The organism is Streptomyces sp. NBC_01341 (assembly GCF_035946055.1).
In the GTDB taxonomy this organism is placed as follows: Bacteria; Actinomycetota; Actinomycetes; order Streptomycetales; family Streptomycetaceae; genus Streptomyces.
In genome coordinates this window covers 2,406,109-2,867,481 of record NZ_CP108364.1, presented here as the reverse complement: position 1 = coordinate 2,867,481, position 461,373 = coordinate 2,406,109, and the positions used below count along the sequence as shown (strand labels likewise).

The window sequence follows — 461,373 nt, the reverse complement described above, 5'->3', positions numbered from 1 at the left end:
CGGCGTCTTCCGCGGCTCCATGCGCGGTCGCACGATGTACGTCGTCCCCTTCTGCATGGGCCCCGTCGGCTCCCCGCTGTCCGCGATCGGCGTCGAGATCACCGACTCCGCCTACGTCGCCGTGTCGATGCGCACCATGACGCGCATGGGCCAGGAGGTCCTCGACGAGCTGGGCACCGACGGCTTCTTCGTCAAGGCCGTCCACACCCTCGGCGCCCCCCTGGCCGCCGGTGAGGCGGACGTGCCGTGGCCCTGCAACTCCACCAAGTACATCTCGCACTTCCCCGAGGACCGCGAGATCTGGTCCTTCGGCTCCGGCTACGGCGGCAACGCCCTGCTGGGCAAGAAGTGCTACGCGCTGCGCATCGCGTCCGTCATGGCCCGGGACGAGGGCTGGCTCGCCGAGCACATGCTGATCCTCAAGCTCACGCCGCCGCGCGGGGAGAGCCGGTACGTTGCCGCCGCGTTCCCCAGCGCCTGCGGCAAGACCAACCTCGCCATGCTGGAGCCCACGATCTCCGGCTGGACCGTGGAGACCATCGGCGACGACATCGCCTGGATGCGCTTCGGCGAGGACGGCCAGCTGTACGCGATCAACCCCGAGGCCGGCTTCTTCGGTGTCGCGCCCGGCACCGGCGAGCACACCAACGCCAACGCCATGAAGACCATGTGGGGCAACTCCGTCTTCACCAACGTCGCGCTCACCGACGACGGCGACGTCTGGTGGGAGGGCATGACCGAGGAACTTCCCGCGCACCTCACGGACTGGAAGGGCAACGACTGGACCCCGGAGTCCGGCACGCCCGCCGCCCACCCGAACGCCCGCTTCACCGTCCCGGCCGGGCAGTGCCCGATCATCGCGCCGGAGTGGGAGGACCCGAAGGGTGTGCCGATCTCGGCGATCCTCTTCGGCGGCCGCCGAGCCTCCGCCGTCCCGCTGGTCACCGAGTCCTTCACCTGGCAGCACGGCGTGTTCCTCGGGGCCAACGTCGCCTCCGAGAAGACCGCCGCCGCCGAGGGCAAGGTCGGGGAGCTGCGCCGCGACCCGTTCGCCATGCTGCCGTTCTGCGGCTACAACATGGGCGACTACATGAAGCACTGGATCGAGGTCGGCGCCGACAAGGCGGACCAGTCCAAGCTCCCGAAGATCTACTACGTGAACTGGTTCCGCAAGAACGAGGCGGGGAAGTTCGTGTGGCCCGGCTTCGGCGAGAACAGCCGCGTCCTCAAGTGGATCGTCGAGCGTCTGGAGGGCACCGCCGAGGGTGTCGAGACGCCGATCGGCATCCTGCCGGCCAAGGGCTCCCTGGACACCGAGGGCCTGGACCTCTCCGAGCCGGATCTCGACTTCCTGCTGAACGTCGACAAGGAGGTCTGGCGCGAGGAGGCCGCGCTGATCCCCGAGCACCTCAACACCTTCGGTGACCACACACCCAAGGAGTTGTGGGACGAGTACCGCGCGCTGGTGCGGCGTCTGGGCTGATCACCCTTCGGACCCCGCGGCGGGGTCCCCCGGCATCCCGCCCTGACCTGCGGGGGCCGGGGGTCCGCCGCGGTACGGCACCCGGAGTCCACTCGTGACTCCGGGTGCCGCCCTCTGCTCCCGGAGGCCACCGGGGAAGGCGCGCGGGCCGAACGTGCGGCGCCGTCGTGCGTGGCACCCGGTCCACGCGTCTTCCCGACCCGTGGACCGGGGCCGTCAGGGGGTGCCGACCAGGGCGGCCGGCGCGGTGAGGACGGACAGGGCGGCGGTGTGCGCGTCCATGGCCTCGGCGGCGAGGATCGCGACGGCCGTGTCGGCGCGGGACGCCGCCACGACGAGCGCCCGGCCTGCGAGCGCGTGTGCCCGGCTGTGCAGAGCCGCGAGGGGCGCGCCACTGCGTCCGGCGTGCCGGGCGGGCGGGGCGCCGCGGAGCCGGGCCACCTGCTCGGCGATGCGGTCGCCCATGAGCGCGAGGTCCAGCTCGTCGGTGACCGCGAGGAGTGCGGCCAGGTGACCCGCGAGCTGGATGTCCAGCTCCTCCTCGCGCGTGCGGTGGGGAAATCCGGCGTCGTCGGCCGGTGAGTGGACCGATTTGGTTCGGATCGGCTCGTACATGGATGGCCTCCTGGTGGTGCAGTAGGCCCATCCTAACTTGGATTCAGTCTAAAGTTGTGTGAGATCCGAGGAGAAGGGGATCTACGGCTGGCTGTAACCGTCGAGGAAGTTGCCGATACGCGTCACGGCGTCCGACAGATCCTGGACGGGAGGCAGCGTGACCACCCGGAAGTGATCCGGGTCGGGCCAGTTGAAGCCCGTGCCCTGCACCACCATGATCTTCTCCGCCCGCAGCAGGTCGAGGACCATCTGCCGGTCGTCCTTGATCTTGAAGACCTTGGGATCGAGCCTGGGGAAGAGGTACAGCGCCCCCTTCGGCTTCACACAGGTCACGCCCGGGATCCGCGTCAGCAGGTCGTACGCCACGTCCCGCTGCTCCAGGATCCGGCCACCCGGCAGCACCAGTTCGTTGATCGACTGGCGGCCGCCGAGCGCGGTGGCCACCGCGTGCTGCGCCGGCATGTTGGCGCACAGGCGCATGTTGGCCAGGACCGTCAGGCCCTCGATGTACGAGGAGGCGTGCGCCTTCGGGCCGCAGACGGCCATCCAGCCGGAGCGGTACCCCGCGATCCGGTAGTTCTTGGACAGTCCGTTGAAGGTGAGCACCATCAGGTCGGGGGCGATCGCCGCCGTCGGGGTGTGGGTCGCGCCGTCGTACAGGATCCGGTCGTAGATCTCGTCGGAGCAGACGACCAGGTTGTGGCGCCGGGCGATCTCCGTCAGCCCGCGCAGCATCTCGTCGTCGTACACCGCGCCGGTGGGGTTGTTCGGATTGATGATCACGAGCGCCTTGGTGCGGTCGGTGATCTTCCGCTCGATGTCCGCGAGGTCGGGCATCCAGTCGGACTGCTCGTCGCACCGGTAGTGCACGGCCGTGCCGCCCGCGAGCGAGACCGAGGCCGTCCACAGCGGGTAGTCCGGGGCCGGGACGAGCACCTCGTCGCCGTCGTCCAGCAGCGCCTGCATCGACATCTGGATGAGCTCGGACACACCGTTGCCCAGATAGATGTCCTCGACGTCGAGGTCGATGCCCTTGGTCTGGTAGTGCTGCATCACCGCCCGGCGCGCGGACAGCAGGCCCTTCGCGTCGCCGTAGCCGTGAGCCCCCGAGAGGTTGCGCAGGATGTCCTCGAGGATCTCCGGCGGGCACTCGAACCCGAACGCCGCCGGGTTGCCCGTGTTGAGCTTGAGGATGCGATGGCCTGCCGCTTCGAGCCGCATCGCTTCCTCGAGCACGGGGCCGCGGATTTCGTAACAGACGCCGGAGAGCTTCGTGGACTGGATCACCTGCATGCCAGCGAGCTTACGACCGTGTTTCGCGCCCTGCTCCCGGTTTGCGCACCGGTTGCTCCCTCCGGGGGGCCGCGGTGGCGCACCGGGTCTTCCATCGGCATGCCGCCCCGGCCGGCGACCGTGGATCGGCCGGTCGGGGCGGCGCCGCGGCTTGGAATGCGGGCCCGGCGCGGGGGGCGGGTGAGATGCGCCACGCGGGCGCGCCACAGGGGGTCCCCGGCGCCGCCCTCGCGCGGGGCGGGCGGCGCCGGCTGCCCGGCCGCTCAGCCGGGCAGGACGGTCCCCTCGGGGAGCCGTACGCCGAAGTCCTCGGCCAGGACGCGCAGCACCTCGTCCTGGCCGCTCAGCTCCCGCTCGGTGACCGTGCCGTCGTCGGCCGTCTCCACGAGCGTCCGCCCGGACAGGGCCAGGTGGCGGCCCGGCAGGGTGCGCTGGGCGTAGACGGCCTGCTGGAAGGGCGAGCGCGGGTTCGTCGCGATGTGCCAGTTGATGACGTCGTAGTCCGGCGTCTCGAACGGCTCCAGTGTGAACTCGTACTGCGGTTCCCAGTAGCCGCCCTTGTCCGTCTGCAGTTCCCACATCTCCAGCGGGCCGTCGTGCGGGGCATGGACCAGCCGGTGGCGGCGGGGGGTGTCGAGCAGTTCGGCGTCCTCCACGAGCGGGATCGGCTCCAGCAGCGCCCCGTTCGCGCCGAAACCGACGTCGGCGAGGAAGGGGGTGGGCCCGTCCTCGGCCTCCACCCGCATCAGCATGTGGGTACGGGGCCGGACGTCACCCGGGGCGGCCCCCAGGACCACCCGCGCCGTCAGCAGCGTCACCCGGAATCCGAGCTGGGTCAGGACGGCTGCGAGCAGGGTGTTGTGCTCGTAGCAGTATCCGCCGCGTTCACTGCGGACGAGCTTCTCCTCCAGGTCCGGAAGCGCGAGCGAGGGCGCGCTGCCGAGTACCGGTTCCAGATTCTCGAACGGGATGCCCAGCATGTGGGCGCGGTGCACGGACCGCAGCACCTCCACTGTGGGGCGGCGCTCCCCGGACCAGCCGATGCGGGCGAAGTAGGCGTCGAGGTCGAGTGTCATGCCCCGACCCTACGCAGATCACTCAGATGTACCTCAAATCCCGTGCGGGCAAAGGAGTTCGGGGGCAGGCTCTCCGCATGACCGGTTTCGGGAGGCAGACGAAGCAGGATACGGCCGTGCTCGTGCTGCGGGACGCGCGGGAGATCGCCGAACGGCTCCGCCGGGCGCTCGCCACCGCTCCCGACGCGGAGCGCCCCGGCCTGGAACGGGCCCTGGCGCTCGCCGCCGAGGCGGAAGCGGTCCCGGACGCGGAGCTGCGCGCCCGGTGGGTGAGGCAGCGTCTCGCGGCGGCCGGGTACGAGGGTCCGGCCGACTCCGTGGCCGCGATCAAGGCACTCCGGCGGGCGGAGCCGGGCCTGAGCCTCCTTCAGGCGGCCACGTACGCACGGGAGGCGGCCGCGGCCTAGGGGGGCGCCTGCGCGCCGGGGCGGGGAAGGTCCCTGCCTGCCCGGCGGCTTGTTTTCGCCCCTTGTCGGCCTTCCCTCCCGTGGGACAACATGCGCATGTCAAAACCGGAAGAACTCCGGTGACGGACGCATCTGGAGGGGACCCCCACATGAACAAGCCTCTCGTCGGCGCACTTCTTTCCGCCCTGCTCCTCGGGGCGGGCGTCGCACCCGCGGCCGCGGCCACGACCACGGAGCTCAGCACCCCAGAGGTCCGCGCCAAGGCGGTCACCTTCGCCGGCACGGTCGCGCTCAGCAACTGCTCCGGATCGGTCGTCCGGGCACCCTCGTCGCAGCCGGGCGACCCCGCCCTCGTGCTCTCCAACGGCCACTGCCTGGAGACCGGCTTCCCCGGACCGGGCGAGGTCCTGCTCAACCGGTCGTCGACCCGCAGCTTCACCCTGCTGAACGCCGCGGGCAGCGGTGTCGGCACCCTGCGGGCGTCCAAGATCGCGTACGGGACGATGACGGACACCGACGTCTCGCTCTACCAGCTGACCCGCACCTACGCCCAGATCGAGAGCTCCTACGGCGTCAAGGCCCTGGAACTCGACTCCGCGCACCCGGTGAAGGGCACCGCGATCACCGTCGCGTCCGGCTACTGGAAGCGCACCTACACCTGCGCCGTCGACGGCTTCGCGTACCGCCTCAAGGAGGGTGCCTGGACCTGGAAGGACTCGGTCCGTTACACCTCCGCGTGCCAGACCGTCGGCGGCACGTCAGGGTCACCGGTGATCGACAACGCGACCGGCAAGGTCGTCGCCGTCAACAACACCGGGAACGAGGACGGGCAGCGGTGCACGGACAACAACCCGTGCGAGGTCGACGAGAACGGCACCGTGACCGTCCGCAAGGGCATCAACTACGCGCAGCAGACCTACGGCATCGTGCCGTGCATCGGCACCGGCAACCAGATCGACCTGAACCGCGCGGGCTGCGCCCTGCCCAGGCCGTGAGGGCGGGCCGGCCGGTCAGACCGCCGGCCGGCCGCCGCCCCGCACCGCCCTGCCCGCCAGAACGGAGGTCCGCTTCCCGTCCTCGACGACGAAGCGCCCGTCGATGAGGACGTGCGGGACACCCACGGGAAGCGTGCGCGGCTTCTCGAACGTCGACCCTGCCGCGACCGTGGCCGGGTCGAAGAGGACCAGGTCCGCGCGGTAGCCCTCGCGGACGTACCCCCGGTCCGGCAGGCGCAGGCGGCCGGCCGGCCTCGACGTCAGGTGCGCGACGCACTCCTCCAGCGAGAGGATGCCCAGCTCCCTGACGTATCGCCCGAGGTACTGGGGGAACGTGCCGTAGGCGCGGGGGTGCGGCTTGTCGCCCTGGAGGATGCCGTCGCTGCCGCCGGTGTGGACCCGGTGGCGCATGATCTGACGGACGTTCTCCTCGTGCCCGACGTGCTGGAGGATCGTGGTGCCGAGGCGGTCCTCGACGAGCAGCCGACGGGCCGTCACCCAGGGCTCCTCGCCCCGCAGGCGCGCCGACTCGGCGACCGTGCGCCCGACGTACGCGGACAGGTCCGGGTCGCCGACACCGGAGATCTCTATGGTGTCCCACTCGATCGGGACCCCGTGGCAGCCGTCGGAGCCCACGGCCTCCATGTGATGGCGGATCCGTTCTGCCGTCTCGTCGTCCGCGAGCCGGGTCATGACCGACTCGGGCCCGCCCTCGCTCGCCCAGCTGGGCAGCATCGCGACGAGCGTCGTACAGCCAGGGGTGTACGGATAGGTGTCCAGAGAGATGTCGGCGCCCCCGGCGAGCGCGTCGTCCAGCAGGGCCAGCAGGTCGGGGGCCCTGCCCTCGTTCACGCCGAAGTTCATGGTCGCGTGGGCGAGATGGAGGGCGCAGCCGGCGTCGCGGGTGAGCCGCACCATCTCCTCGTACGCCTGGAGGGCCCCGGCGCCGTACGAGCGGTGGTGCGGGCAGTAGTAGCCGCCGTGCGCGGCCACCACCCGGCACAGCTCGGTGAGTTCGGCGTCCTTCGCGTACATCCCCGGGGTGTACGTCAGGCCCGAGGACATCCCGACCGCGCCCTCGGTCATGCCCTGGGCGACGAGCTCCCTCATGTGCGCCAGCTCGGCGTCCGTGGCGGGCCGGTCGTCCCAGCCCACCGCGAGCATCCGGACCGTGCCCTGGGGGATCAGGTAGGCGGCGTTGACCGCGATGCCCTGCCCGCCGAAGTTCCGGTCGAGACGGTCCAGGTACCCGCCGACGGTGCGCCAGTCGAAGTCGATGTCGCTCCCGTCGCCGTTCCAGCCGGCGATGGAACGGCGCACCTCGGCGAGGGTGCGGTCGTCGGCGGGGGCGTACGACAGGCCGTCCTGGCCCAGCACTTCGAGGGTGACGCCCTGGGCGGCCTTCGCGCTGTGTTCCGGGTCCCGCAGCAGGGCGAGGTCACTGTGCGCGTGCATGTCGATGAAGCCCGGGGACAGCGCGAGACCGTCCGCCTCCACGACACGGGCCGCGGTGGGGCGGGGGCCGTCGCCCTCGCCCCGGATCTCGGAGATCCGGCCGTCCGTGACGCCCACGTCGGCGCGGTAGGAGGGGGTACCGGTGCCGTCGACGACTTGGGCGTCGCGGATGACCAGGTCCATGGGATGTCGCCTTTCGGGAGGGGAAGCGGCTCCGCCGGGATCAGAAGAAGGTGCGGATGTAGTCGGTGACGGTGCCGTCCGCCTCGACCAGCGGGATGAGCTGCCACTTGTCGAAGGACGTGCAGGGGTGCGAGAGGCCCAGCCCGACCCAGTCGCCGACCTCCAGCCCGGTGCCCGCGTCCGTCCGCACCCAGCCGTGCTGATCGGAGAGCCCGGTCACGGTCACACCCGTGGCCGGCCGTACCGAGCCGTCGCGCGCGGAGCGGACGACCTGCGCCTCGGGGAGGTCCAGGTCGTAGGCCGCGTCACGCTTGCCCGCGTTGACGAAGGCCTGCTCGGGGCTGGGGCGGGAGACGACCTGCGCCCACAGCCGGAAGGCGGGCTGCAGCGCGCCCTCCTCGGGGATCCGGTTGAAGGGGGTGAGGTGGCGGTAGTGGCCGTCGTCGTGGCTGACGTAGGCGCCCGAGCGCAGCAGCTTCAGCACCGGCCTGGACAGTGCGGGTACACCGGCGAAGACGTCGGCCACCGCGTCGAACCAGGCGCTGCCGCCGGCGCTGACCAGGATCTCCTCGTCGTCCGCGAGCTTCGCGAAGCGTCCGGCCGCGTCGAGGTCCGCCGCGAGCGCGACGAGCCGGCCGAGCCAGGCGCGCACGCGCTCGGGGGAGGCGTCCGGCACCTCGCCCTCGTAACCGGCGACGCCCACCAGGCGCAGGGTGGACGCCGCCGCCACGGCGTCGGCCACCGCGGCGCAGTCCGCCTCCGTGCGGGCGCCGGTACGGGCGCCCTCGCCCGCGCCCAGCTCCACCACCACGTCGACCGGGCGCACCGCGCCTGCCGCGCGCAGGGCCTCGTCCATCAGCTCGACGCCGCGCACGGAGTCGACGTAGCAGGCGAACGTGAAGCCGGGGTCGGCGTCCAGCTCACCGGCCAGCCAGCGCAGTGCCACCGCGTCGACGAGCTCGTTGGCCAGGAAGATCCGCCGGATGCCGTGGGCCCGGTAGACCCGTGCCTGGTGGGGCACCGCGGCGGTGATGCCCCAGGCGCCGTGCTCCAGCTGACGGGCGAACAGCTGTGGGGACATCGACGTCTTGCCGTGCGGTGCGAAGGCCAGCCCGTGCCGCTCGGCGTACGTCTCCAGGAGCGCGAGGTTCGCCTCGAGCGACTCCGCGGACAGGGCCAGCACGGGGGTGGTGAAACCACCGGTGAAGAGGTTGCGGCGCTCGGCCGCCAGGGCGCCGACGGTCAGCCCCTCCGCGTCGGGCGGCAACGCCTTGAAGCGGTGGTCGACCACCTCGCCGGCGAGTGCCGTCACGGACTGTTCAGCGGGCTGCTGGGCGGCCAAGGGATCCTCCTCGGAGACGAGTCCGTTGCATTATCTGCAACGGCCATTGCGCATATCGCTTAACGCTGTCTAACATCCTGGCCGATGCCGGGTCAATGGTGAGCACCGGCGCCCACGGCCGACCATGAGGAGCCCAGAGTGTCCGGACACGCAGCCAGGACAGCCACCGCGGACGTCGTCTGCCTCGGCGAGTCCATGGTGACGTTCCTGCCCTCGCAGCCGGGCCGCCTCGCCGACGTCCCCGCCTTCGGCCGGGGCATCGGAGGAGCCGAATCCAACGTCGCCTGCGCGCTCGCCGCGTCCGGCCACCGGGCGAAATGGGTCGGACGGGTCGGCGCGGACGGCTTCGGCGACCACCTCGTCGACGCGATCGCCGCCTACGGCGTCGACACCACCGCCGTGCGCCGCGACCCGGACCGCCCCACCGGCGTCTACTTCCGCACCGCGACGGACCGGGCCACCGACACCCACGAGGTGGCCTACTACCGCGCCGGCTCGGCCGCCTCCGCGATGTCCCCGCACAACGTTCCCTACGAGGACGTGCTCTCCGGCCGTGTCCTGCACCTGTCCGGTATCACCGCCGCACTCTCCGCCGGCTGCCTGGACCTCCTGAACGACCTGACCGCCCCCCGCGACGGCCGGCCGCTCGTCTCCTTCGACGTCAACCACCGGCCCGGCCTGTGGCGCGAGCGCCATGAGGGCCCGCGGGTGCTCCTCGACATCGCCCGCCGCTGCGACCTCGTCTTCGTCGGTGAGGACGAGGCCGAGGAGGCATGGGGAGTCGTCGGCGCAGAAGCGATCCGCGCCGCTCTCCCCGAGCCCGGCGTCCTCGTCGTCAAACGGGGCGGGCACGGCGTCACGGTGTTCGCGCGGACGGGGGCGGGAGGCGGGCGGAGCGCGCCGGCCGAGGACACCGTCACCGACGTCCCCTCCCTGCGGGTCGACGTCGTCGCCGCCGTCGGCGCCGGCGACGCCTTCGCCGCCGGCTTCCTCTCCGCCACCCTGCGCGACCTGCCCGTACGGGAACGGGCCCGGCACGGCCACCTCATGGCCGCCGCAGTCCTCACCGTCCCCGGCGACCTCACCGGCCCCCCGCCCCGCGCCCACGCCGACCGGCTCGCCGCCCTGGACGACGAAGCCTGGGGGACACTTCGTCTCGGCCCCGGCTGGACAGCAGCCGACGGGGCGAACGAGGAGGTACGAGTCACATGAGCCAGACCGTCGACCGCGCGCTGAGCATCCTGCCGCTGCTCGCCCAGGGCCCCGCCGACCTCGGCCAGGTCGCCGAGCGGCTCGGCGTCCACAAGTCCACGGCCCTGCGCCTGCTCCGCACGCTCCACGAGCACGGACTCGTCTTCCGGCAGGACGACCAGCGCTACCGCCTCGGCGCCCGCCTCTTCGCCCTCGCACAGGAAGCCGTCGAGAACCTCGACGTGCGCGAGATCGCCCACAGCCACCTCGTCGCACTCAACGAGCAGTGCGGGCACACCGTCCACCTCGCGGTGTACGAGGAGAACGAGGTCCTCTACATCGACAAGGTGGAGAGCCGCTACCCCGTGCGGATGTACTCACGGATCGGCAAACCCGTCGCGATCACCGTCGCCGCGGTCGCCAAGCTGCTCCTCGCCGACCTCACCGAGCCCGAGCGGCGCGTGATCGCCGAACGCCTCGACTACCCCATGTACACGTCCCGTTCGGTCCCGAACGCCGGTGCCTTCCTCAAGGAACTCGCCGTCGTACGCGAACAGGGATGGGCCACCGACCTCGGCGGCCACGAGGAGTCCATCAACTGTGTCGGCGCCCCCATCCGGGGCGCGGACGGCCGGGTCGTGGCCGCCATGTCGGTGTCCGCGCCGAACGTGGTCGTCACGGCCGAGGAACTCCTCACCCTGCTCCCGCTGGTGCGCCGCACCGCGGAATCCATCAGCCGGGAGTACTCCGGCGCCACCCCCACCGAGAAAGCCTGAACCACCATGACCGAGAAGACCGCCCTCACCCCCAGCACCCACACCACGCCGCCCGCGAAGTTCTCGCACGGTGTGAAGAAGGGGAACATCCTCCAGGTCGCCGGTCAGGTCGGCTTCCTGCCCGCAGTCGAGGGTCAGGCCCCCACCCCGGCCGGCCCGACTCTGCGCGAGCAGACCCTGCAGACCTTCGCCAACGTCAAGGCGATCCTGGAGGAGGGCGGCGCGAGCTGGGACGACGTGATGATGATGCGCGTCTACCTCACCGACGTCGACCACTTCGCCGAGATGAACGCGATCTACAACGCGTACTTCGAGGAGCAGGGCCTCAAGGCCCCCGCCTCCGCACGCACGACGGTCTACGTCGGCCTGCCCAAGGGGCTGCTCATCGAGATCGACGCCCTCGCCGTCCTGGGCTGATCACCCGGCCCGCCGGCCACTCTCCGAACGGCGGACCCCCCGATCCATCCGGCCCACCGCACCACGCAGCACGGCCCGGCGCCCCGTCACTCCCGTACGGGAACGCCGTGCCGCGCTCCCCCCTGCCCAGAAGGACCCCGTCACCAACGGAGTTGACCGTTCATGCTGCTCGCCGCGTCCCCCGCCACCGCTCCCGAAGCGCCACCCCACACCGGTGGACTGCTCCTCCTGATCGGAGGCACCCCCGGTCTGCTGACCGTCGCCGCGCTCGGGATCGCCCTCCTGCTCCTCCTGATCATCAAGGTCCGGCTGCAGCCGTTCGTCGCGCTGCTCGCCGTATCCATAGCCGTCGGCCTCGGGGCCGGGCTCTCCGTCACCGAACTCTTCGGCACGGTCCAGAAGTCCGCCGCGGTGTCCGTCATCGAATCCGGCATGGGCGGCATTCTCGGACACGTCGCGATCATCATCGGGCTCGGCACGATGCTCGGCGCCATCCTGGAGGTCTCCGGCGGGGCGGAAGTCCTGAGCAGCCGCCTGCTGAACCTCTTCGGCGAGAAGCGCGCCCCGCTCGCCATGGGGCTCACCGGCCTCATCTTCGGCATCCCGGTCTTCTTCGACGTCGGCATCTTCGTCCTCGCGCCGATCGTCTACGCGGCCGCGAAGCGCTCCGGCAAGTCGATCATCCTGTACGCGATGCCGCTGCTGGCGGGCCTCTCCATGACCCACGCGTTCCTCCCGCCGCACCCCGGACCGGTCGCCGCCGCGGGCCTGTTCAACGTCTCCCTCGGCTGGGTCATCCTGATGGGCGCCGTCGTCGGCATCCCGTCCGTCCTCGCCGCCTGGGTATACGCCGCCTGGATCGGCAAGCGCCTCTTCGTCGAGGTGCCGCAGGACATGGTCGAGGCGGCCGAGGAGTCCAAGGCCGCGGTCGTCGCCGAGCAGCGCGCCGCGGGGGTCACACCGCAGGAGCACCCCGTCGCCCTCGGCACCGTACTCACGATCATCGGCACCCCGCTGGTGCTGATCCTCGCCGCGACGTTCTCCTCCATCGCGCTCGACCCCTCCACGCTGCGCTCCGTCATCGAGTTCTTCGGCAACCCCTTCGTCGCCCTGACGATCGCGCTGGTGCTCGCCTACTACCTGCTGGGCATCCGGCGCGGCTGGTCCCGCAAGTCCCTCGAAAGGGTCTCCACGGCCTCGCTGAAGCCGGTCGGCAACATCCTTCTCGTCGTCGGTGCTGGCGGCATCTTCGGAGCCGTGCTGAAGGCGAGCGGCATCGCCGACGCGCTCGCCGACACCTTCAACGACGTCGGCCTGCCGGTCATCCTGCTGGCCTGGCTGATCTCCGTCGTCCTGCGGGTCGCGCAGGGGTCGGCCACGGTCGCCATCGTCACCACCGCCGGCATCGTCGTCCCGCTCGTCGAGGGCCAGAACATGTCGCAGCCGCACCTCGCGCTGATCATCATGGCCATCTCGGCGGGTTCCATCTTCGCCTCGCACGTCAACGACGGCGGCTTCTGGATGGTGTCGAAGTACTTCGGGATCACCGAGCGCGACACCCTGAAGTCCTGGACCGTGCTGGAGACGGTGCTCTCGGTCGCGGGCTTCGTCGTGGCGGCGGCGCTCAGCCTGGTCATCTGAGAGCCGTCCCGTAGTGCCTGGTGGGTGGCTCCGGCCTCGAGCGACTCCCGCCCGGAGCAGGAATGACGCACGACCGGCCGCCGCCTCGTACGAGGCGGCGGTCCCGTCGTGTCCGGTGGCGATGCGGCTGAAGCCCTGAACCGATCCCGGGTGGGATCAACCCGTCGCGGACCGGCAGGCTCCGGCACCTCCGGACTGCCGCGAGGACCTGCCCGCATGCACGTGCAAGATCAGACGATCTTGCACGGTGCATAGGCGTGGCCCATCCGGACAGCTGCGGCCAGGCGGTGGTTCCCGTCCGAGATGGATATGCCGCTCGCACCGACCTGAATCTGGATCGGTGCGAGCGCGGCGCTGTTCCGCATGCCGGTGGCGGCGTCGTCGAGACGCTTCTCGACGAGCCCGCCCGCCACGGTTTTCGCACGGCCGCTGGCCTTCTGCAGCAGCGCGACACTCACCTCGACCAGCCCGCCCCGGCTGATCCCCGCGGTGTCGAAGTCCTGGAGGCTGTCGATCCGTTTCTCGTGAAGGTTCTGGCCGTTCGCCCGGACGTGATAGCTGGTGGTCCGCTGCGGTGAGAAGTGGCCGCTCAGGTTCGCCTGGGCCGCCTCTGCCCCGATCTCCTCCTGCACCAGACCGTAGTAGGTCGCGAGGTCCTCGTCGGCCTTGATGTATCCGAAGCTGCCGTCCTCGTCGAAGATCACACGCTCCTTGGAACCGGCGAGCTTATAGATCTTCTCGGAGTGCTCGTCGGTCAGGGCCTTGTCCAGGACGAGCCGCAGCCCGGGGTAGTCGGGGTCCACGTGGGTGTGGTCTCCCTTCTCCTCGGCAGGCTTGTCCCGAGGGCGTCGCTGCACGGTGGACTCGGCGGAGTGGGAGCCGTGGGCATGGACCGGGTGGCCCTGCGCCGGGCCGTGTGCCAGAGGGCGGGACAGCACGCGCGACGCGTTCGCCTCGGCCTCACGTTCGAAACGGTCGGAAGGATCACTGACCCGCAGGCCGTCCCCGTTGTCGGTGCCCGCGACGGGGCCGGTGCGCTGCTGAAGCACATGGGTCAGCTCATGGGCGAGCGTGTGCTTGTCGCCTCCTCGGTCACCCATCACGATGTGGCTGCCGGAGGTGTAGGCGCGGGCGCCGATCCCGGCTGCGGACTCCCTGGCGGCCGTGCCGTTGTGCAGACGGACGTCGGAGAAGTCGGCGCCGAACCGATTCTCCATCTCGTCCCTGAGCGCTGCGCCCATCGGCTCGCCCCGGGTCCGGAGCACGTCATGGACGGCGGAGCGCTGCACGTGGGGGGCAGCCTCCCGCCGGCCGTGCCCCACCGTGGCCCCCTGTCGTTCCTCTTCCAGCATCCGGGTCACCGCGGCGTTGCCCACGGTCCGCTGCAGCGCGAGGAGTACCGCGGGCACGCCGGCCGGGAGGCGGGTGGGATCCGCGGCCCGGACAGCCCGGCTCTGTGGAATGCCGGAGGCAGACTCTCGTCCGGGGGCATGAGCACGCACGGAGAAGGCTCCTTCGTCGTATCGGCGATCAGTCCTTCGAGGATGAGTGATCCCGTACGTCCGGTGAAAGGTACGCGGGGGCAGAGTGCGGTGCCGTCGGGGCCGCCGCAGGGAGCCGTGTCGGGCCGGTGGCCGCTCACACCGGCTTGGCGCAGAGCACCGTCTTCCCGTCGTTGACTTCGAACGTGTAGCAGGACCGGTCGTTGCGGCTCTCCGCGCAGTAACCGGGCGGATAGCTCGACGCCGCCCGCCAGCGGCCGGTGAATCCGCAGGATCGTGTCGTAGCCTGCGGGCACTTCGTGTTCTGCCGGACGAAGAACGCGATGACGGCAAGGATCAGCAGGACGACGACGGTCGACGACGAGGACTTCTCCCGGCGACGGTACGACGTGCCCTCTTGTGCGAAGCGGAACTTTGCGCTTCGTTGACCGGCATGACGGAGACAAGCGGAACCACAGAGACCGGGGAGCTGGACTCCCGTCCGCGTACATCCAGTTGGAAATACATCGGCCCGGGAATCGTCGTCGCGGCGACGGGAGTGGGGGCCGGCGACCTGGTCGCGACGCTCATCGCGGGGAGCAAGTTCGGCTACACCCTCATGTGGGCGGCCGTCATCGGCTGCCTCGTCAAGATCTCGCTCGCCGAGGCGGTGGGCCGCTGGCACCTCGCGACGGGCCGGACCCTCTTCGACGGCTGGCGCACCCTCGGCGGCTGGACCACCGGCTACTTCGCGGTGTACGTCGTCGTCTGGGGCTTCGTCTACGGCGCGACGGCCATGTCGTCGAGCGCCCTGCCCATCGTGGCGCTCTTCCCCGGCGGGCCGGGCCTGAAGACCTGGGCGATCCTCACCGGCCTGGTCGGCCTGGTCTTCGTGTGGTTCAACCGGTACGCCGTCTTCGAGAAGGCCATGACGGTCCTGATCGGCGTGATGTTCGTCGTCGTGGTCTACGTCGCGATCCGGGTGGTCCCGGACGTGGGAGCCTCCCTCGCCGGGCTCGTCCCCGTGCTCCCCGACGGCTCACTGATCTACACGCTCGGGCTGATCGGCGGGGTCGGCGGCACGATCACGATGGCGGCGTACGGGTACTGGGTCAACGCGAAGGGTTGGAACAACTCCTCCTGGATGAAGGTCATGCGGCTCGACAACCGCGCCGCCTACCTCACCACCGGTGTCTTCGTCGTCGCCATGCTGATCGTCGGTGCCGAGCTGCTGCACTCCTCGCAGATCGCCCTGACACAGGGCGACCGGGGGCTGATCGACCTCGGCGCGGTCCTGGAGGACCGCTTCGGGCCGACGACCGCCAAACTCTTCCTGATCGGCTTCTTCGCCACCTCGTTCTCCTCCCTCATCGGGGTGTGGCACGGGGTGAGCCTGATGTTCGCCGACTTCGTCGAGCGGCTGCGCGCGGGCCGTGGCGGCGTCCCGGAAGGAGGGAAGAGGACGGGCGGCGAGACGGTCGGCAGGCAGGAGCGTTCCGTGCCGTTCCGTGCGTACCTGCTGTGGCTGACCTTCCCGCCGATGAGCCTGCTCTGGCTGGACGAGCCCTTCGGCCTGGTCATCGGGTACGGCGTACTGGGCGCCTTCTTCATGCCGTTCCTGGCACTCACCCTGCTGTGGCTGCTCAACTCCTCCCGCACCCCGCGCGAATGGCGCAACGGATGGCTCAGCAACGGCATGCTGGGCGCGGCAGGGCTGCTGTTCGTCGTGCTGTGCGTCCAACAGGTGCGCGATCTTCCCTGGTGACAGCCCCGTCCCCGCCCCGTACCGAGCTGCCGGGGGCCCGGACGGGAACGGGGGAGCGCATGGCGCTCAGTGAGAAGTGGGAAGCACTGATGGGGCCCGGCACCGGCGACGCCGGTACCGGGATGACGCCGGCTTCCGCCGCGCCACCCGGCGGTGGCGGGCCGGAGGGACAAGCGGACCTCAAGGTGATGCACGGGCCGTGGACCACCGCCTCCGGTGTGGCGGGTGAACTGCACACCCCCTCCATCGGATGGACGTGGACACCAGCGGGCACAGCGACTACTGGAATCGCGAGTCCCTGAGCCTGCACCACGCGGTCAACGCCGAGTTACGCGTGCACACCGATCCCACGAAGAACCACCCGTCGGCGACCAAGAAGTCGTCGATCCAGGTGCGCGTCGTCTCCGGCTGCTTCCGCGCGCCCGAGGGCACGGACCTCAACGGGATCTCCTGACATGACGCAGCAGCGCCGCCGGGGGAGCGGCGGCGCTGCTGGGCCGGAGTACCGACTGGGTTACGGCAGTCCGTGGACGTGCGGGCCGACCGCGTTGGACCAGGCGTTGCCAGAAGTGGCGTCCCAGTTCGTGGACCAGGTCATCGCGCCGCGCAGGTCCGGGTAGGTCCTGGACGGCTTGAACGAACCGCAGGAGGTGCCCTTGGCCAGGCAGTCCAGGGCGGCGTTCACGATGGACGGGGCGACGTAGCCGCTGCCCGCACCGCGCGTGGAGGCGGGGACGCCGAGGCCGACCTGCGACGGGGCGAGGCCGCCCTCCAGCTGGATGCAGGCGAGTGCGGTGAGGAAGTCCACCGAGCCCTGGGAGTAGACCTTGCCGTCGCAGCCGAGCATCGAACCACTGTTGTAGTACTGCATGTTGACGACGGTCAGGATGTCCTTGATGTTGAGCGCCGTCTTGAAGTACTCACCGGAGGTCGACTGCATGTCGATGGTCTGCGGCGCCATCGTGATGACGAGGCCCGAGCCCGCCTTCGACGACAGGGAGCGCAGCGCCTTCGTCATGTAGGTGGAGTTGAGGCCGTTCTCGAGGTCGATGTCGACACCGTTGAAGCCGTACTCCTGGATGAGCGCGTACACCGAGTCGGCGAACGCGGTGGCGGAGGCGTCGCTGTTGACCGAGATGGTCCCCTTCTCACCGCCGATGGAGATGATGACGTTCTTCCCGGCCGCCTGCTTGGCCTTGATGTCGGTCTTGAACTGGGCGACGGTGTAGCCGTTCAGCCCCGCGGAGTCCAGGTTGAAGGTGACCGCACCGGGCGTCGCCGTGGCGTCGGCGAACGAGACGGCGATGATGTCGTAGTTCGCCGGGACGTCGCTGAGCTTCTGGACGGTGGCGCCGTTGTTGAAGTTCTGCCAGTACCCGGTCACCGCGTGCTTGGGCACCGAGGTCGACGGGTTGCCCGGATCGGTGGTCTTCGCCGTACGTCCGCTGACCGTGGCTGACTTGGCGGACTCGCCGGCGGCGTTGGTGGCGCTGACGGCGAACTGGTAGGCGGTGTCAGCGGCCAGGCCGGTCACCGTCGCGGAGGTACCGGTGGACGTGGTCGCCTTCGTGCCGTTCCGGTAGACGGTGTAGCCGGTCGCGCCGGAGACGGCGTTCCAGGTCAGGGCGACGGACGAGGTGGTCGTGGCCCCTACGGCCAGTCCGGCCGGGGTTGCGGGGACCGAGGGCTCGGGGTCCGTGCCACCGCCGCCGTCGGGCCCGTTGACCTGGACGTCGTCGGCGAAGTAGGGGGCCTGGCCGTACCAGCCGTGGGTGTAGACGGTCACGGAGGTCGTGGAGGGGCCGGTGGTGAAGCTGGTCCTCAGCTGGGTCCAGCTGCTCGACGCGGGCGTCCAGGTGGAGACGTCCGTGGTCCCTGTGCCGCTCGCCCCGAGGTAGGCGTAGCCGCCCTGCACCCAGGAGCTGAGCGCATACGTCGAGTTGGGCTTCACGGCCACGGTCTGCGTGCACTTGGCGTTGTCCTGCCCGGCCGGGGTGGCCCGGAGCGCGGAGGCGCCGCCGTGTACGGGGGAGGAGACGGTGGCGCCGCTGCCGGCGGAACAGGTCCAGTTGGCGAGACCGGACTCGAAACCCGCGTTCTTGGCCACGTTGACGTCAGCGGCCTGCGCGCTGCTCACGAGGCCGGTGACGGCCAGCGCCCCTGCCGCGACGACGGCGACCGCACCGCCGAGGAACGGCCGGACCCGGCTCCTTCTGTGTCTGCTGCTGCCTGCGGAGCGTTCCACTTGCTGCCTCCGGTGGGGGAGTTGGGGGTGCTGGCGGGGAACGGTGGCCACCGTTGGCCGATAAACTGGTCCAGACCAATCAAGTTGTCAAGACCTCTGGCGGCCCGACCTGTGCGAAGGGGTCGCGCGGAATCGTGGGCTCCTGCCGGCCCCCGCCCGCTTCGGGCCGGTACCGGGTTCCGTTGGGGGCAGGTCCACCATCGGGTGATCACCGCCATCGGCCGGGACGTACCCGTGCGGGTGGAACGGCGGAGATATCCGCAACGTGACGGAGCGGATATCGGGAAGCGGTAAAATCCGAGGCTGTGGTCCCGTGCTGACGTGGGTCGATGAATTCATCCTGAATCCAAACCTGACGCGCGTACGTAACCCTCCGCAGTGGTACAGGAGTTAACGAGTCTGCCTTTCGTCCGATTTCGTACGGAGGCGTTGCGAACGCCTGTGCCGCACGACTTCGTACTGGGTTCCGATATCTGTTCTCTGCCTGGTATGACGTGGCTAAAGTGCTGGGGAAGAAGCACGGAGCAGGAGCGATTGCGGCCGGAGTCACCTTGGACGACGGCCGGAGCCGAACGGGGAAGAGCGTGCCGACCGCAATAGCAGTGACCAGTGCTGATCTGGTGCTACCGCCGACCGATCAGCAGACACCGACAGCGGCCCTGCTGCAGGCCCCCGAAGCCCAGCCCCTCGATCTCGCGATCGGTGACATGAACCTGCTTCTGGAGCAGCACGGCCACGTGGTCGTGGTCTACCCGACGGGAATCAGCCCCGCCCACGAACGCCGACTGCACGCCATCCGCTCCGTGCTGGAGAGCGACCGCATCGCCCTGCTCAAGACGGACCTCCCGCCCCTGGGGGTCGCCGTCCTGGTGCGTCAGCTGCGCCAGTTGTCGATCTGCGACTTCAGTCCCGGCGTGGTGGCCTCGGCCGCCCGGCTGCTCGCCCACTACATCCACGCCGGTGCGGTGCTGAACTCGGTGGCCCGACTCGACCGGGTCCCCGTGAGCCTCAAGACCCACGCGAAGTCCTGGGTCCCCGGCTCCCAGTTCGCCGTACTCGCCGGCCCCAGCCCCCAGCTGATCAGGATCGGCCCGGCCGTCGAACCGCCGGCCGGGCCGGAGTTCGCCACCCACCTGCTGGTCGCCAAGGGGCAGCTCGGATCGGAATGGGTCCAGCAGACCCTCGCTCCCGCGTGGAAGGTGCAGGCGATCCAGGAGTGCCCGCTGCCCGCCGGATCACCGCGCTGGTGGGGCACCGGGAAGATGGTGGAATTCGCCTCCTTCCTGCCCGACATCTCGGTGATCTACCAGCTCGTCGCCTCCGTACGCCGGGAAAACTGCCACTGGTGCGGAATGGAGCTCATCGGCGACCGCTGCGGGTTCTGTTCCTCCCCGCTGGCCCCGCCGGAGAACCGAATGCACTCCACCGGTGTCCTGAACCACGGAGCGCCCGCACCACCGAACTCCTAGCGCCCGCAGCCCGATCCGCAGACACCGCGCATCTCTGTCCGCTGCTCCACGCATCCGATTCGAACGAGGTTGTCCGGCCCATGAACTCCCGCCAGCGCCGCGGCGTGATACTCCTGCTCCTGTCGATCCTCTGCGCCTTCGGCGCCTTCGCCGGTGTGCTCTCGGTGATCAGCGACGTCAACTCGAAGGTCGGGCCCGAGGTCGACGCATACCGGCTGAAGGCCGACGTGGCACCGTATACGGCGCTTACGTCCCGGCAGTTCGAGAAGGTGTCCATGCCCAAGCGCTGGCTGTCGGACAACGCCGTCACGGATCTCGCCGAGATCGACGGCAAGATCGCTGTGACGCAGCTCCGCGAAGGTTCCCTGATGCAGTCCGACATGATGGTCAAGAGCCCCGAGCTGCGGCCCGGTGAGCAGGAGATCGCCATCATGATCGACGCCGCGACCGGAGTCGCCGGAAAGATCCGCGCCAACGACAAGGTGAACATCTACGCCACCTTCGCGGGTGAACGGGACGGTGAGGTGTCCCAGTCCAAGGTGATCGTCTCCAACGCGAAGGTCCTTGATGTCGGTCAGCTGACCGCTCTCGAACCACGCGACGACAACAGGAACCAGGCCTCGGAGGTCGTTCCGATCACCTTCGCGCTGAACACCCTCGACACCCAGCGGGTCGCGTACGCGGAATCCTTCGCCCAGCACGTCCGCCTCGCTCTGATCGCTCCCGGCAGCGACGGCACGATCCGCCCGGGTGACCGCACGTACACGCTCGACAAGGACAAGTGAGGATCGAATGACCGCAAGGATCCTCCCTGCCGTCGGTGACGCCGACGCGGCACGGTCCGTGACCACTCTGCTCAGTCAGCTCCCCGACGCTGAGCCGGCGTCTCCTGTCGGCGACTCGACCCAGCTCATCGACACCCTGGCCAGGCTGGCCGGTGAGTCCATCGAGGAGCTTCCCGAGGTGGTGCTGGTTCATGAGCGGATCGGCCCGGTCCCTGCCCTGGAACTGATCCGGGAAGTGTCGCTGCGTTTCCCCTCGGTAGGGGTCGTCCTGATCACCGCGGACGCCAGCCAGGTACTGTTCCAGGCCGCCATGGACGCCGGGGCCCGGGGGCTCGTCACCCTGCCCCTGAGCTACGAGGAGCTCGCCAACCGGGTCCAGGCGGCCGGACAGTGGTCCACCGGAGTGCGACGGCACCTGGGTGCGGGCGGTGACGTCTTCACCGGCCCGGGCGGCACCGTCGTCACGGTGACCGGCGCGAAGGGCGGGGTCGGCACCACCGTGACGGCCGTCCAGCTCGCTCTGGCGGCACAGGCATCGGGGCAGACCGCGGCGCTCGTCGACCTGGACCTCCAGACGGGAGACGTCGCCTCGTACCTGGATGTGCAGTTCCGGCGTTCCATCGTCGATCTGGCCGCCATCTCCGACATTTCACCTCGGGTCCTGTCCGACGCGGTGTTCTCCCATGCGACCGGCCTGGCCCTCCTGCTGGCACCTGGTGAGGGCGAGCGCGGGGAGGAGGTCAGCGACCGATCCGCCCGCCAGATCGTCAGCGCCCTGCGTTCGCGCTACGGGATCGTCGTCATCGACTGCGGGAGCCAGATGAACGGTGCCAACGCAGCCGCCATCGAGATGGCCGACATCGCGGTCCTGGTGACGACACCCGACGTGGTCGCGGTCCGGGGTGCGAAGCGCATCGTGCGGATGTGGGACCGCCTGCAGATCCGCAAGGCCGAGGAGACGGTCACGCTCGTCAACCGTTTCAACCGCAATACGGAGATCCAGCCACCGCTCATCCAGCGGATCACCGGAACGCGGATGGCGGCCACGGCGGTACCGGCGAACTTCAAGGAACTGCAGGGCGCGGTGGACTCGGGCCGCATGCACGAACTGGACCCACGCTCCACCGTGAAACAGGCCCTCTGGGCCCTGGCGGGGGAGCTCGGACTCGTGAAGCCTTCCCAGGGAGCGGAGTCGCGCGGCGGCATGCTGCGCGGCGACCGGGGCTCGATCGGGGGCCGTAAGCGCAGGGGCGGTACGACCGGCGGGGGAGGACGGCAGTGACACCAGGCAGAGGAGAACCGGGCCGGATACGGGCACGGCTGAGACGCGACCGCGGGCAGCTGACCATCGAGTTCACCGGGATGGTGCCGATCATCCTGGTGACCCTGGTGCTGCTGTGGCAGGCGGTGCTCGTGGGGTACACCTTCACCCTGGCGAGCGGCGCGGCCGACGAAGGCGTACGCAAAGCCGTCGCGTCGGGGGCCTGGGACCGCCGGAGCAGCTGCGAGGCGGCCGTGCACGATCGGCTCCCGAGCGCGTGGGACGGGCCCGCGCGGATCCACGAGTGCGGGGGCCCGGGGAACGACATGGTCAAGGTCCGCATCACCCTGAGGGCCCCCGTCCTGTTCCCCGGATTCGCGAGCCTTCCCATCCCCGTCGACGCGACGGCCGGCGCGGCCGCGGAAGGGAAGTGACGTGCCATGGCACCCGTACGGACCTCACGCGCGGACGACGCGGCAGACCGGTTCTCACGTGCGGCCGGGCAGCGGCCGCGCAGGCGCGGGGACCGAGGCTCGACCGCCATCGAGTACCTGGGCTTCCTCCCCGTCCTCATCCTCATCGGCCTGGCCGGGCTCCAGCTCGGCCTGATCGCCTACACCGCCCAGCAGGCGGGCACCGGCGCGAGAGCCGCCGCCCGCACCGCCTCGCAGGACGGCCTGCGCGGATCGTACGAGCGCGTCGGCAAGGAGTCCATGACCGGCTGGGTGGCCCAGCGGGCCCGGATCGCCCCGCCGACAGGCGGCGACTCGGTCACCGTGAAGGTGACGGTCACCATCCCGGACGTCCTGCTCGGCCTGCTCGGCGACCGGACCGTCGAGAAGTCCGCCACCATGCCCCGCGACTGAGCGCACCCCCACCCCATCCGAGGAGTACCACCCATGAGCCTGCGGGCACGCATCACCGCCCCCGAGGAGCGCGGAGGGGGACGGGAGGACAGCCACCTGGTCGCCACGTACCGCGCCAAGCTCCTCGAGGAGATCGACCTCGCGGAGATGTCCTCGCTGGCCGCCACCGACCGGCGAGCCCGGCTCGAACGCGTCCTGGGCCACATCATCAGCCGCGAGGGCCCGGTCCTCTCCACCGTCGAACGCTCCCAGCTCATCCGCCGGGTCGTCGACGAGGCTCTCGGCCTCGGCGTCCTCGAACCGCTCCTGGAGGACGCCTCCATCACGGAGATCATGGTCAACGGCCCCGACCAGATCTTCGTCGAACGGGCCGGCCGGGTCGAGCAGCTCCCGCTGCGCTTCGCCAGCCACGAACAGCTCATGCAGACGATCGAACGCATCGTCTCCACCGTCAACCGGCGCGTGGACGAGGCCAATCCGATGGTCGACGCCCGTCTGCCCAGCGGTGAGCGCGTCAACGTCATCATCCCGCCGCTCTCCCTCACCGGCGCCACGCTCACCATCCGGCGCTTCCCCCGGTCCTTCTCGCTCCAGGAGATGATCGGCTTCGGCTCGCTCGACCAGCAGATGCTGCTACTGCTCGCCGGGCTCGTCCAGGCGAAGCTCAACGTGATCGTCTCCGGAGCCACGGGCACCGGGAAGACCACGCTCCTCAACGCGCTCTCCGGGCTCATCCCGGACGGCGAGCGCATCGTCACCATCGAGGACTCCGCCGAACTCCAGCTCCAGCAGAACCATGTGATCCGGCTGGAGTCGCGCCCCGCGAACGTCGAGGGCAAGGGCCAGATCACCATCCGCGACCTGGTCCGCAACTCCCTGCGTATGCGACCCGACCGCATCGTCGTCGGTGAGGTCCGAGGCGGGGAATCCCTCGACATGCTCCAGGCGATGTCGACCGGCCACGACGGTTCGCTGGCCACCGTCCACGCCAACAGCGCGGAGGACGCGCTGATGCGCCTCCAGACCCTCGCCTCGATGTCCGAGATCAAGATCCCCTTCGAGGCGCTGCACGACCAGATCAACAGCGCCGTCGACGTGATCGTCCAGCTGACCAGGCACGCCGACGGGACCAGGCGCGTCACCGAGATCGCGGTCCTCGACTCCCACGGACGCGACCCGTACAGGATCGTCACCGTCGCCCGGTTCGACGCCCGGCCGATGGGCACCGACGGCGTGATCCACGGCGAGTTCCGCACCCTCCCGCTCCCGCGCCGCATCGCCGACCGGCTCTTCATGGCCGGACAGCCGATCCCCCAGGCCTTCGGGGTCGCCCTGTCAGACGAATACCTCGCCACCCGAGAGGCCAGATAGGTACCCCGACATGGACAACCTCGCACCGCTCACCATCGGCGTCACGCTGCTGTGCTGCGTACTCGGCGTCCTGGGCCTGCACGCCTACACCTCGGGCAAGGCCCAGCGCGAAGCCCTCATCGACCGGCTCTCCTCGACCGGCCAGATCGACATGGGCCCGCAGCGCCGATTCCGCGGGCTCGACCGCAGACTGCGCCGTACGAAGCTGGGCAAGAGGATCGAGCTGAAACTCGCGGCCACCGGCCTCGACCTCACCCCGGGCGAGTACTTCCTCTACGTCCTGGCCGCGGTTGCGGCCCTCTGGCTCATCGCGGCCTCCGTCCTGGCCTCCTTCTTCGGCCCGCTCGCCGGACTCGCCGCGATCTGGGGCGCCAACACCTTCCTGAACTGGCACCGCACCAAGCGCACCGAGGCCTTCATCAGCCAACTGCCGGAGATCTCCCGGGTGCTCGCCAACGCCACCCAGGCCGGGCTCTCGCTGCGTACGTCCATCGCCATGGCCGCGGACGAACTCGAAGCGCCCGCCGGCGACGAACTCCGCGTGGTCGCCGACCAGCTCGGCGTCGGCCGCACCCTCGACGACGCACTCGGCGAACTCGCCGAACGGTTGCCCTCCCGCGAACTCGTCGTCCTCGTCTCCACGCTGATCCTCTCCAACCGGGCCGGCGGCCAGGTCGTCTCCTCGCTGCGCAACCTCACCATCACCCTGGAGGAACGCAAGGAGACCCGGCGCGAGGTCCGCACCCAGCTCTCGCAGGTCAACACCACCGCGTACGCCGTCCCCGCCATCGGGGTCGGCGCCATGCTCCTCGTGAACTCGATCATCCCCGGAGCGCTCGACCGGATGACCGGATCCGTCGCCGGCCAGATCGCGGTCATCATCTCGCTCGGCCTCTACGCCCTCGGCTTCATCGCCATCCGCCGCATTTCCAAGATCGATATCTGAGGAGGGGACCGGTATGGAACTGCTGCTCGCTCTCGTCGTCGGCCTCAGTGTGTTCGGCGTCTTCAAGGGCGTACGGATGTACCGCGCCGAGGCCACCCTCCCCGGAGACCTCGCCCTCGCACTCGAAGTCGGCTCGACCCGCACCACCGCCGTGGGCTCCGGCATCGACCGGCTCGGCATGCGCTGGGCACCTCTGGTCCTGCGCCTGATGGGCCCCAGGAAGGTCAACGAGAAACGCCGCAAGATCGACATGGCGGGCAACCCCGGCGGCCTCACCATCGACCGCTACGCCGCCCGCCGCGCCGTCTACAGCGCCCTCGGCGGCTTCGCCGCCTTCGCGATGCTCTCCAGCGGCAAGATCTTCATGGCCCTGTTCATGATCGCCTTCGGCCTGTTCTGGGGCGAGGTCGGCATCTGGGCCGCCGTACGCAAGCGCCGCGACGACATCGACCGCACCCTCCCCGACTTCCTGGACGTCCTCGCCGTCGTCGTCTCCGCGGGCCTCGGCTTCCGGCAGGCCCTCGACCGGGTCGCCGAGAAGTACCAGGGCCCCTGGTCCGACGAACTCCGCATCACCCTGCGCCAGATGGACATGGGCGTCAGCCGCCGCCAGGCCTTCGACGAACTGCGCAGACGCAACGACTCCGAACAGGTCGCCATGTTCGTCACCGCACTCCAGCAGGGCGAGGAACTCGGCGCGCCGATCGTCGACACCCTCATCGCCATCGCCAACGACATGCGCCGCACCGACGCGCAGAACGCCCGGCGCAAGGCGGCCAAGGCCGTCCCCAAGGCCACTCTGATGGTCACCACCTTCATGATCCCCGCGACCATGATCCTCATGGGCGCGGCCATGCTGCTCGGATCCGACACCAACCTCGGATCCCTCACAGGGGAGTGAGCGGCCGCCGATGACGATCTCCCTGCACCCGGGCGCCGAGGAATCGCGACACGCCGCGCTGTCCACCCCCGCCGGACCGGCACCCACGGTCTCCATCCAGGTCAACGCCCTCTCGGCGCTGGCCCGCCAGGTGTTCCTCTTCCGGCTGGCCATGATCGCCATCGGCACGCCACAGGCCCTCGACAACACCGCCCCCGGCCTCGCGAGCTGGCTGGTCGCCTCCGCCGTCCTGGTCACCCTCGTCGGCTCGTACGCCCTCTACCGCGACTGGGAACGCTTCGGGCCGCTCCTCGTGGGCTCCCCGCTCCTGCTCGGCGCCGACACGGTCTTCGGCGCCCTGCTCCTGTTCACCGCCACACCCGACTCGACCCTCGGATACGCCGTCGTCTGCACCCCCCTCCTGGCCGGACTGCTCTACGGCTGGCGGGCGGCGGGCGTCTTCGCCGCCGTGCAGGGCCTGATCCTGGCCGCGGCCTACGGCGCCGAGGACAAGCTCCAGGCCGGCGGCCTGGCCTCCGTGCTCCTGCTGCCCGGTTTCTGCGTCCTCGCCGGAGCCGTCGGCGTCGCCCTGCGCAACCTGATGCTCCGCGTCGGCGCGGCCAGCCAGGCACTCACCGAGACCCGCGCCCGCCTCGCCGTCAGCGTGGCCGTCGAGGACGAACGAGCCCGCCTCGCCCGCGAGATGCACGACTCCGTCGCCAAGACCCTCCACGGCCTGGCCCTGGCAGCCGACGGACTGGCCCACTCCTCCGACCGCATGGACCCGCTCACCGTCCGGCACCAGGCCGAACTGGTCGCCCGCTCGGCCCGCCGCGCCGCCGCCGAATCCCGCGAACTCCTCTCCGACCTGCGCCGCGAGTCCGGCCTGGACGGCGGGGTCGACATCGTGGCCGAACTCCGTGCCAGAGCCGACGACTTCTCCCGCCGCCACGGGACGAGCACCGTGTTCCGTACCCTCGGCGACACCCACGTGCCTCCGGTGCCGCACATCGTCGCCCGCCAGCTGCTCACCGTCGCCTCCGAAGCCATGGAGAACGCCCACCGGCACGCCCACCCCACCTACCTCGCCGTCCTGGCCGGCATCAAGGGCGACGTCCTGCGCGTCAGCGTGTACGACGACGGCCGGGGCCTCCCCACGGGCACCTCCCTCGACGACCTCAGGCGGGCCGGTCACTTCGGCCTCGTCGGCATGGTCGAGCGCGCGGCCTCCATCGGGGCCCGCATCCGCATCGGCAAGGGCAGGGCGGCCAAGGGCACGGAGGTCCGCCTGGAACTCCCCGTCGCGGCGCTGTCGCCACCCCAGGTGACGGCCGCGGCCACGGTCTCCGCCGGGGGCCCGGCCCCGAACCCGGCCGCAGGCCCGTAATCGCTCCTGCTCCACCGCTCCAGGCCCCACCGCTCCTTCGTCCCCACCACACCTGAGAGGAGGTCGCAGAATGCCGGACGACATCTCCCGTGCTCCGGGCCAGAACTGTGAATCGATGCCTCTGTTTCCCAGCGGCCCCGACGTCCCGGCCCCCGGGCCCCTGCGAGTCGTGGTCGCCGACGACAACCCGGTCGTACGGGCCGGCCTGGGCGTCCTGCTCAGCGGCCGCGCCGACATCGAGGTCGTCGCCGAGGCCGCGGACGGCCGCCAGGCCTACGAGGCAGCCGTCCGTCACCGGCCCGACGTCGTCCTGCTCGACGTACGGATGCCCGGCGTGGACGGCATCTCCGCCTTGCCCCACCTGGTGCAGGTTGCACCTGTGATGATGCTGACCTACAGCCGCGAGAGCGACATCGTCCACGAGGCGCTGCGCCTCGGCGCGGGCGGCTACCTGGTCCACGGCGAGTTCACGGCGGACGAGCTCGTCCAGTCCGTACGGGACACGAAGAACGGCCGGGCCCCCTTCACCACGACCGCGGCCAACGCACTGCTCGCCCATATGCGCCAAGGCCCCGACCAGGCCCCGCGGAACCTCCCGGAAGGCCTGGGGACCGCCCTGACGCCCGGCGCGCCCCACGGGAGCCCCGGCCACGCGCCGCAGCCGCAGGGGGACGCCCCGCACGGCGCACCGCCACCCGGCCCCTCCGGCATGCGACCCGCGGGCCCACCGGAAAGCCTTTCGCAACTGCAACCTGTTGTGGCACAGTCTTCGACTGAGGGAAGCCATAACCGGCTCCCGGCGCCCAACAGGCAGCAGTACAACCTGAGTTCAAGGGAGGCGGAGGTCATGGAGCTCATCGCGTCCGGGATGAGCAACCACCAGATCGCCGCCACCTGCTTCATCAGCGAGAAGACAGTCAAGAACCACATCAACAGGATCTTCACCAAGCTGCACAGCAGCAGCCGCAGCGAAGCGATCGCCCGCTGGCTCGGCACGGCGCCGGGCCCGGGACCTGGGACGAGGGGGACAGGCCGCCATGGCTGAACGGGGGAGAACGACGGAGCGGGCCCAACACGCGTTTTGGGCCCGGCTTTGGGCCCTGGGGCCCTGCGTCGAACGGGGTGTCCGGCCGTACGTTTCTCATGTCACCGACGGCACCGGCCAGGAGGAAGCCGGTAACGCCGGCGGCACCACAGAGACTTACGCGTCGGCCGGCTCACGGTCGGCCGAACCCGGAGGGGAACATCATGAGCAAGCTGATGCTGAAGGCATCCGTCAACGCCAAGGTCTGGGCGAACACGTCCGTCGAGCGCATGAAGGCCCGGGCGGACCGCGGGCAGGGCGCGGTGGAGTACCTGGGCATCATCGTGGTGGTCGTGGCGATCATCGGGGTGCTCATGACGACGAACTTCGGCAACGCCATCGCGACAGCCATCACCACACAGATCGGCAAGATCACTGGCGGCTGATCACGGGCAGGACGCGCGAGGCAGGGCAGGCCTTCCCCATCTATGTTGCGGTGGTGGCGGGCCTGCTCTTCCTTGCGTTCGCCTACTTCGCCGTCGGCCAGGCATCGATGAAGAAGAACGAGGCCCAGACGGCCGCCGACGCCGCCGCGCTGGCAGCGGCCCAGGACGCGCGGGACGAGTGGAGCTGGCCCGGGGTCTTCGACCTCGACGCGTGGGACGACCTGCTGAGCGGCCGGGACGTCGGACAAGGGTCGTGCTCCGCAGCCGACCGGCTCGCGGCGGCGAACGACGCCCGTTCGGTCGTGTGCGACGCGGATTACTGGCCTGAGGCGTCCTACACGGTCAAGGTCGAGACCAACCGGACCGTCGGCAGCTCGGTGATCGCCAGTACCAAGACGAAGAAGGCCGAGGCAACCGCCAGGGCGGTGATCGAGCCGCGCTGTCGCATTGAAGAGGACACACGTCCCACGCCGAGCCCCCCGGCGGATGACGACGACGGCGACACGGACGAGTCCGAGGAGCAGAAGGCCTACAAAGCAGTCTGTGATGACGAAGACTTGGACTTCGATATCGACCCGAAGAACCTCAACCTCCTGCCGGACCTGGCAGACCTTTTCTCCGTCCACCTGGCCGACAAGTAAGTGAACGTCACCGAGAGGAACACTCCGATGCGTGCAGCCATGACCCGGATTCGCTTCAAGGGGGCCGCCGTCGCTGCCGCCTCCGTTGCCATGGCTGTCGTACTGACGGCCTGTGGTGGCGATGATGGTTCGGACAAGCCCGAGAGCAAGCCGCAGGGCTCTTCGTCCTCGTCATCCGACCAGAAGAGCGAAGCTCCCGCACCGGCCGAGGACGACGAGAGCCAGGTGCTCGCCTCCATCAAGGGTAAGGATGGCGTCGAGGCCATTGTCAGCTCGGTCAAGCGGGAGACGGGCGGGTTCGTCACCGTCAAGGGCAGGGTGAAGAACGGATCCAAGCAGATCTGGACCGCTCCCGGCTGGCAAGGCATGGAGCAGGAAGTTGCGAACAACGGTGCTTCGATGGCCGGCGCGTCGCTTGTCGATCAAGCTGGCAAGAAGCGCTACCTCGTACTCCGGGACACCGACGGCCGCTGCCTGTGCACCAAGTTCGAAGGCCTGACGCCCGGAGCAGAGACTCCGTTCTTCGCCCAGTTCCCCGCCCCGCCTCAGTCCACCACAGAGGTCGACTTCCAGATCCCCACCATGCCCACCGCGACGATCAAGATCTCGGGGTGACCACCGCCATGCAGCTACTCACCCCCACACCAGCCGCACCGCGCAGCGCACTCCGACGCCGTCTCGGCCTCTGCGCCGCCGCGGCGGTCGTGCTCGGCACCTCAACCCTCTGGGGTGCCACCTCGGCCTCGGCGGACGACAACCCCACCGCCGTGCCGAGCGCCTCGCCCCCCGTCGAGGTCGACGCCAACTCGCCCGGGCTCATGCTCGGCGACGGGGCGACGCTCGGTGACGTCCGCGTGCTCGACATCAAGTCCATCGTCGAGGACATGGGCGGTGAGGAACGCCGCGAGGACACCAACGCCGACATCACCTTCGCCCTTCAGGCCGAGGTCCTCTTCGGCAAGGACAGCGCCAAGCTGAGCGGCGAGGCCACGGCCCGTATCAACGCGATCGCCATGGAGATCCAGACCCAGAACGCCCCGAAGGTGCGCGTCTTCGGCTTCACGGACAACCTCGGGTCGTCCGCCCACGGCGACGTCCTGTCCAAGCAGCGGGCGAACGCCGTACAGGGGGTGCTGGCCACCAAACTCCCGAGCGTCACGTTCGAGATCCGCGGCTACGGCGAGCAGTACCCGATCGCCAGCAACGACACCGAAGAGGGCCGCAAGAAGAACCGTCGCGTGGAGGTCTCCTTCCCGCGCACCGACGGCTCGTAGAGCGACACGCAGTCCGGGGGTCCGGTGCCCGCGGCCGTAGGGTCGGGCACCGGACGGCCGTACGAACGGGGCCCAGTGCCCGACGAGAGGAATCGGAATCGTGTCGAGGCCCCGAGGTGGTGCCGCCGCCGGGGTGGCGGCAGCACTCTGTGTCCTGCTGCTGCCGAGCGCCGCGACGGCGGCCCCCCGTGAGGACGACGCCTCGGGAGGCGCCGCCCGCTCGTACCGGCCGGCCGAAGGATCGGTGCCGGTCACCGGCGCGGAGTCGAGCGTGGACGGGCCCGAGCTGGAACAGGCGAAGATCTACTCGGACACCATCGCGCCGGGCCAGAAGAAGCACTACCGGGTCCGGCTGGACGACGCGTCCCACGCCTACGTCTCCACCGTGCTCGCCCCGCCCCCCGGCAGCAAGAGCGGCATCCTCGACGGCATCCAGGTCTCCCTGACCTCGGCCGACGGAGCGACGTGCGGTTCCAGCCCGGCCGCGTACTTCGGGGGCGAGACCGCTCGGACGATCGCGAGCTACGCGTCGCGGCGCATCAAGGACAGCAGCGCCCCGTGCCAGGAGGCAGGGGAGTACCTCTACACCGTGGCCTGGGCGGGTACGGAGACCAGCGGCGGAGCGAAGTGGCCGATCGAGCTGACGTACATGGCCGAGCCCGGCCTCAAGCCCGGCGCCGATGAGCCGGCAGCCCCGACCGGCTGGAGCTCGAAGGCCCCGTCACCCAGCGGCGGCACTCCGCAGAAGGTGAGCGGCGGCACGGGGTTCAACGACGCGGCAGCCGTGGATGGCGGCATTTGGAGGGATGACATCCGGCCGGGCGAGAGCCGCTTCTACCGGGTGCCCGTCGCCTGGGGCCAGCAGCTCTTCCTGCGGGCCCAGCTGGCCAACGCCACGGCGGACTCATCCTTCTTCACCGTCAACGGGCTGCGCCTCGCCCTGTACAACACGGCCCGTGGCCCCGTCTCCGACAAGAGCACCGGCTACACGGGCGCCCCCACCGGCGTCGGTCTCGGCACGGCCCCGGCCGCGTACGCGAACCGGTTCGAGGTGGGGACGGACGGGGCGTCGGCGATGCGGTTCCAGGGCTGGTACTACGTCCAGGTCACCCTCGACCCCAAGGTACCCAGCAGCGTCCCCATGACGTTGAACGTCAACGTCGAGGGCACGGCGCAGCAGGGACCCCCGTACGACGGTGACGCGGAGGCGGCCGGGTTCGGGCTCGGGAGCAGCGTCCCCGGCAGCGGCACGAACTCCACCATGCGAGCGGTCGGTTTCGCGGGGATCGGCGTCGGTACTGTGCTGGTCCTGGGCCTGGGCGCCTGGCAGCTTCTGAGCCGCCGCAGGCGCCCGGCCGGCGGGCATGCGGAGGGGAATGCCGCCTACAGCAGGTGATCGGCCTTACCGGCCTTGATGTCCCGGATCATCTGCTGGAGGGCCTCGCGGCTGTCGGTGAGGTAACGATCCTCCTGGCCGAGGACAGCGATGAACCCGTTACCTTCGGTGTCCGTCCCCAGCCGGAAACAGTTGTTTCCCTCGCCGCAGTAGGCGTCTTCCCAGTCGATCTCGGCCATCGTGGGCCTCCTCAAAGTTGACGTGCGACGGCGTGGATGAAGTCGCGTGACTCAGCGACGCCCAGCGCCGCTTCCTCCATCCAGTCCAGATGGGCTCGGTACTTGGTGAGCTGCGCTTCGGCGTGCATGAATTCCGGGCCGTGCGCGGAGTCAAGTTGCACCGTGTCCAGTTGAGGCACGGCGCCGTGCGCGTACAGGAGTGCGTGTCCCGCGCCGGGGAAGGCCCCACGGCTCACCGGGACGACTCGTAGGTCGATGTTCGCGCGCTCGGATGCCGCGCACAGGTATGCGAGCTGGTTTCGGGTGACGTCGCGCCCGCCGAACTGCATCCGCAGCGCGGCTTCATGGACGTAGCCCACGTAGTCGACCGGGTTCTCGCGGTCCAGCACCTGCTGCCGCTCCATGCGATGGGCCACGCGCAGCTCGACCTCCAGTCGTGAGAGCGCCGGCAGTACGGCGCCGAAGACCGCGCGAGCGTACCCATCGGTGTGGAGCAGCCCCGGAAGGTGGACCGTCTGCGCGGTACGGATGCGCACGGCGTTCCATTCGAGCTCGGCGATGTCCAGCAGGCCGGAAGGCAGAGTGCCCCGGTACTGCTCCCACCAGCCGCGCTCGCGTTGCTCTGCCATCTCCACGAGCGCGTCGACGTAACGACCGTCGGCGCACGCATAGTTGCAGGCGAGTGTGCGAACCCGCTCGGGTGCCACGGGCCGGACGCCGACCTCCATGTTGGAGATCTTCGTCCTGTCCACACCGAGCAGGCCTGCTGCGTACGCAGTCGTGGCCTCGGCGGCGGTGCGCATCTTTCGGAGCTCGGCGCCGAGGCGCCGTTGCCGCTCGGTAGGGGTGGAACTGCTCGGCATGGCCCTCTTCTTCCGCCGACGATAGGCACAGTCTGCCGCTGAGTCAGGTACCCGGTCCACTCGTAAGGAGGCAATTGCCTCCGTATTAGAGACACCTGTGCCACTCAGGGTCTACCGTGGCTCACACACCGCAACCCACTGCGCGCCCAGCCGAAGTGCATCGCGCGGTCCCGCCCGTAGCTCCTGCCCTGGGAGGGGTGGGCCCGCGCCAGGGAGACAGGCCACAGCTCGGCCGCGGCGGCGGTGACCGTCAACTCGGCCCTCGCACCCGGGAGTCACCCATGCACCCGTACTCGCCCCCACCCCAACGCACGGTCCTGTGCCCGGCGAGGGCGCCGCACCCCTACCCACCCCCGGGGCTCGTCCTCAGCCTCACGCTGCCCGGTGATCCCCGCAGCGCGGCGGTCGGGCGGCGCGCGGTCACGGCGGCGCTGCCCGCGCACGGGCTCCGTTCCCACGCATGGCCCGTCACGCACGTCGTGACCGAACTCATCTCCGTCAACGTGGCGCTGACTCCCGGCCGCGACCTATACCTCTCGCTGCGCCGACGCGACGGCACCCTCCGCCTCGTCCTCTGGGACCAGCACCCCCACCACCCGGACCCGGACACCCTCGCCCTCTGCGAGGTCCGGCGTCGCCGGGCGCTCTGGCTGCTCGCGGCCGTCGTCGACGACTGGGGCGGCGACTGGGGCCTCCGTGCCGCCCAGGCCCCCGATACGGGCGTCACGTCATGGGTGGTGCTGCCGCAGTAGCGAAAAGGTGCCTCTATGGTTTTCGTCAAGCCGTTGCTGGTGTGGGTGGTTGGTAGAAGGTTCCGTCTCGGAGCATGGCGAAGAGGACGTCGATGCGGCGTCGGGCGAGTGCGATGAGGGCGGCGATGTGGTGTTTCCCCTCGCGGCGTTTGCGGTCGTAGTAAGCGCGTGACTCGGGCTGGGAGAGCGAGGCGAACGCAGCGAGGTAGAAGGCCCTCTTGAGTTGTTTGTTGCCTCGCCGGGAGGGATGTTCGCCGCGGATGGAGGAGCCGGAGTTCCTGGTCACGGGCGCGAGGCCGGCGTAGGCGGCGAGGTGTCCGGCGGTGGCGAAGCCGCTGCCGTCGCCGACGTCGATGAGGATGCGGGCCGCGGTCCTGATCCCGATGCCGGGCATCGAGATCAGGACCTGGGAAAGAGGGTGGGCGTCCAGGAGTTCCTCAATCCGGGCAGCGAGGAGTTTGCGCTGTTCAAGGACGGACTGGAGTGAAGTGGCGAGGCTGGGGACGATCAGCGCGGCAGCGTCGGTGCCGGGGACGACGACGGTCTGTTCGTCGAGTGCGGTGAAGATGTCCTCGATCAGTCGCTCGGCCATCCTGGGTGCCTTGGGACGTATCAGGGTCACGAGGCGACGGCGTCCGGCTTTGCGGATCTGGGCCGGGGAGCCGAACTGGTCCAGCAGCTTGAGCGCGGCCGGGTGCTGGATCCGCGGTCCCAAGACTCGTTCCAGGGACGGGTGGATCTGGGTGAGAAGGCCACGAAGCCGGTTGGCGATCCGTGTGGACTCGCCCGCGAGATCATCGTCGAACCCGGCGATCATCGCGAGCTCGGCAACGGTCTCGTCCGCGAGATCGATCGTCCTCAGGGTATGAGGCATCGCTCGGGCGGCGTCCGCGATGATGAACGCGTCGCGGGCGTCCGTTTTCGCCTCGCCAGGGTAAAGATCGGCGATCCGCCGCATCGTGAGTCCGGGCAGGTAGGCGACCTGACATCCTGCGTCCCGGGCGACCGCCAGCGGCAGGGCCCCGATGGAAGCCGGCTGGTCAACGACCACCAGTACCGTTCCGTGCTTGGCCTGGAGCTTGTCGAATAGCTCCCGCAGCCTTGGTTCGCTATTGGGCAGCGGCTTGTCGAACACCTTCTTCCCCGCCCGGTTCACAGCGGTGGCGTGGTGATCGCTCTTCCCGACGTCCAGGCCCAGATAGATGTCGATGCCACTCTCGTCCGTCATGTCCTTCGCTCCCGTGCTCGCGTTCTCCCCGGCCTCACCTGCGGCATCAGCGTGCCGGCATCCACGTTACGAAGAGACTGCCCAAGGGCGCTCGTGCCTCTAATCAGCGGTCTGCCAATGCCTCCGGCACCGGCGACACCACCTTTTCGATCATCATCGACTGGGGGACCGAGTCATACCGGGGCCGGAGGCCGGGAGCCCTGTTTCAGGGCCACGAAGACGGTAACGGGGGGAGTTCAGACGAAAGCGCTCCAAGCGGGGCCGTTCGGGACGGGCCGAAACCCCTACCGCTTGGCAGTTCTCCCCTCTGCAGTGCGGCGGCCCGGCTGCGCGCCCGTGCCGGGAAGGGGGAGCCCGGCCCGGCGCCCCGGGTGGCTGGGACGCCCCGGGTGGCTGGGACGCCCCGGTGGCTGGGACGCGCAGGTGGCGACGGACCTGCTGCCCACCCTGTCGTTGCTGCCGCTGTGCGCGCTTGCGCGCGAGACGCTCCAGCGGTCGGCGGAGTCGTATGCCGCCCCACCGGGCCGCTTCCGCCCCCTGTCACCCCCCTGTCACCCCCCTGCCGCCCGCTGCCACCCCCTGCCACCCCCCCTCACTAACCCCGGCCTCCGTCAGGTCAGTTCTCCAGTCCGGCGGTCAAGGCGAGGGCGGCGCGGACCTCGGCGATGAAGCGGTCCGGGTGGTGGAAGACCTCGTTGGCGGTGAACCGCAGGATGCGGCGGACCTCCGGGCAGCTCTGCAGTGCGTTGAAGCGGCGGAGGTCGGAGGCGTGGGCCTCGCGCGACCCGTGGAAGGCCCAGCCCTCGATCTCGACCACCAGACCCTGGGCGGGGAAGAGGAAGTCGGGGCGGAGGCTGCGGCCCGACGGGGTGCACAGGACGGCCTGAGTGACGGGGTGCAGGCCCGCGTCGTGCAGGCGGAGGCGCGCGACGGTCTCGGCGGGGGAGCCGGACCGGGGATCGAGAAGGGGCAGCCAGGCGCGGGCACGGGCGGCGCCCGCGCGGCGGGTGGCCAGCTCGGTCCGCAGGGCGGCCGTGTCGAGCAGCGGGGGGCGCCGGACCCCGCGTACCGTACGGGCGCTGAGCGCCGAGTCGGCGGCGACGACGGCCTCGTCGCGCGGGAGGCACCTTATGAGGTCGCCGACCGTGCGGGCCGGAGTGGTCGTGCACAGCCCGCGGCGCACCGTCCGGTCGGCCGGGCCGAGTGCCGCGCGGTGCACGCGGAGGCCCGGGCGGCGGTACACGCCGGGGCGCGGGTCGGTGAACTGGGCCTCCGGGCACGGCTGCCCCAGCAGTTCCACGAGGTGCAGTGCGGCAGCGGTCCGGTGACTGCAGACCAGGTGCGGCTGCAGCTTCTGCGCGACCCAGGCGCGGGTCAGCCAGTCCACCAGGCGGCCGGGAGCAGCCCACGCGCCCTGATGGACCCGCTGCCAGCCGCCCGTGTGCAGACGCCGGTTCAGCAGCCGGGGCGGCCAGCCGGCGGCCACCGCCTCCGACACGAGGAGGATGCCGCCGGACGCCAGGGCGGTCAGCTTCCGTAACTCGCGGTCACGGCGCTGGGCGCGCGTCTCCGGGGCGTGCGGGGGCTTCCAGGCGTCCGTGCGGCTCATGGGCCAACGATCCACGATCCGGGCGCGGGCCGCACAGGGCTGTGGACAACGGGCTCTTTTTGGGCCCTGGGGCCCATGCTTCCCGCCACCCCGCCGTGGTCCGATGGACCGGGCGGGTGAACTCTCGCCTCACAGCGCCTGGTTGGGGGCCGGAGTGTCTGGCACAGGGGGATTTGCGGCATCGGGGGGCGTCGGCGGGCTCTCGGCTCCGGCGGGTGGGGTCCCGCTGCCACGGCCGTTGTGGGTGGTGCTGCTCCTCGTCCGGACGCTGTTCGTGTTCACGGTCGTCGGGGGCGTCGGCGTACTCCTCCAGGCCGCATCGGTCGACGCCATCGACGGAGAGCTGCTCGGACTCCTGCTGTACGCGGCGCTGCCGGGCGTGGCGGGGCTCGCGCTGTCGGCGTACGTACGTTCCGGGGACATCTGGATCTGGCGCGGTCTCGTCGCCGTACAGACGTGGTTCCTGCTCGGCGCGCTGGCGACGCTGGGCGGGGACGGCGGCGCGCGGGGCGTACCGCAGCTGGTGATCCCGGTCGTCGGCCTGATCCTGCTGCTGCGCCGCAGCTCGCGCGACTGGTTCGATGTGCCGGTCGCGCAGCGCGTCGCGCACCGGCCGTTCAGCCTCCCGCGGTTGATCCGGTGGCGCCGGGACGGGGGCCAGACGGCGACGGAGTACCTGGGCCTGATCGTGATCGTCGTCGCCATCATCGGCGGCCTCCTGGCGACCGGGATCGGCGGCCAGGTGGCCGGGGGGATGCGCAGCGCCATCTGCGAACTGACCGGCAGCGCATGCCCTGCGCCCGGCGGGGGCGAGGTCGTCGCGGGCGACGGATCCGACTCCGACGGGGAGGGCGTTCCCGAGGGCGGCGATCCCGGCGGTACGGGGGCGAGCGGCGGCGCAGCCTCGGCGGGTACGGGCGCAGGTGGAGCCGCCTCGGGGGGTACGGGGGCGGGTGGTACGGACGCGGGCACCAGCGGGGGAACCGGCGGCGGTGGGGGCACCAGCGGGGGAACCGGCGGCGGTGGGGGCACCAGCGGGGGAACCACCGGCAGCACCACCCCCGGCACCACCACCACCGGCACCACCGGCGGCGGTTCTGCCACCGGTGGAGCCGCCTCGGGTGGTTCCACCGACGGCTCCAGCGGTGACCCCGGGGCCGTGCAGGTCGGGGACGACGGCGACGACGTGGACGACTCGGGCGGCGCGGACGGCGGCGATCCGGGGGGCGGCGGTGGTGACGAGGAGAAGGGCGGCGAGAGCTGCACCTCGGGCGTGGGCGCGTTCTTCTCCTGCGCCGGGCACCAGACTGGCGGGTTCTTCACGGGCGTCTTCGCCGACGGCCTGTGGGGTGATGTCACCGGCACGTTCGACACGGTCATCCACCCCGTCAAGGCGTGGAACGGCCTTATGGACTACGGCAAGAGCCTCGGCGACAGCTGGTCCAAGGACTCGGAGGGCGCCGGCGACAAGTGGTCCGACGGTGACTACCTCGGGGCCGCCTGGGACTGGACCAAGGCCAGCGGCGGCACCGGCCTGAAGGTCCTCGACGACGTCTTCATCGGCGACGAGGTGCGGGACCAGTGGAAGGACGGGAACGAGGGCCAGGCCATCGGCACCGGCCTCTGGAACATCGGCTCCCTCTTCATCCCCGGTTACGGCGAGGCCAAGCTCGTCGGCAAGGTGGGGAAGCTCGGCAAACTGGGCAAGCTCGGAAAGCTGGGTGAGGTCGCCCAGAAGGCTTCCGAGGCTGCGGCGAAGGCCAGGAAGGCCGCCAAGGCCGGCGATGTGGAGGGCGCCGGGAAGGCCGCCGCCGATGCGCAGAAGCACGCGGACGACGCCGCGGACGAGGCGGGCCTGACCGGCTGCACCGTCGGACTGGGCGGCCTCCTGCGCGTGCCGTACGGCGACGGCGGCGATGGCGGGACGGGCACGGACGGCCACCCCGGTACGCGTACCGGCACGGTCGGGGTCCCCGGCAGTGGCACCGGCGTCATGGCGGCCGCGCGCGCCTCGGTGCGCGTCGGGTTCCGTACCGAGCGGTGCGACGAGGTGGACCCCGAGAAGAAGGCAGCCGCCGAAGAGGCGCAGAGGCAGGCCGACGAGGCGAAGAAGGCCGCTGCCGAGGCCAAGCGGAAGAAGGAGCTGGAGAGGGCCAGGAACCAGCCCAAGCCGGCCTGGTACAAGGATCTCAGGAACCCCCGGGCCGGTTCGAAGGACGGTGGCACAGGCGCCTGGACGAAGATCAAGCCCGGCGTCTGGAACTACCCGACCGAGATGGGCGCGCGCTACCAGGAGCAGATCTCCAAGGTGACCCGCGGCAAGGAGTACCAGGTCCCGCTCGACAAGCTCACGGGGAAGCCGGTCGACTTCGACGGCTGGGACGCCGCGCGCGGTACCTACCTGGAGGCGAAGTACGGCTACCGGGGCAAGGACTTCTACAACGCCGAGACCGGGGAGCTCACCCCGAAGGTCCAGCAGCGCTGGGCGGACCAGGCGACCCGGCAGGTGGACGCGGCCCGGGGCAAGCCTGTCGAGTGGCACCTGTCCGACCCGGACGTCGCCGAGGCGGCGCGGGAGCTCTTCGAGGAGCGGGGCATCAACGTTAAGGTCATCAACACGCCTGACGATGTGACGGGGTGAGGCACCGGCGGAGGCGCGTGCCGGCGGTGCGGTGGAGAAGGGCGAGGGGAGCGTCGTGCTGAACGTCGTCGTCAACGGTTTCTGGGGCGCCCGCGATGAGGGCCCGCCGGCGATCGCCGAGCGGTGGTACGCCACGCTGGTGCGGCTCGGGGAGCTGGACGCCGGGACGTTCCACGGGTGGCACGAGGCGGGGGACGGCGTTCCGGCCGACCCGCCGCTGACGCCTTCAGTCGCGGCGCTCACCGACTACGTCGTACGGGAGAACACCGGTCCGGACCTCGACGTGGTGGGGTACGGGGCGTCCCTGTGGGCGCACAACTCGGGTGCGGCGAAGGTGACGTCGGCCTTCCGCGCGGGGGGCTCGTCGACGTACGTCACCCACTCCGTCTCGGTCTCCTTCCGCTCACGCACCGTGGACGAGGACGCGGACGTCATCCGGCGCACCCCCGAGATCCTGGCGATCCTCGGTGAGGAGTGGGACATCGACGCCGGGCAGGTGTACGACAAGGCGCTGTACAGGGTGGTGGCGGACCACTTCGGCCTGGAGAACTCCGACCCCCGCTGCGGCCGGGCGGTCTTCCTCTCCGAGCGGCGGGCGGCCCTCGCTCCGGAGGGGCTGCCGGGCGCGTACACCCCGGTCGCGAACGGCGGGCTGGTCATCGACCTGACCCGGGGCGGCGCGCGGCCGGCGCCGGCCGGGACCGTGATCGACGTCAACGCGTCGCTGCGGGCCGCGGGCGCGCTGGAGCCACTCGCCACGCCTCGCGACCGGGACAAGCTCTGACGGTCGGACGTCAGGAGTGCGTCACCGCAGAACCGGACAGCGCGGCACCACGAAACCGGCCGGCAGCCCCGCCGCCGGCCGCGCTCAGAACCGCATCGCCGCGAAACCCGCCAGCAGCCCCAGCGAGAACAGCCCCAGCACCACGGCGAACACGGTCGGCATCAGTATCGGGCCCCAGGAGCCCGGCCCCGCCACCGTCGCCCGGCGGGCCGGGTCCGCGGGGTCGTACGAGACGCGGACCGGCGCCCCGACCTCGAAGCCGAAGGGGCCGGGGGCATGGTCGGTGAACTCCACCTCCTGGCCGTCCGGGGCGCGGAAGGCGAAGACGTACTCCGTGCGGTAGCGGTTCTCCATGTCCGGGCCCCGGTCGATCACACGCCGCCGCGCGCACCGGCCCTCGGCGCGTTCGCCGCGCCGGACCAGTCGCAGCACCCGGGCGAGCCGGAGGCCGGAGCGGACCGCGAACGCGCCCAGGAACAGGCCGAACAGCAGGAGGAAGGTGGCCGTGCCACCGGGCAGTACGTCCATGAACGAGGCTCCGCAGGCGTTTACTTGACCGTGATGGACTTGACGAACGCGTCCAGGTCGGCGGGGCTCAGGGCGCCCTTCACCGCGTTGACCCGGATGGCGAACGGTACGTCCTTCGAGTCGACCCCGGCCACCACGACCCCTGTCATCCTGGTCCCCTTCGCCGGGGTCGACTGCCCCCCCGAGGAGGTGAACTCGTAGTCGATCCTGCGTGCCTCACGGGCGCTCTCCTCGCCCGCGAGACGCACGTCGCGGGTGCCCTTCCGGGTCGTGCCCAGGCCGATCCCCGCGCCGGCCGCGGCGGCGGCCTCGTCGGCGTCGTCGACGCCGGTGGCGAAGTCCAGCTGGACGGAGACCATGCCCGTGCGCAGCCCCTTCTCCTTCTTCAGCGCCACAGCCGCGTTGGCCTCACTGCGCTCCGCGGCGGGCTGGACGGCGTACCCCTGGTCCTTCGGGTAGCCGACGGACACGCTTGCGGTGTCCAGCGTCCCCCAGCCGTCCGGGACCGACGCGGTGTCCGTGCCGCCGCATCCGCCGAGCAGGGTCAGGCCGAGAGCCGCTGTCACAGCCGTGCCGAGCGCCTTGGACTTCGTCAACGTCATCGCCCCTTGGTCGCGCGCGTTCACTGCGCGCAGTAGCTGTACGGGAGGTAGGCGCGCTTGTCGCCCTGCGGAGCTCCGAGGAACCGCGCGTCCGTCAGTGACTCCTTCTTGTGTTCGTCCGAGATGGAGAACCCGAGGCTCATACCCAGTGAGACCTCGAACCCGAACTCCTGGGCGTCGGTCTCGCCGAGGTACCGCAGCGTGCTGGACAGGCCGTCCCGGAACATCGTCTGCTGGAAGGGGTCCGTCCCTGCGGGCTTCTGCTGCAGGGAGTTGTCGCCGAACATGTACTCGAAGGGTGCGGTGTTGTTGCCGGATCCGTCCAGCCACTGCTCGGCTATGGCCCGCTTGTCCTCCGTGGCCCGGTCGGTCTCCTTGCCGAAGACGATCGAGTTCGTCTGCACCTCGATTCCGGTGTCGCCGGAGGAGTCGGTGATCCCGCCCTTGCCTCCCCGCTTGTCCTTGTCCTTCTGACCGTTGTCCCCGCCGGCTTCGCCCTTGTCGGACGTCGAGGTCTTCTCCACCGTCTTCGTCATGTCGATCCGGACGATCTTCCCGGTCTTCTGGTCGCGGGTCACGGTGATGGCGCCCGTGTGGGTGTCCTTCGCGCCGGCCGTGCTGCCGAGCGGACCGGCGTTGCCGCCGACCTTGCCCTCGATCTCCAGCTTGGCGGTGTAGGTGGAGGACTCGTTGCCGTTGACGTCGTCCTTGGTGATGGTCACGTCCGGCGAGAACTTGGCCTTCCCGCCGAGCTTGGCGCCCAGTTTGTCCTCGTCACCCGGCTTGAGGGAGAGACCGCCGTCGGCGTACATGTTGAGGCCGATGGTCGAGTAGGAGATCTTCTTGTCACCGATCTTCTTCTCGATGTCCTCCTTCTTCTCCGCCCACTTCATACCGGAGTACCAGCCGCCGCCGTAGCCGCCGCTGTGCTTCATCGAGGTCTCCCACATCTTCATTTCCTCGATGTCGTCCCGCATCTTCTGGGCGTCGGCCTCGCTCCTGAACACCCAGGTGTCACCGTTGGTGATCTTGATGCCGCCGCCGACGTCGACGTCCGCCTTGCCCAGGCTGCCGAGCTTCACCCCCGGAGTGCTGGCGTTGACCCCCGCGGAGGCCGCGTCGGTGAACGTCATGTAGACGAGCTTGTCGTTCTCGTCGACCTTTCCGTCCCCGTTCACGTCGGTGGCGGCCTGGGCGACCTTCTGCTGGAATCCGTATTCCTCGCCCCACTCGAACCAGCCGATCTTGACCTTGCCGCCCGCGGTGTCGGAGAGGTTCGAGATCTGGCAGAGCTTCGGTTCGTAGTCGGCGTCGGTCTTCGGGTTCGCCGTGCCGTCCCCGCCCGTCGTGCACCCGCTCCCGCCCCCGGTCAGCGAGGTGATGGCGCAGCGGATGCGGTCACCGATCCGGCCCCCGATGCCGGCCATGGCGAGGGCGCCGACCAGCGCGACGACCAGGACGATGACGCCGAGGTACTCGGTGGCCGTGGCCCCGTCGTCACGCCAGTCGTACGAGCGTCTGTACGTCGTCGGGGCGGACGCGGGATCGTCGTCACGCTCCTCCAGCAGCCGGTCCAGAGCGAGCCCCACGGCGGCGCCCGTCGCCATCGCGACCACCGGCATCAGCAGTCCCTCGGCGCCGACCACGTCCCACGTCACCGTGTAGCCGAAGGCGAGTCCGGCGACCGGGACGGCGAGCGTGCCGAGCAGGTACGGGACGCGTGAGCCGCGCTGCCGGCCGGGCAGGGCGCGGGCGCTCGCCAGCACCGTCAGCACGGTGACGAGGACACCGGGAAGGTGCAGCAGCGCGAGCCGCCAGCCGAACTGTCCGAGGCGTTCGTCGGTGGCGAGCGTCTCGACGAGTGCCCGCGTCACCAGGAACCCGGAGACGACGTAGACGAGGGCCCCGGCCGCCCAGCCGCGGCTCAGGGGGAAGAACCACCCGCCCCCGCCGCCGGGGCCACCGGCGGCCCCCGGCGGTATGTGACCCGGCACCCGGTCTCCCCAATCGCTGCCACCGCTCACGGTCCGCCCTCTCGCCGTCACCTGCTCCGTCGTCCGACGGGGGTGAGCGTACGACCGGGATGGGGTGCCCGACCTGGGCCCCCGGCCCCAAACACAGGCCCAACTGTGCACCTGTATAAGGTTTGTCGACCTCATCCTCGGTCGCCATCCCGCACCCGGCCGTACGCCCCGCGCCGCTCGCTCCGGCCTGCTCTCGACGCCCTGCCGGGGGACCCAGGGGTACGTGCCCGGGTGCGCAGGCCAGGGGGCGTTCGAGTGGGGGAGCGGGGACGGGGCCGGTGTGATGACATCGCTCGACTGAGGGCTGTCAACCGAGACACCCGCTTTGGGTGCCGACCGGGCCGAGGTTGGGTCCGTGGGCCCAAGACCGGTGCGCCTGACGGCCGTTAGCGTCGATGCCATGTCTGGTCCGGGGGTTGCACGTCGTCGTTCGCGCCGCCTGCCGCGGCGCTCGGTTCCGCGTACGGAGGCGCGCCTGCTGGGGCTGCGCCGGTCGTGTCGCGGGCAGCGCGGGCAGCGCGGTCAGGGCGCGATCGAGTACCTCGGCCTCGTCATGGTCGTCGTGGCGATCGTCGGCGCCCTCGTCGCCACGGGCATCGGCGCCGAACTGTCGGAGAAGATCAGCGCCCAGGTGTGCCGGATCGGCGGAGGCGGTGACTGCGGCGGGGGCGGCGGCGCGAACGAAGCGCAGGGCTCGCCCGGGGACGGCACGCCGGCGTCCGACGACGGCACGACCGGGTCGCCGGCGCAGATCGACTACGACGCCGCGCTGAAGGAGCTCCAGGACGCGCGGAAGGCGGAGAAGAGCAGCTCCGACCAGGCGTTGGAGGCCGCGAAGGAGCTCGCCAAGATCCTGGCCGAGGAGCTCGGGATCACCGACGCCCTGGACTGCATCACCAAGGGCGACATGGGCGCCTGCACGGAGACTCTGATCAACGTCCTGCTGAGTCTGGTCGGGGGTGCGGTCGGGAAGCTCGCCGCGAAGTACGGGGCGCCGTGGAAGTGGAAGAAGGCCGCCAAGCTCATCCAGGCGCTCAAGAAGCACGGCGGCGATCTGTACGACGGGTTGAAGAACCTGGTCAAGAACCGCAAGAAGGTCAAGGACGCCGAGAAGAAGCTCGCGGACGCGCGGAAGAAGCTGGACGCCGAGAAGAAGGACCCGCCCGAGAAGGACGGCAAGCCGGACGACAAACCCACCTCGTGCCCCGTCAGTCACAGCTTCCCGCCCGGCACCCCGGTGCTCGTCGCGGACGGCAGGCGGGTTCCCATCCAGTCCGTGCGGGCCGGGGACGGGGTGCTCGCCACCGATCCGGTACGCGGTGTGTCCGAGGTGCGGCGGGTGACGGAGACGTTCACCACGCACGCCGACAAGCACTTCACCCGGCTGAGCACCTCCGCCGGGCGGATCACCGCGACGGACACGCACCCCTTCTGGGTCACCGGCAGCGGACGCTGGGTGGACGCGGGCGACATCGTGACCGGGGAACGGCTGCGGCTGCCCGACGGCACGTCCCTCCGGGTCACGGCGGTGTCCCGTCACACGCAGCGGCAGACGACGTACGACCTCTCGGTCGAGGGCGTCCACGCCTATTACGTGGGCGTGGGCACGGCCGCGGCGCTGGTCCACAACAACGACTGCGAGTTCGAGACCGACCCGAGCGTCAAGGGCCCGGCGGCGGGCAAGAAGCTCAAGCCCCCGCATCCCCGGCACACCGTCTCCGGCGCCAGGAACGGCATGGTGAAGGAGAAGAACACGGTCATCCTCAAGGGCAACGAGGCGGACATCCAGAACGACGTCAAGGGGATCGCGGAAGGCAGGGCCAAGCTTGTCGACAACGGCAGTGCCTACGAGATCAACGGGCGCAAGTACGGGGTGGAGGAGAACGGCCGCACCTTCCCGATCTCCGGCAAGGGCCTCGTCGAACTCGACAGGAACGAGTACGCGGCGCTCAAGGAGATCGCCAGGGCGGGCGGAAAGGCCGATTCTCCCGCTTTGACAAGGAACCCCCGCTTTGCCGACCATCCTGAGGTGGTCGAGAAAGCCAAGAAGGTTTACGACGGGACCTATTCGTGACGGCGATCTACAACTTCCTGACCGTGCACCGGCCCGCGCCGCAGGCCATGGCGGCGGCGCTGGCCGAAGCGATCGGTGTCCCGGTCCGTGGGGTGGACGTCGCCGACGAGGACGCGGGGCAGCCGGACGACCGGAACTGGGACGCGCCGGTGCTCTGCACCCACCGCTCCGTCGCCGGAGATCTGGCGCTCTCCTGGGACGTCTCCGTGTCGGGCGCGGTGGCGGCCGCGCCGTCCGAGGCCGGGGCGGCCCTGCGGCTCGCGTCGCGGCTCGGTACGACGGTCCTGTACCCCGCGCAGGAAACCGCCCCCTCCGCGTACTGGGCGGTGGGCCCGGACGGGGCCCTCGCGCGGGCCCGTCTGCTGGAGGCGGACGAAGGCGACGGCGACGGCCCCCCGTGCCTGGTGGTCGACGCCGTGGACGCCCCGATGGGGCAGCTCCCGGCGGCCCGGGTCGAGGTGCTCGCCGAGGCGCTGCGCGCGGAGCGGTGGGAGACGCCCGTCACCGACTCGTTCGCCGCCGCGGCCGACCCGGACGGCGAGGCGCCGGCGACGGGCACGGTGAACCGTGCCCGCGAGGCGCTGCTGCTCTGGGAGCGCCTGGTGCGCCGTATCGACGCCGGGTGGCTGCCGGACGGGCGCTACCCCTTCGAGCTGTACGCCGAAGATCTCCGCACCCGTGACCGTCTCGAGGAACTGGGAGCCGCCGCCGGCCCGGAGCGGGAGCGGCTCGGGAGCGCCGTCGCGGAGCTCGACGCGGTCTTCCGGCGCGGCACGGACGCCGACTCCGGTGCGCTGCTCGGCCGTCTCACCGGGTCGGGCTCCGCGGTCGCCGACCGTGGCTGGTGGTGGCACCGCCGCCCGTCGAAGCTGCCCTGGGACGGCGGCTGACGCGAAGCTCCACCAGGCACCCGGGCCGACGAGCTCCGCGGCCGGATGCCCGGCCCCGGCGTGCCGGCCCCTCCGGGGGCGGGCCCATAATCGGCCGCATGCCCGATCAGCAGACGCGCCCCCGCCCGGCGGCGCCCGACACCCGCGCCACCCGGGAGCGCGCCGCTGCTCTGCTCACGGCCGCCGCCCCCGCGCTGGGCGCCTACGCGGCGGTCCGCGCCGTCGGGCTCCTCGTGTTCTGGGTGTCGGCCTCCGCCGCCGGGAAGGATGCCTGGCATCTGCTCGGCGGCCGCTGGGACTCCGTCTGGTACCAGCGCGTCGCGGAGCACGGTTACGGCTACACGGCCACCCTCCCCGACGGCGGAGTCCATCCGGACCTGGCCTTCTTCCCGCTGCTGCCCGCCCTGGAGCGGGCGCTCGCCTCCGTGACGCCGCTCACCGTCCAGGGCGCGGGGATCGTCGTCGCCTGGTCGGCCGGGTTCGTCGCCGCCTGGGGGATCCACGCCGTCGGCGCCCGCCTGTACGGGCGGCGCGCCGGGCTGGTGCTGGTCGCGCTGTGGGGCGCGTACCCGACGGCGTTCGTGCAGTCGATGGCGTACACGGAGACCTTGTTCACCGCGCTCGCCGCATGGTCTTTGTACGCCGCCCTCAGGGGCCGCTGGATCGGTGCCGGGGCCCTCTGTGTCCTGGCGGGGCTGACCCGGCCCTCCGCCGCGGCGCTCATCGCCGCGCTCGCCGTGGCAGGGGCCGCCGGCCTCGTCAAGGAGTACCGGGCGGGCGGCCGGGAGGGCCTGCTGCGCCGCAACGCGCGCCTGCTGTCCGGAGTCTGCCTCGCACCGCTCGGCTGGCTGGCCTACGTGGTGTTCGTCGCCGTACGGGAGGGCAGTCCCTTCGCGTACTTCGATGTGCAGGCGCAGTGGGGCAACAGCATCGACGGCGGCCGTGCGCTGGCCGGCTTCATCGCCGGCCTGCCGCTGCCCGCCGCGCTCGGGCTCTGCGCCGCGCTGGGACTGCTGGGGTGTCTGGTGTTCCTGTGCGTGCGACAGCGGCAGCCGCTGCCCGTGCTGGTGTACGGCATCGCGGTCGTCGTCATCTCGCTCATCGGCTCCGGCTACTTCGGTTCCCGGCCGCGCCTGATGATGCCCGCCTTCCCCCTGCTCCTGCCCCCCGCAGCGGCGCTGGCCCGGCTGCGCCCGACGGTACGCACGGGGGCCGTCCTGGCCGCGCTGGCCGTCGGCTCGGCCGCCTACGGGGCGTGGACGCTGCTGGGGCCCGGGCCGCCCTGACGTGGGTCCACGGGCCCACGCGCCGGGGCGTCCCGGTTGTTAGCGTGCTGATCCGGTGCACGGCGGGTCGGGAGCGGTGAGCGATGAAGGTACGAACCACGGTCGTGGCGGCGGGCACGCTCGTCCTCTGCCTGGCGGCCGCCGGCTGCGGTCCGGACGAGGGCGGCGACAAGGGGGCCGGCGGCAAGGCCGCGCCCTCGGCGGCACCCACCGCCGACGCGAGCCCGGAAGCGGACCCCGTGCCCGTGCCCACCAGCGACGGCAGGACCCTCACCGAGGCCGAGCTCGCGAAGGTGGCCCTCGCCACGGGCGAACTGCCGGGCCACGAGATCGCTCCCCTGGAGGGAGCCGACGAACGCGGCACCGAGAAGTCCGAGGACGAGGCATGCCGGCCGATCGCCGCGATCATCAACGGCTCGCCCGAACCGGCCCCGGCCGCCACCGTCTTCCGTACGGCGATGGACACGAGGGAGGAGGGCAAGGACGACCGGACCGTCGTCACCGAGATCCTCACCTCGCACCGGGAGGGCGGCGCCGAGGAACTGCTGCGCTCCGTCCGTGAGGCGGCGCGGGCCTGCGCGGACGGATTCCGTACGACGAGCGAGGACGGCCCGTCCACCTACACGGGCGTCAGCGCACTGCCCGCCCCGAAGGCCGGCCAGGAGTCCTTCGCCTACCAGGTGACGGGCAGCCTGGAGGGCGCCAGGATCCCGCTCGTCTTCCACCTCGTGCGGACCGGGTCGACGGTGGTCACCTTCTACGCGGCCGGCTTCCTCACGGACACGGCACCGGAGGTCCCGGCCGCGCTCGTCACGGCGCAGGCGGCGAAACTTCCGTAGCAGCCGCGCAGACCCGCACGCGTGTGCCCGGCCGCAGGCCCCAGGCATCCATCGCCCCCGCTTCGGACTCGACCACGTGCCGGGCGCGGAGCCGGGGCAGGCCGAGCCGTCCGGGCCTCATCGTGCGTACCGCGAGCACATTGAACTCCCGGTCCAGGTAGGCCACGTCGATGGTGAAGCGCATCCGGAAGGTGTGGACGCTCCCGCACGGGGTGATCAGCAGCGCTCCGTCGATGCCGTCCACACCGAGGAGCCCCCGCGCCCGCGCCCGGTACGAGGCCGCTATCCGCAGCGGAACCTCCCGCACCCCGGTGTCCGTACCGACCGTCAGTGTCCCGCCGCCGTCACGCCATGTCCCCATGGGCACCGACCGTAGCCCCCCGGCGCACCGGGTGGGTCCGGAACGCCGCGCAGTGGGTCCCAGGGCCCAAGACCCGGCCGTGCGGGCCGGATTAGGGTCGGCCGTGTGGACGCCACACTGATTGCGGTCGCCGCGCTCTGGGGCGCCGCCGCCGGACTGCTGCTCCCGCGCGCCGCGTACCGCTTCTCGGTCGAACCCGAGGAGCCCTGGCGCGACACGTGCCCGGCCGGGCACGCGCTCACCGGCCCGGCACGCGGCTGGCTGGGCGCGGCGCGGTGCGCCGCCTGCGCCGTGACCGTCCCCTCGGTCCCCGGCGGCTCCGCCGCGGCCCCCGGACGGCCGCGCCCCCGCGCTACGCCCCCGGCGTCGCCGCCCCCGTCGTCACCGCGCTGGCCTGTGCGGCCCTCGCCGCCGCGACCGGCACCCGGCCGGAGGCCGTCGTATGGCTGCTGCTCGCGCCGGTCGCGGTGCTGCTGGCCGTCATCGACCGCCGGGTCCACCGGCTGCCCGACCCCCTGACGCTGCCCCTGGCGGGCGCCGCGGCCCTGCTCCTGGGGGGCGCCGCCCTGCTCCCGCAGCACAGCGGCTCCTGGATCTCGGCCCTGCTCGGCGGGGCGGCTCTCGGCGGCTTCTACTTCGTGCTGTTCCTGATCAACCCGAACGGCATGGGCTTCGGCGACGTGAAGCTCGCCCTCGCGCTGGGCGTGGGCCTCGGCTGGTACGGCTGGGCGGTCCTGTGCGTGGGCGGCTTCGCGGGGTTCCTCTTCGGTGCCCTCTACGGTGCGGGGCTGATGCTGCTGCGCCGGGCGGGCCGCAGGACGGGCATCCCCTTCGGCCCGTTCATGATCGCCGGAGCGCTGCTCGGGCTGCTGTTCGGAGGCCTCGCTTCCTGATGGTCACCGGGCGTACGGACGTGCGGACGCCAGTGATATCCACTCGCGCGGGGAGAAGGGCGGCTGACACCATTCCGGGTATGACCGGATCAGCCGCGACTCCCGCCTCCTCCGACAACGCCCGCTTCGACGCCCTCGTCGCCGAGGCCGCCGCCGCCTCCGTGGACGGCTGGGACTTCTCGTGGTTCGACGGGCGCGCCACCGAGGAGCGCCCCTCGTGGGGCTACGCGCGCGCCATGGCGGACCGGATGGGCGCCGCCCGCGCGGCGCTCGACATCCAGACCGGCGGAGGCGAGGTTCTCGCCTCCGCGCCCGTGCTCCCGCCCCTGACGGTGGCGACCGAGTCCTGGCCGCCCAACATCGCCCGTGCCACCGCGCTGCTCCACCCGCGCGGCGCCGTCGTCGTCGCGGACACCGACGAGCCGCCGCTGCCCTTCGGTGACGACGCCTTCGACCTGGTCGTCAGCAGGCATCCGGTGACCACGTGGTGGGAGGAGATCGCCCGGGTGCTGGCGCCGGGGGGCATCTACTTCTCCCAGCAGGTCGGCCGGGAGAGCGTGTTCGAACTCGTCGAGTACTTCCTCGGCCCCCTGACCGCCGAGGAGCGCGGAGCCCGGGACCCGCAGGACGCGGGGAGGGCCGCCGAGGCCGCCGGGCTCGAGGTGACCGACCTGCGCGCCGAGCGGCTGCGCATCGAGTTCCACGACATCGGCGCCGTCGTCCACTTCCTCCGCAAGGTCATCTGGATGGTGCCGGGTTTCACCGTCGACGCCTATCTGCCACAACTCCGTTCCCTGCACCGGCTGATCGAGGCCGAGGGGCCGTTCGTCGCGCACAGCGCCCGCTTCCTGATCGAGGCGCGCAAACCGGGAAGTCCGGCAACTGTGCGTGGGTGAGCACGACTTCAGGTTCCAGCGGAGCAACGGCAGCCCCTCCCCCTCCGTCTTACCCATGAGTAGTGCGACCCTGGTGGTTGAGCGCACAACGAAGGAGCGGGTCATGTCGGTGGGAAGGGAAGTGCCGGGCGAGGAGCTGAGCCCACCGTCGGGGCGGCCACGCCACGGGAAGGCCGACTGGCTCACGGGAGCGCGCATCACCGCGGTGCACGGGCTGTTCTACCGTCCGGAGGGCCGGGCCGGGGAACCGGAAGCCGTCGAGTTCGTCCTGGACGGCGGGCAGTCGGTCCTGCTGACCTGTGCGTCCGACCGCACGCTGAACATCACGTCCGGCGCCTGGCCCGGCCTCCCCGACTGGTGCGTACCCGCGGGCCAGTGGCAGTTCGCACCGCCGAGCCGGCTGCCACCGCCCCCGTACGGCGGGGCGTGGACCGTCATCGGCACCCAGGAGCGACGCGACGGGTACGGCGAGGTCCACGAGGCCGTCATCCGGTGCGAGGACGGCGACTTCGTCGTCAACGGCGGGGACACCCTGTCGATCCGCTTCGTACGCCGCTGAGCGCCGCGGCCCCCTGACTGGGGCCCGATCCCGGACCTACGCGTGCCCGCCGACGTCCACCTGTCCCACCGTCAGCGTCGCCACGCCTTCCATGACCGAGCCCAGCCGCTCCACCTGGCCCTCCAGCTCCCGGAGGCGGGCGGCGTCCAGGGTGCCGGCGGACAGCGGCTCCACCGTCACCGCGATCCGCTTCCCCGAACGCCGCTGATGCCACACCCCCGCGACCGTCCCGTCGACCAGCAGCACCGGGAAGTTGCCCGCCTGGCCGCCGGCCAGCGCCCGACCGGACGCCGCACCCGGACAGAGCCGTTCCCGGGGCCGGGAGGCGATGGCGAACGCGTCGAAGTAGGGGAGGAGCCGCACGCCGTGAGGCGGCGCCGACGGGAACAGCGTGTCGCCCGTCGCCACCCAGGCCGGACCGCAGTTCTCGAACTCCACCCGCTCGATCGCGCCCGCCCCGGCCAGCTCCTCGAAGAGCCCTGCCGCCCAGCCGCGCGGCGCGGCGAGCCACCGGGCGAAGTGGGCCGGGGTCGCGGGACCGTACGCGTGCAGATAACGCCCTGCGAGCAGCGCCGTCGCCTCCGGGGCCGGCAGCGGAGTGACCCCGGGACGGGTGTAGGTGGCCTTCCGGCCGCGGTTCGGGGCGTAGCGGAGGGCGCCCCGGTGCCCCGCCAGGTGCAGCACCTGGCGCCAGCGCGGCCACATCCCCTGGAACGCCGGCATCACCGGGTCGCCCGCCCACGGGCCGGTGCGGGCGATCACCTCAGCGGAGAGCTCGTCGACCGTGAGCTCGGCACCGGTCAGCGCGTCGGACACGGCGGCCAGGACCTCCTCCACCTGATCCGGCGTCATCCGTGCGTCCCTGGAGAACGGGCTCGTCCCCGCAGGAACCGCCGACAGGGCACCCGTCCACATCGGCAGATCCGCGGCGGGCAGCAGGTGCACGGTGCCGCGGGGGCCGAACGTCTTGACGAGGGTCCGGTCGCTCCACAGCGACGTACGCACATGCGTGCGTGTCACCCCGGGCGTGCGGAGGCCGACGGAGAGTTCGGCGGCCGACAGCACCTGGGCGTGCGCACCGAGCATCGCGGCGACCGCCCCCGCCACCGTGTCCCCGCCACCGGTGGCGGCGGAGGCGACGCCGGACAGGAACTGCCGGTCAAGCCGCCGGGCGTTCGCTTCGGACCAGGTCACGGTCGTGGTGCGGGCTCGTGTCGTCATGACGTGAATGTAGGACCCCAACAGGACGGAAACTGTCCTGTTGGCCGGGCGGACCGAGCCGGGGAGCGGCCGGAAAGTGTGCCCGCAGCGCAGTCCGGTGAATCCGGAGAGTAATTGTCGAGTGGCGTGGCACGCAGCATCACTTACGAAGGGTTATGGTGGAAACCCCCCCTCGGGCCGGTCCGTATCCCCCCCCACGGACCGGCCCGTTTTTTGTGCCCGGGGCTGTGGCCCCTCGTACGGGACCCGTGCGCGACCGGTGACGGCCCCCGGCCCGGGAGTCCGGGCCAGGGGCGTCCGGCTCAGCGCCGGTTGGCCCAGATGTTGGTGCTCGCCGTGTCCACCGCGAAGGCGTCGATCTCCTCGATCTCGGCGGCGGTCAGCGCCGGCGCGGAGAGCGCGGCCACGTTCTGCTCCAGCTGTCCCACGCTCGACGCCCCGATCAGGGCCGACGTCATCCGGCTGTCACGCAGGACCCAGTTCAGGGCCATCTGCGCCAGTGACTGCCCGCGGCGCCCCGCGATCTCGTTCAGCCCGCGCAGCCGCCGCACCATCTCCTCGGACAGCAGTCCGGGATCGAGGGACTTGCCCTGGCTGGCGCGCGAGCCCTCGGGGATGCCCGAGAGGTACTTGTCCGTGAGCAGGCCCTGGGCGAGTGGCGCGAAGGAGATGCAGCCCATGCCGGCCTCCTCCAGCGTGTCGAGGAGCCCGTCGGCCTCCACCCAGCGGTTGATCATCGAGTAGGACGGCTGGTGGATCAGGGCGGGCACGCCCATCTCGCGGAGGATGCGGGCCGCCTCGGCGGTCTGTGCCGCGTTGTAGGAGGACACGCCCACGTACAGCGCCTTGCCCCGGTGCACGGCGGAGGCGAGCGCCCCCATGGTCTCCTCGAGCGGCGTGTGGGGGTCGAAGCGGTGCGAGTAGAAGATGTCGACGTGATCGAGGCCCATGCGCCCCAGCGAGGCGTCGAGCGAGGACAGCAGGTACTTGCGGGATCCCCACTCGCCGTAGGGGCCGGGGTGCATCTCGTACCCGGCCTTGGTGGAGATCACGAGCTCGTCCCTGTACGGGGCGAAGTCCTGGCGGAAGAGCTTGCCGAAGTTCAGTTCCGCCGAGCCGGGCGGCGGGCCGTAGTTGTTGGCCAGGTCGAAGTGCGTCACGCCGAGATCGAAGGCGCGGCGCAGGATCGCCCGCTGCGTGCCGAGGGCGCGGTCGTCACCGAAGTTGTGCCAGAGGCCGAGGGAGACGGCGGGGAGCTTGAGCCCGCTGCGGCCGGTGCGGCGGTACTCCATCGAGTCGTAGCGCGAGGTGTCGGCGAGGTAGGAGAGGGAATCAGTCACGTTTCACTCCTTATCACGGAGTTGTGACAGACCGGGTTGGGCCCCCGTGACCCGTCCGCAGTAATGTGGCCGCTTCGGAACCGCCGATCCGCGGCGCGGAAGCGCGCTGTGCGGACAGCACGGCGGTCCCCCGGGGGGCGGCCCCGGACCCCCGGTGAGGGGGAGGGCGGGCCACGCGCCCGTACGGAAACCGAGAGGGTGGACTCAGTGAACTTGCGCGACCTGGTGTACGGGCTCTACGCACGCCGGGTGGAAGGCCGCCTGGACCACGACCAGGTGCCCAAGCACATCGGCGTCATCCTCGACGGCAACCGGCGGTGGGCGAAGGCGTCCGGCGGCTCGGCCGTGCAAGGACACCAGGCCGGAGCGGACAAGATCTCCGAGCTCCTCGGCTGGTGCAGCGAGACCGACGTCGAGGTCGTCACGCTCTGGCTGCTCTCCACGGACAACTTCGACCGGCCCGAGGCGGAGCTCACCCCTCTGCTCGGCATCATCGAGAACACCGTGCGCAACCTGGCCGCGGACGGCCGCTGGCGTCTGCACCACGTCGGCACCCTCGACCTGCTGCCCGCGAGGACCCAGACCGTCCTCAAGGAGGCCGAGGAGGCCACCTCCGGCGTCCAGGGAATAATCGTCAACGTCGCCGTCGGTTACGGCGGACGCCAGGAGATCGCGGACGCCGTGCGCTCACTGCTCCTGGAGCACTCCGCCAGGGGCACGACCTTCGAGGAGCTCGCCGAGGTCGTCTCCACGGACCTCATCTCCGAGCACCTCTACACCCGCGGACAGCCCGACCCGGACCTGGTGATCCGCACCAGCGGGGAGCAGCGGCTGTCCGGCTTCATGCTCTGGCAGAGCGCCCATTCGGAGTACTACTTCTGCGAAGTTTTCTGGCCGGCCTTCCGCAAGGTCGACTTCCTGCGCGCCCTGCGCGACTACGCGGCACGGCACCGGCGCTACGGGTCCTGAGGGACCCGGCCCGCCCGGCGGGCGGGGGGGAAGGCACAGAACCCGGTCCGGCGCACCTCGTCGCAGGCGGGGGCATGGCTTCGCGTGTTCGAGGGAATACCCCTCTCAGGTCGATGTCCGGTCACCAACCAGGCGGACGTCGCATCCAAGTGAGCGGCACCCAGCCCGCTCGCCCGGGAGGCCCTTTGCACACGAAGGACCGCACGACACGCGGCCGACGCGGAGGGCCGGAGTTCGGCCCGCGCTCGGGGCCCGAACCCGGTCCGTCCTCTCCCTTTGGGAAGTTCCGCGACCTCCGTCGCACTCCCCGACCTCGTCCGAGGGGGTACGTCCTTCCGTGGTGACCAGCATCAAGCGCCGCATGCCCGACAGGCGCACCTATGTTCTCGACACCAGCGTCCTGCTGGCCGACCCCAACGCCATGGCCCGGTTCGACGAGCACGAAGTCGTGCTGCCGATCGTCGTGGTCACGGAGCTGGAGGCCAAAAGGCACCACCCCGAGCTCGGATACTTCGCCCGGCAGGCCCTGCGCCTCCTGGACGACTTCCGCGTCCGGTACGGCCGGCTGGACGCCCCGATCCCGCTCGGGGATCTGGGCGGGTCGCTCCGTGTCGAACTCAACCATTCCGATCCCGGCGTACTGCCCGCCGGCTACCGGTTGGGGGACAACGACTCACGGATCCTCGCGGTCGCACGCAACCTGCAGGCCGAGGGGTACGACGTCACCGTCGTCTCCAAGGACCTGCCGCTCCGGATCAAGGCGTCCTCGGTCGGTCTCCTCGCCGAGGAGTACCGCGCCGAACTGGCCATCACCGACTCCGGCTGGACCGGGATGTCGGAGCTGGCCCTCGCCGCCGAGCAGGTCGACCTCCTCTTCACGGAGGAGACCCTGTTCATCCCCGAGGCCGCCGAATACCCCGTGCACACCGGACTGGTCCTCCAGTCCGAGCGCGGCAAGGCGCTCGGCAGGGTCACGGCCGAGGGCAACGTGCGCCTCGTGCGCGGCGACCGTGAGGCCTTCGGGATCCACGGCCGCAGCGCCGAGCAGCGCATCGCGCTCGACCTGCTCCTCGATCCGGACGTCGGCATCGTGTCGATGGGCGGCAGGGCGGGCACCGGCAAGTCCGCCCTCGCACTCTGCGCGGGTCTGGAGGCCGTGCTGGAGCGCCGGCAGCACAAGAAGGTGATGGTCTTCCGGCCGCTGTACGCGGTCGGCGGGCAGGAGCTCGGCTATCTCCCCGGCAGTGAGGCCGAGAAGATGAGCCCCTGGGCGCAGGCCGTCTTCGACACGCTGTCGGCGGTCGCCGGACGCGAGGTCATCGAAGAGGTGCTGGGACGCGGGATGCTGGAGATCCTGCCGCTCACCCACATCCGGGGACGCTCGCTCCACGACGCCTTCGTGATCGTGGACGAGGCGCAGTCCCTGGAGCGGAACGTCCTGCTGACCGTCCTGTCCCGCATCGGGGCGAACTCGCGGGTGGTGCTCACCCACGACGTCGCGCAGCGGGACAACCTCAGGGTCGGCCGCTACGACGGAGTCGTCGCCGTCGTCGAGAAGCTGAAGGGGCACCCGCTCTTCGCCCACGTCACGCTCACCCGATCCGAGCGCTCGCCGATCGCCGCGCTGGTGACCGAAATGCTGGAGGACGGGCACATCTGACCCTGAACGCCCCATAGATGCCGCCCGGCGAGCCAAGGAGCTTAGCCGGGCGGCATTGTGCTGCGCCGTCATTTCCGAAAAAGTCATGCTCCAAACGAGGTGTGACCTTTAACACGCAACACAGAATTGCAACGCCCCGTGTCCGTCCGGCAGAGTCTTGCTTCCGTCAGGCCCCGCATACGGCACTTGGGCACCTCCAGAGGCGCCACGCACCACACAACTCAACAAAAGCCGTCCGTATGCCGCCCGCGAGCACCACGCGGCGCCTTCCCCCGGGAAGACGCCCACCGGGCCCGTGCCTCCCGTGACCCATGCAGTAGGGAGGCCAGTGTCAAGGGCACGATTGCGCTCGCGAGGTCACCTAAGCGGGCGATGCTGGAAGGACACCGTGTGAGCCGGATTTCGGTCCGGGGGTTCGCCGTGGCATCCGCCACCGCCGTAACCACCGTAGGCGCCGTCGTGGGCGTTGCGTCGGGCAGCACCCCCGCTGTCGACGACAACAACTTCGAGGCGGCCGCAGCCGACACCACGCTGCTCGCAGACATCCCCGCGGGCCAGCAGGCCCAGGTGCAGACCGCTTCACTGACGCAGCAGGCCGACGCCCAGGCGTCGGCGGCGGACGCGGCGGCGAAGAAGTCCGCCGAGGAGACGGCCCGCATCCAGGCCGCCAAGGACGCCAAGTCGAAGAAGGCGGCGGCCGAGGACAAGCTGGAGGCGGAGCGCGAGGCCAAGGAGAAGGAGGCCGAGCGTGCGAGCCGGTCCTCCGTCCGCGACGCCTCCTCGTTCTCGGCACAGGGCTCCTACACGGTGGCCGAAGTCCAGGCGATGGCACGGCAGATGATCCCCGCCGACCAGTTCCAGTGCTTCAGCAACATCGTGAACCACGAGTCGACCTGGAACTACCGGGCGACCAACGCGTCCTCCGGGGCGTACGGTCTCGTGCAGGCACTGCCCGGCTCCAAGATGGCCTCGGCCGGCGCCGACTGGCAGACCAACCCCGCCACCCAGATCAAGTGGGGCCTCAGCTACATGGACGGCCGCTACGGCAGCCCGTGCGGAGCCTGGTCCTTCTGGCAGGCCAACAACTGGTACTAGAACCCCACGAGGTTCCGACGCACGACTTCGAGATGCCCCGCACCGGCCCATGGTGCGGGGCATCTCGCGTGTACGGTCGATCCGGACAGCTCCGGGGGCGTGCTGGGGTTGAACGGGGGAAAGGGGAATTCCATGTCGAAACTTCCGGGATGGCTCGGCCGGCTGGGCGCCGAACTCACCGAGATAGGGGCGCGCCTGGAAGAACGCCGCGCCGAGGACGAACGCCGTGCCGACGAGGCCGCCGTGGGCGGCTCCTCGTCCACGCTCTCCACGGTCGCCGCCGAGCAGGTGCCGCGCCCGCCCGCGTACGCCCCTTCCGTCGCCGCCAGGCCCGAGCCCGTGGCCGCCATCCCCTGGGGGATGCGCGTGGCCGCGGAAGCCGGCTGGCGGCTGCTCGTCCTCGCGGGCACGCTCTGGGTGCTGATGCGCGTCATCAGTGCCATCCAGCTGGTCGTCCTGGCCTTCGTCGCCGCCCTGCTGGTGACCGCGCTGCTCCAGCCGACCGTCGTCCGGCTGAGGCGGGTCGGGCTGCCGCGCGGACTGGCCACCGCGGTGACCGCCGTGCTCGGCTTCATCGTGATGGGGCTGGTCGGCTGGTTCGTCGTGTGGCAGGTGATGGACAACCTCGACGACCTGTCCGACCGGGTGCGCGACGGAATCGACGAGCTGAAGCGCTGGCTCCTGGACAGCCCGTTCCACGTCACCGAGTCGCAGATCAACGACATCGCCAAGAACCTCAGCGACACCATCGGCACCAACACCGAGGAGATCACCTCGGCCGGACTCCAGGGCGTCACCGTCATGGTGGAGGTCCTCACCGGGCTGCTGCTGGCGATGTTCTCGACGCTCTTCCTGCTCTACGACGGGAAGCGCATCTGGCAGTGGGTGCTCAAGCTGGTGCCCTCGCAGGCCCGGCCGGGCGTCGCCGGCGCCGGACCGCGCGCCTGGCGGACGCTGACCGCCTATGTGCGAGGCACGGTGATCGTCGCCCTGATCGACGCGATCTTCATCGGACTCGGCATCTACTTCCTCGACGTGCCGATGGCCGTCCCGCTCGCCGTCTTCATCTTCCTCTTCGCCTTCATCCCGCTGGTCGGCGCCGTCGTCTCGGGAGCCCTCGCCGTGGTCGTGGCGCTCGTGACCCAGGGCGTGTTCACCGCCCTGATGGTGCTCATCGTGGTGCTCGCCGTCCAGCAGATCGAGGGCCACATCCTGCAGCCCTTCATCCTCGGCCGGGCGGTACGCGTCCATCCCCTCGCCGTCGTCCTGTCGGTCGCGGCGGGCGGCATGATCGCGGGCATCGGCGGCGCCGTCGTCGCGGTCCCGCTGGTCGCGGTGACCAACACCGTGGTCGGCTATCTGCGTTCGTACGGCCAGGACGGTTCGTACGGCCAGGACGCGTCCCGGGTCCACGGCCCCGGGCCGCACGGAGCCACGGCGCTCTCCGCCGCACCGGCGCCGGCGCCCGTCGCCGCGCCCGCCGACGAGCCCCGGGAGCCGGGCGAACGGCCGGACTCCGCGGACGAACCGCCCAAGTGACGGGGCGGCGAAAGAGCCGGCAGACATGAGAGGGGCCCCGGGGACGGTCGGTCGTCCACGGGGCCCTTCTCGTACAGGGGGTACTACTCGGCGAGCACGGCCTCGGCATCGAGGGTCACGCCGACCGCCTGGATCACCGAGGCGACCTTCACGGCTTCCTGAATGGTCTCACGGTCGACGCCGGCCTTGCGCAGGACCTGCTCGTGCGAGTCCAGGCACTGGCCGCAGCCGTTGATCGCGGAGACGGCGAGCGACCACAGCTCGAAGTCGACCTTCTCCACGCCCGGATTGCCGATGACGTTCATCCGCAGACCGGCACGGAGGTTGCCGTACTCGGGGTCCGACAGCAGGTGCCGGGTGCGGTAGAAGACGTTGTTCATCGCCATGATCGCGGCCGCCGACTTCGCCGCGGTGTACGCCTCGGCGGAGAGGTTCGCCTTCGCCTCCGGCTCCAGCTCGCGCAGCACCTTCGGCGAACGCGAGGCGATCGCGCAGGCCAGGACGGTGCCCCACAGCTGCTGCTGCGGGAGGTCGCTGTTGCCGATGACCGAACCGAGGTTCAGCTTCAGGTCCTTGGCGAAGTCCGGTATGGCGGACTTCAGTTCGTCGAGTGCCATGTCGGTATCAGCTCACTCGCCGGAGAGGAGGGCGACCGGGTCGAGGGTGTTCTCGCCCTTGGTCCAGTTGCAGGGGCAGAGCTCGTCGGTCTGCAGGGCGTCGAGGACCCGCAGGACCTCCTTGGGGTTACGGCCCACGGAACCGGCGGTCACCATCGTGAACTGGATCTCGTTGTTCTGGTCGACGATGAAGACGGCGCGCTGGGCGAAGCCGTCCTCGCCCTCGATGCCGAGGTCACGCATGAGCTCGTGCTTCGAGTCGGCCAGCATCGGGAAGGGCAGGTCGGTCAGGTCCGGGTGGTCCTTGCGCCAGGCGTGGTGCACGAACTCGGAGTCACCGGAGAAGCCGAGGATCTGGGCGTCGCGGTCGGCGAACTCGTCGTTCAGCTTGCCGAAGGCGGCGATCTCGGTGGGGCACACGAAGGTGAAGTCCTTGGGCCACGCGAAGACGATCTTCCACTGACCCTCGTAGGTCTTGTGGTTGATCTGCTCGAACTCCTTGCCGCTCTCGAGCGACACGCAAGCGGTCAGGTCGAACTCGGGGAACTTGTCACCGACAGTGAGCACGCGCACTCCTTGTTGCATAGGAAGTCCCCTTTTGAGGGCGTTCCTGGGGGTTGGACGGCTCCCACCCTGGCACAGAGTGCATTGATCACGGAAATAGCTACACTCGGTCCGGATGATCGGAGGTGCCTATCAGTGGCGTATGTAAATCAGCCCAACAGGGTCAAGCAGCCCAGCCTCTCGCAGCTGCGCGCCTTCGTGGCCGTGGCGGAGCATCTGCACTTCCGGGACGCGGCGGCAGCAATCGGGATGAGTCAGCCCGCTCTCTCCGGGGCGGTGTCCGCGCTGGAGGTGGCACTGGGTGTCCAGCTCATCGAGCGTACGACCCGCAAGGTGCTGCTCTCGCCCGCCGGGGAGAGGCTCGCGGTGCGGAGCCGGGCGGTGCTGGAAGCCCTGGGTGAGCTGATGGAGGAGGCCGAGGCGGTGCGGGCGCCGTTCACCGGGATACTCCGGCTCGGCGTGATCCCGACGGTCGCGCCCTACCTCCTGCCCGCCGTGCTCAGGCTGGTCCACGAGCGCTACCCCGAGCTGGAACTCCAGGTCCACGAGGAGCAGACCTCCTCGCTGCTGGACGGGCTGGGGGCCGGGCGGCTGGACCTCCTGCTGCTCGCGGTGCCGCTCGGGGTGCCCGGCGTCACGGAACTCCCCCTGTTCGACGAGGACTTCGTTCTGGTCATGGAGAGGGAGCACCGCCTCGCCGGAAGCATCGGCCTGCCGCGCGAGACGCTGCGCGACCTGCCGCTCCTGCTGCTCGACGAGGGACACTGCCTGCGGGACCAGGCCCTGGACATCTGCCGTGAGGCGGGCCGTACCCGGGGGACCCCGGTGACGACGACCGCGGCCGGGCTCTCCACCCTGGTCCAGCTCGTCGCGGGCGGACTGGGCGTGACCCTCTTGCCGCGGACCGCTGTGACCGTGGAGACCGGGCGCAACGAGGCGCTGTCCACCGGCTACTTCAGTGACCCCGCGCCCTCGCGGCGGGTGGCGCTGGCCGTGCGGGCGGGTTCGGCGAGGCACGAGGAGTTCGAGGAGTTCGCCGCCGCTCTCCGGGAGGCGATGGTCACCCTTCCGGTGCGGGTGCCGGCGGCCTGAGGGTGCGGCCCCCGGGATGGAGGCCGCACCGGGGCATCACTCCGTACGCAGACCGTCGGGCCGCATCAGCCGCCACAGCAGCGGCAACGAGACCAGGGTGACCAGCAGGATCAGTGCGGCACCCGCCCCCACCATCGGGAGGAACAGCCACCAGTCGGTCACTCGCTTGGCGACCAGCCTCACCATCACCGCACCGAGCCCGAGCCCGCCGGCGACCGCCACGGCCAGGCCGATGAGCACCGGCACGGCGGTCTGCCAGAGCACCGACCAGCCGAGGGTGGCCCGCCGGGTGCCGAAGGCGACCAGGACCGACAACAGGCGCCTGCGCTCCCGCATCTGCTCCAGCTGGGAGACCAGCATCGAGGCGGCGATCAGCAGCAGGGTCAAGGTCGCGCCGACCCGGAGGCCGGTCTGCACGCTCGCGTACTGCCGGTCGCGCTCCACCGAACGCAGGGATGACACCCGCATGGCGGGGTCGATCCGGGCCGCCGTGTTCCGTACGTACTCGGAGACGTCGGGGACGCTCTCGTCGACCCTGATCTGCGCCTGGACCGTCGCGCCGGGCAAGGTGCCCGGGCCGACCGCTCCGGCCGTCGCCATGATGCCCCAGTGGTCCTCGCCCATCGGGTCCGGGCGGGAGACGACGGTCCGGGCATCCGCGGGCAGGGTCCAGCGCCTCGACTTCACACCGCCCGGCTCGGCGGACGCGCTGACGTCGACCTCCTTGCCCTTGCGGGCCGTCCGGTCCATCCAGGCGGACATGTCCTTGTCGTTCCTGGGGTGGACGACGAAGGCGTCGCCCTCCTCGCAGGACCCGATCCGGGCGATCTCGCGCAGGGTCGCGCAGTCGCCGACGGTCAGTGAGGTGGTGGGCCGGATGTCGCCCTCGTACTTCCCCGGCCGGGTCACGTAGACCTCGACCGTGCCGATGACGGCCCGCACGCCCCTGGTCGCCCGGAACTCCTTGATGGTGCGTGTGGCCGCGTCACCGGTCACACGCTCTGAGGACGTCGTGAACTGGGCCCGTGAGGGGTCCTGCCCCGTCATCCGGTCGAAGTCGTCGCCCACCGCCGCGAACAGCATCTGCAGCGCCACCGCGCCCGCCACGGCGACGGTGATGCCGCTGACCGCCCGGGAGGCCGCGCCACTGTTCAGCTGGAGCGCGCGGACCGCCAGCTGCCAGGGGAGCGGCCCGCGGCCCAGCCTGCCCACGCATGCCTCGACCAGCCAGGGGAGCAGCAGCGCGAGTCCCGACAGGACGAGGACGGCACCGCCCGCGACGGGGTAGGGGTCGACCGGCGTGAACTCGTCGGCGCGGTCCGCACGCCACAGGACGGCCAGCCCCAGGACCGGCAGCAGCAGACGCCACCACAGGCGGCGCCGGCGGTTCCGGGAGCCGCGCACGACGCCCAGGGGCTCGACGGCCACCGAACGCATGGCGGCGAGCGTGACGACGACGGCGGACAGGGGTACGGCGACGGCCACGAGCGCGGTGAGCCAGGGAGTGGGCGTCAGGTCGGAGGGGAAGGCACTGTGACCCCACACCTCGACATGACCGACGAACCCGCGGCCCACGAGGAAGAACGCCGCGCCGGCCAGCAGGCCGAGGAACGACCCGAACAGCGCCTCGCCCGCCGCGATCAGGCGGGTCGACCGGATGTCGGCCCCGACCAGCCGCAGCGCGGCGAGCCTCCGGTCGCGGCGCTCTCCGCCGAACCGCACGGCGGTCGCGATGAAGATCGCCACGGGCACCAGCAGGACGACGCAGATGACGAGGACCAGGAGGACCAGGACGGGCGGGAGCGGATCGTCCGGGGTTCCGCCGCCGTAACCCGCCAGCCGGTGACCGCCGCCCGCGGGCGTCAGGGTGCCGCTGCCCACGTAGAAGTGCAGCTCGCGCGGGGAGCTCAGTCCCTCGTCGGCGATCGTCCCGCTGATCCCGTAGGGCAGGCGCTGCTTGAGCAGGTGGCCCTCGGGGGACCCCAGCAGTTCCTTCAGGGCGGGGGAGACGACCATCTTCCCGGGGGCGGGGAAGTGCCCGACTCCCGGCGGAAGCACGGGCCGTCGGCCCTCCGCCCGCATCAGGTAGCCCTCCACCTCGCGGCCGCGGTACTCGGTCGTGGCCCCGGACCGCAGGACGGTGGAGTCCGTCCTCGGGACCTCCGCGTTGCGGGACGCCGCGACCTCACGGCGTGCCTCGTCGCGTACGGCGCGCTGCTCCAGCAGGTGCGGGACCGACGAGGCGGCCAGCAGCAGCGCCACCCCGAGTCCGACCCCGACCGCGGTGAGCGCGGTCCTGGCCCAGCCCTCGCGTCCGCCCGCGGCGGCGAAACGTATCCCGAGACCCAGGTCGCGCAGCCACTTCACAGCGCGTGCTCCGCGTCACGGCACCGGCCGTCACGCACGACGATGTCGCGGTCCGAGTAAGCGGCGACGCGGGCCTCGTGCGTCACGATCACGACGGCCGTGTTCGAGGTCCTGGCGGATTCGGTGAGCAACTGCATGACCCGCTCGCCGTTGAGCGAGTCCAGTGCGCCCGTCGGCTCGTCGGCGAAGACCACCTTGGGGGAGGCGACCAGGGCGCGGGCCACGGCGACACGCTGGCCCTGCCCGCCGGACACCTCCCCGGGGCGCTGGGAGGCGAGGTCGTCGACCTCCAGGCGCTCCATCCACTGGCGGGCCGTGCGGTCGGCCTCCTTGCGCTTCATCCCGTTGAGGCGCAGCGGCAGCGCGACGTTCTCCACGCACGTCAGTTCCGGGACGAGCTGGCCGAACTGGAAGACGAACCCGAAGTCGCTGCGGCGCAGCGCGCTGCGCTCCGCGTCGGACAGGGCGGACAGTTCACGCCCGTCGTAGGTGACGCTGCCCGAGTCGGGGGTCACGATGCCCGCCAGGCAGTGCAGCAGTGTCGACTTGCCGGAGCCCGAGGGGCCCATGACGGCGACGACCTCACCGGGGTGCACGGAGAAGGAGGCCCCGTCGAGCGCGTGCGTGGAGCCGTAACTCCTGCGCAGGTCCCGGGCGGAGAGCAGGGAGCCGGCCGGGATCACGGGGCTATCACCTCGGCGAGCCGGTCCAGGCGTGCGGCGGTCAGCTCCAGCCAGCGCAGGTCGGCTTCGAGGTGGAAGAGGGCGTGGTCGCAGATCAGCTGGTCCGCGAGATCGCCGTTGCGCTTGCGGTCGGTCAGGATGCGCATCAGGCGCAGATGCTCGGAGCGCTGGGCGTCCAGCAGGTCGGCGGCGCTGCGGCCGGTGAGCAGGGCCAGGACGACCTTCGTGTAGAGGGTCGACTGGAGGTAGGGTTCCGGCTTCTCGGGCTGCGCGAGCCAGGTCGTGACATCGGTCACGCCGGCCTCCGTGATGGCGTACCGCTTGCGCTCGGGCCCGCCCTCCGTCTCGACCCCGTCGACCTCGACGAGCCCGTTCTTCAGGAGACGGGACATGGTCGCGTAGACCTGGCCGTAGTGCAGCGGCCGGTCGTGACCGAACTTCTCGTCGAAGGCGCGCTTGAGGTCGTAGCCGTGGCGGGGGCCGGACTCCAGGAGCCCGAGGAGTGTGTGGCCGATAGACATGAACCGCACTGTACTCCGTGTGTATACCTGCGGCGCATACGGGTGGCCCGGTGCGTGCGGACCGGGCCTCGCGCCACCGGGCCCTCCGACGCCTGCCACGGCCGGGGGCGGGCGCCTGTGGCCGCAAGGGCCCCCCGAGGGGGCTACCCGGCCGGCTCCGGCGGCTCCCCGGGCGGGGAGTTCGGTGGCCGGCCCCGGCGGGGGATCGGAGCCGCCCCGCCCGGCAGGCGCCCGGCGTCCGCCAGGGCCCGCCGGAGCAGGAACTCGATCTGCGCGTTCGCGCTGCGCAGTTCGTCGGAGGCCCACCGGGCCAGCGCGTCGTGCACGGCGGGGTCCAGCCGCAGCAGCATCTGCTTGCGGGTGGCACCCCGCCGGGGAGTCCGGCCCGCCGGAGGGGCCGCGTCGTCGGTCACTGGTAGAGCGTGCCCGTGTTCAGGACCGGCTGCGCGGCACGGTCACCGCACAGCACGACCATCAGGTTGCTGACCATCGCCGCCTTGCGCTCCGAGTCGAGCTCGACGATGTCCTGCTCCGCGATCCGGGTCAGCGCCATCTCGACCATGCCCACGGCGCCCTCGACGATCTGCTGGCGTGCCGCGACGACCGCCCCCGCCTGCTGGCGCTGAAGCATCGCCGACGCGATCTCGGGGGCGTACGCGAGGTGGCTGAAGCGGGACTCGATGATGCGCACGCCCGCCGCCTGCACCCGCGCGGTCAGTTCGGCGGCGAGCTTCTCGGTGATCTCCTCGGCGTTGCCCCGCAGGGACAGTCCGCCCTCCTCGTGGGCGTCGTACGGGTACTCGATCGCGATGTGCCGGACGGCCGCCTCGGTCTGGGTCGCGACGAACTCCAGGAAGTCGTCCACCTCGAAGAGTGCCTGCGCGGTGTCCTCGACCTTCCAGACGACGATCGCGGCGAGCTCGATCGGGTTGCCGTAGGCGTCGTTGACCTTGAGGACGGCCGTCTCGTGATTGCGGACGCGGGTGGAGATCTTGCGGCTGGACGTCAGCGGGTTGATCCACCGCAGGCCGTCCGCGCGGATCGTGCCGACGTACCGGCCGAACAGCTGGATGACCCGGGCCTCGCCCGGGGCGACCATTTTCACACCGCTCATGCAGAAGAAGGAGGCGACGGCGAGCAGCAGCCCGAGGACGAGCAACGGGATGCCCGCGCCGTCGTGACCGTGCGAGCCGAGGACCCCGCCGGCGATGGTGAGGGCCACGCCGACGAGCACGCCGAGGACGGTCAGCAGCAGGCCGAGGCCGCCGGGGATCGAATGGGCCGTCGTCTCCCTGACCTGCGGAGAGGGCATCTCGGGCGCGTCCGGTGCCAGGTCGGCGCCGGGGCCGTCGGCGCCGGGGAGGTCGTGCGGTGCGGACATGGGTCCCCCGTTCCGCGCGGCATGACGCCGCGCTAGCAATGTGATTACACATTAACGGGTGCGGCAACCTTCTGCGCCCCCCGTGAGTCGGTTCCATGGGGACCGGGTGCTGATTCTCACGTCCGGAAAAGATCGGATCGCTTGCCATTTGTCCATGCCTTCGGTGTTAGCTGGCTGGTCTGACCTGAGCGGTTCGAGCAGAGGAAGAGGAGCACCACGGCGATGGGGCGAGCGGAAGCGCGTCGGGCTGCCAAGAGCGGTGGCATACGCCGGCTCTTCACGTGGCGGAAGATGCTGGGCACGTTCTTCGGACTGTGCCTGCTGGTGATGGGCGGCTTCGCGGCGCTCTACCTGTACGTGGACGTGCCCCCGGCCAACGCCGCGGCGCAGGAGCAGAGCAACATCTACAAGTACAGCGACGGCTCGATCCTCGCCCGCACCGGCTCCGGGGCCAACCGGGAGATCGTCGACCTCGCCGTCGTACCCAAGAAGGTCCAGCACGCCTTCGTCGCCGCCGAGAACAAGTCCTTCTACCGGGACCAGGGCGTCGACCTCAAGGGCACCACCCGCGGTGTGCTCAACACGCTCTCCGGCAAGGGCAAGCAGGGTGGCTCCACGATCACCCAGCAGTACGTGAAGAACTACTACCTCACGCAGGACCAGACGGTCAGCCGCAAGCTCAAGGAACTGGTGATCTCCCTCAAGGTCGACCAGCGCATGAAGAAGGACGACATCCTCGCCGGCTACCTCAACACCGTGTTCTACGGTCGCGGCGCGAGCGGGATCCAGGCGGCCGCACAGGCCTACTACGGGGTCGACGCCAAGGACCTCGACGTGTCCCAGGGCGCCTACCTCGCGGCACTGCTCCAGGCGCCCAGCCAGTACGACTGGGCCCGGGCCACCCCGACCGGCAAGAGGCTCGTCAAGGAGCGCTGGGCCTACACGCTGAACAACATGGTCGAGGAGGGCTGGCTCGACCGGGCCGAGCGCGACAAGCTGACGTTCCCCGTGCCCGAGGCGCCCAAGGCCGCTCCCGGGCTGGAGGGACAGACGGGCTACCTCGTCGAGGCCGCCAACCAGGAGATGGAGCGCCAGGGCATCACCGAGGAGATGCGCCGGGCGGGCGGCTGGACGATCACCCTCAACATCGACAAGAAGAGGCAGAAGCAGCTCGAGAAGTCCGTCGACCGGCAGCTGGAGAACCAGCTCGACCGGAAGAAGAACAAGGTCGACGCGACCGTCCAGGCGGGCGCCACCTCGGTGGACCCGAAGACCGGCAAGGTCGTCGCGCTGTACGGCGGAGTAGGCGCCACCGAGCACTACATATCCAATGCCACCCGCAGGGACTACCAGCCCGCGTCGACGTTCAAGCCGCTCGTGCTCGCCTCCGCCCTGGAGAACGGGTCGCAGACCCAGGACGGCAACCTGATCGGCCTCAACACGGTCTACGACGGCACCAGCAGGCGTCCCGTCGTCGGGAGCGACACCCCGTTCGCCCCGCAGAACGAGGACGACGTCAGCTACCGCAACCCGACCGTCCAGACGGCCCTGGACAAGTCGATCAACTCCGTCTTCGCGCAGATGGTCGTCGACGTCACCCCGAAGGCCGTCAAGAGGACCGCGCTCGGCCTGGGCGTACCCGACGAGAACTTCCCCGAGCGTCCCGCGATCACCCTCGGCACCATGAACGCCTCCACGTGGGACATGGCCGGGGTCTACGCCACCCTCGACAACCACGGCAAGAAGGTCACCCCGACCATCGTCAAGTCCGCCGTGCACCGCGACCGCACCATGGAACCCGTCGACGGCATCGGCGGCCAGGCCATCAGCCGGGCATCCGCGGACACCGTGACGAAGGCGCTCACCGAGGTCGTCGACCTCGGCTCCGGTCACGAGGCCAACACCTCGGCCTACGACGCCGCGGGCAAGACGGGTACCTCGGAGGACAACAAGGCCGCCTGGTTCGCGGCCTACACCCCCGAGCTCTCCACCGTCGTCGCCCTGTACGGCGAGTCGACCAAGGAGGGCGGCGGTCAGGTCAGCCTCACCGGCACGGCCAACTCCGGCCGGGCCAACGGTGGCGGCTTCCCCGCCAAGATCTGGGCCGACTACACCCTCGGCGCGCTGGGCGGCGGCTCGGACGCCTCCTTCGACCTGCAGGGCGTGGAGCGCGGCGAGACAGCCGTCACCGAGACACCGTCGGCGCCCCCGACGCCGTCGGAGAAGCCTTCACACACCCCCTCCGCGACGCCCGAGACGCCCTCCGAGTCCCCGAGCGAGTCCCCGGTCGAGGAGTCCCCGCCGGTCGAGACGCCGAGCGAGACGCCCTCGGAGACGCCGAGCGAGACGCCCAGCGGGACACCGGACCCCGGCGGGACCCAGCAGCCGCCCGGCCGTCCGGGCGGCGGCCAGTTCGGGCAGTGACGACGTGTGAGGGGCGGGTGCCGGCCGGCACCCGCCCCTCACACGTGTCCGTCCCCCGGCACCCTCAGGGAGTGGCCATCTCGAACCACACGACCTTGCCCGTGGAGAGCCGGGTCGCCCCCCACCGCCTGGCCAGCCGGTTGACCAGGAAGAGCCCGCGCCCGCCCTCGTCGGTCTCCCGGGCACGCCGCTGCCTGGGCAGCTGCGGGGCGTCGTCCCCGACCTCGCAGCGCAGGATGTCCGTGCGCAGCAGCCGCAGGGTCACCGGACGCTCCGCGTACCGCACGGCGTTGGTGACCACCTCGCTGACCAGGAGCTCCACCTCGTCGGAGATGTCGTCCAGACCCCAGCGGCTCAGCGCCCTGCGCGCCAGCCTGCGGGCCCGTCCGGGCGCCGCGTCCTCCGGCTCCAGGAACCAGTAGGCGACGTCGCTCGGCGCGATCCCGTCGAACCGGGCGGCCAGCAGCGCGATGTCGTCGTCCCGGTCACCCGGGCCGAGCATGTCGAGGACGTCGTCGCACAGCGCCTCCAGCGGCGGCGAGTGGTCGGGACCGGTCAGCTGCGCGGTGGCCGCGAGCCGCTCCCGCAGCATCTCGATGCCCGTCCACACGTCCCGCATCCGGGACTCCACCAGGCCGTCCGTGTAGAGGAGCAGCGTGGCGCCGGCGGGCGCGTCGAGCTCGACGGCCTCGAAGTCGACCCCGCCGACGCCGATCGGTGCCCCCGGGGGGACCCTCAGCACCTCGGCCCGGCCGCCCAGGTGGAGCAGCACGGGCGGCGGGTGGCCGGCGTTGGCGATGGTGATCCGGTGCGCGACGGGGTCGTACACCGCGTACATGCAGGTCGCCATGCGGTCGCTGCCGAGCCGCTGCGCCTGCTCGTCCAGGTGGTGCAGCACCTCCTGCGGCGGCAGGTCGAGTCCGGCGAGGGTCTGCGCGGTGGTACGCAGCTGGCCCATGATCGCCGCGGACGTCATGGAGTGGCCCATCACGTCACCGACGACCAGCGCGACCCTGCTGCCGGGCAGCGGGATCGCGTCGTACCAGTCGCCGCCCACACGGGCCGTCTCGGCGGCCGGGAGGTAGCGGGACGCCAGACGCACACCGGTGGGCTGGGGCAGGGAGTCCGGCAGCATCGTGCGCTGCAGTTCGTCGGCGATGTACGCCTCGCGGCCGTACAGCACGGCCTTGTCGATGCCCAGCGCGGTGTGCGTGGCCAGCTGGGCCGCGACCAGGAGGTCGTTGGCCTCGAACGGCGGGCGGTCCGTGCCGCGCAGGAACACGGCCGCGCCGATCACCCGGCGGCGGCCGCGCAGAGGAGCCAGGATCGCGCGGTGCCCGGTGGGCACCGCCCGCCCCGCACCCAGCAGTTCGGGCAGGGCGGCGCGGGCGGCGGCCGAGTCGCCGAAGACCGGCCGCACCCCGCGCAGCACCTCGGCGAGCGCGCCGCCCGCCTGGATCTCGCAGAGGTCGGCCGCCGGCATCAGCCCGGCCTGCGGGTCGGTCACGGGCAGCCGCAGCCGCTCGCCCTCCGGGCCGCCCTCGCTCTCCTCGTCGGCGAGCCGCAGCCGGTCGGTACGCCGCAGCCGCAGCACGAACGGGGTGACCGGCCGCTCGTCGCCCACCGGGAGCGGATCGCGGAGGTAGACGAGTATGGCGTCGGAGAACGTGGGCACACTCGCCCTGCAGAGGCCGAGCACGATCTCGTCGAGGTCTATGCCCCGGGCGATCCGGCGGGTGGCGGCACCGACGAAGCGGAGCCGGTCACCCTCGCGGCGGGCGACGGCCTGGGTCTCGGCGGCCGACGCGGCGGATTCCGCGGACGCCGGGCTCGGCACGGCGTTCTGGGCCGCCGGCACCGGGGAGGGGCCGGGGATCGCGGCGGTGGCGGCCGCGCCCGGCGGGCCCTCCTGCTGCCGGGGCCGGGCGCGCTCCTGCGGCCGGGCAGCGAGCGGCTGCCGGCCTTCGTGGGAGGTGGGATGCTCCGTCACGCGTGGGATTCCGTCCGTCCGGGCCGGTTGTATGAGGCGATCACACTCGCCTCAGGGGTGTGCGCCACTGTGCCCCCGCAAGAGCGGTGAGAACAACGGCTGTCACCGGATGCCCCCGGAAAAGGGGCCGAAACCGTACGGCCGGCCGGGGGGCCGACACGAGGTCCTCCGGCGACGGGGCAGCGGACAGCGAACACGTCTCCACCCCCTCGTAGTGGTTCGTGCTACCGCGCGGCAGCCCGGGTTCGTTGCCCGTGCTGCTCGTGCGACATGTGCGATGACTGGTGGTCAGGTGCTTGGCCGGTTACGCCGGTTGTGACGCGGTGGACCGGTGGAACGGTTCACGGAAGGCGATCCTACGTTTGCCCCCCTGGGGTGAATCAAGGGTCTCACGACGGGGTGGACGCGGGGGTGCGGTCCCAGTCATCCGGCAGTGGCGGGACCTTCCACCGCGGGTCGGGCCGCCAGTGCTCCCAGCCGTCGCTGAAGGGCGCGCCCCAGTGCTGGATCACCTCGACGGCCGCGAGGCCGGCCTCGCGCACCCGCCGGGCGGTGGGCGCGTCCATCAGTCCGACCTGCTGCGCCTGGGCGAACTCGTCCTCGTCGAGCCACTCCCAACTGTGGTCGGGCCGGACCGAGATGTCGAGGAAATGATCCTGTGAATCGACTCCTCCGGACCAGCGTGACCGGGGCTCCTCAAGGTTGACGTACCAGTTGCGGAACAGCCAGCCGCGGTCCCAGAACAGCCAGACGGACCAGGGGTCACCCGGCCGGGCGAGCTTCAGCACACCCGAGCCGAACCACCGGGACCGCACGGTCGTGCGCGGGCGCGTGTAACGCGTGGCGAGCGGCTCGGCGTGCACCTGCGTACCGTCGGCGAGCACCGGTCTCACGCATTCCGTGCCGGACGCCATCCAGACGGCGAGCAGTTCGTCCGTGTCCTGAACGACGGTGACCGGCCGGCAGATGTGCACGCCCCCGGCGCCGCCGCCCCCGCCGGGGTGCCCGTTGTCCCGGTAGCGCCAGAGGATCCTGTCGCCCGGCGCCCAGCGTCCGTTGTCCCCCGCACCTGCCCCGGTGCCTGCTCCCGTACCCGCTTCCGTCGTCGTCATGGAGAGATCTTAGGGACGCGCCGACCCGGCCGCCGCGTTACGCGTCACGGCCGGGTCATACGCGACACGCCCGGACACGTCACGGCCGGGTCATACGCAACACGTCCAGGGCCGCGTCGAGCTGTTCCAGCGTCAGGTCGCCGCGTTCGACGTACCCGCCGGCCAGCACCGTCTCCCGGATGGTCGTGCCGTCGGCCAGGGACTTCTTGGCGACCTTCGCCGCCTCCTCGTAGCCGATGTACTTGTTCAGCGGGGTCACGACCGAGGGTGAGGACTCCGCGTAGTGCCGGGCCCGCTCCACGTTGGCCGTGACGCCGTCGACCGTGCGGTCGGCGAGCAGCCGCGAGGCGTTCGTGAGCAGTCGTACGGACTCCAGGAGGTTCTTCGCCATCACCGGGAGCATGACGTTGAGCTCGAAGTTGCCCGCCGCCCCCGCGACGGCGACCGTGGCGTCGTTCCCCGTCACCTGGGCCGCGACCATCAGTACGGCCTCCGGGATCACCGGATTGACCTTGCCCGGCATGATCGACGACCCCGGCTGGAGGTCGGGCAGGTTGATTTCGGCCAGGCCCGTGCGGGGTCCGGACGCCATCCAGCGGAGGTCGTTGGAGATCTTGGTGAGTGACACGGCGAGCGTACGGAGCTGCCCCGACGCCTCGACGAGTCCGTCCCGGGCTCCCTGCGCCTCGAAGTGGTTGCGGGCCTCGGTGAGGGGCAGCCCGGTGGTCCGGGCGACCTCGGCGATCACCGCGGCGGAGAAGCCGGGCGGGGTGTTGATGCCGGTGCCCACGGCCGTACCGCCCAGCGGGAGTTCGGCGAGGCGGGGGAGCGATGCCTGGAGCCGCTCGACGCCGTAGCGGATCTGCGCGGCGTAACCGCCGAACTCCTGGCCGAGGGTGACGGGCGTTGCGTCCATCAGGTGCGTGCGGCCCGACTTCACGACGTCCGCGAATTCGGCCGATTTCCGCTCCAGTGACTCGGCCAGGTATTCGAGTGCGGGGATCAGGTCGGCGGTGACGGCCGCGGTCGCCGCGATGTGGATCGACGACGGGAAGACGTCGTTCGACGACTGCGAGGCGTTGACGTGGTCGTTGGGGTGCACCTCGCGCCCGAGCCGCTCGGTGGCGAGCGTGGCCAGGACCTCGTTGGTGTTCATGTTGGACGACGTGCCGGAACCCGTCTGGAACACGTCCACGGGGAAGTGCTCGTCCCAGCGCCCCGACGCCACCTCGGCGGCGGCCGCCTGGATGGCCTCCGCGATGTCCGGATCCAGCACCTTCAGCTCGGCGTTGACCTTCGCCGCGGCGGCCTTGATCCGGGCCAGGGCCTCGATGTGGGCCCTTTCCAGACGTTGCCCCGAGACGGGGAAGTTCTCCACCGCACGCTGCGTCTGCGCCCGCCACTTCGCGTGTGCGGGCACCCTCACCTCACCCATCGAGTCGTGCTCGACGCGGTACTTCGATTCCTGGGCCGATCCGTCCATGGTGTTCAAACCTCCTGCTGGAAAGGAGCACGTGGGCCGCTCCACGTATTCCCCGCACGCTGCGGGTTTTCCCGGGCACCGTCGGCCGGAAGGGGCTCTTCCGGGGGTGCCGGCCGCCGGAGGCGTCCACGCAGCCGCCGTCAGCCGGCCCGCCGCGGTGGGGCTCCCCGGCGCCGGCACGGACCCGTGGAACGCCACAGGGGCATCCGGCCACCGGCCGGATGCCCCTGTGCGGGACGCGAACGGAGGTCAGCCGAGACCGGGGCCGCGGACCGGGATGCTGGTGAACGTCGGCGCGGGGGCGGGCTCGGTGAAGAAGTCGTTGCCCTTGTCGTCGACCACGACGAACGCGGGGAAGTCCTCGACCTCGATCCGCCAGACGGCCTCCATGCCGAGCTCCTCGTACTCGACGACCTCGACCTTCTTGATGCAGTCCTGGGCGAGGCGCGCCGCGGGCCCGCCGATGGAGCCGAGGTAGAAGCCGCCGTGCGCGTCGCACGCGTCCGTGACCTGCTTGGACCGGTTGCCCTTGGCGAGCATCACCTTGGAGCCGCCGGCCGCCTGGAACTGTGCGACGTAACTGTCCATGCGACCGGCCGTCGTCGGGCCGAAGGAGCCGGAGGCGTAGCCCTCGGGGGTCTTCGCGGGTCCCGCGTAGTACACCGGGTGGTCCTTGAGGTACTGCGGCATCTCCTCGCCCGCGTCGAGCCGCTCCTTGATCTTGGCGTGCGCGATGTCGCGCGCCACGACCAGCGGGCCGGTCAGCGAGAGCCGGGTCTTGACCGGGTACTTGGTGAGCTCGGCGAGGATCTCGTCCATGGGCCGGTTCAGGTCGATCCTCACCACGTCGCCGGCCTCGTCGAGGTGGTCGTCGGTGGTGTCCGGCAGGAAGCGGGCCGGGTCCTTCTCCAACTGCTCCAGGAAGACGCCCTCCGCGGTGATCTTCGCGGTCGCCTGGCGGTCGGCCGAGCAGGAGACGGCGATCGCGACGGGAAGCGAGGCGCCGTGCCGCGGCAGGCGCACCACGCGCACGTCGTGACAGAAGTACTTGCCGCCGAACTGCGCGCCGATCCCGATCTTCTGCGTGAGCTCGAAGACCTTCTCCTCCAGCCCCTTGTCCCGGAAGCCGTGACCGGTCGGGGAACCCTCGGCGGGCAGCTCGTCCAGGTAGTGCGCGGAGGCGTACTTCGCGGTCTTCAGCGCGAACTCGGCCGACGTGCCGCCGACGACGATCGCCAGGTGGTACGGCGGGCAGGCCGCCGTGCCCAGCGAACGGATCTTCTCCTCCAGGAACTTCATCATGGAGGCCTCGTTGAGGACGGCCTTCGTCTCCTGGAAGAGGAACGACTTGTTGGCCGAGCCGCCGCCCTTCGCCATGAAGAGGAACTTGTAGGCGCCCCCGTCGGTCGCGTACAGCTCGATCTGCGCCGGCAGGTTCGAGCCGGTGTTCTTCTCGTCCCACATGGTCAGCGGGGCCATCTGCGAATAGCGCAGGTTCAGTTTCGTGTAGGCGTCGAAGATGCCGTGCGACAGGGCCTCCTCGTCACCGCCCTCGGTGAGGACGTTCTGCCCGCGCTTGCCCATGACGATCGCGGTGCCGGTGTCCTGGCACATCGGGAGGACGCCCGCGGCGGCGATGTTCGCGTTCTTCAGCAGGTCGAGCGCGACGAACTTGTCGTTGGAGGAGGCCTCGGGGTCGTCCACGATCCGCCGGAGCTGCGCCAGGTGGGCGGGCCGCAGGTAGTGCGAGATGTCGTGCATGGCCTCGGCGGCGAGCGTGCGCAGAGCCTCCGGAGCCACCTTGAGGAACGTACGGCCGTCGGCCTCGAAGGTCGAGACGCCCTCGGCGGTCACCAGCCGGTACGGCGTGGTGTCCTCTCCCAGGGGGAGCAGATCGGAGTACGCAAACTCTGGCATTACGGCCATTCCTCACTCGGCGACAGCGGCTGACCTCCCTCGGGCAGCGCATCCACCAGGGTAGAGCGCCGGAGCGGCGCCGATCCTGTGAGGTAGGGCTCACCCGGACACCGTCCGGTCCGGGTGGACCCGGCCTCCGCCGGACGCGACTCTCCGGCCCGGATTCTCGGCAGGGCCGGAGAGGCACTGGTCGCGATCTATCGCGTTTCGGTAAGCTTGGCCGGTGGACCTCGAAAAGCAGCCCCAGCAGCCCGTCGCTCCGGCCGGTCCCGCGCCTGCCGGAATCCGCGCGTCCGACGCGGACCGCGACCGGATCGCGGACATCCTGCGGGAGGCCATGGCCGAGGGCCGGCTCACCGCCGAGGAGCATGCCGAGCGGGTCGACCTCGTCTACCGGGCCAAGACCGTCGGTGAACTCGAGCCCCTGGTGCGGGATCTCCCCGCACAGGGCGGGACGAGCCGCCTCCATGCCTCGCCGTACGGCTACGGCCCCGAGGCGGCAGCCGGGACCGCCGAGAACCTGGTGGCGGTCTTCAGCAGCTCCACCCGCAGGGGCCGTTGGCGTGTGGGCGGCCGCACGAACGCCTTCTCCCTCTTCGGAAGCGTCGAAATAGACCTCACCGAGGCGCTTTTCGGCCAGCGTCTGACCGTCATCAATGCGACGTCCATCTTCGGGAGCGTCGATATCAAGGTGCCGGAGAACATCTCTCTGCGCGGCAGCGGGACGGGCATCTTCGGCAATTTCGAGGTCGACACACTGGAATCCGCCGACCCCGAAGCACCTGTGGTCGTGGTGAACGGCTATTCCGTGTTCGGGAGCGTCGAGGCGAAGCCCAAGCGCGGAAAGCTCATCACCAACCTCCACCGGCAGCTGCGCAAACATCTGGGCCACTGACGCCGGCCCGCCGGGCCGGCGCCAATTCCGGCCATGCCGTGACGAGGCGTTCCGGTGGCGGTCCAAGTGGGAACCACTCAGTGCATAGGGGTGCGTACAGCGGGTAGGGAGTGCTGCATCGCCTCTCGCTCACGAAGCCCAAGCCGTCGTCAGGAGTGGACCGTGCTGCATTTGCCGCATCAGCCCCTGCAGGTCGCCGCCGTGCCCGCCCGGCGCACCCCCGCACGGGAGGACGAGGCGGGGCCCTGGCACTCGGAGGCGGTGTGCCGCCGGGACGAGGCAGGGCTGTTCTTCGCCCCGTCCAAGGAGCCGACAGCCGCCCGGCTCTCCCGCGAGGAAGCGGCGAAGCAGGTCTGTGCGAGATGCCCGGTCATGGTCGAGTGCCGGGAGCACGCACTCGTCCAGCCCGAGCCCTACGGGGTGTGGGGCGGACTCACCGCCGCCGAGCGCCGGGTGGCGCTGGCCCGGCGTCGCAGACGGGACATCGAGCTCAAGGCCGCCGCCCCGGGCGAGCGCATAGCCGCAGCGGGCTGAGGCCCGCGTGCACGGATGGTGGGGACCGGCCCGGCCGGTCCCCACCATCCGCACGACACGGCCTACTTGGCGCGGTCGAAGTCGATCGCGCTGTAGGCGCGCAGTTTCGACAGCCGGTGCGTCGAGTCGATCCGGCGGATCGTGCCGGACTTGGAGCGCATCACGAGGGAGTCGGTGGTGGCCGTCTCCGCGCGGTACCGCACACCGCGCAGCAGTTCACCGTCCGTGATCCCGGTGGCGACGAAGAAGACGTTGTCCCCGCTGACGAGGTCGTCCGTCGACAGCACGCGGTCGAGGTCGTGACCCGCGTCGAGAGCGCGCTGACGCTCCGCCTCGTCCTTGGGCCAGAGCTTGCCCTGGATGACACCGCCCAGGCACTTTATGGCGCACGCCGAGATGATGCCCTCCGGGGTCCCGCCGATCCCCATGAGCAGGTCGACACCGGTACCCTCGCGGGCGGCCATGATCGACCCGGCGACGTCGCCGTCGGAGATGAACTTGATCCGGGCGCCCGTCTCCCGGATCTCCCGCACCATGTTCTCGTGCCGGGGACGGTCCAGGATGACGACCGTGACGTCCTCGGGGGTCGAGTTCTTGGCCTTCGCGACGCGCCGGATGTTCACGGACACGGGGGCGTTGATGTCGACGAAGTCGGCCGCCTCGGGACCGGTGACCAGCTTGTCCATGTAGAAGACGGCGGAGGGGTCGAACATCGCGCCCCGGTCGGCGGCTGCCAGCACCGCGATGGCGTTGGGCATGCCCTTGGCGTTGAGCGTGGTGCCGTCGATGGGGTCGACGGCGATGTCGACCTCGGCCCCGGTGCCGTCGCCGACGCGCTCGCCGTTGAACAGCATGGGCGCTTCGTCCTTCTCGCCCTCGCCGATGACGACGATGCCGTTCATCGACACCGTGGAGACGAGCGTGCGCATGGCTTTCACCGCGGCACCGTCGGCGCCGATCTTGTCGCCGCGGCCGACCCAGCGCCCGGCGGCCATGGCAGCGGCCTCGGTGACCCGGACCAGCTCCAGGGCCAGGTTGCGGTCGGGGGCCTCCGGGGAGACCTCGAGCTGGGACGGCAGATGATGCTCGGACATCGGAGCGCACCTTTCTGTACGACGACGACCGGAAAAGAGGGTGCTGTGACTCTATCGGTAGGTCGATAAAATGAGCAGGGCGGGTCACGAATGAGCGGATGCCCCTGACCGGACATGGGGACGCCCCCTCGCGGGCCGTCCGGAGGCGCATGCCACCATTGAGTCCGTGGCAAGCAAGCGAGGCAAGCAGACCGTCCGGGACATGTTCCTGTCGATGCTCGTGATCACCGCAGTGGCGGGGGTCGTCTACATCTTCATTCCGCATGACGACAAGGCCGATCCGGTCAAGGCGGTCGACTACCGCGTCGAGCTGGCGACGGCCCGACGCGCCGCGCCGTACCCCGTGGTGGCACCCGACGGACTGGCCAAGGGCTGGAAGCCGACCTCGGTGTCCTACCAGGGGCAGAACGGCTCCGGCTGGCACCTCGGCTTCCTCGACCCCGACAAGAAGTACGTCGCCGTCGAGCAGTCCACGAGCCCCGCCCGCAAGTACGTTCCCGAGGTCAGCCAGGACGCCCGGGACACCGGGCGCACGCGCGAGGTCGCCGGCAAGGCGTGGCAGGTCTGGGAGGGCTCCAAGTACGACGCGCTCGTGCTGCACGCCGACGGTGTCACCACCGTGGTCACGGGCTCGGCCCCGGCGGACCGCCTCGCCGAGATGGCCACCGCGCTGCGGGCCGCCGGCCCCGGCGCCACCGAGGCCTCCTGACGACGGACGCCGCACGCGCAATCCCCGCAGCGCCCGGCGCTACGGGGATTCCTGCCGTCCCGCACGCCGGGGGCGACGTGCCGTCCGCGACGCGGAGAGCGCCCGGACCCGCGCGGCGGCGGACTCCTCGGCCCGTGCGTGCGTCGGCGGCCCGCTCAGGCCGCGCCGTCGCCGCCCTCCCCGGACTCCTCCGGGGAGGCCAGCGCCGCGTCCAGCCGGGCCCGAGCGCCTTCCAGCCAGCGCCGGCACACCTTCGCCAGCTCCTCGCCCCGCTCCCACAGGGCCAGCGACTCCTCCAGCGTCGTGCCGCCCGCCTCCAGGCGGCGTACGACCTCGATCAGCTCGTCCCGCGCCTGCTCGTAGCCGAGCGTGCCCGTCGCGGCAGCCACCGTCGTCCCGTCGTCCGTCATACCGACCACCCTATGCGCGGGGTCCGGCGATCCCGGCCCCTCATTCCGCCACCCGTACCGTGAACTCGCCCTCGGACACCCGCGCCCGCAGCTCGTCGTCCGGCGCCCCGGCATCGGCGGGGGAGCGCACCACATGGCCGTCCGGCCGCTGCAGCACCGCGTACCCCCGCTCCAGGGTCGCCGCCGGCGACAGCGCGACCACCCGGGCCCGGGTGTGCGCGAGCTCCGAGTCGGCGCGGTCCAGCAGATGCCCCAGCACCCGGCGGCCGCGCCCCACCAGGGCATCGATCTCGGAGGCCCGCTCGTCCACCATGCGGTGCGGACGCTCCATCGAGGACCGGCCCAGCGCGTGCGCCAGCCCCCGCTCCTCCCGCTCGATCAGCCCCCGCACCGTCCGCAGGCCCCGGTCCCGCAACTGCTGCACACGGTCCAGCTCCTCGCCCACGTCCGGCACGACCTTCTTCGCCGCGTCCGTCGGCGTCGACGCGCGCAGGTCGGCGACCAGGTCGAGCAGCGGCGAGTCCGGTTCGTGTCCGATCGCGGAGACCACCGGTGTACGGCACGCGGCCACCGTCCGGATCAGCTCCTCGTCGGAGAACGGCAGGAGGTCCTCCACGCTGCCGCCGCCACGGGCGACCACGATCACGTCGACGTCCGGCATGCCGTCCAGCTCCTTGACCGCCTGGACCACCTGATTCACCGCGTGCACCCCCTGCACCGCCGTGTTGCGCACCTCGAAGCGCACGGCCGGCCAGCGCCGCCTGGCGTTCTCCAGCACATCGCGCTCCGCCGCCGACGCCCGCCCGCAGACCAGGCCGACCAACTGCGGCAGGAAGGGCAGCGGCTTCTTGCGGTCCAGGGCGAACAGACCCTCGGCCGCCAGGGACTTCTTCAACTGCTCCAGCCGCACCAGCAGCTCACCGATGCCTACCGGCCGTATCTCCGTGGCCCGCAGGGACAGCTGACCCCGGGGGGCGTACCACTCCGGCTTCGCCAGGACGACGACCCGCGCGCCCTCGGTCACCACGTCGGCGATCCGGTCGAAGACCTGCCGGAAGCAGGTCACGCTCACCGAGATGTCGTGCGACGGATCGCGCAGCGTCAGGAACACCACCCCGGCGCCCGGCCGGCGCGACAGCTGGGTGATCTGCCCCTCGACCCAGACGGCGCCGAGCCGGTCGATCCACCCGCCGATCAGCCGCGACACGTCGCCTACGGGCAGCGGGGCTTCCGGGGACGTAGTGAGAGCCATACGGGCGAGCGTATCGGCCGGTACCGACAATCAGGCGCCCCGCCGCCCCCACTGCACCGCGAGCACCACGAGCCCGATCCCGAGCCAGCACAGCCCCACCAGCTGCGCACTCGTCGTCGCCTCAAGGATCACGACGACGAGAACGACCGCCCCGACCACCGGCATCAGCACATGGCGCCACCAGCTCGGCGGGCCCTCCATGCGGCGTACGACGAACCAGCCCACCACCGAGGCGTGCAGCAGCACGAACGCCGTGAGGGCGCCCACGTCCACCACCGACACCAGATGGTCGAGCCCGTCGTCGCGCCGGGCCGCCCACACCGCCGCCACCAGGGTCACCACCGCGGCACACGTGATCGCCAAGCGCGGTACCCCGGACCTGGAGTCCACCTGGGAGAGCACCGAGGGCAGGCGCCGTTCCCGGGCCATCGCGAACAGCAGCCGCCCGGCCGCCGCCTGTCCAGCCAGAGCCGCGAAAGCCGCGCCGATCGCCTTGCTCACGGCGACGAGATCGTGCAGCCAGGTGCCGACGGAGGCGTCCACCGTGTCGTAGAAGGCCGACCCCTGCTTCACCGGATCAGCCGCGAGCTCCGCGGACGAGACGGGTTCCAGCAGCCCGGCGAGATACGTCTGGACGATGAACAGCACCCCGGCCAGCACCAGACAGAACAGCACCGCCCGCGCCACCTTGGCCGACCCGCCCGTCACCTCCTCGGCGAACGACGCGATCGCGTCGAAGCCCAGGTACGACAGCACCGCGACCGACACCGCCCCCAGCACGGCCGTCGCCGAGAAGCCCGTGTCCCCGCTGAGCGGACTCAGCCAGCCGCGCTGCGCCCCGTCCCTGACCAGCACGACCACGGCCGACACCACGAAGACCAGCAGCACCACGATCTCCATGGCGAGCACCGCGAAGCCCACCCGCGCCGCCGCCCGTACCCCCCAGAGGTTGAGCAGGGTCGTCACGACCACCGCGATCGCCGTCCACACCCACCGCGACACCTCCGGCACCAGCGCGTTCATCGCGATCCCGGAGAAGAGGTAGGCGACCGCGGGGATGAGCAGGTAGTCGAGCATCGCCATCCAGCCGGCGATGAACCCCGGCCCCTCCCCGAGGCCTTTGCGGGCGTACGCGAAGACCGAACCGGCGAGCGGGGCGACGTGGACCATCTGGGCGTAGCTGAAAGCGGTGAAGGCCATCACGACCGTCGCCACGAGATAGACCAGCGCCACGGCACCGTCGGACTTGGCGTCCAGGGTGCCGAACACGCCCACCGGGGCCATGGGGGCGATGAACAGCAGCCCGTAGACCACCAGGTCCCGGAACCCGAGTGTGCGCCGCAGCCGTCCGTCGTCCGTGCTGCTGCCGCTGCCCGCCATGTGGCCTCCGTCGCTGGATTGCGTACGCATCAGTCTCCCGACCCCGCCGAACCGGCGCCTCTCCGACACGGCCTTACGATGGGACGCATGACTGCAACGCCCAGCCCGTCGCCCGCCACCGCCCCGAGCGCAGGCGCTCCGCGCCGCAGTGACAGCCGCCGTGTCCTGCTCGCCGCGCCCCGCGGTTACTGCGCGGGCGTGGACCGTGCCGTGATCGCCGTGGAGAAGGCCCTGGAGCAGTACGGGGCCCCGATCTACGTCCGCCACGAGATCGTGCACAACAAGTACGTCGTGCAAACCCTCGAGAAGAAGGGCGCGATCTTCGTCGACGTGACCGCGGAGGTGCCCGAGGGCTCCATCGTGATGTTCTCCGCGCACGGCGTCGCCCCCACGGTCCACGCGGAGGCAGCCGAGCGCAGGCTCGCCACGATCGACGCGACGTGCCCCCTGGTGACCAAGGTCCACAAGGAAGCCGTGCGCTACGCCAAGGAGGACTACGACATCCTCCTGATCGGCCACGAGGGCCACGAGGAGGTCATCGGCACGAGCGGCGAGGCCCCTGACCACATCACCCTGGTCGACGGACCCGAGGACGTGGCCAACGTCGAGGTCCGCGACGAGTCGAAGGTCGTCTGGCTGTCCCAGACCACCCTCTCCGTCGACGAGACGATGGAGACGGTCGGCGCCCTCAAGAACAAGTTCCCGAACCTCCTCTCCCCGCCGAGCGACGACATCTGCTACGCCACGCAGAACCGCCAGGTCGCGGTGAAGAAGCTGGCGGAGGACGCCGATCTGGTCATCGTCGTCGGCTCGAAGAACTCCTCCAACTCGATCCGCATGGTCGAGGTAGCCCTGGACGCCGGTGCGCCGGCCGCCCACCTGGTGGACTTCGCCTCCGAGATCGACGAGGCATGGCTGGAGGGCGTCACCACGGTCGGTCTCACCTCGGGTGCCTCGGTGCCCGACGTCCTGGTCGACGGTGTGCTGGAGTGGCTGGGCGAGCGGGGTTACGCCGACGTCGAGACGGTGAAGACCGCCGACGAGTCGATCACCTTCTCGCTGCCCAAGGAGCTCCGGCGCGACCTGCGCGCCGAGGCGGCCGCACTCTCCGCCGAGTAACGGCGCGGGGGCGTCCGCCCGCCACCGGGCGAACGGACGCCCCCCGTGCGCCGTACGACCGGGCACGCTCCCGTCCCGCCCCTCCGGTGCGTGATCCGCGCAACCTGCCCGTACCGTGGATCCCATGGAGATCTTCGGTGTGGACATCGGTGGTTCAGGGATCAAGGGTGCGCCCGTCGACCTGGACCGCGGAGAGCTGGCGCAGGAGCGCCACAAGGTTTTGACACCTCACCCGGCGACGCCCGAGAGCGTCGCCGACGGCGTGGCCGAGGTGGTAGGTCACTTCGACTGGCAGGGGCCGGTCGGTATCACGTTCCCCGGAGTGGTCACGGGCGGAATCACCAGGACCGCGGCGAACGTGGACAAGGGCTGGATCGACACGGACGCCCGGGCGCTGCTGACCGAGCGCATCGGCCGGAGCGTCACGATCCTGAACGACGCCGACGCGGCGGGAATCGCCGAGATGACCTTCGGCGCGGGCAAGGACCGCAAGGGCACGGTGATCATGCTGACCCTCGGCACGGGCATCGGCAGCGCCGTCTTCACCGACGGGCACCTCGTGCCCAACACCGAGCTCGGTCACCTGGAACTGCACGGCCACGACGCCGAGAAGCGCGCCTCCACGAAGGCCAAGGAGGACGAGGACCTCAGCTGGGCCCACTGGGCGCACCGGGTGCAGAAGTACCTGGTCCACGTGGAGATGCTGTTCTCGCCCGAGCTCTTCATCATCGGCGGCGGGGTCAGCCGCAAGGCCGAGAAGTTCCTGCCGCTGATCGAGCACGTACGGGCCGAGCTCGTCCCGGCGCAGCTGCAGAACAACGCGGGCATCGTCGGCGCCGCGATGGCCGCCGCGGGCAAGTAGTCCTACACGCGGGGGCGGCGTGCGCTCCGGTCGGCCCTGACCAGGTGGCGCTGCCGCTCCCGCATCTGACGGATCTTCCGCACGGTGGCGATCAGTCCCGCGACGAGCGTGCCGCCGTACAGCCAGCCGGCGTGCACGGCCAGCGCGGTGACGACGGCCATGATCTGCCCGCCGAATCCGCCCGTGCCCCCGGCGACCGGGATCACGCCGACGGCGAAGGCGATGGGGACGATGATCGGGGCCGTCACCAGGTCGGCGGGGCGCACCCACAGGGCGGTCAGCGCGCTGACCGGCAGGAAGAGCACCCCGTACACGATCTCCGAGCTGCCGAGGAGCAGCCGGTCCAGGCAGGCCAGCAGGAACATGGCCAGGGTCGCGAAGAGCCCGGCGCCGATGCCGGTCAGCCGCGGATTCGGGAATCTGCGCAGCGCCAGCACCACGGGCGCGACGGGACCGGGACGACGACCGGGAACGGGCCCGGAAGCGGGCGCCGGGGCCACCGCCACCGACACCGGGTAGCCGGACGGAGCCTCACCGAGGCCGCCGGACGGGCCGGAGGTGACCTGCGGGGGCTGCCTGCGCTGCGGGGTACGAGTCCTGTGCTGCTCCACCCCGACAACCTAGGTCGCGGCCCGGGTCCTTTCGGGCGTTGGACACGCGTTTTGGCCGACCTTGGCGTTGCGTTCGATCCCGCGGGGCCGAAACACCACCGTTCGGCCCCGCGCCCTGCCGCGCCCGTGCCCGTGCCCGTGCCCGGCAGGGCGCGGCTCCGCGTCCCACCCCCGCACCCGTGACGGCGTGCCCCGCCCCGCCCGTAAACTGGAGAATCGGGTCAGCCCCGGCCCGCCCGCAGCAGCCCCTCTCCTCACTTCAGGAAGTCGCCAAAGTGTCGCTCACGATCGGAATCGTCGGCCTGCCGAATGTCGGCAAGTCGACCCTGTTCAACGCCCTGACCAAGAACGACGTGCTGGCGGCCAACTACCCGTTCGCCACGATCGAGCCGAACGTGGGCGTCGTCGGTGTCCCCGACCCCCGCCTGAACAAGCTCGCCGAGATCTTCAGCTCGCAGAAGCTGCTCCCGGCCACCGTCGACTTCGTCGACATCGCGGGCATCGTGCGTGGCGCGAGCGAGGGTGAGGGCCTGGGCAACAAGTTCCTCGCGAACATCCGTGAGTCCGACGCGATCTGCCAGGTCATCCGCGCCTTCAAGGACGAGAACGTCGTCCACGTCGACGGCAAGGTCTCGCCGAAGGACGACATCGAGACGATCAACACCGAGCTGATCCTGGCCGACCTCCAGTCCGTCGAGAAGGCCGTCCCGCGTCTGACGAAGGAGTCCCGCCTCCAGAAGGAGAAGGTCGCGGTCCTCGCGGCCGTCGAGGAGGCCCAGAAGATCCTCGAAGCGGGCGACACCCTTTTCTCCCAGGGCATCACCGCCGGCACGGAGAAGGGCCGCCTTCTCCACGAGCTGCACCTGCTCACGACGAAGCCCTTCCTCTACGTCTTCAACGTCGACGAGGACGAGCTGGTCGACGAGGACTTCAAGAACGAGCAGCGCGCCCTGGTCGCCCCGGCCGAGGCCATCTTCCTGAACGCCAAGATCGAGTCCGAGCTGATCGAGCTCGACGACGAGGAGGCCCTCGAGCTCCTCCAGTCGATGGGCCAGGAGGAGCCCGGCCTGGCCACCCTCGGCCGCGTCGGCTTCGACACCCTGGGCCTGCAGACCTACCTCACGGCAGGCCCGAAGGAAACCCGCGCCTGGACGATCAAGAAGGGCGCCACGGCCCCCGAGGCGGCCGGTGTGATCCACACCGACTTCCAGAAGGGCTTCATCAAGGCGGAGATCATCTCCTTCGACGACCTCGTCGAGACGGGCTCGGTCGCCGAGGCCCGCGCCAAGGGCAAGGCGCGCATGGAGGGCAAGGACTACGTGATGCAGGACGGCGACGTGGTGGAGTTCCGCTTCAACGTCTAATACGTTCGGCGAAAGGCCGTCTGACCTGCGGTGGAGCGGGTTGGGCGGCCTTTGTGGTCCGCGCAGAGTCCGCCTTGGGCGGGCAGACGTACACGCCGTGCTTTGCGGTCTGCTGGATCTGCTGCTCGACCGAGACGGCCGCGTGCAGCAGATCCACGTGCCGAAGCCGGAGGGCGAAGAGCTCGCCGGGGCGGAGCCCTGTGCAAGCGCGCAGCAGGGCCGGGCCTCTGTAGCGGCCGGGGTATCTCCTGGGCCAGCGTCCGCACCTGCTCGACGGCCAGGGGTACGACTTTCTTCCTCGGAACTGAGGGTAGCTTCGCGTCGGTGCAGGGGTTGTGCGGAATCATGCGGTCGCGGACCGCCGCCCGGAAGACGGCGTTGACCGTGTTGAAGATGCTGCGGGAGGTGCTCGCGGCGAGCTTGTGGGTGGTCGTCAGGCTGGTGATCCAGCTCTGCACGTCACCGGGCTTGATCGCGCGGAGTGCCCGCTTCTCCCAGACGGGGTAGGCGTAGCAACGCAGCTGTTGGGCTGAGGCCTTGGCCGTCGACAGCCGGTGCGGCTGGCTGGCCCGCCACTCTTCCGCGTACTCCTTGGAGGGCTTCTTCGCCGAGCGCGGTAAGTGGTTTCTCCTTCGTGCTGGTTGTCAGTAGTGACCGCCGTCCTCGACGTCGCTGCTGAGGGTGCGAGCGTCCCGCTCGTCGCCCATGAGGCGGAGGCACTGCTCGTTGATCGCGCGTGAGCTGCCGGGGTTGGCCTTGATTTGGTCGGCGACGGCGACCATGGCGCGGTGCAGGCGGTCGCGGGCGTCGAGACGTGTGTCGATGACACGATCGCGCACGTCGGTGAGAAGCCAGCCCAGCAGCTCGGCAGTGGCGTCGTACTCATCGTAGAAGCCCATGCGCAAGTCGGTGATCTCGAACTCGAACGTCACGTCATCAACGAGGTCTGCCAAGTGTGCGTCGGCGGCTGGGGTATTGGTCGCGGTCCATGTGTTCAGCCAAGGACGCAGGCTGTTGGTGGCCACGGTGATGACGCTGAGGCAATCCCTGACGGGCACGGGGCTGGGGTGGGTATGCAGCGTGCTCTGCCACCAAGCGGACCATACGTCCCGTAGGGCCTCGGCCAAGGGCACGTCCCAGGTGGCCCAGCCTGCGTGGATCAAGCGGGAGGCGATGAGCTCCTCGTCGATGTGGAGCCGGCCGGTGACGAGTGGGCGAATGATGCGCGGGACGAGGTGACGATAGAGACGAGGAAAGTCTTCCCAATGATCAGGCGTCTTTGCGGCAACCGACGAAACCAGGTCGTCGCCTATGAGGTGCAGCGGGCCGGAGAGTTCGGCGAAGTCATGCTCGCCGTAGCAGTACGTGCATCCTGTGACGAGGAAGGGACCTTCTGAGGCGAAGGCGTGGTCCAGGGCATCGAGAGCTGTCATGAGCTGCTCAGAGCAAGACATGAAGACCTGCCGGGGGACTCCGTCCGGGTGACCGGCGAAGATCGCAGGCTATCAGGCCGTCCCCCGCCTCTCACGGAATACCTTGACGGTCCGAGTGGAGGGGAGCGAAGTTCCGTGAAGGATCTATCTCCGATCCTCACACGGACGACTCGATAGGGTCGGGCCATGATGGAGAGTCCCGTGGTCGAGCTGCTTGAGACCGAGTACCGACGCGTTTGGGACCGCTTCTACGACGAGTTCACGTTCCGGCCGAGTACGAGTTCTTTCAAGTGGCCGGCCGTCAAGGAGCCCATCGCATCGGTTACCTGGAGCCTTGCCGTGCTTGACGACGATCCTGAATACGAGCGTTTGGACCGCTTGGTCGAGGTGGTCGAGCAGGGGCTGAAGTCCTGCATGGGCCCGAGCGGAACACTGCTCGCGCTCGACTGGCAGCACACGTCGTATCGCTTTGCACCGCTGGGCGTCGGTGGCCCTGGGCAGCCGGCCTGGCCTTTGAGCCCGTATCCCGATGGGGATTACTACATCTACCTCTCGGAAGACTTCCGTATGGGCAGTTTTGGGCACCCTTGGGAACAGTCGCTCTGTCTGTTCGGTCAGGAATTCCTCGACGCCACATCTGCGGAGGTGGAGAAGCCGCTCGGCCAGCCGATCCGTAGGTCCGGCAGGGCAGTCGGCACCGCCTGACAGGCACCCAGAGAATCAGACCCCACAGCGCATCCTGATGCCCTCTGAGCTTGCTCCGCTTCGACGGACACCATTGGTGTGGTGGTCAGGCTGCGAGTGCGTTCTCGTACTCAGCGGGACCGAGGTAGCCGTAAGGGGAGTCCTGGTCCGCGAAGTGCTGTGGCTGACGGCCGACCTGGCTGACGTGGATGTGGCCGGCGCTTCAGACCTTGACGACCTCTACGGAAGGGCCGCACAGGAGTGTCAGGTCCTCGGGGTCGGAAGTGAGGACGGTGACCGGCTGGGGTGCGTTGCGGGCGATGACGGCGAAGGCGGCGTCGATGGCGTACTTGTGGCCGTGGAGATGATGGGCGCGAAGGAGGACGGCGGCTTCGTCGGTGACCTCTCTGGTGACGTCGTGAACGTCGACGCGGGAGAGGACCCACTTGATGCGGGCCGGGTGGATCCGCTCGTAATCGGCCTCGAGAGTGGTCATGGCGCTGGTGGCCACGCGGATGCCTTCCTCTGATGCCGCCTGGACCAGTGCTACGACGGTGCGGTCCTTACGGTAGAGCTTGGAGAGTCCTTCGCTGTCGAGCAGCAGGGTGCCGGGCATCAGGCGGCGGCACCGCCGGCCTGTCGGTGGTCATGGCGCAGCAGGGCGCGGGCGGCCTCGACCTCCTCGCGGGTGAGCTCGTCATTGTCGGTCTCGAAGTCGGCGACGATCTCCCGAAGCTTGTCCATGGCGACTCGTTGCTCCAGGGCTTCGGCGACGTAGGCGGAGAAGCCACCGGGCCCGACATGTGCGCGTACGGCCTCGGCGAGGTCTTCGGGCAGGCTGATGGAGTACTTCCTGCTACTGCTCATGGTGTCGATCCTACCGGCGGTCGTAACTCTGTGGGTGCGAATAGCCATGGGGGGAGGCTGCCCGGTCCGCAGGCAGTCCGCAGGACGCTCGTGAATGTCCGTCGGAGGCCAACGCAACCAAACGGCGAATCTGCAGGTCAAAGCCCTGGATGAGGCTCCGCCGCAAGTCAGGATCAGACCGCAGACATTCCGCTTACGCACACGTCCGCGCGGACGGCAGGGGGAGCCCCACCGTCCGCGCGGACCACGGCCCGGGTTACGCCGCCCTGCGGGCGAACGCCTCGGCCCTGCTGCGGCGCTTCGGGTCGAAGGCGTCGACCGTGCCCGCGCCCGCGTTGCCGGGACCCGCCTGCCATCCGCGGATGGTGCGGGCCACGCCCTTCACCTTCGGGTGGCCCGGCTTGTGGGCGAGCTCGAAGTGGGACTCCTTCGGGGTGGCGAGGTCGCCGCCCCAGGTGACCGCACCGTCCAGCTCGGCGAGGATGTCCCGCACCACGACGAGTTCGTGCGGGTAGAGGCCGCCCTGGACGCCGGCCGGGTACGCGAGCGGCCGGATCGCCAGGGCGGTGCCCGACAGGTAGTTGGACTCGTAGTCCTCGGCCACGGTGCGCGCCGTGCGGTGACCGGTGACGTCGCCCTCGCGGAGCTGGTCGATCTCGTAGTGGAAGCGGCGGGCCACGTGCAGCAGGATCACCGCCGCGTCACCGCCCGCGAGACGCACGGACCGGCCGGAGCCCTCGATCGGGAAGAGTTCCGCCTCGTCGAGCACGGGCCAGCCGTTCGCCGACTTCGTGCCGGCCCAGCGCCGGCCGGCGGGAGCGCCGCCGGCCGACGGGGCGGCCGGGGCGGCGTACGCGGTGCCGGGGAGGCCGGCCAGGGCTGTGGTGGCCCCGAGTGCGGCGCCCGCGAGGAGCACACCGCGTCGGTCAATCTTGTTTCTCACTCTTCTTCCTTCCGATGACCGCCGTCGCCACGGCACCCGCGGCACAGCCGACGAGCAGCAGGGCGATGGCGACGAGAGTGGGGTTGACCCAGGCGGGGACCAGGTCGAATTCGGCGTTGCACTTGTTGTGCAGGGGGAACCACTGGGACGGCTCGCGCCAGGACTCCGACCGGTAGGCCTCGTCGTAGGGGGCGCTGTGCGAGGCGCAGGCCTCCCGGACGTCGAGACCGCCGGAGAAGACCCCGACGAACCAGACGACGCAGCCGAGCCCGGTCAGCACCACCGCCGGGAACGCCCACCAAACGGGGCGTTCCCAACGGCGGGCGGACAGTCCGCGCGCGGTTTTCCAGACACTCAGCACGAACACGGCCAGGACGAGTGGGGGGAGCGCGATGGCGGCCAGTGCCGAGACGGCGTTCACTTACGGGGTGGTCCCTTCGTTCATTCGCGGGCCGCGCGCCTCTTGGCGGCCTTCACGTACGTCGCGTGGTTCGCTTCATAGGTGGCCCTCAGGCGCTGTTCGGTTCCCGTGCGGGCCAGCAGCACGTCGACGAAACCCTGCTCGAAGGGCTCCAGTTCGTCGTATCCGAGCATCGCGGGCAGCGTCTTGATCCCGCCCCGGACCGTCACGAGGCCGACTTGGCCGGCCACGACCTTCACGTCGTCCGCCGCGGTGAGAATGTTGTGGGCAAGGAACTTGGCGTCCTCCGCGTTGCCGCTGAAGCGCCCGTTCCAGTAGCGGCTGAACCGTGTCAGACCGCCACCCCCGTTGTAGAGGTCGCGGACGGCCTCGACGATCGTCCTGCCGTCACGGACCGCCTTCGCCAGCAGCCAGGCGTCGGCGTCCTCGATCAGGTCGTTGTAGCCGAAGCTGGACGCGACCCCGACCTTGGCCATCTTCAGCTGCACGAAGTTGCGGCCGTCGGGGTACTGGTCCGAGGCCCGGCGCCAGTCGACGTAGAGGGTCAGCAGGTCGCCGCCCCAGCCCGCGACGTCGCCCGCGTTCACCGAACGCGGGTTGGACGGCATCCAGGAGACGAAGTGCCCGTTGGCGGACGCCATGAGGTGCTCGGCGCCCAGCTCGTACGCGGTGTAGGGGTCGGTGAAGTCGGCCATCACCGACATGCCTTTTCCGTTGGCGTAGTCGACGAACGCCGTGTCGTACGACCCGATCAGGAAGTCCCAGTCGCCGCCGCCGTACGCCTTGTGCCGGATGTACTCCATCACCAGCTGGTTCGGGTCGCGGTCTCCCGTGTAGGCCACGGCGTGGTCGTACAGGCGCTGGACGTAGTCGATGAAGGCGTCCGCCGGGCCCGACGGCTTGTTCACGCTGCTCTGGCCGAGGTCGATGCCGGAGATCACGTCACGGTCGAGGTCGAAGGTGTCCGACCCGTTGGTGACCTGGAACTCCTTGATCTGGTTGAAGGACCAGTTGGCGGGGATCGGGAAGCCGAGGTTGCCGGAGAAGCCCCACGACATGCCCGACACGAACGAGTAGCGGGCACCGGTCTGCCGGCTGACGACGGTGCACACGTTCCGCGACCCGTACACGCCGTGCACGTAACGCTTTCCGTTGTAGGCGAGGCCGGCGGCGACGCCGTGGAAGTACGGCACGATCGCCGCGTCGATCTCCTCGCGGGTGGCGTCGTAGTCCACCGCGAAGTAGATGACGGTGCCGCGGTTGAATCCGTAACCGGCGGCCAGGCTGTGCGCGTTGAGAGCGTGCTGGTAGCCCTGGGAGTAGGTGAAGTCGGAGAGCTGACGGGCGTTGTCCTGGTAGATCGGGAAGACGTTCAGCCCGTTGCTGAACATCGTGTTCAGCTCGCCCGGCTTGATCTCCTTGTCCAGGGTCGAGCCCGGGGGGTCGTACAGATAGCGGCCCACGACCTCGTAGCTGTTGTTGCGCAGCCACTGGGCACGGGAGGCGGTTATCTCGAACCGGGTGTCGGAGCCCGTGGCGGGGCGGTCGGCATCGCCCATCGAGACCAGGAGCTGTGCCCATGTCCGGTAGTCCGAGCGTCCGTTGTCGTCCAGCTTGCAGAACCGCTGGAAGATCTCCACCCACTCGCGGAGCTTGGAGTCGTAGCTGCTGCGCCACGTGGTGGGGGTGCCCGTCTCGCTCGAGCCCGTCGGGACGGGGGAGTTGAACACGCAGGCGGCGGAGAACAGCTGGACCCACAGACCCGAACTGCCCTCGCCGAGGTTCTTGGTCTGCAGCCCGGCCTGGGTGGCCGGGCCGAAGTTCCCGTTCGGGGCGGCGATCCCGAGTTCGTACTGGATGGCGATCATCATGGACTTCTGCACGTCACGGGAGTAGATCCCGTCGCAGGGGCCGATGGTGTAGGCGTCCCTGGTCCAGTAGCTGCCGTTGAGCCACCGCTGGATCGAACGGATGTCGTCCGTGCCGCCGCTGACCTTCGTGTAAGCGTCCATGTTCAGGATGCATTTGAAGATCTTCGGCGTGGTGACGCCGCCGGCGGTGCCGGTGCCCCCGTCGGGCAGGCCCATGTCGAGGAGGAGGTTCTTGACCGCCTCGGTGGTCACGGCGCCGTAGCCGCCGTAGCCGTTGGCTCCCCAGTAGCCCTTGCAGAACAGGCCGTGCTGGATGATGCGGACGATGTTGGAGTTCTTGTCCCAGCCGAAGCCGATGTCGCCCAGGGCCTGGAGCCTGGACATCGTGGTCGGGCCGAAGCTGGCGACCACAGGGCTGATGCCCAGTTCGTGCTGGAGGCCCATCACGAGGGCGTTCATGGTGGACCAGCCTGTTCGGCCGTCCTCGGGGCACCGTACGTATCCGGAGACGCTTCCGTAGGTCGCGTTGACCCACGTCTGAGCGTCGAGGACCTTCTCGTCCAATGTCGATCCCTTCTCGGCAACGGGCGGCACCTGGCCCGGCGCTGTGCCACGACGGCGTCGCGGCGCAAGCCGAGGGCATGCTGCTCTGCCGGGGACGCTACGCAGCGGAAGTCTCCGTTCCCTCTCTGCGGACCGGTGCGGCGTCGTACGGCGACGGGGTGCCCGCCCGCCCGGACGGCGGGACCGTCGTACCGTGGTGACAGAGACGCCCGATGTGCCCCGCACGTGGTGTCGCGCGCCGGTCACGGAGCGGCGCCGCTGGTCCATGGACCAGCGGGCACGCGGAGGCGGGACGGGGGCCGTCGGCCCCGTGCGCGGGGCGCACCTGCACCAGGACAGGAGCACGGCATGTCGTATCCGGAACCCGTCTACGCCGGCGGCGAGGGCGAGATCACCGCGGTGTACCGCCCGGCGGACACCACCCCGAACCTGCTGACCCGCAGCGGGGGCAGCACCGACTACCTGGCCACGACCGGATCGACGCACGGTGAGTTCGGGCTCTACCGGATCACCATGGGTCCCCGGGCGGGCGGCCCCGCCACGCACTTCCACCGGTCGATCTCGGAGTCCTTCTACATCCTCGGCGGGACGGTCCGGATCTACGACGGCGAACGCTGGACCGACACCGAGGAGGGCGACTTCCTGTACGTCCCGCAGGGCGGACTGCACGCCTTCCGCAACGACTCCGACGAGCCCGCGTCCATGCTGCTGCTCTTCACCCCGGGAGCGCCCCGCGAGGAGTACTTCGAGAAGGTGGGGCAGGTCTCGGACTGGCCGGAGAAGCAGCGGGCGGAGTTCTTCATCAAGCACGACACGTACTGGACGGACTGAGGCCGTTCAGGGCGCGAGGCCCGTCTTGAGACCGGCCCCGCAGAGCGGGACGACCACGCTCCGGCCCGTCTCGCCGGCTACGGCCGCCCAGCACGCCACCCCCGTGGTCTCCACGAAGAAGCCCCGGGCCGCCAGGTCCAGTTGTGCCGCGCGGATCGCGTCCTCCGTCACCGTCAGGAAGGTTCCGCCGGACTCCCGGACCGCCGCGAGGATCTGCCGCGCGCGCGGCGGGCGCGGGATGGCGATCCCCTCGGCGAGCGTGGGCAGGACCGGGGCGGCGGCATCCGGCAGATCCTCGTCCCCTGCGCGGAAGGCGGCGGCCAGCGGGGACACCGCCTCGGCCTGTACGGCGACCAGGGCCGGGCGGCGGTCGATCAGGCCGTGGGCGAGGAGTTCCGCGGTGGCGAGCGCCGCCCCCAGGAGCAGGGTGCCGTTGCCCACGGGCACCGCGATGGCGTCCGGCAGGGTGCCTCCGAGGTCTTCCCAGATCTCGTAGACGTACGTCTTGGTGCCGTGCAGGAAGTACGGGTTGAAGACGTGCGAGGCGTAGAAGGTGCCGGGCTCGTCCGCGGCGGCACGGGCGGCGGCGGCCGCGGCCTCGCGGCCGCCGGGCACGGTCTCCAGGCGGGCGCCGTGGGCCCGGATCTGCTCGGTCTTCTTCGGGGAGGTCCCCCCGGGGACGTAGACGGTGCAGGGAAGGCCCGCCCGGGCGCAGTAGGCGGCGACGGCCGTGCCCGCGTTTCCGCTGCTGTCCGCGACGACCCGGTCCGGGGAGAGTCTGCGGGCCAGTTCGGCCAGCATCACGGCGCCGCGGTCCTTGAAGGAGAGCGTCGGCATGAGGAAGTCGAGTTTGGCCGAGACGTTTCCGGTCAGGGGGACGAGCGGGGTCCGGCCCTCGCCGAGGGAGACGTCCGCGCCGTCGAGCGGGAGGGCCTCCGAGTAGCGCCACAGCGAGTTGACGCGTCCGCCCAGCGCGTCGGGCGCCACCGGGGCCTGCGGGCCGGTGTCGAGATCCCAGGGGCCCCGGCAGACCGGGCAGCACCACGCCAGTGACGCGGCGCCGGACCGCGTCCCGTCCTGCGGGCAGATGTATGTCGCCGTGGGCGTGCGGAGGTCGGCCATGGGGACGAACCTATGGCCGCGCGGTGCCCGTGATCCAGTCGGACTCGGGGTGAGGGGCGCACGGGACGACCGCCCCGTGCGCCCCTCACCCGCCCTGTCCGTCAGCGGCGTCCGAGACCGCGGGCGACCGCGGCCATCAGCTCGCCGTCGTCCGTGTCGCCGTCCAGCGACCAGAACATCGCCCCGCCGAGCCCGCGTTCGCGGATGTACGAGGTCTTGGCGCGCAGCACCTGCGGGTCGTCGTAGGTCCACAGGGTCGTGCCGTCGAACAGCCAGGCGTGGCCGTTTCTGACGTCCCGGTGCACCTTGTACGCGCCGGATTCGGCCAGCTTCTTGAGGGCCTTGTAGTCCTCGTAACCGGCGGCCCAGGTGGCGGGCGCGGGTCCGGTCGCGGGCTGCCCGAGTCCGTCGCCGCCACCGGTGACGCCGGTCCAGCCCTGGCCGTAGAAGGGCATGCCCATCACCAGTTTGCGGGCCGGGGCGCCGCGTCTGAGCCAGTCACGGACCGTCTGGTCGACGCTGAAGTCGCCCGTGGCGCGGAGCGCGGACTGCTGGGCCGTCGTCGCCTCGCCGGAGACGTGGAAGTCGTAACCCTGGAGGTTCACGAAGTCGAAGTCCCGCATGATGCGCGGCACGTCGAAGCCGGCGTCGATCTTGGCGGGCGCGGTGGGGACGAAGGCGGAGAGCTCGTAGTGCTTCGGCTTGCTCTTCCCCTTGCGGCCGTTCTTCGCGTAGGCGTCGAGCTGTGTGCGGAACTCGTGCACCAGGGCGGTGAAGTTCCGCTTGTCCTCGGGGCGGTAGACCGTGTCCGTGTCGCCGGCCGAGCCGGGCCACTCCCAGTCGAGGTCGATGCCGTCGAAGAGGCCCGCGGCCGCGCCCTCGCCGCCGCGCGTTCCGTCGACGGGCAGGTTGCCCTTGATGTACAGGTCGATGCACGACGAGACGAGCGCCTTGCGCGAGGCCGCGGTCCGCGCGGCGTCCGAGAAGTGGGTGGACCAGCTCCAGCCACCGAGGGAGATCATCACCTTGAGGCCGGGGTGGGCGGCCTTGAGCTCGCGGAGCTGGTTGAAGTTGCCCGCGAGTGGCTGGTTCTCGGTGTCGCCGACGCCGTCCACGGACCCGGCGTCGTCCAGCGGACGGGCGTAGTCCGCCCAGGCGTCGGCCTCGCCGGGCACGTTGCCGGTGAAGCAGGTGCCTTCGGGGCTGACGTTGCCGAAGGCGTAGTTGATGTGGGTGAGCCTGCCCGCGGCGCCGCTGGTGTCCAGGTCCTTGACCTGGAAGTCGCGCCCGTAGACACCCCATTGGGTGAAGTAGCCGACGCTGCGGTACGCGCGGTCGTGGTGGCCCGCGCCGCGGTCGTGGCCGCTGCCTTCGGCGGTCGCCGCGGGGGCTAGGCCGGCCAGCAGGGTGAGGGCGCAGGCCGCGGTGGTCAGTCCGGTCAGGGTTCTTCGACGCATGGGGCTCGTTCCTGTGCGTGTGCCGGGATGGGGTCCGGGCGGCGGGCCCGGGTGTTCCGGTGCCCGAGGGCAGCGGGAGCCGTGCTGTGCACAGGAAGGTATTGGTCTGGACCAAAAGCGGTCAAGGGTCCGGGCGCGCCTGACCGGGTATGCGCTGGTCGGAGTCGAATCATCACTTCGAGTGAAACTCTGGCCCGTGCTTGCGGTTCTCAACCCACGGTTGCAACGCTGTTGCTGTCTGTCAACCTGTTGGGAGTGGCCTGTGCCTTTCGGTGAGCAGCCCGCCTATCTGCGCGTGGCGAGCGATCTCAGAGAGAAGATCGTCAACGGCGCGCTGCCGCCCCACACCCGCCTGCCGTCGCAGGCCCGCATCCGCGAGGAGTACGGGGTCTCCGACACCGTGGCGCTGGAGGCGCGCAAGGTGCTGATGGCCGAGGGGCTCGTCGAGGGCCGGTCGGGCTCGGGGACGTACGTGCGTGAGCGGCCGGTGCCGCGACGGATCGCGCGCTCCGGCTACCGCCACGGGGCGGGGGCGAGTCCCTTCCGCCAGGAACAGACGGCGGAGGGCGCGCGGGGCACCTGGGAGTCCCGCAGCGAGCAGGAGGAGGCGAGCCCCGAGGTCGCCGAGCGCCTCGGTATCGAGCAGGGCGACCGCGTGATGCGCACGAGGTACGTCTTCCGGGAGGCGGGTGAGCCGGTGATGCTGTCCACCTCCTGGGAGCCGCTCGCCGTCACGGGGCGCACGCCGGTGATGCTGCCGGAGGAGGGGCCGTTGGGCGGCTGCGGTGTCGTCGACCGGATGGCGGCCATCGATGTCGTCGTGGACAACGTCGCCGAGGAGGTCGGTGCCCGCCCCGGCCTGGCGGAGGAACTCCTGGCGCTCGGTGGGGTGCCCGGCCACGTGGTGATGGTCATCGGGCGGACGTACTACGCCTCGGGGCTGGCGGTGGAGACGGCCGACGTGGTGGTCCCTGCCGACCGCTACCGGATCGCCTACCATCTGCCGGTCAAGTGACGGGTGTGGCGGCCGTGATGACCGCAGGGAGCGACGTGCTGTCCGCCGCCCGTGACGCGGAGTTAACGCGCCCGCGCCGCTCTTAACCGGCGGGCAACGCCTCGTCGTGATGACTTGTCATGTCCGGCCCCTACCTTCCCGTTCGTCACCCGCACACCGGACCGACGAACGGGAAGTCACCGATGACGGACATCGCAGCGCCCATGACGGGCGAGGCGTCACAGCCGGCCCCGCCGGACGGCCCCCACGCGCCGAGGCGCAGTTACGCCGAACTCGCTGCCGACGAGAGCCGCGAGGACTTCTCGCTCCGCTACGCGCCGCACTCCTTCAGGCGCTGGTCGCCCTCCACGGTCGCGGGGACGGCCCTCGGCGGGATCGCGTACCTCGCCGACTTCGCGATCGGTGCGTCGATCGTCTTCACATACGGATTCACCAGCGGGCTCGCCTCGATCCTGGCCGCGGCGGCGATCATCTTCCTCACCGGCATACCGATCGCCCGGGCCTGTGCGACGTACGGCCTGGACATGGACCTGGTCACCCGCGGCGCCGGCTTCGGGTACTTCGGATCGACCCTCACCTCGCTGATCTACGCGTCCTTCACCTTCATCTTCTTCGCGCTCGAAGGCTCGATCATGGCGCAGGCCATGCACCAGGCGGTGGGACTGCCCGTCGAGGCCGGGTACCTGATCACGACGCTGATCGTGATCCCCATCGTCTTCCGGGGCATGGGCGCGCTGGCCAGGGTGCAGGCGTGGACGCAGCCGGTGTGGATCATCGGGATGGTACTGCCGTTCCTGGTGCTCGCCTTCGAAGCCCCGGACGCCTGGGGGGCGTTCAGCTCCTTCGGTGGTACGGAGGGTGCCGGCTCCGGCTTCTCCTGGATCGCCTTCGGGCTGGGCACGGGTGTCGCGCTCTCGCTCATCGCCCAGATCGGTGAGCAGGCGGACTACCTGCGCTTCATGCCGGCCAGGACGGAGGCCAACAAGCGGCGGTGGAACCTCGCGGTCCTCGCCGCAGGCCCCGGATGGGTCGTCATCGGGGCCGCGAAGCAGCTCGGCGGGGCGTTCCTGGCCTTCGTGGCACTGGAAGCGGTCGGCAGGACCCACGCCCTGGAACCGATCGCCCCGCAGATCGAGGCGCTGAAGCCGTGGCTCGGATCCTTCGCGCTCCCCGCGGCGGCGGTGTTCGTGATCGTCTCCCAGATCAAGATCAACGTGACCAACGCCTACAGCGGTTCACTGTCCTGGTCGAACTTCTTCTCCCGGATCACGCACAAGCACCCCGGCCGGGTCTGGTACATCTTCCTCAACCTCGTCATCGCGCTGACGCTGATGGAGATGAACATGTTCGCGGCCCTGAACAAGCTGCTGGGCTTCTACTCCAACGTGGGCATCGCCTGGATCGTGGCCGTCGCCGCCGACCTGGTCATCAACAAGCGCATCGGACTGAGCCCGCGCTACATCGAGTTCAAGCGCGCCTACCTTTACGCGGTCAACCCGGCGGGCTTCGGGGCGATGGTGATCGCCTCGACCGTCTCGATCCTCGCCTTCTTCGGACTGTTCGGCCGGTACGCCGAGGCGTTCTCCACCTTCATCGCGGCCGGACTCTCCCTCGTCCTGTGCCCGTTGATCGCGTGGCTCACGAAGGGGAGGTACTACCTGGCCCGGCCGAACCCGGTGAACGGCCCGGGTGTCGAGACCGCCGACATCACCGCCACGCACACCTGCGCGGTGTGCGAGACCGACTACGAGCTGCCGGACATCGCCGACTGCCCGGTCCGGTCGGGCCCCATCTGCTCACTGTGCTGCTCGCTGGACGCGGAGTGCGGTGACGTCTGCCGCAGGGAGACCGGCAGCGGGCCGGTGGTGCTGCCGATGCCGACGGTGCGCACACCGGTCACCCCGGCGGGCTGAACCGAGGAATCGGGGGCGCACTCGACCGAGTGCGCCCCCGTCGGTGTGGCCGGACAGGTGTCTCATTGTGCAAACTCGCATCCGCTGAGTGAAGGTCAGGCGTACGCTCGGGCATATGCGTACTGCGGTTTCCTGGGGATCCTTAGAAACGTGCACGGCAGTGGGGAGAGGGGCGAGATGCTGGGGAGGAACGGCATGACCGAGAGCGGTGCCGTGCTCCCCTGGCTGGTCATCAGACAGGACGACAACGGCAACAGGTATCGCGTCGGCCGCTATGCGACGCAGGACGAGGCACAGAAGATCGCCGACGGCCTGGACCGTCATGGGCACAAGCAGCTCTACTGGGTGGAACGCTCCGGCAGGAGCGCGCGCCCGTAGCGAGCGGGAGCCCACCGGCTACGCTCCGGCGCATGAGTGATTCCGTGGTGGTGGCAGGGGCCGTCTGTGACGGAGGGCGGCTCCTGGCCGCCCGGCGCAGCGCCCCGCCCGAGCTCGCCGGCCGCTGGGAGCTTCCGGGCGGCAAGCTGGAACCGGGCGAGAGCGGCGAGCAGGCCCTCGTGCGGGAGCTGCGCGAGGAGCTCGGTGTGGAGGCGCAGCCCCTGGAGCGCATCCCGGGGGAGTGGCCGCTGAAACCCGGCTACGTGCTGCGCGTGTGGATGGTCCGGCTGGTGTCGGGCGAGCCCAGCCCCCTGGAGGACCACGACGAGCTGCGCTGGCTCGACGCGGGGGAGGCGGACACCGTCGACTGGCTGGACCAGGACCGCCCCGCCGTGGCCGAGGCCGTACGCCGCCTGCGCGGGACGCCGGACGCCTGACGGAGGCCCGGCCGGCCCCTTTCGCACGCTCCCCCGCGCCTCTCTCCCTTGCCCGCTCGTGGGGCGTCTCGCCACGTGCCGGCCCACAGGGCGCCTGCCCGGGCGCTCGCCCGCGGAACGCTCCCGCGCGCCCCGCTCGTCGGCAACACCGCGCGCCGCCTCGTCGTGCGGGGCGCGTACACCCGTACGCCCCCACCCGATCGTCCGCGCGATAAAGTGCGGAACATATCGGGTATGTGCCGATTGGACCCCTGGGGGCGGGTGCGCCCCGCTGTCGACCCTGGGAAGTGACCGGCGTGACCGACACCGACGGCGACTGTGCCGAATGGAGCTTTCCGGCGGCGCCGGGCTCCGTGCGCACCGCCAGGCACGCGGTCCGTGACGCGCTGCACCAGTGGGGGTACAACGGCGGGTTGGGGGACATCGCCGTCCTGCTCGTCAGTGAGCTGGTGACCAACTCACTGCGGCACGCGTCCGGCCCCATCGGTGTCCGGCTCGTGCGACCGCACCACCGGGGCGACGGACCCGGCGCGCGGGACGACGGGCGGGGTCTGCTGGTGGAAGTCTCCGATCCGGTTCCGGACGCACCCACCACCGAACGCGCGGCCGGACCCGAGGACGAGGGAGGGCGCGGACTGCAGCTCGTGGCTTGTTCCGCACGCCGCTGGGGGACCCGGCGCGGAAAGAGCGGCAAGACGGTGTGGTTCGAGCTCCCTCTGCCTGGTTAGGAGTGGGGAGGGACGCACAGCGATCACCGGAGGTCGGGCAGGACCTGGCTGAAAGGGACTGAGACCGTGCTGTGATCGTGAACGCCGTGCCGGTATGGCTCGTAGTGCTGAATACTGCGGGCAGGACCGGTCCGGTGTGTGAGCTGGAGGGGACGGTCGCGTGAGCGAGATACCTGGGACAGCGGGCGACGTCGTGTGGCAGAGCCGCCCGCCTGGCTCGATCTACGAATACATCAGGATCGCCTCCTTCTCGATCGGGGCGGACGGGCTGATCGAGCAGTGGAGCCGGCGGGCCGCCGGCCTCTTCGGCATGGCCTCCGACGAGGTGGTGGGCAGGGACCCGGTCGAGGCGTTCATGCCCGCCGAGCTGCGCCCCGACGCCCACAGGCGCGTCGGCGAGATCCTCGACGGCAAGGAGTGGACGGGCCTGGTCCCGTTCCGTGTCCCGGGCGAGAACGGGACGAGCGGTCTCGCCGAGATCTACGTCATGCCCAGCCTCACGGGGGCGGGGGAGCGGGCCGCGCTCTGCATCGTCGTGGATGTCCGCGCACTGCGCCGGGTCGAGACGGACCTGGCCGCCTCGCAGGCGATATTCGGCCAATCTCCCTTCGGGTTCGTTCTCTTCGGCACCGATTTCACCGTCGTACGGGCCAACCAGCGGTTCGCCACGGTCTTCGGGGGCGAGGCGGACGACCACCGCGGACGCACCGTGGACGACTACCTGTCCAGGCCCGAGGCGGATCGGCTCTCCGCCACGCTGCGGCGCGTCCTGGAGACGGGCGACTCCGTCACCGATCTGCAGCTCGTCGGCGCCCCTCCCGGTGGCATCGGCCGCCGCCACTGGTCCATGAACCTCTACCGGGTGCACAGCGGATCCGGGCGCCCCATCGGCGTCGCCGGGCTGGCCACCGACGTCACGCAACGGCACATCGCCGCCCGCGAGGCCGCCAGCGCGCGGCGCAATCTGGCCCTGCTCAACGAGGCCAGCGCGCGCATCGGCAACTCCCTGGACCTGGAGACGACCGCCAGGGAACTGCTCGACGTCGCCGTGCCCGGCTTCTGCGACATCGCTTCCGTCGACCTGTACCAGGGACTGCTCACCGGGGAGGAGGCCTCGCCCTCCAGTTGGGGCGGGCACCAGGAGCCCGGTACCGGCTCGGCCGAGCTGCGCCGGGTCGCCCACGCCAGCGCGGTCTCCGACGCGTCCGGCGTCCTTCCCGGCACGGCGGACGGACCCGGCGCGGAAGCAGACCGGGCCTCCGGCGCCGACGGCGGGGAGCCCGCCCTCGGCTCGGTCCACCGCTTCCCGTTCCACTCGCCCTGTGCCGTCGCCCTGCACACCGGCCGCGTCGAGGCCGTGCCCGGGGACGAACGCGGCTTCGTCCACTCCACCCTCGCGGTGCCGATGGTCGCGCACGACGTGGTCGTCGGCCTCGTCCAGTTCTCCCGCACCAAGGGCAGCGAGCCCTTCGGCGAACGGGACCGGGCCCTGGCCACCGAACTCGCCGCCCGCGCCGCCGTGTGCATCGACAACGCCCGCCTCTACCGCCGCGAGCACGAGCGGGCGCTGATCCTCCAGCGCAGCCTGCTGCCGCCCGGCGACCCCGAGGCGGCCGGTCTCGACATCGCCTGCCGGTACCTCCCCGGCAACACCGCCACCGAGGTCGGCGGCGACTGGTTCGACGTGATCGAGCTGCCCGGCCATCGCACGGCCCTGGTCGTCGGCGACGTGATGGGCCGTGGACTGCGGGCCGCCGTCGCCATGGGCGAACTGCGCACCGCCGTACGCACCCTGGCCCTCCTGGACCTGGAGCCCGCCGAGGTGCTCTCCGCCCTGGACGAGGTCGCGCGCGGCCTGGGCACCCCCGGCGGTGGCGAGCGGAGCGACGGCTTCGGCGCGGGCGGCGGCGCCCAGTGGCCCTCGCGCGTCGCCCACAAGTCGCGCGAGGCCGACCTCTCCGAGGTGTATCTGGCGACCTGCGTGTACGCGGTGTACGACCCGGTCACCCGGCGGTGCACCTTCGCCAACGCCGGCCACCTGCCGCCCGTGGTCGCCGAGCCCGGCGAGCCGCCCCAGCTGCTCGAAGTGCCGCCCGGCATGCCCCTGGGCGTCGGCGGCGAGCCCTTCGAGGAGGTCGAGATCGAGCTCAAGGAGGGCTCCCTCCTCGCCCTCTACACCGACGGGCTCGTGGAGTCCCGGGACCACCCCCTCGACGAGGGGCTCCAGGCGTTCCGGCAGGCACTCGCCGATCCGTCGCAACAGCTGGAGGACGTCTGCGACCACGTGCTGACGACCCTGCACACCCGCCACGGCGAGGACGACATCGCCCTGCTGATGGCGCGTATCCAGGGGCTGGAGACGGACGCGGTGGGCGACTGGCGGCTGCCGCGCGAACCGCGTTCCGTCGGCCGTGCCCGCGAACTGGCCCGTGAACAGCTCAGCGCCTGGGACCTCGACGACCTGGTGGACACCACCGAACTGCTCGTCAGCGAACTCGTCACCAACGCCCTGCGCTACGGCGAGGGCGAGATCCGCCTGAGGCTGCTGCGTGACCGCACCCTCGTGTGCGAGGTCTGGGACGCGGGGCTGGTCCAGCCGCGGCGCCGGCGGGCACGCGACACCGACGAGGGCGGGCGCGGCCTGCAACTGGTCGGACTGCTCAGCGCCGCATGGGGATCGCGGCGCACCCCGCGCGGCAAGACGGTGTGGTTCGAGCTGGCGCTGCCGGACGGGGAGCCGGCCCCGGAACTCTCCGTGGACCAGCTGCTGAGCATGTACTGACCGGCGTACGCCGGGGAGGCGCCCGCTCCGGGGAATCCGCGGTCCGGCGCCGGAGGGCGGGCACCCGCGTGAAGCGGGCTCCCGCCTTCGGGCGGGCCGTCCTTCAGGACGCCGACTTGAGGGCGGCGAGGCGGGCCTCGATCTCCGCGCTGTCCCCGACGCTGTCCAACTGCTCGAACTGTGCGTCGAGGGACGACGCGGCCAGCTCCTGCTTGCCCACCGCCCTCGCCTCCTCCCGTCGCACCTTGTCCTCGAAGCGGCCGAGTTCGCTCGTCGGGTCCATGACGTCGATGCTCTTGACCGCGTCCATCATCCGGTTCTGAGCCCGCGCCGACGCGTCCCGCGCGACCAGTTCGTCGCGCTTGGACTTCAGCCGGGTCAGTTTCTCCTTCATCTGGTCGAGGCCGGTCCTCAGCTTGTCCACGACGACCGTCTGCGAGGCGATCGTCGGCTCGGCGGTCTTCGCCTCCTGCTCCGACTGAAGCTGCCGGCCGAGCGCCACCTTGGCGAGGTTGTCGAACGTGTCGGCCTCCGTGCCCGCCGACGCGGCCCGCAGCTCATCGGCCTTCCGGCTGGCCGCGAGGGCCTTCTGACCCCACTCCCGTGCCGCGTCGACGTCCTCCCGGTGGTCCTCCTCCATCAGCCTGAGGTTGCCGATGGTGGCGGCCACCGCCTGCTCGGCCTCCGCGATGTTGTCGGTGTAGTCCCGGATCAGCTGGTCGAGCATCTTCTGCGGATCCTCGGCCTGGTCGATCAGCGCGTTGATGTTGGCCCGGGCCAGCTGAGTGACGCGGCCGAGGACGGTCTGCTTGGTCATGGCACCTCTCCTTGTACGACATCGTGGAGCGACGGTCCGGGCCCGGCGTCAGAAGCGGCCTCCGCCGCCGCGCCGTCCCCGGGTTCCCCCGCCGCCGAAGCTGCCCGGCCCGCCGCCGAAGCCCCCGCCGAACCCGCCGCCGCCCCCGCCGAACCCGCCGCCGAAGCCCCCGCCGAGCCCGCCGCCCCGGCCGCCGCCGCCCAGCAGGCCGCCGAGGATGATGCCGCCCAGCACCGCGCCGCCCATCCCGCCGCCCCCGCGCGTGCCTCCGGGACCGCTGCTGTCGCGGTAGCTCCGGACGTCCTGCTCCGCCAGGCTCCGCGCCTGCGTGGCCAGCGCGTCCGCCTGTTGCGCCTGCGCCAGGGCGCCCTGCGGGTCGCCGGCCTCCGACAGCTCCCCGGCCGCTTCCCACCGGCGCTGTGCCTCCGCGAGCCGGGTGCGGGCCTCACTGCCGACCGCGCCGCGGTTGGTGGTGACGTAGTCCGCGGCGGCCCCGATCGACGCCCGCGCCGTGAGCAGGGACTGATCGAGCAGGGAGCGCGCCCGGCGGTCCCCGTGCTCCTGTTCGCGGGCACCGGCGAGTGCTTCGTCCAGCGCGGCGTCCGCCTCCTCGACCCGGCGCAGCGCGTCGACGGGGTCGTACGGCCCCGAGCCGAGCTCACCCCGTACATCGGCGTTCACCGCCTCGGCGCGGGCGACCCGGCCCTGCAGATCCGCGGTCGGCACACCCTCAGGCGTCCCCCGGAGCAGCCCTCTGGCGTCCGCCAGGTCCGTCTCCATCTCGGTGAGCGCCCCCGGCAGGCTGCCCGCCGCCTCGGCCAGTTCCCCGCCCCGCCGGTCCACACCGTCCACGAGGGTGGAGACCTGCTGGATCGCCCCCTCGGCGGCGCGGACGTAGACGGCGGCCTCCGCGTTGTTCCCGGCGTCCACGGCCTGGCGTGCCCGGTTCAGGCTGGAGGTGGTGAAGACCAGCCGGTCCTTCGCCCGTTCGACGTCCTGGGCCGCAGGCGCCGTCGCCGACTCCGCGTAGCGCTCGCGCAGCGCTCCGACGGCGGTCTCCGCCGCGGTGACGCGGCCCACCAGCTCACGGAAGGTGATCTCGGCGGAGTTCACGGCCTGCGGGGCGGTCTGTTCGAGTGCGCGCAGCCGGTCGAAGTCCTCTGCCACGGCGTCCAGGCGTCCGTTGGCGTCCCCGCAGCGGCTGATGATCTCGTCGAGCATGCCGCGCCGTGTCTCGTCGTCCTCGGGGAACGCGTCGTCGAGCTGCTGCCTGAGCCGGAACGCCGCGGTGAGCTCGGTCCGCGCACGCCGGACCGCCTCCGCGAAGGGGGCCGCCGCCTCCTCGCCGAACTGCGCCGTCGCGAAGCCGAGTTCCTCCTCGCTCGTCCGCACGGCGTCGTCCGTGTCCACCAGGTCGGCCTTCGCGCGCGCGTCGAGTTCGGGCAGCGCGGCCTGGGGCTCCGCCGCCGTTCCGTCCCCGGCGCCCCAGCCGCCCGGCGCCGGGGTGGTCCGTGTCGCGGTACGCCGTTTCCGGCGGGCGAAGGCGAAGGCGCCGACCGCGACCGCGACGACGAGCACGGCCACGGGCACGATGAGGTTGACGGAGGCGCCCTCATCGGCGGCGCCGCCGGGATCCGCGGTGCCCGGCGTGATGGCCGGGGTGGGGACGGGCTCGCCGGCGAGCACGGCGGCGTAGCCGTCGGCGGCGCCGATCGCGGCGCCCGCCCAGTCGCTCTCCCGGAGGGCGGGCTCGATCGCGGTGGTGGCGACGTCGGAGAGCTGGCCGTCGGTGAGCCGGGAACCCTGGTCGACGGACCAGGCGTACTGCCGGTCGTGTGTGGCCACCGCCAGCAGCACGTCGTCCTGGCCGAGTCCGTTGCGGTTCGCGGTCTCGTCGGCCCAGGTCTTCGCGTCCCGGCCGGAGAAGTCGCGTACGTACACGACGAACAGCTGGACCCGGCGGGCCGCGTACAGGCGGTCGAGCGTGCCTTCGACCTGCGGCCCTCGGTCGCCCAGCGCCCCCACCCTGTCGGTGATCTGCCCTTCGCGCGACAGCGGGACGGGGGCGTCGGCCGTGGCGGAGGGGGTGCCCGGCAGGAGGATCCAGAGCACCGCCGTCAGCGCGGCGAGGAGGACCCTGCCGGGCATCGATGGCCGGGAGCTCCCGGTACGACTGGCAGGCGACGTCACATCTGGGAGGCTATGTCCGTCCATTGCGGCCCGCGACCCGGTATGCGGGAAAATAGACAGGCTACCTTGCAAGATGCCCTGCCCATCTTTATGGTGAAGAGTATGTCCAGCAGCGCCGCCACCCCCCGGTCGTCCGACTCCGGCCCCGACGAGGGCCCCGGTGCCGAGCGTGTGGCGGACGATCTCGCCGCCGTCGTGAGCAGGCTGCTCCGGCGGCTGCGCGGCTCCTCGGCGGACAGTCTGCTGACCCCCTCCCAGCGCTCGGTCCTGGCCAGACTCCAGGACGGCGGTCCGGCGACCACCGCGTCGCTGGCCCGCGCCGAGCTCGTGCGGCCGCAGTCGATGCGGCTGACGCTGGGCGCACTGGAGAACCGGGGTTTCGTCACGCGCGCCCCCGACCTCGCCGACGGCCGCAAGTCGGTCGTGTCGGTCACCGAGGCCGGAAGCAGCACCCTGGCCGGTGTACGCGCCGCGAAGCGGAGCTGGCTGGCCGAAGCGATCGCCGGTGAACTGGACGGAGCCGAGCGCCGCACGCTCGCCGAGGCCGTCGAACTCATCGGCCGTCTGGTCGACGAATGACCCGGTACGGCACCGGCCAGGCCCCCGGCGACGAGGTGACCGCTCCGCCGTGGGAGGCGCACCCCCCGGCGCCCGAGCCCCCGGTGCCCGGCCCCGGGTTCAGCACCCGCCTCACCGCGCCCCTGCTGATGGGCTCCCTGCCGCCGTGCCGTCGTAGCGTCGCGTGTGTGTCTCTCTTCTCTTTCTTCTTCCTCGGGTCAGGACACTGCGGTCCGCCCAGAGGGCGAACCGCAGCCCGCAGCCCTGCTCCGCAGGTGCTTCGTTTCCTCCCCCACCCAAAGGTGGGGGTATCCACGAAGGAGTACCGATGACCGCCACCGTCCTCGACCCCCGTACCGCGCTCGTCGTCATCGACCTGCAGAAGGGCATCGTCGGCCTTCCGACCGCCCACCCGGCGGATGGTGTCGTCGCCAACTCCGCGGCTCTCGCCGAGGCCTTCCGCGCCAAGGACCTCCCGGTCTTCCTGGTCCGCGTGACCGGCGGCGCGCCCGGCCGCACCGAGGGCCCCGCCCGGTCCGGGCAGCCCGCCGCCGACTGGGCCGACCTCGTGCCCGGGCTCGGGCAGCGGGAGAGCGACGTGGTCGTCACCAAGCAGCAGTGGGGCGCCTTCCACGGCACCGCGCTCGACCTCGAACTGCGCCGCCGCGGCATCACCCAGGTCGTGCTGACCGGCATCGCCACGAGCATCGGCGTCGAGTCCACCGCCCGCGCGGCGCACGAGCTCGGCTACCACGTCACCGTCGCCACGGACGCGGTCACCGACATGGACGCCGACGCTCACCGCAACAGCGTCGAGAAGATCTTCCCGAGGCTCGGCGAGACCGGCACGACCGCCGCGATCACCGCGCTGCTGGGCTGAACCCCGGCCGGGCAGGGGCCGCACGGGTGACTTACGCGGCCGCTCCGGCCGTGTCTGTCCCTGCTGCCGGGTGCGGGTGCGTTCAGTGGATCAGCGAACCAGTCTGATCAACTGCAAATGCCACCAGAACGCATCATCCGGTCCATTCGGCGACGAGATGGACCGGGCCGGCCCCGGAGGTATCAGCCATGGCCCACGTCGGCGTCCCGCGCGGGACGGCCCGAAAGCGCCGCTCGGTCGCGCTCCTGGCGACAGGTGTGCTCACGATCCCGGTACTGGCGGGCTGCACCTCGGACAGCGCGCGCCCCTCCAGGGTGGCCGTCCCCCAGGACATCGCCCCGGCCGCCCGGGAGAGGGTGACCGAGGGATCGACCCTCACCTGGGCGATCGACGCGGTGCCGGCCACCCTCAACGCCTTCCAGGCCGACGCCGACGGCGCGACCACGCGGATCACCGGCGCCCTGCTGCCCTCCCTCTTCCCGATGGACGAGCGGGGGGAGCCCCGGCTCAACCCGGACTACCTGGAGTCGGCGAAGGTCATCGAGCAGGAGCCCAAGCAGGTCGTCCTGTACAAGCTCAACCAGCAGGCGGTGTGGAGCGACGGCCGCGAGATCGGCGCTCCGGACTTCGTCGCCCAGTGGCGTGCGCTGAGCGGCAAGGACTCGGCGTTCTGGACCGCGCGCAACGCGGGATACGAGCGGATCGAGAAGATCGAGCGCGGCAAGGACGACCTGCAGGTCCGGGTGACGTTCTCCAAGCCGTACGGGGACTGGCGCTCCCTCTTCTCGCCGCTGTACCCGAAGGAGGTCACCGCGACCCCCGCGGCCTTCAACGACGGGGCCAGGACCACCATCAAGAACACCGCAGGACCGTTTCGGCTGCGCAGCGTCAGCAAGGCGAAGGGGACGGTCGTGCTCGACCGGAACCCGCGCTGGTGGGGCAACGAGGCCAAGCTGGAGTCGCTGGTCTTCCGGGCCGTCGACCCGAAGGACCGCAGCAAGGCGCTGACCCGGGGCACGGTCCAGGTCGCCGACATCGACACGTCGACGGCGAACAGCATCGCCCTCGCGGCCCGCTACCGCGGCGGCAACGGACAGCCGCCCGCCCACGGACCCGGCGCCGACACCACCCCCGCCTCCGCCCTTCGGTCCTGGGCGCTGGCCCACGGCTCGGACGAGGAGGCCGCCGAGACGGCGCAGGCCGCCCGCGAGAAGAGCCGGCAGGCCGTCGCCGTCTACGCCGCCGAGCAGAAGTCGCTGCGTTCGTTCGCCGTACGCAAGTCCCTGGAGCCCGCCTACACCCAACTCGCCCTGAACGGCGAGTCCGGGCCGCTCGCCGACGACCGGGTGCGCCGGGCGATCGCCCGGACGCTGGACCGGCAGGAGCTCGCCGACACCGTGCTGAAGCCGCTCGGCCTTCCCGCCAAGCCGCCGGGCAGCCACCTGGCCCTGGCCGGGCAGCCCGCCTACAAGGACGGCAGCGGGGCGCTCGGCGACCAGGACACCAAGGAGGCCCGGGCGCTCCTGGCCGACGCCGGGTTCACCACCGCCGGTGCCGTCCGCAGGACCCAGGACACCAAGGCGGGCAGCGAGGCCGAGAAGAAGAAGGCCGCCCAGGACGCCGAGGCGGGGGAGAAGGACAAGAAGGTCACGGGGGAGGAGAAGGAGTCCGCGAAGCCGTCGGACACCCCTGAGGAGAAGAAGGCCGACAAGGCCGACAAGGCCGCGGAGGCGGAGAAGGACGACAAGGCGTCACGCGAAGAGGGCACGTACATCGTCGGCGACGACAAGCCGGGTGGGCGACGGGCGGGCGACGCCGAGGTCACGGCGCAGGACAAGCAGCCCGGCGGCCCCGCGGGCGCCTACGCCCCCGCGGGCACCGCGGCCCCGGCCCCGGCCTCGGTCAAGGGCCGCCTCGGCAAGGACGGGAAGCCGCTGACGCTGCGCTTCGTCCTTCCGTCGGGCCCCGGATCGCAGTCCCTGCGCACCGTCGGGGAGAAGATCGTCGAGATGCTCGACTCGATCGGCATCGGAACGACGGTCACCAAGGTCTCCGACGACAGCTACTTCAAGGACCACGTCGCCTCGGGCGACTACGACATGGCGCTGTACTCGTGGCCCGCCACGGCCTACCCGGCCACCGACGGGCGCCCCATCTTCGCCAAGCCGGAGCCCGCCACCGACGGTTCGCTGCTCGTCGAGCAGAACTACACACGGGTCGGCTCGGACCACATCGACCAGTTGTTCGACCGGGCGGTCTCGGAGCTCGACGCCAAGAAGTCGAGGGATCTGCTCAGGCAGGCCGACGCGAGGATCTGGGCCGCTGCGGGATCGATTCCGCTGTATCAGAGGCCACAGCTCGTCGCGGTCGACAAGAAGCTGGCGAACATCGGCGCCTTCGGCTTCGCCTCACCCCGCTACGAGGACATCGGATTCACCACGCGACAAGCGGCAGGTTCCCCCGCGAATCGTAAGAAGTAGCAGGTCAAAGCCATAGCGCAAGCTCAGAAACAGCTCAATTCCCTTGCCCGCCGGAGTCCCCGGCGGGCAAGGTCGTGTCTACCCGGACCCGGGCCGTTCGTCTTCTCACACCCCTTGCCGTCCCGCCGGACACCGGCCGGATGTTGACGTAATACCGGCTGAATATCGGCTGAATCCCAGCCGGAGAGCCGTCCCGCGGATCGGGCCGGGAAGCCCCGGACCCCTCGGGCCCGTACCATTGGACTAGCCGTGGCGTGCCGCCCGGCGGGCGTACGAGGACTCGAGACCGACTGAGACGCCTGATCCCACGATCCGAGAGAAGCGCAAGCCACCCATGCCCACGCGCCACGACATCCGTAACGTAGCCATTGTCGCCCACGTCGACCACGGCAAGACCACGCTGGTCGACGCCATGCTCAAGCAGGCGGGCGCCTTCGCCGCGCACGCCGCCGAGAACCTCGACGAACGCATGATGGACTCGAACGACCTGGAGCGTGAGAAGGGCATCACGATCCTGGCCAAGAACACGGCCGTGAAGTACCACCCGAAGGATGGCGGCGACGTCATCACCATCAACATCATCGACACCCCCGGCCACGCCGACTTCGGTGGCGAGGTCGAGCGCGGCCTGTCGATGGTGGACGCGGTCGTCCTGCTCGTCGACGCCTCCGAGGGGCCGCTGCCCCAGACCCGCTTCGTGCTGCGCAAGGCGCTGACGGCCAAGCTGCCGGTCATCCTCTGCATCAACAAGACGGACCGTCCGGACTCGCGTATCGCCGAGGTCATCGACGAGACGTACGACCTCTTCCTGGACCTGGACGCCGACGAGAACCAGATCGAGTTCCCGATCGTCTACGCCTGCGCCCGTGACGGCGTGGCGTCGCTGACCAAGCCGGAGGACGGCACCGTCCCGGCCGACAGCGACAGCCTGGAGCCGTTCTTCTCGACCATCCTCTCCACGGTCCCGGCACCCGAGTACGACGAGGACGCCCCGCTCCAGGCGCACGTCACCAACCTGGACGCCGACAACTTCCTCGGCCGTATCGCGCTCTGCCGTGTCGAGCAGGGCGAGCTGCGCAAGGGCCAGACCGTCACGTGGATCAAGCGCGACGGCTCGATGTCCAACGTCCGCATCACCGAGCTGCTGATGACCGAGGCGCTCACCCGCAAGCCCGCCGAGAAGGCAGGGCCGGGCGACATCTGCGCCATCGCCGGCATTCCGGACATCATGATCGGCGAGACCCTGGCCGACACCGAGAACCCGATCGCGCTGCCGCTGATCACGGTCGACGAGCCGGCCATCTCGATGACCATCGGTGCCAACACCTCGCCGCTCGTCGGCAAGGGCGGCAAGGGCCACAAGGTCACCGCGCGCCAGATCAAGGACCGCCTGGACCGCGAGCTGATCGGTAACGTCTCGCTCCGCGTCCTGGACACCGAGCGTCCGGACGCGTGGGAGGTCCAGGGCCGCGGTGAGCTCGCCCTGGCCATCCTGGTCGAGCAGATGCGCCGTGAGGGCTTCGAGCTGACCGTCGGCAAGCCCGAGGTCGTGACCAAGCAGGTCGACGGCAAGACGCACGAGCCGATCGAGCGCATGACGATCGACTCGCCCGAGGAGCACCTCGGCGCCATCACGCAGCTCATGGCGACCCGCAAGGGCCGCATGGAGACGATGACGAACCACGGTTCGGGCTGGGTCCGCATGGAGTGGATCGTCCCCTCCCGCGGCCTCATCGGCTTCCGTACGGAGTTCCTGACCCAGACCCGCGGCACCGGTATCGCGCACTCCCTGTTCGAGGGCCACGAGCCGTGGTTCGGGGAGCTGCGCACGCGTCACAACGGTTCGCTGGTGGCCGACCGCTCCGGCGTCGTGACGCCGTTCGCGATGGTCAACCTCCAGGAGCGCGGTGTCATCTTCACCGAGGCCGGGACCGAGGTCTACGAGGGCATGATCATCGGTGAGAACTCGCGTTCCGACGACATGGACGTGAACATCACCAAGGAGAAGAAGCTCACCAACATGCGTGCGGCTTCCGCCGACACCACGGAGAACGTGGTGCCGGCCCGCAAGCTCTCGCTGGAGCAGTCCCTGGAGTTCTGCCGCGACGACGAGTGCATCGAGGTGACCCCGGAGACCGTCCGCATCCGTAAGGTCGTCCTGGACCAGAAGCAGCGCGGCCGTACCGCCTCGCGCGCCAAGAACGGCTGACCTCCGAGCCGGAGCTGACCTCCGGGCCGGAGGGGTCGTCACGGGCCTGAGAAGGGCCCGTACGACCCGTTGACATGAGGCCTGGGCCCCCGCAGAGACTGTGGGGGCCCAGGCCTTTCGTCAACCGGTTTTCCTGACCGAGGTGTCCGGATATCGTGCGTCGCTCTCCGGAACATGTGTTAACGGTCCGTTTCGGGGGTGTCTGTCTGGGATCACTTTGTCCGGATTTCGGGCAACCATGGCTTCTCGATGTTGTCAAACCGAGACCCTTTAAGTGTGGTTTACAGCCCGGTGTTACTTAATAGTTGGCTCCATTGAGCTCGGGTCAATGGGTCGGCGCACTGTGGGGAGTGCGGACTCACGAGCACACTCGGGGCACTGCAAACGATCGCCGTCAGGGGTGTCGGTGGATCTCTACAGTGCCCCTCTTGTAGTCAAAAGTGGACTCATGAGGAGGAAACCCATGCGCGGTGCCAAGAGCGCCAAGTGGGTCGCGGGAGCGGCAATCATCGCCCTGGCCGCGACTGCCTGTGGCGGGGGCGACAGTGACGACAACGGCAAGGCTGCCTCGACGGAGAAGGGCAAGCCCGCGGGCTACGTCTCCATCGACGTCGGCGAGCCGCAGAAGCCGCTGATCCCGGCCGACACCAACGAGTCGCTCGGCAGCTACGTCATCCAGTCGCTGTTCACCCAGCTCCTGGACTTCGACGCCGACGGCAAGATCGTCTACACGAACGCCGAGTCCGTGAAGTCGACGGACAACAAGACGTGGACGGTCAAGCTCAAGGCCGGCTGGAAGTTCCACGACGGCACCCCGGTTACCTCCGAGTCGTACATCAAGGCTTGGAACTGGTACGCCAACGTCAAGAACGCCCAGCAGAACGCGTTCTGGTTCGAGGACATCAAGGGCTACGCGGACGTCCACCCCGAGAAGGGTGACCCGAAGGCCACGGAGATGTCCGGTCTGAAGGCGGTCGACGACACCACCTTCACGATCGAGCTCAACAACGCGGTGCCGTACTACGAGTACAAGCTCGGCTACGCCACCTTCGCCCCGCTGCCCGAGGTGTTCTACAAGGACACCAAGGCCTTCGGTCAGGCGCCGGTCGGCAACGGTCCCTACATCTTCGAGAAGTGGGACCACAAGAAGCTCATCCAGGTCAAGGCCAACCCTGACTACCAGGGCCCGAACAAGGCCAAGAACAAGGGTGTCCTGTTCAAGAACTACGCGACCGTCGAGGCCGCGTACCAGGACCTCCTGTCCGGCAACCTGGACATGATCCGCCAGGTCGGCCCGAAGGACCTGCCCAAGTACAAGCAGGACCTCGGCGACCGCGCGATCGACCAGCCGTACGCGGCGATCCAGTCGCTCGTCCCGACCTTCTACTCGAAGACCTTCAAGGGCATCGACCCCAAGGTCATCCAGGGTCTGTCGATGGGTATCGACCGCGACACGATCACCAAGACCGTGCTCAACGGCACCCGCAAGCCCGCCACCAGCTTCACGCCTCCGGGCGTCGCCGGTAACCAGGACCTGGGCACCGACGTGTTCAAGTTCAACCCGGCGAAGGCGAAGCAGCTCGTCAAGGAAGGCGGCGGCGTCCCCGGCAACAAGGTCTTCATCCAGTACAACGCCGACGGCGGCCACAAGGAGTGGGTGACCGCTGTCTGCGAGTCCATCCGCAACTCGACCGGGGTCGACTGTGTCCCGGACGCCAAGCCGGACTTCCAGACCGACCTGGAAGCGCGTGACAACGACCAGGTCAAGTCGATGTACCGCGGTGGCTGGGTGGCCGACTACCCGCTGAACGTCAACTTCATGCGCGAGCTGTACGGCACGACCGCCGAGGCCAACAACGGCCGGTTCTCCGACAAGGAGGTCGACGCGGCCTTCAAGAAGGGCGACAACGCGGCGACCCTGGACGACTCCATCAAGGCGTACCAGGAGGCCGAGAAGCTCGTCCTCGCCAAGATGCCGGCCATCCCGCTCTGGGAGTACAAGACCAACGGCGGCTACTCGAAGTCGGTGGACAACGTCACCGTCGACTTCCACGGTGACTACAACATCACCGACGTCACCGTCGTCAAGTAGCAGTAACGCCTGAGGGCCCCCACTCGGCCGTCAGCCGCCCACACAGGCAGTAGGTCCCGGGGGGCCGCTCTCCACATCCGGAGAGCGGCCCTTCGGGCTGCATTATCCCTATCGGAGGCAAACATGGGGCGTTACGTCGCGCGGCGACTGCTCCAGATGATCCCGGTCTTCCTCGGGTCAACCTTGCTGGTCTTCTCCATGATGTACGCGCTGCCCGGTGACCCCGTGCGCGCACTCGCGGGTGAACAGTCGGTCGACCCCACCCAGATCGCGGAAATGAAGAAAGAGCTCGGGCTCGACCTGCCGCTCTGGCACCAGTACTGGAACTACCTTGTGAACTTGTTCCAGGGTGACTTCGGCACGCAGATCGCAAGTGGCCGGCCCGTCGCCGACATCATCTCGGAAGCGTTCCCGATCACGGTCCGGCTGGCTCTGTTTGCCTTCATCTTCACGGTCGTCGTCGGTATCTCCATGGGTGTGTTCGCCGGTCTGAAGGCCGACACGCTCCGGGACCGCGGACTGCTCGTGCTGACGCTGCTGCTGATCTCGGTGCCCTCGTTCGTGCTCGGCTTCCTCGGCCAGTACTTCTTCGCCTTCCAGCTCGGCTGGGTCGAACCCAACGTGAGTATCGAGGCGAACAGCAGCGAGCTGATCCTGCCCGCTGTCGTACTGGGGTCGTTGTCGCTCGCCTATGTAGCGCGCCTGACCCGTACCTCGGTCGCCGAGAACCTGCGCTCCGACTACATGCGCACCGCCGTCGCCAAGGGCCTGCCCCGGCGACGCGTCATCGGCGTCCACCTGATGCGCAACTCGATGATCCCTGTGGTCACCTTCCTCGGCACCGACCTCGGTGCCCTGCTCGGCGGCGCGGTCGTCACCGAGGGCATCTTCAACGTCAAGGGTGTCGGCTCCGCCGTCTTCGACGCGCTCAGGCACCGCGAGGGCGCCACGGTCGTCGGCATCGTGACGCTGATCGTCATCGTCTATCTCGTCGCCAGCCTGGTCGTCGACCTGCTTTACGCGGTCCTGGACCCGAGGATCCGTTATGCCTGAGACACTGAAGGAAGCCACCGCGGAGACACCCGGGGCCGTGGCGGCACCCGTTGCCGTCGCAGCGGTCGGCAAGCCCCGCAGCCTGTGGTCCGACGCCTGGCACGACCTGCGGCGCAGCCCGCTGTTCGTGGTCTCGGCCGTCCTGATCATCTTCCTGCTGGTGATGGCGGTCTTCCCGGGCCTGTTCACCGGCGCCGACCCGCGGTACGCGGACCTGGCCCACCACTACCTGCAGAAGCCCAAGTGGGGGAACGTCTTCCAGGAGGACTGGTTCGGGTACGACATCCAGGGGCGCTCGATCTACGCGCGCGTCGTCTACGGCGCCCGTGCCTCGATCACCGTCGCCGTCGTCGTCACGGCCCTCGTGACGATCCTCGGCACCGTGGTCGGCATGCTCGCCGGCTACTTCGGCGGCTGGATCGACACGATCCTCTCCCGTGTCACGGACATCTTCTTCGGCGTGCCGTTCATCCTCGGCGCGATGGTCGTCCTGACCTCGTTCGAGGAGCGCAAGATCTGGGTCGTCATCCTGGCCCTGGCCTTCCTCGGCTGGACCCAGATCGCTCGTGTCGCGCGCGGTTCCGTCCTGACGATCAAGCAGGCCGACTACGTGATGGCGGCCAAGGCGCTCGGCGCCTCGACCACCCGCATCCTGCTCCGGCACATCCTGCCCAACGCGATCGCCCCGGTGATCGTCGTGTCGACCATCGCGCTCGGCGGCTACATCTCGGCCGAGGCCACGCTGTCCTTCCTGGGCATCGGCCTCGCCGAACCGACCGTGTCATGGGGTGTCGACATCTCCTCCGGCCAGGAGCAGCTGCGCAACGCCGCGTTCGTGCTGATCATCCCGTCGGTCATGGTGTCGATCACCGTGCTGGCATTCATCATGCTCGGCGATGCGGTACGCAACGCCCTCGACCCCAAGCTGCGCTGAGGGAGGCGTACATGACCATCATCGACAAGACGGCGGATGTTCCTGCTCCGCGTGGTTCGAACGACGAGAGCGGCCCGCTGCTCGAAGTGCGCGACCTGCACGTGGAGTTCCACACCCGCGACGGCGTCGCCAAGGCCGTCAACGGAGTCAACTACAGCGTCGCGGCCGGCGAGACCCTCGCCGTGCTCGGCGAGTCCGGCTCCGGCAAGTCCGTGACCGCCCAGGCGATCATGGGCATCCTGGACATGCCCCCGGGCCGCATCCCGAAGGGCGAGATCCTCTTCCGCGGCCAGGACATGCTCAAGATGTCCAACGAGGAGCGCCGGAAGATCCGCGGCCAGAAGATCGCGATGATCTTCCAGGACGCGCTCTCCTCGCTGAACCCGGTGCTCTCCGTGGGCTACCAGCTCGGCGAGATGTTCCGCGTGCACCAGGGGCTCTCCAAGAAGGACGCCAAGGCCAAGGCCATCGCGCTGATGGACCGTGTGCGCATCCCGGCGGCCAAGGAGCGGGTCAACGACTACCCGCACCAGTTCTCCGGCGGTATGCGCCAGCGCATCATGATCGCCATGGCGCTGGCCCTGGAGCCCGACCTGATCATCGCGGACGAGCCCACCACGGCGCTCGACGTGACCGTCCAGGCCCAGGTCATGGACCTGCTGGCGGAGCTGCAGCGCGACTTCAACATGGGCCTGATCCTGATCACCCACGACCTCGGCGTCGTCGCCGACGTCGCGGACAAGATCGCGGTGATGTACGCGGGCCGGATCGTCGAGACCGCCCCGGTCCACGAGATCTACAAGCGCCCCGCACACCCCTACACCAAGGGTCTGCTGGAGTCGATCCCGCGCCTGGACCAGAAGGGCCAGGAGCTCTACGCGATCCAGGGTCTGCCGCCCAACCTGCTGCACGTGCCGTCCGGCTGCGCCTTCAACCCGCGCTGCACGATGGCGCAGGACATCTGCCGTACGGAGATCCCGGCCCTGCGCCCGGTGACCGAGCAGGACGGCACCGAGCTGGTCGGCCGCGGCAGTGCGTGCCACTTCTGGAAGGAGACGATCCATGGCTGAGCTCGAGAAGGAGTCCGTGGACGCCACCCCGAACGTCACCGAAGTGGCGACGGTCAACGCGGCCACCGAGACGGAGGCCGTAGCCGCCCTCGACGCCCCGGTGTCGCAGGGGGAGCCGATCCTCCAGGTGCGCAACCTGGTCAAGCACTTCCCGCTGACCCAGGGCATCCTGTTCAAGAAGCAGGTCGGCGCGGTCAAGGCCGTGGACGGCATCTCGTTCGACCTCTACCAGGGCGAGACGCTCGGCATCGTGGGCGAGTCCGGCTGTGGCAAGTCCACCGTCGCCAAGCTCCTGATGACGCTGGAGCGGGCCACCGCCGGTGAGGTCTTCTACAAGGGCCAGGACATCACCAAGCTGTCCGGCCGCGCCCTGAAGGCCGTACGCCGCAACATCCAGATGGTGTTCCAGGACCCGTACACCTCGCTGAACCCGCGTATGACGGTCGGCGACATCATCGGGGAGCCCTTCGACATCCACCCCGACGTGGCCCCGAAGGGCGACCGGCGCCGCAGGGTGCAGGAACTCCTGGACGTCGTGGGTCTGAACCCGGAGTACATCAACCGGTACCCGCACCAGTTCTCCGGCGGTCAGCGCCAGCGCATCGGCATCGCCCGCGGCCTCGCGCTCAACCCGGAGATCATCATCTGCGACGAGCCGGTCTCCGCGCTCGACGTGTCGGTGCAGGCGCAGGTCATCAACCTGATGGAGAAGCTCCAGGACGAGCTCAACCTCTCCTACCTCTTCATCGCGCACGACCTGTCGATCGTCCGGCACATCTCCGACCGGGTCGGCGTCATGTACCTCGGCAAGATGGCCGAGATCGGTACGGACACGCAGATCTACGACCACCCGACGCACCCCTACACCCAGGCGCTGCTGTCGGCGGTCCCGGTCCCGGACCCGGACGCCCGTGAGGGCCGCGAGCGGATCATCCTCTCCGGTGACGTCCCGTCGCCGGCGAACCCGCCGTCGGGCTGCCGCTTCCGCACGCGGTGCTGGAAGGCCCAGGACAAGTGCGCCACCGAGGTGCCGCTGCTGGCGATCCCCGAGCGCTTCAAGGCCTCGGAGACGCCCGCCGCGCACGAGTCGGCGTGCCACTTCGCCGAGGAGAAGGACGTCGTGCACGCGGCGTAGTCCCCCCCCGGTCCGCACGAACGAGGACGCCCGGCCCCCGAGAGGGGCCGGGCGTCCTCGCGTTCCGGCTGCCACGTACGGAGGACATGAACATGCGACGGGCTGTCATATGGGGTGATATGGGGCATTGAGCTACTCAATGGACACCTAGGAGGCACTCCATGCGCGGAGCCACACGAGCCAGGTGGGCCGTCGGCGCGGTCGCCGTCGCCCTGACGGCCACGGCGTGCGGCGGCGGCGGGGACAGCGGTGGCGGCGGTGGTGGCGCCGACGGGATCGTGAGCTCCTCCTGGGGCGACCCGCAGAACCCGCTGGAGCCCGCGAACACCAACGAGGTGCAGGGCGGCAAGGTCCTCGACATGGTCTTCCGCGGGCTCGTGCGGTACGACTCCAAGACCGGTCAGGCGAAGAACGAGATCGCCGAGAAGATCGACTCGTCGGACTCGCAGAACTTCACGATCACGATCAAGGACAACTGGACCTTCAGCAACGGCGAGAAGGTCACCGCACAGTCCTTCGTGGACGCCTGGAACTACGGCGCCGCTCTGAAGAACAACCAGAAGAACGCCTACTTCTTCCAGTACATCGACGGCTACGACAAGGTCCACCCCGAGTCCGGCTCGGCGAGCGTGGACAAGCTCTCCGGCCTGAAGGTCGTCAACCCGACGACCTTCACGGTCAAGCTGTCGCAGAAGTTCTCGCTGTGGCCCGACACCCTCGGCTACGCGGCCTTCGTGCCGCTGCCCAAGGCCTTCTACTCGGACCACGACAGCTGGCTCTCCAAGCCCATCGGCAACGGCCCGTACACCATCGAGTCGTACTCCAAGGGCTCGTCGATGAACCTGCGCCGGTGGGACGACTACCCCGGGTCGGACAAGGCGCAGAACGGCGGGATCGACCTCAAGGTCTACACCGACAACAACACCGCCTACACCGACCTCACGGCCGGCAACCTCGACCTGGTCGACGACGTGCCCGCGTCCCAGCTCAAGAACGTCCAGGCCGACCTCGGCGACCGGTACATCAACACGCCGGCCGGCCTCATCCAGACGCTCTCCTTCCCGTTCTACGTGAAGGCCTGGAACACCCCCGGCGCCGTGAAGGTCCGTCAGGGCCTGTCGATGGCGATCAACCGCGACCAGATCACCGACCAGATCTTCCAGAAGACCCGTACCCCCGCCTCGGACTGGACCTCCCCGGTCCTCGGCGAGGAGGGCGGCTTCAAGGAAGGGCTCTGCGGACCGTCCTGCGACTACGACAAGGCCGGCGCGAAGAAGCTGATCGAGGAGGGTGGCGGCATCCCCGGCGGCCAGCTCAAGATCTCGTACAACGCCGACACCGGCTCCCACAAGGAGTGGGTCGACGCCGTCTGCAACAGCATCAACAACACTCTGGGCAACAACAAGGCGTGCGTCGGCGACCCCATCGGCACCTTCGCCGACTTCCGCAGCCAGGTGTCCACCCAGAAGCTGACCGGAGCCTGGCGCGCGGGCTGGCAGATGGACTACCCGCTGATCCAGAACTTCCTCCAGCCGCTCTACTACACGAACGCCCCGTCGAACGACGGCAAGTGGAGTAACGACGAGTTCGACGGACTGGTGAACAAGGCCAACGCGGAGACCGACAAGGCCAAGGCCGTCAGCACCTTCCAGGACGCCGAGAAGGTCCTCGCCGAGCAGATGCCCGTCATCCCGCTCTGGTACCAGAACGGCAGCGCCGGCTACTCGGACAGCGTCGAGAACGTCTCGCTGAACGTCTTCAGCGTCCCGGTCTACAACGAGATCAAGGTCAAGTGACCCGCTGAGCCGGGGAGGCCGGGCGTCCGCGCACCGGCCTCCCGGCCGCCCGCCCCGACCGTTCACCCCGACCCCCGGAGCCCCTCATGGGACGTTATGTGATCCGGCGGCTGCTGCAGATGATCCCGGTCTTCTTCGGCACCACTTTGCTGATCTTCTTCATGGTGAACGTGCTGGGTGACCCCATCGCGGGGCTCTGCGGCGAGCGCCGCTGCGACCCCGCCACCGCCGCCCGGCTGGCCTCCGAGTTCGGCCTCGACAAGCCCGCCTGGCAGCAGTACCTGACCTACCTGGGCAACATCTTCACCGGTGACTTCGGGACCGCCTTCAACGGGGACAAGGTCATCGACCTGATGGGTGAGGCCTTCCCCGTCACCATCAGGCTCACCATCGTCGCGATCGTCTTCGAGATCGTCATCGGCATCAGCCTCGGCGTCGTGACCGGACTGCACCGCGGCCGGCCCATCGACACCGGGGTGCTGATCCTGACGCTGGTCGTCATCGCCGTACCGACGTTCGTCACCGGCCTGCTGCTCCAGCTCCTCCTCGGTGTGGAGTGGGGCATCATCAAGCCGTCCGTCTCGTCGGAAGCGCCGCTCGACGAACTCATCGTGCCCGGCCTCGTCCTGGCCTCGGTCTCCCTCGCCTACGTCACCCGGCTCACCCGGACGTCGATCGCCGAGAACGCCCGCGCCGACTACGTCCGTACCGCGGTGGCCAAGGGCCTGCCACGCCGGCGGGTGATCGTGCGGCACCTGCTGCGCAACTCGCTCATCCCGGTCGTCACCTTCATCGGCACCGACGTGGGCGCCCTGATGGGCGGAGCGATCGTCACCGAGCGCATCTTCAACATCCACGGGGTCGGGTACCAGCTCTACCAGGGCATCCTGCGCCAGAGCTCCCAGACCGTCGTCGGATTCGTCACCGTCCTGGTCCTGGTCTTCCTGGCGGCGAACCTGATCGTCGACCTCCTGTACGCCGTACTCGACCCGAGGATCCGCTATGCCTGAGCAGAAGCCGTGGGAAGACACGTCGGGGGAGGGGCCGATCTCCGGGGACAGGGCGATCGCGGGGGCCGGTGCGGGCGGAGCGATGGACCTCGCCATGGACGAGGGCTCCACGCTGGAGAAGAGTCCTGGCGGCCCCGACGACGCCGGGCCCGCCGAAAAGCCGCGCAGCCTGTGGTCCGACGCCTGGCGCGACCTGCGCCGCAACCCGGTCTTCATCATCTCCGCGCTGATCATCCTCTTCCTGGTGGTCATCTCCATCTGGCCGTGGGCGATCACCGACATGGACCCGCTGGACTGCGACCTGAGCAAGGCCCAGGAAGGGTCCCAGCCCGGCCACCCCTTCGGCTTCGACGGTCAGGGCTGCGACGTCTACACACGCACCGTCTACGGCGCCCGCACCTCGGTCACGGTCGGTGTCTGCTCCACCGTCGGCGTCTCACTGCTGGGCGGCATCCTGGGCGGCCTGGCCGGCTTCTACGGAGGCAAGTGGGACGCGCTCCTCTCCCGCCTCACCGACATCTTCTTCGGTATCCCGGTGATCCTCGGAGGCCTGGTCTTCCTCTCCGTGGTGACCAGCTCCACGGTCTGGCCGGTGGTCGGCTTCATCATCCTGCTGGGCTGGCCCCAGATCGCGCGCATCGCGCGCGGCTCGGTCATCACCGCGAAACAGAACGACTACGTCCAGGCGGCACGGGCACTGGGCGCCTCCAACTCGCGGATGCTCCTGCGGCACATCACGCCCAACGCCGTCGCCCCCGTCATCGTCGTCGCGACCATCGCCCTCGGGACGTACATCTCGCTGGAGGCGACGCTCTCGTACCTCGGTGTCGGCCTGAAACCGCCCGCCGTCTCCTGGGGCATCGACATCTCCGCCGCGTCCCCGTACATCCGCAACGCGCCGCACATGCTGCTGTGGCCCGCCGGGGCGCTGGCGATCACGGTGCTCGCGTTCATCATGCTCGGCGACGCGGTGCGCGACGCCCTGGACCCCAAGCTGCGCTGAGGAGCCCGCTGCCATGTTGCTCGAAGTGCGCGATCTGCACGTGGAGTTCCACACCCGGGACGGGGTGGCCAAGGCCGTCAACGGGGTCAACTACTCCGTGGCCGAGGGCGAGACGCTCGCGGTGCTGGGCGAGTCCGGTTCCGGGAAGTCGGTCACCGCCCAGGCGGTCATGGGCATCCTCGACATGCCGCCCGGCAAGATCAGCGGGGGAGAGATCCTCTTCAAGGACCGCGACCTGCTGAAGCTCAAGAAGGAGGAGCGGCGCCGGATCCGCGGCCAGGAGATGGCCATGATCTTCCAGGACGCCCTCTCCTCACTGAACCCCGTGCTCAGCGTCGGGCAGCAGCTCGGCGAGATGTTCGTCGTGCACCGCGGGATGTCCCGGGGGGACGCCAAGGCCAAGGCCATCGAGCTGATGGACCGGGTGCGCATCCCCGCCGCCCGGCAACGCGTCGGTGACTTCCCGCACCAGTTCTCCGGCGGTATGCGCCAGCGCATCATGATCGCGATGGCGATGGCGCTGGAGCCCTCGCTGATCATCGCCGACGAACCGACCACCGCGCTCGACGTGACCGTCCAGGCGCAGGTCATGGACCTCCTCGCGGAACTCCAGCGCGAGCTCAACATGGGGCTCATCCTCATCACCCACGACCTGGGCGTGGTCGCCGACGTCGCGGACAAGATCGCGGTGATGTACGCGGGCCGGATCGTCGAGACGTCCCCCGTCCACGAGATCTACAAGGCCCCCGCGCACCCGTACACCAAGGGCCTCCTCCGCTCCATCCCGCGGCTGGACCAGAAGGGCCAGGAGCTCTACGCGATCAAGGGCCTGCCGCCGAACCTGCTGCGCATCCCGTCCGGCTGCGCCTTCCACCCGCGCTGCCCGATGGCCCAGGCCGTGTGCCGCACGGACGTCCCGCCGCTCTACACCGTGGACGAGGAACGCCGGAGCGCCTGCCACTTCTGGAAGGAGACGCTCGATGCACGCTGAGGACACGGGGCGCGGGGGATCCGCGGGAGGCTCCACACTGCTCTCCGAGGCGCGGGACGCCGACCGCGGGCGGCCGTTCGCCGAGGGCGACCCGATCCTGGAGGTGCGTGGCCTGGTCAAGCACTACCCGCTGACCAGAGGCATCCTCTTCCAGAAGCAGATCGGCGCGGTCAAGGCCGTCGACGGCGTGGACTTCGACCTGGCGGCGGGCGAGACGCTCGGCATCGTGGGGGAGTCCGGCTGCGGCAAGTCGACCGTCGCCAAGATGCTGGTCCACCTAGAGCCGCCGACCGGGGGCGTCATCCGCTACAAGGGCGACGACATCACCAAGCTGTCCGGCCGCGCCCTGAAGGCCGTGCGCCGCAACATCCAGATGGTGTTCCAGGACCCGTACACCTCGCTGAACCCGCGCATGACGGTCGGCGACATCATCGGCGAACCGTACGAGATCCACCCCGAGGTGGCGCCCAAGGGGAGCCGCCGGCAGAAGGTGCAGGACCTGCTGGACGTCGTCGGGCTGAACCCGGAGTACATCAACCGCTATCCGCACCAGTTCTCCGGCGGTCAGCGCCAGCGCATCGGCATCGCCCGCGGTCTCGCCCTCAACCCCGAGATCATCGTGGCGGACGAGCCGGTCTCGGCGCTCGACGTCTCCGTGCAGGCCCAGGTCGTGAACCTGCTGGACCGGCTGCAGGCCGACCTCGGTCTGAGCTTCATCTTCATCGCACACGACCTCTCGATCGTGCGGCACATCTCGGACCGGGTCGGCGTCATGTACCTCGGGCGGATCGTCGAGGTCGGCACGGACGCGGAGATCTACGACCACCCCACGCACCCCTACACCCAGGCGCTGCTCTCCGCCGTGCCGGTGCCCGACCCGACGGCGCGTGCCCACCGCGAGCGGATCATCCTCCACGGCGACGTGCCGTCCCCCGCGAACATCCCGTCCGGCTGCCGGTTCCGCACCCGGTGCTGGAAGGCGCAGGAACGGTGCGAGCTGGAGGTGCCGCTGCTGGCGGTGCCCGCGGTCTTCCGGGACACGGAGACACCGGCGCGGCACGACTCGGCCTGTCACTTCGCCGAGGAGAAGCAGGTGGTGCCGACGGAGGGCCTCCTGGAGACGCCGGAGCCCGCGGACGCGCCGCCGTCCCTGGACAAGGGGGACCGGGGAACGGGTGCCCCCGCAGACCCGGCGGAGCCCGGAGAGCGGGTAGACCCCGCAGACCCAGCAGAGCCCGGAGAGCCCGGGTCCCGGGAGGACAAAGAGTGATGAACGACCCTCATGCTCGTTAACACGCAGGCAACTTGACCGTCGCGGCTCCGATATACGAACGCTCCACCATGGAGAACGTACGGCCGTGCGGGTGCCGTGAACCGGCCGGGGCGTCCATCGTGTCGCCCCGGCCGGTTACCTGTGCCCGCCCCGCCCCACAGGCCCCCTTGTCCGTCCGCGGGCCGCGGAGGAGTATCGCGGGGTGATACTCACGCGGGGAGCCAGAATCACCGGAGCCGTGCTGCTTGCCGTGCTCGCGGCCACGGTCGGCGGCTGGATCGTGCGGGACCTCCGGGCCGTCGGGGAGCCGCTGGACCTGCTGCGCTACTGGGCGGGTTATATCGACGCCCGGCCGGAGGGGCTGCCCGCCACTCTGCAGGCCGATCCGGCACTGTTCCTCGTCTACGTCGTCGCGCTGATCGCCGCGCTGCGCTCCCCGGTGGCGGCCTCCACGCTGGTCACCACCGGCATCGTCACCTTCGCGCTCCGCCTCCCCGGTGTCTGGATCATCGGCGCGTCCTGGATGGACCAGCGGTACGGCGACGAGCTGCGCACCCGCGCCCTCATCGGGACCTTCGTCGCGCTCGCCGCCGGGCTCGCGCTGATCGTCACCGGCGCGGCCGGCCGCAGGCAGCCCGCCGACCCCTACGAGCCGTTGCCGACCGGGCCGGGCCAGGGGGCCGGCGTCGCCGCGTTCCTGGCGCTCGGCATCTCGGGGGCCGTCCTGATCGCCTGGGAGGTGCGCCAGTTCTTCACGCTGCCCTCCGCGCTCTATCCCGACTGGTTCATCGGCGGACGCGTCATCCAGACCGGGCTGACCGCCGCTCCGCCCGGCTGGAGCAGCTCGGTGCTCGCGGTGCTCTGCCTCGTGGTGGCGTGGACCGCGCTCTTCCGTGCCGTCCACGCCCGGCCCCTCGGCATGATCCTCGCGGCGTTCCTCCTGCTGTCGGGCGTCACCGGGACCGCCCGGGCCTTCCACCACCGGATGACGGACCGCTTCGGCGACCTGGGGGCGGAGCAGCAGCTCATCGTGCTCACCTCGGTCCTGCTCCTCCTCACCGGGGCGACGGCCCTGCTGGTCCTCGCACGCCGGGGCCCACAGGACGCCGACGGCCGGAACCAGGGGTACGGCGGCTACGGCTATCCGCAGAGCGGGGCGCAGGGCTACGGCTACCCGCCGGGAGGGACACCCGGCTACGGCTATCCGCAGAGCGGGCCGCAGGGTCACGGCTACCCATCGGCCGGCAGTCCCGGCTACGGCTATCCGCAGACCGGCGGCGGGTCCGGCAACCCGCCACCGCCCGCCTCGCCGCCGCCGGGCTGGTGAAGTACCCCCGGCCGCCGTGCCCTACGCCCGGGGCAGCCCCAGCGAACGCCTGAGGAAGTCCACCTGGAGCAGGAGCAGGTTCTCGGCGACCTGCTCCTGCGGCGTCATGTGCGTCACCCCGCTCAGCGGCAGCACCTCGTGCGGCCGGCCGGCCGAGAGCAGGGCGGAGGAGAGCCGCAGGGCGTGGGCCACCACCACGTTGTCGTCAGCGAGGCCGTGCACGATCATCATCGGCCGTGCCTGACCGGCCGGCTCGGAGAGTCCCTCGTCGGTCACCAGCGAGCTGTGGGCGTACACCTCCGGCTGTGCCGCGGGGTCGCCGAGGCAGCGCTCGGTGTAGTGGGTGTCGTACAGCCGCCAGTCCGCCACCGGGGCTCCGACGACGGCCGCGTGGAACACGTCGGGGCGCCGCAGCACCGCGAGCGCGGAGAGGTAGCCGCCGAACGACCAGCCGCGCACGGCGACCTTCGACAGGTCCAGCGGGAAGCGCTCCGCCAGTGCGTGCAGCGCCTCGATCTGGTCGTCCAGGGTGAGGGTGAAGTCGTCCCTGACGGCCTTCTCCCAGCCGGGGGAGCGTCCGGGCGCGCCCCGGCCGTCCGCCACGACCACGGCGAAACCCTGGTCGGCGAACCACTGGGACGTGAGGTGCGGGTTGTGAGCGGCGACGACCCGCCGCCCGTGGGGGCCGCCGTACGGATCCATCAGCACCGGAAGCGGACCGTCGGATTCCGTGTACCCGGAGGGGAGCAGCACGGCGCACGGGATGCGCCGTGCGCCCCCTTCCGTCAGGTGCACCCGGGCGGTGAGGACCGGTTCCTGGGCGAGATTCGCCACGGTGGCGATCCGCCTGCCGTCACCCAGCACCTGTACCGCCGTCCCGGGGTGCTCCAGGGAGGCGGACACCAGCACCGTCACCCTGCCCGAGCGCACCGCGGAGTGCACCCCGGCGCCCTCGCTCACACGCTCGACGCCCAGTTCGTTGACCCGGTACACATGGCTCTGCCCGGTCTCCGGGTCCGCCGCGCTCTCCCCGGCCGTCGCCTGGACCAGAATGTCCGACTCGCCGATGTCCAGCACGGCCTGGATGTGCAGCCGGTCCCCGGTCAGCAGTCTGTCGCCGACCGAGAGCACCCGGGCGCCGCCCTCGTCGGTGATCCTCACCAGTCGGCCGTCCGGGGCCCACGCGGGCACCCCGGCGAAAAGATCAAGCCAGATGTCGTCCTCGTCGACGTGCACCGTGCGCGTGGCGCCGCTCTCCGGGTCGACGGCGAGATGCAGCTGGCTGCGCTGGTCGCGCGCCTGCACGAGAAGCAGCGGCGCCCCGTTCGTGGACCAGTGCACGCGTGCCAGGTAGGGGAAGCGCGAGCGGTCCCACACGACCTCCGTGCGGTTTCCGTCCAGGTCCGTCACGAACAGCGTCACCGCGGCGTTGGCCGTCCCGGCCGCCGGATAGCCGACCTCGGCGGGCTTGCTGCCGGGGTGCGCCGGATCGGCGATCCACCACCGCTGGACGGCGCTGTCGTCGACCCGGGCGACCAGCAGGCGGTCCGAGCCGGGCGACCACCAGAAACCCCGGTAGCGGCTCATCTCCTCGGCCGCGACGAACTCCGCGAGGCCGTACGAGGTGTTCGCGTCCTCCGGCTCGGCGACCACGCGGTCACGCTCGCCCTCCGCGCCGACCACGCGCAGCGCGCCCCGCACGACGTAGGCGACGTGACGGCCGTCGGGGGAGGGCCGCGGATCGATCACCGGGCCCGGTACCGGCAGGGCGCGCGCCGTGCCGGCCCTCAACTCCGCGACGTACGCCCTTCCGGAGAGCGTGAAGGCGGCCAACTCGGCCGCGTCGTCGACGGCGTAGCCCACGATGCCCGCCGAGCCCTCCCTGGTCCGCTCGCGGCGGGCCCTCTCCTGCGGTGACAGCTTCTCCGCCGAACCGCCGAGCAGGGCGGCGGGATCGGCGGCGACCCGCTCCTCGCCCGTCCCCGTGTCCAGGACCATGAGCCGGTTAGCCCGGTCGGTGCCGGACGCCGACCTGAGGAACAGCACCCGCGTCCCATCCGGTGAGACGGTGAACGCCCGCGGTGCGCCGAGAGTGAACCTCTGGGTCCGGGCGTGCTGGCGGGGAAAAGACAGCTTCTGCGAGGTCATGGCCTCGAACCTAGCCCTCGCCGGGCGGTCCGTGCGCCCCTCGTGCTGCTGTGCCCCGATCAATGCGTCGGCACGGATAGTTATGATCCGTAGCGCTCGGTGGGTATGAACCTGCTGGCTCCATGTGTGCTGCCTGTCCCGACCGTACTGATGGAGGTGAACCGCCGTGGCACTCTCGATTTCGGCGGTGGTGCTGCTGGCGATCGTCGTCTTCCTGCTCATCCGGAAATCCGGACTGAAGGGCGGACACGCGGTGGTCTGCATGTTGCTCGGGTTCTACCTGGCGAGCTCGTCGATCGCACCGACCATCTCGGAGGTGACGTCGAACGTGGCAGGAATGATCGGGGGCATCAAGTTCTGACCGGTGTGCGGTGCGCCCCCGAACCCGTGGGGCGTTCGGCCCGGGGGGCGGGCGGCTCGTAGGGTGGTCCCATGAAGGACCTTCCCCGCCGCCGTCTGCTCCTCGTGCACGCGCACCCCGACGACGAGTCGATCAACAACGGCGCCACCATGGCCAGGTACGCGGCCGAGGGCGCCCACGTCGCCCTGGTGACGTGCACCCTCGGCGAGGAGGGCGAGGTCATCCCGCCGGACCTCGCGCACCTGGCCGCGGACCGTGACGGCGGCCTGGGCGCCCACCGCACCGGCGAACTCGCCGCCGCGATGAGGGAGCTCGGCGTCACCGACCACCGCTACCTCGGCGGCCCGGGACGCTACCGCGACTCCGGAATGATGGGCACCGAGCAGAACCACCGCCCCGGCGCCTTCTGGGCCGCCGACCCCGACGAGGCGGCCGGCTCCCTCGTCGGAGTGATCCGCTCCCTGCGCCCCCAGGTCCTCGTCACGTACGACCCCGACGGCGGCTACGGCCACCCCGACCACATCCAGGCGCACCGCGTCGCGATGCGGGCGGCGGAACTGGCGGCCGATCCCGCCCACGACGCCGGTTCCGGCGCCCCGCACACCATTGCCAAGATCTACTGGAACAGGGTGCCGCGGCCGGTGGCCGAGGAACTGTTCGCCAGGCTCCGTGAGACGCGGCCCGACGCCTTCCCGGGGATCGCCGCGATCGACGACGTACCCGGTGTCGTGGACGACGCGGAGATCACGACGGAGATCGACGGCTCCGCGTACGCCGAGGCGAAGACCGCGGCCATGCGGGCGCACGCGACGCAGATCGCCGTGGACGGGCCCTTCTTCGCCCTCTCGAACGACCTCGGGCAGCCCGTCTTCACGACCGAGTACTACCAGTTGGTGCGCGGGGTCCACGGCGGCCAGGATGGGGGCAGGGAGCACGACCTCTTCGCGGGCGTGCCGGACGCGGCCCTCGCACCGGGAGCACAGGCATGAGCAGCAGGCAGAGGCCCCGAGCCTCGTCGGAGTCGCCGCGCACCAACGCCCCGCCGAGAAGCCCGGCGCCCACCGGTCTCGCCGCGCCGCCCAACCCGGCGCGGATCCCGCTCTACGTCGGCCTGGTGATCCTGGGAGCGGCCGTGGGACTCGCGGGCACCCTCGTCCAGGCAGCCGTGTTCCCGGGCGGGTTGCTGCTCGCCCTCGCCGCGTCGGCCGGACTGTTCTACGGCGGCCGGGTGCTGACCGGGACACAGCTCGGCGCCCTGGTGCCGGCGGTGGGCTGGTTCATCTCCGTCGTCCTGCTGCTGGGCGGGCGTCCCGAGGGCGACTACGTCTTCGGCGAGGAGATCGGCCTGGCGCTCTTCCTGCTCGGCGGAATGGCGGTCGCTGTGATGTGTGCCACGATGTCGCGGCTGCCATTTCCGGCCAACAACACCGGCGGACCTGGCACATGATGTGGTATGTCCGCCTCCGGATTGCTCCCCCGCCGGGTGATGGGTGCATCCTTGTTTCACCCGCGCGCGGAGAGTCTTACGGTGGCGGCCAGTATGGTGGTGCGCGCGCCGAGCCGTCCCCTGGCCTGCGGCATGGGGGAAGTACGGGCGGCGGAGCCAATCGGGAGAACCTGCTTTGAGTCGTGAAACTGACAGTTCGTCCTCCGGCCCCCAGGGGCGCGGCGGAGCCGCGTACCCGTCGGGTACGCCGCCGTACGGATCACGCCAGTATCCGTCGCTGCACCCGTCACAGAACGGGCCGGACGACACTCCGGAGCCTGCGGATCCGCCTCAGCCCGAGGAGCCCAGAACAGAGACGACGCTGACGACGCGCATCCGGATCAACATCCCCGGTTCGCGTCCGATCCCGCCTGTCGTGATGCGTACACCGATGAGTGAGACGGACGCATCGGGCGGAGCTCCGGCCGGCGAGCGGGCCGGCAGCACGCCCAAGCCCGGCGCATCCGCGCCGTCCTCCGGCGGAGCGGTGCCCGGACCCGGGGCCGAGACCCGTGACGGCGCCCCGGCCGCCGAGACCCCGGCCGAGAAGCCGGCCCGGGAGAAGAGCGGCAGCGACTGGTTCGCGCCGCGCAAGGCTCCGACCCCGCCTCAGGGGACGGCGTCCGCCACCCCGCCACCGGGAGCGCCCGGCCCGGGCCCCGGAGGCCCCGCCTCCGGTGATCCTTCGGGTGCGGGCCGGGGCCCCGGCCCCGCGCCGACTCCGCCCCGCGTGGACTCGCCGTATTTCTCGGACGGTCCGCAGCAGCCGGGCGCAGGGCAGGGCGGCAGCGCTCTCGACGGGTTCGGCGCGGGCGGCCCCGGCGGCCCGCTGACCACACCCGGCCCCGGTGTGCGACAGCCGGGCGGCCCCGGCCCGTCCGGTCCCACCACCGGTCCGGTGACGGGGAGTTCCTCCCTCACGCCCAACCTCGACAACTTCCCCGGCGGCCCCGCGGGCGGACCTGCCGGCCCCGGCGGTCCGGTGGGCGGTCGCCCCGGTGGGCCGGTCGGCGGTCGTCCCGGCGGTCCCGGCGGGGCGCCGCCGCGGATGTCCGACGACACCGCGATCCTCACCCCGCAGACCCCGGTGCCCGGCCTCGGCCAGGTGCCCGGCGGAAACGTGTCGGGTGACACACTCACCAGCGGCATCCCCGTCATCCCCTCGGCGTCGCGCCCGGCGTTCCCCGGCGGTCCCGGCGCGGTCCGGCCCCCCGAGGGCCCCCAAGGCGGCGGGCCGGCCGACCCGGGCGCGCACGTGCCCGCGCCCCGGCCCGCTCCGAAGCCCGCGCCGCCCGCCAGGAAGGGCCGCTCCAAGCCGGTGCTCCTGGGTGCGGCCGTCTTCGTGCTGCTCGGCGTGGCCTACGGAGCCGGGCTGCTGATGAACCACTCCGAGGTGCCCAAGGGCACCACGGTGCTCGGCGTCGACATCGGCGGCGGCACGAAGGAGGAGGCGGTCACCAAGCTGGAAGCCGCCTTCGGCAAGCGCGCCCAGGCACCTCTCAAGCTGTCCGTGGACGGCAAGGAGGAGGAACTCGCCCCGGACAAGGCGGGTCTCACCCTGGACAGCCAGGAGACCGTCCGTGGCGCCGCCGGCAGCGACTACAACCCGGTCTCCGTGATCGGCTCCCTGTTCGGCGGGGCACGCCCCGCCGACCCGGTGATCCCAGTCGACGAGGAGAAGCTCGGAGTCGCCCTCACCGACCTGGCGGGCGTCTCCGGCTCGGCCAACGACGGCACGATCAAGTTCGAGCCGAACAAGGCCGTCGCCGTGCCCGGCAAGGCGGGTAAGTCCCTCGACGTCAACCGGTCGATGGTCTCGGTACGCGACGCCTACCGCGCCCAGGTCCAGACCGGCAAGGCGGCCGTCGTCGAACTGCCCGTCGCGGCGACCGAGCCCACCATCAGCCAGGCCGAACTGGACCGGGCGATGAAGGAGTTCGCGGAGCCCGCGATGTCCGGGCTGGTGACGATCCACGCCGGACCCAAGAAGATCGACTTCGGTCCCGCCAGGTCCCTGCCGCAGATCCTGTCCATGAAGCCGGTCGACGGCAGGCTGGTCGAGGTCTACGACAAGAAGGCCATCGAGACGCTGCTGGACGGTGTCTTCGACGGCGTGATGATCACCAAGGCCGACGGCAAGCAGCACCAGGTCGGCCCGGACGACGTCGCCCAGGCCATGCAGGGCGCACTGCTCGGCAAGACAGAGGCGGAGCGGACCGTCACGATCGATCTGAGCGGCGAGGGCTGATCCCGGCAGCCGCACCCGCCGGCCGCTCCCGCCCGGACCTCCGGGCGGGAGCGGCCGCGGTTCCGGACCTGGTCGGGGCGCGTCCGGGTCCCTGACGGCGCCGGGGCGCGACCATGTCCGTACCGTCTCGCGAAGAGGACCGTCCGAAAGGGAGGGGACCTGTGTCCACCGAGTGGAGTCTGACGATCGACTGCGCGGACCCGGCAGCGCTCGCGGAGTTCTGGGCGCTGGCCCTCGGCTATGCGCGGAAACCCCCGCCGGCCGGATTCGCGAGCTGGGAGGAGTGGTTCGTGCACCACGACGTCCCGGAGGACGAGTGGAACGACGGCGCGTATCTGTCCGACCCGGACGGCACCGGGCCGAGCCTGTCCTTCATGAAGGTGCCCGAACCGAAGACGGCGAAGAACCGCCTGCACCTCGACGTTCAGGCGGGTGGCGGACGCGAGACCCCGTGGGAGACACGGTGGCCGCGTGTGGCCGAGACGGTCGCGAAGCTGGAGGCCGCCGGCGGGACCGTGCTCCAGGAGTACGAACTGCGGGGGCGTCCGGACCACGTGATGATGGCCGATCCGGAAGGCCACGAGTTCTGCGTGCTCTGAACGGCACGGGGGCCCCGGCCCGGCATGCCGCCGTCATCTTCGGCGGGTACCCCGTGCTCGGCCCGGGCCGGCCGTGTGTGCACCACTGATGCACCGGTGATGAAGGCGGCATCGCCCCGCGCGTCCCGGTTCTTTCGGCTGACCGCCTCCCGCCGCCCGGCCACCGGCATGAGGGCACCATCGCCCGAATGCATAGTTGCATGGTGCAGTAATCTTATGAATGCGCGCACCTGATGCGCTCATAAGTGTGAAACAGAAAGGCGGGCCGAAAGTGCTGCGTAACGGGCTGGAGCCTTGGCACCTGCTGATCGTGGCGATCGTCGTCATAGCGCTGTTCGCCTCGAAGAGGCTTCCGGACACCGCGCGAGCGATGGGACAGTCGCTGCGCATCCTCAAGAGCGAGACCCGGGCCATGAGAGAGGACGGCGCGTCCGGCGCCGCCACCGCTCCCGGCCCGGCCGCATCCGCGGCGCGGTCGGTGACCCCGGACGAGGGCGAGCCCGTTCACGTCCGGACCGTCCGGGAAAGTGCGGCCGACACCGACTGACCGGTGCGGGGTCGTGCGGGCACGGGCCGGAGACCGAGGTCAGTTCAGCAATGCCCTGGCGGCCTGGGCGCGGTGGCGGATGGCCTCGGCCGCCGTCGGCTCGATACCGTCGACGATCTCCGCGTACTCGTCCATCTCAGCCGCCCCGCGCATGAACTCACCCCGCTGCACGAGGAGCTGGGCCCGCTCGTAGCGGAGCCTGGCGGGGTGCGACGGCAGCAGCAGGGAGAGTTCGAGCGCCCACAGCGCCACGTCGGTGCGCTCGGGGCGGGCCGACGCCCAGGCCCGCACGTTGTTCAGGATGCGCAGCACCGTCTCCAGGGGCCTGGCGGGCACCAGCATCGACGGCTCCGGCGCCGCTCCCGTCGCACCGGTCACCAGCAGTTCGGCGTCCTCGCCGCTCAACGGGACGCCACCGGCGAAGGGGTCGGCCAGCACGCGCTCCGCCGGGTCGCCGAAACCGACGACGTAGTGACCCGGGAGGGCGACCCCGTACACGGGTGCGCCGGCCCGCCGCGCGACCTCGATCCAGACCACGGAGAGCAGGATGGGCAGCCCCCTGCGGCGCCTGAGCACCTGCTGGAGCAGCGAGGAGTCGAGCCGCTGGTAGTCCGGGGGCGATCCCGTGAACCCGCAGCGCCCGCCGAGCAGTTCCGCGAGGGAGGACGCCCAGGCGCGGGCGTCACGAGCTCCGTAGGGGAGGAGGCCGGCCAGCCGGTCGAGTTCGATCTGCGCGGCGTCGACGCCGTGCGGATCGCTCTCCCCGGCCGGACCGGGTGCCGTGTACGCCTCCGCCCCCAGCAGCAGGCAGAGCAGGGCGAGGTCCGGGCGCTCGGCGCGCGCCTCCTCGGCGAACCGTCGCCTGCGTTCGGCGCGGCCGGAATCCTGAGCGTTCATGTGCACACGTACCCCTGCTGCTGTCCCCGCTACGCGGGCCGGAAGTGGTGGTAGAGGTGGTGGGTCGCGAAGCCCATGCCGTCGTACAGCGCGCGGGCCCCCTCATTGTCCGCCTCCACCTGCAGCCACGCGGCCGAGGCGCCCTCGTCGAGTGCCGCGCGCGCCAGCGCCGCCATGACGGCCGTCGCCAGACCGCGCCGCCGGTACTCCGGGCCCACCTCGACGGCCATGAAGCCCGCCCAGCGGCCGTCCACCACACACCGGCCGATCGCGGCGGGCACGCCGTCCGCGTCCTCGCCCGGTACGGAGGCGAACCATACCGAGGGCCCGCTCCCCAGCACCTCCAGCACGTGAGGCCCCGGGGTCTCGAAGCGCTGGTAGCGGGAGAGCCACGCGGCGTCCGTCTCCCGGGCCAACCGCACGGCGGAGACGTCCGCGTCCAGGTCGCCCACGGGTGCCAGCGCCGCGATCCGCACCTCGGCCGACACCTCGCGCCGCCACCCGTGGTCCTCCAGATCCGCGCACAGCCGCTCCTGCGTCCCCTCGGCACCCGTGGCGGCCTGGACGTACGCGGGCAGGTCCCGGGCCGCGTACCAGGCCTTCACGCGCTCCAGGGCCTCGCCGAGGGGGAGCCCCGGATCCCCGAGCGGGAGTACGGAGTTGGCGCGGCGGGTGAAGCCGCCCGCCGCGCGCAGCCGCCACGCGCCGAGAGCTTCGCTCTCCACCGGCTGCCAGGCGCGTGCGGTGGCCAGGGCGAGTTCCCCGAAGGAGGCGGCCGGTCCACGGCGGCGGGCCGGGGCCGGGGGCACGATCTTGCCCGCCACCAGAGAAGCTTCCGGAATGCGGACAATCCGGCCGTGCTTCGTCGTGACCGACAGCACGCCGTCATCCCACGATGTGAGAACACCTACCGTATCGGTGAACCTGGCACCCTCGGCGGGGGCTTCGGCGACGCGCCGCACGGACACGCGTTTGCCCACGTCAGCAGGCGTCATGCGAACCTCGAGTTGTCCGCCGATGGTGAATTCCACAGCTCTGTACGCCCCTCCTGTTCGGATCGTGCCCCGGAACGGAGATACTAGGGGCGGGCATCGACGACGCCGCGCTCCCGCGCGAGAGCCAACGCCCTACCGAGGAGGAACGACAGCGTGACCTACGTCATCGCGCAGCCTTGTGTCGACGTGAAGGACAAGGCCTGCATCGAAGAGTGCCCCGTCGACTGCATCTACGAGGGCTCCAGGTCCTTGTACATCCATCCGGACGAGTGCGTCGACTGCGGAGCCTGTGAGCCGGTCTGCCCGGTCGAGGCCATCTTCTACGAGGACGACACCCCGGAGGAGTGGAAGGACTACTACAAGGCGAACGTCGAGTTCTTCGACGACCTCGGCTCCCCGGGTGGCGCCTCCAAGCTGGGCCTCATCGAGCGCGACCACGCGTTCATCGCCGCGCTGCCGCCGCAGAACCAGTAGCGACGGCCGCACGAGCGCCGCCCGGTCCCGTACGGCTCGTCACCGTGCGGGACCGAGGTGTTTTCCGGCAGCCATGCCACGTACCAGAAAGCAGAGTTCCGTGTCCGCAGCAGTCCCCGTCTCCTCCCGCCTCCCGGTGTTCCCCTGGGACAAGCTCGCGCCGTACAAGTCGACGGCCGGCGCCCACCCGGACGGCATCGTGGACCTGTCGGTCGGCACCCCGGTCGACCCGGTGCCCGAGCTGATCCAGGCGGCGCTGACGGCCGCCGCGGACAGCCCCGGCTATCCGACGGTGTGGGGCACCGAGGCGCTGCGTGACGCCCTCACCGGCTGGGCGGGGCGCAGGCTCGGCGCGGTCGGCGTGGCACACGAGAACGTGCTGCCGGTCGTCGGCTCCAAGGAACTGGTCGCCTGGCTCCCGACCCAGCTGGGCCTCGGCGCGGGCGACAAGGTCGCCTACCCGCGGCTCGCCTACCCGACGTACGAGGTCGGCGCGCGGCTCTGCGGCGCCGAGCCCGTCGTCTACGACGACCCGACGGAGCTGGACCCGGAAGGGCTGAAGCTCCTCTGGCTCAACTCCCCCTCCAACCCCACCGGCCGGGTCCTGCCGAAGGACGAGCTGATCCGGATCGTGGCCTGGGCGCGGGAGCACGGGGTGCTGGTCTTCAGCGACGAGTGCTACCTGGAGCTCGGCTGGGAGGCCGAGCCCGTCTCCGTGCTGCACACGGACGTCTGCGGCGGGACGTACGAGGGTGTCGTCGCCGTCCACTCGCTGTCCAAGCGCTCCAACCTCGCCGGGTACCGGGCGGCCTTCGTCGCGGGGGACGCGGGCGTCCTGCACGAGCTGCTCCAGATCCGCAAGCACGGCGGGATGATGACCCCGGCGCCGGTCCAGGCGGCGACGGTCGCGGCGCTCGGCGACGACGAGCACGTGACGCAGCAGCGGGCGCGGTACGCGCGGCGGCGCACGGTCCTGCGGGCGGCGCTGGAGGCCCACGGCTTCCGGATCGAGCACAGCGAGGCCAGCCTCTACCTGTGGGCCACCCGTGACGAGCCGTGCTGGGACACCGTGGCGTACCTCGCCGGACTCGGCATCCTGGTCGCGCCGGGCGACTTCTACGGCCCCGCCGGTGACCACTTCGTGCGGGTGGCGCTGACCGCCTCGGACGAGCGTGTGGACGCGGCGGCCGAGCGGCTCGCCTGACAGCGGGAGAAACGCCGAGGGGCCTCGGGAGTGCGCACTCCCGAGGCCCCTTCGCGCGCCCGTGCGGGGCGCACACCGGCTCATCAGCCGATCGGCAGGCCCTTGGTCGGCAGGCTCTTCGTCGGCAGGGTGTCGCCCGACAGCTCGCCCTCGGCCACGGAGCCGGCCTGCTGCAGGGACTTGCCCGCGGCGGGGAGGGTCGTGCCGACCACCTTGCCGCCGGTGTCGTTCGCGACCTCGGAGCCCTGCTTCGAGGTGGAGTCCAGCGTGCTGCTCAGGCCCGCGCCGTCGAGCGAGGTCAGGCCGCCGAGTGCGGGGGTCTGCGGAAGCCCCGCGGCGCTCGCGGCGCCGGCCGCGCCGACCACGGGTGCCGCCGCGGCGATCAGCAGGGCGGCACGGGCGATCCGGCGGGTCAGGGGGAGGGACATGTTGCTCCTTCGGCGGGACGTCGACGGTTGCCGGCGGATGCGGCATCCGCCTGTCCGGTGATCGGACGCACTGAACAACAGGTCCGGGGGCGGGGAAGGTTGCGGGGCACCGAGGTAAAGACTGCGCAATGCGTCAGATAATCCGCAACGGAGGAACCCGGGCGAACGGTGTATTCGGCCGACCCCTGATGAAGCGTCACTTCTCTTGTGCCGCAAGGGAACCACCCCTTCCGGAGAGGTGGTGGAGGAGACGCCGGCGAACAGGGGCGGGCGGAGGCCGGACGGCCCGTACGGAGGATGGGGCGTACTAGTGAGCGAGCCTCATCCGGACGCTTTCGGAGCCCGAATCCTCACGTTCCGTCCGCCAGCCCGTGTCGGCGGTCCAGATCCGGCCCGCGTACGCGACCTGGTCGATCCGCAGGGTGTCGGCGCGCGCGACCGCCCAGTGGGCGAGCTCCCAGCCGCGCCGGGAGGCCCCGCCGTCCTCGGCCGGCACGGGCACCGAGACCGTGCTCGCGGCGGCGGCGCCCGCGGAGGAGGAGGCGGGGGGCAGCACACCCTTCCCGAAAGCGCGCACCAGATCGGTGCGCACCACGGCCGCGTCGCCCGGCCCCGGGACGGTGGCCGCGGAGGAGGAGCAGGTCAGCGAGGCGGGTTCCCGGCCGGTCAGCGCGGCGGACAGCAGCGCCGCGTCCGGCTCGTGCTTCGCGTACGCCTGCGGGAAGCCGCTCTTCTGCACGCGCTGCGCCGCCACGGTCAGGGGCAGCCGCGAGTAGCCCGGGACGTCGACGAGGTGCTCGTAGAACTTCCCCGACGAGTAGACGGGGTCCATGATTTGCGCCGGCGTGCCCCAGCCCTGCGAAGGGCGCTGCTGGAAGAGCCCGAGGGAGTCCCGGTCGCCGTGATCGATGTTGCGCAGCGCGGACTCCTGCAACGCGGTCGCCAGGGCGATGGTCACGGCGCGCTCCGGCAGGCCGCGCGTGGTGCCCACGGCGGAGACCGTCGCGGCGTTGGCGGCCTGTTCCGGGCTCAGCTCGTAGGTACGTCCCTCGCCGCCGCCCGCCGGGCCGACGGTGCAACGGGGCGATCCCTTGTTGCCGGAGAGGTACTGCAGGGCCATGTAGCAGGCGACGGCGAAGAACACGACGAGAGCCGCCGAGACGCGGTAGAGGCGGCTGCGGCGGCGGCGGGGCGAGGTGGTGGTCGTGGGCACGGGCCCCACCGTACTGGAGAGTACGACCGGGGCCGAGACCCATTCCCTTAGGCTCGTGGCCATGGATGGACACACGCTCGACCTTTCACTCGACGGTCCCGCGCTCACGGCCCTGCTGGTCGACTTCCCGTCGGTCAGCGGGCAGGAGAAGGACCTCGCCGACGCCGTCGAGGCGGCGCTGCGCACCCTTCCGCACCTGACCGTGGACCGCCACGGGAACAACGTCGTGGCGAGGACGCGGCTCGGCCGGGGTGAGCGTGTCGTCCTGGCCGGGCACATCGACACCGTGCCGATCGCGGACAACGTGCCGTCCAGGCTCGACGCCGACGGCGTGCTGTGGGGATGCGGGACCTCCGACATGAAGTCCGGCGTCGCCGTCCAGCTGCGGATCGCGGCGACGGTGCCCGAGCCCAACCGGGACCTCACCTTCATCTTCTACGACAACGAAGAGGTGGCCGCCCACCTCAACGGCCTCGGACACGTGGCCGACGCGCACCCCGACTGGCTCGACGCGGACTTCGCCGTCCTCCTGGAACCCTCCGACGCGCAGGTCGAGGGCGGCTGCCAGGGCACCGTCCGGGTGCACCTGCGCCTCGCCGGGGAGCGCGCCCACTCCGCACGCAGCTGGATGGGGTCCAACGCCATCCACGCCGCCGCGCCGGTACTGGCCAGGCTCGCCGCGTACGAACCGCGCCGCCCGGTCATCGACGGCCTGGAGTACCACGAGGGGCTCAACGCCGTGGGGATCGAGGGCGGCGTCGCCACCAACGTCATCCCCGACTCCTGCACCGTCGTCGTCAACTACCGGTACGCCCCCGACCTCACCCCCGAGCAGGCGGAGGCGCACGTGCGGGAGGTCTTCGAGGACTGCGGCGTCGCGGAGTTCATCGTCGACGACCACTCCGGCGCCGCGATGCCCGGTCTCTCGCACCCCGCCGCCAAGGCCTTCATGGACGCGGTCGGCGGCACGGCCCAGCCCAAGTTCGGCTGGACGGACGTGTCCCGCTTCGGCGCCCTCGGTGTGCCCGCGGTCAATTACGGCCCCGGCGACGCGCTGTTCGCGCACAAGCGCGACGAGCACGTGGCGGTCGACCGGATCACCCACTGCGAGGAGCGCCTGCGCGCCTGGCTCACCGGCTGACCCACGGCATTCCCCTGCGCGTAACCTCCGCCGATCTACGCTGAAGCGACACACGCACATCGCAGGTCGGCGGAGGGAGCAGGTCATGGGCAACCCGGAGGACGCACGGATCCCCGAGGGCGCGCAGATTCCCGAGGGTGCGGTGAAGCCCGAGGAACAGCGGACGGGTCCTGTGCTGCGACGCAGGGAGCAGGTTCAGCCCGGCACGACCGACCAGCGACTGCTGGACTCGGAGGGCGACTCCGAATGGGTGCACACCGACCCCTGGCGGGTCATGCGCATCCAGTCGGAGTTCGTGGAAGGCTTCGGCGCGCTGGCCGAACTCCCCAGTGCCATCAGTGTATTCGGCTCCGCCCGCACCCCGGCGGGCAGTCCGGACTACGAGGCGGGCGTGCAGATCGGCAAGGCGCTGGTCGAGGCCGGATTCGCGGTCATCACGGGCGGCGGACCCGGGGCGATGGAGGCGGCGAACAAGGGGGCGCGGGACGCGAAGGGCGTCTCCGTGGGCCTCGGCATCGAGCTGCCGTTCGAGTCCGGGCTCAATCCGCACGTCGACATCGGCGTCAACTTCCGCTACTTCTTCGTCCGCAAGACGATGTTCGTGAAGTACGCCCAGGGCTTCGTCGTCCTGCCCGGCGGCCTCGGCACGCTGGACGAACTCTTCGAGGCGCTGACCCTGGTCCAGACGGGCAAGGTGACGCGCTTCCCGATCGTCCTGTTCGGCTCGGCCTACTGGGGCGGTCTCGTCGACTGGCTGCGGGACACGGTCGTCGCCGGCGGGAAGGCGTCGGAGCGGGACCTGATGCTGTTCCACATCACGGACGACGTGGACGAGGCGGTCAGGCTGGTGACCAAGGAAGTGGGCCGCTAGGGCCTCTCGTTCGGATCATGCTGGGCTCGCGTGTCCTGGCACCGCGCCTCGGGGCGTCGTCGGCGGTCGGCAAGGCTCCGCGTCGACTCCCTCCTCCGCCGTGCGACGCACGGCACCCGACCCCGCTCCCTGATCCAGCCTGGTCCAAACGAAAGACCCCAGGGCCCTTCGCGCGTACGGGGGAGTGGCGCCGTCCCCGTACGCGCGGGTGCCGGCGGGGGCGGGAGGCGGCCTGCGGGGGTCCGCTACGCCAGCCCCCGCCGTGCGACCGCCGGGGGCCGGTGGCCCGCGATGGACGCCACCATGTCCAGGACCTGCCGCGTCTCGGCGACCTCGTGCACCCGGTACACCTGCGCCCCCAGCCACGCCGACACGGCCGTCGTCGCGAGTGTGCCGATCACCCGTTCCTTCACCGGTCTGTCGAGCGTCTCCCCGACGAAGTCCTTGTTGGACAGCGAGACCAGCACCGGCCAGCCGGTGGCTGTCATCTCGTCCAGCCGGCGCGTCGCCTCCAGGGAGTGCCGCGTGTTCTTCCCGAAGTCGTGCCCCGGGTCGATCATGATCCCGTCCGGCCTGACCCCGAGCCCGACGGCCCGCTCCGCGAGACCCACGGTCACCCGCAGGATGTCCGCCATCACGTCGTCGTACGCGACCCGGTGCGGCCGGGTACGGGGCTCGGCGCCACCGGCGTGGGTGCACACGAGCCCCGCGCCGTGGCGCGCGGCGACCTCCGCCAGCTTCGGGTCCACACCGCCCCACGCGTCGTTCAGCACGTCGGCCCCGGCCTCGCAGACCGCCTCGCCCACGTCGTGCCGCCAGGTGTCCACGCTGATCACGACGTCGGGGTGGCGGCGGCGCACCTCGGCGACGAACCCGACCGTGCGGCGCGCCTCCTCCTGAGCGGTGACCTCCTCGCCGGGCCCGGCCTTCACCCCGCCGATGTCGATGATCGCGGCGCCCTCCGCGACGGCCTGCTCGACCCGGGACAGCGCGGGTTCGTCCCGGAACGTCGCGCCCTGGTCGTAGAAGGAGTCGGGAGTCCGGTTCACGATGGCCATGATCACCGGTTCGTGCGGCCCGAATTCCCGCCGCCCGAGCCTGAGCGCCCCGCTTCGCATGCCTGGTTCCTTCCTGTAGCCCGCCTGCGACCTTAGGCCCTCTTGCGATCACGCGGCGTCCCGGTGCCGGGTGCGCCGGATGCGTACCGTCCCTGGCGGAAAGCCCTGACTGTCGGTGGCACGTGGCACGATCTGACCCGGACAGCTATTCCGCTCCCGGGGAGATGCACGTGTTCTGGTTCTTGCTCGTCACGATGGCCGTGGTCGTGGCCGCGGTCACCCTCGCGGTGGTCGGTGGAGGCGGAAGCGCGGTACTGCAGGACGTCGAGCCGGAACGGCTCACGGACCCGCTGCCCGCGAACCGCCCGGTCGGCCGCGCCGATGTCGAGGCCATGCGGCTGCCCATGGCGGTGCGGGGCTACCGAATGACGGACGTGGACGAGGCCCTCGGCCGGTTGGGGGCCGAGCTCGCGGAGCGCGACGCGCACATCGCGGAGCTGGAGTCGGCACTGGCCGGGGCGCAGGCCACGGCGGTCACGGGGCCCGACCTGTTCAAGCATCCGGGCGAACCGCTCACCGGCGGGAACGGGAAGGGCGGCCCGCAGGACGAGGAGGACGGGCGTTGAGCGGCGCGGAGCCGGCGGCGGACGGCCGTCCGCGCTGCCCGTGGGGCCTGTCCACGGACGACTACCTCGCCTACCACGACACCGAGTGGGGCCGCCCCGTCCACGGCGACGACGCCCTGTTCGAGCGGCTCTGCCTGGAGGCCTTCCAGTCGGGGCTGTCGTGGCTGACGATCCTGCGCCGCCGCGAAGGGTTCCGCAGCGCGTTCGCCGGCTTCAGCATCCCCGCGGTCGCGAAGTTCACCGACGCCGACAGGGAACGGCTCCTCGGCGACGCCGGGATCATCCGCAACCGGGCGAAGATCGACGCCACCCTCGCCAACGCCGAGGTGCTGGCGGGCTGGAGCCCGGGGGAGCTGGACGCCCTCATCTGGTCGTACGCCCCCGATCCGGCCTCCCGGCCCGCCCCGCGCACCCTCGGTGACGTCCCGGCGGTCACCCCGGAGTCCACCGCGCTGGCCAAGGAGCTGAAGAAGCGGTCCATCCGCTTCGTCGGTCCCACGACGGCGTACGCGCTGATGCAGGCCTGCGGTCTGGTCGACGACCACCTCGCCGACTGTGTGGCCCGGGGCGGCCGATAGGCCGATAGCCGTCCTACCTGCCCAGGTACTTCGGCGGCTGCTTGGCGAGGAACGCCTCGACCGCGATCGTGTGGTCCTGCGACGCGCCCGCCCTCGTCTGGAGTTCGTCCTCCTTCTCCAGCGTCTCGGAGAGGGAGTGCGCCGCGCCGTACGCCATCGACGCCTTCAGCGCCGCGTAGGCCACCGTCGGGCCGTCCGCGAGGGCGCGGGCCACCGCCAGCGCCTCCTTCGCCAGGTCGGCGGCGGGCACCAGCTTGTTGGCGATGCCCAGCTCGTGGGCGTCCTGCGCGGAGATCGAACGCGGGAACAGGAGCAGGTCGGCGGCGCGGCTCGCGCCGATCAGCCGGGGCAGCGTCCAGGAGACCCCGGAGTCCGCGGTCAGCGCCACGCCCGCGAAGGACGTGTTGAAGGAGGCGGTGTCGGCGACCACGCGGTAGTCGGCGGCGAGCGCGAAGCCGAAGCCGGCCCCCGCGGCGACCCCGTTGACCCCCGCCACCACGGGCTTCGGCATCTCGGTCAGGGCGCGCACGATGGGGTTGTAGTGCTCCCGCACGGTGCTGAGCGCGTTGCCGCCGCCCGACGCGCGCGCGTCGGAGAGCTTGGCGACGTGTTCCTTGAGGTCCTGGCCGACGCAGAAGGCGCGCCCGGTCGCGGTGAGCAGAACAGCCCGTACGGCAGGGTCGTCCGCGACCGCCCGGAGTGCGTCCCGGAGCGCGACCTTCGCGGCGGTGTTCATGGCGTTCATCGCGTCGGGGCGGTTGATCGTGATCGTCGCGAGCCCGTCGCTCACGTCCGTGAGCACGGCGTCAGCCATGGTGTCGGCCATTCCTTGATCCCCTTACGGCTCCGGCGTCGTGCCTGTCCAGGCACTGTCGAGGCAAGCATGGCGGACTTCGGGCGGGCGGGACATGTGACCTGCGTCTAACGATTGGACTTCGACCGGAGGTCGCAGGTGGCGCAGTATCGCAGCTGGATCGCCGAATTAGGTGGTTATGGGAAAGCGCGTTGCGCAAGCGATGCCGACCGATGTTGGTCATCGGGGTCCCTGATGCGGGATAATGCGAAGGAAGCATTGTGTTCGACGCCGGTGAGGCAGCGCCTGTCATGGAGCCGCCGGCTGCGATGAGCTGGTTTCAGGAAGGGGAACGAGCATGGCGGCCATGAAGCCGCGGACGGGCGACGGCCCGCTCGAGGTGACAAAGGAGGGGCGGGGCATCGTCATGCGCGTTCCGCTCGAAGGCGGCGGTCGGCTTGTCGTCGAGCTGACTCCGGACGAGGCCGATGCACTCGGTGACGCCCTGAAGAAGGTCGTCGGCTGAGGCGGAGCGCCCACACTTCACCACTGCCCCGGCACGGACTCCGTGCCGGGGCAGTGGTGCGTCCTGGGTGGTGCGGGGACGCGGCGGCCGGCCGGGACGGTGCCGGGACGTCGCCCGCGCCGGGGAGCCACGTATGGAAGGTGTGGCGCGCCGCCGCGCCCGGAACGGCCTGCGGCGGACGGTCAGCCGCGGCGCACCGCGCACAGCAGCCCGTCGCCCACCGGCAGAAGCGTGGCCATGAGCTCCTGGCTCTCCCGCACCGCCCGCAGGAGTTCCCGCAGCCGGAGCACCTCGGCCGGCTGCGCGGCGGAGTCGATCGTGCGGCCGTCCGCGAAGACGCCCTCGAAGCAGACCAGACCGCCCGGCCGGAGCAGGCGCAACGATTCAGCGAGGCAGTCCAGGCTCTCGAGCCGGTCGCCGTCGCAGAAGACGAGGTCGTATCCGCCGTCGGCGAGCCGCGGCAGTACGTCGAGGGCGCGGCCGGGGATGAAGCGGGCCCGGTTCGTGGCGAAGCCTGCCGCCCGGAATGCCTCGCGGGCGAACTGCTGGCGCTCCGGCTCCGGGTCGACGGTGGTCAGTACACCGTCCGGGCGCATGCCCTGCAGCAGATATATGCCCGACACGCCCGTCCCGGTGCCGATCTCGGCCACCGCCTTGGCGTCCGCCGTGGCGGCGAGCAGGCGCAACGCTGCGCCGGTGCCTGACGACACCGGGCGGAGCCCCGTCTCGTGGGCCCGGTCCCGGGCCCAGAGCAGAGCTTCTTCCTCGGCGACAAAGGCGTCGGCGAATGCCCAGCTCGTCTGCCGGTTGGCGGTAATGACCCTCTCCTGTCCCCGTAGTTGGCGCAACGGTGACTGTATCCGCTGCACCCGGGAACCCGCAGATGGGACCGGGCGTTATGAGGGGGTGGAGGAGAACAGCTGGACCGGGCCCCGTGGCGCGGCCCGGAATGTGCCTCTTGCCCCCGGTGGCACCGGGGCACGAGCAGGTAAAAAGGCTTATCCGGAGCTAACGGGCGAGGTGGCTATGGTAGGGGCTCCGCTGGACACCACCAGAGCCGATAGGGGAGGTGCGGCTGCGCCTGCGGATCGGGGAGGAGCGCTGCGGCGCTTTCTCAGGTCGGCGGGTGAGCCGAAATCCGTGACCAACACCGCTGACCGTTCTTCCGACGATTCCGCACCGACCGCGACCTTCGCATCAGATGCGGATTCTCAGGCGTGGACCCCGCCCTCATGGGAAGAGATCGTCAGCACGCACAGCGGCCGCGTGTACCGACTCGCCTACCGGCTGACGGGTAACCAGCACGACGCCGAGGACCTCACCCAGGAAGTCTTCGTCCGCGTCTTCCGGTCGCTGTCGACCTATACGCCCGGCACCTTCGAGGGCTGGCTGCACAGGATCACGACGAATCTCTTCCTGGACATGGTCCGCAGAAAGCAGCGGATCCGTTTCGACTCACTCGGTGACGACGCGGCTGAGCGGCTGCCCAGCCGTGAGCCGTCTCCGCAGCAGGTCTTCAACGACACGCACTTCGACGCGGACGTGCAGCAGGCGCTGGACACCCTTGCGCCGGAGTTCCGCGCCGCGGTCGTGCTGTGCGACATCGAGGGCCTCTCGTACGAGGAGATCGCCGCGACGCTCGGCGTCAAGCTCGGCACCGTGCGCAGCCGCATCCACCGCGGCCGCTCGCATCTGCGCAAGGCGCTCCGCCACCGTTCGCCCGAGGCGCGTGCCGAGCAGCGTTCCCTGGCGGACGCCGTGCTGGCGGGGGAGGGGGGATCGGCGTGAACGGCACAGGTGCGACCCCCGCGGAGCAGCATCTGGGGGACCGGCTCGCCGCGCTCGTCGACGGCGAGCTCAAACACGACGCCCGGGAGCGGGTCCTGGCCCATCTGGCGACCTGCGCCAGGTGCAAGGCCGAGGCCGACGCCCAGCGGCGACTGAAGAGCGCCTTCGCGTCCTCCGCCGCGCCCTCGCCCTCCGAGGGGTTCCTCGCCCGGCTCCAAGGACTTCCCGCGGGCCCCGGTGACGGCGCCGGCGGCGGCCGGCGCTTCGGCGAGGGGATCCTCCCCGTCATGCAGCCGGGCGGTCCGGCGGATTCGGGGCGCACCCCCCTGGGAGACCTCGGGTATCTGCCCACGGTCCACGGCTCGACCGCCGTGCTGCCGGGCGGCCCTTCCGGTGCGGGCTTCCGTATCCACGCCGTGGGCCGGGACGCCGACCGTTCCCCCTGGCGCGGCAGGCGCTTCGCCTTCGCGGCGGCCAGCGCCGTCTCGCTCGCGGCCATCGCGCTCGGTGGCGCGCTCCCCCTCGACTACTCGCCCGAGGCGCCGTTGAGCGCCGAGGAGGCGGGTACCGGCACGACCCCGTTGATCGCCGAGGAGCGGACCGGCAGCACACGTGCCGCCGGCCGCGGCGGGGCGCTCGCCGTCGCGGACGGCCGGGGCCCCCTGCCCTCCGCCTCGCCGTCCTCGTCCGCCAGGCCCCTGCTCGCCTCCGCACCCGCGTTGCTGAACACGTCCGCGTTCGCCGGCGGCACCGCCGCCTTCCCGGTGCTCAACGTCTCGGTCCCGCCGCTGATACGGCCGACGGACGCAGGCCCGCTGTACTCGGCGGCGCTCGGCCCGGGCACCGACCCGATGCTGCCCGCACCTTCCGCGACGGTCTCCGCTCCGCTGCCGGCCGACCGCGCCACCGCGCTTTCCCCGCTGCGCTGACCAGGGGCCTGCGCGCGGATTCGCAAACCTGGTTGAATTCCGGGTGAGACGCCCCTGTGAGGCGTGCGAGGGCCAGTTGCGGGGAGAGCATGGACGACGGCAGGCCCAGCGGGCCGAAGACGAAGTGGTGGAGCCGGCCCTCGACAGACCGGCCCGGCCAGGCAGGTCCGGAGGACGCGGCAGCCGTCGCCGGCACGCCGAGGAGTGCCACCGGACACGACGCGACCGCGCCGACACCCCCCGAGCGTTCGGCGCCCGGGGCCGCCGAACCCGAGGACTACACACCCGCACCCCCCCTTTCGCCGGCGGACCGGGCCGGCCACGCGTCCGTGCCGTCGGCCGAGGACCGTGCGGAGGACCACACACCCGCACCGCTGTCCGGCGCACGCGTCGCTCAGGGCACCGCCGCACCCGATCCCGAGGGGTACGGGCCCACGCCGCCGGCCGCTCACCGGGCACCCGCGGCTCAGGCGCCCGTACCGGCGCCGGAGGGCCGCACGTCCGAACCGCCGCTCGCACAGCCGCCCGTCGAGCCCCCCGCCCCGGGGCCGTTCGCCCCGGCGGCCCGCGCGCAGCCGTTGCACGCACCCGACGAGTACAGCACCCCGCCGTACGGCGGTCCCGGGCCGTGGGCCCCCGCGCCGCCTGTGCAGCGCCCTGTGCCGACCCCGGCCCACGGGACCCCCGTACCCCCGCCGTACGCGGGGAACGCGGCCCACGGGACGGCCGCGGCAGCGCCCGGACCCGCGGAGGGCTACGCGCCGCCGCCCCCGCCGAGCACCGTGCCGCAGCAGCCCGGCGCCCCGCAGCCTCCGCAGGGTCCGCCGACCTCGCAGTGGATGCGCTACGACCCGTGGGGCGCCCCCCAGCAGCCGCTGAGCCACCCCGGCCCCGTGGCTGACACCCGGCGCCCGCGCGGCGGCCGCCGCGGGTCCCTGCTCGTGGGTGCCGCGCTGCTCGCCCTGGTAGCCGGAGGGATAGGCGGCGGGATCGGCGCCTACGTCGAGCGCAACGGTGGCCTGACCACCGTCGAACTCCAGCAGGCCGACCGGGACAACGGCGGCCGGGCGCCCGACAGCGTCGCGGGCATCGCCGCCAGCGCGCTGCCCAGCGTGGTCACCCTCCATGTCAACGGCTCCGCGGAGTCCGGCACCGGGACCGGTTTCGTCCTCGACGACAAGGGCCACATCCTCACCAACAACCACGTCGTCGCCCCGGCAGGCTCGACCGGCGACATCACCGTCACCTTCAGCGGGGGCGAGACCGCGCCCGCCGAGATCGTCGGCAAGGACAGCGGTTACGACCTGGCCGTCGTCAAGGTCTCCGGCGTCTCGGGACTCAAGCCGCTGCCCCTCGGGAACTCCGACAACGTGCAGGTCGGCGATCCCGTCGTGGCCATCGGCGCCCCGTTCGACCTCTCCAACACGGTGACGTCCGGAATCATCAGCGCGAAGCAGCGGCCCATCACCGCCGGCGGGGAGAAGGGCGACGGCACGGACGTCAGCTACGTCGACGCCCTGCAGACCGACGCCCCGATCAACCCGGGCAACTCCGGCGGACCGCTGGTCGACACCGAGGCCAGGGTGATCGGCATCAACAGCGCCATCCGCGCCGCCGACAGCGCCGCGGGCGCCGAGGGCGGTCAGTCCGGCTCCATCGGTCTCGGCTTCGCGATACCGATCAACCAGGGCAAGCGGGTCGCGGAGGAGCTGATCAACACCGGCAAGGCCACCCACCCGGTGATCGGCGTCACGCTGGACATGGAGTTCGCCGGGGACGGGGCCAAGGTCGGCGGAAAGGCGGACAACGGCGGCCCGGCCGTGACCGAGGCGGGACCCGCCGACAAGGCGGGCATCCGGGCGGGCGACGTCATCACCGAGGTCGAGGGTCAGCGCGTGCACAGCGGCGAGGAACTGATCGTCAAGATCCGTGCCCACAGGCCCGGCGACGAGCTCGGCCTCCGGCTGAAGCGTGGTGGTAAAGACCTGTCCATGACTTTGACGCTGGGTTCGGCAAGCGGCACCTGACGGCCACCCGCAGGTACCGCGTCGGCAGCTTCGCCGGGTACCGTGGAGCGGTCCGGGCCCCGGTGACCTGGCGGGGGAGAACTCGCAGAGAACACGAGGAGCATCAAGGTGTTCAATGACATAGGCGCACTCGAGCTGCTGACGCTCGTGGTTCTCGCCGTGCTCGTATTCGGCCCGGAGAAGCTGCCGAAGGTCATCCAGGACGTCACGCGCACCATCCGCAAGATCCGGGAGTTCTCGGACAGCGCGAAGGAAGACATCCGCTCGGAGCTCGGCCCGCAGTTCAAGGACTTCGAGTTCGAGGACCTCAACCCCAAGACGTTCGTCCGCAAGCAGCTCATGGACGGCGGCAACGACGACCTGGGGCTCAAGGAGATCCGGGAGAGCTTCGACCTGCGCAAGGAGCTGGCGGAGGTCACCGACGCGGTGAACGGCCGTGAGACCGCGTCGGCCGCCGGCACCGCCACGGCCGCCGCAGCGGGCGCGGCGAGCGCGCCCGATCTGCTCAAGAAGCCCGCGCAGCCCGCCAAGGACGAGCGCCCGCCCTTCGACGCAGACGCCACCTGAGACCCGTCAATCCCGACTCGTCCGGACGGTATGGCTATCCTCCATCTGTCCGGTTGCGAGGTTGCCCATGCCCACGGGGGGAGGGCCGCTCCGGATCAGTGAAAGATCGAGGAGGCGGCCGGACAGATGGAGACGACGAGTCGGGTAGGGGCGGACGATGCGCCCAGCGCAGTCACCGCAGAGGGGGTGCCGGCGACCCGGCGTACTGTCGACGGCTATCTCAAGGCGCCGTTCCCCTGGTACGGACTGGACGGGGCCTTCACCGGGCCGCGCTGGCTGATGCACGTCACGGCAGCCGCGGACGACACGGTGCAGCACGGTTCCACCGGGCATGGCGAGGAGCCCGTCGTGCGGGCCGACGCCGGGGCTGAGAAGGCGCGCTTCGCGGTGGTCGTGACCGTGGGCAACAACCCCGTCAGGGACAGCGACGACGGTACGGGAGTGCTGGACGCCACGACGGTCTCGTCGGCCGCGTGGCTGGCGGGTTCGGGCCTGCTGGGCTGCACGTGGCCGCCGCAGATGGACCACACGTTGCGTGGCGAATGGCTGAATCAGCAGACGGAGACCGCGTTCGAGCTCGCGGACGACCTTGACGGGGAGCCGTGGTCGAGGCTGTCGCTCCCGGTGGACGGGGTGCCGGTGGAGTTCCACTACCGGGAGTCCGAGTTCGGCTGGGTGCTCGCGGGATCGGCGCCCGACGGGGTCCACATCGGCGCCTACGGCCGTGGCATGAGCGCCTACGGCCTGGGATTCGCGGTGATCGGCGACATCGCCTCCTACGAGGGCTGAGCGACGCGCACACGGGTGGGGGCCGCCTCTGTCAGGAGGCGGCCCCCACCCGTGTGACCGCTCAGAACTTGTTGCGCGGTGTGAGACCCAACGACATGCCCGAGAGGCCGCGCTGACGGCCGCTCAGCCTGCCGGCGATGGAACGCAGCGCGGAGCCCGCCGGGGAGTCCGGGTCGGACAGGACGACCGGCTTGCCCTCGTCGCCGCCCTCCCGCAGCCGTACGTCGATCGGGATGGACCCGAGGACCGGCACCTCGGCACCGACCGTCCTGGTCAGCCCGTCAGCGACCCGCTGGCCCCCGCCCGAACCGAAGACGTCGACGATCTCGTCGCAGTGCGGGCAGGGCATGCCCGACATGTTCTCGACGACACCGACGATCTTCTGGTGGGTCTGCACGGCGATGGAGCCGGCCCGCTCGGCGACCTCCGCGGCGGCCTGCTGCGGGGTCGTGACGACCAGGATCTCGGCGTTGGGCACCAGCTGGGCCACGGAGATCGCGATGTCACCGGTGCCCGGCGGGAGGTCGAGCAGGAGGACGTCCAGGTCGCCCCAGTACACGTCCGCGAGGAACTGCTGCAGTGCGCGGTGCAGCATCGGGCCGCGCCACACCACGGGAGCGTTGCCCGGGGTGAACATCCCGATCGAGATCACCTTCACGCCGTGCGCGGACGGGGGCATGATCATGTTCTCGACCTGGGTGGGCTTGCCGTCCGCGCCGAGCATCCGCGGCACGCTGTGCCCGTAGATGTCCGCGTCCACGACGCCGACCTTGAGACCGTCGGCGGCCATCGCCGCCGCGAGGTTCACCGTCACCGAGGACTTGCCCACGCCTCCCTTGCCGGAGGCGACCGCGTAGACCCGGGTCAGCGAGCCGGGCTTGGCGAAGGGCACCTCGCGCTCCGCCGTCCCGCCGCGCAGCGCCGCGGCGAGCTCCTTGCGCTGTTCGTCGCTCATCACGTCGAGCGTGACCTCGACCCGCGACACGCCCTCGACACGGGCGACCGCGTCGGTGACGTTCTGGGTGATCGTCTCGCGCATCGGGCAGCCGGAGACCGTGAGGTACACGGTGACAGCGACCACACCGTCAGGATCGATCGCGACTGATTTCACCATGCCGAGTTCGGTGATCGGTCGGTGGATCTCCGGGTCGTTCACTGTCGCCAGTGCTTCGCGCACCGCGTCTTCCGTAGCCATACGGACGATGGTACGGCGCCGGGGGCTACGCGCGGGTAGCTCTTCAGCGGTCGCCTTCGTCACTCTCGCCCTGCGAGAGCAGCCGGCGCTCCTCCATGTCCTTCACCATGGCCTCCAGTTCCGACCGGATCCAGTCACGCGTGGCGACCTCGCCGAGGCCCATGCGGAGCGCGGCGATCTCCCGGCTGAGGAACTCGGTGTCCGCGATCGACCGCTCGTTCTGCTTGCGGTCCTGTTCGTGGGTGACCCGGTCGCGGTCGTCCTGGCGGTTCTGGGCGAGCAGGATCAGCGGTGCGGCGTAGGAGGCCTGGAGGGACAGCATCAGCGTGAGGAAGATGAACGGGTACTCGTCGAAGCGCACTGCCTCGGGCGCGAAGATGTTCCACACCACCCACAGGATGATGATCAGCGTCATCCAGACGATGAACCGCCCGGTGCCCAGGAAGCGGGCGATCCGCTCCGAGAACCGGCCGAACGCCTCGGGGTCGTACTCGGGCAGCAGCCGGCGCCGCGGGGCCTTCGGCTGGTCGAGCCGGGGCCGCGGAGGGCGCACGATGCCCGAGGCACCCGCCTGTGCCGTCCGCGTACGGTCCTCAGCCGCCACCCGCGATCTCCTCCTCACCCTGGAAGTCCGTCTCGCGCCAGTCCTCCGGGAGCAGGTGGTCGAGCACGTCGTCGACGGTCACCGCGCCCAGCAGCGAACCGCTCTCGTCGACCACGGGCACCGAGACGAGGTTGTACGCGGCCAGATAACTGGTCACCTCGGGCAGCGGGGTGAGCGGCGTCAGCGGGACGAGGTCGCTGTCCACGATGGAGCTGACCAGGGTGTACGGGGGATCCCGCAGCAGCCGCTGGAAGTGCACGGTGCCCAGGTACCTGCCGGTGGGCGTCTCGTCGGGCGACCGGCAGACGTAGACCTGGGCGGCCAGCGCGGGGGAGAGGTCCTGCTGGCGGACCCTGGCCAGCGCGTCCGCGACCGTGGCGTCGGGCCGCAGGATGATGGGCTCGGTCGTCATCAGACCGCCCGCCGTCCGCTCCTCGTAGGACAGCAGCCGCCGTACGTCGGCCGCGTCGTCGGGGCGCATCAGGGCCAGCAGGCGCTCCTTGTCGGCCTCCGGCAGCTCCGAGAGCAGGTCGGCCGCGTCGTCGGGGTCCATCGCCTCCAGGACGTCCGCCGCGCGGTCCTCCTCGAGCTTTCCGATGATCTCCACCTGGTCGTCCTCGGGGAGCTCCTCCAGGACGTCGGCGAGCCGGTCGTCGTCCAGGGCGGCGGCGACCTCGGCCCGGCGCTTCGGCGTCAAGTGGTGCATGGCGTTGGCGACATCGGTGGGGCGCAGCCGCTCGAAGGTCGCCACCAGGCTCTCCGCGCCCTGCCCGTGCTCCTCCAGCGAGAAGCCCTCGACGGCCGACCACTCCACGGTCAGGGTCTCGCCCTTGCGCCGCAGCGCTCCGCCGCGTCCCTTGCGGACGAAGAACTTGTCGATCTCCCAGTCGCGGCGTGCGGGGAGCTGCTGGATGGCGACGTCGAGGACGGTCACCTCCTCGTCCGTCTCCACGAGGCGGACCCGCCGGTCGAGGAACTCGCCCAGGACCAGTCGCTCGGTCGGGCGCTGCTCGAATCGCCTCATGTTGACGACACCGGTGGTGATGACCTGGCCGGACTCGACGCCCGTGACCCGGGTCATGGGCAGGAAGATCCGCCGGCGGCTCACGACCTCGACGACCATGCCCAGCAGACGCGGCGGCTTGCCGCCGACCCGGAGCATCGCCACCAGATCGCGGACGCGGCCGACCTGATCGCCGTTGGGGTCGAACACCGGTACACCGGACAGATGTGAGACGAAAACCCTGGGAGCGCCTGCCGCCATACTGTGCGCCTCCCTCGGTCCCCGCGTCCTCCTGGCCGTGATCAGGCTAGCCCGTCCCGGTGCGCGGTGCCCTGGCGGACCGTCCGTACGGAGCTCTGCCGAATGGCGTACGCGGCACGGGTACGCTGCCGTCTGCCACCCCCGACACACAGACGAGAGGCAGTGCGCCTGTGACCTCTTCCGCCCCGGCCGTCCGGGCCCGCCGCCGGACCGCTCTCGCCGTGGTGCTCTGCGCGGGTCTGACCGCCGCACTGACGGCCTGTGCCGGTGAGGATCCGGACAAGGGGACCAACGGTGTGGGCAAACTGACGGCCGCGCAGATCGACAAGAAGGCGCGCGCAGCGGCGGACGCCGCCGACGCGGTGCGGCTGACCGGCAAGCTCGTCAGCAAGGGCGGCACCTACAGCCTGAACATGCAGCTCAGCGGCGAGGGCGGCATGGGATCGGTGACCTCGAAGCACAACACCTTCGCCCTGCTGCGGATCGGTGACGCGCTCTTCCTCAAGGCCGACAGGGGCTTCTGGAGCGACGAGAAGGGCGACGACGGCAGCGACCGGGCAGCCGACAAGCTCGACGGCAAGTACGTGAAGGTGCCGGAGAACGACCCGGCCTACCGGCAACTGCGCGGCTTCACGGAGAAGAAGACGCTGCTCGGCGGGATGCTGGCACTGCACGGAAAGATCAACAAGGGCGACCGGGGCACCGTGGGCGGGGTGCGGACCGTGCAGATCCTGGGTGGAAAGGGCGAGGGGGGAGCCCTCGACGTCTCGCTCCGGGGCACCCCGTATCCCCTGCGCGTGGCCCGTGGCGGTGGCGGCGGCACGGTCACCCTCGCCGACTGGGGCACCGCTTTCGAGCTGGAGCCCCCGTCCGAGGACGACACCGTCGACTACGGCGGCGAGCTGCCCAGGTCCTCCGGCTGAGCGGGGCGTTCAGCGCCTCCCGCGGCGCTTCAGCAGGAGCCGGGGGAGCGCCGCGGGCGCCGTACGCCCGGTGGTCGCACCGGACGGCAGGGGTGGCGCGGCCAGCGAGCCGTCCGGAAGGTTCGTGCTGGATGCGCCGGGAACCAGGCGCACCACCCGGCACTCTCGTGCCCAGCGCTCGGTCAGCCGCTCGGCGTCCGGGGCGTTCAGCCGCTTGCCCTTGAGCTCGCCGACGGCCACCTCCCACTCCTCGGAGTGCGGTTCCAGCACGGTGACGGCAGCCGTCCAGGCCACCAGCCTGCCGCCCTTGTCCTTGCTGCGTACGGTCACCTCGGCGGTGGTGCCGGCGTCGAGCCCGGCGGGCAGCGGCTGCTCGTCCGGACCGTCACCGACGAGTACCGCCGCACCCTCGTGCCAGACGTGCCACACCGCCTGGGCGGGACCCGTGCCCCGCAGCCAGATCAGGCCGGACTTCTTGGTGGCCTCCTCGACGAGGGCCCGGGCCGACAACGCCTCAGCAGCAGTCATGCCCGCACTCTATTAGAGCCAGCCGTTGCGCTTGAGGGTGCGGTGGATGGAGAAACAGACTACGCCGATCAGCGCGAGGACGATCGGATAGCCGTATGTCCACTGCAGTTCGGGCATGTGCTTGAAGTTCATTCCGTACACGCCGCAGATCATCGTCGGCACGGCGATGATGGCCGCCCAGGACGTGATCTTGCGCATGTCCTCGTTCTGCGTGACGGTCGCCTGCGCCAGGTTGGCCTGGAGGATCGAGTTGAGCAGTTCGTCGAAGCCGATGACCTCCTCGTGCACCCGGGCCAGGTGGTCGGCGACGTCCCGGAAGTACTTCTGGATGTCCGGGTCGATCAGCCGCATCGGCCGCTCGCTCAGGAGCTGCATCGGCCGCAGCAGCGGCGACACGGCGCGCTTGAACTCCAGCACCTCGCGCTTCAGCTGGTAGATCCGGCCGGCGTCCGATCCGCGCGCGGTCCCCTTCGCCGGGGTGGAGAACACGTCGATCTCCACCTCGTCGATGTCGTCCTGCACGGAGGCGGCCACGGCGATGTAGCCGTCCACGACGTGGTCGGCGATGGAGTGCAGCACGGACGAGGGGCCCTTGGAGAGCAGCTCCGGATCCTCCTGGAGGCGGTGGCGCAGTGCGCGCAGCGAGCCCTGACCGCCGTGCCGGACGGTGATGACGAAGTCCCGACCGGTGAAGCACATCACCTCCCCTGTCTCGACGACCTCGCTGGTCGCGGTCAGTTCGGCGTGCTCGACGTAGTGGATCGTCTTGAAGACGGTGAACAGCGTGTCGTCGTAGCGCTCCAGCTTGGGCCGCTGGTGGGCGTGGACGGCGTCCTCCACGGCGAGCGGGTGAAGCCCGAACTCCCTTGCGATACCGGAGAACTCCTCGTCGGTCGGCTCGTGCAGGCCGATCCAGGCGAAGCCGCCGTCCTCCCTGACCCGCAGCATGGCCTCACGCGGCGTCAGACCGGAGGCGTCGGTCACCCGGCGTCCGTCCCGGTAGACCGCGCAGTCGACGACCGCGCTGGAGGCGGACGGGTCACGGGTGGCGTCGTAGCTGTTGTACGGGGTGTTGCTCTTGCGCAGGGACGGGCGCACGGCTGCGCGCAGGTCACGGATCATCGACATGGCTGGCTCCTCTTCACGGAGGGCCGTCGGCGGGGGCGTGGAACAGCCCGGAATGGGGACGTGCGCTCACGTCCGCAAAGCGGGCGGCACCGCGCGTGCGCGATGACGGCGTTCGCTACAGACAGGCAAAAACGAAGGGCTCTTCCGTCGCGCGAACTGCCGTGGTGACGTCCGGGAGGAGCGTCAGATCACAGAGGAAGGCGTTGTGCGGAAGAGCTGTCGGTACTGCGAGGTCGACTTGGATCCACCGCAGCCCCACCTCCTCCGGCCGGTCCCCCGTGGGGGATCACGTGTTGTCAGGACTGAGAGCGCGCTTCTGCGTGCTGTCCCTACCGACGGCCCAGGTTATCAGTCCGGACCAGGGCCAATCCCTTCCTTTGCCCGTTCCAGACGCGTTCTATGCTCGCGGCATGGGAGAAATTCTTGATCTGGTCGAGGCCCGGCTCCGTACGGCGCTCGGGGAGCCGGACGCGCGCGCCGAGGTGACGTTCCTCGGTACGGACCGCATCGAGGTGCTCCGCTTCCTCGACGGCGACGTGGTGCGCTACGCCACCCTGGGCATGTCCGACCGGCCGATGGCCGACCCGACCTCGCCCCTCGCCGACCCCGTGAAGGGCCCGCGCGCCGAACTGGTCCTGTCCGTACGGGCCGGGATCGCCGACACCGACCAGGTCCTCCGGCCGCTCGCCGTGCTGGCCGCCTCCCCGCAGGTCGAGGGGCTGATCGTGGCGCCGGGCGCCTCGCTCGACCTCGGACAGCCGCTGTGGCCCGCCGCGCCGTTCACCTCCGTCCTGGTCGCCGAACCGGGCGGCCTGGTCGAGGACCTGGAACTGGACGCCCCCATGGAGCCGGTGCGATTCCTGCCTCTGCTGCCGATGACGCACAACGAGGCGGCCTGGAAGCGGGTCAGGGGCGCGCAGGAGCTCCAGGAGCGATGGCTGTCGCAGGGGACCGACCTGCGGGACCCGCTGCGCACGTCCGTACCGCTGGACTGACCCGGGGGGTTGCCTCGCGCCCGGAACGCGTTGGACGAGCTAATAAATGCAACCCGCATCTACTTTGCCGGGAGGGGGCCGCGCTGCGGAAGGGTGATCGTCCTTGACGCGGCGACGACCGGAGAGGACGGTGGGGCGTTATGAGGGGCGAACCCAGTTGCCCGAAGTGCGGTGGCCGGGTCAGGGCGCCCGGTCTCTTCGCCGATGCCTGGCAGTGCTCCGCACACGGCCAGGTGCAGCCGATGCAGCCGGTGGTCCCGCCCAGCGTCGAGGCGCTGGGCGTGGTGGTGCACAGGGCGCAGGTGCCCGTGTGGATGCCCTGGCCTCTTCCCGTGGGCTGGCTGTTCACCGGAGCGGCGTACGCGGGGGACGACCGCAGCGGCGGCCGTGCCACCGCCGTCGCCTGCTCGGGTCCCGGACCGCTCGGCGGGATGGGTGAGCTGCTGCTCGTCGCCGAGGAGCTGGGTGTCGGGCTGGGCGCGCGCTATGCCGGCATCGAGGGCCCCGACCCCGGATCCGGTCTGCGCGTCGACACCGCGCCCGACGCCAAGGTGCTCGCCGCGGGCCGGCCCACGGCACTCTGGCACGTCAAGGACGCCCCGTCCGACCGGGCGGTCTTCGTCGGAGAGGCCCGTGGTCTGTGGCTCTGGGCGATCGTCTGGCCGGAGCAGTCGGGACTCCTGATGTACGACGAACTGGTGCTGACGGACCTCCGCGACGCCGGCGCGGAGGTGGACCTCGTGCCCTGCGGGGCGCTCACGCCCCGGCTGCTCACCCGCCCCTGAAGGACGGCCGAGGGGGTGATTCGCGGCGGTTATCCTTGAGCGGTCCCCTGTCCGTCCGCCAGCACTGGAGTGAGCGTCGTGCGCATCGACCTGCACACCCACTCCACCGCGTCGGACGGTACGGACACCCCCGCCGAACTGGTGGCCGCCGCAGCTGCGGCTGGCCTCGACGTCGTCGCCCTGACCGACCACGACACGGTGGGGGGCCACGCGGAGGCGGCCGCCGCCCTTCCCGGGGGTCTCACCCTCGTCACCGGCGCCGAGCTCTCCTGCCGCATCGACGGCGTCGGCCTTCACATGCTGGCCTACCTCTTCGACCCGTCGGAGCCGGAACTGGCCCGCGAGCGCGAGCTCGTCAGGGACGACCGGGTGCCGCGTGCGCGGGCCATGGTGCGCAAGCTCCAGGAGCTCGGCGTGCCCGTCACCTGGGACCAGGTCGCGCGCATCGCCGGGGACGGTTCCGTCGGCCGGCCGCACGTCGCGACCGCTCTCGTCGAACTCGGCGTCGTGGACTCGGTCTCCGACGCCTTCGTCCCGGAGTGGCTGGCCGACGGCGGGCGGGCCTACGCCGGCAAGCACGAACTCGATCCGTTCGACGCGGTCCGGCTGGTGAAGGCCGCGGGTGGCGTCACCGTCCTCGCTCACCCGCTCGCCGTCAAGCGCGGCGCCGTGGTGCCGGAGGCCGTGATCGCGCGGCTGGCCGCGGCGGGGCTCGACGGCGTCGAGGTGGACCACATGGACCACGACGAGCCCACCAGGGCCCGGCTGCGGGGCCTCGCCGCCGAACTCGGGCTTCTGCCCACCGGGTCGAGCGACTACCACGGCACCCGTAAGACCGTCGGGCTCGGCGCACACACCACCGACCCCGAGATCTACGGCGAGATCACCCGGCGCGCGACGGGAGCCTTCCCGGTGCCGGGTGCCGGTGGACCCCGCGACACCCAAGGGCTGTCCCCGCGCACCTGAGGGCCTTTCACCTCGCAGGTGACTGCCTCTCCGGCATTCCCCCTCACGCGTGCGTCACCTCCCGGCGCCCCGTGCCCGGTCGTCCCCATGGCGTCCGGGTGCCCATACCCCCCTGTTCGGCCCGCTCTTCTCTCGCAAGGCTCACTGTGTTCGACATCGCTGTCTTCGGATCCCTTTTTCTCACCCTTTTTGTGATTATGGATCCGCCCGGAATCACACCGATCTTCCTGGCCCTCACCGCGGGCCGCCCCGCCAAGGTGCAACGCGGAATGGCTCTCCAGGCGGTCTCCGTCGCCTTCGGGGTGATCGCCGTCTTCGGTCTGCTGGGCCAGCAGATCCTGGACTACCTGCACGTCTCCGTACCGGCGCTCATGATCGCGGGCGGTCTCCTGCTGCTGCTCATCGCCCTGGACCTGCTCACCGGCAAGACGGACGAGCCGACGCAGACCAAGGACGTCAATGTGGCACTCGTGCCGCTGGGCATGCCGCTGCTCGCCGGGCCCGGCGCGATCGTCTCGGTGATCCTCGCGGTGCAGCACGCGGACGGGGCGGTCGGACAGGTCTCGGTGTGGTCGGCCATCATCGCCATCCACGTCGTGCTCTGGGCGGCCATGCGGTACTCGCTGCTGATCATCCGCGTCATCAAGGACGGGGGTGTGGTGCTGGTCACCCGCCTCGCCGGCATGATGCTCTCGGCCATCGCCGTGCAGCAGATCATCAACGGCGTCACCCAGGTCATCCAGAACTCCTGAAGCCCGGCCCCCGGACGTCCTCCGTGACGGGCCCCCGGACACCACAGCGCCCCCGTACGGATCTTCCGTACGGGGGCGCTTCGTCGTCTGCTCGTCGTGCGCTCGTGACCGGCGACTCGAAGCGGTACAGGTGTTACGAAGCCGACGTGTCGGCCGGCCGGATGTAGATGCGCTGGCCCACTGCCGCGGCCTGCTGCACGATCCGGTTGACGGAGGCGGCGTCCACGACGGTGCTGTCCACGGCGGTACCGTCGACGTCGTCGAGTCGCATGATCTCGAAGCGCATATGGCTTCCCTTCGTCTGATCCTCCTGCTGGAGAACTGCTGGGAGGACGGGCTGGCCGTCCGCAAGGATGAAGAGCGCAAGGCGTCACGTCTTGCGCTCCACAGGATGTACAACGGCTTGCCTGATGCAAACATTCCCTACGCTAAGGAAATTTTTTGGATGTCTAAGTACCCGTCGGTAATCAGTCGAACGCACAGAATGAGGCCCGTATGAACCACGCGGACACGGGGGCGGACGAAGGTCCGGGCATCCGCGAACAGCTCGACCGCACCAATGAACTCCTCCAGCGCGTACTCGCCGAGGTGTCGAAGACCCCCTCCACCCACGCGATCTTCGTCGACGCGGGGTACGTCTACGCGGCGGCGGGGCTGCTCGTCACCGGTACCGAGGACCGCCGCTCCTTCGATCTGGACGCCGAAGGCCTGATCGAGGCATTCATCGACAAGGCGCGCACGATCTTCGCGGACAGCCGGCTGCTGCGGGTGTACTGGTACGACGGGGCCCGGCGCCGGATCCACACCGTCGAGCAGCAGGCCATCGCCGAACTCCCCGACGTCAAGGTCAGGCTCGGGAACCTCAACGCCAACAACCAGCAGAAGGGTGTCGACTCACTCATCCGCACCGACCTGGAGTCGCTGGCCCGGCACCGCGCCATCAGCGACGCGGCACTCGTCGGCGGCGACGAGGACCTCGTCTCGGCCGTGGAGGCCGCCCAGGGGTACGGAGCCCGCGTGCACCTGTGGGGCATCGAGGCGGGCGAGGGCCGCAACCAGGCCGAGCCGCTGCTCTGGGAGGTCGACAGCCAGCGCACCTTCGACCTCGACTTCTGCCGCCCGTACGTCACCCGGCGCCCGGTCACGATGTACGACGACGACAGCCCCGCGCCCGCCCGTGACGACGTCCGCTTCGTGGGCGCGCAGATCGCGGCAGGCTGGCTCGCCTCGCGCGGCCGTGACGCGCTCGCCGACCTGCTGCCGGGGCACCCCTACCTCCCCGGGTCCGTCGACCAGGACCTGCTCGTCGAGGCCGAGCGAATGCTGCAGCACTCGCTGCGTGGCCACGCCCACCTGCGCCGGGCCCTGCGCGACGGCTTCTGGCAGCATCTCCAGGCGCAGTTCTGACACCGGGGCGGGCCGCCACCGCGCCGCGGCCCGCCCCGGAACCCGCACCGGACGGCTCCCGCCCGGCGGCGGTGGATCAGGCCCCGACGCTGTTCCAGAACGACACGAGCGCGGCGGCCGTCTCCAGCGGACGGGCCGTGTTCGGGGAGTGCTCGGCCCCCTCGATCACCGTGCGCCGCGCGCCCAGCCGCCGCGCCATGTCGTCGAACAGCGGGACCGGCCAGACGTCGTCACGCTCGCCGGAGATCACGTGCACGGGAAGCCGCAGCGCGGCGAGCTCGGCCACCCGGTCCGGTTCGGCCGACAACTGGGCGCCCGTCGCGATCAGCTGCGCCGGATTGTGGCGCATCCAGCGCATGCGCAGGTCCTCGCCGTCCCCGGTGTCCGCGTCCTCGGGCGGGTCCAGCGCCCGCATCGCCTGCCACACCTCCGCCATGCTCCACCTCCCGAGCGCGTCGCCCAGCAGCCGGGCCTTCTTCTGCTGCGTCGGGTCGATCTCGGCGGGCCCGGACGACATCAGAGTGAGTGAGCGGAAGGGGGCCGGGTCGAGCAGCACGGCGGCGCGGGCGATCTGGCCGCCCAGCGAGTGCCCCAGCAGGTGGATGCCGCCGGGCGGCGGAGGGCTGCTGATGGCGGCTGCCTGGGCCAGCACATCACGCGCCAACTCGGCCTGGGCGTATGCGTCTTGGGTGTCCGGCCCCTCGGACTCGTACTGTCCCCGGCCGTCCACCGTCAGGACCCGGAAGCCGGCCCCGGCGAGAGGTTCCAGCAGTGCGATGAAGTCCTCCTTGCTGCCGGTGTACCCCGGCAGGAGGAGTGCGGTGGAGTGTGCGGCGGCGCGGGGCGCGGCGTCCAGCACGGCGAAGTCCCCGCGCTCGGTGCGCAGGACGCGGGCGCGGGCACAGGGGGGCGGGGTGAAGGTGGGCGGCCGGCTCATGGGCCCGAGGTTATCGCCGGAGTCCGGAGCGCGCCCGGGCAGGCACGCGTACGGCCCCGGACCCCGCAGGCGCGGGATCCGGGGCCGTACGTCGTCGAACCGGTCAGCCCTCGGTCGTCTCGGCCGCTGCCGCCGTCGCGCGGGCACGGCGCCGACGCGGCTTGGCGGGAGCCGCACCGTCGTCCACCACGGCCTCGGACACCGCCGCGGTCGCCTTCTCGGCGGCACGCGGGCGGCGACGGCGCGGCTTGGTCTCCGCGACCTCCTCGGGCGCGGACGCCGTCTCGACCACCACGTCGGCCTTCGGCTTCGCGGCGGCACGGGGCCGGCGACGCGACTTGGTCTCGGACACCGGCTCCGAGACCGGGGCGATCTGGAAGTCGACCTCGTCGGCCGGCTTCACGACGCGGGTGCGACGGCGCGGCTTGGTGGCCACGGGCTCCACCGCAGGTTCCGCGACGGCCACGGTCTGGAAGTCCACCACGGGCTCGGCGGCCGGGGAGGCCGCGGTACGCGCGCGGCGACGGCGCGGCTTGGCCTCGGCGGCCGGCTCGCTCTCCGCCACGGGCGCATCCTCGACGGCCGGAGTCCCGGTCACGGCGACCGCGGCCTCCACGATGCTCTCGGCCACCGCGGCACGGGTACGGCGCCGGCGACGCGGGGTGCGCGGTTCGGCAGCGTCCTCGGAGGCCGGCTCGGAGGACGGCTCGGCCGCCGGGGCGGGCACGGAGACGGCACTCTCGTCGACGCTGCCGCCGCCACGCGTGCGACGGCGCTGACGCGGGGTGCGGGGGGCCCGCTCCTCGCGAGCGGCCGGCGCGGTCGCCGCGGACTTGCGGCCGCGGCCGCCCGTCTCGCCGAGGTCCTCGATCTCCTCCGCGCGCAGACCCGCACGGGTCCGGTCGGCGCGGGGCAGGACACCCTTGGTCCCCGCGGGGATACCCAGCTCCTCGTACAGGTGCGGAGAGGTGGAGTACGTCTCGGGCGGGTCCGGGAACTTCAGGTCCAGCGCCTTGTTGATCAGCTGCCAGCGCGGGATGTCGTCCCAGTCGACCAGCGTGATCGCGATGCCCTTGGCACCCGCGCGGCCGGTACGGCCGATGCGGTGGAGGTAGGTCTTCTCGTCCTCGGGCGACTGGTAGTTGATGACGTGGGTCACACCCTCGACGTCGATACCGCGCGCGGCGACGTCGGTGCAGACGAGGACGTCCACCTTGCCGTTGCGGAAGGCGCGCAGCGCCTGCTCGCGGGCACCCTGGCCGAGGTCGCCGTGGACCGCGCCGGACGCGAAGCCGCGCTTCTCCAGCTGCTCCGCGATGTCGGCGGCCGTCCGCTTCGTGCGGCAGAAGATCATCGCCAGTCCGCGGCCCTCGGCCTGCAGGATGCGCGAGACCATCTCCGGCTTGTCCATGTTGTGCGCGCGGTAGACGAACTGTGCCGTGTTCTTGACGGTCGTGCCCTCGTCGTCGGGCGACGTGGCGTTGATGTGCGTCGGCTGCGACATGTAGCGGCGCGCGAGGCTGATGACGGCACCGGGCATGGTGGCCGAGAACAGCATCGTCTGGCGCTTGGGCGGCAGCATCGTGATGATGCGCTCGACGTCGGGAAGGAAGCCCAGGTCCAGCATCTCGTCGGCCTCGTCGAGGACCAGGACGCGGATGTGCGACAGGTCGAGCTTGCGCTGACCCGCCAGGTCGAGCAGTCGTCCCGGGGTGCCGACGATCACGTCGACGCCCTTCTTGAGGGCCTCGACCTGGGGCTCGTACGCCCGGCCGCCGTAGATCGCGAGAACGCGGACGTTGCGGACCTTGCCGGCCGTCAGGAGGTCGTTGGTGACCTGCTGGCACAGCTCGCGGGTGGGGACGACGATCAGGGCCTGGGGGGCGTCCGTCAGCTTGTCGGGCGCGGCCCGGCCCGCCTCGACGTCGGCGGGGACGGTCACACGCTCCAGGAGCGGCAGGCCGAAACCGAGCGTCTTGCCGGTGCCGGTCTTGGCCTGGCCGATGACGTCGGATCCGGAGAGCGCGACGGGAAGCGTCATCTCCTGGATCGGGAAGGGGGACATGATGCCGACAGCTTCGAGGGCTTCGGCAGTCTCGGTGAGGATTCCGAGGTCGCGGAACGTAGTCAGGGTGCTGCCTCTTCTGTGAGACGCGGACCGAGGCGAACGCTGGGGGTCGTACCGTGCCGGGGTTGGTCATCCGGCCTTGGAGGGGCCGGGTGGCGCGGGACCACTGCCGTCGCTCGAGCGCTCGTGCCGCTGAGGGGTCCCCTCCTCTGCGGTCGTACGTGGTGTACGCCCCGCCTGGAGGGCTGTCAGGTCGGAGCCGATCGGGCCACCGACCGGGCATCCTCATTCAAGGTCGCGCTTCTGGCACAGGAAAATGCTCAGCAAACGCAATATCACTGTACCCCGGATTCGCGCATGTGTGTTGGGCGAATTCATTGGAACGGTGTGATGTCTCCGTCTCACCGGGCCGGTCCGACCCCGTCGGGGCGGGCTATTGTGCGCTGCATGGAGACGCCTGACAACGCCACTGAAGCATCCGAAGAAGCGCCCGCACCAACCGGGATCGCCGCCCAGGACTGGGCCACCGCCTCCGCCGAGCCGCAGTACCGCGCAGCGGTCGTGGATCTGCTGGGCGCGCTCGCCTACGGGGAGCTCGCGGCCTTCGAGCGGCTCGCCGAGGATGCCAAACTCGCGCCGACACTCGGTGACAAGGCGGCCCTGGCGAAGATGGCGTCCGCCGAGTTCCACCACTTCGAGCAGCTCACCGACCGGCTCACCGCGATCGACGAGGAGCCGACCGCCGCCATGGAGCCGTTCGCCAAGGCGCTGGACGACTTCCACCGGCAGACGGCTCCGTCGGACTGGCTGGAAGGCCTGGTCAAGGCATACGTCGGCGACTCGATCGCCAGTGACTTCTACCGGGAGATCGCCGCCCGGCTCGACTCGGACACCCGCTCCCTCGTCCTCTCCGTGCTCGACGACACGGGCCACGGCAACTTCGCCGTGGAGAAGGTCCGCGCGGCTATCGAGGCGCAGCCCCGGGTCGGCGGCAGGCTCGCCCTGTGGGCGCGCAGGCTGATGGGCGAGGCGCTCTCGCAGGCGCAGCGGGTCGTGGCGGACCGGGACGCGCTGTCCACGATGCTCGTGGGCGGAGTGGCGGACGGCTTCGACCTCGCCGAGGTCGGCCGGATGTTCTCCAGGATCACCGAGGCCCACACCAAGCGGATGGCCGCCCTCGGCCTCGCGGCCTGAGCGGCGGCCCTACTGGGCCGCCACGGGGCGTACCGGCCGGCTGCCACGCGGGCGGATCAGCAGGGACAGGGTCACCGCCCCCACCAGCGCGGCGCCGGCCGGCGTGGCGAACACATGGCCGTCGCCCAGCGTCGAGTGCGTCAGATAGGCGCCGAACAGGGCACCGAGCCCGCCCGTGACGTACACCACGCGCAGGGACGGCAGGCGGCCGGGCAGTGCGCGCAGCGCGAGCCAGGACAGGGCGAGTCCGAGCACGACGGAGCTGATGGATTCCCAGAACACAGAAGGTCACCTCGCTTGATGGCGCGGCGGTCGGTCGGTCCTTGGCCGTCCTACCCGTGGCCTGTGGAACGCAACCCTCACACGCATCCGGAGCACCCCTCCGAGGGACGCTCCGGAGGGAATCCGGCGAGAAATGAGGTGGAGGCCCGGCGGACATCCGCCGGGCCTCCACCTCTGCTGCGTGCGTCGCGCGGCTACAGCGCGCCGAACCCGACCCGCCGGGTGCTGGGCTCGCCGATCTCCACGTACGCGATCCGGTCGGCCGGCACCAGGACCTTGCGGCCCTTGTCGTCCGTGAGGCTGAGCAGCTGCGCCTTGCCGTTGAGCGCCTCGGCGACCGCGCTCTCGACCTCTTCGGCGGTGAGCCCGCTCTCCAGCACGATCTCGCGGGGCGTGTGCTGCACCCCGATCTTGACCTCCACGGCTATGTCCCTCCGACGGTCGTCATCGCGCGGTCTGACCGCGCCGTACGCAGCACACATTAGCCCGGTGAAGGGACGGACCACGGGTCGACCGGCAACGCCGGCAGCGAACACCGGCCGTCGGTCCGGACCCGTTTCAGTGCTGATCGGCGCCGTGCAGGGGGAAACCGGCGATGCCGCGCCAGGCGAGCGACGTCAGGAGCTGCACGGCTGACTCGCGCGGGATTCCGGACGGGCTGGAGAGCCAGTAGCGCGCCACGACCTGGGAGACCCCGCCGAGCCCCACCGCCAGCAGCATCGATTCGTCCTTGGACAGACCCGTGTCGCCGGCGATGACGTCGGAGATGGCCTCCGCGCACTGCAGCGACACCCGGTCGACGCGCTCGCGCACCGCCGGCTCGTTCGTCAGGTCGGACTCGAAGACGAGGCGGAAGGCGCCGCCCTCGTCCTCCACGTACGCGAAGTAGGCGTCCATGGTCGCCTCGACCCGCAGCTTGTTGTCCGTCGTCGAGGCGAGCGCCGTGCGGACCGCCTGCAGGAGTGACTCGCAGTGCTGGTCGAGCAGCGCGAGGTAGAGCTCGAGCTTTCCGGGGAAATGCTGGTAGAGCACCGGCTTGCTGACGCCCGCCCGCTCCGCGATGTCGTCCATCGCCGCAGCGTGGTAGCCCTGCGCGACGAAGACCTCCTGCGCGGCGCCCAGCAGCTGATTGCGTCGGGCACGACGGGGGAGCCGGGTGCCCCGCGGGCGCGCCGTCTCTGTCTGCTCGATGGCTGTCACGCCGCCTCCCAATTTCGTGATCGAACACAGCCGAACCGTGCACGCTGCGCCGTGGGGACATCGTACTTTTGAGTAACCCCGGTGTGCGCGGCGCGGACGCAGAATTTCACGGACCGGACGACTCCGGTAGCCGCAGATGCGCAGGTCGAGGGCGCAAAGTGGTGCGTTCTACCGGTAATCGTCCTCATCCTGTGCAACGACGCGGGCCTGCTCCGCAGCATCCGCCTCGTTCGCCGCTCCCGGGTCGACGCCCGTGAGGGGCTCGTCGCCTTCCTGCCCGACCGGCGCCCGCTGTTCGGCGGTGTCGGCCTCGGGTGCTTCCGGGTCGGATTCGTCCGGCTGGGGGTCCTCGAAGGTCTCCGGGTCGCTCGGGTCGACCGTCATGGGGTGGCTCCCTTCCTTCCCTTGCAGCCTAGGAGCAACCCTCCCGGGCCGCTATGCGGCCTGTGACGGCGAACACATGAACCACCGCGTGATCGTCTCGTAACATTGCCGCATGTCTCCCACCGAGCTGCCCGGTACCCGCGCCGCCGCCGCGGCGGTGGCGCCCACGGTCAGTCCCGTGAGGGTCACGGAGGGCGAGGAGCTGCGCTCCGTCGAGCTTCCGGGTCTCACCCTGACCATCCGTGCCCGCCCCGCGGATTCCGCCGGCGTGGCCCCCGCGCTCCTCGTCCACGGCCTGGGCGGGTCCTCCCAGAACTGGTCGGCCCTGATGCCGCTGCTGACGGATGTCCTCGACAGCGAGGCGGTCGACCTGCCCGGCTTCGGGGACTCCCCGCCGCCGGACGACGGCAACTACTCCGTCACCGGACACGCCCGGGCCGTGATCCGGCTGCTGGACGCGGGCGGGCGCGGGCCCGTTCACCTTTTCGGGAACTCCCTGGGCGGCGCCGTCGCCACCCGGGTCGCGGCCGTCCGGCCCGATCTGGTGCGCACCCTCACCCTGGTCTCCCCTGCCCTGCCCGAGATCCGGGTCCAGCGGCCGGCCGTCCCCACGGCACTGCTCGCACTGCCCGGCGTAGCTTCCCTGTTCGCCAGGCTCACCCGTGGCTGGACCGCAGAGCAGCGGACCCGCGGCGCCATGGCACTCTGTTACGGCGATCCGACACGCATCTCCGACGAGGCCTTCCGCAACGCGGTGGCCGAGATGGAGCGACGACTGCAACTTCCGTACTTCTGGGACGCCATGACACGCTCGGCCCGGGGCATCGTCGATGCCTACACGCTGGGTGGACAGCACGGTCTGTGGCGCCAGGCCGAGCGGGTGCTCGCACCGACCCTGCTCGTGTACGGCTCGAAGGACCAGCTCGTCTCGTACCGGATGGCACGCAGGGCGTCCGCGGCCTTCCGTGACTCGCGCCTGCTGACACTGCCCGAGGCGGGGCACGTGGCCATGATGGAGTACCCGGAGGCGGTCGCCCAGGCGTTCCGGGAACTGCTCGACGAACGCGGCGGGAGCTGATCCGGGCACGTGGGACGACACAGTCGAAAGGGCCCCGAGGCCAAGGGCCGCGACGCCGGGACCGCCGGTGCCGAGCGCGCCTCCGGAGTCCCGGGACCCGGTACGGGCAGGCGCGGGCGTGACGCCCGCCCTGCCGAGGGGGACGGGCACGGCCCGTTCCGCGACGCGCCGCAGGTGCGCGGCGGGCACCCCGAGCAGCGTGAGCAGGGTGGCGGCTGGGGGACCGGGCAGCAGCCGGCGTACGACGGGCGGCAGGAGATGTCCGGACCCGCGACGCACGAGGCGTTCCGCGTCCGGCAGGCCGTGGCGCGGCAGCAGGCGGCGCAGCGTGCGGCCGGCCGGACGCAGCCGCGGCGGACCGGCGACGCCACGCTGGTACCGGGCCCGCGCCAGGAGTTCCTGGAGGCGTTCGACACCACGCCTTCGCGTCCGGCACCGCCGGCGCCGCCCGAGGTCACGCCCGGGAGCGCGACGGGCGACAGCGAACCGGACGGCGCTCCGGGTGCCGGGAGCACGCGGGCCAAGGGCGGCAAGGGCCGCACCTTCACCGGTGTGGCCGCCGCCGCGGTGACCACCGTGCTGGCGGTCGTGGTGGCCGGTCAGGTCGCCGACGGCTCCGGGGCCGAGGGCGGTACCTCGCCGTCCGCCGGCGTCGACCGGCAGGACTCCGAGGACGCCTCGCGCTCCGTGGACCGGCCGACGCCTCGGGCGGGGCGGCCCGAGGTCAAGACCATGTCGTACGCCGCGAGGATGGCCACCCCCTTCCCGCTGGCGCCCGATCTGAAGGCGTCGGGGAAGTTCGAGGCGGTGCCCGGCCTGGCGAAGGCGCCGGGCAAGGGGCACAAGTACCGGTACCGGATCGACGTCGAGCAGGGACTGGGTCTCGACTCCGGGCTGTTCGCCGAAGCGGTGCAGAAGACGCTGAACGACGACCGGAGCTGGGCGCACGACGGCGCCATGACCTTCGAGCGGATCTCGTCGGGCGAACCCGATTTCGTGATCACCCTCGCGAGTCCGGGAACCACGGGCGTGTGGTGCGAGAAGTCGGGGCTGGACACCACGGAGGACAACGTCTCCTGCGACTCCGCCGCCACCGACCGCGTGATGATCAACGCGTACCGCTGGGCACAGGGCGCCTCGACCTTCGGCCCGGACAAGCTCCTGCCCTACCGCCAGATGCTGATCAACCACGAGGTCGGACACCGACTCGGGCACAACCATGTGAGCTGCCGCACTCCGGGGGCCCTCGCGCCCGTCATGCAGCAGCAGACCAAGACCCTTGACCTGGACGGCATCAAGTGCCGGCCCAACCCCTGGGTGTTCCCCGGCAGTTGATTCGCGACGGAGACGGTTCGTCCACATCGTGGGACGGCCGTCTCATCTCGCGTTGACATCGGTTGTGGGGTCGTCCATATTTCTCCCCATGTCGCACAGTCCCGCATCCTCCGAGCGCGCCGCCCTCGAGCTGGCGCTCTTCGGTGTGGCCGGGCACTGTGTAGCCGACATTCTCTGTCGCTGACGCCTGCTCGAGCGCGCGTCGGCATCCCGACGGGCCCCCAACGGGCTCGTCGGCCCCTCATGACACCGCGCCCGGGCGTACTCCGCCCGCAGGCGCGGCCTTCCGGAATCCGGCCCATCCCCTCCCAGGGGGCGGACCGCGCTGCGCCCGTGCGGAATCTCACCTTCCTTCCCCACCGCAGCACACCGAGAGGTCATCTTCCGATGAGTCAGCCGTCCTTCATATCGCGCAGAGTGGCAACCACTGCCGCCGTCAGCCTCGTCCTCGTCGCCGGACTCGCGGCCTGCGGACCCCAGGACGACGGCGGCGGGAAGAGCGGCAGCGCGTCCGGCGCCTCGGGCAAGCCGGCCAAGGGCGGCACCCTCACCGTGCTCAACAGCAAGCCGCAGGACGACTTCGACCCCGCGCGGCTCTACACCTCCGGCGGCGGCAACGTCCCCTCCCTCGTCTTCCGCACGCTCACCACGCGCAACCGCGAGAACGGCGCCGCGGGCTCCGAGGTCGTCCCCGACCTGGCGACCGACCTCGGCAGGCCGAGCAAGAACGCCACCGTCTGGACGTACACCCTCAAGGAAGGGCTGAAGTACGAGGACGGCACCGCGATCACCAGCGCGGACATCAAGTACGGCATCGAGCGTTCCTTCGCCGCCGAGCTCTCCGGCGGCGCCCCCTACCTGCGTGACTGGCTGATCGGCGGGGCCGACTACCAGGGCCCCTACAAGGACAAGAAGGGCCTCGACTCGATCGAGGTGCCGGACGACCGGACCATCGTCTTCCACCTCAACAAGCCCGAGGGCGATTTCCCCTACCTCGCCACGCAGACCCAGACGACACCGGTGCCGCAGGCCAAGGACAAGGGCACCAAGTACGAGAACCACCCCCTCTCCTCCGGCCCGTACAAGGTCGTCAGCAACGAGGGCGACGGCGAGCGCCTGGTCCTGGAGCGCAACACGTTCTGGTCGTCCGCGACCGACGAGGAGCGGAAGGCCTACCCCGACCGCATCGACGTGCGCTCCGGGCTCGACTCGGCCGTCATCAACCAGCGGCTCTCCGCCTCCCGCGGCGCCGACGCCGCCGCTGTCACCACCGACACCAACCTCGGCCCGGCCGAGCTCGCCAAGGTGACCGGCGACGAGAAGCTCGCCGCCCGCGTCGGCACCGGCCACTTCGGCTACACGAACTACATCGCCTTCAACCCGAAGGTGAAGCCGTTCGACGACCCGAAGGTCCGCCAGGCGATCTCGTACGCCGTCGACCGCACCTCGGTCGTCAACGCGGCCGGCGGCTCCTCGCTCGCCGAGCCCGCCACCACCTTCCTGCCGGAGCAGGCGTCCTTCGGCCACAGCGCCTACGACGCCTTCCCGGCCGGCAAGTCGGGCAACGCGGCCAAGGCCAAGGAACTGCTGAAGGAAGCCGGTTACGCCAAGGGCCTGACCATCACCCTCACGCACAACAACGAGAAGAACTTCGAGACCAGCCCGGAGATCGCCACCGCGATCCAGGAAGCGCTGAAGAAGGCCGGGATCACGGTCAAGCTGCAGGGCCTGGAGTCCAACGCCTACTCGGACAAGATCTTCAACGTGAAGACCGAGCCCGGCTTCTTCCTCACCGGCTGGGGCGCCGACTGGCCGTCCGGCGGTCCGTTCCTCGCGCCGATCTTCGACGGACGCCAGATCGTCAGGAGCGGCTACAACTTCAACTCCTTCCAGCTCGACGACCCCTCGGTCAACAAGGAGGTCGACGAGATCAACAAGCTGACCGACCTGGACGCGGCCGCGAAGCGCTGGGGCGCACTCGACAAGAAGATCGGTGAGCAGGCGGTGACCGTGCCGCTGTTCCACCCCGTCTACAAGCGCCTGTACGGCGAGGCCGTCAAGAACGTCGTCATCAGCGACTGGACCGGCGTGCTCGACATCTCGCAGGCCGCGGTCAAGTAACCATGGCCGAAGCTCTGCTGGTCAAGGAGGCGGGGGCCGTGCAGGCCCCCGCCTCCGGGGCCTCCTCGTTCTGGCGGAGGCTGCGCGCCCGGCGCTCCGCCGCCGTGGCGGCCGTGATCGTCGCCCTGCTGGTCCTGGTCGCGCTCGCCGCCCCGCTGCTCGCGGGCATCGAGGGCCAGGACCCCACCACGTACCACACGGACCTCGTCGACTCCGCGACCGGCGGTGTGCCGCTGGGCTCGTTCGGCGGGATCAGTGCCGACCACTGGCTCGGCGTCGAACCGCTCACCGGTCGCGATCTCTTCGCCCGTGTCGTCTACGGCGCCAGGGTGTCGCTCGGCGTCGCGCTGGGCGCGACCCTGCTCCAGGTGATCATCGGTGTGGCCGTCGGGCTCGCCGCCGGACTCGGCAACCGCCTCGTCGACCAGGCGCTCAGCCGCGTCACCGACGTCGTCGTCGCCCTGCCCGTCATGGTGATCGCCCTGGGCGCCCTCGCCGTCGTCCCCGCCGGCTTCCCCCGCCCGGTGCTGATCGCCGTGATCGTCGGCCTGGTCGGCTGGTCCGGCATCTCCAAGATCGTGCGTGCCAAGACCCTCGCGCTGAAATCGCTCGACCACGTGGCGGCCGCCCGGCTCAGCGGCTGGGGGGCCTGGCGGATCGCCCGGCGCGAACTGCTGCCCGCGCTGGCCGCTCCCGTCATCACCTACGCCGTGCTGCTCTTCCCCGGCGACATCGTCGTCGAGGCGGCGCTGTCCTTCCTCGGCGTCGGCATCAAGCCGCCCACGCCGTCCTGGGGACAGATGCTCAGCGACGCCGACACCTGGTACCAGGCGGCGCCCACCTATCTGCTGATCCCCGCCCTGCTGATCTTCGTCACCGTGCTGGCGCTGACCGTCCTCGGTGAAGGCGTACGCAACGCACTCGATCCGCGTGTCGCCTCCCGGCTGCGGATCGGCACCGGGCGCAAGAAGGAGGCCGGAGCATGACCCGGTTCATGCTGCGGCGCGTCGGCGGGGCCGTCTTCGTGCTCCTCGCCCTCAGCGTCGTCGTCTACGCCGCCTTCTACGTCGCCCCGGGCAACGTCGCGCAGATCGCCTGCGGTCCGCGCTGCTCGCCCGCCCAGGTGGCACAGGTCAGCGACCAACTGCGTCTCGGTGACCCGCTGTACCTGCAGTACGCCCACTTCCTCCAGGGGATCTTCGCAGGCCGCGACTACTCGACCGGTACCGGGATCCTGCACTGCCAGGCACCCTGCCTCGGACGCTCCTACCAGAACGACGAGCAGGTCACCCAGATGATCCTGACCAAGCTCCCGGCCACCGCCTCGCTCGCCATCGGCGCCTTCGTGCTGTGGGTCGTGCTCGGCGTCGGCACCGGGCTGCTGTCGGTCTGGCGGCGCGGCCGGGCGACCGAGCGTCTCCTCACCGGCCTGACCCTGGCCGGCCTGGCCACGCCCGTCTTCGTCATCGGTCTGCTGCTGATCATCGTCTTCTGCTCGGCGCTGCAGCTGCTGCCCTTCCCCGACTACGTACCGCTCACCGAGAACCCCGGACAATGGGCCTGGAACCTCCTGCTGCCCTGGGTCTCCCTGGCCCTGGTCTCCGCCGCGCCGTACGCCCGGATGACCCGGGCATCGATGCTGGAGACCCTCGCCGAGGACCATGTGCGCACCTTCCGTGCGTACGGGGTGAGTGAGCGCAGGCTCGTCGGGCGGCACGCGCTGCGCGGCGCGCTCGGCCCCGTGATCGCGCTCGGCGCGCTGGACATCGGCTCGATGTTCGGCGGAGCCGTCCTCACCGAGTCGCTGTTCAACATTCCCGGCGTCGGACGCGAACTCGTCGACGCCGTGAAGAACGTCGACCTGCCGGTCGTCGTCGGCCTGGTGCTCGTCACCGGCTTCTTCGTCGTCCTTGCCAATGCCGTCGCGGACATCCTGCAGGCGATGGCCGACCGTCGGGTGGTGCTGGCATGAGCCTGGTCGAGGTTTCCGGTCTGACCGTCTCCTTCGACGGCACGGACGGTGTGAAGGCCGTGGACGGCCTGTCGTTCACGCTGGAGGAGGGGGCCGCTCTCGGCGTCGTCGGCGAGTCCGGCTCCGGCAAGAGCGCGTCGGCGTGGGCCCTGCTCGGGCTCCACCGGGGGACGGGCGCCACGGTCGGCGGCTCGGTCCGGGTCGCCGGGGTGGACGTGCAGACGGCCGGTGACGCGGAACTGCGCGCGCTGCGCGGGGCCAAGGCCGCGATGGTCTTCCAGGACCCGCTGTCCTCGCTGGACCCGTACTACGCGGTCGGTGACCAGATCGCCGAGGTGTACCGGGTCCACACCCGGGCCTCCCGGCGGGCGGCGCGGGCGCGGGCCGTCGAGGTGCTCGACCGGGTCGGGATACCCGACGCGGAGCGGCGGTCGCGGTCGCGGCCGCACGAGTTCTCCGGCGGAATGCGGCAGCGCGCCCTGATCGCGATGGCGCTGGCCTGCGAGCCGCGGCTGCTGATCGCCGACGAGCCGACGACCGCACTGGACGTCACCGTGCAGGCCCAGATCCTCGATCTGCTGCACGATCTGCGCCGGGAGACGGGCATGGGGCTGCTGCTGGTCACCCATGACGTGGGCGTCGCGGCCGAGAGCGTCGACGACGTCCTCGTGATGCAGCACGGCCGGGCGGTGGAGCGCGGACCTGTCGCCGAGGTGCTGGGGTCGCCCCGGCAGCCGTACACCCGTGAGCTGCTGGCGGCGGTGCCCAGGGTGGACGCGAAGCGCACGAGGGTGCCGGCGGCCGAGGCGGCCGAGGCGGCCGCGCCCGTGCCGGCGCAGGACGGGCCGCCCCTGCTCGAAGCCGTCGGCCTCAGCCGCGAGTTCGGCCGCGGCTCCGGCCGGGTCACCGCCGTGGACGGGGTCTCGCTCACGGTCCGCGCGGGCGAGACGCTCGGCATCGTGGGTGAGAGCGGCAGTGGCAAGACCACGCTCGGACGCATGCTCGTGCGGCTGCTCGATCCGACGGCCGGGCGGCTGCGGTACCGGGGCGAGGAGATCGGCTCGCTGCCGGAGAGGGCGCTGCGCCCCTTCCGCCGCGAGATCCAGATGGTCTTCCAGGACCCGGTCGCCTCGCTCAACCCGCGCCGCTCGATCGGTGAGTCCGTGGCCGACCCGCTCCGGGCGGCGGGGGAGACGGACGAGAGGCTGATCCGCAACCGGGTCGGTGAACTGCTGGAGCGGGTGGGCCTCGACGCCGGCCGGTACGAGCGCTACCCGCACGAGTTCAGCGGCGGTCAGCGGCAGCGGGTCGGCATCGCGCGGGCCCTCGCTGCCGATCCGAAGCTGATCGTGTGCGACGAGCCGGTCTCCGCACTGGACGTCACGACCCAGGCCCAGGTGATCGCCCTGCTCGCGGAACTCCAGCGCGAACTGGGCATCGGGCTCGTCTTCATCGCCCACGACCTGGCCGTCGTACGCCAGGTCAGCGATCGGGTGGCGGTCATGCGGCAGGGCCGGATCGTCGAGCAGGGCGCGGTGGACGAGGTGTACGGGTCGCCGCGGGATGCGTACACCCGGCAGCTCCTGGCGGCGGTGCCCGCACTCGACCCCGGGGTCGCGGCCCTGCGCCGCGCGGCCCGCGAGGAACTGGCCGCAGCCTGACTCTCCGTGACACTGCGGGGCATTGTCGCAACTGAACGCGACCGGTGCGGGAAAGTTACGCCGGTTCACCCCTTTCGGTGGTGCGACGGACAACCGTCCGTCGCACCACCCGCATATCCGCTTACGGTCGTCCCGCTGTGAGTCGCCGATCAACGGCGGCTGCCCACAAGGGAGATCAGGGGGTGTGCTCGTGCGGATCGGACTCCTCACGGACGGTGGCTATCCGTATGCGACCGGTGAGTCCAGACTCTGGTGCGACCGTCTGGTGCGCGGTCTGCCGCAGCACGAGTTCGACCTCTTCGCGCTCAGCCGCTCCGCCGAGCAGGAACAGCAGGGCTGGGTCAGGCTTCCCGACCGGGTCGGCCGGGTGCGGACCGCGCCGCTGTGGACCTGCGAGGACGACGCCCTGCACGCCCGCCGCGCCCGGGGCCTGCCGCGCAACTTCGCCACCGGCCTCGGGCGCTCGTACGGGAGACGGGACCGGCAGCGCTTCACGGCGCACGTGACGCAACTCGTCGGCGCGGTCTGCGCGGGCGGCGACACGGGACCGGAGTCCGGGGACCTCGTGGACACCGTCGCCGCCGCCCGCTTCACGGAGGGCCTGTACGGGCTCGCCGAACTGGCCCGGGACCGCGGGGGACTGCACACCGCCCTGCGTTCGGAGGCGACCGTACGCATCGTCGAGTCCTCCTGCCGTGCCCCGGGGACCGGGCGGACCGTGCACAGCGCCACCGTCCCCGACTACCTCGCCTTCGCCGCCGCGCTGGAGTGCGCCCTGCGTCCGCTGTCCCTCGACTGGTACGAGGAGGACGGGCTCGGTGCGGTCGATCTGTGCCACGCGGCCTCCGGGGGCGCCGCGGCCCTTCCGGGGCTGCTGGCCAAACGCTTCTTCGGCGTACCGCTGCTGGTGACGGAACACGGCGTACCGCTGCGCGCCCACTACCTCGCGGCGCCCGAGGGCACACTCGGCGCACCCGTACGCGCCCTGCTGGCCACCTTCCACGGGCTCCTCGCCTCCGAGGTCTACCGGCAGGCCGCGCTCATCACCCCCGGCAACACCCATGTCCGCCGCTGGCAGGAGCGGTTCGGAGCCGACCGCGGCAAGCTCCGCACGGTGTACCCGGGGATGGAGGCGCGGCGCTTCGGCGACGTGGGGGAGGGGGACGACGGCGGCGGCCCCGGCACGCTGGTGTGGATCGGCCGCGTCGAACCCGCCAAGGACCTGATCGCGCTGCTGCACGCCTTCGCCGAGGTGCGCCGGGCCGAGCCGGACACCCGGCTGCGCATCTTCGGTGCCCCGGTCCCGGGGGCCGAGGGCGACACGTACCTGGACCGGTGCAAGGCACTCGCCGCCCAGCTCTTCCCCGACGAGGCCACGGACGCGCACACCGTGGGGGACAGCCCCGTCACCTTCGAGGAGATCGGCGGACCTGAGGTCCCGGACCTCGCGGAGGCCTACGCGGCAGGCGGGGTCGTCGTGCTGTCCAGCGTCGTGGAGGGCTTTCCCATCAGCCTCGTCGAGGCGATGTTCTGCGGAAGGGCCACCGTCTCGACCGACGTGGGGGCTGTGGTCGAGATCGTCGGAGGCACGGGACTGGTCGTGCCCCCGCGCAATCCGCGGGCGCTCGCCGACGCGTGCGTGGCGCTCCTGCGCGACCCCGAGCGCCGGGCGCGTCTGGGGGCCGCCGCACGCGCCAGGGCGCTCGAACTCTTCACCGTGGAGCAGAACCTCGCCGCGTTCCGCGAGATCTACCTGGACCTGGTGGGGCAGGCCCCTGCCCGGTGGGCCGCCCCGGCCGGCCCCGCCGGGCCGCCCCGGCCCTTCGCCACGCCCCCGGAGGCACACGTCATGGGCGTACGGCCTCCCCGGCCCGAACCGGTCGCGACCGGTTCGGGCAGGCAGTCGAGCCGGCCCCTCGGCGTCGAGGGCGTGTGCGCGGGCGCACGCGGAGCGGGGGACGGCGATGCATGACGAGACGAGCGGCCACGACCACGGAGGTGCCCCCATGGGCGGACCGACCGACGCCCCGGACGCCGGGCGGGAACCCGCGGACCTGAGCGGGGCAGCGGTCGGCTCCGCCGTCCGGGCGCCCGAGATCGCCTACCGCCCCGCCCGCAGGGCCGTCACGAGGCGCGGCCCCGCCGACCCGGTGACAGTGCTCCTGCACCGCCACCGCGACCTCTGCGAGCGCGCCGTCGATCCCCTGGAGATCGCCGCCGGCCTGGAGGCGCACGGCCTCACCGACCGCACCGCGGCCCGCTACCGGCACCGCGACGTCTTCTCGCTCGCGGAGGAGCTCTACGCCCGCTTCCCCGGCACGCGCAGGTCCACGCCGGCGCCCCGCCCGCCGCAGCCACACCCCGGCCCCGGCGAGGAAGGGAACGCCGGATGGACGCTGTCCGCCCTGCTGCCCGGCGCGGCCTGCCTCGTAACAGCCGGAGCGCTCCGGGCCACCGAAGGAGTGCTCGGCGGGGAGGCCCGTCTCGCGATGACCGCCGCAGGAGCACTTCTCGTCGTCCTCGGGCTCCGGCTGTGCCTGCGCGACGGCCCGCTGCGCGCCCCGGACGGCGTCGGGGGCGTCACGCTCTACGTCTGCTGGCTCCTCGGGTACACCGTGTACGGCGACGACCTCATCGCCCAGGTCATCAGCGGCGGCCCCGACGGCGCCTGGGCGGCCTCGCCCGCCCCCCTGCTGGGGCTGGCACTGGCACCGGTCCCGGCGGCCTGGTGCGCCCACCTCTTCGCCGTGCACGCGCGCCGCCGCCTCGCGGCCTCGCACGCCCTGGCGGAGTTCGGCGCCGGCGTACGCCCCCTGCTCCTCGCCGTCGTGGCGCTCCTGCTCTGCGCACTGGCCGCCCTCCTCTTCCTCGCCGACCTCGGATACGGCGGAAAGCACGGTGTCCCCACGGGCGCGGCCGCTCTCGGCCTGCTGCTGTTCCTGGCCCGGCTGCTCGCCGTCCACGGCTTCCCCGAACCCGCCGCCACCGGACTGGCAGCCGCCTGCGCCGTCGAGGTGGCGGCCCCCTTTCTGGTCCTCTCCGGACGGCTGCCGGGCCTCGACCTCCTCGCCCGGCCGGTCGACTCGCTCGTCGCCGTGGCGGGACCCGGCGGCGTGTCCGCCCTCGCCTGCGGGGTCGCCGCCCTCGCGCTGCTGCTCCACGCATCGGTCACCCTCACCCGGGCCTCCGCCCACGCCCCGGCGTAGCCGGACCGCCCCACCCCCGCGGAGCCGACGCCGCGGGTCTCCCCTCCCGCCCCACACCTTCCTCAAGGAGACACCGGACATGACCCGCCAATCCCCCGCACCGGCACCGCGCCGTCGGCACCGAAGGGGTGCGCGATGAGGGTTCTGCTGCTCGGAGCCAACGGATTCCTCGGCCGCTTCGTCGCGGACCGGCTGCTCGCCGACCCGGCCGTGCACCTCACGGCGCTCGGCCGCGGCGACGACGCCGACGTGCGGTTCGACCTCGCCGGCGGCAGCCCGGGTGCGCTCACCCGCTTCCTGGACGCCGTCCACCCGGGGGTCGTCGTCAACTGCGCGGGTGCCACCCGGGGAGGCGCCCGCGATCTGACCCGGCACAACACCGTCGCGGTCGCCACGGTCTGCGAGGCCATGCGCCGCAGCAGCTGCAGCGCCCGGCTCGTCCAGGTCGGCTGCGCCTCCGAGTACGGGCCTTCGCAGCCCGGCTCGTCCACCGCCGAGGACGCGGTACCCCGTCCCGGCGGCCCGTACGGCGTCAGCAAGCTGGCCGCCACCGAACTCGTCCTCGGCTCCGGTCTGGACGCGGTCGTGCTGCGGGTCTTCTCCCCGGTCGGGCCCGGCACTCCCGCAGGCTCCCCGCTGGGCAGGCTCGCGGAGACGATGCGGCGCGCCATGCAGGCCGGCGACCCCGAGCTCAAGCTCAGCGGCCTCGGGGTGCAGCGCGACTTCGTCGATGTACGGGACGTGGCGCGAGCCGTGCACGCGGCCTCGCTCTCCGCCGCCCAGGGCGTGGTCAACATCGGTACGGGCCGGGCCGTACGGCTGCGTGACGCGGCCGCCGTCCTCGCCCGGGTGGCCGGATACACCGGCGCGCTGCACGAGCTGGACACGCCTCCCTCCCGGCTGCCGATCGGAGCTCCGCGGGCCTCGGCGGAATCCGTGGTGGAGCAGCTGGCCGTCACCCCGTCGCCCTACCCCGACGGCTGCGGAGCCTGGCAGCAGGCCGACGTACGCACCGCCCGGGACCGGCTGGGCTGGCGCCCCCGCATCAACCTGGAGGAGTCCCTCGCCGACATCTGGATGGAGGCGGCGTGCCGCATCTGACCCGGCCCGGAGCCGCCGTGCGGACCGGTGGCGCCGAGCAGCTGGGCGTGGGCGTGCCCGGCTACGCCCACCCGTTGCTCGCACCCGCCGAATGGGCCGGGCTCAGCAGGCCCGGCACACCCCTGCACTGGGCGGTGCTCAACATCGACGACGGGCCGGGCACCCGGCCCGACCCGCACTGCCTGGAGGCGGCCGGCCGGCTGCGGAACGCCCGCGAGCGTGCCCTGCACGGGGAGGTGCCCGACGACGCCGTCCGGGCGGCGGGCGGCCGGCTGCTGGGTCACCTCGACCTGGCCTTCGGGGGCCGTCCTTTCGGCGAGATCGTCGCCGACGCCCAGTCCTACCTCGACTGGTACCGCGTCGGCGGCTTCTATCTCGACCGCTGCCCGGGCGGGCGCGACCTGCTCCCGGCGGTCCGCCGTCTGACCAGTACCCTCAGCGGGCTCCTGGCCGACAGCGACCGCGTGGACCCGGCGGGCGGGCGGCTGGTCCTGGGCCACGACACCCATCCGTATCCGGGGTACGCGGAGGCCGCCGACCAGCTGGTGACCTTCCGCGGTGCGTGGGCCGACTACCGCTGGTCCCAGGTGGCCGAGTGGACCGCGGGTTACGAGCCGGGCCGCTTCGCCCACTTCGTGCACGGCGTCCCGCGCACCCACCTCGAGGAGGCCATGCGGATCGCCCGCTGGCAGGGCGCGGGCACGGTCTTCTTCACGGACCGGGACGGCATGAGGGGACAAACCGACCCATTCGAGACGCTGCCCAGCTACTGGGACGAATTCGTCTCGCGGATCGGACCTGGTATCTCGGAATGACAGGCGGCGTGGCAGTGTTACGGGAGAACAACCGTACGTTGATGAAGTACGTAGAAACCGACCACCTGCATTGTTGAGGTTCGTGTGTCGCTGCCACCCCTGGTCGAGCCGGCTGCCGAGCTCACCGTCGATGAGGTCCGCAGGTACTCCCGCCACCTGATCATCCCGGATGTCGGGATGGACGGTCAGAAGAGGCTGAAGAACGCCAAGGTGCTCTGTGTCGGCGCCGGCGGCCTCGGTTCGCCGGCCCTGATGTACATGGCCGCGGCCGGTGTCGGCACGCTCGGCATCGTCGAGTTCGACGAGGTCGACGAGTCGAACCTGCAGCGTCAGGTCATCCACAGTCAGGCCGACATCGGCAAGTCCAAGGCCCAGTCCGCCAAGGAGACCGTGCAGGGGATCAACCCCCTGGTCAACGTCGTCCTTCACGAGGAGCGGCTCGAAGCCGACAACGTGATGGACATCTTCGCGCAGTACGACCTGATCGTGGACGGCACGGACAACTTCGCCACCCGCTATCTCGTCAACGACGCCGCGGTCCTGCTGAACAAGCCGTACGTCTGGGGCTCGATCTACCGCTTCGACGGCCAGGCGTCCGTGTTCTGGTCCGAGCACGGACCTTGCTACCGCTGCCTCTACCCGGAGCCGCCGCCGCCCGGCATGGTCCCCTCCTGCGCCGAGGGCGGTGTCCTGGGTGTGCTCTGCGCGTCCATCGGCTCCATCCAGGTCAACGAGGCCATCAAGCTGCTCGCCGGCATCGGTGACCCGCTGGTCGGCCGTCTGATGATCTACGACGCGCTGGAGATGCAGTACCGCCAGGTCAAGGTCCGCAAGGACCCCGACTGCGCGGTCTGCGGAGAGAACCCCACCGTCACCGAGCTCATCGACTACGAGGCCTTCTGCGGCGTCGTGTCCGAGGAGGCCCAGGAGGCGGCGGCCGGTTCCACGATCACTCCCAAGCAGCTCAAGGAGTGGATCGACGGCGACGAGAAGATCGAGATCATCGACGTCCGCGAGCCGAACGAGTACGAGATCGTCTCGATCCCCGGCTCCCGGCTGGTCCCGAAGAACGAGTTCCTCATGGGCAACGCCCTCCAGGACCTTCCCCAGGACAGGCGCATCGTCCTGAACTGCAAGACCGGCGTCCGCAGCGCCGAGGTTCTCGCGGTCCTCAAGTCGGCGGGCTTCGCCGACGCGGTGCACGTCGGCGGCGGCGTCATCGGCTGGGTCAACCAGATCGAGCCCGAGAAGCCGGTCTACTAGGGTCAGTCGCTTGGATCAGGCTGGATCAGCGTGCGGTGCCAGGCCCCGCGGAGCCCAGCTTGATCCGAACGAGAGTCCCTGGACCGGGCACGACCTGTGAAGGGCCGGTTCCGTGCGGAGCCGGCCCTTTCGCATGCCCGCCGGCCCCGTCTCCCTGCTTCCCCGGGTCTCCGGGCGTCAGGAGCAGGTGCGTCCGTCCGCCGGTACCTCGCCGTCCAGGAAGTAGGCGTCGACCAGCGAGGTCACACAGGTGCTCTCGCCGTACGCCCCGTGCCCCTCGCCCTTGTTGGTCACCACGACGCCGACCCCCTCGCCCAGTTCGTCCGCCATCCGCCGCGCGCCCTCGTACGGCGTCGCCGGGTCGCCGGTCGTGCCGATGACCAGGATCGGGGCGGCGCCCGGGGCCGAGGTCTCGGGGGTGTCGTGCTCGCCCTCGACCGGCCACCCCGCGCACCAGCCGGCCGTGTCCCAGGCGAGGAACGGGCCGAAGACGGGTGAGAGCCTCCGGAACTCGGGGAGGAGCGCGCGGGCCTCGGAGGCCGTGGGTCTCGCCCTGGTGTCGGCGCAGGAGATCGCCCGCTGCGCGTGGTTCTGGGTGTCGTAGTGCCCGTTCCCGTCGCGGCCGTTGTACGAGTCGGCCAGTTCCAGCAGGCGGTCGCCCCTGCCGCTGTTCTCGGCCTCGTCGAGCGCGGCCGTCAGCGACGGCCAGCCGCTCTTCGAGTAGAGGGGCGTCACGATGCCGGTGACCGCGAGCGATTCGTTGAGCTCGCGGCCGGAGGAGGTCGGCAACGGATCGCCGTCGAGCCGCCCGAGCAGGGCGGCCGTGCGGCGGGTGCCCGCCTCGGGGTCCCGGCCGCTGTCCCGGAAGTAGTTCTCCAGAGCCCGCTGGAAGCCCGTCGCCTGGTTGCGGGCGTGGCCCACGGAGTCCGCGGTCGGATCGACCACGGCGTCCAGCACGACCCGGCCGACGCGCTCCGGGAACAGGTGGGCGTAGGTGCCGCCGAGCTCCGTGCCGTACGAGATGCCGAAGTACGACAGCTTCCCGTCACCGAGCGCGGCGCGGATCAGGTCCATGTCCCGGGCGGCGCTCGTCGTACCGACGTGCGGGAGCACCGTGCCGGAGAGCCGCTCGCAGCCCGCACCGAAGGCCGTGCCGTCCGCGACGAACGCGGCCTCCTCGGCGGACGTGTCCGGGGTCATGTCGATCTCGCGGTAACTCTTCTCCTGCTCCTCGTCGTCGCGGCAGCGGACCCCTTCACTGGCCGCGACTCCACGCGGGTCGAAGCCCACCAGGTCGTAACGGGTGTTCAGCTCCCCGTACGAGGCGGCCGCACGCGGCAGGATACCGACGCCGGAACCGCCGGGGCCGCCGAAGTCGAAGAGCATCGAACCCAGCCGCTCGCTCTTCCTGGTGGCCGGTTTGCGGATCAGGGCGATCCCGATCGTCCTCCCGTCCGGTTCCGCGTGGTCGAGGGGGACCCGGACGGTCGCGCACCGCCAGGCCGGGCCGGGCGCCTCGCCGCCCTCCGGGGCCCGGCATCGCCTCCAGTCCAACGGCCGGGACGACGCGGACGCTCCGGCCGGGGAGCCGTCCGACGCCTGCGGGCGCGGCCCCTTCGACGCCGGGGGAGACGTCGGGCCGCTGTCGCAGCCCGCGAGCAGCGCCGTCGTCAGCAGTGCGGCGCAGGCCGCGGCCCCGGCGCCACGGGCCCTTCCGCGAACGCGCATCCTCATCCCCTCCCCGTCCCCGCCGGTGGCCCGGGCTCGTGCCGGGTACCGCTGTCAGGCCGTCCAACGAGCGGTCACCCGCAGACTGTTCCCGACTTGGGCACCTTGCCCTCCAGCAGGTAGCCGTCCACCGCCTTCTGCACGCAGGTGCTGCCGCCGTTGTACGCCCCGTGACCCTCGCCCTTGTAGGTGAGCTCGATCCCGACGCCCTTGCCGAGTTCCGTGGCCATCGCCTTCGCGCCGGCGTAAGGGGTCGCGGGGTCGCCGGTGTTGCCGATGACCAGGATCGGGGCCGATCCGGGCGCGCTGACGTCCGGCGTCTCCCAGGCACCCGTGACGGGCCACCCGGTGCAGGACATCAGGCCCCAGCCCAGGTAGTCACCGAAGACGGGCGAGGCCTCCCGGAAGCGCGGGAGCGCCTTCCTGGTCTGCTCCAGGGTGAAGCGCTGCCTGGAATCGGCGCAGTTGACGGCCGCGTTGGCGGCGTTGGAGTTGTCGTAGTGGCCGTCCTCGGAACGGCCGTTCAGCGAGTCGGCGAGCGCGAGCAGCAGTCCGCCGTTGCCGCCGTCCGCTTCGTCGAGCCCCTGTTCCAGCAGCGGCCAGGTTTCCTTGGAATAGAGGGCCGAGGCGATCCCGGTCGTGGCCTGGGTCTCCGTCAGCTCCCGCTCGCCCAGACCCGGGACGGGCTTCTTCTCCAGCTTGGCGAGGACGCCGGCGATCCAGTCCTGCACCTCCTTGGAGGTGGCCCCGGGGATCCGGCAGTCGTCGCGTTCGGCGCAGTCGGCGGCGAAGTTGTCCAGGGCGAGCTGGAAACCCTCCGCCTGGCCGAGCGAGGACTCCAGGGCGTCCTCCGTCGGGTCGACGACGGCGTCGAGGACGGCCCGTCCGACGTTCTTCGGGTACAGGTGCGCGTAGACGCCGCCGAGTTCGGTGCCGTAGGAGATCCCGAAGTAGTACAGCTTGTCGTCGCCGAGCACCTGGCGCAGCAGGTCCATGTCCCGGGCCGCGTTGGTCGTGCCGACGTACGGGAGCTCGTCCCCGGAATTCTTCTCGCAGTCCGCGATGTAGGACTCCTGGTCCTCGACGAAGGCCTTCTCCTCCTCGGCGTCGTCAGGGGTGCCGTCCTTCTCGTAGCGCGCGTCGAGCGTCTCGTCGTCCGAACACTCGACGCCTTCGCTCCGGCCGATCCCCCGGGGGTCGAAGCTCACCAGGTCGTACCGGGTGCGAAGAGTGTCGTAGTCCGTGCCGAAGGAAGGCAGCGTCGCGACACCGGAGGCTCCCGGACCGCCGAAGTTGAAGATCAGCGAACCGATCCGGCGGTCCTGGTTCCTGGCGACCGCACGGATGAGCGCCAGTTCGATGGTGCGGCTGTCCGGATCCGCGTAGTCGAGGGGCGCGTCCATGAAGGAGCACTGCCAGGCCGCGCCGCCCGGCAGGGGAGAGGGGGCCGTGCCCGTGCCCTGGGCGGCGTTGGGGGCCGGACAGGGCTTCCAGTCGAGCTTCTGGGAGGTCAGCTTCCGCGCCGTCGCGGTCGGCGCCGCGGTCGAGGCGACCGTCGGCGTCGATGTCCCGGACCCCCCGTCGTCGCCGTCGGAACATCCGGCCAGCGGCAGCAGCACGGTGGCGGTGGTGGCGAGGGCGGCGGCACGCAGGGCGGGGGAGGTCCTCATGGACCCATCGTGCGGCGGGACGTGGGGCACCGCGCGGGACGCGGTCCATGCGAGTGGCGCAGCCTCGCGCGCGTGTTCTAGAGCTCCCCCTTGCGCGTCAGCTGACTGAAGCAGATCCAGCCGGGGAGCACCGGCAGCCAGAGCGTCATCACGCGGTACAGGAGCACCGCCGGCGCCGCGACCTCCTTGGGGAGGCCGACCGCGATCAGTCCCAGCGTCAGCGCGCCCTCCACCGCGCCCACACCACCGGGGGTGGGCGCCGCGGACCCCAGGGCGTTGCCCGCGAGGAAGACGACCGCGATGCTGGCGTAGCTGAGCTGGGGGACGCCTGGGCCGCTGAACGCCCGGATCGACGCGTCGAGGCAGAGGACGAACAGACCCGTCAGCAGCACCATGCCGCCGATGCCGGTGATCAGTTTCTGCGGCCGCTGCACGACGTCCAGCATGCGCGGTACGACCCCGGCGAACAGCGACCGCACCCGGGTGACCACGAACTTCCTGAGGAACGGGATCGCGGTCACCACGAGCACGAGCACCGCGACCGTCAGCAGGCCCGCGATCACCGTCCTCGACGGGGTGAGCGAGTCCGGGGTCTTCTCCGTGCCCGTCAGGTATCCGAAGAGCGCCAGCAGGAGGATGTGACAGCCGAGGCCGAACAGCTGGGACGCGCCGACGCTCGCCACGGCGAGACCGGGGCGCACCCCCGCGCGCTGCAGGAAACGGGTGTTCAGCGCCACACCGCCGACCGCGGCGGGCGCCACGATCTTCACGAACGACCCGGCCACCTGCGCCAGCACCGTCTTCCCGAACGGCACCCGCTCGGGCACGAAGCCGAGCAGGCTCATCGCCGCGGCGACGTAGCTCAGCGCGGAGAAGCCCAGCGCCGCAGCCACCCAGCCCCACTCCGCCTGTTCCACCACCGTGCCGAAATCGGCCTCGGTGACCTGCGAGATCAGGAAGTAGGCGGCGATGGAACCCGCGATGAAGGTGAAGAGGGTGCGCGGCTTGATGCGCTCCAGCTGCACCGGTTCGACCGGGGCCTGCGGGCGGATCAGCAGCACCTGGCGCCGGATCTGCGCCAGCATGTCCTCCTCGCGGGCCTCTTCCAGGGCATCGTCTATCGCCCGCTTCTCCGCCTGCTTCTCGGTGCGGAGCGACTTGCGGACGGCCTTGCGGTCGCCGGACTCCGCGGTGTCGTGTTCCTCCGCCCTGGCCTGCTTGGCCGCCTGCGAGGCTTCCAGCACCGCCTCGCGCTCGCGCTGCGAACGTTCCCGGGCGAGCCTTCGCAGGGTCGCCCGGGTCGAGCGGCTCAGGGCGATCGGCTGGAGCAGCGGCAGGCAGTCGGCCACCGCGTCCGGCCCGAGGACGGCGAGAGCCCCGGCGACGGCCCGCTCCGCGCCCACCCGCAGTCCGGTGGTGGTCAGCAGCTGGGCGACGTCCATCCGCAGGATCAGGTCGCCCGCCGCGATCTCGCCGCCCCGCAGGTCCGTGACGAACACCGTGCCGGAACGATCCACCAGGATCGAGTCCCCGGTGAGTGTGCGGTGCGCGATGCGTCGCGACTGGAGCGCGCGCACCTGGCGCCAGGCGCCCCGCACCAGGTCGTCGGTGATCTCCTGGTCCTCCATCGAGTCCAGCGAGCGCCCGCCGATGTGCTCGTAGACCAGCATCACGGCGTCAGGGCCGAGCTCGGAGGTCGCGATCAGCTTGGGCGCGTTGGCTCCGGCGGCAATCGCGGCGTACGCGAGGAGCGCCTCTTGTTCCAGCGCCTGGCGCAGGGACTGGATGGAGCGGCGCTGGGTGATGCTGCGCAGGGTGAGCCTGCGCCACACCCGGTAGAAGAAGCCCTGGGCCTGCTGTTCACGGTCGACGACCGTCACGTCCAGCGGTGGCCCGTCCTCCAGGGTCACCAGATAGCGGCGCCCCCGGTCGCCCTGGTCGAGGTTGTCATGCGACTCCTCGGTACGCATCGCGGCCACCGGACGGAAGCCGACGTGGCGCAGACCGGCCATCAGATGCTGACCCGTGGGGCGGACGTTCGGTGACCCGACGGCGTACAGCGTGCCGTAGGCCACGGTCCAGCCGATCAGCACCGTGAGGACGATCGAGAACGGCGTGGTGTAGCCGCCGACCAGCATCGCGAAGGCGTCGAGGAGCAGCACCACCCACAGCACCACCCGCCACCTGGGTCTGCGGGCCATCCCCACCGCGGTCATATAGGCGATCACCGGGGCCAGATAGCCGTGCACGGGGTCGGTGAGCGCCGCCCCGGGCTGGGGCTGCGTCAGGGCGTCCCGGATCGTCCCGGAAGCCGATCTGGCCACCCAGAGGTCCGTGGCCAGGGTCACCCCGTGGGCCAGTACGGCGGCGAGGACGCCGTCCGCGATCCGCAGCCCGTCGCGTTTCACCAGGCGCTCGATCGCGAACGCGACCGGCACCAGGAGCACGGCGATGCTGGACACCAGGCCGGCGAGCTTGATCAGCAGATCGGGCGCCTGGTCCGTGCCCTTGGAGATGTCGTTCTCGAGCCCGGTGGTGGTCCCCTGCGCGAACGCCGCGATGGAGAACAGCAGCGCGATCGCGAGGACACCGATGAGGAGCCGCAGCAGATCGGACGGGCGGTGCACCCGGGCGGGCAGCAGAGGTTCGTCGCCCGACACCCGGTCGCTCAGCGCCGCGACGGAGGACAGCGTCGAGCCCGAGGCCCTCTCACGGGGCGGCTCCGGGGCACTCCCGGCCTCCGGTGAGCCGTCACGGCGGGTGCCGTCGGCAGGCTCGTCCGGGAAGTCGTCCGGCCCGCCGGACGGTGCTCCGGAGGTATCCGCGCGCGACTCCGCATCAGAGGCGTCCGCCGCCTTCGGTGGCTGCACGCCCTGCTCCTTCGTCGCCTCTGATGGATCTTCGTGTTCTCGTATCACCGGTCACCGCCCGCACGATGGTGGCACGGCCCGCAGACAGAGGGGGGCATCAGGGTGCATTGTGCGGGTGCGATGCGCAACACACGCGCCCCGGCGTGCGCCCGCGGGGTGGGCGACCGGGGCGACACCGGACGGGCCCGGCTGTCGGTGGCGTACGGCAGGATGGGACGGATGAGCGAAGACCGGACGAGCGGCGGACGGACGGGCACACCGCCCCCGGCCCCCGAACTGCCCGCCTACGCCGAGCGGGTCCTGGACGTCGCGGACCTGATCCCGCCCGGCCGCGTCATGACGTACGGCGACGTCGCCGAGTGGCTGGGCGACGGAGGACCGAGACAGGTCGGCCGGGTGATGGCCCTGTACGGCTCCGCGGGGCCCTGGTGGCGCGTGGTCCGGGCCGACGGTGCGCTGCTGCCGGGCCACGAACTGCGGGCGCTGGACCACTACCGCGAAGAGGGCACACCGCTGCGTACCGCCTCCCGGTCCTCGGACGGCCACCTCCCGCGCCTCGACATGCGGCGCGCCAGGTGGGACGGAACCTCCGCCGTCGGCCCCGGGACCGACGGCGACCGTGACTGAGGCCCGGACAGGAGCGGCTGCCGGCACGCGGACACGGGCGCGCGCGGTGTGCGGGGGGAGGGCGTCCACGCGCGCGGTGTGCGGGGGGAGGGCGAGAAAGCTCACATCCGACAGCTTCGGCCATCGTGCGCCGGAGGCACAGGCGGCTGGCCGGTGAGCGGGGCGCACCGGGTTCACATCTGACGCGGGACACGGCTCTCCCGCTGCGTCGCGTCCCCTCGACGGCGTAGCGTCATCCGGACGCGACACGCTTCGCTCCCTCGTTCGTTGTCCGTCATCACCGGGCCTTCACGGCTCCGGCCCGCACCACCCGGCCGTCACCCTTCGGGCCGGACCACCGCGCAGACCAGTACACCCATCAGGACCGGCGATCCACGTGAGCTCCTCCTCCACCACCCGGAACAGCCCGCACCGTCAGGCACGGCGGCGGGCTCCGGGCGCGTACCGACTGGTGCGGACACCCCCGGGCTCCGCGCGGCCCCCTCTCCTGGACGCCGCGCAGCGCGCCGTGGTCGACCACCGGGACGGCCCGCTTCTGGTCCTCGCGGGGCCGGGCACCGGAAAGACCACGACGCTGGTCGAAGCCGTCGCCCGGCGCGTGGCAGGAGGGGCCGACCCCGCCCGCATCCTGGTCCTCACCTTCAGCCGCAAGGCGGCGGTCGAACTGCGCGACCGGATGGCGGCACGGCTCGGCGGCGCCCGGGGGCCGCAGGCCACCACCTTCCACTCGTACTGCTACGCCCTGGTCCGGGCCCACCAGGACGCCGACCTGTTCGCCGATCCGCTCCGCCTGCTGTCCGGCCCCGAGCAGGACGTCACCGTCCGGGAACTCCTCGCCGGCCAGATCGGCCTGGAACGCACGGGGCTCGCCCATGTCCGCTGGCCGGACGAGCTGCGTGCCTGCCTGACCACCCGGGGCTTCGCCGACGAGGTGCGCGCGGTGCTGGCGCGCAGCCGGGAACTCGGCCTCGGCCCGGACGCGCTCGCCGACTTCGCCAGGCGCACCGGCCGCCCGGACTGGAGCGCCGCCGCACAGTTCCTCGCCGAGTACCTCGACGTCCTCGACGCCCAGGGTGTCCTCGACTACGCCGAGCTGGTCCACCGCGCTGTCCTCCTCGCGGAGCGCCCGGAGGTGGCAGCGGTGCTGGCCCGCAGCTACGACGCCGTGTTCGTCGACGAATACCAGGACACGGACCCCTCCCAGGTGCGCCTGCTGCACGCGCTCGCCGGAAATCGGGGGAGCGCCGTCCCCGGTGGCGGCGGCGGACGGACCCTGGTCGCCTTCGGTGACCCCGACCAGTCGATCTATGCCTTCCGGGGCGCCGACGTGAACGGCATCCTGGACTTTCCCGACGCCTTCCGTCGCGCCGACGGAGCGCGTGCCCCCGTCGGAGTCCTCACCACCTCGCGCCGGTCGGGCGCCCGGCTGCTCGCCGCCACCCGGCTGCTCACCCGCCGTATGCCGCTCACCCGTCTGCCCTCGGACAGGGTCCGCGCCCATCGCGAGCCGGCCGCCGCACGCGAGGGGGGGCGTGTCGAGGCGTACACCTATCCGACGGCCTCCGCCGAGCTGGAGAACATCGCCGATCTGCTCCGGCGCGCGCACCTGGAGGACGGCGTGCCCTGGCGGGACATGGCGGTCCTCGTACGCGCCGGGGGACGCTCGCTCCCGGCCGTGCGCCGGGCGCTCACCTCCGCCGGGGTCCCTCTGGAGGTGGACGGGGACGATCTCCCGCTGCGTCACGAACCCGCGGTCGCCCCGCTCCTGACGGCGCTGCGGACCGTGGCGACGGCGGCGCTCCCCGGCGGGGGGTCGACGTCCGGTATGCCGGAGTCATCCGAGTCATCCGAGTCATCCGAGTCATCCGAATCTGCCGGGTCATCCGCCGCGTCCGGGTCCGCGGAGTCCCGCGGCGTCTCCGGGGGCGGGGACGGCGGTGGCGCGGAGGGCGACGGGGCCCAGGGCGACGGCGGCGCGGGAGCCGGCCGGTCCGGCCCGCTCGACACCGAGACGGCCTTCGCCCTCCTCACCTCGCCCCTCGGTTCGATGGACGCCGCTGACCTGCGCCGCCTGGGCCGGGCCCTGCGCGACGAGGAACGGGCCGCCGGCAACCACGTGCCACCGCCGTCCGGCGAGCTGCTGGCCAGAGCTCTCGCCGAGCCCGAACGGCTGGTCACGCACGACCCCGCTTACGCCCGGGGCGCGCAGCGCCTCGGCGCGCTCCTGCGGAAGGCGCGCGAGCTCCTCGAGGGCGGCGGCACCGCCGAAGAGGCCCTGTGGACCCTGTGGAACGGCACCCCCTGGCCCGGCCGGCTCGAGCGCGCCGCACTGCGCGGCAGTGCGGGCGGGCGGAACGCCGACCGGGACCTCGACGCCGTGTGCGCCCTCTTCGACACCGCCGCGCGGGCCGAGGAGCGTACCGGCGGGCGGGGTGCCCTCAACTTCCTCGAAGAGGTCGACGCCCAGGACATCGCCGCCGACACCCTGTCCCGGCGGGCCGTACGGCCCGACGCCGTACGCCTGATGACCGCGCACCGCTCCAAGGGCCTGGAATGGCCCCTGGTGGTCGTCGCCGGGGTGCAGGAGGGGCTCTGGCCGGACCTGCGACGGCGCGGATCGCTCCTGGAGGCGGACCGGATCGGCCGCGACGGCCTGGCGGAGCCGCTCACCCCGGGGGCGCTCCTGGCCGAGGAACGACGGCTGTTCTACGTCGCCGCCACCCGCGCCCGCGACCGCCTCGTCGTCACGGCCGTCAAGGCCCCCGCCGACGACGGCGACCAGCCCTCACGCTTCCTCACCGAGCTCGGTGCCGAGCCCCGGGACGTCACCGGCCGCCCCCGCCGGCCGCTCGCGGTGGCCGCGCTCGTCGCCGAGCTCCGGGCCACGACCGTCGACCCCGACGCCTCGGACGCCCTGCGCGACGCGGCGGCCCGGCGGCTCGCCCGGCTCGCGGCGCTCAGCGACGACGAGGGCCGGCCGCTCGTACCGGCCGCCCATCCGCACCGCTGGTGGGGGCTGAACGAGCCGACCCGCTCCGAGGTCCCGCTGCGCGACCGGGACCGCCCCGTCGCGCTCTCCGGGAGCGCGCTCGACCAGCTCGCCAACACCTGCGCCCTCCAGTGGTTCCTGGGCCGCGAGGTGAAGGCCGACGCCCCGGCGACGGCCGCCCAGGGCTTCGGCAACGTCGTCCACGTCCTGGCGGACGAGGTGGCCTCCGGACGCACCGCCGCCGATCTGGACGTGCTGATGGAACGGCTCGACTCCGTCTGGGACGGCCTGGTGTTCGACGCCCCGTGGAAGTCGCAGCAGGAGAAGGACCAGGCGCGCGCCGCCCTGGAGCGCTTCCTGAGCTGGCACGTCATGGACCGGTCCGGCCGCACCCCCGCGGCCAGCGAGCACGACTTCGACGTCACCCTCGAAGCGGGCGAGCACGCGGTGCGCATCCGGGGTTCCATGGACCGGGTCGAGCAGGACGCCGAGGGCCGGGCGTACGTCGTCGACTTCAAGACGGGCAAGGGGGCTCCGACCAGGGACGAGGTGGCTTCCCACCCCCAGCTCGCCGTGTATCAGCTGGCTGTCGGGGAAGGGGCCGTCGACGACGTCTTCGACGGCCGGCGCCCCGAATCCGGCGGAGCGGAGCTCGTACAGCTGCGCCAGCCCGCCCCGAAGAAGGAGGGCGGCGACGCCCTTCCCAAGGTGCAGGCCCAGGAGCCCCTCTCCGGGGAATGGGTCTCGGACCTGCTCGCCACGGCGGCCGGCCGGGTCCTGGACGAACGCTTCACCCCCACCACGGGTCAGCACTGCACCCACTGCTCGTTCCGGGCGTCGTGCAGCGCGCAGCCCGAAGGCCGTCAGATCATCGAATGATCTTTCCGGCGGCATCCGTGCGGGACGGTGTTGTCGGTGCGTCCGGTTAGCCTTCCTGGAGTGTCCTCCCGCATCACCGATCCCGAGCAGCTCAAGGAACTCCTCGGGATCCCCTTCACCCCGGAGCAGACGGCCTGCATCACCGCGCCGCCCGCTCCACAGGTGATCGTCGCCGGAGCCGGCTCGGGCAAGACGACGGTGATGGCCGCCCGGGTGGTGTGGCTGGTCGGGACCGGCCAGGTCGCCCCGGAACAGGTGCTCGGCCTGACCTTCACCAACAAGGCGGCCGGCGAGCTCGCCGAGCGGGTGCGGAAGGCCCTCGCCGCCGCCGGGGTCACCGACCCGGACGTCATCGACCCGGACAACCCTCCGGGCGAACCCAGCATCTCCACCTACCATGCCTTCGCCGGACGGCTCCTGACCGAGCACGGACTGCGCATCGGTCTCGAACCGACGACCCGCCTGCTCGCCGACGCCACCCGCTACCAGCTCGCCGCCCGCGTGCTGCGCGAGGCACCCGGCCCCTACCCGGCCCTCACCAGGTCCTTCCCGACCCTCGTCAGTGACCTGCTGGCCCTGGACGCCGAGCTCGCCGAACACCTCGTACCCCCCGGACAGCTCGCCGAGCACGACACCGGGCTGCTCCACGCGCTCGGGACGGCCAGGCTCACCAACGCCGAACTGCGGAAGATCCCCGAGACGGCCGAGGCCCGCCGCGAACTCCTCGGCCTGACCCGGCGCTACCGGGAGGCCAAGCGCGGCCGCGACCTCCTCGACTTCGGCGACCAGATCGCCCTCTCCGCCGAGCTGGCGCTCACCCGGCCCGAGGTCGGCGCGATCCTCAGGGACGAGTTCCGCGTCGTCCTGCTCGACGAGTACCAGGACACCTCCGTGGCCCAGCGGCTGCTCCTGGCCGCGCTCTTCGGCGGCGGGGGCGCCGACGGAACGGCCGGCCACGCCGTCACCGCGGTCGGCGACCCCTGCCAGGCGATCTACGGCTGGCGCGGTGCCTCCGTGGCCAACCTCGACGACTTCCCCGACCACTTCCCGCACGCCGACGGCACGCCCGCCACCCGCTACTCCCTCAGCGAGAACCGCCGCAGCGGAGGCCGCCTCCTCCACCTCGCCAACGGTCTCGCCGAGCCCCTGCGCGCCCTGCACGAAGGGGTCGAGGCGCTGCGCCCCGCACCCGGGGCCGAGCGGGACGGCATGGTCAGATGTGCCCTGCTGCGCACCCACGCAGAGGAGATCGACTGGCTGGGGGACTCGCTCGCCCACCTCGTACGCACGGGGACGGCACCCGGTGAGATCGCCGTCCTGTGCCGTAGCGCCGGGGACTTCCCCCGTATCCAGGCGGCCCTCGTCGCCCGGGACATCCCGGTCGAGGTCGTCGGCCTGTCCGGCCTGCTGCACCTGCCCGAGGTCGCCGACCTCGTCGCCGTCTGCGAGGTGCTCCAGGACCCGGGGGCGAACGCCTCCCTCGTCCGGCTGCTCACCGGCCCGCGCTGGCGCATCGGCCCCCGGGACCTCGCTCTCCTGGGGCGCCGGGCGCGCCTCCTCGTCCACCGTTCCACCCCGGGTGACGCGGACACCGACCCCGGGCGCCGCCTGGCCGAGGCCGTCGAGGGCGTGGACCCGTCCGAGGCGATATCGCTCGCGGACGCCCTCGACACCTTCCTGGAGTCCGCCGGGTCCGAGGACGACCAGCTGCCGTTCTCGGCCGAGGCCCGCGTCCGCTTCGCCCGTCTCGCCACCGAGCTCCGCGAGCTGCGCCGCTCGCTGGCCGACCCCCTCATGGACGTCCTGCACCGCGTCCTCGCGACGACCGGGCTCGAGGTGGAGCTCTCCGCCTCACCCCACGCCCTGGCCGCCCGCCGCCGTGAGACGCTCGCCAACTTCCTGGACGTAGCGGCCGGATTCGCCGCGGTGGACGGGGAAGCGAGCCTGCTCGCCTTCCTCGGCTTCCTGCGCACCGCCGCGCAGTACGAGAAGGGCCTGGACAACGCCCTGCCCGGCGGCGAGAACACCGTCAAGGTCCTCACCGCCCACAAGTCCAAGGGCCTGGAGTGGGACGTCGTCGCCGTCCCGGGGCTCGTCACCGGCCAGTTCCCCAGTACGCAGTCCCGGGACGCGTGGACCTCGCAGTCCCAGGTCCTCCCGCACGCCCTGCGGGGCGACGCGGTCACGCTCCCGGTCCTCCGGTCCTTCGACGCCAAGGGGCTCAAGGAGTTCAAGGAGGAGATGAAGGAGCACCAGCGCACCGAGGAACTCCGTCTCGGCTACGTCACCCTCACCCGCCCCCGGTCCCTGCTGCTCGGCTCCGGCCACTGGTGGGGCCCCTCCCAGAAGAAGCCCCGCGGCCCGTCCGCCTTCCTGGACGCGCTGTACGAGCACTGCGCGGCCGGGTACGGCGAGATCGAGGTGTGGGCGGACGAGCCGGAGACGGACGAGGAGAACCCGGCCCTCCAGGAGAAGGACGCCGGCCGGGCATGGCCACTCCCACTGGACGCCACGGCCCTGGCCCGCCGCCGTGCCGCCCGGGACACCGTGCTCGCTCACCTGGACACCCTCGCCGCCGCGCCCCCGGCGTCGGCGTACGAAGAGCCCGTGCGCGCGCGTGGGCAGCGCGCGTACGACGAGGAGCCGCCGTACGGGGACGAGGAGCCGCCGTACGGGGACGAGGAGCCGCCGTACGACGAGGCGGCCGCTCCGTACGACGACCCGTTCCCGGACGGCGGTGGGACGGCGTCCGGCGGTGGCGGGGCCGCCCGGCCTTCGCACCCCGCGCCTCACGTCCCCGCCGCCCGCGCCCCCGGCGACCCGGGCCACACCCCGGAGGAGTCCCGCACCCTCGCCTCCTGGGACCGCGACCTCGACGCCCTCGCCGGCGAACTGCGCCGTGCCCGCGCCACCGTCCGCGACGTCGTCGTCCCCTCCACGCTCTCCGCGACCCAGCTGCTGCACCTCGCCGACGACCCCGACGGCTTCGCCCGGGAGCTCGCACGCCCCATGCCCCGGGCCCCGCAGCCCGCAGCCCGCCGGGGGACCCGTTTCCACGCGTGGGTCGAGTCGCGTTTCGAGGAACTGCCGCTGCCCATGCTCGGCCCGGACGAACTCCCCGGGGGCGACGGAAGCGACGCGGAGATCGCGGACGAACGCGACCTGGCCGAGCTGAAGGACGCCTTCGAGCGCACCGAGTACGCCCGGCGCACGCCGTACCGCGTAGAGACGCCGTTCCAGATCGCCCTCGGGGGCCGGGTGATCCGCGGCCGTATCGACGCGGTCTACCGCACGGGGGACACCTACGAGATCGTCGACTGGAAGACCACCCGGCACCGGACGGCGGACCCGCTCCAGCTCGCGGTGTACCGCCTGGCCTGGGCCGAACTGCACGGTCTGCCGCTGGAAGCGGTCACCGCTACCTTCCTCTACGTGCGCACCGGGGAGACGGTCAGGCCCACCGGGCTGCCGGGCCGGGCGGAGCTGGAGAAGCTCCTGCTGGACGAGCCACCTCCGCGGGGCCGATAGGCTCATGAACATGAGCGACACCCCGGACAGCGCCGTCCGTACGTACACCGAGCAGCACCGCACAGCCTTCCTCGACGACCTCGCCGAGTGGCTGCGCATCCCGTCCGTATCCGCTCAGCCGGAGCACGCCGGGGACGTACGGCGCAGTGCCGAATGGCTGTCCGCCAAGCTCGCCGAGACCGGATTCCCGGTCACCGAGATCTGGGAGACACCCGGTGCCCCGGCGGTCTTCGCGGAGTGGCCCTCGGACGACCCGGACGCACCCGTCGTCCTCGTCTACGGACACCACGACGTGCAGCCCGCGGCCCGTGAGGACGGCTGGAACACCGACCCGTTCGACCCGGTGATCCGCGACGGCAGGATGTACGGGCGGGGCGCCGCGGACGACAAGGGCCAGGTGTTCTTCCACACACTCGGCGTCCGCGCCCACCTCGCGGCGACCGGCCGCACCACCCCGGCCGTGCACCTCAAGCTCCTCGTCGAGGGCGAGGAGGAGTCCGGTTCCCCGCACTTCCGCGCGCTGGCCGAGGAACGGGCGGCCCGGCTCGCAGCGGACGCCGTGATCGTCTCCGACACCGGCATGTGGGACGAGAACACCCCCACCGTCTGCACCGGCATGCGCGGCCTCGCGGAGTGCGAGATCGAGCTCCTCGGCCCCGGGCAGGACATCCACTCCGGATCCTTCGGCGGAGCCGTGCCCAACCCGGCGACCGCTCTCGCCCGGCTCGTCGCCGCCCTGCACGACGAGGACGGAAGGGTCGCGGTCCCGGGCTTCTACGACGGGGTCGCCGAACTCACCGAAACCGAACGGGCCCTCTTCGCCGAGCTGCCCTTCGACGAGGCGACCTGGCTTCGCACCGCCTCGTCGCGGGCCACCGCCGGCGAGGCCGGCTACTCCACGCTGGAGCGGGTCTGGGCCCGGCCCACCGCCGAGGTCAACGGCATCGGCGGCGGCTACCAGGGCGCGGGCAGCAAGACCGTCATCCCGTCGTCGGCCATGGTGAAGCTGAGCTTCCGGCTGGTCGCCGGCCAGGACCCGGACCACGTCCAGGAACTGGTCCGCGCCTGGGCCAAGAGCAGGATCCCGGCCGGCGTCCGGCACCGGATCACCTTCTCCCCGGCCACCCGCCCCTGTCTGACGCCCCTGGACCACCCCGCCCTCCAGGCGGTCGCCCGGGCCATGGGGCGGGCCTTCGGGACGAAGATCCTCTTCACCCGCGAGGGAGGCTCGGGACCGGCCGCCGACCTGCAGGACGTGCTCGGCGCACCCGTCCTCTTCCTCGGCATCTCCGTACCGTCCGACGGCTGGCACGGTCCCGACGAGAAGGTCGAGCTCGACCTCCTCCTCAAGGGCGTGGAGACCAGCGCCCATCTGTGGGGCGAGCTGGCCGCCGCACTCCGCTGAATCCTCTGAATGCCCGATCCACCCCCGGGGGAGTAGGAAGCACCTGTGAGCACCTTCGACAACGCCACCACAGACCGCCCGATCGGTCTCACCGCGCCCAGCGGCATCGACCGCGCCGCGCACCACCGGCTCGACGAGGCATGGCTCGCCGCGGCCTGGAGCCACCCGACTACCAGAGTCTTCGTCGTCTCGGGGGGCCAGGCGCTCATCGACGACACCGCGGACGGCGGCACCGAACTCGTCATGACGCCTGCTTTCGAGGCGCCGGTCACGGAGACCCACCGTTACTTCCTGGGCACCGACGAGGAAGGCGTGCGCTACTTCGCACTCCAGAAGGACTCGCTGCCGGGCCGCATGGACCAGTCCGCACGCCCCGCCGGGCTGCGTGAGGCGGGTCTGCTCCTCGGACCCCGCGACGCCGGGCTGATGGTGCACGCCGTGGCGCTGGAGAACTGGCAGCGGCTGCACCGCTTCTGCTCGCGCTGCGGCGAGCGCACCGTCATCGCCGCCGCCGGTCACATCCGCCGCTGCCCCGCATGCGGTGCGGAGCACTACCCGCGGACCGACCCGGCGGTGATCATGCTGGTCACCGACGACCAGGACCGCGCCCTCCTGGGGCGCCAGGTGCACTGGCCGGAGGGGCGTTTCTCGACGCTCGCCGGCTTCGTCGAACCGGGTGAGTCGATCGAACATTCGGTGGCCCGCGAGGTGTTCGAGGAGGCGGGGGTGACTGTCGGCGAGGTCGAGTACGTCGCCAGCCAGCCGTGGCCCTTCCCGTCCAGCCTGATGCTCGGCTTCATGGCCCGCGCCACCTCGTCCGAGATCACCGTGGACGGGGAGGAGATCGAGGAGGCCCGCTGGTTCTCGCGCGAGGAGCTGACGGCGGCCTTCGAATCCGGCGAGGTACTGCCCCCGTTCGGAGTCTCCATCGCCGCGCGCCTGATCGAGCTCTGGTACGGCAAGCCCCTTCCCCGGCCGGGCAACGCCGCCTGACGGGAGCGCCGCACGCGGCAGCCGGGTACGACGGAGGGCCCCCGCCGAGGCGGGGGCCCTCCGAGGATCGGGATCTCCCCGATCAGGCGCCGATCTTCTGCTTGACCTGGGCCAGCGACGGGTTCGTCAGCGTCGAACCATCCGGGAACAGTACGGTCGGGACCGTCTGGTTTCCGCCATTCGCCTTCTCGACAAAAGCTGCCGAATCCGGGTCCTGCTCGATGTTGACCTCGGTGTACGCGATCCCCTCGCGGTCCATCTGGCCCTTGAGCCGGCGGCAGTAGCCGCACCAGGTGGTGCTGTACATCGTCACAGTGCCCGGCATGTCGTCGGTGCTCCCTTGTCTCGTACGTCTCACTGGGAAGGCGGGCAAGTATGCTGACGCACCTTCCCGCATCCAGGCAACGCGCCTGACCCGAAGGCCATTCCCGCCCCCGCCCGGCCGGTACGACGAATGGCGGGCCCTGTGGACAACCGCCGCACCGCCCCCTTGCGACCTGGCAGCATGGCGGGGTGACAGCAGCAACGCACTCCACCCTGTTCCCCCGGGTCCCCGACTCCGCGGACGCCGTGCTCGACGGGCTCGACCCGGAGCAGCGCGAGGTCGCGCTGGCCCTGGGCGGACCCGTGTGCGTGCTGGCCGGAGCGGGCACGGGCAAGACGCGGGCGATCACCCATCGCATCGCCTACGGGGTGCGCGCCGGGATCCTCCAGCCGACGACCGTGCTCGCCGTCACCTACACCAACCGCGCGGCCGGTGAGATGCGCGGCCGGCTCCGGCAGCTCGGCGCGACCGGTGTCCAGGCCCGGACCTTCCACTCCGCAGCCTTGCGCCAGCTCCAGTACTTCTGGCCGAAAGCCGTCGGTGGCGAGCTCCCGCGCCTCGTGGAGCGCAAGGTCCAGCTGGTCGCCGAGGCCGCCGCGCGCTGCGGGATCCGGCTCGACCGCAACGAGCTGCGGGACGCCACGAGCGAGATCGAGTGGGCCAAGGTCACCCAGACCGTGCCGGCCGACTATCCGGCCGCCGTGGCGAAGACCCAGCGGGACGCCCCGCGCGACCCTGCCGAGCTCTCGCAGATCTACGGGATGTACGAGCAGCTGAAGCGCGACCGGTCGGTGATCGACTTCGAGGACGTGCTGCTGCTGACCGTCGGCATCCTGCAGGACCGGCACGACATCGCCGAGCACGTGCGCCGCCAGTACCAGCACTTCGTCGTCGACGAGTACCAGGACGTCAGCCCGCTCCAGCAGCGGCTCCTCGACCTCTGGCTCGGCGACCGGGACGATCTCTGCGTCGTCGGCGACGCCGGCCAGACGATCTACTCCTTCACCGGGGCCACCCCTGACCACCTGCTGAACTTCCGCACTCGCCACCCGAACGCGACCGTGGTCAAGCTGGTGCGGGACTACCGCTCCACACCGCAGGTCGTGCATCTGGCCAACGGCCTGCTGTCCCAGGCCCGTGGCAAAGCGGCCGAGCACCGCCTGGAGCTCGTCTCGCAGCGGGACAAGGGCCCCGAGCCCGTCTACACGGAGTACGCGGACGAACCCGCCGAGGCCGAGGGCACCGCCCGCCGGATCCGTGATCTGATCGCCGCAGGTGTCCCCGCCGGGGAGATCGCCGTGCTGTACCGGGTCAACTCCCAGTCCGAGGTCTACGAACAGGCCCTGGCGGACGCGGGCGTCCCCTACCAGCTGCGTGGGGCCGAACGCTTCTTCGACCGCCCCGAGGTACGGGAGGCGGGCGTCGCGCTGCGCGGCGCCGCACGCGCGGGGGGCAACGACTCGCTTCTCGACGGAGCCGACGACCTGCCGTCCGAGGTGAGAGCGGTGCTCTCCACCAAGGGGTGGACCTCCAAGCCGCCCGCCGGATCCGGCGCGGTGCGTGACCGCTGGGAGTCCCTTGCCGCACTCGTCCGGCTCGCCGAGGACTTCGAGCAGGCCAAACCGGGTGCGACGCTCTCCGACCTCGTGGCGGAGCTCGACGAGCGGGCCGCCGCCCAGCACGCGCCGACGGTCCAGGGCGTCACCCTGGCGTCGCTGCACTCGGCCAAGGGCCTCGAATGGGACGCCGCGTTCGTCGTCGGGCTGACCGAGGGCATGATGCCTATCGCCTACGCCAAGACCGACGAACAGGTCGAGGAGGAGCGCCGCCTCCTGTACGTCGGCGTCACCCGTGCCCGCTTCCACCTGTCACTGTCGTGGGCCGTGTCCCGGTCGCCCGGGGGTCGCGCCGGACGCCGGCCGACCCGCTTCCTGAACGGTCTCCGGCCCGGATCATCGGCGGCCGGCATGCGGGCGGGGACCGGCGGCGGCGGTGGCATCGACCGGGGAACCGGCACCGGTGCGGGCAGGAGCGCGGACGGCGCCGGTCGGGATGCGAGGGCGCGGCGCCGCGGGCCCGTGAGGTGCCGGGTCTGCGGCAGAACACTCACCGAAGCCGGCGAGATGAAGCTGATGCGCTGCGAGGACTGTCCTTCGGACATGGACGAGGCGCTGTTCGGACGTCTGCGGGAATGGCGCGCGGAGCGGGCGAAGGAGATCAGCCAGCCGGCCTTCTGCGTCTTCACCGACAAGACGCTGATGGCGATCGCCGAGGCGGTCCCGGCCGACGAGGCGGAGCTCGTCGTCATCCCGGGCGTCGGGAACCGGAAGCTGGCCAGGTTCGGAGCCGATGTGCTGACCATCTGCGCAGGTCGGACGCTGGATCCGGCATCGGGCGAGGATCACGGCGACGTGTGAGAAAAACTCGTCGAAAAAATAGTTTGCGCGGGCACCAGTCGTCACCATAGGTTCTTGTCCACGGGAACAGCGTCTTCTCTGAAGCCCTGAATCCGTGCTGTACTTATCCGAATACCGCAGGATCGGCCCCGGCCGGTCCCTTGAGACGCCGAGAGGAGGCGATTGTCGTGATCAGCATCATCAACACCATCAAAATGACCGATCCGTCGGTCGTCTCCACCTGCTCACTCGGCCTCGCCCGCTCCTCGGAGCTCTCGCTTCGTGGCACCGGTGTGTCCGGTATCGCCGCCGGCAGCCCGCTGTTCCTGGCGAGCCTGCCCGTGCGAGAGCGCAATGAGCGACCGACCCAGGCACCGGAAGCAGCAGTAGTGAAGGCACAGGCCTCGGCCTATGCCTTTGCGGCAGCCGGTGCCGGAGCCAAGAAGCAGACGACGCAGCACCACACGATGTGGGCCTTCCGTGGGCCTGAACCCTGGAGCGATCCAGCCTGATCCGGAATCAGGCCGGCGCCTTCAGGGCCGCGGAACCCCACTCGGGATCCGCGGCCCTTTTGTTTTGTCCGAACGGACGAGACGGCACGAAGGAGCCTCGGGACAAGCAGGACCTGGTACCCGCCACCAACCGGCCAACAGGCCGGCAGACCAGACGAGGACAACACCACCGTGCAACTCGAGACGCACGCCCCGTCCGTACCGCCTTCCGACACGATCGCCCCGCCCGGCTCCACGGAGGACTCCACCTTGATCCCCCTCACCGCGCTCACCGCGCTCGACGACGCCATCGAGAACCTCGGCGTACCCGTCCCCTGCCGTTCCTACGACCCCGAGGTCTTCTTCGCCGAGTCCCCGGCGGACGTCGAGTACGCCAAGTCCCTCTGCCGGACCTGTCCGCTCGTCGAGGCCTGCCTCGCCGGCGCCAAGGAGCGCCGCGAGCCGTGGGGCGTCTGGGGTGGCGAGCTCTTCGTCCAGGGCGTCGTCGTCGCCCGCAAGCGTCCGCGTGGCCGTCCGCGCAAGAACCCGGTCGCCGCGTGACCGCCGGCCTGGGGGTCATGTCCCCCGCACGAACGAAGCGCATCGGCACCATCGACCGTCCCCAGACTCATGACCCCCGAAATCAGGCACCAATGATCACCCCCACGAGGGAGCCCGTCGGCTCCGCGACCCCGGACGTCACCATCATCGGCGCGAACGACTCGCGTCAGAACAGGACCCGCGAAATGCAACTCATCCCAGAAGCCCTGGCCCGTGCGCATATGCACGAGCGCCTCAGGGAAGCCGAGCACGGTCGCCAGGCGGAGCGCCTGGTCGCCGCCCGGCGGATGCAGCGTCGTGCGGAGCGCGCCTCGATGCGTGCCCGCCGCGCGCTCGCCATGGCAGTCATGCACTGACAGCTTCACCAGCGGCGCTGAGCACCAAGGCCGCCCGGGCGCCGCTCGCCCGGGCAGCCGCCCTCCCCATCTGCGGGGCCGGTCCGATCGCGATCGGACCGGCCCCGCAGTGCGTTACGCCGTGCGCTCACTCGGCGACGGCGCTACCGTCGCGAAGTGGACGAGGAGACCGAGGATCCCGAGGCTCCGGCCGCTCCCGCGCTGTGCGCCAACTGCGGTACCTCGGCCGACGGCGGCACGCCGCCTGCCACCTGGCTCTGTTCCGTGGAGAACGGCAGACGGCGGTACTTCTGCGAGGCCTGTGCGCGCACCCACATCCGGGCCGTCGAGGGGCGGCTCGACTCCGACCTGTGGTGACGGGCGGGGCCGGGACCGGTTGCCCCGCACCATGAGCCGCGCGCATTCCCGCCTTCGTGGCCCGCCTCTTCGCTTCGCCGGAAGCCCACTGGATGCGACCCGACCGGTTGGGTGCCCGGGAGGCGCCCCGGACTTCCGCGGGAGGGGAACCCCTCGGTCACGCCGGACCCTGGTACACCGGCGCCCCGGTCCCCTGGCCCGCCCGCTCACCGGGCCGGCCGGCTCACTCACCCGGCCGGTCAACCAGCCGGGCGGCCAACCGGACCGGGCGGCTCACCGGACCGGATGGGCACACCGTGTCCGCTCAGGTGCCGCACCGGACCCCGCTCCTTGAACCAGCCTGCTCCGGACGAAACCCCTGAGCGTCGAAGCCTCTGAGCGTCGAAGCCTCTAAGCGTCGACCGGTGCCGTCTCCTGGGCTGCCGCCGGCGCATCCTCGTCCTCGGGGTACGGCTCGTCGGATTCCGCGTCGAGGACGAACCCGGGCAGCCAGGATTCCAGTTCGTCCCGAAGCCGTACGGTCGCGCCCAGTTGGCACAGCACACCGATCGTGCTGAGCGTGACCCGGTGTATCAGCAGATACGACGGCGGGAGGTTCAGCTGCTTCCCCAACTGGTGCGCGGGGGAACGAGGGTCTGCGATACGCCCGGCCTGGCTGCGCAACCAGGAGCGGGAGAAGGCGAATTCGTCCACCTGAGCCGGCTCGATGATCGGCAGGAGATAGTCCAGGACCGCGTCGGGTTCCAGCTCGATCGAGTCCTTGACGAATCCGTCCCCGCGGAGGGAGGCGTAGACGCCGTCGGCGTCGCCGTCCAGCGTCATCCGCAGGGCATCACCGATGGCGCGCGGCAGACCGCCCGGCAGACGGTCGACCGTGCCGAAGTCCAGAACCCCCAGGCGCCATCGGCCGAAGTCCCCGTCGAGCCCGGCGGCCCCGCCCGCAGTGTCCTCGTCGACGATGCCGGAATCGACGGTCCCCGAGCCGCCGGTGCCGGAATCGTCGGTGTCTGCCGGGGGCAGAAGCCGGAAGTTCCCCGGGTGAGGATCGGCGTGCAGCAGGCCGGTGCGGGCAGGCCCGGAGAACAGGAAGCGCGCCAGCAGCTGACCCGCCCTGTCCCGCTGCTCCTGCGTGCCGTCGGCGATCACCTCCGACAGCGGTATGCCCTCGATCCACTCCGTCACCAGGACCTGTTCCGACTGGTGCACCACTCCGGGGATCACCACGTCCGGGTCGCCGTCGAACTCCGCGGCGTGCTCCTGCTGGGCCGCCGCCTCCAGCTCGTAGTCCAGCTCCTCCGAGACGCGGTCGCGGAGCTCGGTGATGAGGGGCTTGATGTCCATGCCGGGAACCAGGGGGCCGAGCAGCCGTGCGAAGCGGCTGAGCTGCGTCAGGTCGGAGAGCAGCGCCTCCCCGGCCCCGGGGTACTGCACTTTGACGGCGACGGCACGTCCGTCGTGCCACACCGCGCGGTGGACCTGTCCGATCGACGCCGCGGCGGAGGGCTGATCGTCGAACTCTTCGAAGAGGTCCCGCCAGTCCTCGCCCAGCCTTTCCGCCAGCACCTTGTGGACGGTGCGGGTCGGCATCGGCGGGGCCGCCTCCTGCAGCTTGGTGAGAGCCGCGCGATACGGGCCGGCGATGTCCTCCGGGAGGGCGGACTCGAAGACCGACAGCGCCTGCCCGAGCTTCATCGCACCGCCCTTCAGCTCGCCCAGGACCTTGAAGAGCTGGTCTGCCGTGCGCTGCTGGACCTCCCGGGCCACGATCTCGGCGGACTTGCCGCCGATCCGCTTGCCCAGACCCCATGTGGCACGGCCGGCGAAGCCCAGCGGCAGAGCAGCCAGCTTCGCGGTACGGGTGACCGCCTTCCGCGGAAGATCAGACATGTGCCCCTCCAGTTCCCTGACTGTCGTGCCGGGTGAATCCCGGGCCCGCTCCGTCGGCTGCGGTCACCCGGCCATTGTGTCCTGCGGGGAGCCGGTCGCGGAGGTGAGTTCCCCCTCAGTGTGCCCGGCCGCACCGCAGGCGCAGTCGAGGTGGGGGCCGAGCCGTGCCGATCGCCAGTCCAGCATGGGCATCGCTGCCTCCCACCTCGTGCCCGTGCTGGCCGGCAGCTCTCCGTCGAGGAAGGACAGCGCATGGGCTGCGGCGAGTCCGGCCACCGCCGTAGCCAGACCCAGATCGCATGCCTGCACCGCGGTGCGCCGCCCGGACCTCCACTGCGCGAGCATCCTGGGCCACTGGGGATCCCGCTCCGCACGGTGCAGCGCGAGACATCCCGCACAGCCCGTGCCGCCGGGAAGCACCAGCGGGCCGACCACTCCTGTGGCCTCCACCACACCCGCGTACAGGTGTGGTGTGCCCGAGGCGATCCAGGGCGCGGCGACATCCGGGGCAGGGGCATGGACCGCGAGGCCGTCCCTGGGGGCCACCACGATCAGGGACAGTGCGGGCTCGCCTCCCGCCGGCACTCCGCCCGGCTCGTCCGCCCTGGGAGGTCTTCCGACCGCGGACCGGCGTACCAGTTGCCGGGCCGCCGTGTCCCGCCGCTCTCCCACCGAAGCCGCCGGGAGCCCTCCGGGTGCGACGTCCGAGGGCTCCGTCCGGCCTCCGTCGAGCACATCGACCCTGCCGACACCGGACGAGGAAAGGACTGCCGCGATCGTCGCGCCCACCCTTCCGGCACCCCGCACCTGCACGCGCATCGAGCGTCGTGCGGCCAGTGTGCGCAGCCCGCCGCCCGGAGCCGGATGGACGACGGAGAGCGACGCGGCGTCCGGGCGCTGACGCTCCAGGGTCTCGGCCCGCCGGCGCAGCGCCTCGGCCTCCGCGCCGCCCGCACCGGGATCGTCGAGCAGTCCGGCTTCCGTGAGGCGTGAAACGAGAATGTCCACATGACGGTCCGACAGATCCAGTGCTCTGGCCTCTTCGCGGAGAAGGGGCAGTCCGCGTGTTCCGTCGAGTAGTTCCAGAAAACTTCCGGTGGCGATATCCATCGGCCCCAGAGTCACCGCGTGCGCGGGCGTCACACCGAATTGCACGGTGTTCCGTCCACGCCAGGCGCGCCGGAGGGCGGGCTTCAGCATCGGATGCATGACTTCTCCCCGTTCGATGTCGAGATCCGTTGCCAGAATGCAACCTGGCGGCGAAACGGGCGAAAAGTTGTCCACAGGGCCGGGCATTAGTCGTTCAAATGGTGCAAGCCGAGAAGTGGATCAATGCCGGACGGTCCGGGGCGCGGGACTTCCCCCACCGGCAACGGGTAACGTCGAGGCGTGTCCGCCGACTCCTCACCCGGCCTCGCCGGGGAGACCCCCGCGCGCAGCGCCGGACGCCAGCAGCGCAGCGCAGCCGCCCAGCCGCCCCGCCCCCCTGCGATGAGCGCGGTCGAGGTCCGCAGGAGCGCCCGGCGCAGCAGAACGGTCTCCGCCTACCGCGAGGGGGACCGCACCATCGTCCTCATCCCGGCCCGGATGTCGGAGGCCGAGGAGCAGCGCTGGGTCGGAGTGATGCTGGACAAACTCGCCGCGCAGGAGAGCAAGCGCGTCATCGGGGACGGCGCGCTCGCCGAGCGCGCGGAGCGGCTGTCCGCCCAGTACCTCGGGGGCCGGGCCCGGCCCGCGTCCGTGCGGTGGGTGACCAACCAGAACACCCGCTGGGGCTCCTGCACCCCGGCCGAGGGCAGTATCCGTCTCTCGCACCGGCTGCAGGGCATGCCGGAATACGTGGTCGACTACGTACTCCTCCACGAGCTCGCCCACCTGCTGGTTCCCGGCCACGGGCCGCGCTTCTGGCGGCTTCTGGAGACCTACTCCCGTACCGAGCGCGCACGCGGTTACCTCGAAGGGGTCGCGGCGGCGGAGCGGCTTCCGCACCTGCCTGCCGCACGCGAGGAGTGAGTTGCCGATTCTGTACCGGATCTGTACCGGCTTGGCTCGATGTCGTGGTTTGCGGTTAGCCTGACGCGACGCAATCACCTTCGGGATGGGGGACGGTCGTTACGCATGGCCAGGGAATTTCAGCGCGGCCACAAGGCCAAGATCAGTGATCTCACGTCAGGGACGGATCTGTACGTCGGCGTACAGGTCGCCGGTCCCGGCCTGACGTTCGACATCAGCTGCTTCGGTCTGGACGCCAATGAGCAGCTCTCGGACGACCGTTATTTCATCTTCTTCAACCAGCCGAAATCTCCTGAGGAGTCCATTCAGCTTCTCGGCGCCCAGGCCGGTGACACCGAGTCGTTCCGCGTCACCCTCGACCGCATTCCGGCGAACATCCACAAGCTGTCCTTCACCGCCACGATCGACGGCGCCGGGCAGATGTCCCAGGTCGGTCCCGGATACATCCGGATCGTCGCGGGCGGCGAGGAAGTGGTGAAGTACGCCTTCACGGGCGCGGAGTTCACCACCGAACGCGCGGTGATGCTCGGTGACTTCTACCTGAAGGACGTCTGGCGGTTCGCCGCCGTCGGCCAGGGCTTCGACGGCGGACTGGACGCACTGCTGAAGAACTTCGGCGGGGAAGTCGCCGAGGAGGCACCCGCCGCTCCGCCCCTGGGCGCTCCGGGCTTCGCCCCGCCCGCCCAGGCCACCGCGCCTCCGGCGTTCGGTGCACCCACGGCCTCTCCGGCGGCGCCCGCACCGGCGTTCGGTGCTCCGGCACCCGCTCCCCAGCAGCCCATCCACGCCGCACCGACGATCGCGGCACCCATGGCGCCCGCCCCGCATGCACCGGCCCCGCAGGCACCAGCCCCGTACGGCCAGCCGCAGTTCGGGCAGGTGCCGGGACAAGGCACACCGCCGTACGGCCAGCAGCCTGCCGCGCCGCCGTACGGTCAGCAGCCGCCCGCCGCGCCGCCCTTCGGGCAGCAACAGCCGTTCGGCCAGCAGCCCCCGGGTGTGCCGCAGGGCGTTCCGCAGGGAGGCGCGGGGCTGCAGGCAGCCCTGCAGCCCTACAAGGAGACGGCGACCGGGCAGCGCTGGACCTCGCAGAACCAGCAACTGATGCGTGTCGACCTCACCATGGGCGGCACGCCCGTGCTGGCCCGACAGGGCAGCATGGTGATGTACCAGGGCAAGGTCGACTTCGGTTACAAGGGCGCAGGCTTCGCGGGCCGCATGGTCGGCAACGCGACCGGCCAGGAGATGCAGCTCATGCGCTGCACCGGCCGCGGCCAGGTCTTCCTGGCCGAGGAGGGGGCGCACCTGCATCCCATCGAGCTCCAGGGTGACGGCATCTGCGTCTCCGCCGAGAGCGTCCTCGCCTTCGACGAAACCCTGCAGTACGAGGTCCGCAGGATCGAGGGCCACGGCATTCCCGGCGGGGCTCTGTTCACCATGCAGTTCCAGGGTTCGGGAACCGTCGTCGTCAAGACGCACGGCGTCCCGGTCGTCCTGCCGGTCACCCCCACCACCTTCGCCGACGCCAACGCCGTGGTGGCCTGGTCGTCCGCGTCGCAGGTGATCCTCTCCAGCCAGGTCCGGCTGCGCCGCAACGCGTACCCGGGACACAGCGGGGAGACCGTGAACCTCCAGTTCCGGGGAGCTCCCGGGAACTTCATCGTCGTCCAGCCCTACGAGGTCTGAGGGAGCCCGTCATGAACCAGCAACTCGCGGGCTTCGCCCCGACGCCCGTCACGGCCCGGATGGAGAACCACGGCCGCACGATGCTCAAGGTGGCGATGGCCACCGGCCAGGACCTCTACGCACGTACCGGTTCGATGGTGGCCTACGAGGGCTTCATCCAGTACGAGCCCAATCCGCCCGCCGTTCGCCAGATCGCCTCGCAGTGGATCACCGGCGAGGGCACCCCGCTCATGAAGTGCTCGGGCGACGGACTGCTCTACCTCGCGGACTACGGCGCCGACGTGGTCGTCATCAATCTGAACAACGACTCGCTGTCGGTCAACGGCACGAACCTCCTCGCCTTCGACGGTCACCTCACCTGGGGCGTGGAGCGGGTCAAGGGGCTGGCGAAGTTCGCCGGCCAGGGCCTGTGGAACGTCGGAATCCAGGGCACGGGATGGGTCGCCATCACGTCGCGCGGCACGCCGATCGTCGTCGACTGCGGCAGGGGCGAGGACGAGACGTACGTCGACCCCGACGCCCTCGTCGCGTGGTCCCCGAACCTCAAGGTGAAGGGCAAGCGCAGCTTCAAGGCGGGCTCGCTCATCGGGCGGGGCAGCGGGGAGGCCTACCAGATGGCCTTCTCCGGCCAGGGCATCGTCGTCGTCCAGCCGAGCGAGGACAGCACCGACCGCCTGCGGGTCCGGAACTGAGCGGGGGGAGAACACATCATGCAGAGTCCGCTTTTCAGCCACACCGAACAGCAGTCGCAGGACCGGTACACGGTTCAGAACCCGCAGCTCCTGCGGGTCTCGCTGACCGGTCACGACGACGTCCTCGCCCGTAAGGGAGCCATGGTCGCCTATCAGGGCCTCATGGAGTTCGACGGCGAGTACCAGTCGCAGGGCCAGCGCCGCGCCCGCAGGAACACGGGCGAGGGCCTCGACCTGATGCGCTGCTCCGGCCAGGGCACGGTGTATCTGGCGAACCTCGCCCAGTACATCCACATGGTCGACGTGGACCACGAGGGCATGACGGTGGACAGCGCCTACGTCCTCGCCCTGGACTCCTCGCTGCACACCGAGGTCATCGCGGTGGACAGCCAGTACGGGATCTCCGGCACCGGCAAGTACCAGCTGAACATCTCGGGGAACGGCAAGGTCGCGCTGATGACCTCCGGCCAGCCGCTGATGATGGAGGTGACGCCGGACAAGTACGTCAACGCCGATGCCGACGCGATCGTCGCCTGGTCGAGCGGGCTCCGGGTGCAGATGCAGGCCCAGACCCACTCCTCGGGAGTCATGCGGCGTCGCGGTAGCACGGGCGAGGGCTGGGAGCTGAGCTTCCTGGGGCAGGGCTTCGCGCTCGTCCAGCCGAGCGAGGTGCTGCCCCCGCAGAACGCCCAGATCGGACAGGGTGCGGCGGCCCAGTTCGGTGTGGGCCAGCAGGGTGCGCACGGCCAGAACCAGAACAACGCCTGGAACTGAGCAGCCGCGCCCACGTGGCGCCCATGGGTGAGGGCGGTCTCCACCGGAGACCGCCCTCATCCATGGGCCGGTCCGGCCGCCTAGCCGGTCTGCTCCAGCCGCGCGCGGGTGCTCTCCATCAGCAGCACCACCGAGGTGTCCGCGACCGCAGCCACCTCGTCATAGGGGAACCAGCGCAGGTCCAGGGACTCCTCGCTGATCCGCTCCGTCGCGTCGGCGGACGCCGTGGCGGCGTACTGCACGTCCAGGTGCCAGTTGCACGGTGCCGGAATGGGGTGCCGGTCGAGACGGACGGGTCCACCGGGGAGCAGGGTGAGCCCGGTGATCCCCGACTCCTCCGTCGCCTCCCGCAGGGCGGCGGCCCGCAGGGTGGTGTCCTGCGGCTCGCAGTGCCCGCCCATCTGCAGCCACATCCGGAGCTTCTTGTGCAGGGTCAGCAGGACCCGGCCGCGCTCCGGGTCGATCACCAGGGCGCTTGCCGTCAGATGGCCGGCTCCGCAGGCCTTCCACATGCCGTCGGGGTGTCCGGCGAGATGGTCCAGGTATGCCTGCCGCAGGTGCGCCTGCTCTGCGTCCCTGCCATCGTCGTAGCCCTTGAGTACGAGTACCGCGTCGTCGTGCAGGGTCACTGGCCGGTGTCGTCCTTGCCCTTGTCGGCCGGGCCGTCGCCGGGCTCGTCGTCGCCCTCGGCCCGGTCCTTCGCCTCGTCCTCGGCGGAGGGCTTCCGGGGGCCCTTCGCCGCCTCTCCGAGCATCTTGTCCAGCTCGGAGAAGTCCAGCTGCTCGTGGTGGACGAAACCGTCCGGGTCGTCGAGGTCCGAGGCGGTGGGCAGCATGTCCGGGTGGCCCCACAGACCGTCGCGGCCGTCGACGCCCCGGGCATCCGTGAGCGAGGCCCACAGCCGCGACGCGTCACGCAGCCTGCGCGGCCGCAGCTGCAGCCCGATGAGCGTGGCGAAGGTCTGCTCGGCGGGGCCGCCCGACGCCCGGCGCCTGCGCATCGTCTCGCGCAGCGCGTCGGCCGAGGTCAGCCGGGACTTCGCCGCTTCGTGCACCACCGCGTCCACCCAGCCCTCGACGAGCGCGAGGGCGGTCTCCAGGCGTGCCAGCGACGCCTTCTGCTCCGGCGTGTCCTCCGGCTGGAACATGCCCTGCTGCAGGGCGTCCTGCAGCTGCTCCGGCTGCGACGGGTCGAACTGGCCGACGACGTCCTCGAGCTTGCTGGTGTCGACCTTGATTCCGCGTGCGTAGGCCTCCACCGCGCCGAACAGATGCGAGCGCAGCCACGGAACGTGGGCGAAGAGCCGCTGGTGAGCCGCCTCGCGCAGCGCGAGATACAGCCTGACCTCGTCCTGCGGCACGCTCAGGTCCTTGCCGAAGCGCTCGACGTTCAGCGGGAGGAGCGCCGCCTTGCCGGCCGGTGCCAGCGGCAGGCCGATATCGGTCGAGCCCACGACCTCGCCCGCGAGCACGCCCACGGCCTGCCCGATCTGCTGACCGAACATGGCGCCGCCCATCGACCGCATCATGCCGATGAGCGGGCCCGCCATGGCCTGCATCTCCTCGGGGAGGACGTCGCCCATGGCCAGACCGACGCGCTCGGCGACCGGGTCCACCAGCTGCTGCCAGGCGGGGAGCGATGCCTCGACCCACTCGGCGCGGCTCCACGCCACCGTCGAGACGGAACCCGACGGCAGAGAGGTCACGCCGTCCAGCCAGAGGTCGGCGAGGCGCAGCGCCTCGTCGACCGAGGAACGCTCCGCGGGACCGACACTGGCGTCCTTGCTGCCGTCAGCGGTGCCCTGCGACACGGTCTGCCGGGCGATCTGCTTGGCCATGTCCCAGTTGACCGGCCCACCCTCGTAGCTCAGCATCTGGCCGAGCTGCTGGAAGGCCGCACCCAGGTCGTTCGGGTTCATCGAGCCGAACATCGCGGCGAACGGGTTGTCGCCGCCCGCTCCCGGCCCGAAGCCGAACGGGTTCGCCGGCCCGCCCGGGCCCTGCCCACCACCGGTGGGGTCCTTCTTCTTGCCCTCGTCGCCGTCTTCCGGCTCCTCCGGCGGAAGGCCGAATCCGAATGGGGTGTCACTCACGGGTTTCCTCGGCTCGTAGGGCCGCCGGCTCGAACCGACGGCGACTGCCCGACATCACCATCCAGCGTAGACACCGAAGGCCGCTCGGGGCCTCAGTGCTCCGCCGGCTCCCGGCCTGCGGCAGGATGGACGCCACCTGGTACGCACGCGTCATTCGGGTACGTACTGAAGACAACCGCTGGAGACGCCCGGTGAGTTCCCCAGATCCACAGGTTCGCGCAGCGCGAAACCTGGCCGACCCCTCGACCGAGAGCAAGCCCACGAAAAAGAATTCCCGAAGCCGCGGTCCCGTCGTCGCCGTCACCGGCGCCGCAACCGGAGTCGGCGCGCTGCTCACCGCCCACCTCGCCGCATCCGACGAGATCAAGCAGGTCATCGCCATAGACGAGCGCCGAGGAGACGTCTCCGAGGCCACCTGGCACATCCTGGACGTACGGGACCCGGCCATCGCCGAGAAGCTGCGGGGTGCGGACGTCGTCGTGCACATGGCGGTCGATCTCGACCTGGAGACCGACGCCGCCGCCCGCACCGCGTTCAACGTGCGCGGTACCCAGACCGTGCTGACGGCGGCAGCGGCCGTGGGTGTCCACCGGGTCGTGCTGTGCACGTCGGCGATGGTCTACGGCGCCCTGCCCGACAACGACATCCCGCTCTCCGAGGACGCCGAGCTGCGTGCCACGGCGGAGGCAACCGGCGTCGGCGACCTGCTGGAGATCGAGAGGCTGGGCCGCCGGGCTCCCCGTGCCCACCCCGGGCTCAACGTCACGGTGGTGCGTCCCACCGTCCTGGTCGGCGGCACGGACACGGCACTCACCCGGTACTTCGAGTCCCCGAGGCTGCTGGTCGTCGCCGGATCACGCCCGGCCTGGCAGTTCTGCCACGTGGACGACCTGGTGAGCGCCCTGGAGTACGCCGCGCTCGAAAAGATCGAGGGAGAGTTCGCGGTCGGCTGCGACGGCTGGCTCGAGCAGGAGGAGGTGGAGGAGCTCTCCGGCGTGCGCCGCATGGAGCTGCCCTCCGCCGTCGCCCTCGGCGCCGCCGCCCGGCTGCACCGGATCGGCCTCACGCCCTCCCCGGCCGGCGATCTCGCGTACACCATGCACCCCTGGGTCGTCAGCGTGAGCCGGCTCCACGACGTGGGATGGCGTCCCCGGTGGACCAACGAGGAAGTCCTGGGGGCGCTCCTCGAAGAGGTCGAGGGCCGCCACACGCTCGCCGGCCGCCGGCTCGGCCGCAAGGACGCCACCGCGGCGGGTGCCGCCGGGGCCACGGTCGCCCTGCTCGGCACGGCAGCCCTGGTCAGGCGGGCCCGGAAGGCCCGTCGCCGCTTCTAGGAAACGGGCGGGCCGTCGTCCCACCCCGCAGGCGGCCGGTACGGCCCCCGTCGTCCGACGCTGGTAGGAGGCTCCAAGCAGACCGGCGCGCCACCGGTCGAAAGCGCTATTCCGGTATGTCGGTGCCGTGCGGCACGATGGCCCCATGGCACGTACTCACGATCACCCCGGCGAGCAGGCCGCCCAGGACCCCATCCGGCTTCTGGACATCCGTGACACGCCGCTCTCCGTCGACGAGGTCTTCCGCGCAGTGGGGGACGACGCCGCCGGAGGCATGGCCCTGTTCGTCGGCACGGTGCGCAACCACGACGACGGGCAGGACGTCGGCTCGCTCGGATACTCCTGTCATCCGACGGCCGGCGAGGCGCTCCGCCGGGTGGCCGAGAAGGTCGTGGCGGAGTTCCCGGTGCGGGCCCTGGCCGCCGTCCACCGGGTGGGTGAACTGGGTGTCGGCGATCTGGCCGTGGTCGTCGCCGTCTCGTGCGCCCATCGGGGTGAGGCCTTCGAGGCCTGCCGCACGCTGATCGACGACCTCAAGCACGAGGTCCCGATCTGGAAACACCAGCGTTTCTCCGACGGGACCGAGGAGTGGGTCGGCGCCTGCTGAGCGCAAACCGCCCCGGAGGTCATCAGCCCCGATTTGCGTAACCACCCCCCTGCCACGAGCGTTGGTGCTGCAGGTGGTTAATCTTCTGATCGTCAGTTGCGGTCGCTCATGGGGCAGGGAGGTCGTGATGGCTGCACTCGCATGGCTGTTGATTCCGCTTATAGCCGCTCTCGGCGCGGCGATATGGGGAGGGTGGGCAGCCCGCAATCGAACGACCGGTGATGTCACCGAACTCGCCGGCTACGCCAGGTTCCGTGAAGCGATGGAGAAGTCGGGCTCCGGTTCCGAGACCGTCTGAGACGGGGCGACCGTACACAGTCGCCAATTCCGCACCACCCCCGCCCGCCCTCCGGGCGAGTGAGCGCCGCGAGTGGACCCTCAGGGTTTCCGCTCCGCCTGCCCCCCCCCACGTCGACGGGCCCCGTACGGACCGGCCCCGACGGTGCACTGACAGGCCCTTCCCGTACTGTCGTTCCATGCCACGCCGCACCGCGACGATGCTCGCTTCGACTCTCATCCTGATCGCGCTGCTCTGCGCAGGCGTGCTGATTCCCGTGCCGTACTCGGAGATGTCTCCCGGGCCGACCGTGAACACGCTCGGTGACGCCCGTGGCGAGCCGGTGCTGCACATCACCGGCCACAAGACCTACCCGACGTCCGGGAACCTCAACATGACGACCGTCCGCGTCACCGGCGCGGACTACGACATGAACATCGTCGAGGCCGTCTACGGGTGGCTGGCCCACGACAGCGTGGTCGTGCCGCACGACACGCTCTATCCGGACGGCAAGACCGAGGAGCAGTCGACCCAGGAGAACGCCGAGGAGTTCAGCCAGTCCCAGGAGAGCGCCAAGGTCGCCGCGCTGGAGGAGCTGAAGATCCCCGTCACCTCCCGTGTGGTCGTCTCGACGGTGGTCAAGGACAGTGCCGCGGAAGGCGTGCTGCACGCGGGCGACGTGATCAAGGCCGTGGACGGTACGGCGGTGGAGAAGCCCGAGGACGTCGCGAAGCTGGTCACGAAGCACCGGCCCGGCCAGGACGTCGTCTTCACGGTCGTCCCCGTCAAGGCGGCGGCAGCGGCGGAGAAGGCGGGTAAGGAGCCCAAGGGCTCCCACGACGTGACCCTCACCACCCGCAAGGCGCCGGCGGACCCGGCGGACCCCTCGGGCGAGGACCGGGCGATCGTCGGCATCCAGGCGGGGACCGACCACACCTTCCCGTTCGATGTCGACATCAAGCTGGCCGACGTCGGTGGTCCGAGCGCAGGGCTGATGTTCTCGCTGGGCATCATCGACAAGCTCACACCGGGCAAGCTGACGGGCGGCAAGTTCATCGCCGGCACGGGCACGATCGACGACAGCGGCAAGGTCGGACCGATCGGCGGGATCACCCTCAAGCTGGTCGGCGCGCGCGACGCCGGCGCGCGGTACTTCCTGACGCCGGACGACAACTGCTCGGCCGCGGCCTCCGACACCCCGAGCGGACTCACCCTGGTGCGGGTGAAGACCCTCGACGACGCCAAGAAGTCGCTGGAGAAGATCAGCGCGGGGGACACGGCCGGCCTGCCGAGCTGCTCGGCAGGCTGAGAGCCTGTCGGGTGACCTCTGATCAGAGGTCACCCGACAGGCTCCGAGGCCGTCCCCCGCTGGGGACGTCAGGACTCGAACGTGGCCGCGAGCGCGTCGGCCAGTCCGGGGACCAGACCGGCGCCGGTGAGGACCTCGGTCGCGGAGTCCTTCTCGCGCAGCCTGACCGCGGAGTCGCGGGCTCCGTCGCGCAGCACGGCCACGGTCATCCGCACCTCCTGCCGGTCGGGGTGGCCGGCGACCCACTTGGTGAGATCGGCGTCGCCGAGGCCCTCCGGTACGGAGGCCTCCGCGGACGGCGGCAGCATCAGCCGCTCCACGGTCATGGCGCAGCCGACCACGGCGTCGGGCCAGGCGATCGTGGCGAGGAATTCGTCCAGCGCTGTGCCATCGGGCAGCTCCTCCTGCTCGACGGGGGTGAGGGTGGCGGGCACCGCAGCGGTGTCGTCGAGGCCGAGCTGGGCGGCGAGGCCCGGCTCCTGGGCGCGCAGCCGCGCGGTGTCGACCAGGGCGAACAGCCGGGCGGGCTGGTCCCAGCCGAGGGTCGCGGCATAGGCGTCGATCTCGAGGACGGCGACGGTGAGAGGACTCGCGGCCATCGGGGGGCCTGAGGGGGAAACGTTGGGCATGGTCAATATCCTGCCTCCTTCCGCCCCGGGAACGGGAACTAGGTAAAGCCTCAGTAAGTTGCATAGGTGGGCTCTACGATCGCGGGGCCCGCTTCTTACGACCGCGAACTTCGAGGTGCGCACGTTGGCTTTCCAGATGCCGGACCGCGGCGGAGGCCCGACCGGGCCACGGATCAGAGTCGGCCGCCCGTCCCGGCGCGTCCGTACCCTGCTCATGACTCTGGGGGTCCTGGCGGTTCTCGCCATGGCCTTCGTCATGTTCGCTGGGTTCTGGACGGACTGGCTCTGGTACAGGTCGGTCGAGTATTCGTCCGTCTTCACCACCACTCTGTGGACCAAGATCGGACTGTTCCTCGTCTTCGGACTGCTGATGGCTGTGGCCCTCGGAGTGAACATCTGGCTCGCGCACCGGCTCCGGCCGCCGCTGAGCGCGATGTCGATGGAGCAGCAGAGCCTCGACCGCTACCGGATGAGCGTCGCCCCGTACAAGAAATGGGTCCTGCTCGCCGTCACCGCGCTCGTCGGCCTGATCGCCGGGGCCTCGGCCTCGGGACAGTGGCGTACCTGGCTGATGTATGTGAACGGCGTGCCGTTCGGGCAGAAGGACCCCCAGTTCAAGCTGGACGTGTCCTTCTACGCCTTCGACCTGCCGTGGTACCGCTTCCTCCTCGGGTTCGGCTTCGCGGCCGTCGTGCTGTCGCTGATCGCGGCGGCGCTCACCCACTACCTGTACGGCGGACTGCGGGTCACCAGCCCCGGCGCGCGCGCCACGGGGGCGGCCACCGGCCATCTCTCCGTGCTGCTCGGCATCTTCGTGTCACTGAAGGCCGTGGCCTACTGGCTCGACAGGTACGGCCTGGCGGTGAAGTCCAGCGACTTCAAGGCCACGGACAACTGGACGGGCCTGCGATACGTCGACGCCAACGCCTACCTGCCGGCGAAGACCATCCTGTTCTGCATCGCCGTGATCTGCGCCGTGCTGTTCTTCGCGACGCTCTGGCGGCGCACCTGGCAGCTGCCGGTGATCGGCTTCGGCCTGATGGTGCTCTCCGCGATCCTGATCGGCGGGCTCTACCCGGCGATCGTGCAGAAGTTCCAGGTCCAGCCGAACGAGCAGGCCAAGGAAGCGCCGTTCATCCGTAAGAACATCGACGCGACACGTGATGCCTACGACATCGACGACGCGAAGGTGGACGACTACTCAGGCAAGAGCACGACGACGGACGGGGCCAAGCTCCGGGCCGACGCCGACGCTGCCGCCAGTTACCGGGTGATGGACCCCAACGTCGTCTCCCCGGCCTTCCAGCAGCTCCAGCAGAAGAGGAACTACTACCAGTTCCCCAAGACGCTGGACGTCGACCGGTACAAGGGTGAGGACGGCAAGGAGCAGGACACCGTCATCGGCCTGCGTGAGCTGAACCTCGAAGGTCTCCCCAAGCGGAACTGGATCAACGACCACTTCACGTACACCCACGGCTACGGCGCCATCGCGGCGCGGGGCACCACGACGGGCACGAACCCGACTGGCTCACCGGACTTCACCGAGTCGGGCCTCCCGACCACCGGTGAACTGCCGAAGTACGAGCAGCAGATCTACTACGGCGAGAAGACCGAGCAGTACTCCATCGTCGGAGGGCCCCAGAAGGAGCTCGACTACGAGGAGGACGGCGAGAAGACCACCAGCTACAAGGGCGACAGCGGGGTCAGTCTCTCCAGCGCCTTCAACCGCGCCGCCTACGCGGTCTCCTTCAGCGAGCCGCAGATACTGTATTCGGGAGCCATCGGCGACGGTTCGCGGATCCTGTACAACCGCACTCCCAAGGAACGCGTCGAAGCGGTGGCGCCCTGGCTGACGATCGACGGCGACGCCTACCCGGCGGTCGTCGGCGGCCGGATCCAGTGGGTCGTCGACGCCTACACCACGACCAACGGCTATCCGTACGCCTCGCGTACGACGCTCGGCGACACCACGGCCGACTCGCTGACCACCAACCAGCGTGCGGTCGTCGCCCAGCAGAACCAGGTCAACTACATCCGCAACTCGGTGAAGGCCACCGTCGACGCGTACGACGGCAAGGTGAAGCTCTACGAGTGGGACACCGAGGACCCGGTGCTCAAGACGTGGCGCAAGGCATTCCCGGGGACCGTGAAGTCGCGGGCGGACATCCCGAAGGACCTGATGGACCACCTGCGGTACCCGCAGGACCTGTTCAAGGTCCAGCGGGAGCTGCTCACGCGCTACCACGTCCAGAACCCCGCGCAGTTCTACAGCGGAAGCGACGCCTGGCAGGTGCCGGACGACCCCACCAACAAGGAGCCGGGGGCCGTTCCGCCGTATTACCTGAGCATGAGGATGCCGGGTCAGGACACGCAGAAGTTCTCCCTGACCACGACCTTCACACCGAAGGGGCGTCCCGACCTGGGGGCGTTCATGGCGGTGGACGCGGACGCGGCCAGTGACGACTACGGCACGATAAGACTGTTGAGAGTCACCACCACGGTGAAGGGCCCGGGTCAGGTCCAGAGTGAGCTCAACGGCAACGACGACGTCGCCGAGTTCGTGAGGAACCTCAAGGGCACCGACTCGGACATCGAGTACGGCAACCTGCTCACCGTGCCGCTGGACGGGGGCTTCCTCTACATCGAGCCGGTGTACACGCGCGGTGGCACGCAGAACTACCCGCTGCTGCGCAAGGTTGCCGCCTCGTACGGGTCGAAGATCGTCTTCGAGAACAGTCTCGGGGAGGCGCTCAACGCGGTCTTCGGGGTCCAGGGTCCCGATACGACGAACCCGCCGACGCAGCCGACCGAGCCACCGGGCGACACCACGGAGCCCCCGGCCACCGGGGACGCGGCGCTGAAGAAGGCCATCGCGGACGCCCAGAAGGCCTACACGGCCGGCGAGGAGGCCCTGCAGAAGCAGGACTGGACCGCGTACGGCAAGGCGCAGGCGGAACTCCAGGACGCGCTCAGGAAGGCGGCGGCGGCCCAGCCCAAGGGCGGCGCCGACGGCGTGGACTCGTCGGACGGCTCCGGCGGCGAGGGTGCTGACCAGGGCAGCTGAGAAAGCACCACCCCGCGGCGTGGTACGGTTTGAACACAACGACGCGGGGTGGAGCAGCTCGGTAGCTCGCTGGGCTCATAACCCAGAGGTCGCAGGTTCAAATCCTGTCCCCGCTACTGAATGACGAAGGCCCGGATCCTTTTTGGATCCGGGCCTTCGTCATGCCGTGGGCCCTCCTCCAAGTTGTGCGACTGAAGTGCGGTTCGCTGAGCACGAGTTGGGTGCGAACGTGTTTCACTTGTCTCTCTGTGGGCATGTCGACAAAACGCTGAAGTGACCTCACTGGCCGCGATATACCAGGTGTACGCGGGTTACAGGTGGTGCGACGATGGTATTTATGGGGGACAGGGCAACTCTGTTGGAGACAGGGCGGTTTGTGCAGCGACGCGGCCGGACGGCGGAAAACGTGGCAGATGCGGCATTCGCCGCTGCCGTGGCCGAGCCCTCCGCGGGTGCCCGCGAGGCCGCCGCCATCGTCGTGGACCTCGACGAGCCGAGTGCCGCCGCACCCGGCACCGAGAGCGCGGGCGCGGCCGGGAGCACCGACACCGCGGACACCGCGGACCACTCCGACGAGACCGAGGCGCGGCACCGGCGTGCCGCCGAGGCCGGCGACGCCGGGTCGATGAGCGTGCTCGGTGCCCTCCTGCTGCGCCGCGGCGACCTGGACGGCGCCGAGACCTACCTGCGCGCGGCCACGGCCGAAGGCGACCGGGCCGCGGCCAACAACCTGGGTGTCCTCCTCCATCAGCGTGGCTACCCGGACGAGGCGGCGGGCTGGTGGCGCATCGCCGCCGTGGCGGGCTCCGCCGCCGCCGCGCACGCACTCGGGCGCCACTTCCGTGAGCGCGGTGACGAGCCCGGAGCCGAGTACTGGCTGCGCCAGTCCGCCGAGCAGGGTCACGCGCTGGGCGCGTACGCCCTCGCCGACCTGCTGGAGCACCGGGGCGACGTGGGCGCCGAGCGCTGGCTGCGCGCCGCCGCGGAGCAGGGCCACCGCGAGGCCGCGTACCGCCTGGCGCGGGCGGTCGAGCGCAACGCGGTCGGCGACGTGTACGACACCCTCGGTCCGGGGCGCGTCCTGGGCGGGGGAGTGCCGCCGGAGCGGCCGGTGACGGGCCCGCCGGTGAAGCGGGACAGCCCCGTCGCGGGCCCCGACGCCGGCCGGGTCGGTGAGGCCGAGCAGTGGTACCGGCAGGCCGCCGCGCGGGGACACCGCCGGGCGGCCCTCCATCTCGGAGCCATCCTCGAACAGCGAGGGGAGCTGAAGGAGGCCGGCCGCTGGTATCTCACCGCCGCCAAGCAGGGCGAGCCCCGGGCGGCGTGCGCCCTGGGCTTCCTGCTGCGCGACGCGGGTGACGAGGAGAGCGCGGCCGTGTGGTGGCTGCGTGCGGCCCAGGACGGCGACGGCAACGCCGCCAACGCGCTGGGCGCGCTGCACGCCGCACGAGGCGAGCAGCAGACGGCCGAGCGCTGGTACCGGGCCGCCATGGACGCGGGGGACGTCAACGGCGCCTACAACCTCGGACTGCTCTGCGCCGCCCAGGACCGGATCCCGCAGGCGGAACAGTGGTACCGCCGTGCCGCCTACGCCGGTCACCGGGAGGCGGCCAACGCACTGGCCGTGCTGTTGCTCCAGGCCGGGGACGCGAGCGGGGCGGAGCCGTGGTTCTCCAAGGCGGCCGAAGCGGGCAGCGTGGACGCCGCGTTCAACCTCGGCATCCTGCACGCGGGCCGCGACGAGGACCGTACGGCCTTCGGCTGGTACCAGCGGGCGGCGGCGGCCGGGCACACCGACGCCGCGCTGCAGGTGGGCATGGCCCTGCTGCGGGACGGCGAGGAGCAGGAGGCCGAGCGTCATCTGCGCTGCGCTGCCGGCGGTGGCAGTGCCGAGGCCGCCTTCCGGCTGGCCGGAGTGCTCGACCTTCGCCAGCCCGCGCCGGGGCCTCCCGCGCTGGGGGAGCCGATGCCGGAGAAGACCGAGTGCGAGGAGTGGTACGAGAGGGCGGCCGAGCAGGGGCACCGCCGCGCCCAGGTGCGGGCCGGGATGCTCGCGGCCGCACGCGGGGACATGGAGAGCGCCGCGCGCTGGTACCGCGAGGCCGCAGAGTCGGGCAGCCGCAACGGTGCCTTCAACCTCGGCCTGCTGCTCGCCCGTGAGGGCAGTGAGCGTGAAGCCGCCCTGTGGTGGAGCCGCGCAGCGAACGACGGGCACGGCCGGGCCGCCCTGCGCCTCGCGCTGCTCGCCGCACGCCGGGGTGAGCTCACCGAGGGGCAGCGCTGGTGTGCCCGAGCGGTCGAGCTGGGACCTGCCGAGGTGGCCGAGCGGGCCGCCCGGCTGCTTGAGGCGCTGCACCAGGAGCTCACCGCGTGACGGCGCGTTGCGGGCGTCTCCGGGCTGCTCACGGGTGGCCGGCGAATGAATTTGCTCCGCCCGGTGGGGGTGCCGTACTGTTGCACTCACAACGACGCGGGGTGGAGCAGCTCGGTAGCTCGCTGGGCTCATAACCCAGAGGTCGCAGGTTCAAATCCTGTCCCCGCTACTGAAGACAGAGGCCCGGATCCTTCCAAGGATCCGGGCCTCTGTCGTATGCGCCCGTGCAAAGACTTCAGGCGACCGCCGTGCCGCGCGAGGGCTGGGTGAACGTGTCCGCTCCGAAGGGTTCGCGGGGTTCGCGCCGAGACCGGTACGCGGAAGCCGGACAGGCCCGCGCGCGGGCGGCCCTGGTGGCGCGTCAGACGGTGGTGGCGCAGTTCGGGCAGACGCCGCGGTAGGTCACTTCGACGTCCGAGACCGTGAAGCCGAAACGTTCTTCGGCCGGCAGGTCCGCCATCGGGTTGCCGGACGGGTGCACGTCGCGGATAGCGCCGCAGCGTCCGCACACCAGGTGCTGGTGGGGGCGGTGGGCGTTCGGGTCGTACCGCTTGGCCCGGCGGTCGGTGGAGACCTCGATGACCTCGCCGAGGGAGACCATCTCGCCCAGCGTGTTGTACACGGTGGCGCGGGAGATCTCCGGAAGCAGGGTGACGGCCCTCGCGTGAACCTCGTCCGCTGTCAGGTGCACGTGGTCCCCCTCGAGGACCTCGGCCACGACGCGCCGCTGAGCCGTCATTCGCCAGCCGCGTCCACGAAGTCGTTCCAGGAGGTCACTCATGGGGCCAGCCTAGCAGCGGGACGGCTCTGTCCTGAGTGGGTTTGACTTTAGATGGCTGATTGACTTGGACAAAGTCCATTGTAGGATCGTTCTCGGTATTGGGCAGGACAGGCTGCGCGGACACGACAGTGCGCAGGAAAGACTCATGGAGGCGCGCGTGACGCAGGGACCGCTCACCACGGAGGCCGGGGCACCGGTGGCCGACAACCAGAACAGCGAGACCGCCGGCCCGGGGGGACCGGTCCTCGTCCAGGACCAGGCGCTCCTGGAGAAGCTCGCGCACTTCAACCGGGAGCGCATTCCGGAGCGCGTCGTCCACGCACGTGGCGCCGGCGCCTACGGCACGTTCACGCTGACCCGTGACGTATCGCAGTGGACCCGGGCGAAGTTCCTCTCGGAGGTCGGGAAGCAGACCGAGACCTTCCTCCGCTTCTCCACGGTGGCGGGCAACCTCGGCTCCGCCGACGCGGCGCGGGACCCCCGTGGCTGGGCGCTGAAGTTCTACACCGAAGAGGGCAATTACGACCTCGTCGGCAACAACACCCCGGTGTTCTTCATCAAGGACGCCATCAAGTTCCCCGACTTCATCCACACCCAGAAGCGCGACCCGTACACCGGCTCGCAGGAGGCGGACAACGTCTGGGACTTCTGGGGCCTCTCGCCCGAGTCCACGCACCAGGTGACCTGGCTGTTCGGCGACCGCGGCATCCCGGCCTCCTACCGTCACATGAACGGTTACGGCTCGCACACCTTCCAGTGGAACAACGAGGCCGGCGAGGTCTTCTGGGTCAAGTACCACTTCAAGACCGACCAGGGCATCAAGAACCTCACCACCGAGGAGGCCGTCCGCCTCTCCGGCGTCGACCCGGACAGCCACCAGCGTGATCTCCGCGAGTCCATCGAGCGGGGCGACTTCCCGAGCTGGACCGTGCAGGTCCAGATCATGCCCGCGGCCGAGGCCGCGGACTACCGCTTCAACCCCTTCGACCTCACCAAGGTGTGGCCGCACGAGGACTACCCGCCGATCGAGATCGGCAGGCTGGAGCTCAACCGCAACCCGGAGAACGTCTTCGCCGAGGTCGAGCAGTCGATCTTCAGCCCGGCGCACTTCGTGCCCGGCATCGGTCCGTCCCCGGACAAGATGCTCCAGGGCCGCCTCTTCGCGTACGGCGACGCCCACCGCTACCGCGTCGGCATCAACGCCGACCACCTGCCGGTGAACCGTCCCCACGCCACCGAGGCGCGCACCAACAGCCGGGACGGCCACCTCTACGACGGCCGCCACAAGGGTGCGAAGAACTACGAGCCGAACAGCTTCGGCGGCCCGAACCAGACCGACCGGCCGCTCTGGCAGCCCGTGCCCGTCACCGGCGGCTCGGGCAACCACGAGGCGCCGGTCCACTCCGAGGACAACGACTTCGTGCAGGCGGGCAACCTGTACCGGCTGTACTCGGACGACGAGAAGGCCCGGCTGATCGACAACCTCGCCGGGTTCATCGCCAAGGTCTCGCGCGACGACATCGCCGACCGCGCGATCAACAACTTCCGTCAGGCGGACGGAGACTTCGGCAAGCGACTGGAGGCCGCGGTCCAGGCCCTGCGCGGCTAGTACGGACGCGTTGCCGACGGTGGCGGGCCGGATCTCCCTGGACGTTTCAGGGGTCCGGCCCGCCGCCGTGCCCGGCCCTCGCCCGGTCAGACCGCCAGCTCGGCGGGCCGCCTCCTGGCAGGGGTCCAGCACCGGATGATGTCGCGTACCGAGACGATGCCGATGGGGCCGTCCCCGTCCAGCACGATCAGATGCCGGAAGCCCCCGTGCGTCATGGCTTCCGCGGCCTCTTCGAGGGTCCACGTGGGGGAGGCGAAGACCACGTCGGTGGTGGTGTGGGTCGAGGCGGTCTCCACGTCGGGATCCTGTCCGGCGCCCACGGCGTTGAGGATGTCGCGTTCGGTGATGATCCCGAGGCCGCAGGTGTCGGGATCGTGGACGACGGCTGCTCCGATCCGGCGGGCCGACATCAGCCGAGCCGCCTGGCGGAGGGTGTGGGCCGGGCCGATGGTGAGGACCAGTGTGCTCATGGCGTCGCGGACGAGCATGGAACGAGCCACCTCCTTCGTCATGCGAACCCGGGAGCGGCCTTCGTGAGCCGATTCACAAGTTCACAAATGGGGGGACTCTCAGAGTCGCACCCCGCGCAGCACTGAACAAGGGGGTGTGTGCGCCGGGACGGTTGTTCGGACGGGCCGGCGATGCCGGGGAGCACGAGACCCCGGCACGATCGCGGCGCGGGGTCAGTAGCGCTGGTTCAGATAGCCGAGAAGTTCCTCGTGCAGCAGCCCGTTCGACGCGGCCGCGTTGCCGCCGCCGGGACCGGAGACCCCGTCCAGGCTCGTGAAGCGCCCGCCGGCCTCCTGGACGATGATCGCGTTCGCCGCCATGTCCCACAAGGAGAGTTCCGGCTCCGCGCAGATGTCCACCGAGCCCTCGGCGACCATCATGTACGGCCAGAAGTCCCCGTAACCGCGCGTACGCCAGCAGGCCCGCGTCAGGTCCATGAACCCGTCGAGCCGGCCCTGCTCCTCCCAGCCCGTCATCGAGGCGTACGCGAACGAGGAGTCCGCGATCCGCTCGACCTCCGACACGCGCAGCCGCGTCGCGGAGGTCAGGCTGCGGCCGGAGAAGGCGCCGGCGCCCTTCGCCGCCCACCAGCGCCGGTTGAGCGCGGGAGCCGAGACCACGCCTACCACGGGCTGGAAACCGTGCTCACCCGCCTCCATCAAGGAGATCAGCGTCGCCCAGACGGGGACGCCCCGCACGTAGTTCTTCGTGCCGTCGATCGGATCGACGACCCAGCGCCGCGGACCGGTGCCCTCGACCCCGTACTCCTCGCCCAGGATCGCGTCGCGGGGCCGTGCCCGGTGCAGATGACCTCGGATGAGCTCCTCGGCGTGTTTGTCCGCCTCGCTGACCGGGGTCATGTCCGGCTTCGTCTCGACCTTGAGGTCCAGAGCCTTGAACCGGTCCATCGTCGCCGCGTCGGCGGCGTCCGCCAGGACATGGGCAAGGCGCAGATCATCGTGGTAATCGGGCATGCCGTCACAGTATCCACAGCCACCCGCCCGGGCTACACGGACCCGTGCGCGCGCCGGGCTGTTCCGCGCGCGGACCCTTGACAGGGGCCCCGGCCGCGTCAACTCTGAAGCGCAGGTCCCGGCGTGGGAGGCGACGATGCCGACAGCGCGTGAAGCCCTTCTGGACGCCGCGCACTCGGCGCTCTCCGGGCAGTCCTGGACGTCGGTGCGCATGGTCGACGTGGCGGCCCGGGCCGGGGTGTCCCGGCAGACGCTCTACAACGAGTTCGGCAGCAAGGACGGCCTGGCCCGCGCCCTCATCAGGCGCGCGGCCGACGGCTACCTGGCGGGCGTCGACCGGACGCTCGGCGCCGACCGGAGACAGGGGGGCGGGCCCGCCGAGCTAGCCCGCTGGACGGTCCGGGCGGCCGGCGCGAACGTACTGGTCAAAGCGTTGCTCACCGGTGTCTGGGGGGAGCGCTTACCCCAGCCGGTGGCTCCCGCGGCCGGGCTCCGCGCGGGTCGGGCGCTGCCCACACCCGTCGAACTGCTCACGCTCGTACGGGACCGGGCGGTCGTGGCCCTGCGGGAGGACCCGGCAGCGTACGACCGGGCGAAACTGGAGCTGGCCTGCGAGATCGCGCTCAGGCTCGCCGTCTCGTACGCGCTGGTGCCGGCGGATCCCGTGGCCGGCCGGGTGGGAGACGCCCCGGAGGCTCAGGCCGAGGACCCCGAGAGCTGCAGCCCGATGACCCCGACGATCACCAGGGAGATCGACACCAGCTTCAGCGTGGAGACCACGTCGTCGAGGAAGACCATGCCGTAGATCGCCGTGCCCGCCGCCCCGATACCGGTCCACACGGCGTACGCGGGGCCGACGTCGAGCTTCTTCAGTGCCAGCGTGAGCAGACCGAAGCTGCCCAGCGCGAACGCGCAGAACGCGATCGTCGGCCAGAGCCGGGTGAATCCGTGCGAGAGCTTGAGGCACACGGCGAAGCCGGTCTCGAGCAGTCCGGCGACCACGACCAGCAACCACGCCATCGTCCGTGCCTCCCACGTAGGTGACGCCTCGTCACGCTCGACGCGATTATGCCCTTACCAGCCGCCGGACCTCGCAAACGTGCGCGAGTCGGACTGCGTGAGCCGACCCGCGGTGCCTCAGTCGCCCTCGCGCCGTTCCCGGGTCGAGAGGAGCCTGCGCAGCGAGTCGAGGCGCGCGGGGTCGGCGTGTCCGTCCGCGACCCAGGCGTCCAGGGCGCACTCCGGCTCCTGACCGTCGTGCGTGCAGCCACGCGGGCAGTTCTCGGTGCCGGGCTGGAGGTCGGGGAACGCGTTGATCACACGGGAGGGGTCGACGTGGTGGAGACCGAAGGACCGCACGCCCGGGGTGTCGACCACCCAGCCGCGGTCGTCCGGCAGCGGCAGGGCGAGCGCCGACGTGGTGGTGTGACGGCCGCGGCCCGTGACCGCGTTGACCACGCCCGTCGTGCGGCGCCTGTCCTTCGGGACCAGGGCGTTGACCAGGGTCGTCTTGCCGACGCCCGAGTGCCCGACGAAGGCCGTCACCCGGTCGTGCAGCAGCTCGCGCACCCGCTCTGCGGCATCGCCGCTCTCCAGCTCCTCGCGGCTGGTCACGATGTACGGCACGCCCAGCGGGGTGTACGCCTCCAGGAGCTTGTCCGCCGAGGCCAGGTCGGACTTCGTCAGGACGAGGAGCGGGCTGAGCCCGCCGTCGTAGGCGGCCACCAGACAGCGGTCGATCATGCGGGGCCGCGGCTCGGGGTCGGCGAGTGCCGTCACGATGGCCAGCTGGTCGGCGTTGGCCACGACCACTCGCTCGAAGGGGTCGTCGTCGTCGGCCGTGCGGCGGAGCACCGAGGTGCGGGCGCCGATCCGCACGATGCGGGCCAGGGTGTCCTTGTCGCCGGACAGGTCGCCGACGAGGGAGACGCGGTCGCCCACCACGGCGGCCTTCCGGCCCAGCTCCCGGGCCTTCATGGCCATCACCGTGCGGTCGTCGACCAGGCAGGTCAGCCGGCCCCGGTCGACGGTGAGGACCATGCCCTCCTGGGCGTCCTCGTGCTTGGGGCGGGTGTGCGTCCGGGGCCGGTTGCCCTTGGGGTTGGGACGGAAACGGATGTCGTCCTCGTCGGGGTTCTTCCCGTAACGGCGCACGTCCTCAGACCCCGCTGCTTCCGCGGGAGGCGCCGAGTGCCCCGGGGGCGACGCCGACCGCGCCGGACGGCTCGCCGAGCATGCCGGTCCACATCTCCGGGAAGTCCGGCAGGGTCTTCGCGGTCGTGCCGACGTTCTCGATCTCCACCCCGGCCACGGCGAGGCCGATGATCGCGCCCGCCGTCGCCATCCGGTGGTCGTCGTACGTGTGGAACACCCCGCCCCGCAGTGGCCGGGGCCGGATGTGCAGACCGTCGGCGGTCTCCGTGACGTCGCCGCCGAGGCCGTTGATCTCCTTGGTCAGCGCGGCCAGCCGGTCCGTCTCGTGCAGCCGCAGGTGGGCGACGCCGCTCAGCGTGGACGGGGAGTCCGCGAGCGCGGCGAGGGCCGCGATGCCGGGCGTCAGCTCACCGACCTCGCTCAGGTCGACGTCGATCCCGTGGACGGTGCCCGAGCCCGTGAAGGTGAGGCCCCGCTCGGTCAGCTCGCACGAGCCACCCATTGCGGTGAAGATCTCGCGCAGCGCGTCACCCGGCTGGGTGGTCCGCAGCGGCCAGTCGGGGACGGTGACGCGGCCACCGGTCACCAGCGCCGCCGCGAGGAAGGGCTGGGCGTTCGAAAGGTCGGGCTCCACGGTCAGATCGCGGCCCAGCAGCGCGGAGGGGGAGACCCGCCAGACGTTCGGCTCGCCCCCCGACTCGGGCTCGTCGACCTGGGCGCCCACCGAGCGCAGCATGTCGACCGTCATCCGGATGTGCGGCATGGAGGGCAGCGCGGAGCCGGTGTGGCGGACCTCCACCCCCTGGTTGAAGCGGGGCGCGGACAGCAGCAGCGCGGAGACGAACTGGGACGAGGAGGAGGCGTCGATCGCCACCGGCCCGCCGTCCAGAGCACCCGCTCCGTGCACGGTGAGCGGGAGGGTGCCCCGGCCGTCGTCGTCGATCCGGGCGCCCAGCGCCTTCAACGCGTCGATCACACCGTGCAGGGGGCGCTCGTAGGATCGGGGGTCGCCGTCGAAGTGGACGGGACCGTCGGCGAGACAGGCCACCGGCGGCAGGAAGCGCATGACCGTACCCGCGTTGCCGACGTCCACCCGGGCCGGGCCGTGCAGACCGGCCGGGATGACCCGCCAGGCCTCGCCGGAGCCGTCGGGGCCAACGCCTTCCTCGATGCCGACCCCCATCGCGCGCAGGGCCTGCGCCATCAGCAGGGTGTCGCGGGACCGCAGCGGGCGGCGCAGCCAGCCGGGCTCGGAGGACAGTGAGGCGAGCACGAGAGCGCGGTTGGTGACCGACTTCGATCCGGGCACGGTGACGGTCGCGTCGACGGCCCCGGTCGCACGGGGGGCGGGCCAGAGGGCAGGGTGCACGGCACTTTCGGTCATGCCCCTCACTTTAGTGGCTCACCGCAAACCCAGATCCTGATCAAAAGGGCAGAAACCGGGGCGTAATACAAGGGTGATACAGGGCCGGTGCCCACCCGCGCCCCGCCCACCGGCCTTCACAGCCCGAGCAGCCAGCGCCCGCCGCCGATCATCGAGCTGAGTGAGACCACGTGGAAGAGGAACAGCCACATCGCCGCCGGGGCGTGCGTCAGCCGTGCGAGCTGGTCGGCGTCGGAATCGGGCGCACCGCCGTAGCGCCGCTTGGACTGCAGCTCGAACGCCGGGCGTACGCCGCCGAGCAGCAGGAACCAGACCACGGTGTACGCGAACGCCGCCTGGACCTCTGCCGAGGTCAGCCACGACACGAGCAGGAAGGTCGTGCCCGTGAGGATGACCGTCAGTGCCCCGTACAGGTTGCGGATCATGACCAGCATGACCGCCAGGAGCGCCGTCGCCAGCCACAGGAGCAGGGTGATCCGGCCGTCTGCCAGCAGCCAGGCCCCGCCCAGCCCGAGCAACGGGGGCGCCGTGTAGCCGGCCGCCGCGGTGAGGATCATGCCGATGCCGGTGGGCTTGCCCCGGCTGACGGTCAGCCCGCTGGTGTCCGAGTGCAGCCGGATACCGGAGAGCTGGCGTCCGGTGAGCAGGGCCACCAGCCCGTGACCCCCTTCGTGCGCGATGGTGATCGCGTTGCGGGAGAGCCGCCATATGAGGTTCGGCACGACGGCGACGAGCGCCGCGGTGGCCGTCACGACCACCAGCCACTGCGCGGGGGCGGCCTGGGTTCCGAAGACGCGGTCCCACAGCTCACCCAGATCGGTGCTGTCCATGGCGCGGGCGGCTCCTTCCATGCTCGAGGGATTCACGTCCGCTCGACCGGCGGGTCGTGGCAGTCTGGCACTTATGTGCGGACGGTATGCAGCGAGTCGGCGGCCAGAGGATCTGACCGGGCTCTTCGGTGTCGAGAAGTGGGAACCGACCGAGACCCTGGAGCCCGACTGGAACGTCGCGCCGACCAAGGAGGTCTACGCGATTCTGGACCGTCCTGTGAAGGACGCGGACGACCAGCGGCCGGTTCGCCAGCTGCGCACCCTGAAGTGGGGGCTCGTGCCGTCCTGGTCGAAGACACCGGAGGGCGGCGCACGCATGATCAACGCGCGCGCGGAGACCGTCCACGAGAAGCCGTCATTCCGCCGCCCCTTCGTGTCGAGGCGCTGCATCCTGCCCGCGGACGGCTACTACGAGTGGGTCACCGGCGCCGACGAGCGGCAGCTGGAGGAGAAGGGGAAGAGGAAGCGGCCCCGTAAGCAGCCGTACTTCGTGACGCCCGCCGACGGCTCCGTCTTCGCCATGGCCGGCCTGTACGAGTTCTGGCGGGACCGGACCCTTCCCGACGACCACCCGCAGGCCTGGTGGGTGACCTGTTCGGTGATCACCACCGAGGCGGAGACGACGCCGCTCGCCGTGGCCCCCGCGGAGGGGCCCGGCTCGCTCTCCGACATCCACCCCCGGATGCCGCTGATGCTCACGCCCGACCGCTGGGACGACTGGCTCGACCCGTCGCGGACCGACGTCGAGGAACTGAAGGCGCTGCTCGCGCCGCCGCCCGGCGGTCTGATGCGCGCCTACCCGGTGGCCACCACCGTCAGCAACGTCCGCAACAACGGGCCGGAACTCCTGGAGGAGCTGGCCGCGCCCGAGGTGAGCACGCTCTTCTGACCCGGCAGGATGGCCCCGTGAGCCGTACCGCAGGGACACCGAAGAGGACAGAGACCGTCGCCACGGACGCCGGGGAGGCCAGGATCACGTGGCTGCCGGCGAAGGACGCGCGCCTCGTGCTCGCCGTCGGCCACGGCGCCGGGGGCGGTATCGAGGCCCGTGACCTGCAGGCCCTGGCCGCCGTACTGCCGGGGCGCGGCGCGACCGTGGCCCTGGTCGAGCAGCCGTGGCGGGTGGCCGGGAAGAAGCTCGCACCGGCCCCCAGGACCCTGGACACCGCGTGGAGCGGGCTGTGGCCCGCGCTGGCCGCGTCCGGGCTGCCCGTCGTCGCGGGCGGGCGCAGCGCGGGGGCCCGGGTCGCCTGCCGGACGGCTGCCGCACTGGGCGCCCACGCCGTGCTCGCGCTGAGTTTCCCGCTCCACCCGCCGGGGAAGCCCGAGAAGTCCCGCCGGGACGAACTGCTGGAGGCCGGAGTGCCCGTCCTGGTGGTCCAGGGAGGCCGTGACCCGTTCGGGCGTCCGGAGGAGTTCCCGGCCGGGGACCACGGGCTCGTGGAGGTGCCGTACGCGGACCACGGCTTCGCCGTCCCGAAGAAGGCCCCGCTGACCCAGGATCAGGCGCTGGACCTGCTCGCCGGCGCGGTGGCCGGGTGGCTGGACGGACTGCCCCGGCCGGCGTAGTCCTCCTCACACCCGGACCGCCGGTGCGAAGCCCGGGAATGCGGCATGCGGGGCGGCTGTTGTGGCTGGTGTCGGTACAACAACGTCGTACGTGGAGAGGGAGTCCGTCGCATGGGTTCCACCATCTGCCCGAGCCGCTCGAGCGCCGCCGAACTCGAGTGGACGGTGCTTCACGCGGCCAAGGGCGCGCCCGGGCACGCGCCGGGCACAGCGGAGCGACAGCCCGCGCAGCAGCAAGGTCGACTATTCTCCGACGGGAGTGGGTCCGCTTTCGGCCCCACCACATCGTTGGAGGAGGTGGGTCCGGTCACTGGGACCGACACAGGGACCGACGACGGCCGTGCGCAGGAGACGACTGCCGAGCGCAACGCGCGCTTCGAGCGGGACGCCCTCGGATATCTCGACCAGATGTACTCCGCGGCGCTGCGCATGACGCGCAACCCGGCGGATGCCGAGGACCTGGTCCAGGAGACCTACGCGAAGGCGTACGGCTCCTTCCACCAGTTCCGTGAGGGCACGAACCTCAAGGCGTGGATGTACCGCATCCTCACGAATACCTTCATCAACTCGTACCGCAAGAAGCAGCGCGAACCCCAGCGGAGCGCCGCCGAGGAGATCGAGGACTGGCAGCTGGCACGTGCGGAGTCGCACATGTCGACCGGTCTGCGCTCGGCGGAGTCCCAGGCGCTCGACCACCTGCCGGACTCGGACGTGAAGTCGGCGCTGCAGTCGATTCCCGAGGAATTCCGGATCGCTGTGTATCTCGCGGACGTAGAGGGCTTTGCGTACAAGGAGATCGCGGACATCATGGGGACACCCATCGGTACGGTCATGTCCCGGCTGCACCGGGGGCGCCGTCAGCTGCGCGGCATGCTGGAGGACTACGCGCGTGAGCGCGGACTCGTCCCGGCCGGTGCCGGTGAGTCGGACGAAACGAAAGGCTCGGCCTCATGAGCTGCGGAGAGCCGCACGAGACGGATTGCTCAGAGGTTCTCGATCATCTCTACGAGTTTCTCGACCATGAGATGCCCGAGGGCGACTGCAACAAGTTCGAGGTGCATTTCGAGGAGTGCTCCCCGTGCCTCGAGAAGTACGGCCTGGAGCAGGCCGTGAAGAAGCTGGTCAAGCGCTGCTGCGGGCAGGACGACGTGCCTGCCGACCTGCGCTCGAAGGTGATGGGGCGGATCGACCTGATCCGTTCCGGACAGGCCGTCCCCGAGCAGGACGTGGCCGTGGGCGGCGCCGACCGTCCGGCCGCCGCTGCGGAGTGACGGTTTCCGTCCCCGCGCACTGAGCGCCGTTTCCCCGGCCGTGTCACCCGAATGTGCTAATCCGGCCCGTTCGATCCCTCCGTGCAGCCCAACTCGCTAGCCTGGCGCCCTCATTTTGACCAGGCTGGGGGCGGGCGATACGAGTGAGGGGCACACCGGGGGCGGCGCGCGTCCACATCCTGTGCGTGGCCGTCTGCGCCGCCCTCTGCGCCGTGCCCGCACTGTCGGGCGCCGCGACACCCTGGGGCACACTCGCGCTCCTCGCCGCGCTCCACCTCGCCTGCGCACTCGTGGGCCGGGTCCCCGTCCTCGGCAGCCGGCTGCCGGTGGACGCCGGATCCTTCCTCCCCCTGCTGATCGCCGCCGCGTTCCTGCTGCCGCCCTCGGCAGCGGTCCTCGTCGCCGTACCCGGCTCCCTGGCGTGCCGGGTCGACCGGCCGCCGTTCGCCGCGCGCCGTGTCTGGCGGGCCGCGCAGCTCGCCCTCACCGTGGGCGCCGCGTCGTGGACCTACGCGTTCCTGGGCGGGCCCGCCACCCTCGGCGGTACGGCCGGAGGAACCCTGCCGGACCTTCCGTACGCCCTGCTCCCGGCCTGCGCCGCGGCGCTCGTCTTCAGCCTCGTGCCGGCCGCGCTGGACGGCGGCATCCTCGTCACGGCCGAGCGGATGGCGGTCGGACACGCGTGGCGGGGGCTCGCGGCCCGCTCCGTGGGCCCCCATCTGGTGCACGCCCTCGCCGGGCTGATGATGGCCGTCCTGTGGCGCAGCCCGTACGGGCCGGTCTCCGCGCTGTTCGTCCTGCTGCCGATGTACATCTCCTGCTGGGTGTTCGCGCAGTACCACCGCCGGCACGCCGCGCACCGCGCGACCATCAGGGCGCTCGTCCAGGCCGTCGACATCAAGGACGGCTACACCCGCGGGCACAGCGAGCGCGTGGGCCGCGCCTCCGAGCTGATCGCGCGTGAACTCGGCATGGAGGAGAGCCGGATGGAGGCGCTGCGCTTCGCCGGCATCCTGCACGACATCGGCAAGCTCGGCGTCCCGACCCGGGTCCTGCGCAAGGACGGACCGCTGACCCCCGAGGAACGCGGGATCATCGAACTGCATCCCGAGTACGGCCACGAGATCGTCCGGGGCATCGGCTTCCTGGACGAGGCGCGCGCCGCGATCCTGCACCACCACGAGCGGCTGGACGGCAGTGGGTATCCGTACGGCCTCTCCGGCGACGAGATCCCGGAGTTCGCCCGGGTCGTCGCCGTCGCGGACGCCTTCGACGCGATGACCTCGACCCGCTCCTACCGGCGCGGACGGCCGGTCCCCGCCGCCGTCGAGGAGCTCAGGCGCTGTGCCGGGAGCCAGTTCGACCCCCTGATGGTGTGCGCCCTGGCACGCGCGCTCGACCGCCACGGCTGGTCCGCGGCGGCGAACACGGTCACGTCGGAGGAGGAGCCGGCGGGTCTGCCGCGGCAGCAGCGCCCCGGGGAGCGGCCGCCGGCCGCCGGAGCACCCGACCGGCCGGGGCGGCCCCTGTGACCTCCGCACGCGGGACCCAGAGCGCCGCCCTCGTGGTTCGCGCCGCCGCCTCCACCCTCGCCGCCGCCGCACTCGCCCACACCGTGTGGAACGGCGTCGCCCAGCCCGGCCTCGCCCTCGCCTTCGGCCTGCTGATCACCGTGGGTGAACTGGCCCGCTGGGGCGCCCTGCCCGGTGAGCGCGAGCCCGCGCCCCTGGGGGCCGCCGGCGCGCTCGCCTACGCCCTGCTCGGCCGGAGCGCCGGGCAGGCGACGACGCACGACGCCCTCCAGGTGGTCACCGTCGTCGTCGCGGCCCAGCTCCTCGCCTCCGTGCCCCACCTGGCCCGGGGCAGCGGCCCCGGGCCCGACCAGGCGGCCCGCCGCGTCCTGGCGGCCGCCTTCGCCGCCGTGTGCTTCCAGCCGCTGCACCACTCGGGCCTGAGCGAGCGCTGGCTCGGCGAGGGGCCGTACGTCGCCGTCCTCCTGCTCCTGCTGCTGGTGCTCACCGCCCTGTGCGACGCCGTCCTCGCGGCGCTCGCGGCGGGCACCGACCGTCCGTACGGGCCGCGGCTGCGCGACGAGCTCCGCGCGCTCAGCGGCATCGGGCCGGCGGTGTGCGCGACCGGTGCGGTCATGGCCCTCGGGGTCGCCGCCGCGGGACTGTGGGCGCTGCCCGTCCTGTGCGTGCCGCTGCTGCTCACCCAGGTGTCGTTCCGCCGCTACGCCGCCGTCCGCACGACCTACCGGCAGACGATCGCGTCGCTGGCCCGGTCCACGGAGATCGCCGGCTACACCCCGCACGGCCACGCCCGCAGGGTGGCCGACCTCTCGTCGGCCGTGGGGCGGGAGCTCGGGCTCGGCGGCCCCGAACTGACCGTCCTGGAATACGCGGCGCTCATGCACGACATCGGTCAGCTCTCGCTCGTCGATCCGGTGCCGCACGGGGCCACCGCCGCCCTCCCGCCGGAGGAGCAGCGCCGCATCGCCCTGCTGGGCGGGGCCGTCGTGCGGCAGACCGGGGTGGACCCCGCGGTGGCCGTGGTGGTGGAGCGGCAGGCGGATCCGTACCGGGAACAACAGACTGCCGCCAGAATCGTCCGTACGGTCAACGCGTACGACGACCTGTGCGGGGAAGGCGGCAAGGGGTCCCTGCGGGCGCTGGAGCAGCTCAGGCTCGGCACCGGCCGTGACTACCAGCCACAGGTGGTGGAAGCGCTGGCCAGGGTCCTGGCGCGGGGCGGTCCCGTGCCGGTGCGGACCGGGTAACCCATGGGTAATGAGCGAGCGTCCTGCCCGGCATGGTTGGATGCGAAGAGAGCGGCAAACGAGGGTGTCCAGTCGGGACAGGCGGGAATCGTGAGGATCTTCGGGAAGGTACGGCATCGGCCGTCCGCCTCTTGGCGGCAGGCCACGGACCGCGCGTTCACGCTGATCGGCGACGGCCGGTACGAGGACGCGGGGGCGCTGCTGACGCGCGCGGCGGACCTGGAGCCCTGGCTCTCCGAGTCCTGGTTCAATCTCGCGCTGCTGCACAAGTTCCGGCACGACTGGGAACAGGCGAGGGCCGCGGGACTGCGGGCCGTCGCCCTGCTGGACCGGGAGTCCGGTGCCCCGGACTGGTGGAACGTCGGGATCGCCGCCACCGCGCTCCAGGACTGGCCGCTGGCGCGCCGTGCCTGGCAGGCGTACGGGCTCAAGGTGCCCGGCAGCGGTCAGTACAACGCCGCGGCCAACAGCGAGCCCACGGGCATGGAGCTGGGCAGCGCGGCCGTGCGGCTCTCGCCCGAGGGCGAGGCCGAGGTCGTCTGGGGCCGCAGGCTCGATCCGGCACGGCTGGAGGTGCTGTCGATCCCCCTGCCGTCCTCCGGGCGGCGCTGGGGCGAGGTCGTGCTGCACGACGGCGTCCCGAACGGCGAGCGGGTCACGGCGGCCGGGCCGTCCTACCCGGTCTTCGACGAGATCGAGCTGTGGGCGCCCTCACCCGTCCCCACCTGGGTGGTGCTCCTGGAAGCCGCCACCGAGGCGGACCGGGACGCGCTGGAGCGGCTCGCCTCGGACGCGGGCTTCGCCGCCGAGGACTGGTCCTCGTCGGTGAGGCTGCTGTGCCGTGCCTGCTCCGAGAGCCGGATGGAGAGTGACGAGGGCGACGGCGAGCACCTCGATCCGCACGACCACAGCGAGCCGGGCCACCCGGGCCCTCTCGGGCACCGGACCGCCGGTGACCTGTGGGTTCCGGAGCGCGAGTGCGGGATAGCGGCCCCGGCGGGGCTGGTGCGAGGCCTGCTGGACGGCTGGGTCGCGGACAGCCCGGACAGCCGTGAGTGGCGTGATCTGGAGGAAGTCTGCTGAGCGATGCCCGTAGGCTGTACGCGCACCGATCGCGGTGCGGTACTCACGGGTTTCAGGCTTGCAGGAAGGCTTACGGCGAACATGTCGCAGCAGGAGACGGACCAGCGGACCGGTGTGGACGACGAGGGATTCCTCGTGGACACAGAGGACTGCGAGGCACGTGAGGCGGCGTACCGCGAGCGCGGCACGTCCCGTCCGATCACGGTCGTCGGCAACCCGGTCCTGCACAAGGAGTGCAGCGACGTCACGGAGTTCGACGACGAGCTCGCGCAGCTGATCGACGACATGTTCGCGAGCCAGCGGACGGCCCAGGGCGTGGGCCTGGCCGCCAACCAGATCGGAGTGGACCGCAAGGTCTTCGTCTACGACTGCATGGACGACGACAACGTCCGGCACGTCGGCGTGATCTGCAACCCGGTGATCGAGGACCTGCCGCCCGAGCAGCGCCACCTCGACGACTCCAACGAGGGCTGCCTCTCCGTCCCCACGGCGTACGCCTCGCTCGCGCGCCCCGACTACGCGGTCGTGCGCGGCCATGACGCCCAGGGCAACGCCGTGAAGGTGCGCGGCAGCGGGTACTTCGCGCGCTGCCTCCAGCACGAGACGGACCACCTGAACGGCTACCTCTACATCGACCGGCTCTCGAAGCGGGACCGCAAGGACGCGCTGAAGCAGATGGAAGAGGGCACTCCCCGCTATGAGGTCGTCCCCAACGACTGATCCCGGACATTCTCCCGAAGGGGTCCCGCCGCGGGCGGGGCCCCTTCGCCGCGCTGTGGGCGGCGGTGCGGGAGCCGGCGGATTTCCCCTCCAACCGGCGTTCCCCGGGGCGTGGTTGACGCGCGTCGACCCGTCCGACAGGCTCAGCCGTACGCCCACCTGTTCACCCCATCGTGCAGGGAGACCCCCATGCTCAGACGTACCGCACATCTGCTGCTCGGCCTTGTCATGACCATGGCTTTCGCGATAGGCGGGGCCGTCGTCACCGCGGGCACCGCGCAGGCCGACGGCTGTTACACCTGGACCCGCACCCTGTCGCCGGGTGCCACCGGCAACGACGTCACCCAGCTCCAGATCAGGGTGTCCGGCTACCCGGGGTACAACTCCGTACTGGCCATCGACGGTTCGTACGGCCCGGCCACCACGGCGGCGGTCAAGCGCTTCCAGTCCGCGTACGGCCTCGCCGCCGACGGGGTCGCGGGCACGGCCACGCAGTCCAAGCTCTACGCGCTGCAGGACGACGACTGCACGCCGATCCACTTCACCTACCCCGAGCTCAACACGTGCAACAGCACCTGGGCCGGCGGGGCGGTGGCGGCGGGCACGGCGAAGGCCAACGCCCTGAGCAGCATGTGGAAGCTGGAGGCGCTGCGGCACGCGCTCGGTGACCAGTCCATCCGGGTCACCAGCGGCTTCCGGTCCACCTCCTGCAACGCGGCGGTCGGCGGGGCGACGAACAGCCGCCACCTGTACGGCGACGCCGTCGACCTTGGATCGGGGCCGCACTCGCTGTGCACCGTCGCGCAGCAGGCCCGCAACCACGGCTTCAACGGAATCCTCGGCCCGGGCTACGCCGGTCACAGCGACCACATCCACGTCAACCAGGGGCCCAGTCACTTCTGGTCCGCCTCCGGCTGCGGCATCTGACAGCGCTCCGGGGGTCGTCCGGTCAGGCCGCCCGGCCCCCGGAACGTGCGGCGGCGGACGGCACCCCCGCAAACGCGGGGCGCCGCGCGGCCGGTCACGGCCACGCGGCGCCCCCACCTCAGGTCGTGGGCGAGGGGCTAGAAGTCGTCGTCGAAGCCGACGGACCCCTCCACCGCCACCTGGTACGCGGACGGCCGGCGCTCGAAGAAGTTCGTCAGCTCCTGCACGCCCTGCAGCTCCATGAAGGAGAACGGGTTCTCCGAGCCGTAGAGCGGCGGGAAGCCGAGCCGGGTGAGCCGCTGGTCGGCGACGCACTCCAGGTACTGGCGCATCGACTCGGTGTTCATGCCGGGCAGGCCCTCGCCGCACAGGTCACGGCCGAACTGCAGCTCCGCATCGACCGCTTCCCGCAGCATGTCGGTGACCTGCTGCTGGAGCTCGTCGTCGAAGAGGTCCGGCTCCTCCTTGCGGACGGTGTCCACGACCTCGAAGGCGAAGTTCATGTGCATCGTCTCGTCGCGGAACACCCAGTTGGTGCCCGTGGCGAGACCGTGCAGCAGACCGCGCGAGCGGAACCAGTAGACGTACGCGAAGGCGCCGTAGAAGAACAGTCCCTCGATGCACGCGGCGAAGCAGATGAGGTTGAGCAGGAAGCGGCGGCGGTCGGCCTTCGTCTCCAGCCGGTCGATCCTCTCGACCGAATCCATCCACCGGAAGCAGAACTGCGCCTTCTCACGGATCGAGGGGATCTCCTCGACCGCGTCGAACGCCGCCGCGCGGTCCGCCGGATCGGGCAGATAGGTGTCGAGCAGCGTCAGATAGAACTGGACGTGCACGGCCTCCTCGAACAGCTGACGCGACAGGTAGAGGCGCGCCTCGGGTGAATTGATGTGCTTGTACAGCGTCAGTACGAGGTTGTTGGAGACGATCGAGTCACCCGTCGCGAAGAACGCCACCAGCCGGCCGATCATGTGCTGCTCGCCGGGCGAGAGCTTGGCGAGGTCGGCGACGTCGGAGTGGAGGTCCACCTCCTCGACCGTCCAGGTGTTCTTGATCGCGTCCCGGTAGCGCTCGTAGAAGTCCGGATAGCGCATGGGGCGCAGGGTCAGTTCGAAGCCCGGGTCCAGCAGGTTCTTGTTCTCGGACGCACTCATCACTGGCAGGCCTCGCAGGACTCGGGGTTTTCGAGGGAGCAGGCGATCGCGTCCGCGTCGGGCGACGACGCCTGCTGTACGGGAATGGGGGCGGCGGCCGCGGCCTGCCCGGACGCCGCGCGGGCGATCCGGGTCGCCGGACGCGAACGCAGGTAGTACGTCGTCTTCAGCCCCTGCTTCCAGGCGTACGCGTACATCGAGGAGAGCTTGCCGATCGTCGGCGTCTCCAGGAACAGGTTGAGCGACTGGCTCTGGTCGAGGAACGGCGTACGGGCGGCCGCCATGTCGATCAGACCGCGCTGGGGGATCTCCCACGCCGTGCGGTACAGCGCCCGGACGTCCTCCGGGATCCAGGCGAAGCCCTGCACGGAACCGCTCGCCTCGCGCAGCGCCTCACGGGTCCGGGCGTCCCAGACGCCGAGCCGCTTCAGCTCGTCCACCAGGTAGCCGTTGACCTGGAGGAACTCGCCGCTGAGCGTCTCACGCTTGAAGAGGTTGGAGACCTGCGGCTCGATGCACTCGTACACCCCGGCGATCGAGGCGATCGTCGCCGTAGGCGCGATGGCCAGCAGCAGGGAGTTGCGCATCCCGGTCCTCGCGACCCGGGCGCGCAGCGCGTCCCAGCGCTCAGGCCAGCTCAGCTCGGTGTCGTAGTGGTCGGGGTGCAGCACTCCCCGGGCGGCGCGCGTCTCGGACCAGGCGGGCAGCGGACCCGACCGTTCGGCCAGGTCGCAGGACGCCTCGTACGCGGCCAGCATGATCCGCTCGGAGATCTTCGTGGACAGGGCGCGCGCCTCGGGGGAGTCGAAGGGCAGCCGCAGCCGGAAGAAGACGTCCTGCAGGCCCATCGCGCCGAGGCCCACCGGACGCCAGCGGGCGTTGGACCGGCCGGCCTGCTCGGTCGGGTAGAAGTTGATGTCGACGACCCGGTCCAGGAACGTCACGGCGGTGCGCACGGTGGCGTCCAGCCGCTCCCAGTCGATGGTGCCGTCGGCGACGAACGCACCCAGGTTGACCGAGCCCAGGTTGCAGACGGCCGTCTCGCCGTCGTCGGTGACCTCGAGGATCTCGGTGCACAGGTTCGAGGAGTGCACGACCCGGCCCGGCTCGGCGGTCTGGTTGGCCGTGCGGTTGGAGGCGTCCTTGAACGTCATCCAGCCCTGACCGGTCTGCGCGAGGGTGCGCATCATCCGGCCGTACAGCTCACGCGCGGGCATCGACTTGCGGGCCAGGCCCTTGGCCTCGGCCGCGCGGTAGGCCGCGTCGAACTCGTCACCCCACAGGTCGACCAGTTCGGGCACATCGGCCGGGGAGAACAACGACCAGTCCGTGTCCGCGTCGACGCGGCGCATGAACTCGTCCGGGATCCAGTGCGCGAGGTTGAGGTTGTGCGTACGCCGCTGGTCCTCGCCGGTGTTGTCGCGCAGCTCCAGGAACTCCTCGATGTCCGCGTGCCAGGTCTCCAGGTAGACGGCGGCGGCGCCCTTGCGCCGGCCGCCCTGGTTGACCGCGGCGACCGAGGCGTCCAGCGTCTTGAGGAACGGCACGATGCCGTTGGAGTGGCCGTTCGTGCCGCGGATCAGCGAACCCCGGGCGCGGATGCGGGAGTACGAGAGGCCGATGCCGCCCGCGTGCTTCGAGAGGCGGGCCACCTGGTGATAGCGGTCGTAGATCGAGTCCAGCTCGTCCAGCGGCGAGTCCAGCAGGTAGCAGGAGGACATCTGCGGGTGCCGTGTGCCGGAGTTGAAGAGGGTCGGCGAGGACGGCAGGTAGTCGAGGCGGCTCATCAGGCCGTACAGGGCGGCCACTTCGTCCAGGGCGCGCCGCGAGGTGTCCTCGGCGAGCCCGGCGGCCACGCGCAGCATGAAGTGCTGCGGGGTCTCGATGACCTGCCGGGTGAGCGGGTGGCGCAGCAGGTAGCGGCTGTGCAGCGTGCGCAGGCCGAAGTAGCCGAAGCGGTCGTCCGCCCCGTCGGCGAGCGAGCGCTCCACCAGTGCGTCCAGGGCGGCCGCGTGCAGGGTGACGAACTCGGCCGTACGGTCCGCGATCAGGCCCTCTCGGTGCCCGACGGCGACCGACGAGGAGAAGGAGACCGCGCCCTCGCCCGCCGCCTCGTCCGCGATCGCGAGGGTGAGCAGCCGGGCGGCGAGCCGGGAGTACGCCGGGTCCTCCGAGATCAGACCCGCGGCGGCCTCGGTGGCCAGCGAGCGCAGCTCGGCCTCGTCCGCCCGCGCGCTCCGGCCGCGCAGCGCGGCGGCCGCGACCCGTCCGGGGTCGGTGTCGGGCAGATCGGCGGTCAGACCGGTCAGGGTCCGCAGCAGCGCGGTCCCGGGCGCGTCGGTCGTGGGGCTCTCGGATTCCGCGGCTGAAACCGGGTCTGCTGGCGCGATGGTCACTGGGGCTATCCCTCGCTCGGCTCGGGGCCTGCGGGAGCGGGGCAGCCGGGCACGGACACACCCGGGGAGGGAGCACGGCGCGCACGGCGTCCACCGGCCCTCCGCGGGGCCCGGACGTCTCGGCGTCCGGTTCGGTCGAGCCGGACGCGCTGTCGGCAGGTCTTCGGACTCCGCGGTGCGCGAATGCCCACCGATCACACCGTTGCGGGACAGTTCCGGATTCGCACCGGATTCCCCTGCGGCGACAGCGAGGTCGAGCATACATGTGGGGGCTGCTGATTGAGGCAGCCCCCACATGTAGTGTCGTGATGGGTCAAAAGGCGAGACGGAACGTCAGCAGGGTGAAGCCCGGGAGAGGGCTCCAGTCCCGCTCCGGGGTCCGTGCGAAGCCGAGGCGCCGGTAGATGCGGTGGGCGGACTCCATGGACGCCTGGGTCGACAGGACGACCCCGGAGAGCCCCTCCGTGGCGCGTGCCCGCTCGACACAGGCCCCCACGAGCGCCTCGCCGGCACCCCGGCCACGCGCCTCCCGGGAGACGGCCAGCATCCGGAACTCGGCTTCGTCGCTCCGGGCGACGTCCGCCCACGGGCTGCCGGGAGCCACGTAGGTGACGCCTCCCAGCAGGCTGCCGTCGGAGCCGACCGCCGCCAGCACGAGCGCCTCCGCGGCGCGCCGTCCGACGGCGCGGAGCTGTTCGAGGTACGGATCGGCGGAGCCGAAGTCCAGCAGTCCGTCGCCGAGATAGGCCTGGGCCGTGATCTCGCCCAGGGCCTCGTGCTCCGTGGCGCGGACCGGTCTGATCGAGACATCCATGCGCGGAGTCTGCCTCAGACGGCGGCCCGGCGCACGTGCCTTTCGGGGGAGCCGGCGAACCGGCCCCGCACACGGGCCCGTCCCGGCAGGGCGGACCCTGCCGGGACGGACGGCGTCACGGGCTACAGGCGTTCCAGGGGCTCGTGCTCGCCTCCCGGCGCACCCACCGTGGCCGGCGGGAGCGTGACCTTGACGCCGGGCTCGCCGACGTCCGCGGTGTAGTCGGACGGCGAGGTCTCGTCGATACCCGCCGGGGCCTTCAGCGCGTTCAGGACGAAGGTCAGCACGACCACGACGACGATGTTCAGCACGATCGCCGTGAGACCGATGTAGCCGATCTCGCCGATGCCGGGGATCTCCTTCGAGGAGCCGCCGAAGTGCTTCTGCGTCGGGCTGGCGACGCCGTACGCGGCCACCGTGCCGTAGATCATGCCGACGGCCCAGCCTGCGATCAGGGCCCAGCGGTGGAACCACCGGGTGAACAGGCCGCCCACCAGCGCGGGCATGGTCTGGAGGATCCAGATCCCGCCGAGCAGCTGGAAGTTGATCGCGACCGTCTTGTCCATGGTGAGGACGAAGGCGAGCGCCCCCACCTTGACGAGCAGCGAGACCAGCTTGGAGACCTTGGTCTCCTGGGCGGGGGTCGCGTCGGGCTTGATGAAGTCCTTGTAGATGTTCCTGGTGAAGAGGTTCGCGGCGGCGATCGACATGATCGCGGCTGGTACCAGGGCGCCGATCCCGATCGCGGCGAAGGCCACACCCGCGAACCAGTCGGGGAACATGTTCTCGAACAGCTGGGGGATCGCCAGCTGTCCGTTGTCGACCTTGATCCCGGCGGCGATCGCCATGAACCCGAGCAGGGCGAGCAGGCCCAGCATCAGGGAGTACAGCGGCAGGATCGTGGTGTTGCGCCGGATCACCTCACGGCTGCGGCTGGAGAGCGTCGCCGTGATCGAGTGCGGGTACATGAAGAGCGCGAGCGCCGAGCCCAGTGCCAGCGTCGCGTAGCCCCACTGGCCCATCTCCCCGGGCACGAGCGCGCCCCTCGGTTTGCCCGTCGCCTCGTTCGTCTGGGCGAACGCCTCGCCGGCCTTCGCGAAGATGTCGTCGAAGCCGCCGAGCTTGATCGGGATGTAGATGATGGCCACCGCGATGACCAGGTAGATCAGGCCGTCCTTGACGAACGCGATGAGCGCGGGGGCCCGCAGTCCCGAGGAGTACGTGTACGCGGCGAGGACCGCGAACGCGATGAGCAGCGGCAGGTCCTTGACGAACCAGTGCGTGTTCTCGCCGCCGCCGACGCCCATGACGTCGAGTACGGCCTGGATGCCGACCAGCTGCAGCGCGATGTACGGCATGGTGGCGAGGATGCCGGTGAGGGCCACCGCCAGCGAGAGCCCCTTCGAGCCGAAGCGGCCGCGGACGAAGTCCGAGGTGGTGACGTACCCGTGCTTGTGCGACACCGACCACAGGCGGGGCAGGAAGGTGAAGATCAGCGGGTAGACGAGGATCGTGTACGGGACGGCGAAGAAGCCCGCCGCACCCGCCGCGTAGATCGCCGCGGGGACCGCGACGAAGGTGTACGCGGTGTACAGGTCGCCGCCGAGCAGGAACCAGGTGACCCAGGTGCCGAACGACCGGCCGCCCAGACCCCATTCGTCGAGGCTCGCCTCGTTCTCGGCCTTGCGCCAGCGCGCGGCCATGAATCCGATGACCGTGACGGCCAGGAAGAAGAAGATGAACACGGCGAGTGCGACGCCGTTCACGCCGTCCTTCATGCGGAAGCACCTCCCTTGCGGGAGCGCTGGTCACGCTGCCACAGCTTGTAGGCGACCATGGTGAGCGCGGTCGAGATGAGCACCCAGAGCATCTGGTACCAGTAGAAGAAGGGGATACCGATGAAGGCCGGGTCCACCTTCGCGTACGAGCCCACCCAGAGCATCGCCACGAACGGTGCGATCAGACAGAGCGCGATGACCACCCTGACGGGTGTCACTGTTGGTGGTTTCGCCTCGGTTTTTTCTGACATCGGCAACTCCGTCCCCTCGCTGATCACCTGTTGTAATGCGCAGGAAATCTAGGCGAGGGTTCCGCCCAGCGTCACCCCCCGTCCGCATTGCGGTCCTGCAACAGTCCGCAAGATACCCGGAACGACCGGATCCCCCCGCGTGCGCGCGAAGGGATCCGAGGCTGCGCGAGCGGGCCGGAGTCAGTCGGTGGGGCGCTTCAGGCGGGCGACGAACTTGTACCGGTCGCCCCGGTAGACCGAGCGCACCCACTCCACCGGCTCGCCGTGCCCGTCGACCGAGTGGCGGGACAGCATGAGCATCGGAAGCCCGACGTCCGTACCCAGCAGCCCGGCCTCGCGCGGCGTGGCGAGCGAGGTCTCGATGGTCTCCTCGGCCTCGGCGAGCCGGACGTCGTACACCTCCGCGAGCGCGGTGTAGAGCGACGTGTACTTCACCAGTGAGCGGCGGAGCGCGGGGAAGCGCTTCGCCGATAGGTGCGTGGTCTCGATGGCCATCGGCTCACCGCTGGCGAGCCGCAGTCGCTCGATCCGCAGCACCCTTCCTCCGGCGGTGATGTCCAGCAGTCCGGCGAGCGTGTCGTCCGCCGTCACGTATCCGATGTCCAGGAGCTGGGACGTGGGTTCGAGGCCCTGGGCGCGCATGTCCTCGGTGTACGAGGTGAGTTGCAGGGCCTGTGAGACCTTCGGCTTGGCGACGAACGTCCCCTTGCCCTGGATGCGTTCCAGCCGGCCCTCGACGACCAGCTCCTGGAGCGCCTGGCGCACCGTGGTGCGAGAGGTGTCGAACTCGGCGGCCAGTGTCCTCTCGGGCGGCACGGGGGTGCCGGGCGGCATGGTGTCCGTCATCTCCAGCAGATGCCTCTTGAGCCGGTAGTACTTGGGCACGCGTGCCGTGCGCGTACCCGCACCGGTCTCGCCCGTACTGCTGCCCCCGTCGGCACCCATGATCCGCCTTCCCGACTGCTGCGTTGCTGCCGTCACCGGCTCCTCCGTCTGTCGCGGCTCACATGGTGGCACGGTCCGGTCACGGGTCGTCGCCCTCCCTTAGGTGTCGGTCCTGTAACGGACGCGAGTGCACTTCTTATACACCCTTGACACCCCTAAAGGTCTAGGCCAAGCTCCCGGTACTGGTCTAAACCATTAAAGACCAGGTCCCAGCCCCAGCAGAACTACTCGTCGGTGTCTTCGCGGTGGGCGGGGGGGTTGCAGCACCCTGAGGAGGGTTTGGCGTGAAGCGCAAGCTCATCGCGGCGATCGGCGTCGCGGGCATGATGGTCAGCATGGCGGCGTGTGGCTCCGACGACGGCGGCAGCGACAGCAGCGGCAAGAAGTCCGGTCCCGACAGCTACAAGGGACAGACCCTCACCGTCTGGGCCATGGACGGCTCGACGCCCGAGCAGTGGCAGAAGGATCTTACCGCCGCATTCGAGAAGAAGACCGGTGCGAAGGTCAAGTTCGAGGTCCAGCAGTGGAACGGTATCCAGCAGAAGCTGACGACCGCCCTCTCCGAGGAGAACCCGCCGGACGTCTTCGAGATCGGCAACACCCAGACCGCGGCGTACGCCAAGACCGGCGGGCTCGCCGACCTCGGTGACCTCAAGTCGGAGATCGGCGCCGACTGGGCCGCCAACCTGAACGAGGCCGCGGTCGTGGACGGCAAGCAGTACGCCGCCCCGTGGTACTTCGCCAACCGCGTCGTCCTCTACAACAAGACGGTCTTCGCGGACGCGGGCGTCACCGAGACCCCCAAGACCCGTGACGAGTTCTTCGCCGCGCTCGACAAGATCAAGGCCAAGGGCAAGGCCGAGCCGCTCTACCTGCCCGGCCAGAACTGGTACTTCTTCGACGGCCTCACCATCGGCAAGGGTGCGGACCTCATCAAGAAGGACGGGGACAAGTGGGTCTCCAACCTCGCCGACCCGAAGATCGGCGAGGCGATGGACCTGTACAAGAAGTACCAGTCCTACTCCAAGGCCCCCAAGGACAAGGACGAGGCGACCCCGCAGCAGGCCGACGTCTTCGCCAAGGGCAAGACCGGCGCCTTCATCGGCATGGGCTGGGAGGCCGGCACGGCGATCGCGGCCAACCCGGCCATCGAGAAGGAGATCGGCTACTTCACCATCCCGGGTGAGACCGCCGACAAGCCCGAGGGTGTCTTCCTCGGCGGCTCCAACCTCGCCGTGGCCGAAGGCAGCGCGAAGCAGGACCTCGCCAAGGAGTTCCTGAAGCTCGCCCTCTCCGACCAGTTCGAGGGCCAGCTCGCCAAGCTGAACGGCGTCATCCCGAACAAGGAGTCGCTGAACACGAACCTGGCGGGCAACCCGGTCGCCGAGGCCGCCGCGCCGTCCGCCAAGGTCGGTGGCACCACGCCGCTGATCCCCGAGTGGGCCGCGGTCGAGAACGCCCCGAACCCGATCAAGACCTTCATGACGGCGGTCCTGAACGGCAAGTCGAACGCCGAGGCCGCCAAGCAGGTCGAGGCGGAGTTCAACAAGCGTCTCGCGCAGAAGCAGTAAGGCCGAACTGCCGGGGGACGGGCTCCATCACGGAGCCCGTCCCCCGGTAGTCGACGTGTGTCCCATGGTGCCGAGAAAGAGATGGCGAGCATGACCGTGCAGACCGAACGGCCGCCTTCAGGTCCGACGGACGTGGTGAAGGGGACCGGTGCAGCGCCGGGCAAGCCGGCGGCCCGCGGCAGATCCACCACACTGGCCCCGTACCTGCTGCTGATGCCGCCGGTGGCCGTGACCCTGGTGTTCCTCGGCTGGCCGCTGGTCGAGAACACCCTGCTGTCGTTCCAGAACCTCAACATGAGGCAGCTGATCCAGCACCTCACCGAGTGGAACGGGATCGACAACTACCAGGAGATCCTCGGCAGCGAGGAATTCTGGAACGTCACCGTCCGGTCGACCGTCTTCACGGCCGTCAACGTCATCCTGACGATGGTCTTCGGCACGCTGATCGGGCTCCTGCTGGCCCGGCTCGGCAAGCGCATGCGCGTCGCGCTCCTCATCGGCCTGGTCCTCGCCTGGGCCATGCCCGTCGTCGCCTCGACCACCGTCTACCAGTGGCTCTTCGCCTCCCGGTTCGGTGTCGTCAACTGGGTCCTGGACAAGGCCGGCTTCCACTCGATGGCTGACTACAACTGGACCGGCGGCCAGTTCTCCACGTTCTTCGTCATCACCGTGCTCATCGTCTGGATGTCGGTCCCGTTCGTCGCGATCAACCTGTACGCCGCCACGACGACCATTCCCAAGGAGCTCTACGAGGCCGCCTCGCTCGACGGGGCCGGCCCGTGGAAGAGCTTCACCTCGGTCACCATGCCGTTCCTCAAGCCGTTCCTCTTCGCGACGACGTTCCTCGAGATCATCTGGATCTTCAAGGCGTTCGTCCAGGTCTTCGCGATCAACCAGGGCGGTCCGGACCGGCTCACCGAGATCCTGCCGGTCTACGCCTACATCGAGGGTGTCGGGAACCAGCACTACGGCATGGGTTCGGCGATCGCGATGCTCACCATCGTGATCCTGCTCCTTCTGACCTCCTCCTACCTCCGGATCGTTCTCAAGCAAGAGGAGGACGAGCTGTGAAGCGCTCGGCTTCGTCACGGTTCAGCCGCATCTGGCCCAACGCCACGGCGGTCCTGCTGATCATCGGCTTCGTCTTCCCCGTGTACTGGATGTTCGCGACGGCCTTCAAGCCGACGCCGGACATCGTCGCGGACGACCCGGTCTGGTTCCCCACGAACTTCACGTTCGAGCACTTCGGGACCGCTGTCGACGCGGACAACTTCTGGACGATGGTCCGCAACTCGCTCACGGTCACGGTCCTCGCCGTGACGTTCTCCCTGATCCTCGCGCTGGCCGGCTCGTTCGCCCTCGCCCGGATGCGCTTCAAGGGGCGCAAGGGATTCATCGTCGGCTTCATGGTCGCCCAGATGGCGCCCTGGGAAGTCATGGTCATCGCGATCTACTTCATCGTCCGCGACTCGGACATGCTCAACAGCCTGATCCCGCTGACGGTCTTCTACATGGTCATGGTCCTGCCCTTCACCCTCCTGACGCTGCGCGGCTTCGTCGCCGCGGTACCCAGGGAGCTGGAGGAGTCGGCCATGGTGGACGGGTGCACCCGGCCGCAGGCGTTCGTCAAGGTGATCCTGCCGCTGCTCGCACCCGGTCTCATGTCCACGTCGATGTTCGGCTTCATCACCGCGTGGAACGAGTTCCCGCTGGTGCTCGTCCTGAACAAGCAGGCGGAGTCCCAGACCCTGCCGTTGTGGCTGTCGCAGTTCCAGACCCAGTTCGGCGACGACTGGGGCGCCACGATGGCCGCCTCCTCGATCTTCGCCGTCCCGATCCTCGTCCTCTTCGTCTTCCTGCAGCGCAAGGCCGTCAGCGGTCTGACCGATGGCGCAGTGAAGGGATAACCCGGCTGCCATGACCACCCTCGTATCCACCACGGACACCGTCACACGCGACGCGCTCGCCGTCCTCCAGCCCGGGTTCACCGGCACGAGCGCCCCGGACTGGCTCCTGCGCAGGGTCGGCGAAGGCCTGGCCTCCGTCGGGCTGTTCGGCCGGAACATCCACTCGCCCGAGCAGCTCGCGGCACTCACCGCCCGGCTGCGGGCCGAGCGGGACGACGTACTCGTCGCGATCGACGAGGAGGGCGGCGACGTCACCCGGCTCGAGGTCCGCTCGGGCTCGTCGTTCCCCGGCAACCTCGCCCTCGGCGCCGTGGACGACGTGGACCTCACCCGTGCCGTCGCGCGTGAACTCGGCCGCCGGCTGGCCGCGTGCGGCGTCAACCTCAACTGGGCGCCGTCCGCCGACGTCAACTCCAACCCCGCGAACCCGGTCATCGGCGTGCGTTCCTTCGGCGCCGACACCGGGCTCGTCGCCCGGCACACCGCCGCGTACGTCGAGGGCCTCCAGTCCGCCGGGGTCGCCGCCTGCACCAAGCACTTCCCCGGGCACGGCGACACGGCGGTCGACTCGCACCACGCGCTGCCCCGCATCGATGTGGACCTGGACACATTGCACGCCCGTGAGCTGGTGCCTTTCCGGGCCGCCATCGCGGCGGGTTCCCGATCCGTCATGAGCGCACATATCCTGCTCCCCGCACTCGACCCGACCCGGCCCGCCACCCTGAGCCCGCAGATCCTCACCGGACTGCTCCGTCAGGAACTGGGCTACGAGGGCCTGATCGTCACGGACGGCATGGAGATGGACGCCATCGCCGGCACGTACGGCATCGAGCGCGGTTCCGTCCTCGCGATCGCGGCGGGCGCCGACGCCATCTGCGTGGGCGGCGGGCTCGCCGACGAGGAGACCGTGCTGCGGCTGCGCGACGCGCTCGTGACGGCGGTGCGGACGGGCGAACTGCCCGAGGAGCGGCTGGCCGACGCCGCCGCACGTGTACGGGCTCTCGCGTCCTGGACGCAGAGGGCCAGGGGGGCTGCCTCGGGGCCGGGCGCGGACGTGCAGGAGGGGACCGCGCCCGGCACCGGAGCCGGCATCGGCCTGATCGCGGCCCGCCGCGCCGTGACGCTCACGGGCGCCGCCGAGCCGCTGGACGCACCGCCGTACGTCGCCGCCCTCACCCCCGTCGCGAACATCGCGGTCGGCGAGGAGACCCCGTGGGGCGTCGCGGCGGAGCTGACCCGGCTGCTGCCCGGTACCGCGACGGACACCTACGGCGGTGATCACGGGTCACCGGCCGCCGAGGTCCTGCGGGCGGCGGGGGAGCGGCACATCGTCGCCGTCGTCCGCGACGCCCACCGGCACGCGTGGATGGGCGAGGCGCTGGACACCCTGGTGGCGACGCGTCCTGACACGATCGTGGTCGAGATGGGCCTGCCGGTGGCGCCGCCCCGCGGCGCGCTCCACATCGCCACCCACGGCGCCGCACGGGTGTGCGGGATCGCGGCGGCGGAGGCGATCACGGGGATCCGGGCCGGATAGGTTTCCGGGCGACGCGAGAGGGCCGGGTCACCGTCGTCGGTGACCCGGCCCTCCGGCGTACGGGGAGGCTCTACAGGCCCTGCCACCGCGGCTTCGCCGCGTAGGTGGCACGGAAGTAGTCCGCCAGCTTCAGCTTCGACGCGGCGGCCTCGTCGACCACCACCGTGGCGTGCGGGTGCAGCTGCAGAGCCGAGGCCGGCACGATCGAGGCCACCGGGCCCTCGACGGTGCGGGCCACCGCGTCGGCCTTGCCCTCGCCGGTGGCCAGCAGGATCGGGTGGCGGGACTCCAGGATCGTGCCGATGCCCTGGGTGATGACGTGGTGGGGCACCTGGTCGATGTCGTCGTCGAAGAAGCGCGCGTTGTCGATCCGGGTCTGCTCGGTCAGCGTCTTGATGCGCGTGCGGGAGGCGAGCGACGAGCACGGCTCGTTGAAACCGATGTGACCGTCGGTACCGATGCCGAGCAGCTGGAGGTCGACACCCCCCGCCTCGGCGAGCGCCCTGTCGTACGCCTCGCAGGCGGCCTGGACGTCCTCGGCCGTGCCGTCCGGGCCCATGAAGGACTTCTCGGACAGGCCGAGCGGCTCGACGACCTCGCGCAGCACGACCGAGCGGTAGGACTCGGGGTGGCCGGCCGGCAGTCCGACGTATTCGTCGAGCTGGCAGATGCGGGCGCGCGAGGCGTCCACCGCGCCGGAGCGGACCTTCGCCGCCAGGGCCTGGTAGACGGGCAGCGGGGTCGAGCCGGTGGCAACGCCGAGAAGTGCGTCGGGCCTGCGGCTCAGCAGTGCACCGATGGCCTCCGCGATGAGTTCGCCGCCTGCCGTGGCGTCCGGGACGATGACAACTTCCACGCTGTGCCTGCCGATCTGAGAGTGGCGTCATGTGGTATAGACCAATCGTGGCCCAATCTAGCAGAGCGGGACGGCTGTGAGGTGAAGCGTCCACGTTCGCGTCGATGACTGTCGCCCCGTCGGCCGACATCCGGCCCGCGCGCGGAATGTCCCCGGAAACACCCGCGGGCCGCGGCGCCGGGACGGGACCCTCAGCCCGTCCGGCACCGCAGCCCGGAGCTTCCTGGCCGGCGGTGTGCGGTGCCTCCGGCCATGTGAGGCACCGGCGCAGTCAGGGCAGAGAGCGCCGGGTACCTCGGTCCGCTCTCCTGTGCGGGGAGAGCGGAGGTCTTGTCGCGTGCGGATCATGTCCTGTGCATGGCGTCCGCACCTCGCATTGTGGACTAGACCAATAGTCCGTGTCCATCCGTGGGGACGGACATTCTCCTGCGGCCCGTCCCCTCCCCAGTGTCACGCATCGGCGGCCCGATCGGTTCGGAACCTCGTCATATCCGCGGGTACGCTCGCACACGTGCCCTCCATGAACGACCTCGTCCACCAGCACACAGCCCTGAGTGACACCGACCTCGAGTGGCTCCATCTGCTGGTCTCGGAGTGGCAGCTGCTCTCCGACCTGTCCTTCGCCGACCTCGTCCTGTGGGTACCCACCCGCGACGGGACCCGCTACGTGTCCGTGGCGCAGATGCGGCCCAACACCGGCCCCACCTCCTATCAGGACGACATGGTCGGGCACCTGGTGCCGCGCGGCCGCCGTCCGCTGCTGGACGCGGCCCTGGACGAGGGCCGCATCGTGCGGGAGGGCGACCCCGAGTGGCGGGAGGAGGTGCCCGTGCGGGTCGAGTCGATCCCCGTACGGCGCGAGGGCCGGATCCTCGGGGTGATCGCCCGTAACACCAACCTGCTCACCGTGCGCACCCCCTCCCGGCTGGAGCTCACCTACCTCCAGTCCGCGTCCGACCTGGCCCAGATGATCGCCGCCGGGTCCTTCCCCTTCCCCGGCCAGCAGGTCGACATGGACGCCTCACCGCGGGTGGGCGACGGACTGATCAGGCTGGACGCGGACGGTGTCGTCCAGTACGCCAGCCCGAACGGACTCTCGGCGTACCACCGGCTCGGCCTGGCCTCGGACCTCGTCGGTCATCACCTGGGCGCGACGACCGCCGAACTCGCTCCGTCGCGCGGCCCGGTCGACGAGGCCCTGGTCAAGGTGGCGAGCGGATACGCCCCCAGGGAGTTCGAGGTCGAGGGTGCGGGCGGGGTCATCCAGCTGCGAGCCATTCCGCTGAAGCCCAAGGGCGTACGCATCGGTTCGCTGGTGCTCCTGCGTGACGTCACGGAACTCCGGCGCCGCGAACGGGAATTGATCACGAAGGACGCCACCATCCGGGAGATCCACCACCGGGTGAAGAACAACCTCCAGACGGTGGCCGCCCTGTTGCGCCTCCAGGCGCGCCGGATGGATTCCGAGCGGGGGCGCGAGGCGCTCAACGAGGCGGTGCGGCGGGTCGGTTCGATCGCGATCGTCCATGAGACGCTGTCCCAGAATCTGGACGAGCGGGTGCAGTTCGACGAGATCGCCGACCGTGTCATCGCCATGGTCGCCGAGATCTCGCCCGGAAAGGTGACCTGCCGTCGCACGGGCCGCTTCGGGATTCTCGACGCCGAGGTGGCGACGCCGCTCTCGATGGTGCTGACCGAGGTGCTGCAGAACGCGCTGGAACACGCTTTCACCGTGGCCGAGCACGGCACGGTCGAGGTCTCCGCGGTGCGCGGCGGATCACCCGCCGAAGGGCGGCTGCTGATCACCGTCACGGACGACGGGCGCGGACTGCCCGAGGGATTCGACCCCCAGCGGGCCGGGAATCTGGGTCTCCAGATCGTGCGGACGCTGGTCGAGGGTGAGTTGGGCGGCACCTTCGGCATGGTCCCGGCGCCGGCGCGCGGCACGCAGGTGGTCCTGGACATCCCCGTCCGGAACGACAAGTAGCGGCGCGGCCGTTGTGGCCGCCACCGCACAGCAGTGGGCCCGGACCGTGGTGACGGTCCGGGCCCACTGCGTGGTGCTCACGGTGCGATGCGCTTCGGGGGTACTGCGCGCTGCGACTCGAAGGCGGGGCTGTGCGTACGCTCTGTACGCGCCGCCGGGCTGAGGCTCGTCGTGCGGGGGGCGTCGGTCAGGCGCTGGCGTTACGCGCCCGGTTGCGAGCGGCGCGGCGCTTCATTGCGCGGCGCTCGTCCTCGCTGAGGCCACCCCAGACGCCGGAGTCCTGACCGGACTCGAGCGCCCACTGCAGGCACTGCTCCATGACGGGGCAGCGACGGCAGACGGCCTTGGCTTCCTCGATCTGCAGCAGCGCAGGACCGGTGTTGCCGATGGGGAAGAACAGCTCGGGGTCTTCCTCACGACAAACGGCGTTGTGACGCCAGTCCATGGCTGCTACCTCTCCTTGGTATTACATGCTGGTGCTTGTGAATGTGAACGCTTTCACGAATCCCCCCGCGGTCGAAGGTCCGACGTCCAGAAGAACTGGATGTGGTCCTGTTGAGGTGAGGAGGGGTTCTGGCTCTCAGTGGAGGCCGATGTTGCGGGCCGTCCCGATCGCCATGTAGAGATTCCCAAACCTCGGCGGCGGATACAACCCCTTCTGGAAAGTTTTTTTTGATTCCTCGGTGTCGACTAGGTCACAGCCGTACTTCTAAGGGGTGGGGGCCAGCCCAAACGTTCGAGTTAAAGGACTTTCGCCCCTTCCACTCACACAATCACACGCAGTGCACGGCGAACGCCTGTGAACGTCACGCTCGTACGCAGTCCGAGGTGGTCACCGTCCATCTGGAAGGGCAGTGGGACCTTTGAATGCAAGGTGAAGTCCGTGAGGTCATGCATGGAGACGGCGTGCTTGCCGTGTGGACCCTTTTCGGGACTCGAAGTGAGCAACTGGGTGGCGTACCGGGTAACGGCAGGGGTCGAAAGACGCTTCAGGCCGAGGACGTCCAGGGCGGTGTCGAACGAGGCCTTCGGGGACGCGTATATCGGGCGGTTTCCCAGGTAGGTCCAGGGCGCGGTGTTGCAGATTATCGACAGCGCGAGGTCCGTGACCGGGTCCCGGCCGGGGACCTCCAGGGTGATCTGACCGCTGCGCCGGTGCGGCTCGTCCAGGAACTGCTTCAGGACCTGCCGCACGTACAGCGCGTGGGTCGACCGCTTGCCCAGCTCGCGTTTCTGTTCGACCCGGCCGATGACGCCCGCGTCGAACCCGAGGCCCGCGCAGAAGGTGAACCAGCGGCCCGGGACGGCTTCGTCCGCGCTGCCCGGGGTGCCGGCCGCGAGGCCGAGACCCACCGTGCGCTCGCTGCGGGCGGCCAGGGCGTCCAGGATCGCGCCGGTCGCCTCCACGGCGTCGTTGGGGATGCCCAGTGCGCGGGCGAACACATTGGTGGAACCGCCGGGCACCACCGCGAGACTCGGCAGGCCCTCGGGGTCGGGGCCCCTGTGGAGCAGGCCGTTGACCACCTCGTTCACCGTGCCGTCGCCGCCCAGTGCTACCACCAGGTCGATGTCGTCGGAGTCGGCGGCACGGCGTCCCAGGTCCCGGGCGTGACCCCGGTACTCCGTGGTCACGGTCTCGATCTTCATCTCGCTCGCGAGGGCGTGGATCAGCACGTCACGCGTCCGCGCACTGGTAGTGGTGGCTGCCGGGTTGACCACGAGAAGTGCGCGCATGCAGGCCAGGGTACCCACCGCGCCGTACGGCCCCGAAGTCGCGCTCCACCGGGTCCGCGCGCGGTCACCGAGCGTGACGGCTGCGGAATCGCCGCAGCCCCGGCTTCACGATCGGCGGCCCGGGATGTCAACCTGAAAGGCGTGAGCACTCAGCAGAACATGCCCCCGTCGTCGCCCCCGGCCGGTCCGGAGAAGCCGGCCCGGATCGCGCTCGTGGCCGCGCTCTGCGCCCTGGAGGCCGCCGCGCTGGTCGCCGGCGGGATCTACATGCTGGTCATGGGCCTGCTCGGGCGCCCCGACAGCCCGCAGCAGGCCGAGACGGGAGGGCTGACGCTGATCGTGCTCGGCCTCATCCCGCTGTTCGCCGCCCGGGGTCTGCAGCTGCGGCGCAGCTGGAGCCGGGGGCCCGCGCTCATCACCCAGCTCATGGCGCTGCCGGTGGCCTGGACCCTGCTGAGGGCGCAGGGGGCGCTGATCCCGGCCGGGATCGCCCTCTCCGTGGTCGCGGTGACCGCGCTCGTCCTGCTGCTCGCCCCCGCGACCACCAAGGCCCTGGGCATCCGGGTGCAGCGGACGACCCCCGACGCCTGAGCGCCGGGCGGCGACCCCGCGGGGCCGCCGCGCCCGGTGGCCGGCCCCTACTCCTCGACGAGCAGCCGCTCGCGCAGTTGCGCCAGCGTGCGTGCCAGAAGGCGGGAGACGTGCATCTGGGAGATGCCGACCTCCTGAGCGATCTGCGACTGCGTCATGTTGCCGAAGAAGCGCAGGAGCAGAATCCGCTTCTCGCGCGGAGGGAGGTCCTCCAGGAGCGGCTTGAGCGACTCGCGGTACTCCACGCCCTCCAGGGCCTCGTCCTCGGAGCCCAGGGTGTCCGCCACGGCCGGCGACTCGTCGTCCGTGTCCGGTACGTCCAGCGACAGAGTGCTGTAGGCGTTGGCCGATTCCAGCCCCTCCAGCACCTCCTCCTCGGAGATGCCCAGGCGCTCCGCCAGCTCGTGCACGGTGGGCGAGCGGCCGTGCTGCTGGGAGAGCTCCGCGGTGGCCGTGGTCAGCGACAGCCGCAGCTCCTGGAGGCGGCGCGGGACCCGCACCGCCCAGCCCTTGTCGCGGAAGTGGCGCTTGATCTCGCCGACGACCGTGGGAGTCGCGTACGTCGAGAACTCGACCCCGCGGTCGGGGTCGAACCGGTCCACCGACTTGATCAGGCCGATCGTGGCGACCTGGGTGAGATCGTCGAGGGGCTCGCCCCTGTTGCGGAATCTGCGGGCCAGGTGCTCCACGAGCGGCAGGTGCATCCGCACCAGCCGGTTGCGCAGCTCGGCCTTCTCCACCGAGCCGTCGGGGAGCGCCCGCAGCTCGATGAAGAGCGCCCGCGCCCCGCTGCGGTCCCGTGGATCGTGGTGCCCGTGCTCGCTCATCTGGCCCGCCCGCTCCGCCTGCGACTGCTCCACCGCGGCCGGACGGCCCTGAACCCCGTCCGCACCGTCCGCGTCCGCACCGTCCACCGGATGCGGCCGGGCCTGCTGCTCCGGGACGGCTGCTGGCCGCACCGCCCCGGACCGGATCGTCTCGTCCCGCACAGGACCGTCCCCGTTCCCGTCGCTCACGCCGGCCCGGGTCCCGCGCCGCGCTGTTTGTAGAGGCTGATGCTGACCGTCCGGTCGTCCGCGACCGTCGAGTCGACCTTGCCGGCCAGTGCGGAGAGCACCGTCCAGGCGAAGGTGTCGCGCTCGGGCGCGCGGCCGTCGGTCGTGGGCGCCGAGACAGTCACCTCGAGGGAATCGCCCACGAGGCGGAAGACGCAGCTGAGGACGGAACCCGGCACGGCCTGCTGGAGCAGGATCGCGCAGGCCTCGTCGACCGCGATGCGGAGATCCTCGATCTCGTCGAGAGTGAAGTCCAAGCGCGCTGCGAGGCCGGCCGTGGCCGTACGCAGCACCGACAGGTAGGCACCCGCAGCGGGCAGCCGGACCTCAACGAAGTCCTGGTTCCCGGGCTCGCCTGCGATCTGGGACACCCTCACCTCCAAGGTGGCACAAACTCGTTCGGGGCTCCGGGGCGAATGCCCGGGGGCCGTGCGGTCCGTCGTCGGTTCTGTGACTCGGCGACGCTATCGCGCCCCATGATGCCGTGTCGTCGGGACCTCATACCCACCGTTACGCATGGTAGGCATGCGAGTACGCACGGTGGCTAGAGGTCTGCGGCGGTCAATTGAGAAGAACCGGCGCCGGTTTGACGTACCCAGACGTCAGACGATCGAACCGTCCACGAAGCACCAGCGCCAGCTGTCCATGCAGTCGAAGCTGCGCATCACCGGATGTCCGGTCTCCTCGAAGTGCGCCGTGGCGTGTTTCAGGGGCGAGGAATCGCAGCAGCCCACATGCCCGCACTCGAGGCAGAGACGCAACTGCACGGGATGGGTGCCCGCGGCCAGACACTCCGGACAGGTCTTGTCGAGCGGGGTCGGCTCGGGGCGCGGCAGCTCGTCAACATGGAGGCACTCACTCATGATGGCCACGGTACGTCGGATACGAGGACGGTGAGATGGACGCATTGCCGCTGGTGGCGCTTGTCGCTGTCAGTGCGGTGGTCGCCGGGGCGGCGCGCCGGACCCCGGTGCCCCCACCCCTGCTGCTGGTCGCCGCCGGGCTGGTGGCCTCCTATCTGCCCGGGGTGCCGAGCTACACGCTGGACGCGCACGTCGTGCTGCCCCTGCTGCTCCCGCCGTTGCTGTACACGGCCGCGGTCGACAGTTCGTACCTGGATCTGCGGGCCAATGTGCGGCCCGTCGCACTGCTCTCCGTGGGTTATGTCCTCTTCGCGACGGTCGCGGTGGGCTGGCTGGCCTACCTGCTCGTCCCGGACCTGCCGCTGACCGCCGCGCTGGTCCTCGGCGCCGTGGTGGCCCCGCCGGACGCGGTCACCGCCGCGGCGATCGCCCGCCGGGTGGGCCTGCCCGCCCGGCTCACCACGATCCTCCAGGGCGAGTCCCTGGTGAACGACGCCACCGCCATCACCGCCTTCAAGGTGGTTCTCGCAGCCGCGGTCGGCGAGGGCATGAACTGGGGCGAGGGGATCGGCGAGTTCCTGGTGGCATCGGTCGGCGGCGTCGGGGTCGGCCTGTTGCTGATGGTTCCGCTGCACTGGCTGCGCACGCACCTCAAGGAGGCGCTGCTCCAGAACACCCTGTCGCTGCTCATCCCCTTCGTGGCGTACGCCGCCGCCGAGCGGGTGCACGCCTCCGGGGTGCTCGCCGTGGTCGTCGTCGCGCTGTATCTGGGGCACCGCTCCTGGCAGGTCGACTTCGCGACCCGGCTGCAGGAGGCGGCGGTCTGGAAGATGGTGGCGTTCATCCTGGAGTCCGCCGTCTTCGCGCTGATCGGACTGCAGTTGCCCTTCGTCCTGCGGGAGCTGGGGGAATACAGCGTGGGCGAGGCGCTCCAGTACGCGGTCCTCGTGTTCATCGCCGTGGTCGTGGTCCGCTTCCTCTGGGTGTATCCCGCGAGCTATCTGCCCCTGTGGGTGTCCCGGCGTGTCCGGGAACGCGAGGGGCCGCTGCCCTGGACGTCCCCGCTGATCGTCAGCTGGGCCGGCATGAGGGGCGTCGTCTCGCTCGCCATCGCGTTCTCCATCCCCCTGCTGACGCCCGACGGTGAGAAGTTCCCGGCGCGCAACCTCGTGCTGTTCCTGACCTTCACCACGGTCATCGGGACCCTGGTCGTCCAGGGACTCAGCCTGCCCCTGATGGTGCGCGTGCTGAAGCTCCCGGGCCGTGACGCGCGAGGTGAGACGCTGGCGGAGGCACAGGCGCAGAGCGAGGCGTCCGCAGCCGCGGACGCCAGACTGGACGCGCTGCTGTCCGACCCCGCCAACGAACTGCCCGATCCCCTGACCCAGCGGCTGCGGGCCGTGATGGAGCGGCGCCGCAACGCCGTCTGGGAGCGCCTCGGCCGGCCCAATCCGGTCACCGGGGAATCGGCCGACGACACCTACCGGCGGCTGGCGAGGGAGATGATCGACGCCGAGCGGGCGGTCTTCGTACGCCTCAGGGACGAACGGCGGATCGACGACGAGATGATGCGCGCCCTGCTGCGCAGGCTGGACCTGGAGGAGGCGGCCGCCTACCGGGAGTCCGACGCGGACTAGAGCCTCTCCTGCCCTGGCACCGTGACTCGCGATGCCAGGCACCGGACCCGCTCGCTGACCGGCCCCACGCAGGCGAAAGACCCTAGCCGCCGTCAGCCTCGGGTGAGGGCCGGCCGGTGATGACCGCGGTCACCGTGGAACCCCGCGCGAAGGCGCCTTCGCGGGCGAGGACGGTCAGGCCGTACAGAAGTTTGGCCACATAGAGCCGTTCCACGGGCAGCCCGTGCCGGTCCTCGAACGCGTCGGCGAAGGCGTGCAGCTCCGGAGTCGTACGGGCGTACCCGCCGAAGTGGAAGCGCTCGTCCAGCGACCACCGGCCGGCCGGGCCGCCGAACGCCTCCTGCTGGAGACCGCGTACGGACTCGGCCAGGAAGCCGCCGCGCAGGACCGCAATGCCGAGGGCGCGCTGCCCCGGTCCGAGGCCGGCGGCGAGACCCGCCAGGGTGCCGCCGGTGCCGCAGGCGACGGCCGCCGTGCCGCCCACGCCGCGCAGTTCGCGGCCGAGCTCTGCGCAGCCCCGAGCGGCGAGGGCGTTGCTGCCGCCCTCCGGGACGACCGCGCACTCCCCGAAGAGGCGCAGCAGGCCGTCCAGGACGCCGGGAGTGGTCTTCGCGCGGTAGGTCGCCCTGTCCACGAAATGCAGGCGCATACCGTCGGCCGCGCAGCGCGCGAGGGAGGGGTTCAACGGGCGCCCGGCCAGTTCGTCGCCCCGTACGACGCCGACGGTGGGGAAACCCAGCAGGCGTCCCGCGGCGGCGGTGGCGCGCAGGTGGTTGGAGTAGGCCCCGCCGAAGGTCAGCACGGTACGGCCGGCGGCGGCCCGGATGTTGGGGGCGAGTTTTCGCCACTTGTTGCCCGGCAGGTCGGGGTGGATCAGGTCGTCGCGCTTGAGCAGCAGCGTCACACCGTGCCGGGCGAAGTGCTCGTCCTCGACCGGCTGAAGGGGTGAGGGGAGAGCCGGCCGCAGCCGGGAGAGGTCGAGTGCTTCGTCACGCATGACGTCATTGTGTGCCGCCCCCCGCCGGTCTACTTCAGCCGGTCGTGGATCCGGTTGCGCATGCCGGTCATCGAGAAGCCGAGCGGGTCGACCTTGCCGGGCTGCCACTCCCGGTGCCCGATGACGGACGGGGCGCCCCAGCCGTGGAATCGGCAGACCGCCGCGGCCGCCCTCTCGATGGCCTCGAGCTGGACGGCGGGCCAGGGGTCCTCGCCGTCGCCGAGGTTCTCGCACTCGAAGCCGTAGAAGTGCCGGTTGCCGTCCGTGTTCGACTCGTTGTCCGACGGCAGGCGCTTCTCGGCGATCACGGCGCGCAGGACGTCGTCGTCGCCGAGGCCGGCGTGGTTGGCGCGGCCGTAGCCGACCAGGTGGACCTTTCCGTCCTTGGCGATCACGCCGTGGCAGAGGGGGCCCGGGAGGCCGGAGTAGCCGTCACGGCAGATCTCGACGGTGCGGGCGGTGCCGCTGGTGACGGTGTGGTGGAGCATCACACCGTGCACCGGTCCCCACGGGCCCTTGTGGTTGCGGTTGTGCGTGCGCCAGTCGCCCACCTGGACGACGGTGAGTCCCTCGTCCTTCAGGGCTTTGAGGAAGCTGCTCGCGGACATGGGTGAGGACATGGCCGGCTCCTTCGGTAGAGGGGGAGTGTGTCCGTACAGCGCTTCTACCGGAACATGAGGCTCCGCCAAACCTGTTCGGGAACTGTGCGAGCGGATCCGGACATTTTCCGGGTGCCGGCCGACGCGTGCCCCGACGCGTGCCTCAGTCCTGGGCGAGCCACATGTCGGGGCCGAACACCTCGTAGTGGATGTCGGCCGCGGCCACTCCCTTGCCCAGGAGCTGGGAGCGGACGGCCCTCATGAAGGGCAGGGGTCCGCAGAGGTAGGCGCGGGTGCCCGGGGCGACCGGCAGGCCGCTCAGGTCGACGTGTCCGGTGCGCTCGGCGGGGTGGCCCGGCTCCGGGTCCTCGTACCAGAAGTGTGCGGCGGCGTCGGGGAGCTTCTCCGTCAGCGCCGCGTGGTCGGTGCGCAGGGCGTGGTCCGCCGGGGAGCGGTCGCCGTGCACGACGGTCACCCGCGTCGGGTGCCCCTCGGCAGCCAGGTGCTCCAGCATCGACAGGACCGGGGTGCAGCCGATGCCGGCGGAGGCGAGCAGCAGCGGCGCGCCGGAGTCGTCCAGTACCAGATCGCCGTACGGGGCGGAGAGGCGCAGCCGGTCGCCCGCGCGCAGCCGCGCGTGCAGGTGGGCGGAGACCTCGCCGTCGGGGCCCTCCCCGCCCTCTACCCGCTTGACGGAGAGGGAGCGCGGGCCGCCGCCCGGCGCCCCGGTGAGGCTGTACTGGCGGATCTGGCGGGCTCCGTCCGGGAGTTCCACCTGGACGGAGACGTACTGGCCCGGCCGGAAGGCGGGGGCGGGCGAGCCGTCGGCGGGGGTGAGCCGGAAGGTGGCCACGGCCGGGGTGTCCTCGGTGCGTGAGACCACCGTCCACTCGCGCCACACGTCACCCGCGAGCACGCCCTGCTGCGCGTAGAGCCGTTCCTCGATGGCGATCAGGGCGTTGGCCATCAGCCAGTAGACCTCGTCCCAGGCCGCGGCGACCTCGGGGGTGACCGCGTCGCCGAGCACCTCGGTGATCGCGGCGAAGAGGTGGGTGTGCACGATCTCGTACTGCGGGGCCGTGATGCCGAGGGACGCGTGCTTGTTCGCGATGCGGCCGAGCATCGCGTCGGGCCGGGTGCCGGGGTGCTCGACGAGCTGGGTGGCGAAGGCGGCGATGGATCCGGCGAGCGCGCGGCGCTGTGTGCCGGAGGCCTGGTTGCCCCGGTTGAAGAGGTCCCTGAGCAGTTCCGGGTGGGCGTCGAACAGCTTCCGGTAGAAGAGATCCGCTATGTCCCCGATGGCCGCCCCGACGGCGGGGAGGGTGGTGCGGACGGTGGCGGTCGACGTCTCGGAGAGCATCGGGTGACTCCTTGGTACGAGGGGCGGGTCGTGCCCGCCCCATCTTTATTGGAATATGAGATACGTATTTTGTGGCGCGCGGGAGCCGTGCGGTACGGCCGGCCGGAGGCGGACCGCGTCCGCAGGGTGCGGGTGGAATCAGCCGGGTGCCGGCCTGCCTGAGCTGATGGCGATCAGCAGCGGGCCGGTGGGGGAGGAGGCGAGGTCGCCGACCGTGAGGGGGTCGAGGGAGGCGTAGAACGCCTCTTCGGCCTGGCGCAGCGCGGCGCGCAGCCGGCAGGCGGACCGCAGGGGGCAGGGGGTGCTCCCCTCGCACTCCACGACCTCCCCGGGCCCTTCGAGCTCGCGTACCAGGGCGCCGACCGAGGCGGAGTGTCCGGCCGCGGTGAGGGTGAGGCCCCCGCCCCGGCCGCGTCGCGCGTCGATCAGGCCGAGGTGCTGGAGCCGGGCGACGACCTTCGCCGCGTGGGTGTACGGCACCTGCATCGAGGCCGCCACCTCCCGGGTGGTCGGTGGGTCCTCGCCGTCCTTGGTGACGGTCAGGCGCATCAGCACCCGGAGCGCCACGTCGGTGAATCGCGTCAGCCGCATGGCGCTCAGCGTAGGTAAGTGGCATCGGAGATGCAACTTAAGGTCGGGGTCGACGCGAGCCCCCGCGGAGGGCGCGCCATGATGGAGGGTGCGACCTCGCGGCAGGTGCGGGGTACGCCAGCGCGGGAAAGGTGGTCAGCGGCCGTGCCGAAGCCGAACGCAGCCGACGGGATTCCGGCGAGCCGGGTCATCACCGACCCGGACAGTCTGGGCCGCTACGCGCACGACGAGGCGGAATGGGCCCCGGCCGGGATGCCCCTCGCGGTCGTGCGGCCCCAGGACACCGCCGAGGTGGCCGCCGTCGTCGCCCACTGCGCCGAGCGCCGCATCCCGGTCGTCCCGCGCGGCGCGGGAACCGGCCTGTCGGGCGGCGCCAACGCGGTGGACGGGGCGGTCGTCCTCTCCTTCGAGGACATGAACCGGATCCTGCTCATCGACCCGGTGGAACGCCTCGCGGTGGTCCAGCCGGGAGTGGTCAACGACGATCTGCGCGCGGCGTGCGCCGAACAGGGCCTCTGGTACCCGCCGGACCCGGCCAGCTCCCCCTGGTCGACGATCGGCGGCAACGCCGCCACCAACGCGGGCGGCATGTGCTGCGTCAAGTACGGCGTGACCCGGGACTACGTGCTCGGGCTGGAAGCCGTCAACGGGCTCGGTGAGGTCGTGCGAGTGGGTCGGCGGACCGCGAAGGGGGTCGCGGGATACGACCTGTGCGGACTCCTCGTCGGCTCGGAGGGCACCCTCGGTGTGATCACGGAGATCACCGTGAAGCTGCGGGGTGCCCGGCCCGCGGAACGCACCGTCGCCGGGTTCTTCGAATCGGTCGTCGCCGCCGGCGACGCGGTGAGCCGGGTGACGGCCGCGGGCATCGTGCCCTCCGCGCTCGAACTCCTCGACAGGCACTGCCTGAAGGCCGTCGACGAGTGGAAGAACATGGGGCTGTCGGCGGACGCCGACGCGATCCTTCTCGGCCGCGTGGACACCCCGGGCGCCGCGGGCGACGCCGAGGCCGAAGCCATGCGGGCCTGTTTCGCCGAGGCGGGCGCCGCCTGGGCCGAGGTCTCCACCGACCAGGCGGAGGCGGACGCCCTCTTCCAGGCCCGGCGGCTCGCCTACCCGGCGCTGGAGCGGCTCGGCCCGGTCCTCACCGAGGACGTGGTGGTTCCACGGTCGAAGGTGCCGCGAATGCTGGCACGCATCGAGGAGATCTCCCGCGAACACGACGTCCTCATCGCCAACATCGCGCACGCCGGCGACGGCAACCTCCACCCGCTCATCATCACCGAACCCGGGGACGAGGCCGCCCGGAGCCGTGCCCAGCTCGCGTTCGAGGACATCCTCGACGCCGCGATCGCCCTAGGCGGCACGGTCACCGGTGAACACGGCGTCGGCCTGCTGAAGATGGGCGGCATGAACCGCGAGGTCGGCACCGTCAACCTCGCCATGCAGCGCGCGGTCAAAGCGGCCCTCGACCCGCGCGGCATCCTCAACCCGGGGAAGGTCGTGGACTCGGGGGCACCGCTGTCCGTCGCCTGAGCCCGGCGAGGAGGTCACCGCCGCAAGGGCTCGCTGAGTTCCATCGCGCGCAGGGCAGCCGCCAAGGCCGTCCCGTCGCCGAAGTCCAAGGCTGTGTCGGTCAGCTTGATGACGTGCTCGTCGCCGTGTGCCAGAGCCCGTTCTGCGACCTCCTCCGCGGTGACGGCGCACGTCGCGGCCAGGGGTACCGGGGCGTCCGGCGCGTACATGGCGGTCACCGCCGCGGAGGCCGTCCAGGCGGCCCGCAGGCTTTGGCCCCACAGGTCCCGTGGAAGTGCGGGCAGCGTCCGGAGCACGGCGTTGGGAGCCGTGGCCGCGTGGACCAGCATGGTCTCGTTACCGTGACCGTGGGTGGCGTACCGGTGGGTGGCCGCCCGGACCAGTTCGGTCAGCCTGCGCCGTGCCTCCTCCGGGTCCGGGACGGTCGCCGCCCACACCGGAAGACCCCTGACGCGGTCCAGCCGGGCGGGGAAGCCGCCTTCCCGTACGGCCAGGGGCTTCACCGCGTCGAGAGCCTCGGCGGCGCTGCCGCCGCCGGGCAGCGGTGTCAGCCCCGTGACGGTGTGGTGCCGGGCGGCCCAGTAGCCGAGACCGTGCGCCAGTTCCGTCAGACGCGGACTCGTGGTGTCGCCCGCCAGAAGGGTGCGTACGGCATGGCCGACCCGGATCACCGGATGCGTCGACCCGCCGTACATCCCGGGCAGGAGGCGGGGCCACCACTGGGCGAGCACGTCGCGCCAGGGGTGCTCCTGGATCTCCCGGCCGAAGTGCGCGATCCAGTCGGCGGCGCGGCGCGGATCACCCAGAGCGGTGCGCCAGCCGGCTTCCGTCACCGGCTCGACGGCGGCGGGGAACTCCTCCAGCCGGGGCGCGTACAGGTCGAGCCAGCGGTGCACGCTGCGCGCCTGCCCACGTGCGGCGAGCGCCTCTACGGCCATCGGCGCGTGATTGGTCAGCCTGCCGAGCCGTTCGGGCCCCGAGCGGTGCAGTCGTCCGAGCGCCTCGTCGAGAACGCCTGTCGTATCCATGGCAGAGACGCTAGGCGGCCGTCCGCAGCCTCGTAAGGGGCCGCAGACCGAGGGCGGGGCGGGCCGAAGTCCTAGGCCGCAGGGTCCGGTAGCCCGGTACCGGACCGCATGCGCACGGGCGTGTCCCGCCTGTGTGCGCGCCTCCGGAACGGCAACGTGCCCCGACCGAAGCCCGGTTAGTCACACTCTTTTGTGTAATAGCGCGCCGTGTCCTCCTGCTGGAAGTGTTCCTCTCGCAGGTCAGCCCATGATCGAGAGGATGTCGGATGTCCGTTGGTGAAGAGGTTCGCGACACGCAGCCGCCGCAGCAGAGTCTCGGCACAGCGGCTGCGCGGAACCTCGCGACGACGACCAAATCCGCACCGCAGATGCAGGAGATCACCTCCCGCTGGCTGCTGCGGATGCTGCCCTGGGTGCAGGTGCAGGGCGGGACCTACCGGGTGAACCGCAGGCTGAGCTATTCCGTTGGGGACGGCCGGGTGACCTTCGTCCAGACCGGCGACCGGGTCGCGGTCATCCCCGCCGAGCTCGGCGAACTCCCGGCCCTGCGCGACTTCGCGGACGAGGAGGTGCTGGCCGAGCTGGCACGCAGGTGTGAGCAGCGTGAGGTCGCGGCGGGCGAGGTGCTCGCGGCGTCGGGGGACGCGGCGGACCGGGTCCATCTGCTGGCCCACGGCAAGATCGAGAAGATCGGCACCGGGCCGTACGGCGACGAAACGGTTCTGGGCGTGCTCGCCGACGGTGCCTACTTCGGCGACCAGGCCCTGATCGACGGTGACGCGACCTGGGAGTACACGGCGCGCGCGGTCACCGCCTGCACCCTGCTGACCCTGCGCAGGTCGGACGTGCTCAACCTCGCGGCCCGCGCCGACTCCCTCCGCGACCATCTCGCCGGACTGCTCGCGATTCCGCACCAGCGCACCAACAACTACGGCGAGGCGGAGATCGACCTCTCGGCGGGGCACGTGGGGGAGAGCGTCGTCCCGCACACCTTCGTCGACTACGAGTCGGCGCCGCGCGAGTACGAACTGAGCGTCGTCCAGACTGTGCTGAAAGTGCACAGCAGGGTGGCCGACCTCTACAACCAGCCGATGAACCAGACCGAGCAGCAGTTGCGGCTCACGGTCGAGGCACTGCGCGAGCGCCAGGAACACGAGCTCGTCAACAACCGGGAGTTCGGGCTGCTCAACAACTGCGACTACGGTCAGCGGATCCAGCCGCACGACGGAGCACCGGGTCCCGACGACATGGACGAACTCCTTTCGCGGCGGCGCGGATCCAACCTGTTCCTCGCCCACCCGCGGGCCATCGCCGCCTTCGGCCGTGAGTGCAACAAGCGCGGGCTCGTCCCGGAGAGCGTGGAGGTCGGGGGGCACCATGTCCCGGCCTGGCGCGGGGTGCCGATCTTCCCGTGCAACAAGATCCCGGTCACCGACGCCCGCACCACGTCGATCATCTGCATGCGGACGGGCGAGGCGGACCAGGGAGTCATCGGCCTCCAGCAGAGCGGCATCCCGGACGAGATCGAGCCGAGTCTCTCCGCCCGTTTCATGGGTATCGACGAGCAGGCGATCATCTCCTACCTGGTCACCGCCTACTACTCCGCCGCCGTCCTGGTTCCCGACGCCCTCGGCGTGCTGGAGAACGTTGAGGTCAGCCGCTGGCGGTGACGCTGCCCGGCCCGGGCGGCAGTCCGCCCGGGCCCCCGCAGGCGAGTACCGGCGATCAAGGTGCCCCGTGGCGCCCGGGAAGGAGTGACCGTGACCATGACGAGTACGGACGCCGCGATGGGGGAGCACAAGGCCGCAGCCCTCCTGGAGCGGACCCGCGACGCCGTCGACCCGCACCTGCGAGCAGCCGTGGAGACGCTGCCCGGGGCCATACGCCGGGTCGCGAAGTACCACTTCGGCTGGCAGAACGCCGACGGGACCCCCGCCTCCGGCCAGGCCGGCAAAGCCATCAGACCCGCCCTCGTCCTGGCCGCCGCGCGGGCCCTCGGAGGCGACCCGGACGCCGCCGTGCGGGCTGCCGTAGCCGTCGAACTCGCCCACAACTTCACCCTGCTCCACGACGACGTCATCGACGAGGACACCACCCGCCGCCACCGCCCGACGGCCTGGGCGGTGTTCGGGGTGCCGGACGCCGTGATCACGGGTGACGCCATGCTCGCCCTCGCCCTGAGACTGCTGGCGGACGACCCGCACCCCGTGTCCGCCCACGCCTCGGTCCGCCTCACCACCTGTGTCATCGAGCTCTGCGCGGGGCAGCAGGCGGACTGCGCGCTCGAGGACCGCGGCCCCGACGACGTCACCCTGGACGAGTGTCTGGCCATGGCCACGGCCAAGACGGGCGCTCTGCTGGGCTGCGCCTGCGCCCTGGGCGCGCTCTACGCCGGGGCCGGGGAGAGCGCGGTCGTGGCCATGGACGGCTTCGGCAGGGAGGCCGGCCTCGCGTTCCAGCTCATCGACGACCTCATCGGCATCTGGGGCGACACCGAGCGCACGGGCAAGCCGGTCGGCGCTGACCTGACCGCGCACAAGAAGTCGCTGCCGGTGGTCGCGGCGCTCACCTCGGGCACCCCGGCCGCCGTCGAACTCACCGCGCTCTACCGGGGCGCGATGAACACGCCGGAGGAGGTGCGTGCGGCGGCCGACGCGGTCGACCGGGCGGGAGGCCGGGACTGGGCGCAGATCACCGCCGGGGACCGGATGGCCCGTGCCGTCCACCACCTGTCCCGCGCGGTGCCCGGCGCCGCCGACGGTGGCGACCTGCTGGCCCTCGCTGAGTTCGTCACCCGCAGAACACACTGAATCCTTGCGGCCCGTGACCGGGCCCGTGTCCCAACTCTAGTATTCCGTAGGTCGGTTGAGATCATCACGGATGCGAGGGGGCGGGGCCGGTCATGGGCGTACGCATACGGCAGGCGGACCGGGGCGACAGGGACCAGGTCGTACGGATTCTGGACGAGGCGTTCCACGAGGATCCGGTGAGCAGCTGGGTCTTTCCCGACGAGGACCACCGGCGGGCGGTGCACGGCAGGTTCCTGGGAGTGTTCGCCGACATCACGCTGTCGCAGGGCCGCATCGACCTCCTGGAGGACGGTACGGCGGCCGCCCTCTGGATCTCGGTGCCCGCCGGAGCGCCGCAGGGCACCGACGACACCCCCGCGCTCATGAGGGAGACGGCCGACCCGGACAACGAACGGGCCGAGCTGGTGGGCAGGCTGACGGGCGCCGTGCACCCGCACGACCGCGCCCACGAATACCTGCTGATGATCGGCGTCAGCCCGCAGCGCCAGGGGGAGGGCATCGGAGAGGCGCTGATGCGGGGGGTTCTGGAGCGGTGCGACCGCGAGGGCGTCCCCGCCTACCTGGAGGCGAGCAGCGAGCGCAGCCGCCGCCTCTACGAACGGCTCGGATTCGGCTTCACGGGGAAGGCCGTGGAACTCCCCGAGGGTCCCTTGATGTGGCCCATGTGGCGTGAGCCCCAGGCCGGCTGACAGGTACTCGGACGTGACGCGGTGCGAAGGGGAGGGTGGCACCGGGCGGTTGCGGGGCACGGACTACAGTCCCTGCTCATGACAGATGAGTCGTGGGCAGGCTGGTACCGGGACCGTCACGGTTCCGAGGCCGTCATTCTCACCACGGACGGACAGCAGCTCCGCATCCGCGTACGCGGGACGGACTTCGAGGGCGCGAGCTTCGACGGGCTCGGCCCGGTGGCCGGCGTGACGGTCCGGGACGGCGCGTTCGACCTGGCGGACGGTGTGCTCGGCGACTGTGTGCTGGAGTGGGACCTCCCGCTCCCGGTGCTGGTGTCCGGGACGGTCCGCCAGGCCACGCTCGGCTGTCTGCTGTCCCTGCGCAGAGCCGATCCGGACCTCTACCTCGCCCTCCACCTGGACGGCGCCGTGTACGAGTCGAACCGTGCCGAGGGCGACTTCGCCGCCGCGCTGGCCACGATCCAGCGGATCCTGCCGCCGGACATGCACCTGCAGACCTGCATAGCGTGCGCCTTCTCGGACTACTTCCCTGCCCCCGTCCGCGGGCTCTCCGGCGGACTCGCCTGCTTCCGCGGCGCCAAGGACGCCTACCGGGACGTCGCGGGCGGGGAGGAGGTCGCGGGCCTCTGGGACCGGCGCACCGGATTCGTCCAGGAGATCTGGAGCTGCCGGGAGTTCGAACCCCGTCCCGCGCACGGCGCCGGTACAGGTCACCGGGGCGCGTTCCCGCTGGAGCTCGCCTGACCGCTCATACCCGTGGGGCCGCCCCGCGACGGCGGGACGGCCCCTGAGCGGTGCGACCGGTGTCAGGAAGTGGCGCGGGCGAGCGCGGCCGCGAGGCCGTTCTGCCAGAGGGAGTTCACCCGGGAGCGCTCGGTGGAGTTCGGGTAGGCGTTCGTGCAGGACGTGCCGGGACCGCCGCCGGACATGAGTTCGCTGCACGGTCCGGTGTAGTGGTCCGGCAGCCCCAGGACGTGGCCGGTCTCGTGCGCGGTGACGCGGGTCGAGTTGTACTGCTGGTTCTGGGCGTAGTCGAGGAAGATGTAGCCGCTGCCGTGTCCGTTCGTGCTCGCGTACGAGCCCCGGGAGTCGTTGCCCTCGCGGTAGGTGAAGTCGGGGTTCGAGCCTTCCTGCAGCTTGACGTTGGAGACGGAGCTGTTCCAGATGCTGGTGCTGCTGGCTATCTGGCTGCGGAAGCTGGGGGCGTTGGTGGTGCTGTAGACGACGGTGACGGCCGCGGCACCCGGGTTGGCTGCCCTCTTCTTCGCGACCGAGTCCATGACGGCGTCGAAGAACGCCTTGTTCGCGGCGGCGTTCTCGCTCGAACCGGCGTACGCGGCGTAGCCGGCCTGTGCGGCGGCGGTGTCGGCGGGAGCGACAGGAGCCGGTGCGGCGGCGACCGCGGGGGTGGTGCCCAGTGCTGCGGCGAGTCCGAGACCGGCCACGGCCGACATGACGGCTGTCCTGAGGTGTCTCATGGGGGGTTCTCCTACCTGTCCGATGAATCCCGTCCGGCGGCCGGACGGGTAACGGGTGGGGGGTACGGAGAGAGTGTCGGGGCAGCCGGGGTGCCGGCGGATGATGTCAACCCGCGATAGCGCCGTCCTATCGTCCCCACAGGAACCCCACACAACCGGCACCTGAGGGCCGCCCCAACAGCACCTGAATGAAGGTGTTTAGCGGGATTGCGCCATCTGGTGCTCGGCGTGCGAACAGCCATACGCTCCCCGGCATGGACCTCGAGGTGAGACACCTCAAGGCGCTCTGCGCCATCGCCGACACGGGCAGCCTGCATCAGGCGGCACGGCGGCTCGGCGTCAGCCAGCCCTCGCTGACCACCCAGCTCCAGCGGATCGAGCGGACCATGGGGGCGGAGCTGTTCCGCCGCGAGAGGACCGGCTGCCGGCCCACCCTCCTGGGCCGCGCCCTCCTCAGTCGCGCCCGCCCTCTGGTGGACGGCATGTCCACCCTGGTGGGTGCGGCGATGGCCGAGGCCGAAGCAGCCAGGGCCGGAGGTTCCGGACTCCGCATCGGATCGACCGCGAGCCGCGTCATCGGCGGCTGGCTGCGCAGGCTGCGGATCCTGCTGCCGGGCACGGACATCTCCCTGCGGGTGGACGTCTCGGCCCGGGAACTGCTGGGGGCGGTGGCCGCCGGCCGGCTGGACGTGGCCTTCGTCCACGAGGTGGAGGGCTGCCCGGTCACCGTTCCCGACGGCCTGAACCGGCGCGTACTCCTCGACCGGGAACCACAGTTCATCTCCCTGGCCAAGGACCACCCGGCGGCGGAGCTGCCGGTGGTCGACCTCCGCGACCTCGCCGCGGACCGCTGGATGGTCGATCCCTCGGTGGACGGCGAGTGGGACGGGGTGCGCCGGGTGCTCGGGGACGCGGGGCTCGATCCGCCCGTGCTGCACGGTGACTACCTCACGGCCGCCTCCCTCGTCGTGCTCGGCGAGGCGGTCGCTCCCTGCCAGCCGACCACGGGCCCGCGCGACGACATGGCGATCCGCCCCCTGCGCGGCGATCCGCTGGCGGTACGGCTGCTGCTCGTCTCGCGGCCGGGCACGGACATCGAGGCGGTGTACGGGGAACTGGAGGCGGCCTACCGGGACGCGGCCCGGCGTGCCGAGGAGTACCACCGGTGGCTGCTGCGGCACCGCAGTCCGCTGGCGCACGCGGCCTGACCCGGAAGGTTCCCCGTTCTGCCGACAGCGAGGCACCGTTTCCCGGTCCGTGGCCTACGGGCAGGGTCACGGCATGAGGCTATTGATGCTGGGCGGCACGGAGTTCGTCGGGCGCGCGGTCACGGACGCGGCGCTCGGCCGGGGATGGGACGTCACGGTGTTCCACCGCGGCCGCCACCCGGCGCCGAGCGGGGTGCGGACGCTGACGGGCGACCGGACGACGGGCGGGGCCGGGCTCGCCGCGCTGGACGACGGCACCTGGGACGTGGTCGTGGACACCTGGAGCGGCGCCCCCTCGGCAGTCCGGGACGCCGCCCGGGCGCTGGCCGGCAGAGCGGGGCACTTCAGCTACGTCTCCAGCAGGTCGGTGTACGCCCACCCCGCCCCGGCGGGCCTGCCGGAGGACGGCCCGCTGGTCGCGGGAGCCTCGCCCGACGCGGGCCAGGACGTCTCGTACGCCCTGGCCAAGCGGGGCGGGGAGCTCGCGGCGCTCGACGCCTTCGGGGACCGCGCGCTGCTGGCCAGGGCCGGGCTGATCCTCGGCCCCGGTGAGAACATCGGCCGTCTGCCGTGGTGGCTGAACCGCACGGCCCGGGGCGGCCCGGTGATCGCACCGGGACCACCGGACGCCGGACTGCAGTACATCGACGCACGCGACCTGGCGGACTGGCTGCTCCACGCGGCGGAGAAGGGCCTGGGAGGGGCGTACAACACGGTGAGCCGCCCCGGCCACACGACCATGGGCGAGCTCCTCGACTCCTGTGTCCGGGTCACCGGTTCAAACGCCGAACTGCGGTGGACCGAACCGGAGGTGCTCCTCGCGGCCGGCGTGGAACCCTGGACGGGCCTGCCGGTCTGGCTGCCCGCCGGCGAGGACTACGACTCCCTGCACCTGGGCGACGTCACCAAGGCGCACGCTGCCGGACTGCGTTGCCGGCCCGTCGGTGAGACGGTCGCCGACACCTGGGCCTGGATGCGCGATCTGGGTGGCACGGTCCCGCACAGACCGGACCGGCCGCCTGTCGGCCTCGACGCGCGGACGGAGGCGAAGCTGCTCGGCGCCCCCGGCAGCCCTTAGCGTGGGCGGATGACCGAACAGCTGTTGCACCTCACGGAAGAGCCCCTCTGGGATGCCGCACGATGTGCGGGCACGTACGAGATGTCGACCCGCGGCAGGACCCTGAAGGAGGAGGGGTTCATCCACTGTTCCCTGCCCCACCAGTTGCCGGCCGTGGCACGGGCGTTGTACGGGCCCGACCCCGGAGGGCTGGTGGTCCTGGTCATCGACGGCGAAAGGCTCGGGTCACCCGTGCGCTTCGAGGCCATGAAGCCCGGTGGTGAGGAGTTCCCGCACATCTACGGACCGATCCCGGTGGACGCGGTCGTGGAGGTGCGCCCCTTCAGCGAGCACACGGCACGCGAGGAGGGCGGGGCACCGTGATCAGCCCTCTCGTCGCGGTGACCGGAGCGAGCGGCGCGGTGGGCGGCCGGGTGGCCGCCCGCCTGGCCCGGACCGGTGTCCCCGTCCGCCTCCTGGGCCGGGATCCGTCCCGGCTGCCCCGGCTGCCGGGTGCGGTCCTGGCGCCACCGGCTCCGTACGGCGACGGCGAGGCCATGCGCCGTGCGCTCGACGGGGCGCACACACTGTTCCTCGTCTCGGCGCACGAGAGCCCCGGACGGGTGCTGGAGCACACCACCGCCGTGGACGCGGCGGTGGCCGCCGGCGTCGAACGCATCGTGTACGTGTCGTTCCTGGGGGCCGCGCCGGACGCGACGTTCACGTTCGCCCGGGATCACTGGCACACCGAGGCGCACCTCCGGGTGGCCGACGTGCGGCACACCTTCCTGCGCGACAGCTGGTACCTGGCGGGACTCCCCGCGATGGCGGGCACCGACGGCGTCCTGCGCGGCCCCGGCGGCGACGGGCGGGTCGCGGCCGTCGCGCACGAGGACATCGCGGACGCCGCGTCGGCCGTCCTGCTGGACGAGGGCACCGGCCACGACGGTGTGACGTACGACCTGACCGGTCCCGAGGCGTTCACCCTCGCGGAGGCGGCGGAGGAGCTCAGCCGGGTCACCGGCCGGACCGTCCGGTACGTCCCGGAGACCAGGGAGGAGGCCTACGCCTCCCGCGCTCACTACGGGGCCGAGGAGTGGGAGGTGGCCGGCTGGGTCACGTCGTACGAGGCCATCGCCGCGGGCGAGCTGGCCACCGTCTCGGACGCCGTCCCCCGGCTCACGGGCCGCCCGGCCGAGAGCCTGGCCGCCTATCTGCGGGAGAGCCCTGACAGCTGGCGGCACCTCCTCCCGGAGGCGTGACACCGGCGGTGCGGGCGGGGCGGCACGGTCGGGATCTGAGACTCGCCCTCCGCCCTGGGCCCGACACGTCCGCACCCGGTTTGCCGCCTCCCGCGGGAGGCGGCAAACCGGGTGCGGACACCACGGCTGCGCGAAGGCGCGGACCGCGGATCAGGCCTTCTTGGTCTCCCAGAAGATCGTGTCGATCTGGGCGATCAGGTCCAGAGCCTTCTGGCCCGTCGCCGGGTCGTTCGAGCCCTTGGCCGCGGAGAGCGCCTTCAGGGTGTCGTTGACCAGCTGGTGCAGCTCCGGGTACTTCTCGAAGTGCGGGGGCTTGAAGTAGTCGCTCCAGAGCACCGAGACGTGGTGCTTCGCGAGCTCGGCACGCTGCTCCTTGATCAGAACGGCGCGCGTGCGGAAGTCCGCGTCCTCGTTGGCCTGGTACTTCTCCTGGACGGCCTTGACGGACTCCGCCTCGATGCGGGCCTGGGCCGGGTCGTACACACCGCAGGGCAGGTCGCAGTGCGCGCTGACCTTCACCTTGGGGGCAAACAGGCGGGAAAGCATGGGGCTGTCCTTCCTCGTGATCGTCTTCTCAGGTGGGACATTACTCCGTGGGACGCCGCTTTTTGCGGCTGCCCCCTGGGGCTTAGGCCAAAAGTCCAAGGCGGGAACGCGACCAGTGGCCGAACACACGGAGCGGTGTACTGGAGGATGGACCGGGAGGTGCCACTGATGCCGGAGCCGGCGCAGGAGCCGTTGAGCGGGCGGACGGCGCGTAAGTCGTTCCAGGTCGTGGAGGTGACGGGGCCGTCGATGGTGCCCACGCTCTACCACGGGGACTGGCTGCTCGTGCAGCACGGGGCACCGGTGCGCCCGGGGGACGTGGTCATCCTGCGTCACCCGTTGCAGCAGGACCTGCTGGTCGTGAAGCGTGCCGCCGAGCGGCGGGGGGCCGGGTGGTGGGTCCTCGGCGACAACTCGTTCGCGGGCGGGGACAGTACGGACTACGGGACCGTGCCCGAGGAGCTCGTGCTGGCGCGTGCGCGGGCCCGGTACCGGCCGCTGAGGAAGGATCAGCGCTCGGTGCTCGGGCTGCTGGGCTGGGCCGTGTCCGCGGTGCGCAGGGTTTCGCCGGACCGCTCCGTCTCCAGGCGCTTGCGGGCCCGGTAGGCGGCGACGTTGGCCCGGGTCGCGCAGCGGTCCGAGCAGTAGCGGCGCGAGCGGTTGGTGGAGGTGTCGAGGTAGGCGTTGCGGCACGGTGCCGCCTCGCACAGGCCGAGCCGGTCCACCCCGTGCGACGTGAGGTGGAAGGCGAGCCCCATGGCCGCGATGGCCGCGTACCCCGCCGTCGCGTTCGACGGATGGTCGGCCAGGTGCATGTGCCAGTCCGGCTTGCCGTCGTCGTCGCGTGTGTCGTGGCCGGAGATCTGCGGGCTCACGGGGAACTCCAGCAGCAGCGAGTTGAGCAGGTCGACCGCGAGGGTCTCCTCGCCGCCGTCGGCCGCCTCGAAGACCGTCCGCAGCCGCGCCCGTACGGAACGGAAGCGGGTGACGTCCGTGTCCGTCGCCCGGCGGGCCGCCTGGGCGTTGGCGCCGAACAGCTCGCGGACGGACTCGACCGTCGTCAGCGAGTCCTTGCCGCGGGCCGGCTCCTCGGTGTTGACCAGACGCACGGCGTAGTCCGAGTAATAGGCCAATTCCACTTGTAGTCCTTACGGCGTCGGTCTATGGTCGGGGTGGCGACCATTGTAATGGGTGGTCTACAGGCATGAGTATTACGACGTGCGTGGATGCTGACGGAGGTCAGAGTGACGGCGACGGGTACCGACTGGCAGTCCTGGCAGGAGAGCTGGGACCGGCAGCAGGAGTGGTACATGCCGGACCGCGAGGAGCGGTTCCGGGTGATGCTGGACATGGTCGAGGCCGTCGTCGGGCCCGAACCGAGAGTGCTCGACCTCGCGTGCGGTACGGGAAGTATCACGGACCGGCTCCTCAAGAGGTTCCCGAAGGCCACCAGTACGGGCGTCGACCTCGACCCCGCACTGCTCGCCATCGCGCGCGGCACCTTCGACGGCGACGACCGGGTCACCCTCGTCACCGCCGACCTCAACGACGCGGCCTGGACGGGACGGCTCCCGCACACCTCGTACGACGCGGTGCTCACCGCCACCGCCCTGCACTGGCTGCACAGCGAGCCGCTCGCGGCCCTCTACGGGCAGATCGGGGACCTGGTCAGGGACGGCGGCGTGTTCATGAACGCGGACCGCATGATCGACACCGACACCCCGCGCATCAACGCGGCCGAACGCGCCCGGCGGCACTCCGTCATGGACCGGGCCAAGGCCTCGGGCGCCGTGGACTGGAGCGAGTGGTGGGCCCTCATGGCGAAGGACCCGGCCCTCGCGGCACCCACCGCCGAACGGTTCGAGATCTACGGCGAACACGCGGACGGCGACATGCCCTCCGTCGACTGGCACGCCCGCACCCTCCGCGAGGCCGGCTTCGGCGAGGCCCGGGCGGTCTGGTCCTCGCCCTCGGACAGCATGGTCCTGGCCCTGAAGTAGACCTGGCCGCGATGCGAGGAGGGCGGTACGGACCCGGTCCGTACCGCCCTCCTCGCATCGCGGCCGCCGCTGTTACAGCACCTTCGACAGGAACGACTTCGTCCGGTCGTGCTGCGGGTTGGTCAGGACGTCGCGCGGGTGGCCGGACTCGACCACGACGCCGTCGTCCATGAAGACCAGTGCGTCGCCCACCTCGCGGGCGAAGCCCATCTCGTGCGTGACGACGACCATCGTCATGCCTTCCTCGGCAAGTCCGCGCATGACGTCCAGGACGTCGCCGACCAGCTCGGGGTCGAGCGCGGACGTCGGCTCGTCGAAGAGCATCAACTTCGGCTCCATGGCCAGCGCGCGGGCGATCGCCACACGCTGCTGCTGCCCGCCGGAGAGCTGGGACGGGTAGTTCTTCGCCTTGTCGGCGAGGCCCACCCGGTCCAGCAGCTTCTCGGCACGGGCGCGCGCCACCGCCTTGGACTCCCCCTTGACCTGGACCGGGGCCTCCATGACGTTCTCGATGGCCGTCATGTGCGGGAACAGGTTGAAGCGCTGGAAGACCATGCCGATGTCCCGGCGCTTCAGTGCGACTTCGCTGTCCTTGAGCTCGTAGAGCTTGTCGCCCTTCTGGCGGTACCCGACCAGCTCGCCGTCGACGTACAGCCGGCCGGCGTTGATCTGTTCCAGGTGGTTGATGCACCTCAGGAACGTCGACTTGCCGGAACCGGACGGGCCGATCAGGCAGAACACCTCTCGGGGGGCGACCTCGAGATCGATGCCCTTGAGGATGTGTGCGGGGCCGAAGGACTTGTGTACGCCCTCGGCCTTCACCATGGCGGTCATGCGGCGCCTCCCTTCGGGCGGCCCAGCGACAGCAAGTTGGCCCTGATCTTCTGGATCGGTGTCTGCGGCAGGCTCCGGCTGGAACCGCGGGCGTAGTGGCGCTCCAGGTAGTACTGGCCCACGCTCAGCACCGAGGTCATGATCAGATACCAGGCCGCGGCGAGGAAGTACATCTCCACCGGAGCGCCCGAGTTCTGCCCGATGTCCTGGGCGTACCGGAAGAGTTCCGCGAACTGAACGGCGGCCACCAGGGAGGTCGTCTTCAGCATGTTGATGACCTCGTTGCCCGTCGGCGGCACGATCACGCGCATCGCCTGCGGGATGACCACACGGCGCAGCGTCTTGCTGTGGCTCATGCCCAGCGCGTGCGACGCTTCGGTCTGGCCCTCGTCGACCGAGAGCAGGCCGGCCCGGCAGATCTCCGCCATGTACGCGGCCTCGTTGAGGCCGAGTCCCAGGAGGGCGGTCAGCAGGGGTGTCATGAAGGACGACCACTCGTCCTTGTAGATCGGCCCGAGGTTGATGTACTCGAAGACCAGGCCCAGGTTGAACCAGACGAACAACTGGACCAGGACCGGTGTGCCCCGGAAGAACCAGATGTACGACCACGCGATGGACGAGGTCACCGGGTTCTTCGACAGCCGCATCACCGCGAGCGTGATGCCGCCGACGATACCGATGGCCATCGAGAGGACGGTCAGCAGCAGCGTCTGGCCCACGCCCCGGATGATCCGGTCGTCGAAGAAGTAGTCCGGGATCGCGCCCCAGTTGATGTCGCCCTGCGCGAACGCGTACACGAGCGCGGCCAGCAGGCCTATGGCGACGACGGCCGAGACGTACCGGCCGTAGTGGCGCACCGGTACGGCCTTGATCGCCTCCGGCCCCGCCGACGGGGTGGGTGGGGTGTCCACCGGGCCCGCTTCCTTGATTTCAGTCACAGCTGATGCCTTTCAGCGCCGGTCCCGGTCAGGACCCGCCGTTGATCTTGGCCTCGGTGACCGCGCCCTCGTCGACGCCCCACTTGGAGATGACCTTCGCGTACTCGCCGTTCTTGATGACCGCGTTCAGGGCCGCCTCGATCGCCTTGGTGAGCTCGTCGTTGCCCTTGGCGACGGCGATGCCGTACGGGGCCGCCTCGACCTGCTCGCCGACCAGCTGGAAGTCCTTGCCGCCGCCCGAGGTCTTCACCGCGTACGCCGCGACCGGGAAGTCCGAGGAACCGGCGTCGGCGCCGCCGCCGCGCAGCCGGGTCTGGGCCTCGAGGTCGTTGTCGAACGCCTCGACGGAGATCTTGCCCTTGCTGCCGCACTTGGCGCTCTCGGCCTTGGCGAGGTCGTGGGAGACCGTGCCGCGCTGGACGACCAGCTTCTTGCCGCAGAGGTCCGACCAGGTGCTGATGCCCTTGTCCTCGCCCTTCTTGGTGTAGATGGAGACGCCCGCGGTGAAGTAGTCGATGAAGTCGACGCCCTCGCCGACCTTCTTCTTCGTCTCGGAGTCCACTCCGTCCTGGCGGTCCTTGGTGTCGGTCATGGCCGACATCGCCAGGTCGTAGCGCTTCGAGCGCAGGCCGGTGATGAGTGTGTCGAACGTGCCGTTCTCGAAGACGAACTTCACGCCGAGCTGCTTGCCGAGGGCGTCCGCCAGGTCGGGGTCTATGCCGACCGTCTTGCCGGACTCGTCCTTGAACTCGACCGGCGGGTAGGCGATGTCGGAGCCGACCTTGATCTCGCCCTTGTCCTTGATGGACTGGGGGACGAGGTCGGCGAGCGGCGCGTCCTCGGCCGCGGTGGCGCCCGAGTCCTTCTTGGTGGCGCTGTCGGTCTGGTCGCCGCAGGCGGTCAGCAGCAGAGTGCCCGCGACCGCGACTGCGCAGACCGCGGCAATCCGGGACTTTGCGGTCGAACGACAGAGGGTGCTTGCGGTCATGGTCGGAATCCTCCGGCGGTGAGAAGTGCAGGTCAGGTGGATACGCACGCACCTGCGAGTGTCGCCACCTTGTGTGATTAGGGCATCTTGCCATTCGGACTCGCCCATTCAGGGGGCTGGTCATGTCAAAATCGGGTAACGGGAGACCCCCGAACCCCACGGCCGGTGCCGCCAGGCGGGACCTTCTGCAGGGACGTGAGCGTTACTCCGGAGAATCTCCGGTGCGTCTCAACCGATGGACGACCTTTGTGGCTCTTAGTGGACTTGTCCAGATTTTCGGCTATGAGTCATCTCACCGAGTCGATACCGACTCGTAAGAGGCCGGGTCCGTCCGGTAAAACAGACCTTTACACCCCTCATCCGGGGCTCAGGGCGCGTGTGCGGCGCGCCCGCGCGTACGTGTCTCCCCTGCCGGAGCGGGCCAACCGCTCGGTGCCGGGAACGTAGGCGGTGCCCGCCCACCCCTCCTCAACCAGGAGTGGCCACCCTCAAATGATGAAGACTTAAGGGGTCAACACAATGGCAGCGGAGATCGTCAATCCTCGCAGCGACAGCACGACTCACGGCACGGCCGGTGCGGACGGACTCAGTAGTGCGGACGAGCCCTTCGACCCGGCCTTCGCCCTCCACCGCGGCGGGAAGATGGCCGTGCAGGCCACCGTTCCGATCCGCGACAAGGACGACCTGTCCCTCGCCTACACGCCCGGCGTCGCGAAGGTGTGCAGCGCCATCGCCGAGCATCCCGAACTCGTCTACGACTACACCTGGAAGTCACAGGTCGTGGCCGTCGTGACGGACGGCACCGCCGTCCTCGGCCTGGGGGACATCGGTCCCGAGGCGTCCCTCCCGGTGATGGAGGGCAAGGCGATCCTCTTCAAGCAGTTCGGCGGGGTCGACGCTGTGCCGATCGCGCTGGCCACGACCGACGCCGACGAGATCGTCGACACCGTCGTGCGCCTGGCACCGTCCTTCGGCGGGGTCAACCTGGAGGACATCTCGGCACCCCGGTGCTTCGAGATCGAGCGCAAGCTCCAGGAGCGCCTCGACATCCCGGTCTTCCACGACGATCAGCACGGCACGGCCGTGGTGACGCTCGCGGCGCTGCGCAACGCCACGAAGCTGTCCGGCCGGACGCTCGGTGACCTGCGCGCCGTCATCTCCGGCGCGGGCGCGGCCGGTGTGGCCATCGCGAAGTTCCTGCTGGAGGCGGGCGTCGGGGATGTCGCCGTCGCCGACCGCAAGGGCATCGTCAGCAGCGACCGCGACGACCTCACCGAGGTCAAGCGCGAACTGGCGGAGATCACGAACCGGGCCGGCATCACGGGCTCCCTGGAGACGGCGCTCGCGGGCGCCGACGTCTTCATCGGCGTCTCCGGCGGTACGGTCCCCGAGCCGGCCGTCGCCTCCATGGCACCCGGCGCGTTCGTGTTCGCCATGGCCAACCCGAACCCCGAGGTCCACCCCGACATCGCGCACAAGTACGCGGCCGTCGTGGCGACCGGCCGGTCGGACTACCCGAACCAGATCAACAACGTCCTGGCGTTCCCCGGCATCTTCGCGGGCGCGCTGCAGGTCCGCGCCTCCCGGATCACCGAGGGCATGAAGATCGCGGCGGCGAACGCTCTGGCGGACGTCGTCGGGGACGAACTCGCCGCGGACTACGTGATCCCGTCGCCGTTCGACGAGCGGGTCGCACCCGCCGTCACCGCCGCCGTCGCGGCGGCGGCGAGGGCGGAAGGCGTGGCCCGGCGCTGACACCGGCACAAGGGCGGGCCGGGGCCGCCACGGAACCGCCGCGTGCGGAACCGTGGCCCCCGGCCCGTCGTGTTCACGGACCCCGGATGCTGCGGCTGCGGGGGGCGGTCGACCGGCCGCCCGGGCGCCGGGGGCACCGGCCCCGGTTCTGGGGCGTGTGTCACACCACCGAACGGTTACGTCACGACGCGTCACGGCCTATCGTCGTGGCCATGTTCGCCGCCTACGCAGCCCGCATCGACCGTGACCGGCCCCTCGACGGACTCGAGCTGGGTGAACGCCCGGCCCCCGAGGCACGGTCCGGGTGGACCACCGTCCAGGTCAGGGCCGCGTCGCTCAACCACCACGACCTCTGGTCCCTTCGCGGTGTGGGCCTCGCCGAGGACAAGCTCCCGATGATCCTCGGCTGCGACGCCGCCGGCATCGACCAGGACGGCAACGAGGTCGTCCTGCACTCCGTCATCGGTCAGACCGGGCACGGGGTCGGCCCGGGGGAGCCCCGCTCCATCCTCACGGAGCGCTACCAGGGCACCTTCGCCGAACAGGTCACCGTACCCAGCTGGAACGTGCTGCCCAAGCCGAAGGAGCTCACCTTCGAACAGGCCGCCTGCCTGCCCACCGCCTGGCTGACGGCCTACCGGATGCTGTTCACCAACGCCGGCGTACGGCCAGGTGACTCCGTCCTCGTGCAGGGTGCGGGCGGCGGTGTGGCCACCGCCGCGATCGTGCTCGGCGAGGCCGCCGGTCTCCGCATGTTCGCCACCAGCCGTGACGAGGCCAAGCGCAAGCGCGCGGTCGAACTGGGCGCTCTTGACGCGTACGAGCCCGGAGCGCGGCTGCCCCAGCGCGTGGACGCGGTCATCGAGACGGTCGGGGCCGCGACATGGTCCCACTCGGTCAAGTCGCTGCGGCCTGGCGGAACTCTGGTCATCTCCGGGGCGACGAGCGGCGACCGCCCCTCGCACGCCGAATTGACCCGCATCTTCTTCCTGGAGCTCAAGGTCGTCGGTTCCACCATGGGCTCCAAGGACGAACTGGAGGACCTCCTCTCGTTCTGCGCGGCCACCGGCGTGCGGCCCGTCATCGACGAGACGCTGCCGCTGGACCGGGCGCGCGAGGGCTTCGAGCGGCTGGCCGCCGGGGACCTGTTCGGAAAGATCGTGCTCACCACCTCGTGAGTCCGGCCGACGTGCTGTCCACACCGGAGGGTCCGGTGCTGCGGCCCTGGCGGTCCGGTGACGCGCCCGCCGTGCTCCGCGCCTTCGCCGCGGAGGAGATGGCCCGGCCTTCGCCGAACTGGGGCTCCACCGGCTCGAACTCGGGCACCGTGCGAACAATTCCGCCTCCTGCGCCGTCGCCCTGCGGGCCGGTTTCGCCCTGGAGGGCATCGAGCGCGCGAAACTCCGCTACGGGAGCGAGCGCTACGACGTGGAGCGCCACGCGCGCCTCGCCACCGATCCTGTCAATCCTGGTTGACATGGCTGTCGTGTCAACGTAAGTTGACGTCATGACCGAAGCGACGGACCTTGCCGCCCGTGCCGGCGACCACGACCCGCGTGTCGGGCTCCGCGCGGTCGCCGCGCTGCGGCGGCTGCTGGAACAACTCGAAGCCGTCCAGGTGAGAAGCGCCCGCGCGAAGGGCTGGTCCTGGCAGGAGATCGCTGCCGAGCTGGGTGTCAGCAGGCAGGCCGTGCACAAGAAGTACGGGAGGCATTGATGTTCGAGCGGTTCACCAAGGGGGCCCGGGCCGCGGTGACGGGCGCCGTGACCCACGCCGAGCGGGCCGGAGCGGGCGCGATCACGGAGGAGTACCTGCTGTTCTCCTTGCTGGACCAGGAGGGCAGCCGGGCCTCGTTCGCCGTGGCCGCGCTCGGGCTCACCGATCGCAGGGCCTCGATCGAGGCGGCGTTCGCGGAGACGCGTCGCCGCGGCGGGCTCACCAAGGCCGACACGGAGGCACTCGCGGACCTCGGCATCGACGTCACCGAGGTCGTGGCCCGGGTCGAGGACGCGCACGGCGCAGGCGTCCTTGCGGGGGACCGCAGGAGCCGCCGATGGTGGTCGGCGCAACGGCCTTTCACGGCCGGAGCGAAGAGCGTGCTGGAGAAGTCGCTGCGCATCGCCCTGGGCCGTCGTGACCGCTTCATCGGCGAGGAACACCTGTTGCTCGCGCTGACGGCCTGCCCCGGAGTGGTCGCCGAGGTGCTCGCCGACCACGGTGCGACGTACACGACTGTGGAGCGCGCACTCTACGGAGGCGACGGACACGGGCAGGCCATGGCCGGCTGATCTGACGGGCGGACCGGTCCGCGTCCGCCCGTCGGGCCGGGACCCGGTCGCCGGGGCCCGGCGGGCACCAGGGCCCGCCGGGTGGGCCGGGACGCCGGCTTGGTGCGCGGTCAGGAGCCGTTGTGGTCCCGGGATGCGCCGTCTGTGCCCGCAGGTGCCCGCAGAAGGGCTTCGATCCGTGTCGCGGCCGCCGACAGATGGCTACGAGCCTCGGCGAGCTGGTCCTCGGTGACGCCCCTGTCCCGCGCCGCGTCCCGGATGTCGTCGCGGAAGCGGTCCAGGAGCCGGTCCAGGTCCCGGCCGGGATCGCCGCTGGACGCGGCGTCGGCCGCCCACTCGACGTGCGGCTCCTCCGGGGCGGGCCTGGTGTAATGCGGCCAGGTGCCCGTGCCCGCGAAGCTGCCGAGCCGGCTGGTGATCTCGGCCAGCCCTTCCTGTACGCCCTTGGGCCAGTCGCCCCGCGCGAAGTGCTCCTGCACCTGCCGGGCGGCGTTCTGCATCTGCTCCCGCGCCTTCTCGTGTGCCTCCTTGGCCTGACGGCGGGCCTGCTCGGCGTCCTCACGGGCGCGGCGGGACTCGTCCTTCGCTCTGCGGGCCTGTTCCTTCCACTCCTGCTTGGCCTTGCGCAGCTCCTCCTTCGCCGTCCGCCAGGCCTCCTTGTCGCCCGGGCCGGGGTCCCAGCCGGACCGGCCGCTGCCGGAGGGGCGGCGGGACTCGGAGGCCGCCGCGCGCATCTCACTGCGGAGCTGCCCCGCCGCGCCGCGCACGTCGTCGCGTATCTCGGCGGCCAGCTCCGAGACCGACTCGCGGATCTCCAGCTCCAGATCGGCCAGCTCGCCGCCCCGGCCCGCCAGCTCGGCCCGCCCCGCGTCGGTGATCGAATAGACCTTGCGGCCGCCCTCGGTGGCGTGGGTGACCAGGCCCTCCGCCTCCAGCTTCGCGAGCCGCGGATAGACCGTGCCGGCCGACGGTGCGTACAGACCCTGGAATCGCTCCTCCAGAAGCCTGATCACCTCGTAGCCGTGGCGGGGGGCCTCGTCCAGCAGCTTGAGGAGGTAGAGGCGCAGACGGCCGTGGGCGAATACGGGGGGCATGTCAGAGCACCTTTCCGGTCGGCTCGCTGTCGTGGGACTCGTCCTGCGCGGGTGGGCGGCGCAGGAGCGCGATGGAGCCCGAGACGGTCGTCGCCTTCAGCTTGCCCGTGCCCGCACCGAGTGTGCCGGTGATCTTCTTCGCTCCCCACTGGCCGCCGACCCGCAGGTCCTCGAAAGCGTTGGAGACGGTGCCGCTCGCCGTGTTCGCCTCGACCTTCGCGTCCGCCGGGTGAGGCAGACGGATGGCGATCGCGCCGGAGACCGAGGTCAGCCTGATGTCCGTCGGCCTCGGTGAGGTATCCAGGTCGAGGACCATGTGGCCTGTGACGGACTCCGCCCGCACCGAGGTGCCCGCACCGTCGACGACCGTCAGATCGCCCGACACGGACTGGAACCGGAGGTCACCGGTGACGTTCTGCGCCTCCAGGCCGCCGGACACGGTCTCGGCGCGGACGACTCCGTCGAGCCCGACCAGGGTGCTGTCGCCGGAGATGCCCCGGAGTTCCGTGCGCCCCCGGATGCCCGAGACGACGGCATCGGCGCCGATCACGCCCACTTCCACGGCCGCGCCCGCCGGGACGGCGAGGGACACGGCGGCACTGCGCCGCGAGGACCTGCGGTCGAGCCAGGTGAGGAGTCCCTGCCACGGCAGATCCTCGTAGGCGACGGTCAGCACGCCGTCCCGCTGCGTGACGATCAAGGGCGGACCGTCGATCCCGGACACCTCCAGCCGGGCTGTCGGCTCGTCGGTGCCGACGACATTGATCACGCCGTCGACGATGCGCACCTTGAGTGCGGTGACCGGCTCGTCGAAGGTGAGCTTCTGGGGCTCGGCGACGGTCCACGTCGACTCGGGCATGGATCTGACCTCCCGCTGGGTGGCGTAGACGCAACATATCGCGTCTTCTCAAGAACACGATATATCGCGGTTTCGAGAAGTCAAGGGGGTGGCGGCACGGGGAGCGGGCGTGAAGTCGCGGCGCCTCGCGATTCGTTCATAGCGGGGCAAATTGCCCTAGCGTATGGAGCATGACCGCGACATCCGTGGGCGCCCTGCTGCTGTGCCGGGCCGGCCCCCAGACCGTACGGCCCGTGGCCCACCTCCTGCAGGAGGGCATGTCGCTCGTGCCCGCGGGGGACGGCTGGAGCGTGCTCGTCCCCGAGGGGAAGCCCTGGCGCAGGGACGGATCGCCGGGCGCCGGGGGTGCCGGAGCCGGGGCCGAGCCCGTCGACCGGGTCGTCGGCGGCTGGGCCACCGCCCTGGCGGTGGCCTCCACCTGGCCGGTGCTCGCCCTGTGGTGGGACGGCGACCGGTCCGGATACACCCTCGCCGCCGGCTTCCGGCGGCCGGTCGGCTACACCTGGCTGACCGACGGCACGCCCGTCGGTGAGGACGAGGCCATGCGGACGTTCGCCGTCCGGCTGGGCCTCGACCCCGTCCTCGACGTCCAGGTACTGGAGGGGCTCACCCGTGCGGACCCGGAGGCGGACGCCGATACCCGGCTGCGCGGGCTGCTGGCCGTGCTGAGCCGGACCGGGGTGGAGCTGCCGCCCGGACTCTCACCCGGCGAATCCGCCGACCGGCTGCGCTCGGTCGCCGGAATCCTGCCGCAGGCGGTACAGATCGAATGGGCCGGCTGGCGGGACGCCGTTCGCGTGGAACTGGACACCGTGGAGAGTGGGAGCCTCGGCCCCTGGGTGCTCGGGCCGAGGGCCCGCGCGATCGCCGCGGCACAGGTGGCCGCCGGGCTGCCTCTCACCCTGTGGGGTGCGCGCCGGCGCAGCGGGGGCTGGGCCGCGGCGGGCTTGTTGCTGCTGGTGCAAGGGCTGCTGGGCTTCGCGTACGACCGCTTCAGGGGGAGGGCGGGAGGCGCCTGGAGCTCCGGCCGGTGACTACTCGTCCTCGTCGTCGTCCAGGCGCGCGAGCCAGGTCGCGAGGCGCTCGACGGGGACCTCGAAGTCGGGGTTGAGGTCGACGAACGTACGAAGCTGCTCGGCGAGCCACTCGAAGGTGACCTCCTCCTCGCCGCGCCGCTTCTCCAGTTCCTCGATGCCACGGTCCGTGAAGTACATGGCACAAGAATAACGAGGCCCGGAAAACCGAGGACCCGGCCCCGCGAAGATCTCGCGGAGCCGGGCCCTCGGTGGCGTACAGCGGCTGATCAGGCCTCGAAGACCTCGGCGACCAGCTGTGCCTGCTCGGCCTGGTGACGCTTGGCCGAACCGACCGCCGGGGACGAGCCGTGCCGGCGCGAGATGCGGCGCAGGCGCTCACCGTGCGGCACGTCGGCGCCCACGGCCAGGTCCAGGTGGTCGATCAGGTTGAGCGCGATGAACGGCCACGCACCCTGGTTCGCCGGCTCCTCCTGGGCCCAGAGGTACTTCTCGGCGTTCGGGTACTTGGCGATCTCGGCCTGGATCTCCGCACCCGGCAGCGGGTACAGCCGCTCCAGGCGGATGATCGCCGTCTCCGTGTCACCGCGCTTCTCGCGCTCTGCGTCCAGGTCGTAGTAGAGCTTGCCCGCGCAGAAGACGACCTTGCGGACCGCCTCGGCGTTGACCGACTCGTCACCGATGACCGGGCGGAAGCCGCCGGTGGTGAACTCCTCCGCCTTCGAGGCCGCGGCCTTGAGGCGCAGCATCGACTTCGGGGTGAAGACGATCAGCGGCTTGTGGTGCGGGTTGTGCACCTGCCACCGCAGGAGGTGGAAGTAGTTCGACGGGAGCGTCGGCATCGCGACCGTCATGTTGTCCTGCGCGCACATCTGCAGGAAACGCTCCGGGCGGGCGGAGGAGTGGTCCGGCCCCTGACCCTCGTAGCCGTGCGGCAGCAGCAGGGTGACGCCGGACGTCTGGCCCCACTTCTGCTCGGCCGAGGAGATGAACTCGTCGACGACGGTCTGGGCGCCGTTGACGAAGTCACCGAACTGCGCCTCCCAGATGACCAGCGACTCCGGACGGGCCAGCGAGTAGCCGTACTCGAAGCCCATCGCCGCGTACTCGCTGAGGAGCGAGTCGTAGACGTTGTAACGGGCCTGGTCGTCCGACAGGTAGAGCAGCGGGGTGTAGTCCTCGCCGGTCTTCTGGTCGACGAGGACGGCGTGACGCTGGCCGAACGTGCCGCGGCGGGTGTCCTGGCCGGCGAGCCGGACCGGGGTGCCCTCCATGAGCAGCGAGCCGATGGCCAGGGTCTCGCCCATGCCCCAGTCGATCGTGCCGTTCTCCACGGAGGCCGCGCGACGCTGCATCTGCGGCATCAGACGGGGGTGGACGGTGATCTCGTCGGGGATGTTGACCTGGGACTCGGCGATCAGCTTCACGACCTCCGAGGAGATCGCGGTGTTCACCGCCACGGGGAACTCGGCCTGGACGTCCGGGACATGCGGCTGGGACGGCGCGGAGGTGGCCTCGCGGACCTCCGCGAAGACCTTCTCCAGCTGGCCCTGGAAGTCCTGGAGCGCCTGCTCGGCCTCTTCCAGCGTGATGTCGCCGCGACCGATGAGGGACTCGGTGTAGAGCTTGCGCACCGAGCGCTTCTTGTCGATCAGGGTGTACATCTGCGGGTTGGTGAACTCCGGGTTGTCGCCCTCGTTGTGACCGCGGCGGCGGTAGCAGATGAGGTCGATCACGACGTCCTTGTTGAACGTCTGCCGGTACTCGAAGGCGAGCCGCGCGACGCGGACCACGGCCTCCGGGTCGTCGCCGTTGACGTGGATGATCGGCGCCTCGATCATGCGCGCCACGTCCGTGGCGTACATGGACGAACGCGAGGACTCCGGGGCGGCGGTGAAGCCGACCTGGTTGTTGATCACCACGTGCACGGTGCCGCCGGTGCGGTAGCCGCGCAGCTGGGACATGTTGAGCGTCTCGGCGACGACGCCCTGGCCCGCGAAGGCCGCGTCGCCGTGGAGCGCGACGGGCAGGACCGTGAAGTCCGTGCCGCCCTTGTTGATGATGTCCTGCTTGGCGCGGGCGATGCCCTCCAGGACCGGGTCGACCGCCTCCAGGTGCGAGGGGTTGGCGGCCAGCGAGACCTTGATCTGCTCGCCGTCCAGACCGGTGAAGGTGCCCTCGGCGCCCAGGTGGTACTTGACGTCGCCGGAGCCGTGCATCGACCGCGGGTCGAGGTTGCCCTCGAACTCCCGGAAGATCTGGGCGTACGACTTGCCCACGATGTTCGCCAGGACGTTCAGCCGGCCGCGGTGGGCCATGCCGATGACGACCTCGTCGAGGCGGGCCTCGGCGGCGGAGTCGATGACCGCGTCGAGCAGCGGGATGACGGACTCGCCGCCCTCCAGCGAGAACCGCTTCTGGCCGACGTACTTGGTCTGCAGGAACGTCTCGAACGCCTCGGCGGCGTTGAGGCGGCGGAGGATCCGCAGCTGCTCCTCGCGCTCCGGAGCGGGGCGCGGACGCTCCACCCGGTCCTGGAGCCACTTGCGCTCCTTCGGCTCCTGGATGTGCATGAACTCGATGCCGGTGGTGCGGCAGTACGACTCACGCAGGACGCCGAGGATGTCACGGAGCTTCATCATCGTCTTGCCGGCGAAACCGCCGACCGCGAAGTCGCGCTCCAGGTCCCACAGGGTGAGGCCGTGCTCGGTGATGTCCAGGTCGGGGTGCTTGCGCTGGCGGTACTCCAGCGGGTCGGTGTCGGCCATGACGTGACCGCGGACCCGGTAGGAGTGGATCAGCTCGAAGACCCGCGCGGCCTTGGTGACGTCGTCGTCGTGCGAGGCGTCGATGTCCCGGAGCCAGCGGACCGGCTCGTAGGGGATGCGCAGCGCCTTGAAGATCTCGTCGTAGAACTCGTTCTCGCCGAGCAGGAGCTGGGACAGGACGCGCAGGAACTCGCCGGACGCCGCACCCTGGATGACCCGGTGGTCGTACGTCGAGGTCAGCGTCATGACCTTGGAGATGCCCAGCTTGTTCAGGGTGTCCTGCGACGTGCCCTGGAACTCCGCGGGGTAGTCCATCGCGCCGACGCCCATGATGAGGCCCTGTCCGGGCATCAGGCGGGGCACGGAGTGGACGGTTCCGATGCCGCCGGGGTTGGTCAGCGAGGCGGTGACTCCGGAGAAGTCGTCCATGCCGAGCTTGCCGACGCGGGCACGGCGGACGATGTCCTCGTAGGCCTGCCAGAACTCGAAGAAGTTGAGGGTCTCGGCCTTCTTGATGGCCGCGACGACGAGCTGGCGGTCGCCGTTCGGCTTGACCAGGTCGATGGCCAGACCGAGGTTGACGTGCTCGGGCTTGACCAGGGTCGGCTTGCCGTCCTTGACCGCGAACGAGTAGTTCATCGACGGCATGGCCTTGAGAGCCTGCACCATCGCGTACCCGATGAGGTGCGTGAAGGAGATCTTCCCGCCGCGGGCGCGCTTCAGGTGGTTGTTGATGACGATGCGGTTGTCGAAGAGCAGCTTCACCGGAACTGCGCGGACGGACGTGGCCGTCGGCAGTTCCAGGGAGGCGTTCATGTTCTTCGCGACGGCGGCCGACGGGCCGCGCAGCGTCACGTACTCAGGACCGGCGGGGGCCTCGGCCGGGGCGTCGATCTTCGCCGCGGCCGGAGCGGCTGCCGGGGCTGCCTTCGCAGGAGCGGCGGGGGCGGCGGGAGCCGGCGCGGGAGCCGCTGCCTTGGCCGCGGGAGCGGCGGCGGGCGGGGGCGGGGCCGGGGCGGCAGCGGGTGCGGCCGGAGCCTGTGGCGCGGCCTGTGCCGGAGCGGTGTGGTCGACGGTGTTCGCCACGGTGGTCGCCTGGGGCGGTGTCACCGCTCCCGCGGGTGCGGTGACGGGCTTGTCCGCCGTGCCGGACGCGCCCGGCTTGTAGTCGGCGAAGAAGTCCCACCAGGCGCGGTCGACCGAACTGGGGTCCTGGAGGTATTGCTGGTAGATCTCGTCGACGAGCCACTCATTGGGGCCGAATGCGGCGGCCGGGTTGGACCCGGAGCCTGCTTCTTGATCGGTCGAGATGCTCGAGTTACTGGGGGACTGAGACGACACGGCGGCAACCGCCCTCTTCCGCTTCACAAGGTGATGGACAGCGGAAATCAAGGCTACGCCTCCCCAGCCGTTACGTGCAGGCCGGGCCGGTCTTCGTCGTGCACATCACATCGGAAGCCGGGTTTCGGCGCATGAAATGGCGGGAAACAAGCAGAGTTCCGCTGCCCTTCGGGTACGCAGGCCAGCGCTGTGGCCCCTTGGACCGTATCTCTTTTCCGGGCAGGGGGAGAACGTGCTCCTCCGCTTCGAACGCGGAGTCAACTACGTGATCGCGTGTTCCCCGGGAGGGTGACCCGAATCCGGCAGCCGCGGGCGGATTCGGCCACTCCGATCCTCCCGCCGTGCAGATCCACCGCCCAGCGCGCGATCGCCAGTCCCAGCCCCGTTCCGCCGTCGCTGCCCGGCCCGTGCGGTGACGGCGCCTGGCCGCGGTTGAAGCGCTCGAAGACCCGGTGGCGCTCCGCCTCCGGGATACCGGGCCCCTCGTCGATGACCTCCAGCTCCAGCGACTCGGGGTGCGCCCCGCGCCGCGCGAGCACCGTGACCCTGCCGTGCGGCGGGCTGTGCTTGACGGCGTTGTCGATGAGGTTGGCCACCACCTGATGCAGCCGTTCCGCGTCCGCGTGGGCCGTGAGCTCGGGCGGTGACACGTCCAGGTGGAGGTGGACGTCCGTACGGGAATGGTTGCCCGAGCCGGAGGAGAGCCGCCGCTGGGAGGCGGCGAGGTTCGCCTCCTTGAGTACGCCGGAGAGGTACGGCCAGACCTCGAAACGGCGTGCCTTGATCTCGACCACGCCGTTGTCCAGCCGGGACAGGTCGAGGAGGGTCTCCACCAGCCTGCCCAGGCGCTCGGTCTGCTTCAGCGCCGTACGCATGGTCTCCGGGTCGGCGGCGGACACCCCGTCCACCACGTTCTCCAGGACGGCTCTGAGCGCGGCGATGGGCGTGCGCAGCTCGTGGGAGACGTTCGCCACCAGCTCCTTGCGGTGCCGGTCCTCCGCCTCCAGGTCCTCCGCCATGCGGTTGATCGTCTGCGCCAGGTCGCCGAGCTCGTCCCGCCGCCCCGCGCCGCTCACCCGCGTCGTGTAGTCGCCGTGGGAGATCGACCGGGCGACGGAGCGCATCTCGTCCAGCGGCGCGGTCAGGCCATGGGCCACGAACTGCGTGATCAGCAGGGTGGCGATCACGGAGAAGACCGTGATGAACCGGAACTCGGTCCGGGTCCTCAGCGCCACGATCAGCAGTCCGGTCGTGATGAACACCGAGATCACGACCAGCGCGCCCAGCTTGGCCTTGATCGAGAAGGGCCGCAGTCCGGAGCCGGGCCGGGTCATGGCGCGGGGGTCTCCAGGGCGTAGCCGACACCGTGCACGGTGCGGATCCGCTCGGCACCGATCTTCCGGCGCAGAGCCTTGATGTGGCTGTCGACCGTGCGCGTCCCGGAGGCGTCCGCCCAGTCCCAGACCTCGGCCAGCAACTGCTCCCGCGAGAGCACCGCACGCGGGGTGTTGGCCAGGCAGACCAGCAGGTCGAACTCGGTCGGGGTGAGGTGGACGTCGTCGGCGCGCACCCGGACCCGGCGCTGGGCGTGGTCGATCTCCAGCTCACCGAGACGCAGGATGCCGCTGCGGGGGGTCACCGCGGCCAGGGCGGCCCGCTCGACCCGGCGCAGCAGGACGTGGACCCGCGCCGCCAGCTCCCGCATGGAGAACGGCTTCGTCATGTAGTCGTCGGCGCCGACCCCGAGTCCCACCAGCATGTCGGTCTCGTCGTCGCGCGCGGTCAGCATCAGCACCGGCACGGGGCGCTGGGCCTGCACGCGGCGGCAGACCTCCAGGCCGTCGAAACCGGGAAGCATGATGTCGAGCACCATCAGGTCGGGCTGCCACGCCTCGGCCGCGTCCACTGCCGCGGGCCCGTCCAGTGCGGTCTGCACCAGGAAGCCCTCGGCCCGCAGACGGGCGGAGATGGCGTCGACGATCGTCGGGTCGTCCTCGACCACCAGCACCCGGCGCTGAGCCCCGGGGGTGGCCGCGACGCCGTTGTGGGTGGTGTGTGTCTGTTCCATCGCCCCGCCCCTGCCCGTTCTCGCGGAGGCCATTCCCCCGGAGGCACGGTTGTCGCTTGTGAATGTCGTCGGTGATCCCTTGTGCCGGTCAGAGCGTAAAGGCAGAAGAGGCCTCACGGCTACGCAGGGTGTTGTACGTCGTGAAGGTGTTACCCACGGAAAGGGTGCGGATGACCGGCCTCACCGCGTACGACCCCTGGCGGGGCGGGGCCGCGCATACCGGGTGGGGGTTCAGTCGTCCCGGAGTGCGAGATGGACCACGTCCGGCACACCTCGGGCAACGGCTACTTCTTCGGTCGTTACGGCGTGGAATCCGGCATTCCGCAACGCCGGCCCGAACGCGGCGGACGATTGCGCGGACCACACGGCGAGCACCCCGCCAGGGTTCAGACGCGCTCGGCACGCCGCCAGACCCGTCGGCGAATAGAGGTTCCCGTTGTCCTCGGTGACGGTCCAGTCGGGGCCGTTGTCGATGTCCAGGCACAGCGCGTCGTAACGCTCCGTGGTCGTGCGGAGGTGGGCGACCAGGTCCGTGAGCAGGATCTCCGTCCGCGGATCCGCGAGGGCCGCGCCGGAGATCCGGCCGAGCGGGCCGTCCCGGTGCCAGTCCACGACCGCCTGCTCCCGCTCCACGACCGCGATCCTGCCCCAGCGGGGCTCGGCCGCGGCCCGCACCACGGAGAAGCCGACACCGAGCCCGCCGATCAGGACCGACGGGGCGGGCCGGTCCGCGGGCAGGGCGGCGAGTGCGGCGTCGACGAGGAGGCGCTCGGAGCGGCCGTCCGAGGTGTCCATCAGGAAGCAGCCGTTCGCGATGATCTCGAAGTCGTCGCCGCGTTCGCGCAGGACGACTTCGCCGAACGGCCCCTCGCGGCGGTCGAGTACGACGGGGCGGGGGGCGTCTGTGGCGGACATGTGTGCAGGTCTCCGGTCTCCGGCGGGTTGCTGGTCGGCCGTCGATTCTTCCCGCCGCAGGGCCTTCGGACCACTGGTTTCCCGCCACCTCACCCGTGGATGGGACGGGCCCTCACCCGGCGGGCCGGGCGTGCGGGGGCACGTCGGGGGCGCGGGGAATGGCGACGGCCCGGATGGTGCTGCTGTGGAAGTGGAGGCCGCGCTGCGGGGGAGTGGCGCCGCGAGCGGTCGGTGAGAGGGTCCCGCCTTCACCGGTTCTCCGCAGGCCGGAAGCGGCCCGAGCGGTGATCGCCCACAGCGAACAGGGTGTGGGGAACATTCCTGGGCTCACAAGCATTGAGTGCACATAGCTCAACTTGGCTGCCGAAGGGAAGATCATGACTGCTGAGTCCAAGTCCGAGGCGTTCGCGCCGGTCGACCTGCCCGTGCTGCCGCTCGACGACGAGGTCGTACTGCCCGGCATGGTGGTGCCCCTCGATCTGTCGGACGCGGAGGTACGCGCCGCCGTGGAGGCCGCACAGGCCGTCGCCCCGGCCGGCAGCGGCAAGCCCCAGGTGCTGCTCGTGCCGCGCATCGACGGCAGCTACACCGGGATCGGTGTCCTCGGCACGGTCGAGCAGGTCGGCCGCCTTGCCGACGGGGACCCGGGGGCGATCATCAGGGCTCGCCACCGCGTGCGGATCGGTGCCGGCACGAGCGGGCCCGGGAACGCGCTGTGGGTGGAGGGCACCCGGATCGACGTCTCCGCACCCGACCCCCTGCCCGGATCGGCCGCCGAGCTGGCCAAGGAGTACAAGGCCCTCGCCACCAGCTGGCTGAAGAAGCGCGGCGCCTGGCAGGTCGTGGACCGGGTGGAGCAGATCGATGACATCTCCACGCTCGCCGACAACTCCGGTTACTCGCCCTTCCTCACCGTCGCCCAGAAGGTCCGGATGCTGGAGACGGCGGACCCGGTCGCCCGTCTGAAGCTCGCCATCCAGTGGCTCGGAGAGCACCTGGCCGAGCAGGATGTCGCCGAATCCATCGCCAAGGACGTCCAGGAGGGCGTCGACAAGCAGCAGCGCGAGTTCCTGCTGCGGCGCCAGCTCGACGCCGTGCGCAAGGAGCTCTCCGAGCTCAACGGCGAGTCCGGCGCCGACGAGTCCGACGACTACCGTGCCCGCGTCGAGTCCGCCGACCTGCCCGGGAACGTCCGCGAGGCCGCTCTCAAGGAGGTCGAGAAGCTGGAGCGCGCGTCCGACCAGAGCCCCGAGGGCTCCTGGATCAGGACGTGGCTGGACACGGTCCTCGAGCTCCCGTGGACCGAGCGGACCGAGGACGCCTACGACATCAAGGGCGCCCAGGAGGTCCTGGACGCCGAACACGCGGGCCTGCAGGACGTGAAGGAGCGCATCACCGAGTACCTCGCGGTGCGCAAGCGGCGTGCCGACCGCGGGCTGGGTGTGGTCGGAGGCCGCCGGGGCGGTGCGGTGCTGGCGCTCGTCGGCCCGCCCGGAGTCGGCAAGACGTCCCTCGGCGAGAGCGTCGCGCACGCCATGGGACGCAAGTTCGTCCGGGTCGCGCTCGGCGGTGTCCGGGACGAGGCCGAGATCCGCGGTCACCGGCGTACGTACGTCGGCGCACTGCCGGGGCGTATCGTCCGGGCGATCAAGGAAGCCGGGTCGATGAACCCGGTCGTCCTGCTCGACGAGATCGACAAGGTCGGCTCGGACTTCCGGGGCGACCCGGCGGCCGCCCTCCTCGAAGTGCTCGACCCGGCGCAGAACCACACGTTCCGCGACCACTACCTGGAGGTCGAGCTCGACCTGAGCGACGTGGTCTTCCTGGCGACGGCCAACGTCCTCGAAGCCATCCCCGAGGCCCTGCTCGACCGTATGGAGCTGGTGCGGCTGGACGGCTACACCGAGGACGAGAAGGTCGTCATCGCACGCGACCACCTCCTCCCGCGCCAGCTGGAGCGAGCGGGTCTCGAGACGGGTGAGGTCGCGCTCGACGAGTCCGCCCTGCGCAAGCTGGCGGCGGAGTACACCCGGGAAGCCGGAGTGCGGAACCTGGAGCGCGCCGTCGCCCGGCTGCTCCGCAAGGTCGCGGCCCAGCACGAGCTGGGCGACCGGGACCTGCCGTTCACGGTGTCCGAGCAGGACCTGCGTGGCCTGATCGGCCGGCCGCACCACGTGCCGGAGTCCGCCCAGGACCCCGCCGAGCGCCGCACCGCGGTCCCGGGTGTGGCCACCGGGCTCGCTGTGACCGGGGCGGGAGGAGACGTCCTCTTCGTCGAGGCGTCGCTGGCCGATCCCGAGACCGGGGCGTCAGGACTGACCCTGACGGGCCAGCTGGGCGACGTGATGAAGGAGTCCGCGCAGATCGCGCTGAGCTTCCTTCGCTCGCACGGCGCGGAACTGGAGCTCCCCGTCGCGGACCTCAAGGACCGGGGGGCGCACATCCACTTCCCGGCGGGCGCGGTCCCCAAGGACGGCCCGAGTGCCGGTATCACCATGACGACCGCGCTGGCTTCCCTGCTCTCGGGGCGGCTCGTCCGGACCGACGTGGCGATGACCGGTGAGGTGTCACTGACCGGACGGGTGCTGCCGATCGGCGGGCTGAAGCAGAAGCTGCTGGCGGCCCACCGCGCCGGAATCACCACCGTGGTGATCCCCAAGAGGAACGAGGCGGATCTGGACGATGTCCCGGCCGAGGTCCTCGACGCCCTGGAGGTCCACCCGGTGACCGACGTCCGTCAGGTCCTGGACATCGCGCTCGTCCCGGCTTCGGCCAGGGCGGAGACAAGGATCCCGGCCGCGGCATAGGCGCCATGTCGTGACGGGCGTGGCACCACGCGCACGGCCGGTACGGACGGCCCGCTCTCCCCGGAGGGCGGGCCGTTCCGCGTGCGGCGGGGGTCAGGGGCGGTACACCGTGCCGGGCTCCGGCTCGGCCGGAGCCATCAGCTGGGGCACGGTCACGAAGGTGTAGCCCCGCTTCTTCAGGGTGTGGATGATGCCCGGCACCGCGGGGACCGTTCCCTTGTAGATGTCGTGCAGCAGGATGATCCCGTCCTGGCCGGCCTGGTCCAGTATCCGCTTCCGGATCAGCGCCGAGTCGGTCGTGGAGTAGTCCTTGGCGGTGGCGCTCCACAGGATCTGCGAGAGCCCGAGCTCCTCGGAGACCTTCGAGACCTCGTCGTCGGTGCGACCCTGCGGCGGGCGCATCAGCCGGGGCCTCTTGCCCGTGATCCTCTCGATCGCGTCCTGGGTCTTCTCCAGCTCCGCCCGTATCTCACCGGGCTCCTTGCCGGTCAGGATCTCGTGCGACCAGGTGTGGTTGGCGACCTCGTGCCCTTCCGCCTCGATGCGCCGCACGGTGTCCGGGTGCTTCAGGACGTGATCCCTGCCGAGCAGGAAGAAGGTGGCGGGCACCTTCTCCTCCTTGAGGACGTCCAGCAGGTGCGGGGTGTCCTCGGACGGTCCGGCGTCGAAGGTCAGCGCGATGCACTTGGCCTTGCGGCAGTCCGCCCGGCCGAACGATCCCTTGGCGTCCGACGTGGCGTCGGCACGTGCCGATCCGGGCGCCGTGGTCTGCATCGAGCACCCGCCCAGCCCGAAGGTGAGCACGGTCACAAGAGCGGCGGCCAACCCCGCTCCGAACGGTTTCGTCTTTACGGCAACAGGCACGACAGGTCCCCCAAGGTTCGGCAGCACGCCGGCGGCGCGGCACGAAGCGACTATACATAGTGCGTATACGCGCAATGAATAGTGGGCCGTGCGGGAAGCGCGGGGCCCGGTGGCCCGGGGGATCGTCAACCGGCACCTGCCAGGACGCCGCGGTGGCCGCCGCCGGCATCCACGCTCCCCCACGCGTGCGGAGCCGCCTCCGGGAGGAGGGTCCGGCCGATGCCGGAGGGCCGCGCCTGCGAAATACTGGGCCGGCTGCGGTGATGACCGGAGTCGAGGAACAGAATCATTCGCGGGACAGCGTGTGAGGGGTGCGGACGTGCACGGCAGCGGAAGCGGCGACGGACCCGGCGCAAGCGCCGGAAGCGGTGTGGACCACGAGTTCCTCGCGCTGGAGCGTGAGTTGGCGGTCTTCCTGCGCCGGGCGCGCGCCAGTTCCGGGGAGATGGCGCGCGAGGTCCACCCGGATCTGGAATCCGCCGCGTACGGACTTCTCGTACGGCTGGAGTCGACCGGGCGGCAGCGGGCCACCGATCTGGCGGCGTACTTCGGCGTCGGCAAGGCGACCATGAGCCGTCAGCTGCGGGCCCTGGAGACCCTCGGGCTCGTGGCGCGGGAGACCGACCCGGCGGACGGCCGTGCCTCGCTCGTCCACCTCACCGACGAGGGTCTCGCGCGCTTCCGCACGGTCCGTGACGCACGGCGCGGCCGGTACGCCCGCAAGCTCGCCGGCTGGGACCGTGCCGAAGTCGCGGAACTGGCCAGACTGCTGCACCACCTCAACGAGCGCACCGAGAGCTGAGGGCGGCCCCGGCCGGTGCGGCTACAGCTCCACGAGCACCGCCGTCGCGTCGTCGTGCCTCTTCCCCCGGCGCAGGTGCACGCGCTCGGTGTCGGCCCGCTCCAGCTCCCGCACCCTGTCGATCAGCCCCTGCGGCCCGTCCTTGCGCAGCAGTCCCAGAGTGGCGGCCCAGTCGCCCTCCCGGAACGTCTCCGTCCACCGGCTCGCCCCGTCGGTCATCGCCGCCAGCGCCCGCACCTCGGCCCGGGGGGTCTCTCCGGTCACCGCGCGTGACGCCACCCCGGGGTCCGCGGCGGCCGTGAAGAATCCGCCCTCCTTGTTCCGTACGCGCGCGTCCGCGATCTCCTCCGAGGCGAGCGAGCCGGGCGGCAGCCGGTCCAGACGGTCGTCGAGCAGGGGGCGCACGGAGCCGTCGGGTGCCTCGAGGAGCAGGGCCGAGTCGGAGAGCACGAGGTGCTCCACGCGACGGTCGTCCCAGCGCGCCAGGACCACGGTCGCCTGAGGGGTGCGCGGGTGAGAAAGGTCACACTCCGAACGGTGAACATCGGCAGTGCGGCGAATGGACAGGGCGAGAATCTCGGCAAGCGTCAGATCCCGCCGTGAAGCGGACAGTTCGACCAGTGCCCCCCCCAGTCGCGCGGTGAACCAGGGGACCGAGTGCACACAGCCGTCGTCGTGCCGCGGGGGCGTGACTCCGTCCAGCAGGGCAAGGGTGCCGCCCAGGCCGGCCGCAGGAGCCGCGACCGACACCCAGTCCTCGTTGGGACGTTCGGGACTGCCTGGTCCGGTGGCGAGGTCGATGCGCATCCGGCCAGTCTGCACGATGCCTTCACGCACCCTGCACGATCGTGCTGTTGGGCCGTACCGGCAGGTCAAAGGGGTCACACCGACCGGGCGGGATGTCTTGCGCATATGCGGGCGGGCATCCTGCCAAAGCCGGGCCGGAAGTTCCACCCGGCAGCCCGCGCATGGCCGAGGCGGCCCGTGGGGAGACTTGTTCGCCAACTCCAGAGTGATGTTCACTCGTTCGAGTGGCGGAGCGGTTGATGCGCGGCCCCCTCCCAAACACGCTGGAATGGTCGGAAGCCGTACGGCGCACACCAGGGTGGGGTGTTCCACACACGTGACCGTGCGTCACCTCTGCTTCAAGGGCGGACGAGTCAAGATTGCGAGCACCGGTGCAGAAGAAGCGGCCTCGGAGCAAGGACGGCACGCGCGAGGAGTCCGGGGCCGTGCCCCAGGCGGCGAGCGCCTCCAAGCGGACCGTACGCGTACGCAACCGGCTCGTCGCCGGTGTTGCCGTCGTGGGGATCACCGTCATAGCTGCGGGCGCCCCTGCGGCCCTGGGTGCCTCCTCCGACCTCAACGAGTCCCAACGGCTGGTCACGCTCGCCGCGCTGAACCAGCAGGCCATCACCCTCGCGCACTCCCTCGCGGACGAGCGTGACGGTGTCGTCGCCCACATCGCCGGAGGGCGCGACGAGGCAGGCAAGGACGACACGGCGAGCCTCGCGGCCCGAGTCGACCAGCAGGTCGACGAGATCCGGGAGACCGCCCCTGCGGCCCTGCGCCGCGACCTCTCCGGCATCCCCTCGCTGCGCCGCACCGCGCTGACGGGCAAGGGTTCGGCGACGGAGGCCTACCAGGCGTACTCCGAGGTCGTGGCCAAGCTCCACGACCTCGCGGACGAACTCGCCGAGAAGACCCCGCCGCGCGCCGCCGACGCCACCAGGGCCCCGCTCGCCCTGGGCGCAGCCGTCGAGCAGGCCTCCGCGACCCGGGGGCTCCTGCTGGCCGCACTCGCGGTGCCCGGCACGGAGCCGCAGCAGCCGCAGATCGACCCCTTCACCGGCCTGCCCGTCCGGAACCAGGACGAGAGCGGCGGCGAGGACGACCGCACGCGCGACGAGCTGAGCGCCGCCGCCCAGCAGGCCCGGGTGCGTGAACTCGCCTCCCTCGCCGACTTCGACCAGGCTGCCGGCCCTTCCGCCAGGGACCGGCTCGCCTCCACGGTCACGGGCTCCCAGGTCACCAGCGCGGAGAAGTACCTCACCCGCTTCACCGACCGCCCCGAACTGTCGGACGCGGACCGGTCGGCCGACCCCGAGAAGGTCGAGGCGGCCCTCTCCGCCCGGATCGACCGCATGCGCAGCGTCGAGTCCGCCCTGGGAACGGCCCAGGTCGAACGACTCGAGGCACTGCGCGACGACGACGTCACCGCGCTCGAACTCCGCCTGGCCCTGCTCGGCGGCTGCCTGCTCATCGCCGTGGGCGTGTCCACCGCCGTCGCCCGCACCCTCACCCAGCCGCTGGCCGTCCTGCGCATCGGCGCCGGCCGCATCGCCGCCGAGCCGGAGACCGCCGAACCGGTCCGCTACACCGGGCGCAACGACGAGTTCGCCCAGGTCGTCCGGTCCATCAACGCCCTGCACGGCAGGCTGCACGGGCTGCACCACGACGTCACCGGACGGCTGGAGAGCCTCCAGGCCGAGCGCGGCGAACTCGTCGCCGGCCGTGAGGCCCTCACCCACCAGCGTGCCGAACTGCAGGTGCAGGTCGCGGAACTCGGCTCCCAGCTGGAGCGGCTGCGGAACACGGTCCACCACACCTTCGTGAACCTCTCGCTGCGCACCCTCGGCCTGGTCGAGCGTCAGCTCGGCGTGATCGAGGGCATGGAGGAGCGGGAGCAGGACCCGGAGCGCCTCGCCACGCTCTTCAAGCTGGACCACATGGCGACCGTGATGCGCCGGCACAGCGAGAACATGCTGGTCCTCGCGGGAGCCGATCACGGCCAGGGCCACGTGAACCCGATTCCGCTCGTCGACGTACTGCGCGCCGCGGTCAGCGAGATCGAGCGGTATGAGCGGGTCACCATCCAGTCCCTGCCGCCGCACGCCCAGATCGCCGGCTTCGCCGCCGACGACCTGAGTCACCTGGTCGCCGAACTCCTGGAGAACGCGACGTCCTTCTCGCCGCCCGACTCCCATGTCGAGCTCTCCGGCTGGCTGCTGGAGACCGGGGAGGTGATGCTCTCGGTCCAGGACGAGGGCATCGGCATGTCGGCGGTCCGGATGAGCGAGCTCAATGCCAGGCTTGCGGACCCGGCGTCCTTCGAAGCCGGTGAACAGGCCGCGGACGGGGCGGGTCTGGGACTTCAAGTGACGTCGCTCCTTGCTGCCCGCCACGGTGTGCGGGTCCAGTTGCGCGAGCAGACGGGGAGCGGGGTGACAGCGGTCGTGGTGCTTCCGCAGGCCCTGCTGCCCAAGGCCCCGCCGACCGCGTCCCCGCCGCCGGTCCAGCTGCCCGGCGACGCGCCCACGCTGAATCTTCCCGGGTCGGTCGCCGAGGCCAACTCGAACGCGCTGCCCGCCCGTTCCGTCCCTCCGGAGGGCGATCCCCTGATCGCCGCCGCCGAGGAGACCCTGCGCACGACGGTCACCGAGCCGACGCCCACGGAGACGGCCCCCGAGGCGTCCGCACCGGCGGCCCCGCCGGCCGAGGCGTCCGCACCGGCGGAACCCGCCCCCGAGGCACCCCCGGCCGGTCCCGTCACCGAAGCACCTCCTGCCGAACCCGCCCCTGAGGCATCCGCCCCGGCCGAAGCCGTCACCGAGGTGCCCGCACCGGTCCGGTCGGCCGACGGTCCCGCGCTCCTGACCGGCACCGAGCCCGTGCCCGATGCGGGTCGGGAGGCCCCGGCTCGCGAGGAGTCCGAGGCCGAGACCACGATGCAGGTCCGGCTCCCCGTGCAGAAGGACGCGCCGGGACCGTACGCCATAGGGCCCGACAGCCATGAGCGCGCCGCCGACGCCGCCGCGACGCCCGTGGCCGACGCCGTTCCCGGCCCCCGGCAGCCGCTGACCGGGCTCGGCGAGGAGGTGCCCGACCCGGCACCCTTTCCCGAGCGTCTCACCGACAAGGGCCTCCCCAAGCGCACGCCCAGAATCGCGGCGCCCGCACCGGCCGCGCCCGTTGCGCGTCCGGGCGGCCTGGACAGGGAAGCCCTGCGCCGCCGGCTCGGCGGATTCCACCAGGGAGCCAAGGACGGCCGGCGCGACGTGGAGAGCGAGATCGCCGAGGGCGGCCCGCAGACCGACCACCATGAGCTGGAAGGCCGTACCGACGGCCGTATCGATGAGACGGGGGACACAGTCGAGGAGGCACGCAGTTGACTGCGCCGAGCACATTCGGGCTGAGTTCCGAGGCCCGTAACCTTCACTGGCTGCTGAGCAATCTCGTGGAGGAGGTGCCAGGGGTCCACTCGGTCACCGTCGTCTCGTCCGACGGGCTGATGCTGCTCTCCTCCGACCCCGGACTCGCGGCGGCCAAGGCGGCGGGCGGGCACCGAGGCCCCAAGGGCTCCAGCGCCGACCTCGCCACCATCGTCTCCGGCATCGGGTCGCTCACGATCGGCGCCGCGAAGCTGATGGACGGCGGCGGCGTCAAGCAGACGATGGTCGCGATGGACGAGGGAAGCGTCTTCGTCATGTCGATCAGCGACGGTTCCCTGCTCGGTGTGCACGCCACCCCCGACTGCGACATGAGCGTCGTCGCTTACCACATGGCGCTCTTCGTCGGCCGCGCCGGACACGTACTCACCCCCGAACTCCGCAGTGAGCTGCGCAAATCGATGGAGAGCACCCAGTGACGTCAGCTGCTGAACCCGTACGGAAACTGCCCGTCCGGGGCGCCGACCGCAAGGCCGCACGGGTCCGCCCGTACTCCCTGACCGGTGGGCGCACCCGCTTCGGCCACGTGCTGCTCGTCGAGACGTTCGTCGCCGCACTCGAGGCACCCGAGGAGCGCCGGGAGCTCACGAACGGCAATCTCGCCTCGCGGGTCATGCCCGAGCTGCGCGCCATCGTGGAACTCTGCCGGCGTATGCGTACGGTCGCGGAGATCTCGGCCCTGCTGAAGATGCCGCTCGGTGTGGTCCGGGTGCTGCTCAGCGACCTGGCCGACCAGGGAAAGATCCGCGTGTACGGGACCGGTCACGGCGCCGGTCAGCCCGACCGCGCACTGCTCGAAAGGGTTCTCAATGGACTCCGCCGTCTCTGAGGCGCCGCTCTTCACCCCCCGTCAGCCGGGCCCGCGCGAGCAGCCCGACGAGTCCGTCCAGGACTGGCAGCTCGACCACACACGTGCGCCGATCGCCACCAAGATCGTGGTCGCGGGCGGCTTCGGCGTGGGCAAGACGACGTTCGTCAGCTCGGTCTCCGAGATAACCCCGCTGCAGACCGAAGCGCTGATGACACAGGCCAGCGAGGAGACCGACGACCTCACGGCCACGCCCGACAAGGTCACGACGACCGTGGCGATGGACTTCGGCCGTCTCACCCTCGACGACGACCTCGTCCTGTACGTCTTCGGCACCCCCGGTCAGCAGCGTTTTTGGTTCATGTGGGACGACCTCGTGCGCGGCGCGATCGGCGCGGTCGTCCTGGCCGACACCCGGCGGCTCGCCGACTGCTTCCCGGCCCTTGACTACTTCGAGAGCTGCGGCCTTCCGTACATCGTCGCCGTCAACCACTTCGAGGGCACGGAGGGTTTCGAGGAGGCAGACGTCAGGGAAGCCCTGTCCGTCCCGCCGCACGTACCTGTTGTGATCATGGATGCGCGTAACAGGATCACGGTCGTCGAGTCCCTGCTCGCCCTGGTGGGCCACGCACTCGACGTCGCGCCCGCGTAACCGTCAACGCACCCAGTACACGTAACGGAGAACCCCGATGCGGAAGATACTCATAGTCGGAGCCGGTCAGTCCGGCCTCCAGCTGGCCCTCGGACTGCAGTCCAACGGCTACGAAGTCACCCTGATGTCCAACCGCACGGCGGACGAGATCCGGTCCGGCCGCGTCATGTCGACGCAGTGCATGTTCGACACGGCTCTCCAGCACGAGCGCGACCTCCAGCTCAACTTCTGGGAGTCGCAGGCCCCGCGGATCGACGGCCTCGGCGTCTCGGTCGCCGGGCCCGACTCCTCCCGCGTCATCGACTGGGTGGGGAGGCTCGACGGGTACGCGCAGTCGGTCGACCAGCGCGTGAAGATGGCCGGCTGGATGGACACCTTCGCCCAGCGCGGTGGTCAGCTCGTGATCCACGGCGCGGCCGTGTCCGACCTGGACTACTTCTCCCGCACGTACGACCTGGTGATGGTCTCGGCCGGGAAGGGCGAGCTGGTCTCCATGTTCGGCCGGGACGCCTCCCGTTCGCCGTACGACGCCCCCCAGCGCGCGCTGGCCGTCGCGTACGTCCACGGAATGGGCCCGCGCCCGGAGCACCCGGACTTCGAGGCGGTCCGCTGCAACCTGGTCCCGGGTGTCGGCGAGCTGTTCGTCATGCCGACCCTGACCACGTCGGGCCGTGCGGACATCCTGTTCTGGGAGGGCATCCCCGGCGGTCCGCTGGACGCCTTCCGGGGCATCAAGGACCCCGCGGAGCACCTGGCCAAGACGCTGGAGCTCATGGAGAAGTTCACCCCGTGGGAGTACGCGCGCGCCACCAAGGTCGAGCTGACCGACGCCAACGCCACGCTGGCGGGCCGTTACGCCCCGACCGTGCGCAAGCCCGTCGGGCGGCTGCCCGGCGGCGGTCTGGTCCTCGGGGTGGGGGACGTGGTCGTCGCCAACGACCCGATCACCGGGCAGGGTTCGAACACGGCGTCCAAGTGTGCGCACTCCTACCTGAACTCGATCCTCGAACACGGCGACCGCGAGTTCGACGAGGCGTTCATGGAAGCCACCTTCGCGCGGCACTGGGAGAACACCCAGCACGTCGTGAAGTGGACGAACGCGATGCTCGGCCCGCCGCCGGAGCACGTGCTGAACCTCATCGGCGCAGCCGGTCAGCTCCAGCCCGCCGCAGACCGGTTCGCCAACGGGTTCGACAACCCGGCGGACTTCGACAACTTCTTCTTCGAGCCGGAGAAGACGAACGCGTACCTGGGCTCGCTCACCGGGGCCCAGTAGAAGATCCGACCCCGGAGCGCCGTTCGCCCGTGGTTGTCCGTGAGCAGCCCTCGGACAGCTCACGCACAACCACGGACCCGGCTTGTCAGCTCGCCTGCGAACGTCCCGTCACACGCTGCGTGTCCGTGGGCTCGACACCCGCTTCGTCGACGACCCCGTGCTCGATCACGGCGTTGCTCGACAACAGGGTCCCGCTCTCGCCGTACTTCGTGTCCCGGGTGAGGTAGCTCCCGCATGGTCAGGGCCGCGAGTGCGGCTTCTCCTGTCATCTCTCCGTGGCCGGTGCCGGGTTCCGTCCGAAGCGGAGATTTTTCGTCGGCGAGCCGGGCGCGGGCGCGCGAGAGGCGTGAGCGCACGGTCCCGACGGGGATCCCGAGCACGTCGGCGGTCTGCTGGTAGTCGAGCCCGGACCACACGCACAGGGTCAGGACTTCTCTCTCGTGGCGCCGCAGCCGGTCGAGCGCGCCCTGGACGGCTTGGAGCCGGCGGGCGTCGTCGACGCGTCCGGCGACGTCGCCGGAGAAGTCCGGGACCACGGGAGGTTGTCGCTGCCGGCCGAGGAACGCGACCCGGCGTCGCAGGCGCCGCCGGGCGTTCTCCGCTTTGTGGGTGGCGATCCCGAGGAGCCATGGGGTGAGCGGGCCCCCTTCGGGATCCACCCGCTCCCGTGCCTGCCACGCGGACAGGAATGTCTCGGACATGATGTCCTGGGCTGCAGCCCAGTCGCCGGTGAGCCACAGCGCGTGCCGGTAGACGGCGCCGGAGCACTTCTCGTACAGCTCGGCGAACGCGTCGCGCTCGCCCGCCCGTATCCGCGGGCGCAGCTCGTTCTCTGGTTCCCTCACACCGGTACCTCTCCGCCGCGGCAGGGAAGTTCCTGTGACGCGCACCACGGCCGCAGAACCGGACGACGAGGGGGCAAAGCGCCGATTCGCCGTGGGTCGGCCGGGAAGACAAAGGGTATCGCGTGGAGTCTTTCGGGCGTTTTCCCCGCCCTTTCACGCACGGAGACCGGGGCGGCACCTGCCGTCCTCAGGGACCGACGGACGTGCGGTCCGGTGTCCCGCCCTCCCTTGTCAGGCCTCCGGCGCGTCGTACCCGGCGTCCGCGCCCGCTGTGGCGTCGGCCGGCAGTTCCGGCCGTGTGTAGGTGCTCAGCGGCGAGCTGTCCGGGTCCGGGCGGACCGCTCCCAGCAGGGGGTTCGACGCGAGGGGCGAGACCTTCACCGTGGCGCCCGGTCTGGGTGCCTGCACCACCAGGCCGTCGCCGATGTACAGCGCGACGTGCGTGGCCTTCGGGAAGTAGACCACCAGGTCGCCGGGGCGCAGCGAGGAGACCGGCACCCTCGGCAGCTGCCGCCACTGCTCCTGCGAGGTACGCGGGATCTCCCGCCCCGCCGCCGACCACGCCTGCGAGGTCAGCCCGGAGCAGTCGTACGAATCCGGCCCCTCGGCGCCCCAGACGTACGGCTTGCCGATCTGCTCGACGGCGTACCGGACGGCCTCCCCGCCCTCCCCGGTCGGCGCGCGTACCGAACTGAGTGCCCCCGACGCGGTCAGTGCGTCCTGGGCCTTGTCGATGTTCTTGCGCTCCAGCGCCTCCAGCGCGGCGAGCTGTTCCTCCGACAGCGAGGCGAGCACCGCCTCGATTCCGTTCAGCCGGGACCGTACGGTGTCGTGCTGCTGCTTCTGCCGTGCGACCAGCACCCTCTGCCGGTCGCGGAGCGCGCGTGACCTGGCCGCGAGCGCCTCGGCGCGCTTCTCCGCCCCGGTCAGCCGGTCGACCGCGGCGGCCCGTCCTGCCTGGACGCGCTCGATGACGTGGCTCTGTTCCAGGGCGTGCGCCGGGTCGTCGGCGAGCAGCAGCCGCAGGTACACGGAGAAGCCGGTGTCTCCCTGGTACTGGTCGCGCGCGATCCGGCCCGCCTCGCGGCGTCCCGAGTCCAGCGCGCTGCGTGCCGCGGCGAGCCGGCCGTCCAGCTTCGCCGCCTCGGCGGTGCGCTTCCTGAGCTCTTCGGAGGTGCCGGTGTAGAGCTCGCCGGCCTCCTCCGCGCCCTGATAGAGCGTCTGCAGCTGCCTGAGAAGTCCGGCGACGCCCTGCGGTGCGCCTGCGGCCGGGGCGGGAGCGGGCTCCGGTCCCGCGGGTTCCGCGACCGCGGGGGAGGCCGCGAAGAGGGCGGCCAGCGCCGCGGTGCAGAGGGTCCGCGTGAACCCGCGTGCCACGACATCACCTCCGGTGACAGGGGCGACGCCGATTAATCGGACTACCCCACAAGTGCTCGGATCTGGTCCATCCGGTCACTCGGTGCCGTGCGATGCAAGGACCGCCCGGCATGCCGCCGGGAGGATGCCCCGAACGGTGGACGCCGGGACGTCACTCCCGGGTCACTCCACGGGGAACGCGTAGAAGGCCCGTTCGCGCTGGACGACGGCCGTCCTCCCGGTGGCCAGCACCCGGTACGGCGCGGTCACCGCGGCGCCCTTCGGGTCCTGCGCCCCGATGTCCTGGAACTTCCACAGGCGCCGGCCGTCCGCCGCCGCGAACGCGGTCACCTGCGTGGCGTCGGCGGCGAACAGCGTCTTCCCGCCCGCGCCTACGGTCAGGACCGGGATGCCGACGCCGAGCGGCGCTTCGGTGGAACGCCGCCAGAGGAGCCGCCCGGTCGCCCGCTCGACCGCGCCGACCTGCTGGTCGCGGTTCGTGATGTGCAGTGCCGTCCCCGCCGGCACGGGGGTGCCGAAGACCGACGACGCCGTGCCGCCGAGCGTCCAGACCGGCTTGCCGCTCGCCGTGTCGAAGGCCTGCAGGTCGTCGCCGACCGCGCCGTACAGCCGTCCCTCCTCGTCGCCCGCGACCGCACCGGCGGGGGCGAGCGCACCGAACTGCCGGGCCCACAGGAGTTTCCCGGTGGCGCGGTCGAAGCTCCGGAAGAGCGCCCTGCCCTTGCCGGCGGTGACGTCCGCGGGGGTCAGCGTCGCGACGTCCTGGCGCACGACGACATCGGCGTCACGGACCGCGGTCAGCCGGTAGACGGGGGTACCGGGCGCCCGCCCCGGGGGAACGGCCACGCGCCAGAGTTCCCTGCGCCGCACCACGTCGTACGCGAAGAACCAGGCCTTGGCGACCTGGATGTCCTTGCCTGGCTTCTTCCCCTTCTTCGGCTTCGGTGCCTTCACGGTGACGGTGTTCGACCCGGTGAACCAGACGACGTCGCCCGACCCGCCGGTCAGCGGGGCGACCCTCATGCCGGGTACGCCGGTGAACTGGTCCAGGAAGCGGACCCGGTGCACGACGCGCCCGTCCTCGGACGACAGCCACAGGAACTCGGTCGGGCTCGCCAGGAAGCAGAGGCCCTCGCCGGCGGCCCGGACGGCCTGGGCCCCGGCGGCGTCGGCACGCTGCCAGACCTTCCGCCCGGTCCGCAGGTCGACGGCGGTGGCCCCGGCCGTGTCGGTGAGCACCAGCAACTCGTCCCGCCACACGGCCGCGGTGAGCGGAGCGGGTGCGGCGGCGGGGTGGTGGTACATCCAGCGGGGACCGGGCGCCTGGCCCGGGAGCGTGGGACGGGGTGCGGGCGCGGGCTTGTCGTCGGAGGCTGACGCGCTGTCGCCGGAGCCCAGAGCGGCGACAGCGGTCCCGCCGAGCACCAGGCCGGCCACTCCGGCACCGACCGTGGTGAGCAGGGCCCGCCGGCTGGTGACCGGCGCGGGCGCCGCGGCGGGGGGTGGGGCGGGCAGGGCGAGGGGCGAGGGCGCTGCGGCCCGGAGGGCGTACGGGAACTGCTGTGCGGGTGCGGCCGGCAGGGCTGGGGGGTGAGGCGGTACGGGCCCGGTCGCCTCGCGTGGGAGGGCCAGCTGGGTCGTGACCCGGTCGGTCTGCGGCGGGCGCGCCACGGTCCCGAGGAAGCGGGTGGTCCGGCTGTCCTCGCCGGAGGTCCCGCCGTCCGTGTCGCCCCCGGGCCGGTCCGGGGACGCACCGGCCGTGGCCGTCCCCGCCGCCGCGTCCTCGCCCGGTTCCGCGGGCGGCTCCACGGCGCGGGCCCGCTCCGCCTGGTCCGACACCGCCGCCGCCAGCGGACCGGGGAGCCAGCCGCCCCTGGCCAGGCCCGCGGCGCCCTCCAGCGCCAGCTCCGCCGCGACGGATCCGGCACTCGGCCGGGCAGCCGGGTCCTTCGCCAGGCAGCCCGCGATCAGTGCGCGCAACTCATCCGGTACGGAGCCGAGTTCGGCCGAGCCGTGCGCGATCCGCTCCGCGGCCTCGTCGACGGGGCCGTCGGCCAGCGGGGTCGTCCCGGTCGCCGCGTAGGCCAAAAGCAACCCCAGGACGAACAGGTCGGAAGCGGGGCCGGCGTCCGCACCCCCGATCTGCTCCGGGGTGAGGTAGCCGAGCCGTACCGAGAGCTGGCCGCCCTCCCTGGCCTCGGCCGCGACCGCCGCGCCGAGGGGCCCGAAGGCGGTCAGCCGGGGGCCGTCCTCGGCCAGGAGCACCGTCTCCGGTGCCAGTCCCTGGAGGACGCTCCCCGTGGCGTGCACCCGGGAGAGGGTCTCGGCCAGGCCGGCGCCCAGTATCCGCACGGCCCGCTCCGGCAGAGGCCCGGCGAGGGCGATCGCCTCCGCGAGCGTCAGGGCGGGCACGTACGCCGCCACCGTCCACAGCCCCTCGTCGTCCGGCGACGTGAGCGGCGGCTGGACCCAGCCGCCGGCCAGCCGTTCGGCGGTGCGCGCTTCGGCGGCGAAACGGCGCCGGAACGCGGGCAGGGCGGCCAGGGCGGGCCGCGCGGCGGTCACCACCGCGAGGCCGTCACCGTCCGCGCCACGGGTCAGGAAGTGCACCGCGCTCGCACGCTCCCGGAGGCGGGCCAGGGCGGTGTACGGGCCGAAGCGGCGTGGATCGTCCTGACGCAGCGCCTCCATGGCGCACCCCCCTTGTGACCGTCCTCGGCACCTGACCGCCGATCCTACGGCGACGGGCCCGCGCCGACGCTCAGGAACCGCTCCGGGGCTTCCTCCAGGGCCACTTGGGCTGGAATCGCTCGCGCCCTCCGGGGGCGTACTCGTACACCCAGCCGCGCTGCAGACCGAGCCGTTTCGAGTATCCGGCCGGGATGCGCCGGTAGGCGTGGACGGTGGCGGGGCCGCCGCCGGCGTCCGGCACCGGGACCTCGTACCACTTGGGCGGGTGGCCGGTCGGCCCGAGCAGGATGGGCAGCATCCGCCCGTCCAGGGGCCCGCCGCGGAAGGTCGTGTTCTCGCTTTTCACCGGGCCAGTCTGACCCAGGAGGCCTCAGAGCCTGTCGGGTGACCTCTGATCGGGCGGGTCACGCCCCGGCACGCACGCTTCCCGCGTCGCCGAAATGCCCTCGTAGTCCCGCTACGAGGACACTCCGGCGCCTTGGAATCGCACGCACCGGACCGTGCCCGCTTTCCGATCGAAGGCCACCCGACAGGCTCTCAGACGGGCGGCAGCAGGTGCGCCGCGTGCCCCGCGACCGGGACGATCAGGGCGGCCAGGCGTCCTGCGGGGCCGTCGGAGGTCTCCTGGGCCAGCAGCTCGGCCACCACGGTGGCGGTCTCCTCGTCCGAGGCCGCGGTGGCCGCGAGCAGGGCGATCAGGTGGTCGACCAGCCAGCCGCGCAGGGCGGCGGCCGACGGCAGCTTCTCCTCGTCCAGCCAGATCAGGGACGCGGCCTCCACGGCGGCGATCCAGGTGCGCACCATCATCCGCAGCCGGGGCCCGGCGGGTTCCTGTCCCGGCCCGGAGCCACGCCCGAGGTGGAGCAGGATCTGCTCGGCGGCGGCCCTGCGCACCCCGTCCACGATCGTCGTCGTGCGTGAGGTCTCCGCCACGCTGCCGCCGCGCAGCAACGCGCTGAAACCGGCGTCGTGCTGGTCGACGAAGCCGAGGTAGCGGTCCAGGACCCGGCTCACCCGCTCGGTCGGCGGGCCGGCGGCGGGTTCCGCGAAGCACAGCGTGAGCTGGTCGGCGGCGGACCCGAGGGCCGCCTCGTACAACTGCTGCCTGCCGCCGGGGAAGTAGCGGTAGACGAGCGGACGGGAGACCCCGGCCGCGACCGCCACCTCGTCGATCGAGACGTCGTCCGGCGCCCGGTGCGCGAAGAGCGTGAGCGCCGCGCCGAGCAGTTGGGTGCGGCGCTCCTCGACACCGAGCCGTCGGTACGCGCGGGCCGGCGGTGCTGCGGGTGCGGAGGTCATACTCCGAAGCCTAAGCGCTCCCTCCGGAAGGGGGAGCGGCCTCAGGCCAGCAGACCCGAGCTCTTCCACAGCCTGCGCCCGACGCCGTTGAGCACCCCGATGTCGTCGAAGAAGTCGGTGAGCCGCTTCGCCCCCGTCTGCATGACCTCGGCCCGGTGCCCGCTCGCCTTCACCTGGGCGACGGCCTGGTGGCGGTCCAGACCGACGTGGTCGTACACCTGAGGGTTGACGAAGCAGACGGAGAAGACGCGCGCGGCCTCCCCGCAGCTCAGCCTGGTCATGCGCCGCTCCCAGGCGGGCGCGGTCACCATCTGGCGACGCAACTCCTCGCGTGCGTACCGCACATGACGTGCCTCCTCGACGACGTGGATGCGGGTCACTCCGCGTACGAGCGACTGGACGCGCTCGTCGGGGAAGGTGAGCCGCTGCATCCAGTCCAGGATCTCCTCGCCGAGCAGGGTCGCGGCGAAGGAACCGGGGGTGGTGGAGACGGTCTTCAGTACCCGCGCCAGATTGTGGTAGCGCGTCGGCACGGGGTAGGCGGGAGCGCCGCCCCACTCGATCATGCGGGCGAACATCATCGAGTGCCGGCACTCGTCCGCTATCTCGGTGAGGGCGTATCGGACGTGCTTGCTGGTCACGGACTTGTCGTAGATGTGCCGGACGAGCAGCTGCATGAGGATGATCTCGAACCAGATGCCGAGGGAGGCCAGCGACGCCGCCTCGTGGCGGGCCAGCTCCATCCGCTGGTCCTCGGACATCTTCCGCCACAGCGGGGTGTCGTAGAGGGAGACCAGCTCCGGCGGCCAGAACCACTTGCCGTCCTCCACGGCCGAGTCCCAGTCGAGTTCGGTGTCCGGGTCGAAGGAGTGCTTGGCCGAGGCCTCCAGCAGCCGTGCGGCGACCTGTTCGCGGTCCTTGAGCGGGCCGAGCGCGTCGCGCAGGGCCTGGATGTCCTCGTCCGTCACTGTCGTCATGGCTGTGGGCCCCTCGCACATGGGTTACCGGCGGTCGATTCTCTGCTCAGGATTATGAGACTGCCTGTCAGCAAGCCAGTCAATCCCTTGTGCGCGACTTGTTGACCGCGTGTCTAGCAACGTGTGAACCTGCCAACTGACCGCAGCACCACGGAACGTACGATCCTCGCCAGGCGAAGGAGCTGTCCGTGTCGACACACGACCTCTACATCACCCCGCCCCCGTCCCCGACGTGGCAGGTTCCTGCCACGGGTGCGGCCCGTTTCAGTTGGGACTACGACGACGGCCGCGAACGCCTCCTCGCCCTCTACCAGAAGGGCAAGGACAAGCAGTGGGACGGCAACAAGCGCATCGACTGGAGTCTGGAGGTCGACCCCGCGGACCCCCTCGGGACCCCGGACGAGGCCCTCACGCTCCACGGGACGCCGCACTGGGCGAAGATGACCGAACGGGATCGCGGTGAACTTCGCAAGCACTACACCTCCTGGCAGTTCAGCCAGTTCCTGCACGGTGAGCAGGGCGCCATGGTGTGCGCGGCCCGCATCGTCGAGGCGGTCCCCGACCTGGACGCGAAGTTCTACTCCGCCACGCAGACGATGGACGAGGCGCGGCACGCGGAGATCTACGGCCGCTTCCTGCACGAGAAGATCGGAATGCTCTACCCGGTCAACGACAACCTCCAGGGACTGCTCGGCGACACCCTGCGCGACTCCCGCTGGGACATGCCCTACCTCGGCATGCAGGTGCTCATCGAAGGTCTCGCGCTGGCCGCGTTCGGCATGATCCGCGACACCACCACCCGGCCGCTCCCCAAGCAGATCCTCGCCTACGTCATGCAGGACGAGGCGCGGCACGTCGCCTTCGGCCGGATGGCGCTGCGCGACTACTACAAGCAGCTGAGCGACGCCGAACTGCGCGAGCGCGAGGAGTTCGTCATCGAGGGCTGCTACCTGATGCGCGACCGGCTCAGCGGCGTCGAGGTCCTGGAGAACTTCGGCATCGGCAAGCAGGAGGCCAAGGACCTCTCCGAGCACTCCGAATACCTGCAGCTCTTCCGCAAACTGCTCTTCAGCCGGATCGTCCCGTGCGTCAAGGACATCGGCCTCTGGGGCGAGCGGCTCCAGAAGGCCTACGTCGACATGGGCGTCTTCGAGCTGGGCGACTCGAACCTGGACCTCCTGATGGCCCAGGACGAGGAGATAGCCGAACAGCTCGACCGGGACCGCTTCGCGGTGGAGGAGCAGGAGCGGGTCGCGGAGGTCGCCGACGCCATAGCGGAGGGCCGCGCGCACGGGTGAGCGCTCCATACGCCGGGAACCCCCGGTGTGCTGACGGCGGCAGGGGCGTGGTCCGTCCTGCCGCCCGGGGCCCGGGCGAAAAGGGATGTACGCGGCGGGCCGGTGACGCGAGGATGGCGGGCATGAACTCGACCCCGGGCACAGGAGATCGCGCCGCGGCGCGCCGCAGTCTCGAAGCGCTCGCGCTCGGTGACGCCTTCGGGGAGCGCTGGTTCCCGCTCTTCCGGCCGCCACGACAGGCGTACGCGGAGGTCCGGGCGCGCCGCACCCCGCACGAGCCGGTGTGGCACTGGACCGACGACACCGCGCTGGCGCTGGCCCTCCAGCGGGTCCTGGACGAGTGCGGGCAGGTGGAGCAGGACCGCCTCGCGCTGTGCTACGCCCTGGCCTAGGAGAGTTCAGCAGGTCCGGGAGGAGCACGTGCATGCCGTGCCCGTACCCCCGGGCCCGGTCCGCGTCGAGGTGACTGGCGCACCCTGGCGCCCGGGTTGTTCGAGGGTGGCAGCCTCGGCAACGGCGCCGCCATGCGCGTCGCCCCGCTCGGGGCGTACTTCCACGCGGACCTCGGACGGGTCGCCGAGCAGGCGGAACTCTCGGCGGTCGTCACCCACGCACACCCGGAGGGGGTCGCAGGGGCGGTCGCGGTCGCCGTGGCCGCCGCGCTGTCGGTGCGGGGGGAGTTCACGTGCGCGAGGGAGTGCTCCGCGCCGCGGAGGTGCCGTTCTCCACGGAGCCCTGGAAGGCCGCCGACCTCCTGGGCAACGGGCGGCGGATCAGGGCCGACGACACGGTGCCGTTCGCGCTGTGGACCGCGGCCCGGCACCTGGGCGACCTGGAGGCGGCCCTGTGGTCGACGGCGGAGGGCTTCGGGGACGTGGACACGACCTGCGCCATCACCGGGGGTGTGGTCGGGGCGGCGACCGGGATCGAGCGGGTCCCGGCATCGTGGCGGCAGAGGCGCGAGCCGCTGGGCTGAGGGCGGCGCCGCTCCTCGCATCCGACGGCGTGCCGCCCGGCCGAGAGCCACGTCAGCGAAGCGCGGCTTCCAGGGCACACGCCATGCCCAGGAGCTCCGCGTCCGCACCCCGGGCGGTCACCAGTTGCAGGCCAGCGGGGCAGCCGTCCGGTGTGAAGCCCGCGGGGAGACTCGCCGCGGGATGGCCGCTGAGGTTGAACGCCCAGGTGAGGGCCGTGGAGTAGACGTCGCCCGGACCGTCGTGCCCATGCGGTCGGTTGGGCGTGACCGGGGTGAGCAGCAGGGGCGTACGGGCGAAGAAGGCGTCGAGGGTCCGGTCGTTGGCGGCGCGGAGACGCTTCGCGGACGCCGGGCTGCCCGCGCGCACCGCTGCCCAGGCGTCGGCGGGGTCGAGCAGTTCGCAGGTGCCCGGCACCAGGCGGACCGCCCCGGCCGCCACCAGCCGGTCCACCGCCTTCCGTGTCACCTCGGCCACGTCCGGGTCGACGTCGGCGAAGCCCAGGTCCGGGCTGTGGACGGCCGGGACCGGGAGCCGCGCGGGCCGCGGGGCGTATCCGTCGAGGACGTGGCGCAGGAACGTCTCCGCCCGTGCGGCCGAACTCGCGATCACCCCGGGGGAAGCGAGCCCCGTGCGGTCGGGGGAGAGGAGCAGGCCCGTCGTGGTCTTGAGGCCGAACACCCCGCACCAGGCCGCCGGGATCCGCACCGATCCCGCGCCGTCACCGCCCGTCGCCAGATCCACCATGCCGGCCGCGACCGCCACTGCGGCTCCCGCCGACGAACCGCCCGGAGTCCGGTCGGCACGCCAGGGATTGACCGTACGGCCATGGGCCCCCTGTCCCCATGTCCGCCACCCCGTGCCGGGGCCGGGGACGGACGTGGCACCCACCGGAACCCCGCCGGCCGCGATAAGGCGGCGGGCCGCGTACGAGCGGATGCCGGTGCGGCCCTTCACCGCGAACGGCAGCCCGGCGAGCGGGAGACGGGCGGCGGACTCCGCACGGGCGCGCGCCTCCTCGTGCCACACCTCGGAGAAGGCGCACAGCTGGGGGTCGAGCAGGTCGATCCGGGCGAGAGCCGCTTCGAGGGCCGAGGTCATGGAATCCAGTCTCAGTCCTCCAGGGCCGCCTCCATCACCGCCCGGGCGATAGGCGCGGCGTCGCCGCCGCCGCTGACATCGGCCCGGACCGCCGACGCGTCCTCCACGACCACAGCGACGGCGACCGCCGGCCGGCCGGAGTCCGGTGCCTGCGCCCAGGAGATGAACCAGGCGTAGGGGATCCCCGAGTTGCCGACGCCGTGCTGGGCGGTGCCTGTCTTGCCGCCGACCGTCACCCCGTCGATGGCCCCGTTCGTCCCCGTCCCGTTCTCCACGACGTCGACCATCATCCGCTGGAGCTGCTGGGCCGTGGCCGGGTTCATCGCACGGTGGTACGACTCGTTGCCCGGCTGCCGGACCGTGTCGCCGTCGTCGGTGGTCACCCGGTCCACCAGCCGGGGGCGCATGAGTTCGCCGCCGTTGGCCACGGCCGAGGCGACCATCGCCATCTGGAGGGGGGTCGCCGCCGTGTCGAACTGGCCGATGGAGGACAGGGCCAGCTGGTCGTCCGTCATGTCCGAGTCGAAGTTGCTGCGGGCCACCCGGGAGGGGATCTTGAGGTCGTTGTCGTTGAACCCGAACCTGCCCACCGCCTCCAGCATCCCCTCCAGCCCCACCTCGACGCCGAGGTGCGCCATCACGGTGTTGCAGGACACCCGGATCGCCTCCGCCAGGGACGCCTTCCGGCAGCCCCGTGCCTCGTCGGGCAGCACGGTGGACGTGCCGGGCAGGACGTACGGGGACGGGGTGTCCGTGTCGGCGTCCGGATCGGTGACCACCCGCGCGTCCAGCGCCGCCGCCGCAGTCACGATCTTGAAGGTGGAGCCGGGCGGATAGGTCTCCCGGATGGCGCGGTTGAGCAGCGGCTGGCCCGGCGCGCGGTTGAGCCGGGTCCAGGCGTCGGTGACGGACGACCCGGTGCCGGAGAGCACCTCGGGGTCGTACGAGGGGGAGGTGACGAGGGCCAGGATGCGGCCCGTGGCCGGGTCCAGCGCCGCGACCGCCCCGCGCCGGCCGTCCAGCCCCTCGTACGCGGCCCGCTGTGCCGAGGCGTCGATGGTGGTCACGACGTCTCCGCCCGGCTGCCGGCTTCGGGTGACGTCGCCCCACAGCGGGAGCGGGGCGAGGATCGGGTCGGTCCCGGAGAGGATGCCGTCCTCGGCGTTCTCCAGCAGCGTCGTGCCGTAGGTCTGCGAGGCGTAGCCGGTCACGGGTGCGTACAGCGGGCCGTGGCGGTAGGTGCGTTCGTACGCGAGCTGTTCCCCGGTGTCCCGGGAACCCGTGACGGATTCGTCGCCGACCAGGATGTTGCCGCGCGGCCGGTCGTAACGGTCGATGGTGGTGCGGCGGTTGGCGGAGTTGGAGTTGAGCTCGTCCGCCTCGAAGATCTGGACGCGGGCGGCGTTCGCGAGGAGGGCCACGAGCAGGAGCAGGCAGAATCCGGCGGCCCGCCGGATGTAGCGGATCACGGTTCCTCCCGCTCGGCGGCGGCATCGGGGTCGGGGGTGCGTGCCACGTCGCTGACCCGGATCAGCAGGGCCACGATGATCCAGTTGGTGACGACCGACGAACCGCCCTGGGCCAGGAACGGCATCGCCATCCCGGTCAACGGGATCAGCCCCATCACCCCGCCCGCGATGACGAAGACCTGGAGTGCCAGGATCGAGGCGAGGCCGATGGACAGCAGCCGTCCGAAGGGGTCCCGCAGAGCCAGGCCGGCCCGGAAGCCGCGGGCCACGAGCAGCGCGTACAGCAGGAAGACCGCGGTGAGGCCGGCCAGGCCGAGCTCCTCGCCCGCGGTCGCCAGGATGAAGTCGGACTTGGCCGCGAAGCCGATGAGGATGGAGTGCCCGAGCCCCAGCCCGGTGCCGAACAGCCCGCCTGCGGCGAACGCGAAGAGGGACTGGGCGAGCTGGCTCGGCCCCTGCCCGGCCTCGATCGTGGCGTACGGGTTCAGCCAGTCCTCCACGCGGCTGTGCACATGGGGTTCGAACGAGCCGACGACGAAGGCGCCTGCGGCGGCGAGCAGCAGGCCGACGGCGATCCATCCGGTACGGCCGGTGGCGACGTACAGCAGGATCACGAACAGGCCGAAGAAGAGGAGCGAGGTGCCGAGGTCCCGTTCGAGGACGAGCACGCCGACGCTGAGCAGCCAGATCGCGACGATCGGGCCCAGGACCCGGCCGGTGGGGAGCTGGAGCTTCCAGACCCTGCGGCCGGTGTACGCCAGCGCGTTGCGGTTCGCCGCAAGGTAGGCGGCGAAGAACACGGCGAGCAGGATCTTGGCGAACTCGCCGGGCTGGAAGGAGAGTCCGCCGATCCGGATCCAGATCTTCGCGCCGTTCACCGCGGGGAAGAAGATCGGGACGATCAACAGCACCAGCGCCACCGCGACCGACAGATAGGCGTAGCGCTGGAGCACCCGGTGGTCGCGCAGGACGACGACCACGGCGATGAAGAAGGCGACGCCGAGCGTCGACCAGATCAGCTGGGTCGTCGCCGCCTGGTTCCTGGGTGTCTCCAGGTCGAGACGGTAGATCAGCACCAGGCCGAGCCCGTTCAGCAGGACCGCGATGGGCAGCAGCAGCGGATCGGCGAAGGGCGCACGGAAGCGGACCGCGAGATGGGCGAGCAGGGCGAGGAGGCCGAGACCGGCGCCGTACCCGGCGACATCGGGGGGTACGGCGTCGTTCCGGGCGAGGCCGACGGCCGCGTAGCCGTAGACGGAGATGAGCACGGCCCCGATCAGGAGCGAGAGCTCCACGCCGCGCCGCTTGGGCAGGCGTAGCTCGGGCGGTCGTGCCTCCGCCGTCGTTGCGGTCATGCCCCGCAACGTAGCAAGCGCCGGGTGTTATTTCCCTTATGTCAGCTTCGTGACACCCGTCGGCGGGCGCACGGGGCCGGGCTCAGTGCTGGTACGGGTTCTGGCCGGGAGGAGGCGCGAAACCGGGCTGCTGCTGCGCCGCGCCGTACGGATTGCCGTCCTGCCCGCCGTGCGCCGCCTGGGCCAGAAGCTGGTCGGCCTGCTCCTTCGGTATCTTCCGCTCCCCGCCGCAGAAGGTGCACTGGGTCGCGTACTTCGTGGAGAAGGGGAACAGCGGGACGAAGAACAGCGTGAACTTGGTGACCCGCTTGCGCAGGGTGTGCGCGGCGGGGTTCCCGCACCAGCCGCACACCATCGTCAGGACCGCCAACTGGTAGAGGTAGCCCTTGGTACCGAAAATGATCATGATGTGGATCCCTTCCCCGTGTCTTCCCGAAGTGCCCGCCGGCAGAGCGCCAGCAGCTTCTCGTCCTCAAGAGTGTCGTGACTGCCGTAGCCGCCGTCCATCGCGTTGTGGCGGCGTACGGAGTGGAGCTCCGCACGCAGCACCCGCGTCGCGTCCGACCCTGCCCCAGCGGGCCCCATCCGCGCCAGGCATTCCGCGACCCGGACTCTGGCGTGACGGTTCCTCTCCCAGGCCGAGAGCAGCACCGGCACCACGTCACCGGTCCGGCCCGAGACCTTCCACAACGCGATCGCCGCCTCGACGCGCAGCCACAGCTCGTCGTGCTCCAGCAGGGCCCGCAGCCGCGGCGCCACCACCCCGGCGCTCCTGCCCAGGGCCCCCAGCGCGCTCGCCGCCGCCCGGGCGTCGTGCACCTGCTCGGTGCGCAGACCCTCCGCCAGCACCGGAAGCACGGCCCGGGTGTCCCCGGTGACCGCCCACAGGGCCTCGGCCGCCTCCGTCGCGGCCGCGGTGCCCGGCCGGGCGATCAGACGGCGCAGCTCGGGCACGGCGCACTCCGCATCGGGGCCGAACGAACCCAGCGCCCGCAGTGCGGCCGTGCGCAGCCACTCCCCCCGGTACTCGGGAGCCCCCCGCAGCACCCGCAGCACCTCCGGGGCGGCCTCGCCCGCCCGCAGGGCGGTCAGCCCGCCGAGCAGCGGACTCGCCCGGTCGTAGGCACCCTCGTCCAGGCCGAGCTCGCCCAGCCTGCGTCGCAGCACCCCGGCCAGCGGCGCCGCCGCCGCCCCGAGGTGACCGATCGCGAAGCCCACGTCGTGCGGGACCTCCGGCCGTTCCAGCGCCGCCGCGAGCGCGGGCAGGACCCGGGCGTCGCCGAGCCTGGCCAGCGCCTTCACCGACGAGCCGAGGCCGGGCGGCCCGCTCGCCCACTCCTTCACCCAGGACCCCGGATCCGCCGCCACCCGCGCGGCCAGGGCGTCGGCCGCCGGTGCGGCCAGGGCGAAGAGCTCCTCCAGCACGTGCGAGGCGGCGTCGGCGAGGCGCGGCTCCGGATCGGCCAGCTGCACACCCACCAGCCGCACCAGTTCGTCGTACGAACCGCGCCAGGCCCGCATCAGCCCGCCGCTCATCCGTACGGCGTCGATGCGCTGCCAGGGGTCCGGGCTGCCCAACTGGTCCGCCAGCAGCGCCGTGCGGTCCGCTACCCGGTCGTCCAGGCCGCTGTGCAGGGTCCGCAGCAGGTCGGCGGCCCACGGGGTGCTGCGGCCCGCGGACTCCTCGGCGGACAGCGCCCGCAGCTGTCCCACCAGCGTGGGCGCGGTGGTCCGGTCGCCCGCCGCGTCGTCCGCGCCCGGCGCGGGCGAGGGCGACGGCTCCGGGGCGGCGGGCCGGGAACGCAGCTCACGCAGCAGCCCCGAGACCACCCGAACGACATCGCCGGGCAGCGCGTCCGGGGCACATCTGGCCAGCTGGGCGAGGGCCGCGAGTCGCAACCCCGGCGGGTAGGCCTCGGCGGCGAGCCTGCTCAGCCAGTCCGCCGCCTGCCCCGCGAGCGGCCGGTGGCGCAGCGCGACCCGGCCGGCGGCCTCGACGAGCGCGAGCCGCACCTCGTCGTCCGTCTCCACCGGGAGCCGCTCCCGCAGCAGGGCGAGCACCCGCACCGGCCGGCCGTGCAGCGTGGCGAGGGCCAGCGGGGCCGCGAGACGCACCCCGGGGTCCTCGTCGGCGACCAGCTCGAAGAACACCGAGGAGCCGGCGGAGACGGCGGCCGCCGCCATCGCGTAGTTCGCGACTCCCTCGATCTCGTCCTCGTCCAGCTCGGCCAGGTCGTCCTCGTCGGTCTCGTCCAGGTCGATGCCGCCGATGCTCGTGAGCAGCTCGACTATGCCGCCCCGGTCGCGTATCCCCGGATGCGCGGCCAGCTCGAAGAGGAAGGGGATGCAGGCGAGGGTGCAGGCGTACACGTCGCCCTGGTGGTGCACCGCGCCGTACATCCCGTCCAGCGCGCTCTCCCGCTCCGCCGGATCGGCCGACGCGAGCCCGTGGAGGAGGCCCGGCACGTCGTCCGCCGGGCCGTAGGCATGCTCCATCGAGGCCCAGTCGACCTCGTCGATCCCCGCGAACACGCCACACCCTCCCCGTGTTTTTTCTCCGCTCCCGGAACCGAGTCCGAGAAGCAGCGTCTGGGCAGAGTGTGCACCACCGCCAGGACAGTCCACCCCTCACTTGCGGCCTTTCCCCGCCGCACCCGCCGGGGCTGTGAACAGGCTGTGTGCGTTCTGCTCCCCTCAGTCGCCGGGCAGGGGCCGGGCCTGCCCCGGATCGTTCAGCGGGCCGAGCAGATCGCCGTACCGGTCCAGCCGTGCGGGCATGTCGCCGGCCAGGAACACCAGCTCGTCCGGGTCCCCGCACGCCTCGATCTCGTCCCAGGTGACGGGCGCGGAGACGGTCGGGCGGCCCTTCGCGCGCAGGGTGTACGGGGCGGCGGTGGTCTTCGCGGCGGCGTTCTGGCTGAAGTCCACGAACACCTTCCCGGGCCGGAGCGCCCGGGTCATCCGGTACACGGCCAGCTCGGGCAGGGCGCCCCGCGCCTCGACGGCCAGGCCCTTCGCGTACGCCGTGACCTCCTCGGAGGGTGTGGGCTCCAGAGGAACGAGCAGATGCAGTCCCTTGGAGCCGGAGGTCTTCCCGTACGAGGACAGCCCGTCGGCGGCCAGCCGCTCGCGCAGCCAGAGGGCGACCGTGCGGCATTCGAGGATGCTCGCGGGCGGTCCGGGATCGAGGTCGAACACCATCAGATCGGCGCGCGCGGGGGAGTCCTGCCGCCACTGGTGGGTGTGGAACTCGACCACCAGGTTGGCCGCCCACACCAGCGAGGGCAGGTCCTCCACGAGCACCTGGCGGGCCTCCGGCTCGTCGTGGCGGGGGACTGGGGCCGTACGCACCCAGTCGGGTGTACCCGGCGGTGGATTCTTGGTGAAGAAGCGCAGCCCCTCGGGTCCGTCCGGATATCTGAGGAAGGACAGCGGGCGGCCCCGCAGGTGCGGGAGCATCGCGTCCGCCGCCGTGGCCGCGTAGTAGTGCAGCACCTCGCCCTTGGTGGTCCCGGTCGCCGGGTACAGCACCTTGTCGAGGTTGCTGAGCGCCAGGCGCCGCCCCTCCACCTCCGTGATCGGCGTCATACGATAAGAATCACACGAAATCGTACCGATGCGGTCAGTGCGGGCGTAAGGGGTGAACGGTGAGGTCCATCTGGAACGGCGCCATTTCCTTCGGACTGGTCAGCATCCCCGTCAAGCTCATGAACGCCACGGAGAACCACGCCATCTCCTTCCGGCAGATCCACCTCTCCGACGGCGGCCGCATCCGGTACCGCAAGGTGTGCGAGCTGGACGAGGAGGAGGTCCCCGCCTCCGAGACGGTCAAGGCCTTCGAGGGGGAGGACGGCACGGTGATCCCCGTGACCGACGAGGACCTCGCCTCGCTCCCGCTCCCCACCGCCAAGACCATCGAGATCGAGGGGTTCGTACCCTCGTCGGCGATCGATCCCCTCCAGCTGGACTCCGCCTACTACCTCCAGGCCAACGGGGTCCCCGCCTCCAAGCCCTACGCCCTGCTGCGCGAGGCGCTGAGGCGCAGCGGGAAGGTGGCCGTGGCGAAGTACGCGCTCCGCGGCCGGGAGCGCCTCGGCATGCTGCGGGTGACCGGTGACGTGATCGCGATGCACGGCCTGCTCTGGCCGGACGAGATCCGTGCCCCCGAGGATGTCGCGCCGGACTCCGGGGTCAAGATCCGCGACGCCGAACTCGACCTGGCCGACGCCCTGATGAACACGCTCGGGGAGGCCGACCTCGACACGCTCCACGACGACTACCGCGAGGCGGTCGAGGAGCTCGTCGCGGCGAAGGCCGCCGGTGAACCCGTCGCGGAGGAGGAGGCCGAGGAGACCGGCGGCAAGGTGATCGACCTGATGGCGGCGCTGGAGAACAGTGTGCGGGCGGCCGAGGAGTCCAAGGGGGAGCGGGAGGACGGCAAGCACGCCGACGTCCACCCGATAGAGGGCCGGACTCCCCGTCCGGGCGGGGCCGGCGGCACGGCCGGGAAGAAGGCGGCGCAGGGCGGGGGCGCACGGAAGGGGACCGCACCCGCGAAGTCCGCGGCGAAGAAGTCCGCGACGAAGAAGGCCCCGGCGAAGAAGGCGGCCACCGGACGGACGACGGCGAAGAAGGCCCCGGCCGAGAAGGCGGCCCCCAAGACGGCGCGGAAGAAGACGACGACCGGGGCCGCGGCGGAGAAGACCGCCGCGGGCACCCGGAAGCGTTCGCCGGCCTGAGCCGAGCCGTCGGGTCAGGCGCCCCCGTCAGCGGACCAGCGACGCCGGTTTCAGCGGGTCCGGGAGCGACGGCAGGTCCAGCCCGTACCTGTCCCTCTCGATGACGTACGTGCAACTCGTGTACGAGTAGCCCGGCTTGACCTTGGAACCGGATGCGTAGCTGTCCACCTCGGTCGACGCGCCCGTGTCGTGCTTGTACAGGAAGTGGTACTCGCCCGCCGGGAGCCGCAGCCTGGCCTTCGGGTACGACGTCCCGCTCGCCCGGCAGGCGCGGGCCGCTCCGGTGGCCTCGCTGCTGTACCGGTCGCAGCTTCCGCACGGCTTCAGGTTCACCGTGCCGGTGACCGGGCCGGTGTACAGCACCTCCACGCCGTTGGGGGCGTCGTTGCTGATGACGAGTTCCATGCGGGTGCCCCCGGCCCCGCCCGACGGCGGCAGCCGCTTGCCGGCCGCCGGGCGGACCTCCGCTATCTCGGCGGCGACGGCGATGTCCTCGGCGTGCCCCCGGCGTCGGTCGCCCGTGTAGGCGTCCGCGAAGTCCGTCAGGGTCTGCCGCGCCTCGCTGAACCTGCCGTCCTCGAACTCGTCGACCCCGCAGGCGTACACACCGTCGCGGACCCCCGCGGCCGCCTGCGTACTCAGGGCGGGCGAGGACGTCCCGGGAAGACCGGCGACCAGCGTGCTCGTGCGGCGCAGTCCGTCGGTGACGGCGCACGGGTCCTCGCCCTTCAGGTCCGCCACCTGCTGCCGGATCTTCCCGCTGACCGCCGGACCCACCTGTCCGGCCTGGGCGGAATCGGGGAACGTGCGCAGCAGGGCGGTCAGTTCCGTGCCGCCGGACTCCGTCCCCGAACCGTTCAGACGCGAGACACCGCACGCGTACAGGGACTCGGCCAGCGGCGCGTCGGCCCTGCCGGGGAGGTCGCCGAGCAGCTTCCGGTCCACCGTGTCGGGCAGGGTCCGCAGAAACGTCAGCGGGTCGATCGCCGCGCAGTAGTCCTTCGCGCGGTACGGGGTGGAGATCGCGGTGTAGTAGGCCTCCAGGCGCTCGGGCACCAGGGCGGCCGCCCGCGAGCCGGGGTGGTCCTCCCCCAGTTCGCGGTAGAGCGTGAGCGCGTAGCGGTAGTCGGGCCCGGAGAGGGCGAACGAGTTCTTCGCGGCCTTCGTGACCAGCTCGTCGCCCTCCCTCAGGCGGTCGAGCAACTCCTGTTCCCTCGCCTCGTCCCTCGCCGAGCCGTATGCCGACGTCGCGGCGACCGGGACGGCGAGCAGGGCCAGCCCGACCACCGCCGCCAGTGCCGGCCGGGGCCACCCTCCGAACTCCGTGCGCAGTGCGATGCGGGCCGCGTCGGCGCCCGCGAGGACGAGCAGCAGGACGTAGACGGCCACGAGGAGCGCGGGAACGCCGTCCGGATCCGCGGGCAGCGCCACCAGGAGGAACGCGGCGGTCGCCGCCCAGCTCACCGCCGCCCTGCCCCAGCGGCGCACCAGGACGTGGCCCAGCCCCAGTCCGGAGAGGCTGAGCAGTCCCGCGGCGACGGCGCGGAGCGGGGCCCCGGGGGGCGGCGGTACGGCCGTCGGGGGCCGGGACGGGGGAGGCGGCGGCTCCACGTCTCCCCGGCCGTCCCGGGCGGCGGACCACGGTCCGGGCCCGTGTTCGGGCATGTCCGACTGATCGCGCGACTCCATTACGGTCCCCCACCGTCGAATCCCGTCAGGTCCCGGGGTAGCTGCCCACTTTCGTCCCTGTTCACGCGTGCTTCCGGCCGTCCGCACAGTAAAGTGCGGATTGCCGCGACTGGCGCGTACGGCGTCCGCCGTGACACGGGGCGGCCGGAGCCGAATTCGCCGCGTACGCCCGCGAGGTGGCCGCCAACGCACGTGCGCTGGGCGAGGAACTCGCGGCGCGCGGCTTCGACCTCGTCTCCGGCGGCACGGACAACCACGTGCTGCTGGCCGACCTCACGGCCAAGGGGGTCTCCGGCAAGGTCGTGGCCAAGGCGCTCGACCGGGCGGGGATCGTCGTCAACCACCACACCGTGCCGTACGACCCCCGTAAGCCCTTCGACCCGTCCGGGATCCGCATCGGCACCCCGGCGCTCACCTCCCGCGGCATCCCCGCGTCCGAGACGGGCGCGGTCGCGCAGTGGATCGATCTTGTGGTCGAAGCCGCACGTACAGGTGACGAAGCGGCCGTTTCCAAGGTCAGGGGCGAAGTGAAGGCCATGATGGACGCCTATCCGGCGCCGGGTCTCCCCCTGGTCCGACCGGGCGGCCGGAGCCGGTCCGGGGCGTTGCGGCCCCCGGGCCGGCTCCGGAATGCCGTGCTCCCGATTCCGCGCGCCCGCTCTGCGCCCTGTCCGACGGCCGGACCGCCGTACAGGCTGGGGGAGACAGGATGCCGGAGCGGTGAACAGAGGGGGCACGATGCAGGATCTCAAGGTCACGTCATGGCAGCTCTTCGGGCACGACCGGCTCTACGTGAATCTTCCGGACGGCACCGCGATCGGCTGGGCGGATCTGGGCAACGGCACCATCACGGTGCTGCACCCGCGCTACCGCGACGCCGTGCTGGACGCACTCGCCCGTCAGGTCCCGGACATGCCGGCCCTCGTCGGCGAGGACGCACCGGCCGGCCCGCCGGCACCGCGGACCCCTCCGCAGGTCCCGCGCATCCCGCCCATGCGCGGGATGCGGAAGCGGGCGGTCGCGCCCGGCGCCGACCGGGACGGGGGCGCGGGCGGGGATACGGGCGGGGAGGCCGTGGCGGAGGCCGGCCACGCGTCCGGTCCGCCCGCGTCCGGCCCGGAGGCGGCGACGGCTCCCGGTCCGGAGGCGGCGCAACAGGACGTGCCCGCACCGGAGATGCCGCCGGACCTCTCACCCGCCGTCCCCGAGGGTCAGCAGGAGCAGGAGCAGGAGCAGGAGCAGGAGCAGGAGCAGGAGCAGGAGCAGGAGCAGGAGCAGGAGCAGGAGGCCGGGAGGCGGGCCGCGCTGCTGCCCGCCCTGACGCCCGCGAACGACCTCGCCGCCCGGCGGGCCGGTGAGGAACTCCGCGAACAGCTCGGCGAGTCAGCCGCCGGCACCCTCGTGCGGGCGGCCACCGGCGCCCTGCGGCTGCACAGGGAGGCCGACCCGCGCCGGACCGCACTGGCGGGGGAGCGGCGGGTCGGGTCCGAACTCCGGCGCCTGACCCGGCACGGCTGGCGGGTCCTGCACTCCGTGCCGCTGCCCGACGGTACCTGGATCGGGCACCTGCTCATCGGGCCGGGCGGCGTGTTCACCGTGAGTACCGAGCACCACCCAGGGGCGTCCGTACGCATCGCCGACGGGACCCTGCGGACCGGGGACGGCGAACCCCGGCCCTTCGCGCTCGACGACCGTCCCGGTGCCCGGTGCGCGAGGGCGGTGCTCCAGAGCCACTGCGCCTTCGGCGTACCCGTTCGGACCGTGCTCGTGTTCACCGGGGTCACCGAGCTCGAGGTCGTCGCCACCCCCGCCGGTGTCCGGGTCTGCCGGGAGCGCCAGCTGTCCGCCCTCGCCCCGCTGACGGGGGTGCTCACCGCCACACAGGTCGAGCGGGTCTACGACGTCGCGCGGAACAGGGAGGCCTGGCGGGACGCGTGAGCCCGCCCCGACGGCGTTCGCGTCCGCCCGTTCGGCCGTCCGTTCCGCCGCGCGATCACGAGCGCCTCTCCAGCGGTACTGCAGCCGTCCCCGGCAGGCTGGTGTTCATGGCGGGCAGCCGTGAGGGCCTCCGCCGCGAAGGGAGTTCGCCATGTCTCAGCCGGTCGGGACCCTCCGTCAGCAGGTCACGGGTGACCTGTACGCGGAGGTGCAGACCTTCTACGCCCAGCAGATGCGACGGGTCGACGCCCTCGACATCGAGGGGTTCGCCGACACGTTCACGGACGACGGGGAGGTCGTGCACGCGGGCGGGCACCGCCAGAGCGGCCGGGCGGAGATGATCGCCGGGATGCGGGCCAGCCTGCCCCGCTACCAGGACATCGCCGTACGCCACTGGTTCGGCCACCTGATCATCGAGCCCGACGCGACGGACGCGGACGTCCTGCGCGTCTCGTACTACACGCTGGTCACGCAGACCGACCGCGAGGGCAAGGTCGCCTTCCAGCCGACGTTCACCGTGGACGACGTGCTGGTGCGCCGCGACGGCGGGCTGCTGACCCGGTCGAGGGTCATCCACCGTGACACCCCGGTGGCCCCGCCCGCCGTCTGAGCGGTTCTTCCGTTCGGTCCACCACCCGGCACGTGGACGAGGGGCCCTGCGCGCAGGGCCCCTCGTCCACGTGCCGGGTGGTGTCCGGCGGCCGTTCAGTCGATGCCCCGGCAGATGTGCGGCTCGCTCCCGTCGTCGTCGGGGTCCCCGGCCAGCAGCAACGGCACCCACAGGGGTACGGCGGCGAGGGGAAGGGCGGGAAGGGTCACGGGCGGTGGCTCCACCGTCTCGCGGTCCAGCAGCATCGTCTCCATCGACGAGTCCTCCTTCTTCGAGATGTGCGGTGTGTGCGATCACGCGTGGCAGGCCGGCAGCCCGCCGTTGTAGGCGACCATCTCCTTGAACGAGGCGGCCACGTCGATGCGGGCACCCGGGGCGAGGCCCTCCAGTTCCGCGTAGGCGCGGTGCAGGTTGCCGACCAGCCGTTCGGGGTCCAGCAGACCGCCGAACTCCCCGAGGTCCGCCTCCCGCGCGGCCCGCAGCGGGGCCACGCCCCGCCGCAGGCCGTCCACGGCCAGCTCCCGCACCCGGACGAGGTAGGCCCGGGTGGCGTCGATCAGCTCGGGGCCCCCGACCGGACCGTGGCCGGGGACCACCACCGCGGGCTCCAGTGCCCGCAGCCGGTCCAGGGCCTCCAGCGAACCGGTCACGGAGCCCATCAGGATGTACGGCGTCACCCCCGACCAGACCACGTCGCCGGTGAACAGGACGGACCGCTCCGGCACCCACGCCACGACGTCGTTCGCCGTATGGGCGGGTCCCACGTGCAACAGCTCGGTGCGGATGTCCCCGTGGTGCAGGGTGAGTTCGTCGCGGAAGGTGAGCGTGGGCAGGGTCAGAGGGGTCTCGCCCCATTCCACGCCGGGCCACAGGTGACGCAGACCGAGGCCGGCCTCCGCCGTGTCGGACCTGGTCCCCTCGTGGGCCACGATCACCGCGCGCGGGGCGAACTGCCCGTTGCCGAAGGTGTGGTCGCCGTGGAAGTGCGTGTTGACGACATGGTCCGGCCCGCCCGGCACGACGCGGGCCACCTCCTCGCGGAGCCGCCGGGTGCGGGACTCCGTCGCCGCCGTGTCCACGAGGACGGCGGAGTCCCGGCCGGCGACCAGGCCGGCGTTGTTCAGGCACCAGCCGCCTTCGGGCTGGACGAACGCGTACACCCCGTCGGCGACCGGCAGCAGCGAGCCGGGCGGTGCGATGCCCGCAGCGGTGGCCGTGCTCATGCGGCGGCCTCCGCGGCGGGCAGGCGGCCGAAGCGGCCCTGGTGGAAGAGGAGCGGGTCGGGGGCCGGCAGGCCACCGGACAGAGCGACGACCCGGCCGACGAGGAGCGTGTGGTCCCCGGCGGCGTACTCCGCGTCCAGCACGCACTCGAACGCCGCCTCCGCGTCGGGGAGCACCGCGTTGCCCGTGACGCCCTCCTCGGCGGAGAGCCGCAGCATCGCCTCCCGGCCCTCCGAGCGGTCGGGGCGGCAGAACTCCTGTGCCAGGTCGCGCTGCGACTCGGTCAGGACGTTCACCGCGAAACTCCCGGCGCGCGAGATCCGCGGCCGCATGCGGCCGTCCGCCTTCACGGACACCAGGATCAGCATGGGGTCGAGCGACACCGAGGTCAGGCTGTTGAGGGTCATCACGATGGTGCCGTCGCCGCTTCCCTGGGTGAGCAGCGTGACGCCCGTCGGGAAACGGCCCATCGCGGCGCGGAAGGAGGCCACGTCGGGCTCGGCCAGCAGCGCGCCGGCGGTCACAGCGGTCATGTCAGATACTCCGATTCCGCCCGTGCCAACAGGGCGTCGTGGTCGGTGGTTGCCGGACTGCCCGCGGGGGCGTCCGCGTCAGTAGTTTCCGAGGCCGCCGCAGACGTTCAGCGCCTGCGCGGTGATGGACGCGGCGGTGTCGGAGGCCAGGTAGCCGACCAGGCCGGCGACCTCCTCGGGGGTCGAGTAACGCCCCAGCGGGATCTTGGAGTTGAACTTGTCCTGGATCTCCTGCTCGCTGACCCCGTAGTGACCCGCGTAGCCCTGGCGCACGCGTTGCGCCATCGGGGTCTCCACATAGCCGGGGCAGACGGCGTTCACGGTGATGCCGGTCGCGGCGAGCTCCTTGCCCACGGCCTTGGTGAAGCCGATGACACCGTGCTTGGACGCGGAGTACGGCGCGGCCAGCTCGACGCCCTGCTTGCCGCCCGTGGAGGCGATGTTGATGATCCGACCCCAGTCGCCGTCCCGCATGAGACCGGTGCTCAGGACCTCGCGGGTCACACGGAAGGTGCCGTTGAGGTTCGTCTCGATCACGTCGTCCCAGAGGGAGTCCTCGATCTCGGCGGTCACCCCGCCGCCGCCCCGGCCGGCGTTGTTGACCAGGATGTCGATGCGCCCGTACTCCGCCACGGCGGCCCGCACGGCCTCCTTGATCTGTTCGAGAGAGGTCACGTCACAGACGGTCCCGGCCACCTCCAGGCCCTCCTCGCGCAGCTCCTTGACCACGGTGCTCACGCTCTCGGCGTTGCGCGCCACCCCGAACACCGCGACCCCCTGGCGGGCCAGCAGCTGGGTCACCGCGAGGCCGATCCCGCTGGTCGCACCGGTGACGAAGGCAACTCGTCGTCCCGTGTCTGTCATCGTGCTCTCCCCATCGCTCGTCTCGGTCCGGTCCACGCTGGGTCGACGGTGGGCCCGTCTCCTTGCGGGGTTCTCGGACGGCGGTGGAGCCGGGGTGGACGGCGCCTGTTCGAGCCGAACTCGACACACGGCCTAGCGGAAGCCGTCAGCGTGGGCTCCATTCGATGCGGCGACCGGGCGGACACCCGGCTGGAGCGAGGAGGCCCCGTGCCCGAGCAGACGCAGACCCTGCCCGACGTCAGGAAGTCGGTGACCGTGGCGGCGACGCCCGACCAGTGCTTCAAGGTCTTCACCGAGCGCCCCGCGGACTGGTGGCCGCCGAGCCACATCCTGGTCCGCAAGGAGCGCGCCGGACTGGCCTTCGAGGCCGGCGTGGGCGGGCGCTACTACGAGTGGGACGTGGAGGGCACCGAGATCGCGTGGGGCCGGGTGCTGGAGTGGGTGCCTGGCCGGAGGGTCGCGATGACCTGGCGGATCGACCCCAACTGGCAGTCCATCCCCACGGACGACGGCGCCAGCCGGATCGAGGTCGACTTCGAGGCCGTCGACGCGGAGCACACCAAGGTGTCGCTCGCCCACGTCGAGCTGGACCGGCACGGCCCGGGCGCCGAGCGGATCTTCAAGGCGCTCGACGGGCCGAGCCCGGGCGAGACGCTGGAGCGCTTCGCGCAGGCCGTCGCGGACGGGGCCGGGGCATGAGCGTGGACACCGGCGTCATCGAGGCCCCGGCCGCGGCGGGGACCGGGCTCGTCGAGGCCGCCGACCGGCTCCGCCTGCTCGCGGCCCTGCACGCCGGCGACGCGGACACCGGACGCGTCCTGTCCCACGAGGTCACCGACGCGATACGGGAGGCCGGGTTCGCCCGGCACTTCGTCGCCGCCCGGTTCGGCGGCGCGGAGGGCTCCTTCGACGAGCTGACCCGCGCCGTCGTGTCCGTCGGCCAGGGCTGTGCCGCTTCGGCGTGGTGCGCCTCGCTCGCCGCGTACTCGGCGCGCTTCGCCGCCCACCTGCCCGAGGAGGGCCACCAGGCGCTGTGGGGGACGAGCCCCGACACCGTCGTGGCGACCGGGCTGATGCCCGCAGGGCGGGCCAGGCCCGTCGACGGCGGCTGGCGCGTCACCGGCCGGTGGGCGTACGTCAGCGGGATCGACTTCGCCGACTGGGTCATGCTCTGCGCGGCCGTCGGGGGCGGAGAGGGACCGCCGCAGCTGCGCTTCTTCACCCTGCCGCGCGGCTCGTACGGCGTGCAGGAGACGTGGGACAGCGTCGGCATGCGGGCCACCGGCAGCCACACGGTCGTCGTCGACGACGTGTTCGTGCCGGGTCACCTGTCCTTCGACCGGACCGACATGCTCACGGGCCGCAACAGCACGTCCGGTGTGCCCTCGCACAACGTCCCCTTCCAGGCCGTCGGCGGACTCACCTTCATCGCCCCGGTCGTCGGGGCGGCGGCAGGCGCCCTGGAGGCCGCGGCCGGATCGGTCACCGGCCGGCGGCGGAACCAGACCGCCGAGCTGACGTTCGTACGCGCCTCCGGACGCATCGACGCGGCGCGCGGCCTCGTGGAGCAGAACGCCCAGGTCCTGGACCGGCGGCTGTTCACGCCCGAGCACATGGCGCGCAACGAGCGCAACGCCACCTACGCCGCGGAGAGCCTGTGCGAGGCGGTCGCACTCCTGGTGAGCGCGGCCGGCACCGGCGGCCTCGGGGAGGGGCACGCGCTGCAGCGGTTCTGGCGGGACGTCACGTCCGCGACCAGCCACGTGGCGCTCCAGTACGACACGGCGGCCCGCAAGAACTACTCGGCGGTGCTGCTCGGCCCCGCGGAGTAGACGCGTCCGCCGCGAGGCGGAAGGGGGCGTCCGGGAGGTCCCGGGCGCCCCCTTCCCGTCCCCCGGCACAGGCCCGAGCGCTCCAGTTGCGGGCGACTTGGCCTCCATCGGCGGTACGTACGTTGGCCCCGACCGGTAACGCCAAGCGGAGGTTTCATCGTGACAGTCACCCAGGAGACAGCCACCCAGGAGACGGCGCCCCAGGGCACCGGCTGCCCGGTGGCGCACACCTTCCCCTTCGACGGATCCAGCTACCGCGGTCCCGCGCCCGCCTACAGCCGGCTGCGCGCCGAACAGCCGGTGGTGAAGGTGCCCACGGCGGGCGGTGTCGACGCCTGGCTGATCACGCGGTACGAGGACGTCCGGCGGCTGTCCGCCGACCCCCGGCTCAGCCGTGCCCAGGCCTGCGGCGAGGGCGCTCCGCGGGTGGGCGGCACCATGCACACCACCCCGGAGATGATCATCTCCCTGGACGCGCCCGAGCACTCCCGGCTGCGCAAACTGGTGGCCGGCGCCTTCACCATGCGCCGGGTGGAGCGGATGCGGGAGAACGTCCAGCGGGTCACGGACGAGCTCCTGGACGACATGGAGGCCAAGGGCGGGACCGTCGACCTCGTCCAGCAGCTCGCGGTGCCGCTGCCGCTGACCGTCATCGGGGAGCTCCTGGGCGTACCCGCCGAGGACCTGCGGGAGTTCGAACAGTGGGCGCGTGCCTTCGCCACCGTCGACGACCGGGCCGGCGGCGAGGCGTCACTGCACGCCCTGGGCAAGCTGAGCGAGTACATCGTGGGGCTCATCGCGGAGAAGCGCGCCGACCCCTCCGACGACATGCTGTCCGAGCTAATCGCGGCCCGCGACGACGACGACCGCCTCAGTGAGCCCGAACTCGTCACCTTCGGATTCACCCTGATCGGCGCGGGCTTCGACACCACGGCCAACCAGCTGGCGAACTCCGTGCTCGCCCTGCTGGTCGACCACCAGGAGCAGTGGCGCTACCTGGTCGAGGACCACTCCCGCATCCCCAAGGCCGTAGAGGAGCTCCTGCGGCACGTCAACCTCTTCGCCACCGACACCTCGGGCTTCCCCCGCATCGCGGCCGAGGAAATCGAGGTCGGCGACGTGACGATCCCCAAGGGCGACGCGGTCCTGCTGTCCCTGGCGTCCGCCAACCGCGACCCCGAGGTCTTCGACGAGCCCGACCGGCTCGACCTCGGCCGCGAGCGCAACCCGCACATCTCCTTCGGCCACGGGATGCACTACTGCCTGGGCAAGCACCTGGGGCGCATGGAGATGGAGATCGCCATCGAGGGCCTCGTGCGGCGTTTCCCGGACCTGAAGCTCGCGGTGCCGGAGAGTGAACTGCCATGGCACACAGGGGAGATCAACCACACGCTGACCAGTCTCCCGGTCGTCCGGGGCAACTGACCCGGCGGACACACCGGAACGGCCCCGGCCCCCTCGTCGTCCTTCACGGACAAGAAGAAGGACGAGGGGGCCGGGGCCGTTCCGTGCCCGCGCACCTCCGCGCAGCACGAGCCGCGCCCGCCTTCCGCTCGGGGGAGCGGGAGGCGGGCGCGCGGGCAGGAGGCCGGAGCCGGGTCAGCCGGCCGCGGAGGACACCCGGACGGCGGTGGCGTCCACGTCGATCGGCCCCTGGGGGCCGGCGGTCGCGTCGGGGGTGACGAAGGCGTACGCCCGGGAGACGAACCGCTGCCCCGATATCCGCCCCATGTGCACCGCCTCCACCTTGCCCGGGTACGGGGATCCCGGCGGGCCCGGCGGGTGCGTGACGTAGAAGGCGAACGTGCCGTTGTTCTTGTCGCTCCAGAAGCCGCTGCCGGCGAACTGGGGCGCACCGTTCTCGTCGGCCGGCCCCTCGACCGTCAGCTGGTGGTCGGCGCGGAAGACGAAGCGGGAGTGGGCGACGGAATCGCCGTCAGGGGTGTGGACGGTCACCGTGAGGTCCCAGGTTCCGGCCAGCGACACGGCTCCGACGTGGTGCCTGGACGTCTCGCCGGCCGTGGCCGACGCGGTGCCGACACCGGCCAGGACCGCGAGTACGGCCAGCCAGACGCCGAGGACTCTCAGGGTGATCGGACGCGGAGGCCGACGCCGGGCGGTATCGGCCCCGGTGGTCGCGCCCGCGGGCGCCGACGTGGTTTCAGGCATGGACGGACAGCCTTTCCTGGATGGTTGTGCGGGACGGTGAAGCTGTGGGGGTGGTGGGGGTGGTGGGGGTGCGGGGGAGTCTCTTGAGGTCGAAGCCCGGCTCGCGGACGGTCCCGGGCGACAGATCGGTGCCGGCCGTGAGCAGGCGCCGGGCAATGCCGTGGTCCGCGGGACGGTTCACCGACTCGACGCCGGTCAGCCGGCCCCCGCGGAAGCAGAAGACGGAGAACTTCCCGTCGGCGAGGTCGCCGACGGTGACCGTCTCGTCGTGGGGCGCCGTCAGCCCCGCGATCTGCAGCCGCAGCGCGTACTGCTCGGACCAGAACCAGGGCACGGCGGTGTACGCGTAGGGCTCGCCGCAGACAGCGGCGGCCACGCACTTGGCCTGGTCGGAGGCGTTCTGGACGGACTCAACCCGGACATGGCGGCCCGCGCGCGGGCTCGGGAAGCGCGCGCAGTCACCGAGGGCGAAGATGTCAGGGTCGCTGGTGCGCAGCTGCGCGTCCACGACGACGCCGTCACCGACGAGCAGGTCCGCGGCGAGAGCCAGTTCGATGTTCGGCAGGACGCCGACGCCGACCACGACGAGGTCCGCGGCGATCCGCTCGCCGCCGTCCAGCTCCATGACCTGGACCCGGCCCTCGGCGTCGCCGAAGAGTGCGGTCACCTCGCGCCCCAGCAGGACGCGTACGCCCCGCTCGCGGTGCTCGGCGACGATCCGGTCCGACGTCGTGGGGGTGAGCGCGCGGGCCAGGGCCCGGGGCTGGGCCTCCACCACCGTCACGTCGTGGCCGAGGCCGCGGGCGGTCGCCGCCACCTCCAGGCCGATGAAGCCGGCGCCGACCACGACGAGTCTGCGGGGCGGCCCGCTGAGCCGCAGCCGCAGGTCCTCGGCGTCGGCCAGGCCGCGCAGCGACAGCACCCCGGTCAGCGAGGCGCCGGGCACGGGCAGGCTACGGGGCCGGGAACCGGTGGCCAGGACGAGGTTGTCGTACGGCAGCCGCAGTCCGGACTCCAGGAGGACGGTGCGCCGCTCGCGGTCGAGGGAGGCCACCCGGTCGCCGGGCAGCAGCTCGATGTCCTGTTCGGTGTAGAACGACGGGGGCCGCAGCGCGATCTCCTCGGCCGCCACCGTGCCCGCCAAGTAGCCCTTGGACAGCGGCGGCCGGTAGGACGGCCCGGGCGGCTCGTCGCCGATAAGCGTGATCCGGCCCCGGAAGCCCCGGCTGCGAAGGGCGCAGGCCGTTTCGAACCCCGCCTGGCCCGCGCCGACCACGACGACCGCGTGCGCGGCCATCAGCTCTGCGCCTCGGGCAGGTGGACCAGCAGTCCGTCGATCTCGTCACCGACGGGCAACTGGCAGCTCAGCCGGCTGAACTCGGTGCGCTCGCAGGCGGTGCCGTACAGCACGTCGTCCTCGACGGAGTCCATCTCGGGCAGCGGCAGCGTGTTCGCCTCGTCGACGTACACATGGCAGGTGCCGCACTGGGCGGAGCCGCCGCACTGGGCCTCGATGCCGTCGACGTTGTTGAGCTTCGCACCGCGCATGACCGTGTTGGGCGCCTGGACGTCGACGATGGTGACGGTACCGTTCGGATGCTTGTAGGTGATCTTGGCCATGGCGAGCTCTCCTCGTGGAATGTCGGCCGGCCGTGCGGAAGTACGGCACCGGACTGTGGGATACATCCCTGCATTCCCGGTGGAGGGGATCTCGCGCGCCGGCCCGCGCGACCCCGGCGCCCCATGGGGGCGGACCCGCGCTCGAGCGCGCGTCGACACGCGGTCCGGCGGCAGTCCATCGAAGGGGCGCAGCGTGCCCGCATGACTGTGACCGATCGGACGCGACAGACGCCCGCCCCGCCCGGCAGGGCCGCCCCCCGGACCGGACTGGTGCTCGTCGCCTGCTGTCTGGGCCAGTTCATGAACGTGCTCGACGCCTCGGTGGTGAACGTGGCGCTGCCCGTCATCGCGGGGGACCTGGACTTCGACCGGCACAACCTGCAGCTCGTCAACAACGCCTATACCGTGGTGGTCTGCGGCTTCCTGCTGCTGGGCGGACGGCTCGCGGACCTGTTCGGCCAGCGCAGGATCTTCCTGTGCGGAGTCGCCTTGTTCACGCTCGCCAGCGCGGTCGGCGGAATGGCCGACGCCCCGGGCACGCTGATCCTCGCCCGCGCCTTCCAGGGGCTCGGAGCCGCCGTCATGGCGCCCGCCACGCTCACCGTGCTCGGCACGACCTTCACCGAACCGGGCGCACGGGCACGGGCCTACGGCTGGTGGAGCGCCGTATCCGGGACGGCCGGGGCGATCGGGGTGCTGGCCGGCGGTGTGATCACCGAGTGGTTCTCCTGGCGGTGGATCTTCCTGATCAACGTCCCCATCGGGATCGCCCTGCTCGCCGCCGTCCGCTGGGTCGTACCGGAGACCCGGCCGAAGGGCGAGGGGCGTGCCCACCGCAGGCTCGACCTCCCCGGTGCCGTCACGGTCACGCTCGGGCTGATGGGCACCGTGTACGGGGTCTCGGAGTCGCATGTGCACGGCTGGGGTTCCGTGCGGGTGCTCGGACCGCTGCTGGCCGGCGCCGCGCTGCTCGCCGCCTTCCTGGTGATCCAGGCACGGTTCGCCCGGCACCCCCTGGTGCCGCTCAAGACCTTCCGCAACCGTTCCGTGGCCGCCGCCAACCTTGTCGCCTTCTTCGGCATCGCCGCGCTCTTCAGCACCTTCTACTTCTTCACCCTGCTGCTCCAACAGGTGCTCGGCTACAGCCCGCTGGTCACCGGCCTGAGCTATCTGCCCCTGTCCCTGGGCATGGCGCTCGGCGGCTGGGGCATCGCCTCGGTCGTTCCCCGCACCGGACCGCGCCCGGTCCTGCTCGGCGGCCTCGCGCTGTCCGCCGTCGCACTGTTCTGGCTCGCCCGGCTGGACGCGGGCGCCACGTACACCGTGGACGTGCTGGGCCCCGCCGTGCTCCTCGGCCTCGGTATGGGCGCGGTGCTCAACGCCACGACGAACGCCGCCACCGCCGGACTCCCCGCCCATCAGGCCGGGCTCGCCTCCGGGCTGCTCAACACCACCCGGCAGCTCGGCAGCGCGGCCGGTCTGGTGACCCTGGCCGCGCTGTCCGCCGCCCGCGTCGACGCCCGCGTCTCCGCCGGGGCGGACACCACGGACGCCCTCGCCTCCGGCTACGGACTGGCGCTCACCTGGGCGGCCCTGTTCGCCGTGGCCGGACTGGTGGCGGCGCTGTTCGTGCCGGTCCGGGAACGTTCCAGTACCCCTCGAGGCACAGCTACGAGTCTGGCGCCCTGACGAGAACGGAGGTTTGCGGTGGTGAGCGAGTTCCACACACAGCGGCCGGCATGGTCGCCCGCATCGGACGACGACCGGACCGAGCATGCGACGATCGAGGTCCCCCGCGACTACACCGACCCCGGGGGCGAGCGGATCACACTCGCCCTGAGCCGCCGCCGCGCCACCGACCCGGCGCGCCGGCGCGGTGTCCTGCTGGCCGTCAACGGCGGCCCCGGCGGCGACTGGGGGCACGGCCTCGGACTGCCCGGCAAGTTCGCCGGAACCCCCCTGGAGGAGGTCTACGACCTCATCGGCTTCGACCCGCGCGGCACCGCCGGATCGACCCGGCTGTACGCCGAAGTGTCCGTCCCCGCGCAGCCGTTCGACTCCCGGCCGCCGGACACCGTGTTCGCCGGACTGGCCGAGGACATGCGGCTGCGCGAGGAGGCCTGCGCACGGGGCGGCGGGGACCTGCGCCCGCATATCAGCACCCCCAACACCGCCCGGGACATGGACGTGATCCGTGCCGTGCTCGGCGAGGAGCGGATCAGCTTCGTCGGGTACGCGTACGGCGCCTACGTCGGTGCCGTCTACGGCAGCCTCTTCCCGGCCGGCCTGGACCGGCTGGTCCTGGACTCCTGCGTCGGCCCGCAGTGGACGTGGCGCGAGCAGTTCCTCCAGCAGGGCGACGCCGTCCAGCGCAACGTCGACCTGTGGGCCCGCTGGACCGGCGAGCGGCACGCCGGCTTCGCCGTCGGCGCCTCGGCCGAGCAGGTGCTCACCACCGTGGAGGAGGCGGTCGCCGCCCTGGAGTCGCTGCCGCAGGACGCCGTGAGGCTGCGGACCCTGTTCGACGGGGCCGTGGGCAACCGGGCGGCCGACCGCGGCCAGTGGGCCACCCTCGCCGTCCTGGTCGCCGGCGTGCACCGGGCGGCCCGCGAGGGCGACCCGGACGCCTGCCGCGAACTGCTCGCCGAACAGGGCACCTGGCGGCCCGCGGACAGCGAGGGCGACCTGCGCGTCGGCGTCCTGGAGGCCATCACGCTGGAGCACGCCTGGCCGTCCGACCTGGAGGTCTACTACCAGGACATGCGGGAGTTCCGTAAGCGGTTCCCGTACGGCTACGGGGTGCTCCGGGCCTCGCCGTGGGTGGGTGCCTTCCGCACCTTCGAGGCCGCCGAGGAGCCGGTGCGGATCACCCGCGACGGCTACGCCGCCGGCCTGATCGTGCAGGCCGACGGCGACCCCATGGACCACTACGACGGCGGTGTGGCCATGGCCGAACTGGTCGGCCACCACCTGCTCACCGTCCAGGACTCGGGAGAGCACGAGGTGTACGTGCTGGGCGGCAACCCGCACGTCGACGCCGTCGTGCACCGCTATCTCGTGGACGGCACCCTGCCGCCCGCACGCTCTTGTGTCCCGGGCCGCACCCCGCGTCCGGACGTTCCGGCGGACGCGGCCTGAGCGGGTCGAGTCCGAAGCAACCCCGTGTCCAGCAGCGCCTTCTACGGTGCCGCGCAACCGTGTCAACTGTGGAGGTGCTGTTGTGTCCGTGACCGAGTACGGGAGCGAGTCAGTGACCGATGAGGACCGGGACATGAAGGTGTTCCCCCTCGCCGGCTCGTCCTACCGCTGCCCCGCCCCGCAGTACGCCGGGCTGCGGGCCGGGCAGCCGGTCGTACGGGTGCGTACCGAGGGCGGCGTGGACGCCTGGCTCGTGACCGCCTACGACGAGGCCCGGGAGGCACTGGCGGATCCCCGGCTGAGCCGGGCCGAGACCGTGAAGCCCGGCGCACCCCGGATCGGCGGGGCGATGACCTCGACGCCCGAAATGATCATTTCCATGGACGGGTCCGAGCACGCCCGGCTGCGCCGGCTCGCGGCCGGGGCGTTCACCGCACGGCGCATCGAGCAGATGAGGCCGGGCATCCAGCGGATCGCCGACGGGATGCTCGACGGCCTCGCCGCGTCCGGCGGACCGGTCGACCTGGTGGAGCGGTTCACCGTGCCCATGCCGCTGACCGTCATCGGTGAGCTGCTGGGTGTGCCGATGAGGGTCCTGCGGCTGTTCGCCGCCAACGCGCGGGACTTCGTCACCGTCGACGACCAGGGCGAGGACTCGGACTCCGTCAACGGCCTGGCCAAGCTGAACGAGTACATGGTCGAGGTCGTCGCGGAGAAGCGCGAGAACCCCACCCAGGACCTGCTGTCGGATCTGATCACGGCCAGGGACAGCGGGGACCGGCTCAGCGAGACGGAGCTGGTGACCTTCGCCTTCACCCTGATCGGGGCAGGCTTCGACACCACGGCCAACCAGCTCGCCAGCTCCGTCCTGGCGCTCATCGCGCACCACCGCGACCAGTGGAACTGGCTGGCCGAGGACCGCTCCCGGATCCCGAAGGCGGTCGAGGAACTGCTGCGGCACGTCAACCTCTTCTCCACGGACTCGGCCGGCAACCCGCGCATCGCCGTGGAGGACCTGGAGCTCGGCGGGATGAAGATCGCCAAGGGGGACGCCGTGGTGATCGCCATCTCCTCGGCCAACCGTGACGAGAGGGTCTTCCCCGACCCGGACCGCCTCGACCTCGGCCGCTCCCACAACCCGCATCTCTCGTTCGGCCACGGCATGCACCTGTGCCTGGGCAAGCAACTGACCCGGATGGAACTGGAGATCGCCATCGACGGCCTGGTACGGCGCTTCCCCGACCTCCGGCTCGCCGTGCCCGAGAGTGAGGTCCCCTGGCACCTGGGCGGGATCAACCACGCCCTGGAGACCCTGCCGGTCACCTGGGGAACCTGATCCAGGACCGCAGCAGTCGAGCCCCCGCCCGTCACAGGGCGGGGGCTCGACTGCTGCGCGGGGGAACGCCGTCAGCCGACGGGCGCGTCCTGCTGCACCTCGGCGGGGTCGGCGCCGGCGATCCAGGCGTCCATGGACGGCTTCATCAGGGTGTTCAGCAGCTCGACCCGGATGCCGCCCAGACCGCGGTGGTAGACCCACATCAGGGTGCCGTCCGCCTCGGTGTCGTTGGAGGCCTCCACCTCGAAGCCGAGTTCCACGAGTGCCGCGGAGGTGGCCTCGATCCGGTCGTTCTCGGCCCAGTAGCCCACGTGATGGGCCCCGTTGCTGCCGTCGGACACCCAGACGGTGCCCGGGATGGCCTCGACGAGTTCGAGCCGCGGCTCCTCCAGCGAGAGCACGAAACGCTGGTCGCCGTGCTGGAGGCCGCCCGGGGTGCGCGCCGTCACCTGGAGCTCCATCACGCTGGTCCAGCGGTAGCCCGCCAGCTCGCTCAGCGTCTTCATCGCCAGGTCCAGGTCCTCCACGACCAGACCGGTGTGGAACAGGGCCTCGGGGCTGAGCACCGGGCCGGGTGCGGGACTGCCGTCCTGCCGGTCCGCTGTCTGCGACATCGGTGTGCCGTCCTTTCCTTCTTCGGGTTCGGTTCCGTGGGCCCGGATGCCCTCAGACCTGCTTCGCGCGTACGAGATCGGCGCCGCCGTCCATCGTGAGGATCTGGCCCGTCACCCACGCGCTGCTCGGCGCGGCGAGCAGCGTGATCCACTGCGACACGTCCTCGGGCACGCCCGTCACTCCCAGCGGCACGCTCTTCGCCGCCTGCGCGAAGAGCTCGTCCACCTGCTCGGGGGGCATGCCGTGGCTCTCGTAGACCTCGGTGCGCACCCAGCCCGGAGCGACCGCGTTCACCCGGATGCCCTTCGGGGCCAGCTCCAGTGCCCAGGAGCGGGTGAAGGTGTTCACCGCTGCCTTGCTCGCCGCGTACACCGAGGCCATCGGAGTCGGGTTGTGGCCTGCCGGGCTGGTGACGAACACGATGCTGCCGCCCGGCGAACGGAGCGCAGGGAGGAGCCGGTTGGTGAGGATCACGGTGCCGAGCACGTTGACGTCGAACAGCTCTCGGGCCGCGTCCGTGTCGATGCTGCCGGCCGCGCCGATGGTATGGATCCCGGCGTTGTGCACCAGGACGTCGAGGGAGCCGCCCAGCTCGCCGACCGCCTCGGCGACCGCGTCCGCGCCGCTCTGCGTGCTCACATCGGCGCGGACCGGGACGATGGCCGGGTGCAGTGCCGCCACCTCGGCGAGCCGGTCGGCCCGGCGCCCGGTGACGATCACGCCCGCGGCACCCTGCTTGGCGAAGTCGAGGGCGGTGGCACGGCCGATGCCGGTGGCACCGCCCGTGACCACGACGTACTGGTTGGTGAACGGATGGTTGGTCATGCTCCGTCCTTTCGGATCGGCTCGGGAGAGGGGGATCAGACGTAGATGGACTTCGACGTCCAGTCGGGGGCGGGCAGCGCCTTGCGGTCCGCCTTGCCGTTTGCCGTGATGGGCAGCTCGGCCAGCGAGACGAAGGCCGCGGGGATCATGTGCTCGGGCACGCGCTCGCGCAGATACGAGCGCAGGGCGCGCCGGTCGAGGGTGTCGGCCTCCGGTACGACCCATGCCACCAGCCGGCGGTCGCCCAGGTGGCTCTCCCGGACGCCGACCGCGGCGCCGCGCACCTGCGGATGGCCGGCGAGGACGCTCTCGAGCTCACCGGGCTCGATACGGAAGCCCCGCAGCTTGAACTGGTCGTCGTTGCGGCCGAGGAACTCGATGACCCCGTCGGGGCGCCGCCTGGCCAGGTCGCCGCTGCGGTAGAACCGCCCGGCCGCGCTGTCCCAGGGGGCGGTGACGAAGGCCTTGTCGGTGAGGTCGGGGCGCCGCCAGTACCCCCGGGACACTCCCGCGCCGCCGATCCACAGCTCGCCGGATACGCCGTCGGGCAGCGGCAGGCCGGAGTCGCCGACGATACGGACGTCGACGTTCTGCAGCGGCGTGCCGATCGGCACGGAGTGGCCGAGGTCCTCGTGTGCGCCGATCCGGTGGCAGACGGCGAACGTGGTGGTCTCCGTCGGCCCGTAGCCGTTGACGATCGCGCAGCCTGGCACCGCGGCCTGCAGCTCGCGGATGTGCGGGACGGAGAGCACGTCGCCGCCGGCCAGCACCGTGCGCAGCCCGCCGAACGCCTTGACGTCCACATCGATCTGCCGGTGGAAGAGCGCGGCCGTCAGCCAGAGCACGGTGATGCCCTCGTCGCGCAGCAGGGCGCCGAGCTCCTCCGCCTGGATCTGCCGCGGCGGGGCGAGCACCAGCCGGGCCCCGTTGAGGAGAGCGCCCCAGATCTCGAACGTGGCGGCGTCGAAGGCGACGGGCGCGAGCTGCAGGATCCGGTCGTCGGCGCCCAGCTCCACGTAGTTGGGGTCCGTCACCAGGTTGGTGATGTTGCGGTGCTCGACCATGACGGCCTTCGGGCGGCCGGTGGACCCCGAGGTGTACATCAGATAGGCGAGGTCGCCGGGCCGGACCCCGGCGGTCTCCGGCGGCAGCGGACGGTCCGCCGCGGGGCGGGCCGGCACACGCAGGACCGGGATGCCGTACGCCGAGAAGCGGCCGGCATCGTCCGGCTCGCACAGGACGGCACGTACCTCCGCGTCCGCGAACACCTCGGCCACCCGTGCGGCCGGGTCGTCGAGGCCGATGGGGACGAACGCCGCGCCGGCCCCCAGCACGCCGAGCAGTGCGGCGACGAGTTCGGGGGAGCGCTCCAGGCAGACGGCGATCCGGTCGCCCGCCGTCGCCCCCGCACCGTCCGTGAGCTCCCGCGACACCTCTCGCGCCCAGCGGTCGAGCCCGGCGTAGGTCAGGTGGTCGTCACCGGCGGAGACCGCCACGGTGTCGGGGGCGTCGGCGGCCCGACGGCGAAACGCTGCGACTACCGATGTCATCGGCCTGTCTCCTCTCGAGGTGCCCGGGGCGGCAGGGTCCGCGAACCGGCTCGAATGCCGGTGGAACCGGCCACGTCCTCGCTCGGGTCAAGGCGCGCGCGAGGGCGCCCCTGTTCACTGAATTGCCGGCTCCGCTTAGGGCCCGTCCGGCCCCGTTCCGCCGGACAGGCCCGTAGGGCCGACGGTCTCCGTCAGCCACCCCACCATCCGGGCCGGTACCGCACTCGACGGGAGTACCACCGTGACCATTCTCGTAACCGGGGCACGCGGCAACGTCGGCCGCCGCGTCCTCGACCGCCTGCACGCCGCGGGCCACACCCTGCGCGCATCCGGCCGCACGCCCGGGGAGTTGAGCGTTCCGGCCGGAGTGGACACCGTCCGGCTGGACCTGAACGAGCCGGACACCTTCGATGCCGCCCTCGACGGCGTGGAAAAGGTGTTCCTGTACGCCGAGTCCGAAGGCGCCAAGGACCTCTTCGCCGCCGCGGCCGGGGCAGGGGTCCGGCACGTCGTCCTGCTGTCCTCGTCCACGGTCGGCGGCCCCGACGCCGAGACCGACGCCCTGGCCCTGCTCCACGCGGCCGTCGAGGACGCGCTCGCCGAGTCGGCGCTGCCGGGCACCGTGCTGCGGCCGGGTGCCTTCGACGGCAACGCGTTCGGGTGGAGTGACGCCATCCGCAGGGGAGAGCCCGTCGAACTGCCGTACACGCACGCCCACACCGCGCCCATCCACGAGGGCGACATCGCCGACGTCGCCGCGGCCGCCCTGGCCGACGAGACGCTCGTGGGCCGGACCCTCACCCTCTCCGGACCGCAGTCGCTGACCTTCCGTGAGCAGCTCGGCATCCTCGGGGAACTCCTCGGACGCGAGATCCCGGTGCGGGAACTCACCCGGGACCAGGCGGTCGAGCGGATGGGCCGGTTCGTCCCCGCGCCGATCCTCGCCTCGCTCCTCGGCCAGTGGGCCGCGGGGGTCGGGCGGCCTGCCGCGACCCTGGACACCGTGGAACGCATCACCGGACGGCCGGCGCGGACCTTCCGCCAGTGGGCCGGGGAGAACCTCGGCGCGTTCGCCGCCCAGGACTGATCGAGCGGGTCTCAAGAAGAGACTGCGAAGGTGCCCTCAGATTGCTCCTAAGCCGGTGGGCCGGCGTCGTCCGCCCGGCCCACCGTCGAACCGAGGGGCATGTCCGTGACTTGGAGGTCCGGAATGTACGACGTCATCGTGGTGGGGGCTCGCGTCGCGGGTGCCGCCTCCGCTCTGCTCCTGGCGCGGGCGGGCCATCGGGTGCTGCTCGTCGACCGGGCGCGGTTCCCCAGTGACACGCTCTCCACGCACTACATCCACCAGCCCGGTATCGCGCGGCTCGCCCGCTGGGGGGTGCTGGACGCGGTCCGCGCAACCGGCTGCCCGGCGCTGGACAGGACCGTCTACCAGGTCGAGGACGTCCGGCTGGACGGCGGCACCGTCCCGCACGAGGGACAGTCGGCCGCGTACGCACCGCGCCGGTACCTGCTGGACCAGATCCTGGTCGACGCGGCCGTTGCCGCCGGTGCGGAGTTCCGGGACGGCTGCTCCGTGTCCGGTCTCGTCTTCGACGGGGACCGCGTCGTCGGGGTCAAGTGCCGCTCGGCGGACGGCAAGCCGGTCGAGGAGCGGGCACGCCTCGTGGTGGGTGCGGACGGGATGCGGTCGGCGGTGGCCAAGGCCGTCGACGCCCCGTACACGGTCCAGGACCCGCTCATGTCCTGCATCTACTTCACCTACTGGCAGGGCATCAAGTCCCAGTTCGAGCTGTACGAGCGCCCCGGCCGCTGGATCGGCGCGATACCGACCAACGACGACGCCACCCTGATCGCCGCCTACTTCCCGCAGGCGGAGTTCCACCAGGTGCGCGGCGACGCGCTGGAGCACTACCTGGAGAACATCCGCACCACCGCGCCGGACCTGTACGCGCGGGCGATGGACGGCGGCGAACGCGTCGAACGGCTGCGCGGCACCGGGGACCAGCAGAACTTCTTCCGCACCCCGGCCGGCCCCGGCTGGGCGCTCGTCGGTGACGCCGCACACCACAAGGACTCGATCACCGCGCGCGGCATCAGCGACGCCTTCCTGCAGGCCGATCTGCTGGCCGCGTCGGTCGGCGGCGTGCTCGATGACCCGGCGCGGCTCGCCGAAGGGCTGCGGAAGTACGGGGAGGAGCTCCAGGACGAGCTCTTCGAGGGCTACCGCAACACCCTGTTCGTGAGCCGCCTGGAGGTCACACCCGACCGGATGGCGATGCTCCGCATGGTCAGCGGGTCCCAGGACCTGACGGAGCGCTACTTCGCGGTGGCCGCCGGCGGCATGTCCGTCGACGAGCTGTACGACGAGGAACTGCACAGCCGGCTCGAGACCGAGGCGGCATGACGCCGACCGCGCCCCCGGACCGGGGCCACCGACCGAAGCAGAAGACAACGGAGGCACCAGTGACCGCAACGGAGTGGGAGAGGGAGCTTTGCCTGCTGTTCGGCGAAGTTCTCGGCATGCCGGACGTCGATGAGGAGGACAGCTTCTTCGACCTGGGCGGGCACTCCCTCCTGGCGTCCAAACTGACCCGGCGCGTCCATGAGGCGTTCGGGATCAAGGTCCCGGTACGCCGCATCTACCAGGCGCCCACCCCCGCGACTCTCGCGGCGTACCTCTACGCGTCCTGAAGGAGAGACTGACATGCGCTGGAACAACCTCTACGTCGCCGGTGTGGGTGCGTACCTGCCCGAGCGGATCGAGACCGCCGAGGAGGCGATCGCCGCGGGCAGTTACACGGAGCAGAAGCGTTCGCTGAACGGCTTCCGCTCGGTCCACGTGGCCGCCGAGAACGAGACCGGCCCCACGATGGCGGCGATCGCGGGGCGCCGGGCGGTGGCCAGGTCCGGGCACGAGCACGACGAGTTCGGCCTCGTCCTGCACAGCTACATCGGACACCAGGGGCTCGACTTCTGGACCCCCGCGAGCTTCGTGCAGCGCGAGACGGTCGGCGGCACGGGCCCGGCGTTCGAGATCAAGCAGGGCTGCAACGGCATGCTGGCGGCCTTCGAGGTGGCCTCCTCGTACGTGACTTCCCGCCCCGATGTCACCGCGGCGCTCATCACGGGCGGCGACGCCTTCCGGATGCCCTACATCGACCGCTGGGGGTCGGACGAGCAGAACGTCGACGGCGACGGCGCCGCGGCTCTCGTCCTGTCCAGCCGCGGCGGGTTCGCCCGCGTCCGCGCCACGTACTCGCACGCGGACCCCTCGCTGGAGCCGATGGGCCGCAGCGGGGCCGGCTGGACGGACGCGCCGTTCTCCGGGGGAGCCCCGGTCGGGGTCAGCGAGCGTAAGTCGGACTACCTGCTCGCCGAGGACATGGACTTCGACGACGCCATCGAGAAGATCTCCGCCAGCGTGCAGCTCTCGATGAAGCAGGCCCTCCACGAGGCCGAGGTGGAGCTGCCCGACGTGCGGTACTTCCTCCACCAGAACCTCGCCCTGTCGATCGTGACCCACGGGCTCTACGGCCTGCTGGGCGTCGACCGGGAGCGGACGACGCACGAGTGGGGCCTGAGCACCGGCATGGTCGGCACCGCCGACCCCGTGCTCGGACTGAACCGGGTCATGGAGAGCGGCGAGGCGAAGCCCGGGGACCTGGTGGTCCTCCAGGCGGCCGGTGCGGGATACGTGTGGACGACGACGGTGCTGGAGATCCTCGACACCCTGGACTGGTCGAACTGACCGCGTACGACGGCGGGGGAGAGACCGGGCCCTCCGGTCTCTCCCCCGCCGTCGTGAGCCCCTGAGGGCTGTCCCGCCATCCCTGGCGGGCGCACGACGACAGCTACGGCACCTCGCCGCGTTGTCGGAACGCCCGAATACATCCAGGATGCGAACGTCCCTCCGCCTTGCGATGCACCGCATCTGACGCCGCGCGCTGATCCACCAGGGATGGCGGGACAGCCCTCAGTCGAAGCGGAGGCCGCGCGTCGTCGCGGAGGCCGCCGCGAAGGCGAGCAGGCCGCTCCCCTCCTCGGCGACGGCGTCGCGGTCCTTCCTGCCCAGCGGGCCGAACGGCTCGATCACGAGGGTCGCCTCCTTGCGCGCCTGCTCGATCCGCCACAGCCCGCGTACGAAACCGTCCACGAGGAACGTCGACTTGATCAGGCCGTTACGGGTGAAGACCAGCTTGCGCTGCTCGTCCGTGAGGATGCGGCTGCGGTCGGCGTGCGACAGCAGGATGTTGTCGAACTCCGGCAGGAAGCGAACCGGCACGGGCATCCCCGGGTCGGGCAGGGGAGCGTCGGCGAGGTCGAGGAGCTCCAGCCCGTTCTCGTCGCGGAAGGTGCGCAGCCGGGGCCTGAGCCGGTTCACCGAGTCGGCCAGCCGGGTCATTCCGGACCAGGTCTGGATGTCCTTGACGGTGGCGGGCCCGAAGGCCGCGAGATAGCGCTCGACCATCGCGTCGGGCGAGGTGCTCTGCGCGAGCGCCCCGCCGAGCCAGGACTCCGCCGTCGTGTGCACGGCCTGGCCGCTCTCGCCCCACAGTCCGCGCGGCGGCACCTGCACCAGCGGCACCAGATTGCGTACGGCATTGGCCAGGGCGAACGGATCCCGGTCCGGCCAGCGTTCGGCGAGCAGGGTGCCGAGACCGCCCAGCGTGAGCGGCTCCTTCTCGACCAGCTCACGGCCCAGCGCCACCACGTCCGCGGTGTCGAGCCCCGCCAGCTTCCGGCCGAAGGTGCCCTTCAGTCCCTGCTCCAGGGCGCCCTGGAGCACCGGCCGGAGTGCCAGGCAGTCCTGCGCCGTGACCAGGTGGATCGTGCCCCGCATCAGCACCAGCCGGACCACCTCGCGGTCCCTGAACCTGTCCGCCAGGTCCTCGATGGAAAATCCGGCCAGCCGGGTCCACAGCCCGATGTAGGGCGGGTTGGGCGCCTGGGCCTGCATCCCCACCAGGTGTCCGACCGCCTGTACGGCCGGCAGACCGGTGCGCTCCAGCAGCAGCTGCCGGGCCAGCAGGCTCCGGTTGAGCGCCCGTCGGTCCAGCACGTTCGGGTCTCCTGTCACCATGACCGGATCCTTTCCTCGTATCCATGAAAAGACGGTGGTGCCCCGGGACACGCGGACCCCGGGGCACCACCGCAGCACAAAAGACCGCCGGTCTCAGCTCATCCTGACCAGGACCGTGCCGCTGTACTTCCGGCCGAGCAGCGCCACGAACGCCTCCGGCAGCTCCGCGACCCCGCCCTCGACGACCGTGTGCGGGAAGACGATGCGCTCCTCGCGCAGCCAGGTGCTGAACTGGGCGTTCCAGCCCTCGATCTGGTCGGGCGTGTGCAGCGTCGCGAAGCCGCGCAGCGTCAGGTCCTTGGTGATGGCGGACATCAGGGGCAGCCGGGGGCTGCCGCCGTCACCCGCGCCGTGCTGCCCGGACAGGGCACCGCACAGCGCGAACCGGGCCCCGCGGGCCGCGACCTGGACCGCGGCCTCGAACTGCTCGCCGCCCACGTTGTCGAAGACCACATCGAGGCCGTCGGGCGCCAGTGCGGCGAGCTGCTCGGCCACCGGCCCCTCGTGGTAGTCGAACGCGGCGTCGAAACCGAGCTCCTCGACCAGGAAGTCGATCTTCTCCTTGGACCCGGTGCTGCCGATGACGCGCTTGGCGCCCCGCAGCTTCGCTATCTGCCCGGCCAGCGCGCCGACACCGTTGGTGGCTCCCGACACGAACACGGTGTCGCCCTCGGCGACCGCCGCCGTACCGACCATTCCGTGCCAGGCCGTCGGCCCCTGGGACAGGAAGTACTCCGGGCCCGGCAGCAGGGAGCGGTCACGCTTGAAGAACCCGTTGGCGTCGCCGACCGCGTATTCGCGCCAGCCGGAGAAGTGCTCCACGAGATCGCCGACGGCGAGGGTGTCGCTGTTGGACGCGACCACCGTGCCGACGGTGCGGCCCCACATCGCGACGCCCGGCTGGAAGACCGGGATCGGCAGCTTCGTGTCGGGGTTCATCTGGTCGCGGGCCACTGAGCCGAGCGTCATCCAGTCGTTGCGTACGACGACCTCGCCGTCAGCAGGCGCGGACAGCTCGGTCTCGCCGAACTCGAAGTGCTCCAGAGTGACTTCGTCGACCGGGTAGGCCGCAAGGCGGACCTCCCTGCTGACGGCGGGAAGTTCGACGCTGCTCATGTGGTGCTCCTTCTCAGGTGGACGGGGAGGCTGACCAGGTTGTGGTTCACATCGCCGGCCCTCCAGAGCAGCTCGCTCTCCGGCACGGCCAGCCGCGCGTCGGGGTAGCGGCCGGTCAGTTCCTCCAGGGCGACGGCGAGCTCCACCCGGGCCAGCGGCGCCCCCAGGCAGTGGTGGATGCCGTACCCGAACGCGAGGTGGGGATTGACGGTCCGGCCGAAGTCGGCGGTGTCGGGGTCGGCGAACACCGACCCGTCACGGTTGGCGGAGGCGAAGGAGAGGAACACGGCGTCCCCGGCGGGGATGACCGCGCCGCCTATCTCCACGTCCTCCGTGGCGATCCGCGGCAGCCCCGAGGTGTCGTTGCCGGTCAGGTTGACCGTACGCAGGAGCTCCTCCAGCGCCGCCGGTACGTCCTCCGGGTGATCGCCGAGCCGACGCCAGACGTCGGTGTGGCGGTCGAGCAGCGTCAGGGCGAAGTTGGAGATCTGGCCGGCCGCCGAGTCGAAACCGCCGCCCAGCAGCGTGTAGCCGAGCCCGACCAGCTCCTCGAAGCCGAGCCGGTCCTCGCCGTCACGGGCGGTGATCAGGGCGGAGAGCACATCGTCGGCGGGCTCCGCCTGCTTGCCGGCCACCAGCCCGGCGATATAGGCACCGAGGTTCTCGCGGCCCTCGACGGCCAGTTCCTCGGGACCCGACACATCGGCGAACTGGCGTACCCACGTGAGGAACTGGTCCCTGTCCTGCTCCGGGACACCCAGCAGCTCACAGATGACGGCCATGGCCAGCGGAGCGGCGAAGCCCTCGACCAGATCCACCGGACCGCCGTCCCACTCCTTGTCCAGCGCGTCCAGCAGCCGGCCCGCCAGCTCCCGCACCCGGGGCCGCATCCCCTGGATCCGGGCCGGCGAGAACGCCTGCTCGGCCAGAACGCGCAGCCTGGTGTGGTCCGGCGGGTCGAGCGAGATGATCATTCCCGGCGGGGCCTGGAACAGCCCGCTGAAGGTGGGGGCGTCCGGCGCGTACGAGGCGGCGCGGCTGAAACGGGTGTCGTCCAGTACCGACTTGACGTCCTCGTGGCGGGTCACCAGCCAGGCATGACCGCCTCCGCTCCACCGCACCCGCGCGACGGGCCGCTCCGCGCGCAACTGCGTGAAGATCGGGTCGGGGCCCCGGTAACTCGTACCCGGGAACGGGAATTCGGGCAGGTCTTCACTCACCCCGGTCGTTCGGGCGGTCATGGGCAGTGCCTCCAGACGGAAGGTCTCAGGTCTCGGGTCTCAGGTCAGCGTGCGGAAGAAGGAGCGCAGCTCCTCGACGAGCAGCTCCGGCTGCTCCAGGGCGGGGAAGTGCCCGCCCTGCTCGTGGTCGGTCCACCGCCGCAGATCGGTGAAGCGGTGCGCGCACCAGGCGCGCGGCATCCGGGCGTCCTTGGGGAAGACGGAGCAGGCCGTGGGCACGTCGACCCGGCCGAGCGCCATCCTGTTGTGACTCTCCCAGTAGATCCGGGCGGACGAGGTGCCGGTGCCGGCCAGCCAGGCGAGCGTCACGGCGTCCAGCAGCCGGTCGCGGGGGATGACCTTCTCGACGTCGCCGTCGTGGTCGCTCCAGGCCCAGTACTTCTCGATCATCCAGGCCAGCTGGCCGACGGGCGAGTCGGAGAGCCCGTACCCGAGGGTCTGCGGACGGGTGGCCTGCAGCACGGAGTACGCGCCCTCGTGGGTCTGGAACTCCTTGAGCGCCGCCAGGCCGGCCAGATCCCGCTCGTCCAGCTCCACCTGTTCCTGCGGCGGGCGGGCGAAGGGCATCGCCAGGTGGATGCCCACCAGGTGCTCCGCGTCGCTCTCGCCCAGGATTCCGGTCAGGAAGGAGCCCCAGTCGGTGCCGTGCGCCGCGTACCGCTCGTATCCGAGCCGGTTCATCAGCTCGGCCCAGGCGGCCGCGGTGCGCTCCACCGTCCAGCCCGTCTCGTCCGGCTTGTCGCTGAAGCCGAAGCCGGGCAGCGACGGGCAGACCACGTGGAAGGCGTCCGCCGGATCCTCGGGGTCCGTCAACGGGCCGATGATGTCCAGGAATTCGATGACGGATCCGGGCCAGCCGTGGCTGAGCAGCAGCGGCTTCGCCTGCGGGTGGCGCGAGCGCACGTGCAGGAAGTGGATGCCGAGACCGTCGATCTCGGTGCGGAACTGCGGCAGCGCGTTCAGCCGCGCCTCGGCCGCCCGCCAGTCGTAGGTGCTCCGCCAGTACTCGGCGAGCTCCTGGAGGTAGGCCAGCGGCACACCCTGCGACCAGTCACCGACCGTCTCCTTGTCGGGCCACCGGGTCCGGGCCAGCCGCTCGCCGAGGTCGGCGAGATCCGCGTCGGGGAACCCGACGCGGAAAGGCGTGAGTGCCGTGCTCATACGTCTTCCTCCTTGACTGCCGCCGGGGTGCGGTGCCACGGCACGCTACGGATGGCTGCTCGAGCACGGGTCGACCTCACCACGTGACCGGCAGCTCCCACAGTCCGTAGATCACTGCGCCCTCCTTACGGGGTATCTCCAGGAAGGGCTTGGCGAGCTGCAGCGTCGGGATGCGCTGGAACAGCTTGCTCCACACGATCTCCAGTTCCAGACGGGCGAGGTCCGCGCCGATGCAGTGGTGCACGCCGTGCCCGAAGCCCAGGTGCTTGCGGCTGCCGCGGGTGATGTCGAGCTTCTCCGGCTCGGGGAACACCTCGGGGTCCCGGTTCGCGGCGAGACCGAGGCAGAGGATGCCGTCGCCCTTGCGGATGACGGAGCCGCCGATCTCGATGTCCTCCAGCGCGACCCGGGGCACCGCGGTGTCGCCGATGGTCGCGAACCGCACCAGCTCCTCGACGGCCGGCTTGACCAGCGAGGGGTCTTCCAGCAGGAGCTTCAGCTGGTCGGGGTTCTCCAGCAGGCAGGCGGTGCCGAGCGAGATCTGGCTGGCCGTGGTCTCGTGGCCGCCGTTCATCAGGAGCCGGACCATGTTGAACAGGTCGCGGTCGGTGTACTCCTCGCCGGACGCCTCGTAGTCGGCCATCGCACGGCTGAGCAGGTCCTCGCCCGGCTCGCGCTTCTTCAGCTGGATGAGGTCGCTGACGTATGCGTTCACCTCGACGATCGCGGCCTGGCGCTCCTCGGTGGAGCTGTGCCCGCCGAGCAGCGCCGTGCCGTGCTTGATGAAGAACTCGTGCCGGTCCTGCGGAATGCCCAGCAGCTCGCAGATGACGGTCATCGGCACCGGCAGCGAGAACGCGTGGTGGAAGTCCACCCCGGGCTCCATGGCCAGCAGCTTGTCGAGGTGGTCGTCGACGATCTCCTCGATCCGGGGCCGCAGCCGGCGCACCTGGCGGCTGGTGAACGTCAGGGCGGCCTTGCGGCGGGTGTCGCTGTGCGCCTTGCCGTCGTAGCCGATGAAGGACGTCTCGGTGCGGTACTCCGGCGGGGCGATGAAGTAGAAGGGGAAGTTGTCGTGCCGGCGCGAGGCGCTGACCCGGGGGTCCGTCAGCAGCTGCCGGATCGTCTCGTAGCCCGCGACCGTCCAGATGCGGAGGCCGGATCCGGACAGCGTGACCTGGGAGACGTCCTTCTCGACGATCTCCGCGTACTCCTTCGGAGGAGTGAAGGGGCACTGCCGTTTGTAGGGGAAGGTGCTGGTCTCCGCCTCGGCGGTGCCCGGCTCCGTAGCACTGGTTGTCACAGTGGATCCTTCCTCTGGGGAATCGTTCCTCGTGAAGAACGTCGGGTTTCCGACGGCACAGAGTTCCCGGTGCACGGTGCCAGCGCCCGCTCGGGCACAGCTGGAGTCCGTGCGCCGCGGTGCGAGCCCGGCGCGAGCGCGGCCCGAGCCGGTTTCCGGACAGGCTTCCTAGCCTCCCGGGATGGGCATTGCAGCGAGTGAGGGCCGGTCCGCCGCGACCGGGCCCCTGAGCGGGCTGAGAGTGGTCGAACTGGCGGCGATCGGGCCGGCGCCCTTCGCCTGCATGGTGCTGGCCGACCTGGGCGCCGAAGTGATCCGGATCGACCGGGCCGACGGCCGCCGCTCCTTCGAACAGTGGCACCAGGTCCTGGACCGCGGACGCCACCGCATCGCACTGGACCTGAAGAGCCCCGACGACGTCGCGGAGCTCCTGAGCCTCCTCGAGAGCTCCGACATCCTGGTCGAGGGCTTCAGACCGGGGGTGGCCGAACGGCTCGGTATCGGACCCGAGGTGTGCCTGGAACGCAATCCCGCCCTCGTCTACGCCCGGATGACGGGCTGGGGGCAGGAGGGACCGCTCGCCAGGGCCCCCGGACACGACATCAACTACCTGGCTCTCAGTGGCGCGTTGTACGCGATCGGCGAAGCCGGCGGGCCGCCCGTCGTCCCGGTGAACTTCCTGGGGGACTTCGCGGGCGGCTCGATGTTCCTGGTCGCCGGGGTCCTCGCGGCCGTGTACGAGCGGCAGCGGACCGGCCGGGGGCAGGTCGTCGACGCCGCGATCGTGGACGGTGCCGGGGCGATGCTCGGCATGCTGGTGGGCATGGAGGCGGCCGGCCAGTGGCGGCACGAGCGCGGCGCGAACCTGCTGGACGGCGGAGCGCCGTTCTACACCACCTACGCGTGCGCCGACGGCGGCTACGTGGCAGTCGGCGCCCTGGAGGAACGCTTCTACGCCGCGCTGCTGCACGGCCTCGGACTGGCGGGCGCGGCCCTGTCCGACCGGGACGAACCGCACAACTGGCCGGCGCTGCGCAGGGAGTTCGCGAGCCGCTTCATCACCGGGGACCGGGATCACTGGGCGCAGCTGTTCGAAGGCACCGAGGCCTGTGTCACGCCGGTGCTGAGTGCCGCGGAGGCGGCATCTCACCCGCACCACCTGGCACGCGGAAGCGGTCCTGCCGCAGTGGCCCCGCGGTTCAGCCGCACTCCAGTGGAATTCCACTGACATCGGGCATCCTGCGGTCCGATGGTCCAAGGCTGTCCAGCCACCTGCGGAACCCCCCAAGGACTATCCCGGTCCCCCCAAGATCTGAGAGGTACACCATGGCTATTTCCTCCGAGCAGGCTCCGTCCACGGAGACGGAGGTGGCAAGGGACGAGACGGCTGCGGACAAGCGAACCGGTGCGGCGCCGCCCGACCCGAAGCGCTGGATGGCCCTGCTGGTGCTGCTCGTCGCCGCCTTCATGGACATGCTGGACGGCACCATCGCGAACGTGGCGGCCCCGACCATCCAGCAAGGCATCGGCGGCGGCTACTCCATCATCCAGTGGGTGCTGGTGGGCTATCAGCTCAGCTTCGCGCTGATGCTGATCCTCGGCGGCAGGCTGGGCGACATCTACGGCCGCAAGCGGATGTTCCTCCTCGGCGTCGCCGGCTTCACGCTGGCATCGCTGGGAGCCGGAATCGCCCAGGAGCCCTGGCAGCTGGTCGCGTCCCGCATGATCCAGGGCGCCTTCGCCGGAGTCATGGTTCCGCAGATCCTCGCCATCATCCACGTCACCTTCTCCGCCAAGGAGCGGGCCGGCGCCTTCGCCATGTACGGCGGTGTGGCCGGTGTGGCCGCCGCGGTCGGCATGGGCGCGGGCGGACCGCTTGCCGAGTGGGACCTCTTCGGCCTCGGCTGGCGTCTGATCTTCCTCATCAACATCCCGGTCGGCATCCTCGGGCTGATCTACGCCCCGCGCGTGCTCCGTGAGTCCAAGGCACCGCACGCCCTGAAGCTCGACGTCAGGGGCGTCGTCCTCGCCACCGCCGGTCTGCTCCTGCTGATCTTCCCGCTGCTCCAGGGCCGCGAACTGGGCTGGCCGCTGTGGGGCTTCGTGTCGATGGCCGCGTCGGTGCCGGTGCTCGTCGCCTTCATCCTGTGGCAGAAGAAGAAGACCCTCCTGGACGGCTCACCGCTCGTGGAGCTGGCGCTGTTCCGTATCCGCAGCTTCTCCTCCGGGCTCGGCGTGAACCTCGCCTTCTACGTCGGCATCGGCATGTTCAACATCGGCTGGACCGTCTACATGCAGGTCGGCCTCGGCTGGTCGCCGATGCGCTCGGGGCTCACGAGCCTCCCGTTCTGCATCGGCGCCTTCCTCACCTCCTCGGCGGCCATGGTCGTCCTGGTGCCCAAGTTCGGTCGCAAGGTGCTGCAGTCCGGTGCGGTCGTCACCGTGGTCGGCGCGCTGGCCTTCCTGTGGGCGGCAGGCGAGTACGGCAGCGGCATCAGCTCCTGGCAGCTCGTGGTGCCGATGCTGTTGATCGGTCTCGGCTTCGGTCTCATCGCGGCCCCGCTGCCGCAGATCGTGATCTCCGAGGTGCCGCAGAAGGACGCGGGCTCCGCCTCCGGCATCGTTCACACCAACGCCCAGCTCGGCTTCGCCGTCGGCGGCGCCCTGGTCAGCGTCGTCTTCTTCGCCGGACTGGTGGGCAACACCGGAACGGCGATCGACGACCAGTCCGCGGAACTGCGCAGGGAACTCGTCGCCACCGCCGGGCTCACCCCGGGGGATGCGGACACCACCGTCGCGGCCTACCGGACGTGCGCGGTCGACCGGGTCGAGGAGAAGGACCCGGCTGTCGTCCCGGAGAGCTGCGCCGTCCCCGCGCTCCAGAACCAGCAGGCGGCCCCGGTCCTGGCCGGCTACGCCAAGGACGCCACCGGAACGTCCTTCGCCGGCAGCCTGCAGACCACCCTGTGGGTCTTCGGCGGAGTCGTCGTCCTCGCCTTCCTCCTGATGCTCGCGATTCCGCGGCAGATGAGGCTGGAAGCCCCCGAGGACGAGGAGGAGGCCGGCAAGGCCCCCGAGGCCGCCCCGGCTTCCTGACTCCGTAACACCCCCGCTCACGGTGCGGCGGGAGCGGACGGCCTCTGCCGTCCGCTCCCGCCGCACCGTCGTGTGCGCACGGTCCATCACCGCTCGAGCCTTTCTCCGGCCCGCCGCCGGACCGTGGGGGAAGTATCCGGACAGCGGCCGGCCATCGCCGGCGCACACAGGACAAGGGAGGGGCGATGGCCGAGCAGAGCTTCCAGCTCTACGACACGACCCTGCGCGACGGCACCCAGCAGGAAGGCATGGTGCTGACGGTCGAGGACAAGCTCGCCGTCGCACGCCGGCTCGACGACCTCGGGGTCGGATTCATCGAGGGCGGCTGGCCGGGTGCCGTGCCCAAGGACACCGAGTTCTTCCACCGGGCCCGGACCGAGCTCGACCTGAAGAACGCCGTGCTCGCCGCCTTCGGCGCCACCCGGCGTCCCGGCGTACCCGCCTCCCTCGACCCGCAGGTACGCGCCCTGCTTGAGGCCGAGACCCCGGTGGTGACCCTCGTGGCCAAGAGCCACACCGGGCATGTGCGCAACGCCCTGCGCACCACCCTCGCCGAGAACCTGGCGATGATCAGCGGCACCGTACGCCACCTGGTGCATGCGGGCCGGAGGGTGTTCGTCGACGCCGAGCACTACTTCGACGGCTACCTGCTCAACCGCGAGTACGCGCTCGCCGTCGTGCGGGCTGCGGCCGAGGCCGGCGCCGAGACCGTCGTCCTGTGCGACACCAACGGAGGCTCGCTGCCCGACGAGGTGGGCGCCGTGGTCGGCGAGACCCTCGCGCTGACGGGCGCGCCGCTCGGCATCCACTGCCACAACGACACCGGGTGCGCCGTCGCCAACACCATGGCGGCGATCGACGCCGGAGCGGTCCAGGCGCAGGGCACCGCACACGGCTACGGCGAACGCTGCGGCAACGCGGACCTGTTCACCGTGATCGCCAACCTGGTGCTCAAGCGCGGCCGGGAGGTCGTGCCCCTGGAGAAACTGCGCGGGCTCGCGGCGACCGGCCGGGCCGTCACCGAACTGACCCAGGTCCCGGGCAGCGCTGCCGCGCCGTACATCGGCGGCTCGGCCTTCACCCACAAGGCCGGCCTGCACGCGTCCGCGCTGCGGGTCGACCCCGACCTCTACCAGCACACCACGCCGGAGTTCGTCGGCAACACCATGCGCACCCTCGTCTCCGACATGGGCGGCCGCTCGTCGATCGAACTGAAGGCACGGGAGCTGGGGTACGACCTCGATGCGGGCTCCGACGAGGTGGCCCGCGCCGCCGCGCGGGTCAAGGAACTGGAGAACGGCGGCTACAGCTTCGAGTCCGCCGACGCGTCCTTCGCGCTCCTGCTGCGGGAGGAGCTGGCCGGAGGCCGCGGCCCCGTGCCCTTCGAGGTCGAGTCGTGGTCCGTCGGCGTCTCCGGCACCAGCGGCGGGCAGGTCCGCACCGAGGCCACCGTGCGTCTCACGGTGCAGGGCCGGCCCGTCACCGCGACCGGCCACGGCAACGGCCCTGTCAACGCCCTGGACACCGCGCTGCACACCGCCCTGGACCCCTGCTTCCCCGCCCTCGCCCGGCTCGAACTCGTCGACTACCGGGTGCGGGTGCTGAGCGGGGAGACCGGGAGCGGGGCCGCGGCCCGGGTGCTCATCTCCTACCGGGACGGGCAGCGCCACTGGGGCACCGTCGGCGTGGACGGCAACACCACGGCGGCCAGCTGGCAGGCGCTCCTCGACGCCGTCCACTACGTCCTGCTCGACGGGCCGCCCGGACGGGTCGACGACGCCCCGCCCCTGGCCGCCGCCACGGGCTGAGCCCGCGACCTCATCTGGAGTGACAGTGCGTCTGGAAGACGTCTACATACGGGGGACCTCCACCCGGCTCCCCTCCCGAATCCCGGTCGCCGACGCGGTCGCCTCCGGGGCCTGCCCGCCCCGGGTGGCCGCCGCGACCGGCATGGAGTCGGTGGCGTACTCGCCCCACGAATCCGCCGCGGAGATGGCCGTGGCCGCCGCCAGGACCGCGCTGGAGCGGTCCGGCAGCCTCGGCGGGGACGTCGATCTGCTGCTGCACGCGGACACCTACCACCAGGGCCAGGACCTGTGGCCCGTCGCCTCCTACATCCAGCGCGAAGCGCTCGGCAACACCTGCCAGGCCATCGAGGTCCGGCAGATGTCCAACGGCGGGCTCGCCGCGCTCGACCTGGCCACCGCCTACCTCACGGCGGGCCACGGGCACAGCGACGCCCTCCTCACCACCGCCGACCGGTTCTGCGCCCCCGGCATCGACCGCTGGAACACCGACCCGGGCACGCCGTACGCCGACGGCGCCACCTCGCTCGTCCTCTCCCGGCGCGGCGGATTCGCCCGGCTGGTCTCGCTCGCGCTGTACGCGGATCCCGAGCTGGAGCCGCTGCACCGCGGCGACGACCCTTTCACCACCGCCCCGTTCGGCCACCGGATGCCCGTCGACTTCGAGGCGGCCAAGCGCGCCTTCGTCGGCCGCGCCGGGATCTCGTACGCCATCACCCGGGCCCACAGCGGCCAGCAGACGGTCATCAAGCAGGCCCTGGCCGACGCCGGGTCCGAACTCGCCGACGCCGACTGGGTGGTGCTTCCGCACTTCGGCCGCCGCCGGCTGGACTCCATCTACCACAAGCCGTTCGGCATCGACCCGGAGCGCACCACCTGGGAGTGGAACCGGACCGTCGGACACCTCGGTGCCGGCGACCAGTTCGCGGGCCTCGACCACCTCACGGTCTCCGGCCGCGCACGCCCCGGCGACCGGATCGTCCTGGTCAGCGTGGGCGCCGGCTACAGCTGGGGCTGCGCCGTCGTCGACGTACTCGAACGCCCCGACTGGGCCGCCTGAGGGCCGTCCCGCACTCCCCGGCCGAGTCCACCGTTTCTCCAGTTCCGCTTGAGTCATTCATGTCAGCCTTGTGATCCGCCCTGCTGCGGACTGTTCGAAGGGAAGGTTTGCCGTGGCGCCGACCGCTACGTCCGAGACCGAAGCACTCCATGTCACGGAGCACTCCATCACCGTGGCGGCGTCCGCCGCCGCCGTCTACGCGCTCGTGGCCGACGTCACCGAGTGGCCCCAGGTGTTCGGGCCCACCGTGCACGTCGAGGTGCTGGAGGAGGCCCCCGCGGAAGGCGGCGACCAGCTCCTGCGCATCTGGGCCGTCGCCGGCGACAAGGTCCGCACCTGGACCTCCCGCCGCCTCCTGGACCCCGTCGCCCGCACCATCACCTTCCGCCAGGTGGTCACCGCCGCACCCGTCGCCTCCATGGGCGGCGAATGGCGCGTCCAGGAGCTCGAGGACGGCACCACGCGCGTCACGCTCCTGCACGACTACCGTGCCGTGGACGGCGACCCGGCCGCAGAGGAGCTCATCGAGGCAGCCGTCGACGGCAACAGCCGCGCCGAACTCCTCGCCCTGAAGAACACCGCCGAGCTCGGCGAAGCGCGCGAGGAACTCCACTTCACCTTCAGCGACTCCGCGACCGTCTTCGGTGCCGCCGGTGACGTCTACGCCTTCCTGGACCGCGCGGACCTCTGGCCCGAACGGCTGCCGCACGTGGCCAGGCTCGACCTCACCGAGGACGAGCCGGGCATCCAGCACATGGACATGGACACCCGCAGCCCGGACGGTTCCACCCACAACACCACCTCGGTCAGGGTCTGCTTCGAGGACCGCGACGTCATCGTCTACAAGCAGCTCCGCGTCCCCGTCGCCATGGCCGGCCACACCGGCCGGTGGGTGATCGAGTCGCTGGGGGACGGCACCGTCAGGGCCACCTCCTGGCACACCGTGACCCTGGACCCCGAGGGCGTACGGACCGCACTCGGCCCCGAGGCCACCCTCGCCGAGGCACGGGCGCTGGTGCGCAGGTCCCTCGGCACGAACAGCTCCACCACCTTGCGTCATGCCAAGCAGTTCGCGGAGGAAGCGCGTGCACAATCGTAGTCAGGACACTCCTCTCACGGTGGTCAACCGGTTCGAGGTGAAGGGCGACACCGAACGGTTCGAGCGCGAGTTCAGGGACCATTCCCAGTACCTGCGCAGACGCGAGGACTTCGACTTCCTCGTCACCGTCCAGCTCGTCGAGCGCCCGGAGGTGTACGTGCACCTCGGGCACTGGCGGACCACGAGAGGCTTCCTGGACACTGTCCACGACGACACCTTCCAGGCCCACGTCAAACAGCTCGGCCCCCTGGTCGACACCGAGGTGGACCAGGCCGTCAGCGTCGCCCGGGTGCTCAGGGCGGACGCCGTGGTCGGGTCCGCGAACGTCCTGCTGACCCGGGCCAGGGTCTTCGGCGACCGTGCGGTCTTCGAGCGGTACTTCGCCGAGTCGGGCGAGCACTTCGCGCGGCTCGGCGGCTACGGCGGGAGCGACCTGCTGCGCTCCACGCTCCGCCCCGACGTGTACACCGGGCTGCAGTGGTGGCAGGACTCCGAGGACTGCGAACGCGCCCTGGCCGACGACGGACGCCGCGCGCTCGCCGAGCAGGTGCGGCGGACGGCGGACGTCGTCGAGGAGCGCACCCGGCACGTGGCCTACGAGCGCGTCCTGATCTGACACCACCCCGACCAGCACCACCGGAGCCGAGGGCCGCTGGGCCCCGCCCGGCCCCCGGGCCGGGCGGGACGGGCCCCCGGCTCCGGCGCGTCCCGGGCGCGAGCGCGCTTCGAGCAGGTGCGCGCACTCTGTAGGCATGGCGAATCCGATGCGTATCACCGTGGTCCGCGGCCGGCCCGACGCGGCGGAGCTGGCAGCCGTCACGGCCGTGCTCCTCGCTCTGGCCCGGCGCTCCGGGGAACCGGACGAGGAGACCAGAGCGGCCTACGCGGGATGGACCGTCAAGCGCGGCGGTCACCGGCCCGCGGTCACCTGGACCGCGCCGTGAAGCGGAGTTCGCCGCACATCCGGGGGCGAGGTCGAGGAACCCTCAAGGGCACACCCCTACCTTGCCGACAGCAGAGCCAGTCGCGGCCCGTTCTTGACGGAGTCACGACATGGGAGGGGGAGGCGTGAACGGTCACCAGACTTTTACGGAACACATCCAGGCCCAGGCCGCCGGCACGCCGGACCGGGAGGCCCTCATCCTCCTCACCGAGCGGGACGGCGGCCTGCGGCCCCGGACCGTCGCGTACGGCGAACTCGACCGCGCCGCCCGCACGCTGGCCGCCGCGCTGCGCCGCCATGTCGCGCCGGGGGAGCGGGTGCTGATCGCGCACCGCTCACGCGAACTGTTCACCACCGGCTTCCTGGCCTGCCTGTACGCCGGAGCGATCGCCGTCCCCGTCGCCCCGCCCGGCGGCCGGGGCCACCACGACGACCGGATCGCGGGCATCGTCAAGGACTCGGCGGCGACCTGCGTCCTCACCTCCACCGAGGAGGCGGCCGAGGTCTCCCAGCTGCTCGCGCGCACGGGCCACGGCCAGGTCGTCTGCCTGCTGGCCGACGGCCCCGCCGCGACCACCGCCCACACCCCGGCCGAGCCCTTCGCGGCCACCCCGGACACGGTCGCCTACCTGCAGTACACGTCCGGCTCCACCCGCGACCCGCGCGGGGTCGTCGTCACCCACCGGAGCCTGCTCGCCAACCAGCGGGCCATCGCCGACGCGCTCGGCACCCGGCCCGGGATCCGGATGGGCGGCTGGCTGCCCCTCCACCACGACATGGGCCTCGTCGGCCAGTTGCTCCACGCCCTGTGGCTCGGCGGCACCTCCGTGCTCATGACCCCGCGCTCCTTCGTCAAGCGGCCCGCGAACTGGCTGGAGACCGTCTCGCGCTACGGGCTGACCGTCAGCGGAGCGCCCGACTTCGCGTACGAGCTGTGCGTACGCCGGATCAACGACTCGCAGATCGCGGGCCTGGACCTGTCCCACTGGGAGGTCGCCGTCGACGGAGGGGAGCCCGTCACCCCTCACGTCCTCGCGGACTTCGCCGAGCGCTTCGCCCCGGCGGGACTGCGCCCCGGCGCACTCACCCCCTGCTACGGACTGGCCGAGGCGACCCTCCTCGTCTCCGGCACCCCCACCGCTCCGGCGGCGGCCACCCGCACCGTCGACGCCGCCGCGCTGGAGACCGGTGTGCTCACGGCACCCGCCGGCCGGGCCAGGACGCTCGCGCACTGCGGACCCGCGGCCTCGGCGGAGCTGCGCATCGTCGACCCGGAGACCTGCCGCGCCCTGCCCGACGGCCGGATCGGCGAGATCTGGGTCCGCGGCGAGAGCGTCGGTCCCGGCTACTGGGCCCGCCCCGCGGAGACCGCGGCGACCTTCGACCGCCGTATCGAGGGAGGCGGCGAAGGGTATCTGCGCACCGGTGACCTCGGCGTGCTGAGCGAGGGCCTGCTCCATGTCACCGGGCGGCTGAAGGACATGATCGTCGTCGCCGGCCGCAACCTCTACCCGCAGGACCTGGAACGCACCGTGCAGCAGGTCAGCGGACTCTTCGGCGCTGCCACCGCCTTCGCGGTGCCCGGCGAGCGCGAACGCGTCGTCATCGTCCAGGAACTCCGCGCCCGCAGCCGCTACGACGTCGACCTGGCGGCCCTCGCGACCGCGGTCCAGAGACGGCTGAGCGAGGAGTACGAGATCCGGACCTCCGGAGTCCTGCTGGTCCGCCCCGGCACGGTGCGCCGCACGACCAGCGGCAAGGTGGAACGGGCCGCCATGCGGAGGCTGTTCCTGCGGGGCGAACTGACCCCGCTGCACCAGCGGATCGAGCCCGAGATCGAGGAACTGCTCGCGTCGGGGAGGCAGCGATGACCACCGCGGAGGAGCGGATCGACGCCCTGGAGCAGGCGTTCGGCCCCCTCGACGACACCGCCAACCCCCTCGGCACCGCCGGGCTGCTCGCCGCCGACGCGGCGGGCGAGGTCCTGCCCGAGGCCGAACGGGTGCTGGACGCCTTCGACCTCAACGCCGAATTCGTCCCCGCGGACGTGGGCGGCCGGCTGGAGCGGATGGACGTGCTCGGCCGGCTCCTGCGCCCCGTCTTCCGGCGGGACGCCTCCCTCGGCTTCGGCTACGGACTCAACTGCTTCTTCGCCACCGCCCCCGTATGGACCGCGGGCAACCCGGACCAGCGCAGGCACGCCGCCCGGCTGCTCCTGGACGGCCGCCGCGTCGCCGTCGCCCGGCACGAGGTCGCGCACGGGAACGACTTCGTGCGCGACGAGTTCACCGCCCGCCCCGTCCCCGGCGGGATGGTCCTCGACGGCAGCAAGTCCGCCATCGCCAACGCCTCCCGCGCCACCGGCCTGGTCATCTTCGCCCGCACCGAGGGCGCCGAGCGCGGCCGCAGCCACACGGTCCTGCTGCTCGACCGGGACGAGCTGCCCGCCGAACGGGTCGAGGACCTGGCCCGGCGCGCCACCACCGGAATGCGCAGCGCCGAGTTCGGCGGCCTGCGGATCAGCGAGTGCCCCGTACCGTCGGACGCGGTGCTGGGCGCCGTCGGCGACGGCTACGAGCTGTCCCTGCGTTCCTCCCTCCTCATCCGCGGGCTGATCCCCTCCATCGTGCTGGCGGGCGCGGACACCGCGCTGCGCACCGTCGCGCGGTTCGCCAACCGCACCCGTGCCGACGGACGTTCCTCGCTGGACGTGCAGCACGTGCGCGATGTGATCACCGGCGGCTTCCTCGACCTGCTGGTCATCGACTGCCTCGCCCTGGTGGCCACCAGGGCGCTGCACCTGCTGCCCCGCCAGATGAGCGCGTACGCGGCGGCCGCCGCGTACCTGGCGCCCAAACTCGTGGCCGAGAGCATGGACGCGATGTCGTCGGTGCTGGGCGAGGAGACGTTCGCCCAGGACGGGGCGTACGGCATGTTCCAGAAGCAGCGGCGGGACCTGCCCGTCACCTCACTGGGGCACGCGGGCAGCGCCGGCCGGCAGGTCAGCATCCTTCCGCAGCTGCCGTACTTCGCCCGGCACGCCTGGTTCGCCGACCCCGAGCCGCCCCCCTCGCTGTTCCGCCCGCACGAGCCGCTGCCGCCGCTGGACCTGTCCCAGCCGGCGCTGCTCGGCGACGGCGACCCGCTCGCCGCGACCCTGGTCGCCTGCACGGACCTGCTCGAATCGGTCGGGGGGCAGGGCGACGAGGGGGACGGCGGCCCGCCGCTGCGCTTCCTGGCCAGGGCGCTCACCGGAGAGCTCGTCGAGTTGAAGAAGGCGTTCGAGAAGGTGCCCGAGGGCGACAGGGAGGCGCTGTCGAGCCCGTACAGCTTCGGCCTCGCCGACCGCTACACCCTCGTGCTCGCGGGGGCGGCCGCGCTCGGGGTGTGGCGCGAGCAGCGGCACGCCGGGCCGGGGCGCACCGACTCCTTCCTGGCGTCCCCCGCCTGGGCCACCGCGGTGCTGTACCGGCTCGTCAGACGGCTCGGGCTCCCCCTGCCCGACCGGCCGGAGGACTGCGAGCGGCTGGTGCTGGACGAGGCCATGGCCCGGCTGCACAACCGCCGCAGTTACGACCTCTACAGCTCGCCGCTCGCCTGACCACCACCCCGGGCGGCCCCCCGCCCCAGAGCCAGACAGGGAGCACTCCCATGCAGGACCAACCCCCGCGCGCACAGGATGACTTCGCGGTGGCCCACCGTGAATGGCTCACCGAACGGGTCGCCCACTACCTCGGCCGGCCGGTGGACGACACCGTGTCGCTCGCGGAGGAGGGCCTCGACTCGGTGGCCGGCCTCAGCCTCTACGGCGACATCGAGGAGGAGTTCGGCTCGCTCATCGAGCCCGAGGACATCTGGGCGTACCCGACGCTGCGGCAGCTCGCCGACTTCCTGGCCATGCGGGACGTCAACCGGGGTGGCAGCAGGGTCCGCGCCGCGTTCGTCTTCACCGGCCAGGGCTCCCAGCACCCGGGCATGACCTCCGGGCTCTACCTGAACTCGACCGGCTACCGCGCCTTCCTGGACGAGGCGGACGCGGCGATCACGCCGTGGACCAAGCAGTCGGTCGTGAAGATGATCTTCGCCGACGACCCGGGCATCCACCGCACCGCGATGACACAGCCCGCCCTGTTCGCCGTGGAGTACGCCCTCGCCAGGACCCTGGAGGAGGCCGGTGTGCACCCGGTGGCCGTCCTCGGCCACGGCATCGGCGAGTTCGCGGCGGCCACGGTCGCCGGTGCGCTCACCCTGGCCGACGCGGCGAAGCTGGTGTCCATGCGCGGCGCCTTCATGCAGTACCTGCCGCCCGGCGGCGGCATGATGGCCACCTGCGTGACACCGTACGAGGCCGCCGAACTCGTCGCGGCCGAACCGGCCGTGGGCATCAGCGCCATCAACGCGGCCAAGGCCGTCGTGCTCTCGGGCGACAAGGCGGCGCTGGAGCGCATCGAGGTCCGGCTCGAGGAACGCGGCGTGCCCTGCCGCCACCTCGCCGTGTCGCACGCCTTCCACTCGCCGCTGATGGCCCCCGTCGTCGCCAAGTTCGAGGCGATCGTCCGGCGGATGCCCGGGGGAGCCGCCCGTGTGCCGTTCTACTCGACGGTGTACGGCCGGCTGGCCACCGAGCCGCTGCACGCCCCGTACTGGACCGAGCAGATCACCGCGCCCGTCCGGTTCGCCGACGCCGCGCGCAGCCTGCTCGCGCAGCAGACACCCACGCACGTCGTCGAGATCGGCCCGCAGGCCGTTCTCACGCCGTACCTGCGGCGGATGGGCGGTGGCCGTCGCGGCCCCGTGTGCCTGCCCGTGTGCCAGGGGCCGGCGAGTGACGCCGTGGACCTGGCAGGGGTGATCTCCGCCCTCGACGCCGGGCCGCTGGCCGCGGCTCTGTCCGGAGCCTGAGGTGAGGGCGCGGGTGGGACGCCTGCTGCTCGCCGAAGGCCCGGACGGCCCCTGGGAGGGACTCCACGAGGAACTGTCCCTTACCGGCAGTGTCGTGCTGCACGCGACGATGCCCGCCTGGCAGCCGCGGGGCGGCACCGAGTCGGACCTGCGCCGGCGGCTCGGCCGGGACTGGCGCCGCTACGAGACGATCACCCAGCCGCGCATCCGGGAACGGTTCGTCGCCTCCCGGCTGTTCCTGCGGCAGACGGCGGCGGCCGCGCTGCGGACCGCCCCGGACCTGGTCGACCTGGCGTACCAGCCGGGCGGGCGGCCGTACGTGCGGGGCTGCGACCAGATCGACGTCAGCCTCAGCCACACCGAGGAGATGATGGTCGTCGGGATCACCCGCAGGGGCCGCATCGGTGTCGACGTGGAGCGGGCGGACCGCCGGCTCGCGCACACCGGTTCCGAGCGTCAGGCGTGCACCCCGTACGAGAAGGAGCGGCTGGACGCCGGCGGTGACGAGGCCCGCAACGACACGATGGTGCGGCTCTGGACCCTCAAGGAGGCGTACAGCAAGGCCCTCGGCCAGGGTCTGCGCTTCCGGTTCACCGAGTTCGGCTTCGACCTGGACGGGGATTCCAGCCGGCTGGTGCGCCCGGACGGGTCGCCCGTACCCGGCGGCGAGTGGCAGTTCGTCACCCGTCCGGCAGGGGAGGGGTACGTCGTCAGTGCGGCGGTGTGCGACACCGGCTTCGGTGAGCTGTCGGACCTGTCGGTCGGCACGACCCTGGACGCCGGCATGCTCGACGCGCTGATGGGCGCTCCCGGCGCCGGACGCCCGGCCCCGACAGGCTCTCGGTCACGGCAGCCAGCCGGCCTCCTCCGCGATGCGGATCGCGTCGATGCGGTTGCGGGCGCCCAGCTTGCCGACGATCGCCGTCAGGTAGTTGCGGACCGTTCCCTTGGACAGGTACAGGCAGCCGGCGATCTCGGCGGCGTCGGCGCCGCGGGCGGCGAGCCGTAGTACCTCCAGTTCGCGGGGCGACAGCGGGTTCTCCGGCGAGTCCCAGGCGGTCAGGGCGAGCTGCGGGTCCACGACCCGGCGCCCGGTCGCCACGGACCGCACGGCGAGCGCGAGTTGGTCCGGCGGTGAGTCCTTGAGCAGAAAGCCCGAGACGTGGGCCGACAGGGCACGGCGCAGCGTGCCGGGCCGTCCGAGGCTCGTGAGGATCAGCGTGCGGCAGCTGGGCAGCTGTTCGTGGAGCTCGGCTGCCGCCGTGAGCCCGTCGATGCCGGGGAGATCGACGTCGATCACGGCCACGTCCGGTTTGGACGCGAGTGCTGTCGGCACGATCGTGTCGCCGCGGTCCACGGCCGCGACGACGTGCAGATCCGGCTCCAGCTGGAGCAGCGCCACGAGTGCGCCACGGATCATGTGGACATCCTCGGCGAGGAGGATTCTCACATCCAGCATCATTACCCCCGGTCAGATGGTGTGGTCAGGCCACGGCGGTTCTCTCGGAGGCCGCCGGCGCGAGGATCAGCAGCTCGTCCTCCTGGTTGCGCGGCTGGACCGGCGCCCAGACCTCCAGATGGAAGCGTCCGTCCCCCCGCAGCCCGGCGTCGAGGCCCCCGCCTATGGCGTCGAACCGGCAGCGCAGGTTGTCCAGTCCGCTCCCGCCGGACCGTGCGGAGAAAGCGTCGGTCTGCGCGTTCGGACGGTCGTTCGTCAGTCCGAGACGGACCGTTTCTTCCTCCACGGACGCCGTGATGGTGCAGACGCGCACCCCGCTGTGCCGCAGGATGTTGGTCACTCCCTCACGCAGTGCCGTGGCGAGCACGGTGTCGACGACCGGATGGAGCCGCCCGCACTCGACCCGGACATCGGCGCGGATGTCCGCGGCCGAGAGCACCGCCCCCGCGGACTCCGCCTCCTCGGCCAGTGACATGTCCCGGTAGCCGCTGGACACCAGCCGTACGTCGGCCAGCGCCTGGCGTGCCACCCGCAGCACCGAGAGCGTCTCCTCGCGGGCCTTGTCGGGGCGGCTGACGATGAGCCGCTGGATCAGCTCCCCCTTGAGCGTGATCGCGGAAAGACTGTATCCGAGCAGGTCGTGCAGGTCCCGGGCGAACCTCAGCCGCTCCTGCGTCACGGCCATCCGGGCGAGTTCCTCCCGGGTGGCGTGCACCTCGTGCACGAGGTCCGTCAGGCGGGTCAGGCCGTAGATGACGAGACCGGTGAGGACGCCGGCGATCGTGAAGTACAGGACCAGGTCGACGGTCGCCCCGGCCAGCACGTTGTAGACCGGGATGAAGGCGATCAGCAGTCCGTAGCTCGGCCAGGCGTAGCGAGCGGGGAGGGTCAGCAGCAGCGACGCCGCGAGCGGACCCTCCATGCTTCCCCAGTTGGTGCCGAACCAGACGAGCGGCGCGAAGGTGAGCACCACTTGTACAGAAAGGACAAGCGCTTTCCGGCCGGTCGGCCACCGGCGGGCTTGCGGCGACGAGACCGCGAACTGTACGCCGAACACGGCCAGAACCAGCCCGACGCAGACGACCAGCTGCCCGGTGGGCGGGCGTGTCCGGACGACGTTGAGCACGGTCATGGCGCTGTAGCAGAGCAGGGCCACGACGATGACCGCGCGGGCCAGCCTGGGCGCGGGCGCCTGTGACCGGGGTGAGAACGGAGCGATGTTCCTCGTCGGCATGGCCGCCTCCTCGCCAAGGACCAACCGTGGCGGACGCATGCTATGTCTTCGCTAGTCCGTGAGCCAGCGGACGCAGCGGGTAGCCGGATTCAGACGAACAGCGGTACGGGGTTCAATTCTTCGTACCGGACGGCCCTTTCGAGGCGTCCGAGTTTCACCGGTGTGTCGAACAAGCGGCCCGGGGCGAATCGGGCCCAGAAGTGACGCATCCCCGGAATGATCACCTTCGCTACGGGAAGTCCCACGTCGGGGCGGGTTTGGTCCAGAATCAGCATCTCCATCCCCCGTTTCCGCACGAGGATTTCGGCGCACTCGACGTCCTCTCGCAGATCCGTGCTCGCGGCATACGGGTAGGAACCGGGAGTGCGCGCTGTTTCGGCTGGATCCGCGCAGAGGTATGGCTGATTGTTTACGGTGGCTTCACGCCACCATGCGGACAGATGCCGGTCCGCGGAATGCGGCTGAGGGGTTTCCCCGCCCGGTGGCAGCAGTTGCGCCATCTCCGTCACCGCGCGGCGCAATGCGAGCCGGGCATCGAAATGAGCCCCGAACCCGAAGGAGATGCCCTGAGCCGGACCCCGGGTGCTCCGGGACAGCGCGACCATCACCGGAATGCCGAAATCCGCTGTGAGGTCGAGCACCCACACGTCACGGTGCAGCCGCGCGTACGCCTGCCGGGTCCTGGCCAGCCACGGTTCGTCGAACGCGTCCAGGTCCACGGCCGGCTGCCGGGTCCGGTTGTACCACCACAGGGCCACCGCGTCCCGTTCCACCAGTTCCAGGAAGCCCTGCACGACGGCGTCCTCCGGACTGCTGCCCGCCGCGTTGCCGTTGGAGTCGGCCCAGGGTGCGGCGGGCACGCCGCCCGGCCCCGCGCCGAAGTACAGCATCGAGGTGGGGAGCAGCCTTGGGGTCCCGGAGGTGAGCGACCACACCGGGGTCCAGTCGCACGGAGCCTTCGGGTCGAAGGGCGGCGGTATCTGCTGGAAGCGGGACTGCCCGGCGTTCCAGCTCGCGCGGTCCCGGATCTGCCGGTCCGCGAACAGCTGGCAGAGATTGGGGTGGATCGCCGCCTCACCGAACTCCGCGAGCGTGCCGCGCACGGTGGGCTCGTCGCCCTGACGAGTGCCGCAGTAACGTTCCAGCGCCTCGCACAGCGCGCCCACCTCGGCCTCCTGCGGAGTCGTCCCCTTGCCCCCGCTCTGCCCCCGCAGCCCACCGCGCAGCCCCGCGAGCGAACGGCTGTCGCCCAGGGCCATGTTGCGCCCGGCGACGTACCGGTTCAGGCCGTCCGGGGAGTCGGGTGCCGGGCGGAGCCCGGACACGATGCCGGTGACCGGATCCGCCAGGTGCCGGTAGCGGGCGAGCACCGTCTCCGCGCTCTGCGCACGGTGGTTTCCCCCCACGGTGTGCGCCTTCGGACTTGACCCGAGACGGAAGGGTCTTCGTACACGGTCCGCGACGAGCCCGGGGTCCCCGCACACGCCGCACTGCGGGCGGCGGTCCACCCGGTGGCGCTCGATGTGCAGGGTGCGGGTGTCCAGCCGGCAGACGGCCCGCTGGCCGTCGTAGCGCATGCCGGCCACCCACTTCGCGGCCTCCAGGACAGCGGTGTGCAGCCCCAGCGCCCGCACCGGGGCGAAGGAGACCTCGGGGACCTGCACGGTCCCGGCGAGGCCCAGGGCGTGCAGCACCGGTGCCCGCGAGGTGCGGTGGCCGCGCAGGCGGTGGGCCAGACACTCCCAGCACGCGGTGTCCCCAGTGCCGAACACCGGCCCCACCCAGGTCTCCGCGCCGCTCGGTTTCGCCGGCAGCCAGGCCCGGCCGGCGGCCCGGTGCGCCGCGTCGACCTCGGCCAGCCGCGGGTCCAGGTAGTCGTCGACGAGGACGAGCGACAGCGCGGCCGGTTCCCCCCGGCCAGGCTCCGTCACCCGCAGCCCCGCCGCCACGCACTCGGCCCGCGCGGCGGCCGGATCCGTGCGGCCGAGGGTGACGAGTTCCACCGGTGTCGTGCGGAACGACGCGGAGGCGCTCGCACCGTCGATGCCGGCGAACTCCCAGTACGCCTCGGTCGAGACGTCCGCGGCCGGGTCGTGGTAACCGATGAGATCGGCGCGGGCCAGTTCCGCGATCATGCCGGCCGCGGTCGCGGGCGGCAGTGTCGCCGCCGCGTCCCTCAGCACGTCGGACAGGGTCCTGGTGCCGTCCAGCAGGGCCGCGAGCTCCTGAACCTCACGGCCCTGCAGGGCGGTCGTCCCCTGCTCCGACAGCAGGTAGACGGCGTCCCCCTCGATCGCCTCCACCCGCAGATGCCTCTTGAACCCCACGGGCAGCTCGGTGCCCGTCCCCCCGGTTCTGGTCATGCAAGGGCCGTCCCGGCCTCTTCCCCGGGCAGCGGCGCCATGCCGCTGTAGCACCCGTAGAGCGTCGCGTTCTCCGGCCGGTCCAGGTGGTCGATCACCAGGCCGCGACCCTGACCGACCGGCGTGCCGAGCTTGTACGCGTCGTGTCCCGACACGTCCCCGTACACCGGCTCCGTCGCCGTGAGGCCGAACTCGGCCAGCACGGACACCGGGTCGCTCGTGTAGCGCTGGGCGAGCTCGGGCTCCAGGCCCGCACGGGCCGTCAGCAGGGCGAGGCGGTGATCGGACGACGGCTGGACCGCCGTGTGGGCCGGTGCGTCGTGCATGGTGATGCTCATGGAGTTCCCCCTCCAGCGTCCGTGTCACGGACGTGTGTTCCGGCGTTCCCCCGGCCGTTTGCCGAGTGCCAGGATTCTGCGTCCCACCGAGTCGCACGGCACAGTGCCGGTGTCACCACCGGGGCATGACATTTTCATGTGCGCCCACGTGACCACCTCACTGGGACTCCATCGCCGCAGGTGCCAGGCTCGCTCCAGACTCCGCAGCCCGTGCCGGCCCGCCGTCGGGCCGGCCGCACAGCGCACGAAAGGGAGGGCGCCATCATGGAGATCAAAGTCCTGGGACCGCTGACAGCCCGTGAGAACGGGGTGTCCGTCGTGCCCACCGCGGCCAAGCCCCGCCAGATCCTGTCCCTGCTCGCTCTGCAGTCCGACCGCGTCGTCACCGTCCCGACGCTGATGGAGGAGATCTGGGGCGAGGACATCCCGCGCAGCGCGGCCACCACCCTGCAGACCTACATCCTCCAGCTCCGCCGCAAGATCGCCGCCGCGCTCGACGGGGACCCGGCGCGCCAGGCCAAGGACGTCCTGGTCACCCAGCACGGCGGCTACCTGCTCCAGGTGCAGCCCGGCCAGGTCGACGCCCACGAGTTCAGCCAGCTCGCCGCCTCCGGCCGGGCCGCGCACGAGGCCGGCGACCACCACGCGGCCTCCGAGCTCCTCGGCCGCGCCCTGGCGATGTGGAAGGGCTCCGCACTCGTCGACGTACGCATCGGGACCGTGCTGGAGCTGGAGGTGCTGCGCATGGAGGAGGACCGGATGGCGGCCCTGGAACGCCGCATCGACGCCGACCTCATACTCGGCCGGCACACGGAGATCGTGCCCGAACTGCGGGTGCTGGTCGCCAGGCACCCCATGCACGAGAACTTCTGTGCCCAGCTGATGACCGCGCTCCACCGCTCGGGCGGCGCGTGGCGGGCGCTCGAGGCGTACCAGAGGCTGCGCGTGACCCTCGTCGACGAGCTCGGCCTGGAGCCCTCGGCCCGTCTGCAGCGCCTCCACCAGGCCGTTCTCTCCGCCGACCCGGCTCTCGACCTCCCGGTCCCGGCCTCCGGCTGAGCCCCGGGGACCGCGGGGCACCCCGCCCTCCCACAGGCTCTCCAGTACTTCTCCAGGCAGCGTTCCTACGTTCGGCCAATGACGATCCTCGACGACCTGACGGTCGCTCCGGCCGCCCCCGACCTGCGACGAGCCGCCGCCGAACTGCGCCGGCTGAAGGAGGAGGTGAGCCGCGGACCCGATCCGGCGGCCACCCGGCGCCAGCACGAGAAGAACAAGCTCACCGCCCACGAGCGGCTCGGACTCCTCTTCGACGAGGACACGTTCACCGAGATCGAGCCGCTGCGCAGACACCGGGCCTCCGGCTTCGGCCTGGAGGCGCGAAAACCGCACGGCGACGGTGTCGTGATCGGCTGGGGCCTCGTCCACGGCCGCACGGTCTTCGCCTACGCGCACGACTTCCGGGTCTTCGCGGGCGCGCTCGGGGAGGCGCACGCCGCGAAGGTGCACAAGGTCATGGACCTCGCCGAAGCCGCCGGCGCCCCGCTGGTCAGCCTCAACGACGGGGCGGGCGCGCGTATCCAGGAAGGCGTCACCGCACTCGCGGGCTACGGCGGCATCTTCCGCCGCAATGTGGCCGCCTCCGGTGTCATCCCTCAGATCAGCGTGATGCTCGGCCCGTGCGCGGGTGGCGCGGCCTATTCGCCGGCGCTCACCGACTACGTCTTCATGGTCCGCGAATCGGCCCAGATGTTCATCACCGGTCCCGACGTCGTGCAGGCGGTCACGGGTGAGCGGATCACCCACAACGGCCTGGGCGGCGCCGACGTGCACGCGAGCGTCTCCGGTGTCAGCCACTTCGCGTACGACGACGAGGAGACCTGCCTCGAGGACGTGCGCTACCTCATCGCGCTCCTGCCGTCCAACAACCGCGAGATGCCCCCGGCCGTTCCGTCGGACGACCCGGCCGACCGCCGGACTGACGCCCTCGCCGACCTGGTGCCGGCCGACCCCGGGCGCAGTTACGACGTCCGTGCGGTGATCCAGGAGATCGTCGACGACGGCGAGAGCTTCGAGGTCCACGAGGCGTGGGCCCCCAACATCGTGTGCGCGCTGGCCCGCCTCGACGGCCACCCGGTCGGCATCGTCGCCAACCAGCCCGCGGCCCTCGCCGGGGTCCTGGACATCCACGCCAGCGAGAAGGCCGCCCGCTTCGTCTCGACGTGCGACTCGTTCAACATCCCGCTGGTCACCCTCGTCGACGTGCCCGGCTTCCTGCCCGGAGTCGACCAGGAGCACAACGGCATCATCCGGCACGGGGCCAAGCTCCTGTACGCGTACTGCAACGCGACCGTCCCGCGGATCTCCCTCGTCCTGCGCAAGGCCTACGGCGGCGCGTACATCGTCATGGACTCCCGGTCCATCGGCGCCGACCTGGCCTTCGCCTGGCCCACCAACGAGATCGCCGTGATGGGCGCGGAGGGCGCCGCCAACGTCATCTTCCGCCGCGAGATCGCCGCCTCGGCCGATCCGGAGGCGGTGCGGGCACAGCGCATCGACGAGTACCGCACCGAGCTCATGCACCCGTACTACGCGGCCGAGCGCGGCCTCGTCGACGACGTCATCGACCCCGGTGACACCCGGCGGACCCTGATCCGTTCACTGGCCATGCTGCGGGCGAAGCACGCCGAGATCCCGTCCCGTAAGCACGGCAATATCCCCACGTAATGGTGCGATCCGGCAGGTCCACGAGCACGCGAGTCCCGGTCTAGGGCACGGACGTTCCATGGCTGCACCGGAAACGGCGGCCCGCTACGAGCCGGCTGCCGACCGGTTCGGCCGGCCGGGGGAGTTCACACCCCGAACCGACCCGGCCGCCGGTATCCCGACCCGGAACAGCGCGGACCGGCCGGGTGGCCGGCACGTCACCCGCTCACCCGTCACACGCTCAGCAGTCACATGGACGAAGGGATCGACAGTGACCCCCACAGTGCCAACCGGCAGGTGCGCAGAGCCGCATCCGGCCCCGTCGAAGGTCAGGTAGACCATGCGCAGAGTCGCCATCACCGGCCTGGGCGTCGTGGCCCCTGGTGGGGTCGGTGTCAAGGAGTACTGGGACCTGCTCACGGCGGGTCGCACCGCCACCCGCAGGATCAGCTTCTACGACCCCTCGCCGTTCCGTTCGCAGGTCGCCGCCGAGTGCGACTTCGACGCACTGGCCGCCGGCCTCTCCCACCAGGAGATCCGCCGCCTCGACCGGGCCTCGCAGTTCGCGGTGGTCTCCACCCGCGAGGCCCTCGCCGACAGCGGCCTCGACCTCTCCGCCGTCGACCCCGGCCGGGTCGGCACCGCGGTGGGCAGCGCGGTCGGCTGCACCACCAGCCTGGAGCGTGAGTACGCCGTCGTCAGCGACGGCGGCCGCAAGTGGAACGTGGACCACGAATACGCCGTACCCGAGCTGTACCGGCACTTCGTCCCCAGCTCCATCGCCGCCGAAGTCGGCCTGGCAGCAGGTGCGGAGGGCCCCGCCGCGGTCGTCTCCACCGGATGCACCTCAGGTCTCGACTCACTGGGCCACGCCGTCGAGCTCATCCGCGAGGGCACCACCGACATCATGATCGCCGGTGCCACCGAGGCCCCGATCTCGCCGATCACCTCGGCCTGCTTCGACGCCATCCACGCCACCACCCCGCGCAACGACACCCCGGAGAGTTCCTGCCGGCCCTTCGACCGGACCCGCAGCGGCCTGGTCCTCGGCGAGGGCGCGGCGATCCTGGTCCTGGAGGAGCTGGAGAGCGCCCGTCGCCGCGGCGCCCACATCTACGCCGAGATAGCCGGCTTCGCCTCCCGCTGCAACGCCTACCACATGACCGGTCTCAAGCCGGAGGGCCTGGAGATGGCCGAGGCCATCGACGTCGCCCTGGCGGAGGCCCGCCTCGCACCGGACACCGTCGACTACATCAACGCCCACGGCTCCGGCACGAAGATGAACGACCGCCACGAGACCGGCGCCTTCAAGCGCAGCCTCGGGGCGCACGCGTACCGCACCCCGATCAGCTCCATCAAGTCCATGATCGGTCACTCGCTGGGCGCCATCGGCTCCCTGGAGATCGCTGCCTGCGCCCTCGCGATGGAGCACAGCGTCCTGCCGCCCACCGCGAACCTCCACGAACCCGACCCCGAGCTCGACCTCGACTACATCCCGCTGACCGCCCGCGAGAAGAAGACCGACGTGGTCCTCAGCGTCGGCAGCGGCTTCGGCGGATTCCAGAGCGCCATGGTGCTGGCCCGCCCGGAGAGGAGCACCTCATGACCACCGCAGTGGTGACCGGCCTGGGCATCACCGCCCCGAACGGCCTGGGAACCGAGGACTACTGGAAGGCCACCCTGGCCGGCGAGTCCGGCCTCGGTCCCGTCACCCGCTTCGACGCCTCCCAGTACCCCTCCCGGATCGCGGGTGAGGTATCCGACTACGTCGCCGAGGACCACATCCCCAGCCGGCTCATGCCGCAGACCGACCACATGACGCGCCTGGCGCTGACCGCGGCGGACTGGGCACTGGCCGATGCGGGCATCGACACCGCCGACATGCCCGAGTACGGCATCGGCGTGGTCACGGCCGCGTCCGGCGGCGCCGTGGAGTTCGGCCAGCGTGAGCTGCAGAACCTGTGGAGCAAGGGCAAGGAGTACGTCAGCGCCTACCAGTCCTTCGCCTGGTTCTACGCCGTCAACACCGGCCAGATCTCCATCCGGCACAAGCTCCGCGGGCCCAGCGGCGTCCTCCTCACCGAACAGGCCGGCGGCATCGACTCCCTCGGCCACGCCCGCCGCCACATCCGCAAGGGCTTCCCGGCCGTCATCTCCGGCGGTGTCGACGCGGCCATCTGCCCCTGGGGCTGGGTCCCGCAGATCGCCTCCGGCCTCATGAGCACGGTCGGCGACCCGGCCCGCGCCTATCTGCCCTTCTCCGAGGACGCGGCCGGATACGTGCCCGGCGAGGGCGGCGCCATCCTCCTCGTCGAGGACGCCGAATCGGCCCGCGGCCGCGGCGCCGCCCAGGTCTACGGCGAGATCGCCGGATACGCCGCCACCCTCGACCCCGCACCCGGCAGCGGCCGGCCGCCCGGCCTGCGCCGCGCAGCCGAGAACGCCCTCGCAGACGCCGGGCTCTCCGCCGGCGACATCGACGTCGTCTTCGCGGACGCCTCCGGGGTACCCGACCTCGACCGGGCGGAGGCACAGGCCCTCACCGAGCTGTTCGGCGCCCACGGGGTCCCCGTCACGGCACCGAAGACGATGACGGGCCGGCTGCTCGCCGGGGGCGCCGCCCTCGACGTGGCCACCGCCCTGCTCTCCCTGCGCGACGGCGTCATCCCGCCCACGGCCAACGTCACCGCCGCCGCGCCCGCCCACACCGTGGACCTGGTCACCGAGGCACGCGAGGCGAACCTGCGCAACGCGCTCGTCCTCGCCCGGGGACACGGCGGCTTCAACGCGGCCCTCGTCGTACGCCGTGCGCACTGACTCCCCACGAGCCCCACAGCCCCCACGTACCACCAGTACGGCGACACCATCCATGCGCCCAACCGAGAGGACGGCACCGACCATGAGCACCACGACCGCCACAGTGACCCTGGCCGACCTGACCCGCATGCTGCGCGAGAGCGCCGGCGAGGAGGAGGGCATCGACCTCGACGGTGACGTCATCGACACGCCGTTCATGGAGCTGGGCTACGACTCCCTCGCCCTGCTCCAGGTCATCGGACAGATCCAGCGCGAGTACGGCATCGAGATCCCGGACGACGCCGTCGTCGACGCCGAGACCCCGGGTGCGCTCCTCGCGCTCATCAACTCCGGCCAGGCCACCGCGGCCTGAGCCGGACCACCGCGGCCGCTCCGCCTTCCGTCCCCCCGGGGCGGGGCGGCCGTCATCATCTTCCCGAGCCGTCCGGCCGGCCGGACGGGGCAACCGGCGTACGGCGTGACATCCCCGGGGCCCGCCCCGGACACCGCCCCGCCCGGACCGGGGCCCGCCCCGCGCGCGGCGGACACCGCATCGAACCACCGGGGGCCGCCGGACCGCTCCCGCCACGCACCGACCGGGCCTGAGCCGCGGCCCACAAGGAGGAACCATGTCGCTCACTTCGCAGAGTGCGGTGGTCCGCCGGCTGATCGTCAGCCCCGGCTCCGCGCCCCGGCAGCACGCCCGGGTCATCGCCTCGGCCGCCGGTGTGTCGGCGGTGCTGCGCGCCTTCGGACGCGCCCCGGAGGACCTCCCCGCCCGTACCGTCGTGCTCATCGGCGCCGCCGCGATCGACGCCGGCCTGCGCCCCGAGCACGAGGGCTTCACCGTCCGCACCGAACCCACCCCCGCCCGCGCGCTGCGCCGGGCCCACCGGGAGCTCCACGAGGGCACGGCCGACCTCGCCCTGGTCGCCGGCTTCGGTGAACCCGACCCCCAGACCATCACCGTCCACGCCGTCAGACGCGCCGCCGAAGCGGTCGCGGACGGCGACTCCGTCCTCGGGGTGCTCGACCTCACCGAGCCCCGCGAGGACACCGCCCCGCCGCTGCGCCCCCTGCACCGGACCCCGCGCGGCACCGACCCCGACCGCCACCGGCTGATCCTCTGGTCCGGGCGCGACACGGCGGACGAGAGCCGGGTCCGCGACGGACTCCTGCCGATGCTCGGCGGCGTGCACCGCGAGATCTACCCCGCCCTGCCCACCGCAGTACCCTGCGGGACCGCCCCGTGCGCGGTCCGCGGCGGGGTCGTGGCCGTCTCCGCGCTCGCCGCCCGCGCCGTGCACCAGGCGCGCACCGCGGACGGCTCACGGCCCCGGCCGATCGCCCTGCTCTTCCCCGGCCAGGGCTCCCAGCACGCCGGGATGGCGGCCGGCCTCTACGGCACCGAACCCGTCTTCACCGCCGCCGTCGACGCGGCCCTCTCGTACATGGGCGACGAGGGACCCCGCATCCGCGCCGACTGGCTCGACCCGGCGCGCGCCGCCATCGGCATCGACGACGTACGCCGCGCCCAGCCGCTCCTCTTCGCCGTCGACTACGCGCTCGGCAAGCTGGTGCTCAGCTGGGGCGTCCGGCCGACCGCCCTGCTCGGCCACAGCGCCGGCGAGCTCGTCGCCGCGACGTTCGCCGGGGTCGTCTCCCTGCGCGACGCGGTCGCGATGGTCATGGCCCGCGTCCGGGAGGCCGTGAAGATCCCGGCGGGCGGCATGCTCGCCGTCGCCGCCGCCGAGGAGACGGTGCTGCCGTACCTGACGGCCGACGTCGCGGTCGCTGCGGTCAACGCCAACCAGCAGGTGATGCTGGCGGGTTCGGAGGGGCCCCTCACGGAGGCCGCCGCGCGCCTCAAGGCGGACGGGCACACGGTGGTGACCGTCCCCGCCACCAGCCCCTTCCACTCCCCGGCGATGGCCCCCGCCTCCGACGCGGTCGAGGCGGACTACCGGGAGATCCCCTTCCGGGAGCCGCGGATGCCCCTCTACTCCGGCTACACCGGGGCCATGATGAGCCCGGAAGAGGCCCGAAGTCCGCGATTCTGGGCCCGCCAGATCACCGACACCGTCTACTTCCGCAACGCGCTCGACGAACTGCTGGCGGCCGACGACGTCCTGCTGATCGAGGTCGGACCCCGTCAGACGCTCACCGCCTTCGCCCGCAGGCACCGCTCCCTGCGCCTCGGCGCCGGCGCGGTGACGCCCCTCCTCCCGGCCCGCGCCGGGACCCCCGAGGCTGACCGCCAGTCCGTGCTCACGGCCGCGGCCCGCATCTGGACCGAGGGGCACGACCTGGACCTGAACGCCGTGTCCAGGCTGTGGACCTGGAGCGCACCGGAGCCGGCCGGGACGGCTCCCCGCGCGACCGCGGAGGCGCAGCTCGCATGAGGTACGTGACGAGAGCACTGCACGAGATCTACGCCTCGCTCACCGCGGCCGGCTGGATCTGGCTGGGGCTGCCACTGGGCGGGCCGTTCCTTCCCGTGGTCGCCCCGGCCCTGACGGGCCCGCCGGAAGGCCACCCGGAGCGGGTCCGCCCCGACCAGCCGCTGACACCCACGGAACGGGCCCTGCGGGAGCAGCTCCTGGCGCCGACGGGAGAGCGTGGCTGATCCGGCGGCGTCCCGAACACCGCGACGGACAGACAGGGTTGCGGCCGTCAGCGGGCGGCAGCCGTATCGTGGGCGCACGGTGGCATCCTCGCCGCCCCCGACGGAAAGGCCACCGTGCACACGCTCACCGAGGACCCGGCGGCTTCCGGCATGGTCCGTATCCCGGCCGGCACCGTCGGCCTCCGCGACGATCGCCGGGGCACCCGGTGGCAGACCGAACTGCCGGAGTTCCTGCTCGGCCGGTACCCCGTCACGGCCGAGGCCCACCGCGCCGTCACGGGGTCCGCGCCCGCCGCGGGCGGCGCCGAGCCGGTCACCGGCGTCAGCTGGTTCGACGCCGTGGAGGCCTGCAACGCGGCCTCGTCCCGCGCCGGTCTCGCCCCCGCCTATTCCCGCGACATGACGACCGGTGAAGTGACCTGGGACCGCGCCTCCGCCGGCTACCGCCTGCCGACCGAGGCGGAGTGGCAGTACGCGTGCAAGGCGGATACCACCGGTTACCGGTACGGCGAGACGGACGCCATCGCCTGGTACGACGCCAACTCCGATGGCCGGGTCCACGAGGTGGGCGCCAAGTCCCCCAACGGATGGGGCCTGCACGACATGCTGGGCAACGTCTGGGAGTGGTGCTGGGACCTGTACGACGAGGAGGTCTACGGCACGTACCGCATCTTCCGGGGCGGCGGCTGGGCCGAGTCCGAGCGGGGCTGCGGCGCGACGGTTCGCCGCCGGAGCCACCCCACGTTCGCGATCGACGATCTCGGCTACCGGCTGGCCCGCAGCGTCTTTTAATCGCATGCAAGATCGACTCCGTGTGCGATAGCTTCCTGGCATTCGAAGGGGGCGAAGTGACGAAGCTCAACCAGATCATCGCCGTGGAGAAGGGTGTCAAGAGCAAGTCGCTCCAGGACATCACCGCGGCCCACCACAAGGTCCAGAAGCCCGCGCTGCTGGCCGGTATCTCGCGCACCTACCAGCCGAAGGACGAGGAGGGCGAGCAGCTGCCGCCCGAGTCCTCCCGCGTGCAGGTGAAGGCCGAGGACGCGCTGCGTGAGATGTCCGTGTCGCTGACCAGGCTGTTCGACGTGACCGCCACCAAGGACTGGGCCAACTGCACGGCCCGTGCGGACGTGTCCGTCGACGGACGGGTGGTCGTCCCCGAAGTCCCGGTCAGCTACCTGCTCTTCCTGGAGAAGCAGCTCACCGACCTCCACACCTTCGTGAAGAAGCTCCCCGTCCTGGACGCCTCGGAGTCCTGGTCGCTCGACCCGTCGACCGACTGGTGGAAGACGGACCCGGTGCGCACGATCCGGACGAAGAAGGTCCCGCGCAACCACGTCAAGGCCGAGGCGACGGAGAAGCACCCGGCGCAGGTCGACGTGTACTACGAGGACGTTCCGATCGGGTACTGGACGACCGTGAAGTTCTCCGGAGCGCTGCCGGCGCGACGGGTGAACGAGCTGCTGGAGCGGGTCGAGAAGCTCCAGCAGGCGGTGAAGTTCGCCCGCGAGGAGGCCAACGGCGCCGAGGTCACCGACCAGCGGGTCGGCGACGCCGTGTTCGGTTACCTGTTCGGCTGACGCCGGCCGCCGGTAACATCCCCCATCGCCCCCGCGTACGACGCGGGGGTCGCGCAACCCGACGTGCGACGGAACCGAGTTCCGGCGTGCGGCAGGAGCGCAAGCTGAAACTGACGTTCAGCCTGAAGACGCGGTCACAGTGAAGGTTCGAGTCCTTCCCCCGGCACCACGCGCCGGGGTAGCCCAACACGGCAGAGGCATCCGTGATCACACTCAGACTCTCGCTCCAGATTCAGCATCGCCACCGACTGCCGGATCGACCGGTTGCGGACGAACACCGTTGGATGCTGGTTCGAATCCGGCCTGCGCCTCTTCCTGGCGCGGTAGTTCAAAGGCAGAACGCGACGGTATGACGACTGATCCGCACCCTTAAACGGCGCCGGCACGCGCAACGGGTGGCATCCTCAGGGGCCCGGGAGCTGGATACGACTCCCGGGCTCCGCCACGCTCGGACCAGGAGTATGTGTTCCATGTTCCTGCCGGCAACGGCGCGCACTCGACGCATTCTTCGCCAGACTGCCTCCGTCCCGGTCTACGGCAGGCGACCGCGCAGGTCGCGAAGCCGGTGAGTGTGGGCATTTGTGTAGACCGGTGGATCGGTGCGTATCGCGTAAACGGCTGAGCATCCGACCAGCGGCAACCTGTGGCCGTGCTCAGACAGTCAGACTGGTGAACCTCACGTGTTCACGCAGGGCTGCGGTCGCCCCGTCCATGTCTGCCATGCGCGCTGCGAGCGTCGCCTCGGCCAGATGCGGAGGAAGAGCCACGCAGAACTTCAGCCCGTTCAAGGCACGACGGTCCACTGACGGCAAGCGCAAGTGCTCTTCGGCGTCGGTCCTTGCCTGCTTCCACTCCTGCAGGGTGAGATCCTCGCGGAGCCGCACGTACATGTCCGTGGGTCGCTGCACTGGGTCGGCCACCGAAGCGAGTGTGGCTGCCAGCGTTGCATTGGCCTTGTAGCCGGCCCAGGTCCACCAGCGCACGTTCGTGTCGCGGCCGCCGCGAAGGAGCACGGTGCCGTCGGCGTCGACCAGTCCGCCTCCCTTCTCACGCAGCCGATCGAGCGCACCGCTGGCACGACGTGTAAGCACAACGCCAGGGGTCGATCCGAGCATGACCTCGCGTGCAGCCCGGGTCAGCGCATAGGAGGCCGTACGGGAAAGTCCCACGCCGCCCCAACGTGCCTTTCCACCACCGTCGACCGGCTCCACGAAGCAGCGGCGGCGCGACCAGTCGATGTAGGTCACCTGCCAACTGCGCCCGGCGAGCAGGAGGCGCCGCGGGCCCATGACCCGCTCGGTGAGCAAGGCGGGGTCAGTGGTTCCGATCTCTGTACGGCCGGCCAGGACGGTGAACTCCGGGGCGGCGGTGAAGACAGCAGTCAAGTCCATGAAGTGCCGGTATCCGAAACGCTGTTCCGCCTCAGGACCGATGAACATGAGACCGGCGTCGCGGTTAAGGAACCCGGCCCCCACGAGATGACGTACGAGGGGCTCGGAAGCCGGACCGAAGGGTCCCAATCCGCCCCACCAGTCCTGCCACAGTTGGTCCCCGACCCGGTGACATTCGCTCCAGAAGCAGGGAGCTGACCGCCGCCGCCCAAAGCCCGGGCGGGCGTGAACTGAGCCGCCAATCATTGGCGTCCACGACGGTCCGATGGCCCCCGCCTTCCGTGCGTGAGCGGTTCGGGCAGCTCGTCGGCAGGCTCCACAAGCGAGCTGGAGCCGCTCAAGCGGAGAACGCGATGCTCGACCGGTTGAGAGGTCACCTTCTGGGTGACTTCCTCGACGGCTCGCCTGGCACAGAAAGCGCCTAGCGGTCTCCCTAGGTCGCCTGGATGCTGGCTTTCGTACATGCACGATGCCCGGAAGCCCGTGGTGCTAGCCCAGCCAGCACCTGACCTGTGCGCAGTGTCGGACAGCCCAGGTCTGAGTCGCGACTTCGAATCGCCCTGAGGACAAGTCCGTTGTCAGTGAAGCTAGTTAGTCTGACAGTATGAAGATGGAAAGTGTTGTCATGCTTCCCGGCATGGGGGGCGCCGAGATTCGGGGCCTGGGTGGAAACAGTGTCCGCTTCTCCGGGGATGCAGGGGTGCAGTGGGTGCTCCAGCCGAGGGGCACGGCTCGGGTGCGGGGGCCGCAGCATTTCAGGCACTCGGTACGTGAAGGTGTTCGGCTCTCCGAGTACGAGCATGTCCTGGGCTCGGACGGGGACGCACTCAAACAGCTCTTCCCTGCAGGCGTGGCACGACTCTGGGGATCCACACCCCCCGTTCGGGAGAGGTCGGCGAAAGTTACCGCCTTGGAGGAGCGCCGGGTGGGTGACGAGGTGCTGTTCTACGCCGGGAAGAAGTTCGTTGCCAAGGCCAGAATTCTCGGCCTCCTCCGTAACCGTCCACTTGCCAGGGCTGTCTGGGGTGAGGATGAGGACCGCAAGACCTGGGAACACATCATGGCGCTCGGTGATGTGACCGAGTTCGAGGTGCCCGCAGAACCCTTTCTTCGGGGCCTTCGCGTCCCTGTACCGCTGCGCTCGCTCACTCTTGTACCTGCGGAGGAGAGGCGCCGGCTTCTGGACATGGCCGATCCCGCGGTGTCCTCGCGGCCGGAGCGGAACAGCCCCCGCCCAGAACGAGGACCGAACCTGAACCGGGAGGCGCTGTTCCGTTCCCTTTCCAGCTTGAGGACTCACATCAAGGAGCAACGCGCCTCACGGCACGAGCCGATCACGCTTCTGTGGGCTATCGGGCGCCTAGCCACTCAACAGGAGCGCATGGTGGAGTGGGAGACATTCAGGAGTGAGGTCGGACCTCTGCTACAGGACTATGGACTTCCGGACTCCAAGGTCACTCCTGAGTACCCCTTCTGGCATCTGCGTAGCAGCGGGCTGTGGAATGTCGAAGGGATCGACCAACCGGCCACGCCTACTCCGCCACAGTTGGTCGCGTCGCGTGCTAGAGCTGGCCTCACCGCGGATGCGGCCAAGATCCTCCGCCGTTCCCTGGCCCGTGCCGAGGCCATCGGCCTGCTGTGCTCCAAACATCTCGGCGACGTCGACCGGGACGGGCTTCTTGAACGCGTCGGGCTCGCCGGATATACGAGAGCGAGTGGCGAATTTCCCGACAGAGGACGTGGCGGAGGAAGGACACCACGGCGAGAGGTCACCTCTTCGCGGCCTGATCGTGATCAGCGGCTCGTGGAGCGCCTCAAGGTGATGTATCAGCACGAGTGTCAGGTGTGTGGATCCCGAATTGAGACCAGGTACAGCCATTACAGCGAGGCGGCGCACATCAGAGGCGTGGGCAGGCCTCACGACGGGCCCGATGAGTTGTCCAACCTGCTGTGCCTCTGCCCCAACCATCATGTCGAGTTCGACAGGCTCGCCATCTACATCGACGAAGACTGGGCAGTCCGGCGAAACTCGACCGGTACTGTCGACTACCGGCTGAAGCTGCACGCCGACCACGCGATAGAGCAGGCACATCTTCGCTATCACCGAGGGCTGTGCGGACGCCTTTGACCATAGCGGCCGTCGTGTCGGGCTGCCCGTGTTGCTCTCGTCGAGCGGCTGTTGTCGGTGCAGGGGTCCGGGAGCTCGATATGACCCCCGGGCTCCGCCACGCTCAGGAGGCCCGGCTGCCGCGCTTCCCGGCGAGCCGGATCTCTTCGCCCCGGCCAGGTGGCCCAGCGCAGGGCATCGCCCTCCTCCGGCGGCAGGAGCCCTGCCCCGACCAGCGCCGCCCGCCCCGCCTGTGCACCGGCGATCCGATAGCCGAACTCCGACGAGTCGACCTCGTGGAACGTGCCGTCCGTGACCAGCACCGCCGCCGCGACCCCGTCCAGCCCCTCCACCAGCCCTGCCCGCAGGGCGGGCAGGAACTCGGCGGGCAGACGACGCTCCGGAACAGCGCTGAACAGCTCGAACCCGCCGCCGGTGCCGGGTGGTTCGAAGTCGGCGACCACATGGGCGTACGGCCCGCAGGCTCCGATGCCCATCAGCACGCGGACGGTCACGCCTCGCACGGGGGAGGGCAGGTCGGTCACGCCGCCACGGTAGTCCGCGGCGGAGTATGAACGGGCAAAGTCATGTCGTGCTCGCCGAGCGCCGCACTTTGCTGACGCCGACCGGCTTCGTCGATGGCAGTGTGTGGCGCAGACCGCCGGAGCATGCCCGGGCGGGCACCAGTTGGAGCGTACGGCCGATGTCCACGCCCCCGAGTACGATTCCGGGACTCGATCCGCCCTGCATCATCCGTACATCCGTGCCCGTCCCGTGTCCGACCGACCGGAAGCCTGATGACCTCCATCGACAGCACCGTTTGGGAAGCAACGCTGGAAAGGCTTCTCGACGACGTATACACCTTCGCGATGACCGGGCCCCGACGGGACGACGACTGGGGACGGGACGTCCTGGCTGTCATGGACCGGTCGGTCACCGACCCGCGAGGCTGGCGGTCACTGGAGTGGCAGATCGACAAGGAGGGACGTGAGAACGTCCGTCCATCGTTTCCGTTTCTTCCGCTCACGGCCGAGCAGGTGCACGAATACACCTCTCCCATCACGACGGCTGCCGCCGCTGAGCTGCTTGCTTCGCTGACTCAGGAGTGGTTGTTCGAGGACCACCCGGTCCGGACGCGCGACGACCGGGACGACGTGCTGGCCGACGCCCGGTCGGTACTCAGCCGGTTCGGTGCCGGCGCAGTTTTCCGTACTTCCTCCGACCTGGCACGGACCTCCGCCTCACCGGACTTCCTCGTCGGCGATCTTGCCGGTGGGAGATCCTTCACCGATTACCTGATGGATCTCGGACTGATCGCCGTGAGCGGAGACGAAGTAGGGGTCTTCTGGTCGTTCAACGCGAACTGAGAACACGCACACGGAAAAACGCACACGGACCGGTGCACATTTCTGCGTGATCCGCGGCATAACCCCGCAGAGATGCCACCCCTGTCGCCGCGCTGGTGAAGGCCCCCGCACCGTGTGCACGTCGACCAGACGTCCCGCGTCGGCCCGGAGTCGCCTCACCGGAATCCGAACGAAGTGACCAGGGCTCCACGGCCCTCGACGTTCCTGTCCAAGACCCGAGTGCCGGAACGGCGACCGCACCCTCACGACGGGGTCGAGGTGGACCCGACTACGCCTGACCACTCTCGCCCAGGGCCCCACCCGGGGTCTATCGACGCTTCAAGACGCCCCACTCACGGCCCGGCTTCGGAATCTTCGCCTCGCCCGCGGTTGGGAGATCATCGTCTTCGACGACCTCACCCGTGATGACCTGACCACCGACCGGCTTGGCGAGTTCCAAGCCGGCGAGGTGGGCCTTCAGCCTCTTGGACATGGGGCGGAAGGTCGCGTACGTGAGCCCGCCGGACACCGCGGCCCCGACGAGGGGAATCGCCTTCGAGACCGACTTGGCGAAGGTCTGCTTCGTCATCTCGACGCCGAGGTACTGGGCGACCTTCTTCACGATGGGGTAGATGACACCCTTGGTCAGCGCCTGCTGGGGCAGCTTCTTGGCGACCTGCTCGGAGATCATCCCTGCCACCTTCCCCACGGCGGCGTTCGCGGACTGCGTTCCGAACATCACTCCGAAGAAGAGCGTGAGCACTCCCTTGGTGGCGTCATCGAGTTCGTCGTTGTCGGCGGAGAAGAGATCGGGCCAGCTGTAGATGTAGGCGAGTTTCTGCGCGATGCGCAGCATGTGTGCGACGTACTGGGCCAGATCGGCCGGCACCGTGGCGGGAAGAGCGAGGACTCCAGGAAGGCCGGCAGCCGCAGAGACCGCGCTCACCTTGGCTGTCTCATAGCGAATGGAGGCGTCGGCAACCTTGTCCAGAACATCAAGAGGGATGCCCGCCGCTGCGGGGCTCTCCTTCATCGCTCGGCGCAGTTGATCGTCCGTGCAATGACGGGCCAGGGCGGTCCGGAGGTACGCCTCCCTGTCGACTCGCACCCCTGGAAGCCTTGCCGCGCCCGCCAGAAGAGCGGAGAAGCGCGACTCCGGGTTCTCGCTCACTTGTCCCGTGACCATGCCAGGAACGTACAGCAGACGAGTGTTCCGTATCCCTCGAATCGGTCATTGTGATCGCGCATTCGGGAGCACGGGCAACCCGGAGGTGGGCAACTCATCACGCAGGCGGCCGGTTTCGCCCTGGCCGGCGAGGACACGGAAGCCTCGGGTGCGCAGAGGAGGCCGGCTTGGTGGGGAGTGCTCGGTGAGTTGTGCGGCGGTACACCCGGGACACGGGCCAACCCTCGACCTCCCCGACCGGGTGCGGGGCGGGCGCACGAACTGGTACAGGTACACAGACGCTGTTCGCGGCTGGATACCTGATGACCTTGCCGACCCGGCAGAGCGCCGTGTGCACGACGCTCCGGTTCTCGTGGAGTCGTGACAAACCGGCTGTCCGTCGTGGAGTCGTGGCACCCGGTCCGTGGCCGACGCCAGCCCAGGAGCGGGTGCGTCCATGCCGAAGGCAGGGTGCTTACCGGCTTCGGCTCCTGAACCACGGCGAGGTCGGCCGCCTCGTACCGAGCCATGAACCTGCCGTGCGGAATGCCCCGGTGTGAGCTCCCGGCAGGAATGAAAAAGACCCCGATCACAACGTTTCCGCTGTTCACGGGGTCTTTCGGCACTTCCTGCGAAGTGCCCCCGGCAGGATTCGAACCTGCGCACCCGGCTCCGGAGGCCGATGCTCTATCCCCTGAGCTACGGGGGCGATGTCGCTGCTCTCGGCGGCGACGAGTGAAACCCTACCAGCTCCGACCGGGTGTCCGGGAACAGGTATTTCCGCGTCGCGGGCACGTGGTGGGGCCGTACGGCCGGACCGTCTCCGGGAGGGGTGCGGTGGCCCGGCCGAAGGGGAACGTGAGTGGCGGGCGGAGGGGTTCCGGCCACCCCCGCGCGGGCGGAAGTGGGCAAAACCCGGACGCAGCTCCTCCGCCCGACCTACCCTCGAAGGGTGTCAGGGGCGTACGGCCGCGTGCTTGTTGTAGACGACAACAAGGTCATCCGGCAGCTGATCAGGGTCAATCTCGAGCTGGAGGGCTTCGAGGTCGTGACCGCGGCCGACGGCGTCGAGTGCCTGGACCTGGTGCACGAGTTCTGCCCTGATGTCATCACCCTCGACGTGGTGATGCCCCGGCTCGACGGCATCCAGACCGCCGTCCGACTGCGCGCCGACCCCAGGACCGGGCACCTGCCCGTCGCCGTGGTGAGCGCGTGCACCCCCTACGAGGTGGACTCCGGTGTGGCCGCCGGGGTCGACGCCTTCCTGGCGAAACCGTTCGAGCCGAGCGAGCTGGTGCGCATGGTGCGCCGCCTCGCGAACCGGGAGGACTCCCCGTCTGCCGACGGCAGGCGCGGCGCGGGGACGGCCGGCAGCGCGGCCGGCTGACCGGGTCGCTGCCCGCATGGCGAAACCGGTTGGCGAAGTGCCCCCCTTCCTCCCCTACGCTTGTCCCGTGACCCCCGCAGAGCTCTCCCGAACCGTGCTGCGCGCTGTGCGCCGCGCGGTCGACGAGGACGTCCTGCGAGCCCCCGTGCCCACGCACGTGCGGGTGGAGCGGACACGCCCGGGCGGCAGCGGCGACTACGCGTGCGCCGTCGCCCTCCAGCTCTCGGGTCCGGCCGCCCTCCCGGCGCGCGAGGTCGCCGCGCTGCTGCGCGACCGGGTCGCCGGCGTGCCCGGCATCGGGCGGGTCGAGATCACCGGCCCCGGATTCCTGAACTTCACGCTCGACGCCTCCGCCGACGCGGACGCCCGGGCCGCACGCGTACGCCAGGTGCTGGAGCAAGGACTCCGCTACGGGTGGGGTACCGAGTGCGCGGGGGAGACCCACCAACTGCATCACCGGCCCGAGGTCCGGGCGGCGGTCGTGGCCGGCGCGGTGCGGGAGCTGCTGCGGGCGCAGGGCGCCCGGGTGCGGACCACCTGTGAGGAGGCGCCCGACCCCGACTGGACGCGTCTCGGCGTCACCGTCGACGCGTACGGGCGGCCCCCCTCCCCCCTCACGGAGACGCGGCCGGTTCCCGCCGGTGCCACGGCTTCGGAGCTGCTGGGACGGCTCGGCGCCGACGCCACTCTCTGGGGCCTGCTGCGGCCCGCCGGACACGACCGCGCGCTCCTCGGCGACGACCTCCTCGTGCAGGGTGAGGCCAATCCGCTCTTCCTCGTCCGCTACGCCCACGCGCGCGCCCGCGCGCTCATCAGGGGTGCGGAGCGGCTCGGCTTCGACGCCGCTTACGAGGAGGACGTCGACGCGCCCGCGCTGCACGCGGCGATCGCCGACCACCCCGGTGTCCTCGCCGCCGCCGCCCGTCACCAGGCACCCGACCGGCTCGCCAGGCAACTCGAAACGGTGGCGGACGCCTTCCTCGACTTCCACGGCAACCGCCCGCCGCTCCCCGTCGGTGACGAGAAACCCTCGGTCGCCCACCGCTCCCGGCTGGCCCTTGCCGAAGCCGCCGGGACGGTGCTCGCGGGCGGCCTGTCCCTCCTCGGCATCAGTGCCCCCGAACACCTCTGAGAACCGAGAGAGCAGAGCACCACGATGAGCCGATCCGCACACCCCGCAGGCCCCCGCCACGCAGACGTCCTCCCCGAGGGTCACTACTCCGCGCCGGCCACCGACCTGAACGTCCTGGACGAGAAGGTCTGGTCCCGCACGGTCACCCGCGACGCGGACGGCGCCCTCACCGTCGGCGGGATCGAAGTCGCCCGGCTGGCCCAGGAGTTCGGTACCCCCGCCTACTTCCTGGACGAGGCCGACTTCCGCGCCCGCTGCCGTGCCTGGTCCGACGCCTTCGGGGCCGACGCGGACGTGTTCTACGCCGGGAAGGCCTTCCTGTCCCGCGCCGTGGTGCGCTGGCTCACGGAGGAGGGGCTGAACCTGGACGTGTGCTCCGGCGGCGAACTCACCACCGCGCTGGACGCCGGGATGCCCGCCGAGCGCATCGCCTTCCACGGCAACAACAAGACCGTCGCCGAGATCGAGCGGGCGGTCGAGGCGGGCGTCGGGCGGATCGTGCTCGACTCGTTCCAGGAGATCGTCCGGGTCGCGCACATCGCCCAGCGGCTCGGCACGCGCCAGCGGGTGCAGATCAGGGTCACGGTCGGCGTCGAGGCGCACACCCACGAGTTCATCGCCACCGCGCACGAGGACCAGAAGTTCGGCATCGCCTTGGCCGGCGGACAGGCCGCCGAGGCGGTCCGCAGGGCCCTCACCCTGGACGGGCTGGAGCTCGTCGGCATCCACTCGCACATCGGCTCCCAGATCTTCGACATGGCCGGCTTCGAGGTCTCCGCGCGCCGCGTCGTGCAGCTCCTCGCGGAGATCCGTGACGAGCACGGTGTGGAACTCCCCGAGATCGACCTCGGCGGCGGCCTCGGCATCGCCTACACCTCGGACGACGACCCCCGCGAGCCACACGAGATCGCCAAGGCCCTCGGCGACATCGTGACCCGGGAGTGCGAGTCCGCCGGACTGCGCACCCCGCGCATCTCCGTCGAGCCGGGCCGCGCGATCGTCGGCCCCACGGCCTTCACGCTGTACGAGGTCGGCACGATCAAGCCGCTCGAAGGCCTGCGGACGTACGTGAGCGTGGACGGTGGCATGTCGGACAACATCCGCACCGCTCTGTACGACGCCGAGTACAGCGTCGCGCTCGTGTCGCGTACCTCCGACGCCGAACCCATGCTCGTCCGCGTGGTCGGCAAGCACTGCGAGAGCGGCGACATCGTGGTCAAGGACGCGTTCCTGCCGTCCGACCTCGCTCCCGGTGACCTGATCGCGGTGCCCGCCACCGGCGCCTACTGCCGCTCCATGGCGAGCAACTACAACCACGCTCTCCGCCCGCCCGTCGTCGCTGTGCGTGACGGAGAGGCGAGGGTCATCGTCCGACGCGAGACGGAGGAAGATCTCCTGCGTCTCGATGTCGGCTGATGAAATCCGCATCTCAAAATCCGGACGGGTGGCAGAAACGCCCGTCCGGTGAGTGAGACTGGTCCACACATCAGAAGTATGAGAAACGAGGTCGGATGATGCGTACGCGTCCGCTGAAGGTGGCGCTGCTGGGCTGCGGAGTGGTCGGCTCAGAGGTGGCGCGCATCATGACGACGCAAGCCGACGACCTCGCCGCGCGCATCGGCGCGCCGGTGGAGCTCGCCGGTGTCGCCGTCCGCCGGCCCTCCAAGGTGCGGGAGGGCATAGACCCCGCACTGATCACCACCGACGCGACCGCCCTGGTCGAACGCGGCGACATCGACGTCGTCATCGAGGTCATCGGGGGCATCGAGCCCGCCCGCACACTCATCACGACCGCCTTCGAGCACGGCGCGGGCGTCGTCTCGGCCAACAAGGCTCTCCTCGCCGAGGACGGCTCCGCGCTCCACGCCGCAGCCGAGAAGCACGGCAGGGACCTCTACTACGAGGCGGCCGTGGCGGGCGCCATCCCGCTCGTACGCCCGCTGCGCGAGTCCCTCGCGGGGGACAAGGTCAACCGGGTGCTCGGCATCGTCAACGGCACGACCAACTTCATCCTCGACAAGATGGACACCAGCGGAGCCGGCTACTCCGAGGCGCTCGACGAGGCCACCGCCCTCGGGTACGCCGAGGCCGACCCCACCGCCGACGTCGAGGGCTTCGACGCCGCCGCGAAGGCCGCCATCCTCGCGGGAATCGCCTTCCACACCCGGGTGAAGATCGGCGAGGTGCACCGCGAGGGCATCACCGAGGTCACCGCGGCCGACATCGCCTCCGCCCGCCGCATGGGCTGCACCGTCAAACTCCTCGCCATCTGCGAGCGCGCGGCCGACGGCAGGTCCGTGACCGCCCGCGTGCACCCCGCGATGATCCCGCTCAGCCACCCGCTGGCCTCCGTGCGTGAGGCGTACAACGCGGTCTTCGTCGAGGCGGAGGCCGCCGGGCAGCTGATGTTCTACGGCCCCGGCGCAGGCGGCTCCCCGACCGCGTCCGCCGTCCTGGGCGACCTGGTCGCCGTCTGCCGCAACATCATCGGGGCCACCACCGGCCCCGGTGAGTCCGCGTACACGCGTCTGCCGGTCAGCCCCATGGGTGACGTGGTCACGCGGTACCACATCAGTCTCGACGTGGCCGACAAGCCTGGCGTACTCGCCCAGGTCGCGACGGTCTTCGCCGAACAGGACGTATCCATCGATACGGTCCGCCAGCAAGGCCGACAGGACGGCAGCGGCGAGGCATCCCTCGTCGTCGTCACCCACCGCGCGCCCGACGCCGCCCTCTCCGGGACCGTCGAAGCGCTGCGCAAGCTGGACACCGTGCGCGGTGTCGCCAGCATCATGCGTGTTGAAGGGGAGTAAGGACCCATGACCAGCAAGGGCACCCACCAGTGGCGCGGCATCATCGAGGAGTACCGGGACCGGCTTCCGGTCACGAGCACGACGCCGGTCGTCACACTCCGTGAGGGCGGCACGCCGCTCGTCCCGGCGCAGGTTCTCTCCGAGCGCACCGGCTGCGAGGTGCACCTCAAGGTCGAGGGCGCCAACCCCACCGGGTCGTTCAAGGACCGCGGCATGACGATGGCGATCACCCGGGCGAAGGAGGAGGGCGCGCAGGCGGTCATCTGCGCCTCCACGGGCAACACCTCCGCGTCCGCCGCCGCGTACGCCGTGCGCGCGGGCATGGTCTGCGCGGTCCTCGTGCCGCAGGGCAAGATCGCGCTCGGCAAGATGGGGCAGGCCCTCGTCCACGGCGCGAAGATCCTCCAGGTCGACGGCAACTTCGACGACTGCCTGACGCTGGCCCGCAGCCTCTCCGACAACTACCCGGTGGCGCTGGTCAATTCGGTCAACCCGGTCCGGATCGAGGGCCAGAAGACCGCCGCGTTCGAGATCGTCGACGCGCTGGGCGACGCGCCCGACATCCACGTCCTGCCGGTGGGCAACGCGGGCAACATCACGGCCTACTGGAAGGGCTACAAGGAGTACGCGAAGGACGCGGTCTCCACGCACACCCCGCGCATGTGGGGCTTCCAGGCCTCCGGTTCCGCGCCCATCGTGCGCGGAGAGATCGTCAAGGACCCCGCGACGATCGCCACCGCGATCCGCATCGGCAACCCGGCGTCCTGGCAGTTCGCACTCGACGCGCGTGACGAGTCGGGCGGCTTCATCGACGAGGTGACCGACCGTCAGATCCTTTCCGCCTACCGCCTGCTGGCGTCCCAGGAGGGTGTCTTCGTCGAGCCTGCCTCGGCCGCGTCCGTGGCCGGTCTGCTCAAGGCCGCCGAAGAGGGCAAGGTCGACCCGGGCCAGAAGATCGTCTGCACCGTCACCGGCAACGGCCTCAAGGACCCCGACTGGGCCGTCGCCGGCGCCCCGCAGCCGGTCACGGTCCCGGTGGACGCGGTGGCCGCGGCCGCGAAGCTGGGCCTCGCGTAGCAGCTCGACCGCCCTCCCGGCGGAGAGCGCATAGGAGGCGGGCGACACGCATCGTGCGCCTCCTGTGCGCCCTATGTCGCCACGGAACCTTCCTTCGATAGGCTGTACCCAACCCGCCCGCCGCTCGCGCCGCGGTGCTGCGGCCGTCGTGATGCCGGGCCCCCCACCCCTCGCACCATCGACACCCCCACGCACGTCGAACCACCCCGCACAACACGATCCCCGCCGCCGTACAGGAAGAGTCGTCCAACCGATGGCCGGTCCCGCGTTCCGAGCCGCCGCCGTCCGGGTGCGCGTCCCCGCAACCAGCGCCAACCTGGGCCCGGGCTTCGACGCCCTCGGCCTCTCGTTGGGGCTCTACGACGACGTCGTCGTCCGGGTCGCCGACTCCGGGCTGCACATCGACATCGCGGGTGAGGGCGCCGAGACGCTGCCCCGCGACGAGAAGCACCTGCTCGTACGCTCCCTGCGCACGGCGTTCGACCTGCTCGGCGGACAGCCGCACGGTCTCGAGATCGTCTGTGCCAACCGCATCCCGCACGGCCGCGGCCTGGGCTCGTCGTCCGCCGCCATCTGCGCCGGGATCGTCGCCGCACGCGCCGTGACCACCGGAGGCGAGGCCCGCCTCGACGACGCCGCCCTGCTGGAGCTGGCGACCGAGATCGAGGGCCACCCCGACAACGTCGCCGCGTGTCTCCTCGGCGGATTCACCCTCGCCTGGATGGACGGCGGCTCCGCCAGGGCCATCAGGATGGACGCCGCCGACTCCGTCGTCCCGGTGGTCTTCGTCCCGGCCACACCGGTGCTCACCGAGACCGCCCGTGGCCTGCTGCCGCGCACCGTCCCCCATGTGGACGCAGCGGCGAACGCCGGCCGCGCGGCCCTCCTCGTCGAGGCCCTGACCCGGCGCCCCGAACTGCTGCTCGCCGCCACCGAGGACCGGATCCACCAGGAGTACCGGGGCCCCGCGATGCCGCAGAGCGTGGAACTGGTGAACCGGCTGCGCGCCGACGGCGTGCCGGCGGTGATCTCCGGTGCGGGGCCGACCGTGCTCGCACTGACCGAGGCGGGTTCGGCCGACAAGGTCGCCCGGCTGGCCGGTGACGGCTGGGCCGCGAACCGGCTCGATCTGGACGCCACGGGCGCGAGTGTGCTGCCGCTGGCCGCGTAATCACACGTGATTGCCGGTGCATGAGAGGGGGAATGTTTGTTGGAGCCGGTAGTGTTAACCTCAAGTCAGCAATCGACGTCTTCGTGGCGCGTTGCTTCGTGTCCCCTTCCGGGACCACCACTCTTCCGGGAGCCTCCCCGACTGCCTGAGCATCCTGCCTGAGCTTTCGAGCACGCTCCGGAACCGGCACGACACCCTCTTGCTCGTCCAGGAGTGGGCCGAGCAGGGGGATCTCGCGCCGGAACCCCGCACATTCATCTCTCCGCCGTACCCGGCGGACCACCGCCCCGGCACGGTCCGCGATCACACGATCAACAGACCGCAGTCGGACAGCACAACCGGTCGCCGAGCCAGAAGGCCGACGTCCGCTCCAGGGAAGGACCCTTCGTGAGCGACACCACCGATCTGATGGGCGTGACTGCCGACAAGAACGTCGACAGCTCCGTGCCCGCCGAAGGTGCTGCCTCTGGCACCACCGCACGGCGCCGCCGCTCCGGCACCGGCCTCGATGGCATGGTCCTGGCCGAGCTGCAGCAGGTCGCGTCAGGCCTCGGCATCAGGGGGACTGCGCGGATGCGCAAGAGCCAGCTGATCGAGGTCATCAAGGAGGCGCAGGCAGGAGGCTCCTCCTCGCCCGCCCCCAAGGCCTCCGCCGACGCGGACGCCGGCAGCAAGCCGAAGCGACGCGCCACGTCCAAGACGCGTACGGGTGACGAGACCGCCGCCGCGCCCGCCGCCGACAAGGCCGCGGCCCAGCAGCAGATCGACATCCCGGGCCAGCCGGCCAGCGACGACCAGCAGCCCACGGGCGAGCGCCGCCGCCGCCGTGCCACCGCGCAGGCGGGCAGTCCCGAGACCAAGGGCGAGGCCAAGGCGGAGACGCAGGCCGAGCAGAAGACCGAGCCGAGGGGCGAGGGCCGCCAGGACCGCGCCGACGAGCGCGGCGAGGCGAAGGGCGACGCGAAGGCGGAGTCCGCCGCGGACACCGCCGAGGGCCGCCGGGGCGACCGCCAGGACGGCCGGCGGGACCGCCAGGACCGCGGCGACCGCGGCGACCGCCGTGACCGCCAGCGCGACCGGCGCGGCAAGGGCGACGACCAGGGCCAGCAGCAGGGCGGCGGACGCCGTCAGGGCCAGCAGGGCGGCGGCCAGAGCCAGGGCCAGGGCCAGGGCCAGGGCGGCCAGGGCCAGCAGGGCGGCGGCGGCCAGCAGGACGACGGTTACGACGACGAGGGCGGCCGGCGCGGCCGTCGCGGGCGCTATCGCGACCGCCGTGGCCGTCGTGGACGCGACGACTTCGCGACCGACGTGCAGGTCGCCGACGACGACGTCCTGATCCCGGTCGCGGGCATCCTCGACATCCTCGACAACTACGCGTTCATCCGGACGTCCGGCTACCTGCCGGGCCCGAACGACGTGTACGTCTCGCTCGCCCAGGTCCGCAAGAACGGCCTGCGCAAGGGTGACCACGTCACGGGAGCGGTGCGCCAGCCCAAGGACGGGGAGCGGCGCGAGAAGTTCAACGCGCTGGTCCGTCTCGACTCGGTCAACGGCATGGCGCCGGAGAGCGGCCGCGGCCGTCCCGAGTTCCAGAAGCTGACCCCGCTGTACCCGCAGGACAGACTCCGTCTGGAGACCGACTCCAACGTCCTGACCACCCGGATCATCGACCTGGTCGCACCGATCGGCAAGGGCCAGCGAGGCCTGATCGTGGCCCCGCCGAAGACCGGTAAGACCATGATCCTGCAGGCCATCGCCAACGCGATCACGGTCAACAGCCCCGAGTGCCACCTGATGGTCGTCCTGGTCGACGAGCGTCCGGAAGAGGTCACCGACATGCAGCGGTCGGTGAAGGGCGAGGTCATCTCCTCGACCTTCGACCGTCCCGCCGAGGACCACACCACGGTCGCCGAGCTCGCCATCGAGCGCGCGAAGCGCCTGGTGGAGCTGGGCCACGACGTCGTGGTCCTGCTGGACTCGATCACCCGTCTGGGCCGCGCCTACAACCTGGCGGCGCCGGCCTCCGGCCGCATCCTGTCCGGTGGTGTCGACTCGACCGCGCTCTACCCGCCGAAGCGCTTCTTCGGTGCCGCGCGGAACATCGAGGACGGCGGCTCGCTGACCATCCTGGCCACGGCGCTCGTCGAGACCGGCTCGCGCATGGACGAGGTGATCTTCGAGGAGTTCAAGGGCACCGGCAACATGGAGCTCAAGCTCGACCGGAAGCTCTCGGACAAGCGCATCTTCCCGGCGGTGGACGTCGACGCGTCCAGCACCCGTAAGGAAGAAATCCTCCTGGGCGCCGACGAGTTGGCCGTGGTCTGGAAGCTGCGCCGGGTGCTTCACGCGCTCGACCAGCAGCAGGCCATCGAGCTCCTCCTGGACCGCATGAAGAAGACGCAGTCCAACGCGGAGTTCCTGCTCCAGATCCAGAAGACGACTCCTGGTAACGGCAACGACTGAACTCGCCCCTGAGCGGGCGCGGTTCGACTGCGCGCGGCAGACGCCCCGTCACCTCGGTGACGGGGCGTCTGCCGTTTGCCTGTTCCTGGTTCCCGGGCAACTCGCCGTCCCCTCCTCCCACATACGCTGCCGCGGCAGCGGACGCGGACCGGCGGCAGGCCGACGGTGCGGCTTCCATCGCGGCCGGAAGCACCGGTGTCCGTACGCCGCGTACGACCTCGGGGTGTGGACGGGCCCGAACGGCGAAGGCCACGGGGGCCTCGTCGCGCCCCGGCCGTCCACACGCGGGCGGACCGCGGCGGAGACCGCGAGGTCCTCGGCACGTCACAGCTCCGGGTGCGCCGTACCTCCGCACGGTCCGGGCCTCGGCCTCGTCGGAGACCTTCGCCACACGGACGCGGCCCCGGCCCGGCGCGGGCACCCCCCGTGCCGATGGCCGAAACCCCTGGTGAGCGCCGGGTGACCGGGTCATCGCCGGCCCGTTCGAGGGCCCCCGCCGCCTGCCGGAGGCCACCGCTCGCTGTGCCAGGCTTCTGGCTGCCCCGTTGTCGCCCACGGGAGACGACGGGCCTCGCCCGTGCACGACGGCAGGGGGGTAGCAGCGAGGAACGAAAGAGGGAGCCGCATGAGCGAGCAGAGCAGGAGCACCGGCCGAATACGTGGCACCGGCAGCCGCCGGAAGAAGCCCTCCAGGGGCCGCCGCGTGAAGACCGTCGCCCTGTGGGGCGCCGCCGCCCTGGTGGTCGTCGGAGGTTCCGGGGCCGGATACGCCTACGTCACGCTCAACGGGAATCTCAAGGCCGTCGACATCGACGCCGCGCTGGGCACGGACCGCCCGGACGACGTGGACGACGGCTCCCAGGACATCCTCGTGCTCGGTTCGGACTCCCGCTCGGGGGCCAACTCGCAGTACGGCGAGGACGGGGGCGGCGCCCGGTCGGACACCGCGATGGTCGTCCACGTCAACCGGGGCCACACCTCGGCGAGTGTGGTCTCCGTCCCGCGGGACACCCTCGTCGACCGCCCCGCCTGCGCGAGCGACACCAGCGGCCGGCAGGTCGGCGCGGAGCACCACGCCATGTTCAACACGGCGTACGAAGTCGGCGGGCCCGCCTGCGCGGTGAAGACCGTCGAGGCGATGTCGGGCATCCGCATGGACCACTACGTGGAGGTCGACTTCACCGGGTTCAAGAAGCTCATCGACGAGCTGGGCGGCGTCCCGATCACCACCTCGCAGGCGATCGACGACCCCGACAGCCACCTCGCGCTGAAGCCCGGCACCCACACGCTCAGCGGTGAACAGTCCCTCGGCCTCGTCCGCACCCGGCACAGCGTCGGTGACGGCAGCGACCTGGGCCGCATCCAGCTCCAGCAGGCGTTCGTGAAGGCACTGATGGACCAGGCGAAGAGTGTCGGGGTGTTCTCCCACCCGAAGAGGCTCTTCGGGCTCGCGGACTCGGCCACCAAGGCGGTCACCACCGACTCCGCGCTGGCCTCGGTCAAGAAGCTCGCCGGCTTCGCCAACGGGCTCAAGGGCCTCGGCTCCAAGAACGTCGACATGGTGACGCTGCCCGTGGAGTACGACCCGGAGAACCCCAACCGCGTGCTCCCCCAGGAGAAGGCCGGACAGAAGGTGTGGGCCGCTCTCAAGCAGGACAAGCCGGTTCCGGCCTCCGCCACGGCGAAGTCGGCCGGAGACAAGGGCGGAGCGGGGACGGTGGTGCGCTGAGGCCCCCCGGGCGGCGGCTTTCCGTCACCGCACGGTCGCCCAGCGTTCCCCGTGCGCGAGGGGAATACACACAGACGGGTCCTCGTTTTGGGAGATACGGCCGGTCCTGGCAGACTGGTACGTCGGCCCCGGTTCACGGACGCGCAATCCGCGCGAACGACCCGGAGCCCTCCCGAACCTAGGAGACACCTTGAAGCGCGACATCCACCCCGAGTACGTCGAGACGCAGGTCAGCTGCACCTGCGGTGCGTCGTTCACCACCCGGAGCACCCTTGAAGGCGGCGCCATCCGCGCCGACGTCTGCTCCGAGTGCCACCCGTTCTACACGGGCAAGCAGAAGATCCTCGACACCGGCGGCCGCGTGGCCCGCTTCGAGGCCCGCTTCGGCAAGGCTGCCGGCTCCGCCAGCAAGTAGCGAGCCACTGCGCCGGTTCCCGACGCCCTCCAACGGGGCGCCGGGGCCGGCGTTTTTTCCGGCTCTGCCGCCGGCCGCGCCCCGGCGGCGTACCACCGGCAGCACGCCGTCCAGGCAGCCCGCAGACGTATGACGCAGAAACCAGGAGCCCGAAGATGTTCGAGGCGGTCGAGGAACTGATCGGCGAGCACGCCGATCTCGAGAAGAAGCTCGCCGACCCGTCGGTCCACGCCGACCAGGCCAACGCGCGCAAGCTGAACAAGCGCTACGCGGAGCTGACCCCGATCGTCTCCACGTACCGGTCCTGGAAGCAGACCGGCGACGACATCGAGACCGCCCGCGAATTCGCCGCCGACGACCCGGACTTCGCCGCCGAGGTCAAGGTCCTGGAGAAGCAGCGCGAGGAGATCACCGAGAAGCTCCGGCTCCTGCTGGTCCCGCGCGACCCCAGCGACGACAAGGACGTGCTGCTGGAGATCAAGGCGGGAGCGGGCGGCGACGAGTCCGCCCTCTTCGCCGGCGATCTGCTGCGCATGTACCTGCGCTACGCCGAGCGCGTGGGCTGGAAGACCGAGATCATCGACTCCACCGAGTCCGAGCTCGGCGGTTACAAGGATGTCCAGGTCGCCGTCAAGACCAAGGGCGGCAACGGCGCCACCGAGCCGGGCCAGGGTGTCTGGGCGCGGATGAAGTACGAGGGCGGCGTGCACCGCGTGCAGCGCGTGCCCTCCACCGAGTCGCAGGGCCGCATCCACACCTCCGCCGCCGGTGTGCTCGTCACGCCCGAGGCGGAGGAGGTCGACGTGGAGATCCACGCCAACGACCTCCGCATCGACGTCTACCGCTCCTCCGGCCCCGGCGGCCAGTCCGTCAACACCACGGACTCCGCCGTCCGCATCACGCACCTGCCGACCGGTGTCGTCGCCTCCTGCCAGAACGAGAAGAGCCAGCTCCAGAACAAGGAGCAGGCCATGCGCATCCTGCGCTCCCGGCTGCTGGCCGCCGCCCAGGAAGCCGCCGAGCAGGAGGCCTCCGACGTACGCCGCAGCCAGGTGCGCACCGTGGACCGGTCCGAGAAGATCCGGACGTACAACTTCCCGGAAAACCGCATCTCGGACCACCGCGTCGGCTTCAAGGCGTACAACTTGGACCAGGTGCTCGACGGTGAGCTCGACGCGGTCATCCAGGCCTGCGTCGACGCCGACTCGGCCGCCAAGCTCGCCTCCGCGTAAGCGCCACCGCCCGCCCCGCTCGTGAACCCGTACGGAGAACCGCGATGAACCTGCTGCTCGCCGAGGTGGCCCAGGCCACCCAGCGGCTGGCCGACGCCGGTGTCCCCTCACCGCGATTCGACGCCGAGGAACTCGCCGCGTTCGTGCACGGGGTCAAGCGGGGCGAGCTGCACAACGTGCCGGACGCCGACTTCGACGCCCGCTACTGGGAGACGATCGCCCGCCGCGAGGCCCGCGAGCCCCTCCAGCACATCACCGGCCGGGCCTTCTTCCGCTACCTGGAACTCCAGGTCGGCCCCGGAGTCTTCGTCCCCCGCCCGGAGACCGAGTCGGTCGTCGGCTGGGCGATAGACGCCGTCCGCGCGATGGACGTCGTCGAGCCGCTGATCGTCGACCTGTGCACCGGATCGGGCGCGATCGCCCTCGCCATGGCGCAGGAGGTCCCGCGCTCGCGGGTGCACGCCGTCGAGCTGTCCGAGGACGCCCTGAGGTGGACCCGGAAGAACGCCGAGGGGTCCAGGGTCACCGTGCACCGCGGCGACGCCCTGAGCGCCCTCCCCGAGTTCGACGGCCAGGTCGACCTGGTGATCTCCAACCCGCCCTACATCCCGCTCACCGAGTGGGAGTACGTGGCGCCCGAGGCCCGCGACCACGACCCGCAGATGGCGCTGTTCTCCGGCGAGGACGGACTCGACACCATCCGCGGCATCGAACGCACCGCGCACCGGCTGCTGCGCCCCGGCGGGCTCGTCGTCATCGAGCACGCCGACACCCAGGGCGGCCAGGTGCCGTGGATCTTCACCGAGGAGCGGGGCTGGGCCGACGCGGCCGACCACCCCGACCTGAACAACCGGCCCCGGTTCGCGACGGCCCGCAAGGCCATGCCGTGACCACCGGACCGCACGACCCCTACCCGTACACGCCCGAGGAGGCCGGCTGATGGCACGGCGATACGACTGCAACGACGCGACCGACCGTACGACCGGCCTGCGTGAAGCCGCGTCCGCCGTCCGCCGCGGCGAACTGGTCGTGCTGCCCACCGACACCGTCTACGGCATCGGTGCGGACGCCTTCAGCTCCGAGAGCGTCGCCGACCTCCTCGACGCCAAGGGCCGCGGCCGTAACATGCCGACCCCCGTCCTGATCGGCTCCCCGAACACCCTGCACGGTCTGGTGACCGACTTCTCCGAGCAGGCGTGGGAGCTCGTCGACGCGTTCTGGCCGGGCGCCCTCACACTCGTCGCCAGGCACCAGCCGTCGCTGCAGTGGGACCTCGGTGACACCCGCGGCACCGTCGCCGTCCGGATGCCCCTGCACCCCGTCGCCATCGAGCTGCTGACGGAGGTCGGCCCGATGGCCGTCTCCAGCGCCAACCTCACCGGACACCCCTCTCCCGAGGACTGCGACGCCGCCCAGGACATGCTCGGCGACAGCGTCTCCGTCTACCTCGACGGCGGCCCGACCCCCGGGATCGTGCCGTCCTCGATCGTCGACGTCACGGGCAAGATCCCCGTGCTGCTCCGCGCCGGCGCACTCTCGGTCGAGGAACTCCGCAAGGTGGTACCCGACCTCGAGGTGGCCAATTGACCGCCCCTGAGGGGCGTGGCATAGCGGGGCAGCACGACGCTTTCCGCATCCTCCACGTCAGCACCGGCAACGTCTGCCGCTCGCCCATCACCGAGCGGCTGACCCGCCATGCCCTCATGAACCGCCTCGGAGATCCGCTGAGCGGCGGCCTCATCGTGGAGAGCGCGGGCACCTGGGGACACGAGGGCGCGCCCATGGAGGCCAACGCGGAGGTCGTCCTCGCCGACTTCGGCGCCGACGCCACGGGGTTCGTCGGCCGCGAACTCCTCGACGAGCACGTGATCCGCGCCGACCTGGTGCTCACCGCCACCCGCGACCACCGGGCCCAGGTCATCTCCATGGGCCACTCGGCGGGCCTGCGGACCTTCACGCTCAAGGAGTTCACCCGGCTGGTGCGGGCCATAGACCCCGCGACCCTCCCCGACGCCCGCGAGGAGGGCGTCGTCGAGCGCGCCCGCGCGCTGGTGCGCGCCGCGGCGGCCCTGCGCGGCTGGCTCCTCGCGCCCACCGCCGAGGCCGACGAGGTCTACGACCCCTACGGCGCCCCGATCACGTTCTTCCGCTCCATCGGCGACGAGATCAGCCAGGCGCTCGATCCCGTCATGACGGCACTGACCGGGGTGGGCGCGCCCCACTGAACGACCGCCGCACCGCGCAACACCGCGCCCGGGTGCGCCGACCGGCGTAGAGGGCCGCACGGCAGCGGGCAGGCAGCCGGGGGCGGGCCTACATTGGATCTGACGCCAGTGCACCCCTCCCTCAGGCCCGGAGCCGTCAGATGCCGGTCACCACGCCAGTCGCACCCGCAACCGTGCCCCCGCCGGACACCGCCGTGCCGCAGGACTTCCGCGCCCTGCTCCGCCAGGACCCGGAGATCGGCGGCATCCTGCTGGCCGAGGCCGGCCGGCAGGCGACCACCCTCCAGCTGATCGCCGCCGAGAACTTCACCTCGCCCGCGGTCCTCGCCGCCCTCGGCTCCCCGCTCGCCAACAAGTACGCCGAGGGCTACCCCGGAGCCCGCCACCACGGCGGCTGCGAGCAGGCCGACGCCGCCGAGGGCCTCGCCGTCCGCCGCGCCATGGAGCTGTTCGGGGCCGAGCACGCCAACGTCCAGCCGCACTCGGGCTCCTCCGCCGTGCTCGCCGCGTACGCCGCGCTGCTGCGCCCCGGCGACACGGTGCTGGCCATGGGGCTTCCGTACGGCGGCCATCTCACCCACGGCGCCCCCGGGAACTTCTCCGGGCGCTGGTTCGAGTTCGCCGGCTACGGCGTCGACCCCGACAGCGGCCTCATCGACTACGCGCAGGTACGCGCACTCGCCCGGGCGCGACGCCCCAAGGCGATCGTCTGCGGCTCGATCTCCTACCCCAGGCACCCGGACTACGAGCTGTTCCGGGACATCGCCGACGAGGTGGGCGCCTATCTCATCGCCGACGCGGCCCATCCCATGGGGCTGATCGCCGGGGGAGCGGCGCCCAGTCCGGTGCCGTACGCGGATGTGGTCTGCGCGACGACGCACAAGGTGCTGCGCGGACCCCGTGGCGGCATGATCCTCTGCGGCGTCGAACTGGCCGAGCGGATCGACCGCGCGGTGTTCCCCTTCACCCAGGGCGGCGCGCAGATGCACACGGTCGCGGCGAAGGCGGTCGCGTTCGGCGAGGCGGCCACCCCGGCGTACGCGGTGTACGCCCACCGGGTCGTCGCGCACGCCCGGGCCCTGGCGGCCGCCCTCGAGGCCGAGGGCTTCGAGGTGACCACGGGCGGCACGGACACCCACATCGTCGTCGCGGACCCCGGACCCCTCGGCGTGGACGGCCGCACGGCACGCGAGCGGCTGTGCGCGGCGGGGATGGTCCTGGACACCTGCGCGCTGCCCTACGGGGACGCGCGCGGTATCCGGCTCGGCACGGCGGCCGTGACGACCCAGGGGATGGACGAGGACGACATGGTGCGGATCGCCGGTCTGTTCGGCGCCGCCGTGCGTGAGGAACGCGACACCGGCCGGCTGCGGGCCGACGTGCGCGCGCTGGCCGAGCGGAATCCGCCGTATCCGGGGTAGCCGGACCATGTGCAACCATCACCCGTGGCTCGGTGTCCTCACTCATGAGACTAGGGTGTGGGGCTGAGATGGCCGGCGAAATCTGTGGGGCAGCCCGTGCGTGATTACCTGCTGACGCTCTGTGTCACGGCCGCAGTGACCTATCTGCTGACCGGGCCTGTGCGGAAGTTCGCCATCGCGGTCGGGGCGATGCCCGCGATCCGTGCGCGCGACGTACACCGGGAACCGACTCCCCGGCTCGGTGGCATCGCGATGTTCGGCGGACTCTGCGCCGGCCTGATCGTCGCGGACCACCTGTTCAACCTGAACGGTGTCTTCGACCTCTCCAACGAGCCCAGAGCGCTGCTCTCCGGCGCCGCTCTCATCTGGCTGATCGGCGTCCTGGACGACAAGTTCGAGATCGACGCGCTGATCAAGCTCGGCGGACAGATGATCGCCGCCGCGGTCATGGTCATCCAGGGTCTGACGATCCTGTGGCTGCCCATCCCCGGTGTCGGCACGGTCGCGCTCACCCAGTGGCAGGGCACGCTGCTCACGGTCGCCCTGGTCGTGATCACCATCAACGCGGTCAACTTCGTCGACGGTCTGGACGGCCTCGCGGCCGGCATGGTGTGCATCGCCTCCGCGGCGTTCTTCCTGTACACCTACCGCCTCTGGTACGGGTACGGGATCGAGGCCGCGGCCCCCGCGACGCTCTTCGCCGCGATCCTGATGGGCATGTGCCTCGGCTTCCTGCCGCACAACATGCACCCCGCCCGGGTCTTCATGGGGGACTCCGGGTCGATGCTGATCGGCCTCGTGCTGGCCGCCGGCGCCATCTCCGTCACGGGTCAGGTCGATCCGGACACGATGAAGCTCTTCGAGGGCAGCGAGCGGCAGGCCACCCACGCGATGCTCCCCGTCTTCATCCCGTTGCTGCTGCCGCTCACGATCATCGCGATCCCGGCCGCCGACCTCGTGCTCGCCATCGTGCGCCGCACCTGGAACGGCCAGTCGCCGTTCGCGGCCGACCGCGGACACCTGCACCACCGGCTGCTGGAGATCGGGCACTCGCACAGCAGGTCCGTGCTGATCATGTACTTCTGGTCCGCGCTCATCGCGTTCGGCGCCGTCGGCTACTCGGTCCACTCCGCCTCGCTGTGGATCGTGCTGGTCATCGTCGGACTCAGCGCCGTCGGCCTGATCCTCCTGCTCATGCCGCGCTTCACCCCGCGGGCACCGCGCTGGGCGGAGGCGTTCGTACCGCCCCGCTACCGACGCCGGAGGCGTGCGGGCCACGAAGAGGCCGCACAGGCCGCCGAGGACGCCTCCCGCGGCCAACACGGGCCGCGGGGCTCGGAGATGGCCTCCCCGGCACCGGAGCGGGCCCCGGTGGCCGTGGGAGTGTCCGGCGTCAACGGAGCGACAGCGATCGGCCCCCGTTCGCGCTTCGCGGATCGGGACCGGGCCGACTCATCACGCTGACGGACCGGGTGCAGACGCCCCGATACCAGACAAACCGCTGTGACGTGCTGCACAGGCGCGCGAAGTAACCCTCACGTGTGACAGCTGGCACACTTTCTGAGTAAAGACCTCATCAAATAGTTTGTGATAGCGTTCACGAAGCCCGGTGATGAAGCCGAAGGACCTGAGTAGCACGGTCCATTGGCCCGAAACATCGATCTCGGTCCGGGCCTACGCTCGTCCCTGACGACCACTGCCCACCCCCTGCCATGCGGAGCAACCGCCATGCCGTCCAACAACGACGTCCGGACTCTCCTTCAGACCGCCGTGCCCACTGCTGCCGCCGGCGTCGTCGCCGCTGCGGTCAGCGCCGGTGTCGCGGGTGGCAAGGGAGCCCTGGGTGCGGTTGTCGCGACGCTGGTCGTGATCCTCTTCATGGGGATCGGGCTCGTGGTGCTGCAGCGGACCGCCAGGTCCCTTCCGCACCTGTTCCAGGCCATGGGGCTGATGCTGTACACGGCGCAGCTCCTCCTTCTGTTCATCTTCGTCGCCGTGTTCAAGGACACGTCGCTGTTCAACCCGAAGGCCTTCGCGATCACACTGGTCGCGACGACTCTCGCGTGGATCGGCGCGCAGGCGCGTGCGCACATGAAGGCCAAGATCCTTTACGTCGAACCCGAGTCCAGCGACGCCCACCAGCCCAAGAAGACGGGCTCGTCGGCGTGATGGGTAGGGCCGGAATAAGGGCGCTCACCGGAGCCTGCTATCGTCCGGTTTCAACTGCGGCACTGCGGGCGCGGGCATGTGAGCTGACGCCTGCTCGATCGCGAGGCTCATTGCCTGACTGCCGCTCACACATCCGTAACACCAGTCCAGTGCCGAACCGCGGCCGCGTGCCGCGCCGACACATCGAGGTTGCCGTACCTATGCGCCACGCTGAAGGAGCCCGCGGTGAGTGCTGACCCGACACAGGTGCTCGCCTTCGAGACCGATTGCCACATCTTCGACGGTTGTGGTTTCCCGGCACCCGGCCTGCACTCGTTCCTGTTCGAGCCCCTCTGGGGAGACGCGGACAGCAACCTGTACTTCAACAAGCCGATGCTGCTGGCCCTGCTCGGCTCGGTCATCATCGTCGGTTTCTTCTGGGCTGCGTTCCGCAAGCCCAAGATGGTCCCCGGCAAGCTGCAGTCGGTCGCCGAGATGGGCTACGACTTCGTCCGCCGCGGCATCGTCTACGAGACGATCGGCAAGCGCGAGGGCGAGAAGTACGTTCCGCTCGTCGTCTCGCTGTTCTTCTTCGTCTGGATGATGAACCTCTGGTCGATCATCCCGGTCGCCCAGTTCCCCGTGACGTCGATCATCGCGTACCCGATCGTGCTCGCCCTGATCGTCTACGTGCTCTGGGTCAGCCTGACCTTCAAGCGGCACGGATTCGTCGGCGGGTTCAAGAACATCACCGGCTACGACAAGTCGCTCGGCCCGGTGCTTCCGCTGGCGATGCTGATCGAGTTCTTCTCGAACCTCTTCGTCCGGCCGTTCACGCACGCGGTGCGACTCTTCGCGAACATGTTCGCCGGACACACCCTGCTGCTGCTGTTCACCATCGCCAGCTGGTACCTGCTCAACGGCATCGGCATCGCGTACGCGGGCGTCTCGTTCATCATGGTCATCGTCATGACCGCGTTCGAGCTCTTCGTTCAGGCGCTGCAGGCGTACGTCTTCGTGCTCCTGACCTGCACCTTCATCCAGGGCGCGCTCGCCAAGCACCACTGAGTAGCGCGCACCGCACCCTTATTCGTCCGGTGGCCAACCCCCACCGGTCCTTGAAAGAGAAGGAAGACTGGCATGTCCCAGACCCTCGCCGCTCTCACTGGCGACCTGAAGGCTCTCGGCTCGATCGGTTACGGCCTCGCCGCCATCGGTCCCGGCGTCGGCGTCGGCATCATCTTCGGTAACGGCACCCAGGCCCTCGCCCGCCAGCCCGAGGCTGCCGGCCTCATCCGCGCCAACCAGATCCTCGGCTTCGCCTTCTGTGAGGCGCTCGCCCTCATCGGTCTGGTCATGCCGTTCGTCTACGGTTCCTGATCTTCAGGCCTGACGACCAGCACCCGAGACGAAAGGCACTGATGTGAGCCAGCTGCTTACGGTCGCGGCTGAGGAGATGGAAAATCCCCTCATCCCGCCGATTCCAGAGCTCGTCATCGGCCTCATCGCCTTCGTCATCGTCTTCGGCTTCCTCGCCAAGAAGCTCCTCCCGAACATCAACAAGGTTCTGGAAGAGCGTCGCGAGGCCATCGAAGGCGGTATCGAGAAGGCCGATGCGGCCCAGACCGAGGCCCAGAGCGTTCTTGAGCAGTACAAGGCTCAGCTCGCCGAGGCCCGCCACGAAGCAGCCCGTCTGCGCCAGGAGGCGCAGGAGCAGGGTGCCGTCATCATCCAGGAGATGAGGGCGGAAGGTCAGCGGCAGCGCGAGGAGATCATCGCCGCAGGCCACGCCCAGATCGAGGCGGACCGCAAGGCCGCAGCCTCGGCGCTGCGTCAGGACGTGGGCACCCTCGCCACCGCCCTGGCCGGCAAGCTCGTCGGCGAGTCCCTCGAGGACCACGCCCGGCAGAGCGGCACCGTCGACCGATTCCTCGACGAGCTCGAGGCGAAGGCCGAGGCCGTCCGATGAACGGAGCGAGCCGCGAGGCGCTGGCCGCCGCACGCGAGCGCCTCGACGCACTGACCGACAGCACGTCGGTCGACGCGGCGAAGCTCGCCGAGGAGCTGGCAGCCGTCACCGCGCTGCTCCACCGCGAGGTGTCGCTGCGCCGGGTCCTCACCGACCCGTCGCAGGGCGGCGAGGCCAAGGCCGAGCTCGCCGGACGCCTGCTGCGCGGTCAGGTCGGCGGCGAAGCCGTGGACCTGGTCTCCGGCATGGTCCGCTCCCGCTGGTCGCAGTCGCGTGACCTGGTCGACTCGGTCGAGGAACTGGCGAACACCGCAGACCTCACCGCGGCCCAGCGTGCCGGTGCCCTCGACGACGTCGAGGACGAACTGTTCCGGTTCGGCCGGATCGTCGGTTCCGACAAGGGACTGCGTTCCGCGCTCACCAGCCGCACGGCGTCGGCCGCCGCCAAGGGCGAGCTGCTCCGCAGCCTGCTCGCCGGCAAGGCGCAGCCCGTCACCGAGCGTCTCGTCACGCGCCTCGTGACCCAGCCGCGTGGACGTAGCCTGGAATCGGGACTCGACTCCCTGGCCAGGCTGGCCGCGGAGCGCCGGGACCGCATGGTCGCCGTCGTCACCTCAGCGGTGCCGCTGTCCGACCGGCAGAAGCAGCGCCTCGGTGCTGCTCTGGCGAAGATCTACGGCCGGCAGATGCACCTGAACCTCGACGTGGACCCCGAGGTCCTCGGCGGGATCACGGTGCGCGTCGGTGACGAGGTCATCAACGGCACGATCGCGGAGCGCCTCGCTGAGGCGACCCGCCGGATGGCCGGCTGACAGCGAGCAGCGCAACCGCACCACCTGAACGAGCAAGAACAGCGGCCCGGTTGGGCCGTGCAGAAATTGCAGAAGATTCCTGGGGGTCGCCCCCAGACCCCCTTAAGAAACTTCGGGCCCAACAAGGAGAGCAGGGAACCCAGATGGCGGAGCTCACGATCCGGCCGGAGGAGATCCGGGACGCACTGGAGAACTTCGTCCAGTCGTACCAGCCGGACGCGGCCTCGCGCGAGGAGGTCGGAACGGTCAGCGTTGCCGGCGACGGCATCGCGAAGGTGGAGGGTCTGCCCTCCGCCATGGCGAACGAACTGCTGAAGTTCGAGGACGGAACCCTCGGTCTCGCACTCAACCTCGAAGAGCGCGAGATCGGTGCGATCGTCCTCGGCGAGTTCAGCGGAATCGAGGAGGGCCAGCCGGTGCAGCGCACCGGTGAGGTGCTCTCCGTCGGCGTCGGCGAGGGCTACCTCGGCCGCGTCGTCGACCCGCTCGGCAACCCGATCGACGGTCTCGGCGAGATCGCGACCGAAGGACGCCGCGCCCTCGAGCTGCAGGCCCCTGGCGTCATGGTCCGCAAGTCGGTGCACGAGCCGATGCAGACCGGCTACAAGGCCGTCGACGCCATGGTGCCGATCGGCCGCGGCCAGCGTCAGCTGATCATCGGCGACCGTCAGACGGGTAAGACCGCTCTGGCCGTCGACACGATCATCAACCAGCGCGACAACTGGCGCTCGGGTGACGTGAACAAGCAGGTGCGCTGCATCTACGTCGCCATCGGTCAGAAGGGCTCCACCATCGCCTCCGTGCGCGGTGCCCTCGAAGAGGCCGGCGCGCTGGAGTACACGACCATCGTCGCCGCCCCGGCGTCCGACCCGGCCGGCTTCAAGTACCTGGCGCCGTACACCGGCTCGGCCATCGGCCAGCACTGGATGTACGACGGCAAGCACGTCCTCATCATCTTCGACGACCTCTCGAAGCAGGCCGACGCCTACCGCGCCGTCTCGCTTCTGCTGCGCCGTCCGCCGGGCCGTGAGGCCTACCCGGGCGACGTCTTCTACCTGCACTCGCGTCTGCTGGAGCGCTGCGCCAAGCTCTCCGACGACATGGGCGCCGGTTCGATGACGGGTCTCCCGATCGTCGAGACCAAGGCGAACGACGTGTCGGCGTTCATCCCGACCAACGTCATCTCCATCACCGACGGCCAGTGCTTCCTGGAGTCCGACCTGTTCAACGCGGGTCAGCGTCCGGCGCTCAACGTCGGTATCTCGGTCTCCCGAGTCGGTGGCTCCGCCCAGCACAAGGCCATGAAGCAGGTCTCCGGCCGACTGCGCGTGGACCTCGCCCAGTTCCGTGAGCTGGAGGCGTTCGCCGCCTTCGGTTCCGACCTGGACGCGGCCTCGAAGGCGTCGCTGGAGCGCGGTAAGCGCATGGTCGAGCTGCTGAAGCAGCCGCAGTACGCCCCGTTCCCGATGGAGGAGCAGGTCGTCTCCGTCTGGGCCGGCACCACGGGCAAGATGGACGACGTCCCGGTCGAGGACATCCGCCGCTTCGAGAGCGAGCTGCTGGAGTACCTGCGCCGTGAGCGCAAGGACCTCCTGACCAGCATCGCCGAGGGCGGCAAGATGTCCGACGACACGCTGCAGTCGATCGCCGACGCGATCGCCGCCTTCAAGCAGCAGTTCGAGACCTCGGACGGCAAGCTCCTGGGCGAGGGCTGATCGATGGGCGCTCAGCTTCGCGTTTACAAGCGCCGCATCCAAGCCGTCACCGCGACCAAGAAGATCACCAAGGCGATGGAGATGATCGCCGCCTCGCGCATCGTCAAGGCGCAGCGCAAGGTGGCGGCGTCGATGCCGTACGCGACCGAGCTCACCCGTGCGGTGACCGCGGTCGCGACCGGCTCGAACACCAACCATCCGCTCACCACCGAGGCCGAGTCCCCGGCCCGGGCGGCGGTCCTGCTCCTCACGAGCGACCGCGGTCTGGCCGGCGGCTACTCCTCCAACGCCATCAAGGCGGCGGAGCGGCTCCGGGAGCGGCTGGCGGCCGAGGGCAAGGAGGTCGACACGTACATCGTCGGCCGCAAGGGCGTCGCGTACTACGGCTTCCGTGAGCGCAAGGTCTCCCAGTCGTGGACCGGCTTCACGGACAGCCCCGAGTACTCGGATGCCAAGAAGATCGCCGAGCCCCTCATCGAGTCCATCCAGAAGGACACGGCCGAGGGCGGCGTCGACGAGCTGCACATCGTCTTCACGGAGTTCGTGTCGATGATGACGCAGAACGCGGTCGACGGCCGGATGCTGCCGCTGTCGCTCGACCAGGTCGCGGAGGAGAGCAACGAGAAGGGCGAGATCCTTCCGCTGTTCGACTTCGAGCCGTCGGCGGAGGACGTCCTCGACGCCCTTCTGCCGCGCTACGTCGAGAGCCGTATCTACAACGCACTGCTGCAGGCCGCCGCTTCCGAGCACGCCGCCCGCCGTCGTGCGATGAAGTCGGCGACCGACAACGCCGGGGATCTGATCAAGAGCCTCTCCCGGCTTGCCAACGCGGCCCGCCAGGCCGAAATCACCCAGGAAATCAGCGAGATCGTCGGCGGTGCTGGTGCGCTGGCCGACGCGTCCGCGGGGAGTGACAAGTAATGACGACGACAGTTGAGACGGCCGCTGCCACGGGCCGCGTCGCCCGGGTCATCGGCCCGGTCGTCGACGTGGAGTTCCCCGTCGACGCGATGCCGGAGATCTACAACGCCCTGCACATCGACGTCGACGACCCGGCCGAGGCCGGCGCTCGTAAGACGCTGACCCTCGAAGTCGCCCAGCACCTGGGTGACGGCATGGTCCGCGCGATCTCGATGCAGCCCACCGACGGCGTGGTCCGCCAGGCCCCGGTGACCAACACGGGTGCGGGCATCACCGTCCCCGTCGGTGACATCACCAAGGGCAAGGTGTTCAACACCCTCGGTCAGATCCTGAACGAGCCGGAGGCCGAGGCGCAGATCACCGAGCGCTGGCCGATCCACCGCAAGGCTCCGGCCTTCGACCAGCTCGAGTCCAAGACCGAGATGTTCGAGACCGGCCTGAAGGTCGTCGACCTGCTGACCCCGTACGTCAAGGGCGGCAAGATCGGTCTGTTCGGTGGTGCGGGCGTCGGCAAGACGGTCCTCATCCAGGAAATGATCATGCGTGTGGCGAAGCTGCACGACGGTGTGTCGGTGTTCGCCGGTGTCGGCGAGCGCACCCGTGAGGGCAACGACCTCATCGACGAGATGACCGACTCGGGCGTCCTGGAGAAGACCGCGCTGGTCTTCGGCCAGATGGACGAGCCGCCGGGCACCCGTCTGCGGGTCGCGCTGTCCGCCCTGACCATGGCGGAGTACTTCCGCGATGTGCAGAAGCAGGACGTGCTGCTCTTCATCGACAACATCTTCCGCTTCACGCAGGCCGGTTCCGAGGTCTCCACGCTGCTCGGCCGCATGCCGTCCGCAGTGGGTTACCAGCCGACCCTGGCCGACGAGATGGGTGTGCTCCAGGAGCGCATCACCTCGACGCGTGGTCACTCGATCACCTCGATGCAGGCGATCTACGTCCCCGCGGACGACCTGACCGACCCGGCCCCGGCCACCACGTTCGCCCACCTCGACGCGACGACGGTTCTCTCCCGTCCGATCTCCGAGAAGGGCATCTACCCGGCCGTGGACCCGCTGGACTCCACGTCCCGCATCCTGGACCCCCGCTACATCGCGCAGGACCACTACGACACGGCCAGCCGTGTCAAGGGGATCCTGCAGAAGTACAAGGACCTCCAGGACATCATCGCGATCCTTGGTATCGACGAGCTGGGCGAGGAGGACAAGCTCGTTGTCCACCGTGCCCGTCGCGTCGAGCGCTTCCTGTCGCAGAACACCCACGCCGCCAAGCAGTTCACCGGCCTGGACGGTTCGGACGTTCCGCTCGACGAGTCGATCGCCGCGTTCAACGCGATCTGTGACGGGGAGTACGACCACTTCCCCGAGCAGGCGTTCTTCATGTGCGGTGGCATCGAGGACCTGAAGGCCAACGCCAAGGAGCTCGGCGTCTCCTGAGCCTCCGGCTCACCGAGGGGGGCGGGTGTGTCCCGCCCCCCTCACCACGCCCCGTAGAATCGAACCGACACCCGGCACGACCGCCGGGTGGTGACCCGAGGAGCCACCCTTGGCTGCTGAGCTGCATGTCGAGCTGGTCGCCGCGGACCGTAGTGTCTGGTCCGGCGAGGCCACCCTCGTTGTCGCACGTACCACGTCCGGCGACATCGGCGTCATGCCCGGTCACCAGCCGCTCCTGGGTGTGCTGGAATCGGGCCCCGTCACGATCCGCACGAGCGACGGCGGGACCGTTGTCGCCGCTGTGCACGGCGGTTTCATCTCGTTCGCGGACGACAAGCTCTCGCTGCTGGCGGAGATTGCCGAGCTTGCGGACGAGATCGACGTCCAGCGCGCCGAGCGTGCGCTGGAGCGTGCGAAGTCGGACACGGACGCCGGCGCCGAGCGCCGCGCGGACGTACGACTGCGTGCGGTGGCGGCGCACTGAGCGTCCCCACGAAGAGTTTCTGACTCAGCCGCGGCCCGAACTGGAGCGATCCAGACCGTGTCGCGGCTGAGGCGATGCAGGTGCAGTCCGGTTCGGCTCGGTGCGGTATCCGTTACTCGACGATGCGAGGAGGTCGGTGGAGATGGTCCTCGCGTTGTGGGTGTGTGGCCTGGTGGTCGTACTGGTCGCGGTAGGCCTGTTCGTCTTCGGTCTGCGCAGGCGGCTGATCCAGCGTTCCGGCGGCACGTTCGACTGCAGTCTGCGCTGGGACATCTCGGAGGAGCCCGACCCGTCGGGCAAGGGCTGGGTGTACGGCGTCGCCCGCTACAGCGGTGACCGCGTCGACTGGTTCCGGGTCTTCTCCTACTCGCCCCGCCCGCGCCGCGGGCTGGAGCGGTCCGCCATCGAGGTGGTCGCGCGTCGGCTGCCCGAGGGCGAGGAGGAGCTGGCGCTCCTGTCCGATTCCGTCGTGCTCGGCTGTCTCCACCGGGGGACACGCCTGGAGCTGGCGATGAGCGAGGACGCCCTGACCGGTTTCCTCGCCTGGCTCGAGGCGGCACCGCCCGGCCAGAGAGTCAATGTGGCTTGAGCAAGAGCATCCTCCCTCGGACGGAGTTCGGGGCCAGGAGCGACGCGCTCTTCCCGGAACGCTCCGGGGAGGGCGCACACGGCTTTCCGGAGGCCCGTGGGCGCCCGTGACGTCCGACGGATGAGCCGGGGCCCGCACGCGCGCGTCACGACCCGTTCCGGGGCATGCGAAAACCGGGGAGACAGGGGGCGGACCTGTCTCCCCGGCGCATTTTCCGGAGTGGTGCTGCCTCGTGGGGGGTGGCGCGCCGAGGCTTTTCTGGCTAGTTGAGGCCGTTGTCCATCGCGGTCACGAGCTCACCGTTCGCGGTGTCACCGCTGAACTCCCAGAAGAACGCCCCGCCCAGGCCCTGGCTGTTCGCCCAGGCCATCTTGGTCGTGATCGTCGCCGGGGTGTCGTAGCTCCACCAGTTGGTGCCGCAGTGGGCGTAGGCCGTGCCGGCGATGGTGCCGCTGGCGGGGCAGGTGTTCTTGAGGACCTTGTAGTCCTCGTTGCCCGCCTCGTAGGTACCCGGGGCCGCGCCGGTCGCCGTGCCGCCGGGGGCGGACTGGGTGACGCCGGTCCAGCCGCGGCCGTAGAACCCGATGCCGAGCAGCAGCTTCGAGGCCGGGACGCCCTGGGCCTTCAGCTTGGCGATCGCGGCGGCGGAGTTGAAGCCTTCCTGCGGGATGCCCGTGTACGAGGTCAGCGGCGAGTGCGGGGCCGTCGGGCCCTTGGGTGCGAAGGCGCCGAAGAAGTCGTACGTCATCACGTTGTACCAGTTCATGGACTGTGCGGCGCCGGCGTAGTCGGCCGCGTCGATCTTGCCGCCCGAAGAGCCGTCGGCGGTGATCGCCGCGGTGACCAGGTTGCTCGCGCCGAACTTCGTCCGCAGTGCGGAGGCGACGTTCTTCAGGGCCGCCGGACCGCTCGTGTCACAGGTGAGACCGCAGGCGTTGGGGTACTCCCAGTCGATGTCGATGCCGTCGAAGACGTCGGCCCAGCGGGGGTCCTCGACCAGGTCGTAGCAGGACTGGGCGAAGGCGGCCGGGTTCTGGGCGGCCTGCGGGAAGCCGCCGGACCAGGTCCAGCCGCCGAAGGACCAGAGGACCTTGATGTGCGGGTACTTGGCCTTGAGCTTGCGCAGCTGGTTGAAGTTGCCGCGAAGCGGCTGGTCCCAGGTGTCGGCGACGCCGTCGACCGACTGGTCGGCGGTGTATGCCTTCTCGTAGTCGGCGTAGGAGTCACCGATGGTGCACTTGCCGTTCTGGACGTTGCCGAAGGCGTAGTTGATGTGGGTGATCTTCGCTGCGGAGCCGGAGGTCACCAGGTTCTTGACGTGGTAGTTGCGCCCGTAGACGCCCCACTCGGTGAAGTAGCCCAGGTTGATCTTGTCGCCGGTCCCGGGGTTGCCCGGGTCGGTGGTCCCGGTGGTGCGGACGGCGACCGGGGAACTGACCGGACCGGTCTGGTCGGCGGTGTCGCGGGCCTGCACCGTGTAGGAGTAGTCGGTGCCCTTGGTGAGGCCGGTGTCGGTGTACGTCGTCGTGGTGACGGTCGCGACCTTGGCGCCGTCGCGCAGGACGTCGTAGTTCTTGATGCCCTTGTCGTCGGTCGCGGCGGTCCAGCTGATCTTCGCCGAGGTGTCCGTCACGTTGCTCGCGGTCGGCGTGCCGGGCTTGGAGGGCGCGTTGTCGCCGGGGACGCTGCCGCCGTCACAGGAGGCACCGTTCAGCTTGCAGCCGGCGGGCGAGCCGCTGCCGGTGCCGTTGAAGCCGAAGCTGACGCTGGCGCCCGGGGCGACGGAGCCGTTCCAGCCGAGGTTCTTCGCGGTCCAGTGGGTTCCGGAGCTGGTGACGGTGGCGTCCCAGGCGGAGCCGACCGCCGTGCCGGAGGGGAAGTCCCACTCGATCGTCCAGGAGGAGAGCGTGGTGGTGCCGGTGTTCTTCACCGTCCACTGGCCCTCGAAGCCGGTGCCCCAGTCGGACTTCTTGACGTAGGTCGCCGTCGCGGACGTGGCGGCCTCGGCGGGGGAGGCCAGCCCGACCATCGCGGCGAGCGGCAGCAGCAGGGCGGTGAGGCCCGCGACCGCCTTGGAGCGGGTGCCCGTGCCGGCTCCGCGCCTCCATCTGAGTCGGGATCCGCGTAGGGGGTTGTCAGTGCTCAACGGTGCTCCTCGGGTGAGGTCGGCTAACGGGGATGGTCCGTGGACTGCAAACCCTGCGTCGCCCTGAGCCCGCTTGTCATGGCGTACTCACCGCAGTGTGTTCGGTGAGATTAGGAAGGTCTGGACCAATCGTCAAGAGGTCCAGACCAAAGTTTCCCGGCTTGTCTCAAAGCCCCAACTCTCGTGCCATGACCGCCGCTTGCGCCCGGCTGCGCAGCCCCAGCTTCCCGAGCAGCCGGCTGACGTGTGTCTTCACGGTGGCCTCCGCCATGCCGAGGTGCCCTGCGGTCTCCGCGTTCGACAGCCCCTCACCGAGGCAGCCCAGCACCTCCCGCTCCCTGCGGGTCAGCCGGTCCACCACCTCGCGGCCCGGCCCGCCCGTCCCGCGCGGGGCGGTCGCGACGGCGAACTCCTCGATCAGCCGGCGTGTCACGGCCGGTGCGATCAGCCCCTCACCCCGCGCCACCGTGCGTACCGCGTCGAGCAGATCCCGGGCCTCGGTGTTCTTCAGCAGGAAGCCCGCCGCGCCGGCGCGGAGTGCCCCGAAGACGTACTCGTCGAGGTCGAACGTCGTCAGCACGAGTACGTCGGCGAGGCCCTCGGACACGACCTGCCGTGTCGCCGACACTCCGTCGAGCCGGGGCATCTGCACGTCCATCAGCACCAGGTCCGGGCGCAGTTCACGCGCGAGGCGCACGGCGGCCTCGCCGTCGCCCGCCTCACCCACCACCTCGATGTCCGGCGCGCTGCCCAGGATCAGGACCAGACCCGCCCGCACGGCCGACTGGTCCTCCGCGACCAGAACGCGGATCGTCATGGGCGGTACACCCCTTCCTCGACGGGCAGTTCGGCCCGCACCAGCCAGATCCCGCCGTCCTCGCCCCGTGCGACCGGCCCCGCGGTGATCGTCCCGCCGAGCAGCGCCACTCTTTCCCTCATCCCCACCAGTCCGGCTCCCGAACCGGGTGCGCGCGGCCCGGGCCGGTCGCCGAACACGCTGCCGACCTCGACCGTCAGCAGTTCACGCGACCTGCCCAGCCGTACCGTCACCGGGCCCGGCGCGGCGTGTTTGAGCGCGTTCGTGAGGGACTCCTGGACGATGCGGTACGCCGCCAGCTCCACCGGCGCGGGCAGCGACCCCGCCTCCCCGCCGCCGTCGTCCAGGGTGACGGTGAGTCCGGTGGACGCCGCACCGGCCGCCGCCTGCCCGACCAGGACGTCCAGGGAGGCGAGGGTCGGCGCGGCGCTCTGCGAGGAGTCCGCACCGCTCCGGCGCAGCAGCCCGATCAGCCGCCGCATCTCGGCCAGGCCGTCGACACTGTTCCGCCGGATCACCCCGAGGGCGTCCCGCGAGGTCGCCGGATCGTCGATGGAGAGCGCGGCGGTGGAGTGGATGGCGATGGCGGAGAGGTGGTTGGCGACCATGTCGTGGAGTTCCCGGGCCATCCGGGAGCGCTCCGCGGTCACCGCCTGGACCCGGTCCATCTCGGCGAGCAGCGCGGTCTGGTCGGCGCGCAGCCGGGCGGCCTCCGCCGCCTCGCGGTGGTTGCGGACGCTGACGCCCGTGATGGCGGGGCCGAAGGACACCAGTCCGGTGACGACACCGATCAGCAGTGCGTCTGCCGTGCGGAACCAGGCGAGGAAGCCGAGGGTGGACGCGGCGGTGACCAGGAGCGTGGTCACGGGAATCCGCCGGGCTGCCGCCGGGGTCCCGTACACGACCGCCGCGTACACCAGGTCGGTGAACATGAGCACGGTCGCCAGGCTGCCCGACGTGAACTGATCGGCGATCAGCGCGAGCGTGCCGAGGACCAGTGCCGTCTGCGGGGCGCTCCGGCGCAGGAGTTCCAGCGCCGCCGTCGCGGTGAGCGGAACGAGGGCCGCCCAGTGGGCCTCGACCAGTCGTCCGCCCTGGGTGTGCAGTCCCGCCAGCCAGAGCAGCAGACCGCCGGACAGCCCGACGGCCGCGATCAGCACGTCGTGGCGGTGCGGGGGGCGCGTGGAGATGAACACCCGCCCATCCAACACGCCCGGCCCGGGACGGGGCGTCCTCACGGAGGCCGATGCGCGACTGCGCCGAAGGATGCAGTCGCGCATCGTCACTCCCGACGACGATTCGGGACCGGGCCGGCGGGAGTCTGGAGTCGACCGGAAGGAGAAGAACCGTGATCGTCACCCTGATCCTCGTCTGCGAGGCCGGCTTCTGGGTCCTGCTGGCCGCCGGACTCGCACTGCGGTACGTCGCGCGGAAACCCCGGCTGGGCGCCGCCGTGCTGCTGTGCGAGCCGCTGCTGGAGCTCGTCCTGCTGGTGGTGACGGCCGTCGACCTGAAGAACGGCGCGGCACCGGACTGGAAGCACGGTCTGGCGGCCGTCTACATCGGCTTCACCGTGGGCCTCGGTCACTCCACGATCACCTGGGCCGACGCCCGGGTCGCCCACCGCTTCGCGGGTGGCCCCGCGCCGGTGAAGCCCCCGAGGTACGGGATGGCGCGGGCCGCCCACGAGTGGCGCGTCGCCGCCCGGTGGACACTCGCCGCGGTGACCGCGATCGCCCTGCTCCAGGCGGCCGTGCTGTACGTCGGCGGTGACGGGGACACCGGCTCGCTGCGGATGTGGCAGCAGAAGATGCTCTGGGTGATCGGCGTCAACCTGGTCGTCGCCGGCGGCTACACGGTCTTCCCCAAGCGGGAGCCCGGGGGCCGCGCCGGGGCCGGCCGCTGATCAGCGATCACCGCCCGGCACCCACAGCACGTCCCCGACCTCCTTGTTCGCCGTCCTGGCGAGGATGAAGAGCAGGTCGGAGAGCCGGTTCAGGTAGGTCGCCGTCAGGGCGTTCATGACCTCACCGTGCACCTCCAGCGCCGCCCAGGTGGACCGCTCGGCGCGGCGGACGACCGTGCAGGCCTGGTGCAGCAGCGCCGCCCCCGGCGTACCGCCCGGAAGGATGAAGCTCCGCAGCTTCTCCAGTTCCTCCAGGAAGCGGTCGCAGTCCGCCTCCAGCTTGTCGATGTAGGACTGCTCGACCCGCAGTGGCGGGTACTCCGGGTCCTGGACCACCGGCGTGGAGAGGTCCGCGCCCACGTCGAAGAGGTCGTTCTGGACGCGGACGAGGACCTTCACGACGTCCTCGGAGAGGTTGCCGAGCGCGACGGCCGTACCGATGACGGCGTTGGCCTCGTTGGCGTCGGCGTAGGCCGAGATCCGCAGATCGGTCTTGGCGGTCCGGCTCATGTCGCCGAGGGCGGTGGTGCCCTTGTCGCCGGTACGGGTGTAGATGCGCGTCAGATTGACCATGGGGCCAGCGTAGTTACGCCCCGGCCCCGCGGGAGACGCGCGTGCCCACCGTCACAGCCGGGAGGGCCGGGGCGACCGCCACGACGACGCCGTACCGCATGTGTGCGGTGGCGCACCGGCCGGCGTACGCGTCCCGCACCCGTCCGCCGGGCAGCGGAACGCTGTGAAGCGCGATGGGCGACGGGGCGCTCAACTACGCCCGGCGCGCCGCCGCATGACGCCGGAGGGTGTGATGTCCGTCATGTGAGACGTGACGCGCATCTCTTCACGGCCTCATGTCCGCTCACGGGTACTAATCTCCGCCGGAGAGCATGAGAACGACCGACTATGCATAGGGGTGCGAACGTGGCCAGGAAGCTCGCCGTCATCGGCGCCGGACTCATGGGGTCCGGTATCGCGCAGGTCTCCGCCCAGGCGGGCTGGGACGTCGTGCTGCGTGACGTCACCGACGAGGCCCTGGCCCGCGGACGTGGCGGTATCGAGGCGAGCTACGGCAAGTTCGTCGCCAAGGGCAAGCTGGCGGAGGCCGACGCCGAGGCCGCGCTCGGCCGGATCACCACGACCACCGATCTCGACGCCGTGGCCGACGCGGACATCGTCGTGGAGGCCGTGTTCGAGAAGCTCGAGGTGAAGCACGAGATCTTCCGCACCCTCGACAAGGTCGTCCGTGAGGACGCCGTCCTCGCCTCCAACACGTCCGCCATCCCGATCACCAAGATCGCCGCGGTCACGGAGCGCCCGGAGCGCGTCGTCGGCGTGCACTTCTTCTCGCCGGTACCGATGATGCAGCTCTGCGAGCTGGTGCGCGGCTACAAGACCAGTGACGAAACCCTCGCCACCGCACGGGAGTTCGCCGAGTCCGTGGGCAAGACGTGCATCGTCGTCAACCGCGACGTGGCGGGTTTCGTCACCACCCGGCTCATCTCGGCGCTCGTCGTCGAGGCGGCCAAGCTCTACGAGTCGGGCGTCGCCTCGGCCGAGGACATCGACACCGCGTGCAAGCTGGGCTTCGGTCACGCCATGGGCCCCCTCGCCACGGCCGACATGACCGGCGTCGACATCCTCCTGCACGCCACGGGCAACATCTACACCGAGTCGCAGGACGAGAAGTTCGCCGCCCCGGAGCTGATGCGCCGGATGGTCGACGCAGGTGACATCGGCCGCAAGAGCGGGCAGGGCTTCTACACCTACTGATCACGACCGGGCCCCAGGGCCGTCCGACATGCCGTCGGCCGGACCCCCGGGGCACGGGATCCGGAACCGTCCGGCACTCGGATCCAGGGGGTACCGCCGCACCAGCTTCACTCCTCGGGGTGAATTCGGTATCGGTTCGCTTACAGACGGCAACTTCCCTGTCGCCGCGGCAGTCAGTTGGGACAGAGGAAGAAAGAGAAAACAGTCAGACCGACCTTGCTACGGAGCATTTCCGGGGAGCGCATATGCACATCAGGGGCGACCACGCCGAGCTGGTCGTCGGGGGCCGCCTCGACGTCCGTAACGCGGCGGACGCCCGTACGGTCCTGCACTCGGCCGTCGACGACGGCGCCGGCGATCTCGTGCTGAACCTCACCGAGCTGGACTCGTGGGACGCCACAGGACTGGGCGTCATCATGGGTGCGCACCGCAGGGCCGGGAGGGCCGGCCGACGGCTGGTACTGCGCGGCGTGCCGCCGCAGATGCAGCGCCTGCTGGTCGCGACGAGGCTGCACAGGATCCTGGCCATCGAGGGCGGAATCGCAGCGGATTCCCTGCCACGCGTATAGGGAATTCCGGGCGGACCGGAGCGGCGGACGGTTATTTACGCACAATCCTCACGAGAATGTGACGTCGTGGGCGGCGCGGCCCCCCGATGGTTCATGGATACTGTGCGAAGGTTTAGGGTTCGGCCGTCCGCCGATCGACGAGGACCCACTGGCGGACACCGGACCGGAACGAGCCGAAGCAGGCGTGCGAGGCCGGAGGGGGTCACCGCGCGCTGCGCCTTTGGGGGGCTTTGACGATGGACCCGACCAACCGTGGACCGGAAGAGTACGGCCATGACCGGTCCGGTGACGACGCGCCACCACGACGTCAGTCCCGCGATCCGCTGACGCCCGACTTCGGGCACCAGACACCGCAGCAGACGCGCGCGGTGCAGTTGATATCGGGTGACCTCCTGCTCACCGTCAACCCGGTCGACGGCAGCGAGATCGAGTCCTGCCGGCCGGGGGAGCGGCCCGCCCCTCCCGAGCGGCACACCGCGGAGCAGCGCGCGGACAGGGAGCGCGCAGCGGCGCCGCCCGTCCCCGCCGGGCCGCCCGGCCCCCAGCTGTCCCTCCTGGAGCGTCAGGAGGACCGTGAGCGCCTCGTACGCCACCTCGGGCGCGGGCGCTCCGTGCGCCTCACCGGACCGGCCGGTTCCGGGCGTACGGCCCTCCTCGACGCAGTCGCGGCCGACTGCGCGGATCTGGCCCCGGACGGGGTCGTGCGGCTCTCCGGTTACAAGCGGACCGGCGCGGACCTGCTCCACGCGCTCTTCGAGGGCGTCTACCGGGCTCCGCTGCACCGCCCCGACCGGGAAGGGCTCCTCGCGCTCGTCCAGGGCATCGGGGCCGTCGTCGTCGTCGACGACCTCGAGATCGGCGGCGCCCCGCTGCAGGAGCTGCTCGACGCGACGCCCGAGTGCGCGTTCCTCTTCGGCGTGTCCCCCGACGTGCCCGCGCCCACCGCCGACTCGAACCTCGAAGAGGTCCTCCTCGACGGCCTCGGCCGCAGCGCCTCGATCGAACTCCTCCAACGCGTCGTGGAGCGCGAACTCACCGACGAGGAGGCGAACTGGGCGGGAGACCTCTGGTTCGAGTCCGAAGGGCTGCCCCTGCGTTTCGTCCAGGCCGGCGCCCTCCTGCGCCAGCGCGACGACCTGCGGACCGGGCAGGACACTCTCGACACCTACGACGACCCGGCCGACATGCCGGCCTTCGGCACCGCCCCGTCGGCGGACGGGCCCCTGCCCAGCCTCGGTGAGGGAGCGGCGCCCGCGGCACTGCTGGCCTCCCGGCTGAGCGAGGCCGCCCGCGAGACCCTGCGCTTCGCCGTCGCCCTCGGCGGTGAGGTGCCGCACCAGGCGCACCTGCCCGCCCTGGTGGGCGACACCCACGCCGATGCCGCGCTGGGCGAACTGCACCGCTGCGGGCTGCTCTCACCGGCCGGCCCCCGCTACCGGCTGGCCGCCGGTGTGCTGGCCCAGCTGGAGGCGAGCGGATACGGCGAGACCGCCGACACCCACGCCCGGAGTGCCGCCCAGCACTACACCTGGTGGTCCGGCCACCCCTCGGTCACCCCCGAAAGGGCCGCAGCCGAGGCCGATGCCCTCCTCGCCTCGCTGTCCCGCCTCGTCCTGGGCGACCAGGCGGGACAGGCCAGCGCGGCCGTCCTGCTGGCCCGCAGCGCCGCGCCGGCCTTCGCCGCCGGCATGCAGTGGGGCTCCTGGGAGAAGGCGCTCAGGTCCGGCCAGGAGGCCGCCCGGATCGCCGGCGAGGTCGCCGAAGAGGCCTACTTCCACCACGAGTTGGGAGTCCTCGCGCTCTGCGCCGGACATCTGGACCGGGCCCGGGCCGAGCTGGAGACCTCCATCGGCATGCGCGGTGCGCTCGCCGACAAGTCCGGTGCGGTGGCGGGGCGACGCGCACTCGCCCTGGTCGCCGACCGTGCCGGTGAGCCGCTGCCGGCCGAACGCACCCTGGCGGGCGACGAGATGCCCGTACCGCGCGACGAGACGGCTTCCCCGCCCGGCGGCGTCCCCGCGGTCAGGCCGCTCTTCCCCCGGGTCACGGACACCTCGGCGATGCTGATCACCCATCAGGAACCCATGCCGCCCGAGAAGGGCGGCAGCCGTGCGGGGGTGCTCCGCGGTGCGAGGCGCAATCTCGTCGCGGTCGGCGCGGGCGCGCTGCTGGCGGCGGTACTCGGCACGGTCGTGACCCTGGGCGCGACATCGGGCAGCGAGGACCCGGAAGGGCGGAACGTCACGACCGAGCAGTCGGCGGACGAGGACGAGGGCGAGAACGGCGTCCCCGCGGACGAGCCCGCCGACGCCCCGGCGTCCGAGGACGGCACGTCCGGCGACGGTCCCTCCGCACCCGGCCCGTCCGGCACGGCCGGTGCGTCGACGAGCGGTACGCCGTCCCCCGGCGCCTCCAGTCCCGGTGCGAGCTCCGGCACCCCGTCGAGCGGCAGCCCCACCGGACAGCCCACGCTCGGCAGCCCGTCTCCGACGAAGCCCACGAAGCCGCCGACCACGCCACCCGGCCAGACCGGGAGCCCGAGCGAGACCCCGACCGAAACGGGGACGCCGACGCCCACCCCGTCGGAATCGGAGACGACCACGGACCCGACCATGTCCGACTCCGCGAGCGGCCCGGCCGAGACGGTCACCGCGTCGACCACCGAGGACACAACCGGTTCGCCGACGACGGCCTGACAGCGAAGTACGCCGTACGGGCCCGGAATCCGGGCCCGTACGGCGTGAGAGGCATCGCGACGGAGTGAGGGGCGGGGCCCCGGGTCAGAACAGCCGCAGCTTGTCGTCCTCGATGCCGCGCATCGCGTCGTAGTCCAGGACCAGGCACCCGATACCGCGGTCGGTCGCCAGCACCCGCGCCTGCGGCTTGATCTCCTGGGCGGCGAACACACCGCGCACCGGAGCCAGATGAGGATCGCGGTTGAGCAGCTCCAGATAGCGGGTCAGCTGCTCCACGCCGTCGATGTCGCCACGCCGCTTCAGCTCCACCGCCACCGTCGCGCCGTCCGCGTCCCGGCACAGGATGTCGACCGGGCCGATAGCGGTCGGGTACTCACGGCGGATCAGGGTGTAACCCTCGCCGATCGTCTCGATGCGGTCGGCGAGCAGCTCCTGGAGGTGTGCTTCCACACCGTCCTTGATGAGCCCTGGATCGACGCCCAGCTCGTGGGATGAGTCATGGAGGATTTCCTCCATAGTGATGATCAGTTTTTCGCCCGCCTTGTTCACCACGGTCCAGACGCCCTCGCTGTCGTCGGCGCCCTCCTTCAGGGTGCAGGGCGGTGACATCCAGTTGAGAGGTTTGTACGCCCGGTCGTCGGCGTGGATCGAGACACTGCCGTCCGCCTTCACCAGGATCAGACGGGGGGCGGAGGGCAGGTGGGCGGTGAGCCGGCCCGCGTAGTCGACGGAGCAACGGGCGATGACGAGACGCATGGTCGGCAACGCTACTCGAAGACGCGGGGTCCACGCGATTCCCGGCCCCGCCCCGGCACCTCCCGACGGGCGCCGATCGGGCTTGCCCCTCTTTGCGACCGTTCGTTATTGGCCGGTTGTGTTCCCAATCTCCTGGTGCGGCCCGGACTGCGCCCTTACCGTGGAAGCAGGAGGTCGCCGCCTGTGTACGCAGCGTCGCCGCCCTGCCCTGCCCGTAAGGCCCCGGCCACCCGTCGGGGTCGCGAGAGGAGAACACATGTCGCTCGACGTCTCACCGGCGCTGTTGGAACAGGCCGAGCGAGGCGAGGTCGACGAAGCCGACTTCGTCGACTGCGTCCGGACCTCCCTGCCCTACGCATGGGAGATGATCAGCTCCCTGGTGGCACAGCTGAAGGTCGACGGCGGAGAGTTCGCCGACAACCAGACGCCCCCGCCGGACGAGCAGGCACGTGGTCAGCTGCTGCGTGCGCTCGCGAGTGATGCGATACGCGGCGCGCTGCAGCGGCACTTCGGGGTGCGCCTGGCATTCCAGAACTGCCACCGCATAGCCGTATTCCCGCTGGACGCCTCGGTCGACGAGCGTCTGGCCCGATTCACCTCGGTGAGGGGCCAGTTGCTCAACCAGTCACCCGAGCTGCGGGACTGCTGACGTTTCCGCTGCCGCTTCGGGCCGCGGGAGGTGCAACTGGCTCCGGAGCGGCAGCTTCCGCACCACCGCACCACCAGGACAACCAGCGTGAACCCGTCACTTCAGCAACGGCAGCACCTCTGTGCCCAGCCGCTGCACATTGGTCTCCGTCGCCGCGAGGTCGCCCGAGCCCTCCACCATGAGGGCGAAGCGGGTGATGCCCGTGCGCTCCGCCGTGGCCGCCAGGCGGTCGGCGGCGAAACCGGGCGGCCCCACGGGGTGCAGCCCGCACAGGAACTCCGTGTACGCGACGGGGTCACGCATCACCCGGTGCCGGCCGTCGACCGTCACATGGGCGTCGAGCCCCTGGCGCAGCCACCCCGGCATCGCCTTCACGAGCGTCTCCACAGCGTCTGCGGGACGGTCGGCGATCTGTGCCACCCCCGCGGACACGTGTTCCACCCGCTCCACGACCTCCGGCGGCAGGCCCGCGTCCCGGGCAGCCGTACGCCACAGCGTGACCATGTCCGCCTTTTCCTCGTCGCCGCAATGCATCCCGAGAAGCATCGGCAAACCCTTTCCAGCGGCGAGTTTCACGCTTTTCGGCGAGGTGCACGCGACGATCACCTCGGGGCCCGGCGGACCGTCCCCGAGGAGTTCGTCGGCGCGGGGGACCACGGCCACCTCACGGAAGCCGAACCGCTCCCCGCCGCCCGCCACCCGGGGCTTGTCCAGCCAGTCGAGCAGCAGCCCCAGGGCCTCGGGGAAGCCGCGCTCGTACGCGTCGAGGCCGCCTCCGAACACCTCCAGGTCGACCCACGGGCCGCCGCGCCCCACCCCGAGGGTGAAGCGGCCGCCGCTGGTCAGGTGCAGCAGCGCCGCCTGTTCACCGAGCATCACCGGGTGCTGGTTGGGGAGCACGCTCACGGCCGTGCCCACCCGGATCCTGCGGGTGCGGCCGAGCAGCAGCGCGGCCAGTGTCGTGGCGGACGGGCACACCCCGTACGGCACGAAATGATGTTCTGCCAGCCAGACGGAATCGAGTCCGGACTCCTCCGCGACCTCCGCGGACCGGACTGCACGGTGCAGGGCCTCGCCCTGCCCCTGCCCCGGAAACTGTGCTGCCAGTACGAACGTTCCTACGCGCATCGCCTCTTGCCTCCTTACGGCCGACGCGGCTGTCCCCCACTGGCAACAACGTCTGACACGTGCCAAAGGCACGGTCCGCGCCGAAGTTGTTGCGATTTTCCGGTTACCCACCCGCCCCGCCGGCACACAGGCGCCTCACCCGCACCCGGTCCGTGGCCGATGGCTCTAGGCTGGACGGGAACAATCTGCCCGTACCGTCACGTGAGGTGTTCCGTGTCCCCGCGCCGCAACCGCCCCCGAGGCGGCGAGAGTCCCGAAGGAAACGCACGCGAGCCCGGGGAGCGGTACGGCAGCGGCGGTGCGACCGAGAGCTGGCAGGGCGAGGAATGGTCGGTGCGCCCCGTGAGCGGCGCGAGCGCGGCGGGCAAGCGCTACCGCTGCCCCGGCTGCGACCAGGAGATCCCGTCCGGGGTCCCGCACATGGTGGCCTGGCCCGAATTCGGCGGCATCGACGACCGGAGGCACTGGCACAAGGCCTGCTGGAACGCGAAGGACCGCCGCACCACGAGGGTGCAGCGGTCCAGGAACGCCCCGCGCTACTGAGTCAGACGTCCCGCCGGTCCAGCGAGGCGAAGGCGCCGGCCATGACCACCGCGGTCACTCCGATGATGATCCACAGCGGCTGCCAGCCGCTCGGCCCCGACGTGGTCACCGACGCGTCGTACATCGCGCCGAGCTGGCTGGGGACGGAGTACTCGAAGAGAGCCTGCTGCACGCCCGCCAGGGAATCCGCGAACATGAACATGGCCAGCACGAGCGGGAGCAGCACCACCCCGATCATCACCGTGATCGCGCCCGCCGAGTGCCGGATGAGCGCGCCGACGGCGAGGGCGAGCAGCCCGAGCGTCGCGACGTAGAGGCCGACACCCAGGGTGGCGCGCACCCAGGAGCCGACGTCGGCCGTGACCCCGTCCAGCATGGCCGTCTGCAGCATCCCCACGATCCCGGTGGTCACCGTGGTGATCGTGAAGGCGAGCAGGAAGAACACGACGGACTTCGCCGTCAGCATCCGCGCCCTGCTCGGGCACGCGGTCAGGGTCGTACGGATCATTCCCGTGCCGTACTCGGACGCGATGGTGAGCACGCCCAGTGTGATCACACAGATCGAGCCCAGCAGCACACCGAAGAAGCCGAGACTGAGGATCGGCGTCCCTTCCATCTCCGCGTCCGACACACTCACGGCGAACGCGGTGAGCAGCCCGATGCCGACCAGCAGCACGATCATCACGCCGAGCGTCCACATCGTGGAGCGCACGGAGCGGATCTTCGTCCACTCGGACGCGATCGCGTCGCCCAGGCCCGGGGTGCGCACCGGGATCGGTGAGGCGTACGTCCCGGCCGGGCCGCCCCAGCCCTGCTGCGGGTGCTGGTACTGGTGTGCCTGCGGGGGCGGCGGAGTCGCCGGCGTCGTCATCGGGAGTCCTCGCTGGTCGTGCGCTCGGTCGGTTCGGCGGTGGCCGCGGGCGCGGCCGCGGGTGCGTCGGCGTACGGGTTCTGTCCCGGCGGGGGCGGGGCGTACCAGCCCTGCCCCGGGACCTCGGGCGGGGGCTGGGGGGCGTACCCCGGCTGCGCGTACCCCCCGGAACCCGGCTGCCCGTATCCGTGGCCGGGCTGCGGTGGCTGGAGCCCCGCCTTGGCGTCCGCGGTCGAGCGGTAGTCCACGGCGCCCTGCGTCATCCGCATGTACGCCTCCTCCAGCGACGCCTGGTGCGGCGAGAGCTCCCACAGCCGTACGTCCGACTCGTGGGCCAGATCGCTGATCCGGGGGAGCGGCAGCCCCATCACGCGCAGGGCGCCGTCCGGCTCGGTCATCACCCGGCCGCCCGCCTCCGCCAGGGACGACGTCAGCTTCTCCCGGACCTCGGGACCGTCCGACGCGACCCGTACCCGGGCGAAGTCCGCGGAGTTGGCCGAGATGAAGGCCGAGACGCTCATGTCGGAGAGCAGCTGCCCCCGCCCGATCACGATCAGGTGATCGGCGGTGAGTGCCATCTCGCTCATCAGGTGACTGGAGACGAAGACGGTGCGCCCCTCCGACGCCAGCCGCTTCATGAGGTTGCGCACCCACAGGATGCCCTCGGGGTCGAGCCCGTTCACCGGCTCGTCGAAGAGGAGCACCTGCGGATCCCCGAGCAGTGCCGCGGCGATCCCGAGCCGCTGCCCCATGCCCAGCGAGAAGCCGTTGGAGCGCTTCCCGGCGACGTCCTGGAGCCCGACGACACCCAGGACCTCGTCCACCCGGGCCGCCGGGATACCGGCCAGCTGGGCCAGGCTCAGGAGGTGGTTACGGGCGCTGCGCCCTCCGTGGACCGCCTTGGCGTCGAGCAGGGCCCCGACCTGGCGCGGCGCGTTGGGAAGGCTGCGGAAGGCGTGCCCGCCGATCGTCACGTGCCCCGAGGTCGGCCGGTCGAGGCCGAGCATCATGCGCATGGTGGTGGACTTGCCCGACCCGTTGGGACCGAGGAACCCCGTCACGGCACCCGGGCGTACCTGGAAGGAAAGGTTGTGCACGGCCGTCTTCGCGCCGTAGCGCTTCGTCAGGCCGACTGCCTCGATCATTCTGCAGCCCCATCGACTTATCTGTCGTCGGGGCCCAGGCCGGCCGGCCGCACGCCCCCGTAAGACTTAGGAGGATAACCAGCGCCCGATGGTTCCGGCCAAGCCGTTGTGCGGGGCGTCGGCACACCGCGTTCGACCGCCGGACGCGTTGCGCCCGGTTGACGGCCCGCTCCCGGTCAGGCGTCCCGCTTCTTCAGGACGAGAAAGCCGCCCACCAGCGCCGCGATCACCCACAACACCATGATCCCGAGCCCGCCCCACGGTCCGTACGGCGCGGGGTCGCTGTTCATGGCGTCCGGGACGACCTGGGTGATCTCGGAGCCGGCCTGGTCGGGGAAGTAGCGGGCCACGCTCTTGGCCCCGGGGACCGCCGAGAGGATCTGCGAGACGAGGAAGAAGAACGGCATCAGGATGCCGAGCGACAGCATGGAACTGCGCAGCATCGTGGCCACGCCCATGGAGAAGACCGCGATCAGGCCCATGTAGAGACCGCCGCCGAATACGGCACGCAGGACGTTCGGCGCGCCGATGTCGGTGCTGTGGTCGCCGAGCAGGGCCTGGCTGAAGAAGAAGGTCACGAAACTCGTGGCGAGGCCGACCAGCGTGGCGAGGACACCCGCCACCGCGATCTTGCTGAAGAGGAACGAGCCCCGCTGGGGCACGGCCGCGAGCGACGTGCGGATCATGCCGGAGCTGTACTCCGTGCCGACCACCAGGACGCCGAAGACGACCATCGCCAACTGGCCCAGGATCAGGCCGGAGAAGCCCACGAAGGTCGGGTCGAAGGTCGCGCGCTCGGCGTCGGAGAGGTCGTCGAACTGGCTGTTCAGCACGGCGCTGAGGGCCGCCCCGATCGCGACGGTGACGGCGAACGCGCAGATCAGCGTCCAGGTGGTCGAGGAGACCGTCCGAATCTTGGTCCATTCGGAGTTCAGGACCGCGGGTACCGATGCCATCGCCGTCACGCGCCCTTCGTGCCGTCGCCGGCCTGCTGGTTCCACTGTTCGCCCCAGTTCGGACCCGCCGGCGCGGGCACCGGCGGCACGCCGTCCCGGTCGGAGTGCGCGTGGTACTCCACGGAGCCGGCGGTCATCTGCATGAAGGCCTCCTCCAGGGAAGCCTGCTGGGAACTCAGCTCGTGCAGCACGATCCCGTGCCGCGCCGCGAGTTCACCGAGCCGCTCGGGGGGCTCGCCGTCGATCTCCAGCGTGCCGTTGCCGGACTCGACCACGACGACGCCCTCCGTGTGCAGCACGTCGAGCAGCCGCTCCCGCTCGGGGGAGCGCATCCGCACGAAGCTGCGGGAGTTGTCGCGGATGAAATCGGCCATCGAGGTGTCGGCGAGCAGCCTGCCCTGGCCGATGACGATCAAGTGGTCTGCGGTCAGGGCCATTTCACTCATCAGGTGCGACGAGACGAAGATCGTCCGGCCTTCCGCCGCGAGGGTCTTCATCAGGTTCCTGATCCAGTGAATACCCTCCGGGTCCAGGCCGTTGACGGGTTCGTCGAACATCAGGATCTCGGGATCACCGAGCAGTGCCGCGGCGATTCCCAGCCGCTGTCCCATACCGAGCGAGAAGCCCTTGGACTTCTTCTTCGCCACCGCGCTCAGACCGACGGTGTCGAGCACATGAGCGACCCGGCTCGTCGGGATACGGTTGCTCTGGGCGAGGCACAGGAGGTTGTTGTACGCGCTGCGCCCGCCGTGCATCGACTTGGCGTCCAGCAGCGCGCCGATGTGCTTGAGCGGCTCCTGGAGCTCGCGGTAGTGCCTGCCGTCGATGCGTACCGTGCCGCTGGTCGGGTTGTCGAGGTCGAGCATCATCCGCATCGTCGTGGACTTGCCGGCGCCGTTCGGGCCGAGGAATCCCGTCACCATGCCCGGCTTGACCCGGCATGACAGATGGTCAACGGCAACCTTGCTGCCGAAGCGTTTGGTGAGGCCGTCCAGCTCGATCATGCGTTCACGCTAGAACGGCCGCGCGCCCGGCGCCACCACAAAGGCGGAACCGGGCGCGCAAGAGGTACAGCTGAGGTGCGTGGGACGTCAGCGGCTCTGCTGGGCCGGGACCCCGCGGGTGGCGGGCTCGTCCTCCGCCGGGGAGCCCGCGGCGGCGACCGCGGCACCCGTCAGCGTCGCCAGCATCTCGCGGACGTTGGTCAGCTGGGCGTTGATCGAGTCGCGGCGGTTGGTGAGCGCCGCCAGCTCGCGCTCCGACTCGCTGCGGATCCGGTCGGCCTTGGCGTTGGCGTCGGCCACGATGTCCTCGGCCTGGCGCTGCGCGGTCTCCACCGTCTGGCGGGCCCGGCGCTCGGCGTCCGTGCGGAGCTTCTCGGCCTCCAGACGAAGCTGCTCGGCGCGGTGCTCGATCTCGGCGAGACGCTTTTCGGCCTTCGCCTGACGGGACGCGAGGTCGCGCTCCGACTGCTCGCGGCGCTTGGCGAGGTTCGTCTCGAAGTCCGCGGCGGCCTGGGCGGCCTTGGCGCGCGTCTCCTCGAAGAGCGCGTCGGCCTCCTCACGCTTCTGCTGCGCGTCCCTCTGCGCCTCGGTGCGCAGCGTGCCCGCCTCGCCCTTGGCCTTCTCGACGATGCGGACGCCCTCGTCCTCGGCCTTCGACTTGCGCTCGGCGGCGAAGGTCTCCGCGTCGTTGCGCACCTGCTGGGCGGCCGACTCGGCGAGCTCGCGGTGCTGCTCGGCCGCTCGGCGGGCCTCCTCACGCAGGTCCTTCGCCTCCTCCTCGGCGAGGCGGAGGATCTTCTCGACACGGGCACCGAGGCCGGCGTACGACGGCTCGGCGTCGTTGACCTGGGCCTGGGCGTTCTGCGTCTCGAGGTGGAGCTCCTCGATGCGCTTTTCCAGCGAGGTGATTCGGGCGAGGGCGCTGTCACGGTCGGCGACGAGTTTGGTAATGCGGTCGTCCACCTGACCGCGGTCGTATCCACGTCGCACGAGCTCGAAGCCGAAGGGGGAGGAAGGGTCGCTCATGGGGTTCCTGTCGAATGAGACCGGTGAGGTGTTAGAGGGAATCCTAGGGGCCTGGGCGGCGTGTCAACGTGAAGATGCCGCTTTGGTATGGAGAATGAACCCCCTTTTGAGTGGCTGACCTCCGGAGTGCTTGCCACTCGAATGATGAACGTTCACGGCAAAGTCGTCCACGGCTAGCCGTCCGATGCCTTGCCGCCCGACCGGTTGCCCACCGAGGCACCGGCCTTGACGCCCCCGGCGCCACCCCCTGCGGCCTTGCCCGTCCCACCCGGAGCCTCGAAAGATTCCAACGCCTCGAGCACGTCCTGGACACGGGAGATCTCCGTATTGATGTCCTCCCGTCTGCGGACCAGCAGATCCAGCTCCCGTCGGCCCTCGTCGACCATGCGCTGAGCCTCGGCCTCGGCGTCGGCGTGCAGCTTCTCCGCCGCGCGGGTCAGCTCGGCCTTCTTCGTCTCGGCCTCCTTCAGCAGCGACTCGGCGCGCTTCACGGCGGCGATGCGGACCTTGCTCGCCTCCGAATTCGCGTCGTTCAGCAGCTCCTTGGCCTTCGCCTCGGCCTCTTCGCGCTGCTCGGTCGCGGCCTTCATGAGCTTGTCGACACGCTCGCCGGCCGTCTTCATCTGCTCCGAGGTCTCGCGCCTGGCGCGCTCGTGCAGTTCCTCGATCTCGCTCTCGATCCGGGCCCTGAGCTCCTCCGCGCGCTCACGGGTCGCGGTGGCGTCACGGCGCGCGCCGACGAGCAGCTCGTCCGCGTCCGTACGAGCCCGCTCGACCAGGGTGTTCCCCTCGACCGTGGCACCCGAGGTGATCCTGACGGCCTCGTCGCGAGCCGCCCCGACCATCCTGTCGGCCTGCTCCTCGGCCTCGGTGGCGGACCGCAGCGCCTCCTCCTGCGCCTTCTCCATGAGCTGGTCGGCCTGTTCGGCGGCATCCGCACGGCGCTTCGCCGCGGCCTCGCGCGCCTCGTCGAGCAGCCGGTCCGCCTCCTGGCGGGCGTCCGCGCGCACCTGCTCGGCCGCGGCCTCCGTCTCGGCGCGCAGCCGCTCCGACTCCTCGCGCGTCCGGGCGGCGTGCTCCTGGGCCGATGCGACGGTCTGCGCCGCCTCCGCCCGCAGCCGCTCCGCCTCGTCGGTCGCCTCGCCGACGAAACGGGCCGACTCCTCGGTGGCCTCGGTACGGACCCGCTCACTCTCGCTCGTGGCCTCGGCCATGAGCCGGTCGGCCTGCGCCGCTGCCTCCGAACGGATCCGGTTGGCGTCCGCACGGGCGTCGGCACGGGCACGCGAGGCGTCCTGCTCCGCCGAGGCGAGGGCGTCCGATGCCTCGGTGCGGACCCGCTGGCTGTACTCCGAAGTGTCCGAGCGCAGCTTCTCCGACTCGGTGATCGCCTCGGAGACGGTCCGCTCGGCCAGGGACTTCGCGGCCTCCGACTCCTCGTGCGCGACCTGGCGCACACGGTTGGCGTCCTCGGCGGCCCGCTCTCGCTCGGCGTAGGCGTCGGCCCTGACCCGGTCCGCCTCCTCCTGGGCCTCGTTCCTCGTCCGCTCGGCCGAGTGCTCGGCGGCCGAGCGCAGCCCGGTGATCTCCTCCTCGGCCTGCTCCTGCAGCCCGGAGACGGAGTCCCGCACCTGCTGGGCGGTCTGTTCGGCGGCGGAGACGAGCTCCGACGCCCGGCTCTCGGCCTCCGCGACCAGCCGTTGCGCCTCCGCCTGGGCCTCCTCGACCCGCTTGCGGGCGGAGGCGAGGAGCTCCTCGCTCTGCTCGCGGGCGCGCTCGCGCTCCTGCTCCGCCTCGGCGCGGGCGGAACCCAGCGTCTCCTCGGCCTCGCGGCGGCGCCTGTTGGACTCCTCCTGGGCGGCGGCCAGAGCCTCGGCGGCCTCCGCGCCGACCCGCTCGGCGGCGGCCGCGGCCTCGGAGCGCACCCGGTCGGCGGTCTCCTGGGCCTCGGTCTTCAGGCGCTCGGCCTCCGCAGCCGCCTCGCTGCGCAGCCGTACGGCCACGGACTCGCCCTCGGCACGGGACTGCGCGGCGTCCGCCGCAGCCTCGATGCGCAGCCGCTCGGCCTCCGTCGTCGCCTGCTCCTGGAGCGTGCGCAGCCGCTCGGCGGCCTCCGAGCGCAGCCGCTCGGACTCCTCGTTCGTCTCGCGACGGATGCGCTCCGCCTCGGTACGCGCCTCGCCGAGGGCTTCCTCGGCGGCGGCGACCCGGGACTCGGCCTCGGTGTGCAGCCGGGCCAGCTCGTCGGCCGCCTCGGCCCTGCGGGCCTCGACGCCGCGTTCGGTCTCCTCGCGCAGGGCCTCGGCCGCCGTCTCCGCCGCGGCGGTCAGCGCGGTGGCCTGTTCCTCGGCCTCGGCACGCACCTTCTCGGCCTCGGCGCGGGCACGATCGAGGGCTTCCTCCGCCTGCTTGCGCAGCGTGGCCGCGCGCTCGGCCGCCTCGGTCCTGACCCGCTCGGCCTCGGTGCCCGCGGAGGTGCGCCGCTCCTCGGCGTCGGCCTTCGCCTTGGTGAGCAGTTCCTCGGCGGTCCGGGCGCCCTCCTCGAGCTGCTGGACGGCCTCCCGTCGGGCTTCGCCGCGGATGCGCTCGCCCTCGGCGACGGCTTCGGAACGCAGCTGCTCGGCCTCGCCGCGCAGCCTGCGCGCCTCCTCCTGCAGCTCGACCGTCTTGGCCCGGTACTCCTTGGTGTCGTCCTTGGCCGCGCCCTTGAGCTGGTCGGCCTGCTCGGCGGCCTCGCCGCGCAGCCGGTCCGCCTCCGCCTCGGCCTCGCGGCGGATGCGGTCCGCCTCCTCACCGGCGGACCTCGTCGTCGACCTGGCGTCCTCGGACGCCTTGGTCAGGACCTCCTCGGCGCTGCGGGCCGCCTTCGCGAGCTGGGCCGCGGCGTCCTCGGCGGCGAGGGTGCGCGCCTTCTCTGCGGCCTCGGTGACCACCCGCTCGGCCTGCGCCCGGGCGTCGGTGAGTGCCTGCTCGGCCTCTTCCTTGAGCGTCTCGGCCTGCTTGGTGGCCTCGCCGACCAGCCGCGCGATCTCGGACTTGGCCGTACGGGTGCGCTGCTCGTTCTGCGACTCGGCGCCGGCCAGCCGCTTGACGGCGGCCTCCTTGGCCTCGGCGAGGACCTTCTCGGCCTCCAGCCTGGCCTCGCGCAGCCGGGTCTCCGCCTCCTGCATGCGCTGCTCGGCGGCGCGGTTGAGCTCGGCCGTCTGCTGCCGTGTCTGATCCGACTCCGCGGCCGCCGTCGAGCGCAGCTGCTCCGCGTGACTGGTTGCCTCCTGCGCCTGCGTGGACGCGGCGTCGAGCAGGCGCTCGGCGTCCCTGCGGGCCCGCAGCAGCGTTCCCTCGGCCTCCGTACGGGCCGCCTCCGCTTCGGAGTTGACCCGCCGACGGGTCTCGTCGGCCAGCCGCGCGGCCTCCGCGCGGGCGGCCGCCAGGGACTGCTCGGCCTCGGCGCGCGACTCGTCCAGGAGGCGGCGGGCCTGCGACTCGGTCCTGGCCCGCAACTGCTCGGCCCAGGCGACGTTCTCGTTGACGTGGGACTCGACGGTCTGACGGCGCTCCGCGAGCTCCTGGTCGAGCCGCTGGCGCCGCTGCACCGCCTCGGTGTGCAACTCGGCCTGCAGACGCGCCTGGTGCTCCGCGTGCTCCTGGAGGATCCGCTGCGTCTGCGCCCTGGCCTCGCGCAGCTCGCGCTCGGCGTCGGTGCGCAGCTGGTCGGCCTGGATCTGGGCGTTGCGGAGCATCTGTTCGGCCTGGTAGCCGATGTCCGCGCCGTCGTGTGCGGGACGGGTCGCGAGATTGCGCCGAGCCTCGTGCAGCTTGGCGCGCAAGACCTCGACCTGGTAGCCGAGGTCCTCGGCGTGCTGGACGGCCTTCTCCCGGTCGGTCTTCAGCCGGTCCATCTCGGCTTCGAACCGCGAGAGATGGTCGTCGTCAGCTCGGTGGCTCTGCTGGCTTTCGTAGCCCCGCACTGCGCGGTCCCATCCTTCCCCGAGCTCTCGACTTCTTCCCCGAGCTCTCAACTTCGTTCGAGCAGGGGATGCCCCACTGAGCAGGGAAGACCCCAACCCCGGTCGCAAACTCCATACGAGTACCGCTCGCGGGCGAGCGGTCCCCCGGGGAATGGTGACAGATCAACGGTGAGGACGCGGCACGGCCCCGACCCGGCCCCGGCCCGGAACCGCCCACTCTACCGGGCCGGGTATCCGGCGGGTCAGTGCTCCGTTGCCGAGGTGACCAGTTCGGTCAGCACCCCGTGGCAGTCCTTGGGGTGGAGGAAGGTGATGCGGGACCCCATGGAACCCGTCCTGGGCTCGTCGTACAGCACCCTGACGCCCTTCCCGCGGATGTCCGCGGCGTCCGCGTCCACGTCCGCGGTACCGAAGGCGATGTGGTGCACACCCTCCCCATTCTTTGCCAGCCACTTGCCCACGGCCGAGTCCTCGCGGGTCGGTTCCAGCAGCTGGAGGTACGAGGCACCGCCGTCGGAGGTGTCGTTGATCTTGAGCATGGCCTCCCTGACGCCCTGCTCCTCGTTGACCTCGGAGTGGTACACCTCGAAGCCGTAGGTCGCGCGGTAGAACTCCACCGTCCTGTCGAGGTCGAAACAGGCGATTCCGATGTGGTCGATTCGCGTCAGCATGGAACCAGTGCAGCGCCCCGGGGATGGTTACGCAACGTGCGCGCGATCACACCCACTGCCGGATGACGGGCGCGGTACCGCTCAGTACATTCAGGTAAACCCTCGTTCACAACCAATCCAAGGGGCTGCGCCTCATGTCAGGAACGACCGGTACCACCTCAGTGATCGTCGCGGGCGCGCGTACGCCCATGGGCCGCCTTCTCGGCTCGCTGAAGAGCTTCTCCGGGGCCGACCTCGGCGGCGTCGCCATCAAGGCCGCGCTGGACCGGGCCGGGATCGGCGGCGACCAGGTCCAGTATGTGATCATGGGCCAGGTCCTCCAGGCGGGGGCGGGGCAGATCCCCGCGCGCCAGGCGGCGATCAAGGCCGGGATCCCGATGAACGTCCCGGCGCTCACCGTCAACAAGGTGTGCCTGTCCGGGCTGGACGCGATCGCCCTGGCGGACCAGCTGATCCGCGCCGGCGAGTTCGACGTCGTGGTGGCCGGTGGCCAGGAGTCCATGACCAACGCCCCGCACCTGCTGCCGAAGTCCCGTGAGGGCTACAAGTACGGTGCGGTCGAGCTGCTCGACTCGATGGCCCACGACGGCCTGACCGACGCCCACGAGAACATCCCGATGGGCGAGTCCACCGAGAAGCACAACTCCCGCCTCGGCCTGACCCGCGCGGCCCAGGACGAGATCGGTGCCCTGTCGCACCAGCGCGCGGCCGCCGCCCAGAAGAACGGCCTGTTCGAGGCCGAGATCACCCCGGTCGAGATCCCGCAGCGCAAGGGCGACCCGGTCCTCTTCTCCAAGGACGAGGGCATCCGCCCCGAGACGACCGTCGAATCGCTCGGCAAGCTGCGCCCGGCCTTCACCAAGGACGGCACGATCACGGCGGGCACGTCCTCGCAGATCTCCGACGGCGCCGCCGCCGTCGTCGTCATGAGCAAGGCCAGGGCCGAGGAGCTGGGCCTGGACTGGATCGCCGAGATCGGTGCCCACGGCAACGTGGCGGGGCCGGACAACTCCCTCCAGTCGCAGCCGTCCAACGCCATCCGGCACGCCCTGAAGAAGGAGGGCATCGGCGTCGAGGACCTCGACCTCATCGAGATCAACGAGGCCTTCGCGGCCGTCGCGGTCCAGTCGATGAAGGACCTCGGCGTCAGCTCCGACAAGGTCAACGTGAACGGCGGCGCGATCGCGCTCGGCCACCCGATCGGCATGTCCGGCGCCCGTGTGGTGCTGCACCTGGCGCTCGAGCTGAAGCGGCGGGGCGGAGGCACCGGCGCGGCGGCACTGTGCGGCGGCGGCGGTCAGGGTGACGCGTTGATCATCCGCGTACCGGGCAAGTAGTACACCGTACGAACGAGCGAGGAGGCCGAGTGTGAAGGTGGACGTCCCCACCCTGGTCGAGCAGGCACGGGAGGGCAGGCCGCGCGCGGTGGCCCGGCTCATCTCCCTGGTGGAGGGTGCCTCCGAGCACCTGCGCGAGGTGATGGCCGCCCTGGCGCCGCTCGCCGGCCGGGCGTACGTCGTCGGCCTGACCGGGTCGCCGGGGGTCGGGAAGTCCACCTCGACCTCGGCGCTGGTCTCCGCCTACCGGAAGGCGGGCAAGCGGGTCGGGGTCCTCGCCGTCGACCCGTCGTCGCCCTTCTCCGGGGGCGCGCTCCTCGGTGACCGGGTCCGGATGTCGGAGCACGCCTCCGACCCGGGCGTCTACATCCGCTCGATGGCCACCCGCGGCCATCTGGGCGGGCTCGCCTGGTCGGCCCCGCAGGCGATCCGGGTGCTGGACGCGGCCGGCTGCGACGTGATCCTCGTGGAGACGGTCGGGGTCGGCCAGTCCGAGGTGGAGATCGCCTCCCAGGCCGACACCTCCGTCGTCCTCCTCGCACCCGGCATGGGCGACGGCATCCAGGCGGCGAAGGCCGGGATCCTGGAGATCGGCGACCTCTACGTCGTCAACAAGGCCGACCGGGACGGCGCCGACGCCACCGCCCGGGAGCTCAACCACATGCTGGGCCTGGGGGAGTCCCGGGGCCCCGGCGACTGGCGGCCGCCGATCGTGAAGACGGTCGCGGCCCGGGGCGAGGGCATCGACGAGGTCGTCGAGGCGCTGGAGAAGCACCGGGCGTGGATGGAGGAGCACGGGGTTCTCGCCGAGCGGCGCAAGGCGCGCGCGGCCCGCGAGGTCGAGACGATCGCCGTCACCGCGCTCCGCGAACGGATCGCCGATCTGCACGGCGACCGCCGGCTGGACGCGCTCGCCGAGCGGATCGTGGCGGGGGACCTCGATCCGTACGCCGCGGCGGACGAGCTGGTCGCGGGACTCACCAGCGGGAACTGAGCGCCCCCGGGCGGTGTGCGGGCCGCCCGGGGGAGCCCTTCTCCCGGACGGCCGACGGCCCTCAGTCGTCGCTGTCGTCGCTGTCGTCGTCATCGGCACGGTCCGCCGTGGCCTTGCCGCTCTTCGCGTCGACGCGCAGTTCGTGCTGCTTGCCGTCCTTGCCCGTGACGTCGACGTCCCAGTGCGGCGCGGCCTTCCCGCCGTCGTCCCCGTCGTCGTCCAGGTCCACGGACGTCACCGTGCCCGGCCGGTCGCCGAGCGCCGCCGTCACGGCCGCGTCGAGGTCGACGGCCGACGGGCGGGGTGCGTGACGGTCACGGTCGTCGTTGTCGTCGTCGGCGCGCTCCGACAGCACCTTGCCGCTGCGCGCGTCCACCGTCACGTCGTGCCATGCCTTGTCGGAGCCGTACACGTCCAGCTCCCAGACGGTGCGGGCCCCGTCGTCGTCATCGTCGTCCAGTTCGGCCTCGGTGACCGTGCCGGGGACGGCCTTCAGGGCGGTGCCCACCGCCTCGTCGAGGGTGATCATCCGGCCGGCGGTGCCGCCGCCGGTGTTCCCGGCCGTCCGTCCGTCCTTCGTGCCGCCGTCGGAGTCGGCGAATGCGGCGGTCGTGACGAGCCCGCCGCCCACGAGCACGGCGGCGGTGAGAGCGGCGACGGTGATGTTGCGCTTCATGGCGGGTTCCTCCCCGATGGGATGTGTTGTGCGGTACGACGGGGACCACACTGGCGCCGCGATGCTGAACCCAGCCTGAAGTCACCTGAAGGTGTCTTCAGGTCCGGTTTGGGAAGCTGTCCTCATGCGTCTGTTGATCGTGGAGGACGAGAAGCGCCTGGCGACGTCACTGGCGCGCGGGCTGACGGCCGAGGGGTTCGCCGTCGATGTCGTGCACGACGGCCTGGAGGGACTGCACCGGGCCGGTGAGGGCGTCCACGACCTCGTCGTGCTCGACATCATGCTGCCCGGGATGAACGGCTACCGGATCTGTGCCGCCCTGCGGGCCGCCGGGCACGAGATGCCGATCCTGATGCTGACCGCGAAGGACGGGGAGTACGACGAGGCGGAGGGCCTGGACACGGGCGCCGACGACTACCTGACCAAGCCGTTCTCGTACGTCGTGCTCGTCGCCCGGGTCCGGGCGCTGCTGCGCCGTCGCGGCGGTTCCGCCTCCCCCGTGCTGAGCGCCGGCGCGCTGCGGATGGACACAGCCGCCCGGCGGGTTCACATGGACGGGGAGGAAGTCGGCCTCACCGCGAAGGAGTTCGCCGTCCTGGAGCAGCTCGTGCTGCGGGCCGGCGAGGTGGTCAGCAAGGCGGACATCCTGGAGCACGTCTGGGACTTCGCCTACGACGGCGACCCGAACATCGTCGAGGTCTACATCAGCACCCTGCGCCGGAAACTGGGCGCCGCGTCGATCCGCACGGTCCGGGGCGCGGGTTACCGGCTGGAGGCGCGGTGAGGTCCGTACGGGCGAGGGCGGCGCTGGGCGCCACCCTCGTCGTCGCCGTCGCCCTGATCGGCGCCGGGCTGGCCGTCCTGCTGGTGCTGCGCGCCAACCTGACGGACCGGGCCGGCCTCGAGGCGGAGGTGGCGGCGCGCGAGGTGGCCGGGCAGCTCGCCCTGGGGGCGGCGTACACGGAGCTGGAACCGGGCGACGAGGAGACCCATCCCGTCCAGGTGACCGACGCGGAGGGGCGCGTCGTGGCCGTCTCCAAGGACCTGGAGGCGATCTCGGGCACGGGCACGGCAGAGGTCGGACCGGCGCCGTCCACGCCGGTTCCGAGCCCGGGGGACGACGATGACGACGATGACGACGCGGGCACCCCGGACCGCGGAGAGGTGTCCTCCGACCAGCCGGACTTCGCGAACGGCACCGCCACCGTCGACGGCGAGACGGCCGACTACCGTTTCGCCTCCGTCGAGCTGACGACGGACGAGGACGTGACCCTGACCGTCCACGCGGGTGCCCCGCTCGCGGCCGAACAGGAAGCCGTGGACTCGGTGCGCGACTCGATGCTGACCGGGCTGCCCGTCGTGCTGCTGGTCGTCGCCGGGGTGACCTGGCTCGTCACGAGGCGCGCGCTGCGCCCGGTCGAGGGCATCCGGCGGGAACTGGCCGCGATCACCGCGTCCGAGGACCTCGGGCGCCGGGTGCCCGAGCCGGGCTCCCGGGACGAGGTGGCGAGGCTGGCCCGTACGACGAACGAGACCCTGACCGTGCTGGAGGCCTCGGTCGACCGGCAGCGGCGCTTCGTCGCGGACGCCTCGCACGAACTGCGCAGCCCGATCGCCTCGCTGCGCACCCAGTTGGAGGTGGGAGCCGCCCACCCGGAACTGCTGGACGTGCCGGGCGCGGTCGCGGACACGGTGCGCCTGCAGACACTGGCCGCCGACCTGCTGCTGCTCGCCCGGCTGGACGCGGGGGAGCGGCCGGGGAGCGCGGTGGTCGATCTGGGCGCCCTCGTCCGCGATGAGGTGGCCCGGCGTGCGGGGGACCGAATCGGCCCCGTGGTATCGGTGCGGGAGGCGGGCGGTCTCGAAGTCACCGGATCGCGCGGCCAGTTGGCCAGGGCCGTCGGCAATCTGCTGGACAACGCCGAGCGCCACGCGGTGCGTTCGGTCGCCGTGGTGGTGCGGGCGGACCGCGGCGGCGTGGTCGTGGAGGTCACCGACGACGGCGCCGGGGTGCCGCCGGGCGAACGGGACCGGATCTTCGAGCGTTTCGTGCGCCTGGACGACGCCCGCAGCCGGGACGACGGCGGAGCCGGGCTCGGCCTGGCCATCGCACGTGACGTGGCCGTGCGGCACGGGGGCACGCTGACGGCCGGCTCGGCACAGGACGGTGGAGCGCGCTTCACCCTGCGGCTGCCCCGCAGGGCGGGAGCGGGTCCCGGCCTGTCCGGCTGACAGGGGCCCTACGGCTTGCCGCGGCGGCCGCGCAGATGGTCCGCGATGGGGGTCAGTGCCGCGTGCAGTTCGGCGAGCGCCTCGGGTGACAGCAGGTCCATGAAGTGGGTGCGCACCGAATCGACGTGGTGGGGCGCGACCTTGCGCATCGTCTCGCCGCCGAGGTCCGTGAGGACCGCGAAGAGTCCGCGCCGGTCCGACTCGCAGTGCTCGCGCCGCACGAGGCCGGCGGTCTCCATGCGGGTGATCTGGTGCGAGAGCCTGCTCTTGGACTGCAGGGTGGCCGCCGCGAGGTCACTCATCCGCATACGCCGCTCGTCCGACTCCGAGAGGTTGACCAGGATCTCGTAGTCGTTCATGGTCAGGCCGAACGGCTGGAGGTCCTTCTCGAGCTGATGCGTCAGCAGCCTGCTGACGTCCAGGTGGGTGCGCCAGGCGCACTGCTCCGCGTCGTTCAGCCAGCGGGTGGCCGTCTCGGTCTCCATGTATGGATTCTACCTAAGATGTTGAAAGCTGGACGAAGTCTGGGAGTGTGACGCCTCGCACGCACTGCCGGGCGTCACACTCCGCAGACTATCGTTTACAGGCCGAAGCGACGCTGGAGGTCCCCCAGCTGACCGGGCATGCGGGGTGTGGAGCCGTGTTGACCGGCTCCCGGACCGCCGCCGGGCACCCCCGGCTCGTGCGGGACCGCGCCGGTCGCCTGCTCGGCCATCAGCACCTCGGTCGACTGGAGCAGCACCGTGCCCGCCCCGACGAACTCGAACTGGTGCTCCTCGCCGGAGGTGCCGCCGATCCCGGTGAGCGACCGCAGCCCGCCCATCACGCCCGTCATGTACCCGTGGTCGTAGTGATGGCAGGGGGACGGGCAGTCCGCCCACCCCACCAGTGCTTGCGGATCCACCCGCACCGGGGGCTCCATGAAGACCACCGGGCCGTTGGACGCCGCGACGAACTTCCCCGTCCCGATCAGGGTCAGGAAGCCCGGGACGATCGACTGCTTCAGCGCCAGCGTCGGCTGGTACGCCAGCAGGTTGCCCGACCTGATGGTCAGGTTGCCGTCGTCCAGGTCGAAGGAGTTCACGTCGAAGGCCCGGTCGGCGAGCAGCATCTTCCCGCTGCCCTCGGCCACCACCCAGTCACTGGCGTGCAGGGGGGAGTGGAAGCTCGTGCGGATCAGCCGCTCGAAGCGCCCGTGCCCGATCCCGTTGAAGTCGATGCGCCCGTAGTAGGCGATCATCTTGCCCTTCTGCAGGAACCACTGGCTTCCCTTGAGCTCCACGCAGAAGGTGTAGGAGTTGACGTTGTCGTCGGACGGCAGCGTCGACGGATCATGGATCACGGGCGTACTCACAGCTTCTCCTCCGACGCCTGGACGTACACCGCGCCGTTGCCGCTGAGCTCCAGCTGGAACGCCTCACCCGAACCGCGCCCCACCATGTCGCGCCAGCCGAGCGCCGTGGACAGCTTGTTGGTCACGCTTCCGTGGTGCGCGACGTATGCCTGCGGGTCCACGTGGACCGGACGGCCCTGGGTGATCGGCAGTTCGATCACCCCGCCGTGCGCCATCACGGCGACCGCGCCGTGGCCCTTGAGCGTCGTGGTGAAGAGGCCCTGCCCCGTCACCTGGCCGCGCACCATCCCCATGACCCCGCCCTGCGAGCCCATGAACATGGTGCCCTGCTGGAGGGTGCCGTCGAAGGCGAGCAGCCGGTCGGCCTCCACGTACAGGGTGTCGCCGGCCAGGTTGATCACCTGGATGTGATGGCCGCCGTGTCCGAACATCACCGTGCCGCTCCCCTCGACGGTCATCAGGGGGGCCGCCTCGTTCGCGACCCGCCGGCCGATCATCGACCCCAGGCCGCCCTGGCCGCCCTGGACGTTCGGGGTGAACGACACGTCGCCGCGGTACGCGAGCATCGCGCCGCGCTGGCTGTACATCTTCTGGCCGGGCGCCACGACGGCCTCGACCATCTTCGAGTTGATCTCGCGGAACGGCATCAGACGTCGCCCCCCACGGTGTTGCGCTCGCTGGGCTGGACGTACACGAGGCCCTCGCCCTCGAAGCGGATCTGGAAGGACTCCCCGGAGCCCTCACCCATGAGCGTCCGGAAGTTCACGCCGGACTGGAAGTGCTGCTGGAGCCTGCCCTGATGGGCGATGTAGGCGCCGGGGTCGACGTTCAGCGGGTACTGGGGGGTCACCCGCAGCACCACGGCCGAACCGTCCGACATGATCGCCGCCTGGCCGGTCCCCTCGACGGTCGTGGTGAACAGGCCGTTGCCGCTCGCCCCGCCGCGCAGGCCGGTGAAGGTGGTGCCGGTGCGCAGCCCGGCGTCCGTGGCCAGCAGGTTGCTGGCCTCGACGTACAGCGTGTCGCCGTGCAACGAGACGAGGTTGATCTCACTCGCGCGGTCGGCGAAATAGCAGGTCCCCTGCCCCTTCACCTCCATCATCACCATCTGCTCGCCGGTCAGGCGGCGGGTCACCATGCCGCGGATGCCCTCACCGCCGCCGGACATCTTCTTGAAGTCCATCCGGCCGTCGTACGCGACCATCGAGCCGTTCTTCGCCTTGACGGCATCGCCTGTCAGGTCGACGGCCAGCGTCTTGCTGCCTTGGAGTCGGAACATCGCCACGATGCGACGGTAGCCGCCGGGGCGCCGTGCGGACAGGCCCCGGTGACCGATCCCACCCCGAATGCCCCCTGAGGGGGCCCTGAAATGCACCGGTACGTGCTCCGGGGGAGGTTCGGGGACCCGGCTCGGAGGGGGGTCGTGCGCGATGCCACAATGGCTGTGCTTGTGCGTGCGTTCACAAGCCGACCAGCCCCTCCCACCGAAGGTGCCCTCGTGGACATCAAGACCGCTTCCGCCCTGCACCGGCTGCGCCTCATCTCGCTTCCCGAAGCGCTCTCCTTCCCGGCGCTGCTCATCTTCGGCTCGCTGCTCATGCGGGTCTCGGACATCGACTTCCTGATGCCGCCCCTCGGGGCGCTGCACGGCATCCTGTTCACGATCTACGTGATCTTCCTCGTGGACGTCTGGGTCAAGGCCAAGTGGCCGCTCAAGCGCGTCGGCCTGTTCTTCCTCCTCGCGGTCGTCCCGTTCGGTGGGCTCTACGGCGAGAAGCTGCTCAAGAGGTACGAGGCCGACGGCGTGATCGCCGCCCGCGCCCGCGCCGAGGGCAAGGTGAACGCATGATCGTCGCCTTCTCCGTCAGTCCGCTGGGCGTGGGTGAGGACGTCGGTGAATACGTCGCCGACGCCGTGCGCGTCGTCCGCGAGTCGGGGCTGCCCAACCGCACGGACGCGATGTTCACCTCGATCGAAGGCGACTGGGACGAGGTGATGGACGTGGTGAAGCGCGCCGTCGCGGCCGTCGAAGCCCGTGCGGGCCGCGTGTCCCTGGTGCTCAAGGCGGACATCCGGCCGGGTGTGACCGACGGCCTGACGTCCAAGGTCGAGACGGTGGAACGCCACCTCGCCGGCTGACGGACCGTCCCCGCCGCCTCCGCGCATGCCGGAGCCCCCGACGCCCGCGGGCGACGGGGGCTCTTCTCGTTCGGCCGAACGAATGCGCTCACTCGGTCCTGTCAGGTCGACACCTTGTCATATGTCCCCTTCTGTAGGGATACAGACACATTCGACCATGGAGGCGCGATGCCGTCGGAGGGTCACGACCACGACAACCACGGCAGGCGTGCCCAGTCGCCCCCGACCGGGTACCGGGTGAGGTACCGGCCTCTCCTCGCGGGCGAGAAGGGCACGCCGGGAGCAGTCCACGCGGCGGCACTCGCCCCCGCGGTCGGCGGACTGCTGCCACTCGTCCCGCTCGTGCACGCCTTCGGGACCGGGCACGGTGACCGGTTCGGGGCGGCCGGGACACTGCTGTTCCTGACCGTCTGCGCGCTCGCGCTGGTCGCCCTCGTCAACGCGGCGCTCACCGTGTACGCCGCCAGGGCGGCCAGGGAGCCGGTTCCCGCGAAGCCCGGATCCGGCACCGCGGTCGCCTTCCTCGCCACGTACGCCCCGGACGGGGTGCCGCTCCCGGCGGTACGGGCCGTCCTGGAGGGCGCCGTACAGCTGAGGCACTCCGGACCGCTGGACGTCTGGCTGCTCGACGAGGGGGACGACCCGGAGGCCCGGATGCTCTGCGCCGAGCTCGGTGTGCACCACTTCACCCGCAAGGGAGTGCCCGAGTGGAACCAGGAGCGGGGCGCGCACGAGGCCGGGTCGGAGCACGGCAACCACAACGCCTGGATCGCCAAGCACGGTGACGCTTACGGCCTCATCGTCTGCGTGGAGACGGGCCGCGTCCCCCGCCCGGGTCTCCTCGAACGGATGACGGGCTACTTCCGTGACCCCGACATCGCCTTCGTGGTCGGCCCGCCGGCCGACAGGTACGAAGACGGCCGCCATGCAGGGTTCCGCCTCCGGACGCTGGCCCAGCGCGCGGCCAACCGCCGTGGGGCGCCCGTGCTCGACGGCACCTGCACCGTCGTGCGCGTCGAGGCACTGCGCCGGGCGGGCGGTTTCCGGGCCACGGCCAGCGGGGACATGGTCACCGGGCTCGACATGCACGGCCGGCCCAACCCGCTGACCGGACGCGACTGGCGGTCCGTCCATACCTCGGAAGCGCAGACGGACGAGACGGCCGACGGCTCCCCGCATGGCCGCGCACCGTACGGACCCCTGCCGTCGCTGTACGGGAAGGCGCTGTTCCGGATGTCTCCGGGTCGGCTGCTCGGCTATGCGCTGCTGCTCCTCCAGCGCCCCGCCGCGTTCGCCAACTGGGTGCTCTGCGCACTGACCTGCCTGCTCTTCCCGATGAGCGTGTGGGCGTTGGCGGCCTTGCCCGTCGCCCTGGCACCGGCCGCGGCGCTCCTCCTCACCCGGCTGCGGGAGCGCAGGGCCCGCGCGGCCGGCGCCCGCGCGGTCCGTACGCACCAGGACGCGGAGCACGCTCCCGCCGCCTCCGCGGGCACTGCCGCGCCGGGCAGCTGACCCGGTGGTCCGGCGGCCGGCGTCAGGTCTCCTGGGCGGCCAGCGCGATGCCGAGCGGCGTGCGCTCGTACAGCACCTGGTGGCCGTAACGCCGTGAGGTGAGCAGACCCGCGGCGCGCAGCACCGCCAGATGTGCCGACACGGAGGAGGGGGCGAGTGAGAGCCGGTGCGCGAGGGCGCTGGTCCCGGCCGGTTCGTCGAGCGCGCACAGCACATCCGCGCGTGCCCGGCCCAGCAGGCGGGCGAGCGCGTCCGGTGTCCGGTCGCCGGCCGGGGTCCACAGGCCGCCGATGCCGCGCGCGGGGTAGATCACGGCCGGCTGCCAGGGCGGTTCGTGCCCGCCGACCACGTCGGGCCAGACGAAGGCGCTGGGCATCAGGACGAGTCCCTGGCCGCCGAGCACCCGGGTGTGGTTCCCCCTGGTGCCGGCCACGGTCAGCGTCGAGTCCGTCCACCGCAGCTGCGGGCTGATCTCGCCGAGCAGGCGCTCGAAGCCGACCTCGGCCAGGCGGCGCGAGTGGTAGGCGATGTCCGCCTCCAGCAGGGAGCGCAGCCGTGGCCAGTGCGGCTCGACCATGACCCGCCAGGCTCGTTCCAGCAGGTCGGCGAGTTCCCGTACCGCCCGCACCGGGTCGGCCAGCATCCGCTCACCGGCGGGGGAGTCCGGCCGCTCCGCCAGGGCCAGCGCGATGTCGTCGCGGGCGACCAGCGGATCGACGCCGCGCACCCCCGCGATCTCCTCCTCGAAGGTGGTCGTGGGGCCGACGGGCGGCGGGCAGACGAAGTCGGGGTTGTGGCCGCCGTCCGGCATGAGCAGCCACAGCGGGGTGAAGTCGAGGGCCGCCGCGTCCTCGCGGATGCGGCGCAGCCAGGGCAGGTGGTAGCCGTACGCCCCCGGGCGGGCCAGCAGTCGCACGGCCGCCTGGGTCTCCCACAGCGGGGACAGGGCGAAGCGGCAGCGGAGCAGGTCGCTCTCGTCGAAGTGCAGATGGAACGGCAAGGAGGGCCCACTCGAGTTTCGGCGTCAGCCGAAAGTCTACGGAGGGGCGGGGCCCTGCCCCACGCTGCGTCCATGCCGAGCGACACCACCACTCCGGCGGGCACGCCCCGCGACGAGTCCACCGCCGACGTACCGACCACCGATTCCGTACCGCGCCCCCGGGCCGGGGGCTACCGCGCCGTGTTCGCCGTGCGGGAGTTCCGGGCTGTCTTCGCCGCCCATCTGCTCTCCCTCCTCGGCGTCGTCGTCAGCGAACTCGCGCTCACCGTGCTCGTCTACGACCTCACGGGCTCGCCGCTGCTGTCCGCCCTCACCTTCGCGCTCGGCTTCCTCCCGTACATCGTGGGCGGAACCCTCTTCGCCGGCGTCGCCGACCGCTACCCGGCCCGGCGGGTCCTCGTCACCTGTGACCTGATCTGCGCCGGCTGCGTCGCCGTCATGGTGCTTCCGGGCACTCCCGTCGGCCTGCTCCTCGCACTGCGCTGCCTGGTCGCCGCCGTGGCGCCCGTCTTCACGGGGACCCGTACGGCCGCCCTCACGGACATCCTCGGAGAGGGGCCGCTCTACGTCCTCGGGCGCTCGCTGCTGCGCCTGGTCTCGCAGAGCGCCCTGCTCATCGGCTTCGGCGCGGGCGGGATGCTGCTCGCCGCGCTGTCCCCGCGCGGGGCGATCACCGTCACCGTGGTCACGTTCCTCTGTTCCGCGGCCCTGCTGCGCCTGGGTACCAGGGCCCGCCCCGGCCGCTCGGGAGGGGACGCCGGCGGCACGCTGCTGAAGGAGTCGCTCGCCGGGACGCGCGCCGTCCTCGGCAACCGCGAGATCAGAGGGCTGCTGCTCCTCTTCTGGGTGCCCGCGTTCTTCGTGGTGGCCCCGGAGGCCCTCGCGGCCCCGTACGCGGACGCGATCGGCGTGGGGCCGGCGGCCCTCGGGCTGATGATGTGCGCGATGGCCGTCGGCCACATCGGTGCCGAGGTGTACGCGGGGACCGCCCTCGGGCCCCGTGCCCGCTCCCGGATCGTGCTGCCGGTCGCCGTCGCGGGCCTGCTGCCCCTGGTGCTGTACGCGTTCCGCCCGGGGACGGCCGCGACCGTGGCGGCCCTCGTGCTGGCGGGCGCGGGCGCCGCGTACATCATCGGGCTCGACCAGTGGTTCGTGGAGGCGGTCCCCGAGCACCTCAGGGGCCGGGCGATGACCCTGCTCACCGCCGGTCTGATGACGGTCCAGGGGCTCGGTATGGCGCTGGCGGGACTGGCGGCGGAGTTCTTCCCGGTCCACCGGGTGGTCGCCGCCTCGGGGGCGGTGGGCGCCGTGACGACGCTGTTGCTGGCCGTGGAGGTCCGTAGAACACGCGTCCGGTACCGAAGTGCGAGACGGGTATGACCGCCATGTGACCAGTCGGTAAGGTCGTGCCGTGCCGAAGCCGCTCAGCCTCCCCTTCGACCCCATCGCCCGTGCCGAGGAACTCTGGCACCGGCGCTGGGGGCCGGTGCCCTCGATGGGTGCGATCACCTCGATCATGCGGGCGCAGCAGATCCTGCTGGCCGAGGTGGACGCGGTGGTCAAGCCGTACGGCCTGACCTTCGCCCGCTACGAGGCCCTGGTCCTGCTCACCTTCTCCCAGGCCGGCGAGCTGCCCATGTCCAAGATCGGCGAGCGCCTGATGGTGCACCCGACCTCCGTGACGAACACCGTCGACCGGCTGGTGCGGTCGGGCCTCGTCGCCAAGCGCCCCAACCCCAACGACGGCCGCGGAACCCTCGCCTCCATCACGGACAAGGGCCGCGAGGTCGTCGAGGCGGCCAGTGCGGACCTGATGGCGATGGACTTCGGACTCGGGGCGTACGACGACGAGGAGTGCGCCGAGATCTTCGCGATGCTGCGCCCGCTGCGGGTGGCCGCCCAGGACTTCGAGGACAAGTAGCCGCGCCGCGCGGGGCGAGCGGCGCCGGGGGCAGGGTGCCGCAAGATCGCCCCGGCCGCCCGGATACGCTCGATGCCATGAAACGCAGTGTGCTGACCCGCTACCGGGTGATGGCCTACGTCACCGCCGTCATGCTGTTGATCCTGTGCGTCTGCATGATCTTCAAGTACGGCTTCGACACCGGTGAGGGTCTGACGCTCGTCGTCTCGCAGATCCACGGTGTCCTCTACATCATCTACCTGGTCTTCGCCTTCGATCTCGGTTCCAAGGCGAAGTGGCCGGTCGGCAAGCTGCTCTGGGTGCTGATCTCCGGCACGATCCCGACCGCCGCGTTCTTCGTCGAGCGCAAGGTGGTCCGGGAGGTGGAGCCGCTGATCGCCGACGGCTCCCCGCAGACCGCCAAGGCCTGATCCGCACCGCCGAACCGCCCCGTGCGAGGCGCCGGGCGGTTTGCCATCGACATTTACTAGGACGTCCTAGTAAATTCGTACCATGGACGCTCACGCGATCGAGGAAGGCCGCCGACGCTGGCAGGCCCGTTTTGACAAGGCCCGCAAGCGCGACGCGGACTTCAGCACGCTCTCCGGCGACCCGGTGGAGCCCGTGTACGGGCCCCGTCCCGGCGACGCGTACGAAGGATTCGAACGGATCGGCTGGCCCGGCGAGTACCCCTTCACCCGGGGACTCCACCCCACCGGATACCGGGGCCGCACCTGGACCATCCGCCAGTTCGCCGGTTTCGGTAACGCCGAGCAGACCAACGCGCGCTACAAGACCATCCTGGCCAACGGCGGCGGCGGACTCAGCGTCGCCTTCGACATGCCGACCCTGATGGGACGCGACTCCGACGACGCCCGCGCGCTGGGCGAGGTAGGCCACTGCGGTGTCGCCATCGACTCGGCCGCCGACATGGAGGTCCTCTTCCGGGACATCCCGCTCGGCGACGTCACGACCTCCATGACGATCAGCGGGCCCGCCGTCCCCGTCTTCTGCATGTACCTCGTCGCGGCGGAGCGCCAGGGCATCGACCCCGCCGTGCTCAACGGCACGCTGCAGACCGACATCTTCAAGGAGTACATCGCGCAGAAGGAGTGGCTCTTCCAGCCCGAGCCGCACCTCCGCCTCATCGGCGACCTGATGGAGCACTGCGCCCGCGACATCCCCGCCTACAAGCCGCTCTCGGTGTCGGGCTACCACATCCGCGAGGCCGGGGCCACGGCCGCGCAGGAGCTCGCGTACACCCTCGCCGACGGCTTCGGCTACGTCGAACTCGGGCTCTCCCGCGGTCTCGACGTCGACACCTTCGCCCCCGGGCTGTCCTTCTTCTTCGACGCGCACCTCGACTTCTTCGAGGAGATCGCCAAGTTCCGCGCGGCCCGCCGCATCTGGGCGCGCTGGATGAAGGAGACGTACGGCGCGAAGACCGACAAGGCGCAGTGGCTCCGCTTCCACACCCAGACCGCCGGTGTCTCGCTCACGGCCCAGCAGCCGTACAACAACGTCGTGCGCACCGCGGTGGAGGCGCTCTCCGCGGTCCTCGGCGGGACCAACTCGCTGCACACCAACGCCCTGGACGAGACCCTCGCCCTTCCGTCCGAGCAGGCCGCCGAGATCGCGCTGCGCACCCAGCAGGTCCTGATGGAGGAGACCGGCGTCGCCAACGTCGCGGACCCGCTGGGCGGCTCGTGGTACGTCGAGCAGCTCACCGACCGGATCGAGGCCGACGCCGAGAAGATCTTCGAGCAGATCAAGGAGCGGGGCACCCGGGCCCACCCGGACGGCAAGCACCCCATCGGGCCGATGACCTCGGGCATCCTGCGCGGCATCGAGGACGGCTGGTTCACCGGGGAGATCGCCGAGTCGGCCTTCCGGTACCAGCAGTCCCTGGAGAAGGGCGAGAAGCGCGTCGTCGGCGTCAACGTCCACCACGGGTCCGTCACGGGCGACCTGGAGATCCTGCGGGTCAGCCACGAGGTGGAGCGCGACCAGGTGGCAGGGCTGGCCACGCGCAAGGAGGGCCGTGACGACACCCGGGTCCGCGAGGCGCTGGACGCGATGCTGGCCTCCGCGCGGGACGGTTCGAACATGATCGCGCCGATGCTGGAGGCCGTACGGGCGGAGGCGACGCTGGGCGAGATCTGCGGCGTGCTGCGTGACGAGTGGGGGGTCTACACGGAGCCGCCCGGCTTCTGACCTCGCGTCAGCCCTCCCGCGAGGCCGCCGCTCCCAGTCCCGAGAGCAGCAGCAGGGTGAAGCGCCGGGCCCAGTCGGCATCGACGGGCTCGGCGCTCACCAGGGCGCGGTGCACCACCGCGCCCGCGATGACGTCGAAGATCAGGTCGGCGGTGCGGGCCGCCACCTCCGGGTCGGGCTCCAGGGGCAGTTCCCCGCGCTCCTCCGCCCGCTCACGCCCCTGCAGGACCAGCCGCTTCTGCCGGGCGACGATCGAGTTCCGTATACGGTCCCGCAGGGCCTCGTCGCGGGTGGACTCCGCGACGACCGCCATCAGCGCCGTCCTGGTCTCGGGCCGCTCCAGCAGGGCGGCGAACTGCAGCACCACTGCCTCCACATCGGCCGACAGGCTGCCCAGATCGGGCAGCTCCAGTTCGTCGAAGAGCACGGCGACCGCGTCCACGACCAGTTCGTTCTTGCCCGCCCAGCGGCGGTAGAGGGTCGTCTTGGCGACCCCTGCCCGCGACGCCACGTCGCCCATGGTCAGCTTCGACCAGCCGAGGTCGACCAGCGACGCGCGGGTCGCCTCCAGGATCGCGGCGTCGGCCTCGGCGCTGCGGGGACGTCCGGATCGGGCGGGTTCGGTCGGGCTGCGGCTCAGCATGCGGCGACCATACCGGCCGGTAAGTACCGCTGACCGGCCCCGGAGCCCGTGAGACAGATCACCGCGCGCTCTTGCCCCGGAGGGGGGCCGGGCAGTTACGCTACGGGTCGTAGCGTAAGAAGCGACGGTCCGCCGTCGTCACGCGACGACCGAACGACAGCCACAGGCGCCGGGTGGGGACCCGGTGCCGACCACGGGGTTTCAGGGCCTCGGGGCCGCTTCCGACCACGCGCCGCGCACGCCGGCACGGCTGTGGGCGGGGGCGGCTCGCCGATCGCTTTTCGCGGCAGCGCGCACAGGGGGGAGGATGTACGTATGCAGCCTAGGAACATGTCCATGAGCGGCGTCGTCGACCTCGCCGCTGTGAAGGCGGCCGGCGAGGCCAAGGCGAAGGCGGAGCACGCCCGCGCGGAGTCCGCCCGGCAGGGTGGGACCGGCGCCGTGTCCCCCGCCTCCCTGGTGATCGACGTCGATGAGGCGGGCTTCGAGACCGAGGTCCTCCAGCGCTCCACCGAAGTCCCGGTCGTCATCGACTTCTGGGCCGAGTGGTGCGAACCCTGCAAGCAGCTCGGCCCGCTCCTGGAGCGGCTCGCCGTCGAGTACAACGGCCGCTTCCTGCTGGCCAAGGTCGACGTCGACGCCAACCAGATGCTGATGCAGCAGTTCGGCATCCAGGGCATCCCGGCGGTCTTCGCCGTGGTGGCCGGACAGGCCCTCCCGCTCTTCCAGGGTGCGGCGCCGGAGAGCCAGATCCGTCAGACGCTCGACCAGCTGATCCAGGTCGGCGAGGAGCGGTTCGGCCTCACCGGGATCGTCGTCGACGCGGAGGCCGGGGCCGGTGACGCGGAGGCCGTCCCCGCCGAGGTGCCCGCGGGGCCGTACGACGCGCTGCTGGAGAGCGCCGCGCAGGCGCTGGACGCCAACGACTTCGACGGCGCGGTCCAGGCGTACCGGAGTGTCCTGGCCGACGATCCGCTGAACACCGAGGCGAAGCTGGGGCTGGCCCAGGCCGATCTGCTGGGCCGGGTGGCGGGCATGGACCCGCAGCAGGTCCGCAAGGCGGCCGCCGAGAACCCGGCCGATCCGGCCTCGCAGATGGACGCCGCCGATCTCGACCTCGTCGGCGGTCACGTCGAGGACGCCTTCGGGCGGCTCGTCGAGACGGTCCGCCGTAATTTCGGTGACGACCGCGACGCGGTACGGGTGCGGCTCCTGGAGCTCTTCGAGGTGATCGGCCCCGACGACCCGCGTGTCGTCGCGGCCCGGACCGCCCTGGCACGGGTCTTGTTCTGATGTGACAACACGGCCGTGGCGCCCTCCGGGCACCACGGCCGTTTTCGCGGGCGAACGACAACGAATGCCCCTGCTTTACCAAAACTTGATAAAAGTACTCAGTGTTACTGGCAGTAAATCGCCTCCCGGAGTCTGTCCGGTTGAGGGTGGAATTCCCCCCATTCGTGCGCCCCTTCGGTGCCACCGTGTGTGGCCGGGCGGTATCGCCCTGTCGTTCCCTGGTTATCGGGCCGTTACTAGCGAGTAACGACCCCCCTTGTGTCATGGCCGCGAATGCACCACGATCGGCCACGCTCGGTCCAATACCCGCCGGCCCGACGTCCAGTCGGGCAGGCGGATCCGTTGGGTCCCCACCGGGTGGTCGGCGGCAGTGGCGCCGATCGCGGACAGGGGGGTTCCTGCCCCTGGGCAGGGCCTGTCCGAACCGGCCGCGCAGACGCGTGGCCAGTGGTTGTCGCTCGGGGGTGATCGCCGGTGATTCGGATGCGGTACGCGCCTCCGGTCCGGGCGCTCTCCTTCCCGAGGACGTAGCACTTCTCCCATCCCAGGGCGGGCACGATGCCCGTACCGGAGATGTACGTCCGAGAAGGAGGAAATTTTATGAGTTCGCAGGTTCGCGGTGGTACCAGATGGAAGCGTTTCGCTCTGGTCATGGTCCCGAGCGTCGTCGCGACCGCCGCTGTCGGCGTCGGTCTGGCGCAGGGTGCGCTCGCCGCGTCGTTCAGCGTCTCCGGCCAGAGCTTCAAGGTCAGCACCGACAAGCTCGTCGGTAAGGACTTCGTCCAGTACGGCAGCGTCGCTGTCGGCAAGGACCTCAAGGGCAACGACGCTGCACACCCGGTCGCCGTCTCCGGCTTCAGCAGCGCCACGATAACCAACATGTGCCAGTCGGTGGTCACGCCTGGCCTGCCCTTCGGTCTCGGCAGCGTCAGCCTCGAGCTGAACGCGGGCACCGACCCGAAGAAGCCCGTCGAGGCGACGAACCTCTACCTCGACGTGGCCCAGCTCGACGCGGACGCGTACTTCGAGAAGATCGACATCGGTGTCGCAGCCGGTTCGGTCGGCAAGCCCGGTATCCAGTCCGGCACCGAGAAGGCCGTCAACCCGAACGGCTTCGCGCAGCGCGCCGAGACGGCGACGCTGTCCAACGTGGAGCAGACGGCGTGGGCGACCACCGCCGGCACCTTCAAGCTGAGCAACCTGAGCCTGAAGCTGCACAAGGGCGTCAAGGAGTGCTTCTAAGCACTCGCCCGGGTGGCCGGAGTGTTCCGTGAGGACCTCCGGCCGCCCACCCCTTCTCTTCTCACGGCAGTACCGGTTCCAGGGAGCTGTTTTCCATGAGCCCCGAGTCCACAGGGCAGAACGAGCACTACCTCACCGTCTACCGGCGGGGATTCCGCACCTGGCGGGGTAACCGGCCGTTCTGGGCGGGCCTGTTCACCATCTTGGGTGGTCTACCCATCGCGTACTTCCCGTACGCCAACATGCACCTCGGCAACATGACGATCGCGATGTCGACCACCGCAGGTGCGGGATCGCTGATCATCGGGGTCCTGCTCGTCACACTGGGCCTCACGATGTGGTTCCACCACATCGTGCGGGTGTTCGCCGGTGTCGCCGCGATCCTGCTCGCGCTGATCTCCATACCCGTCGCCAACATCGGCGGCTTCATCGTCGGCTTCGTCTTCGCGCTCCTCGGCGGAGCCCTCTCCATCGCCTGGGTGCCGGGCGAGGCGAAGGCCGCCGCGGCGGCAGGCGCTCCGGAGAAGTGGACGCAGCAGGACGACGACGCCCGGGCGCCGGAGTACGGCCAGGAGTTCCACGGCGCGCCCTCGGTCCCGCCGCAGCCGGCACAGTTCGACGGGACGGTCGAGGCCGACGGCGGGAGGCATCGTGCGGGGTGACGACACGCAGACGAACGACTCCGGGCAGGACGGATTCCCGGAGCGAAGAGGACCCCGTCACGCGGCCCCCAGGAAGTCGCTGCTGACGAAGCTTCACATGCCCGCGGGAAAGAAGGCGTTCGCGCTCGCCGCGATGCCGACCGCGGTCTTCGTGGGCATGGGCCTCACCCCCAGACTGGCGATGGCCGACGACAGTACGGACATCCCGTTCGCGCCCGGCCCCTGCGTGACCCGCTCCGACGAGCCGGCCGAGTCGCAGGAGCCCGAGGCGAAGCCCACCCCGAGTGCCACGCCGTCCGCCGAGGCCGGCAAGGACGACGAGGACGGCGGGACGGGCGGCAAGGACGAGACGGCCGAGCCGAAGCCCTCGGCGAGCGTGTCCGCGACCCGGCCGCCCTCGGCGGCACCCGACGGCGAGGACACCCCGACGGCGACCCCCGCACCCACCGAGTCGAAGAACCCGCTCGACCCGCTGGGCGTCGGCGACGCGCTCAAGGACCTCCTCGACGGACCGGACAAGGAGACGGCCGAGCCGTCCCCCAGCGCCACCGCGGAGACCCCGGAGCCGTCGAAGAGCACCACGCCCGCCAAGCCGGTGGAGAAGGCCACGGACGCCGCGAAGGACACGGTCGACAAGACCGCCGACGCCATCCGTGACGCCGCCGACAAGGCCGGCAAGGACGTCGAGGAGCTCGACGAGGACGTCAAGGGCCTCGACCCGGTGAAGGACGAGGACATCCCGGACGGCGCCAAGGAGCGCTTCCCGTGCCCGACCGCCGACCCGAAGGCGCTCGCCGCGGCCGACCTGGAGCAGGGCATCCCGCTGCTCCCGGACGACCCGTGGACCCTGGAGACCTCGAAGCTCACGCTCACCGGGCTCGACTACCACGGCATCGTCGAGGTGAAGACGTACAGCGGCAAGGTCAAGAAGGTCCTGAAGTTCACCGCCGACACCATCGACATCAGGGACCTCCACCAGCTGACGAAGGGCCCGGCGGGCACCACCGGCCACGTCACGTCGGATGAGGGCTCGACCTCCACCATCCGCAACGGCACGGTGACGATGTACACGGAGAAGCTGAAGGGCAACCTCTTCGGCATCATCCCCATCACCTTCAGCCCGGAGACCCCGCCGCCGCTGAACGTACCGTTCGCCTTCTTCACCGACGCCGAAGTGACCCAGGCCGGCCAGTTCGGCGGCTCGCTCAAGGTCCTCGGTCTGCGGAACTACTTCACCGGCGGCAACAGCTAGCCGGTGGTCCGGACCCGTCCGGGAGCCGCACAGCACTGTGGCCCGCCCCCGTCCTCACGGGGTGCGGGCCACAGTCGTGTGCGGGGCGGGACGTCAGGCGCGCTCGCCGCTGAGGTGGTGCACCCGGACCATGTTGGTGGTGCCGGGGACGCCGGGGGGCGAGCCGGCCGTGATCACCATCGTGTCGCCGTCGCTGTAGCGGTTCAGCTTCAGCAGCTCGGCGTCCACCAGGTCGACCATGGCGTCCGTGTTGTCCACGTGCGGCACGACGTAGGACTCGATGCCCCAGCTCAGCGCGAGCTGGTTGCGGGTCGACTCCTCCGTGGTGAAGGCCAGGATCGGCTGGGCGGTGCGGTAGCGGGAGAGCCGGCGGGCCGTGTCACCGGACTTGGTGAAGGCGACCAGTGCCTTGCCGTTGAGGAAGTCCGCGATCTCGCACGCCGCGCGCGCCACCGAACCGCCCTGGGTGCGGGGCTTCTTGCCCGGCACCAGCGGCTGGAGGCCCTTGCCGAGGAGCTCCTCCTCGGCGGCGACGACGATCTTCGACATCGTCTTGACCGTCTCGATCGGGTACGCGCCGACGGAGGACTCCGCGGACAGCATGACCGCGTCCGCGCCGTCCAGGATCGCGTTGGCGACGTCGGAGGCCTCGGCGCGGGTCGGCCGGGAGTTGGTGATCATCGACTCCATCATCTGGGTCGCCACGATCACCGGCTTGGCGTTGCGGCGGCACAGCTCGATGAGCCGCTTCTGCACCATCGGGACCTTCTCGAGCGGGTACTCGACGGCCAGGTCGCCACGCGCGACCATGACGCCGTCGAAGGCCGCGACGATGCCCTCCATGTGCTCGACGGCCTGCGGCTTCTCGACCTTGGCGATGACGGGGACCCGGCGGCCCTCCTCGTCCATCACCTTGTGCACGTCCTTGACGTCCTCGGCGTCGCGCACGAAGGACAGCGCGACCAGGTCGCAGCCCATCCGCAGGGCGAACCGGAGGTCCTCGACGTCCTTGTCGGACAGTGCCGGGACGTTGACGGCCGCTCCCGGCAGGTTGATGCCCTTGTGGTCGGAGACGACACCGCCCTCGATCACGATGGTGGTGACCCTGGGGCCGTCCACCGAGACGACCTTCAGCTCGACGTTGCCGTCGTTGATCAGGATCGGGTCGCCCTTGGCGACGTCGCCGGGCAGCCCCTTGTAGGTGGTGCCGCACATCGACTTGTCACCGGGAACGTCCTCGGAGGTGATGACGAACTCGTCCCCCCGGACCAGCTCGACCGGGCCCTCGGCGAACTTCGCGAGGCGGATCTTCGGTCCCTGGAGGTCGGCGAGCACGCCGACCGCGCGGCCGGTCTCGGCGGCGGCCTTGCGGACCCTGTCGTAACGGCCTTGGTGCTCCTCGTGGGTACCGTGACTGAAGTTGAAACGGGCCACGCTCATGCCGGCCTCGATCAGAGCGACGAGCTGCTCATGGGAGTCGACGGCGGGACCGAGGGTGCAGACGATTTTGGAACGGCGCATGAGGCGGATCCTATCGGTTTGTTTCAGTGCGGAATATTCCGGCTGGTGGAAGATACAAAGGGGCGGAGGCCCGCTCAGTTGTGGACCAGGGCGAAGGTCTGGCCGGCGATCTCCAGCTCCTCGTCCGTAGGCACGACCGCGACCGCGACCCTGGCGTCGTCGGGCGAGATCAGCCGGGGTTCGGCGGACCGCACGGCATTGCGGTCCGCGTCCACCGCAAGGCCGAAGAGCTGCATCCCGGCCAGCGCAGCCTCGCGCACCGGAGCCGAGTTCTCCCCGACCCCCGCCGTGAACACCACCGCGTCCACCCGGCCGAGCACCGCCGCATAGGCGCCGACGTACTTCTTCAGCCGGTGGATGTAGACGTCGAACGCGAGGGCGGCCCGCTCGTCGCCCTCGTCCACCCGGCGCCGGATCTCCCGCATGTCGTTGTCGCCGCAGAGACCGGTCAGGCCGCTCCTCTTGTTCAGCAGGACGTCGATCTCGTCCGTCGACATCCCCGCCACCCGCTGCAGGTGGAAGGTGACGGCCGGATCGATGTCTCCCGAACGCGTACCCATGACCAGCCCCTCCAAGGGGGTCAGTCCCATCGACGTGTCCACGCACCGGCCGCCCGCCACCGCGGACGCGGAGGCACCGTTGCCCAGATGGAGCACGATCACGTTCACGTCCTCCACGGGCCGGCCCAGCAGCTCCGCCGTCCTGCGCGACACGTAGGCGTGCGAGGTGCCGTGGAAGCCGTAACGGCGGATGCGGTGCGCGTCTGCGGTCTCGACGTCGATCGCGTAGCGCGCCGCGTACTCCGGCATCGTCGTGTGGAACGCCGTGTCGAAGACCGCGACCTGCGGCAGGTCCGGCCGCAGTGCCCGGGCGGTGCGGATCCCGGTGATGTTGGCCGGGTTGTGCAGCGGGGCGACCGGGACCAGCCGCTCGATCTCCTGCAGCACCTCGTCGGTGATCACCGCGGGCTCGCTGAACCTGAGCCCGCCGTGCACCACCCGGTGGCCGATCGCGGCCAGTTCGGGGGAGTCGAGCCCGAGGCCGTCGGCCGCCAGCTCCTCGGCCGCGGCGTTCAGTGCCTCCTCGTGGTCGGCGATGCGCCCGGCGCGCTCCCTGGGCTTCCCGTCGCCGGTCAGGGGCGTGTGCACCAGCCGGGACGCCGACTCGCCGATCCGCTCGACGAGCCCGGTGGCCAGCCGGGAGCGGTCGCGCATGTCCAGCAGCTGGTACTTCAGCGACGAGGAACCGGAATTGAGCACGAGTACGCGACGGGCGTCTGTCATGGAGCGGGAACCTCCGCTGGTCGGGTCGGTGGTCACGGCCGTCATTCGCTGTCCTCGGCCCGCGCCTGGGCCTGGATCGCCGTGATGGCCACCGTGTTGACGATGTCCTGGACCAGAGCCCCGCGCGAGAGGTCGTTGACCGGCTTGCGCAGCCCCTGCAGGACCGGGCCGACCGCGACCGCGCCCGCCGAGCGCTGGACCGCCTTGTAGGTGTTGTTGCCGGTGTTGAGGTCCGGGAAGATCAGCACGGTCGCCCGGCCCGCCACCTCCGACGCCGGCAGCTTGGTCGCGGCGACGGACGGCTCGACCGCCGCGTCGTACTGGATCGGGCCCTCGATCCTCAGGTCCGGCCGTGAGGCGCGTACCCGCTCGGTGGCCTCGCGCACCTTGTCCACGTCGGCGCCCGTGCCCGAGGTGCCGGTCGAGTAGGACAGCATCGCGATCCTCGGCTCCACCCCGAAGCGGGACGCGGTGACGGCCGACTGGACCGCGATGTCGGCGAGCTGCGCCGCGTCCGGGTCCGGGTTGACGGCACAGTCGCCGTACACCAGCACCTTGTCGGCGAGGCACATGAAGAAGACGGAGGAGACGATCGAGGCTTCCGGCTTGGTCTTGATGATCTCGAACGCCGGCCGGATCGTCGCCGCCGTGGAGTGAACCGACCCGGAGACCATCCCGTCGGCCAGGCCCTCCTGGACCATCAGGGTGCCGAAGTAGTTGACGTCGGAGACCACGTCGTACGCCAGTTCCACCGTCACCCCGCGGTGCGCGCGCAGCTCGGCGTACCGCTCGGCGAAGCCCTGGCGAAGCTCGGAGGTCTGCGGGTCGACGACGTGGCTGCCCGCGAGGTCCACGCCCAGGTCGGCGGCCTTCCTGCGGATGGTCTCCACGTCGCCGAGCAGCGTCAGATCGCAGACGTCACGGCGCAGCAGCACGTCGGCGGCGCGCAGGATGCGCTCCTCGGTGCCCTCGGGCAGTACGACGCGCCGCCGGTCGGCGCGGGCCTGTTCCAGCAGTTCGTGCTCGAACATCATCGGGGTGACCCGGCCGCTGCGGGCCACCGAGATGCGGTCGAGCAGGGCGGCGGTGTCCACGTGGCGCTCGAAGAGGCCGAGCGCGGTCTCGGCCTTGCGGGGCGTCGCCGCGTTCAGCTTCCCTTCCAGGGCGAAGAGTTCACCGGCCGTGGGGAAGGAGCCGCCCGCCACCGCCACGACCGGGGTGCCCGGTGCGAGGCGGGCCGCGAGCCGGAGGATCTCCTCGCCGGGACGCTCGTCCAGGGTCAGCAGTACGCCCGCGATGGGCGGGGTGCCCGCGCTGTGCGCGGCGAGCGACCCGACGACCAGGTCGGCGCGGTCGCCCGGGGTCACCACCATGCAGCCCGGGGTCAGCGCCTTCAGGAAGTTGGGCAGCATCGCCCCGCCGAAGACGAAGTCCAGCGCGTCCCTGGCCAGTCCCGCGTCGTCACCGAGCAGGACCGTGCCGCCCAGGGCAGCGGTGATCTGGGCGACGGTGGGCGCGGAGAGCGCCGGGTCGTCGGGCAGCACCGAGCAGGGGACCGGCAGCTGGGTGCGCAGCAGCTCGGCGATGTCCTCCCGGTCCTCGGACGCCACCCTGTTCACGATCATGGCGAGGACGTCGCAGCCGAGGCCGGTGTACGCGCGGTAGGCGTTGCGTGTCTCGGCCCGCACGGACTCGGCGTCCTGGTCCTGGCCGCCGACGACCGCGATCACCGAGGCGCCGAACTCGTTGGCCAGCCGGGCGTTCAGCGCCAGCTCGTCCGGGAGCTGGGTGGCGGCGAAGTCGCTGCCGAGCACCAGCACGACCTCGTAGTCGCGTGCCACCCGGTGGAAACGGTCCACCAGCAGGGAGACCAGTTCGTCGGTCCCCTTCTCCGCCTGTATGGCCGAGGCCGCGTGATAGTCCAGCCCGAACACGGTGTCCGGGCTCTGGGAGAGCCGGTAGCGGGCCCGCAGCAGCTCGAAGAGCCGGTCGGGTCCGTCGTGCAGGAGTGGCCGGAAGACGCCGACGCGGTCCACCTGACGCGTCAGGAGCTCCATGACTCCCAGATCGACGACCTGGCGGCCGTCCCCCCGGTCGATCCCGGTCACGTACACGCTGCGCGTCACGCGTGCTCTCCCGTCCTGTTTGGCTGGCATTGCCCTTTTGACGATACCCACCGGATCAGGCGGGACGCCCTCCGGCGGGTACCCGCTCCGGGCCCTCCCGGGCACCGGAAGGACCCGCACCGGCGAAGCC

Annotated in this window: 414 protein-coding genes, 3 tRNA genes, 8 pseudogenes and 1 riboswitch (1 of these 426 only partly in view); of the genes and pseudogenes, 254 read left to right on the top strand and 171 right to left on the bottom strand. The window is 71.1% G+C overall.

Features of this window, described 5'->3' with window-relative positions; genetic code table 11:
• Positions 1-1,483 carry the 3' portion of a phosphoenolpyruvate carboxykinase (GTP) gene (locus OG206_RS12270; RefSeq protein WP_327115258.1) on the top strand. 344 nt of this gene lie to the left of the window's left edge, so only the last 1,483 of its 1,827 coding nucleotides appear in the window; its start codon lies beyond the left edge, outside the window; it ends in the stop codon at positions 1,481-1,483.
• Positions 1,484-1,699: 216 nt separating this feature from the next.
• Here the strand turns inward: OG206_RS12270 and OG206_RS12265 are convergent, their stop codons facing one another.
• From OG206_RS12265 to OG206_RS12255, 3 genes are all read right to left on the bottom strand, one after another.
• Positions 1,700-2,098 carry an SCO4983 family protein gene (locus tag OG206_RS12265; protein WP_327115256.1) on the bottom strand — a complete coding sequence of 133 codons (399 nt, stop codon included), beginning with the start codon at positions 2,096-2,098 and terminating at the stop codon, positions 1,700-1,702.
• 81 nt (positions 2,099-2,179) lie between these two features.
• The gene (locus OG206_RS12260; RefSeq protein ID WP_327115254.1) at positions 2,180-3,391 is read right to left on the bottom strand and encodes a pyridoxal phosphate-dependent aminotransferase; all 1,212 of its coding nucleotides are present in this window, start codon (positions 3,389-3,391) and stop codon (positions 2,180-2,182) included.
• A 263-nt stretch (positions 3,392-3,654) separates the two neighbouring features.
• Positions 3,655-4,467, bottom strand: coding sequence for an arylamine N-acetyltransferase family protein (locus OG206_RS12255; protein WP_327115252.1), 813 nt, complete (start codon positions 4,465-4,467; stop codon positions 3,655-3,657).
• Positions 4,468-4,544: 77 nt separating this feature from the next.
• Between OG206_RS12255 and OG206_RS12250 the strand changes: the two genes are divergently transcribed.
• The gene (locus OG206_RS12250; protein WP_327115250.1) at positions 4,545-4,874 is read left to right on the top strand and encodes a hypothetical protein; all 330 of its coding nucleotides are present in this window, start codon (positions 4,545-4,547) and stop codon (positions 4,872-4,874) included.
• A gap of 149 nt (positions 4,875-5,023) precedes the next feature.
• A complete protein-coding gene (locus OG206_RS12245) occupies positions 5,024-5,869 on the top strand; it encodes a S1 family peptidase (RefSeq protein WP_327115248.1) in 846 nt (281 codons plus the stop codon).
• 15 nt (positions 5,870-5,884) lie between these two features.
• Here OG206_RS12245 and OG206_RS12240 read toward each other — a convergent pair whose 3' ends face one another.
• Both OG206_RS12240 and OG206_RS12235 read right to left on the bottom strand, forming a co-directional pair.
• Positions 5,885-7,507, bottom strand: a complete 1,623-nt coding sequence (locus OG206_RS12240; RefSeq protein WP_327115246.1) for an N-acyl-D-amino-acid deacylase family protein — start codon at positions 7,505-7,507, stop codon at positions 5,885-5,887.
• Positions 7,508-7,547: 40 nt separating this feature from the next.
• Positions 7,548-8,849 (bottom strand): alanine racemase, encoded by a 1,302-nt coding sequence (locus OG206_RS12235; RefSeq protein ID WP_327115244.1) that lies wholly within the window; start codon positions 8,847-8,849, stop codon positions 7,548-7,550.
• Between the two features lie 138 nt (positions 8,850-8,987).
• On the opposite strand from OG206_RS12235, the gene OG206_RS12230 reads away from it, so the two are divergent.
• The 4 genes from OG206_RS12230 (at position 8,988) to OG206_RS12215 (ending at position 12,874) form a co-directional block, all read left to right on the top strand.
• A complete protein-coding gene (locus tag OG206_RS12230; protein ID WP_327115242.1) occupies positions 8,988-10,061 on the top strand; it encodes a sugar kinase in 1,074 nt (357 codons plus the stop codon).
• On the top strand, positions 10,058-10,816 hold the full coding sequence (locus OG206_RS12225; RefSeq protein WP_327115240.1) for an IclR family transcriptional regulator: 759 nt from the start codon (positions 10,058-10,060) through the stop codon (positions 10,814-10,816). The genes OG206_RS12230 and OG206_RS12225 overlap by 4 nt, the downstream gene beginning before the upstream one ends.
• A 6-nt stretch (positions 10,817-10,822) precedes the next feature.
• The gene (locus tag OG206_RS12220) at positions 10,823-11,233 is read left to right on the top strand and encodes a RidA family protein (protein ID WP_327115238.1); all 411 of its coding nucleotides are present in this window, start codon (positions 10,823-10,825) and stop codon (positions 11,231-11,233) included.
• A gap of 162 nt (positions 11,234-11,395) precedes the next feature.
• Positions 11,396-12,874 (top strand): GntP family permease, encoded by a 1,479-nt coding sequence (locus tag OG206_RS12215; RefSeq protein ID WP_327115236.1) that lies wholly within the window; start codon positions 11,396-11,398, stop codon positions 12,872-12,874.
• Positions 12,875-13,104: 230 nt separating this feature from the next.
• Here the strand turns inward: OG206_RS12215 and OG206_RS12210 are convergent, their stop codons facing one another.
• Positions 13,105-14,283, bottom strand: coding sequence for an eCIS core domain-containing protein (locus OG206_RS12210; protein WP_442805838.1), 1,179 nt, complete (start codon positions 14,281-14,283; stop codon positions 13,105-13,107).
• A gap of 526 nt (positions 14,284-14,809) precedes the next feature.
• Here OG206_RS12210 and OG206_RS12205 point away from each other — a divergent pair.
• Both OG206_RS12205 and OG206_RS12200 read left to right on the top strand, forming a co-directional pair.
• The gene (locus OG206_RS12205) at positions 14,810-16,120 is read left to right on the top strand and encodes an Nramp family divalent metal transporter (RefSeq protein ID WP_327115234.1); all 1,311 of its coding nucleotides are present in this window, start codon (positions 14,810-14,812) and stop codon (positions 16,118-16,120) included.
• Between the two features lie 250 nt (positions 16,121-16,370).
• On the top strand, positions 16,371-16,574 hold the full coding sequence (locus tag OG206_RS12200) for a hypothetical protein (protein WP_327115232.1): 204 nt from the start codon (positions 16,371-16,373) through the stop codon (positions 16,572-16,574).
• 60 nt (positions 16,575-16,634) lie between these two features.
• Here OG206_RS12200 and OG206_RS12195 read toward each other — a convergent pair whose 3' ends face one another.
• Positions 16,635-18,365, bottom strand: coding sequence for a chitinase (locus OG206_RS12195; protein ID WP_327115230.1), 1,731 nt, complete (start codon positions 18,363-18,365; stop codon positions 16,635-16,637).
• A 602-nt stretch (positions 18,366-18,967) separates the two neighbouring features.
• Between OG206_RS12195 and OG206_RS12190 the strand changes: the two genes are divergently transcribed.
• The 15 genes from OG206_RS12190 to OG206_RS12120 all read left to right on the top strand — a co-directional run bounded on the left by OG206_RS12190 (position 18,968) and on the right by OG206_RS12120 (position 32,111).
• Complete coding sequence (locus OG206_RS12190; RefSeq protein ID WP_327115228.1) at positions 18,968-19,834, top strand: hypothetical protein; 867 nt, start codon at positions 18,968-18,970, stop codon at positions 19,832-19,834.
• Positions 19,835-19,914: 80 nt separating this feature from the next.
• Positions 19,915-20,619 carry a Flp pilus assembly protein CpaB gene (gene cpaB / locus OG206_RS12185; RefSeq protein ID WP_327115226.1) on the top strand — a complete coding sequence of 235 codons (705 nt, stop codon included), beginning with the start codon at positions 19,915-19,917 and terminating at the stop codon, positions 20,617-20,619.
• A 7-nt stretch (positions 20,620-20,626) separates the two neighbouring features.
• Positions 20,627-21,901: an AAA family ATPase gene (locus OG206_RS12180; RefSeq protein WP_327115224.1), complete on the top strand. Its 1,275-nt coding sequence runs from the start codon at positions 20,627-20,629 to the stop codon at positions 21,899-21,901.
• Entirely contained in the window at positions 21,898-22,314 is a 417-nt protein-coding gene (locus OG206_RS12175) for a TadE family protein (protein ID WP_327115221.1), read from the top strand. Before OG206_RS12180 ends, OG206_RS12175 begins: the two co-directional genes overlap by 4 nt.
• A 6-nt stretch (positions 22,315-22,320) precedes the next feature.
• Positions 22,321-22,746, top strand: coding sequence for a TadE/TadG family type IV pilus assembly protein (locus OG206_RS12170; protein WP_327115219.1), 426 nt, complete (start codon positions 22,321-22,323; stop codon positions 22,744-22,746).
• Positions 22,747-22,779: 33 nt separating this feature from the next.
• Entirely contained in the window at positions 22,780-24,117 is a 1,338-nt protein-coding gene (locus OG206_RS12165) for a CpaF family protein (protein ID WP_327115217.1), read from the top strand.
• A 10-nt stretch (positions 24,118-24,127) separates the two neighbouring features.
• Positions 24,128-25,063: a type II secretion system F family protein gene (locus OG206_RS12160; protein WP_327115215.1), complete on the top strand. Its 936-nt coding sequence runs from the start codon at positions 24,128-24,130 to the stop codon at positions 25,061-25,063.
• Between the two features lie 13 nt (positions 25,064-25,076).
• Positions 25,077-25,964, top strand: a complete 888-nt coding sequence (locus OG206_RS12155) for a DUF5936 domain-containing protein (RefSeq protein WP_124274429.1) — start codon at positions 25,077-25,079, stop codon at positions 25,962-25,964.
• A gap of 10 nt (positions 25,965-25,974) precedes the next feature.
• Positions 25,975-27,330 (top strand): sensor histidine kinase, encoded by a 1,356-nt coding sequence (locus OG206_RS12150; protein ID WP_327115212.1) that lies wholly within the window; start codon positions 25,975-25,977, stop codon positions 27,328-27,330.
• A 70-nt stretch (positions 27,331-27,400) separates the two neighbouring features.
• The gene (locus OG206_RS12145; RefSeq protein ID WP_442805837.1) at positions 27,401-28,375 is read left to right on the top strand and encodes a response regulator; all 975 of its coding nucleotides are present in this window, start codon (positions 27,401-27,403) and stop codon (positions 28,373-28,375) included.
• A 203-nt stretch (positions 28,376-28,578) separates the two neighbouring features.
• Positions 28,579-28,800: a hypothetical protein gene (locus tag OG206_RS12140; RefSeq protein WP_327122248.1), complete on the top strand. Its 222-nt coding sequence runs from the start codon at positions 28,579-28,581 to the stop codon at positions 28,798-28,800.
• Positions 28,797-29,441 (top strand): pilus assembly protein TadG-related protein, encoded by a 645-nt coding sequence (locus OG206_RS12135; protein ID WP_327122247.1) that lies wholly within the window; start codon positions 28,797-28,799, stop codon positions 29,439-29,441. Before OG206_RS12140 ends, OG206_RS12135 begins: the two co-directional genes overlap by 4 nt.
• A 27-nt stretch (positions 29,442-29,468) precedes the next feature.
• Complete coding sequence (locus OG206_RS12130; RefSeq protein ID WP_327115208.1) at positions 29,469-30,056, top strand: hypothetical protein; 588 nt, start codon at positions 29,469-29,471, stop codon at positions 30,054-30,056.
• 8 nt (positions 30,057-30,064) lie between these two features.
• Positions 30,065-30,715, top strand: coding sequence for an OmpA family protein (locus OG206_RS12125; protein ID WP_327122246.1), 651 nt, complete (start codon positions 30,065-30,067; stop codon positions 30,713-30,715).
• 100 nt (positions 30,716-30,815) lie between these two features.
• Positions 30,816-32,111 carry a hypothetical protein gene (locus tag OG206_RS12120; protein ID WP_327115206.1) on the top strand — a complete coding sequence of 432 codons (1,296 nt, stop codon included), beginning with the start codon at positions 30,816-30,818 and terminating at the stop codon, positions 32,109-32,111.
• On the opposite strand, the gene OG206_RS12115 is transcribed toward OG206_RS12120, so the two are convergent.
• Both OG206_RS12115 and OG206_RS12110 read right to left on the bottom strand, forming a co-directional pair.
• A complete protein-coding gene (locus OG206_RS12115; protein ID WP_327115204.1) occupies positions 32,099-32,290 on the bottom strand; it encodes a hypothetical protein in 192 nt (63 codons plus the stop codon). The two genes, OG206_RS12120 and OG206_RS12115, sit on opposite strands and share 13 nt — an antisense overlap.
• Positions 32,291-32,301: 11 nt before the next feature.
• Positions 32,302-33,153 carry a DUF5753 domain-containing protein gene (locus tag OG206_RS12110; RefSeq protein ID WP_327115202.1) on the bottom strand — a complete coding sequence of 284 codons (852 nt, stop codon included), beginning with the start codon at positions 33,151-33,153 and terminating at the stop codon, positions 32,302-32,304.
• 281 nt (positions 33,154-33,434) lie between these two features.
• Between OG206_RS12110 and OG206_RS12105 the strand changes: the two genes are divergently transcribed.
• Positions 33,435-33,905 carry an ATP-binding protein gene (locus tag OG206_RS12105; protein WP_327115200.1) on the top strand — a complete coding sequence of 157 codons (471 nt, stop codon included), beginning with the start codon at positions 33,435-33,437 and terminating at the stop codon, positions 33,903-33,905.
• A 25-nt stretch (positions 33,906-33,930) separates the two neighbouring features.
• On the opposite strand, the gene OG206_RS12100 is transcribed toward OG206_RS12105, so the two are convergent.
• Positions 33,931-35,133 (bottom strand): IS110 family transposase, encoded by a 1,203-nt coding sequence (locus OG206_RS12100; protein ID WP_327112822.1) that lies wholly within the window; start codon positions 35,131-35,133, stop codon positions 33,931-33,933.
• A 616-nt stretch (positions 35,134-35,749) separates the two neighbouring features.
• Positions 35,750-36,742, bottom strand: coding sequence for a hypothetical protein (locus tag OG206_RS12095; protein WP_327115198.1), 993 nt, complete (start codon positions 36,740-36,742; stop codon positions 35,750-35,752).
• 247 nt (positions 36,743-36,989) lie between these two features.
• Here OG206_RS12095 and OG206_RS12090 point away from each other — a divergent pair, with 247 nt between their 5' ends.
• Both OG206_RS12090 and OG206_RS12085 read left to right on the top strand, forming a co-directional pair.
• Positions 36,990-39,383: a Tox-REase-5 domain-containing protein gene (locus tag OG206_RS12090; RefSeq protein WP_327115196.1), complete on the top strand. Its 2,394-nt coding sequence runs from the start codon at positions 36,990-36,992 to the stop codon at positions 39,381-39,383.
• Between the two features lie 55 nt (positions 39,384-39,438).
• Positions 39,439-40,167, top strand: coding sequence for an Imm52 family immunity protein (locus OG206_RS12085; protein ID WP_327115194.1), 729 nt, complete (start codon positions 39,439-39,441; stop codon positions 40,165-40,167).
• A gap of 84 nt (positions 40,168-40,251) precedes the next feature.
• Here the strand turns inward: OG206_RS12085 and OG206_RS12080 are convergent, their stop codons facing one another.
• Genes OG206_RS12080 through OG206_RS12070 form a run of 3 tightly spaced genes read right to left on the bottom strand, consistent with a single transcriptional unit; the run spans position 40,252 to position 43,321 of the window.
• The gene (locus OG206_RS12080; protein ID WP_327115191.1) at positions 40,252-40,695 is read right to left on the bottom strand and encodes a DUF3592 domain-containing protein; all 444 of its coding nucleotides are present in this window, start codon (positions 40,693-40,695) and stop codon (positions 40,252-40,254) included.
• Between the two features lie 20 nt (positions 40,696-40,715).
• Positions 40,716-41,297, bottom strand: coding sequence for a hypothetical protein (locus OG206_RS12075; protein WP_327115189.1), 582 nt, complete (start codon positions 41,295-41,297; stop codon positions 40,716-40,718).
• 20 nt (positions 41,298-41,317) lie between these two features.
• Entirely contained in the window at positions 41,318-43,321 is a 2,004-nt protein-coding gene (locus OG206_RS12070; RefSeq protein WP_327115187.1) for a hypothetical protein, read from the bottom strand.
• 400 nt (positions 43,322-43,721) lie between these two features.
• Here OG206_RS12070 and OG206_RS12065 point away from each other — a divergent pair, with 400 nt between their 5' ends.
• The 4 genes from OG206_RS12065 to OG206_RS12050 all read left to right on the top strand — a co-directional run bounded on the left by OG206_RS12065 (position 43,722) and on the right by OG206_RS12050 (position 48,410).
• Positions 43,722-45,395: a Hint domain-containing protein gene (locus OG206_RS12065; RefSeq protein ID WP_327115185.1), complete on the top strand. Its 1,674-nt coding sequence runs from the start codon at positions 43,722-43,724 to the stop codon at positions 45,393-45,395.
• Positions 45,392-46,285: a hypothetical protein gene (locus OG206_RS12060; protein ID WP_327115183.1), complete on the top strand. Its 894-nt coding sequence runs from the start codon at positions 45,392-45,394 to the stop codon at positions 46,283-46,285. Before OG206_RS12065 ends, OG206_RS12060 begins: the two co-directional genes overlap by 4 nt.
• 98 nt (positions 46,286-46,383) lie before the next feature.
• A complete protein-coding gene (locus OG206_RS12055) occupies positions 46,384-47,571 on the top strand; it encodes a hypothetical protein (protein ID WP_327115181.1) in 1,188 nt (395 codons plus the stop codon).
• 83 nt (positions 47,572-47,654) lie between these two features.
• Complete coding sequence (locus OG206_RS12050; protein WP_327115179.1) at positions 47,655-48,410, top strand: hypothetical protein; 756 nt, start codon at positions 47,655-47,657, stop codon at positions 48,408-48,410.
• On the opposite strand, the gene OG206_RS12045 is transcribed toward OG206_RS12050, so the two are convergent.
• The gene (locus OG206_RS12045; protein ID WP_327115177.1) at positions 48,382-48,771 is read right to left on the bottom strand and encodes a DUF192 domain-containing protein; all 390 of its coding nucleotides are present in this window, start codon (positions 48,769-48,771) and stop codon (positions 48,382-48,384) included. The genes OG206_RS12050 and OG206_RS12045 overlap by 29 nt on opposite strands.
• Before the next feature lie 105 nt (positions 48,772-48,876).
• Between OG206_RS12045 and OG206_RS12040 the strand changes: the two are divergent.
• From OG206_RS12040 to OG206_RS12030, 3 genes and pseudogenes are all read left to right on the top strand, one after another.
• Positions 48,877-49,664, top strand: a pseudogene (locus OG206_RS12040) (prepilin peptidase).
• 80 nt (positions 49,665-49,744) lie between these two features.
• Positions 49,745-50,560, top strand: coding sequence for a class I SAM-dependent methyltransferase (locus OG206_RS12035; protein ID WP_327115175.1), 816 nt, complete (start codon positions 49,745-49,747; stop codon positions 50,558-50,560).
• A 103-nt stretch (positions 50,561-50,663) separates the two neighbouring features.
• The gene (locus OG206_RS12030) at positions 50,664-51,119 is read left to right on the top strand and encodes a hypothetical protein (protein ID WP_327115172.1); all 456 of its coding nucleotides are present in this window, start codon (positions 50,664-50,666) and stop codon (positions 51,117-51,119) included.
• Positions 51,120-51,155: 36 nt separating this feature from the next.
• Here OG206_RS12030 and OG206_RS12025 read toward each other — a convergent pair whose 3' ends face one another.
• Together OG206_RS12025 and mgrA are read right to left on the bottom strand one after the other, a co-directional pair.
• Positions 51,156-52,340, bottom strand: coding sequence for a winged helix DNA-binding domain-containing protein (locus tag OG206_RS12025; RefSeq protein ID WP_327115170.1), 1,185 nt, complete (start codon positions 52,338-52,340; stop codon positions 51,156-51,158).
• Between the two features lie 302 nt (positions 52,341-52,642).
• Positions 52,643-53,680 carry an L-glyceraldehyde 3-phosphate reductase gene (mgrA, locus tag OG206_RS12020; RefSeq protein WP_327115168.1) on the bottom strand — a complete coding sequence of 346 codons (1,038 nt, stop codon included), beginning with the start codon at positions 53,678-53,680 and terminating at the stop codon, positions 52,643-52,645.
• A gap of 207 nt (positions 53,681-53,887) precedes the next feature.
• On the opposite strand from mgrA, the gene OG206_RS12015 reads away from it, so the two are divergent.
• From OG206_RS12015 to OG206_RS12000, 4 genes are all read left to right on the top strand, one after another.
• A complete protein-coding gene (locus tag OG206_RS12015) occupies positions 53,888-54,649 on the top strand; it encodes an isoprenyl transferase (RefSeq protein ID WP_327115166.1) in 762 nt (253 codons plus the stop codon).
• 337 nt (positions 54,650-54,986) lie between these two features.
• Positions 54,987-56,309 carry a PhoH family protein gene (locus tag OG206_RS12010; protein ID WP_327115164.1) on the top strand — a complete coding sequence of 441 codons (1,323 nt, stop codon included), beginning with the start codon at positions 54,987-54,989 and terminating at the stop codon, positions 56,307-56,309.
• A gap of 390 nt (positions 56,310-56,699) precedes the next feature.
• On the top strand, positions 56,700-57,404 hold the full coding sequence (locus OG206_RS12005; protein WP_327115162.1) for a lytic transglycosylase domain-containing protein: 705 nt from the start codon (positions 56,700-56,702) through the stop codon (positions 57,402-57,404).
• A gap of 132 nt (positions 57,405-57,536) precedes the next feature.
• Entirely contained in the window at positions 57,537-58,943 is a 1,407-nt protein-coding gene (locus tag OG206_RS12000) for an AI-2E family transporter (RefSeq protein WP_327115160.1), read from the top strand.
• An 83-nt stretch (positions 58,944-59,026) separates the two neighbouring features.
• On the opposite strand, the gene OG206_RS11995 is transcribed toward OG206_RS12000, so the two are convergent.
• Both OG206_RS11995 and OG206_RS11990 read right to left on the bottom strand, forming a co-directional pair.
• Complete coding sequence (locus OG206_RS11995; RefSeq protein ID WP_327115158.1) at positions 59,027-59,560, bottom strand: alkyl hydroperoxide reductase; 534 nt, start codon at positions 59,558-59,560, stop codon at positions 59,027-59,029.
• Positions 59,561-59,572: 12 nt separating this feature from the next.
• Positions 59,573-60,127, bottom strand: coding sequence for a peroxiredoxin (locus tag OG206_RS11990; protein WP_018100933.1), 555 nt, complete (start codon positions 60,125-60,127; stop codon positions 59,573-59,575).
• A gap of 132 nt (positions 60,128-60,259) precedes the next feature.
• Here OG206_RS11990 and OG206_RS11985 point away from each other — a divergent pair, with 132 nt between their 5' ends.
• On the top strand, positions 60,260-61,216 hold the full coding sequence (locus OG206_RS11985) for a hydrogen peroxide-inducible genes activator (RefSeq protein WP_327115151.1): 957 nt from the start codon (positions 60,260-60,262) through the stop codon (positions 61,214-61,216).
• A gap of 36 nt (positions 61,217-61,252) precedes the next feature.
• On the opposite strand, the gene OG206_RS11980 is transcribed toward OG206_RS11985, so the two are convergent.
• The 5 genes from OG206_RS11980 to OG206_RS11960 form a co-directional block, all read right to left on the bottom strand.
• Positions 61,253-63,583 carry an ABC transporter permease gene (locus OG206_RS11980; protein ID WP_327115149.1) on the bottom strand — a complete coding sequence of 777 codons (2,331 nt, stop codon included), beginning with the start codon at positions 63,581-63,583 and terminating at the stop codon, positions 61,253-61,255.
• A complete protein-coding gene (locus OG206_RS11975; protein ID WP_327115147.1) occupies positions 63,580-64,266 on the bottom strand; it encodes an ABC transporter ATP-binding protein in 687 nt (228 codons plus the stop codon). Before OG206_RS11975 ends, OG206_RS11980 begins: the two co-directional genes overlap by 4 nt.
• Positions 64,263-64,787, bottom strand: a complete 525-nt coding sequence (locus tag OG206_RS11970; protein ID WP_327115145.1) for a PadR family transcriptional regulator — start codon at positions 64,785-64,787, stop codon at positions 64,263-64,265. Before OG206_RS11970 ends, OG206_RS11975 begins: the two co-directional genes overlap by 4 nt.
• Before the next feature lie 143 nt (positions 64,788-64,930).
• Entirely contained in the window at positions 64,931-65,200 is a 270-nt protein-coding gene (locus tag OG206_RS11965) for a hypothetical protein (protein ID WP_327115143.1), read from the bottom strand.
• Entirely contained in the window at positions 65,197-66,168 is a 972-nt protein-coding gene (locus OG206_RS11960) for an SPFH domain-containing protein (protein WP_327115141.1), read from the bottom strand. The genes OG206_RS11965 and OG206_RS11960 overlap by 4 nt, the downstream gene beginning before the upstream one ends.
• A 222-nt stretch (positions 66,169-66,390) precedes the next feature.
• Between OG206_RS11960 and OG206_RS11955 the strand changes: the two genes are divergently transcribed.
• Complete coding sequence (locus OG206_RS11955) at positions 66,391-68,592, top strand: transglycosylase domain-containing protein (protein WP_327115139.1); 2,202 nt, start codon at positions 66,391-66,393, stop codon at positions 68,590-68,592.
• Positions 68,593-68,656: 64 nt separating this feature from the next.
• Here the strand turns inward: OG206_RS11955 and OG206_RS11950 are convergent, their stop codons facing one another.
• The 4 genes from OG206_RS11950 to OG206_RS11935 all read right to left on the bottom strand — a co-directional run bounded on the left by OG206_RS11950 (position 68,657) and on the right by OG206_RS11935 (position 75,094).
• Positions 68,657-70,582 (bottom strand): ATP-binding SpoIIE family protein phosphatase, encoded by a 1,926-nt coding sequence (locus OG206_RS11950; RefSeq protein WP_327115137.1) that lies wholly within the window; start codon positions 70,580-70,582, stop codon positions 68,657-68,659.
• Between the two features lie 389 nt (positions 70,583-70,971).
• Positions 70,972-71,694, bottom strand: a complete 723-nt coding sequence (gene fomD, locus OG206_RS11945) for a cytidylyl-2-hydroxypropylphosphonate hydrolase (RefSeq protein ID WP_327115135.1) — start codon at positions 71,692-71,694, stop codon at positions 70,972-70,974.
• Between the two features lie 79 nt (positions 71,695-71,773).
• Positions 71,774-73,177, bottom strand: coding sequence for a class II fumarate hydratase (locus OG206_RS11940; protein WP_327115133.1), 1,404 nt, complete (start codon positions 73,175-73,177; stop codon positions 71,774-71,776).
• A 249-nt stretch (positions 73,178-73,426) separates the two neighbouring features.
• The gene (locus OG206_RS11935) at positions 73,427-75,094 is read right to left on the bottom strand and encodes a fumarate hydratase (RefSeq protein WP_327115131.1); all 1,668 of its coding nucleotides are present in this window, start codon (positions 75,092-75,094) and stop codon (positions 73,427-73,429) included.
• A 223-nt stretch (positions 75,095-75,317) separates the two neighbouring features.
• Between OG206_RS11935 and OG206_RS11930 the strand changes: the two genes are divergently transcribed.
• A complete protein-coding gene (locus OG206_RS11930) occupies positions 75,318-75,989 on the top strand; it encodes a DUF1707 SHOCT-like domain-containing protein (protein WP_327115129.1) in 672 nt (223 codons plus the stop codon).
• A 162-nt stretch (positions 75,990-76,151) separates the two neighbouring features.
• Positions 76,152-76,523 (top strand): WhiB family transcriptional regulator, encoded by a 372-nt coding sequence (locus tag OG206_RS11925; protein WP_327115127.1) that lies wholly within the window; start codon positions 76,152-76,154, stop codon positions 76,521-76,523.
• Positions 76,524-76,585: 62 nt separating this feature from the next.
• Here OG206_RS11925 and glpX read toward each other — a convergent pair whose 3' ends face one another.
• Positions 76,586-77,617 carry a class II fructose-bisphosphatase gene (glpX, locus tag OG206_RS11920; protein ID WP_327115125.1) on the bottom strand — a complete coding sequence of 344 codons (1,032 nt, stop codon included), beginning with the start codon at positions 77,615-77,617 and terminating at the stop codon, positions 76,586-76,588.
• Positions 77,618-77,783: 166 nt separating this feature from the next.
• On the opposite strand from glpX, the gene OG206_RS11915 reads away from it, so the two are divergent.
• Positions 77,784-78,326: a DUF4245 domain-containing protein gene (locus OG206_RS11915; protein ID WP_327115124.1), complete on the top strand. Its 543-nt coding sequence runs from the start codon at positions 77,784-77,786 to the stop codon at positions 78,324-78,326.
• A gap of 155 nt (positions 78,327-78,481) precedes the next feature.
• Here the strand turns inward: OG206_RS11915 and OG206_RS11910 are convergent, their stop codons facing one another.
• The 3 genes from OG206_RS11910 to OG206_RS11900 are packed head-to-tail and all read right to left on the bottom strand — an operon-like array spanning position 78,482 to position 81,368.
• Entirely contained in the window at positions 78,482-78,736 is a 255-nt protein-coding gene (locus OG206_RS11910) for an exodeoxyribonuclease VII small subunit (RefSeq protein ID WP_327115122.1), read from the bottom strand.
• Positions 78,737-78,776: 40 nt separating this feature from the next.
• Positions 78,777-79,988 carry an exodeoxyribonuclease VII large subunit gene (xseA, locus tag OG206_RS11905; protein ID WP_327115120.1) on the bottom strand — a complete coding sequence of 404 codons (1,212 nt, stop codon included), beginning with the start codon at positions 79,986-79,988 and terminating at the stop codon, positions 78,777-78,779.
• Between the two features lie 30 nt (positions 79,989-80,018).
• The gene (locus OG206_RS11900; RefSeq protein ID WP_327122245.1) at positions 80,019-81,368 is read right to left on the bottom strand and encodes an APC family permease; all 1,350 of its coding nucleotides are present in this window, start codon (positions 81,366-81,368) and stop codon (positions 80,019-80,021) included.
• 87 nt (positions 81,369-81,455) lie between these two features.
• Between OG206_RS11900 and OG206_RS11895 the strand changes: the two genes are divergently transcribed.
• Positions 81,456-82,487, top strand: coding sequence for a 4-hydroxy-3-methylbut-2-enyl diphosphate reductase (locus OG206_RS11895; protein ID WP_327115118.1), 1,032 nt, complete (start codon positions 81,456-81,458; stop codon positions 82,485-82,487).
• 124 nt (positions 82,488-82,611) lie between these two features.
• Positions 82,612-83,349 (top strand): polyphosphate--glucose phosphotransferase, encoded by a 738-nt coding sequence (ppgK, locus tag OG206_RS11890; protein ID WP_327115116.1) that lies wholly within the window; start codon positions 82,612-82,614, stop codon positions 83,347-83,349.
• Positions 83,350-83,351: 2 nt separating this feature from the next.
• On the opposite strand, the gene OG206_RS11885 is transcribed toward ppgK, so the two are convergent.
• The gene (locus OG206_RS11885; RefSeq protein ID WP_327115114.1) at positions 83,352-83,960 is read right to left on the bottom strand and encodes a DUF6542 domain-containing protein; all 609 of its coding nucleotides are present in this window, start codon (positions 83,958-83,960) and stop codon (positions 83,352-83,354) included.
• Positions 83,961-84,235: 275 nt separating this feature from the next.
• Here OG206_RS11885 and ychF point away from each other — a divergent pair, with 275 nt between their 5' ends.
• Positions 84,236-85,324, top strand: a complete 1,089-nt coding sequence (gene ychF / locus OG206_RS11880; protein WP_327115112.1) for a redox-regulated ATPase YchF — start codon at positions 84,236-84,238, stop codon at positions 85,322-85,324.
• Here the strand turns inward: ychF and OG206_RS32600 are convergent.
• Positions 85,321-85,875 (bottom strand): hypothetical protein, encoded by a 555-nt coding sequence (locus OG206_RS32600; protein ID WP_442805943.1) that lies wholly within the window; start codon positions 85,873-85,875, stop codon positions 85,321-85,323. The two genes, ychF and OG206_RS32600, sit on opposite strands and share 4 nt — an antisense overlap.
• A 93-nt stretch (positions 85,876-85,968) precedes the next feature.
• Positions 85,969-86,133, bottom strand: a pseudogene (locus OG206_RS11870) (XRE family transcriptional regulator); the annotation flags it as partial.
• A gap of 825 nt (positions 86,134-86,958) precedes the next feature.
• On the opposite strand from OG206_RS11870, the gene OG206_RS11865 reads away from it, so the two are divergent.
• Positions 86,959-87,462: a DUF2716 domain-containing protein gene (locus OG206_RS11865; protein ID WP_327115108.1), complete on the top strand. Its 504-nt coding sequence runs from the start codon at positions 86,959-86,961 to the stop codon at positions 87,460-87,462.
• Positions 87,463-87,664: 202 nt separating this feature from the next.
• On the opposite strand, the gene OG206_RS11860 is transcribed toward OG206_RS11865, so the two are convergent.
• From OG206_RS11860 to OG206_RS11840, 5 genes are all read right to left on the bottom strand, one after another.
• Complete coding sequence (locus OG206_RS11860) at positions 87,665-88,057, bottom strand: DNA-binding protein (protein WP_327115106.1); 393 nt, start codon at positions 88,055-88,057, stop codon at positions 87,665-87,667.
• A complete protein-coding gene (locus OG206_RS11855) occupies positions 88,057-88,308 on the bottom strand; it encodes a hypothetical protein (RefSeq protein ID WP_327115104.1) in 252 nt (83 codons plus the stop codon). The genes OG206_RS11860 and OG206_RS11855 overlap by 1 nt, the downstream gene beginning before the upstream one ends.
• A gap of 256 nt (positions 88,309-88,564) precedes the next feature.
• Positions 88,565-89,251: a hypothetical protein gene (locus OG206_RS11850; RefSeq protein WP_327115102.1), complete on the bottom strand. Its 687-nt coding sequence runs from the start codon at positions 89,249-89,251 to the stop codon at positions 88,565-88,567.
• Positions 89,235-89,672, bottom strand: a complete 438-nt coding sequence (locus OG206_RS11845; RefSeq protein ID WP_327115100.1) for a hypothetical protein — start codon at positions 89,670-89,672, stop codon at positions 89,235-89,237. Before OG206_RS11845 ends, OG206_RS11850 begins: the two co-directional genes overlap by 17 nt.
• Before the next feature lie 20 nt (positions 89,673-89,692).
• On the bottom strand, positions 89,693-92,107 hold the full coding sequence (locus OG206_RS11840) for a glycoside hydrolase domain-containing protein (protein ID WP_327115099.1): 2,415 nt from the start codon (positions 92,105-92,107) through the stop codon (positions 89,693-89,695).
• Positions 92,108-92,455: 348 nt separating this feature from the next.
• Between OG206_RS11840 and OG206_RS11835 the strand changes: the two genes are divergently transcribed.
• On the top strand, positions 92,456-92,938 hold the full coding sequence (locus tag OG206_RS11835; protein WP_327115097.1) for a cupin domain-containing protein: 483 nt from the start codon (positions 92,456-92,458) through the stop codon (positions 92,936-92,938).
• 6 nt (positions 92,939-92,944) lie between these two features.
• Here the strand turns inward: OG206_RS11835 and OG206_RS11830 are convergent, their stop codons facing one another.
• Positions 92,945-94,060, bottom strand: a complete 1,116-nt coding sequence (locus OG206_RS11830) for a threonine synthase (protein ID WP_327115095.1) — start codon at positions 94,058-94,060, stop codon at positions 92,945-92,947.
• A gap of 101 nt (positions 94,061-94,161) precedes the next feature.
• Positions 94,162-95,517 (bottom strand): glycoside hydrolase family 18 protein, encoded by a 1,356-nt coding sequence (locus OG206_RS11825; RefSeq protein WP_327115093.1) that lies wholly within the window; start codon positions 95,515-95,517, stop codon positions 94,162-94,164.
• A gap of 262 nt (positions 95,518-95,779) precedes the next feature.
• Between OG206_RS11825 and OG206_RS11820 the strand changes: the two genes are divergently transcribed.
• From OG206_RS11820 to OG206_RS11795, 6 genes are all read left to right on the top strand, one after another.
• The gene (locus OG206_RS11820) at positions 95,780-96,532 is read left to right on the top strand and encodes a GntR family transcriptional regulator (RefSeq protein ID WP_327115091.1); all 753 of its coding nucleotides are present in this window, start codon (positions 95,780-95,782) and stop codon (positions 96,530-96,532) included.
• A 182-nt stretch (positions 96,533-96,714) separates the two neighbouring features.
• On the top strand, positions 96,715-98,445 hold the full coding sequence (locus OG206_RS11815) for a purine-cytosine permease family protein (RefSeq protein WP_327115089.1): 1,731 nt from the start codon (positions 96,715-96,717) through the stop codon (positions 98,443-98,445).
• Positions 98,446-98,640: 195 nt separating this feature from the next.
• Positions 98,641-98,823 carry an SPOR domain-containing protein gene (locus tag OG206_RS11810; protein WP_327115087.1) on the top strand — a complete coding sequence of 61 codons (183 nt, stop codon included), beginning with the start codon at positions 98,641-98,643 and terminating at the stop codon, positions 98,821-98,823.
• Positions 98,824-98,855: 32 nt separating this feature from the next.
• Positions 98,856-99,260, top strand: coding sequence for a (deoxy)nucleoside triphosphate pyrophosphohydrolase (locus OG206_RS11805; protein WP_327115085.1), 405 nt, complete (start codon positions 98,856-98,858; stop codon positions 99,258-99,260).
• A gap of 287 nt (positions 99,261-99,547) precedes the next feature.
• The gene (locus OG206_RS11800) at positions 99,548-99,988 is read left to right on the top strand and encodes an ATP-binding protein (RefSeq protein WP_327115083.1); all 441 of its coding nucleotides are present in this window, start codon (positions 99,548-99,550) and stop codon (positions 99,986-99,988) included.
• Between the two features lie 193 nt (positions 99,989-100,181).
• Positions 100,182-102,770, top strand: a complete 2,589-nt coding sequence (locus OG206_RS11795; protein WP_327122244.1) for a SpoIIE family protein phosphatase — start codon at positions 100,182-100,184, stop codon at positions 102,768-102,770.
• Positions 102,771-102,873: 103 nt separating this feature from the next.
• On the opposite strand, the gene OG206_RS11790 is transcribed toward OG206_RS11795, so the two are convergent.
• Entirely contained in the window at positions 102,874-103,587 is a 714-nt protein-coding gene (locus OG206_RS11790) for a PspA/IM30 family protein (RefSeq protein ID WP_327115081.1), read from the bottom strand.
• Positions 103,588-103,635: 48 nt separating this feature from the next.
• Positions 103,636-105,735, bottom strand: coding sequence for a TPM domain-containing protein (locus OG206_RS11785; RefSeq protein ID WP_327115079.1), 2,100 nt, complete (start codon positions 105,733-105,735; stop codon positions 103,636-103,638).
• A 144-nt stretch (positions 105,736-105,879) separates the two neighbouring features.
• Here OG206_RS11785 and OG206_RS11780 point away from each other — a divergent pair, with 144 nt between their 5' ends.
• The 15 genes from OG206_RS11780 (at position 105,880) to OG206_RS11710 (ending at position 125,588) form a co-directional block, all read left to right on the top strand.
• Positions 105,880-106,356 carry a MarR family winged helix-turn-helix transcriptional regulator gene (locus tag OG206_RS11780; RefSeq protein ID WP_327115077.1) on the top strand — a complete coding sequence of 159 codons (477 nt, stop codon included), beginning with the start codon at positions 105,880-105,882 and terminating at the stop codon, positions 106,354-106,356.
• Positions 106,357-106,663: 307 nt separating this feature from the next.
• A complete protein-coding gene (locus tag OG206_RS11775) occupies positions 106,664-107,215 on the top strand; it encodes an isochorismatase family protein (protein WP_327115075.1) in 552 nt (183 codons plus the stop codon).
• A 188-nt stretch (positions 107,216-107,403) separates the two neighbouring features.
• Positions 107,404-109,695, top strand: a complete 2,292-nt coding sequence (locus tag OG206_RS11770) for an ABC transporter family substrate-binding protein (protein ID WP_327115073.1) — start codon at positions 107,404-107,406, stop codon at positions 109,693-109,695.
• Positions 109,696-110,029: 334 nt separating this feature from the next.
• Complete coding sequence (gene typA / locus OG206_RS11765) at positions 110,030-111,904, top strand: translational GTPase TypA (protein WP_327115071.1); 1,875 nt, start codon at positions 110,030-110,032, stop codon at positions 111,902-111,904.
• A gap of 463 nt (positions 111,905-112,367) precedes the next feature.
• Positions 112,368-113,996, top strand: a complete 1,629-nt coding sequence (locus OG206_RS11760; protein ID WP_327115069.1) for a peptide ABC transporter substrate-binding protein — start codon at positions 112,368-112,370, stop codon at positions 113,994-113,996.
• A gap of 123 nt (positions 113,997-114,119) precedes the next feature.
• Positions 114,120-115,049: an ABC transporter permease gene (locus OG206_RS11755; protein WP_327115067.1), complete on the top strand. Its 930-nt coding sequence runs from the start codon at positions 114,120-114,122 to the stop codon at positions 115,047-115,049.
• Entirely contained in the window at positions 115,042-115,983 is a 942-nt protein-coding gene (locus tag OG206_RS11750) for an ABC transporter permease (protein ID WP_327115065.1), read from the top strand. The genes OG206_RS11755 and OG206_RS11750 overlap by 8 nt, the downstream gene beginning before the upstream one ends.
• Before the next feature lie 11 nt (positions 115,984-115,994).
• Positions 115,995-117,053, top strand: coding sequence for an ABC transporter ATP-binding protein (locus tag OG206_RS11745; RefSeq protein ID WP_327115063.1), 1,059 nt, complete (start codon positions 115,995-115,997; stop codon positions 117,051-117,053).
• Positions 117,046-118,188: an ABC transporter ATP-binding protein gene (locus tag OG206_RS11740; protein ID WP_327115061.1), complete on the top strand. Its 1,143-nt coding sequence runs from the start codon at positions 117,046-117,048 to the stop codon at positions 118,186-118,188. The genes OG206_RS11745 and OG206_RS11740 overlap by 8 nt, the downstream gene beginning before the upstream one ends.
• Before the next feature lie 161 nt (positions 118,189-118,349).
• A complete protein-coding gene (locus tag OG206_RS11735; protein WP_327115059.1) occupies positions 118,350-119,984 on the top strand; it encodes a peptide ABC transporter substrate-binding protein in 1,635 nt (544 codons plus the stop codon).
• A gap of 86 nt (positions 119,985-120,070) precedes the next feature.
• A complete protein-coding gene (locus OG206_RS11730) occupies positions 120,071-120,994 on the top strand; it encodes an ABC transporter permease (RefSeq protein ID WP_327115057.1) in 924 nt (307 codons plus the stop codon).
• On the top strand, positions 120,987-121,997 hold the full coding sequence (locus tag OG206_RS11725) for an ABC transporter permease (protein WP_327115055.1): 1,011 nt from the start codon (positions 120,987-120,989) through the stop codon (positions 121,995-121,997). Before OG206_RS11730 ends, OG206_RS11725 begins: the two co-directional genes overlap by 8 nt.
• A gap of 13 nt (positions 121,998-122,010) precedes the next feature.
• Complete coding sequence (locus OG206_RS11720; RefSeq protein WP_327115053.1) at positions 122,011-122,988, top strand: ABC transporter ATP-binding protein; 978 nt, start codon at positions 122,011-122,013, stop codon at positions 122,986-122,988.
• The gene (locus tag OG206_RS11715) at positions 122,978-124,258 is read left to right on the top strand and encodes an ABC transporter ATP-binding protein (RefSeq protein ID WP_327115051.1); all 1,281 of its coding nucleotides are present in this window, start codon (positions 122,978-122,980) and stop codon (positions 124,256-124,258) included. Before OG206_RS11720 ends, OG206_RS11715 begins: the two co-directional genes overlap by 11 nt.
• Positions 124,259-124,463: 205 nt before the next feature.
• Positions 124,464-125,588, top strand: coding sequence for a hypothetical protein (locus tag OG206_RS11710; protein ID WP_327115049.1), 1,125 nt, complete (start codon positions 124,464-124,466; stop codon positions 125,586-125,588).
• A 21-nt stretch (positions 125,589-125,609) separates the two neighbouring features.
• Here the strand turns inward: OG206_RS11710 and OG206_RS11705 are convergent, their stop codons facing one another.
• The gene (locus OG206_RS11705; RefSeq protein WP_327115047.1) at positions 125,610-127,736 is read right to left on the bottom strand and encodes a S9 family peptidase; all 2,127 of its coding nucleotides are present in this window, start codon (positions 127,734-127,736) and stop codon (positions 125,610-125,612) included.
• A gap of 166 nt (positions 127,737-127,902) precedes the next feature.
• Here OG206_RS11705 and OG206_RS11700 point away from each other — a divergent pair, with 166 nt between their 5' ends.
• From OG206_RS11700 to tatA, 6 genes are all read left to right on the top strand, one after another.
• Positions 127,903-128,097: a hypothetical protein gene (locus OG206_RS11700; protein ID WP_014154257.1), complete on the top strand. Its 195-nt coding sequence runs from the start codon at positions 127,903-127,905 to the stop codon at positions 128,095-128,097.
• A 71-nt stretch (positions 128,098-128,168) separates the two neighbouring features.
• The gene (gene mshB / locus OG206_RS11695; protein ID WP_327115041.1) at positions 128,169-129,086 is read left to right on the top strand and encodes an N-acetyl-1-D-myo-inositol-2-amino-2-deoxy-alpha-D-glucopyranoside deacetylase; all 918 of its coding nucleotides are present in this window, start codon (positions 128,169-128,171) and stop codon (positions 129,084-129,086) included.
• Complete coding sequence (locus tag OG206_RS11690) at positions 129,083-129,544, top strand: DUF6113 family protein (RefSeq protein WP_327115039.1); 462 nt, start codon at positions 129,083-129,085, stop codon at positions 129,542-129,544. The genes mshB and OG206_RS11690 overlap by 4 nt, the downstream gene beginning before the upstream one ends.
• A 175-nt stretch (positions 129,545-129,719) precedes the next feature.
• Complete coding sequence (locus OG206_RS11685; RefSeq protein WP_442805836.1) at positions 129,720-131,831, top strand: hypothetical protein; 2,112 nt, start codon at positions 129,720-129,722, stop codon at positions 131,829-131,831.
• A gap of 161 nt (positions 131,832-131,992) precedes the next feature.
• A complete protein-coding gene (locus OG206_RS11680) occupies positions 131,993-132,430 on the top strand; it encodes a VOC family protein (protein ID WP_327115035.1) in 438 nt (145 codons plus the stop codon).
• A gap of 271 nt (positions 132,431-132,701) precedes the next feature.
• Positions 132,702-132,977 carry a Sec-independent protein translocase subunit TatA gene (gene tatA, locus OG206_RS11675; RefSeq protein ID WP_327115033.1) on the top strand — a complete coding sequence of 92 codons (276 nt, stop codon included), beginning with the start codon at positions 132,702-132,704 and terminating at the stop codon, positions 132,975-132,977.
• A 39-nt stretch (positions 132,978-133,016) separates the two neighbouring features.
• On the opposite strand, the gene OG206_RS11670 is transcribed toward tatA, so the two are convergent.
• Both OG206_RS11670 and OG206_RS11665 read right to left on the bottom strand, forming a co-directional pair.
• On the bottom strand, positions 133,017-133,874 hold the full coding sequence (locus OG206_RS11670) for a transglutaminase-like domain-containing protein (protein WP_327115031.1): 858 nt from the start codon (positions 133,872-133,874) through the stop codon (positions 133,017-133,019).
• A gap of 29 nt (positions 133,875-133,903) precedes the next feature.
• Entirely contained in the window at positions 133,904-134,905 is a 1,002-nt protein-coding gene (locus tag OG206_RS11665) for a GNAT family N-acetyltransferase (protein ID WP_327115029.1), read from the bottom strand.
• 117 nt (positions 134,906-135,022) lie between these two features.
• Between OG206_RS11665 and fdxA the strand changes: the two genes are divergently transcribed.
• Both fdxA and dapC read left to right on the top strand, forming a co-directional pair.
• Positions 135,023-135,343 carry a ferredoxin gene (gene fdxA / locus OG206_RS11660; protein ID WP_014154250.1) on the top strand — a complete coding sequence of 107 codons (321 nt, stop codon included), beginning with the start codon at positions 135,023-135,025 and terminating at the stop codon, positions 135,341-135,343.
• 100 nt (positions 135,344-135,443) lie between these two features.
• Positions 135,444-136,547, top strand: coding sequence for a succinyldiaminopimelate transaminase (gene dapC, locus OG206_RS11655; protein ID WP_442805835.1), 1,104 nt, complete (start codon positions 135,444-135,446; stop codon positions 136,545-136,547).
• A gap of 83 nt (positions 136,548-136,630) precedes the next feature.
• On the opposite strand, the gene OG206_RS11650 is transcribed toward dapC, so the two are convergent.
• Together OG206_RS11650 and OG206_RS11645 are read right to left on the bottom strand one after the other, a co-directional pair.
• A complete protein-coding gene (locus OG206_RS11650; RefSeq protein WP_327115026.1) occupies positions 136,631-136,975 on the bottom strand; it encodes an ATP-binding protein in 345 nt (114 codons plus the stop codon).
• A 307-nt stretch (positions 136,976-137,282) separates the two neighbouring features.
• Positions 137,283-138,188, bottom strand: a complete 906-nt coding sequence (locus OG206_RS11645; protein WP_442805834.1) for a hypothetical protein — start codon at positions 138,186-138,188, stop codon at positions 137,283-137,285.
• A gap of 61 nt (positions 138,189-138,249) precedes the next feature.
• Here OG206_RS11645 and dapE point away from each other — a divergent pair, with 61 nt between their 5' ends.
• Both dapE and OG206_RS11635 read left to right on the top strand, forming a co-directional pair.
• Positions 138,250-139,329: a succinyl-diaminopimelate desuccinylase gene (dapE, locus tag OG206_RS11640; RefSeq protein WP_327115025.1), complete on the top strand. Its 1,080-nt coding sequence runs from the start codon at positions 138,250-138,252 to the stop codon at positions 139,327-139,329.
• An 85-nt stretch (positions 139,330-139,414) separates the two neighbouring features.
• Entirely contained in the window at positions 139,415-140,200 is a 786-nt protein-coding gene (locus OG206_RS11635; protein ID WP_327115023.1) for a TIGR00730 family Rossman fold protein, read from the top strand.
• 245 nt (positions 140,201-140,445) lie between these two features.
• Here the strand turns inward: OG206_RS11635 and folP are convergent, their stop codons facing one another.
• The gene (gene folP, locus OG206_RS11630; RefSeq protein WP_327115021.1) at positions 140,446-141,318 is read right to left on the bottom strand and encodes a dihydropteroate synthase; all 873 of its coding nucleotides are present in this window, start codon (positions 141,316-141,318) and stop codon (positions 140,446-140,448) included.
• 164 nt (positions 141,319-141,482) lie between these two features.
• Between folP and OG206_RS11625 the strand changes: the two genes are divergently transcribed.
• Positions 141,483-141,884 carry a DivIVA domain-containing protein gene (locus OG206_RS11625; RefSeq protein ID WP_327122242.1) on the top strand — a complete coding sequence of 134 codons (402 nt, stop codon included), beginning with the start codon at positions 141,483-141,485 and terminating at the stop codon, positions 141,882-141,884.
• Positions 141,881-142,462 carry a DNA-3-methyladenine glycosylase I gene (locus tag OG206_RS11620; RefSeq protein WP_327115019.1) on the top strand — a complete coding sequence of 194 codons (582 nt, stop codon included), beginning with the start codon at positions 141,881-141,883 and terminating at the stop codon, positions 142,460-142,462. The genes OG206_RS11625 and OG206_RS11620 overlap by 4 nt, the downstream gene beginning before the upstream one ends.
• Positions 142,463-142,475: 13 nt before the next feature.
• On the opposite strand, the gene OG206_RS11615 is transcribed toward OG206_RS11620, so the two are convergent.
• A complete protein-coding gene (locus OG206_RS11615) occupies positions 142,476-143,288 on the bottom strand; it encodes an enoyl-CoA hydratase/isomerase family protein (protein WP_327115017.1) in 813 nt (270 codons plus the stop codon).
• 325 nt (positions 143,289-143,613) lie between these two features.
• Here OG206_RS11615 and OG206_RS11610 point away from each other — a divergent pair, with 325 nt between their 5' ends.
• On the top strand, positions 143,614-143,781 hold the full coding sequence (locus tag OG206_RS11610; protein WP_003966491.1) for a DUF3117 domain-containing protein: 168 nt from the start codon (positions 143,614-143,616) through the stop codon (positions 143,779-143,781).
• Between the two features lie 182 nt (positions 143,782-143,963).
• Here the strand turns inward: OG206_RS11610 and OG206_RS11605 are convergent, their stop codons facing one another.
• On the bottom strand, positions 143,964-144,629 hold the full coding sequence (locus OG206_RS11605) for an O-methyltransferase (protein WP_099174635.1): 666 nt from the start codon (positions 144,627-144,629) through the stop codon (positions 143,964-143,966).
• A gap of 178 nt (positions 144,630-144,807) precedes the next feature.
• On the opposite strand from OG206_RS11605, the gene sigE reads away from it, so the two are divergent.
• From sigE to OG206_RS11580, 5 genes are all read left to right on the top strand, one after another.
• Positions 144,808-145,569, top strand: coding sequence for an RNA polymerase sigma factor SigE (sigE, locus tag OG206_RS11600; RefSeq protein WP_327115014.1), 762 nt, complete (start codon positions 144,808-144,810; stop codon positions 145,567-145,569).
• Positions 145,566-146,498 carry a zf-HC2 domain-containing protein gene (locus OG206_RS11595; RefSeq protein WP_327115012.1) on the top strand — a complete coding sequence of 311 codons (933 nt, stop codon included), beginning with the start codon at positions 145,566-145,568 and terminating at the stop codon, positions 146,496-146,498. Before sigE ends, OG206_RS11595 begins: the two co-directional genes overlap by 4 nt.
• 89 nt (positions 146,499-146,587) lie before the next feature.
• Positions 146,588-148,525, top strand: a complete 1,938-nt coding sequence (locus OG206_RS11590) for a trypsin-like peptidase domain-containing protein (protein ID WP_327115010.1) — start codon at positions 146,588-146,590, stop codon at positions 148,523-148,525.
• A gap of 108 nt (positions 148,526-148,633) precedes the next feature.
• Entirely contained in the window at positions 148,634-149,092 is a 459-nt protein-coding gene (locus OG206_RS11585; protein ID WP_327115008.1) for a sec-independent translocase, read from the top strand.
• Positions 149,093-149,218: 126 nt separating this feature from the next.
• Positions 149,219-149,881 carry a hypothetical protein gene (locus tag OG206_RS11580; protein WP_327115006.1) on the top strand — a complete coding sequence of 221 codons (663 nt, stop codon included), beginning with the start codon at positions 149,219-149,221 and terminating at the stop codon, positions 149,879-149,881.
• A gap of 61 nt (positions 149,882-149,942) precedes the next feature.
• On the opposite strand, the gene OG206_RS11575 is transcribed toward OG206_RS11580, so the two are convergent.
• The 3 genes from OG206_RS11575 to OG206_RS11565 are packed head-to-tail and all read right to left on the bottom strand — an operon-like array spanning position 149,943 to position 152,944.
• The gene (locus OG206_RS11575) at positions 149,943-151,076 is read right to left on the bottom strand and encodes an Mrp/NBP35 family ATP-binding protein (protein ID WP_327115004.1); all 1,134 of its coding nucleotides are present in this window, start codon (positions 151,074-151,076) and stop codon (positions 149,943-149,945) included.
• Positions 151,077-151,119: 43 nt separating this feature from the next.
• Positions 151,120-151,680 carry a DUF1003 domain-containing protein gene (locus tag OG206_RS11570; protein ID WP_327115002.1) on the bottom strand — a complete coding sequence of 187 codons (561 nt, stop codon included), beginning with the start codon at positions 151,678-151,680 and terminating at the stop codon, positions 151,120-151,122.
• A complete protein-coding gene (locus tag OG206_RS11565) occupies positions 151,670-152,944 on the bottom strand; it encodes a magnesium transporter MgtE N-terminal domain-containing protein (RefSeq protein ID WP_327115000.1) in 1,275 nt (424 codons plus the stop codon). Before OG206_RS11565 ends, OG206_RS11570 begins: the two co-directional genes overlap by 11 nt.
• Before the next feature lie 170 nt (positions 152,945-153,114).
• On the opposite strand from OG206_RS11565, the gene OG206_RS11560 reads away from it, so the two are divergent.
• Positions 153,115-153,867: a hypothetical protein gene (locus tag OG206_RS11560; RefSeq protein ID WP_327114999.1), complete on the top strand. Its 753-nt coding sequence runs from the start codon at positions 153,115-153,117 to the stop codon at positions 153,865-153,867.
• Between the two features lie 9 nt (positions 153,868-153,876).
• On the opposite strand, the gene OG206_RS11555 is transcribed toward OG206_RS11560, so the two are convergent.
• Both OG206_RS11555 and OG206_RS11550 read right to left on the bottom strand, forming a co-directional pair.
• Positions 153,877-154,395, bottom strand: a complete 519-nt coding sequence (locus tag OG206_RS11555) for a hypothetical protein (RefSeq protein WP_327114997.1) — start codon at positions 154,393-154,395, stop codon at positions 153,877-153,879.
• A 12-nt stretch (positions 154,396-154,407) separates the two neighbouring features.
• Entirely contained in the window at positions 154,408-155,523 is a 1,116-nt protein-coding gene (locus OG206_RS11550; protein WP_327114995.1) for a magnesium and cobalt transport protein CorA, read from the bottom strand.
• A gap of 410 nt (positions 155,524-155,933) precedes the next feature.
• Here OG206_RS11550 and OG206_RS11545 point away from each other — a divergent pair, with 410 nt between their 5' ends.
• The 4 genes from OG206_RS11545 (at position 155,934) to OG206_RS11530 (ending at position 159,021) form a co-directional block, all read left to right on the top strand.
• Positions 155,934-156,518, top strand: a complete 585-nt coding sequence (locus OG206_RS11545) for a suppressor of fused domain protein (RefSeq protein WP_327114993.1) — start codon at positions 155,934-155,936, stop codon at positions 156,516-156,518.
• 140 nt (positions 156,519-156,658) lie between these two features.
• On the top strand, positions 156,659-157,303 hold the full coding sequence (locus tag OG206_RS11540; RefSeq protein ID WP_327114991.1) for a DUF6758 family protein: 645 nt from the start codon (positions 156,659-156,661) through the stop codon (positions 157,301-157,303).
• A gap of 78 nt (positions 157,304-157,381) precedes the next feature.
• Positions 157,382-158,269 carry a PHP domain-containing protein gene (locus tag OG206_RS11535; RefSeq protein ID WP_327114989.1) on the top strand — a complete coding sequence of 296 codons (888 nt, stop codon included), beginning with the start codon at positions 157,382-157,384 and terminating at the stop codon, positions 158,267-158,269.
• Between the two features lie 146 nt (positions 158,270-158,415).
• Positions 158,416-159,021 (top strand): MarC family protein, encoded by a 606-nt coding sequence (locus tag OG206_RS11530; protein WP_327114987.1) that lies wholly within the window; start codon positions 158,416-158,418, stop codon positions 159,019-159,021.
• Between the two features lie 133 nt (positions 159,022-159,154).
• Here OG206_RS11530 and OG206_RS11525 read toward each other — a convergent pair whose 3' ends face one another.
• Entirely contained in the window at positions 159,155-159,307 is a 153-nt protein-coding gene (locus tag OG206_RS11525) for a hypothetical protein (RefSeq protein WP_164494399.1), read from the bottom strand.
• A gap of 209 nt (positions 159,308-159,516) precedes the next feature.
• Here OG206_RS11525 and OG206_RS11520 point away from each other — a divergent pair, with 209 nt between their 5' ends.
• Positions 159,517-160,428: an NYN domain-containing protein gene (locus tag OG206_RS11520; RefSeq protein ID WP_327114983.1), complete on the top strand. Its 912-nt coding sequence runs from the start codon at positions 159,517-159,519 to the stop codon at positions 160,426-160,428.
• A 76-nt stretch (positions 160,429-160,504) separates the two neighbouring features.
• Here the strand turns inward: OG206_RS11520 and OG206_RS11515 are convergent, their stop codons facing one another.
• Together OG206_RS11515 and OG206_RS11510 are read right to left on the bottom strand one after the other, a co-directional pair.
• Entirely contained in the window at positions 160,505-161,365 is an 861-nt protein-coding gene (locus tag OG206_RS11515; protein ID WP_327114981.1) for an alpha/beta fold hydrolase, read from the bottom strand.
• A gap of 103 nt (positions 161,366-161,468) precedes the next feature.
• A complete protein-coding gene (locus OG206_RS11510) occupies positions 161,469-163,430 on the bottom strand; it encodes a DEAD/DEAH box helicase (RefSeq protein ID WP_327114980.1) in 1,962 nt (653 codons plus the stop codon).
• Positions 163,431-163,880: 450 nt separating this feature from the next.
• Between OG206_RS11510 and OG206_RS11505 the strand changes: the two genes are divergently transcribed.
• Positions 163,881-164,627: a ferritin-like fold-containing protein gene (locus OG206_RS11505; protein ID WP_327114978.1), complete on the top strand. Its 747-nt coding sequence runs from the start codon at positions 163,881-163,883 to the stop codon at positions 164,625-164,627.
• Positions 164,628-164,636: 9 nt separating this feature from the next.
• On the opposite strand, the gene OG206_RS11500 is transcribed toward OG206_RS11505, so the two are convergent.
• The 4 genes from OG206_RS11500 to OG206_RS11485 form a co-directional block, all read right to left on the bottom strand.
• On the bottom strand, positions 164,637-164,909 hold the full coding sequence (locus tag OG206_RS11500; RefSeq protein WP_327114976.1) for a hypothetical protein: 273 nt from the start codon (positions 164,907-164,909) through the stop codon (positions 164,637-164,639).
• 194 nt (positions 164,910-165,103) lie between these two features.
• Positions 165,104-165,331, bottom strand: a complete 228-nt coding sequence (locus tag OG206_RS11495; protein WP_327114974.1) for a DUF3107 domain-containing protein — start codon at positions 165,329-165,331, stop codon at positions 165,104-165,106.
• Positions 165,332-165,467: 136 nt separating this feature from the next.
• Positions 165,468-166,109 carry a TetR/AcrR family transcriptional regulator gene (locus tag OG206_RS11490; RefSeq protein WP_327114972.1) on the bottom strand — a complete coding sequence of 214 codons (642 nt, stop codon included), beginning with the start codon at positions 166,107-166,109 and terminating at the stop codon, positions 165,468-165,470.
• 168 nt (positions 166,110-166,277) lie between these two features.
• Positions 166,278-166,493, bottom strand: coding sequence for a hypothetical protein (locus tag OG206_RS11485; RefSeq protein ID WP_327114970.1), 216 nt, complete (start codon positions 166,491-166,493; stop codon positions 166,278-166,280).
• A gap of 112 nt (positions 166,494-166,605) precedes the next feature.
• Between OG206_RS11485 and OG206_RS11480 the strand changes: the two genes are divergently transcribed.
• From OG206_RS11480 to moeZ, 12 genes are all read left to right on the top strand, one after another.
• Entirely contained in the window at positions 166,606-167,571 is a 966-nt protein-coding gene (locus OG206_RS11480) for an alpha/beta fold hydrolase (protein ID WP_327114968.1), read from the top strand.
• Between the two features lie 9 nt (positions 167,572-167,580).
• Positions 167,581-168,906: a DUF3152 domain-containing protein gene (locus tag OG206_RS11475; RefSeq protein ID WP_327114966.1), complete on the top strand. Its 1,326-nt coding sequence runs from the start codon at positions 167,581-167,583 to the stop codon at positions 168,904-168,906.
• Between the two features lie 88 nt (positions 168,907-168,994).
• Positions 168,995-169,090 carry an Ms4533A family Cys-rich leader peptide gene (locus OG206_RS11470; RefSeq protein WP_327114964.1) on the top strand — a complete coding sequence of 32 codons (96 nt, stop codon included), beginning with the start codon at positions 168,995-168,997 and terminating at the stop codon, positions 169,088-169,090.
• A 203-nt stretch (positions 169,091-169,293) separates the two neighbouring features.
• A complete protein-coding gene (locus OG206_RS11465) occupies positions 169,294-171,027 on the top strand; it encodes an ABC transporter substrate-binding protein (protein WP_327114962.1) in 1,734 nt (577 codons plus the stop codon).
• Between the two features lie 2 nt (positions 171,028-171,029).
• Positions 171,030-172,013, top strand: a complete 984-nt coding sequence (locus tag OG206_RS11460; RefSeq protein WP_327114960.1) for an ABC transporter permease — start codon at positions 171,030-171,032, stop codon at positions 172,011-172,013.
• Positions 172,010-172,999 (top strand): ABC transporter permease, encoded by a 990-nt coding sequence (locus OG206_RS11455; RefSeq protein WP_327114958.1) that lies wholly within the window; start codon positions 172,010-172,012, stop codon positions 172,997-172,999. The genes OG206_RS11460 and OG206_RS11455 overlap by 4 nt, the downstream gene beginning before the upstream one ends.
• Positions 172,996-174,660, top strand: coding sequence for an ABC transporter ATP-binding protein (locus OG206_RS11450; RefSeq protein ID WP_327114956.1), 1,665 nt, complete (start codon positions 172,996-172,998; stop codon positions 174,658-174,660). The genes OG206_RS11455 and OG206_RS11450 overlap by 4 nt, the downstream gene beginning before the upstream one ends.
• Positions 174,661-174,850: 190 nt before the next feature.
• Complete coding sequence (locus tag OG206_RS11445; protein WP_327114954.1) at positions 174,851-176,632, top strand: DUF3492 domain-containing protein; 1,782 nt, start codon at positions 174,851-174,853, stop codon at positions 176,630-176,632.
• A 34-nt stretch (positions 176,633-176,666) separates the two neighbouring features.
• Positions 176,667-177,866, top strand: a complete 1,200-nt coding sequence (locus tag OG206_RS11440) for a hypothetical protein (protein ID WP_327114952.1) — start codon at positions 176,667-176,669, stop codon at positions 177,864-177,866.
• 135 nt (positions 177,867-178,001) lie between these two features.
• Positions 178,002-178,967: an NAD-dependent epimerase/dehydratase family protein gene (locus OG206_RS11435; RefSeq protein ID WP_327114950.1), complete on the top strand. Its 966-nt coding sequence runs from the start codon at positions 178,002-178,004 to the stop codon at positions 178,965-178,967.
• Positions 178,955-179,782, top strand: coding sequence for a spherulation-specific family 4 protein (locus OG206_RS11430; RefSeq protein ID WP_327114948.1), 828 nt, complete (start codon positions 178,955-178,957; stop codon positions 179,780-179,782). Before OG206_RS11435 ends, OG206_RS11430 begins: the two co-directional genes overlap by 13 nt.
• A gap of 84 nt (positions 179,783-179,866) precedes the next feature.
• Positions 179,867-181,045, top strand: coding sequence for an adenylyltransferase/sulfurtransferase MoeZ (gene moeZ, locus OG206_RS11425; protein WP_327114946.1), 1,179 nt, complete (start codon positions 179,867-179,869; stop codon positions 181,043-181,045).
• Positions 181,046-181,222: 177 nt separating this feature from the next.
• Here the strand turns inward: moeZ and OG206_RS11420 are convergent, their stop codons facing one another.
• From OG206_RS11420 to OG206_RS11410, 3 genes are all read right to left on the bottom strand, one after another.
• Entirely contained in the window at positions 181,223-182,773 is a 1,551-nt protein-coding gene (locus OG206_RS11420; protein WP_327114944.1) for an alpha/beta hydrolase, read from the bottom strand.
• Positions 182,774-182,847: 74 nt separating this feature from the next.
• Positions 182,848-184,443 (bottom strand): alpha/beta hydrolase, encoded by a 1,596-nt coding sequence (locus OG206_RS11415; RefSeq protein WP_327114942.1) that lies wholly within the window; start codon positions 184,441-184,443, stop codon positions 182,848-182,850.
• Positions 184,444-184,520: 77 nt separating this feature from the next.
• Complete coding sequence (locus OG206_RS11410) at positions 184,521-187,313, bottom strand: lysylphosphatidylglycerol synthase domain-containing protein (protein WP_327114940.1); 2,793 nt, start codon at positions 187,311-187,313, stop codon at positions 184,521-184,523.
• A 219-nt stretch (positions 187,314-187,532) separates the two neighbouring features.
• On the opposite strand from OG206_RS11410, the gene OG206_RS11405 reads away from it, so the two are divergent.
• From OG206_RS11405 to nudC, 5 genes are all read left to right on the top strand, one after another.
• Positions 187,533-187,940, top strand: coding sequence for an MGMT family protein (locus OG206_RS11405; protein WP_327122241.1), 408 nt, complete (start codon positions 187,533-187,535; stop codon positions 187,938-187,940).
• 376 nt (positions 187,941-188,316) lie between these two features.
• A complete protein-coding gene (locus OG206_RS11400) occupies positions 188,317-191,808 on the top strand; it encodes an ATP-dependent helicase (protein ID WP_327114938.1) in 3,492 nt (1,163 codons plus the stop codon).
• Positions 191,809-191,868: 60 nt separating this feature from the next.
• On the top strand, positions 191,869-195,336 hold the full coding sequence (locus tag OG206_RS11395; protein WP_327114936.1) for a UvrD-helicase domain-containing protein: 3,468 nt from the start codon (positions 191,869-191,871) through the stop codon (positions 195,334-195,336).
• 10 nt (positions 195,337-195,346) lie between these two features.
• Entirely contained in the window at positions 195,347-196,741 is a 1,395-nt protein-coding gene (locus OG206_RS11390) for a dipeptidase (RefSeq protein WP_327114934.1), read from the top strand.
• Between the two features lie 45 nt (positions 196,742-196,786).
• Complete coding sequence (gene nudC, locus OG206_RS11385) at positions 196,787-197,734, top strand: NAD(+) diphosphatase (protein WP_327114932.1); 948 nt, start codon at positions 196,787-196,789, stop codon at positions 197,732-197,734.
• A gap of 82 nt (positions 197,735-197,816) precedes the next feature.
• Here nudC and OG206_RS11380 read toward each other — a convergent pair whose 3' ends face one another.
• Positions 197,817-198,059, bottom strand: coding sequence for a mycoredoxin (locus OG206_RS11380; protein WP_203182343.1), 243 nt, complete (start codon positions 198,057-198,059; stop codon positions 197,817-197,819).
• 188 nt (positions 198,060-198,247) lie between these two features.
• On the opposite strand from OG206_RS11380, the gene OG206_RS11375 reads away from it, so the two are divergent.
• The 5 genes from OG206_RS11375 (at position 198,248) to OG206_RS11355 (ending at position 202,220) form a co-directional block, all read left to right on the top strand.
• Positions 198,248-200,476, top strand: a complete 2,229-nt coding sequence (locus OG206_RS11375; RefSeq protein WP_327114928.1) for an ATP-dependent DNA helicase UvrD2 — start codon at positions 198,248-198,250, stop codon at positions 200,474-200,476.
• Between the two features lie 167 nt (positions 200,477-200,643).
• A complete protein-coding gene (locus OG206_RS11370; protein ID WP_327114926.1) occupies positions 200,644-200,967 on the top strand; it encodes a hypothetical protein in 324 nt (107 codons plus the stop codon).
• 171 nt (positions 200,968-201,138) lie between these two features.
• Positions 201,139-201,507: a WhiB family transcriptional regulator gene (locus tag OG206_RS11365; RefSeq protein ID WP_327114924.1), complete on the top strand. Its 369-nt coding sequence runs from the start codon at positions 201,139-201,141 to the stop codon at positions 201,505-201,507.
• A gap of 17 nt (positions 201,508-201,524) precedes the next feature.
• On the top strand, positions 201,525-201,863 hold the full coding sequence (locus OG206_RS11360) for a hypothetical protein (protein ID WP_327122240.1): 339 nt from the start codon (positions 201,525-201,527) through the stop codon (positions 201,861-201,863).
• A 156-nt stretch (positions 201,864-202,019) separates the two neighbouring features.
• Complete coding sequence (locus OG206_RS11355) at positions 202,020-202,220, top strand: hypothetical protein (protein ID WP_327114922.1); 201 nt, start codon at positions 202,020-202,022, stop codon at positions 202,218-202,220.
• A 390-nt stretch (positions 202,221-202,610) separates the two neighbouring features.
• On the opposite strand, the gene OG206_RS11350 is transcribed toward OG206_RS11355, so the two are convergent.
• Positions 202,611-204,107, bottom strand: a complete 1,497-nt coding sequence (locus tag OG206_RS11350; RefSeq protein ID WP_327114920.1) for an ABC1 kinase family protein — start codon at positions 204,105-204,107, stop codon at positions 202,611-202,613.
• A gap of 63 nt (positions 204,108-204,170) precedes the next feature.
• Positions 204,171-205,316, bottom strand: coding sequence for a ThiF family adenylyltransferase (locus tag OG206_RS11345; protein WP_327114918.1), 1,146 nt, complete (start codon positions 205,314-205,316; stop codon positions 204,171-204,173).
• 180 nt (positions 205,317-205,496) lie between these two features.
• On the opposite strand from OG206_RS11345, the gene OG206_RS11340 reads away from it, so the two are divergent.
• The 4 genes from OG206_RS11340 to OG206_RS11325 all read left to right on the top strand — a co-directional run bounded on the left by OG206_RS11340 (position 205,497) and on the right by OG206_RS11325 (position 209,272).
• Entirely contained in the window at positions 205,497-206,120 is a 624-nt protein-coding gene (locus OG206_RS11340; protein ID WP_327114916.1) for a M48 metallopeptidase family protein, read from the top strand.
• 105 nt (positions 206,121-206,225) lie between these two features.
• Positions 206,226-207,806, top strand: a complete 1,581-nt coding sequence (locus tag OG206_RS11335; RefSeq protein WP_327114914.1) for a TerD family protein — start codon at positions 206,226-206,228, stop codon at positions 207,804-207,806.
• An 11-nt stretch (positions 207,807-207,817) separates the two neighbouring features.
• Positions 207,818-208,498 carry an AIM24 family protein gene (locus OG206_RS11330; protein ID WP_327114912.1) on the top strand — a complete coding sequence of 227 codons (681 nt, stop codon included), beginning with the start codon at positions 207,818-207,820 and terminating at the stop codon, positions 208,496-208,498.
• An 18-nt stretch (positions 208,499-208,516) separates the two neighbouring features.
• Entirely contained in the window at positions 208,517-209,272 is a 756-nt protein-coding gene (locus tag OG206_RS11325; protein WP_327114910.1) for an AIM24 family protein, read from the top strand.
• Between the two features lie 80 nt (positions 209,273-209,352).
• Here OG206_RS11325 and OG206_RS11320 read toward each other — a convergent pair whose 3' ends face one another.
• Together OG206_RS11320 and OG206_RS11315 are read right to left on the bottom strand one after the other, a co-directional pair.
• Positions 209,353-209,901 (bottom strand): NUDIX hydrolase, encoded by a 549-nt coding sequence (locus tag OG206_RS11320; RefSeq protein ID WP_327114908.1) that lies wholly within the window; start codon positions 209,899-209,901, stop codon positions 209,353-209,355.
• Complete coding sequence (locus tag OG206_RS11315) at positions 209,898-211,364, bottom strand: zinc-dependent metalloprotease (RefSeq protein ID WP_327114906.1); 1,467 nt, start codon at positions 211,362-211,364, stop codon at positions 209,898-209,900. The genes OG206_RS11320 and OG206_RS11315 overlap by 4 nt, the downstream gene beginning before the upstream one ends.
• 191 nt (positions 211,365-211,555) lie before the next feature.
• On the opposite strand from OG206_RS11315, the gene OG206_RS11310 reads away from it, so the two are divergent.
• From OG206_RS11310 to OG206_RS11295, 4 genes are all read left to right on the top strand, one after another.
• Complete coding sequence (locus tag OG206_RS11310) at positions 211,556-212,698, top strand: SDR family oxidoreductase (RefSeq protein WP_327114903.1); 1,143 nt, start codon at positions 211,556-211,558, stop codon at positions 212,696-212,698.
• Positions 212,699-212,843: 145 nt separating this feature from the next.
• Positions 212,844-213,305: a molybdenum cofactor biosynthesis protein MoaE gene (locus OG206_RS11305; RefSeq protein ID WP_327114901.1), complete on the top strand. Its 462-nt coding sequence runs from the start codon at positions 212,844-212,846 to the stop codon at positions 213,303-213,305.
• A gap of 127 nt (positions 213,306-213,432) precedes the next feature.
• Positions 213,433-213,603: a hypothetical protein gene (locus OG206_RS11300; protein ID WP_327114899.1), complete on the top strand. Its 171-nt coding sequence runs from the start codon at positions 213,433-213,435 to the stop codon at positions 213,601-213,603.
• A gap of 178 nt (positions 213,604-213,781) precedes the next feature.
• Positions 213,782-214,891 (top strand): YlbL family protein, encoded by a 1,110-nt coding sequence (locus OG206_RS11295; protein ID WP_327114897.1) that lies wholly within the window; start codon positions 213,782-213,784, stop codon positions 214,889-214,891.
• Positions 214,892-214,959: 68 nt separating this feature from the next.
• Here OG206_RS11295 and OG206_RS11290 read toward each other — a convergent pair whose 3' ends face one another.
• Positions 214,960-215,520: a PPA1309 family protein gene (locus OG206_RS11290; protein ID WP_327114895.1), complete on the bottom strand. Its 561-nt coding sequence runs from the start codon at positions 215,518-215,520 to the stop codon at positions 214,960-214,962.
• 136 nt (positions 215,521-215,656) lie between these two features.
• Here OG206_RS11290 and OG206_RS11285 point away from each other — a divergent pair, with 136 nt between their 5' ends.
• The 4 genes from OG206_RS11285 (at position 215,657) to OG206_RS11270 (ending at position 221,127) form a co-directional block, all read left to right on the top strand.
• A complete protein-coding gene (locus OG206_RS11285) occupies positions 215,657-218,584 on the top strand; it encodes a UPF0182 family membrane protein (protein WP_327122239.1) in 2,928 nt (975 codons plus the stop codon).
• A 42-nt stretch (positions 218,585-218,626) separates the two neighbouring features.
• Positions 218,627-218,700: transfer RNA gene (locus OG206_RS11280), tRNA-Met, on the top strand.
• 212 nt (positions 218,701-218,912) lie between these two features.
• Complete coding sequence (locus OG206_RS11275) at positions 218,913-220,958, top strand: tetratricopeptide repeat protein (protein ID WP_327114893.1); 2,046 nt, start codon at positions 218,913-218,915, stop codon at positions 220,956-220,958.
• A 95-nt stretch (positions 220,959-221,053) separates the two neighbouring features.
• Positions 221,054-221,127, top strand: a tRNA-Met gene (locus tag OG206_RS11270).
• Positions 221,128-221,319: 192 nt separating this feature from the next.
• Here the strand turns inward: OG206_RS11270 and OG206_RS11265 are convergent.
• The gene (locus OG206_RS11265; RefSeq protein WP_327114891.1) at positions 221,320-221,739 is read right to left on the bottom strand and encodes a Fur family transcriptional regulator; all 420 of its coding nucleotides are present in this window, start codon (positions 221,737-221,739) and stop codon (positions 221,320-221,322) included.
• A gap of 145 nt (positions 221,740-221,884) precedes the next feature.
• Here OG206_RS11265 and OG206_RS11260 point away from each other — a divergent pair, with 145 nt between their 5' ends.
• Positions 221,885-223,348, top strand: coding sequence for a catalase (locus tag OG206_RS11260; RefSeq protein WP_327114889.1), 1,464 nt, complete (start codon positions 221,885-221,887; stop codon positions 223,346-223,348).
• 86 nt (positions 223,349-223,434) lie between these two features.
• Here the strand turns inward: OG206_RS11260 and OG206_RS11255 are convergent, their stop codons facing one another.
• Entirely contained in the window at positions 223,435-223,836 is a 402-nt protein-coding gene (locus tag OG206_RS11255; RefSeq protein WP_327122238.1) for a CBS domain-containing protein, read from the bottom strand.
• A gap of 195 nt (positions 223,837-224,031) precedes the next feature.
• On the bottom strand, positions 224,032-224,832 hold the full coding sequence (gene hisN, locus OG206_RS11250) for a histidinol-phosphatase (RefSeq protein ID WP_327114887.1): 801 nt from the start codon (positions 224,830-224,832) through the stop codon (positions 224,032-224,034).
• Positions 224,833-224,968: 136 nt separating this feature from the next.
• Between hisN and OG206_RS11245 the strand changes: the two genes are divergently transcribed.
• Complete coding sequence (locus OG206_RS11245; RefSeq protein WP_327114885.1) at positions 224,969-225,637, top strand: TetR/AcrR family transcriptional regulator; 669 nt, start codon at positions 224,969-224,971, stop codon at positions 225,635-225,637.
• Here OG206_RS11245 and OG206_RS11240 read toward each other — a convergent pair.
• From OG206_RS11240 to OG206_RS11225, 4 genes are all read right to left on the bottom strand, one after another.
• Complete coding sequence (locus OG206_RS11240; protein ID WP_327114883.1) at positions 225,529-225,852, bottom strand: DMT family transporter; 324 nt, start codon at positions 225,850-225,852, stop codon at positions 225,529-225,531. The two genes, OG206_RS11245 and OG206_RS11240, sit on opposite strands and share 109 nt — an antisense overlap.
• Positions 225,853-225,969: 117 nt before the next feature.
• Complete coding sequence (gene rsgA / locus OG206_RS11235) at positions 225,970-226,986, bottom strand: ribosome small subunit-dependent GTPase A (RefSeq protein ID WP_327114881.1); 1,017 nt, start codon at positions 226,984-226,986, stop codon at positions 225,970-225,972.
• 4 nt (positions 226,987-226,990) lie between these two features.
• Positions 226,991-228,370, bottom strand: coding sequence for a 3-phosphoshikimate 1-carboxyvinyltransferase (gene aroA, locus OG206_RS11230; RefSeq protein WP_327114879.1), 1,380 nt, complete (start codon positions 228,368-228,370; stop codon positions 226,991-226,993).
• 116 nt (positions 228,371-228,486) lie between these two features.
• On the bottom strand, positions 228,487-229,200 hold the full coding sequence (locus OG206_RS11225; RefSeq protein ID WP_327114877.1) for a M50 family metallopeptidase: 714 nt from the start codon (positions 229,198-229,200) through the stop codon (positions 228,487-228,489).
• A gap of 73 nt (positions 229,201-229,273) precedes the next feature.
• Here OG206_RS11225 and OG206_RS11220 point away from each other — a divergent pair, with 73 nt between their 5' ends.
• The 9 genes from OG206_RS11220 to OG206_RS11180 all read left to right on the top strand — a co-directional run bounded on the left by OG206_RS11220 (position 229,274) and on the right by OG206_RS11180 (position 237,549).
• The gene (locus OG206_RS11220; protein WP_327114875.1) at positions 229,274-230,089 is read left to right on the top strand and encodes an SOS response-associated peptidase; all 816 of its coding nucleotides are present in this window, start codon (positions 229,274-229,276) and stop codon (positions 230,087-230,089) included.
• Positions 230,090-230,106: 17 nt separating this feature from the next.
• Positions 230,107-230,769: an alpha/beta hydrolase family protein gene (locus OG206_RS11215; RefSeq protein ID WP_327114873.1), complete on the top strand. Its 663-nt coding sequence runs from the start codon at positions 230,107-230,109 to the stop codon at positions 230,767-230,769.
• Between the two features lie 297 nt (positions 230,770-231,066).
• Positions 231,067-231,723: a sigma-70 family RNA polymerase sigma factor gene (locus tag OG206_RS11210; protein ID WP_030123667.1), complete on the top strand. Its 657-nt coding sequence runs from the start codon at positions 231,067-231,069 to the stop codon at positions 231,721-231,723.
• Positions 231,720-232,040: a mycothiol system anti-sigma-R factor gene (gene rsrA, locus OG206_RS11205; RefSeq protein ID WP_327114869.1), complete on the top strand. Its 321-nt coding sequence runs from the start codon at positions 231,720-231,722 to the stop codon at positions 232,038-232,040. The genes OG206_RS11210 and rsrA overlap by 4 nt, the downstream gene beginning before the upstream one ends.
• Before the next feature lie 143 nt (positions 232,041-232,183).
• On the top strand, positions 232,184-233,572 hold the full coding sequence (locus OG206_RS11200) for an HD-GYP domain-containing protein (RefSeq protein ID WP_327114867.1): 1,389 nt from the start codon (positions 232,184-232,186) through the stop codon (positions 233,570-233,572).
• Positions 233,569-234,819 (top strand): HD-GYP domain-containing protein, encoded by a 1,251-nt coding sequence (locus OG206_RS11195; protein ID WP_442805833.1) that lies wholly within the window; start codon positions 233,569-233,571, stop codon positions 234,817-234,819. Before OG206_RS11200 ends, OG206_RS11195 begins: the two co-directional genes overlap by 4 nt.
• A gap of 90 nt (positions 234,820-234,909) precedes the next feature.
• Positions 234,910-235,902: a tetratricopeptide repeat protein gene (locus OG206_RS11190; RefSeq protein WP_327114865.1), complete on the top strand. Its 993-nt coding sequence runs from the start codon at positions 234,910-234,912 to the stop codon at positions 235,900-235,902.
• A gap of 81 nt (positions 235,903-235,983) precedes the next feature.
• Positions 235,984-236,622, top strand: coding sequence for a peptide deformylase (gene def, locus OG206_RS11185; RefSeq protein WP_327114863.1), 639 nt, complete (start codon positions 235,984-235,986; stop codon positions 236,620-236,622).
• A gap of 189 nt (positions 236,623-236,811) precedes the next feature.
• Positions 236,812-237,549, top strand: a complete 738-nt coding sequence (locus OG206_RS11180) for a D-Ala-D-Ala carboxypeptidase family metallohydrolase (RefSeq protein WP_327114861.1) — start codon at positions 236,812-236,814, stop codon at positions 237,547-237,549.
• A gap of 137 nt (positions 237,550-237,686) precedes the next feature.
• Here OG206_RS11180 and OG206_RS11175 read toward each other — a convergent pair whose 3' ends face one another.
• From OG206_RS11175 to OG206_RS11150, 6 genes are all read right to left on the bottom strand, one after another.
• Entirely contained in the window at positions 237,687-238,703 is a 1,017-nt protein-coding gene (locus tag OG206_RS11175; protein WP_327114859.1) for a ribonucleotide-diphosphate reductase subunit beta, read from the bottom strand.
• Complete coding sequence (locus OG206_RS11170) at positions 238,703-241,099, bottom strand: ribonucleoside-diphosphate reductase subunit alpha (RefSeq protein WP_327114857.1); 2,397 nt, start codon at positions 241,097-241,099, stop codon at positions 238,703-238,705. Before OG206_RS11170 ends, OG206_RS11175 begins: the two co-directional genes overlap by 1 nt.
• Positions 241,100-241,236: 137 nt before the next feature.
• A riboswitch (cobalamin riboswitch) is annotated at positions 241,237-241,360 on the bottom strand.
• Positions 241,361-241,412: 52 nt separating this feature from the next.
• Positions 241,413-241,913 carry a GNAT family N-acetyltransferase gene (locus tag OG206_RS11165; RefSeq protein ID WP_327114856.1) on the bottom strand — a complete coding sequence of 167 codons (501 nt, stop codon included), beginning with the start codon at positions 241,911-241,913 and terminating at the stop codon, positions 241,413-241,415.
• A 122-nt stretch (positions 241,914-242,035) separates the two neighbouring features.
• Positions 242,036-243,691: a monocarboxylate uptake permease MctP gene (gene mctP, locus OG206_RS11160; RefSeq protein WP_327114854.1), complete on the bottom strand. Its 1,656-nt coding sequence runs from the start codon at positions 243,689-243,691 to the stop codon at positions 242,036-242,038.
• Positions 243,688-243,942: a DUF3311 domain-containing protein gene (locus tag OG206_RS11155; RefSeq protein ID WP_327114852.1), complete on the bottom strand. Its 255-nt coding sequence runs from the start codon at positions 243,940-243,942 to the stop codon at positions 243,688-243,690. The genes mctP and OG206_RS11155 overlap by 4 nt, the downstream gene beginning before the upstream one ends.
• A gap of 180 nt (positions 243,943-244,122) precedes the next feature.
• Complete coding sequence (locus OG206_RS11150; protein WP_327122236.1) at positions 244,123-244,887, bottom strand: GntR family transcriptional regulator; 765 nt, start codon at positions 244,885-244,887, stop codon at positions 244,123-244,125.
• A gap of 284 nt (positions 244,888-245,171) precedes the next feature.
• Between OG206_RS11150 and OG206_RS11145 the strand changes: the two genes are divergently transcribed.
• The 4 genes from OG206_RS11145 (at position 245,172) to OG206_RS11130 (ending at position 249,902) form a co-directional block, all read left to right on the top strand.
• Positions 245,172-246,458 carry an extracellular solute-binding protein gene (locus tag OG206_RS11145; protein ID WP_327114850.1) on the top strand — a complete coding sequence of 429 codons (1,287 nt, stop codon included), beginning with the start codon at positions 245,172-245,174 and terminating at the stop codon, positions 246,456-246,458.
• A gap of 90 nt (positions 246,459-246,548) precedes the next feature.
• The gene (locus tag OG206_RS11140) at positions 246,549-247,529 is read left to right on the top strand and encodes a carbohydrate ABC transporter permease (RefSeq protein WP_327114848.1); all 981 of its coding nucleotides are present in this window, start codon (positions 246,549-246,551) and stop codon (positions 247,527-247,529) included.
• Positions 247,526-248,365, top strand: a complete 840-nt coding sequence (locus OG206_RS11135) for a carbohydrate ABC transporter permease (RefSeq protein WP_327114846.1) — start codon at positions 247,526-247,528, stop codon at positions 248,363-248,365. The genes OG206_RS11140 and OG206_RS11135 overlap by 4 nt, the downstream gene beginning before the upstream one ends.
• Before the next feature lie 10 nt (positions 248,366-248,375).
• The gene (locus tag OG206_RS11130; protein ID WP_327114844.1) at positions 248,376-249,902 is read left to right on the top strand and encodes a glycoside hydrolase family 3 protein; all 1,527 of its coding nucleotides are present in this window, start codon (positions 248,376-248,378) and stop codon (positions 249,900-249,902) included.
• A 70-nt stretch (positions 249,903-249,972) separates the two neighbouring features.
• Here OG206_RS11130 and nagB read toward each other — a convergent pair whose 3' ends face one another.
• Positions 249,973-250,758 (bottom strand): glucosamine-6-phosphate deaminase, encoded by a 786-nt coding sequence (nagB, locus tag OG206_RS11125; RefSeq protein WP_327114842.1) that lies wholly within the window; start codon positions 250,756-250,758, stop codon positions 249,973-249,975.
• Positions 250,759-251,278: 520 nt separating this feature from the next.
• On the opposite strand from nagB, the gene OG206_RS11120 reads away from it, so the two are divergent.
• On the top strand, positions 251,279-252,745 hold the full coding sequence (locus OG206_RS11120) for a sensor histidine kinase (RefSeq protein WP_327122235.1): 1,467 nt from the start codon (positions 251,279-251,281) through the stop codon (positions 252,743-252,745).
• Between the two features lie 187 nt (positions 252,746-252,932).
• On the opposite strand, the gene OG206_RS11115 is transcribed toward OG206_RS11120, so the two are convergent.
• Together OG206_RS11115 and OG206_RS11110 are read right to left on the bottom strand one after the other, a co-directional pair.
• Complete coding sequence (locus OG206_RS11115) at positions 252,933-253,190, bottom strand: WhiB family transcriptional regulator (protein WP_003953983.1); 258 nt, start codon at positions 253,188-253,190, stop codon at positions 252,933-252,935.
• Positions 253,191-253,510: 320 nt separating this feature from the next.
• The gene (locus OG206_RS11110) at positions 253,511-254,479 is read right to left on the bottom strand and encodes a diacylglycerol/lipid kinase family protein (protein ID WP_327114840.1); all 969 of its coding nucleotides are present in this window, start codon (positions 254,477-254,479) and stop codon (positions 253,511-253,513) included.
• A 213-nt stretch (positions 254,480-254,692) separates the two neighbouring features.
• Between OG206_RS11110 and OG206_RS11105 the strand changes: the two genes are divergently transcribed.
• Positions 254,693-255,070, top strand: coding sequence for a hypothetical protein (locus tag OG206_RS11105; RefSeq protein WP_327122234.1), 378 nt, complete (start codon positions 254,693-254,695; stop codon positions 255,068-255,070).
• A 47-nt stretch (positions 255,071-255,117) separates the two neighbouring features.
• Here the strand turns inward: OG206_RS11105 and OG206_RS11100 are convergent, their stop codons facing one another.
• The 3 genes from OG206_RS11100 to OG206_RS11090 all read right to left on the bottom strand — a co-directional run bounded on the left by OG206_RS11100 (position 255,118) and on the right by OG206_RS11090 (position 256,988).
• Positions 255,118-256,059, bottom strand: coding sequence for an RNA polymerase sigma factor SigF (locus OG206_RS11100; protein WP_327122233.1), 942 nt, complete (start codon positions 256,057-256,059; stop codon positions 255,118-255,120).
• Between the two features lie 23 nt (positions 256,060-256,082).
• Positions 256,083-256,496, bottom strand: a complete 414-nt coding sequence (locus tag OG206_RS11095; protein ID WP_014154139.1) for an anti-sigma regulatory factor — start codon at positions 256,494-256,496, stop codon at positions 256,083-256,085.
• A 231-nt stretch (positions 256,497-256,727) separates the two neighbouring features.
• The gene (locus tag OG206_RS11090; protein ID WP_327114836.1) at positions 256,728-256,988 is read right to left on the bottom strand and encodes a UBP-type zinc finger domain-containing protein; all 261 of its coding nucleotides are present in this window, start codon (positions 256,986-256,988) and stop codon (positions 256,728-256,730) included.
• Between the two features lie 35 nt (positions 256,989-257,023).
• Between OG206_RS11090 and OG206_RS11085 the strand changes: the two genes are divergently transcribed.
• Entirely contained in the window at positions 257,024-258,625 is a 1,602-nt protein-coding gene (locus OG206_RS11085) for a Na+/H+ antiporter (protein WP_327114834.1), read from the top strand.
• Between the two features lie 82 nt (positions 258,626-258,707).
• On the opposite strand, the gene OG206_RS11080 is transcribed toward OG206_RS11085, so the two are convergent.
• From OG206_RS11080 to OG206_RS11065, 4 genes are all read right to left on the bottom strand, one after another.
• Positions 258,708-259,622, bottom strand: a complete 915-nt coding sequence (locus tag OG206_RS11080; protein WP_327114832.1) for a 1-aminocyclopropane-1-carboxylate deaminase/D-cysteine desulfhydrase — start codon at positions 259,620-259,622, stop codon at positions 258,708-258,710.
• A 29-nt stretch (positions 259,623-259,651) separates the two neighbouring features.
• Complete coding sequence (locus tag OG206_RS11075) at positions 259,652-260,242, bottom strand: N-acetylmuramoyl-L-alanine amidase (protein ID WP_327114830.1); 591 nt, start codon at positions 260,240-260,242, stop codon at positions 259,652-259,654.
• A 142-nt stretch (positions 260,243-260,384) separates the two neighbouring features.
• Positions 260,385-261,581 carry a globin domain-containing protein gene (locus OG206_RS11070; RefSeq protein ID WP_327114828.1) on the bottom strand — a complete coding sequence of 399 codons (1,197 nt, stop codon included), beginning with the start codon at positions 261,579-261,581 and terminating at the stop codon, positions 260,385-260,387.
• Positions 261,582-261,719: 138 nt separating this feature from the next.
• Positions 261,720-262,172, bottom strand: coding sequence for an RrF2 family transcriptional regulator (locus OG206_RS11065; protein WP_327114826.1), 453 nt, complete (start codon positions 262,170-262,172; stop codon positions 261,720-261,722).
• Positions 262,173-262,316: 144 nt separating this feature from the next.
• Between OG206_RS11065 and OG206_RS11060 the strand changes: the two genes are divergently transcribed.
• Complete coding sequence (locus OG206_RS11060; RefSeq protein WP_327114824.1) at positions 262,317-263,708, top strand: FAD-binding oxidoreductase; 1,392 nt, start codon at positions 262,317-262,319, stop codon at positions 263,706-263,708.
• A gap of 14 nt (positions 263,709-263,722) precedes the next feature.
• On the opposite strand, the gene OG206_RS11055 is transcribed toward OG206_RS11060, so the two are convergent.
• Complete coding sequence (locus OG206_RS11055) at positions 263,723-264,736, bottom strand: questin oxidase family protein (protein ID WP_327114822.1); 1,014 nt, start codon at positions 264,734-264,736, stop codon at positions 263,723-263,725.
• Positions 264,737-265,002: 266 nt separating this feature from the next.
• On the opposite strand from OG206_RS11055, the gene OG206_RS11050 reads away from it, so the two are divergent.
• The 4 genes from OG206_RS11050 to OG206_RS11035 all read left to right on the top strand — a co-directional run bounded on the left by OG206_RS11050 (position 265,003) and on the right by OG206_RS11035 (position 268,982).
• Positions 265,003-266,406: a family 2B encapsulin nanocompartment shell protein gene (locus OG206_RS11050; RefSeq protein ID WP_327114820.1), complete on the top strand. Its 1,404-nt coding sequence runs from the start codon at positions 265,003-265,005 to the stop codon at positions 266,404-266,406.
• 96 nt (positions 266,407-266,502) lie between these two features.
• Positions 266,503-267,546 carry a family 2 encapsulin nanocompartment cargo protein polyprenyl transferase gene (locus OG206_RS11045; protein WP_327122232.1) on the top strand — a complete coding sequence of 348 codons (1,044 nt, stop codon included), beginning with the start codon at positions 266,503-266,505 and terminating at the stop codon, positions 267,544-267,546.
• A 92-nt stretch (positions 267,547-267,638) separates the two neighbouring features.
• Complete coding sequence (locus tag OG206_RS11040) at positions 267,639-268,235, top strand: GNAT family N-acetyltransferase (RefSeq protein WP_327114818.1); 597 nt, start codon at positions 267,639-267,641, stop codon at positions 268,233-268,235.
• A gap of 78 nt (positions 268,236-268,313) precedes the next feature.
• Complete coding sequence (locus OG206_RS11035; RefSeq protein WP_327114816.1) at positions 268,314-268,982, top strand: DUF6304 family protein; 669 nt, start codon at positions 268,314-268,316, stop codon at positions 268,980-268,982.
• Positions 268,983-269,044: 62 nt separating this feature from the next.
• On the opposite strand, the gene snpA is transcribed toward OG206_RS11035, so the two are convergent.
• On the bottom strand, positions 269,045-269,716 hold the full coding sequence (snpA, locus tag OG206_RS11030) for a snapalysin (RefSeq protein WP_327114814.1): 672 nt from the start codon (positions 269,714-269,716) through the stop codon (positions 269,045-269,047).
• Positions 269,717-269,970: 254 nt separating this feature from the next.
• Here snpA and OG206_RS11025 point away from each other — a divergent pair, with 254 nt between their 5' ends.
• The 4 genes from OG206_RS11025 to OG206_RS11010 all read left to right on the top strand — a co-directional run bounded on the left by OG206_RS11025 (position 269,971) and on the right by OG206_RS11010 (position 273,243).
• Entirely contained in the window at positions 269,971-270,924 is a 954-nt protein-coding gene (locus tag OG206_RS11025) for a LysR family transcriptional regulator (RefSeq protein ID WP_327114812.1), read from the top strand.
• Positions 270,925-270,997: 73 nt separating this feature from the next.
• Positions 270,998-272,002 (top strand): NAD-dependent epimerase/dehydratase family protein, encoded by a 1,005-nt coding sequence (locus OG206_RS11020; RefSeq protein ID WP_327114810.1) that lies wholly within the window; start codon positions 270,998-271,000, stop codon positions 272,000-272,002.
• Between the two features lie 9 nt (positions 272,003-272,011).
• Entirely contained in the window at positions 272,012-272,365 is a 354-nt protein-coding gene (locus tag OG206_RS11015; protein ID WP_327114808.1) for a DUF952 domain-containing protein, read from the top strand.
• Positions 272,362-273,243, top strand: a complete 882-nt coding sequence (locus tag OG206_RS11010; protein WP_327114806.1) for an SDR family oxidoreductase — start codon at positions 272,362-272,364, stop codon at positions 273,241-273,243. Before OG206_RS11015 ends, OG206_RS11010 begins: the two co-directional genes overlap by 4 nt.
• Positions 273,244-273,393: 150 nt before the next feature.
• On the opposite strand, the gene sodN is transcribed toward OG206_RS11010, so the two are convergent.
• The gene (sodN, locus tag OG206_RS11005) at positions 273,394-273,789 is read right to left on the bottom strand and encodes a superoxide dismutase, Ni (RefSeq protein WP_014154121.1); all 396 of its coding nucleotides are present in this window, start codon (positions 273,787-273,789) and stop codon (positions 273,394-273,396) included.
• 168 nt (positions 273,790-273,957) lie between these two features.
• On the opposite strand from sodN, the gene sodX reads away from it, so the two are divergent.
• Positions 273,958-274,395, top strand: a complete 438-nt coding sequence (gene sodX, locus OG206_RS11000) for a nickel-type superoxide dismutase maturation protease (protein WP_327114803.1) — start codon at positions 273,958-273,960, stop codon at positions 274,393-274,395.
• On the opposite strand, the gene OG206_RS10995 is transcribed toward sodX, so the two are convergent.
• The gene (locus OG206_RS10995) at positions 274,299-274,928 is read right to left on the bottom strand and encodes a CGNR zinc finger domain-containing protein (RefSeq protein WP_327114801.1); all 630 of its coding nucleotides are present in this window, start codon (positions 274,926-274,928) and stop codon (positions 274,299-274,301) included. The two genes, sodX and OG206_RS10995, sit on opposite strands and share 97 nt — an antisense overlap.
• Before the next feature lie 87 nt (positions 274,929-275,015).
• Between OG206_RS10995 and OG206_RS10990 the strand changes: the two genes are divergently transcribed.
• A complete protein-coding gene (locus tag OG206_RS10990) occupies positions 275,016-275,789 on the top strand; it encodes a class I SAM-dependent methyltransferase (RefSeq protein ID WP_327114799.1) in 774 nt (257 codons plus the stop codon).
• Between the two features lie 72 nt (positions 275,790-275,861).
• Here the strand turns inward: OG206_RS10990 and OG206_RS10985 are convergent, their stop codons facing one another.
• The 3 genes from OG206_RS10985 to OG206_RS10975 are packed head-to-tail and all read right to left on the bottom strand — an operon-like array spanning position 275,862 to position 278,549.
• Positions 275,862-276,623, bottom strand: a complete 762-nt coding sequence (locus OG206_RS10985) for an amino acid ABC transporter ATP-binding protein (RefSeq protein ID WP_327114797.1) — start codon at positions 276,621-276,623, stop codon at positions 275,862-275,864.
• Positions 276,620-277,561, bottom strand: a complete 942-nt coding sequence (locus tag OG206_RS10980) for an amino acid ABC transporter permease (protein WP_327114795.1) — start codon at positions 277,559-277,561, stop codon at positions 276,620-276,622. Before OG206_RS10980 ends, OG206_RS10985 begins: the two co-directional genes overlap by 4 nt.
• Positions 277,562-277,589: 28 nt before the next feature.
• Positions 277,590-278,549, bottom strand: coding sequence for an ABC transporter substrate-binding protein (locus OG206_RS10975; protein WP_327114793.1), 960 nt, complete (start codon positions 278,547-278,549; stop codon positions 277,590-277,592).
• A 519-nt stretch (positions 278,550-279,068) separates the two neighbouring features.
• Between OG206_RS10975 and OG206_RS10970 the strand changes: the two genes are divergently transcribed.
• The 5 genes and pseudogenes from OG206_RS10970 (at position 279,069) to OG206_RS10950 (ending at position 282,593) form a co-directional block, all read left to right on the top strand.
• Positions 279,069-280,304 (top strand): NAD(P)-dependent malic enzyme, encoded by a 1,236-nt coding sequence (locus OG206_RS10970; protein ID WP_327114791.1) that lies wholly within the window; start codon positions 279,069-279,071, stop codon positions 280,302-280,304.
• Positions 280,305-280,516: 212 nt separating this feature from the next.
• Positions 280,517-281,482 carry a zinc-binding dehydrogenase gene (locus tag OG206_RS10965; RefSeq protein ID WP_327114789.1) on the top strand — a complete coding sequence of 322 codons (966 nt, stop codon included), beginning with the start codon at positions 280,517-280,519 and terminating at the stop codon, positions 281,480-281,482.
• Between the two features lie 106 nt (positions 281,483-281,588).
• Positions 281,589-281,780, top strand: a pseudogene (locus tag OG206_RS10960) (GNAT family N-acetyltransferase); the annotation flags it as partial.
• A gap of 31 nt (positions 281,781-281,811) precedes the next feature.
• On the top strand, positions 281,812-282,021 hold the full coding sequence (locus OG206_RS10955) for a helix-turn-helix domain-containing protein (protein WP_073745141.1): 210 nt from the start codon (positions 281,812-281,814) through the stop codon (positions 282,019-282,021).
• Positions 282,021-282,593 (top strand): Clp protease N-terminal domain-containing protein, encoded by a 573-nt coding sequence (locus OG206_RS10950; RefSeq protein ID WP_327114786.1) that lies wholly within the window; start codon positions 282,021-282,023, stop codon positions 282,591-282,593. The genes OG206_RS10955 and OG206_RS10950 overlap by 1 nt, the downstream gene beginning before the upstream one ends.
• Positions 282,594-282,703: 110 nt before the next feature.
• Here OG206_RS10950 and OG206_RS10945 read toward each other — a convergent pair whose 3' ends face one another.
• The gene (locus tag OG206_RS10945) at positions 282,704-283,687 is read right to left on the bottom strand and encodes a PadR family transcriptional regulator (RefSeq protein ID WP_327114784.1); all 984 of its coding nucleotides are present in this window, start codon (positions 283,685-283,687) and stop codon (positions 282,704-282,706) included.
• A 1-nt stretch (position 283,688) separates the two neighbouring features.
• Positions 283,689-284,546: a DUF4097 family beta strand repeat-containing protein gene (locus tag OG206_RS10940; protein WP_327114782.1), complete on the bottom strand. Its 858-nt coding sequence runs from the start codon at positions 284,544-284,546 to the stop codon at positions 283,689-283,691.
• A 170-nt stretch (positions 284,547-284,716) separates the two neighbouring features.
• Between OG206_RS10940 and OG206_RS10935 the strand changes: the two genes are divergently transcribed.
• Positions 284,717-285,580 (top strand): hypothetical protein, encoded by an 864-nt coding sequence (locus OG206_RS10935; protein WP_327114780.1) that lies wholly within the window; start codon positions 284,717-284,719, stop codon positions 285,578-285,580.
• On the opposite strand, the gene OG206_RS10930 is transcribed toward OG206_RS10935, so the two are convergent.
• The 5 genes from OG206_RS10930 to OG206_RS10910 form a co-directional block, all read right to left on the bottom strand.
• Positions 285,581-285,760 carry a DUF6104 family protein gene (locus tag OG206_RS10930; RefSeq protein WP_014048295.1) on the bottom strand — a complete coding sequence of 60 codons (180 nt, stop codon included), beginning with the start codon at positions 285,758-285,760 and terminating at the stop codon, positions 285,581-285,583.
• 89 nt (positions 285,761-285,849) lie between these two features.
• Positions 285,850-289,689 (bottom strand): multifunctional oxoglutarate decarboxylase/oxoglutarate dehydrogenase thiamine pyrophosphate-binding subunit/dihydrolipoyllysine-residue succinyltransferase subunit, encoded by a 3,840-nt coding sequence (locus OG206_RS10925; RefSeq protein ID WP_327114775.1) that lies wholly within the window; start codon positions 289,687-289,689, stop codon positions 285,850-285,852.
• Positions 289,690-289,946: 257 nt separating this feature from the next.
• Positions 289,947-291,023, bottom strand: coding sequence for a HAMP domain-containing sensor histidine kinase (locus OG206_RS10920; RefSeq protein WP_327114773.1), 1,077 nt, complete (start codon positions 291,021-291,023; stop codon positions 289,947-289,949).
• The gene (locus tag OG206_RS10915) at positions 291,020-291,757 is read right to left on the bottom strand and encodes a response regulator transcription factor (protein ID WP_056794186.1); all 738 of its coding nucleotides are present in this window, start codon (positions 291,755-291,757) and stop codon (positions 291,020-291,022) included. Before OG206_RS10915 ends, OG206_RS10920 begins: the two co-directional genes overlap by 4 nt.
• A 231-nt stretch (positions 291,758-291,988) precedes the next feature.
• Positions 291,989-292,672 (bottom strand): spermidine synthase, encoded by a 684-nt coding sequence (locus OG206_RS10910; RefSeq protein ID WP_327114769.1) that lies wholly within the window; start codon positions 292,670-292,672, stop codon positions 291,989-291,991.
• A gap of 377 nt (positions 292,673-293,049) precedes the next feature.
• On the opposite strand from OG206_RS10910, the gene lon reads away from it, so the two are divergent.
• Positions 293,050-295,479: an endopeptidase La gene (lon, locus tag OG206_RS10905; RefSeq protein WP_327114767.1), complete on the top strand. Its 2,430-nt coding sequence runs from the start codon at positions 293,050-293,052 to the stop codon at positions 295,477-295,479.
• A 93-nt stretch (positions 295,480-295,572) separates the two neighbouring features.
• On the opposite strand, the gene OG206_RS10900 is transcribed toward lon, so the two are convergent.
• The gene (locus tag OG206_RS10900) at positions 295,573-296,253 is read right to left on the bottom strand and encodes a polysaccharide deacetylase family protein (RefSeq protein ID WP_327122231.1); all 681 of its coding nucleotides are present in this window, start codon (positions 296,251-296,253) and stop codon (positions 295,573-295,575) included.
• Between the two features lie 409 nt (positions 296,254-296,662).
• Between OG206_RS10900 and OG206_RS10895 the strand changes: the two genes are divergently transcribed.
• Complete coding sequence (locus OG206_RS10895) at positions 296,663-297,145, top strand: MarR family winged helix-turn-helix transcriptional regulator (protein WP_327114765.1); 483 nt, start codon at positions 296,663-296,665, stop codon at positions 297,143-297,145.
• Between the two features lie 21 nt (positions 297,146-297,166).
• On the opposite strand, the gene OG206_RS10890 is transcribed toward OG206_RS10895, so the two are convergent.
• The gene (locus OG206_RS10890; RefSeq protein ID WP_327114763.1) at positions 297,167-297,952 is read right to left on the bottom strand and encodes a hypothetical protein; all 786 of its coding nucleotides are present in this window, start codon (positions 297,950-297,952) and stop codon (positions 297,167-297,169) included.
• A 371-nt stretch (positions 297,953-298,323) separates the two neighbouring features.
• Between OG206_RS10890 and OG206_RS10885 the strand changes: the two genes are divergently transcribed.
• The 5 genes from OG206_RS10885 to OG206_RS10865 are packed head-to-tail and all read left to right on the top strand — an operon-like array spanning position 298,324 to position 304,110.
• Positions 298,324-301,317 (top strand): sensor histidine kinase, encoded by a 2,994-nt coding sequence (locus OG206_RS10885; protein ID WP_327114761.1) that lies wholly within the window; start codon positions 298,324-298,326, stop codon positions 301,315-301,317.
• Entirely contained in the window at positions 301,314-301,793 is a 480-nt protein-coding gene (locus OG206_RS10880; protein ID WP_327114759.1) for a roadblock/LC7 domain-containing protein, read from the top strand. The genes OG206_RS10885 and OG206_RS10880 overlap by 4 nt, the downstream gene beginning before the upstream one ends.
• The gene (locus tag OG206_RS10875; protein WP_145803226.1) at positions 301,790-302,203 is read left to right on the top strand and encodes a DUF742 domain-containing protein; all 414 of its coding nucleotides are present in this window, start codon (positions 301,790-301,792) and stop codon (positions 302,201-302,203) included. Before OG206_RS10880 ends, OG206_RS10875 begins: the two co-directional genes overlap by 4 nt.
• Positions 302,184-302,834 (top strand): GTP-binding protein, encoded by a 651-nt coding sequence (locus OG206_RS10870; protein WP_327114754.1) that lies wholly within the window; start codon positions 302,184-302,186, stop codon positions 302,832-302,834. Before OG206_RS10875 ends, OG206_RS10870 begins: the two co-directional genes overlap by 20 nt.
• Before the next feature lie 37 nt (positions 302,835-302,871).
• Entirely contained in the window at positions 302,872-304,110 is a 1,239-nt protein-coding gene (locus OG206_RS10865; RefSeq protein ID WP_327114752.1) for a styrene monooxygenase/indole monooxygenase family protein, read from the top strand.
• Positions 304,111-304,337: 227 nt separating this feature from the next.
• On the opposite strand, the pseudogene OG206_RS10860 reads toward OG206_RS10865, so the two are convergent.
• From OG206_RS10860 to OG206_RS10835, 6 genes and pseudogenes are all read right to left on the bottom strand, one after another.
• A pseudogene (locus OG206_RS10860) lies at positions 304,338-304,934 on the bottom strand (RNA polymerase sigma factor); the annotation flags it as partial.
• Between the two features lie 252 nt (positions 304,935-305,186).
• Complete coding sequence (locus tag OG206_RS10855) at positions 305,187-306,332, bottom strand: C40 family peptidase (protein WP_327114750.1); 1,146 nt, start codon at positions 306,330-306,332, stop codon at positions 305,187-305,189.
• Between the two features lie 162 nt (positions 306,333-306,494).
• Positions 306,495-309,023: an outer membrane protein assembly factor BamB family protein gene (locus tag OG206_RS10850; protein ID WP_327114747.1), complete on the bottom strand. Its 2,529-nt coding sequence runs from the start codon at positions 309,021-309,023 to the stop codon at positions 306,495-306,497.
• A 70-nt stretch (positions 309,024-309,093) separates the two neighbouring features.
• Entirely contained in the window at positions 309,094-309,369 is a 276-nt protein-coding gene (locus OG206_RS10845) for a hypothetical protein (protein ID WP_327114745.1), read from the bottom strand.
• Positions 309,370-309,560: 191 nt separating this feature from the next.
• A complete protein-coding gene (locus OG206_RS10840) occupies positions 309,561-310,322 on the bottom strand; it encodes a TetR/AcrR family transcriptional regulator (protein ID WP_327114743.1) in 762 nt (253 codons plus the stop codon).
• Between the two features lie 41 nt (positions 310,323-310,363).
• Positions 310,364-311,299 carry an AurF N-oxygenase family protein gene (locus tag OG206_RS10835; RefSeq protein ID WP_327114741.1) on the bottom strand — a complete coding sequence of 312 codons (936 nt, stop codon included), beginning with the start codon at positions 311,297-311,299 and terminating at the stop codon, positions 310,364-310,366.
• Positions 311,300-311,487: 188 nt separating this feature from the next.
• Between OG206_RS10835 and OG206_RS10830 the strand changes: the two genes are divergently transcribed.
• Positions 311,488-312,597: a ferritin-like domain-containing protein gene (locus OG206_RS10830; RefSeq protein ID WP_327114739.1), complete on the top strand. Its 1,110-nt coding sequence runs from the start codon at positions 311,488-311,490 to the stop codon at positions 312,595-312,597.
• A gap of 122 nt (positions 312,598-312,719) precedes the next feature.
• Positions 312,720-313,573 (top strand): annotated as a pseudogene (locus tag OG206_RS10825) (ADP-ribosylglycohydrolase family protein).
• 52 nt (positions 313,574-313,625) lie between these two features.
• Here OG206_RS10825 and OG206_RS10820 read toward each other — a convergent pair.
• The 6 genes from OG206_RS10820 to ligD form a co-directional block, all read right to left on the bottom strand.
• Entirely contained in the window at positions 313,626-314,672 is a 1,047-nt protein-coding gene (locus OG206_RS10820; RefSeq protein WP_327114738.1) for an amidase, read from the bottom strand.
• Positions 314,673-314,683: 11 nt separating this feature from the next.
• Positions 314,684-316,141 carry a peptidoglycan D,D-transpeptidase FtsI family protein gene (locus tag OG206_RS10815; RefSeq protein ID WP_327114736.1) on the bottom strand — a complete coding sequence of 486 codons (1,458 nt, stop codon included), beginning with the start codon at positions 316,139-316,141 and terminating at the stop codon, positions 314,684-314,686.
• A complete protein-coding gene (locus tag OG206_RS10810; RefSeq protein ID WP_327114733.1) occupies positions 316,138-317,496 on the bottom strand; it encodes an FtsW/RodA/SpoVE family cell cycle protein in 1,359 nt (452 codons plus the stop codon). Before OG206_RS10810 ends, OG206_RS10815 begins: the two co-directional genes overlap by 4 nt.
• 82 nt (positions 317,497-317,578) lie before the next feature.
• Positions 317,579-317,902: a zinc-ribbon domain-containing protein gene (locus OG206_RS10805; RefSeq protein ID WP_327114731.1), complete on the bottom strand. Its 324-nt coding sequence runs from the start codon at positions 317,900-317,902 to the stop codon at positions 317,579-317,581.
• Positions 317,899-320,028, bottom strand: a complete 2,130-nt coding sequence (locus OG206_RS10800) for a PBS lyase (protein WP_327114729.1) — start codon at positions 320,026-320,028, stop codon at positions 317,899-317,901. Before OG206_RS10800 ends, OG206_RS10805 begins: the two co-directional genes overlap by 4 nt.
• A gap of 162 nt (positions 320,029-320,190) precedes the next feature.
• Positions 320,191-321,084 carry a non-homologous end-joining DNA ligase gene (ligD, locus tag OG206_RS10795; RefSeq protein WP_327114727.1) on the bottom strand — a complete coding sequence of 298 codons (894 nt, stop codon included), beginning with the start codon at positions 321,082-321,084 and terminating at the stop codon, positions 320,191-320,193.
• Between the two features lie 59 nt (positions 321,085-321,143).
• Between ligD and ku the strand changes: the two genes are divergently transcribed.
• Positions 321,144-322,235, top strand: coding sequence for a non-homologous end joining protein Ku (gene ku / locus OG206_RS10790; protein WP_327114725.1), 1,092 nt, complete (start codon positions 321,144-321,146; stop codon positions 322,233-322,235).
• A gap of 27 nt (positions 322,236-322,262) precedes the next feature.
• Here the strand turns inward: ku and OG206_RS10785 are convergent, their stop codons facing one another.
• Positions 322,263-323,924, bottom strand: a complete 1,662-nt coding sequence (locus OG206_RS10785) for a hypothetical protein (RefSeq protein ID WP_327114723.1) — start codon at positions 323,922-323,924, stop codon at positions 322,263-322,265.
• A gap of 140 nt (positions 323,925-324,064) precedes the next feature.
• Between OG206_RS10785 and glyA (OG206_RS10780) the strand changes: the two are divergent.
• The 3 genes and pseudogenes from glyA (OG206_RS10780) to OG206_RS10770 form a co-directional block, all read left to right on the top strand.
• Positions 324,065-324,496, top strand: a pseudogene (gene glyA, locus OG206_RS10780) (serine hydroxymethyltransferase); the annotation flags it as partial.
• A gap of 166 nt (positions 324,497-324,662) precedes the next feature.
• The gene (locus OG206_RS10775; protein WP_327114721.1) at positions 324,663-325,862 is read left to right on the top strand and encodes a nuclease-related domain-containing protein; all 1,200 of its coding nucleotides are present in this window, start codon (positions 324,663-324,665) and stop codon (positions 325,860-325,862) included.
• A gap of 151 nt (positions 325,863-326,013) precedes the next feature.
• Positions 326,014-326,472: a nuclear transport factor 2 family protein gene (locus tag OG206_RS10770; protein ID WP_327114720.1), complete on the top strand. Its 459-nt coding sequence runs from the start codon at positions 326,014-326,016 to the stop codon at positions 326,470-326,472.
• 95 nt (positions 326,473-326,567) lie between these two features.
• Here the strand turns inward: OG206_RS10770 and OG206_RS10765 are convergent, their stop codons facing one another.
• From OG206_RS10765 to OG206_RS10750, 4 genes are all read right to left on the bottom strand, one after another.
• The gene (locus OG206_RS10765; RefSeq protein WP_327114718.1) at positions 326,568-326,726 is read right to left on the bottom strand and encodes a hypothetical protein; all 159 of its coding nucleotides are present in this window, start codon (positions 326,724-326,726) and stop codon (positions 326,568-326,570) included.
• A gap of 39 nt (positions 326,727-326,765) precedes the next feature.
• The gene (locus OG206_RS10760; protein WP_327114716.1) at positions 326,766-327,695 is read right to left on the bottom strand and encodes an MBL fold metallo-hydrolase; all 930 of its coding nucleotides are present in this window, start codon (positions 327,693-327,695) and stop codon (positions 326,766-326,768) included.
• A complete protein-coding gene (locus tag OG206_RS10755) occupies positions 327,692-328,228 on the bottom strand; it encodes a flavin reductase family protein (protein ID WP_327114714.1) in 537 nt (178 codons plus the stop codon). Before OG206_RS10755 ends, OG206_RS10760 begins: the two co-directional genes overlap by 4 nt.
• Before the next feature lie 78 nt (positions 328,229-328,306).
• Entirely contained in the window at positions 328,307-329,092 is a 786-nt protein-coding gene (locus OG206_RS10750) for an SDR family NAD(P)-dependent oxidoreductase (RefSeq protein WP_327114712.1), read from the bottom strand.
• Between the two features lie 207 nt (positions 329,093-329,299).
• Here OG206_RS10750 and OG206_RS10745 point away from each other — a divergent pair, with 207 nt between their 5' ends.
• The 3 genes from OG206_RS10745 to OG206_RS10735 all read left to right on the top strand — a co-directional run bounded on the left by OG206_RS10745 (position 329,300) and on the right by OG206_RS10735 (position 332,349).
• Positions 329,300-329,791 carry an SRPBCC domain-containing protein gene (locus OG206_RS10745; RefSeq protein WP_327114710.1) on the top strand — a complete coding sequence of 164 codons (492 nt, stop codon included), beginning with the start codon at positions 329,300-329,302 and terminating at the stop codon, positions 329,789-329,791.
• Positions 329,788-330,924: a hydrolase gene (locus OG206_RS10740; RefSeq protein WP_327114708.1), complete on the top strand. Its 1,137-nt coding sequence runs from the start codon at positions 329,788-329,790 to the stop codon at positions 330,922-330,924. Before OG206_RS10745 ends, OG206_RS10740 begins: the two co-directional genes overlap by 4 nt.
• 159 nt (positions 330,925-331,083) lie before the next feature.
• The gene (locus OG206_RS10735; protein ID WP_327114706.1) at positions 331,084-332,349 is read left to right on the top strand and encodes a cytochrome P450; all 1,266 of its coding nucleotides are present in this window, start codon (positions 331,084-331,086) and stop codon (positions 332,347-332,349) included.
• A gap of 174 nt (positions 332,350-332,523) precedes the next feature.
• On the opposite strand, the gene OG206_RS10730 is transcribed toward OG206_RS10735, so the two are convergent.
• From OG206_RS10730 to OG206_RS10720, 3 genes are read right to left on the bottom strand one after another with little or no spacing between them, the layout of a single operon-like run.
• On the bottom strand, positions 332,524-333,093 hold the full coding sequence (locus OG206_RS10730) for a hypothetical protein (RefSeq protein WP_327114704.1): 570 nt from the start codon (positions 333,091-333,093) through the stop codon (positions 332,524-332,526).
• Positions 333,086-334,390, bottom strand: coding sequence for an NAD(P)/FAD-dependent oxidoreductase (locus OG206_RS10725; RefSeq protein WP_327114702.1), 1,305 nt, complete (start codon positions 334,388-334,390; stop codon positions 333,086-333,088). The genes OG206_RS10730 and OG206_RS10725 overlap by 8 nt, the downstream gene beginning before the upstream one ends.
• Complete coding sequence (locus OG206_RS10720) at positions 334,390-334,713, bottom strand: 2Fe-2S iron-sulfur cluster-binding protein (protein WP_327114700.1); 324 nt, start codon at positions 334,711-334,713, stop codon at positions 334,390-334,392. Before OG206_RS10720 ends, OG206_RS10725 begins: the two co-directional genes overlap by 1 nt.
• A gap of 201 nt (positions 334,714-334,914) precedes the next feature.
• On the opposite strand from OG206_RS10720, the gene OG206_RS10715 reads away from it, so the two are divergent.
• The 3 genes from OG206_RS10715 to OG206_RS10705 all read left to right on the top strand — a co-directional run bounded on the left by OG206_RS10715 (position 334,915) and on the right by OG206_RS10705 (position 339,187).
• Positions 334,915-336,402, top strand: a complete 1,488-nt coding sequence (locus OG206_RS10715) for an MFS transporter (protein WP_327114698.1) — start codon at positions 334,915-334,917, stop codon at positions 336,400-336,402.
• Between the two features lie 21 nt (positions 336,403-336,423).
• Positions 336,424-337,851: an alpha/beta fold hydrolase gene (locus OG206_RS10710; protein ID WP_327114696.1), complete on the top strand. Its 1,428-nt coding sequence runs from the start codon at positions 336,424-336,426 to the stop codon at positions 337,849-337,851.
• A gap of 133 nt (positions 337,852-337,984) precedes the next feature.
• Positions 337,985-339,187 carry a cytochrome P450 gene (locus tag OG206_RS10705; RefSeq protein ID WP_327114693.1) on the top strand — a complete coding sequence of 401 codons (1,203 nt, stop codon included), beginning with the start codon at positions 337,985-337,987 and terminating at the stop codon, positions 339,185-339,187.
• Positions 339,188-339,258: 71 nt separating this feature from the next.
• On the opposite strand, the gene OG206_RS10700 is transcribed toward OG206_RS10705, so the two are convergent.
• Genes OG206_RS10700 through OG206_RS10690 form a run of 3 tightly spaced genes read right to left on the bottom strand, consistent with a single transcriptional unit; the run spans position 339,259 to position 342,177 of the window.
• Positions 339,259-339,801 (bottom strand): VOC family protein, encoded by a 543-nt coding sequence (locus OG206_RS10700; RefSeq protein ID WP_327114691.1) that lies wholly within the window; start codon positions 339,799-339,801, stop codon positions 339,259-339,261.
• Positions 339,802-339,853: 52 nt separating this feature from the next.
• Entirely contained in the window at positions 339,854-340,627 is a 774-nt protein-coding gene (locus OG206_RS10695) for an SDR family NAD(P)-dependent oxidoreductase (RefSeq protein ID WP_327114689.1), read from the bottom strand.
• 35 nt (positions 340,628-340,662) lie between these two features.
• The gene (locus OG206_RS10690; RefSeq protein ID WP_327114687.1) at positions 340,663-342,177 is read right to left on the bottom strand and encodes an amino acid adenylation domain-containing protein; all 1,515 of its coding nucleotides are present in this window, start codon (positions 342,175-342,177) and stop codon (positions 340,663-340,665) included.
• 241 nt (positions 342,178-342,418) lie between these two features.
• Here OG206_RS10690 and OG206_RS10685 point away from each other — a divergent pair, with 241 nt between their 5' ends.
• The 4 genes from OG206_RS10685 (at position 342,419) to OG206_RS10670 (ending at position 345,931) form a co-directional block, all read left to right on the top strand.
• Complete coding sequence (locus tag OG206_RS10685; protein WP_327114685.1) at positions 342,419-343,264, top strand: SDR family oxidoreductase; 846 nt, start codon at positions 342,419-342,421, stop codon at positions 343,262-343,264.
• A gap of 123 nt (positions 343,265-343,387) precedes the next feature.
• A complete protein-coding gene (locus OG206_RS10680) occupies positions 343,388-344,587 on the top strand; it encodes an NAD(P)/FAD-dependent oxidoreductase (RefSeq protein ID WP_327114683.1) in 1,200 nt (399 codons plus the stop codon).
• A 59-nt stretch (positions 344,588-344,646) separates the two neighbouring features.
• Positions 344,647-344,874 carry an acyl carrier protein gene (locus OG206_RS10675; protein ID WP_327114681.1) on the top strand — a complete coding sequence of 76 codons (228 nt, stop codon included), beginning with the start codon at positions 344,647-344,649 and terminating at the stop codon, positions 344,872-344,874.
• 13 nt (positions 344,875-344,887) lie between these two features.
• Positions 344,888-345,931: a ketoacyl-ACP synthase III family protein gene (locus tag OG206_RS10670; RefSeq protein WP_327114679.1), complete on the top strand. Its 1,044-nt coding sequence runs from the start codon at positions 344,888-344,890 to the stop codon at positions 345,929-345,931.
• Positions 345,932-346,156: 225 nt separating this feature from the next.
• On the opposite strand, the gene OG206_RS10665 is transcribed toward OG206_RS10670, so the two are convergent.
• From OG206_RS10665 to OG206_RS10645, 5 genes are all read right to left on the bottom strand, one after another.
• Positions 346,157-347,263 carry a winged helix DNA-binding domain-containing protein gene (locus OG206_RS10665; protein WP_327114678.1) on the bottom strand — a complete coding sequence of 369 codons (1,107 nt, stop codon included), beginning with the start codon at positions 347,261-347,263 and terminating at the stop codon, positions 346,157-346,159.
• A 93-nt stretch (positions 347,264-347,356) separates the two neighbouring features.
• Positions 347,357-348,379 carry an NADP-dependent oxidoreductase gene (locus tag OG206_RS10660; protein WP_327114676.1) on the bottom strand — a complete coding sequence of 341 codons (1,023 nt, stop codon included), beginning with the start codon at positions 348,377-348,379 and terminating at the stop codon, positions 347,357-347,359.
• A complete protein-coding gene (locus OG206_RS10655; protein ID WP_327114674.1) occupies positions 348,376-349,620 on the bottom strand; it encodes a cytochrome P450 in 1,245 nt (414 codons plus the stop codon). Before OG206_RS10655 ends, OG206_RS10660 begins: the two co-directional genes overlap by 4 nt.
• A gap of 39 nt (positions 349,621-349,659) precedes the next feature.
• The gene (locus tag OG206_RS10650; protein WP_327114672.1) at positions 349,660-350,781 is read right to left on the bottom strand and encodes an epoxide hydrolase family protein; all 1,122 of its coding nucleotides are present in this window, start codon (positions 350,779-350,781) and stop codon (positions 349,660-349,662) included.
• A 76-nt stretch (positions 350,782-350,857) separates the two neighbouring features.
• The gene (locus OG206_RS10645) at positions 350,858-352,084 is read right to left on the bottom strand and encodes a cytochrome P450 (protein ID WP_327114670.1); all 1,227 of its coding nucleotides are present in this window, start codon (positions 352,082-352,084) and stop codon (positions 350,858-350,860) included.
• Between the two features lie 181 nt (positions 352,085-352,265).
• On the opposite strand from OG206_RS10645, the gene OG206_RS10640 reads away from it, so the two are divergent.
• From OG206_RS10640 to OG206_RS10590, 11 genes and pseudogenes are all read left to right on the top strand, one after another.
• Positions 352,266-353,312 carry a CaiB/BaiF CoA transferase family protein gene (locus tag OG206_RS10640; protein WP_327114668.1) on the top strand — a complete coding sequence of 349 codons (1,047 nt, stop codon included), beginning with the start codon at positions 352,266-352,268 and terminating at the stop codon, positions 353,310-353,312.
• Between the two features lie 98 nt (positions 353,313-353,410).
• On the top strand, positions 353,411-355,180 hold the full coding sequence (locus OG206_RS10635) for an MFS transporter (RefSeq protein ID WP_327114666.1): 1,770 nt from the start codon (positions 353,411-353,413) through the stop codon (positions 355,178-355,180).
• Between the two features lie 185 nt (positions 355,181-355,365).
• A complete protein-coding gene (gene cimA, locus OG206_RS10630; protein ID WP_327114664.1) occupies positions 355,366-356,988 on the top strand; it encodes a citramalate synthase in 1,623 nt (540 codons plus the stop codon).
• Positions 356,989-357,013: 25 nt separating this feature from the next.
• Positions 357,014-358,045: a ketoacyl-ACP synthase III family protein gene (locus OG206_RS10625; RefSeq protein ID WP_327114662.1), complete on the top strand. Its 1,032-nt coding sequence runs from the start codon at positions 357,014-357,016 to the stop codon at positions 358,043-358,045.
• A gap of 112 nt (positions 358,046-358,157) precedes the next feature.
• The gene (locus OG206_RS10620) at positions 358,158-359,144 is read left to right on the top strand and encodes an aromatase/cyclase (RefSeq protein WP_327114660.1); all 987 of its coding nucleotides are present in this window, start codon (positions 358,158-358,160) and stop codon (positions 359,142-359,144) included.
• The gene (locus OG206_RS10615; RefSeq protein ID WP_327114658.1) at positions 359,131-359,760 is read left to right on the top strand and encodes an antibiotic biosynthesis monooxygenase family protein; all 630 of its coding nucleotides are present in this window, start codon (positions 359,131-359,133) and stop codon (positions 359,758-359,760) included. Before OG206_RS10620 ends, OG206_RS10615 begins: the two co-directional genes overlap by 14 nt.
• A gap of 136 nt (positions 359,761-359,896) precedes the next feature.
• Positions 359,897-360,088, top strand: a complete 192-nt coding sequence (locus OG206_RS10610) for an acyl-CoA carboxylase subunit epsilon (RefSeq protein WP_327114656.1) — start codon at positions 359,897-359,899, stop codon at positions 360,086-360,088.
• Positions 360,089-360,212: 124 nt separating this feature from the next.
• Positions 360,213-361,958, top strand: a complete 1,746-nt coding sequence (locus OG206_RS10605) for a fatty acyl-AMP ligase (protein ID WP_327114654.1) — start codon at positions 360,213-360,215, stop codon at positions 361,956-361,958.
• A complete protein-coding gene (locus OG206_RS10600) occupies positions 361,955-363,688 on the top strand; it encodes an acyl-CoA dehydrogenase (RefSeq protein ID WP_327114651.1) in 1,734 nt (577 codons plus the stop codon). The genes OG206_RS10605 and OG206_RS10600 overlap by 4 nt, the downstream gene beginning before the upstream one ends.
• Before the next feature lie 50 nt (positions 363,689-363,738).
• Positions 363,739-364,989: an acyltransferase domain-containing protein gene (locus OG206_RS10595; RefSeq protein WP_327114649.1), complete on the top strand. Its 1,251-nt coding sequence runs from the start codon at positions 363,739-363,741 to the stop codon at positions 364,987-364,989.
• A gap of 109 nt (positions 364,990-365,098) precedes the next feature.
• Positions 365,099-365,689 (top strand): annotated as a pseudogene (locus OG206_RS10590) (4'-phosphopantetheinyl transferase family protein); the annotation flags it as partial.
• A gap of 144 nt (positions 365,690-365,833) precedes the next feature.
• Here the strand turns inward: OG206_RS10590 and OG206_RS10585 are convergent.
• The 4 genes from OG206_RS10585 to OG206_RS10570 all read right to left on the bottom strand — a co-directional run bounded on the left by OG206_RS10585 (position 365,834) and on the right by OG206_RS10570 (position 370,383).
• Positions 365,834-366,448, bottom strand: coding sequence for a response regulator transcription factor (locus OG206_RS10585; RefSeq protein ID WP_327114646.1), 615 nt, complete (start codon positions 366,446-366,448; stop codon positions 365,834-365,836).
• Between the two features lie 25 nt (positions 366,449-366,473).
• Entirely contained in the window at positions 366,474-367,682 is a 1,209-nt protein-coding gene (locus tag OG206_RS10580; RefSeq protein ID WP_327114644.1) for a sensor histidine kinase, read from the bottom strand.
• Between the two features lie 89 nt (positions 367,683-367,771).
• Positions 367,772-370,045 carry a TOMM precursor leader peptide-binding protein gene (locus OG206_RS10575; RefSeq protein ID WP_327114642.1) on the bottom strand — a complete coding sequence of 758 codons (2,274 nt, stop codon included), beginning with the start codon at positions 370,043-370,045 and terminating at the stop codon, positions 367,772-367,774.
• Entirely contained in the window at positions 370,042-370,383 is a 342-nt protein-coding gene (locus OG206_RS10570; RefSeq protein WP_327114640.1) for a hypothetical protein, read from the bottom strand. Before OG206_RS10570 ends, OG206_RS10575 begins: the two co-directional genes overlap by 4 nt.
• Positions 370,384-370,647: 264 nt before the next feature.
• On the opposite strand from OG206_RS10570, the gene OG206_RS10565 reads away from it, so the two are divergent.
• From OG206_RS10565 to OG206_RS10525, 9 genes are all read left to right on the top strand, one after another.
• Positions 370,648-371,442, top strand: a complete 795-nt coding sequence (locus tag OG206_RS10565) for an AfsR/SARP family transcriptional regulator (RefSeq protein WP_327114638.1) — start codon at positions 370,648-370,650, stop codon at positions 371,440-371,442.
• Positions 371,443-371,520: 78 nt separating this feature from the next.
• Entirely contained in the window at positions 371,521-373,110 is a 1,590-nt protein-coding gene (locus tag OG206_RS10560; RefSeq protein ID WP_327114636.1) for an acyl-CoA carboxylase subunit beta, read from the top strand.
• 319 nt (positions 373,111-373,429) lie between these two features.
• On the top strand, positions 373,430-374,695 hold the full coding sequence (locus tag OG206_RS10555) for a beta-ketoacyl-[acyl-carrier-protein] synthase family protein (protein ID WP_327114634.1): 1,266 nt from the start codon (positions 373,430-373,432) through the stop codon (positions 374,693-374,695).
• Positions 374,692-375,906 carry a ketosynthase chain-length factor gene (locus OG206_RS10550; RefSeq protein ID WP_327114632.1) on the top strand — a complete coding sequence of 405 codons (1,215 nt, stop codon included), beginning with the start codon at positions 374,692-374,694 and terminating at the stop codon, positions 375,904-375,906. The genes OG206_RS10555 and OG206_RS10550 overlap by 4 nt, the downstream gene beginning before the upstream one ends.
• 82 nt (positions 375,907-375,988) lie before the next feature.
• Positions 375,989-376,258, top strand: coding sequence for an acyl carrier protein (locus tag OG206_RS10545; protein ID WP_327114630.1), 270 nt, complete (start codon positions 375,989-375,991; stop codon positions 376,256-376,258).
• Between the two features lie 256 nt (positions 376,259-376,514).
• Positions 376,515-378,287, top strand: a complete 1,773-nt coding sequence (locus tag OG206_RS10540) for an acyltransferase domain-containing protein (protein WP_327114628.1) — start codon at positions 376,515-376,517, stop codon at positions 378,285-378,287.
• 5 nt (positions 378,288-378,292) lie between these two features.
• Positions 378,293-378,511, top strand: coding sequence for a DUF6059 family protein (locus tag OG206_RS10535; RefSeq protein WP_327114626.1), 219 nt, complete (start codon positions 378,293-378,295; stop codon positions 378,509-378,511).
• Between the two features lie 150 nt (positions 378,512-378,661).
• Positions 378,662-379,303: a formylglycine-generating enzyme family protein gene (locus OG206_RS10530; protein ID WP_327122230.1), complete on the top strand. Its 642-nt coding sequence runs from the start codon at positions 378,662-378,664 to the stop codon at positions 379,301-379,303.
• A gap of 56 nt (positions 379,304-379,359) precedes the next feature.
• Positions 379,360-380,091 (top strand): DUF7873 family protein, encoded by a 732-nt coding sequence (locus OG206_RS10525; RefSeq protein WP_327114625.1) that lies wholly within the window; start codon positions 379,360-379,362, stop codon positions 380,089-380,091.
• A gap of 653 nt (positions 380,092-380,744) precedes the next feature.
• Here OG206_RS10525 and OG206_RS10520 read toward each other — a convergent pair.
• A pseudogene (locus tag OG206_RS10520) lies at positions 380,745-381,650 on the bottom strand (DEAD/DEAH box helicase); the annotation flags it as partial.
• 436 nt (positions 381,651-382,086) lie between these two features.
• Between OG206_RS10520 and OG206_RS10515 the strand changes: the two are divergent.
• Positions 382,087-383,610 carry an HNH endonuclease gene (locus OG206_RS10515; RefSeq protein WP_327114624.1) on the top strand — a complete coding sequence of 508 codons (1,524 nt, stop codon included), beginning with the start codon at positions 382,087-382,089 and terminating at the stop codon, positions 383,608-383,610.
• Here the strand turns inward: OG206_RS10515 and OG206_RS10510 are convergent.
• Complete coding sequence (locus OG206_RS10510; RefSeq protein ID WP_327114622.1) at positions 383,583-384,134, bottom strand: hypothetical protein; 552 nt, start codon at positions 384,132-384,134, stop codon at positions 383,583-383,585. The two genes, OG206_RS10515 and OG206_RS10510, sit on opposite strands and share 28 nt — an antisense overlap.
• Before the next feature lie 252 nt (positions 384,135-384,386).
• On the opposite strand from OG206_RS10510, the gene OG206_RS10505 reads away from it, so the two are divergent.
• On the top strand, positions 384,387-384,956 hold the full coding sequence (locus OG206_RS10505) for a hypothetical protein (protein WP_327114620.1): 570 nt from the start codon (positions 384,387-384,389) through the stop codon (positions 384,954-384,956).
• A 307-nt stretch (positions 384,957-385,263) separates the two neighbouring features.
• Here OG206_RS10505 and OG206_RS10500 read toward each other — a convergent pair whose 3' ends face one another.
• Positions 385,264-386,121, bottom strand: coding sequence for a hypothetical protein (locus tag OG206_RS10500; RefSeq protein WP_327114618.1), 858 nt, complete (start codon positions 386,119-386,121; stop codon positions 385,264-385,266).
• Between the two features lie 616 nt (positions 386,122-386,737).
• Positions 386,738-386,809, bottom strand: a tRNA-Arg gene (locus OG206_RS10495).
• A 264-nt stretch (positions 386,810-387,073) separates the two neighbouring features.
• Between OG206_RS10495 and OG206_RS10490 the strand changes: the two genes are divergently transcribed.
• The 25 genes from OG206_RS10490 to OG206_RS10370 all read left to right on the top strand — a co-directional run bounded on the left by OG206_RS10490 (position 387,074) and on the right by OG206_RS10370 (position 413,245).
• Entirely contained in the window at positions 387,074-387,487 is a 414-nt protein-coding gene (locus OG206_RS10490; protein WP_442805832.1) for a response regulator, read from the top strand.
• 67 nt (positions 387,488-387,554) lie between these two features.
• Entirely contained in the window at positions 387,555-388,619 is a 1,065-nt protein-coding gene (nrtL, locus tag OG206_RS10485) for an ArgS-related anticodon-binding protein NrtL (RefSeq protein ID WP_327114614.1), read from the top strand.
• Between the two features lie 24 nt (positions 388,620-388,643).
• Complete coding sequence (gene lysA, locus OG206_RS10480; protein WP_327114612.1) at positions 388,644-390,035, top strand: diaminopimelate decarboxylase; 1,392 nt, start codon at positions 388,644-388,646, stop codon at positions 390,033-390,035.
• 95 nt (positions 390,036-390,130) lie between these two features.
• A complete protein-coding gene (locus OG206_RS10475) occupies positions 390,131-391,432 on the top strand; it encodes a homoserine dehydrogenase (RefSeq protein ID WP_327114610.1) in 1,302 nt (433 codons plus the stop codon).
• Between the two features lie 6 nt (positions 391,433-391,438).
• Complete coding sequence (thrC, locus tag OG206_RS10470; protein ID WP_327114608.1) at positions 391,439-392,509, top strand: threonine synthase; 1,071 nt, start codon at positions 391,439-391,441, stop codon at positions 392,507-392,509.
• 253 nt (positions 392,510-392,762) lie between these two features.
• On the top strand, positions 392,763-393,680 hold the full coding sequence (gene thrB, locus OG206_RS10465) for a homoserine kinase (protein WP_327114606.1): 918 nt from the start codon (positions 392,763-392,765) through the stop codon (positions 393,678-393,680).
• Positions 393,681-394,067: 387 nt separating this feature from the next.
• Complete coding sequence (rho, locus tag OG206_RS10460) at positions 394,068-396,143, top strand: transcription termination factor Rho (RefSeq protein ID WP_327114604.1); 2,076 nt, start codon at positions 394,068-394,070, stop codon at positions 396,141-396,143.
• A gap of 625 nt (positions 396,144-396,768) precedes the next feature.
• Entirely contained in the window at positions 396,769-397,872 is a 1,104-nt protein-coding gene (locus tag OG206_RS10455; RefSeq protein ID WP_327114602.1) for an LCP family protein, read from the top strand.
• A gap of 190 nt (positions 397,873-398,062) precedes the next feature.
• Positions 398,063-398,287: a 50S ribosomal protein L31 gene (gene rpmE, locus OG206_RS10450; protein ID WP_099174467.1), complete on the top strand. Its 225-nt coding sequence runs from the start codon at positions 398,063-398,065 to the stop codon at positions 398,285-398,287.
• Positions 398,288-398,442: 155 nt separating this feature from the next.
• Positions 398,443-399,519 (top strand): peptide chain release factor 1, encoded by a 1,077-nt coding sequence (gene prfA, locus OG206_RS10445; protein ID WP_327114600.1) that lies wholly within the window; start codon positions 398,443-398,445, stop codon positions 399,517-399,519.
• A gap of 44 nt (positions 399,520-399,563) precedes the next feature.
• Positions 399,564-400,409: a peptide chain release factor N(5)-glutamine methyltransferase gene (gene prmC / locus OG206_RS10440; protein WP_327114598.1), complete on the top strand. Its 846-nt coding sequence runs from the start codon at positions 399,564-399,566 to the stop codon at positions 400,407-400,409.
• Positions 400,410-400,458: 49 nt separating this feature from the next.
• On the top strand, positions 400,459-401,106 hold the full coding sequence (locus tag OG206_RS10435) for an L-threonylcarbamoyladenylate synthase (RefSeq protein WP_327114596.1): 648 nt from the start codon (positions 400,459-400,461) through the stop codon (positions 401,104-401,106).
• A complete protein-coding gene (locus OG206_RS10430) occupies positions 401,103-401,744 on the top strand; it encodes an arsenate reductase/protein-tyrosine-phosphatase family protein (protein WP_327114594.1) in 642 nt (213 codons plus the stop codon). Before OG206_RS10435 ends, OG206_RS10430 begins: the two co-directional genes overlap by 4 nt.
• Positions 401,745-401,884: 140 nt before the next feature.
• The gene (glyA, locus tag OG206_RS10425; protein WP_327114592.1) at positions 401,885-403,165 is read left to right on the top strand and encodes a serine hydroxymethyltransferase; all 1,281 of its coding nucleotides are present in this window, start codon (positions 401,885-401,887) and stop codon (positions 403,163-403,165) included.
• Positions 403,166-403,249: 84 nt separating this feature from the next.
• Positions 403,250-404,629, top strand: a complete 1,380-nt coding sequence (locus OG206_RS10420) for an MraY family glycosyltransferase (protein ID WP_327114590.1) — start codon at positions 403,250-403,252, stop codon at positions 404,627-404,629.
• 264 nt (positions 404,630-404,893) lie between these two features.
• The gene (locus OG206_RS10415; protein WP_327114588.1) at positions 404,894-405,334 is read left to right on the top strand and encodes a hypothetical protein; all 441 of its coding nucleotides are present in this window, start codon (positions 404,894-404,896) and stop codon (positions 405,332-405,334) included.
• 225 nt (positions 405,335-405,559) lie between these two features.
• A complete protein-coding gene (atpB, locus tag OG206_RS10410; protein ID WP_327114586.1) occupies positions 405,560-406,381 on the top strand; it encodes a F0F1 ATP synthase subunit A in 822 nt (273 codons plus the stop codon).
• A gap of 72 nt (positions 406,382-406,453) precedes the next feature.
• Positions 406,454-406,693 carry a F0F1 ATP synthase subunit C gene (locus OG206_RS10405; RefSeq protein WP_327114584.1) on the top strand — a complete coding sequence of 80 codons (240 nt, stop codon included), beginning with the start codon at positions 406,454-406,456 and terminating at the stop codon, positions 406,691-406,693.
• Between the two features lie 43 nt (positions 406,694-406,736).
• Positions 406,737-407,282, top strand: coding sequence for a F0F1 ATP synthase subunit B (locus OG206_RS10400; protein ID WP_327114582.1), 546 nt, complete (start codon positions 406,737-406,739; stop codon positions 407,280-407,282).
• Positions 407,279-408,094, top strand: coding sequence for a F0F1 ATP synthase subunit delta (locus OG206_RS10395; protein WP_327114580.1), 816 nt, complete (start codon positions 407,279-407,281; stop codon positions 408,092-408,094). Before OG206_RS10400 ends, OG206_RS10395 begins: the two co-directional genes overlap by 4 nt.
• A 143-nt stretch (positions 408,095-408,237) precedes the next feature.
• Complete coding sequence (atpA, locus tag OG206_RS10390) at positions 408,238-409,809, top strand: F0F1 ATP synthase subunit alpha (protein WP_136328755.1); 1,572 nt, start codon at positions 408,238-408,240, stop codon at positions 409,807-409,809.
• 3 nt (positions 409,810-409,812) lie between these two features.
• A complete protein-coding gene (locus OG206_RS10385; RefSeq protein ID WP_327114576.1) occupies positions 409,813-410,730 on the top strand; it encodes a F0F1 ATP synthase subunit gamma in 918 nt (305 codons plus the stop codon).
• Positions 410,730-412,172: a F0F1 ATP synthase subunit beta gene (gene atpD / locus OG206_RS10380; RefSeq protein WP_327114574.1), complete on the top strand. Its 1,443-nt coding sequence runs from the start codon at positions 410,730-410,732 to the stop codon at positions 412,170-412,172. The genes OG206_RS10385 and atpD overlap by 1 nt, the downstream gene beginning before the upstream one ends.
• A 109-nt stretch (positions 412,173-412,281) precedes the next feature.
• A complete protein-coding gene (locus tag OG206_RS10375; protein ID WP_327114572.1) occupies positions 412,282-412,656 on the top strand; it encodes a F0F1 ATP synthase subunit epsilon in 375 nt (124 codons plus the stop codon).
• Between the two features lie 142 nt (positions 412,657-412,798).
• Positions 412,799-413,245, top strand: a complete 447-nt coding sequence (locus OG206_RS10370; RefSeq protein WP_327122229.1) for a DUF2550 domain-containing protein — start codon at positions 412,799-412,801, stop codon at positions 413,243-413,245.
• Positions 413,246-413,507: 262 nt separating this feature from the next.
• Here the strand turns inward: OG206_RS10370 and OG206_RS10365 are convergent, their stop codons facing one another.
• The 3 genes from OG206_RS10365 to OG206_RS10355 form a co-directional block, all read right to left on the bottom strand.
• Complete coding sequence (locus tag OG206_RS10365) at positions 413,508-415,391, bottom strand: glycoside hydrolase family 18 chitinase (protein ID WP_327114570.1); 1,884 nt, start codon at positions 415,389-415,391, stop codon at positions 413,508-413,510.
• Between the two features lie 166 nt (positions 415,392-415,557).
• Positions 415,558-416,208 (bottom strand): response regulator transcription factor, encoded by a 651-nt coding sequence (locus OG206_RS10360; protein ID WP_327114568.1) that lies wholly within the window; start codon positions 416,206-416,208, stop codon positions 415,558-415,560.
• Positions 416,205-417,404, bottom strand: coding sequence for a sensor histidine kinase (locus OG206_RS10355; RefSeq protein WP_327114566.1), 1,200 nt, complete (start codon positions 417,402-417,404; stop codon positions 416,205-416,207). The genes OG206_RS10360 and OG206_RS10355 overlap by 4 nt, the downstream gene beginning before the upstream one ends.
• 152 nt (positions 417,405-417,556) lie before the next feature.
• On the opposite strand from OG206_RS10355, the gene OG206_RS10350 reads away from it, so the two are divergent.
• On the top strand, positions 417,557-418,114 hold the full coding sequence (locus tag OG206_RS10350; protein WP_327114564.1) for a hypothetical protein: 558 nt from the start codon (positions 417,557-417,559) through the stop codon (positions 418,112-418,114).
• Here OG206_RS10350 and OG206_RS10345 read toward each other — a convergent pair whose 3' ends face one another.
• The gene (locus OG206_RS10345; RefSeq protein WP_327114562.1) at positions 418,115-418,687 is read right to left on the bottom strand and encodes a cob(I)yrinic acid a,c-diamide adenosyltransferase; all 573 of its coding nucleotides are present in this window, start codon (positions 418,685-418,687) and stop codon (positions 418,115-418,117) included. It lies immediately after the preceding gene.
• A 345-nt stretch (positions 418,688-419,032) separates the two neighbouring features.
• On the opposite strand from OG206_RS10345, the gene OG206_RS10335 reads away from it, so the two are divergent.
• From OG206_RS10335 to OG206_RS10325, 3 genes are all read left to right on the top strand, one after another.
• Complete coding sequence (locus OG206_RS10335) at positions 419,033-419,881, top strand: 3-hydroxyacyl-CoA dehydrogenase family protein (protein ID WP_327114560.1); 849 nt, start codon at positions 419,033-419,035, stop codon at positions 419,879-419,881.
• 245 nt (positions 419,882-420,126) lie between these two features.
• Positions 420,127-420,450 (top strand): STAS domain-containing protein, encoded by a 324-nt coding sequence (locus OG206_RS10330; RefSeq protein WP_327114558.1) that lies wholly within the window; start codon positions 420,127-420,129, stop codon positions 420,448-420,450.
• A gap of 236 nt (positions 420,451-420,686) precedes the next feature.
• On the top strand, positions 420,687-423,146 hold the full coding sequence (locus OG206_RS10325; RefSeq protein ID WP_327114556.1) for an ATP-binding protein: 2,460 nt from the start codon (positions 420,687-420,689) through the stop codon (positions 423,144-423,146).
• 84 nt (positions 423,147-423,230) lie between these two features.
• Here OG206_RS10325 and nucS read toward each other — a convergent pair whose 3' ends face one another.
• Entirely contained in the window at positions 423,231-423,902 is a 672-nt protein-coding gene (nucS, locus tag OG206_RS10320) for an endonuclease NucS (RefSeq protein WP_104789156.1), read from the bottom strand.
• 256 nt (positions 423,903-424,158) lie between these two features.
• Between nucS and OG206_RS10315 the strand changes: the two genes are divergently transcribed.
• Positions 424,159-424,551 (top strand): SCO5389 family protein, encoded by a 393-nt coding sequence (locus OG206_RS10315; RefSeq protein ID WP_103515362.1) that lies wholly within the window; start codon positions 424,159-424,161, stop codon positions 424,549-424,551.
• A 96-nt stretch (positions 424,552-424,647) separates the two neighbouring features.
• Here the strand turns inward: OG206_RS10315 and OG206_RS10310 are convergent, their stop codons facing one another.
• Positions 424,648-425,679, bottom strand: coding sequence for an LLM class flavin-dependent oxidoreductase (locus tag OG206_RS10310; RefSeq protein ID WP_327114550.1), 1,032 nt, complete (start codon positions 425,677-425,679; stop codon positions 424,648-424,650).
• Between the two features lie 213 nt (positions 425,680-425,892).
• Between OG206_RS10310 and OG206_RS10305 the strand changes: the two genes are divergently transcribed.
• Positions 425,893-426,222 (top strand): ATP/GTP-binding protein, encoded by a 330-nt coding sequence (locus OG206_RS10305; protein WP_327114548.1) that lies wholly within the window; start codon positions 425,893-425,895, stop codon positions 426,220-426,222.
• Between the two features lies 1 nt (position 426,223).
• On the opposite strand, the gene OG206_RS10300 is transcribed toward OG206_RS10305, so the two are convergent.
• From OG206_RS10300 to mce, 7 genes are all read right to left on the bottom strand, one after another.
• Positions 426,224-427,093 (bottom strand): ABC transporter permease, encoded by an 870-nt coding sequence (locus OG206_RS10300; protein ID WP_327114546.1) that lies wholly within the window; start codon positions 427,091-427,093, stop codon positions 426,224-426,226.
• Positions 427,090-428,238, bottom strand: coding sequence for an ABC transporter ATP-binding protein (locus tag OG206_RS10295; protein WP_327114544.1), 1,149 nt, complete (start codon positions 428,236-428,238; stop codon positions 427,090-427,092). Before OG206_RS10295 ends, OG206_RS10300 begins: the two co-directional genes overlap by 4 nt.
• Positions 428,239-428,414: 176 nt before the next feature.
• Positions 428,415-429,194 carry an ABC transporter permease gene (locus OG206_RS10290; protein ID WP_327114542.1) on the bottom strand — a complete coding sequence of 260 codons (780 nt, stop codon included), beginning with the start codon at positions 429,192-429,194 and terminating at the stop codon, positions 428,415-428,417.
• A gap of 5 nt (positions 429,195-429,199) precedes the next feature.
• A complete protein-coding gene (locus OG206_RS10285; RefSeq protein WP_327114540.1) occupies positions 429,200-430,198 on the bottom strand; it encodes an ATP-binding cassette domain-containing protein in 999 nt (332 codons plus the stop codon).
• 87 nt (positions 430,199-430,285) lie between these two features.
• Positions 430,286-431,224, bottom strand: coding sequence for a cellulose-binding protein (locus tag OG206_RS10280; protein ID WP_327114538.1), 939 nt, complete (start codon positions 431,222-431,224; stop codon positions 430,286-430,288).
• A 173-nt stretch (positions 431,225-431,397) separates the two neighbouring features.
• Complete coding sequence (gene scy, locus OG206_RS10275) at positions 431,398-435,192, bottom strand: polarized growth protein Scy (protein ID WP_327114536.1); 3,795 nt, start codon at positions 435,190-435,192, stop codon at positions 431,398-431,400.
• 242 nt (positions 435,193-435,434) lie between these two features.
• A complete protein-coding gene (gene mce / locus OG206_RS10270) occupies positions 435,435-435,863 on the bottom strand; it encodes a methylmalonyl-CoA epimerase (RefSeq protein WP_099174436.1) in 429 nt (142 codons plus the stop codon).
• Between the two features lie 134 nt (positions 435,864-435,997).
• On the opposite strand from mce, the gene OG206_RS10265 reads away from it, so the two are divergent.
• Both OG206_RS10265 and meaB read left to right on the top strand, forming a co-directional pair.
• Positions 435,998-437,200: an acetyl-CoA C-acetyltransferase gene (locus OG206_RS10265; RefSeq protein WP_327114531.1), complete on the top strand. Its 1,203-nt coding sequence runs from the start codon at positions 435,998-436,000 to the stop codon at positions 437,198-437,200.
• A 31-nt stretch (positions 437,201-437,231) separates the two neighbouring features.
• Entirely contained in the window at positions 437,232-438,194 is a 963-nt protein-coding gene (gene meaB / locus OG206_RS10260) for a methylmalonyl Co-A mutase-associated GTPase MeaB (protein WP_327114529.1), read from the top strand.
• Between the two features lie 61 nt (positions 438,195-438,255).
• Here the strand turns inward: meaB and OG206_RS10255 are convergent, their stop codons facing one another.
• Positions 438,256-438,870 (bottom strand): PepSY domain-containing protein, encoded by a 615-nt coding sequence (locus OG206_RS10255; RefSeq protein WP_327114527.1) that lies wholly within the window; start codon positions 438,868-438,870, stop codon positions 438,256-438,258.
• Positions 438,871-438,994: 124 nt separating this feature from the next.
• Between OG206_RS10255 and OG206_RS10250 the strand changes: the two genes are divergently transcribed.
• Together OG206_RS10250 and OG206_RS10245 are read left to right on the top strand one after the other, a co-directional pair.
• On the top strand, positions 438,995-439,654 hold the full coding sequence (locus tag OG206_RS10250; protein ID WP_327114524.1) for a response regulator transcription factor: 660 nt from the start codon (positions 438,995-438,997) through the stop codon (positions 439,652-439,654).
• Positions 439,651-441,102 (top strand): sensor histidine kinase, encoded by a 1,452-nt coding sequence (locus OG206_RS10245; RefSeq protein WP_327114522.1) that lies wholly within the window; start codon positions 439,651-439,653, stop codon positions 441,100-441,102. The genes OG206_RS10250 and OG206_RS10245 overlap by 4 nt, the downstream gene beginning before the upstream one ends.
• Before the next feature lie 8 nt (positions 441,103-441,110).
• Here the strand turns inward: OG206_RS10245 and OG206_RS10240 are convergent, their stop codons facing one another.
• The 4 genes from OG206_RS10240 to OG206_RS10225 form a co-directional block, all read right to left on the bottom strand.
• Positions 441,111-441,587, bottom strand: a complete 477-nt coding sequence (locus OG206_RS10240; protein ID WP_327114520.1) for a MarR family winged helix-turn-helix transcriptional regulator — start codon at positions 441,585-441,587, stop codon at positions 441,111-441,113.
• 95 nt (positions 441,588-441,682) lie between these two features.
• A complete protein-coding gene (locus OG206_RS10235; RefSeq protein ID WP_327114518.1) occupies positions 441,683-442,456 on the bottom strand; it encodes an AIM24 family protein in 774 nt (257 codons plus the stop codon).
• Entirely contained in the window at positions 442,453-443,103 is a 651-nt protein-coding gene (locus tag OG206_RS10230; protein WP_327114516.1) for an AIM24 family protein, read from the bottom strand. The genes OG206_RS10235 and OG206_RS10230 overlap by 4 nt, the downstream gene beginning before the upstream one ends.
• Complete coding sequence (locus OG206_RS10225; RefSeq protein ID WP_327122228.1) at positions 443,103-443,735, bottom strand: AIM24 family protein; 633 nt, start codon at positions 443,733-443,735, stop codon at positions 443,103-443,105. The genes OG206_RS10230 and OG206_RS10225 overlap by 1 nt, the downstream gene beginning before the upstream one ends.
• A gap of 219 nt (positions 443,736-443,954) precedes the next feature.
• Between OG206_RS10225 and OG206_RS10220 the strand changes: the two genes are divergently transcribed.
• The 3 genes from OG206_RS10220 to OG206_RS10210 all read left to right on the top strand — a co-directional run bounded on the left by OG206_RS10220 (position 443,955) and on the right by OG206_RS10210 (position 446,107).
• Positions 443,955-444,305, top strand: coding sequence for a DUF3817 domain-containing protein (locus OG206_RS10220; protein ID WP_327114514.1), 351 nt, complete (start codon positions 443,955-443,957; stop codon positions 444,303-444,305).
• On the top strand, positions 444,302-444,595 hold the full coding sequence (locus OG206_RS10215) for an MTH1187 family thiamine-binding protein (RefSeq protein WP_327114513.1): 294 nt from the start codon (positions 444,302-444,304) through the stop codon (positions 444,593-444,595). The genes OG206_RS10220 and OG206_RS10215 overlap by 4 nt, the downstream gene beginning before the upstream one ends.
• 168 nt (positions 444,596-444,763) lie before the next feature.
• On the top strand, positions 444,764-446,107 hold the full coding sequence (locus OG206_RS10210; protein WP_327114511.1) for a glycosyl transferase: 1,344 nt from the start codon (positions 444,764-444,766) through the stop codon (positions 446,105-446,107).
• Positions 446,108-446,129: 22 nt separating this feature from the next.
• On the opposite strand, the gene OG206_RS10205 is transcribed toward OG206_RS10210, so the two are convergent.
• Positions 446,130-447,107 (bottom strand): ArsR/SmtB family transcription factor, encoded by a 978-nt coding sequence (locus OG206_RS10205; protein ID WP_327114509.1) that lies wholly within the window; start codon positions 447,105-447,107, stop codon positions 446,130-446,132.
• Positions 447,108-447,179: 72 nt separating this feature from the next.
• Here OG206_RS10205 and OG206_RS10200 point away from each other — a divergent pair, with 72 nt between their 5' ends.
• The 4 genes from OG206_RS10200 (at position 447,180) to OG206_RS10185 (ending at position 451,221) form a co-directional block, all read left to right on the top strand.
• Complete coding sequence (locus OG206_RS10200) at positions 447,180-448,487, top strand: MFS transporter (RefSeq protein WP_327114508.1); 1,308 nt, start codon at positions 447,180-447,182, stop codon at positions 448,485-448,487.
• A gap of 31 nt (positions 448,488-448,518) precedes the next feature.
• Positions 448,519-449,028 (top strand): MarR family winged helix-turn-helix transcriptional regulator, encoded by a 510-nt coding sequence (locus tag OG206_RS10195; protein WP_327114507.1) that lies wholly within the window; start codon positions 448,519-448,521, stop codon positions 449,026-449,028.
• 77 nt (positions 449,029-449,105) lie between these two features.
• A complete protein-coding gene (locus tag OG206_RS10190) occupies positions 449,106-449,438 on the top strand; it encodes a DUF3817 domain-containing protein (RefSeq protein ID WP_327114506.1) in 333 nt (110 codons plus the stop codon).
• An 82-nt stretch (positions 449,439-449,520) separates the two neighbouring features.
• Positions 449,521-451,221 (top strand): acyl-CoA mutase large subunit family protein, encoded by a 1,701-nt coding sequence (locus OG206_RS10185; RefSeq protein ID WP_327114505.1) that lies wholly within the window; start codon positions 449,521-449,523, stop codon positions 451,219-451,221.
• A gap of 7 nt (positions 451,222-451,228) precedes the next feature.
• On the opposite strand, the gene OG206_RS10180 is transcribed toward OG206_RS10185, so the two are convergent.
• Positions 451,229-451,864 (bottom strand): TetR/AcrR family transcriptional regulator, encoded by a 636-nt coding sequence (locus tag OG206_RS10180; RefSeq protein ID WP_327114503.1) that lies wholly within the window; start codon positions 451,862-451,864, stop codon positions 451,229-451,231.
• 315 nt (positions 451,865-452,179) lie between these two features.
• Between OG206_RS10180 and OG206_RS10175 the strand changes: the two genes are divergently transcribed.
• The 4 genes from OG206_RS10175 (at position 452,180) to OG206_RS10160 (ending at position 456,313) form a co-directional block, all read left to right on the top strand.
• On the top strand, positions 452,180-453,157 hold the full coding sequence (locus OG206_RS10175; RefSeq protein WP_327114501.1) for a tetratricopeptide repeat protein: 978 nt from the start codon (positions 452,180-452,182) through the stop codon (positions 453,155-453,157).
• A gap of 600 nt (positions 453,158-453,757) precedes the next feature.
• Positions 453,758-454,399, top strand: coding sequence for a DUF6230 family protein (locus OG206_RS10170; RefSeq protein WP_327114499.1), 642 nt, complete (start codon positions 453,758-453,760; stop codon positions 454,397-454,399).
• 95 nt (positions 454,400-454,494) lie between these two features.
• The gene (locus OG206_RS10165) at positions 454,495-455,061 is read left to right on the top strand and encodes a DUF6114 domain-containing protein (RefSeq protein WP_327114497.1); all 567 of its coding nucleotides are present in this window, start codon (positions 454,495-454,497) and stop codon (positions 455,059-455,061) included.
• Positions 455,051-456,313, top strand: coding sequence for a hypothetical protein (locus tag OG206_RS10160; RefSeq protein WP_327114495.1), 1,263 nt, complete (start codon positions 455,051-455,053; stop codon positions 456,311-456,313). Before OG206_RS10165 ends, OG206_RS10160 begins: the two co-directional genes overlap by 11 nt.
• A 93-nt stretch (positions 456,314-456,406) precedes the next feature.
• On the opposite strand, the gene pyk is transcribed toward OG206_RS10160, so the two are convergent.
• The 3 genes from pyk to pta all read right to left on the bottom strand — a co-directional run bounded on the left by pyk (position 456,407) and on the right by pta (position 461,243).
• Positions 456,407-457,834, bottom strand: coding sequence for a pyruvate kinase (pyk, locus tag OG206_RS10155; protein WP_327114493.1), 1,428 nt, complete (start codon positions 457,832-457,834; stop codon positions 456,407-456,409).
• Between the two features lie 74 nt (positions 457,835-457,908).
• Complete coding sequence (locus tag OG206_RS10150) at positions 457,909-459,117, bottom strand: acetate kinase (protein WP_442805831.1); 1,209 nt, start codon at positions 459,115-459,117, stop codon at positions 457,909-457,911.
• Between the two features lie 41 nt (positions 459,118-459,158).
• Positions 459,159-461,243 (bottom strand): phosphate acetyltransferase, encoded by a 2,085-nt coding sequence (gene pta / locus OG206_RS10145; protein WP_327114489.1) that lies wholly within the window; start codon positions 461,241-461,243, stop codon positions 459,159-459,161.
• Positions 461,244-461,373 lie beyond the last annotated feature (130 nt).

Coding starts and splice junctions, on each gene's coding strand:
- OG206_RS12265 (WP_327115256.1), bottom strand. CDS start 2,098: ATGTACGAGCCGATCCGAACCAAATCGGTCCACTCACCGGCCGACGAC.
- OG206_RS12260 (WP_327115254.1), bottom strand. CDS start 3,391: ATGCAGGTGATCCAGTCCACGAAGCTCTCCGGCGTCTGTTACGAAATC.
- OG206_RS12255 (WP_327115252.1), bottom strand. CDS start 4,467: ATGACACTCGACCTCGACGCCTACTTCGCCCGCATCGGCTGGTCCGGG.
- OG206_RS12250 (WP_327115250.1), top strand. CDS start 4,545: ATGACCGGTTTCGGGAGGCAGACGAAGCAGGATACGGCCGTGCTCGTG.
- OG206_RS12245 (WP_327115248.1), top strand. CDS start 5,024: ATGAACAAGCCTCTCGTCGGCGCACTTCTTTCCGCCCTGCTCCTCGGG.
- OG206_RS12240 (WP_327115246.1), bottom strand. CDS start 7,507: ATGGACCTGGTCATCCGCGACGCCCAAGTCGTCGACGGCACCGGTACC.
- OG206_RS12225 (WP_327115240.1), top strand. CDS start 10,058: ATGAGCCAGACCGTCGACCGCGCGCTGAGCATCCTGCCGCTGCTCGCC.
- OG206_RS12220 (WP_327115238.1), top strand. CDS start 10,823: ATGACCGAGAAGACCGCCCTCACCCCCAGCACCCACACCACGCCGCCC.
- OG206_RS12215 (WP_327115236.1), top strand. CDS start 11,396: ATGCTGCTCGCCGCGTCCCCCGCCACCGCTCCCGAAGCGCCACCCCAC.
- OG206_RS12205 (WP_327115234.1), top strand. CDS start 14,810: ATGACGGAGACAAGCGGAACCACAGAGACCGGGGAGCTGGACTCCCGT.
- OG206_RS12200 (WP_327115232.1), top strand. CDS start 16,371: ATGGACGTGGACACCAGCGGGCACAGCGACTACTGGAATCGCGAGTCC.
- cpaB (WP_327115226.1), top strand. CDS start 19,915: ATGAACTCCCGCCAGCGCCGCGGCGTGATACTCCTGCTCCTGTCGATC.
- OG206_RS12180 (WP_327115224.1), top strand. CDS start 20,627: ATGACCGCAAGGATCCTCCCTGCCGTCGGTGACGCCGACGCGGCACGG.
- OG206_RS12170 (WP_327115219.1), top strand. CDS start 22,321: ATGGCACCCGTACGGACCTCACGCGCGGACGACGCGGCAGACCGGTTC.
- OG206_RS12165 (WP_327115217.1), top strand. CDS start 22,780: ATGAGCCTGCGGGCACGCATCACCGCCCCCGAGGAGCGCGGAGGGGGA.
- OG206_RS12160 (WP_327115215.1), top strand. CDS start 24,128: ATGGACAACCTCGCACCGCTCACCATCGGCGTCACGCTGCTGTGCTGC.
- OG206_RS12155 (WP_124274429.1), top strand. CDS start 25,077: ATGGAACTGCTGCTCGCTCTCGTCGTCGGCCTCAGTGTGTTCGGCGTC.
- OG206_RS12150 (WP_327115212.1), top strand. CDS start 25,975: ATGACGATCTCCCTGCACCCGGGCGCCGAGGAATCGCGACACGCCGCG.
- OG206_RS12145 (WP_442805837.1), top strand. CDS start 27,401: ATGCCGGACGACATCTCCCGTGCTCCGGGCCAGAACTGTGAATCGATG.
- OG206_RS12140 (WP_327122248.1), top strand. CDS start 28,579: ATGAGCAAGCTGATGCTGAAGGCATCCGTCAACGCCAAGGTCTGGGCG.
- OG206_RS12130 (WP_327115208.1), top strand. CDS start 29,469: ATGCGTGCAGCCATGACCCGGATTCGCTTCAAGGGGGCCGCCGTCGCT.
- OG206_RS12125 (WP_327122246.1), top strand. CDS start 30,065: ATGCAGCTACTCACCCCCACACCAGCCGCACCGCGCAGCGCACTCCGA.
- OG206_RS12115 (WP_327115204.1), bottom strand. CDS start 32,290: ATGGCCGAGATCGACTGGGAAGACGCCTACTGCGGCGAGGGAAACAAC.
- OG206_RS12110 (WP_327115202.1), bottom strand. CDS start 33,153: ATGCCGAGCAGTTCCACCCCTACCGAGCGGCAACGGCGCCTCGGCGCC.
- OG206_RS12105 (WP_327115200.1), top strand. CDS start 33,435: ATGCACCCGTACTCGCCCCCACCCCAACGCACGGTCCTGTGCCCGGCG.
- OG206_RS12100 (WP_327112822.1), bottom strand. CDS start 35,133: ATGACGGACGAGAGTGGCATCGACATCTATCTGGGCCTGGACGTCGGG.
- OG206_RS12095 (WP_327115198.1), bottom strand. CDS start 36,742: ATGAGCCGCACGGACGCCTGGAAGCCCCCGCACGCCCCGGAGACGCGC.
- OG206_RS12080 (WP_327115191.1), bottom strand. CDS start 40,695: ATGGACGTACTGCCCGGTGGCACGGCCACCTTCCTCCTGCTGTTCGGC.
- OG206_RS12075 (WP_327115189.1), bottom strand. CDS start 41,297: ATGACGTTGACGAAGTCCAAGGCGCTCGGCACGGCTGTGACAGCGGCT.
- OG206_RS12065 (WP_327115185.1), top strand. CDS start 43,722: ATGTCTGGTCCGGGGGTTGCACGTCGTCGTTCGCGCCGCCTGCCGCGG.
- OG206_RS12055 (WP_327115181.1), top strand. CDS start 46,384: ATGCCCGATCAGCAGACGCGCCCCCGCCCGGCGGCGCCCGACACCCGC.
- OG206_RS12050 (WP_327115179.1), top strand. CDS start 47,655: ATGAAGGTACGAACCACGGTCGTGGCGGCGGGCACGCTCGTCCTCTGC.
- OG206_RS12045 (WP_327115177.1), bottom strand. CDS start 48,771: ATGGGGACATGGCGTGACGGCGGCGGGACACTGACGGTCGGTACGGAC.
- OG206_RS12035 (WP_327115175.1), top strand. CDS start 49,745: ATGACCGGATCAGCCGCGACTCCCGCCTCCTCCGACAACGCCCGCTTC.
- OG206_RS12030 (WP_327115172.1), top strand. CDS start 50,664: ATGTCGGTGGGAAGGGAAGTGCCGGGCGAGGAGCTGAGCCCACCGTCG.
- OG206_RS12025 (WP_327115170.1), bottom strand. CDS start 52,340: ATGACGACACGAGCCCGCACCACGACCGTGACCTGGTCCGAAGCGAAC.
- OG206_RS12000 (WP_327115160.1), top strand. CDS start 57,537: ATGTCGAAACTTCCGGGATGGCTCGGCCGGCTGGGCGCCGAACTCACC.
- OG206_RS11995 (WP_327115158.1), bottom strand. CDS start 59,560: ATGGCACTCGACGAACTGAAGTCCGCCATACCGGACTTCGCCAAGGAC.
- OG206_RS11970 (WP_327115145.1), bottom strand. CDS start 64,787: ATGTCTATCGGCCACACACTCCTCGGGCTCCTGGAGTCCGGCCCCCGC.
- OG206_RS11960 (WP_327115141.1), bottom strand. CDS start 66,168: ATGTCCGCACCGCACGACCTCCCCGGCGCCGACGGCCCCGGCGCCGAC.
- OG206_RS11955 (WP_327115139.1), top strand. CDS start 66,391: ATGGGGCGAGCGGAAGCGCGTCGGGCTGCCAAGAGCGGTGGCATACGC.
- fomD (WP_327115135.1), bottom strand. CDS start 71,694: ATGACGACGACGGAAGCGGGTACGGGAGCAGGCACCGGGGCAGGTGCG.
- OG206_RS11940 (WP_327115133.1), bottom strand. CDS start 73,177: ATGGACGGATCGGCCCAGGAATCGAAGTACCGCGTCGAGCACGACTCG.
- OG206_RS11935 (WP_327115131.1), bottom strand. CDS start 75,094: ATGCCAGAGTTTGCGTACTCCGATCTGCTCCCCCTGGGAGAGGACACC.
- glpX (WP_327115125.1), bottom strand. CDS start 77,617: ATGTCCGAGCATCATCTGCCGTCCCAGCTCGAGGTCTCCCCGGAGGCC.
- OG206_RS11910 (WP_327115122.1), bottom strand. CDS start 78,736: ATGACGGACGACGGGACGACGGTGGCTGCCGCGACGGGCACGCTCGGC.
- xseA (WP_327115120.1), bottom strand. CDS start 79,988: ATGGCTCTCACTACGTCCCCGGAAGCCCCGCTGCCCGTAGGCGACGTG.
- OG206_RS11900 (WP_327122245.1), bottom strand. CDS start 81,368: ATGGCGGGCAGCGGCAGCAGCACGGACGACGGACGGCTGCGGCGCACA.
- OG206_RS11895 (WP_327115118.1), top strand. CDS start 81,456: ATGACTGCAACGCCCAGCCCGTCGCCCGCCACCGCCCCGAGCGCAGGC.
- ppgK (WP_327115116.1), top strand. CDS start 82,612: ATGGAGATCTTCGGTGTGGACATCGGTGGTTCAGGGATCAAGGGTGCG.
- OG206_RS11860 (WP_327115106.1), bottom strand. CDS start 88,057: ATGCCCGGCACCCTGCTGCTCGACAGCGAAGGACTCTCCAAGCTCTAC.
- OG206_RS11855 (WP_327115104.1), bottom strand. CDS start 88,308: ATGAGCAGTAGCAGGAAGTACTCCATCAGCCTGCCCGAAGACCTCGCC.
- OG206_RS11835 (WP_327115097.1), top strand. CDS start 92,456: ATGTCGTATCCGGAACCCGTCTACGCCGGCGGCGAGGGCGAGATCACC.
- OG206_RS11830 (WP_327115095.1), bottom strand. CDS start 94,060: ATGGCCGACCTCCGCACGCCCACGGCGACATACATCTGCCCGCAGGAC.
- OG206_RS11825 (WP_327115093.1), bottom strand. CDS start 95,517: ATGCGTCGAAGAACCCTGACCGGACTGACCACCGCGGCCTGCGCCCTC.
- OG206_RS11815 (WP_327115089.1), top strand. CDS start 96,715: ATGACGGACATCGCAGCGCCCATGACGGGCGAGGCGTCACAGCCGGCC.
- OG206_RS11810 (WP_327115087.1), top strand. CDS start 98,641: ATGACCGAGAGCGGTGCCGTGCTCCCCTGGCTGGTCATCAGACAGGAC.
- OG206_RS11805 (WP_327115085.1), top strand. CDS start 98,856: ATGAGTGATTCCGTGGTGGTGGCAGGGGCCGTCTGTGACGGAGGGCGG.
- OG206_RS11790 (WP_327115081.1), bottom strand. CDS start 103,587: ATGACCAAGCAGACCGTCCTCGGCCGCGTCACTCAGCTGGCCCGGGCC.
- OG206_RS11785 (WP_327115079.1), bottom strand. CDS start 105,735: ATGCCCGGCAGGGTCCTCCTCGCCGCGCTGACGGCGGTGCTCTGGATC.
- OG206_RS11780 (WP_327115077.1), top strand. CDS start 105,880: ATGTCCAGCAGCGCCGCCACCCCCCGGTCGTCCGACTCCGGCCCCGAC.
- OG206_RS11775 (WP_327115075.1), top strand. CDS start 106,664: ATGACCGCCACCGTCCTCGACCCCCGTACCGCGCTCGTCGTCATCGAC.
- OG206_RS11770 (WP_327115073.1), top strand. CDS start 107,404: ATGGCCCACGTCGGCGTCCCGCGCGGGACGGCCCGAAAGCGCCGCTCG.
- typA (WP_327115071.1), top strand. CDS start 110,030: ATGCCCACGCGCCACGACATCCGTAACGTAGCCATTGTCGCCCACGTC.
- OG206_RS11760 (WP_327115069.1), top strand. CDS start 112,368: ATGCGCGGTGCCAAGAGCGCCAAGTGGGTCGCGGGAGCGGCAATCATC.
- OG206_RS11755 (WP_327115067.1), top strand. CDS start 114,120: ATGGGGCGTTACGTCGCGCGGCGACTGCTCCAGATGATCCCGGTCTTC.
- OG206_RS11750 (WP_327115065.1), top strand. CDS start 115,042: ATGCCTGAGACACTGAAGGAAGCCACCGCGGAGACACCCGGGGCCGTG.
- OG206_RS11745 (WP_327115063.1), top strand. CDS start 115,995: ATGACCATCATCGACAAGACGGCGGATGTTCCTGCTCCGCGTGGTTCG.
- OG206_RS11740 (WP_327115061.1), top strand. CDS start 117,046: ATGGCTGAGCTCGAGAAGGAGTCCGTGGACGCCACCCCGAACGTCACC.
- OG206_RS11735 (WP_327115059.1), top strand. CDS start 118,350: ATGCGCGGAGCCACACGAGCCAGGTGGGCCGTCGGCGCGGTCGCCGTC.
- OG206_RS11730 (WP_327115057.1), top strand. CDS start 120,071: ATGGGACGTTATGTGATCCGGCGGCTGCTGCAGATGATCCCGGTCTTC.
- OG206_RS11725 (WP_327115055.1), top strand. CDS start 120,987: ATGCCTGAGCAGAAGCCGTGGGAAGACACGTCGGGGGAGGGGCCGATC.
- OG206_RS11720 (WP_327115053.1), top strand. CDS start 122,011: ATGTTGCTCGAAGTGCGCGATCTGCACGTGGAGTTCCACACCCGGGAC.
- OG206_RS11715 (WP_327115051.1), top strand. CDS start 122,978: ATGCACGCTGAGGACACGGGGCGCGGGGGATCCGCGGGAGGCTCCACA.
- OG206_RS11705 (WP_327115047.1), bottom strand. CDS start 127,736: ATGACCTCGCAGAAGCTGTCTTTTCCCCGCCAGCACGCCCGGACCCAG.
- mshB (WP_327115041.1), top strand. CDS start 128,169: ATGAAGGACCTTCCCCGCCGCCGTCTGCTCCTCGTGCACGCGCACCCC.
- OG206_RS11690 (WP_327115039.1), top strand. CDS start 129,083: ATGAGCAGCAGGCAGAGGCCCCGAGCCTCGTCGGAGTCGCCGCGCACC.
- OG206_RS11670 (WP_327115031.1), bottom strand. CDS start 133,874: ATGAACGCTCAGGATTCCGGCCGCGCCGAACGCAGGCGACGGTTCGCC.
- OG206_RS11650 (WP_327115026.1), bottom strand. CDS start 136,975: ATGTCCCTCCCCCTGACCCGCCGGATCGCCCGTGCCGCCCTGCTGATC.
- dapE (WP_327115025.1), top strand. CDS start 138,250: ATGGATGGACACACGCTCGACCTTTCACTCGACGGTCCCGCGCTCACG.
- OG206_RS11635 (WP_327115023.1), top strand. CDS start 139,415: ATGGGCAACCCGGAGGACGCACGGATCCCCGAGGGCGCGCAGATTCCC.
- folP (WP_327115021.1), bottom strand. CDS start 141,318: ATGCGAAGCGGGGCGCTCAGGCTCGGGCGGCGGGAATTCGGGCCGCAC.
- OG206_RS11625 (WP_327122242.1), top strand. CDS start 141,483: ATGCACGTGTTCTGGTTCTTGCTCGTCACGATGGCCGTGGTCGTGGCC.
- OG206_RS11615 (WP_327115017.1), bottom strand. CDS start 143,288: ATGGCCGACACCATGGCTGACGCCGTGCTCACGGACGTGAGCGACGGG.
- OG206_RS11610 (WP_003966491.1), top strand. CDS start 143,614: ATGGCGGCCATGAAGCCGCGGACGGGCGACGGCCCGCTCGAGGTGACA.
- sigE (WP_327115014.1), top strand. CDS start 144,808: ATGGTAGGGGCTCCGCTGGACACCACCAGAGCCGATAGGGGAGGTGCG.
- OG206_RS11590 (WP_327115010.1), top strand. CDS start 146,588: ATGGACGACGGCAGGCCCAGCGGGCCGAAGACGAAGTGGTGGAGCCGG.
- OG206_RS11580 (WP_327115006.1), top strand. CDS start 149,219: ATGGAGACGACGAGTCGGGTAGGGGCGGACGATGCGCCCAGCGCAGTC.
- OG206_RS11575 (WP_327115004.1), bottom strand. CDS start 151,076: ATGGCTACGGAAGACGCGGTGCGCGAAGCACTGGCGACAGTGAACGAC.
- OG206_RS11565 (WP_327115000.1), bottom strand. CDS start 152,944: ATGGCGGCAGGCGCTCCCAGGGTTTTCGTCTCACATCTGTCCGGTGTA.
- OG206_RS11555 (WP_327114997.1), bottom strand. CDS start 154,395: ATGACTGCTGCTGAGGCGTTGTCGGCCCGGGCCCTCGTCGAGGAGGCC.
- OG206_RS11550 (WP_327114995.1), bottom strand. CDS start 155,523: ATGTCGATGATCCGTGACCTGCGCGCAGCCGTGCGCCCGTCCCTGCGC.
- OG206_RS11545 (WP_327114993.1), top strand. CDS start 155,934: ATGGGAGAAATTCTTGATCTGGTCGAGGCCCGGCTCCGTACGGCGCTC.
- OG206_RS11540 (WP_327114991.1), top strand. CDS start 156,659: ATGAGGGGCGAACCCAGTTGCCCGAAGTGCGGTGGCCGGGTCAGGGCG.
- OG206_RS11525 (WP_164494399.1), bottom strand. CDS start 159,307: ATGCGCTTCGAGATCATGCGACTCGACGACGTCGACGGTACCGCCGTG.
- OG206_RS11520 (WP_327114983.1), top strand. CDS start 159,517: ATGAACCACGCGGACACGGGGGCGGACGAAGGTCCGGGCATCCGCGAA.
- OG206_RS11515 (WP_327114981.1), bottom strand. CDS start 161,365: ATGAGCCGGCCGCCCACCTTCACCCCGCCCCCCTGTGCCCGCGCCCGC.
- OG206_RS11510 (WP_327114980.1), bottom strand. CDS start 163,430: ATGTCCCCCTTCCCGATCCAGGAGATGACGCTTCCCGTCGCGCTCTCC.
- OG206_RS11505 (WP_327114978.1), top strand. CDS start 163,881: ATGGAGACGCCTGACAACGCCACTGAAGCATCCGAAGAAGCGCCCGCA.
- OG206_RS11485 (WP_327114970.1), bottom strand. CDS start 166,493: ATGACGGTCGACCCGAGCGACCCGGAGACCTTCGAGGACCCCCAGCCG.
- OG206_RS11480 (WP_327114968.1), top strand. CDS start 166,606: ATGTCTCCCACCGAGCTGCCCGGTACCCGCGCCGCCGCCGCGGCGGTG.
- OG206_RS11470 (WP_327114964.1), top strand. CDS start 168,995: ATGTCGCACAGTCCCGCATCCTCCGAGCGCGCCGCCCTCGAGCTGGCG.
- OG206_RS11465 (WP_327114962.1), top strand. CDS start 169,294: ATGAGTCAGCCGTCCTTCATATCGCGCAGAGTGGCAACCACTGCCGCC.
- OG206_RS11460 (WP_327114960.1), top strand. CDS start 171,030: ATGGCCGAAGCTCTGCTGGTCAAGGAGGCGGGGGCCGTGCAGGCCCCC.
- OG206_RS11455 (WP_327114958.1), top strand. CDS start 172,010: ATGACCCGGTTCATGCTGCGGCGCGTCGGCGGGGCCGTCTTCGTGCTC.
- OG206_RS11450 (WP_327114956.1), top strand. CDS start 172,996: ATGAGCCTGGTCGAGGTTTCCGGTCTGACCGTCTCCTTCGACGGCACG.
- OG206_RS11440 (WP_327114952.1), top strand. CDS start 176,667: ATGGGCGGACCGACCGACGCCCCGGACGCCGGGCGGGAACCCGCGGAC.
- OG206_RS11435 (WP_327114950.1), top strand. CDS start 178,002: ATGAGGGTTCTGCTGCTCGGAGCCAACGGATTCCTCGGCCGCTTCGTC.
- OG206_RS11420 (WP_327114944.1), bottom strand. CDS start 182,773: ATGCGCGTTCGCGGAAGGGCCCGTGGCGCCGGGGCCGCGGCCTGCGCC.
- OG206_RS11415 (WP_327114942.1), bottom strand. CDS start 184,443: ATGAGGACCTCCCCCGCCCTGCGTGCCGCCGCCCTCGCCACCACCGCC.
- OG206_RS11405 (WP_327122241.1), top strand. CDS start 187,533: ATGAGCGAAGACCGGACGAGCGGCGGACGGACGGGCACACCGCCCCCG.
- OG206_RS11390 (WP_327114934.1), top strand. CDS start 195,347: ATGAGCGACACCCCGGACAGCGCCGTCCGTACGTACACCGAGCAGCAC.
- OG206_RS11380 (WP_203182343.1), bottom strand. CDS start 198,059: ATGCCGGGCACTGTGACGATGTACAGCACCACCTGGTGCGGCTACTGC.
- OG206_RS11360 (WP_327122240.1), top strand. CDS start 201,525: ATGTCCCCCGCACGAACGAAGCGCATCGGCACCATCGACCGTCCCCAG.
- OG206_RS11350 (WP_327114920.1), bottom strand. CDS start 204,107: ATGTCTGATCTTCCGCGGAAGGCGGTCACCCGTACCGCGAAGCTGGCT.
- OG206_RS11345 (WP_327114918.1), bottom strand. CDS start 205,316: ATGCATCCGATGCTGAAGCCCGCCCTCCGGCGCGCCTGGCGTGGACGG.
- OG206_RS11335 (WP_327114914.1), top strand. CDS start 206,226: ATGGCCAGGGAATTTCAGCGCGGCCACAAGGCCAAGATCAGTGATCTC.
- OG206_RS11330 (WP_327114912.1), top strand. CDS start 207,818: ATGAACCAGCAACTCGCGGGCTTCGCCCCGACGCCCGTCACGGCCCGG.
- OG206_RS11325 (WP_327114910.1), top strand. CDS start 208,517: ATGCAGAGTCCGCTTTTCAGCCACACCGAACAGCAGTCGCAGGACCGG.
- OG206_RS11305 (WP_327114901.1), top strand. CDS start 212,844: ATGGCACGTACTCACGATCACCCCGGCGAGCAGGCCGCCCAGGACCCC.
- OG206_RS11300 (WP_327114899.1), top strand. CDS start 213,433: ATGGCTGCACTCGCATGGCTGTTGATTCCGCTTATAGCCGCTCTCGGC.
- OG206_RS11295 (WP_327114897.1), top strand. CDS start 213,782: ATGCCACGCCGCACCGCGACGATGCTCGCTTCGACTCTCATCCTGATC.
- OG206_RS11290 (WP_327114895.1), bottom strand. CDS start 215,520: ATGCCCAACGTTTCCCCCTCAGGCCCCCCGATGGCCGCGAGTCCTCTC.
- OG206_RS11285 (WP_327122239.1), top strand. CDS start 215,657: ATGCCGGACCGCGGCGGAGGCCCGACCGGGCCACGGATCAGAGTCGGC.
- OG206_RS11275 (WP_327114893.1), top strand. CDS start 218,913: ATGGTATTTATGGGGGACAGGGCAACTCTGTTGGAGACAGGGCGGTTT.
- OG206_RS11265 (WP_327114891.1), bottom strand. CDS start 221,739: ATGAGTGACCTCCTGGAACGACTTCGTGGACGCGGCTGGCGAATGACG.
- OG206_RS11260 (WP_327114889.1), top strand. CDS start 221,885: ATGGAGGCGCGCGTGACGCAGGGACCGCTCACCACGGAGGCCGGGGCA.
- OG206_RS11255 (WP_327122238.1), bottom strand. CDS start 223,836: ATGCTCGTCCGCGACGCCATGAGCACACTGGTCCTCACCATCGGCCCG.
- hisN (WP_327114887.1), bottom strand. CDS start 224,832: ATGCCCGATTACCACGATGATCTGCGCCTTGCCCATGTCCTGGCGGAC.
- OG206_RS11245 (WP_327114885.1), top strand. CDS start 224,969: ATGCCGACAGCGCGTGAAGCCCTTCTGGACGCCGCGCACTCGGCGCTC.
- OG206_RS11240 (WP_327114883.1), bottom strand. CDS start 225,852: ATGGCGTGGTTGCTGGTCGTGGTCGCCGGACTGCTCGAGACCGGCTTC.
- aroA (WP_327114879.1), bottom strand. CDS start 228,370: ATGACCGAAAGTGCCGTGCACCCTGCCCTCTGGCCCGCCCCCCGTGCG.
- OG206_RS11225 (WP_327114877.1), bottom strand. CDS start 229,200: ATGGACAGCACCGATCTGGGTGAGCTGTGGGACCGCGTCTTCGGAACC.
- OG206_RS11220 (WP_327114875.1), top strand. CDS start 229,274: ATGTGCGGACGGTATGCAGCGAGTCGGCGGCCAGAGGATCTGACCGGG.
- rsrA (WP_327114869.1), top strand. CDS start 231,720: ATGAGCTGCGGAGAGCCGCACGAGACGGATTGCTCAGAGGTTCTCGAT.
- def (WP_327114863.1), top strand. CDS start 235,984: ATGTCGCAGCAGGAGACGGACCAGCGGACCGGTGTGGACGACGAGGGA.
- OG206_RS11180 (WP_327114861.1), top strand. CDS start 236,812: ATGCTCAGACGTACCGCACATCTGCTGCTCGGCCTTGTCATGACCATG.
- OG206_RS11175 (WP_327114859.1), bottom strand. CDS start 238,703: ATGAGTGCGTCCGAGAACAAGAACCTGCTGGACCCGGGCTTCGAACTG.
- OG206_RS11165 (WP_327114856.1), bottom strand. CDS start 241,913: ATGGATGTCTCGATCAGACCGGTCCGCGCCACGGAGCACGAGGCCCTG.
- mctP (WP_327114854.1), bottom strand. CDS start 243,691: ATGAAGGACGGCGTGAACGGCGTCGCACTCGCCGTGTTCATCTTCTTC.
- OG206_RS11155 (WP_327114852.1), bottom strand. CDS start 243,942: ATGTCAGAAAAAACCGAGGCGAAACCACCAACAGTGACACCCGTCAGG.
- OG206_RS11150 (WP_327122236.1), bottom strand. CDS start 244,887: ATGGGTGCCGACGGGGGCAGCAGTACGGGCGAGACCGGTGCGGGTACG.
- OG206_RS11140 (WP_327114848.1), top strand. CDS start 246,549: ATGACCGTGCAGACCGAACGGCCGCCTTCAGGTCCGACGGACGTGGTG.
- OG206_RS11130 (WP_327114844.1), top strand. CDS start 248,376: ATGACCACCCTCGTATCCACCACGGACACCGTCACACGCGACGCGCTC.
- OG206_RS11120 (WP_327122235.1), top strand. CDS start 251,279: ATGAACGACCTCGTCCACCAGCACACAGCCCTGAGTGACACCGACCTC.
- OG206_RS11115 (WP_003953983.1), bottom strand. CDS start 253,190: ATGGACTGGCGTCACAACGCCGTTTGTCGTGAGGAAGACCCCGAGCTG.
- OG206_RS11110 (WP_327114840.1), bottom strand. CDS start 254,479: ATGCGCGCACTTCTCGTGGTCAACCCGGCAGCCACCACTACCAGTGCG.
- OG206_RS11090 (WP_327114836.1), bottom strand. CDS start 256,988: ATGAGTGAGTGCCTCCATGTTGACGAGCTGCCGCGCCCCGAGCCGACC.
- OG206_RS11085 (WP_327114834.1), top strand. CDS start 257,024: ATGGACGCATTGCCGCTGGTGGCGCTTGTCGCTGTCAGTGCGGTGGTC.
- OG206_RS11080 (WP_327114832.1), bottom strand. CDS start 259,622: ATGCGTGACGAAGCACTCGACCTCTCCCGGCTGCGGCCGGCTCTCCCC.
- OG206_RS11075 (WP_327114830.1), bottom strand. CDS start 260,242: ATGTCCTCACCCATGTCCGCGAGCAGCTTCCTCAAAGCCCTGAAGGAC.
- OG206_RS11070 (WP_327114828.1), bottom strand. CDS start 261,581: ATGCTCTCCGAGACGTCGACCGCCACCGTCCGCACCACCCTCCCCGCC.
- OG206_RS11065 (WP_327114826.1), bottom strand. CDS start 262,172: ATGCGGCTGACGCGATTCACCGACGTGGCGCTCCGGGTGCTGATGCGC.
- OG206_RS11055 (WP_327114822.1), bottom strand. CDS start 264,736: ATGGATACGACAGGCGTTCTCGACGAGGCGCTCGGACGACTGCACCGC.
- OG206_RS11050 (WP_327114820.1), top strand. CDS start 265,003: ATGTCCGTTGGTGAAGAGGTTCGCGACACGCAGCCGCCGCAGCAGAGT.
- OG206_RS11045 (WP_327122232.1), top strand. CDS start 266,503: ATGACGAGTACGGACGCCGCGATGGGGGAGCACAAGGCCGCAGCCCTC.
- OG206_RS11040 (WP_327114818.1), top strand. CDS start 267,639: ATGGGCGTACGCATACGGCAGGCGGACCGGGGCGACAGGGACCAGGTC.
- OG206_RS11035 (WP_327114816.1), top strand. CDS start 268,314: ATGACAGATGAGTCGTGGGCAGGCTGGTACCGGGACCGTCACGGTTCC.
- snpA (WP_327114814.1), bottom strand. CDS start 269,716: ATGAGACACCTCAGGACAGCCGTCATGTCGGCCGTGGCCGGTCTCGGA.
- OG206_RS11025 (WP_327114812.1), top strand. CDS start 269,971: ATGGACCTCGAGGTGAGACACCTCAAGGCGCTCTGCGCCATCGCCGAC.
- OG206_RS11020 (WP_327114810.1), top strand. CDS start 270,998: ATGAGGCTATTGATGCTGGGCGGCACGGAGTTCGTCGGGCGCGCGGTC.
- OG206_RS11015 (WP_327114808.1), top strand. CDS start 272,012: ATGACCGAACAGCTGTTGCACCTCACGGAAGAGCCCCTCTGGGATGCC.
- sodN (WP_014154121.1), bottom strand. CDS start 273,789: ATGCTTTCCCGCCTGTTTGCCCCCAAGGTGAAGGTCAGCGCGCACTGC.
- sodX (WP_327114803.1), top strand. CDS start 273,958: ATGCCGGAGCCGGCGCAGGAGCCGTTGAGCGGGCGGACGGCGCGTAAG.
- OG206_RS10990 (WP_327114799.1), top strand. CDS start 275,016: ATGCTGACGGAGGTCAGAGTGACGGCGACGGGTACCGACTGGCAGTCC.
- OG206_RS10985 (WP_327114797.1), bottom strand. CDS start 276,623: ATGACCGCCATGGTGAAGGCCGAGGGCGTACACAAGTCCTTCGGCCCC.
- OG206_RS10975 (WP_327114793.1), bottom strand. CDS start 278,549: ATGACCGCAAGCACCCTCTGTCGTTCGACCGCAAAGTCCCGGATTGCC.
- OG206_RS10970 (WP_327114791.1), top strand. CDS start 279,069: ATGGCAGCGGAGATCGTCAATCCTCGCAGCGACAGCACGACTCACGGC.
- OG206_RS10965 (WP_327114789.1), top strand. CDS start 280,517: ATGTTCGCCGCCTACGCAGCCCGCATCGACCGTGACCGGCCCCTCGAC.
- OG206_RS10955 (WP_073745141.1), top strand. CDS start 281,812: ATGACCGAAGCGACGGACCTTGCCGCCCGTGCCGGCGACCACGACCCG.
- OG206_RS10950 (WP_327114786.1), top strand. CDS start 282,021: ATGTTCGAGCGGTTCACCAAGGGGGCCCGGGCCGCGGTGACGGGCGCC.
- OG206_RS10945 (WP_327114784.1), bottom strand. CDS start 283,687: ATGCCCCCCGTATTCGCCCACGGCCGTCTGCGCCTCTACCTCCTCAAG.
- OG206_RS10940 (WP_327114782.1), bottom strand. CDS start 284,546: ATGCCCGAGTCGACGTGGACCGTCGCCGAGCCCCAGAAGCTCACCTTC.
- OG206_RS10935 (WP_327114780.1), top strand. CDS start 284,717: ATGACCGCGACATCCGTGGGCGCCCTGCTGCTGTGCCGGGCCGGCCCC.
- OG206_RS10930 (WP_014048295.1), bottom strand. CDS start 285,760: ATGTACTTCACGGACCGTGGCATCGAGGAACTGGAGAAGCGGCGCGGC.
- OG206_RS10920 (WP_327114773.1), bottom strand. CDS start 291,023: ATGACCCGGCCCGGCTCCGGACTGCGGCCCTTCTCGATCAAGGCCAAG.
- OG206_RS10915 (WP_056794186.1), bottom strand. CDS start 291,757: ATGGAACAGACACACACCACCCACAACGGCGTCGCGGCCACCCCCGGG.
- OG206_RS10910 (WP_327114769.1), bottom strand. CDS start 292,672: ATGTCCGCCACAGACGCCCCCCGCCCCGTCGTACTCGACCGCCGCGAG.
- lon (WP_327114767.1), top strand. CDS start 293,050: ATGACTGCTGAGTCCAAGTCCGAGGCGTTCGCGCCGGTCGACCTGCCC.
- OG206_RS10900 (WP_327122231.1), bottom strand. CDS start 296,253: ATGCAGACCACGGCGCCCGGATCGGCACGTGCCGACGCCACGTCGGAC.
- OG206_RS10890 (WP_327114763.1), bottom strand. CDS start 297,952: ATGCGCATCGACCTCGCCACCGGACCAGGCAGTCCCGAACGTCCCAAC.
- OG206_RS10870 (WP_327114754.1), top strand. CDS start 302,184: ATGGACTCCGCCGTCTCTGAGGCGCCGCTCTTCACCCCCCGTCAGCCG.
- OG206_RS10865 (WP_327114752.1), top strand. CDS start 302,872: ATGCGGAAGATACTCATAGTCGGAGCCGGTCAGTCCGGCCTCCAGCTG.
- OG206_RS10850 (WP_327114747.1), bottom strand. CDS start 309,023: ATGGAGGCGCTGCGTCAGGACGATCCACGCCGCTTCGGCCCGTACACC.
- OG206_RS10840 (WP_327114743.1), bottom strand. CDS start 310,322: ATGACCTCCGCACCCGCAGCACCGCCGGCCCGCGCGTACCGACGGCTC.
- OG206_RS10835 (WP_327114741.1), bottom strand. CDS start 311,299: ATGACGACAGTGACGGACGAGGACATCCAGGCCCTGCGCGACGCGCTC.
- OG206_RS10820 (WP_327114738.1), bottom strand. CDS start 314,672: ATGACCTCGGCCCTCGAAGCGGCTCTCGCCCGGATCGACCTGCTCGAC.
- OG206_RS10810 (WP_327114733.1), bottom strand. CDS start 317,496: ATGACCGCAACGACGGCGGAGGCACGACCGCCCGAGCTACGCCTGCCC.
- OG206_RS10805 (WP_327114731.1), bottom strand. CDS start 317,902: ATGATCATTTTCGGTACCAAGGGCTACCTCTACCAGTTGGCGGTCCTG.
- ligD (WP_327114727.1), bottom strand. CDS start 321,084: ATGACGCCGATCACGGAGGTGGAGGGGCGGCGCCTGGCGCTCAGCAAC.
- OG206_RS10785 (WP_327114723.1), bottom strand. CDS start 323,924: ATGGAGTCGCGCGATCAGTCGGACATGCCCGAACACGGGCCCGGACCG.
- OG206_RS10775 (WP_327114721.1), top strand. CDS start 324,663: ATGCAGGATCTCAAGGTCACGTCATGGCAGCTCTTCGGGCACGACCGG.
- OG206_RS10770 (WP_327114720.1), top strand. CDS start 326,014: ATGTCTCAGCCGGTCGGGACCCTCCGTCAGCAGGTCACGGGTGACCTG.
- OG206_RS10765 (WP_327114718.1), bottom strand. CDS start 326,726: ATGGAGACGATGCTGCTGGACCGCGAGACGGTGGAGCCACCGCCCGTG.
- OG206_RS10760 (WP_327114716.1), bottom strand. CDS start 327,695: ATGAGCACGGCCACCGCTGCGGGCATCGCACCGCCCGGCTCGCTGCTG.
- OG206_RS10755 (WP_327114714.1), bottom strand. CDS start 328,228: ATGACCGCTGTGACCGCCGGCGCGCTGCTGGCCGAGCCCGACGTGGCC.
- OG206_RS10750 (WP_327114712.1), bottom strand. CDS start 329,092: ATGACAGACACGGGACGACGAGTTGCCTTCGTCACCGGTGCGACCAGC.
- OG206_RS10740 (WP_327114708.1), top strand. CDS start 329,788: ATGAGCGTGGACACCGGCGTCATCGAGGCCCCGGCCGCGGCGGGGACC.
- OG206_RS10730 (WP_327114704.1), bottom strand. CDS start 333,093: ATGCCTGAAACCACGTCGGCGCCCGCGGGCGCGACCACCGGGGCCGAT.
- OG206_RS10725 (WP_327114702.1), bottom strand. CDS start 334,390: ATGGCCGCGCACGCGGTCGTCGTGGTCGGCGCGGGCCAGGCGGGGTTC.
- OG206_RS10720 (WP_327114700.1), bottom strand. CDS start 334,713: ATGGCCAAGATCACCTACAAGCATCCGAACGGTACCGTCACCATCGTC.
- OG206_RS10715 (WP_327114698.1), top strand. CDS start 334,915: ATGACTGTGACCGATCGGACGCGACAGACGCCCGCCCCGCCCGGCAGG.
- OG206_RS10705 (WP_327114693.1), top strand. CDS start 337,985: ATGAAGGTGTTCCCCCTCGCCGGCTCGTCCTACCGCTGCCCCGCCCCG.
- OG206_RS10700 (WP_327114691.1), bottom strand. CDS start 339,801: ATGTCGCAGACAGCGGACCGGCAGGACGGCAGTCCCGCACCCGGCCCG.
- OG206_RS10695 (WP_327114689.1), bottom strand. CDS start 340,627: ATGACCAACCATCCGTTCACCAACCAGTACGTCGTGGTCACGGGCGGT.
- OG206_RS10690 (WP_327114687.1), bottom strand. CDS start 342,177: ATGACATCGGTAGTCGCAGCGTTTCGCCGTCGGGCCGCCGACGCCCCC.
- OG206_RS10680 (WP_327114683.1), top strand. CDS start 343,388: ATGTACGACGTCATCGTGGTGGGGGCTCGCGTCGCGGGTGCCGCCTCC.
- OG206_RS10670 (WP_327114679.1), top strand. CDS start 344,888: ATGCGCTGGAACAACCTCTACGTCGCCGGTGTGGGTGCGTACCTGCCC.
- OG206_RS10665 (WP_327114678.1), bottom strand. CDS start 347,263: ATGGTGACAGGAGACCCGAACGTGCTGGACCGACGGGCGCTCAACCGG.
- OG206_RS10660 (WP_327114676.1), bottom strand. CDS start 348,379: ATGAGCAGCGTCGAACTTCCCGCCGTCAGCAGGGAGGTCCGCCTTGCG.
- OG206_RS10655 (WP_327114674.1), bottom strand. CDS start 349,620: ATGACCGCCCGAACGACCGGGGTGAGTGAAGACCTGCCCGAATTCCCG.
- OG206_RS10650 (WP_327114672.1), bottom strand. CDS start 350,781: ATGAGCACGGCACTCACGCCTTTCCGCGTCGGGTTCCCCGACGCGGAT.
- OG206_RS10640 (WP_327114668.1), top strand. CDS start 352,266: ATGGGCATTGCAGCGAGTGAGGGCCGGTCCGCCGCGACCGGGCCCCTG.
- OG206_RS10635 (WP_327114666.1), top strand. CDS start 353,411: ATGGCTATTTCCTCCGAGCAGGCTCCGTCCACGGAGACGGAGGTGGCA.
- cimA (WP_327114664.1), top strand. CDS start 355,366: ATGGCCGAGCAGAGCTTCCAGCTCTACGACACGACCCTGCGCGACGGC.
- OG206_RS10610 (WP_327114656.1), top strand. CDS start 359,897: ATGGCGAATCCGATGCGTATCACCGTGGTCCGCGGCCGGCCCGACGCG.
- OG206_RS10600 (WP_327114651.1), top strand. CDS start 361,955: ATGACCACCGCGGAGGAGCGGATCGACGCCCTGGAGCAGGCGTTCGGC.
- OG206_RS10595 (WP_327114649.1), top strand. CDS start 363,739: ATGCAGGACCAACCCCCGCGCGCACAGGATGACTTCGCGGTGGCCCAC.
- OG206_RS10585 (WP_327114646.1), bottom strand. CDS start 366,448: ATGCTGGATGTGAGAATCCTCCTCGCCGAGGATGTCCACATGATCCGT.
- OG206_RS10580 (WP_327114644.1), bottom strand. CDS start 367,682: ATGCCGACGAGGAACATCGCTCCGTTCTCACCCCGGTCACAGGCGCCC.
- OG206_RS10575 (WP_327114642.1), bottom strand. CDS start 370,045: ATGACCAGAACCGGGGGGACGGGCACCGAGCTGCCCGTGGGGTTCAAG.
- OG206_RS10570 (WP_327114640.1), bottom strand. CDS start 370,383: ATGAGCATCACCATGCACGACGCACCGGCCCACACGGCGGTCCAGCCG.
- OG206_RS10565 (WP_327114638.1), top strand. CDS start 370,648: ATGGAGATCAAAGTCCTGGGACCGCTGACAGCCCGTGAGAACGGGGTG.
- OG206_RS10560 (WP_327114636.1), top strand. CDS start 371,521: ATGACGATCCTCGACGACCTGACGGTCGCTCCGGCCGCCCCCGACCTG.
- OG206_RS10555 (WP_327114634.1), top strand. CDS start 373,430: ATGCGCAGAGTCGCCATCACCGGCCTGGGCGTCGTGGCCCCTGGTGGG.
- OG206_RS10550 (WP_327114632.1), top strand. CDS start 374,692: ATGACCACCGCAGTGGTGACCGGCCTGGGCATCACCGCCCCGAACGGC.
- OG206_RS10545 (WP_327114630.1), top strand. CDS start 375,989: ATGAGCACCACGACCGCCACAGTGACCCTGGCCGACCTGACCCGCATG.
- OG206_RS10540 (WP_327114628.1), top strand. CDS start 376,515: ATGTCGCTCACTTCGCAGAGTGCGGTGGTCCGCCGGCTGATCGTCAGC.
- OG206_RS10530 (WP_327122230.1), top strand. CDS start 378,662: ATGGTCCGTATCCCGGCCGGCACCGTCGGCCTCCGCGACGATCGCCGG.
- OG206_RS10515 (WP_327114624.1), top strand. CDS start 382,087: ATGAAGATGGAAAGTGTTGTCATGCTTCCCGGCATGGGGGGCGCCGAG.
- OG206_RS10505 (WP_327114620.1), top strand. CDS start 384,387: ATGACCTCCATCGACAGCACCGTTTGGGAAGCAACGCTGGAAAGGCTT.
- OG206_RS10500 (WP_327114618.1), bottom strand. CDS start 386,121: ATGGTCACGGGACAAGTGAGCGAGAACCCGGAGTCGCGCTTCTCCGCT.
- lysA (WP_327114612.1), top strand. CDS start 388,644: ATGAGCCGATCCGCACACCCCGCAGGCCCCCGCCACGCAGACGTCCTC.
- OG206_RS10475 (WP_327114610.1), top strand. CDS start 390,131: ATGATGCGTACGCGTCCGCTGAAGGTGGCGCTGCTGGGCTGCGGAGTG.
- thrC (WP_327114608.1), top strand. CDS start 391,439: ATGACCAGCAAGGGCACCCACCAGTGGCGCGGCATCATCGAGGAGTAC.
- thrB (WP_327114606.1), top strand. CDS start 392,763: ATGGCCGGTCCCGCGTTCCGAGCCGCCGCCGTCCGGGTGCGCGTCCCC.
- OG206_RS10455 (WP_327114602.1), top strand. CDS start 396,769: ATGAGCGAGCAGAGCAGGAGCACCGGCCGAATACGTGGCACCGGCAGC.
- prfA (WP_327114600.1), top strand. CDS start 398,443: ATGTTCGAGGCGGTCGAGGAACTGATCGGCGAGCACGCCGATCTCGAG.
- prmC (WP_327114598.1), top strand. CDS start 399,564: ATGAACCTGCTGCTCGCCGAGGTGGCCCAGGCCACCCAGCGGCTGGCC.
- OG206_RS10435 (WP_327114596.1), top strand. CDS start 400,459: ATGGCACGGCGATACGACTGCAACGACGCGACCGACCGTACGACCGGC.
- glyA (WP_327114592.1), top strand. CDS start 401,885: ATGCCGGTCACCACGCCAGTCGCACCCGCAACCGTGCCCCCGCCGGAC.
- OG206_RS10415 (WP_327114588.1), top strand. CDS start 404,894: ATGCCGTCCAACAACGACGTCCGGACTCTCCTTCAGACCGCCGTGCCC.
- OG206_RS10405 (WP_327114584.1), top strand. CDS start 406,454: ATGTCCCAGACCCTCGCCGCTCTCACTGGCGACCTGAAGGCTCTCGGC.
- OG206_RS10395 (WP_327114580.1), top strand. CDS start 407,279: ATGAACGGAGCGAGCCGCGAGGCGCTGGCCGCCGCACGCGAGCGCCTC.
- atpA (WP_136328755.1), top strand. CDS start 408,238: ATGGCGGAGCTCACGATCCGGCCGGAGGAGATCCGGGACGCACTGGAG.
- OG206_RS10385 (WP_327114576.1), top strand. CDS start 409,813: ATGGGCGCTCAGCTTCGCGTTTACAAGCGCCGCATCCAAGCCGTCACC.
- atpD (WP_327114574.1), top strand. CDS start 410,730: ATGACGACGACAGTTGAGACGGCCGCTGCCACGGGCCGCGTCGCCCGG.
- OG206_RS10370 (WP_327122229.1), top strand. CDS start 412,799: ATGGTCCTCGCGTTGTGGGTGTGTGGCCTGGTGGTCGTACTGGTCGCG.
- OG206_RS10360 (WP_327114568.1), bottom strand. CDS start 416,208: ATGACGATCCGCGTTCTGGTCGCGGAGGACCAGTCGGCCGTGCGGGCG.
- OG206_RS10345 (WP_327114562.1), bottom strand. CDS start 418,687: ATGGTCAATCTGACGCGCATCTACACCCGTACCGGCGACAAGGGCACC.
- OG206_RS10330 (WP_327114558.1), top strand. CDS start 420,127: ATGCACATCAGGGGCGACCACGCCGAGCTGGTCGTCGGGGGCCGCCTC.
- OG206_RS10325 (WP_327114556.1), top strand. CDS start 420,687: ATGGACCCGACCAACCGTGGACCGGAAGAGTACGGCCATGACCGGTCC.
- nucS (WP_104789156.1), bottom strand. CDS start 423,902: ATGCGTCTCGTCATCGCCCGTTGCTCCGTCGACTACGCGGGCCGGCTC.
- OG206_RS10315 (WP_103515362.1), top strand. CDS start 424,159: ATGTCGCTCGACGTCTCACCGGCGCTGTTGGAACAGGCCGAGCGAGGC.
- OG206_RS10310 (WP_327114550.1), bottom strand. CDS start 425,679: ATGCGCGTAGGAACGTTCGTACTGGCAGCACAGTTTCCGGGGCAGGGG.
- OG206_RS10300 (WP_327114546.1), bottom strand. CDS start 427,093: ATGACGACGCCGGCGACTCCGCCGCCCCCGCAGGCACACCAGTACCAG.
- OG206_RS10295 (WP_327114544.1), bottom strand. CDS start 428,238: ATGATCGAGGCAGTCGGCCTGACGAAGCGCTACGGCGCGAAGACGGCC.
- OG206_RS10290 (WP_327114542.1), bottom strand. CDS start 429,194: ATGGCATCGGTACCCGCGGTCCTGAACTCCGAATGGACCAAGATTCGG.
- OG206_RS10285 (WP_327114540.1), bottom strand. CDS start 430,198: ATGATCGAGCTGGACGGCCTCACCAAACGCTTCGGCAGCAAGGTTGCC.
- OG206_RS10280 (WP_327114538.1), bottom strand. CDS start 431,224: ATGAGCGACCCTTCCTCCCCCTTCGGCTTCGAGCTCGTGCGACGTGGA.
- mce (WP_099174436.1), bottom strand. CDS start 435,863: ATGCTGACGCGAATCGACCACATCGGAATCGCCTGTTTCGACCTCGAC.
- OG206_RS10265 (WP_327114531.1), top strand. CDS start 435,998: ATGTCAGGAACGACCGGTACCACCTCAGTGATCGTCGCGGGCGCGCGT.
- OG206_RS10255 (WP_327114527.1), bottom strand. CDS start 438,870: ATGAAGCGCAACATCACCGTCGCCGCTCTCACCGCCGCCGTGCTCGTG.
- OG206_RS10250 (WP_327114524.1), top strand. CDS start 438,995: ATGCGTCTGTTGATCGTGGAGGACGAGAAGCGCCTGGCGACGTCACTG.
- OG206_RS10240 (WP_327114520.1), bottom strand. CDS start 441,587: ATGGAGACCGAGACGGCCACCCGCTGGCTGAACGACGCGGAGCAGTGC.
- OG206_RS10230 (WP_327114516.1), bottom strand. CDS start 443,103: ATGCCGTTCCGCGAGATCAACTCGAAGATGGTCGAGGCCGTCGTGGCG.
- OG206_RS10225 (WP_327122228.1), bottom strand. CDS start 443,735: ATGTTCCGACTCCAAGGCAGCAAGACGCTGGCCGTCGACCTGACAGGC.
- OG206_RS10215 (WP_327114513.1), top strand. CDS start 444,302: ATGATCGTCGCCTTCTCCGTCAGTCCGCTGGGCGTGGGTGAGGACGTC.
- OG206_RS10210 (WP_327114511.1), top strand. CDS start 444,764: ATGCCGTCGGAGGGTCACGACCACGACAACCACGGCAGGCGTGCCCAG.
- OG206_RS10200 (WP_327114508.1), top strand. CDS start 447,180: ATGCCGAGCGACACCACCACTCCGGCGGGCACGCCCCGCGACGAGTCC.
- OG206_RS10190 (WP_327114506.1), top strand. CDS start 449,106: ATGAAACGCAGTGTGCTGACCCGCTACCGGGTGATGGCCTACGTCACC.
- OG206_RS10185 (WP_327114505.1), top strand. CDS start 449,521: ATGGACGCTCACGCGATCGAGGAAGGCCGCCGACGCTGGCAGGCCCGT.
- OG206_RS10180 (WP_327114503.1), bottom strand. CDS start 451,864: ATGCTGAGCCGCAGCCCGACCGAACCCGCCCGATCCGGACGTCCCCGC.
- OG206_RS10175 (WP_327114501.1), top strand. CDS start 452,180: ATGCAGCCTAGGAACATGTCCATGAGCGGCGTCGTCGACCTCGCCGCT.
- OG206_RS10170 (WP_327114499.1), top strand. CDS start 453,758: ATGAGTTCGCAGGTTCGCGGTGGTACCAGATGGAAGCGTTTCGCTCTG.
- OG206_RS10165 (WP_327114497.1), top strand. CDS start 454,495: ATGAGCCCCGAGTCCACAGGGCAGAACGAGCACTACCTCACCGTCTAC.
- pyk (WP_327114493.1), bottom strand. CDS start 457,834: ATGCGCCGTTCCAAAATCGTCTGCACCCTCGGTCCCGCCGTCGACTCC.
- OG206_RS10150 (WP_442805831.1), bottom strand. CDS start 459,117: ATGACAGACGCCCGTCGCGTACTCGTGCTCAATTCCGGTTCCTCGTCG.